The organism is Bradyrhizobium sp. ORS 285 (assembly GCF_900176205.1).
Taxonomy (GTDB): domain Bacteria; phylum Pseudomonadota; class Alphaproteobacteria; order Rhizobiales; family Xanthobacteraceae; genus Bradyrhizobium.
On sequence record NZ_LT859959.1, the window covers coordinates 5502354 to 5963726 of the forward strand.

General features: G+C 66.2%; 406 protein-coding genes, 1 other RNA gene, 2 pseudogenes and 1 riboswitch (1 of these 410 cut by a window edge). Of the genes and pseudogenes, 179 read left to right on the top strand and 230 right to left on the bottom strand.

Annotated features, from left to right (window positions below):
* Positions 1-1304: the 5' portion of an NAD(P)-binding domain-containing protein gene (locus BRAD285_RS24705; RefSeq protein WP_035645621.1), read on the bottom strand. Its footprint begins 112 nt before the window's first position; 1304 of the gene's 1416 nt are visible here — the first part of the coding sequence; the start codon lies at positions 1302-1304; its stop codon lies off the left edge, out of view.
* A gap of 210 nt (positions 1305-1514) precedes the next feature.
* Here BRAD285_RS24705 and BRAD285_RS24710 point away from each other — a divergent pair, with 210 nt between their 5' ends.
* Entirely contained in the window at positions 1515-2411 is an 897-nt protein-coding gene (locus BRAD285_RS24710) for a LysR family transcriptional regulator (protein ID WP_006610918.1), read from the top strand.
* 330 nt (positions 2412-2741) lie between these two features.
* Here BRAD285_RS24710 and BRAD285_RS24715 read toward each other — a convergent pair whose 3' ends face one another.
* From BRAD285_RS24715 to hydA, 3 genes are all read right to left on the bottom strand, one after another.
* Complete coding sequence (locus BRAD285_RS24715; RefSeq protein ID WP_006612886.1) at positions 2742-3503, bottom strand: SDR family oxidoreductase; 762 nt, start codon at positions 3501-3503, stop codon at positions 2742-2744.
* A gap of 1 nt (position 3504) precedes the next feature.
* Positions 3505-4476 carry an NAD(P)-dependent oxidoreductase gene (locus BRAD285_RS24720; RefSeq protein WP_006612885.1) on the bottom strand — a complete coding sequence of 324 codons (972 nt, stop codon included), beginning with the start codon at positions 4474-4476 and terminating at the stop codon, positions 3505-3507.
* Between the two features lie 172 nt (positions 4477-4648).
* On the bottom strand, positions 4649-6118 hold the full coding sequence (gene hydA / locus BRAD285_RS24725; protein ID WP_006612884.1) for a dihydropyrimidinase: 1470 nt from the start codon (positions 6116-6118) through the stop codon (positions 4649-4651).
* A gap of 128 nt (positions 6119-6246) precedes the next feature.
* On the opposite strand from hydA, the gene BRAD285_RS24730 reads away from it, so the two are divergent.
* Positions 6247-6906 carry an aspartate/glutamate racemase family protein gene (locus tag BRAD285_RS24730; RefSeq protein WP_172889808.1) on the top strand — a complete coding sequence of 220 codons (660 nt, stop codon included), beginning with the start codon at positions 6247-6249 and terminating at the stop codon, positions 6904-6906.
* Between the two features lie 253 nt (positions 6907-7159).
* Here the strand turns inward: BRAD285_RS24730 and BRAD285_RS24735 are convergent, their stop codons facing one another.
* A complete protein-coding gene (locus BRAD285_RS24735; RefSeq protein ID WP_006612882.1) occupies positions 7160-8086 on the bottom strand; it encodes an N-carbamoyl-D-amino-acid hydrolase in 927 nt (308 codons plus the stop codon).
* 191 nt (positions 8087-8277) lie between these two features.
* Positions 8278-9507 (bottom strand): amidohydrolase family protein, encoded by a 1230-nt coding sequence (locus BRAD285_RS24740; protein WP_006612881.1) that lies wholly within the window; start codon positions 9505-9507, stop codon positions 8278-8280.
* A gap of 257 nt (positions 9508-9764) precedes the next feature.
* Here BRAD285_RS24740 and BRAD285_RS24745 point away from each other — a divergent pair, with 257 nt between their 5' ends.
* The 3 genes from BRAD285_RS24745 (at position 9765) to upp (ending at position 13124) form a co-directional block, all read left to right on the top strand.
* Positions 9765-11021 (top strand): GTP cyclohydrolase II, encoded by a 1257-nt coding sequence (locus tag BRAD285_RS24745; protein WP_006612880.1) that lies wholly within the window; start codon positions 9765-9767, stop codon positions 11019-11021.
* A gap of 15 nt (positions 11022-11036) precedes the next feature.
* Positions 11037-12260, top strand: a complete 1224-nt coding sequence (locus tag BRAD285_RS24750; protein WP_006612879.1) for a URC4/urg3 family protein — start codon at positions 11037-11039, stop codon at positions 12258-12260.
* Between the two features lie 234 nt (positions 12261-12494).
* Positions 12495-13124 (top strand): uracil phosphoribosyltransferase, encoded by a 630-nt coding sequence (gene upp, locus BRAD285_RS24755; RefSeq protein ID WP_006612878.1) that lies wholly within the window; start codon positions 12495-12497, stop codon positions 13122-13124.
* A gap of 1154 nt (positions 13125-14278) precedes the next feature.
* Here the strand turns inward: upp and BRAD285_RS24760 are convergent.
* The 6 genes from BRAD285_RS24760 to BRAD285_RS24785 are packed head-to-tail and all read right to left on the bottom strand — an operon-like array spanning position 14279 to position 19900.
* Positions 14279-15652, bottom strand: coding sequence for an amidohydrolase family protein (locus BRAD285_RS24760; RefSeq protein WP_006612876.1), 1374 nt, complete (start codon positions 15650-15652; stop codon positions 14279-14281).
* On the bottom strand, positions 15649-16542 hold the full coding sequence (locus BRAD285_RS24765) for a polysaccharide deacetylase (protein WP_006612875.1): 894 nt from the start codon (positions 16540-16542) through the stop codon (positions 15649-15651). Before BRAD285_RS24765 ends, BRAD285_RS24760 begins: the two co-directional genes overlap by 4 nt.
* Positions 16529-17347 (bottom strand): ABC transporter substrate-binding protein, encoded by an 819-nt coding sequence (locus BRAD285_RS24770; protein ID WP_006612874.1) that lies wholly within the window; start codon positions 17345-17347, stop codon positions 16529-16531. The genes BRAD285_RS24765 and BRAD285_RS24770 overlap by 14 nt, the downstream gene beginning before the upstream one ends.
* A 6-nt stretch (positions 17348-17353) precedes the next feature.
* Positions 17354-18121, bottom strand: coding sequence for an amino acid ABC transporter ATP-binding protein (locus BRAD285_RS24775; RefSeq protein WP_085962832.1), 768 nt, complete (start codon positions 18119-18121; stop codon positions 17354-17356).
* Positions 18118-18972 carry an amino acid ABC transporter permease gene (locus BRAD285_RS24780; RefSeq protein ID WP_006612872.1) on the bottom strand — a complete coding sequence of 285 codons (855 nt, stop codon included), beginning with the start codon at positions 18970-18972 and terminating at the stop codon, positions 18118-18120. Before BRAD285_RS24780 ends, BRAD285_RS24775 begins: the two co-directional genes overlap by 4 nt.
* 10 nt (positions 18973-18982) lie before the next feature.
* A complete protein-coding gene (locus BRAD285_RS24785; RefSeq protein ID WP_006612871.1) occupies positions 18983-19900 on the bottom strand; it encodes an N-carbamoyl-D-amino-acid hydrolase in 918 nt (305 codons plus the stop codon).
* 206 nt (positions 19901-20106) lie between these two features.
* Here BRAD285_RS24785 and BRAD285_RS24790 point away from each other — a divergent pair, with 206 nt between their 5' ends.
* Entirely contained in the window at positions 20107-21093 is a 987-nt protein-coding gene (locus tag BRAD285_RS24790; RefSeq protein WP_006612870.1) for a LysR family transcriptional regulator, read from the top strand.
* Between the two features lie 181 nt (positions 21094-21274).
* Here BRAD285_RS24790 and BRAD285_RS24795 read toward each other — a convergent pair whose 3' ends face one another.
* On the bottom strand, positions 21275-21517 hold the full coding sequence (locus tag BRAD285_RS24795) for a hypothetical protein (protein WP_006612869.1): 243 nt from the start codon (positions 21515-21517) through the stop codon (positions 21275-21277).
* 391 nt (positions 21518-21908) lie between these two features.
* Between BRAD285_RS24795 and BRAD285_RS24800 the strand changes: the two genes are divergently transcribed.
* Complete coding sequence (locus tag BRAD285_RS24800) at positions 21909-22343, top strand: DUF2267 domain-containing protein (RefSeq protein WP_006612868.1); 435 nt, start codon at positions 21909-21911, stop codon at positions 22341-22343.
* A 14-nt stretch (positions 22344-22357) separates the two neighbouring features.
* On the opposite strand, the gene BRAD285_RS24805 is transcribed toward BRAD285_RS24800, so the two are convergent.
* The 6 genes from BRAD285_RS24805 to BRAD285_RS24830 form a co-directional block, all read right to left on the bottom strand.
* Entirely contained in the window at positions 22358-24271 is a 1914-nt protein-coding gene (locus tag BRAD285_RS24805) for a nitric oxide reductase activation protein NorD (RefSeq protein ID WP_006612867.1), read from the bottom strand.
* Between the two features lie 3 nt (positions 24272-24274).
* The gene (locus BRAD285_RS24810; protein ID WP_006612866.1) at positions 24275-25084 is read right to left on the bottom strand and encodes a CbbQ/NirQ/NorQ/GpvN family protein; all 810 of its coding nucleotides are present in this window, start codon (positions 25082-25084) and stop codon (positions 24275-24277) included.
* A gap of 60 nt (positions 25085-25144) precedes the next feature.
* Positions 25145-26491 carry a cbb3-type cytochrome c oxidase subunit I gene (locus tag BRAD285_RS24815; protein ID WP_006612865.1) on the bottom strand — a complete coding sequence of 449 codons (1347 nt, stop codon included), beginning with the start codon at positions 26489-26491 and terminating at the stop codon, positions 25145-25147.
* Between the two features lie 39 nt (positions 26492-26530).
* Positions 26531-26983, bottom strand: coding sequence for a cytochrome c (locus tag BRAD285_RS24820; protein WP_006612864.1), 453 nt, complete (start codon positions 26981-26983; stop codon positions 26531-26533).
* Between the two features lie 105 nt (positions 26984-27088).
* Positions 27089-27352 (bottom strand): cytochrome C oxidase subunit IV family protein, encoded by a 264-nt coding sequence (locus tag BRAD285_RS24825; RefSeq protein WP_006612863.1) that lies wholly within the window; start codon positions 27350-27352, stop codon positions 27089-27091.
* Positions 27353-27355: 3 nt separating this feature from the next.
* Positions 27356-27934: a cytochrome c oxidase subunit 3 gene (locus BRAD285_RS24830; protein ID WP_006612862.1), complete on the bottom strand. Its 579-nt coding sequence runs from the start codon at positions 27932-27934 to the stop codon at positions 27356-27358.
* Positions 27935-28055: 121 nt separating this feature from the next.
* Between BRAD285_RS24830 and BRAD285_RS35875 the strand changes: the two genes are divergently transcribed.
* The gene (locus BRAD285_RS35875) at positions 28056-28211 is read left to right on the top strand and encodes a hypothetical protein (RefSeq protein WP_006612861.1); all 156 of its coding nucleotides are present in this window, start codon (positions 28056-28058) and stop codon (positions 28209-28211) included.
* Positions 28212-28263: 52 nt separating this feature from the next.
* Entirely contained in the window at positions 28264-28452 is a 189-nt protein-coding gene (locus tag BRAD285_RS24840) for a hypothetical protein (protein WP_006612860.1), read from the top strand.
* Between the two features lie 5 nt (positions 28453-28457).
* Here BRAD285_RS24840 and BRAD285_RS24845 read toward each other — a convergent pair whose 3' ends face one another.
* Positions 28458-28703, bottom strand: coding sequence for a hypothetical protein (locus BRAD285_RS24845; protein ID WP_006612859.1), 246 nt, complete (start codon positions 28701-28703; stop codon positions 28458-28460).
* Positions 28704-29005: 302 nt separating this feature from the next.
* Between BRAD285_RS24845 and BRAD285_RS24850 the strand changes: the two genes are divergently transcribed.
* From BRAD285_RS24850 to BRAD285_RS24885, 8 genes are all read left to right on the top strand, one after another.
* The gene (locus BRAD285_RS24850; protein WP_006612858.1) at positions 29006-30424 is read left to right on the top strand and encodes a M20 family metallopeptidase; all 1419 of its coding nucleotides are present in this window, start codon (positions 29006-29008) and stop codon (positions 30422-30424) included.
* Positions 30425-30446: 22 nt separating this feature from the next.
* Positions 30447-32021, top strand: a complete 1575-nt coding sequence (locus BRAD285_RS24855; protein WP_006612857.1) for an amidase family protein — start codon at positions 30447-30449, stop codon at positions 32019-32021.
* Between the two features lie 359 nt (positions 32022-32380).
* Positions 32381-33148, top strand: a complete 768-nt coding sequence (gene modA, locus BRAD285_RS24860) for a molybdate ABC transporter substrate-binding protein (protein WP_006612856.1) — start codon at positions 32381-32383, stop codon at positions 33146-33148.
* Positions 33149-33174: 26 nt separating this feature from the next.
* Positions 33175-33864, top strand: coding sequence for a molybdate ABC transporter permease subunit (gene modB / locus BRAD285_RS24865; protein ID WP_006612855.1), 690 nt, complete (start codon positions 33175-33177; stop codon positions 33862-33864).
* On the top strand, positions 33861-34955 hold the full coding sequence (gene modC, locus BRAD285_RS24870; RefSeq protein WP_006612854.1) for a molybdenum ABC transporter ATP-binding protein: 1095 nt from the start codon (positions 33861-33863) through the stop codon (positions 34953-34955). Before modB ends, modC begins: the two co-directional genes overlap by 4 nt.
* A gap of 206 nt (positions 34956-35161) precedes the next feature.
* Positions 35162-36025 carry a hypothetical protein gene (locus tag BRAD285_RS24875; protein ID WP_006612853.1) on the top strand — a complete coding sequence of 288 codons (864 nt, stop codon included), beginning with the start codon at positions 35162-35164 and terminating at the stop codon, positions 36023-36025.
* An 11-nt stretch (positions 36026-36036) separates the two neighbouring features.
* Complete coding sequence (locus BRAD285_RS24880) at positions 36037-36588, top strand: DUF2478 domain-containing protein (protein WP_085962831.1); 552 nt, start codon at positions 36037-36039, stop codon at positions 36586-36588.
* A 36-nt stretch (positions 36589-36624) separates the two neighbouring features.
* Positions 36625-37047, top strand: coding sequence for a winged helix-turn-helix domain-containing protein (locus tag BRAD285_RS24885; RefSeq protein WP_006612851.1), 423 nt, complete (start codon positions 36625-36627; stop codon positions 37045-37047).
* On the opposite strand, the gene BRAD285_RS24890 is transcribed toward BRAD285_RS24885, so the two are convergent.
* Both BRAD285_RS24890 and serA (BRAD285_RS24895) read right to left on the bottom strand, forming a co-directional pair.
* Entirely contained in the window at positions 36956-37435 is a 480-nt protein-coding gene (locus tag BRAD285_RS24890) for a TOBE domain-containing protein (RefSeq protein ID WP_006612850.1), read from the bottom strand. The genes BRAD285_RS24885 and BRAD285_RS24890 overlap by 92 nt on opposite strands.
* 19 nt (positions 37436-37454) lie before the next feature.
* Positions 37455-38702 carry a phosphoglycerate dehydrogenase gene (gene serA, locus BRAD285_RS24895; RefSeq protein WP_006612849.1) on the bottom strand — a complete coding sequence of 416 codons (1248 nt, stop codon included), beginning with the start codon at positions 38700-38702 and terminating at the stop codon, positions 37455-37457.
* A 287-nt stretch (positions 38703-38989) separates the two neighbouring features.
* Here serA (BRAD285_RS24895) and BRAD285_RS24900 point away from each other — a divergent pair, with 287 nt between their 5' ends.
* The gene (locus tag BRAD285_RS24900; protein WP_006612848.1) at positions 38990-41644 is read left to right on the top strand and encodes an alpha/beta hydrolase fold domain-containing protein; all 2655 of its coding nucleotides are present in this window, start codon (positions 38990-38992) and stop codon (positions 41642-41644) included.
* On the opposite strand, the gene BRAD285_RS24905 is transcribed toward BRAD285_RS24900, so the two are convergent.
* The 7 genes from BRAD285_RS24905 to BRAD285_RS24935 form a co-directional block, all read right to left on the bottom strand.
* Positions 41641-43539: an FUSC family protein gene (locus BRAD285_RS24905; protein WP_083846414.1), complete on the bottom strand. Its 1899-nt coding sequence runs from the start codon at positions 43537-43539 to the stop codon at positions 41641-41643. The genes BRAD285_RS24900 and BRAD285_RS24905 overlap by 4 nt on opposite strands.
* A complete protein-coding gene (locus BRAD285_RS24910; protein ID WP_006612846.1) occupies positions 43536-43991 on the bottom strand; it encodes a MarR family winged helix-turn-helix transcriptional regulator in 456 nt (151 codons plus the stop codon). The genes BRAD285_RS24905 and BRAD285_RS24910 overlap by 4 nt, the downstream gene beginning before the upstream one ends.
* A gap of 205 nt (positions 43992-44196) precedes the next feature.
* Positions 44197-44697, bottom strand: a complete 501-nt coding sequence (locus BRAD285_RS24915; RefSeq protein WP_035647037.1) for a DUF3147 family protein — start codon at positions 44695-44697, stop codon at positions 44197-44199.
* Positions 44697-45044 (bottom strand): DUF3147 family protein, encoded by a 348-nt coding sequence (locus tag BRAD285_RS24920; protein WP_006612844.1) that lies wholly within the window; start codon positions 45042-45044, stop codon positions 44697-44699. The genes BRAD285_RS24915 and BRAD285_RS24920 overlap by 1 nt, the downstream gene beginning before the upstream one ends.
* Positions 45041-45670, bottom strand: a complete 630-nt coding sequence (locus tag BRAD285_RS24925; RefSeq protein WP_006612843.1) for a phosphatase PAP2 family protein — start codon at positions 45668-45670, stop codon at positions 45041-45043. The genes BRAD285_RS24920 and BRAD285_RS24925 overlap by 4 nt, the downstream gene beginning before the upstream one ends.
* A 104-nt stretch (positions 45671-45774) precedes the next feature.
* The gene (locus BRAD285_RS24930) at positions 45775-46413 is read right to left on the bottom strand and encodes a 2-dehydro-3-deoxy-6-phosphogalactonate aldolase (RefSeq protein WP_006612842.1); all 639 of its coding nucleotides are present in this window, start codon (positions 46411-46413) and stop codon (positions 45775-45777) included.
* Positions 46410-47348, bottom strand: coding sequence for a 2-dehydro-3-deoxygalactonokinase (locus BRAD285_RS24935; protein ID WP_006612841.1), 939 nt, complete (start codon positions 47346-47348; stop codon positions 46410-46412). Before BRAD285_RS24935 ends, BRAD285_RS24930 begins: the two co-directional genes overlap by 4 nt.
* A 123-nt stretch (positions 47349-47471) precedes the next feature.
* On the opposite strand from BRAD285_RS24935, the gene BRAD285_RS24940 reads away from it, so the two are divergent.
* From BRAD285_RS24940 to BRAD285_RS24950, 3 genes are read left to right on the top strand one after another with little or no spacing between them, the layout of a single operon-like run.
* A complete protein-coding gene (locus BRAD285_RS24940; protein WP_006612840.1) occupies positions 47472-48245 on the top strand; it encodes a DeoR/GlpR family DNA-binding transcription regulator in 774 nt (257 codons plus the stop codon).
* A 31-nt stretch (positions 48246-48276) separates the two neighbouring features.
* Positions 48277-49413 (top strand): MFS transporter, encoded by a 1137-nt coding sequence (locus BRAD285_RS24945; RefSeq protein WP_006612839.1) that lies wholly within the window; start codon positions 48277-48279, stop codon positions 49411-49413.
* Positions 49414-49472: 59 nt separating this feature from the next.
* Positions 49473-49712 (top strand): DUF378 domain-containing protein, encoded by a 240-nt coding sequence (locus BRAD285_RS24950; RefSeq protein WP_006612838.1) that lies wholly within the window; start codon positions 49473-49475, stop codon positions 49710-49712.
* Positions 49713-49749: 37 nt separating this feature from the next.
* Here the strand turns inward: BRAD285_RS24950 and BRAD285_RS24955 are convergent, their stop codons facing one another.
* Positions 49750-50712 (bottom strand): cation diffusion facilitator family transporter, encoded by a 963-nt coding sequence (locus tag BRAD285_RS24955; RefSeq protein ID WP_006612837.1) that lies wholly within the window; start codon positions 50710-50712, stop codon positions 49750-49752.
* 118 nt (positions 50713-50830) lie between these two features.
* Between BRAD285_RS24955 and BRAD285_RS24960 the strand changes: the two genes are divergently transcribed.
* A complete protein-coding gene (locus tag BRAD285_RS24960) occupies positions 50831-51352 on the top strand; it encodes a nucleoside deaminase (protein WP_083846416.1) in 522 nt (173 codons plus the stop codon).
* Between the two features lie 63 nt (positions 51353-51415).
* On the opposite strand, the gene BRAD285_RS24965 is transcribed toward BRAD285_RS24960, so the two are convergent.
* A complete protein-coding gene (locus BRAD285_RS24965) occupies positions 51416-52537 on the bottom strand; it encodes a hypothetical protein (protein ID WP_006612835.1) in 1122 nt (373 codons plus the stop codon).
* A gap of 559 nt (positions 52538-53096) precedes the next feature.
* Here BRAD285_RS24965 and BRAD285_RS24970 point away from each other — a divergent pair.
* The 9 genes from BRAD285_RS24970 to BRAD285_RS25010 all read left to right on the top strand — a co-directional run bounded on the left by BRAD285_RS24970 (position 53097) and on the right by BRAD285_RS25010 (position 63658).
* Positions 53097-54665, top strand: a complete 1569-nt coding sequence (locus BRAD285_RS24970; RefSeq protein WP_006612834.1) for an ABC transporter ATP-binding protein — start codon at positions 53097-53099, stop codon at positions 54663-54665.
* A complete protein-coding gene (locus tag BRAD285_RS24975) occupies positions 54649-55740 on the top strand; it encodes an ABC transporter permease (protein ID WP_006612833.1) in 1092 nt (363 codons plus the stop codon). The genes BRAD285_RS24970 and BRAD285_RS24975 overlap by 17 nt, the downstream gene beginning before the upstream one ends.
* On the top strand, positions 55727-56644 hold the full coding sequence (locus tag BRAD285_RS24980; RefSeq protein WP_006612832.1) for an ABC transporter permease: 918 nt from the start codon (positions 55727-55729) through the stop codon (positions 56642-56644). The genes BRAD285_RS24975 and BRAD285_RS24980 overlap by 14 nt, the downstream gene beginning before the upstream one ends.
* Positions 56645-56725: 81 nt before the next feature.
* A complete protein-coding gene (locus BRAD285_RS24985) occupies positions 56726-57805 on the top strand; it encodes a BMP family ABC transporter substrate-binding protein (protein WP_006612831.1) in 1080 nt (359 codons plus the stop codon).
* A gap of 195 nt (positions 57806-58000) precedes the next feature.
* On the top strand, positions 58001-59599 hold the full coding sequence (locus tag BRAD285_RS24990) for an ABC transporter substrate-binding protein (protein WP_006612830.1): 1599 nt from the start codon (positions 58001-58003) through the stop codon (positions 59597-59599).
* 110 nt (positions 59600-59709) lie between these two features.
* Positions 59710-60720 carry an ABC transporter permease subunit gene (locus tag BRAD285_RS24995; protein WP_006612829.1) on the top strand — a complete coding sequence of 337 codons (1011 nt, stop codon included), beginning with the start codon at positions 59710-59712 and terminating at the stop codon, positions 60718-60720.
* A complete protein-coding gene (locus tag BRAD285_RS25000) occupies positions 60717-61628 on the top strand; it encodes an ABC transporter permease subunit (RefSeq protein WP_006612828.1) in 912 nt (303 codons plus the stop codon). The genes BRAD285_RS24995 and BRAD285_RS25000 overlap by 4 nt, the downstream gene beginning before the upstream one ends.
* 27 nt (positions 61629-61655) lie before the next feature.
* On the top strand, positions 61656-62684 hold the full coding sequence (locus tag BRAD285_RS25005; protein WP_006612827.1) for an ABC transporter ATP-binding protein: 1029 nt from the start codon (positions 61656-61658) through the stop codon (positions 62682-62684).
* Positions 62681-63658 carry a peptide ABC transporter ATP-binding protein gene (locus BRAD285_RS25010; protein ID WP_006612826.1) on the top strand — a complete coding sequence of 326 codons (978 nt, stop codon included), beginning with the start codon at positions 62681-62683 and terminating at the stop codon, positions 63656-63658. The genes BRAD285_RS25005 and BRAD285_RS25010 overlap by 4 nt, the downstream gene beginning before the upstream one ends.
* Before the next feature lie 9 nt (positions 63659-63667).
* Here the strand turns inward: BRAD285_RS25010 and BRAD285_RS25015 are convergent, their stop codons facing one another.
* Positions 63668-65014 (bottom strand): 8-oxoguanine deaminase, encoded by a 1347-nt coding sequence (locus BRAD285_RS25015; RefSeq protein WP_006612825.1) that lies wholly within the window; start codon positions 65012-65014, stop codon positions 63668-63670.
* Between the two features lie 140 nt (positions 65015-65154).
* On the opposite strand from BRAD285_RS25015, the gene BRAD285_RS25020 reads away from it, so the two are divergent.
* The gene (locus tag BRAD285_RS25020) at positions 65155-65979 is read left to right on the top strand and encodes an FAD binding domain-containing protein (protein ID WP_006612824.1); all 825 of its coding nucleotides are present in this window, start codon (positions 65155-65157) and stop codon (positions 65977-65979) included.
* The gene (locus BRAD285_RS25025) at positions 65976-68690 is read left to right on the top strand and encodes a molybdopterin cofactor-binding domain-containing protein (protein WP_006612823.1); all 2715 of its coding nucleotides are present in this window, start codon (positions 65976-65978) and stop codon (positions 68688-68690) included. The genes BRAD285_RS25020 and BRAD285_RS25025 overlap by 4 nt, the downstream gene beginning before the upstream one ends.
* Before the next feature lie 26 nt (positions 68691-68716).
* Here BRAD285_RS25025 and BRAD285_RS25030 read toward each other — a convergent pair whose 3' ends face one another.
* Complete coding sequence (locus BRAD285_RS25030) at positions 68717-69025, bottom strand: hypothetical protein (RefSeq protein WP_006612822.1); 309 nt, start codon at positions 69023-69025, stop codon at positions 68717-68719.
* Positions 69026-69362: 337 nt separating this feature from the next.
* On the opposite strand from BRAD285_RS25030, the gene BRAD285_RS25035 reads away from it, so the two are divergent.
* From BRAD285_RS25035 to BRAD285_RS25050, 3 genes are all read left to right on the top strand, one after another.
* Complete coding sequence (locus BRAD285_RS25035) at positions 69363-70547, top strand: urate hydroxylase PuuD (protein ID WP_006614055.1); 1185 nt, start codon at positions 69363-69365, stop codon at positions 70545-70547.
* A 1281-nt stretch (positions 70548-71828) separates the two neighbouring features.
* On the top strand, positions 71829-72125 hold the full coding sequence (locus BRAD285_RS25045; RefSeq protein ID WP_006614054.1) for a hypothetical protein: 297 nt from the start codon (positions 71829-71831) through the stop codon (positions 72123-72125).
* Between the two features lie 8 nt (positions 72126-72133).
* On the top strand, positions 72134-72823 hold the full coding sequence (locus BRAD285_RS25050) for a hypothetical protein (RefSeq protein WP_006614053.1): 690 nt from the start codon (positions 72134-72136) through the stop codon (positions 72821-72823).
* 33 nt (positions 72824-72856) lie between these two features.
* On the opposite strand, the gene BRAD285_RS25055 is transcribed toward BRAD285_RS25050, so the two are convergent.
* A complete protein-coding gene (locus BRAD285_RS25055) occupies positions 72857-73495 on the bottom strand; it encodes a TetR/AcrR family transcriptional regulator (protein WP_006614052.1) in 639 nt (212 codons plus the stop codon).
* Positions 73496-73835: 340 nt separating this feature from the next.
* On the opposite strand from BRAD285_RS25055, the gene BRAD285_RS25060 reads away from it, so the two are divergent.
* From BRAD285_RS25060 to BRAD285_RS25075, 4 genes are all read left to right on the top strand, one after another.
* Positions 73836-74957 (top strand): efflux RND transporter periplasmic adaptor subunit, encoded by a 1122-nt coding sequence (locus BRAD285_RS25060; RefSeq protein ID WP_006614051.1) that lies wholly within the window; start codon positions 73836-73838, stop codon positions 74955-74957.
* Positions 74954-76030: an efflux RND transporter periplasmic adaptor subunit gene (locus tag BRAD285_RS25065; protein WP_006614050.1), complete on the top strand. Its 1077-nt coding sequence runs from the start codon at positions 74954-74956 to the stop codon at positions 76028-76030. Before BRAD285_RS25060 ends, BRAD285_RS25065 begins: the two co-directional genes overlap by 4 nt.
* Positions 76027-79104, top strand: a complete 3078-nt coding sequence (locus tag BRAD285_RS25070) for an efflux RND transporter permease subunit (protein ID WP_006614049.1) — start codon at positions 76027-76029, stop codon at positions 79102-79104. The genes BRAD285_RS25065 and BRAD285_RS25070 overlap by 4 nt, the downstream gene beginning before the upstream one ends.
* Before the next feature lie 273 nt (positions 79105-79377).
* A complete protein-coding gene (locus BRAD285_RS25075) occupies positions 79378-80652 on the top strand; it encodes a DUF2130 domain-containing protein (RefSeq protein WP_006614048.1) in 1275 nt (424 codons plus the stop codon).
* Between the two features lie 272 nt (positions 80653-80924).
* Here BRAD285_RS25075 and BRAD285_RS25080 read toward each other — a convergent pair whose 3' ends face one another.
* Positions 80925-82346, bottom strand: a complete 1422-nt coding sequence (locus BRAD285_RS25080) for an FAD-binding oxidoreductase (RefSeq protein WP_006614056.1) — start codon at positions 82344-82346, stop codon at positions 80925-80927.
* A 72-nt stretch (positions 82347-82418) separates the two neighbouring features.
* On the opposite strand from BRAD285_RS25080, the gene BRAD285_RS25085 reads away from it, so the two are divergent.
* Positions 82419-82934 (top strand): thioesterase family protein, encoded by a 516-nt coding sequence (locus BRAD285_RS25085; protein ID WP_006614057.1) that lies wholly within the window; start codon positions 82419-82421, stop codon positions 82932-82934.
* On the opposite strand, the gene BRAD285_RS25090 is transcribed toward BRAD285_RS25085, so the two are convergent.
* Positions 82926-84425, bottom strand: coding sequence for an amidase (locus tag BRAD285_RS25090; RefSeq protein WP_006614058.1), 1500 nt, complete (start codon positions 84423-84425; stop codon positions 82926-82928). The two genes, BRAD285_RS25085 and BRAD285_RS25090, sit on opposite strands and share 9 nt — an antisense overlap.
* 259 nt (positions 84426-84684) lie before the next feature.
* On the opposite strand from BRAD285_RS25090, the gene BRAD285_RS25095 reads away from it, so the two are divergent.
* From BRAD285_RS25095 to BRAD285_RS25110, 4 genes are read left to right on the top strand one after another with little or no spacing between them, the layout of a single operon-like run.
* On the top strand, positions 84685-85485 hold the full coding sequence (locus BRAD285_RS25095) for a roadblock/LC7 domain-containing protein (protein WP_006614059.1): 801 nt from the start codon (positions 84685-84687) through the stop codon (positions 85483-85485).
* 47 nt (positions 85486-85532) lie between these two features.
* A complete protein-coding gene (locus BRAD285_RS25100) occupies positions 85533-86309 on the top strand; it encodes an MBL fold metallo-hydrolase (RefSeq protein ID WP_006614060.1) in 777 nt (258 codons plus the stop codon).
* 1 nt (position 86310) lies between these two features.
* Positions 86311-87048: an OmpA family protein gene (locus BRAD285_RS25105; protein ID WP_006614061.1), complete on the top strand. Its 738-nt coding sequence runs from the start codon at positions 86311-86313 to the stop codon at positions 87046-87048.
* Positions 87045-87689 (top strand): hypothetical protein, encoded by a 645-nt coding sequence (locus BRAD285_RS25110; protein ID WP_035648021.1) that lies wholly within the window; start codon positions 87045-87047, stop codon positions 87687-87689. The genes BRAD285_RS25105 and BRAD285_RS25110 overlap by 4 nt, the downstream gene beginning before the upstream one ends.
* Before the next feature lie 85 nt (positions 87690-87774).
* Here BRAD285_RS25110 and BRAD285_RS25115 read toward each other — a convergent pair whose 3' ends face one another.
* Positions 87775-87948: a DUF1328 domain-containing protein gene (locus BRAD285_RS25115; protein ID WP_006614063.1), complete on the bottom strand. Its 174-nt coding sequence runs from the start codon at positions 87946-87948 to the stop codon at positions 87775-87777.
* A 294-nt stretch (positions 87949-88242) separates the two neighbouring features.
* Between BRAD285_RS25115 and BRAD285_RS25120 the strand changes: the two genes are divergently transcribed.
* The 6 genes from BRAD285_RS25120 (at position 88243) to BRAD285_RS25145 (ending at position 94497) form a co-directional block, all read left to right on the top strand.
* Positions 88243-90801, top strand: a complete 2559-nt coding sequence (locus BRAD285_RS25120) for an ATP-dependent helicase (RefSeq protein WP_006614064.1) — start codon at positions 88243-88245, stop codon at positions 90799-90801.
* A 119-nt stretch (positions 90802-90920) separates the two neighbouring features.
* Complete coding sequence (locus tag BRAD285_RS25125) at positions 90921-91337, top strand: hypothetical protein (protein ID WP_006614065.1); 417 nt, start codon at positions 90921-90923, stop codon at positions 91335-91337.
* Complete coding sequence (locus tag BRAD285_RS25130) at positions 91334-92002, top strand: OmpA family protein (RefSeq protein WP_139020692.1); 669 nt, start codon at positions 91334-91336, stop codon at positions 92000-92002. Before BRAD285_RS25125 ends, BRAD285_RS25130 begins: the two co-directional genes overlap by 4 nt.
* Positions 92003-92254: 252 nt before the next feature.
* Entirely contained in the window at positions 92255-92806 is a 552-nt protein-coding gene (locus tag BRAD285_RS25135) for a DUF962 domain-containing protein (protein WP_006614067.1), read from the top strand.
* Positions 92806-93831 (top strand): NAD-dependent epimerase/dehydratase family protein, encoded by a 1026-nt coding sequence (locus tag BRAD285_RS25140; protein WP_006614068.1) that lies wholly within the window; start codon positions 92806-92808, stop codon positions 93829-93831. The genes BRAD285_RS25135 and BRAD285_RS25140 overlap by 1 nt, the downstream gene beginning before the upstream one ends.
* A 42-nt stretch (positions 93832-93873) precedes the next feature.
* Positions 93874-94497, top strand: a complete 624-nt coding sequence (locus tag BRAD285_RS25145; protein WP_006614069.1) for an isoprenylcysteine carboxylmethyltransferase family protein — start codon at positions 93874-93876, stop codon at positions 94495-94497.
* 87 nt (positions 94498-94584) lie between these two features.
* Here the strand turns inward: BRAD285_RS25145 and BRAD285_RS25150 are convergent, their stop codons facing one another.
* Both BRAD285_RS25150 and BRAD285_RS25155 read right to left on the bottom strand, forming a co-directional pair.
* Positions 94585-95616 (bottom strand): LysM domain-containing protein, encoded by a 1032-nt coding sequence (locus BRAD285_RS25150; protein ID WP_006614070.1) that lies wholly within the window; start codon positions 95614-95616, stop codon positions 94585-94587.
* Positions 95617-95733: 117 nt separating this feature from the next.
* Positions 95734-96471 carry a hypothetical protein gene (locus BRAD285_RS25155; RefSeq protein ID WP_006614071.1) on the bottom strand — a complete coding sequence of 246 codons (738 nt, stop codon included), beginning with the start codon at positions 96469-96471 and terminating at the stop codon, positions 95734-95736.
* Positions 96472-96747: 276 nt separating this feature from the next.
* On the opposite strand from BRAD285_RS25155, the gene BRAD285_RS25160 reads away from it, so the two are divergent.
* Positions 96748-97668: an ABC transporter ATP-binding protein gene (locus BRAD285_RS25160; protein WP_006614072.1), complete on the top strand. Its 921-nt coding sequence runs from the start codon at positions 96748-96750 to the stop codon at positions 97666-97668.
* Positions 97665-98426, top strand: a complete 762-nt coding sequence (locus tag BRAD285_RS25165) for an ABC transporter permease (RefSeq protein ID WP_006614073.1) — start codon at positions 97665-97667, stop codon at positions 98424-98426. The genes BRAD285_RS25160 and BRAD285_RS25165 overlap by 4 nt, the downstream gene beginning before the upstream one ends.
* A gap of 28 nt (positions 98427-98454) precedes the next feature.
* On the opposite strand, the gene BRAD285_RS25170 is transcribed toward BRAD285_RS25165, so the two are convergent.
* Positions 98455-98805: a hypothetical protein gene (locus BRAD285_RS25170; protein ID WP_006614074.1), complete on the bottom strand. Its 351-nt coding sequence runs from the start codon at positions 98803-98805 to the stop codon at positions 98455-98457.
* A 331-nt stretch (positions 98806-99136) separates the two neighbouring features.
* Here BRAD285_RS25170 and BRAD285_RS25175 point away from each other — a divergent pair, with 331 nt between their 5' ends.
* Complete coding sequence (locus BRAD285_RS25175; protein ID WP_006614075.1) at positions 99137-99922, top strand: L,D-transpeptidase; 786 nt, start codon at positions 99137-99139, stop codon at positions 99920-99922.
* A gap of 85 nt (positions 99923-100007) precedes the next feature.
* On the opposite strand, the gene BRAD285_RS25180 is transcribed toward BRAD285_RS25175, so the two are convergent.
* The 4 genes from BRAD285_RS25180 to BRAD285_RS25195 form a co-directional block, all read right to left on the bottom strand.
* Positions 100008-101033, bottom strand: coding sequence for an ABC transporter permease (locus BRAD285_RS25180; RefSeq protein WP_006614076.1), 1026 nt, complete (start codon positions 101031-101033; stop codon positions 100008-100010).
* 11 nt (positions 101034-101044) lie between these two features.
* A complete protein-coding gene (locus BRAD285_RS25185; protein WP_006614077.1) occupies positions 101045-102547 on the bottom strand; it encodes a sugar ABC transporter ATP-binding protein in 1503 nt (500 codons plus the stop codon).
* Between the two features lie 13 nt (positions 102548-102560).
* Positions 102561-103514: a sugar-binding protein gene (locus tag BRAD285_RS25190; protein WP_006614078.1), complete on the bottom strand. Its 954-nt coding sequence runs from the start codon at positions 103512-103514 to the stop codon at positions 102561-102563.
* 488 nt (positions 103515-104002) lie between these two features.
* Positions 104003-106282 (bottom strand): spermidine synthase, encoded by a 2280-nt coding sequence (locus BRAD285_RS25195; protein ID WP_006614079.1) that lies wholly within the window; start codon positions 106280-106282, stop codon positions 104003-104005.
* A 211-nt stretch (positions 106283-106493) separates the two neighbouring features.
* Between BRAD285_RS25195 and BRAD285_RS25200 the strand changes: the two genes are divergently transcribed.
* Positions 106494-108095, top strand: a complete 1602-nt coding sequence (locus BRAD285_RS25200; RefSeq protein WP_006614080.1) for an NAD(P)/FAD-dependent oxidoreductase — start codon at positions 106494-106496, stop codon at positions 108093-108095.
* 204 nt (positions 108096-108299) lie between these two features.
* On the opposite strand, the gene BRAD285_RS25205 is transcribed toward BRAD285_RS25200, so the two are convergent.
* Positions 108300-108464: a Flp family type IVb pilin gene (locus tag BRAD285_RS25205; protein WP_006614081.1), complete on the bottom strand. Its 165-nt coding sequence runs from the start codon at positions 108462-108464 to the stop codon at positions 108300-108302.
* A 268-nt stretch (positions 108465-108732) separates the two neighbouring features.
* On the opposite strand from BRAD285_RS25205, the gene BRAD285_RS25210 reads away from it, so the two are divergent.
* The 3 genes from BRAD285_RS25210 (at position 108733) to BRAD285_RS25225 (ending at position 113521) form a co-directional block, all read left to right on the top strand.
* Positions 108733-109626, top strand: coding sequence for a 50S ribosomal protein L11 methyltransferase (locus tag BRAD285_RS25210; protein WP_006614082.1), 894 nt, complete (start codon positions 108733-108735; stop codon positions 109624-109626).
* Positions 109627-110122: 496 nt separating this feature from the next.
* Complete coding sequence (locus BRAD285_RS25220; RefSeq protein WP_006614083.1) at positions 110123-111946, top strand: aminopeptidase P family protein; 1824 nt, start codon at positions 110123-110125, stop codon at positions 111944-111946.
* Positions 111947-112243: 297 nt separating this feature from the next.
* Complete coding sequence (locus BRAD285_RS25225) at positions 112244-113521, top strand: multidrug effflux MFS transporter (RefSeq protein WP_006614084.1); 1278 nt, start codon at positions 112244-112246, stop codon at positions 113519-113521.
* Positions 113522-113533: 12 nt separating this feature from the next.
* On the opposite strand, the gene ligA is transcribed toward BRAD285_RS25225, so the two are convergent.
* The 10 genes from ligA to murC all read right to left on the bottom strand — a co-directional run bounded on the left by ligA (position 113534) and on the right by murC (position 128182).
* On the bottom strand, positions 113534-115696 hold the full coding sequence (gene ligA, locus BRAD285_RS25230) for an NAD-dependent DNA ligase LigA (RefSeq protein ID WP_006614085.1): 2163 nt from the start codon (positions 115694-115696) through the stop codon (positions 113534-113536).
* Between the two features lie 109 nt (positions 115697-115805).
* Complete coding sequence (recN, locus tag BRAD285_RS25235) at positions 115806-117479, bottom strand: DNA repair protein RecN (RefSeq protein WP_006614086.1); 1674 nt, start codon at positions 117477-117479, stop codon at positions 115806-115808.
* A gap of 126 nt (positions 117480-117605) precedes the next feature.
* The gene (locus BRAD285_RS25240) at positions 117606-118496 is read right to left on the bottom strand and encodes an outer membrane protein assembly factor BamD (RefSeq protein ID WP_006614087.1); all 891 of its coding nucleotides are present in this window, start codon (positions 118494-118496) and stop codon (positions 117606-117608) included.
* A gap of 400 nt (positions 118497-118896) precedes the next feature.
* Positions 118897-119856: a UDP-3-O-acyl-N-acetylglucosamine deacetylase gene (gene lpxC / locus BRAD285_RS25245; protein ID WP_006614088.1), complete on the bottom strand. Its 960-nt coding sequence runs from the start codon at positions 119854-119856 to the stop codon at positions 118897-118899.
* Positions 119857-120201: 345 nt separating this feature from the next.
* Positions 120202-122046 carry a cell division protein FtsZ gene (gene ftsZ / locus BRAD285_RS25250; protein ID WP_006614089.1) on the bottom strand — a complete coding sequence of 615 codons (1845 nt, stop codon included), beginning with the start codon at positions 122044-122046 and terminating at the stop codon, positions 120202-120204.
* A 90-nt stretch (positions 122047-122136) separates the two neighbouring features.
* Positions 122137-123456 carry a cell division protein FtsA gene (ftsA, locus tag BRAD285_RS25255; protein ID WP_006614090.1) on the bottom strand — a complete coding sequence of 440 codons (1320 nt, stop codon included), beginning with the start codon at positions 123454-123456 and terminating at the stop codon, positions 122137-122139.
* Positions 123453-124502: a cell division protein FtsQ/DivIB gene (locus tag BRAD285_RS25260; protein WP_006614091.1), complete on the bottom strand. Its 1050-nt coding sequence runs from the start codon at positions 124500-124502 to the stop codon at positions 123453-123455. Before BRAD285_RS25260 ends, ftsA begins: the two co-directional genes overlap by 4 nt.
* 291 nt (positions 124503-124793) lie before the next feature.
* The gene (locus BRAD285_RS25265; protein ID WP_006614092.1) at positions 124794-125783 is read right to left on the bottom strand and encodes a D-alanine--D-alanine ligase; all 990 of its coding nucleotides are present in this window, start codon (positions 125781-125783) and stop codon (positions 124794-124796) included.
* 67 nt (positions 125784-125850) lie between these two features.
* Entirely contained in the window at positions 125851-126774 is a 924-nt protein-coding gene (murB, locus tag BRAD285_RS25270) for a UDP-N-acetylmuramate dehydrogenase (RefSeq protein ID WP_006614093.1), read from the bottom strand.
* Between the two features lie 4 nt (positions 126775-126778).
* Positions 126779-128182: a UDP-N-acetylmuramate--L-alanine ligase gene (gene murC, locus BRAD285_RS25275; protein ID WP_006614094.1), complete on the bottom strand. Its 1404-nt coding sequence runs from the start codon at positions 128180-128182 to the stop codon at positions 126779-126781.
* 360 nt (positions 128183-128542) lie between these two features.
* Between murC and BRAD285_RS25280 the strand changes: the two genes are divergently transcribed.
* Positions 128543-129280: a carbonic anhydrase gene (locus BRAD285_RS25280; RefSeq protein WP_006614095.1), complete on the top strand. Its 738-nt coding sequence runs from the start codon at positions 128543-128545 to the stop codon at positions 129278-129280.
* Here BRAD285_RS25280 and BRAD285_RS25285 read toward each other — a convergent pair.
* The 10 genes from BRAD285_RS25285 to rsmH form a co-directional block, all read right to left on the bottom strand.
* A complete protein-coding gene (locus BRAD285_RS25285) occupies positions 129270-130124 on the bottom strand; it encodes a helix-turn-helix domain-containing protein (protein WP_139020690.1) in 855 nt (284 codons plus the stop codon). The two genes, BRAD285_RS25280 and BRAD285_RS25285, sit on opposite strands and share 11 nt — an antisense overlap.
* Positions 130125-130146: 22 nt before the next feature.
* On the bottom strand, positions 130147-131250 hold the full coding sequence (gene murG, locus BRAD285_RS25290; protein ID WP_006614097.1) for an undecaprenyldiphospho-muramoylpentapeptide beta-N-acetylglucosaminyltransferase: 1104 nt from the start codon (positions 131248-131250) through the stop codon (positions 130147-130149).
* Between the two features lie 48 nt (positions 131251-131298).
* The gene (gene ftsW, locus BRAD285_RS25295; protein WP_006614098.1) at positions 131299-132450 is read right to left on the bottom strand and encodes a putative lipid II flippase FtsW; all 1152 of its coding nucleotides are present in this window, start codon (positions 132448-132450) and stop codon (positions 131299-131301) included.
* Positions 132451-132703: 253 nt separating this feature from the next.
* Positions 132704-134104, bottom strand: coding sequence for a UDP-N-acetylmuramoyl-L-alanine--D-glutamate ligase (gene murD, locus BRAD285_RS25300; protein WP_006614099.1), 1401 nt, complete (start codon positions 134102-134104; stop codon positions 132704-132706).
* Position 134105: 1 nt separating this feature from the next.
* Positions 134106-135212: a phospho-N-acetylmuramoyl-pentapeptide-transferase gene (gene mraY, locus BRAD285_RS25305; RefSeq protein WP_006614100.1), complete on the bottom strand. Its 1107-nt coding sequence runs from the start codon at positions 135210-135212 to the stop codon at positions 134106-134108.
* Positions 135213-135404: 192 nt separating this feature from the next.
* Positions 135405-136781, bottom strand: a complete 1377-nt coding sequence (gene murF, locus BRAD285_RS25310) for a UDP-N-acetylmuramoyl-tripeptide--D-alanyl-D-alanine ligase (RefSeq protein WP_006614101.1) — start codon at positions 136779-136781, stop codon at positions 135405-135407.
* Positions 136778-138238 (bottom strand): UDP-N-acetylmuramoyl-L-alanyl-D-glutamate--2,6-diaminopimelate ligase, encoded by a 1461-nt coding sequence (locus tag BRAD285_RS25315; RefSeq protein WP_006614102.1) that lies wholly within the window; start codon positions 138236-138238, stop codon positions 136778-136780. Before BRAD285_RS25315 ends, murF begins: the two co-directional genes overlap by 4 nt.
* Before the next feature lie 71 nt (positions 138239-138309).
* Positions 138310-140058, bottom strand: coding sequence for a penicillin-binding protein 2 (locus BRAD285_RS25320; RefSeq protein WP_006614103.1), 1749 nt, complete (start codon positions 140056-140058; stop codon positions 138310-138312).
* Positions 140055-140447 carry a hypothetical protein gene (locus tag BRAD285_RS25325; RefSeq protein ID WP_006614104.1) on the bottom strand — a complete coding sequence of 131 codons (393 nt, stop codon included), beginning with the start codon at positions 140445-140447 and terminating at the stop codon, positions 140055-140057. The genes BRAD285_RS25320 and BRAD285_RS25325 overlap by 4 nt, the downstream gene beginning before the upstream one ends.
* A 3-nt stretch (positions 140448-140450) precedes the next feature.
* Complete coding sequence (gene rsmH, locus BRAD285_RS25330) at positions 140451-141392, bottom strand: 16S rRNA (cytosine(1402)-N(4))-methyltransferase RsmH (RefSeq protein WP_371507728.1); 942 nt, start codon at positions 141390-141392, stop codon at positions 140451-140453.
* Between the two features lie 599 nt (positions 141393-141991).
* Between rsmH and BRAD285_RS25335 the strand changes: the two genes are divergently transcribed.
* Positions 141992-142843 carry an N-acetylmuramoyl-L-alanine amidase gene (locus tag BRAD285_RS25335; RefSeq protein ID WP_006614106.1) on the top strand — a complete coding sequence of 284 codons (852 nt, stop codon included), beginning with the start codon at positions 141992-141994 and terminating at the stop codon, positions 142841-142843.
* Positions 142844-142847: 4 nt separating this feature from the next.
* Here BRAD285_RS25335 and BRAD285_RS25340 read toward each other — a convergent pair.
* Positions 142848-144093 (bottom strand): annotated as a pseudogene (locus BRAD285_RS25340) (RNA polymerase sigma factor).
* Between the two features lie 22 nt (positions 144094-144115).
* A complete protein-coding gene (locus BRAD285_RS25345; RefSeq protein ID WP_006614109.1) occupies positions 144116-144469 on the bottom strand; it encodes a YciI family protein in 354 nt (117 codons plus the stop codon).
* Between the two features lie 139 nt (positions 144470-144608).
* On the opposite strand from BRAD285_RS25345, the gene rnpB reads away from it, so the two are divergent.
* Positions 144609-145034, top strand: an RNA gene (rnpB, locus tag BRAD285_RS25350) — RNase P RNA component class A.
* A 43-nt stretch (positions 145035-145077) separates the two neighbouring features.
* On the opposite strand, the gene BRAD285_RS25355 is transcribed toward rnpB, so the two are convergent.
* From BRAD285_RS25355 to BRAD285_RS25365, 3 genes are all read right to left on the bottom strand, one after another.
* Positions 145078-146895 (bottom strand): ABC transporter ATP-binding protein, encoded by a 1818-nt coding sequence (locus BRAD285_RS25355; RefSeq protein WP_035648027.1) that lies wholly within the window; start codon positions 146893-146895, stop codon positions 145078-145080.
* Between the two features lie 320 nt (positions 146896-147215).
* The gene (locus BRAD285_RS25360) at positions 147216-148805 is read right to left on the bottom strand and encodes a DHA2 family efflux MFS transporter permease subunit (RefSeq protein ID WP_006614111.1); all 1590 of its coding nucleotides are present in this window, start codon (positions 148803-148805) and stop codon (positions 147216-147218) included.
* Between the two features lie 206 nt (positions 148806-149011).
* Positions 149012-150328, bottom strand: a complete 1317-nt coding sequence (locus BRAD285_RS25365) for an HlyD family secretion protein (RefSeq protein WP_006610680.1) — start codon at positions 150326-150328, stop codon at positions 149012-149014.
* 187 nt (positions 150329-150515) lie between these two features.
* Here BRAD285_RS25365 and BRAD285_RS25370 point away from each other — a divergent pair, with 187 nt between their 5' ends.
* Positions 150516-151154, top strand: a complete 639-nt coding sequence (locus BRAD285_RS25370) for a TetR/AcrR family transcriptional regulator (RefSeq protein ID WP_006610681.1) — start codon at positions 150516-150518, stop codon at positions 151152-151154.
* 1200 nt (positions 151155-152354) lie between these two features.
* Here the strand turns inward: BRAD285_RS25370 and nikR are convergent.
* Entirely contained in the window at positions 152355-152840 is a 486-nt protein-coding gene (gene nikR / locus BRAD285_RS25380; RefSeq protein ID WP_006614044.1) for a nickel-responsive transcriptional regulator NikR, read from the bottom strand.
* Positions 152841-153028: 188 nt separating this feature from the next.
* Here nikR and BRAD285_RS25385 point away from each other — a divergent pair, with 188 nt between their 5' ends.
* Positions 153029-155350, top strand: a complete 2322-nt coding sequence (locus BRAD285_RS25385; protein WP_035647997.1) for a TonB-dependent receptor — start codon at positions 153029-153031, stop codon at positions 155348-155350.
* A 634-nt stretch (positions 155351-155984) separates the two neighbouring features.
* Here the strand turns inward: BRAD285_RS25385 and BRAD285_RS25390 are convergent.
* Together BRAD285_RS25390 and BRAD285_RS25395 are read right to left on the bottom strand one after the other, a co-directional pair.
* On the bottom strand, positions 155985-156239 hold the full coding sequence (locus tag BRAD285_RS25390) for a hypothetical protein (protein ID WP_006611534.1): 255 nt from the start codon (positions 156237-156239) through the stop codon (positions 155985-155987).
* A gap of 303 nt (positions 156240-156542) precedes the next feature.
* Entirely contained in the window at positions 156543-157721 is a 1179-nt protein-coding gene (locus BRAD285_RS25395) for an extensin family protein (RefSeq protein WP_006611533.1), read from the bottom strand.
* Between the two features lie 408 nt (positions 157722-158129).
* Here BRAD285_RS25395 and BRAD285_RS25400 point away from each other — a divergent pair, with 408 nt between their 5' ends.
* Positions 158130-158909, top strand: coding sequence for a DUF2147 domain-containing protein (locus tag BRAD285_RS25400; protein WP_006611532.1), 780 nt, complete (start codon positions 158130-158132; stop codon positions 158907-158909).
* Positions 158910-158987: 78 nt separating this feature from the next.
* Here the strand turns inward: BRAD285_RS25400 and BRAD285_RS25405 are convergent, their stop codons facing one another.
* Positions 158988-160361: an ATP-binding protein gene (locus BRAD285_RS25405; RefSeq protein WP_006611531.1), complete on the bottom strand. Its 1374-nt coding sequence runs from the start codon at positions 160359-160361 to the stop codon at positions 158988-158990.
* Positions 160351-161118 (bottom strand): response regulator, encoded by a 768-nt coding sequence (locus BRAD285_RS25410; RefSeq protein WP_006611530.1) that lies wholly within the window; start codon positions 161116-161118, stop codon positions 160351-160353. Before BRAD285_RS25410 ends, BRAD285_RS25405 begins: the two co-directional genes overlap by 11 nt.
* 218 nt (positions 161119-161336) lie before the next feature.
* On the opposite strand from BRAD285_RS25410, the gene BRAD285_RS25415 reads away from it, so the two are divergent.
* The 3 genes from BRAD285_RS25415 to BRAD285_RS25425 are packed head-to-tail and all read left to right on the top strand — an operon-like array spanning position 161337 to position 166110.
* Positions 161337-162824 carry an efflux transporter outer membrane subunit gene (locus BRAD285_RS25415; RefSeq protein ID WP_006611529.1) on the top strand — a complete coding sequence of 496 codons (1488 nt, stop codon included), beginning with the start codon at positions 161337-161339 and terminating at the stop codon, positions 162822-162824.
* Positions 162825-162859: 35 nt separating this feature from the next.
* A complete protein-coding gene (locus tag BRAD285_RS25420; RefSeq protein WP_006611528.1) occupies positions 162860-164152 on the top strand; it encodes an efflux RND transporter periplasmic adaptor subunit in 1293 nt (430 codons plus the stop codon).
* Positions 164152-166110 (top strand): MacB family efflux pump subunit, encoded by a 1959-nt coding sequence (locus BRAD285_RS25425; RefSeq protein WP_035646031.1) that lies wholly within the window; start codon positions 164152-164154, stop codon positions 166108-166110. The genes BRAD285_RS25420 and BRAD285_RS25425 overlap by 1 nt, the downstream gene beginning before the upstream one ends.
* Positions 166111-166738: 628 nt before the next feature.
* Here the strand turns inward: BRAD285_RS25425 and BRAD285_RS25430 are convergent.
* The 7 genes from BRAD285_RS25430 to asd all read right to left on the bottom strand — a co-directional run bounded on the left by BRAD285_RS25430 (position 166739) and on the right by asd (position 174615).
* A complete protein-coding gene (locus BRAD285_RS25430; protein ID WP_006612236.1) occupies positions 166739-167632 on the bottom strand; it encodes a DUF3313 domain-containing protein in 894 nt (297 codons plus the stop codon).
* Positions 167633-167794: 162 nt separating this feature from the next.
* Positions 167795-168673: a DMT family transporter gene (locus BRAD285_RS25435; protein ID WP_006612237.1), complete on the bottom strand. Its 879-nt coding sequence runs from the start codon at positions 168671-168673 to the stop codon at positions 167795-167797.
* An 83-nt stretch (positions 168674-168756) separates the two neighbouring features.
* Positions 168757-170961 carry a xanthine dehydrogenase family protein molybdopterin-binding subunit gene (locus BRAD285_RS25440; RefSeq protein WP_006612238.1) on the bottom strand — a complete coding sequence of 735 codons (2205 nt, stop codon included), beginning with the start codon at positions 170959-170961 and terminating at the stop codon, positions 168757-168759.
* 4 nt (positions 170962-170965) lie between these two features.
* The gene (locus BRAD285_RS25445) at positions 170966-171982 is read right to left on the bottom strand and encodes a xanthine dehydrogenase family protein subunit M (RefSeq protein WP_006612239.1); all 1017 of its coding nucleotides are present in this window, start codon (positions 171980-171982) and stop codon (positions 170966-170968) included.
* The gene (locus BRAD285_RS25450; RefSeq protein WP_006612240.1) at positions 171979-172503 is read right to left on the bottom strand and encodes a (2Fe-2S)-binding protein; all 525 of its coding nucleotides are present in this window, start codon (positions 172501-172503) and stop codon (positions 171979-171981) included. Before BRAD285_RS25450 ends, BRAD285_RS25445 begins: the two co-directional genes overlap by 4 nt.
* A 110-nt stretch (positions 172504-172613) precedes the next feature.
* The gene (locus tag BRAD285_RS25455) at positions 172614-173630 is read right to left on the bottom strand and encodes an NUDIX hydrolase (protein ID WP_006612241.1); all 1017 of its coding nucleotides are present in this window, start codon (positions 173628-173630) and stop codon (positions 172614-172616) included.
* A gap of 109 nt (positions 173631-173739) precedes the next feature.
* Positions 173740-174615 carry an archaetidylserine decarboxylase gene (gene asd, locus BRAD285_RS25460; protein WP_006612242.1) on the bottom strand — a complete coding sequence of 292 codons (876 nt, stop codon included), beginning with the start codon at positions 174613-174615 and terminating at the stop codon, positions 173740-173742.
* Positions 174616-174653: 38 nt separating this feature from the next.
* Here asd and BRAD285_RS25465 point away from each other — a divergent pair, with 38 nt between their 5' ends.
* Positions 174654-176315: an aminotransferase class III-fold pyridoxal phosphate-dependent enzyme gene (locus BRAD285_RS25465; protein WP_035646566.1), complete on the top strand. Its 1662-nt coding sequence runs from the start codon at positions 174654-174656 to the stop codon at positions 176313-176315.
* 295 nt (positions 176316-176610) lie between these two features.
* On the opposite strand, the gene BRAD285_RS25470 is transcribed toward BRAD285_RS25465, so the two are convergent.
* From BRAD285_RS25470 to BRAD285_RS25480, 3 genes are all read right to left on the bottom strand, one after another.
* Positions 176611-177243, bottom strand: coding sequence for a hypothetical protein (locus tag BRAD285_RS25470; protein WP_006612244.1), 633 nt, complete (start codon positions 177241-177243; stop codon positions 176611-176613).
* Between the two features lie 142 nt (positions 177244-177385).
* Positions 177386-178075, bottom strand: coding sequence for a class I SAM-dependent methyltransferase (locus tag BRAD285_RS25475; protein ID WP_085962810.1), 690 nt, complete (start codon positions 178073-178075; stop codon positions 177386-177388).
* A gap of 51 nt (positions 178076-178126) precedes the next feature.
* Entirely contained in the window at positions 178127-179182 is a 1056-nt protein-coding gene (locus tag BRAD285_RS25480; RefSeq protein WP_006612246.1) for a glycosyltransferase family 1 protein, read from the bottom strand.
* A gap of 358 nt (positions 179183-179540) precedes the next feature.
* Between BRAD285_RS25480 and BRAD285_RS25485 the strand changes: the two genes are divergently transcribed.
* The 5 genes from BRAD285_RS25485 (at position 179541) to BRAD285_RS25505 (ending at position 186111) form a co-directional block, all read left to right on the top strand.
* A complete protein-coding gene (locus tag BRAD285_RS25485; RefSeq protein WP_006612247.1) occupies positions 179541-180239 on the top strand; it encodes a L,D-transpeptidase in 699 nt (232 codons plus the stop codon).
* Between the two features lie 239 nt (positions 180240-180478).
* A complete protein-coding gene (locus BRAD285_RS25490) occupies positions 180479-182116 on the top strand; it encodes a DUF4403 family protein (RefSeq protein WP_006612248.1) in 1638 nt (545 codons plus the stop codon).
* Between the two features lie 203 nt (positions 182117-182319).
* Positions 182320-183531, top strand: a complete 1212-nt coding sequence (locus BRAD285_RS25495; RefSeq protein WP_006612249.1) for an ABC transporter substrate-binding protein — start codon at positions 182320-182322, stop codon at positions 183529-183531.
* Between the two features lie 428 nt (positions 183532-183959).
* Positions 183960-184700 (top strand): response regulator, encoded by a 741-nt coding sequence (locus BRAD285_RS25500; RefSeq protein WP_006612250.1) that lies wholly within the window; start codon positions 183960-183962, stop codon positions 184698-184700.
* 25 nt (positions 184701-184725) lie between these two features.
* Positions 184726-186111 carry an ATP-binding protein gene (locus tag BRAD285_RS25505; RefSeq protein ID WP_006612251.1) on the top strand — a complete coding sequence of 462 codons (1386 nt, stop codon included), beginning with the start codon at positions 184726-184728 and terminating at the stop codon, positions 186109-186111.
* Between the two features lie 75 nt (positions 186112-186186).
* Here the strand turns inward: BRAD285_RS25505 and BRAD285_RS25510 are convergent, their stop codons facing one another.
* The gene (locus tag BRAD285_RS25510) at positions 186187-186729 is read right to left on the bottom strand and encodes a PRC-barrel domain-containing protein (protein ID WP_006612252.1); all 543 of its coding nucleotides are present in this window, start codon (positions 186727-186729) and stop codon (positions 186187-186189) included.
* A gap of 563 nt (positions 186730-187292) precedes the next feature.
* The gene (locus BRAD285_RS25515; protein ID WP_006615386.1) at positions 187293-187556 is read right to left on the bottom strand and encodes a hypothetical protein; all 264 of its coding nucleotides are present in this window, start codon (positions 187554-187556) and stop codon (positions 187293-187295) included.
* Between the two features lie 442 nt (positions 187557-187998).
* On the opposite strand from BRAD285_RS25515, the gene BRAD285_RS35880 reads away from it, so the two are divergent.
* The 10 genes from BRAD285_RS35880 to BRAD285_RS25565 all read left to right on the top strand — a co-directional run bounded on the left by BRAD285_RS35880 (position 187999) and on the right by BRAD285_RS25565 (position 197346).
* Positions 187999-188805, top strand: a complete 807-nt coding sequence (locus BRAD285_RS35880) for a lytic transglycosylase domain-containing protein (RefSeq protein ID WP_006615387.1) — start codon at positions 187999-188001, stop codon at positions 188803-188805.
* 78 nt (positions 188806-188883) lie between these two features.
* Positions 188884-188996, top strand: a riboswitch (TPP riboswitch).
* Positions 188984-189997, top strand: a complete 1014-nt coding sequence (locus tag BRAD285_RS25525; protein WP_006615388.1) for an FAD-dependent oxidoreductase — start codon at positions 188984-188986, stop codon at positions 189995-189997. It overlaps the preceding riboswitch by 13 nt.
* On the top strand, positions 189988-190185 hold the full coding sequence (thiS, locus tag BRAD285_RS25530) for a sulfur carrier protein ThiS (protein ID WP_006615389.1): 198 nt from the start codon (positions 189988-189990) through the stop codon (positions 190183-190185). Before BRAD285_RS25525 ends, thiS begins: the two co-directional genes overlap by 10 nt.
* A 199-nt stretch (positions 190186-190384) precedes the next feature.
* A complete protein-coding gene (locus BRAD285_RS25535) occupies positions 190385-191167 on the top strand; it encodes a thiazole synthase (protein ID WP_006615390.1) in 783 nt (260 codons plus the stop codon).
* Positions 191154-191762, top strand: a complete 609-nt coding sequence (locus BRAD285_RS25540) for a thiamine phosphate synthase (protein ID WP_006615391.1) — start codon at positions 191154-191156, stop codon at positions 191760-191762. Before BRAD285_RS25535 ends, BRAD285_RS25540 begins: the two co-directional genes overlap by 14 nt.
* Positions 191763-192166: 404 nt before the next feature.
* On the top strand, positions 192167-194068 hold the full coding sequence (gene thiC / locus BRAD285_RS25545; RefSeq protein ID WP_006615392.1) for a phosphomethylpyrimidine synthase ThiC: 1902 nt from the start codon (positions 192167-192169) through the stop codon (positions 194066-194068).
* A 166-nt stretch (positions 194069-194234) separates the two neighbouring features.
* Complete coding sequence (locus BRAD285_RS25550; RefSeq protein WP_006615393.1) at positions 194235-194624, top strand: RidA family protein; 390 nt, start codon at positions 194235-194237, stop codon at positions 194622-194624.
* A gap of 483 nt (positions 194625-195107) precedes the next feature.
* Positions 195108-196427 (top strand): acyltransferase, encoded by a 1320-nt coding sequence (locus BRAD285_RS25555; RefSeq protein ID WP_006615394.1) that lies wholly within the window; start codon positions 195108-195110, stop codon positions 196425-196427.
* Positions 196428-196613: 186 nt separating this feature from the next.
* Positions 196614-196871: a hypothetical protein gene (locus BRAD285_RS25560; RefSeq protein WP_006615395.1), complete on the top strand. Its 258-nt coding sequence runs from the start codon at positions 196614-196616 to the stop codon at positions 196869-196871.
* A gap of 190 nt (positions 196872-197061) precedes the next feature.
* Positions 197062-197346 carry a hypothetical protein gene (locus tag BRAD285_RS25565; protein WP_006615396.1) on the top strand — a complete coding sequence of 95 codons (285 nt, stop codon included), beginning with the start codon at positions 197062-197064 and terminating at the stop codon, positions 197344-197346.
* Positions 197347-197783: 437 nt separating this feature from the next.
* On the opposite strand, the gene BRAD285_RS25570 is transcribed toward BRAD285_RS25565, so the two are convergent.
* The gene (locus BRAD285_RS25570; protein WP_006615599.1) at positions 197784-198419 is read right to left on the bottom strand and encodes a glutathione S-transferase family protein; all 636 of its coding nucleotides are present in this window, start codon (positions 198417-198419) and stop codon (positions 197784-197786) included.
* A 111-nt stretch (positions 198420-198530) separates the two neighbouring features.
* Here BRAD285_RS25570 and BRAD285_RS25575 point away from each other — a divergent pair, with 111 nt between their 5' ends.
* Positions 198531-199034 carry a mismatch-specific DNA-glycosylase gene (locus BRAD285_RS25575; RefSeq protein WP_006615598.1) on the top strand — a complete coding sequence of 168 codons (504 nt, stop codon included), beginning with the start codon at positions 198531-198533 and terminating at the stop codon, positions 199032-199034.
* 1263 nt (positions 199035-200297) lie between these two features.
* On the opposite strand, the gene BRAD285_RS25580 is transcribed toward BRAD285_RS25575, so the two are convergent.
* Entirely contained in the window at positions 200298-200738 is a 441-nt protein-coding gene (locus BRAD285_RS25580) for a hypothetical protein (RefSeq protein ID WP_006615597.1), read from the bottom strand.
* A 429-nt stretch (positions 200739-201167) separates the two neighbouring features.
* On the opposite strand from BRAD285_RS25580, the gene BRAD285_RS25585 reads away from it, so the two are divergent.
* Both BRAD285_RS25585 and BRAD285_RS25590 read left to right on the top strand, forming a co-directional pair.
* Complete coding sequence (locus tag BRAD285_RS25585) at positions 201168-201437, top strand: helix-turn-helix domain-containing protein (protein WP_006615596.1); 270 nt, start codon at positions 201168-201170, stop codon at positions 201435-201437.
* A gap of 161 nt (positions 201438-201598) precedes the next feature.
* Positions 201599-202153, top strand: a complete 555-nt coding sequence (locus tag BRAD285_RS25590) for a collagen-like protein (protein WP_006615595.1) — start codon at positions 201599-201601, stop codon at positions 202151-202153.
* Positions 202154-202183: 30 nt separating this feature from the next.
* Here the strand turns inward: BRAD285_RS25590 and BRAD285_RS25595 are convergent, their stop codons facing one another.
* Entirely contained in the window at positions 202184-202456 is a 273-nt protein-coding gene (locus tag BRAD285_RS25595) for a DUF2277 domain-containing protein (protein ID WP_006615594.1), read from the bottom strand.
* 94 nt (positions 202457-202550) lie between these two features.
* On the opposite strand from BRAD285_RS25595, the gene BRAD285_RS25600 reads away from it, so the two are divergent.
* The 7 genes from BRAD285_RS25600 (at position 202551) to BRAD285_RS25630 (ending at position 209736) form a co-directional block, all read left to right on the top strand.
* Positions 202551-203624: an alpha/beta fold hydrolase gene (locus tag BRAD285_RS25600; protein WP_006615593.1), complete on the top strand. Its 1074-nt coding sequence runs from the start codon at positions 202551-202553 to the stop codon at positions 203622-203624.
* A 27-nt stretch (positions 203625-203651) separates the two neighbouring features.
* Positions 203652-203996, top strand: a complete 345-nt coding sequence (locus BRAD285_RS25605) for a hypothetical protein (RefSeq protein WP_244422408.1) — start codon at positions 203652-203654, stop codon at positions 203994-203996.
* A gap of 46 nt (positions 203997-204042) precedes the next feature.
* Complete coding sequence (locus BRAD285_RS25610; RefSeq protein ID WP_006615591.1) at positions 204043-204435, top strand: DoxX family protein; 393 nt, start codon at positions 204043-204045, stop codon at positions 204433-204435.
* 21 nt (positions 204436-204456) lie between these two features.
* Positions 204457-205062 (top strand): pyridoxamine 5'-phosphate oxidase family protein, encoded by a 606-nt coding sequence (locus BRAD285_RS25615; protein ID WP_006615590.1) that lies wholly within the window; start codon positions 204457-204459, stop codon positions 205060-205062.
* 167 nt (positions 205063-205229) lie between these two features.
* Positions 205230-206354, top strand: coding sequence for an efflux RND transporter periplasmic adaptor subunit (locus BRAD285_RS25620; RefSeq protein ID WP_006615589.1), 1125 nt, complete (start codon positions 205230-205232; stop codon positions 206352-206354).
* The gene (locus BRAD285_RS25625) at positions 206351-209428 is read left to right on the top strand and encodes an efflux RND transporter permease subunit (protein ID WP_006615588.1); all 3078 of its coding nucleotides are present in this window, start codon (positions 206351-206353) and stop codon (positions 209426-209428) included. Before BRAD285_RS25620 ends, BRAD285_RS25625 begins: the two co-directional genes overlap by 4 nt.
* On the top strand, positions 209425-209736 hold the full coding sequence (locus BRAD285_RS25630) for a DUF3240 family protein (protein WP_006615587.1): 312 nt from the start codon (positions 209425-209427) through the stop codon (positions 209734-209736). Before BRAD285_RS25625 ends, BRAD285_RS25630 begins: the two co-directional genes overlap by 4 nt.
* Before the next feature lie 102 nt (positions 209737-209838).
* On the opposite strand, the gene bfr is transcribed toward BRAD285_RS25630, so the two are convergent.
* From bfr to BRAD285_RS25645, 3 genes are all read right to left on the bottom strand, one after another.
* A complete protein-coding gene (bfr, locus tag BRAD285_RS25635; RefSeq protein ID WP_006615586.1) occupies positions 209839-210324 on the bottom strand; it encodes a bacterioferritin in 486 nt (161 codons plus the stop codon).
* A gap of 120 nt (positions 210325-210444) precedes the next feature.
* Positions 210445-210726: a bacterioferritin-associated ferredoxin gene (locus tag BRAD285_RS25640; protein ID WP_006615585.1), complete on the bottom strand. Its 282-nt coding sequence runs from the start codon at positions 210724-210726 to the stop codon at positions 210445-210447.
* A 161-nt stretch (positions 210727-210887) separates the two neighbouring features.
* Positions 210888-211154 carry a hypothetical protein gene (locus BRAD285_RS25645; protein WP_006615584.1) on the bottom strand — a complete coding sequence of 89 codons (267 nt, stop codon included), beginning with the start codon at positions 211152-211154 and terminating at the stop codon, positions 210888-210890.
* 166 nt (positions 211155-211320) lie between these two features.
* Between BRAD285_RS25645 and BRAD285_RS25650 the strand changes: the two genes are divergently transcribed.
* Together BRAD285_RS25650 and BRAD285_RS25655 are read left to right on the top strand one after the other, a co-directional pair.
* Positions 211321-211659 carry a hypothetical protein gene (locus tag BRAD285_RS25650; protein WP_006615583.1) on the top strand — a complete coding sequence of 113 codons (339 nt, stop codon included), beginning with the start codon at positions 211321-211323 and terminating at the stop codon, positions 211657-211659.
* Between the two features lie 214 nt (positions 211660-211873).
* Positions 211874-212155, top strand: coding sequence for a hypothetical protein (locus BRAD285_RS25655; RefSeq protein ID WP_006615582.1), 282 nt, complete (start codon positions 211874-211876; stop codon positions 212153-212155).
* Positions 212156-212240: 85 nt separating this feature from the next.
* Here BRAD285_RS25655 and BRAD285_RS25660 read toward each other — a convergent pair whose 3' ends face one another.
* The 4 genes from BRAD285_RS25660 to ettA all read right to left on the bottom strand — a co-directional run bounded on the left by BRAD285_RS25660 (position 212241) and on the right by ettA (position 216112).
* Positions 212241-213476 carry a lytic murein transglycosylase gene (locus BRAD285_RS25660; protein WP_006615581.1) on the bottom strand — a complete coding sequence of 412 codons (1236 nt, stop codon included), beginning with the start codon at positions 213474-213476 and terminating at the stop codon, positions 212241-212243.
* Positions 213477-213480: 4 nt separating this feature from the next.
* Positions 213481-213681: a hypothetical protein gene (locus BRAD285_RS25665; RefSeq protein ID WP_006615580.1), complete on the bottom strand. Its 201-nt coding sequence runs from the start codon at positions 213679-213681 to the stop codon at positions 213481-213483.
* 58 nt (positions 213682-213739) lie between these two features.
* Positions 213740-214321: a TIGR00645 family protein gene (locus tag BRAD285_RS25670; protein ID WP_006615579.1), complete on the bottom strand. Its 582-nt coding sequence runs from the start codon at positions 214319-214321 to the stop codon at positions 213740-213742.
* Positions 214322-214462: 141 nt separating this feature from the next.
* Entirely contained in the window at positions 214463-216112 is a 1650-nt protein-coding gene (gene ettA, locus BRAD285_RS25675) for an energy-dependent translational throttle protein EttA (protein WP_006615578.1), read from the bottom strand.
* A gap of 305 nt (positions 216113-216417) precedes the next feature.
* On the opposite strand from ettA, the gene BRAD285_RS25680 reads away from it, so the two are divergent.
* Positions 216418-216636 carry a hypothetical protein gene (locus BRAD285_RS25680; protein WP_006615577.1) on the top strand — a complete coding sequence of 73 codons (219 nt, stop codon included), beginning with the start codon at positions 216418-216420 and terminating at the stop codon, positions 216634-216636.
* Positions 216637-216759: 123 nt separating this feature from the next.
* Entirely contained in the window at positions 216760-217722 is a 963-nt protein-coding gene (locus tag BRAD285_RS25685; RefSeq protein ID WP_006615576.1) for a D-2-hydroxyacid dehydrogenase family protein, read from the top strand.
* A gap of 67 nt (positions 217723-217789) precedes the next feature.
* On the opposite strand, the gene BRAD285_RS25690 is transcribed toward BRAD285_RS25685, so the two are convergent.
* Complete coding sequence (locus BRAD285_RS25690) at positions 217790-219031, bottom strand: L,D-transpeptidase (RefSeq protein ID WP_035648931.1); 1242 nt, start codon at positions 219029-219031, stop codon at positions 217790-217792.
* A 364-nt stretch (positions 219032-219395) separates the two neighbouring features.
* On the opposite strand from BRAD285_RS25690, the gene BRAD285_RS25695 reads away from it, so the two are divergent.
* On the top strand, positions 219396-220415 hold the full coding sequence (locus tag BRAD285_RS25695; protein ID WP_006615574.1) for a hypothetical protein: 1020 nt from the start codon (positions 219396-219398) through the stop codon (positions 220413-220415).
* A 9-nt stretch (positions 220416-220424) separates the two neighbouring features.
* On the opposite strand, the gene sseA is transcribed toward BRAD285_RS25695, so the two are convergent.
* The 3 genes from sseA to BRAD285_RS25710 form a co-directional block, all read right to left on the bottom strand.
* A complete protein-coding gene (gene sseA / locus BRAD285_RS25700; RefSeq protein WP_006615573.1) occupies positions 220425-221282 on the bottom strand; it encodes a 3-mercaptopyruvate sulfurtransferase in 858 nt (285 codons plus the stop codon).
* Between the two features lie 110 nt (positions 221283-221392).
* Positions 221393-221806 carry a rhodanese-like domain-containing protein gene (locus BRAD285_RS25705; protein ID WP_006615572.1) on the bottom strand — a complete coding sequence of 138 codons (414 nt, stop codon included), beginning with the start codon at positions 221804-221806 and terminating at the stop codon, positions 221393-221395.
* 64 nt (positions 221807-221870) lie between these two features.
* On the bottom strand, positions 221871-223046 hold the full coding sequence (locus tag BRAD285_RS25710) for a VWA domain-containing protein (RefSeq protein WP_006615571.1): 1176 nt from the start codon (positions 223044-223046) through the stop codon (positions 221871-221873).
* 133 nt (positions 223047-223179) lie between these two features.
* On the opposite strand from BRAD285_RS25710, the gene BRAD285_RS25715 reads away from it, so the two are divergent.
* Together BRAD285_RS25715 and BRAD285_RS25720 are read left to right on the top strand one after the other, a co-directional pair.
* A complete protein-coding gene (locus BRAD285_RS25715) occupies positions 223180-223425 on the top strand; it encodes a GlsB/YeaQ/YmgE family stress response membrane protein (protein WP_035648929.1) in 246 nt (81 codons plus the stop codon).
* Positions 223426-223514: 89 nt separating this feature from the next.
* A complete protein-coding gene (locus BRAD285_RS25720; RefSeq protein WP_006615569.1) occupies positions 223515-224357 on the top strand; it encodes a MoxR family ATPase in 843 nt (280 codons plus the stop codon).
* Positions 224358-224402: 45 nt separating this feature from the next.
* On the opposite strand, the gene BRAD285_RS25725 is transcribed toward BRAD285_RS25720, so the two are convergent.
* Together BRAD285_RS25725 and BRAD285_RS25730 are read right to left on the bottom strand one after the other, a co-directional pair.
* Positions 224403-224774, bottom strand: a complete 372-nt coding sequence (locus tag BRAD285_RS25725; protein ID WP_006615568.1) for a response regulator — start codon at positions 224772-224774, stop codon at positions 224403-224405.
* Positions 224767-228465, bottom strand: a complete 3699-nt coding sequence (locus BRAD285_RS25730; protein WP_006615567.1) for a PAS domain-containing protein — start codon at positions 228463-228465, stop codon at positions 224767-224769. The genes BRAD285_RS25725 and BRAD285_RS25730 overlap by 8 nt, the downstream gene beginning before the upstream one ends.
* 226 nt (positions 228466-228691) lie before the next feature.
* On the opposite strand from BRAD285_RS25730, the gene BRAD285_RS25735 reads away from it, so the two are divergent.
* Positions 228692-230203: an ATP-binding protein gene (locus BRAD285_RS25735; protein WP_006615566.1), complete on the top strand. Its 1512-nt coding sequence runs from the start codon at positions 228692-228694 to the stop codon at positions 230201-230203.
* A 45-nt stretch (positions 230204-230248) separates the two neighbouring features.
* Here BRAD285_RS25735 and BRAD285_RS25740 read toward each other — a convergent pair whose 3' ends face one another.
* Positions 230249-232378 (bottom strand): phosphocholine-specific phospholipase C, encoded by a 2130-nt coding sequence (locus BRAD285_RS25740; protein ID WP_006615565.1) that lies wholly within the window; start codon positions 232376-232378, stop codon positions 230249-230251.
* A 279-nt stretch (positions 232379-232657) separates the two neighbouring features.
* Between BRAD285_RS25740 and BRAD285_RS25745 the strand changes: the two genes are divergently transcribed.
* Positions 232658-234250, top strand: a complete 1593-nt coding sequence (locus BRAD285_RS25745; protein ID WP_083846484.1) for an ATP-binding protein — start codon at positions 232658-232660, stop codon at positions 234248-234250.
* Positions 234251-234583: 333 nt separating this feature from the next.
* Positions 234584-234856, top strand: coding sequence for a hypothetical protein (locus BRAD285_RS35885; RefSeq protein ID WP_035648927.1), 273 nt, complete (start codon positions 234584-234586; stop codon positions 234854-234856).
* A 68-nt stretch (positions 234857-234924) separates the two neighbouring features.
* Here BRAD285_RS35885 and BRAD285_RS25750 read toward each other — a convergent pair whose 3' ends face one another.
* The 7 genes from BRAD285_RS25750 to BRAD285_RS25780 form a co-directional block, all read right to left on the bottom strand.
* On the bottom strand, positions 234925-235281 hold the full coding sequence (locus BRAD285_RS25750; protein WP_006615563.1) for a hypothetical protein: 357 nt from the start codon (positions 235279-235281) through the stop codon (positions 234925-234927).
* A 181-nt stretch (positions 235282-235462) separates the two neighbouring features.
* Positions 235463-235657 (bottom strand): hypothetical protein, encoded by a 195-nt coding sequence (locus tag BRAD285_RS25755; RefSeq protein ID WP_006615562.1) that lies wholly within the window; start codon positions 235655-235657, stop codon positions 235463-235465.
* 42 nt (positions 235658-235699) lie between these two features.
* Complete coding sequence (locus tag BRAD285_RS25760; RefSeq protein ID WP_006615561.1) at positions 235700-235933, bottom strand: type II toxin-antitoxin system HicB family antitoxin; 234 nt, start codon at positions 235931-235933, stop codon at positions 235700-235702.
* Complete coding sequence (locus tag BRAD285_RS35890; protein ID WP_006615560.1) at positions 235930-236529, bottom strand: hypothetical protein; 600 nt, start codon at positions 236527-236529, stop codon at positions 235930-235932. The genes BRAD285_RS25760 and BRAD285_RS35890 overlap by 4 nt, the downstream gene beginning before the upstream one ends.
* 168 nt (positions 236530-236697) lie before the next feature.
* Positions 236698-237132 carry a hypothetical protein gene (locus BRAD285_RS25770; protein WP_006615559.1) on the bottom strand — a complete coding sequence of 145 codons (435 nt, stop codon included), beginning with the start codon at positions 237130-237132 and terminating at the stop codon, positions 236698-236700.
* A 337-nt stretch (positions 237133-237469) separates the two neighbouring features.
* Positions 237470-237784, bottom strand: coding sequence for a hypothetical protein (locus tag BRAD285_RS25775; protein ID WP_139020741.1), 315 nt, complete (start codon positions 237782-237784; stop codon positions 237470-237472).
* A 61-nt stretch (positions 237785-237845) separates the two neighbouring features.
* Positions 237846-238775, bottom strand: coding sequence for a hydrogen peroxide-inducible genes activator (locus tag BRAD285_RS25780; protein WP_006615557.1), 930 nt, complete (start codon positions 238773-238775; stop codon positions 237846-237848).
* A 228-nt stretch (positions 238776-239003) separates the two neighbouring features.
* Here BRAD285_RS25780 and katG point away from each other — a divergent pair, with 228 nt between their 5' ends.
* The gene (gene katG / locus BRAD285_RS25785; protein WP_006615556.1) at positions 239004-241184 is read left to right on the top strand and encodes a catalase/peroxidase HPI; all 2181 of its coding nucleotides are present in this window, start codon (positions 239004-239006) and stop codon (positions 241182-241184) included.
* Positions 241185-241417: 233 nt separating this feature from the next.
* Here katG and BRAD285_RS25790 read toward each other — a convergent pair whose 3' ends face one another.
* Complete coding sequence (locus BRAD285_RS25790) at positions 241418-242233, bottom strand: lytic transglycosylase domain-containing protein (RefSeq protein WP_006615555.1); 816 nt, start codon at positions 242231-242233, stop codon at positions 241418-241420.
* A gap of 316 nt (positions 242234-242549) precedes the next feature.
* On the opposite strand from BRAD285_RS25790, the gene BRAD285_RS25795 reads away from it, so the two are divergent.
* Complete coding sequence (locus BRAD285_RS25795) at positions 242550-243713, top strand: patatin-like phospholipase family protein (RefSeq protein ID WP_139020740.1); 1164 nt, start codon at positions 242550-242552, stop codon at positions 243711-243713.
* Positions 243714-243827: 114 nt separating this feature from the next.
* Complete coding sequence (locus BRAD285_RS25800) at positions 243828-244412, top strand: PepSY domain-containing protein (RefSeq protein WP_035648924.1); 585 nt, start codon at positions 243828-243830, stop codon at positions 244410-244412.
* Positions 244413-244466: 54 nt separating this feature from the next.
* Here the strand turns inward: BRAD285_RS25800 and BRAD285_RS25805 are convergent, their stop codons facing one another.
* The 9 genes from BRAD285_RS25805 to BRAD285_RS25845 form a co-directional block, all read right to left on the bottom strand.
* Positions 244467-245159, bottom strand: a complete 693-nt coding sequence (locus tag BRAD285_RS25805; RefSeq protein ID WP_006615552.1) for a TetR/AcrR family transcriptional regulator — start codon at positions 245157-245159, stop codon at positions 244467-244469.
* Between the two features lie 150 nt (positions 245160-245309).
* On the bottom strand, positions 245310-246032 hold the full coding sequence (locus BRAD285_RS25810) for an HAD-IA family hydrolase (protein ID WP_006615551.1): 723 nt from the start codon (positions 246030-246032) through the stop codon (positions 245310-245312).
* Positions 246029-246973, bottom strand: coding sequence for a CbbX protein (cbbX, locus tag BRAD285_RS25815; RefSeq protein ID WP_006615550.1), 945 nt, complete (start codon positions 246971-246973; stop codon positions 246029-246031). Before cbbX ends, BRAD285_RS25810 begins: the two co-directional genes overlap by 4 nt.
* Positions 246974-247135: 162 nt before the next feature.
* Positions 247136-247555: a ribulose bisphosphate carboxylase small subunit gene (locus BRAD285_RS25820; protein ID WP_006615549.1), complete on the bottom strand. Its 420-nt coding sequence runs from the start codon at positions 247553-247555 to the stop codon at positions 247136-247138.
* A gap of 75 nt (positions 247556-247630) precedes the next feature.
* Positions 247631-249091, bottom strand: a complete 1461-nt coding sequence (locus tag BRAD285_RS25825; protein WP_006615548.1) for a form I ribulose bisphosphate carboxylase large subunit — start codon at positions 249089-249091, stop codon at positions 247631-247633.
* A gap of 36 nt (positions 249092-249127) precedes the next feature.
* Positions 249128-250210 carry a class II fructose-bisphosphate aldolase gene (fba, locus tag BRAD285_RS25830; RefSeq protein WP_006615547.1) on the bottom strand — a complete coding sequence of 361 codons (1083 nt, stop codon included), beginning with the start codon at positions 250208-250210 and terminating at the stop codon, positions 249128-249130.
* A 46-nt stretch (positions 250211-250256) separates the two neighbouring features.
* Positions 250257-252296 carry a transketolase gene (gene tkt, locus BRAD285_RS25835; protein WP_006615546.1) on the bottom strand — a complete coding sequence of 680 codons (2040 nt, stop codon included), beginning with the start codon at positions 252294-252296 and terminating at the stop codon, positions 250257-250259.
* Positions 252293-253168, bottom strand: coding sequence for a phosphoribulokinase (locus BRAD285_RS25840; protein WP_006615545.1), 876 nt, complete (start codon positions 253166-253168; stop codon positions 252293-252295). The genes tkt and BRAD285_RS25840 overlap by 4 nt, the downstream gene beginning before the upstream one ends.
* Before the next feature lie 63 nt (positions 253169-253231).
* The gene (locus BRAD285_RS25845) at positions 253232-254287 is read right to left on the bottom strand and encodes a class 1 fructose-bisphosphatase (protein ID WP_006615544.1); all 1056 of its coding nucleotides are present in this window, start codon (positions 254285-254287) and stop codon (positions 253232-253234) included.
* A gap of 146 nt (positions 254288-254433) precedes the next feature.
* On the opposite strand from BRAD285_RS25845, the gene BRAD285_RS25850 reads away from it, so the two are divergent.
* Positions 254434-255354: a LysR family transcriptional regulator gene (locus BRAD285_RS25850; RefSeq protein ID WP_006615543.1), complete on the top strand. Its 921-nt coding sequence runs from the start codon at positions 254434-254436 to the stop codon at positions 255352-255354.
* Between the two features lie 48 nt (positions 255355-255402).
* Here BRAD285_RS25850 and bchJ read toward each other — a convergent pair whose 3' ends face one another.
* The 16 genes from bchJ to bchF form a co-directional block, all read right to left on the bottom strand.
* Positions 255403-256095, bottom strand: a complete 693-nt coding sequence (gene bchJ, locus BRAD285_RS25855) for a bacteriochlorophyll 4-vinyl reductase (RefSeq protein ID WP_006615542.1) — start codon at positions 256093-256095, stop codon at positions 255403-255405.
* 156 nt (positions 256096-256251) lie between these two features.
* Positions 256252-257856 carry a magnesium-protoporphyrin IX monomethyl ester anaerobic oxidative cyclase gene (gene bchE, locus BRAD285_RS25860; RefSeq protein ID WP_006615541.1) on the bottom strand — a complete coding sequence of 535 codons (1605 nt, stop codon included), beginning with the start codon at positions 257854-257856 and terminating at the stop codon, positions 256252-256254.
* A 96-nt stretch (positions 257857-257952) separates the two neighbouring features.
* Positions 257953-259164, bottom strand: coding sequence for a 5-aminolevulinate synthase (gene hemA, locus BRAD285_RS25865; protein ID WP_006615540.1), 1212 nt, complete (start codon positions 259162-259164; stop codon positions 257953-257955).
* On the bottom strand, positions 259161-260213 hold the full coding sequence (puhE, locus tag BRAD285_RS25870) for a putative photosynthetic complex assembly protein PuhE (RefSeq protein WP_006615539.1): 1053 nt from the start codon (positions 260211-260213) through the stop codon (positions 259161-259163). The genes hemA and puhE overlap by 4 nt, the downstream gene beginning before the upstream one ends.
* Before the next feature lie 13 nt (positions 260214-260226).
* Positions 260227-261288, bottom strand: coding sequence for a magnesium-protoporphyrin IX monomethyl ester (oxidative) cyclase (gene acsF / locus BRAD285_RS25875; RefSeq protein WP_006615538.1), 1062 nt, complete (start codon positions 261286-261288; stop codon positions 260227-260229).
* The gene (locus BRAD285_RS25880) at positions 261285-261590 is read right to left on the bottom strand and encodes a hypothetical protein (RefSeq protein ID WP_006615537.1); all 306 of its coding nucleotides are present in this window, start codon (positions 261588-261590) and stop codon (positions 261285-261287) included. The genes acsF and BRAD285_RS25880 overlap by 4 nt, the downstream gene beginning before the upstream one ends.
* Positions 261587-262090, bottom strand: coding sequence for a photosynthetic complex assembly protein PuhC (gene puhC, locus BRAD285_RS25885; RefSeq protein WP_006615536.1), 504 nt, complete (start codon positions 262088-262090; stop codon positions 261587-261589). Before puhC ends, BRAD285_RS25880 begins: the two co-directional genes overlap by 4 nt.
* A gap of 11 nt (positions 262091-262101) precedes the next feature.
* Positions 262102-262755 (bottom strand): photosynthetic complex putative assembly protein PuhB, encoded by a 654-nt coding sequence (gene puhB, locus BRAD285_RS25890; protein WP_006615535.1) that lies wholly within the window; start codon positions 262753-262755, stop codon positions 262102-262104.
* Positions 262752-263531 carry a photosynthetic reaction center subunit H gene (gene puhA, locus BRAD285_RS25895; protein WP_006615534.1) on the bottom strand — a complete coding sequence of 260 codons (780 nt, stop codon included), beginning with the start codon at positions 263529-263531 and terminating at the stop codon, positions 262752-262754. Before puhA ends, puhB begins: the two co-directional genes overlap by 4 nt.
* Before the next feature lie 19 nt (positions 263532-263550).
* A complete protein-coding gene (locus BRAD285_RS25900; protein WP_006615533.1) occupies positions 263551-264981 on the bottom strand; it encodes a BCD family MFS transporter in 1431 nt (476 codons plus the stop codon).
* Positions 264978-265679: a magnesium protoporphyrin IX methyltransferase gene (gene bchM, locus BRAD285_RS25905; RefSeq protein ID WP_006615532.1), complete on the bottom strand. Its 702-nt coding sequence runs from the start codon at positions 265677-265679 to the stop codon at positions 264978-264980. The genes BRAD285_RS25900 and bchM overlap by 4 nt, the downstream gene beginning before the upstream one ends.
* A gap of 13 nt (positions 265680-265692) precedes the next feature.
* Positions 265693-266598 carry a ferredoxin:protochlorophyllide reductase (ATP-dependent) iron-sulfur ATP-binding protein gene (gene bchL / locus BRAD285_RS25910; RefSeq protein ID WP_006615531.1) on the bottom strand — a complete coding sequence of 302 codons (906 nt, stop codon included), beginning with the start codon at positions 266596-266598 and terminating at the stop codon, positions 265693-265695.
* On the bottom strand, positions 266595-270185 hold the full coding sequence (locus BRAD285_RS25915; protein WP_006615530.1) for a magnesium chelatase subunit H: 3591 nt from the start codon (positions 270183-270185) through the stop codon (positions 266595-266597). The genes bchL and BRAD285_RS25915 overlap by 4 nt, the downstream gene beginning before the upstream one ends.
* Positions 270160-271716, bottom strand: coding sequence for a ferredoxin:protochlorophyllide reductase (ATP-dependent) subunit B (gene bchB, locus BRAD285_RS25920; RefSeq protein WP_006615529.1), 1557 nt, complete (start codon positions 271714-271716; stop codon positions 270160-270162). Before bchB ends, BRAD285_RS25915 begins: the two co-directional genes overlap by 26 nt.
* Position 271717: 1 nt before the next feature.
* Entirely contained in the window at positions 271718-273001 is a 1284-nt protein-coding gene (locus tag BRAD285_RS25925; RefSeq protein ID WP_006615528.1) for a ferredoxin:protochlorophyllide reductase (ATP-dependent) subunit N, read from the bottom strand.
* The gene (bchF, locus tag BRAD285_RS25930; RefSeq protein ID WP_035648940.1) at positions 272998-273588 is read right to left on the bottom strand and encodes a 2-vinyl bacteriochlorophyllide hydratase; all 591 of its coding nucleotides are present in this window, start codon (positions 273586-273588) and stop codon (positions 272998-273000) included. The genes BRAD285_RS25925 and bchF overlap by 4 nt, the downstream gene beginning before the upstream one ends.
* Positions 273589-273681: 93 nt before the next feature.
* Here bchF and BRAD285_RS25940 point away from each other — a divergent pair, with 93 nt between their 5' ends.
* The 6 genes from BRAD285_RS25940 to BRAD285_RS25965 all read left to right on the top strand — a co-directional run bounded on the left by BRAD285_RS25940 (position 273682) and on the right by BRAD285_RS25965 (position 279970).
* Positions 273682-274719: a B12-binding domain-containing protein gene (locus BRAD285_RS25940; protein WP_244422406.1), complete on the top strand. Its 1038-nt coding sequence runs from the start codon at positions 273682-273684 to the stop codon at positions 274717-274719.
* A gap of 140 nt (positions 274720-274859) precedes the next feature.
* Positions 274860-276227: a transcriptional regulator PpsR gene (gene ppsR, locus BRAD285_RS25945; protein WP_244422404.1), complete on the top strand. Its 1368-nt coding sequence runs from the start codon at positions 274860-274862 to the stop codon at positions 276225-276227.
* A 16-nt stretch (positions 276228-276243) separates the two neighbouring features.
* On the top strand, positions 276244-277158 hold the full coding sequence (gene chlG, locus BRAD285_RS25950; protein WP_006615524.1) for a chlorophyll synthase ChlG: 915 nt from the start codon (positions 276244-276246) through the stop codon (positions 277156-277158).
* Positions 277155-278486 (top strand): BCD family MFS transporter, encoded by a 1332-nt coding sequence (locus BRAD285_RS25955; protein ID WP_006615523.1) that lies wholly within the window; start codon positions 277155-277157, stop codon positions 278484-278486. Before chlG ends, BRAD285_RS25955 begins: the two co-directional genes overlap by 4 nt.
* 2 nt (positions 278487-278488) lie before the next feature.
* Positions 278489-279694 (top strand): geranylgeranyl diphosphate reductase, encoded by a 1206-nt coding sequence (locus BRAD285_RS25960; protein WP_006615522.1) that lies wholly within the window; start codon positions 278489-278491, stop codon positions 279692-279694.
* A gap of 12 nt (positions 279695-279706) precedes the next feature.
* Positions 279707-279970 (top strand): hypothetical protein, encoded by a 264-nt coding sequence (locus tag BRAD285_RS25965; RefSeq protein ID WP_006615521.1) that lies wholly within the window; start codon positions 279707-279709, stop codon positions 279968-279970.
* Between the two features lie 166 nt (positions 279971-280136).
* Here the strand turns inward: BRAD285_RS25965 and BRAD285_RS25970 are convergent, their stop codons facing one another.
* Positions 280137-280571 (bottom strand): cytochrome c family protein, encoded by a 435-nt coding sequence (locus tag BRAD285_RS25970; RefSeq protein ID WP_006615520.1) that lies wholly within the window; start codon positions 280569-280571, stop codon positions 280137-280139.
* Between the two features lie 327 nt (positions 280572-280898).
* Between BRAD285_RS25970 and ppsR (BRAD285_RS25975) the strand changes: the two genes are divergently transcribed.
* Together ppsR (BRAD285_RS25975) and BRAD285_RS25980 are read left to right on the top strand one after the other, a co-directional pair.
* Entirely contained in the window at positions 280899-282269 is a 1371-nt protein-coding gene (ppsR, locus tag BRAD285_RS25975) for a transcriptional regulator PpsR (protein ID WP_006615519.1), read from the top strand.
* Positions 282270-284444 (top strand): GAF domain-containing protein, encoded by a 2175-nt coding sequence (locus BRAD285_RS25980; protein ID WP_006615518.1) that lies wholly within the window; start codon positions 282270-282272, stop codon positions 284442-284444.
* Positions 284445-284858: 414 nt separating this feature from the next.
* On the opposite strand, the gene BRAD285_RS25985 is transcribed toward BRAD285_RS25980, so the two are convergent.
* The 12 genes from BRAD285_RS25985 to BRAD285_RS26040 form a co-directional block, all read right to left on the bottom strand.
* Positions 284859-285536, bottom strand: coding sequence for a heme oxygenase (biliverdin-producing) (locus BRAD285_RS25985; protein WP_006615517.1), 678 nt, complete (start codon positions 285534-285536; stop codon positions 284859-284861).
* 17 nt (positions 285537-285553) lie between these two features.
* The gene (gene pufM, locus BRAD285_RS25990) at positions 285554-286480 is read right to left on the bottom strand and encodes a photosynthetic reaction center subunit M (protein WP_006615516.1); all 927 of its coding nucleotides are present in this window, start codon (positions 286478-286480) and stop codon (positions 285554-285556) included.
* An 18-nt stretch (positions 286481-286498) separates the two neighbouring features.
* Positions 286499-287344 (bottom strand): photosynthetic reaction center subunit L, encoded by an 846-nt coding sequence (pufL, locus tag BRAD285_RS25995; protein ID WP_006615515.1) that lies wholly within the window; start codon positions 287342-287344, stop codon positions 286499-286501.
* 180 nt (positions 287345-287524) lie between these two features.
* Positions 287525-287713 carry a light-harvesting antenna LH1, alpha subunit gene (gene pufA / locus BRAD285_RS26000; protein WP_006615514.1) on the bottom strand — a complete coding sequence of 63 codons (189 nt, stop codon included), beginning with the start codon at positions 287711-287713 and terminating at the stop codon, positions 287525-287527.
* A 16-nt stretch (positions 287714-287729) separates the two neighbouring features.
* Entirely contained in the window at positions 287730-287957 is a 228-nt protein-coding gene (gene pufB / locus BRAD285_RS26005) for a light-harvesting antenna LH1, beta subunit (protein ID WP_006615513.1), read from the bottom strand.
* Between the two features lie 171 nt (positions 287958-288128).
* Entirely contained in the window at positions 288129-288356 is a 228-nt protein-coding gene (locus BRAD285_RS26010) for a hypothetical protein (RefSeq protein WP_006615512.1), read from the bottom strand.
* A gap of 33 nt (positions 288357-288389) precedes the next feature.
* Positions 288390-289841 (bottom strand): chlorophyllide a reductase subunit Z, encoded by a 1452-nt coding sequence (bchZ, locus tag BRAD285_RS26015; RefSeq protein WP_006615511.1) that lies wholly within the window; start codon positions 289839-289841, stop codon positions 288390-288392.
* Positions 289841-291385 (bottom strand): chlorophyllide a reductase subunit Y, encoded by a 1545-nt coding sequence (gene bchY / locus BRAD285_RS26020; RefSeq protein WP_035648921.1) that lies wholly within the window; start codon positions 291383-291385, stop codon positions 289841-289843. Before bchY ends, bchZ begins: the two co-directional genes overlap by 1 nt.
* Before the next feature lie 32 nt (positions 291386-291417).
* On the bottom strand, positions 291418-292416 hold the full coding sequence (locus BRAD285_RS26025; protein WP_006615509.1) for a chlorophyllide a reductase iron protein subunit X: 999 nt from the start codon (positions 292414-292416) through the stop codon (positions 291418-291420).
* Positions 292413-293354, bottom strand: coding sequence for a chlorophyll synthesis pathway protein BchC (gene bchC, locus BRAD285_RS26030; protein ID WP_006615508.1), 942 nt, complete (start codon positions 293352-293354; stop codon positions 292413-292415). Before bchC ends, BRAD285_RS26025 begins: the two co-directional genes overlap by 4 nt.
* An 89-nt stretch (positions 293355-293443) precedes the next feature.
* On the bottom strand, positions 293444-294589 hold the full coding sequence (locus BRAD285_RS26035; RefSeq protein WP_006615507.1) for a methyltransferase: 1146 nt from the start codon (positions 294587-294589) through the stop codon (positions 293444-293446).
* 311 nt (positions 294590-294900) lie between these two features.
* Entirely contained in the window at positions 294901-295770 is an 870-nt protein-coding gene (locus tag BRAD285_RS26040) for a polyprenyl synthetase family protein (RefSeq protein WP_006615506.1), read from the bottom strand.
* 120 nt (positions 295771-295890) lie between these two features.
* On the opposite strand from BRAD285_RS26040, the gene crtD reads away from it, so the two are divergent.
* Together crtD and BRAD285_RS26050 are read left to right on the top strand one after the other, a co-directional pair.
* Complete coding sequence (gene crtD / locus BRAD285_RS26045; protein ID WP_035648919.1) at positions 295891-297420, top strand: 1-hydroxycarotenoid 3,4-desaturase CrtD; 1530 nt, start codon at positions 295891-295893, stop codon at positions 297418-297420.
* 47 nt (positions 297421-297467) lie between these two features.
* On the top strand, positions 297468-298301 hold the full coding sequence (locus tag BRAD285_RS26050) for a hydratase (protein WP_244422402.1): 834 nt from the start codon (positions 297468-297470) through the stop codon (positions 298299-298301).
* 452 nt (positions 298302-298753) lie between these two features.
* Here BRAD285_RS26050 and BRAD285_RS35895 read toward each other — a convergent pair whose 3' ends face one another.
* The 10 genes from BRAD285_RS35895 to hutI all read right to left on the bottom strand — a co-directional run bounded on the left by BRAD285_RS35895 (position 298754) and on the right by hutI (position 310934).
* Positions 298754-298903 (bottom strand): hypothetical protein, encoded by a 150-nt coding sequence (locus BRAD285_RS35895; protein WP_006615503.1) that lies wholly within the window; start codon positions 298901-298903, stop codon positions 298754-298756.
* A 52-nt stretch (positions 298904-298955) separates the two neighbouring features.
* Positions 298956-299996, bottom strand: a complete 1041-nt coding sequence (locus tag BRAD285_RS26055) for a phytoene/squalene synthase family protein (protein WP_006615502.1) — start codon at positions 299994-299996, stop codon at positions 298956-298958.
* Entirely contained in the window at positions 299993-301531 is a 1539-nt protein-coding gene (locus BRAD285_RS26060; protein ID WP_006615501.1) for a phytoene desaturase, read from the bottom strand. Before BRAD285_RS26060 ends, BRAD285_RS26055 begins: the two co-directional genes overlap by 4 nt.
* A 51-nt stretch (positions 301532-301582) precedes the next feature.
* Positions 301583-302488, bottom strand: coding sequence for an alpha/beta fold hydrolase BchO (bchO, locus tag BRAD285_RS26065; RefSeq protein ID WP_006615500.1), 906 nt, complete (start codon positions 302486-302488; stop codon positions 301583-301585).
* 43 nt (positions 302489-302531) lie between these two features.
* Complete coding sequence (locus tag BRAD285_RS26070) at positions 302532-303497, bottom strand: alpha/beta fold hydrolase (protein WP_006615499.1); 966 nt, start codon at positions 303495-303497, stop codon at positions 302532-302534.
* Positions 303498-303630: 133 nt separating this feature from the next.
* Complete coding sequence (locus BRAD285_RS26075; RefSeq protein WP_006615498.1) at positions 303631-305370, bottom strand: magnesium chelatase subunit D; 1740 nt, start codon at positions 305368-305370, stop codon at positions 303631-303633.
* Positions 305367-306413, bottom strand: coding sequence for a magnesium chelatase ATPase subunit I (gene bchI / locus BRAD285_RS26080; protein WP_035648938.1), 1047 nt, complete (start codon positions 306411-306413; stop codon positions 305367-305369). Before bchI ends, BRAD285_RS26075 begins: the two co-directional genes overlap by 4 nt.
* An 82-nt stretch (positions 306414-306495) precedes the next feature.
* Positions 306496-308166, bottom strand: coding sequence for a urocanate hydratase (gene hutU, locus BRAD285_RS26085; protein ID WP_006615496.1), 1671 nt, complete (start codon positions 308164-308166; stop codon positions 306496-306498).
* 9 nt (positions 308167-308175) lie between these two features.
* Positions 308176-309723: a histidine ammonia-lyase gene (hutH, locus tag BRAD285_RS26090; RefSeq protein WP_006615495.1), complete on the bottom strand. Its 1548-nt coding sequence runs from the start codon at positions 309721-309723 to the stop codon at positions 308176-308178.
* Positions 309720-310934: an imidazolonepropionase gene (gene hutI, locus BRAD285_RS26095; protein WP_006615494.1), complete on the bottom strand. Its 1215-nt coding sequence runs from the start codon at positions 310932-310934 to the stop codon at positions 309720-309722. Before hutI ends, hutH begins: the two co-directional genes overlap by 4 nt.
* A gap of 88 nt (positions 310935-311022) precedes the next feature.
* Between hutI and BRAD285_RS26100 the strand changes: the two genes are divergently transcribed.
* From BRAD285_RS26100 to BRAD285_RS26120, 5 genes are all read left to right on the top strand, one after another.
* Positions 311023-312381, top strand: coding sequence for a formimidoylglutamate deiminase (locus BRAD285_RS26100; protein ID WP_006615493.1), 1359 nt, complete (start codon positions 311023-311025; stop codon positions 312379-312381).
* Positions 312378-313115, top strand: a complete 738-nt coding sequence (gene hutC, locus BRAD285_RS26105; RefSeq protein ID WP_006615492.1) for a histidine utilization repressor — start codon at positions 312378-312380, stop codon at positions 313113-313115. Before BRAD285_RS26100 ends, hutC begins: the two co-directional genes overlap by 4 nt.
* A gap of 113 nt (positions 313116-313228) precedes the next feature.
* Positions 313229-314173, top strand: a complete 945-nt coding sequence (locus BRAD285_RS26110) for an ABC transporter substrate-binding protein (protein WP_006615491.1) — start codon at positions 313229-313231, stop codon at positions 314171-314173.
* A 199-nt stretch (positions 314174-314372) separates the two neighbouring features.
* Positions 314373-315146: an ABC transporter permease gene (locus tag BRAD285_RS26115; RefSeq protein ID WP_085962890.1), complete on the top strand. Its 774-nt coding sequence runs from the start codon at positions 314373-314375 to the stop codon at positions 315144-315146.
* Entirely contained in the window at positions 315143-315928 is a 786-nt protein-coding gene (locus BRAD285_RS26120; RefSeq protein WP_006615489.1) for an ABC transporter ATP-binding protein, read from the top strand. The genes BRAD285_RS26115 and BRAD285_RS26120 overlap by 4 nt, the downstream gene beginning before the upstream one ends.
* Before the next feature lie 329 nt (positions 315929-316257).
* Here the strand turns inward: BRAD285_RS26120 and BRAD285_RS26125 are convergent, their stop codons facing one another.
* A complete protein-coding gene (locus tag BRAD285_RS26125; protein WP_035648917.1) occupies positions 316258-316509 on the bottom strand; it encodes a hypothetical protein in 252 nt (83 codons plus the stop codon).
* A gap of 17 nt (positions 316510-316526) precedes the next feature.
* Positions 316527-317288 carry a DUF899 domain-containing protein gene (locus tag BRAD285_RS26130; protein ID WP_035648915.1) on the bottom strand — a complete coding sequence of 254 codons (762 nt, stop codon included), beginning with the start codon at positions 317286-317288 and terminating at the stop codon, positions 316527-316529.
* 84 nt (positions 317289-317372) lie between these two features.
* Between BRAD285_RS26130 and BRAD285_RS26135 the strand changes: the two genes are divergently transcribed.
* Together BRAD285_RS26135 and BRAD285_RS26140 are read left to right on the top strand one after the other, a co-directional pair.
* The gene (locus BRAD285_RS26135; protein ID WP_006615486.1) at positions 317373-318596 is read left to right on the top strand and encodes a hypothetical protein; all 1224 of its coding nucleotides are present in this window, start codon (positions 317373-317375) and stop codon (positions 318594-318596) included.
* A gap of 204 nt (positions 318597-318800) precedes the next feature.
* Positions 318801-319445, top strand: coding sequence for a PQQ-binding-like beta-propeller repeat protein (locus tag BRAD285_RS26140; protein WP_006615485.1), 645 nt, complete (start codon positions 318801-318803; stop codon positions 319443-319445).
* Between the two features lie 43 nt (positions 319446-319488).
* Here BRAD285_RS26140 and BRAD285_RS26145 read toward each other — a convergent pair whose 3' ends face one another.
* Positions 319489-320601 carry a hypothetical protein gene (locus tag BRAD285_RS26145; protein ID WP_244422400.1) on the bottom strand — a complete coding sequence of 371 codons (1113 nt, stop codon included), beginning with the start codon at positions 320599-320601 and terminating at the stop codon, positions 319489-319491.
* 237 nt (positions 320602-320838) lie between these two features.
* Here BRAD285_RS26145 and BRAD285_RS26150 point away from each other — a divergent pair, with 237 nt between their 5' ends.
* From BRAD285_RS26150 to BRAD285_RS26175, 6 genes are read left to right on the top strand one after another with little or no spacing between them, the layout of a single operon-like run.
* A complete protein-coding gene (locus BRAD285_RS26150; protein WP_006615483.1) occupies positions 320839-321660 on the top strand; it encodes a sugar phosphate isomerase/epimerase in 822 nt (273 codons plus the stop codon).
* A 40-nt stretch (positions 321661-321700) separates the two neighbouring features.
* The gene (locus tag BRAD285_RS26155) at positions 321701-323338 is read left to right on the top strand and encodes an ABC transporter substrate-binding protein (RefSeq protein ID WP_006615482.1); all 1638 of its coding nucleotides are present in this window, start codon (positions 321701-321703) and stop codon (positions 323336-323338) included.
* A 4-nt stretch (positions 323339-323342) separates the two neighbouring features.
* A complete protein-coding gene (locus BRAD285_RS26160; RefSeq protein WP_006615481.1) occupies positions 323343-324317 on the top strand; it encodes an ABC transporter ATP-binding protein in 975 nt (324 codons plus the stop codon).
* Complete coding sequence (locus BRAD285_RS26165) at positions 324314-325306, top strand: ABC transporter ATP-binding protein (protein WP_006615480.1); 993 nt, start codon at positions 324314-324316, stop codon at positions 325304-325306. Before BRAD285_RS26160 ends, BRAD285_RS26165 begins: the two co-directional genes overlap by 4 nt.
* Positions 325306-326235 (top strand): ABC transporter permease, encoded by a 930-nt coding sequence (locus tag BRAD285_RS26170; RefSeq protein ID WP_035648911.1) that lies wholly within the window; start codon positions 325306-325308, stop codon positions 326233-326235. Before BRAD285_RS26165 ends, BRAD285_RS26170 begins: the two co-directional genes overlap by 1 nt.
* Before the next feature lie 11 nt (positions 326236-326246).
* A complete protein-coding gene (locus BRAD285_RS26175) occupies positions 326247-327089 on the top strand; it encodes an ABC transporter permease (protein WP_006615478.1) in 843 nt (280 codons plus the stop codon).
* A 6-nt stretch (positions 327090-327095) separates the two neighbouring features.
* Here BRAD285_RS26175 and BRAD285_RS35900 read toward each other — a convergent pair whose 3' ends face one another.
* Together BRAD285_RS35900 and BRAD285_RS26180 are read right to left on the bottom strand one after the other, a co-directional pair.
* The gene (locus BRAD285_RS35900; RefSeq protein ID WP_006615477.1) at positions 327096-327260 is read right to left on the bottom strand and encodes a hypothetical protein; all 165 of its coding nucleotides are present in this window, start codon (positions 327258-327260) and stop codon (positions 327096-327098) included.
* A gap of 109 nt (positions 327261-327369) precedes the next feature.
* Complete coding sequence (locus BRAD285_RS26180; protein ID WP_006615476.1) at positions 327370-328263, bottom strand: NAD(P)/FAD-dependent oxidoreductase; 894 nt, start codon at positions 328261-328263, stop codon at positions 327370-327372.
* Between the two features lie 198 nt (positions 328264-328461).
* Between BRAD285_RS26180 and BRAD285_RS26185 the strand changes: the two genes are divergently transcribed.
* Positions 328462-328656 carry a hypothetical protein gene (locus tag BRAD285_RS26185; RefSeq protein WP_006615475.1) on the top strand — a complete coding sequence of 65 codons (195 nt, stop codon included), beginning with the start codon at positions 328462-328464 and terminating at the stop codon, positions 328654-328656.
* A gap of 242 nt (positions 328657-328898) precedes the next feature.
* Here BRAD285_RS26185 and BRAD285_RS26190 read toward each other — a convergent pair whose 3' ends face one another.
* Genes BRAD285_RS26190 through BRAD285_RS26210 form a run of 5 tightly spaced genes read right to left on the bottom strand, consistent with a single transcriptional unit; the run spans position 328899 to position 334302 of the window.
* Positions 328899-330386 carry an ABC transporter substrate-binding protein gene (locus BRAD285_RS26190; protein ID WP_006615473.1) on the bottom strand — a complete coding sequence of 496 codons (1488 nt, stop codon included), beginning with the start codon at positions 330384-330386 and terminating at the stop codon, positions 328899-328901.
* Between the two features lie 34 nt (positions 330387-330420).
* A complete protein-coding gene (locus BRAD285_RS26195) occupies positions 330421-331473 on the bottom strand; it encodes an ABC transporter ATP-binding protein (protein WP_006615472.1) in 1053 nt (350 codons plus the stop codon).
* Entirely contained in the window at positions 331470-332480 is a 1011-nt protein-coding gene (locus BRAD285_RS26200; RefSeq protein ID WP_006615471.1) for an ABC transporter ATP-binding protein, read from the bottom strand. Before BRAD285_RS26200 ends, BRAD285_RS26195 begins: the two co-directional genes overlap by 4 nt.
* Positions 332477-333343: an ABC transporter permease gene (locus BRAD285_RS26205; protein WP_006615470.1), complete on the bottom strand. Its 867-nt coding sequence runs from the start codon at positions 333341-333343 to the stop codon at positions 332477-332479. The genes BRAD285_RS26200 and BRAD285_RS26205 overlap by 4 nt, the downstream gene beginning before the upstream one ends.
* 8 nt (positions 333344-333351) lie before the next feature.
* On the bottom strand, positions 333352-334302 hold the full coding sequence (locus BRAD285_RS26210; RefSeq protein ID WP_006615469.1) for an ABC transporter permease: 951 nt from the start codon (positions 334300-334302) through the stop codon (positions 333352-333354).
* 382 nt (positions 334303-334684) lie between these two features.
* On the opposite strand from BRAD285_RS26210, the gene BRAD285_RS26220 reads away from it, so the two are divergent.
* The 3 genes from BRAD285_RS26220 to BRAD285_RS26230 are packed head-to-tail and all read left to right on the top strand — an operon-like array spanning position 334685 to position 337962.
* A complete protein-coding gene (locus BRAD285_RS26220) occupies positions 334685-336043 on the top strand; it encodes a GH1 family beta-glucosidase (RefSeq protein WP_035648907.1) in 1359 nt (452 codons plus the stop codon).
* Entirely contained in the window at positions 336040-337020 is a 981-nt protein-coding gene (glk, locus tag BRAD285_RS26225; protein WP_006615466.1) for a glucokinase, read from the top strand. The genes BRAD285_RS26220 and glk overlap by 4 nt, the downstream gene beginning before the upstream one ends.
* A gap of 3 nt (positions 337021-337023) precedes the next feature.
* Positions 337024-337962: a 1-phosphofructokinase family hexose kinase gene (locus BRAD285_RS26230; RefSeq protein WP_006615465.1), complete on the top strand. Its 939-nt coding sequence runs from the start codon at positions 337024-337026 to the stop codon at positions 337960-337962.
* On the opposite strand, the gene BRAD285_RS26235 is transcribed toward BRAD285_RS26230, so the two are convergent.
* Positions 337922-339112 carry an SbmA/BacA-like family transporter gene (locus BRAD285_RS26235; protein WP_006615464.1) on the bottom strand — a complete coding sequence of 397 codons (1191 nt, stop codon included), beginning with the start codon at positions 339110-339112 and terminating at the stop codon, positions 337922-337924. The two genes, BRAD285_RS26230 and BRAD285_RS26235, sit on opposite strands and share 41 nt — an antisense overlap.
* A gap of 105 nt (positions 339113-339217) precedes the next feature.
* On the opposite strand from BRAD285_RS26235, the gene ppsA reads away from it, so the two are divergent.
* Positions 339218-341653: a phosphoenolpyruvate synthase gene (gene ppsA, locus BRAD285_RS26240; protein WP_006615463.1), complete on the top strand. Its 2436-nt coding sequence runs from the start codon at positions 339218-339220 to the stop codon at positions 341651-341653.
* A 27-nt stretch (positions 341654-341680) separates the two neighbouring features.
* On the opposite strand, the gene BRAD285_RS26245 is transcribed toward ppsA, so the two are convergent.
* From BRAD285_RS26245 to BRAD285_RS26255, 3 genes are all read right to left on the bottom strand, one after another.
* Positions 341681-341983 carry a hypothetical protein gene (locus BRAD285_RS26245; RefSeq protein ID WP_035648906.1) on the bottom strand — a complete coding sequence of 101 codons (303 nt, stop codon included), beginning with the start codon at positions 341981-341983 and terminating at the stop codon, positions 341681-341683.
* 309 nt (positions 341984-342292) lie between these two features.
* Entirely contained in the window at positions 342293-343318 is a 1026-nt protein-coding gene (locus BRAD285_RS26250) for a histone deacetylase family protein (protein ID WP_035648936.1), read from the bottom strand.
* Positions 343319-343523: 205 nt separating this feature from the next.
* Complete coding sequence (locus tag BRAD285_RS26255) at positions 343524-344630, bottom strand: hypothetical protein (protein WP_035648904.1); 1107 nt, start codon at positions 344628-344630, stop codon at positions 343524-343526.
* A 184-nt stretch (positions 344631-344814) separates the two neighbouring features.
* Between BRAD285_RS26255 and BRAD285_RS26260 the strand changes: the two genes are divergently transcribed.
* The 7 genes from BRAD285_RS26260 to BRAD285_RS26295 all read left to right on the top strand — a co-directional run bounded on the left by BRAD285_RS26260 (position 344815) and on the right by BRAD285_RS26295 (position 355448).
* Positions 344815-346161 (top strand): MFS transporter, encoded by a 1347-nt coding sequence (locus BRAD285_RS26260; RefSeq protein ID WP_035648902.1) that lies wholly within the window; start codon positions 344815-344817, stop codon positions 346159-346161.
* A 1411-nt stretch (positions 346162-347572) separates the two neighbouring features.
* The gene (locus BRAD285_RS26270) at positions 347573-348478 is read left to right on the top strand and encodes a LysR substrate-binding domain-containing protein (RefSeq protein WP_006615459.1); all 906 of its coding nucleotides are present in this window, start codon (positions 347573-347575) and stop codon (positions 348476-348478) included.
* 135 nt (positions 348479-348613) lie between these two features.
* Positions 348614-349558: a 5-dehydro-4-deoxyglucarate dehydratase gene (kdgD, locus tag BRAD285_RS26275; RefSeq protein WP_006615458.1), complete on the top strand. Its 945-nt coding sequence runs from the start codon at positions 348614-348616 to the stop codon at positions 349556-349558.
* Between the two features lie 176 nt (positions 349559-349734).
* Positions 349735-351090, top strand: coding sequence for a glucarate dehydratase (gene gudD, locus BRAD285_RS26280; RefSeq protein WP_006615457.1), 1356 nt, complete (start codon positions 349735-349737; stop codon positions 351088-351090).
* A gap of 56 nt (positions 351091-351146) precedes the next feature.
* Positions 351147-352595 (top strand): aldehyde dehydrogenase family protein, encoded by a 1449-nt coding sequence (locus BRAD285_RS26285; RefSeq protein ID WP_006615456.1) that lies wholly within the window; start codon positions 351147-351149, stop codon positions 352593-352595.
* 307 nt (positions 352596-352902) lie between these two features.
* Positions 352903-354441 carry a galactarate dehydratase gene (gene garD, locus BRAD285_RS26290; RefSeq protein ID WP_006609445.1) on the top strand — a complete coding sequence of 513 codons (1539 nt, stop codon included), beginning with the start codon at positions 352903-352905 and terminating at the stop codon, positions 354439-354441.
* Between the two features lie 344 nt (positions 354442-354785).
* Positions 354786-355448 carry a class II aldolase/adducin family protein gene (locus BRAD285_RS26295; protein WP_006609446.1) on the top strand — a complete coding sequence of 221 codons (663 nt, stop codon included), beginning with the start codon at positions 354786-354788 and terminating at the stop codon, positions 355446-355448.
* 96 nt (positions 355449-355544) lie between these two features.
* Here BRAD285_RS26295 and BRAD285_RS26300 read toward each other — a convergent pair whose 3' ends face one another.
* The gene (locus BRAD285_RS26300) at positions 355545-356633 is read right to left on the bottom strand and encodes an SMP-30/gluconolactonase/LRE family protein (protein WP_006609447.1); all 1089 of its coding nucleotides are present in this window, start codon (positions 356631-356633) and stop codon (positions 355545-355547) included.
* A gap of 233 nt (positions 356634-356866) precedes the next feature.
* Here BRAD285_RS26300 and BRAD285_RS26305 point away from each other — a divergent pair, with 233 nt between their 5' ends.
* The 4 genes from BRAD285_RS26305 (at position 356867) to BRAD285_RS26320 (ending at position 362111) form a co-directional block, all read left to right on the top strand.
* Positions 356867-357445, top strand: coding sequence for a hypothetical protein (locus tag BRAD285_RS26305; RefSeq protein ID WP_006609448.1), 579 nt, complete (start codon positions 356867-356869; stop codon positions 357443-357445).
* Between the two features lie 120 nt (positions 357446-357565).
* Positions 357566-358723 (top strand): patatin-like phospholipase family protein, encoded by a 1158-nt coding sequence (locus tag BRAD285_RS26310; protein WP_006609449.1) that lies wholly within the window; start codon positions 357566-357568, stop codon positions 358721-358723.
* Between the two features lie 42 nt (positions 358724-358765).
* Entirely contained in the window at positions 358766-360679 is a 1914-nt protein-coding gene (locus BRAD285_RS26315) for a hypothetical protein (protein WP_006609450.1), read from the top strand.
* Between the two features lie 127 nt (positions 360680-360806).
* A complete protein-coding gene (locus BRAD285_RS26320) occupies positions 360807-362111 on the top strand; it encodes a hypothetical protein (protein WP_006609451.1) in 1305 nt (434 codons plus the stop codon).
* Here the strand turns inward: BRAD285_RS26320 and BRAD285_RS26325 are convergent.
* Entirely contained in the window at positions 362099-363559 is a 1461-nt protein-coding gene (locus BRAD285_RS26325) for a PLP-dependent aminotransferase family protein (protein ID WP_006609452.1), read from the bottom strand. The two genes, BRAD285_RS26320 and BRAD285_RS26325, sit on opposite strands and share 13 nt — an antisense overlap.
* A 64-nt stretch (positions 363560-363623) precedes the next feature.
* Between BRAD285_RS26325 and BRAD285_RS26330 the strand changes: the two genes are divergently transcribed.
* The gene (locus tag BRAD285_RS26330; RefSeq protein WP_006609453.1) at positions 363624-364346 is read left to right on the top strand and encodes a pyridoxamine 5'-phosphate oxidase family protein; all 723 of its coding nucleotides are present in this window, start codon (positions 363624-363626) and stop codon (positions 364344-364346) included.
* A gap of 356 nt (positions 364347-364702) precedes the next feature.
* Here the strand turns inward: BRAD285_RS26330 and BRAD285_RS26335 are convergent, their stop codons facing one another.
* The 7 genes from BRAD285_RS26335 to BRAD285_RS26365 are packed head-to-tail and all read right to left on the bottom strand — an operon-like array spanning position 364703 to position 371290.
* The gene (locus BRAD285_RS26335) at positions 364703-365749 is read right to left on the bottom strand and encodes an ABC transporter substrate-binding protein (RefSeq protein ID WP_006609454.1); all 1047 of its coding nucleotides are present in this window, start codon (positions 365747-365749) and stop codon (positions 364703-364705) included.
* Between the two features lie 12 nt (positions 365750-365761).
* Positions 365762-366913: an FAD-binding oxidoreductase gene (locus BRAD285_RS26340; RefSeq protein ID WP_006609455.1), complete on the bottom strand. Its 1152-nt coding sequence runs from the start codon at positions 366911-366913 to the stop codon at positions 365762-365764.
* Positions 366897-368291 carry an NAD(P)/FAD-dependent oxidoreductase gene (locus tag BRAD285_RS26345; protein WP_006609456.1) on the bottom strand — a complete coding sequence of 465 codons (1395 nt, stop codon included), beginning with the start codon at positions 368289-368291 and terminating at the stop codon, positions 366897-366899. The genes BRAD285_RS26340 and BRAD285_RS26345 overlap by 17 nt, the downstream gene beginning before the upstream one ends.
* Complete coding sequence (locus BRAD285_RS26350) at positions 368284-368577, bottom strand: (2Fe-2S)-binding protein (RefSeq protein ID WP_006609457.1); 294 nt, start codon at positions 368575-368577, stop codon at positions 368284-368286. The genes BRAD285_RS26345 and BRAD285_RS26350 overlap by 8 nt, the downstream gene beginning before the upstream one ends.
* Positions 368578-368580: 3 nt before the next feature.
* Entirely contained in the window at positions 368581-369375 is a 795-nt protein-coding gene (locus tag BRAD285_RS26355; RefSeq protein WP_035644526.1) for an ABC transporter permease, read from the bottom strand.
* Between the two features lie 5 nt (positions 369376-369380).
* On the bottom strand, positions 369381-370238 hold the full coding sequence (locus BRAD285_RS26360) for an ABC transporter permease (protein WP_006609459.1): 858 nt from the start codon (positions 370236-370238) through the stop codon (positions 369381-369383).
* On the bottom strand, positions 370235-371290 hold the full coding sequence (locus BRAD285_RS26365; RefSeq protein ID WP_006609460.1) for an ABC transporter ATP-binding protein: 1056 nt from the start codon (positions 371288-371290) through the stop codon (positions 370235-370237). The genes BRAD285_RS26360 and BRAD285_RS26365 overlap by 4 nt, the downstream gene beginning before the upstream one ends.
* Before the next feature lie 177 nt (positions 371291-371467).
* On the opposite strand from BRAD285_RS26365, the gene BRAD285_RS26370 reads away from it, so the two are divergent.
* Positions 371468-372289: an IclR family transcriptional regulator gene (locus BRAD285_RS26370; RefSeq protein ID WP_006609461.1), complete on the top strand. Its 822-nt coding sequence runs from the start codon at positions 371468-371470 to the stop codon at positions 372287-372289.
* Between the two features lie 184 nt (positions 372290-372473).
* Here BRAD285_RS26370 and BRAD285_RS26375 read toward each other — a convergent pair whose 3' ends face one another.
* From BRAD285_RS26375 to BRAD285_RS26400, 6 genes are all read right to left on the bottom strand, one after another.
* On the bottom strand, positions 372474-373484 hold the full coding sequence (locus BRAD285_RS26375; protein ID WP_035644516.1) for a GTP-binding protein: 1011 nt from the start codon (positions 373482-373484) through the stop codon (positions 372474-372476).
* Positions 373481-375100: an amidohydrolase family protein gene (locus tag BRAD285_RS26380; protein ID WP_006609463.1), complete on the bottom strand. Its 1620-nt coding sequence runs from the start codon at positions 375098-375100 to the stop codon at positions 373481-373483. Before BRAD285_RS26380 ends, BRAD285_RS26375 begins: the two co-directional genes overlap by 4 nt.
* Before the next feature lie 196 nt (positions 375101-375296).
* A complete protein-coding gene (locus BRAD285_RS26385; protein WP_006609464.1) occupies positions 375297-376127 on the bottom strand; it encodes an ABC transporter permease in 831 nt (276 codons plus the stop codon).
* An 81-nt stretch (positions 376128-376208) separates the two neighbouring features.
* Positions 376209-377240, bottom strand: a complete 1032-nt coding sequence (locus BRAD285_RS26390; protein ID WP_006609465.1) for a PotD/PotF family extracellular solute-binding protein — start codon at positions 377238-377240, stop codon at positions 376209-376211.
* Between the two features lie 30 nt (positions 377241-377270).
* A complete protein-coding gene (locus tag BRAD285_RS26395) occupies positions 377271-378335 on the bottom strand; it encodes an ABC transporter ATP-binding protein (RefSeq protein WP_035644520.1) in 1065 nt (354 codons plus the stop codon).
* Positions 378335-379159 carry an ABC transporter permease gene (locus BRAD285_RS26400; protein WP_035644523.1) on the bottom strand — a complete coding sequence of 275 codons (825 nt, stop codon included), beginning with the start codon at positions 379157-379159 and terminating at the stop codon, positions 378335-378337. The genes BRAD285_RS26395 and BRAD285_RS26400 overlap by 1 nt, the downstream gene beginning before the upstream one ends.
* A 434-nt stretch (positions 379160-379593) precedes the next feature.
* Between BRAD285_RS26400 and BRAD285_RS26405 the strand changes: the two genes are divergently transcribed.
* The 6 genes from BRAD285_RS26405 to BRAD285_RS26430 all read left to right on the top strand — a co-directional run bounded on the left by BRAD285_RS26405 (position 379594) and on the right by BRAD285_RS26430 (position 388840).
* A complete protein-coding gene (locus tag BRAD285_RS26405) occupies positions 379594-380484 on the top strand; it encodes an ABC transporter substrate-binding protein (protein WP_006609468.1) in 891 nt (296 codons plus the stop codon).
* A 339-nt stretch (positions 380485-380823) separates the two neighbouring features.
* A complete protein-coding gene (locus BRAD285_RS26410) occupies positions 380824-382452 on the top strand; it encodes an amino acid ABC transporter permease/ATP-binding protein (protein ID WP_006611206.1) in 1629 nt (542 codons plus the stop codon).
* Positions 382453-382682: 230 nt separating this feature from the next.
* Positions 382683-383924, top strand: coding sequence for an acetamidase/formamidase family protein (locus BRAD285_RS26415; protein WP_006611207.1), 1242 nt, complete (start codon positions 382683-382685; stop codon positions 383922-383924).
* A 301-nt stretch (positions 383925-384225) separates the two neighbouring features.
* The gene (locus BRAD285_RS26420) at positions 384226-386559 is read left to right on the top strand and encodes an acetamidase/formamidase family protein (protein WP_006612904.1); all 2334 of its coding nucleotides are present in this window, start codon (positions 384226-384228) and stop codon (positions 386557-386559) included.
* Positions 386560-386719: 160 nt separating this feature from the next.
* Positions 386720-387103 carry a RidA family protein gene (locus tag BRAD285_RS26425; RefSeq protein ID WP_006612903.1) on the top strand — a complete coding sequence of 128 codons (384 nt, stop codon included), beginning with the start codon at positions 386720-386722 and terminating at the stop codon, positions 387101-387103.
* Positions 387104-387244: 141 nt separating this feature from the next.
* The gene (locus tag BRAD285_RS26430) at positions 387245-388840 is read left to right on the top strand and encodes a gamma-glutamyltransferase family protein (RefSeq protein WP_006612902.1); all 1596 of its coding nucleotides are present in this window, start codon (positions 387245-387247) and stop codon (positions 388838-388840) included.
* Positions 388841-389152: 312 nt separating this feature from the next.
* Here BRAD285_RS26430 and BRAD285_RS26435 read toward each other — a convergent pair whose 3' ends face one another.
* From BRAD285_RS26435 to kynU, 3 genes are read right to left on the bottom strand one after another with little or no spacing between them, the layout of a single operon-like run.
* Positions 389153-389977, bottom strand: coding sequence for an alpha/beta hydrolase (locus tag BRAD285_RS26435; RefSeq protein ID WP_006612901.1), 825 nt, complete (start codon positions 389975-389977; stop codon positions 389153-389155).
* Positions 389978-390007: 30 nt separating this feature from the next.
* Positions 390008-390847 carry a tryptophan 2,3-dioxygenase gene (gene kynA, locus BRAD285_RS26440; protein ID WP_006612900.1) on the bottom strand — a complete coding sequence of 280 codons (840 nt, stop codon included), beginning with the start codon at positions 390845-390847 and terminating at the stop codon, positions 390008-390010.
* A complete protein-coding gene (gene kynU / locus BRAD285_RS26445) occupies positions 390844-392037 on the bottom strand; it encodes a kynureninase (RefSeq protein WP_006612899.1) in 1194 nt (397 codons plus the stop codon). Before kynU ends, kynA begins: the two co-directional genes overlap by 4 nt.
* A gap of 125 nt (positions 392038-392162) precedes the next feature.
* Between kynU and BRAD285_RS26450 the strand changes: the two genes are divergently transcribed.
* Entirely contained in the window at positions 392163-392567 is a 405-nt protein-coding gene (locus BRAD285_RS26450; RefSeq protein ID WP_006612898.1) for a DUF4864 domain-containing protein, read from the top strand.
* A 6-nt stretch (positions 392568-392573) separates the two neighbouring features.
* On the opposite strand, the gene BRAD285_RS26455 is transcribed toward BRAD285_RS26450, so the two are convergent.
* Both BRAD285_RS26455 and BRAD285_RS26460 read right to left on the bottom strand, forming a co-directional pair.
* The gene (locus BRAD285_RS26455; protein WP_006612897.1) at positions 392574-393650 is read right to left on the bottom strand and encodes a TAXI family TRAP transporter solute-binding subunit; all 1077 of its coding nucleotides are present in this window, start codon (positions 393648-393650) and stop codon (positions 392574-392576) included.
* Positions 393651-394202: 552 nt separating this feature from the next.
* Positions 394203-395441 (bottom strand): MFS transporter, encoded by a 1239-nt coding sequence (locus BRAD285_RS26460; RefSeq protein ID WP_006612895.1) that lies wholly within the window; start codon positions 395439-395441, stop codon positions 394203-394205.
* 570 nt (positions 395442-396011) lie between these two features.
* Here BRAD285_RS26460 and BRAD285_RS26465 point away from each other — a divergent pair.
* From BRAD285_RS26465 to BRAD285_RS26495, 7 genes are all read left to right on the top strand, one after another.
* Positions 396012-396458: a hypothetical protein gene (locus BRAD285_RS26465; RefSeq protein ID WP_244563563.1), complete on the top strand. Its 447-nt coding sequence runs from the start codon at positions 396012-396014 to the stop codon at positions 396456-396458.
* A 71-nt stretch (positions 396459-396529) separates the two neighbouring features.
* A complete protein-coding gene (locus BRAD285_RS26470; RefSeq protein WP_006612892.1) occupies positions 396530-396817 on the top strand; it encodes a hypothetical protein in 288 nt (95 codons plus the stop codon).
* 9 nt (positions 396818-396826) lie between these two features.
* Entirely contained in the window at positions 396827-398239 is a 1413-nt protein-coding gene (locus BRAD285_RS26475; protein WP_006612891.1) for a TolC family protein, read from the top strand.
* A gap of 13 nt (positions 398240-398252) precedes the next feature.
* On the top strand, positions 398253-399572 hold the full coding sequence (locus tag BRAD285_RS26480) for a multicopper oxidase family protein (protein ID WP_006612890.1): 1320 nt from the start codon (positions 398253-398255) through the stop codon (positions 399570-399572).
* Positions 399573-399689: 117 nt separating this feature from the next.
* The gene (locus BRAD285_RS26485; RefSeq protein ID WP_006612889.1) at positions 399690-400151 is read left to right on the top strand and encodes a cupredoxin domain-containing protein; all 462 of its coding nucleotides are present in this window, start codon (positions 399690-399692) and stop codon (positions 400149-400151) included.
* 128 nt (positions 400152-400279) lie between these two features.
* Entirely contained in the window at positions 400280-400567 is a 288-nt protein-coding gene (locus BRAD285_RS26490) for a copper-binding protein (RefSeq protein WP_006612888.1), read from the top strand.
* A 298-nt stretch (positions 400568-400865) separates the two neighbouring features.
* A complete protein-coding gene (locus BRAD285_RS26495; RefSeq protein ID WP_035647054.1) occupies positions 400866-401903 on the top strand; it encodes a PD-(D/E)XK nuclease family protein in 1038 nt (345 codons plus the stop codon).
* 79 nt (positions 401904-401982) lie between these two features.
* Here BRAD285_RS26495 and BRAD285_RS26500 read toward each other — a convergent pair whose 3' ends face one another.
* Positions 401983-403596 (bottom strand): IS1182 family transposase, encoded by a 1614-nt coding sequence (locus tag BRAD285_RS26500; protein ID WP_087877574.1) that lies wholly within the window; start codon positions 403594-403596, stop codon positions 401983-401985.
* Positions 403597-404322: 726 nt separating this feature from the next.
* A complete protein-coding gene (locus tag BRAD285_RS26510; RefSeq protein WP_006612717.1) occupies positions 404323-406005 on the bottom strand; it encodes a caspase family protein in 1683 nt (560 codons plus the stop codon).
* Positions 406006-406246: 241 nt separating this feature from the next.
* Between BRAD285_RS26510 and msrA the strand changes: the two genes are divergently transcribed.
* The 3 genes from msrA to BRAD285_RS26525 all read left to right on the top strand — a co-directional run bounded on the left by msrA (position 406247) and on the right by BRAD285_RS26525 (position 408147).
* Positions 406247-406963: a peptide-methionine (S)-S-oxide reductase MsrA gene (gene msrA, locus BRAD285_RS26515; RefSeq protein ID WP_006612716.1), complete on the top strand. Its 717-nt coding sequence runs from the start codon at positions 406247-406249 to the stop codon at positions 406961-406963.
* Positions 406964-407031: 68 nt separating this feature from the next.
* Positions 407032-407457: a peptide-methionine (R)-S-oxide reductase MsrB gene (gene msrB, locus BRAD285_RS26520; protein ID WP_006612715.1), complete on the top strand. Its 426-nt coding sequence runs from the start codon at positions 407032-407034 to the stop codon at positions 407455-407457.
* Positions 407458-407859: 402 nt separating this feature from the next.
* Positions 407860-408147, top strand: a complete 288-nt coding sequence (locus BRAD285_RS26525) for a hypothetical protein (protein WP_172889812.1) — start codon at positions 407860-407862, stop codon at positions 408145-408147.
* 88 nt (positions 408148-408235) lie between these two features.
* Here the strand turns inward: BRAD285_RS26525 and BRAD285_RS26530 are convergent, their stop codons facing one another.
* Positions 408236-408790, bottom strand: coding sequence for a DUF4112 domain-containing protein (locus BRAD285_RS26530; protein ID WP_006612713.1), 555 nt, complete (start codon positions 408788-408790; stop codon positions 408236-408238).
* Between the two features lie 63 nt (positions 408791-408853).
* Positions 408854-409813 carry an AraC family transcriptional regulator gene (locus tag BRAD285_RS26535; RefSeq protein WP_006612712.1) on the bottom strand — a complete coding sequence of 320 codons (960 nt, stop codon included), beginning with the start codon at positions 409811-409813 and terminating at the stop codon, positions 408854-408856.
* Between the two features lie 267 nt (positions 409814-410080).
* Here BRAD285_RS26535 and BRAD285_RS26540 point away from each other — a divergent pair, with 267 nt between their 5' ends.
* Together BRAD285_RS26540 and BRAD285_RS26545 are read left to right on the top strand one after the other, a co-directional pair.
* Positions 410081-410326: a hypothetical protein gene (locus BRAD285_RS26540; protein ID WP_006612711.1), complete on the top strand. Its 246-nt coding sequence runs from the start codon at positions 410081-410083 to the stop codon at positions 410324-410326.
* 26 nt (positions 410327-410352) lie between these two features.
* Positions 410353-410601, top strand: coding sequence for a GCG_CRPN prefix-to-repeats domain-containing protein (locus tag BRAD285_RS26545; RefSeq protein ID WP_006612710.1), 249 nt, complete (start codon positions 410353-410355; stop codon positions 410599-410601).
* A gap of 14 nt (positions 410602-410615) precedes the next feature.
* Here the strand turns inward: BRAD285_RS26545 and BRAD285_RS26550 are convergent, their stop codons facing one another.
* The 6 genes from BRAD285_RS26550 to BRAD285_RS26575 form a co-directional block, all read right to left on the bottom strand.
* Positions 410616-411053 carry a DUF5413 family protein gene (locus BRAD285_RS26550; protein WP_006612709.1) on the bottom strand — a complete coding sequence of 146 codons (438 nt, stop codon included), beginning with the start codon at positions 411051-411053 and terminating at the stop codon, positions 410616-410618.
* Between the two features lie 54 nt (positions 411054-411107).
* The gene (locus tag BRAD285_RS26555; RefSeq protein WP_087877670.1) at positions 411108-412742 is read right to left on the bottom strand and encodes a hypothetical protein; all 1635 of its coding nucleotides are present in this window, start codon (positions 412740-412742) and stop codon (positions 411108-411110) included.
* 36 nt (positions 412743-412778) lie between these two features.
* The gene (locus tag BRAD285_RS26560) at positions 412779-414071 is read right to left on the bottom strand and encodes an adenylosuccinate synthase (RefSeq protein WP_006611637.1); all 1293 of its coding nucleotides are present in this window, start codon (positions 414069-414071) and stop codon (positions 412779-412781) included.
* Between the two features lie 375 nt (positions 414072-414446).
* Positions 414447-415130: an ABC transporter ATP-binding protein gene (locus BRAD285_RS26565; RefSeq protein WP_006611636.1), complete on the bottom strand. Its 684-nt coding sequence runs from the start codon at positions 415128-415130 to the stop codon at positions 414447-414449.
* On the bottom strand, positions 415123-416349 hold the full coding sequence (locus BRAD285_RS26570) for an ABC transporter permease (RefSeq protein WP_006611635.1): 1227 nt from the start codon (positions 416347-416349) through the stop codon (positions 415123-415125). Before BRAD285_RS26570 ends, BRAD285_RS26565 begins: the two co-directional genes overlap by 8 nt.
* A complete protein-coding gene (locus BRAD285_RS26575) occupies positions 416346-417620 on the bottom strand; it encodes an efflux RND transporter periplasmic adaptor subunit (RefSeq protein ID WP_006611634.1) in 1275 nt (424 codons plus the stop codon). The genes BRAD285_RS26570 and BRAD285_RS26575 overlap by 4 nt, the downstream gene beginning before the upstream one ends.
* Positions 417621-417811: 191 nt before the next feature.
* Between BRAD285_RS26575 and mgtA the strand changes: the two genes are divergently transcribed.
* Both mgtA and BRAD285_RS26585 read left to right on the top strand, forming a co-directional pair.
* Positions 417812-420370: a magnesium-translocating P-type ATPase gene (gene mgtA, locus BRAD285_RS26580; RefSeq protein WP_006611633.1), complete on the top strand. Its 2559-nt coding sequence runs from the start codon at positions 417812-417814 to the stop codon at positions 420368-420370.
* Positions 420371-420513: 143 nt separating this feature from the next.
* Complete coding sequence (locus BRAD285_RS26585; protein ID WP_006611632.1) at positions 420514-421443, top strand: DMT family transporter; 930 nt, start codon at positions 420514-420516, stop codon at positions 421441-421443.
* 10 nt (positions 421444-421453) lie between these two features.
* Here the strand turns inward: BRAD285_RS26585 and BRAD285_RS26590 are convergent, their stop codons facing one another.
* The gene (locus BRAD285_RS26590) at positions 421454-422233 is read right to left on the bottom strand and encodes a sulfite exporter TauE/SafE family protein (RefSeq protein WP_006611631.1); all 780 of its coding nucleotides are present in this window, start codon (positions 422231-422233) and stop codon (positions 421454-421456) included.
* Between the two features lie 29 nt (positions 422234-422262).
* On the bottom strand, positions 422263-422868 hold the full coding sequence (locus tag BRAD285_RS26595) for a TetR/AcrR family transcriptional regulator (RefSeq protein WP_006611630.1): 606 nt from the start codon (positions 422866-422868) through the stop codon (positions 422263-422265).
* Positions 422869-423072: 204 nt separating this feature from the next.
* Here BRAD285_RS26595 and BRAD285_RS26600 point away from each other — a divergent pair, with 204 nt between their 5' ends.
* Entirely contained in the window at positions 423073-424017 is a 945-nt protein-coding gene (locus tag BRAD285_RS26600; RefSeq protein ID WP_006611629.1) for a DMT family transporter, read from the top strand.
* Between the two features lie 120 nt (positions 424018-424137).
* Positions 424138-425492, top strand: a pseudogene (locus BRAD285_RS26605) (esterase-like activity of phytase family protein).
* Positions 425493-425538: 46 nt separating this feature from the next.
* Here the strand turns inward: BRAD285_RS26605 and BRAD285_RS26610 are convergent.
* The 7 genes from BRAD285_RS26610 to BRAD285_RS26640 all read right to left on the bottom strand — a co-directional run bounded on the left by BRAD285_RS26610 (position 425539) and on the right by BRAD285_RS26640 (position 436661).
* Complete coding sequence (locus BRAD285_RS26610; protein WP_006611627.1) at positions 425539-427224, bottom strand: methyl-accepting chemotaxis protein; 1686 nt, start codon at positions 427222-427224, stop codon at positions 425539-425541.
* A 110-nt stretch (positions 427225-427334) separates the two neighbouring features.
* Positions 427335-429191: an ATP-dependent zinc metalloprotease FtsH gene (ftsH, locus tag BRAD285_RS26615; RefSeq protein ID WP_006611626.1), complete on the bottom strand. Its 1857-nt coding sequence runs from the start codon at positions 429189-429191 to the stop codon at positions 427335-427337.
* A 163-nt stretch (positions 429192-429354) separates the two neighbouring features.
* On the bottom strand, positions 429355-430938 hold the full coding sequence (locus BRAD285_RS26620) for an ABC transporter substrate-binding protein (RefSeq protein WP_035646100.1): 1584 nt from the start codon (positions 430936-430938) through the stop codon (positions 429355-429357).
* Positions 430939-431428: 490 nt separating this feature from the next.
* On the bottom strand, positions 431429-433099 hold the full coding sequence (locus BRAD285_RS26625) for a mucoidy inhibitor MuiA family protein (protein ID WP_085962791.1): 1671 nt from the start codon (positions 433097-433099) through the stop codon (positions 431429-431431).
* Between the two features lie 197 nt (positions 433100-433296).
* Positions 433297-434886 (bottom strand): phosphoglycerate dehydrogenase, encoded by a 1590-nt coding sequence (gene serA, locus BRAD285_RS26630; protein ID WP_006611623.1) that lies wholly within the window; start codon positions 434884-434886, stop codon positions 433297-433299.
* A gap of 171 nt (positions 434887-435057) precedes the next feature.
* Entirely contained in the window at positions 435058-436230 is a 1173-nt protein-coding gene (locus BRAD285_RS26635) for a phosphoserine transaminase (RefSeq protein ID WP_006611622.1), read from the bottom strand.
* Positions 436231-436370: 140 nt separating this feature from the next.
* The gene (locus tag BRAD285_RS26640) at positions 436371-436661 is read right to left on the bottom strand and encodes a hypothetical protein (protein WP_006611621.1); all 291 of its coding nucleotides are present in this window, start codon (positions 436659-436661) and stop codon (positions 436371-436373) included.
* Between the two features lie 110 nt (positions 436662-436771).
* Between BRAD285_RS26640 and BRAD285_RS26645 the strand changes: the two genes are divergently transcribed.
* Complete coding sequence (locus BRAD285_RS26645) at positions 436772-437758, top strand: aldo/keto reductase (RefSeq protein WP_006611620.1); 987 nt, start codon at positions 436772-436774, stop codon at positions 437756-437758.
* On the top strand, positions 437755-438606 hold the full coding sequence (locus BRAD285_RS26650) for an amidohydrolase (protein ID WP_006611619.1): 852 nt from the start codon (positions 437755-437757) through the stop codon (positions 438604-438606). Before BRAD285_RS26645 ends, BRAD285_RS26650 begins: the two co-directional genes overlap by 4 nt.
* On the opposite strand, the gene BRAD285_RS26655 is transcribed toward BRAD285_RS26650, so the two are convergent.
* The 4 genes from BRAD285_RS26655 to glmM all read right to left on the bottom strand — a co-directional run bounded on the left by BRAD285_RS26655 (position 438607) and on the right by glmM (position 442977).
* Positions 438607-439062 (bottom strand): GNAT family N-acetyltransferase, encoded by a 456-nt coding sequence (locus BRAD285_RS26655; protein WP_006611618.1) that lies wholly within the window; start codon positions 439060-439062, stop codon positions 438607-438609.
* Positions 439063-439088: 26 nt separating this feature from the next.
* On the bottom strand, positions 439089-439916 hold the full coding sequence (locus tag BRAD285_RS26660; RefSeq protein WP_006611617.1) for an outer membrane protein: 828 nt from the start codon (positions 439914-439916) through the stop codon (positions 439089-439091).
* A gap of 198 nt (positions 439917-440114) precedes the next feature.
* A complete protein-coding gene (locus tag BRAD285_RS26665) occupies positions 440115-440957 on the bottom strand; it encodes an outer membrane protein (protein WP_244422179.1) in 843 nt (280 codons plus the stop codon).
* Positions 440958-441627: 670 nt separating this feature from the next.
* Complete coding sequence (glmM, locus tag BRAD285_RS26675) at positions 441628-442977, bottom strand: phosphoglucosamine mutase (RefSeq protein WP_006609248.1); 1350 nt, start codon at positions 442975-442977, stop codon at positions 441628-441630.
* Between the two features lie 401 nt (positions 442978-443378).
* On the opposite strand from glmM, the gene BRAD285_RS26680 reads away from it, so the two are divergent.
* Complete coding sequence (locus BRAD285_RS26680; RefSeq protein ID WP_006609247.1) at positions 443379-444515, top strand: alpha-hydroxy acid oxidase; 1137 nt, start codon at positions 443379-443381, stop codon at positions 444513-444515.
* A 237-nt stretch (positions 444516-444752) separates the two neighbouring features.
* Here BRAD285_RS26680 and BRAD285_RS26685 read toward each other — a convergent pair whose 3' ends face one another.
* From BRAD285_RS26685 to BRAD285_RS26740, 13 genes are all read right to left on the bottom strand, one after another.
* Positions 444753-445331, bottom strand: coding sequence for a hypothetical protein (locus BRAD285_RS26685; protein WP_050886719.1), 579 nt, complete (start codon positions 445329-445331; stop codon positions 444753-444755).
* 251 nt (positions 445332-445582) lie between these two features.
* Positions 445583-446281: a M15 family metallopeptidase gene (locus BRAD285_RS36365; protein WP_063828189.1), complete on the bottom strand. Its 699-nt coding sequence runs from the start codon at positions 446279-446281 to the stop codon at positions 445583-445585.
* 89 nt (positions 446282-446370) lie between these two features.
* Positions 446371-447711, bottom strand: a complete 1341-nt coding sequence (locus BRAD285_RS26695) for a YARHG domain-containing protein (protein WP_006609244.1) — start codon at positions 447709-447711, stop codon at positions 446371-446373.
* 169 nt (positions 447712-447880) lie between these two features.
* Positions 447881-448723 carry a shikimate dehydrogenase gene (locus tag BRAD285_RS26700; RefSeq protein WP_035644359.1) on the bottom strand — a complete coding sequence of 281 codons (843 nt, stop codon included), beginning with the start codon at positions 448721-448723 and terminating at the stop codon, positions 447881-447883.
* A 31-nt stretch (positions 448724-448754) separates the two neighbouring features.
* Positions 448755-449396 (bottom strand): YoaK family protein, encoded by a 642-nt coding sequence (locus tag BRAD285_RS26705; protein WP_006609242.1) that lies wholly within the window; start codon positions 449394-449396, stop codon positions 448755-448757.
* A 63-nt stretch (positions 449397-449459) separates the two neighbouring features.
* Positions 449460-451223: a SulP family inorganic anion transporter gene (locus BRAD285_RS26710; RefSeq protein ID WP_006609241.1), complete on the bottom strand. Its 1764-nt coding sequence runs from the start codon at positions 451221-451223 to the stop codon at positions 449460-449462.
* A 100-nt stretch (positions 451224-451323) separates the two neighbouring features.
* Positions 451324-451626 (bottom strand): helix-turn-helix domain-containing protein, encoded by a 303-nt coding sequence (locus tag BRAD285_RS26715; RefSeq protein ID WP_006609240.1) that lies wholly within the window; start codon positions 451624-451626, stop codon positions 451324-451326.
* 126 nt (positions 451627-451752) lie between these two features.
* Complete coding sequence (locus BRAD285_RS26720) at positions 451753-452508, bottom strand: sensor histidine kinase (protein ID WP_244422016.1); 756 nt, start codon at positions 452506-452508, stop codon at positions 451753-451755.
* A gap of 74 nt (positions 452509-452582) precedes the next feature.
* The gene (locus BRAD285_RS36370; protein WP_244422015.1) at positions 452583-452786 is read right to left on the bottom strand and encodes a hypothetical protein; all 204 of its coding nucleotides are present in this window, start codon (positions 452784-452786) and stop codon (positions 452583-452585) included.
* A gap of 293 nt (positions 452787-453079) precedes the next feature.
* The gene (locus BRAD285_RS26725) at positions 453080-455128 is read right to left on the bottom strand and encodes an elongation factor G (RefSeq protein WP_006609237.1); all 2049 of its coding nucleotides are present in this window, start codon (positions 455126-455128) and stop codon (positions 453080-453082) included.
* A gap of 177 nt (positions 455129-455305) precedes the next feature.
* A complete protein-coding gene (locus BRAD285_RS26730) occupies positions 455306-455779 on the bottom strand; it encodes a DUF992 domain-containing protein (RefSeq protein ID WP_006609236.1) in 474 nt (157 codons plus the stop codon).
* Positions 455780-455955: 176 nt separating this feature from the next.
* Positions 455956-456480 (bottom strand): DUF992 domain-containing protein, encoded by a 525-nt coding sequence (locus BRAD285_RS26735; protein WP_006609235.1) that lies wholly within the window; start codon positions 456478-456480, stop codon positions 455956-455958.
* 121 nt (positions 456481-456601) lie between these two features.
* Positions 456602-457804, bottom strand: a complete 1203-nt coding sequence (locus BRAD285_RS26740; protein WP_035644355.1) for a pyridoxal phosphate-dependent aminotransferase — start codon at positions 457802-457804, stop codon at positions 456602-456604.
* 205 nt (positions 457805-458009) lie between these two features.
* Between BRAD285_RS26740 and BRAD285_RS26745 the strand changes: the two genes are divergently transcribed.
* The 5 genes from BRAD285_RS26745 (at position 458010) to BRAD285_RS26765 (ending at position 461299) form a co-directional block, all read left to right on the top strand.
* Complete coding sequence (locus tag BRAD285_RS26745; RefSeq protein WP_006609233.1) at positions 458010-459242, top strand: glycosyltransferase family 87 protein; 1233 nt, start codon at positions 458010-458012, stop codon at positions 459240-459242.
* Positions 459243-459435: 193 nt separating this feature from the next.
* The gene (locus BRAD285_RS26750; protein WP_006609232.1) at positions 459436-460086 is read left to right on the top strand and encodes a glutathione S-transferase family protein; all 651 of its coding nucleotides are present in this window, start codon (positions 459436-459438) and stop codon (positions 460084-460086) included.
* 254 nt (positions 460087-460340) lie between these two features.
* Positions 460341-460517 (top strand): hypothetical protein, encoded by a 177-nt coding sequence (locus BRAD285_RS26755; protein ID WP_244422014.1) that lies wholly within the window; start codon positions 460341-460343, stop codon positions 460515-460517.
* Between the two features lie 67 nt (positions 460518-460584).
* Positions 460585-460779 carry a hypothetical protein gene (locus tag BRAD285_RS26760; RefSeq protein WP_006609230.1) on the top strand — a complete coding sequence of 65 codons (195 nt, stop codon included), beginning with the start codon at positions 460585-460587 and terminating at the stop codon, positions 460777-460779.
* Between the two features lie 58 nt (positions 460780-460837).
* Positions 460838-461299, top strand: a complete 462-nt coding sequence (locus tag BRAD285_RS26765; RefSeq protein ID WP_006609229.1) for a GNAT family N-acetyltransferase — start codon at positions 460838-460840, stop codon at positions 461297-461299.
* The last annotated feature ends 74 nt before the right edge of the window (positions 461300-461373 follow it).

Sequence of the window (461373 nt, forward strand, 5' to 3'; positions counted from 1 at the left end):
GGCACCGCCGTCGTCATCGCGTTGATCGATGATCCCGATGCGCCGAAGCTCATCGTCGAGGCAATGGCGAACACATGGATGTCACGGATCCACGGCGTCTCGCCCGCCTTGCGCTCTGATAGCGCGTAGTCGTCGGCGAGATAGGGAAAGGCGCCGAGCCGATCATTGCGCTCGCTCTCGTCCGGCGTGTAACGATCCGACCAGCGCGCGATGTTGGTCGCGAAGCGCTGCAGTTCCGGCCGCTTGGTGAAATCCATCGAGATGCCGGTCGCGCTGATCACGAAATCCGTCGTGATCTCGCCTTTCGCCGTCTGCAGCACCACGCCATCAGCCGTCTCGCGCGCGGCGATCAAAGGCGCTCCTTCATGCAGATGGAAGGCGGCGTGGCGCGCGCAGCGATCGTAGGTGTGCTGCGGAAAGCCTTCGCGCAGCCCCAGCACTGCGTTCATGAAGCGCCAGCGCCAGGCATCGTCGAGCTCGGAGAAGTGTCGCAGGAAGCCGCGGAAGGTCAGCCAACGGTACGGCTGGATCAGCTGGATTTCCGCGCGGCGGCACAACAGATCGACGCTGTCAGCACCGGCCTCGAGCGCGACGGCCGCGTTGTCGAACGCGGACGCACCGGCGCCGATCACCGCAACACGGCGGCCACGCAGGCTTTCGAAATCGATCTCGGCGCCGGAGTGCACGCAACGCGTCGCGGGGAGATGGCGCAGCGGTTCCGGGATGCTCCAATCGCCCATGCCTTCCTGACCGGTGGCCAGCACGATCTTGCGCGCATAAAGCGCGGTCTCGCCGTCCTTGCTGCGCACCGTCGCCTTGAGCAGTCCATCAGCAGCGGGCGCAATGTCGACGACTTCGCAAGCATTGCGCATGGGAAGATCGAGCACCTCGCGATACCAGGCGAGATAGTCTGCCCAATATTCGCGCGGGATCAGATTAAGATCGCGCCAGCTGTCACTGCCGAACTTCGCCTCGTGCCACGCCTGATAGGTGAGACAGGGAATGTCGAGATCGGGTCCGGTAAAATCCTTCGGGCTGCGCAGGGTCGGCATGCGCGCATAAGTCATCCACGGCCCTTCGCGGCCTTCTTGCGCCTTGTCGAGCACGAGGATGTTGCTGACGCGCGAGCGCAGCAGCGCGAATGCGGTTGCAAGACCCGACTGGCCGCCGCCGACGATCAGCACATCGAGTGCAGCCCGGCCGTCGGGACCGGTGACGGGCGTCAGCCATGGCATGGTGGGATGCGCGATTTTCGCAAGATCGTTGCGAACCTGAGCCGTCAGCGCGGCGAGACCATCGCTCATGCCGGCCACCGAATGAAACACGCGCCATTGCGCGCGACACGCTTGCTGTCGCTCACGCCTTCTCCATCAGTCAGTTCACCCGGCCAAAGAAGCTTAGCAAAGCGAACCTCAAGCCTTCCATACCGATTTGTCCGCCGCCCATAACCGCTTGTTATGGGAGGGCCGCCGCGGGTACAGTGCGATCGAACTTGCAGCGAGACAAGAGGTCGCATGCCGCTCAACCTGCGCCAGATCGAGGTCTTTCGCGCCATCATGATCACGGGTTCGATCAGCGGCGCCGCGCGGCTGCTGTCGGTGTCGCAGCCTGCCATCAGCCGGCTCTTGGCCTACACCGAGGATGGGCTCAAGCTGAAGCTGTTCGAGCGCATCAGCGGCCGGGTGCAGCCGACCCCGGAGGCGAAGCGGCTGTTTGCCGAGGTCGAGCACATCCATCGCGGCGTCGCGCGCATCAACGACCTCGCCGACGAATTGCGCGCCGGCGGCACCGGCACCATCCGCGTCGTGGCGAGCCCGAGTGCGGGATACGGCATGGTGCCGGACGCCCTGGCGCGGCTGCGCAGCCGCTTTCCCGACCTGCGCGTCGAATTCGAGTCGCTCACGCTGCTGGACATCGTCAACCGCGTCGGCACCGCGCGCGCCGATGTCGGCGTCACCGTGCTGCCGGTCGACGAGCCCACGGTGGCGGTGGAGACCATCGCGGAGGGCGCGCTGCACGTGATCATGCCGGCGGATCATGCGCTGGCAAGACTGCGCAGCATCCGGCCGAAGGACATGCTGCCCTACCCGCTGGTCGGCTTCGGCCCGCAGACACCCTACGGCCACATCGTGACGTCAGCGCTCGCCGGCGGCCCCGAGCCCACGACGATCGTGCGCTACACGCCCGACGCCTGCGCCATGGTCCGCGCCGGCGCGGGCCTCGCCGTCGTCGACGAGTTCGTCCTGCGCGGCCGCGCCTGGCCCGATCTCATTGCGCGCCCGCTGATGCCGAAGACGCCGATGCGCGCGTATCTCCTGACGCCACGCTTCGAGCCGCTGTCGCGCAATGCGGCGGCGCTGGCGGATATTTTGAGAGGACGAGATCGGAAGGGGACGCCGGGGAAACGGTGACCGCTTCCGGCCGTTGGGATTCGACCTCTCTCCGCGCAAATGGTGAGCTCCCCTCCCCCTTGCGGGGAGGGGTCGGGGGTGGGGGTTCACGAGTCCCGCTCAATGTGAGGCGCACAACAACTGCTGGAGATCGAACAGCACAGAGAGGAGCTTCGCTTTCAGCGCCCCTACTCTGGAAGAGCCTTGGGCTTCAACGAAGTTCAACGCCCGGAGACCCCCACCCCCGACCCCTCCCCGCAAGGGGGAGGGGAGCCGACCGCGATCGTGGTGATGGCTTCGCTTCAAATCAAAATCAGGCGTCGCCTACCAGCTCACCCGAATCTTGCGGCGCTATGCCGCCAGCCAACCACCATCCACCGGCAGCACGATGCCCGTCGTGAACGACGCTTCATCGCTGGCCAGAAACAGCGCCGCCGCCGCAACCTCGTCCGCTTCCCCGAACCGCTTCATCGCGTGCCGCTGGCGCGAGGCGTCGCGGACCGGCTCAGGATCGGCGTGGCGCGCAAAACTCCTTCGCAGCAGCGGCGTGTCGATGGCGCCCGGGGCCAGCGCATTGACGCGGATGCCGTCGGTGGCGAAGTCGACCGCCATGGTGCGGGTCAGGCTGATGATCGCGCCCTTCGCCGCGATATAGGCGCTGTTGCCCTTGCCGCCGGCGACCGCGAGTTGCGACGCGACAGTGATGATCGATCCCGCCTTCTGCCGCTGCATGATCGGCACGGCAACCTTCGCCCATAGCCAGGTGCCGCCGACATTGGCGCGGAACACCGCGTCCCAATCGGCCGGGTCGGTGGTGACGACGGTGCCGCCACAGGAGAAGCCCGCCGCGGTCATCAGGACGTCGAGTCGACCGCGCTTCGCGGCCACGGCTTCAATGGTTGCCTTGGCGAACTCGGCATCACCGACATCGCCGATATAGACGCTGCCGTCGCTGCCCGCTTCACGCACCAGCGCGAGCGTCTCTTCGGCGCCAGCAGCATCGCGATCGACAAGTGCGAGATACGCGCCCTCGCGCGCGAACATTGCGGCGCTCGCGCGGCCGATGCCGGAGCCGCCGCCGGTGATGATTGCGACCTTGTCCTTCAGCCTCATCTCACTCTCTTCCGTACTGATCGAACCAGCGGCCGAAATGTTCGGCCGACGCCGCACAGTCGAACCGCGCGCGCCAGCCGAACTCGTCAGCGAGCCGCGTCGTCGACAGCCGGCCACGGACCGGCGCGAACACCGGAACGGTCGGCGTCTCGTCCTGCTGCGCAAGGCGACATGCGAAGCCGGCCCGACCGCTCGCGAAGGCGCGGCCCCAGGCCTCGGCCGAGAACGTGTGCTCGTTGGAGATGTTGTAGAGCGTCTGCTGCGGCTTCTCGGCTTCGAGCAGCAGGCAGACGGCATCGGCGACATCGACAGCATAAACCCAGTCCTTGTCGCCTAGCTCGTTCAGCAACGCCGGCTCATTGCGCGCGCAGCAGGCCGCGATCAGCGCCTGCGGCGAAGGCGTATCGCGCACGCCGCCACCGCGCTCGAACGGACCGAACACGGCCGACAGGCGCACGCTGATGACGTCAGTCTTCCAGAGGTCGGACAGCCGCGCAGCGACGCGCTCGGAGGTGAACTTTGTGATTGCGTATAGCGACACCGGCTCGCACGGCGTCGTCTCCTCCAGCACGGCAAAGCGCTGGCCACTGGCGCCGTAGGACGCGGCGGAAGACAGGTTGATCACACGCCGGACATCGCTGCTGCGGGCGGCTCGCAGTATTGGCACCTGCGCCAACAGATTGACCGCGAGGATGCGCTCGGGATCGGATGCATCACGCTCGGGACCAGCGGTGATCGCAGCGCCCATGACGACGGCATCGCAGCCAGCGCCGACCGCGGCTGCGACGGCGCCCGCATCGGTGACGTCGCCCGTGATCACCTGCAGCCGCTCACCATACGGCGCGAAGGCAAGCTGCGCCGCGTTCGGCAGCGGGGCCGCATCGAACACCGTCACGGCGTGCCCGCGCTCGAGCAGCCCTTGCGCGATGTTGAGCCCGACAAACCCGGCGCCGCCGAAGATCAGGACATGCATGAGGAAAGCCTCTCCATCGCGGCCTCATGGTTCGAGACGGCTGCTGGCGCAGCCTCCTCACCATGAGGATAACCAGCTACCACTCCGTGGGCCCTGCTCTCTCCCCTCATGCTGAGGAGGTCGCGAAGCGACCGTCTCGAAGGACGAGGCCCGAGATATCTCGCCATCAGGCTCACAGCAGCGTCGCCCCGAAATTCTGCTCCGGATCCATGTCCGCCACCAGCCGTCCGGTCGGCTTCGCGGCCTCGCCGCCGCTGCGGGCGAGGAACTGGCCGGAGCCGGGCTGCACCGAGACCTTGCCGCCATCGACGATGACCCGGCCGCGCGACAGCACGGTGACCGGCCAACCCTGGACGCTGCGGCCTGCGAACGGCGTGTAGCCCGCGAGGTCGTGCATGCTCTGATCAGTAATCGTCACGCGCTTGTCCGGATCCCACAGCGCGATGTCGGCATCGGCGCCGATCGCGATCGCGCCCTTGCGCGGATGCAGATTGTAGATCTTGGCCGGCGCCGTCGACGTCAGGTCGACGAACTTGTTGAGGCCGAGCCGGCCCTTCGACACCATCGCATCGAACAGCAGCGGCAGCCGCAACTCCAGGCCCGGCAGACCATTCGCGATCTGCTTGAAGTTCGGGTTCGGGCCGGCGCGCAGCTTGCCCGTCTCGTCGAATCGATACGGCGCGTGATCCGACGAGATCGTCTGCAGATCGCCGAGCGACAGCGCCTGCCACAGCGCCTCCTGGTCCGGCGCGCGGCGCGGCGGCGGGCTGCACATCCATTTCGCGCCCTCGATGCCCGGCTTGTCCAAATCGTCGGCGGTCATGAACAGATATTGCGGACAGGTTTCCGCGAACACCTTCAGCCCCTGCCCGCGCGCATCGCGGATGACCTTGGCGCCTTCCGCGGTCGAGACGTGGAAGATCATGATCGGCTGATCCACCAGCGCCGCCATGCCGATCAGGCGATTGAATGCCTCGGCCTCGGAGAAGCGCGCATGGCTGATGGCGTGGTATTTCGGCGCGGTGTAGCCGCGCGCCAAGAGCCGCTTCACCATCCAGGAGATGATGCCGTGGTTCTCGGCATGCGCGCACAGCATCGCGCCGCCCTCGCGCGCGGCGACGAGGATGTCGAGCAGCGGCTCGTCGTCGATCTTGAGCCTGTCGTAGGTCATGAAGATCTTGATCGAGCCGTGGCCCTGCCGGATCAGCGCCGGAAGGTCGCGCTCCAAGGTCTCCTTGGTCGGATCGGCGATGATCATGTGGAACGCGTAGTCGATGACCGCGCCCTTGCGCGCCAGCGCGTGATAGTCCTCGAGCACCTGCGGCAGCTGCATACCGACATGCTGCGCGGCGAAGGAGATCACGGATGTGGTGCCGCCGTACGCCGCGGAGGTCGTCGCGCTCTCGAACGTGTCGGCGTTGACGATGCCGGCCGCAGAGAGCTGCTCGATATGGCAATGGCTGTCGACGCCGCCCGGCAGCACATATTTGCCGCGCGCATCGATCTCACGCTTCGCCGGCCCCAGGCCGCGGCCGATCGCCGCGATGGTCTCGCCGGAGATGGCGACATCGGCCTCGAACGTGTCGGTGGTGGTGGCGACGCGCCCTCCCCGGATGATCAGGTCATAGGCCGGCTCGGTCATCGCGATCTCCTAGTTCTGCCAGATGGAACGGCGTGGACGGTGCGAGGCCGCGAAGGCCACCTTGCGTCCGCGGTGGCATAGTGGTTGCCTGTCGGGCGACGTCAACTCCGAAGAAGCAGGTAACACCCATGTCCCGCCCGCGCATCACCGTGATCAACCCGAACTCCAACCAGGTGGTGACCGACGGCCTCGCGGCGGCGCTCAAGCCGCTGATGTTCGCGGAGGGACCGGAGATCGTCTGCGAGACGTTGAAGGAAGGCCCGTACGGCGTCGAGAGCCAGAAGGATGCCGACAGCGTCGCGCTGCCGCTGCGGCGCTTCGTCGAGGGCGACAACGCGTCGAGCGCCTTCGTCATCGCCTGCTACAGCGATCCCGGTCTGCACGTGTGCCGCGAGGCCACGAAGCGGCCAGTGTTGGGCATCGCCGAATGCGGCGTGCTGACCGCGCTGACCCGCGCCGACACGTTCGGCGTGCTCGCCATCGCGCAACGCTCGATCCGCCGCCACATCCGCTATCTCCGCCAGATGGGCCTGATGGATCGGCTCGCCGCGGAACGGCCGCTCGACATGACGGTGGCGGAGACCGCGTCGGGCGAAGGCACGCTGGCGAAGATGATTACGGTCGGCCGCGCGCTGCGGGACGAGGACGGCGCCGGCGCGATCGTCATGGGCTGCGCCGGCATGGCGCGGCATCGCAAGGGGCTGGAGGATGCGCTGGGGATTCCGGTAATCGACCCGACGCAGGCCGCGGTGACCATGGCGCTGGGCGCGGTGGCGTTTGCGGGGTGAGTAGTTCGCAGTACAGTATTCTCCCGACTGCCCGGATGTGCCTCATCCGCCCCCTCACACTCCGCTGTCGTCCCGGCCTCCGAGCCGGGACCCATAACCACCGGCCACTGTGAGGCAGGCAACTGCCAGCTACGTCCCTCGACAGATTCCGCGGTTTGGGTCCCGGCGTTCGCCGGGACGACACCGAATTTGTAGCGGCGCTCTCGCCTCCATCTCACACGCTTCGTGGCTTAGTTTATCTTGAGCTACTGCCTCACTCAGGCGGCACCGCGCCGGTGCGGCTGGTGATCAGCCCATAATGCTCGATCCGGCGATGCCGCGCGAAGTCGAAGATCGTCTGCTTGCCGAAGCGCGTCGCATCCATATCACACGCCACCACCAGCACCTCGTCGCCTTCCGTCACGGCCTCCGCGACGATCTCGCCGTCCGGATTGACGATCAAGCTGCCGCCGATCAGATGATGGCCGTCCTCGTCACCAGCCTTGGCCACGGCGACAACCCAGCACGAATTCTGATACGCGCCGGCTTGCGCGGAGAGGCGGTTGTGGAACAGCCGCTGCTGCAGCCCCTCGGCTGACTTCAACGAGTTGACCGACGGCGTGTTGTAGCCGATCAGCACCAGCTCGACGTCCTGCAGGCCCATGACGCGATAGGTCTCCGGCCAGCGGCGGTCGTTGCAGATCGCCATGCCCATGATGCCGCCGAGATTGCGCCACACCGGAAAGCCGAGATCGCCCGGCTCGAAATAACGCTTCTCCAGATGCTGGTGGCTGCGCTGTGGCTCGAACTCCTCGTGCCCGGGCAGATGCACCTTGCGGTACTTGCCGACGATGTTGCTGCTGCGGTCGGTGAGAATGGCCGTGTTGTAGTGATGCCCGTCCGGCGTCAGTTCGGCATAGCCGAGATACATCGCCATGCCATGCTCCCTGCCGCGGTCGAACAGCGGTTGCACCGCCGCGTTGGGCATCGTCGGCTCGAACCAGGTGTCGACCTCGGCCTGATCCTCCATGTACCAGCGCGGAAAGAACGTCGTCAGCGCCAGTTCCGGATAGATGATGAGATCGGCCCCCTTGCGCTTGGCCTCATCCAGCAGCGCAATCATGCGCGCGACGACTGCCTCGCGGCTCTCGACCCGCTGGATCGGCCCCATCTGGGCAGCGGCGACGTTGATGATGCGCATTCATGTAGCTCCACAGTCAGTCCGTAGGGTGGGCAAAGCGACGTCTTGCTCGGTGCATCGATGCACGCCGGCGGAAGCGTGCCCACCGGGATCAAGCACCGTAGTCCGAGATGGTGGGCACGGCGCGCAATCGAGCTGCGAATGTCGCAGCACCTTTGAATGCGCCTTTGCCCACCCTACCGATCCCATTGTCACGCCGGCCGATGCAGCACGGGCCGCGTGCGGGAGAATGACGGGCGGCCGCGCTTCAGGCCCCAGAGCGGCTGCGCCAGTGTGGCCACGGCTTCCGTCGGATCGCGCGCATCGATGCAGACGAGATCCGCGGGCGCGCCGACCTTCACGCCATAATCCTCCATCCGCATCAGCTTCGCCGCGTCATGCGTCACCATGTCCAGGCAGCCGGCAAGATGGTCCGGGCGCGAGACGTGGCAGACATTGGCGTAGAGATTGGCCATCCGGATCAGCGAGCCGTCGCCATAGGGCGTGAAGGGATTGAGCACGTTGTTGGTCGACAGCGAGCAGGTCACGCCCTTGTCGCGCAGCGGCTGCAGCGGCACCACGCCGCGCGGGATGGCGTGATCCTGGCGGCGGCCCATCAGATGCAGATCGGTCGAGGGCAGCACGGTGACCGCGACGCCGGCGTTGGCGAGCTTGACAGCAATCGCATTGAAGCGCTCCGGCGGCAGCAGCGACAGCTGCGTGACATGGCCGACCGCTACGCGGCCGCCCCAGCCATACTCGTCCGTCTTGCGGCAGACATATTCGATCTGCATGTGATCGAGCGTCTCAGCGAGATCGAGATGCATGTCGATGTCGACGTCGTGCTCGCGCGCGATCGCGAAGATGCGGTCGATCTGCGCCGGCGGGTCGGTGTCGAAATACGGCGCGGCGCCGATGGTGCGCGCGCCGCGGCGCAGGCCCTCGATCAGCAGCTCCTCGGTGCCCGGATAGTTCGTCAGACCTTCCTGCGGAAACACGCAGATCTCGACATCGAGCGCCCAGGCATAGTCGCGCGCGAGCTGCTGGATGGCCTCGAACGCAATGAACCCGATGCCGGGATCGAGCTCGACATGAGTGCGCATCCGCATCGTGCCATGGCTGACGCAGCGCTCCACCGTCTGCTTCGCCCGGCTGTAGACATCGTCCGCCGTGAAGTTGCGCTTCGCCGCCGCCGTCTCCCGCACCGCCTCGGCCACCGTACCTTCCCGGATGGTGCAGCGATCGAGGATGCAGGTCTTGTCGAGGTGGATGTGGGTCTCGATGAAGCCGGGCACGACGAGGCAATGTTCGGCATCGCGCTCCTCGCCATCCGCCTGCAGCGCGGCCTCGATCGCCACGATCAGGCCTTTGGAAATTCCGATATCGGCGCGACGCAGCTCACCCTGCTGCGCCAGCACCGCGTTGCGAATGATCAGGTCCATGCCGCCTTTGCCGCCGACGAATCCATGCGCGCGCCAAGCTGGCGGTGCGGCGTCCAAAAGGCAAGCGCCATGCCAGCAGGCCTGGCCGCGCTGCATTGCAAGCCGGCGTCGTCACCATTCGTTTACAAATAGATCGCGCCCGGGACGCCCTTGTTTGCTGCGAAAACACTGCTATATTGGTGTATGGAAAACGTGAACGCTTTTTGCTCAGGCCCGTCGTCAAGGCGGGCCGTTGCCGTTTTGGGGGTAGCTGTCCGATGACTCGCTCCAACCGCACGGATCACATCCGCCTGACCTCGCACCCGGTGCCAGGCGCCAAGCACAACTTCCCGCTCCACTGGGGCGCCGAGACCGCGCGCGCGCGCGGGCCGATCATCGGCACGGTGTCGCGGCCGCAGGACCGCAACGTGATCGGCAGCCACGGCGGCTCCTACACGGTCTACCGCGCGCTCGCGGTGTCCTCGGGCGCGCTCGATCCGATCCGCCGCCCCGATCTCACCAACACTCATCCCGCCGCTACCATCGGCCCGTTCGGCCAGTGGCGCGATCCCGCCAAGATCGTCGCGCTCGACCCCTGGGGCCATCTGGTCGCCGAGAACTTTGGCGGCGAGATCGCCGAGGGCATCGACATCCGCCCCTCCATTGCGGTGACCAAGGCACGCATCGAGCTGCCGGAGCTGCACGCCGCGCTCGCGGCCAAACGCCTCGTTCACGACGGCGAGGTCGTGCATGCCAATGGCAGCGTCTCGGTGGTGAAGATCGCCATCGATCCGGTGTGGTACCTGCCCGGCGTCGCCGCGCGCTTCGGCACCAGCGAAAACAATCTGCGCCGCGGCCTGTTCGAGCAAACCGGCGGCATGTATCCGGAGCTGGTGACGCGGCCAGACCTGCAGGTGTTCCTGCCGCCGATCGGCGGCACCACGGTGTATCTGTTCGGCGACGTCACCAAGCTGAACGACTCCAGGACCAAGATCACATGCCGCGTGCATGACGAGTGCAACGGCTCCGACGTGTTCGGCTCGGACATCTGCACCTGCCGCCCCTATCTGATCCACGGCATCGAGGAATGCGTCGCCGCCGGCCAGAACGGCGGGCTCGGCATCATCGTCTACAACCGCAAGGAAGGCCGCGCGCTCGGCGAAGTGACGAAATTCCTGGTCTACAATGCACGCAAGCGCCAGGAGGACGGCGACGCGGCTGCGGCCTATTTCGAACGCACCGAATGCGTCGCCGGCGTGCAGGATGCACGCTTCCAGCAGCTGATGCCTGATGTCATCCACTGGCTCGGGATCAAGCGTATCGACCGCTTCATCTCGATGAGCGACATGAAGCATGATGCGCTGGTGGGACAGGGCGTCGACATCGTCGAGCGCGTGCCGATCCCCGACGAACTGATTCCGGCCGACGCCCATGTCGAGATTGCAGCCAAGAAGGCCGCCGGCTATTTCTCGCTGGAGCCGCAGAAGCCCGAAGCGCTCGGCGACACCGTCGGCCGTCCGCTCGAGAAGTACTGAGCACAGCGGCTGATCATGACCGACGTCTCATCCCTCCTGTCCGCCCGCGCCGTCCGCGAGCGGGCGCATCAGCTGCTTGCCCTCGGGCTCGATGACAAGCTGCCGCATTTTCGCATCGATCTCGGCAAGCTCGATGCGATTGCCGACCTCGTGCGCGACGTGACGAACAAGGCGTATCCGCGCGGCGAGGTGCCGTTTCATTCACGCTGGCGGCACTTCGTGGTCGGCGGCATCGATCGCTGGGCGGAGATCGCCGTAAAGACGCAATGGCCGGATGCGGCGGCGCGCGCGCGCGCCGAGTTCGATCTCGCCATCGCCAGCGTTCTGCTCGACGCGGGCGCTGGCGCGGCCTGGCGCTATCAGGACGCCGTCACCGGCGCGAAGATCGGCCGATCCGAGGGGTTGGCGCTGGCCAGCCTCGACATGTTTGTGAGCGGCGCGTTTTCCTCCGACGCGAAAGATCCGATGCGCGCCGATGCGGCCAAGCTGCAACAGCTCACCGTTGCCGATCTCGAACGCGGCTTCCAGGTTGGTCCCGACAATCCGCTGGTCGGATTGGAAGGCCGGGTCGCGCTGCTGCGCCGGTTGGGCGAGGTGACGGCTGCAAAGCCGGAGATTTTCGGAACAAAGGACGCTCCGCGTCCCGGCGGTCTGTTCGATCAGCTCGCCGTCGGCGCGAGAAATGGCCACATCGATGCGGCTTCGATCCTGCAGCAGGTGCTGCTGCAGCTCGGCCCGATCTGGCCGTCACGTCTGACGCTGCAAGGCATCGCGCTCGGCGATTGCTGGCGGCATGCATCATTGGTCACCGGCGACGAAACCACCGGTCTCGTCCCGCTGCACAAGCTGTCGCAATGGCTGAGCTATTCGCTGATCGAACCGCTACAGGGCGCGGGCCTCATGGTGGACAACATCGACGGCCTCACCGGCCTCGCCGAATACCGCAATGGCGGCCTGTTCGTCGACGGCGGCGTGTTGAGCTTGCGCAATCCCGCCGACGCCACGCGCGCCCATGAGGTCGACTCCCCGCTGGTGGTGGAATGGCGCGCGCTCACCGTCGCCCTGCTCGACCGCCTGGCCGCACTGATCCGCCAGCGCACCGGCCAGAGCGCCGAGCAGCGACCACTGGCCCGCATCCTCGAAGGCGGCACCTGGGCCGCCGGCCGCAAGCTCGCCTTCGCGCGCCGCCCCGACGGCTCGCCGCCGCTGACCATCATCAGTGACGGCACGGTGTTTTAAGGGGTTTGGACCAAACTTGCCGGCCTCGCCGCTCGTCATTGCGAGCGCAGCGAAGCAATCCAGGGGCCAGGAAGAAAGTCTGGATTGCTTCGTCGCTTCGCTCCTCGCAATGACGAAACTAATCAGTTGTTCGTAGGGTGGGCAAAGCGCAGCGTGCCCACCATTCCAACCTGAGCTAAGATCGCGGTGGGCACGGCGCCTCGCACCTTTGCCCACCCTACGGAGATGAAAACCATGGAAGGCGTCACGGTCGTCGATCATCCGCTGGTGCAGCACAAGCTGACCCTGATCCGCGACAAGTCGATTTCGACCAAATCATTCCGCGAACTCCTCAAGGAGATCGGCATGCTCCTGTGCTACGAGGTCACGCGCGACCTGCCGCTCACGGAAGTGGAAGTCGAGACGCCGCTGGCGCGGATGCAGTCGGCCAAGATCGCCGGCAAGAAGCTGGTGTTCGTGCCGGTGCTGCGCGCCGGCGTCACCTTCGTCGACGGCATGCTCGACCTGGTGCCGACCGCCCGCGTTGCCCATATCGGCCTCTATCGCGAGCCGCAGACCTTCACCGCCGTCGAGTACTTCTTCAAGGCCCCCTCCGACCTGCAGGAGCGCCTGGCCGTGGTCGTGACCCCGGTGCTGGCCACCGGCAACAGCGCCGTCGCCGCGGTCGACCGCCTCAAGGAGCGCGGCGCCAAGGACATCCGCATGGTCTGCATGATCGCCGCGCCAGAAGGCGTCGAGCGCGTGCGCGGCCTGCATCCCGACGTCACCTTGTGGACCGCCGCGATCGACGAGGGCCTCGACGACGACGCCTTCATCATCCCCGGCCTCGGCGACGCCGGCGACCGGGCGTACGGAACGCGGTAAAGCTTCCTCTGCTGTTACAGCGAGATGCAGGCGCCGTAGCCCGGATGAGCGTCAGACGACGCCTCTTCGGCGTCGGCGCGAGCGACATCCGGGTTCACCGCGACAATTCGTGAGAACCCGGATGTCGCGTCCGCCTCCGCCCTGTGGGCTTCGGCTTAGGCTCATCCGGGATTCGATACTCAGCATGGCCCCGACCGGCAAAACAAACTCCGCTGTCATCCCGGGCAAGTCACGGCAACGCGACAGCGTTGTCGGGACGCCGACCCGGGATCCATAACCACCGCTTTCCGATGTAAGCACGATGGAGCGTCGTTCGTCGCCAAAACGAGGCCCTGTGTTTATGGGTCCCGGGTCGGCGCCATGACGTCGCGTTGCGACGCCATGGCTTGCCCGGGACGACACTAGAATATGTGGCAGGACCTGATGTTTCCGTTCGCCACGGCGTCGAGCTCAGGAGCAACACTGCTCCAACAGTCGTCAATCGCACCATTAGATCGAGCCGCAGCTAGCAGACACTCTGATTTGCCCGACGAGCACGATCGGTCGCTCAATCGTGCCAAACTCCTCTGTGCCGCGGTCGATCTGCTTCGCGCGAAGACGCGATATTCCGATGCAGATTCAACAACTAGCTCGACTTCAAGGGCCCCCGCGAAAATAAACCACTTCCAAAAAACCGAATTTCGGGTTTATCCTGCCTCCGTTCCGGTCCGGATGAGGGGCGTACGCGTCGTCACGAGACGTTGGATCGGCAATGCGGTGGACGTCGGGGCATCGGATGTGCTTGCGCGGACGAGCGGTGCTTTGCGGACGGCGAAGTCGCGTGGTTCTGATACCCCGAAGCTGGTATCAAGTCGGCCGGTGTGACGCATCGGATCGATGACGGCGGCCAACGAGCCGGGCGCCGGGGAGATCGCGTATAAGCCGTAAACCATCGCGCAGGGAAGGCCGGATGCTCCGGTCCGTACCTGTGGTTCTGCCGCGTGCTTATCTTGCTGCACGCGGACCGCGGGTGCGACCGGCACCCGGCCTTCCCTGCGCCCTCATCATCTCACGAGGGCAGTGACGATTGCATCAACCGGGCGCATGCGCGCCGCGGCAGCGATGCGGCTTGCCCCGGCTGTTTGACAAGGTTCAGATGAAATCCTCGCGCGACGTCAGCCGGCGAACGCCGCCTGCGCCTCCGGCAGCGCCCAGATCTTCTCGATCGCCGCAGCACCCGCCGCCGTGATCGCCGCCTCGTCGCCATGCAGATAGCGGCCGTCGTGGATCAGCAGCCGGCCATCGACCATCACCTGATCGATATTGGCGCGGTTGGCGAGCGCGATCAGGCCGCGGCGCGGATCATGCAGCGGCTGGAGGTGCGGATGCGTCATGTCGACGACCGTGAGATCGGCGGTGGCGCCCGGCGCGATGACGCCGAGATCGTCGCGCTTGATCATCGCAGCCGCGGTCGCGGTGACCGCATCGATCAGCTCCGGCGCGCTCGCGGTCTCGGCATTGCCGAGCGCGACCTTCGAGATCAGCGACGCCGCGTTGAGCTCGCCGAGCAGGTCCATGTTGTAGCCGTCGGTGCCGACGGCTGTACGCACGCCATGCGCGGCGAAGCGGCCGAACGCAGCGGTGACACCGGCACGCGCGAACACGCGCGGACAGTTCAGCACGCCGGCGCCGCGCGCCGCCATCAGCTTCAAATCCGCATCGGTCGAGGCATGGCAATGCGCGGCGAGCAGATCGGGCCCGAGCAGGCCGAGCCAGTCGAGATATTCGGCCGGCGTGCGCCCGCCGTAGCGCTGCCCGATGGTCGCAACCTCGCCGGCGCTTTGCGCCATGTGCGTCGTGATGGGAACGTCAAGCTCGCGCGCCCGCGCCGCGGCAGCGCGCAACAGGTCAGGTCTGCAGGTGTCGGTCGCATGCGGACTCATCGCCAGACGAATGCGCCCGTCGCCCTGCCCGTGCCAGCGCTGATGCAGCGCGTTCCAGGTCGCCATGTCAGCTTCGCCGCCATCGCCGGCATAGTGCACGACGCCGGAGGCATCGGCCTTGGCGTCCGACGTCGAGAACAGATAGGGCGCGCCGTAGAAGCGCAGTCCCATCTCGAGCGCCGCATCGAACAGCTCGGGGATCGTGTTGCGGAACGGCTCCATCACCGTGGTCGCGCCACCCTTCAGCAGCTGCAGCACGCCCATGCGGCCGATCGCCAGCCGCTCTTCGACGGTCAGGATCTCCGCCCCGCGCTTCGACAGCGGCAGCAGCACCGTGTAGACGATGCTCTTGTTGTTGCGCCGGCCGTTGCCGTCCTCGGTCAAGGTGCGCGCGATCGCCTCGCTGAAGATGTGGTTGTGCAGGTTCAACAGGCCCGGCAGCACGAAACGGCCGGGGCGGTCGAACACCTCGTCGGCGGAAGGACGGCTCGGCGTCACCGCGGCGATGCGCTTGCCCTCGACCAGCACCCAATGGTCGCGCAGCACATGCTGCGCGCCGTCCTTGCGCGTCAGCACGTAGCTGCCGAAGATCGCGGTCGTGCTCATGCGCCCGTGGTTTCCGCTGCCTCATGACGCTGATAGTTCGCCGCGATCTCCGCGCCGGTGGTAATCCAGACGTCCTGGCACGATTTGGCGTAGTTGAGGAACTCGCGCAGCAGCCGGAAGCGCATCGGTCGCCCCGACACCTGCGGATGCAGCACGGTCGTGACCATCGCGCCCCAGTCGCGGACCTCGTCGAGTTCGTCCTTCCACATCGACAGCACGTGCTCCTTCGGAAAGATCGAGCGCGGCGAGAACCGCGCCGAAAGACCGTGCATCCAGTCATCATAGCTCGACGTCACCGGGATCTCGATCGTGCCGGGCGAGCCGGAGGCCAAGCGATGCCGATAGGGCCTGACGTCGTCGCGGAACGACGAGGTGTAGACGATGCCCTGGCCCACCAGCGCGACGCGCAGTTCCTCGCAGAACTCGCCGAACGGCGCGCGGTAACCGATCGGACGGACGCCGAGCCGGCGCTGCAGCGTCTCGAAGCCGCGCTCGATCTCCTCGATGATGAAGGGATCGCCGGGATCGGGCAGCAGATGATGATAGCCGTGATGACCGATTTCGTGGCCGGCCTTCAGCACCGCCTCCGCCATCGCGGGGTGCGCATCGACCGCCCAGCCCGTGATGAAGAACGTTGCCTTGAGATCGAGCTCAGCGAGCAGTTCGAGCAGCTTCGGCGTGCCGACGCGCGCCTCGAAGCCGCCGAAACTCATCGTGACCAGCCGCGCGGCATGCGCGGGGTCCTTCGAGGTCCAGGCGCTCTCGGCGTCGATGTCGAACGACAGGAACATCGCCGCCTTGTACGGCGCGGGCCAGGGATACTCCGGCGCCGGCGGCGCCGTATTGGAGGGAATGAGCGGAATGCCCGCGAGCGCCTTACTGTCCGGCATTGATCGTCACCTTCTCGATGGCGTTATCGCCAAGCTTCCACTTCGCCAGCAGCGCCTTGTAGCTGCCGTCGGCGACCAGCGCCTCCAGGGCGGCGCGCAGGGACTCGCGCAACTCCTCCGCCTTCACCGGGGTCGCGAGCCCGGTATATTGAAAGGCGATCGGCGTGCCGACCGGCACATAGGTGTTCGGCTCGAGGTCCATGATGTAGGGCAAGGTCTCGTTGCCCTGCACGGCAGCGTCGATGCGGCCCTGCTTGAGCTGCGTGCGCGCATCGGCCGAGCCCTCGGTACCGACGAATTCGATCGGCGTCGCGCCGCAGTTCTTGTCGCTCCAGGCCGCGATGTCCTTCGGGAACATCGTGCGCCTGGAGGCGCCGACCTTCTTGCCGCACAGCGCCGCCGGCTCCTTGAACTCGGCGGCACGCGAGGCCTGCACGAAGAAGCGCGGGCCGCTGCGCAGATAATCGATGAAGCTCGCGGTTTCCTGCCGGCTCTTGAGGTCGGTCATGCCGGTGAGGATGATGTCGAAGCGCTGGGTAGCGAGGCCAGGCATCAGCTGGTCGAAGCTGGTCTCCTGCCACACCGCCTTGACGCCGAGCTTCTTGGCCAGCGCCTCGCCGAGCTCGACGTCGAACCCGGTCAGGGTCGCGGTCGCCGGATCCTTGAACTCCATCGGCGGATAGTTCGGCACCACCGCGATGCGCAACCCGTTCTGCTTGATCTCGGCCGGCAGCTCGGCGGCAAATGCGCCGCCCACCATCGCCGCGCTCGCGACGGCGGCCAACATGATCGACTTGAAGCTCATCTGATCTCACCCCACTTCGGCTGCCAAAAATGCCTTGGTCCGGGCCTCGCGCGGCGCGCGCAGCACCTCGCCGGCCGGACCGCTCTCGACGATCACGCCCTGGTCCATATAGACCACGCGGTCGGCGACCTCGCGCGCGAAGCCGAGCTCATGCGTGACGACCAGCATGGTCATGCCGGAAGTCGCGAGCTCCTTCATCACGCCGAGTACCTCGCCGACCAATTCCGGATCGAGCGCCGAGGTCGGCTCGTCGAACAGCACCAGCCGCGGCGTCATCGCCAGCGCGCGTGCGATCGCGACCCGCTGCTGCTGGCCGCCGGACAATTGCGAGGGATAGGAGCCGGCCTTGTCGGCGAGCCCGACCCGGCGCAGCAGCGCCATCGCCGCATCCCTGGCCTCGGCCGGCTTGCGCTTCTGCACCTGCACGGGACCCTCGATGATGTTCTCCAACGCCGTCATGTGGGGGAACAAATTGAAGCGCTGGAACACCATGCCGCAGGCGAGCCGCTGCCGCGCGATCTCGCGCTCGGACAGCCGATGCAGCCGGCCGTCCTGCTCACGAAAGCCGAGCAACTCGCCGTCGAGCCAGATGCCGCCGCTGTCGGCCGTGGTGAGCTGGTTGACGCAGCGGAGCAAGGTGGTCTTGCCGGAGCCGGACTGGCCGATCAGGCAGACCACCTCGCCTTCGAACACATCCAGCGAGACCTGCTTGAGCGCCTGGAACTCGCCGAAGCGCTTGCTGACCTGGCGGATCGCGACCAGCGGCTTCATCAGCGGCTCCTCGCGATGCCGCGGGCGAAGCGGCGTTCAAGCAGCATCTGCAACGGCGTCAGGATCGAGACCACGAGCAGATACCAGAGGCCGGCGACGATCAGGAGCTCGATGACACGGGAGTTGGCGTAGTAGATGTTCTCGGCCGAATGCAGCACTTCCGGATATTGGATGACGCTCGCGAGCGAGGTCGCCTTGACGAGGCCGATGAACTCGTTGCCGAGCGGCGGGATCACCACGCGCATCGCCTGCGGCAGGATGATCCGGCGCAGCGCCTGCAAGCGGCCCATGCCGATCGCCTGCGCCGCCTCGTACTGGCCGATATCGACCGACAGCAGCCCGGCCCGCATCACCTCCGAGGTGTATGCGCCCTGGTTGATACCGAGCCCGAGCAGCGCGGCGAGGAACGGCGTCATCAATTCGACGGCGCGCGCGCTCCACAGGCCGGGAATGCCGATGGTCGGAAACACCAGCGCGAGGTTGAACCACAGCAGCAATTGCAGAATCAGCGGCGTGCCGCGGAACAACCACGTATATCCTGCGGCAACGGAGCGCAGCACCGGATTGGGCGACAGCCGCATGATGGCGACGATCACGCCGAGCGCGATGCCCAATGCCATCGCCGCGACTGCCATGATCATGGTGTTGACGATGCCGCGCAGGATCACCGGCGCGGTGATGAAGCGCTCGACGAACGACCATTCGATCTGCCCGCGCGCGAAGGCGCGGCCGATCGCGAGAAGCACGATGATGATGATCGCCGCCGTGAGCCAGCGGCCCCAATGCGCCTGCCGCGCGATTTTGTGCGCGGAGAGATCCGGGAAGCCTTCGGCCAGCGTCTCGCTGCGGCTCATCGCGGCGCCGTCAATTGACGGCGACCGGCTCGACCACGCCGGCACGTTCGGTGATGAGCTTGTACTGATCCGGCCGGCGATGCGCCGCGAAGTTGAACATCTTGTCCTTGCCCTGCCGGCACAGATCGAGATCGATGTCTGCGACGATGATCTCATCCGCGAGAGTCTTCGCCTGCGCGACGATGCAGCCATTGGGGTCAACGATGCAGGAGCCGCCGATCAGGCCGCTGCCGTCCTCGTCGCCAGCCTTGGCGACCGCGATCGCCCAGGTCGCGTTCATGTAGGCATTGGCCTGCGCGACCAGGGTCGAGTGGAAGGTGCGCAGCGTTGCATCCTCGGTGTTGCCGCCATTGGGATCATAGGCCGCGGAATTGTAGCCGACGCAGACGAGTTCGACGCCCTGCATGCCGAGCATGCGCCAGGATTCCGGCCAGCGGCGGTCGTTGCAGATCATCATGCCCATGATCGCCCCGCCCCACTCCGAGCCTGCGCGCACCGCGGGAAAGCCGAGATCGCCGTAGCCGAAATAGCGCTTCTCGAGCTGCTGATACTTCGCCCCTTCGCGCGGCTCGACCGAGCCCGGCAGATGAACCTTGCGGTACTTGCTGATGATCTCGCCGTCGGGATCGACCAGAATGGAGCTGTTGAAGCGGCGGCCGTCGGGCGTCAGCTCGGCGTAGCCGACATAGAAGCCGACGCCGAGCGTCCTCGCGCGATCGAACAATGCGGCAACGGACGCGTTCGGCATGCTGCGCTCGAAGTACTGGTCGAGCGCATCGCCCTCCAAAATCCAGCGCGGGAAGAAGGTCGTGAAGGCGAGCTCGGGAAACACCACCAGCTTCGCGCCCTGGCGAGCCGCCTGCTCCAGGAGTTCTATCAGGCGGGACAGCGTCTGCGCCCGGCTGTCGGCGCGCTGGGTCGGCCCCATCTGGGCGGCGGCGGCTCGGAAAATACGGCTCAAGACTGCCTCCGATCTGTGCGCCATGCCGAACGATCAGGCGAAGTCGCCTGGAGACGCGCACCGAAAGAAGGGATCATCTTGGCGAAACCGGCGTGGGATTTGCAATCCACCTTCGCGGCCACGCGCTATGATATTTTGGCCGAGACCATAACCGGGGCTTATAGGGCGTTCACATGAACCTGCGACAGCTGGAGATCCTGCGGGCGGTCATCCGCCACCACACCACCGTCGCGGCAGCGGAGGAGTTGTCGCTGTCGCAGCCGGCGATCAGCAACGCGCTGAAGGCGATGGAGGCGCAGGCCGGCTTCACCTTGTTCGAGCGCGTCAACAACCGGCTGTTCCCGACACCCGAGGCGATGACGCTGTATGAGGAAAGCGAGGCGATCTTCACACTTCATGCGCGGCTGGAAAACCGGGTCCGTGACCTGCGCGAGCAGAAGACAGGACATCTCTCGATCGTCGCCACGCCGCCGCTGGCCTACAGCATCATCCCGCCGACGCTCTCGGGCTTCCTGCGGCGCCGGCCGCAGACGCGGATGTTCTTCGACGTCCGGCGCTATGAGGGTGTCATCGAAGGCGTGATCGGCAACGTCGCCGAGCTCGGCTTCGCGCTCGGTCTGTCCGATCATCCCGGCATCGCGCATGAGGTGGTGCATACCGGTGAGATGGTCTGCGTGATGCCGCCGCAGCATCCGCTCGCGGAGCGGCACGAGATCTCAGCGCGCCATCTCGCCGGTTTCCCGCTGATCGGGCTTGAGCGCGGCACGCGGCTCGGCGAAGCGGTGCGCGACAGCTTTCGCGAATCCGATGCCGACTATCAGCCAACCGTCGAGGTCCGCTACTGCAACACGGCCTGCGTGCTGGCGGCAACCGGCGTCGGCGTCGCCGTAGTCGATCCCTTCTCGCCGCGCCAGGGCGGGCACGATCTCGTGGTACGCCCGTTCACGCCGAGCACGTCGGTATCGGCCTATGTGCTGTGGTCAGAGGCGAGGCCGCTGTCGAATCTCGCGAAGACGTTTCGGAATGAGGTGCGCAATGCGAGCCGGAGTCTCACGGAGAAAAAAAGCGAAATTGTTTCCGCAACGACACTGCCCAATACAGCGCCCTCGCCCCTTGTGGGAGAGGGCATCGCCGGCTCATCCGCTCACTCGGTTGGGTGAGGGGTATCTTTCCACAAGCGCGACTCGTCGAGAGAGACCCCTCACCCAACCGCGCATGCTGCGCTGTCCAACATGCCCTCTCCCACAAGGGGCGAGGGCACATTCACGAGCACCGCGCTTGCGGTGAAATAAGAGGAGCGAAATTACTGTCTTTACCTCTAATTCCTCGACAACCCGAACCTCACGCCCGCGCCAACTCGATGTCGTGCGTCTGCTTCGTCTCGGCGTCGTACACCTTGATCTGCAACATCGGGAATCGACGCTTCAGGTCGTGCGCGCCGTTATGCGCACCGTCCTTGGTCTTGAACTCGGTCTTGATCTGGCCATCGACCACGACCGCATAGCCGGTCAGCGGAAGGTCGTTGCCGGATTTGTCTTGAGCAGGCTTGTTGTGGACAGACTTCTCTTGGGCAGACTTGAGCATTGCGAGCCGACGTCGATTCGTGAGTTGCGGGGATGCCGGGTGCGCGGGTCTCCGCGCCTCGAACGACTCCGATGTAAGGTGAGTCTGTCGCGACGGGCAAGCGAAGACGCGTTCTGCACAAGCAGGACGATTACGGTTCAACCTCGTGGCGTGACACCCGCTTGCGATCATTTGAGGGTGCTTCGTTCCGGGAGCCGGAACAGTAAACGCCGAAGCTCGACCTTGACCGTTCGTTTACCTCGCGACTGGGCACCACCTCGTGACATTGATTCAGGTCAACGTTCTCGGTTCGAACGCGCCGCCTACTCTAGGCACGTCCAAGCGAATCACGTTGCGGTTCCCTGGTTCGGCGTGCCGCCAACGGTCCCTGTGCATGGCCATGGAGAATCAGATGAGCGAGATCGGCGTCACCGCGCTGGACCACACCGTCCAGGAAACCAACATCTGGCTGAAGGCGATCGAGCAGCGGCTCGGGCTAGCGAACCGCCAGCAGGCCTACAACGCGCTCCGCGCGGTGCTGCATGTGCTGCGCGACCGCCTGCCGCTCGCCACTGCGGCGAATTTCGGCGCACAGCTGCCCATGCTGATCCGCGGCGTCTACTACGAGGGCTGGCATCACGCGGCGACGCCGACCAAGGACCGCCATCTCGAAGAGTTCGTCGACGACATCTTCCGGCAGCTGCCGCCGCAATTCCCAGTCGATCCTCTCAAGGCGGCGCGCGGCGTCTTCGAGATCCTCTGGGAGAAGCTCGATCCTGGCGAGTTCGACAAGCTGATGGGCCACCTGCCGGTGCCGCTCAGGAACCTGCGCGAACCGGCCACCTGAGGACAATTGCGAGCTCAATGCGCAAGCTGCCGGTAGAGCGCCGGCAGCGCCGCGGGCAGGCGACGAATATTGCCGACGATGGCGTAGCCGCCGCGGCCGAACAGCGTCGGAAAATACGACTGCGCCGCCGCATCGATGGTGACGCCGAACACCGCCACGCCGGCGCGGCGGGCTTCCTGCACCGCCTTGCGCGTGTCCTCGATTGCGAACCGTCCCTCGTAGTGATCGACGTCGTTCGGCTTGCCGTCGGTCAGCACCAGCAGCAGCCGCTTGCGCTCGGGACGCTCGGCAAGCCCGGCGGCGGCATGGCGCACGGCCGTGCCGATGCGCGTGTAGTAGCCGGGGCGAAGTGCGCCGATACGGCGCTCGACCTGCCCGCTCATCTTCTCGCCGAACGCCTTGACGGTCTCCAGGCGAACCCAGGAATTACGCCGCGATGTGAAGGTCAGGATGCTGTGGCTGTCACCACAGACCGACAGCCCATGCGCCAGCACCAGCAGCGCCTCCTTCTCCACGTCGAGCACACGCACGCCGTCGATCCAGGCATCGGTGGACAGGGAGACGTCGACCAGCAGGGTCACCGCGAGATCATGCGTGAGCGGGCGCATCGCGAGGTGGACGCGATCGAGACCGCCGTGGCCGGCGTTGAGATCGCTACGCGCGCGGACCAGCGCGTCGATGTCGAGATCATGGCCGTCGGCCTGGGCGCGCATCACCTCGTGGCGGGGCCGCAACGTCTCGAAGCGACGCCTCACGCTGCGGATGCGGCGGCGCATGGCCTCATCCGGTGCCCAGGTCTCGCCGGTCTCGGCGGCATCGCCGGTGACGACGCGACAGTGGTCGGGCAGATAGGCGCCGCTGCGATAATTCCATTCGGGATAAAGTCGCCCGCTGTCGAGGCGCGCGGTGTCCACCGCCTCGGGCGGCAGATCGAGATCGAACTTCAGCTTGCTCGCCGGCCGCCCCTTGCGCCTGGAGATCGCGAGCTCGTCGAGATCGTCCGCGGCCTTGCGGGCGTCGTCATCGTCCGTGTCGTCCGAGGGACGATCGACATTGACCATCTCTGCCATTGCGAGGATTTTCTCGAAGCGATTGAGGATGAACAGGTCGCGCTTCGGCGTCTCGTCACGCTCCCGCCTCGCGAAACGCTTGCGGGTATCGGGCGTCTCGGCCTGCTGGGCCGGTATCTGCGTGTCCTCGTCATCGCCTTCCGCCGCAACGGAGTCGCGGCTCCAGCAATCGCCCCACAACGGGCACGGCAGCATCGGCCGATAGCCGGGCGGCGCCATGTCCGGCAGTTCGCCATCGGCAATCACGGCGTTCAACAAGGCGCCCTGCGGCGGCACCGCAGCCCCCAGCAGCGCCATGACGATCTGCTCGACCTGCTGCTCCAGACGCGGCAGCGAACGCCGCGGTCGTGCCGCGGCCAGTGCGCGCGCGAGTTGGGCATAGGTTCGATTCAATCCGGGAAACCGCGTGAGTACCATTATGGTGGTCTCTCGAGCCCGACGCAGCGCGAGAAGATTGTGCCGCAGCGGATCGCTGTCCGCAATCGGATCAGTCGGCATGGTCGCGAACCACGCCGCGAGCCAGTGGTAGAGCTGCGCGTTGAGCGCGCGATGTGGCAGCAGCGCGATGGTGTCCGGAAGAAAGACCGTGGCGCCGTCGCGGCCGGCCTGATCAAGGCACTCGTCACCAAGACCGATGCGCTGGCGCCAGCCGAGACGATGGCTCGATTTGCGCGCCTTGGCGCCTGCGATCTGCACGCCGGTTTCGCCACCGAGCGCGCGAAACATCACAGCGATACGGCCGCTGACCTCGTTGAGCGCGACCGCGTGATCGGGATGGACCGGATAGCTCGAGGTCGTGCCGACCAGGCGATGCCAGGCGCGGCCGACAGTTTCCTCCAGTTCGAGAAAGTCGAGCATGGCTCACCCGATCACAGCGTGCACGACCTCGCGTAGCGCGGCCTTGACGTCGGCATCGTCGGTGAGCGGCTCGATCATCGCGGCGAGCACGGCCTCGGCCACCGGCGTTCCGGCGGCGACGAGCGTGGCGCAATAGACCAGCAGCCGAGTCGAGACGCCTTCCTCGAGATCGTGGCCCTGCAGCGCCCGCAGCCGGTGCGCCAGCGCCACCAGCGGCCGCACGCGCTCCGGCGACAACCCGCTCTCGGCGGCCACGACGGCGATCTCCTGCTCTGCGGGCAGGAAGCCGAATTCGATCGCAATGAAGCGCTGGCGCGTCGAGGGCTTCAGCGCCTTGTGCAGCGATTGATAGCCGGGATTGTAGGAGACGACGAGCATGAAGCCGTCGGGCGCAACCAGTTCCTCGCCGGTGCGCTCGAGCGGCAAAATGCGCCGATCGTCGGTGAGAGGATGCAGCACGACGGTGACGTCCTTGCGCGCCTCGACCACCTCGTCGAGATAGCAGATGCCGCCCTCGCGCACCGCGCGGGTCAGCGGGCCATCAGTCCACACCGTGTCGCCGCCCTTGAGCAGATAACGGCCGGTGAGATCGGCGGCCGTGAGGTCATCGTGACAAGCCACCGTGTGCAGCGGCAGGCCGAGCCGCGCCGCCATATGGGCGACGAAGCGGGTCTTGCCGCACCCCGTCGGGCCCTTCAGCAGCACCGGCAGACGATGCCGGAACGCATGCTCGAACAGCGCGCATTCATTCGCGGTCGGCGTGTACAGGGGAAACGCGGGAACAGTGTCGATCGCGTGCAGCGCGGCTTTCATGATCTCTCTCCAAAATCGGGGATTGCAGGCGGCGACCGCGGGGCCGCCGCCTGCGAGGATTCACTCCGCGGGCTGCAAGGCGCCGGGGATGACCGCCTGCTTGGCACGGCCGGGCACCAGCACGGCCCAGACGAACATCAGCGCCGAGATCGCAACGAACACACCGGAGCCGAGCCGCACCCAGTAGAACATCGCGAGCTGGTCCTGCACGTCCATGTAGCTCTGGCCAAGCACGCGCTGCAGATGCACCTGGAGAATGCCGGCGAAGGTCAGCGCGAAGGTCATCACCATCATTGCCGTGCACATGATCCAGAAGCTCGCGATCGAGAGCCACTGATTATAGGGCGCGCGCTGGCGCAGCTGCGGCACCGCATAGGCCATCACGGCGAGGTTCAGCATCACATAGGCGCCGAAGAAGGCGAGATGGCCGTGCGCAGCGGTGACCTGCGTGCCGTGAGTGTAGTAGTTGACCGAGGACAGCGTGTGCAGGAAGCCCCACACGCCGGCGCCGAGGAACGCCATGACGGAGCAGCCGACGGACCACAGCAGCGCGGCGCGGTTCGGATGCTTGCGGCCAGCCTTGAGTGTCATCTGCACCGTGAAGATCACCATGGTGAAGAACGGCGCGACTTCAACCGTCGAGAACAGCGAGCCGATCCACTGCCAATAGCCGGGAGCGCCGATCCAGTAGAAGTGGTGACCGGTGCCGAGGATGCCGGAGAACAGCGCCAGGCCGATGATGACATAGAGCCACTTCTCGACCACCTCGCGATCGATACCGTTGAGCTTGATCATCAGGAAGGCCAGGATCGAGGCCATGATCAGCTCCCAGACGCCTTCCACCCAGAGATGGACGATGTACCACCAGTACATCTTGTCGACGGCGAGGTTGGCCGGGTTGTAGAACGCGAACAGGAAGAAGATCGCGACGCCCCACAGCCCGAACAGCAGGATGTTGGTCACCGTGGTCTTGCGGCCCTTGAGCGCCGTCATCGTGACGTTGAACAGGAACATCAGGCAGACCACGACGATGCCGACCTTGATGATGAAGGGCTGCTCGAGGAACTCGCGGCCCTCGTGATAGTGGAAGAGATAGCCGACGACGGCCGCCCCGGCAGCGCCGAAGAACATCCAGAACTGGATCTTGGCGAGCAGCGGACTATAGAGCTCGGTCTCGGTCTCCTCGGGCAGCAGGAAATAGGTCGCGCCCATGAAGCCGATCAGCGACCACACGATCAGCGCGTTGGTGTGGATCATGCGGACGATGTTGAAGGGCAGCAGGACCGACAGCGTGTTCGGCAGCACGTAGATGGTGCCGGCGAGCAGGCCGAACAGGACCTGGGCGAGGAAGAGCGTCAGCGCGCCGTAGAAGTACAGCATCGCGACCTTCTGGGTCTCATATCTCATCGCGGATCTCTCTCGTGGATGAAGGGCGGGATGCAGGGCTCAGCCGGCCTTGTTCGGCGGCCAGTCCTGGCGCTTGATCGTGTCGGTCCATTGCAGGAAGTCGGCGAGGTCGTTGAGCTCCTGGTCGGACAGGTTGAACTGCGGCATCTGCCGCCGGCCGGGCGCGCCGGAGGGCTGCGACTGCATCCAGGACTTCAGCATCTCGCGGGCAGCCGCCGGATCCTCTCGGCCGCCCCAGCGGTCCCAGACATTGCCGACCTCCGGCGCGAAATAGGCGCCCTCGCCGAGCAGCGTGTGGCAGTTGATGCAGGAGTTCTTCTCCCAGACATGCTTGCCGCGCGCGACGCCATCCGAGAGCGTCGACGCCTTGGTCGAGGTCGTGACCATGTAGTAGTGGCTGTGCGCGGTCAGCCCGAGGAAGATCGCAAAGAAGAAGGCCGAACCGCCGTAGAAGACGTTCCGCGCGGCCGACTTGGTCAGGCGTTCCGCCATGACACGTCCTTTCCGGTTGGTGAAGAGTCGATGGTGTGTGAAAGCAATCTACCGGCGCTGCCGAGGGGCTCTTTGTCGGGGCGCAACCAGCGCGCCGATCGGCCGTCAGACGAGAGCCCGGATGGCAACCGCAAGCGCGGAAAAGGCTGCCAGACCGGCGAGCCAGGTGGTGAGCAGACCGCGCCACAGCGCGGGCGCATGGCGCAGGCCGAGATAGTCGAGAACGATCACCCTGCCCTTCGCAAGGGCGAGCGAAAGGACGAGAGCGTCGACGAACCATTTGCCGGGTACCAGCAGCGAGGCTGCGAGCGTGGCGAGAGCGAAGCTCAGCAGTTGCAGCCAGGCGAAATCAAGTCGATCGCGGAACATGGCTCACCTCACCAAATAAAGGATTGGGAAGATGACGATCCAGACCAGGTCGACCATGTGCCAGAACGCTGCCCCGGTCTCGACGCCGCCGGACGTGGCGTGGTGGCTGACGATGGCGAGGATGACGATGCCGAGCAGGACGTGCAGCAGGTGGAAGCCTGTCAGCAGAAAGTAGAGGGTGAAGAAGACCGAGGATTCGAGGCTGGCACCGGATGCGATCTCGTTGCCGTACTCGGTCAGCTTGATGCCGATGAACGCAGCACCGAGCATCATGGCGAGTGCGATCCAGCGCCGTGCATTGCGAACGGATGCGCGCCGCGCAGCTGCGGCCGCCCGCGCGGCGGCCCAGCCGCTCGTCACCAGCACGATCGTGTTCAACGCGGCGAGCGGTCCGTCGAGCACGGCCTGCCCTGCGGCGAACACGGTCGGGTTGACGGCACGAGCGACGATGAAGGCAGAGAGCAACAGGCCGAACGCGACGAGCTCGCTGAGGATCAGCACCCACATCATGGGATCGCCGGGCAGCCCGTCGAGCACGCCCCAGCGCTCCTCCTCGTCTGTTTCGCATGTGAGTGCCGACATCGCGCCCTCCGGTTGGATACCCGGACGCTAGTCAGGGGAGCCGAGATCCTCTTTGTCGGTGCACAAACTGCGCGGCTCCTGACTGCGATAGAGATCCGCGACACCGCCAGGAGCAGATCCCATGACAGAAGCCCAATTCGGCCTCGTCACCGCCACGCCGATCATCATCGTGTTCGCAGCCGCGCTACGGCGGATGGGCGTGCTGTCGACCACCGGCACGGTGTCGGCCATTGCGGCCTCGGTGGCGATCGCGACCGTCCTGTTCGTCACGCAGTAGGCCGCTTGAAACCTTCGCGGCGCGAGGGCGTCACCTCGTTCGGAGGTGCCGCATGGACGAGAACCGTTTCGCCGAGCTGCTCGGCAACGCCGCGATCAGCGTGTGGGGCGACATGCCGCGCGACATCCAGGAGGCGCTGTTCGAGACCGCGATGCGCGGCCACGACGATCTGCGACATCGGCTTGCGAAGCTTCTGCACGACCGGCATCCGCGCACCGAGCATCCGCCGCGGCCGGAATGAGCCGCTCAGTCCCGAGGATCTTCCGGCGTGAAATGTGACGGCTCGTCGTATCCCCTGCGGCTGCTGTAGAACAGCAGCACCATCAGCCCGATCCCCACGATCAGCGAAAACACCACGCCGAGCGCGAGCGCGATCCATCCCTCGGTCGGCATGGGATCGCCGGGCAGTGTCAGCCCCTGGTAGGCAAACACGACGGCGGCCGCGAGGATCAGCAGCAAAGCAACGATGATGGTGACTGGTCCTGCACGCATGGCAATCCGCGCTCCTGGAAGCGAGAACAGGGGCGGACTGCGATCGTTCCTGGACCGGCCCGCGGCAACCGCGCGCGTTGGCAGTTCCGAAATGTGAGAACACCGCGCCAAGGCGCACGGCATTGCGGCGCGGAAATCATCGCACTGCATTCAATGCCAGCATCACCTGCTCAAGGCTTGGAGCACGCGCCCACGGCTTGGCACCGCGAGCATGGCTGCTCCCGGCGGGGATCGCTAGGCGCGTGGGAACTTAGCTGATAACCATAGCGGCTTCCTATCGGCTAAAGAGGACAGGACCGGAAATGGATAATCGCAGCGAGATCTGGCGCGGCGTCGACGCGATCAAGACCCGTTTCATCGAGCTCAGCGACCGGGTGTGGAGCATGCCCGAGGTCTGCTACACCGAGGCCCGCTCCTCTGCCGAACATCTCGCCGAGCTGAAGCACCAGGGTTTTCGCATCACCGAGAAGGTCGCGGGCATTCCGACCGCGCTGATGGGCGAATGGGGCGAAGGCGGTCCGGTCATTGCCTTCATGGGCGAGTACGACGCCCTGCCCGGCCTTTCTCAGGAAGCCGGCGTGGCCGAGCATCGTCCGATCGAGACCGGCGGGCATGGCCATGGCTGCGGCCACAACCTGCTGGGCTCGGCGGCGCTGCTCGCCGCCACCGCCGTGAAGGACTGGCTCGCCGCCAACAAGGTTCCGGGACGGGTACGCTACTATGGCTGTCCGGCCGAGGAAGGCGGCGCGGCAAAAGCCTTCATGGTGCGCGCGGGCGCGTTCGAGGACGCCGACATTGCGATCACCTGGCATCCCTCCAGCTTCTGGGAAGTGGTGATGACGCCGTCGCTGGCCAACACCCGCGCCGACTTCATCTTCACCGGACGCACCTCGCATGCGGCGGCGTCGCCGCATCTCGGCCGCAGCGCGCTCGACGCCGTCGAGCTGATGAATGTCGGCGTCAACTACATGCGCGAGCACATGCCGAGCGATGCCCGCGTGCACTACGCGCTGCTCGACACCGGCGGGATCGCGCCCAACGTCGTCCAGGCCCATGCGCGGGTGCGCTACTCGATCCGTGCCCGCGACCTGCCCGGCATGAACGAGCTGGTCGGGCGCGTGCACAAGATCGCGCAAGGCGCGGCGATGATGACGGAGACCAAGGTCGAGATGAAGATCATCTCGGCGGTCTCCAACATCCTGCCGAACACGCCGCTCGAAGAGGCGCTGTACGAGGTGATGCAGGAGCTCGGGCCGCCGCATTTCGACGACAGCGACAGGGATTTCGCCGGGCAGATCCAGGCGACCTTGACCGACAAGGATATCGAGTCCGTCTACTACAGCATCGGCATGGACCCGACCGACAGGCCGCTCGCCGACTTCCTCGTGCCGCTCAACACCAAGCGTAATCCGCAGATCGGCTCGACCGATGTCGGCGACGTCAGCTGGGTGGTGCCGACGGTGCAAGTGCACGCGCCGACGGTGGCGATCGGCACGCCGTTCCACACCTGGCAGGTGGTTGCGCAGGGCAAGACGCCCGCCGCCCACAAGGCGATGGTGCAGGCGGCCAAGGCGATGGCCGGCCTCGGCATCAAGGCGCTGAACGAGCCCACGCTGATCGCGGCCGCGAAAGCCGATCTGACGAAGCGGACGACGCGGACGCCCTACGTCAGCCCGTTGCCGGCGGAGGTCGAGCCGCCGCTGACGATGTCGGTTGCCTGAAACCAGAACTGGGGGGAATAGCATGGCAAAGACAGCGAAGAAGCCGGCGGCAAAGGCCGCCCGGCCGGTCCCGAAGCGCGCCGCCGCGCGCACCGCGGCCAAGGCAAAACCGTCCGCCAAGGCGAAGGCCATGACCAAGGCGGTGCCGAGGCCGCAGGTGAAGGCCGCTGCGGCAAAGCCGCGACTGCCGAAGGGACCGGCCTGGCAATGGTCAGCGGTCGAGACGGCGGCGGCGATCCGCTCGGGCGCGGTCTCCTCAGTCGAGGTCACCCAGGCGCACATCGCGCGCATGCATGCGGTCAATCCCAAGCTCAACGCGGTCGTCGTCGATCTCAGCGAAGACGCCCTGAAGGCCGCGCGCGCCGCCGACAAGGCCCGTGACAAGTCCGGGCTGCTGCACGGTGTGCCCGTCACGATCAAGGAGAATGTCGACTACGAGGGCCGGCCGAATCCGAACGGCGTTCAGGCGCAGATGGGCATCATCGCGCCGTCGGACGCGCCGGTCGTGCGCAACCTCAAGAAGGCCGGCGCGATCGTGCTCGGTCTCACCAACACGCCGGAATTCTCCTTCCGCGGCTTCACCGACAATCCGCTGCATGGGCTGACGTTGAACCCGTGGGATCCGGAGATCACCTGTGGCGGCTCGTCGGGCGGCGCAGGCAGCGCCGTTGCCGCCGGCATCGGCACCATCGCGCATGGCAACGACATTGGCGGCTCGCTGCGCTGGCCGGCGCATTGCAACGGCGTCGTGACCATCAAGCCGACCCAGGGGCGCATTCCGGCCTACAATGAGAGTGCCGCAGGCGAGCGGCCGATGCTGGCGCACCTGATGTCGTCGCAGGGCCCGCTGGCGCGCAGCGTCGCCGATGTCCGGCTGGCGCTGGAGGTGATGAGCCGGCGCGATCCGCGCGATCCCTGGTGGGTGCCGGCGCCGCTCGAAGGCGACAAGCCGAAGCGACCGATCAAGGTCGCGCTGGCCAAGATCCCCGACGACATGGACGTCGATCCCTCGGTGCGCGCGGCGCTCCGGCAGGCTGCCGATCATCTGGAGCGCTCCGGCTATCGCGTCAGCGAGGTCGAGGTGCCCGACATCTCCGGCGTCTGGCAGACCTGGTGCGATGTCATCACCACCGAAGGGGTGGTGATGCAGGAGGCCAAGATGCTCGCCGTCACCTCGGAGGACTTCCACAAGGCGTGGGGCGGGATGCGGGCCAAGGCCGAGATCCTCGACCTGGCCGGCTGGATGAAGGCGACGGCGCAGCGCTCCACCCATATCCGCGCTTGGCAGCTGTTCTTCGAGGACTATCCGGTGGTGCTCGCCCCGACCACGGTGAAGCCGACTCCGGGTCCGCGCGACGACACCGTCAGCGCCGAGCGGGTGCAGGAGATCTTCTTCAACGAGATCCGCTTCATCTCCGCGATCAACGTGCTCGGCCTGCCCGGCGCGGTGGTGCCGGTCACGGTCCACAATGGCCAGCCGATCGGCGTGCAGCTGATCGCGGGCCGTTATCGCGAGGACCTCGCGCTCGATGCCGCCGCCGCGATCGAGAAGGGCGCGGGCATGCTGGTGCGCCAGCTCTGGGAACGGCTGGCCTAAAGCGCGATGAGATCAGGATGAATCGTCATCGCGCTTTAGGTTATTGTTTGCGCATGATTTTTTCGGAAAACCGCTGCGCACTTTTCCGAATCATGCTTTAGCTGCCGCGGCGGCCTGGGCAACGCAATCCCCAGGCCGTCGTGTTTGCGACACGGCGCCGCATCGATTGTCGAAACCCGAACATTGACACGCATCGCGTCGGCACGCGGCAGTCCCTCGTGTTGACGGGAACCGGCCGAGCTGTCTATTCTGATATATACGAATGGATATAGCACGGCATCGGCTCCGCCGATGCAGCGGAACGGGACTTGCAATTCACCGCAACGAACCTGCTCGGTGAATACAACAAGGACAATGTGATGAGATCGATGCGCTTCGCCACCGCCGCCCTCTGCGCGGCTGTTGCTCTCTTGACCGGCGCGAACGCCTTTGCCGGCAGCGCAAACGTCGCGGTCGCCGCCAACTTCACCGAGCCGGCCAAGGAGATCGCGGGCCTGTTCAAGGCCAAGACCGGCCACGAGGTGGTGCTGAGCTTCGGCTCGTCCGGCCAGTTCTACACCCAGATCAAGGAGAACGCGCCGTTCGCGATCCTGCTCTCTGCGGACGATGAGCGGCCGAAGAAGCTGGTCGATGACGGCCTCGGCGTCGCCGACAGCCGCTTCACCTATGCGATCGGAAAGCTCGTGCTGTGGAGCAAGGATCCGAACATCGTGAAGGGCGAGGAGACCCTGAAGGCGAACGCGTTCAACAAGCTCTCGATCGCCAATCCGACCGCCGCGCCCTATGGCGCCGCCGCCATCGAAGCGCTGAAGGCGCTCAAGCTCTTTGAGGCGGTCCAGCCGAAGATCGTCCAGGGCAACACCATCTCGCAGGCCTTCCAGTTCGTCGACACCGGCAATGCCGAGCTCGGCTTCGTCGCGCTGTCGCAGCTGGTGCCTAATGCCGGCGGCTCGCGCTGGCTGGTGCCACAGAATCTCTACACCGAGATCCGCCAGGATGCGGTGCTGCTGAAGGCCTCGGCCGGCAACGAGGCGGCCACCGCCTTCCTGGCCTTTCTCAAGACCCCGGAAGCCCGTGCCGTCATCGAGAAGTTCGGCTATGCTCTGGACCCGAAGTCCGGCAGCTGAGCCCTTCGATCGATGATGCCCAAAGGATGAACCTCCACGTTTCCGCCGATATCTGGCAACCGATCCGGCTGACCCTCGAGCTCGCGGCGCTCACGACCGTCATCCTGATGCTCGTGGGCACGCCGATCGCGTGGTGGCTGGCGCGGTCGCGGGCGTGGTGGAAGGAGGCGGTCGCAGCGCTGGTGGCGATCCCGCTGGTGCTGCCGCCGACCGTGCTCGGCTTCTATCTGCTGGTGGCGCTCGGTCCGAGCGGCCCTGGCGGAGCGCTGGCCTCGCTGTGGGGCGCGCGGACGCTGGCCTTCACATTTCCAGGTCTCGTGATCGGCTCGGTGCTGTTCTCGATACCGTTCGTGGTGCAGCCGATCCGCAACGCCTTCGAGGCGATGGGCGAGAAGCCGATGGAGGCAGCGGCGACCTTGCGCGCCTCGCCGTGGCGCGCGTTCTGGACCATCGCCGTGCCGCTGGCGAGCCCGGGCTTCCTGACCGGCGCGATCCTCGGCTTCGCCCACACCGTCGGTGAGTTCGGCGTCGTGCTGATGATCGGCGGCAACATTCCCGGCAAGACCAAGGTGCTGTCGGTTGCGATCTACGACTATGTCGAGACCTCGCAATGGACCGAGGCCTCGGTGCTTGCGCTCGGCATGGTCGTGTTCTCGTTCTCAGTCATTCTCACGATGATGCTGATCGAGAAGAAGATGACGAAAAGCGCCTCATGAGCACGGTCAAGGTCGACTTCCGCGGCACGCTCGGCCGCTTCGAGCTGAATGCGCGTTTCGAGGTGCCAGCCCGCGGCGTCACCGCGATCTTCGGCCCCTCCGGCTGCGGCAAGACCGCGGTGATGCGCTGCATTGCCGGTCTCAATCGTCTGAACGGGCTCTGCTCCGTCGCCGGCGATGTCTGGCAGGATGAGAAAACGTTCCGCCCCGTGCATCAGCGGCCGATCGGCTACGTGTTTCAGGAAGCCAATCTGTTTCCGCACCTCTCGGTTCGCCGCAACCTGATGTATGGCCATCCCGGCAAGACCGGAGCCGGCGCAATTGGCTTCGACGAGATCGTGGGGCTCTTGGGCATCGCCAGGCTGCTGGAGCGCTCGCCGCGGCATCTCTCCGGCGGCGAGCGGCAGCGCGTCGCAATCGGCCGCGCGCTGCTCAGCCAGCCCAAACTCCTGCTGATGGACGAGCCGCTGTCGGCGCTCGACCAGATGACCAAGGATGAGATCCTGCCCTATCTGGAGCGGCTGCATGCCGCGCTCGTCCTGCCGATCCTCTACATCAGCCACGACATCGCCGAGGTCGAGCGGCTTGCCGATCAGCTGGTGTTGATGCGCAATGGCGCCGTGCTGGCGTCGGGTCCACTGTCCAAGTTGCAGGCCGATCTGTCGCTGCCGCTCGCGCTGTCACGGGATGCCGCCGTGAGCCTCGACGCCACCGTGCTGAAGCAGGATGCGACCGACGGCATGGCGACGCTCGACGTCGACGGCGGATACTTCCTGGTTCCGGCCGAGTCGCTCACCCTGGGCACCCGCCGCCGCCTGCGCGTGCTGGCCGATGACGTCAGCCTCGCCGTGGAAACGCCGAGCCGCAGCACCATCGTCAACGTGCTCAGAGCAAGGATTCTCGAGATCCGCAGCCAGTCGGATCACCGCGTCACCGCCCTACTCGGCCTCGGCGAGGATGGCCAGGGCGCGCGGCTGCTGTCGCGCGTCACTCAGCGCTCGTGGAACGAGCTTGGCATCAAGGCCGGCCTTTCCGTCTACGCCCAGGTCAAGGGCGTCGCGCTGGTCCGCCGCGAAGAGCCCCTCGCCTGAGGCCAAAGTCCCCGCCCTGTCTCCTGCAATAGGCCTGTTGTATACGCGACAATATAGCGTCTCATGTTATATCTTTGACAATATAGCTTATACCCAAAGCCGTCCCGACCGTTCCGGGATTCGCGAAGTCTTCGAATGACTTGTCTCGCGGCCGGCCTGCTGGCCCAACGCTTGCTAATCCGATCTCGCAACACGAGGTCATCAGCATGAAAGCCGCCGCCGTCACCTGGCATCCGAACGCGCCCAAGCCGCTGGCGCTGGTGCTGGGCACCAACGAGATCGCCTCCGCCGTCGCGGCGAAGCTCAGCCACGCCCGCTTCGCGATCGTGCTCTGTCACGACGCATTCCCGCCGGTGATCCGCCGCGGCATGGCGTTCCACGACGTGCTGTTCGGCGAGGCGTGCGAGGTCGGCGGCGCGATCGGAGGCCGGGCCGAGAGCATTGCGGACGTCGTCCGGCTTCATCGCGAGCCGAACCTCGTCGTTGTCACCGGGATGCATCTCACCGACGTCATCGCCTTCCGCTATCCCGCCGTCATCGTCGATGCGCGGATGCAGAAGCATCTGGTCACGCCGGACCTGCGCGGCGTCGCCGGCATCGCGGTGGGCATCGGTCCGCGCTTTGCGGTCGGGCACAATTGCGACATCGCGATCGAGACCCATCCGTGCAAGACCGGCGCGATCGTCGCGCAGGGCACCACGCGCAACGCGGACGGCAAGGCGCGCGATCTCGGCGGCGCGGGTCGCGAGCGTTTCGTCTATTCCGACCAGGACGCCGTCTGGCACACGCCACTCGACATCGGCACACGCGTCTACAAAGGGATGCAGCTCGGCTCGCTCGGCGGCACACCGGTGCTGGCGCCACTCGACGGCGCGCTGCGCGGCATCGCGCGTGACGGGATGCGCGTACCGGCCGACGTCAAGCTGCTCGAGATCGATCCGCGCGGCCGCCACGCCGCCTGGACCGGCATGGACGAACGCGGGCAGGCGATCGCCGCGAGCGTCGTGTCGGCCGTTCATCAGATCATGCAAACCGGTCGGACGGCAGGCCGCGTCTCCGCCAAGGTGTGAGGAGGACTGCCGTGGGTGTCGCTGAGGTCGGGTCGTACCAGATCGTGGCGCTGCAAGGCGCAGCGTCCAGCGTGATCCAGGAGCTGCTCGGCAACTTCGCCGTGCGCCTTGCAGATGCGGGATTGCGCGTGTCCGGCGTGATCGAGAGCAGCGCTGACAAGACGAAGCCGTGCAAGGCCATGATGCTGCGCAGCCTCGATGACAACAGGCTGTTCTCGATCTCGCAGGACCTCGGTCCGGGGTCGCAGGCCTGCAATCTCGATCCTGAAGGCCTGGTGCTCGCCTGCGCCGCCGTGCAGCAGTCTATCGCGCGTGGCACCGACGTGGTCATCCTCAGCAAGTTCGGCAAACAGGAAGCGGCGGGAGGCGGCCTCGCCGACGCGTTCGGCTCGGCGATCTCGGCCGGACTTCCGGTCATCACCGCGGTCTCGCCGGCCATGATGAGCGAGTGGCAAAATTATACCGACGGCCTGGCCGAATACGTCCCAGCCGGAGTCGCTCGGCACGCCGATTGGTTGACGGACTGGTCTCGTCGGGTCATGACATCGCGAGAATGCGCATGACGTGATCAGGGTCATGTGACGGCAGATCGGATGGACATGAAGCGCACAGCGCAGATCGAGCTGACCATCAATTTCGGCAATGGCGGCAGCCTGTCGCCCGAGGATCTGCTGCTGATCGACCATATCCGCAGGGAGCGTTCGATCCTCGGCGCGGCGCGCGCGAGCGGCATCTCCTATCGCAAATGCTGGCTGATGGTCGATGCGCTCAATCGCACCTTCGAGACGCCGGTGTTCGAGACGCATCCTGGCCGACGTGGCGGCGGCGCCGAGATCACGCCGTTCGGCGAGCGGCTGATCGCGCTGTATCAATCGATGCAACGACGCACGCGCACCGCCACGACGGCTGCGCTTACCGAGTTGCAGAAGGCTACCGATCCCCACTATCAGAAGCGGGCCAGCGGCGCGGCCGAGGCAGCTCCGAAGGCCGAACCGCGCCGGGCCCGATCGCGACGCTCTTGATCATCGCCCAGGCGGAGAGATCCGGCTCCAGCGCCAGCCGCTCGACGGACTCGAGCGTGACCAGCGCATGAAGCTTCGTTGAACCGAGATTGAAGGTGACGCGCACATAGGGCGGGTCGAGCGGCAGGATCTCTTCGATCCGGCCAGGCAGCCGATTGGTGATCGACACATCCATCGGGCGCGACAGCGCGATCGAGACGTCGCGGGCTTCGATGGTCACGGAGACGCCGGCATCGACAGCGGCGTCGACCATCGGCACGCGCAGCTCGCCATCGGCGAAGAACAAGGTCGACATGCCGTATTGCGGATCATGTCGCAGCACCCGCGCCGGAACGGTCGTGCTGAGCACGATGGAGGAGGCTGACGAGGATGGGGACTGTGCGCTCATCGACGTCAGCCTTTCGCGCTCACGGCCGGTCGTGATCGTACAGCACGCGGACGCGGATGGTGCCTTCCACCGCCCGGAGCTCCGACAGCAGCTCCTCGCCCTCGCCGCCGACGACGTCGGTCTCGAGCACCACGTAGCCGACTTCGGGATCGGTCTGCAGATATTGCGCGAGGATGTTGATGTTGTGCCGTGCCACCGCCTCGTTGACTTGGCGCAGCACGCCGGGGACGTTGCGATGGACGTGGATGAAGCGCGTGCCGGTCGGACGCGCGGGCAATTGCACCTGGGGGAAGTTCACGGCGCCGAAGGTCGAGCCGACGTCGGAATAGTCGATCAGCTTGCGCGCGACCTCGCCGCCGATGCGGTCCTGCGCCTCCTCGGTGGAGCCGCCGACATGCGGGGTCAGGATCACGTTGGGCAGGCCCTGCAGCGGCGACACGAAGGGATCGGCGTTCGAGGCCGGCTCGACCGGGAACACGTCGACTGCCGCGCCCGAGAGTTTGCCCTCGCGCAGCGCGCTCGCCAACGCATCGATGTCGACGACCGTGCCGCGCGAATTGTTGATCAGATAGGCGCCGTCCTTCATGTGCCGGATCTGGCGCTCGCCGATCATGTTGGCGGTGGCGGGCGTCTCCGGCACGTGCAGCGAGACGACGTCGCTATTGGCCAGCAGCTCGTCCAGGCTCTCGACCGGCTCGGTATTGCCATGGCGCAGCTTGTCTGTGAGATCGAAGAAGATCACGCGCATGCCCATGGCTTCGGCAAGGTTCGACAGCTGCGAACCGATATTGCCGTAGCCGATGATGCCGAGCGTCTTGCCGCGCACCTCGCGGCTGCCATTGGCCGACTTGTCCCAGCCGCCGGCATGCGCCGACACCGAGCGCGGGAAGATCCGCCGCATCAGCATCACGACCTCGGCGATCGTCAGCTCGGCGACGCTGCGGGTGTTCGAATAGGGCGCGTTGAAGACGGGGATGCCGAGCCGCTTGGCGGCGTCGAGATCGACCTGGTTGGTGCCGACCGAGAAGCAGCCGACGGCCATGAGCCGGTCGGCCGCCTGCAAGACATCGGCGGTCAGATGGGTCCGCGAGCGAATGCCGAGCATGTGCACGCCCGATAGCATGCGCTTCAATTCCGCCGAGCCGAGCGCCTTCGGCAGCCGTTCGACCTCGGTATAGCCGCTGGCCTCGAACATGCGAACGGCCGAGTCGTTCACGCCCTCCAGGAGCAGAACGCGGATCTTTTGCTTGGGCAGCGAGAGCGGCATGGGCCTGGCCTGATCAATCGTGGATGTGGCGTAGTGTAGCGGTTGTTACAGTCGCGATACGTTGAAACTTGGTGAATGCGCCGCGACACGAGCGCTTTCTGTCGCTTTCTCAGGGTCTTGTCTACTCCGCAACGGCGTTTTGATCGGCGATGCAAAATCAGCGCCTGGCATAACGAATTCAGTCGCCTCTTGCGGCGCAACAACCGCAGATCGTTGTTTTGTGTGCTGACAAACCAAACGAGCAAGGCTAGCCTTCCCAGCAATCATAAAATCATCGGGAGGTCAGCATGTCAGACGGTCTGGTCGAGGCACGCGCACAGGAATCGACTCACGGCGAAGCTCAGACGGTGGACGTTGCCGTCGTCGGCGCCGGGTTCGCAGGGTTGTACCTGCTGCATCGGTTGCGCAAGGCGGGTTTCTCCACGGTCGCGCTCGACACTGCCAATGATGTGGGCGGCACCTGGTACTGGAACCGCTATCCCGGCGCGCGCTGTGACATCCAGACCGTCGACTACGGCTACACGTTCGATCCGGAGCTCGAAACTGCCTGGCAATGGTCGGAGAGATACGCCACCCAGCCGGAGATCCTGCGCTATCTCGGCTTCGTCGCCGATCGCTACGACCTGCGCCGCGACATCCGCTTCGGCACCCGCGTGCTCGGCGCCTCCTGGGATGAAGGCCAAGAGCGCTGGCTGCTGACGACCGACAACGGCCCTGCCGTGTCCTGCCGCCACTACATCATGGCCACCGGCTGCCTGTCGCAGCCGAAGCCGCCGGAAATCGACGGCGTGCATGACTTCAAGGGCGAGATCTACTTCACCGGCCGCTGGCCGCATGACGGAGTCGATCTCCGCGGCAAGCGCGTCGCCGTGATCGGCACCGGCTCGTCCGCGATCCAGTCGATCCCGATCATCGCCGAGCAGGCGGCGCAACTGACCGTGTTCCAGCGCACGCCGAACTTCGCGCTCCCCGCGCATAACGGCCCGCTGCCGGCGGATCGTGCCGCGCAGCTCGCGCAGGATCGCGCCGGCCTGCGCGAGCAGGCGCGCTGGTCGATGACCGGCGTGCCGATCCCGCCGGCCACCGAATTCAGCTGGGCACTGAGCGATGCCGAGCGCCGCGAACGTTTCGAGAAGATGTGGGCGTCGGGCGATCTCGTCGGCATGCTGACCCAGCTCTGGGCCGATCAGGGCGTCGACGCCGATGGCAATGCGCTGCTCGCCGATCTCATCCGCGAGAAGATCCGGGAGATCGTCAAGGACCCCGAGACGGCCGAGGCGCTCACGCCTCACGATCATCCGTTCGGCGCCAAGCGTCCGTGCCTCGACACCAACTACTACGCGACCTTCAACCGCCCGAACGTGACGCTGGTGAACCTGCGCAAGGAGCCGATCGCGTCGATCACCACTGGCGCCATCAAGACCGACAAGCGCAGCTTCGACGTCGACGTCATCGTGTTCGCGACCGGCTTCGACGCCATGACCGGCGCGATCCGCGCGATTCATCCGATCAAGGGCCGCGGCGGCAAGTCGCTCGACGCCAGCTGGGCGAATGGCCCGGAGACCTATCTCGGTCTCACCGTCGCCGGCTTCCCCAATCTTTTCCTGATCACCGGTCCCGGCAGCCCATCCGTGCTGTCCAACATGGCGGTGTCGATCGAGCAGCATGTCGACTTCGTCGTCGAGCGCCTGGCCGCGATGCGCGACGCCGGCTTCACGACGATCGAGCCGACCGAGAAGGCGCAGGACGGCTGGATGCGCCACATGGCGGACTGTTCGACCGTCACGCTGCACCGGCTCGCCAACACCTGGTACACGGGCGCCAACGTGCCGGGCAAGCCGCAGACGCTGATGCCCTACACCGGCGGCGTGGGGCCGTATCGCGGCATCTGCAACGAGGTCGTGAAGCGCGGCATGCTCGGCTTCAAGCTCACGGGGCCGGACGGCGCGACACAGTGCAACGACGGCGAGATCGTGAAACTGCAGCCGGATGTCCGGCTGGTGCTGAACATGCTCACCGAGATGAACCTGCCGCCGATCGAATCGATGGGCGCGCAGGGCGCGCGCGACTTCATCGCCGAATTCAACAAGGCCCGGCCGCCGGGCCGCCCCGTCGGCGAGGTCAAGGACGGCACGCTGCCAGGCGCCGACGGCCCCCTCGCCTACCGCCTTTACCGGCCAGCCACGCCCGGGCCGCATCCGATCGTCGTGTACTTCCATGGCGGCGGCTGGGTGCTCGGGGACGAGCAGTCGGACGATCCGTTCTGTCGCGACCTATGCCGCCGCTCCAACATGATCTTCGTCAGCGTGAACTACCGCCACGCGCCGGAGCACCGCTTCCCCGCCGCGGCCGAAGATGGCTATGCCGCGGCGAAATGGGTCTCCGAGCACGCGGCAGAGCTCGGCGGCCGCGAGGGGCCGGTGCTGGTCGCGGGCTGGAGCGCCGGCGGCAACATCGCCGCGGTCACCTGCCAGTTGGCGCGCGACCGCGGTGGGCCCGCGATCGGCGGTCAGCTCCTGGTGTGTCCGGTGACGGATTGCAGCTTCGATCGTTCGTCCTACACCGAGAACGGGGCCGGCTACTTCCTCACACGCGGGCTGATGTACTGGTTCTGGGACATCTACTGCTCGCCGGCGGATCGTACCGACCCGCGCGTCTCGCCGCTGCGCGGCCAGCTGAAGGGATTGCCGCCGGCCTACATCGTCACCTGCGAGTTCGATCCGCTGCGTGACGAGGGCATCGCCTATGCCGAGGCCCTGTCGGCCGCCGGTGTGCCGGTCGGCCAGCTCAAGGCGCGCGGCCATTTCCACTCGTCGTTCACGATGGTGGACGTGGTCATCACCGGCGTCGGCGGCCGCATCCAGATGGCCGAGGCGCTGCAGGCATTCACACAGTCCGCGGATGACAGCAGCGCGCCGGAGATCAACGCCGCCGCGAGCTAGCGCGCGTCGACGGCCGTCTTGCGAAAGGCTGCCGGGCGTTCGGCGAGCTTTGCCGCCGCCTGCGCCAGGACCGTCGTGCCGCTGGCCATCTCGGCCGGCAGCCGGCGGGCCATTGCGAGCAAGGCACGCGCGGCGCGCACCGGGTCCGTGCCGATCCGGTGCAGCCGCTCCAGCGTCGCCGCGCAGCGCCGCTTGACACCGGGCGACGGCGCGCATGCGACAAACTCGCCGAGCTGCTCGACGGCCTGTCCGACGTACAGCAACGCCAGCGCATCCTCGGCGAGGCGCGGCGTCGGATACGCGGCGCGTTCACCCCAATAGACGGCGAGCAGAACGCGATGATGCAGCAGCGCGCGCCATTGCTTGCGGCGGTCCGACTGCAGGGCAGTGGCCGCGAGATGTTCGAGATCGTCGATCATCGCATATCTGACGGCCTCGTAGCGGCGGCGACTATCGACCGGATAGATCAGGCTGAAGGCGATCAACCCGACCACCGGGCCTGCGACCACCGCGAGACTGGCCATCAGCGAATGTTCGAAGGTCATGGTCTGCGGCCAGCTCGGCTGCAGCATCAGCAGCAGCACCATGTTGACGTCGAACGCCAGGCGCTGGGTCAGGCGATGCGACGACAGCGGCGCACCGAGCAGGATGAAGGGCACCATCGCCAGAACCGCACCGAGCGATCCCCCGACATAGGGCCAGACCAGCCAGCGGCAGATCAAGGCGAGGCCCACACCGAGCACCTGTCCGGCGAGCACGTGAGGCAGGATGGCCGCCGGCTTCTCGAAGGTCGAGAACACCGACAGCATGATCGCCGTTCCCAGCATCATGAAGCCGCCCATGTCCCAGCCGGTCACGAGCCAGACCAGGCCGGTCGCCAGCATCGCGACGAGGGCGCGCAGCATCGCGCGGCGCGCCAGCATCCAATCGCGATGCAGGAGCGGCTCTGCAGCAGGGTCTCTGTCGAGATCATCCAGGCTGCTCGTGGCTGCGGCCAGATCGTTCAGGACTGATGTCAGTGACCCCTGCGGATGTGTAGCGGCCGCAGCCTCGTACAAGCGCTGCAGCGCCAGCGCGGACGATCCGCAGTCGGAGAGCTTCGTGTCTGCCACCTGGTCGACGAGCGTTGCGTCACTTGCGCGACTGTCGTCCGAACGCAGCCACAGCACGGCCGAGACCTGCGCGGCCAAGACGGCGCGGACCTTGCGAACCAGCCGCCGCCGATAACGTGAGCCCGCACCATGCAGGTCGAGCTGACCCTCGAGCGCGGAGATATCCGAGAGGATCGAACGCTGCTCATTCTCCGAGACCGGCGCTCCCGTGAGCCGCGCCACGATGTCGGCGATCAGTCGCGCGTTGAGATGCCGTACTTTCTCCAGCACCGACACATCGTCGCCGGGCGCGGCGAACAGCAAGCCGACAATTAGCGCGGCCAGAATGCCGACACCGACGGTCAGCACGCGGTCGGTCCCCAGCGCCAGCACATGCTCGGGATGGGCTGCGTCGAGCAGCGCCACCATCGCCGCCGAATAGCCGGAGAGGATCGCGGCATAGGACGCGTAGCCCCGAACGAGATTGCCGGCGAAGGCGCACAGGCCGATCCAAAGCGAGATGCCGATCACGAGCGTCATCGGGTCGCCGCGCGCGACGCGCATCAACGCGAGGCCGAACAGCACACCGATGATTGTGCCGGCAAGCCGGGCCGCGCTCTTTTCCAGAAGATGTCCGCGCAGCGGCTGCGAGGCCGCCCACACTGTCATTCCCGCCCATTGCGGGTGCTCCAATCCGGCCAACCAGGCCAACAGCAGCGCGAGGCAGGCGGCGATCGCCGTGCGAAAGCCGAATACCAGCTTGGCTCCGTCGAAGCCGAGCCGCGACGTGGTTGGCGCATTCATTCCTGATCGTCTCCTTCGCCGAGCCGCTGCTCGATCCGGGCAAACATGTCGAGCGTCGCCTGCAGGCGCGTGTCGTCGATATCCTGGAGCATCTCGCTCTCGGCCTCCTGGAGGACGCGATAGACTGATCTCAGCATCCGCCTGCCGTTGGTGGTGAGAAACACCAGCCGCGAGCGGCGATCGCTCGGCGATATCCGCCGTTCGATCAGGCCGCGCTCGCCAAGCAGGTCGAGCAGACGCACCAGGCTCGAGCCGTCGATGCCGCAGCGCGCCGCCAGCTCATTCTGGCTGATGCCGTCGCCCAAGCGGTCGAGATGCACCAGCGGCGGCCAGGCCGCATCCGACAGGCCGAGCGCCCCCATCCGCTCGTCGAGCGCCCGCCGCCAACGGCGGGCGAGCCCGACCAGCGCGAAGCCAAAACGGAGACGGGCGGTGGACGGAGGAGACGCCATGCCTCCATTCACTTGAGGCAAAATTATTTGAATTCAATCTATTTTGTGAGGCGGCGGGCGCCGAGCTGCTCCGCGTTCGGCGCATGGGCACGTGGCCACGCGATGGGGACGCCGGCCAACGCCGATCCTGATGATGAACGTCGAGCGCACCGGCCCGGTCGGCCGCTGCAGGTGTTCACGCGGGAGGACGGCGGGTTGGGGGAGATCAACGCCGGGGCGAGTTGGCGAGCGGCTCACGTCCCTGCAGATCGGGCTCCGATCGGCTCATGGCCCTGCGTGCCGCAGTGACGCGGAGCTTGCGCCTGATCCACCACGCGCTCACCGCGACCGTGAACCAAGCCGCCGTCGCCGCGACAAAGGCGATCGCGACACCGGATCGGACCAGCGCGGAGAACAATGCAGCAAAAGCGAGCAGGCCGATGCTGCCGAGCGCCGCGCCCGCGGTGTCGAGCGCCGCTGCTTCGCGTCCGCGCCGCTCGCCGGTCAGTCCCTCCTGGCGCTTGCGCCTGATCTCATGGGTCTCGATCAAGGTCACGCTGGCGCAGAAGATCGCCGGCAGCGCGAGAAAGAGGCCGCCGATCGCAGCACCGAAGCCCTTAGCGATCAGTCCCGTTACGACCGTCGCCGCGCCGCCGAGCGCGAAGCGGACCACATATTCATGCCACTTGCCGTCCTTCAGCGATGATGGAGACAAGCGGATCAGCATCACGCGCCTCCGGAGAAGATCGCTTGCAGCCCGAACGCGGCGACCAGCCACACCACGGTCGCAAGCAGGCTCGCCGTGAGCGCGCGCAGATGAAGTCGCATCAAAAGCTGACACACGGTCACGCTGTAGAGACAGAGCGCGACGGCGCCGAACATCATCGAACGGCTCTGGACGGCGGCATAGGCCGCGCCATGCGTCACCACGGCAACGCCGAGTGTCGCCAGAGCTACCGACGGCGCGGCGCCGAACAAGCCGGCAAAACTCTTCGGACGCAGCACATCGCCGATCATGGCGAAGGCCGAGACGATGACGCCGCCGACCACAAAGCGAATGAGATATTCGGTCATGTGGGACTGGCTCCGTCCTGCCCATAACCGGTCCACAGGCGCAGCCCGCGTTCGACCAGAGCCCCCATCAGGAATCCCGCGGCGACATCGCTGGCCCAATGCGCCAGGATGAGGATGCGCGTGGCGCAAAGGCCGAGTGCGATGCTCCTCAGTCCAATCCGCACCGGAGCCGGCAGCGTGCTCGCGCCCGAGTACAGCGCTCCCATATGCAGCGCGTGCCCTGACGGGAAGGCATCCTCCGCGCGCCCTGACAGCTGCACGCCGTCGAGATGACCTCGCAACGTCTCACGGTCCGGCCGCGTCTGGTTGAACACCGATTTCATCACATGCGGCAGCGCCGACACGGCAACGGTGACGAGAAGTGCGTGGTTCGCAGCGCGTTGAACCGAGCGGGCTTGGCCGCGGCTGATGATCCATCCGACCGCGCTCAGCGCCAGCCAGACCTTTTCATCCGCGCCCCATGACAGACCGCGCCCGAGCGTTTGAACGGACGGCACGGTCGCGCGTGCCGCAAAATCCGCGATCGTCCGGTCGATCTTGGTCGGCTTCACGCGGATCGTGGCACGGAGACCCGGCGGTTTCGATCGCGTCGGCGGGGTGAGGCTTCTTCCGATCGTGCTGTGCATTGCCGTGACGCTGAGAGAACAAACACAAGTTCCTTTTCAACGCCGAAGGCCTATACCAGTTTCATAAATACGTCACGGAACCGTCATGTAGGAGCATGGGCCACTTAGCCTGCGGCGACCGCCGCATCATAGGCGTGAACAGAAGCCCACGCCGTTTCCCGCACGTCGCTCGCCGTCATGCCCGGCTTGTAGAGGCTCGAGCCGAGGCCGAACGCGGTAACACCGGCCGCGACGTAGCTGGCGAGATTCTTCTCGGAGACGCCCCCCACCGCACCGACCACGACGCCCTTCGGCAACACGGCGAGCTGTGCCGCAATCCCTGAAGGGCCGAGCACCGAGGCCGGAAAATATTTCAACGCGGACGCGCCGGAGCGCAAGGCAAGGAACGCCTCGGAGGGCGTGAACACGCCGGGCATCGTCACCATGTCGTAAGCCTGCGCCGTCGCCAGCACTTCGACATCGACATTCGGGCTGACCATCAACCGCCCGCCGGCCTCCGCGACGCGCACGCAATCCGGCGCATTCACCACCGTCCCCGCGCCGATCAGGCAATTCGCGCCGAACCGCTTCGCCAGCCGTTCGATCGAGACGAACGGATCGGGCGAGTTGAGCGGCACCTCGATCATCTCGAACCCGGCTTCGATCAGCACGTCGACGATCCCCTCGGCCTCATCGGGCTTGATGCCGCGCAGAATCGCCACGAGAGATCGTTTGACCGGCGGCCAGGCAACGGACTGTGTCATGAGAAACGTGCTCCCCAGATCTGCCGGGCTGCCTTCACGAGGCCGCGGCGGGACGCCTGCTCGGCGTCGCATTCGTTCACGGTGAATCCGCTCGCGATCAACGCATCGCGATAGAGATGGCCGAGACGGCCGGCTCCGATCAGCCGAAGCGGACGATCTGCGCCGAACTGCGCGCGAGCGTCAGCAATCTCGCTGCCGATCAACAAGCCGGACAAACGCGCGGCGCCATCGGAGCGTTGCTCGAAGCCAAGCAGTTGCGCCGCACGGAGCCGAAACAGCGTGCTGCTCAGAGCGGTCGGGGCTGCCTGCGCTGTCGCGAGGCCGGCGCGGAATGCCGCGCCGTCGGCAGCATCTGCTCCATCAGGCGCGACGGCGTGCATCAAAATACTGTGCTGCGAGAGCACGGCGAACAGCTCGCCCGTCATGTAGGTCGCGAAGTCGACCACGGCGCCGGCCTCGATCCGGATCCATTTGCTGTGGGTGCCGGGAATGCAGACGATGCCGGAAAAATCCGACGCGGTGACGCCAAGGAGCTGGGTCTCCTCGCCGCGCATCACATCGGGACGATCGGCGCGGGCCTGAGCGAGGCCGGGAAGGATGCGAACATCGCCATCGGTGTCCACACGGATCGCACCGTCGTGCAGCGCATCGAGTCGTGTCGGCGTGTGCAGATACGGCGCCTCGACCCAGCCCTGCCGTGCCCCAGCCATGCCGCAGATCAGCACGGGCAGGTCGGCTGCTGCTGCGCCGAGCTTCTCGATATGGTCGTGCAGCACCGGGGCGAAGCCCGCGCTCGCGCAGTGCAGCATGCCTTCGCTGCCGCGCGTCTCGGCGAGTTGCGCTCCATCAGCGGCCATCAGCCAAGCGCGGAAGCTGGAGGTTCCCCAGTCGACGGCAACGAAGGCCGGCGGGGCTGACGAATAGGCGGCGGTCACATCCTGCTCCCGGTCACTTCACACCCACGCAATGGCACGCTCGGCCGCCGACGAAAACAACAATTTGCACGATGCACGATTATGCATGTTTTATTTCTTGTTGTTGCATGATAAAGAAGAGGCATGTCAGACCTTCCCCTCGCGCGCCGCGATCAGATTGCCGGCCGCCTCTCTGCCGGACAGGCCGTCATCGCAGCCGCTCTCGCGACCGAGTTCGGTGTCTCGGAGGATGCGATCCGGCGTGATCTGCGCGCGCTCGCTGCCGAAGGACGCTGCCGCCGGGTGTATGGCGGCGCCTTGCCGATTGCCGGCGGCATGACACCGATGGCGGCGCGGATCGGCAGGGATCGCGATCGCAAGCTGGCGCTCGCACGGACGGCCGCACGCAACATCGCGCGCGGCGAATTTCTGTTCCTCGACAGCGGCAGCACCAATCTCGCGCTCGCCGAGGTCCTGCCCGAGGATTTCGATCTCATCGTCGCGACCAACGCCATCGACATCGCCGCAGCCGTGCTGCACCGGCAGGACCTGCAATTGATCGTGATCGGCGGCTCCGTTCACCCGGCCGTGGGCGGCTGCGTCGACGCCGATGCCCTCTTGCAGGTGCAGCGCTTGAACATCGACCGCTGCTTCATCGGCGCCTGCGCCCTATCAGCACAAGCCGGTCTCAGCGCCATTGATCCGGCCGATGCAGCCTTCAAGCGCACCCTGCTCTCGCGGAGCCGCGTGAGCGTCGCGATGGTCACCAACGAGAAGCTCGAGACCCGAGCGCATCACCGCGTTGCCGCCGTCAAGACGATCGGCCAGCTCGTGGTCGAGCATGATGCGCCGGCGGCCCGGCTCGCTTTGCTCAAACGGGCGGGCGTCCCCATCGTCACGGCCGCACCGCCCGGTTGACGGCGCCTTCCACACATCCAGGAACCTGCAAATGAGTTCAGACAATCGCGCGGCGCAGCTCGCGACACGCCTCGCCTTTTTCGTCGCCGGCTTCGGCATCGCCTGCTGGGCGCCGCTGGTGCCGTTCGCCAAGCAGCGGCTGGCAGTGGACGATGCCACGCTGGGGCTACTGCTGCTGTCGCTTGGCGTCGGCTCGGTCGCATCGATGCTGGCCGCGGGGGTGCTGAGCGCGCGCTATGGCAGCAAGCCGGTTGTGATGGTCAGCGGGTTTGCCCTCGCTCTCCTGCTGCCGCCTTTGACGGTCGCCACGACGCCGCTCACGCTTGCGCTGGCGTTGTTCGCCTTCGGCGCCGCGCTCGGCTCGCTCGACGTGTCCGTGAACATCCAGGCGATCGAGGTCGAGCGGCTGAGCGACCGGCCGCTGATGTCCGGCTTTCACGCGCAATTCAGCATCGGCGGCTTCGCCGGCTCCGGCGTAATGACGGCGTTGCTGGCCTTCGAGATCGCGCCATTGCCGGGCACGCTCGCCTGCGCCGCGCTCGCGTTGGCTGCGATGATGCTCGCGGCCCCACGGCTGCTCGCGGGCAAGCCGGCGCAGTCCGGGCCCCTGCTCGTCTTGCCTCACGGCGCCGTGCTGCTGCTGGCAGCGCTGGCCGCGATCATGTTCCTGGTCGAAGGCGCCATGCTCGACTGGAGCGCGCTCCTATTGAGCGGCTCAGGGCGTTTGCCGGCTGCGCAGGCCGGGCTCGGCTACATCATGTTCTCGATCGCCATGACCGCGGGCCGCCTCGCCGGGGACGCCGTCGTCGCGCGCATCGGCGATCGCGCCACCTTGCTGTGGGGAAGCGGGCTCGCGATCACGGGCTTCGTCGTGCTGCTCGCCGTTCCCTCGGTCATCGCCGCTCTGGTGGGCTTTGCCTTGATCGGCTTGGGCGCGTCGAACCTCGTGCCGGTCCTATTCCGCAGATCTGGCGCACAAACCGTCATGCCCGTGGGACTTGCTGTCGCAGCCGTGACCACCGCCGGCTATTCCGGCGTGCTGCTCGGCCCCGCCGGCATCGGCTTCGTTGCGGCCGCCACCAGCCTGACCGCCGCCTTCTGGGGACTCGCTGCACTCCTCGTCATCGTGCTCGCGAGCGCGCCTTTGGTCGCACGGGCACCGCAATAGGAACGAGCACCCCCGCCCCGCTTTGGTCCGCATCAATGCCTTGGCTGAGGAGCAGAACCATGCGGGCACTCAACATCATCACTCTTCTTCTCGTGATCGTCGGCGGATTGAACTGGGGCCTCGTCGGCCTGTTCGACTTCGATCTCGTCACCGCGATCTTCGGCAACGGCGCAGCCGAGACCGCGACATCGTCGCCGATCGCGCGGATCGTCTACATCCTCGTCGCGTTGTCGGCGATCTATCAGATCGGCATGCTGGTGCGGCTGTCGTCGGCGCGAAGCGATGTCGTCTATCGCTGATGAGAATGGATGCCGTGCCGGCTATGGGCCCTGAGGTTCAAGCCGGTGCGGGCCCGCCCTGCAGCTGGGGCGCGCTCATCTCCCGATAACGATTGGCGGTCTGCGGCTTGACGAACAGCGTTGCGATGACGGGATGGCGGGCGCGCAGTTCGGTCTCGATCGCGACGACGGCGCGCTCGATATCATCGGCGCGCAGCTCATCGGCGAACTCGATGCTGAGCGCGACCACGACCTGCTGCGGTGACAGTTGCACCGTGAGCAGGCCGTTGGCCGCGCGCACGCCTGCCGATGCCCGCGCGATCTCCAGCACCGAGCGGGCCAGCTCGGGATCGGCCGGCTCGCCGATCAACAGGCTCTTGCTCTCTCGTGCGAGCACCATGGAGGTCGCGGCCAGCACCAGCCCGATCAGGATCGATCCGACGCCATCCCACGCCGGCTCGTCGAACGTGACGGCCGCAGCGGTCGCCGCTGCCGCGATGATGATGCCGATCAGCGCGGCGCTGTCCTCGAACACCACCATGAAGGCGGGCGGATCCTTGCTGCGCCGGAAGGCCTCGATATAGGAGAGCTCGGGAGCGGCGGCGCGAAAGCGCTTCAGGGCCACCCACCACGAGCCGGCTTCGAAGATGAAGGACAGACCGAGCACGACATAGCTGACTGCCGGATTCTCGATCGGCTCCGGCTGCATCAGATGCGCCACGCCCTCGTACAGCGAAACCCCGGCGCCGAGCGCAAACAGCAGCAGCGCAACGATGAAGCTCCAGAAATACAGCTCACGGCCGTAGCCCAGCGGATGGCGGGGATCCGGCGAACGGCTGGCGCGGTGAAAGCCGTAGAGCAGCACAAGCTCGTTAGAGGTGTCGACGACCGAATGGATCGCTTCACTCATCATCGCCGAGCTGCCGGTCCAAACCGCGGCCGCGATCTTGGTGCAGGCGACGAGCAGATTCCCGGCGAGCGCGGCGTACACCGCAACCTTCGAATCCGTGTTCGCCGCCATTGCCCCCGCCTGCTTGCCCGTTGTCGATGCCGCGTGAACGCCGGCTTGGCGATATCGGTTCCCTTGCGCGTTCCGACCCAACGGCGCAGCATCCGAGATCGGGTGCAGCGGAGGGATGATGGTGAGCGGAGAGAGTCCAACGGACGAGACTCATCCTGCGGGTCGAGACGAACGCGATGCGCATTTCTTGCGTCACAGCTTCGCCGTCGCCCGGCGATCCCTGGCGCATGGCAATCATCCGTTCGCAGCCATTCTGGTCGACGCCAACGGCCGCGTGCTGATCGAAGCCGAGAACGGCTACATGCCCTCGCGCGATGCCACGGCTCATGCGGAGCGGCTGGTCGCGACGCGGGCCTGCACCACGCTCGCGCCGGAGATCCGAGCTGCCGCCACGCTGTATTCCTCGGCCGAGCCCTGCGCGATGTGCGCCGGCGCGATCTACTGGGCCGGCATCGGCCGCATCGTTTATGGCCTGAGCGAGCGGCGGCTGCGCGAGTTTACCGGCAACCATCCGGAAAATCCGACGCTGGACCTGCCTTGCCGGGCCGTCTTCGCCAGCGGGCAGCGCGCGACGGAGGTCGTCGGACCGCTGCTGGAGGACGAGGCCGCCGCGCTGCATGTCGGGGTGTGGGACAAATAACCCCTCAACAAAGAAAGGGCGCCGCAGCCAGAGCCGCGGCGCCCTTTTTGGTTGGCGAACTGATCAGAACTTGACGGTCACGCCCGAGTACAGCGACGACTCGGTGCACGCGCCGGTGCTGATGCGGGTGCCGTTGGCGCCGGCGACGGAGCAGCCGGCTGCATTGTTGTGGTCGTTGCCGAACTTGTTCTGCCAGTACCGATAGGCCACCCAGACGTCGATCATGTGGCTCTGCTTCTCACCCCACAGCGCCTTGGACGCATCGAAAGTCAGGCGGATCGGCTCCGAGTTGAACTCGACCTTGGTCGGATAGACGCCGTTCGCGACGCTGGCGGGCAGCGGCTCGGCGTCCGAACCCTTCTTGCCGTACCAGCCGGCGCGGCCCGAGATCGAGAAGAACTGCAAGTTCTCGGGCAGGAAGCCGAGGTCCATGTAGTAGTTCGTCTCGACAGCCCAGGTCGGCTTGAACGAGGTATTGCCGTCGGCGATGCAGGGATTCGACCAGCCCGCGCCGCATTGCGAGAACGAGTTGTGGTTGGCGAACTCCCAGTACATCAAGGGAGCGACGTTGAAATAGCCCTTGTAGGGCAGGTTGAACGCGAACTGCAGACCGGCGACCACGTCACGCTTGGCCGCGCCGAAATAACGGTTCTCGGTGTTGGCATCCATGCCCACCTCGAACGAGATGTTCTGCAGCGGGCCCATCGTGAAGGCCTTGGTGTTGAAGATCTGGTTCCAGCCGAAGGTCGAACGGAACAGGCCGTAGATCTCGGTCGCGCCGGCGCAGCTCGCCGGTGTGAACGCAAAGCCCGCCGCGGGCGATACGATGCCGCCGGTCTGCGTGCACGGACCCGCCGGGTCGTTATGGTCAGACTTGAACAGCGAGATCGTGAAGAAGTTGGTGCCGTAGCCCCACACGTCGAAGTGGGTGAACGAATAGACCTGCTTTGCCGTGTTGGCGTTGAAGCCGGCATTGGCGTTGCCGGTCCAGGCGCCCGGCTGGCGGGCATTGAAGATGTAGGAGAAGCTGACGCGGTTATCGACCACGAGGAAGAACGGCAGCTCCGCCGGCGCCTTCTTCGCGATCGCCTTGGCCGGCAGATCGGCCGCACTAGCCACGCCAGTCGACGCGAGAACAGCCGCGCCGAGCGTCAAGGCAGCAGCAATGGTTTGACGAAACGACATCTAGTACACCCCCAGTTAACGAGCGCCGATTCCCGACTTGCATGCACAATTGCGCCGTTGCCTGCATGCGAGAAGCCTCAACTTTCTCCAGCTCTTGCCCGCGGTTTGACCAAAGTTCCGCTTCATTGAACTGCGGCACCGCGGCGCGGGCATCCTTGATATGGGACGATTCGTCGCGCCGCCTCCGCTGCGTAATCCCATCTTCGCGCTTCACATTGCTGAGTTTTTCCGAAACGGCGCAGCGCCGGATCTGGAGTGCTTTCTGCATCCCGCACGCCGCGAGATCTGGTCTCCAGCGCCCTTGGCATGACGCTGCTCATCCAACGGGCAGATTGCTGCGGCCCATTGGAATTCCCATGACTGTCGCAAAAGTGCCACATGTTAGTTTGGACGAGCGGCGCAACAAGTTGCGGCCAGCCAACATCGCAACCGCGCTCGCAAACGAGAGCCAGCTTCGAATGCTGGGCAAGAGTTGGGCACAAGATGGCGCTTTTCGCCTCTTACGCGCCGCCGCAAATTAGCTCACAATTGAGGCAGTTCCATTTCTGCCCAGACGCACATGCTTGACCCCGCGCCGGCTACTCCTCAGACCTCGCAACCGCTGCTGCAGACGGTCGGACTGACCAAGCGCTACGGCGACTTCCTCGCCAATGACCGTATCGACATCGAGATCTTCCCGAGCGAGATCCACGCGCTGCTAGGCGAGAACGGCGCGGGCAAGTCGACCCTGGTCAAGACCATCTACGGACTGGTGCAGCCGAGTGCGGGGCAACTGCTCTGGCAAGGCGCGCCGGTCAGGCTCTCCGGGCCGGCCGAGGCGCGCTCGCTCGGCATTGGTATGGTGTTCCAGCACTTCTCGCTGTTCGACAACCTCACGGTCGCCGAGAACGTGGCGTTGGGGCTCGACGGCAAGGAGCCGTTCAAGGCGATCTCGGCGCGGCTCGCCGACGTCGCCCGCGACTACGGCCTGCCGCTCGATCCCAAGCGCGAGGTCTGGCAATTGTCGGTCGGTGAGCGGCAGCGCATCGAGATCGTGCGCGCGCTGATGCAGAACCCGAAATTCCTGATCCTGGATGAGCCCACCGCCGTGCTGACGCCGCAGGAGGCGGATCAGTTGTTCGTAGTGCTGGAGCGGCTGAAGGCCGAAGGCCGGGCCATCCTCTACATCAGCCACAAGCTCGACGAGGTGAAGCGGCTCTGCGACACCGCCACCATCCTGCGCGGCGGCAGGAAGGTCGCGACCACAAATCCGAAGCTGGAGACCGCGGCGTCGCTCGCCCGCATGATGGTCGGCACCGAGATCAAGGAGGTGAAGCCTCCGGCCGAACGCAGGACCACCGTGCCGCGCCTCGTCGTCAATGATCTGAACCTCGCGCCGAGCGAACTGCACGGCGTCAGTCTGCGTAACATCTCCTTCGAGCTGAAGGGCGGCGAGATCCTCGGCATCGCCGGCGTCGCCGGCAACGGGCAGGACGAGCTGTTCGCCGCGCTCTCCGGCGAGCGCCTGGTCAAGGAGCCCGGCACGATCATCATCGACGGCCTCGCCTGCGGTCATCTCTCGATCACCCAGCGGCGCAAGATAGGCGCGGCCTTCGTGCCGGAGGAGCGGCTCGGACACGGCACCGCGCCTCGGATGAGATTGTCGGAGAACGCCTTGCTGACCGGCCACGCCGCGAGCGACATGGTCCGCCACGGATTCATCAACGCCGCAGCGACCCTGCGCACCGTCGATCGCACCACCGAGACCTTCGACGTCCGCAAGGCCAAGCGCGATCCGGAAGCCGCCAGCCTGTCCGGCGGCAATCTGCAGAAGTTCGTCGTCGGCCGCGAGATCCTGCGCGGGCCGGCGGTACTCGTCGTCAACCAGCCGACCTGGGGCGTCGATGCCGGTGCGGCTGCGATCATCCGCCGGGCGCTCATCGATCTCGCCAGTGCCGGCGCCGCCGTGCTCGTCACCAGCCAGGATCTCGACGAGCTCATCGAAATCGCCGATCGCATCGCGGTGATGTTCCATGGCCATCTCTCCGAGGCGCTGCCGCGCGCGGAGGCCACCCGCGAAAAGCTCGGGCTGCTGATGGGCGGCGCCGCCCTCGACCAGAAGGAGGCCGCGCATGCAGTTGGTGCTTGAAAAGCGCGCCGAACGCTCGCGCACCATCGCCCTGGTATCGCCGCTGATCGCGATCGGGTTGACGCTCGTTACCATGAGCGTGCTGTTCGCAATGCTCGGCAAGAACCCGATCACCGCGCTCGGCGTCTACTTCATCGCGCCGCTGACCGACGGCTATTCGCTGCAGGAGATCGCGGTGAAGGCGACGCCGCTGGTGATGATCGCTATCGGATTGTCGCTGTGCTACCTCGCCAATGCCTGGAACATCGGCGCCGAGGGCCAGTTCCTGGTCGGCGCAGTCGCCGGCAGCTGGATTGCGGTGACGACGCAGGGCACTGACGCCGGTCATTGGGTGCTCCCGGCCATGCTGGTCGCGGGCGCCGTCGCCGGCGCGCTCTATGCGCTGATCCCGGCATTGTGCCGGGTGAAGTTCGGCGCCAGCGAGATCCTCACCAGCCTGATGCTGGTCTATGTCGCCGACCTCCTGCTCGACTATCTCGTTCGCGGCCCCTGGCGCGATCCGGCCGGCTTCAATTTCCCGACCACCGCGGAGTTCGATCCGGTCGCGACCGTGCCGGTGCTGATCGAGGGCGGCCGGCTGCATCTCGGCAGCATCATCGCGCTCGCCGTCGTCGCCTGTGCCTTCGTGCTGCTCGACCGCACCATAAAGGGTTTCGAGATCCGCGTCGTCGGCGTCGCGCCGCGCGCAGCGCGCTTCGGCGGCTTCAACGCCAATCAGCTCATTCTCCTGACCTTCGCGGTCTCCGGCGCGTTGGCCGGCCTCGCGGGGATCATCGAGGTCGCCGGGCCGATCGGGCATCTGCAGCCGGGCATCTCCCCCGGCTATGGCTTCACGGCGATCATCGTGGCCTTCCTCGGCCGGCTGAACCCGGTTGGAATACTCATTGCAGGGCTGTTCCTCGCCTTGACGTTCATCGGTGGAGAGCAGGCGCAGATCACGATGAAGATTCCGCTCGACGTCACCAAGGTGTTCCAGGGCATCCTGCTGTTCTACGTGCTCGCCTGCGACTCACTCATCCTCTACCGGTTCAAGCTCGTCTCCGCCGCGCGGCAGGTGCAAAGTGCTGCTCGTTGAAGCCATCATCCTCTCGGTGCTCGCCGCATCGACGCCGCTGCTGCTGGCCGCAACCGGCGAGTTGGTGACCGAGCGCGCCGGCGTCCTCAACCTTGGCGTCGAGGGCATGATGATCGTCGGCGCCGCCTGCGGCTTCGCGGGCGCGTGGATGTCCGGATCGATCATCATCGGCGCGCTCTGCGGCATCATCGCCGGCATGCTGATGTCGCTGATCTTCGCGGTCATGACGCTCGGCCTTGCCGTCAACCAGGTGGCGACCGGCCTCGCGCTGACCATCCTCGGCATCGGCCTGTCCGGACTGATCGGCGCGCGCTTCGTCGGCGAACGCATCACCACCGCGCCCAAGCTCGCCATTCCCGGTCTGACCGATATTCCCTTGGTCGGCCGCATCCTGTTCGGCGAGGACGCCTTCGTCTATCTGTCGCTCATCTTGATCGTCGCCGTCTGGTGGTTCCTCTACCGCACGCGCGCCGGCCTCGTGCTGCGCGCCTGCGGCGACAACCACGTCTCCGCGCATGCGCTCGGCTATCCGGTGCTGCGTATCCGCCTGCTCGCCGTGCTGTTCGGCGGCGGCTGCGCCGGACTGGCCGGCGCCTATCTGCCGCTCGCCTACACGCCGTTCTTCATTCCCGGCATGACCGCCGGCCGCGGTTGGATCGCGCTGGCGCTGGTCGTGTTCGCGTCCTGGCGGCCGGGCCGGCTCGTCATCGGCGCCTATCTGTTCGGCGCGGTGACGATCCTGCAGCTGCATGCGCAAGGCGCGGGCGTCGGCATTCCCTCGCAATTCATGTCGGCGCTGCCTTACCTCGCGACCGTGATCGTGCTGGTGCTGCTGTCGCGCGCCCGCACCGGCGGCTCGACCGCGCCGGCGGCGCTGGGCACGGTGTTCGTGCCGGATCGCTAGAGACTTCATCCCGAGCGCCTGCGATGGGGCGCGGCGCTTGGGATCACCGGTTTTTCCCCTGACTGTTTGGAGACGATGACCATGATAAAAAGGCTTCTGGGCGCGGCCGCCGCGCTGGTGCTGGCGGGGAGCATCGCCGGCGTGGCGCATGCCGCCGACAAGCTGAAGGTCGGCTTCATCTATCTCGGCCCAATCGGCGATCTCGGCTGGACCTATCAGCACGAGCTCGGCCGCCAGGCGCTGGTCAAGGAGCTCGGCGACAAGATCGAGACCACCTATCTCGAGAACGTGCCGGAGGGTCCGGACTCCGAGCGCGCCATCGAGCAACTCGTCCGCGCCGGCAACAAGCTGATCTTCACGACGTCTTTCGGCTACATGGACCCGACGCTGAAGGTGGCCAAGAAGTATCCGAACGTGCATTTCGAGCACGCCACCGGCTACAAGCGCGACAAGAACATGTCGACCTATTCGGGCCGCTGGTACCAGGGCCGCTACATCCAGGGCCAGATCGCGGCCAAGATGTCGAAGGCCGGCGTGCTCGGCTATATCGGCTCGTTCCCGATCCCCGAGGTCGTCTCCGGCATCAACGCCACCATGTTGGGCGCGCAGTCGGTCAATCCGAACATCAAGGTCAAGATCATCTGGGTCAACACCTGGTTCGACCCGGGCAAGGAGGCCGACGCCGCCAAGGCGCTGCTCGATCAGGGCGCTGATATCATCATGCAGCACACGGACAGCCCGGCGGCGATGCAGGTCGCGGCCGAGCGCGGCAAGCTCGCCTTCGGCCAGGATTCCGAGATGATCAAGTTCGGCCCGAAGGCACAGCTGACCTCGATCCTCGACACCTGGGGCCCCTACTACATCGCCCGCGTCAAGGCCGAGCTCGACGGCACCTGGAAGTCCGAGGACACCTGGGGCGGCCTCGACTCCAAGATGTTCGAGATGGCGCCCTACACCAACATGCCCGACGACGTGAAAAAGATGGCCGAGGAGACCCAGGCCGCGATCACCTCGGGCAAGCTGCATCCGTTCAAATGCCCGGTCGTCGGGCAGGACGGCAAGGAGGTCGAGTGCAAGGGCGGCGACCACCTCGCCGACGGCCAGATCCTCGGCATGAACTTCTACGTCAAGGACGTCGACGACAAGCTGCCGGGCAAGTAAGCGAGGCGACAACCAAATGCCCTGCCGCCGATCGGCGGCGGGGCAGACTTTCTCCGAGGTCGGGCACCGCGCCGGCGGTTGCTCAATCCTACGATGCATTGACAGCAGGAACACCCGATAGCAAGGTCATGGCAGACGCCGCGGTGCAGCCGATGGGCGCATGAGCGTCGCCAGTTCCCACCCGGAGTTCCAACCGTGAACAGATATCACCTGCTCGTTGCCGTCTGCGCATCGGCGCTGCTGGCAAGTCCGTCCGCTTTTGCGAAGACACTTGTGTTCTGCTCAGAGGGCAGCCCGGAGAACTTCTATCCCGGCGTCAATACGACCGGAACATCGTTCGATGGCAATGAGCCGATCTACAACCGTATCGTCGAGTTCGAGCGCGGCGGCACCCAGGTGGTTCCGGGCCTCGCCGAAAGCTGGACCATCTCCCCGGACGGCACCACCTACACCTTCAATCTGCGCAAGGGCGTGAAGTGGCACAGCTCGAAATCGTTCAAGCCGACGCGCGACTTCAACGCTGACGACATTCTGTTCTCGATCGAACGCCAGTGGAAGGAGGACAATCCCTATTTCAAGGTGACCAGTCCGAACCATTCCTATTTCGGCGACATGGCGATGCCGAAACTGCTGAAATCGGTCGAGAAGACCGACGACTACACGATCAAGATCACCCTCAATCAGCCGGAAGCTCCGTTCCTCGCCGATCTCGCGATGCCGTTCGCGGCGATCCAGTCGAAGGAATATGCGGATGCGATGCTGAAGGCCGGCACGCCCGAGAAGATCGATCAGGATCCGATCGGCACCGGTCCGTTCTATCTGGTCCAGTATCAGAAGGACGCCGTGATCCGCTACAAGGCGTTCCCGCAATATTGGGGCGGCAAGGCCAAGATCGACGACCTCGTCTATGCGATCACGCCGGATTCCTCGGTGCGCTGGGCCAAGCTGCAGAAGGGCGAATGCGATGTGATGCCCTATCCCAATCCGGCTGACATCGACGCAATCCGCAAGGATCCCAACGTCACGGTGCTGGAGCAGCCCGGTCTCAATGTCGGCTATCTCTCCTTCAACACTCAGAAGAAGCCGTTCGACGACGTGCGCGTTCGCAAGGCGATCAGCATGGCGATCAACAAGAAGGCGATCATCGACGCCGTCTATCTGTCGACCGGCATCGCGGCCAAGAACCCGATCCCGCCGTCGATGTGGTCCTACAACGATGCCGTCAAGGACGATCCCTATGATCCCGAGGCAGCCAAGAAGCTGCTCGCCGAAGCCGGATTTCCGAACGGCGTGGAGACCGATCTGTGGGCCATGCCGGTGCAGCGGCCCTACAATCCGAACGCCAAGCGCGTTGCCGAGCTGATGCAGGCCGACCTCGCCAAGATCGGCGTCAAGGCCGAGATCAAGTCGTACGAATGGGGTGAATACCGCAAGCGGCTGCAGGCCGGCGAGCACCAGATGGGCATGCTCGGTTGGACCGGCGACAATGGCGATCCCGACAACTTCCTGCACACCCTGCTGGGCTGCGCTTCGGCCCAAACGGCATCGGGATCGAACATCGCCAAGTTCTGCTACAAGCCGTTCGACGATCTGGTCGTAAAGGCCAAGACGGTCAGCGACCAGGCCGAGCGGACCAAGCTGTATGGCGAGGCTCAGGTGATCTTCAAGGAGCAGGCGCCCTGGTTCACCATCGCCCATGCTGTGCAGCTCAAGCCCGTCAGCAAGCGCGTGATCGACTTCAAGCTGTCGCCGTTCGGCCGCCACAGCTTTTACGGCGTCGACGTCAAGGACTAGCCGACGACGGTGCGGAGCGGCTGCCCGCTCTGCACCTGATCCATTCGACTGATGCTGCGGCGACTGCCGAACGATTTGACTTCTTGCGATCGAGGACCACAGAGCAAGGCATGCTTCGATTTGCTTTGACCCGCCTGAGTCTCGTGGTTCCGACCTTCATCGGCCTCACTCTGCTCGTGTTCGTGCTGATCCGCCTGATCCCGGGCGATCCGATCGAGACCATGGCCGGCGAACGCGGCATTGATCCGGCGCGTCTGGCGCAGCTGCGCAAGGATTACGGCTTCGATCAGCCGGTGCTGGTGCAATACGGCTTCTATCTGGCGCGGCTGGTGCACGGCGATCTCGGGCGCTCGATCGTCACCCATGAGCCGGTCATCTCGGAATTCCAGAGCCTGTTCCCCGCCACGGTCGAACTGTCGGTCTGCGCCATCCTGTTTGCGCTCTGCATCGGGCTGCCGGCCGGCATCATTGCCGCCGTCCGGCGCAACTCGATCTTCGACCACGGCGTGATGGGGATCTCGCTGACCGGCTACTCGATGCCGATCTTCTGGTGGGGCCTGCTGCTGATCCTGCTGTTCTCGGTTCAGCTCGGATGGACGCCGGTGTCGGGCCGGATCGCGGTGCAATATTTCATCGAGCCGGTCACCGGCTTCCTGCTGATCGATACGCTGCTGGACGGCGATGTCGGCGCGTTCAGGTCGGCGCTGTCGCATCTCGTATTGCCGACGATCGTGCTCGGCACGGTGCCGCTCGCGGTGATCGCGCGCATGACGCGGTCGGCCATGCTGGAGGTGCTGGGCGAGGACTATATCCGCACCGCTCGCGCCAAGGGCCTGCCGCGCTTCCGCGTGATCGCGATCCACGCACTTCGCAATGCCCTGATCCCGGTTGTGACCGTCATCGGGCTGCAGGTCGGCGTGCTGTTCACTGGCGCCATCCTGACCGAGACGATCTTTTCCTGGCCGGGTGTCGGCAAATGGCTGATCGAGGGCATCAACCGTCGCGACTATCCGGTGCTTCAAGGCGGCACGCTGCTGATCGGGGCGATCGTCATGACGGTCAATCTGCTGGTTGATATTGCCTACGGGCTGATCAATCCGCGCATCCGGTACTCGCGATGAGTAGCGAGAGCATCGAGACCCGTGTCGCCGCAGCTCGGGCCGGCGCCCCGCCGTCGCCGCTGATGGAATTCTGGCTGGATTTCAGGAAGAACGCCGGCGCGGTCATGGGCCTCCTCGTGATCGCGATCCTGGTCCTGCTGGCGCTGTTTGCCGATGTCGTGGCGCCGCATTCGCCGGTGCTGACCAACAACGCGGCGTTCCTGAAGCCGCCGTTCTGGCAACAGGGCGGGTCGCTCACCTACCCGCTCGGCACCGATGCGATCGGCCGCGATATTCTGTCCCGCCTCATCCACGGCTCCCGGCTGTCGCTGCTGATCGGGATCGCGGTGGTGGCGCTGTCGGTGATCTCCGGAACGATCCTCGGCCTGGTCGCGGGCTTTCTTCGCGGCACGACCGAGATCACCATCATGCGCCTGATGGACATCACCCTGACCTTGCCGAGCCTGCTGCTGGCGATCGTGATCGTTGCGATCCTTGGGCCCGGCCTCATGAATGCCATGCTGGCGGTCGCGATCGTGCTGCTGCCGCATTATGTACGGATCGCGCGCGCCGCCGTCATCAGTGAGGTCTCCAAGGACTACGTCACCGCGGCCAAGGTCGCGGGCGCCGGCCGGCTGCGGTTGATGTTCAAGGAGGTGCTGCCGAATTGCGCGGCGCCGCTGATCGTGCAGGCGACGCTCGGCATTTCCACCGCGATCCTGGACGCGGCCGCGCTCGGCTTTCTCGGTCTCGGCGCCCAGCCGCCATCGCCGGAATGGGGGACCATGTTGGCGGACGCTCGCGAATTCGTGCTGCGGGCCTGGTGGGTCGTCACCCTGCCGGGCCTCGCAATCCTGCTGACCGTGCTCGCCTTCAACCTGCTCGGCGACGGGCTGCGCGACGCGCTCGACCCGAAGCTCAAACGATGATGCAGACAAAGCCGTAAGGGCGATCCGATGCCGCTTCTCGAGATCGAAAATCTGTCGGTCGCCTTCCCGTCGCGCAACGGCATGGTGCGGGCCGTCGACGGCGTCAGCCTCACGCTCGACGCAGGCGAGGTGCTCGGTATCGTTGGCGAGTCCGGGTCCGGCAAGAGCGTCGGTATGCTCGCTCTCATGGGGCTCGTTCCTCATCCCGGACGCGTCCAGGCCGACAAGCTGCTGTTCGAGGGGCGCGACCTGCAGCGCCTGTCCGACCGCGAGCGGCGCGCGCTGACCGGCAAGGACGTCGCGATGATCTTCCAGGAGCCGACGACCTCGCTCAATCCCTCCTTCACCATCGGCTATCAACTGGCCGAGAGCTTGCGGATCCATGAGGGAATGGACCGCAAGGCGGCACGGCGGCGCGTGATCGAGCTCTTGGAGCAGGTCGGCATTCCCGCCGCGGAAAGCCGGTTGTCGGCCTATCCGCACCAATTGTCGGGCGGCATGAACCAGCGCGTCATGATCGCGATGGCGATTGCCTGCAATCCCAAACTCCTGATCGCCGACGAGCCGACGACGGCACTCGACGTCACCATCCAGGCGCAGATACTCGATCTCCTGCTGTCGCTGCAGCGCGACCGCGGCATGGCGCTGATCCTCATCACCCACAACATGGGCGTGGTCGCGGACACGACCGAGCGGGTCGCCGTGATGTATGCGGGCCAGATCATGGAGCAGCGTCCGACCGAGAGCCTGCTCGCAGCCCCCCAGCATCCCTACACGGCCGCCTTGCTGGCTGCGCGCCCAGAGGTGAGCGACGGCGGGCGTCTCGCCACCATTCCCGGCGTGGTGCCCGGCGTCTACGATCGGCCGCGCGGCTGTCTGTTCAGCCCGCGTTGCGCCTATGCGACGCCGGTGAGCGACGACATCCGTCCCGAGCTGCGCCCCTGGCGCGATGGTCTGATCCGTTGCCATTATCCGCTCGGTGATCCCACGCGGGAGCAGCGCCTCGCAGCCGATCGCGGTCGTGCCGGTGCTCGCGCGCACGAGGCTTCGTCATGACTGCGCTCGTCACCGCCCGCGATCTCAAGCAGAGCTACCAGGTCAAGCAGGGCCTGTTCCGCGCGCCGGCGCATCTGCAGGCGGTCGGCGGCGTCTCGTTCGCAGTCGATGCCGGCAAGACGCTGGCGATCGTCGGCGAATCCGGTTGCGGAAAGTCGACCCTCGCCAGACTCGTCACGCTGATCGAGAAGCCGACAGCCGGCACGCTCACGCTTGACGGACTCGACGCCGTCAATCCGCCCGCCGGCGCGGCGCAGACTTTGCGTCGCACCGTGCAGATCGTCTTCCAGAATCCCTATGGCTCGCTCAACCCGCGCAAGCGCGTCGGCGCCATTCTCGAAGAGCCACTGATCATCAATACCAGTCTGAGCCGCGGCGAACGGCGGGCCCAGGCGCTCGACATGATGGCCAAGGTCGGGCTGCGTCCGGAGCAGTATGGACGCTATCCGCACATGTTCTCCGGAGGACAGCGGCAGCGCATCGCGATCGCCCGCGCCCTGATGCTGCGGCCGAAGCTCCTGGTCGCCGACGAGCCGGTCTCTGCGCTCGACATGTCGGTGCAGGCACAGGTGCTCAACCTGTTCGCAGACCTGCAGCGTGAGCTCGGCCTCGCCTACCTCTTCATCTCGCACGATCTCGGCGTGGTCAGGCACATCGCCGACGACGTGCTGATCATGTATCTCGGCCTGGTGATGGAGCACGGGCCGAAGGAACGAATCTTCGCAAGGCCGCTGCACCCCTACGCCCAGGCGCTGGTCGATGCGACGCCGGGTCTCGGGCGCAAACGTCAGCGCATCGTGCCCAAGGGCGAACTGCCCTCGCCGCTCAACCCGCCAGCGGGCTGCGTGTTTTCCACCCGCTGCCCGCATGTGACCGATCTCTGCCGCACGCAGCGGCCGGCCCTGCGCCCGATCGACGGCCGCCTCGTCGCCTGCCATTACGCCGAGCGCTTTCTGGAGACGCAAGGGACCTGACGGCTGCATTCACCCCGCCTGCATGCGACGCGCCGCCGCGCTGTGCCGGCCGATCAGACCAGCGATATCGAGACCCGGAATGGCACCGTCGACCACGGTCCAGCGGCCGCCGACCATCACGCGATCGGCGCGGTGCGCGCCGCACAGCACCAGCGCGGCGATCGGATCGCCGGCTCCTGAGAAACGCAGCTCATCCAGCTTGAACATTGCGATATCCGCAGCCTTCCCCACCGCGATCTCACCCAGCTCAGGTCGTCCCACGCACGCGGCCGAGCCCTTCGTCGCCCAGCGCAAGGCATCCTTGTGGCTGATGCGCGTGACGCCGTAGCGCGCCCGCTGCAGCAGGAAGGCGGCGCGCACCTCCTGCATCAGGTTGGAGCCGTCGTTGGATGCGGAGCCGTCGACGCCCAGACCGATACCGACGCCCGCCTCCTCCATCTCGCACACCGGGCAGCAGCCGGACGCGAGCAGCTGGTTCGAGCAGGCGCAGTGGCTGATGGTGGTCTTCGCCTTGCCAAGTCGCTTCATCTCCTCGGCGTTGAAGAAGATGCCATGCGCCAGCCAGGTGCGCGGGCCGAGCCAGCCGTTCTGCTCGAGGTAGTCGAGCGGACGGCAGCCGAACATCGCTTCGCAGAAGCGGTTCTCGTCCTCGGTCTCCGCCAGATGTGTATGCAGGCGCACGTCGAGCTTGTCAGCGAGCGCCGCCGTCTTCTGCATCAGCGATCCCGTCACCGAGAACGGCGAGCACGGCGCCAGCGCGATCTGCACCATCGCATCCGGCCCGCGCTCGTGATAGGTCGCGACCACCCGCTCGCTGTCGGCGAGGATCGTGTCCTCGTCCTGCACCACGCTATCCGGCGGCAGGCCGCCATCGCGCTCCGACAGGTTCATCGAGCCGCGCGTCAGCAGCACACGAATGCCGAGCCGTCTGGCGGCAGCGACCTCGATGCCAACGGCATCTTCGAGACCCGCGGGAAACACATAGTGATGATCGGTCGTCGTGGTACAGCCCGACAGCATCAGCTCGGCCATTGCGAGCGTGACGGCCGCATCGAGCGACTCCGGCGTCAGCTTCGCCCAGATCGGATACAGCGCCTTCAACCAGGGGAACAGCTCGCGGTCCATCGCGGCCGGCAGCGCCCGCGTCAGCGTCTGGTAGAAGTGATGATGCGTGTTGATCAGCCCGGGGATCACGACATGGGCGCTCGCGTCGAACGCGACGGCGCCGTCGGTTGCAGGCTCTTTCCCGGCGGCGACCAGCTCGACGATGCGGCCGTCCTTGACGACGACACCGCGCGCGGCGTCCTCGGCCAGAATGGCGAGCGGGTCCTTGATCCAGATCGGCGTCGTGCTCATGGCTGCCTCGTCTCGCTGATGACGTCTTCGTATCGTCTGTAGGCCTGCAAGCGCAGGGCCAGCGTCATGCTATTGTCAGTTGGCGTCGGTCTTGCAAGGATTTGACCCGCAATCCGCCGCGCCAATGAGCTTGCGTCACCATGGACCTGAACACCATCACCGAGGTCGTGCGCCCGCGAACACGGGCCGAGCTGCCCGCCTGGAAGGCAGGCGATGCCTGGCTGGCCGGCGGCACCTGGCTGTTCTCGGAACCCCAGGCGCAGCTGTCGCGGCTGATCGATCTCGGCGATCTCGCCTGGCCGGCGCTGACCATCAGCGATGACGGCTTGAGCATCGCTGCGACCTGCAGCGTTGCCGAGCTCGATGCGCTGCCCTGCCCGGCCGACTGGATCGCGGCGCCCCTGATCGACCGATGCTGCCGGGCGTTCCTCGCCTCGTTCAAGATCTGGAAGACGGCGACCGTCGGCGGCAATCTCTGCATGTCGCTGCCGGCCGGACCGATGATCTCGCTGCTTGCCGCGCTCGAAGGCGTCTGCACGATCTGGAGGAATGACGGGACCGAGCAGCGCATCACGGTGGTGGACTTCGTCACGGGCAACAACAGCAACGTGCTCGCGCCCGGCGATCTGCTGCGCCAGATCGAGGTGCCACTCGCCGCATTGAAGCGGCGCAGCGCGTTCCGCCAGATCGCGCTCAGCCCGGTCGGCCGCTCCGGCGCGCTGCTGATCGGCACGCAAGGGCGCGACGGCGACCTGCTGCTCACCGTGACCGGTTCGACCGTCAGGCCGCTGCAGCTCCGCTTCGGCACCATGCCGGACGAAGCCGCGCTGCGCGCCGGCATTCTCAGCGACATTCCTGATGCGCTCTATCATGACGACGTCCATGGCAAGCCGGCCTGGCGCAAGGCGATGACGCTGCGCCTCGCCGAGGAGATCCGCGCCGAACTCGCAGGCATCAGGTCATGAGCGTGATCGTCGACGGCAAAGTGGTCGAGACTGCGCCGCGCCCGGGACAGTGCCTGCGCACGTTCCTGCGCGACACCGGCCATTTCGGCGTCAAGAAAGGCTGCGACGCCGGCGATTGCGGCGCATGTACCGTGCTGCTCGACGGTGAGCCGGTGCATTCTTGCCTGATCCCCGCGTTTCGCGCCGACGGCAAGGCGGTCACGACGGTTGAAGGTCTCGCCACCGACCACGGCCTGCATCCGATGCAGCAGGCGTTCCTCGATGCGCAGGCGTTTCAATGCGGGTTCTGCACCGCGGGCATGATCGTCACCTGCGCCTCGCTGAACCAGGCCCAGAAGAAGGATCTCGACGCGGCGCTGAAGGGCAATCTGTGCCGCTGCACCGGCTATCGCGCGATCGAGGATGCGCTGCTCGGCCGCTCTCATGTCGAAGACGTTGGGGCCGGCGAGGCCTTCGGCCGCAGCCTGCCGGCGCCGGCAGGTCCCGACGTCGTGCGCGGCCAGGCGCGCTACACCTTCGACACGGCGATTGAAGGCCTGCTGCACATCAAGCTCGTGCGCTCGCCGCATGCGCATGCGCGGATCATCGGCATCGACAAGGCCGCGGCGCTGGCGGTGCCCGGGGTGCATGCGGTGCTGACGCATGAGGATGCGCCGGCGACGCTGTTCTCGACCGCGCGGCACGAGCAGAACTGGATGGATCCGGCCGACACGCGCGTGCTCGACGACACCGTCCGCTTCATCGGCCAGAAGGTCGCGGCCGTCGTCGCGGAGTCCGAGGCGGCCGCCGAGGAAGGCTGCAGGCGCCTCGTGGTCGACTACGAGATCCTGCCCGCCGCGATCCATCCGGAAGCGGCGATCGCGCCGGGCGCGCCTATCATTCACGCCGGCCGAGGCAGCGAGCATCGCATCGCCGACGTCGGCCGCAACATCGCCGCCGAGACCCATGGCGAATTCGGCGACGTCGCGGCCGCGCTCGCCTCGTCTGCCGCGACCTATGAAGGCACGTTCACGACCCAGCGCGTGCAGCACGCCGCACTGGAAACCCATGGCGGTCTCGCTTGGCTCGACGATGACGGCACGCTCACGGTCCGCTCCAGCACGCAGGTGCCGTTCCTGACGCGACGCGCGCTGTGCGAGATCTTCGCTCTCGCGCCCGACAAGGTCCGCGTGCTCTGCGCGCGCGTCGGCGGCGGCTTCGGCGGCAAGCAGGAGATGTTCGTCGAGGACATCCTGGCGCTCGCGGCGTTGAAGACCGGCCGCCTCGTCAAGCTCGAATTCACCAGGGAGGAGCAGTTCATCGCGACCTCGACGCGGCATCCGATGCGCGTCACCGTCAGAGCCGGCGCCGACAAGGACGGCAGGCTCACCGCGCTGCAGCTCGACGTGCTCTCCAACACCGGCGCCTACGGCAACCACGCCGGGCCGGTGCTGTTCCATGCCTGCGGCGAGTCGATCTCGGTCTACAATTGTCCGAACAAGAAGGTCGACGGTCGCGCCGTCTACACCAACACGGTGCCCGCCGGCGCCTATCGCGGCTACGGCCTGCCGCAGACCACCTTCGCGGTGGAGGCCGCCATCGACGAATTGGCGCTGCAGCTCGGCATCGATCCCTTCGAGATGCGCCGTCGCAACATCGTCAGGCCGGGCGATCCCATGCTGACGCCGCCCGGCTCCGACCACAGCGACGTGCTGTACGGCTCCTACGGTCTCGACCAGTGTCTCGATCTCGTCGAGCGCGCCATGGCCGCGGACACGCCGGCAGCGGAGTTGTCGGACGATTGGCTCACGGGCGATGGCATCGCACTGACCATGATCGACACCGTCCCGCCGGATGGCCACTTCGCTGACGCCGCCATCAGCCTGCGCGACGATGGCGGCTTCACGCTGACCGTCGGCACCGCCGAGTTCGGCAACGGCACCAGCACCGTGCACCGCCAGATCGCCGCGACCGTGCTGGGCACCACGGTCGATCGCATCACGCTCAAGCAGTCCGACACCGCGCATGGCGGTCACGACACCGGCGCCTATGGCTCCACCGGCACCTTCGTCGCGGGCCGCGCGACGCAGGCTGCAGCCGAAGCACTGGTCGAGAGGATCAAGAGCTTTGCAGCGGATCGCTGGACGGTCGCGCCGACCGAATGCCGGATCGCCGACAACGCGGTCAGTTGCGGCACGCAGCGGCTCTCCTTCGCCAGCATCGCCAGCCTCGGCGGAGGACAACTGACGGCGTCGGGGAATTCGCAGGGCACGCCGCGCTCGGTCGCGTTCAACGTCCAGGGATTCCGCGTCGCCGTGAACAAGCACACGGGCGTGGTCAGGATCCTCAAGAGCGTGCAGGCGGCGGATGCCGGCCGCGTCGCCAATCCGATGCAGTGCCGCGGTCAGATCGAGGGCGGCGTCGCGCAGTCGCTTGGAGCTGCGCTGTATGAGGAGATCGTCATCGATGACACCGGGCGCGTGGTGAATCCGCGGTTCCGCGACTATCATCTGCCGTCCTATGCCGACGTGCCGCGCACCGAGGTGCTGTTCGCCGCGACGCATGACAGCATCGGCCCGCTCGGCGCGAAGTCGATGAGCGAGAGCCCGTACAATCCGGTCGCCGCCGCGCTCGGCAACGCGATCCGTGCCGCGACCGGCATCCGCTTCACCGCCGTGCCGTTCAAGCCGGACCGGCTGTTTCCGCAGCTGCAGGAGACGTTCGGCGGTTGAGCCGGGAGGGCAAGAACGTGGCTGCGCTATTGCTTGGGCCTGCGGTCGTAGGACCAACCGAACACGCCGCTGCGCTGGGTCTCGGGCTCCGGCTCCGCGGCCGGCTCCGGCGCGGGTTGAGCGGCCGCCTGCGGCGGCGACACTGGCGCGACCGGCTTCGGAATGCTCTCGCACTTCATCGAATAGACCAGCTTGCCGTCCTCGGTGCGCCCGATCGGTGCGCAGGCCTCGGCGCGCTTGGCGGCCGCCTTCGGTGCAGGCGCCGACTGCGCCCAGGCGCCTTGCGTCAGGGCGGACTGCACCGCTACCAGAATGATCAGGCCAAGTCTCTTCATCACAACTGCCTTGATTTGCTGTCGGTGCCATTGAACGCAATCGCATCGAAGAAGTCCATTGCATCGGACGAACAACGCCTACAGTCGGCCAGGGCTCACAATTCTCGAGATAAGATCGAGCTGTGGCCGCGTGGACGGTGCGCTCCCTCTCCCCGTTCTTACGGGGAGAGGGTTGGGGTGAGGGGCAACCACACCCACCGACCTCGCGGAAAGCCCCCCTCACCCGGATTGCATCTGACGATGCAATCCGACCTCTCCCCGCGCGCGGGGAGAGGTAAGGCCCCCGCAAGCGGCTCGACTTTGGCTCGCATGAACAACACCAGGAGTTAACCGCGCGATGTGGGCTTCGATCGTATCGGAATGGCTGAGCCTGATCTTCCGCTGGCTGCACGTGATCGCAGCCGTCGCCTGGATCGGCAGCTCGTTCTATTTCATCGCGCTCGACCTCAGCCTGAAGCCGCGCGAGGGCCTGCCGAACGGGGTGATGGGCGAGGCTTGGCAGGTGCATGGCGGCGGCTTCTATCACATCGTCAAATATTTGGTGGCGCCGGCGCAGATGCCGAGCGAGCTCACCTGGTTCAAATGGGAGGCCTACACCACCTGGCTGTCCGGCTTCGTGCTGATGATCGTGGTGTATTATCTCAACGCCGACCTGTTCCTGGTCGACAAGTCGATCCTCGATCTCACGCCATTCCAGGCCGGCCTGTTCAGCTTCGGCTCGCTGGCGCTGGCCTGGCTGCTCTACGAAGGCGCCTGCCGCAGCGGGCTGGCGAGGCACGAGCTGCCCTTCGCGATCGGCGGCTACATCTTCCTCGTCGCGCTCACCTATGCCTTCACCCACGTGCTGAGCGGCCGTGGCGCCTTCAACCAGATCGGCGCGATCATCGGCACCATCATGGTCGCCAACGTGTTCGCGGTGATCATCCCCAACCAGAAGAAGATCGTCGCTGCGCTGCTCGCCGGCCAAGCGCCGGATTCCAAGCTCGGCAAGGCCGGCAAGGAGCGCTCGGTCCACAACAACTATCTGACGCTTCCGGTCGTGGTGCTGATGATCAGCAATCATTATCCGCTGCTGTTCGGCACCCGATATAATTGGGTGATCGTCGCCATCGTGCTGGCGCTCGGCCCCGTGATCCGGCACTTCTTCAACGAGCGTCACAAGGGTCATGCGTCGCCGTGGTGGGTGTGGGGCGTCGCGGCCGCGGGCATGATTGCTATCCTGCTGTTGTCCGCCGCCGGCCCGCGTGATGCCAAGACGACGGCCGCAGCGACGCCGAGCTTCACTGAAGTCACTGATATCGTGACCTCCCGCTGCAGCATGTGCCATGCCGCCGAGCCGGTGTGGGACGGCATCGTCACCCCGCCGAAGGGCGTGTTGCTCGACACCGCCGACAACATCCAGCGCAATGCGCGACTGATCGCACGCAACGCAGCGTGGTCGAACGCGATGCCGCCGGGCAACATCACAGAGATCACGGGCGAGGAGCGCGCCGTGCTCGCGGCCTGGGCCGGCACGCAGTAGCGGCGGCACGCGCTTGATCCGTAGGGTGGGCAAAGGCGCGCCATCGCAGTCGGCATGATGCGCCGCTCCATCGCGCGCCGTGCCCACCATTCGCTCCGTTGATGCGGATACGCGGTGGGCACGCTGCCGTCCTGCGGACGGCTGCTTTGCCCACCCTACAGCAGCTCCAAACTCCGCCGTACTCCCGGCCTCGAGCCGGGACCCATACCCCCAGGGTGCGGTTCGAGGCACGCTGGTCATTGGCATTTTTGCTCATCACCAGCGCTGCGGCGTATGGGTCCCCGATCGGCGCCGCAACGCGCTGTCGCGCGTCGCGGCTTGTCCGGGACGACGATGAGGGAACAGCTGCTTCACATTTCAAAGAGCGGGACGTAGTCGATTAGTATAGACATCAGGCGAATAACGGACATGCGATCGTAGTCCCGCGGCGCATGACGCCCGAGTGATGCATCGACCGTGTCCCTCTCGCCAGTGAGAGGGCGCAGGGAAGGCCGGACCTCGGCTGAGGCCCGTGGCCCCCGTGCGAGAAAAATGCACGGGGCAGGAACCACAGGTACAGCCGGACAGACCCGGCCCTCCCTGCGCGATGGGTTTCACGCTTATGGCGCGCTCTCCCCGGTGTCCGGCTTTGAGCCACCGTCGCCTGCGGGCTCATCATCGCCCAAAGACTTGACGCCAGCTTCGGGGCGCCAGGACCACACGCTTTTGCGTCCGCGCCGGACAGCGCTCGTCGCGCGCTGCCGATCACGGCCACCGCTCCCCACCTCCACGTATCGTGACGACGCGTACGTCCCTCTGCACGAGGCGGGATGGCAATACACAACCACATTTTCCGATAAAACGAAAGTGGATTATTTTTCGCTGGGGAACTGGACAGGCCAAATCAGGCTGAGGGCACTCACGAAATTCGTCTTGAGGCGCATGCGTCGCAGAGGTGTTCGGGGCCATCATCCGCCGTCGTCCAGACTGTTAGTTAGCTGTCGCGACATCCGAGGCAGGTCTGGCAGAGGATCACGTTTGCGCAGCACACGCGATGCGACAGGTCTATCCAAACTTCGCTCCCGTTGGCGCGACCGGTGCGTGAAGCGCATGCGGAGACAACCAGATTTCTCGCAACTCGTAGTTGATATCCGCTACGGGCAACGACGGTTGAGCATCGGCACATCTGATTGTCCGCATCCGCTTGCGGCAAAATTTACCGTCCATTTGGACGCAGCTTGGCGGCCGGCATGTTCACGCTAGAGTGAGTTCAACAACCAGCTCTCAGCGAAACGCCCCACCATGTCGATCTCCGTCAAAGGCCTTCTGGCCATTGTCGCGCTCATCGCGCTTGCCTGCTTGGCAAGCTCGGTCCTGAAACTCTATCTCGGGCTGCTGTGCATTTCGCTGCTGGTCAGCTTTGCCGTGGTCGGCGTGATCGCCCGGCTGGTGGACGGCATCGTCCGCCGGCGCCATCGCGGCCCGGAGCGGCGGCACGGCCGGCGCCGCCGCACTTCCGCGCTCGTCCAGGATCCGCAGCCTTTGCCGATCACGACCGTCGACCGCATCGATACGCCGTCAGCCGCGGGGCAGCTGTGATGAGCAGGATGCGCGCCGTCGGATGGGCCACGCTGCTTTGTCTCATCACCTGCACCAGGACGCACGCCGAGCGGCCGGCCTTCTCCGTCGTCGATCATCCGTCGCAGGACGGCCGCTGCGTCGAGGACATGGGACGCGGCGACCTCGATCGGTCGGAGACCGCCTGCCTTGCCCAGATCCCGAGCTTCGCGCAACGCAGCGGCGCAGCGCTGAAGCTGACATTCCGCAACGGACGCAGCCGCATCTATCGCAACCAGGATGCCAAATGCGCCGAGGGCGACACCAAGGCGTGCGTCAAGTTTCAGCTGACGGGCTACTTCCCCGATCATGATCTGATGCTGATCGAATGCGGCCGGCTCGACGGCGTCGACTGGCTCCTGGTGCGCGCCGACAATGGCGACGAGGTCGGCATCGTGGCTCCGCCGCATTACTCGCCGGAGAAGCGCTGGCTGGTGGCCGTCGCAGCGCGCCAGGGCTCCTCGGGGCCGCCCGAGGGCATCGATATCATCCCGACCAAGCGAGATCGGACGTTGAAGGATTGGCACTATCGGACGCCGGAGGACAGCAAATGGCGCTACGAGTTCGAACGCTGGGACGGCGAGGACCAGATCGTCCTGTCAGCCAAGCCGACCGAGGACACGGCGACGCCGCGCCTGGTTACGATCCATCGGAAGAAGAGCGAGTGGGTGTTCAAATAGCCGCGCTGATCGCCTCGATCCGCCGAATGTATCTCACCCCTTCGCCCGCTTCTGCTTCGCTTCAAGCGCAGTCAGATAGGTGGCCATCATCTCAGGCAGAGCAGCAACGACCACGTCGCGGCTGCGAGGATCCTGCTCGCGCGTGAACAGCAGGGTGCCGAGCACGACGGCATCGAATGTCGTAGCGGCATGCGAGCCCAACTCCGCTCCGAGCCTCGCGCGCATCACGCGGTCGATCAAGGTCCTGAACTCGGCATGCATGGCCTGGTCGTGCAGATCCAGCGTCGCCAGCGCATCGGGGTGGCGCACGAAGTAGCGGATCGCCCAGCCAATCAGCTGCTCGATCATCTCGGCCGGCGACAGCGCCGTCCACTCCGCGTCGCTTCTTTGCAGCACGCGGTCGAACGCCGGCTGCAACTCGGCGTCATGACGCTCGGCCAATGCATCGAGCATCTGATCCTTGTCGCGGAAGAAATGATAGACCGAGCCGATCGATGCGCCCGCGCGCTCGGCCGCCGCATGCATGCTGACGGCTGCGAGGCCGGACTCGGCGATGAGTGCGGCAGCGGCGTCGAGCAACTGCTCGCGGCGCTCGCGCCCACGCGCCTGGCGCGGCGCCCGGGCCGTGCCGCGCATGTCAGCTTCCGACTTGGTCACGTCTTTCCGTCGCACGTCCTGCGTCGCTCTCGTTTGGTCATCCGGCTTGCAGCGAAGCGGATGTCGGCGTGCCGCCGTGCCCTGCGCCAGCCCGGCAGACGGATTCTAAGCCTGCCAACGGGAATTTGACTAGACAATTTTTTCTAGAAATGATTGTCTAATTCACGCGCTGTCAAGGGAACAATGGTCTGCTCGTTCCCGAAGCCCCGACCCTGCCAACCGGTGACCCCGGCGCGGGTTCATTGTCGCGACGTGCAAACGTCCTGAAATGCCCCGGATTCGCGATGACCGCTGGTGCGAGCCCGGGTCGGAGCGACGACGATCAACCCTTAGGCCCGAGCCGAACGTGCAACCCATGATTCCATCCACGCGATCTCCCCCTGCTGCGCGCGCCTCACGCTCCCGCCTGCTCGCAGCGCTCGGCTGCGCCGCGGTCGGTTTCCTGCTCGCGGGCTGCGACCAGAAGACGGCAGCAACCGCGCCGCCGTCGCGGCTGGTGCGGACCGAAGTGGTGAAGCTGTCGGAGCGGCGGCAGTCGATCACGCTGACCGGCGACGTCCAGGCGCGCGTGCTGGCCGAGCTGTCGTTCCGCGTCAGCGGCCGCGTCACCGAACGGCTCGTCGAGGTCGGGGCGCACGTCAAGGCCGGCCAGGTGCTCGCGAGAATCGATCCCGCCGAGCAGCAGGCTGATCTCGACTCCGCGCAGGCCGCCGTGGTGGCGGCGGAGTCGCAAGTGAAGGTGGCGACCTCCAATTTCAACCGGCAGCAGACCCTGATCACCAGCGGGTTCACGACCCGCGCGTCGTTCGATCAGGCACAGGAGACGCTGCGCACGGCGGAAGGCTCGCTGGAAGCCGCGAAGGCGCAGCTTGGCACCGCCAAGGATGCGCTGACCTACACCGAGCTGCGCGCCGATGCCGACGGCACCATCACCGCGCGCAACATCGAGGTCGGCCAGGTCGCGCAGGCGGCTCAATCCGTGTTCACGCTGGCGCATGACGGCAACCGCGATGCCGTCATCGACGTCTACGAGGCGGCGCTGTCGCTGAAATTCGATGACAGCAAGGTCGCGCTCGCCCTGCTCTCCGATCCCTCCGTGACGGCCAAGGGCACCGTGCGCGAGGTGTCGCCGACCATCGATCCGAAGTCGGGCACCGTCCGCGTCAAGATCACGATCGAAAATCCGCCGCCCGAGATGGTGCTCGGCAGCGCCGTCAGCGCCACCGGCTTCATCAAGCCGGAGCAGCGCATCGTGCTGCCGTGGAGCGCGCTCAATGCGTCCGGCAAGACGCCGGCGGTGTGGCTGGTGGACGCGAACAAGACGGTGTCGCTGAAGCCGATCACGATCGAGGACTTCGAGACCGGCACGATCGTCGTCTCCGGCGGGCTGAAGCCGGGCGACCGTATCGTCACCGAGGGCGGCAAGCTCCTGAGTGTCGGGCAACAGGTCAGCTTCAACGAGGAGGCGCGGTCGTGATGATGCCGATGCGTTCCGTGTTTCCCCTGCTCGCGCTCGGCGTCCTTGCCGGCTGCAACGAGAAGACCGAAGCGCCCGAGCCGATCCGGCCGGTGCTGTCGATGAAGGTCGAGCCCCAGACGGCCAATGTCTCGACCGTCACCGGCACGATCGAGCCGCGCTACAAGGCCGATCTCAGCTTCCGCGTGCTGGGACGGCTGATCGCCCGGCCGGTCTATGTCGGCGACATGGTCAAGCAGGATCAGGTGGTGGCCGCGATCGATCCCGCCGCGCTCGAACTCGCCGTGCGCGCCTCCGCCGCCGAGGTCTCGCGCAGCCAGGCGCAACTGACCAATGCGACCGGGACGGAAGGCCGGCAGCGCACGCTGCTGGAAACGGACGCGACGACGAAGGCCACGCTGGAGAGTGCCGAGCAGTCGCGCGCGGCTGCCCAGGCCTCCGTCGTCAAGGCGCAGTCCAACCTCGCCAAGGCGCGCGAGCAGCTCGGTTACGCGCAGCTCAAGGCGGATTTCGCCGGCATCGTCACCGCAGTGAGCGCCGAAGTCGGCCAAGTTGTATCGCCCGGCCAGAGCGTCGTCACAGTGGCGCGGCCGGATGTTCGCGAAGCCGTCATCGATGTCGGTGACGATATCGCGGGCGCGCTGCAAGTCGGGACGCCGTTCACGATGCGGCTGCAGGCCGATCAAACCGTTAGCAGCACCGGCAAGGTACGCGAGATCGCGCCGCGCGCCGACGCCACCACGCGCACCCGACGCATCCGTATCACGCTCGATAACCCGCCCGAGACCATGCGGCTTGGCACCACGGTCACGGCGACGGTAGACGCCGAGCAGAAGATGGTCATCCGCCTGCCGCGCTCGGCCGTGCTGGAGCAGAACGACAAGCGCTTCGTCTGGCTCGTGGACGCCGCCAGCAAGACGGTGAAGCGGCAGGAAATCACGGTCGCCACCAACGAGGACGGCAGCCTGCGCGTCACTGGCGGCCTCGAAGCCGGACAGCGTGTCGTCACCGCCGGCGTGAACAGTCTCAAGGATGGCCAGGCCATCCGCATCGATCAGGAAACGCAGCCGTGAAGTCCTTCAATCTCTCCGACTGGGCGCTCGAGCACCGCTCGCTGGTCTGGTACTTCATGATCGCCTTCATGGCGGCGGGCCTGTTCTCCTACATCCATCTCGGACGCGAGGAGGATCCGTCCTTCACCATCAAGACGATGCTGATCCAGGCGAAGTGGCCGGGCGCCTCCGCCGAGGAGATGACGCGCCAGGTGACTGACCGCATCGAGAAGAAGCTCGAGGAGCTGCCGGCGCTCGACTACACCAAGAGCCTGACCGTGCCCGGTCAGACCACCGTGTTCGTCAATCTGCGCGACACCACCAAGGCGCGCGACGTCGTGCCGACCTGGCTGCAGGTGCGCAACCTCATCAACGACATCAAGGGCGACTTCCCCTCGGGTGTCGTCGGCCCAGGGTTCAACGACCGCTTCGGCGACGTGTTCGGCAACATCTACGCCTTCACCAGCGACGGGTTGAGCCAACGCCAACTGCGCGACCGTGTCGAGGAGGTCCGCGCCAAGGTGCTGACGGTGCCGAATGTCGGCCGCGTCGATATCGTCGGCGCGCAGAACGAGGTGATCTATCTCGAATTCTCGCCGCGCAAGGTGGCCGCGCTCGGCATCGACCAGCGCACCATCCTGAACGCACTGCAGGCGCAGAACGCGGTGTCGCCGTCGGGCGTGCTGCAGGCGAGACCCGAGCGGGTCGCGGTGCGCGTCTCCGGGCAGTTCACCTCGGAGGAGAGCCTCAAGTCGATCAACCTGCGCATCAACGACCGCTTCTTCCCGCTCACCGACGTCGCCACCATCACCCGCGGCTATGAGGATCCGCCGACCTCGCTGTTCAGGTTCAACGGCCAGCCGGCGATCGGACTCGCGATTGGCATGAAGGCCGGCGCCAACCTGCTCGATTTCGGCGAGGCGCTGAAGGAGGAGATGACCAAGGTCATCGCCGACCTTCCCGTGGGCGTCGGCGTGCATCTCGTCTCGGACCAGCCGAAGATCGTCGAGGAGGCCGTCGGCGGCTTCACCAAGGCGCTGTACGAGGCCGTGATCATCGTGCTCGCGATCTCGTTCGTCAGCCTCGGCGTCCGCGCGGGCCTCGTCGTCGCGATCTCGATTCCGCTGGTGCTCGCGATCACCTTCCTGTTCATGGCCTATACCGGCATCTCCTTGCAGCGCATTTCGCTCGGCGCGCTGATCATCGCGCTCGGCCTGCTGGTCGACGACGCCATGATCGCCGTCGAAATGATGGTGGCGCGGCTGGAGGTCGGCGACTCCTTGCGCAAGGCGGCGACCTACGTCTACACCTCGACCGCGTTCCCGATGCTGACAGGCACCTTGGTGACGGTCGCCGGCTTCATTCCGATCGGCCTCAACAACAGCGCCGCCGGCGAGTTCACCTTCACCCTGTTCGTCGTGATCGCGGTGTCGCTGGTGGTGTCGTGGATCGTGGCGGTGCTGTTCACGCCGCTGCTCGGCGTCACCATCCTGCCCGCATCGCTGCCAGCGCATCACGCTGAAGGCGGACGTCTGACGCGGATGTTCCGCGCCATGCTCAACGCCTGCATGCGGCATCGCTGGACGACGATCATCGTAACCGTGCTCGTGTTCGGCCTGTCGGTGTTCGGCATGGGCTTCGTGCAGCAGCAGTTCTTCCCCTCCTCCGACCGCAACGAACTGGTCATCGACTTCAACCTGCCGCAGAACTCGTCAATCGCCGAGACCAATGCGCAGATGGCGAAGTTCGAGCAGGAAGCGCTGAAGGGCGATCCGGACATCGACCATTGGTCGACCTATGTCGGCTCCGGCGCGCAGCGCTTCGTGCTGTCGTTCGACGTGCAGCCGGCCGACGTGTCGTTCGGCCAGATCATCATCGTCACCAAGAGCCTGGAAGCGCGTGACCGCGCCCGCGGCAAGCTGCAGGCCTATCTGACCAAGACCTTCCCCGGCACCGATGCCTATGTGCATCTGCTCGACATCGGTCCGCCGGTCGGCCGCCCGGTTCAGTACCGCGTCAGCGGGCCTGAGGTGGCCAAGGTGCGCGAGATTGCCCAGGAGTATGCCGGCGTGATGCGCGGCAACAGCCATCTCGGCGCCGTCATCTTCGATTGGATGGAGCCGTCGCGAGTCGTGAAGGTCGACGTGCTGCAGGACAAGGCGCGGCAGCTCGGCGTCACCTCCTCCGACATCGCCAACGCGCTGAACGGCGTGCTCGACGGCACCTCGATCACCCAGGTGCGCGACGACATCTATCTGATCGACGTGCGCGGCCGCGCCCAAGCCAAGGAGCGGCAGTCGCTGGAGACCCTGCGCGACCTGCAACTGTCCGGCTCGAACGGCCAGTCGATCCCGCTCGCCGCGCTGGCGACCCTCCGCTACCAGATCGAGCAGCCGGAGATCTGGCGCCGCTCGCGGCTGCCGACGCTGACCTTGAAGGCCAGCGTGATCGACCAGGTGCAGCCGAACACGGTGGTCGATCAGCTCAAGCCGGCGCTGGCGGCCTTCAACGCCAAGCTTCCGGCCGGCTACAAGGTCGTCACCGGCGGCGCGGTCGAGGAAAGCGCCAAGAGCCAGGCGCCGATCGTCGCGGTCGTGCCGATCATGCTGTTCACGATGGCCACGATCCTGATGCTGCAGCTGCAGAGCTTCCACCGGCTGTTCCTGGTGTTCGCGGTGGCGCCGCTGGCGCTGATCGGCGTCGTCGCGGCGCTGCTGCCGAGCGGCGCGCCGCTCGGATTCGTCGCCATCCTCGGCGTGCTCGCGCTGATCGGCATCCTGATCCGCAACTCCGTGATCCTGATCGTGCAGATCGAGCATCTGCGCGACGAGGGGCGGCCCCCCTGGGAGGCCGTGATGGAGGCGACCGAGCACCGCATGCGGCCGATCATGCTGACGGCGGCAGCGGCCTCGCTGGCCCTGATCCCGATCGCGCGCGAGGTGTTCTGGGGCCCGATGGCCTATGCGATGATGGGCGGCATCATCGTCGGCACCGTGCTGACCCTGCTGTTCCTGCCGGCGCTGTACGTCGCCTGGTTCCGCATCAAGGCGCCGGAGAAGAATGCTTCGGCCGAGCCGGCTCCACACGGCGCGTAAGGGCGCAGTGGCGACGATGCACGCTGCTGTGCGGGCCTCATGGTTCGAGACGCGCCGCAAGCGGCGCTCCTCACCATGAGGGTTAGAGCAGCGCCGCCAATCAGACCCTCGTCCTGAGGAGCTCGCCGGCAGGCGAGCGTCTCGAAGGACGGCCACGAGTTGAACTGTGGTGGTCCGACGAATCGCGGATATTTGCGTGGGATAAGCCGTCCGCGTGGGTTAAACGCCCCGCGGCGGCCGGTTAGATTCGGCTCCCATGGAGAGATGCGAATCATGACCGATCCTCAGATCGTCTGCCCCTCCTGCCGCACGGAGATCAAGCTCACCGAGCAGCTCGCAGCGCCTCTGATCGCGGAGACGCGCCGGCAGTTCGAGAAGCAGCTTCAAGCCAAGGAGGCCGATTTCGGCCGCCGCGAAGCGCAGCTCAAGGCCGCGCAGGAACAGATCGCGCAGGCCAAGGCCGCGATCGACCAGCAGGTCGCGGCCAAGCTGAAGGCCGAGCGCGCGGCGATCGCGCAGGCTGAGGCCGAGCGGGCGCGCCAGGCCGTGGCCGATGAGATGAGCAACCGCGACCGTCAGCTCGCCGAACTGCATCAGGCGATCGTCAGCAAGGATGCCAAGCTCGCGGATGCGCAGAAGGCGCAGGCCGAGATGCTGCGCAAGCAGCGCGAGCTCGACGAGGCCCGCCGCGAGCTCGATCTCACCATCGAGACCAAGGTGCAGGAGAACCTCACAGCCGTCCGCGACAAGGCGCGGCTCGAGGCGGAGGAGTCGCTGAAGGCCAAGGTCGCCGAAAAGGAGACGCAGATCGCCGGCATGCAGCGGCAGATCGAGGAGCTCAGGCGCAAGGCCGAGCAAGGCTCGCAGCAGCTCCAGGGCGAAGCGTTGGAGATCGAGCTGGAATCGCAGCTGCGGGCGCGCTTCCCCCGCGACCTCGTCGAGCCCGTGCCGAAGGGCGAGTTCGGCGGCGACGTGATCCATCGCGTGGTCGGCCCCGGCGGCCAGGCCTGCGGCGCGATCCTGTGGGAATCCAAGCGCACCAAGAACTGGAGCGATGGCTGGCTGGTCAAGCTGCGCGACGATTTGCGCGCGGCGAAGGCGGACATCGCGCTGATCGTCTCGACCGCGCTGCCGAAGGGCGTCGACGGCTTCGACCTCATCGACGGCGTCTGGGTCGCCGAGCCGCGCTTCGCGCTGCCGCTGTCGCAGGCGCTGCGCCAGTCGCTGATCGACGTCGCCTGCAGCAAGCTCGCGCAGGAGGGCCAGCAGACCAAGATGGAAATGGTCTACGCCTATCTCACGGGTCCGCGTTTCCGCCACCGCATCGACGCCATCGTCGAGCGCTTCACCGAGATGCAGTCTGACCTCGATCGCGAGCGCAAGACCATGATGCGGCTGTGGGCCAAGCGCGAGGAGCAGCTGCGCGGCGTGCTGGATTCGACGGCGGGACTGTATGGAGATCTGCAGGGCATCGCGGGACGTGCGATGCAGGAGATCGAGAGCCTGGATGTGTTGCTGATCGAGGGCAAGAGCGAGGCGGCGGAGTAGTTTCCGGTTTGAGCGCGCCGGATAATCAGCATCCAATTGCTCTGTCGTACGAAGTTTTTGGCCCCGATCTCGCAGCTGGCGCAGTGCAACCTCGCCCCGCGTGCGGCGAGAGGTCGGATTGCATCGCCAGATGCAATCCGGGTGAGGGGGTACAGGCTCACCACACACATCACCCGCGCGGCTGCCCCTCACCCCAACCCTCTCCCCGTAAGAACGGGGAGAGGGAGCGCACCGATCGTGCGGCGATAGCTTAATCTAGATCAATAATGCGCTCAGGCTGCCGGGATGATCTTGCCGGGGTTGAAGATGTTCTGCGGATCGAGCGCCTGCTTGACGGCGCGCATCGCGTCGAGGGCTTCCTGGCCGAGCTCTGACTTCAGGTACTTCTGCTTGCCCTGACCGATGCCGTGCTCGCCGGTGCAGGTACCGCCCATGGCCTGGGCGCGCTCGACCAGGCGGTGCATGAAGTCTTCGCCGCGGGCCATCTCGTCGGCGTCGTCGACGTCGCACATCAGCGAGCAGTGGAAGTTGCCGTCGCCGACATGGCCGACGATCGGCGAGGTCAGCTTGAGACGCGCGAGGTCCTCCTCGGTCTCGCCGACGCAATCGGCGAGCCGCGAGATCGGCACGCAGACGTCGGTCGCGACCACGCCGACGCCAGGCCGGATCGCCTTGACGGACCAGTAGGCATCGTGCCGCGCCTGCCACAGCTTGGTGCGATCCTCCGGCTTGGTGGTCCAGGCGAAATCGCCGCCGCCGCACTCCCGCGCAATCTCGGCGAAATTCCGCGACTGTTCGGCGACCTCGGCCTCGCTGCCGTGGAACTCCAGCAGCAAGAGCGGCGTCTCCGGCAAAGTCAGTTTCGAATAGGCGTTGCACGCCCGCACCTGTGCCGCGTTGAGCAGCTCGATGCGCGCCATGGGAATTCCGGTCTGGATCGCGAGGATCGTCGCCTGGCAGGCGCCGCGCACGGTCTCGAACGAGCACGACGCGGCCGCGATCGTCTCGGGAATGCCGCGCAGCCGGATCGTCATCTCGCAGATGATGCCGAGCGTGCCCTCGGCGCCGATGAACAAATGCGTCAGGTCGTAGCCGGCGGCGGACTTCTTGGCGCGGGTGCCGGTCTTGATGATCTCGCCGTCACCGCGCACCACCTTCAGCGCCAGCACGTTCTCGCGGATCGTGCCGTAGCGCACCGCATTGGTGCCCGACGCGCGCGTCGAGGCCATGCCGCCGAGCGAGGCGTCCGCGCCCGGATCGATCGGGAAGAACAGGCCCTGGTCGCGGAGATATTCGTTGAGGGTCTTGCGGGTGATGCCGGGCTGGATGACGCAGTCGAGATCCTCGGCATGCACCTCCAGCACCTTGTTCATGTCGCGCATGTCGATGCAGATGCCGCCGGCGGGCGCATTGACCTGGCCTTCCAGCGAGGTGCCGGTGCCGAACGGAATGATCGGCACGCCGAGCGGCGCACAGATGCGGACGACGTCCTGGATGTCGGCGGTCTCCTGCGCCAGCACCACGCCATCCGGCGGCTGCGTCGGCAGCCAGGTCGTGGTATGGCCATGCTGCTCGCGCACGGCCTGCGAGGTGATCAGCTTGTTGCCGAAGCGGGCGGCGAGCGCGTCGAGCGCGCTTTTCAGCGCCTCCGGCGCGGGCCGCTTCAGGTCGTGATGAGGGATCGTCGTCGCCACTTTGTCCTCCGGAAGTTGGGCGGACCGTGGCAAAGGACGCAACAAGGGTCAAGGGAGCAAACGGAAGAGCCGATGAGCGATAATGCAGTGCCCACACAGGCCGGAAGCAGGCCGTTCCTGTCGTCCGTCATGCAGATCGAGCCGCAATGGATCGACTACAATGGCCACCTCAACATGGCCTATTACAACGTGATGTTCGACCGCGCGATCGACCAGATCTGGGCCGAGCTAGGCATCGGCCCGGCCTACATGAAGGAGCGCCAGGGCTCGACCTTCACCGCCGAATGCCATGTGCGGTACTTGCGCGAGATCCATCTCGGCGATCCCGTCCAGGTCGCGGTGTGGCTGATCGCCGCCGACGAGAAGCGGCTGCACACGTTCGAGGAGCTGCGCCACGCCGAGGAAGGCTGGATCTCGGCGACCTCGGAGAACATGTCGGTGCATATCGACATGACCAGGCGCAAGGTCGCGTCGTTCCCGGCGGACATCCAGGATAACATCAGCCTGACGTTGCAAGCACATGCTGCGCTGCCGCGCCCCGATGGCCTGGGCCGGGCCATCGGCATGCCGGCGAAACGATCAGTCTGATCGCACCCAGTCCGGCAGCCGCTCGAACCAGGGCTGCGCTTCTTCGAGCTGGCGGGCGAGTTGCAGCAGGCGGGCTTCGTCGCCGAGGCGGCCTGTGAACTGCACGCCGAGCGGCAGGCCGTCGGCGGTCCAGTGCAGCGGCACGCTCATCGCCGGCGTGCCCGTCAGATTGGCGAGTTGCGTGAACGGGACATATTGCAGGCTGTCGCGGGCGATCTTGTCGATCATGCCGTCGAGCGCGCCCCAGCGCGTCAGCAGTCCGAGCAGGCCGACGCGGTCGAGCATGTCGAGCAGGGTCTGCTCGGCGGTCGAGGGATCGCCCTGCCCGTGCCGGATCGGCGGATGCGCGAGCGTCGGCGTCAGCAGCATGTCATAGCGCGTATGGAAACGCGCGAGCGCGCGGGCAAAGCCGTTCCATTTCAGAAGTTGCGTGGTCAGTGCGCCCGCCGAAATCGCGCCGCCGAGCGTCGACAGCACCCGCGTCAACAGCTCGAACTCCTCACGCTTCGCGCCCTTGGCGCGGGCATCGGCCACCAGTGCCGCGACCTGGCCGAAATAGATGTGCAGGAACGAGGTCGCGAGCGCGGCGCCGTCGATGTCGGGCGTCGCTTCCTCGACCTCGTGACCGAGCCCTTGCAGCAGCTTCGCGGTCGTCTCGACCGCAAGCTTCGCCTCGGCGTGAACCTCGGTGCCGATCGGCGACGACGTCGTGTAGCCGATGCGCAGCCGGCCGGGATCGCGCGCCATCACGTTGGCGAAGACGACGCCGGGCTCGGCCACCAGAAACGGATCGCCGGGCTCGGCGCCCACGATGACGTCGAGCACCAGCGCGGTGTCACGGACGCTGCGCGAGATCACGCCTTCGCAGGACGCGCCAAACCAATATTCGCCGAAGCCCGGCCCCGACGAGACCAGGCCGCGCGAGGGCTTCAGTCCAAACAGGCCGCAGCAAGCGGCGGGAATGCGGATCGAGCCGCCGCCGTCATTGCCGGCCGCCATCGGCACCACGCCCGAGGCGACCGCCGCGGCGGCGCCGCCACTGGAGCCGCCAGGCGTATGCGCCGCATTCCACGGATTGCTGACCCGGCCGAAGGCTTGGGAGTCGCTGACGCCCTTGAGCGCGAGCTCCGGCAGATTGGTCTTGCCGAAGATCACCAGGCCCGCTTCGAGATAGCGCCTGACGACGGAGGCATACTCGACGGCGGCCACGGCGGACAGCGCCTTGCTGCCATAGGCGGTCGGCAGGCCCGCATAGTCCTGCGCGCAATCCTTGATCAGGAAGGGCACGCCGGTGAACGGGCCGGAGGCCAGCTTCGCCAGCTGTGCGCGCGCCTCGCGCTCCATCAGCCTGCAGACGGCGTTGGTCCGGGGCTGGGCCCGCTCGTTCTGCGTCAGCGCGAGCTGCAGCAGCTCGGCCGCGCTGGTCTCGCCCGCCTTCACCGCTGCGGCCAGCGCCGTCGCATCGCGCTGCAGGTAGTCCCGAACGTCCACGCTGCCCTCCCCATGCGCCATTGGCTGCCGTCATCGTAGCTGATTCTGGCTGCAACAGAGGCGCAGTTGCGCCGAAAGCGGCGACATCGCGGCATCCCGAAGGCAATCCTGGCGGTATGATGCTTGGCCTCGGTCGATTTGACGGCCGGATTGCGCATCTCGCCCTGATTTTAGTTAATTTGATTCAGATCATTCGTCGCGTTCCTTGCGTCGGCCTAACCTTACGCATCGTTAGTTGCGTAGAGTTGACGAGAGAGCGATGGGACGCCTCGCAAGCCTGCTGAGCAGAGCGCACGGACCGCATGACGATGTCGCGGCCGTCCCCGTGACCACCGCCGACTACTTCATCCTGCTGTCGCGCGCGATGGAGAACCTGCCCGATTCCAGTCCCGAGCGGCGGGCCGAAGTCTATCAGTCCGCACGCCAGGCGCTGGTGACCCAGCTGCGGGCGATGGATCCGCCCGTCTCCCGATCCCGCATCAAGGCCGAGCAGCGCGCGCTGGACGACGCGGTGGAGACGCTCGAAACCCGGGCGCAGACCGCACCGGATCCGACGGACGACCCTGAAACTAATCAGCAGCCAGCCGATCCAGAGATTTCAAATCTTTCAATTGCACCGAGTGAAGACGACACCATGACCCAGCACCAGTTTCAATCCAGGTTTGCCCCCCGCCCCGCCGTCGAGGAGAAGCCGATGTCACGGCTCGATGAAATCAACCGCGTGCTGCGCAAGCTGCAGAGCGACTCCTTTGGCGTCGAGGCCTGCGCCTTGATCTCCGAGGACGGGCTGATGATCGCGAGCGTGCTCGCCGCCGACATGGAGGAGACGCGCGTCGCCGGCATGACGGCGACGTTGCTGTCGCTCGGCGGCCGCGCCGCGATGGAGCTCGGCCGCAGCCATCTGCAGGAGGTCATCATCCGCGGTGAGTCCGGCTATGCGGTGCTAGTCAGCGCCGGCCGCGGCGCGCTGCTGCTCGCGCTGACCAACGAGAATAGCAAGCTGGGCCTGACCTTCTTCGACATGCGCGAGGCCGTCCGGTCGCTGCAGAAGGTGCTGTAGCAGTCATACAAATAGGCCGGCGCGCCGCGCCGGCAGGAGTAGCGTCCATGGCCAATACCGTCCTCTATGATGACGGCGTTCACAAGAACATTCTGCTGGAGGATTTCAGCGCCGGCGATCTCGCCGTGCAGGCGAACCAGCATCTGATCATCCATGACCGCGTCGGCATGCTGCTCGATCCCGGCGGCCACAAGGTCTACTCCAAGGTGCTGGGCGAGACCTTCAGCGAGCTCTCGGGCGGCCGCCTGAAATATCTGTTCCTGTCGCATCAGGACCCCGACATCGTCGCGGCCATCAATGGCTGGCTGATGACCACCGATGCCGACGCCTACATCTCCTCGCTGTGGACGCGCTTCGTGCCGCATTTCGGCTTCGACCACATCGTCGCCGACCGGCTGAAGCCGATCCCCGACGAAGGCATGGTGTTCGATCTCGCCGCCTGCAAGCTCTATGCGCTGCCCGCGCACTTCCTGCACAGCGAGGGCAATTTCCAGCTTTACGATCCGATCTCGAAGATCCTCTACAGCGGCGATCTCGGCGCCTCGATCGGCGTCGACTACATCGTGACGCGCGACTTCAAGGCGCATATCCGCTTCATGGAGGGCTTCCACCGCCGCTACATGGTGTCGAACCGCGTCATGAAGGCGTGGGCGGACATGGTTCGGCCGCTTGATATCGAGATCATCGCCCCGCAACACGGCGCGTTGTTTCCGGACCAGGCGATGTCACGCCAGTTCATCGAGTGGTGCGCAGGCCTCGAATGCGGCATCGATCTGATCACGCCCTTGTTCAAGGTGCCGGTGTTCAAGGTGCCGGCAGGCTGACATGCTGGCGCCCTCCCCCAACATCGTGTCTTCTCCGCCTGCGCCGCGGGCCGATGCGTCTATCGTCGCCGGTGAAGATGCGCCAACCTGGCTCGCGGCCGCCTTTGCCATCGCGGGGACGCTGGTCGCGGTCATGTCGGCCGCGCTCTGGCAACAGGCAGCGGCTGCCCCGGACACCGTGGCCGCAGCCGCCGTGCCGCAGACGATGATCACCCAGCCAGCGCCGAAGCCGTCGGACACGCCGGTGCCTCTTCCCGCACTGATCACGGCTCCTCCGATGCCCTTGCCCTCGGCGATCCCGATCGAGCCGCCTGCTCCGCCCGTCTCAACGGCCCGCACCGAGCCCCAGAGCGCCGCGAAGGCGCCCGCCGAATGCTTCGCACCGCTGGCGATCGCGTTCGAGCGCGGCAGCACGCGCCCCCATCCGGGCGACATGAAGCGCGCACAGGCGGTGCTGCAAAAGGCGCTCGCGCGCCATGGCGATGCGACCATCCTGATCGAGGGACACGCCGATGCCAGCGGCAGCGAGGACCTCAACGTGCTCTTGAGCTACTCGCGCGCCAAGGCCGTCGCGGAGCTCTTGAAGAAGGACGGCATTTCACCGCGGATGTCGGTGAGCGCAGCCGGCGCGGGCCTTGCGCGCGGCGACTCCCAGGCGGCCGCGAACGATCGCAAGGCTGTTCTGCGCATTGCCGGCGTCGACGATTGCGATCACCTCACGGAAGCGAAGCGACCATGACCTTCTATGCCATCGTGAGCGGCGTTGGTGCCGCCATCCTGCTGCTGACCGCAGGCTATCTGTTCGGGGCGCGCCAGGGCGCGGTCGCCCGCGACCATCTGCGGCGGCAGGTGCAAGTGCAGGCCGCCAGCCTCAATCAGTTGCAGGACCAGAGCAGCCACGACGCCAGCGAGCGGGAAACGAGTCTGCGCAGCGCGATCCAGGAGGTGCTGGCGCCGCTGGTCGAGCGCGAGCGCATCTCGCTCGATCTCGCGCAACTCGCCACGCGCCCCGGCCGGCGGCGCGAACTGGTGCCGCTGCTCGACAGGATCGCCGAGGTCGGCCGCTTCGAGACCGTGCTGTTGACGAACGAGGAAGGGCTGCCGCTGGCGGCCAACACAGCCGGCCATCACACCGAGCAATTGGCGGCGGCGGCGACGCGGCTGGCGCTGGTCGCCGAGAAGATCGCCGACGAGAACCACATCGCGCCGCTCTCGGTCATGCTGCGCGACGAAAGCGAGACGACGACATTGTGCCGCATCTTCCGGGTGCAGGATCAGACGCTGACCTTGACGGCGCTGTCCAACGATGCGCGGCTCGCCTCCGTCGCGCTCGATCCTGCGCTTGCCAAGGTCCAGGTCGCGCTGACCGCGCCGGCTTAAGCTGCTCTCAAAAGCGCAAAGGGCGCAGCACCTCTTGCGAGGCACTGCGCCCTTCGCCGACCTCATTGTCAGGGGATGAGGCCGACTACACGCGGGATCGGCCGCGGGCGAGGCCCACGACAGCCGACACCAGGAACAGCACGATGGCGATGAAGAAGATGATCTTGGCGATCTCGATGGACGCACCGGCGATGCCGCCGAAGCCGAGGATGCCGGCGATCAATGCGATAACCAGGAAGGTGACGACCCAGCCTAACATGACACGACCTCTGTCTCTCGATTGCGGTTCAAAGCGACGCGGAGCTTGCGCCGTTGCCAGGACAATCGGGGCCGGGAACAAAGGTTCCGGGCGCTTCCGCAGGTAAAAATTCGCGAGTCGCCGGAACAAAGTTGGCGTAAACAGGCGCTCAGTCGCAGGCGCTGCCGCGATTTAGGGCTGTAAAACGTGCCGAGCGGCCCCATATCAGCGATAATCCCTGCTATGAGGGCTCCTTCCTGCAGACCCCTTGATGTCGTCGTATGATGCCGTCAAAGGGACGAGACTGATTCGCTGATGACCGAGCCCAACCGCGTGAGCCGTTTTCCTGCGCCTGACCACCAGCCCGCTCCGGGCGGCATCGCTGCGCGCGCCCGTGCCGCCGCGAGCGGCGGCGCGCGTTATCTCGCGGGCCTCAATCCGGAGCAGCGCGAAGCTGTCGAGACGCTGGATGGTCCGGTGCTGGTGCTGGCCGGCGCGGGCACCGGCAAGACCCGCGTGCTGACGACGCGCATCGCGCACATCCTGAGCATGGGGCGGGCGCGTCCGAGCGAGATTCTGTCGGTGACCTTCACCAACAAGGCCGCGCGCGAGATGAAGACGCGGTTGGCCGAGATGCTCGGCCAGGCCGTCGAAGGCATGCCGTGGCTCGGCACCTTCCACTCGATCTCCGGGCGCATTTTGCGCAGCCATGCCGAGCTGGTGCAGCTCAAATCCAACTTCACCGTGCTCGATGTCGACGACCAGATCCGGCTGCTCAAACAGCTGCTGCAGGCCGAGAACATCGACGACAAGCGCTGGCCGGCGCGCATGCTGGCGGGGCTGATCGACGGCTGGAAGAACCGCGGCCTGGCGCCGTCGCAGGTGCCCTCCGGCGAAGCCGCCGTGTTCGGCAACGGCAAGGGCGGCAAGCTCTATGCGAGCTATCAGGAGCGGCTGAAGATCCTCAACGCCGCCGATTTCGGCGACCTGCTGCTCGAGAGCATCCGGCTGTTTCGCGAGAACCCGGACGTGCTGCGGCAGTATCAGAGCCGCTTCAAGTTCATTCTGGTCGACGAGTATCAGGACACCAACGTCGCGCAATATCTGTGGCTGCGGCTGCTGTCGCAGGCGCCCTCTGGCTCGTCATTGCCGGGCTCGACCCGGCAATCCATCACGTCTTCGGAAGAAGATGGATCACCGGGTCTCGACGCTGCGCGTCGGCCCGGTGATGACGACCGGAGCGTTACTGTCTCGGGCGCTCCCCCCAAGAACATCTGCTGCGTCGGCGACGACGACCAGTCGATCTATGGCTGGCGTGGCGCCGAGGTCGACAACATCCTGCGCTTCGAGCACGATTTTCCCGGCGCCAAGGTCATTCGCCTGGAGCGCAACTACCGTTCGACCGGGCACATCCTCGCCGCCGCCTCGCATCTGATCACCCATAACGAAGGCCGGCTCGGCAAGACGCTGCACACCGAGGACGTCGAGGGCGAAAAGGTCACCGTCACCGGCGCCTGGGACTCGGAAGAGGAAGCGCGCGGGATCGGCGAGGAGATCGAGGAGCTGCAGCGCAAGGGCGAGCATCTCAACGACGTCGCCATCCTGGTGCGCGCGTCCTACCAGATGCGCGAGTTCGAAGACCGCTTCGTCACGCTCGGCCTGCCCTATCGCGTCATCGGCGGTCCGCGCTTCTACGAACGCGCCGAGATTCGCGATGCGCTGGCTTATCTGCGCGTCATCAACTCGCCGGCCGACGATCTCGCCTTCGAGCGCATCGTCAACGTGCCGAAGCGCGGGCTCGGCGACGCCACCGTGCAGTTGCTGCACGATCACGCCCGCAAGCGCCGCATCCCGCTGTTCGAGGCGGCGCGCGCGGTGGTCGAGACCGACGAGCTCAAGCCGAAGGCGCGCGGTTCGCTGCGCGGACTCATCCTGCAATTCGAACGCTGGCGCGCCCAGCGCGAGGTCACGCCGCACACCGAGCTCGCCGAGATCGTGCTCGACGAGAGCGGCTACACCGAGATGTGGCAGAAGGACCGCTCGGCCGATGCGGCCGGCCGACTCGACAATCTGAAAGAGCTCGTCCGCTCGATGGAGGAGTTCGAGAACCTGCACGGCTTCCTCGAGCACATCTCGCTGGTGATGGACCGCGAGGGCGCGGCCGACGAAGAGGCGGTGTCGCTGATGACGCTGCACTCCGCCAAGGGCCTGGAATTCGACAACGTGTTCCTGCCGGGCTGGGAGGAAGGCCTGTTCCCGAGCCAGCGGACACTCGACGAGCAGGGCCGCGCCGGCCTAGAAGAAGAGCGCCGCCTCGCCCATGTCGGCCTGACGCGCGCGCGGCGGCGCGCCAAGATCTACTTTGCGACCAACCGTCGCATCCACGGCACCTGGACCACGACCATCCCGTCGCGGTTCCTGGACGAGTTGCCGTCCGCGAGCGTCGAGATCACCGAATCCAAGGGCGGCTCCGGCTGGGGCGGCGCCGGCGGCTACGGCCCGTCGCGGTTCGACAATGTCGAGTCGTTCGGATCGAGCTATTCGACGCCCGGCTGGCAGCGCGCCCAGGCGCGCCGTCCCGGCGCCGCGCGCGGTGGCTCGGAAGGCGGCTTCAAGGAGGAGCCATCTCCGTTCTCAGGGCACGATCCGTTCGGCGGTACCTTCGGCCGCAACAAGCGCGGGCCGATGACGATCGAGGGCGAGCTCGTGGCGAAATCCACCGGCACCACGTCGGAGTTCGCGCCTGATGATCGCGTGTTTCACCAGAAGTTCGGCTATGGCCACGTCATCAAGGTCGACGGCAACAAGCTGACCATCGCCTTCGACAAGGCCGGCGAGAAGCACGTCGTCGACAGTTTCGTGCAGCGGGCGTGACCTCACGGCCGCGCGCCGCCGTGGCGCTCGCCCGGCAAAAACGTCACCCGTCATCGAACTTCACAGGTCGCCTTGGTTAGGCCTTGACCGTGGCGGCTCGCGTCGTATGAGATGCGAGCATGGTCCGGGGATACAATCTGCTCATTATTGCGATCGCGCTCAGCGTGCCGTCGTTTGCGACGGCGCAGACGATGAGCTTTGGCGACTCCGCGGGGCTGATCGCATCGAGCTGCGGCGCCGACATCACCGCCAATTGCCGCGGCGTCAATCTGGACTCCAATCGTCTGAAGGAATGTCTGTCGCGCAACCAGGACGTCGTGTCCCCGCAATGCAAGGCGACCTATTTCAAGGCGTTCGAGGCGATCCAGAAGCGGATCTCGGCGCGCGTGACCGTGGCGAACGCCTGCCAGCGCGAGATCGTCAAGCTGTGCGGCGGCTCGACCAAGGAGACCAGCAAATCGATCCCCTGCCTGCTGACCACCAATGGCGTCAGCGCGCGGTGCCAGCAGTCGCTCGGCGAGGCGGGGTATCGCTGATGCGGACGTCGACATCAGTGCTGGGACTGATCGCCGCGTCGCTGCTGCTCTCGAGCGCGCCTACGCGCGCGCAAGAGGTGACGCGCGAGGACATCGTGCGCCAGCTCAGCCGGTTCGAGACTGCGCCTACGCTCGATCTGCCCGCGCTCAAGCAGCAGACCCAGGAACGCTCGAGGATCCGCAGCCGCAACGAGCCGCCGCCGCAGAAGCGGACGCCGATCGCGCCGGAGCTGATGAACCTGCCGGCGTTCAACGTCGACATCCAGTTCGACGTGGACACCCCGATCGTGCGACCTGAATCGTATCAGGCCGTCGGCCGGATCGCCGACGCGATGGTGTATGCGGACCTCCTGCCCTACACCTTCTTGATCGTCGGTCACATCGAAGCGAACGGCAAGCGCGAGTCCAACGTCATCCTGAGCCAGCGCCGCGCCGACGCCATCCGCGACATTCTTGCGAATACCTTCAAGATCTCGGTCAAGCGGCTGCAGTCGGTCGGCCTCGGCGAGGAGCAGCTGCTCGACCCCTCGAAGCCGACCGCGCCGGTGAATCAGCAGATCCAGATCATCACGGTCGCCAAGACCGTCGAAGAGGCGGCCCCGCCGCCGCCGGCCCCGGTTCCCGCCGCGCCCGGCAAGCAGGCCCCACGCAAGCACCGCAATTGACGCAAGCGAGGTCTGCGCTGGCGCCTTGAACCCGCGGCATCACCGGCGCGACTGCCCTTCGAGGACGCTCTCGGCAGCCAGTGCCAATGGAACCCGTTCTCAGACGGGCGCATTGGGCTTTACCGCGCAGCGGGCGCTCGGAGTGCCCTGGGCATTATTGCCGGTTTGTCGATGCAGCCGCTTGATGGTATAGCCCCGTCTTTGCGGCCGTCGATTGAGCGGGGGTCGATCTCAGTGACGAGCGAGCCAGTCATGAACGCCATGTTTCGACGCCAGATGATCGACTACGTCGAATATCATCGCGATCCGCGCAACGGCTTGATGCATGTGCTCGGAATCATCCTGCTGTTCCTCGGCGCCGTGCTGCCCTTGAGCTTGTGGCATTTCGACGCTTTTGGCATCCGGATCAGCCTGGGCGCCGTGCTGGCCCTGCCGGTGCTGGTGTATTGGCTGCTGCTCGATGCCGCACTCGGCGCCGGCATCCTGGCCTTCGCCGTGCTGTTCCTTGGTGCGGCCATGATGATTGCCGATCACGTCCACGGAGTGGCCCTGTGGGCCTTGTTTGCCGCGCTCGTGATCGTCGGGCTGGTGTCGCAGGCCGTGGGCCACAAGTTTTTCGAGCGGAACAATCCGTCTCTGCTGGATCATCCAGCGCATCTGTTTCTTGGACCGATGTTCGTGATGGCGAAATTGTACATGGCGTTGGGTTTCCGGCCGTCGGTGGCCGACCTCATCGCGCCGAACTGGTCGCCTGATCGGTTGGCATCGGACCGTCTTCAAGGCGATCAACACTCGCGTCCCTGATGAAAGTCCTCGTTACCGGCGGCAGCGGTTTCATCGGCCACCACCTCGTCTCCGCACTGGCGACGCGGGGCGCCGAGGTGCGTGTGCTCGACATCCGCTGTCCCAGCCACATGATCGCCGATGTGGAGTACATTGAAGGCTCGGTGCTCGATGCCGGCCTGGTGAAGCAGGCGGTCGCGGGCGTCGATCAGGTCTATCACCTCGCCGGACTGCCGGGCATGTGGATGCCGGACCGCGAGGACTTCTACCGCGTCAACTGCCTCGGCACGGAGACGGTGCTGGCCGCCGCGCGCGCCGGCCGGGTCCGCCGCTTCCTGCACTGCTCGACCGAATCCATCCTGTTCGACTATCCAGGCTCGACGGGCGCGGCCGCTGCGCCGACGGCGCCGCCGGCTGAGGCCATGCCGGGTGCCTATACCCGCTCCAAGGCACTGGCCGAGGCGCGCGCGATGTCCGCGGCGGCAGACGGCTTCCCCGTCGTGGTGGGCACGCCGACGATGCCGATCGGGCCGCATGACAGCAACCTGACACCGCCGTCGCAAATGCTGCTGCACTTCCTGGACAGCCGCGTGCAGCTCTATCTCGATTTCATCGTCAATCTCGTCGACGTTCGCGACGTTGCCGCGGGCCTGATCCTGGCGATGGAACGCGGCAAGGTCGGCGGCCGCTACGTGTTCGGCGGCGAGAGCCTGCCGCTCAGCCGGATCCTGGAGCTGATGGCGGCGATCAGCGGCCGCAAGCATGTGACCGTCTCGGTGCCGGGGCGGCTGGCGGAGTTCTCGGCCGGCATGCTGGAGTTCATCTCCGATCACCTCACCAAGCGCTGCCCCTCCGGCACCGCCGAGGGCGTGCGGATCGCCCGTTCGGCCTCCGACCTGTCGATCGACAGGGCCAGGCGCGAGCTCGGCTATGCGCCCCGCCCGATCGAGCCCACCTTGCGCGAGACCATCGCCTTCCTGCTCGATTCCGAGCAGGCCAAGCGGCTCGACGAGAAACAACACCCTTTTCGCACCGCGGCCGAATAGCTAAGAGCGGCCGGTCCCACGTCTCATAACGGTTTCCAAGACATGTCCGGCGATGCCAGCCCCATTTCGTCAGTTGCGTTCAGCGGCTGGACCACCACCTGGCCCACCTCCCTGCTCGCCATCATCTGGCTGATCTGGCTCGCCAGCTGGGTCGGCGCCTCGTTCTGGTCCGGGCAGACCCGCAAGCATGTGACGGTGATCAAGACGAGCCGCTACCATGCGCTGATCGTGCTCGGCGGTATCCTGTTCACGCCGTGGACCTCGCGCCTCCTCGGCGAAAGGCCGTTCTGGCATCCCGGCGAGACCGGCGTGTACCTGCTCACGATCGTGACCCTGGCCGGCATCGCGTTCACCTGGTGGGCGCGGATCCATCTCGGCCGGTTCTGGTCGAACGCCATCACCCACAAGGAAGGCCACAAGGTGATCGACACCGGTCCCTATGGCATGGTGCGCCATCCGATCTATACCGGCCTGATCCTCGGCATGATCGCAACCGGCATCGCGGTGGGAACAGTGACCGCCGTGCTCGGCGCCATCCTGATCTCGCTCGGCATGGCCTGGAAGGCGAAGATGGAAGAAGGGTTCCTGGCGCAGGAGCTGGGCCCTGACTACGTCGCCTACAGCCAGCGCGTGCCGATGATCATCCCGTTCCTGCCGGCCGGCTAATCCAGCGGTGGGCCTAAAACCCACGACACAACGCCGCGATGTCCTTCTCACCCTCCCCCTCCAGGGGAGGGTCAAAGCGCGGCTGTTCTAGCGCCGGACGGCGGCTTCCGGCGGCGGCGCGGGCTGGTTGGCCGCCTGCGGCAGCAGATGGCGGGGCAGGATGATGCGCTGGCCGGGCACCAGCGGCTGGGCGGCAAGTCCGCGATTGGATTGCTGAAGCGCCCATAGCGGAACGCGGTTCGCCGCCGCGATCTGGTCGAGCGTCTCGCCCGGCCGCACCGGCATGGCCACGCCGCTGTCCCACAGCTCGACCGAGACCTTCGGCGGCACCAGGTAGCGCAGCTGGACCGGATCGACGTCGGCGGTGGCCGAGGTCTGCGACAGCTGGCTGATCATCGCGACCAGCTGGGCGTGCACATCCTCCATCTTGTCGATGTTGATATGCGTGACCTCGTCATGATCCTTCATGTCGAAGCTGGCGTAATGGCCGTGAAAGCCGGGCTCCGGCTTGACGTCGCCACCCCCGAGGATGTTGTCGGACAGGAACAGGTTGATGAAGCGCTGCACGTTCGGCGGCACGCTCTTGGTGGCATGCGCGGGGTCGACGGTGACCACGAGCGCGACCGGGATATTCTGCTCCTGCAGCGTGATCGCGATGCGGACGCTGCACAGCCCGCCCATGGAATGGCCGATCAGCACGATCGGCGCCTGGTCCTGGCGGTAGTTCTTGGCGACCTGCAGCGCGATCAGGTCGCAGAGGGTGAATTCGTAGACGCTGGCCCAGAAGCCGGCCTTCTCGATCTTCTCGGCGAGGCGGTCCATGCCGGTCGAGAACAGCGGGCCGAGCGCGCCGCGGAACAGATAGACCCGCGGCGGCGGCAGCGTTGGAACGGGCTCCGGCGGACGCTCCGGCGCCGCAGGCCGGATGGCGGCCTGGGTCGGGGCCGTTGCGGTCTTGGCGGCCTTGCTGGGTGTGGTCGCAGTGGCGGCTCCCGCCTTGGCCGTCGCCGGGGCTGATGTCGCGATGAGCCCGATGACCAGCAGCCCGGACAGCCCCTGCCCGGCCACAGCCTGGGCGGCGTCGCGCCAGCCCCTCGCAATTCGCGACAAACGGGTCATTCGCGCTCCCGGGAAAGCTCAAGCTTGAGATCAGGCAGGACCATGTCCTCCCTGCCATACCGCTTGTCGTCGCCGAATGGGAGTATTTTGGGGCGCCTCAGGCGCCCCTCCGGGTGACTACCGGTATCCTGTAGCGCTGGCGGCGCGCTGCGGGGCCGCCATGCGGGTGGGTGGCGCGGCCGGCTGACGCCCCTTGCCGCCGAACACGACGCCATCGATCGCCCCGATCACCTTCTGCTGCATGATCTGGTTCTTCTCGATCGTGATGTGGCCGACGCCCGGAACCGCAGACCCGACATCGACATTCTCGAGCTTGCCGTGGAAGCCATCGTCGCGGCGGACCGGCTCGCCGTTACCGTTGGCGATGTAGAAGTTGATGTAGCGCTCGGCATTGCCGCCGACGAGCTTGGTCTTGAACACCGAGTCCAGGCCGATCGCGAGTTTCACCGGCACGCCGAGCTGGCCGAGCTTGTTGATCATGTCCGGCAGCGCGGTCGCGCCCGAGGAGTGGCCGACCAGGATGATGGTCTTGATGCGGCCGGCCTTGTACGCCGTCGCCGCCTCGTCGGCGAGCGACGACCACGACACGAAGTTGGCGACCGTGTTCGGGATGCCCTGCGAATCCAGCTTGGCGGCGATATCGTCGAGCCCGAGCGAGAAGATGTTGAGCACGCCGCGCAGCAGATAGACATGGGTGGTGCTGGCCGCAGCCGCGGCCGCCGGGCTCGGTGCGGCGCGGACCGATCCGGCTCCGAGCGGCAGAACCAGCGCGAGCGCCAAGGCGACCATGCCGAGCCAGCGCGCCGGCAGGCTGCGCGTCGAAATGGTGCGGGTGGTGCTGAAACGTGGCGTCATCGGTCCTTCTCCACGGCGGAAATGTCGAGACGGCGCGAACCGTACAAGAGATGCTCGCGGACGCAACATGGCGCGACACCGTCGACGGCGTTCATCGCTCCGACGTGGCCGCACAGCAACACTGGATGGAATTGGCCACGGAAAAGCCCCGATAGTGACACGATCCATTCACGGGCCCGCGATTGCGGGACCGCGACCTCGTTCCTATCTGTGCGCTTCCCTCGCATCTGCGCCGGTCTCCTTCGCGCAGCTCTCCGAATCGCAACGAATCCCGTGATGGCTCCCGTCATTTCCGTTTCCGGCCTGTCGAAGACCTATCCGTCGGGCTTCACCTCGCTCAACAACATCAATCTCGCGATCGAGCGCGGCGAGATCTTCGCCCTGCTCGGCCCCAACGGTGCCGGCAAGACGACGCTGATCAGCATCATCTGCGGCATCGTGAACGCGTCCACTGGCAAGGTCGCGGTCGGCGGTCACGACATCAACGACGATTACCGCGCCGCGCGGTCGATGATCGGGCTGGTGCCGCAGGAGCTGCACACCGACTCGTTCGAGAGCGTGTGGGCGACCGTCAGCTTCAGCCGTGGCCTGTTCGGCAAGCCGAAGAATCCGGCGCTCATCGAGAAGATCCTGAAAGATCTCTCGCTGTGGGACAAGAAGGACGCCAAGATCATCACACTGTCCGGCGGCATGAAGCGCCGCGTGATGATCGCGAAGGCGCTCTCGCACGAGCCGCAGGTGCTGTTCCTGGACGAGCCGACCGCGGGCGTCGACGTCGAGCTGCGCAAGGGCATGTGGGACGTCGTGCGCGAGCTGAAGGCCGCCGGCGTCACCATCATCCTGACCACGCACTACATCGAGGAAGCCGAGGAGATGGCCGACCGCGTCGGCGTCATCAACAAGGGCGAGATCGTGCTGGTCGAGGACAAGGCCACGCTGATGCGGAAGCTCGGCGGCAAGCGCTTGAGCCTGCATCTGCAGCACAAAATCGACGCGATCCCCGAGGCGCTGGCACCCTACCAGCTCGCGCTGTCGGATGACGGATGGAAGCTGTCCTACGATTACGACACCAAGGGCGAGCGCACCGGCATCACCAGCCTGCTCGGCGATCTCCGCACCGCCGGCATCCGCTTCGTCGATCTCGAGACCAAGCAATCATCCCTCGAAGACATCTTCGTCAGCCTGGTGAGCCAATGAATCTGCGAGCCGTCGGGGCAATCTACAAATTCGAAATGGCGCGCACCTGGCGCACGATCCTGCAGAGCATCGTGTCGCCGGTCGTCTCGACGTCGCTTTATTTCGTCGTGTTCGGCGCCGCGATCGGCTCGCGCATCAGCGAGGTCCAGGGCGTCAGCTATGGCACGTTCATCGTGCCGGGACTTGTGATGCTATCCGTCCTGACCCAGAGCATCGCCAACGCCTCGTTCGGCATCTACTTCCCGAAATTCATCGGCACTATCTATGAGATCCTGTCGGCGCCGATCTCGCATGTCGAGATCGTGCTCGGCTATGTCGGCGCGGCCGCGACCAAATCGATCATCCTTGGGCTGATCATCCTGGCCACCGCCGGGCTGTTCGTGCCGCTGCACATCCAGCATCCGGTGTGGATGCTGTCGTTCCTGGTGCTGACGGCCGTGACGTTCAGCCTGTTCGGCTTCATCATCGGCATCTGGGCGGACGGCTTCGAGAAGCTGCAGATGATCCCGATGCTGGTGGTGACGCCGCTGACGTTCCTGGGCGGCAGCTTCTACTCGGTCAACATGCTGCCGCCGACCTGGCACTCGATCGCGCTGCTCAACCCGGTCGTCTACCTGATCTCCGGCTTCCGCTGGAGCTTCTATGAGATCGCCGACGTTCGGGTCGAGATCAGCGTCGCAATGACGCTGGCGTTTCTGGCGATCTGCATGACGGCGATCTGGTGGATCTTCAAAACCGGCTACCGGCTCAAGCGCTGAGCCGGCGCCGCGTCAGGCTGGCTTCAACTCACCGGTAGCAGTGAAAGCGGCCGTAGCCGTCGCGATAGCCGCGGCAGTGATAATGCCGGTGGTAATAGGAGCGGTGCGGGATGCCCAGAGCGCCTTCGACGGCGCCAACGGCTCCGCCGACGCCGGCACCGACTGCGCCTCCGACGACGCCGCCCACCGGGCCGCCGATGCGGTTACCTTCATGAGCGCCCTCATGGGCGCCGCGGATGATGCCCTGGGCATGAGCGAATTGCGGCAGCGCTAACCAGGACAGTGCGAGAAAGAGCAGCGCAAACGCAGCGAGCAGATAGGTCAGCCGTTGCGGCGCGCGGTCGTCGAGCACCGCCGTCTTGGCCTTCATCGTAAGCATTTTGAATCCTGGGAACCGCATGGAGGAATGTCTGAAACGCAGATGCGGCCAAAAGGTTGCGGGCTGACGGCGGGTTGGACCGTTTAGAGAGATCCTAAACGCCGCCGGGCGGTCGAATGATCAGTCGCGAAAATGTCAGTCCCGATGAACGAGCCCAAGCCTTTGCCGGGGACGCGTCCGCCATTAAGGTTGAGGCGGCCGTCGGCTGGAACAAAGGTTGGACTTCCGACATAGTGCAGGCCGATCGTGAGCCGCGGCATTTTGAAGTCTTGTTCTGAGGCTCTTTTGGAAGTCACGTTCTGACGTCGCAGGCCCGGAGGCCAAAGGTTACATGCGTATCACTCTTTTTGCGGTTGCCGGCTTCGCCTTGCTGTCCGCCACGCCGGCGCTCGCCAAGGTCGACATCACTGTCGACAAGAACAACCAGATCATGACCGTGGCGGTCGATGGTGTCGAACGCTACCGCTGGCCGGTCTCGACCGGCATCCCCTCGCGCGAGACGCCGAACGGCACCTTCCGTGCCTTCCGCATGGAGGCCGACCACTTCTCGAAGGAATTCGACGACGCGCCGATGCCGCATTCGATCTTCTTCACCAAGGTCGGGCATGCGATCCACGGCACCGATTCGGAAGGCCGGCTCGGCACGCCCGCCTCTCACGGCTGCGTCCGGCTGTCGAAGGCGAATGCCACGACGCTCTACGACCTGGTGCAGAAGGACGGCGTGCTCAACACCACGGTGACCCTGACCGGATCGGCGGAAGTGGCGCTGGCGCGCAATCCGCGCCGCGGCACCGCCGTGGCCCGACGCGACACCCAGCCGCAGCAATATGACGACAATGGCGAGCCGGTGGTACTGACGCCGCAGCCGCAATTGCTGCCGGGACGCCAGGTCGTGCCGCAGCAGCGCCCGGATGACGGCTACATCTACCCGGCCGACGGCAGCGACAATGGCGTGCGCTATCCGGCGCCGCGCGGCACCAGCCGCCGGGTGTACGATGCGCAGGCCTATCCGCAGCAGTACGACTACGACAGCGGCAATCCGAGCTACGCGCAGCCGCGCTATTACCAGCCGCGCCAATATTACCAGCCGCGCGGCTACTACACCTATCAGGATTGATCCGATCCCTTAGCCTGAATGCAGCCGGACGCGCTCTGCCGCCTCCGGCTGCATTCGTTTCAGGGCAGGCTGATGCGGGGCATGCTCATTCGGCGCTGGCGCGCTCGAGCGTGGCGGGCGCGGTGTCCGCACTCGCCTGCCCTCGCGCCACCGGCGCACGCTTGCGGCGCTGCACGAGATATTGATCGGCGAGCACGCCGATCAGGATCACCGTGCCCATCACCGCGAAATTCAGCGAGCTCGGAATGCCCAGCAGATTGACCAGGTTCTGCAGCACCTGCAGCAGGATCGTGCCGAGGACGACGCCGATGATCGAGCCCTCGCCGCCGCGCAGCGAGCAGCCGCCGAGCACCGCAGCTGCAATCGCGTAGAGCTCATAGAACGAGCCGTGCACCGCCGGCGAGATCGAGCGGGTGTACATCGCGAGCAGCACGGCCGCGAGCGCGGTCAATCCGCCGCAGATCACATAGGCTGCGATGGTGACGCGATCGGAACGAATGCCGGAATAGCGCGCCGCCTCGTCGTTCTTTCCCACTGCATAGAAATAGCGGCCATAGACCGAGCGGTGCAGGACCACCCACGCAACCCCCGCCACGATCACAAGCGCGACGATGCTGTGCGGCAGCGGGAAGCCGAGCACATTGGTGCGCCCCGCGGTCAACCATTCCAGCATCGGGAAGCTCGCGCCGTAGCCGAAGCCGGCGGTCGCGTCCTCGGTATAGTAGCGGGCGGCACCGCGATAGATCAGCAGCCCGCACAGGGTCACGACGAACGGCTGAATCTTCATCTTGGTGACGAGCGTGCCGTGAATGGTGCCGATCGCGACACCACCGAGGATGATGAGCGCGAAGGCCAGGATCCAGTCGACGTCGCGATTGACGATCAGGTCGATGAACAGCACGCCGAGCAGCGCGATGACAGATCCGACCGCCAGCTCGATGCCGCCGACGATGATGACAAAGGCTTCCGCGATCGAGAAGATGCCGAACATGCCGACCTGGTTGGCAGTGTTGGAGAGATTGCCGACCAGCAGGAAGCGCGGGTTGATGAAGGCCACTACGGCGCCGACCACCAGGATCAGGACCAGCAGGCTGAGATCTTTCTTCTGCACAAGCGCCTCGCTCAGATGGTGTGACCGACGGCGAGCTGCAGCACATTGTGCTCGCTGAACGCGCCGCGCTCCAGGAAACCGGAAATCCGCCCTTCATGCATGACGGCGATGCGGTCGCTCACGCCGATCACCTCTTCCATGTCGCTCGAGATCATCAGAATGGCGACGCCGGCATCGGCGAGCCGCCGCAGCATGTCGTAGATCTCCTGCTTGGCCCCGACATCGATGCCGCGCGTCGGCTCGTCGAAGATCAGGACCTTCGGCCGCATCGACAGCCATTTCGCAAGCACGACCTTCTGCTGGTTGCCGCCGGACAAGGTGCCGACCTGCATCTTGACGTCGGGTGCCCTGATCTTGAGGCGCTCGCGCTGGCGGTCGGCATTGTCGGTCTCGCGAGACCTGTCCACGAGCCCCAGGCTTGCGTAGGACGCGAGATCCGGCAGGGAGATATTCTCGGCAATCGGGAAGTCGAGCAGCAGGCCGCAGCCTTTGCGGTCTTCCGGAATGAGATAGATGCCGCGGTCGATCGCCGCGCGCGGCTCGGTGATGCGAACGGGCTCGCCATCGAGGCTGATATTGCCGGCCAACAAGGGTTCGACACCGAAGATGGCGCGCGCGAGCTCGGTCCGTCCGGAGCCGACAAGCCCGGCAAGGCCGAGGATCTCCCCGCGGCGCAGTTGCAGGCTCACGGCCCGGCGTGGATAGGTGGACGTGACGGCATCGACGACATTGAGGACAGTATCGCCCGGCAGCGTAGCCGGCGGCACGTAGCGCGACCGCAGGTCCCGGCCGATCATCAGCCGGATCATCGCCGCGGGATTGAGTTCGCCGCGCGTCAACGTGCCGACAGTGCGGCCGTCGCGCAGCACGACGGCACGGTCGGCGCATTGCACCACCTCGTTCAGGCGGTGGGTGATGAAGATGACGCTGACACCGTCGGCCTTGAGGCCGGCGATGACCTGCATCAGCCGCTCGGTCTCCGACAGGGTGAGGCTCGAGGTCGGCTCGTCCATGATGACGCAGCGGGCGTTGAGCGACAGCGCCTTGATGATCTCGACCAGCTGCCGCTGCGCCAGCGACAGCTCCGCAAGCGGCGTGTCCGGCTCGAAGTCCGCAGCAAGGCGCGCGATCAGCGGCCGCACCTTGGCGCGCAGCGTCGCGCGGTCGATCAGCCGCAGCGGTCCGCCAAATACCGGCTCGCGGCCGATGAAGACGTTGCCCGCGACGTCGAGGTTGTCGAACAGGTTCAGTTCCTGGTGCACGAAGGCGATGCCGGCCGCGATCGCATCCGTCACGGTGTAGCTGGTGCGGTCGACGCCATCGATACGAAGGGTGCCGCTGCTCGGCGGCACGACGCCGCCGAGCACGCGCATCAACGTTGACTTGCCGGCGCCGTTCTCGCCGAGCAAGGCGATCACCTCACCGGGCGCGACCGACAGGCTGACGTGGTCGAGGGCGACCACGCCAGGATAGGTCTTGCCGATATCGATCAGCTCGAGAAAAGGCCCGGACACGCCGGCCGCCGCATCACTTCTTGAGCATCGACTTCATCTGCGCCATGAAGTCCTCGACGTTGGCCTTGTCGATGACCTTGCCGGGCACGATGATGATGCCGTTGGCCGGAACGCCGGACTTGTCGCCCTGCACGACCTTGGCCATCAGCTTCATGCCCTGATAGCCCCACTCATAGGGCTGCTGCACGACAGTGCCCTCGATCGCGCCGTCCTTGACGCCGCCGAGCGTGATTGGATCCTCGTCGAAGCCGATGATCTTGATCTTGCCGAGCTTGCCGGCCTCCTTCAGCACCTCATAGATGCGCGGCGTGTTGTAGGAGTAGAAGCCGACCAGGCAGCTGACGTCCGGCATCGCGGCCAGAATGTCCTCGACGTTGCGCTTGGCGCGGGTCTGGTCGATCTCGTCGCCGCGGACGTCGACCAGTTCGACCTTCGAGCCCTTGATCGTCTCCTTGACGCCCTCGATGCGCTCGCGCGCATTGTCGGCGCCGAGCAGGCCGACGAAGCCGACGCATTTGCCGCCATTCGGCAGCGCCTTCAGCATCAGCTTGCCGGCATCCTTGCCGAGCTCGGTGTTGGAGGAGCCGATATAGGCGATGCGCTTCGACTGCGGCGCGTCGCTGTCGGTGGTGAACAGCACCGTCTGTCCGGCGATCTTGTTGAGGTGCTCGGTCTGGTTCTTCGGATCGACCGCGCTCACCATGATGCCGGCCGCGCCGGCGGCGACGAGGTCATCCAGCATCCGCTGCTGCACGGCGGCGGCGGCCTGCTCCGGATATTTGAGCTGCAGATTGTAGTCGGGCAGTTCGCCCTGCGCCTTCTTCACGCCGGCCTCGGCGATCTTCCAGAAGTCGGACGCGCCGTTGACCACGAACGCCAGGACCTTCTTGTCAGCGGCTCCTGCCGAGCCGACGCCGATCGCCATCGCCAACAGAGCAGACGCACCAGCCATCCAAAGACGCTTCATCGAACCCCTCCCATGTCAGCCGGTCTGCTTGATGCGGCCGGCATTTGTAATCACCACAAGAACTCATAGGCCCGAGCGGAAAGCGTCCGCCCGGTCGGGCCAAAGATCTCAGCTCGATCTCAGCAGTCCCGGCGTGCTCATTCCGCTTGGCAGCGGAATCCGCCCGAGGGGTCGAGGAGATGTGAATCGAAGATCGCCCGTGCGTGCCAGCTGCCGGCCCTTCGAATAGCATCGTCGTCGGGAACCGATATGAGGCACGCACCTCAGGTAGCATGATCGGGGCAGCCACGCAACAAAGCCGGTGAGAAAAGCCGAATTCAAGCGTTTTGCGCCGCAATACGTTTACATGCCCCCTGATCGGCTTGGCGAGCTTCTACTGCAACGCAACCGGAAGGTGGGAGCGCTGCGAGGTGCGCACCTCTTATCGTCGCGAGAGTCATGGTCGTCATCCGCGACGCGGAGGCCCGGCGAGCCGCCGTTGGCTCGGGCTATTCTCCGTCGCGGAGGCGCCGATACACGGCGCCGAGGATGTTCGAATAATCGTCGGTCCAGACCCGTTCGCCATCGGTGGGCTCGGTCTCGGTCCATTTGTTGGACGAGGCGAGCTTGCCGACATCGGCCTCCTCGCGCGCGCTGACGACGACGTCGGTGGCAAAGATGTACTCGTCGTCGCGGCCGGAGTCCTCGTTGTAGACCCAGCTCTTCATGTCGTTGGCGTCGGCGATGCCGACCACGACGCTCTCCAGTTCGAGATGACGGTTGGAGACGTGCATCACCACAGCGCCCTGCGGCGCCAGCTTGGCCTTGTAGATCGCCATCGCCTCCTCGGTCGCGAGGTGGATCGGGATCGCATCGGACGAATAGGCATCGACGATGATGAGGTCGTAGACGCCGTCCGGCTCCTTGGCGAAGGTGAGTCTCGCATCGCCGATGACCGGCTTGAAGTCCGGCGCACAGTTCTTGATGTAGCTGAAATATTTCGGGTCGCTGGCGGTATCGACCATGGTCTGGTCGATCTCGAAATACTTCCACTCCTCGCCCGGCTCCGCTGCGCAGGTCAGCGTGCCCGAGCCGACGCCGATCACGGCGACTTTGAGCGGCGCGCCCTTGCGCTCGCGGATCGCGGTGATGGCGCGGCCGATGCCGCCATCCTTGTGATAATAGGTGATCGGCTCGGGACGGCCGGTGACCTTGGAACCGTCAGCGTTGAGATATTTCTGCGCGCCGTGGATCGTCGTGCCGTGCATCAGCACGTGATAATGTCCATCGGAGGTGACCACGATCTTGTGCACGCCGAAGAAGCTGCGAACGGTCTCGACGCGGCCATCATCGGCCGGATAGGCGCGGATCAGCACCAGCGCGAGCGCGGCCGTCGCGAACACCTTCCAGCGGTCCCCGTTGAGCAGCAGCGCGAGCAGCGCCGCGAGCACGCCGACGGCGCCGGCGACATAGACGCGATGATCCTCGAGATAGGTCGTGACCTTGCCGGTCATCCCAGCCGGAACCAGCAGGGCGATGGCGATCGCGGCCAGCACGATCCAATACCAGCGCGTCAGCTGCGGCCAGCGCTCGGTCACCCCCGGACGGCACAGCGCGGCGAATGCGAGCAGGATGGGATATTCGGCCACCCAGGAGAAGGTGAACGGCGCGATCAGCCCGGCGAACAGGCCGCCGACCATGCCGCCGAACGACAGCGCGACATAGAAGCCGGTGAGATATTTCGCGGCCGGCCGCGTGCGCGCGAGCTCGCCATGACAGGCCATCGCGATGATGAAGAAGCAGAGCTGGTGGCCGCCGAGCGTCAGCGCGAGATTCTGCTCGCCGCCGAAGGCAAGCAGCACGACGACGCCGGCGATTGCGAGCGGCTGCAGCGCCAGCATCCATTTGTGCGGCAGCAGCGGCCGCGACTGGAACACCAGCACCCAGGTGAGCAGATAAAGCGACAGCGGCAACACCCAAAGCAGCGGCGCGGCAGCGACGTCAGTCGAGATGTGCGCGGTCACCGCGATCAGCAGCCCCGAAGGCACCGCTGCGAGGAAGATCCAGCGCAGCCGCAGCAGCCAGCGTGGCGCCGGCGCGTCGGTGACATCATTCTGCAGCAGGCTCGCCACCGTCACGGGCGATCGCAACAGCAGCACGCCGCAGCCGGCGATCAGCGCGATCAGCAGGCCATAGCCACCGGCCCAGATCAGGTTCTGCGTGCGCAGGCTGAAGATCGGCTCGATCAGCAGCGGATAGGACAACAGCGCCAGGAAGCTGCCGATGTTCGACGAGGCGTAGAGAAAGTATGGATCGGGTCCCGATGGATGCCCCGTACGTACGAACCAGGCCTGCAGCAGCGGATTGTTGGCGGCGAGCGCGAAGAACGGCAGGCCGATCGAGGCCGCGAACAGCCCGAGCAGCCAGACCGCATAGCCCGATGTCGGCGGATCGCCCCAATGCCCCGCGATCGACAGCGGCAGGCTGAGCAGCGCGAAGCCGAGCAGCAGGAGATGGATCGCCACCGGGATCACCCGGCTGCGCAACTGAGTGAGGACATGCGCGTAGGCGTAGCCGGCGAGCAGCAGGGCCTGGAAGAACACCATCGCCACCGACCACACCGCCGGCGAGCCGCCGAGCCGCGGCAGCACCATCTTGGTGAACAGCGGCTGCACCGAGAACAGCAGCAGCGCGCTGACGAAGATCGCGGCGGTATAGACGACGAGGACCAGCCGGTTGCGGGCGGCGGAGGGCTGGGCGACGGCGGCGGGCGAGGCGATTGAGGTCATGAGAACTCCAGCATCGGCGCGGCCGGTATCAGATGCAACGGCCGGATCGCGACGCGCAGACGACACATAGCGGATCGAAGGGCGGTATGGCGAGCAGCTGCGGCAAAACCGAGTTCCCCTTGACGCGGCGCCGATCCGGGGCGACAGCACGTGCAGCGGTTCCCGGCGCACCGGCACAGCCGGTCATTAAGCAGGGCTATTTGAAGCGGACATGAACGAAACCGACGTCATCATCATCGGCGCGGGCCATAATGGCCTCACCTGTGCCGCCTATCTCGCCAAAGCGGGGCTGCGCGTGCATGTGGTCGAACGCCGCAAGGTGATCGGCGGCGCCGCCGTGACCGAGGAATTTCACCCGGGCTTCCGAAACTCCGTCGCGTCCTACACGGTGAGCCTGCTCAATCCGCGCGTGATCTCCGACCTCCGGCTGCATGAGCATGGCCTGGAGATCGTCGAGCGCCGCGCGCAGAACTTCCTGCCCTCCCCTGATGGCCGCTATCTGCTGACCGGCGAGGGCCGCACCCAGGCCTCAGTCGCCCGCCTCAGCCCTGGTGATGCCGAGGCGATCGGCCCGTTCTCGGCGCGGCTGGAGGCGATTGCGGATGTGCTGCGCAGCCTCGTGCTGCGGGCGCCGCCGAACCTCGTGGCGCAGTTCGGGCTGCCTGCGATTCGCGAGGCGTTCAATGCGCTCGGCACCGCCAATACGCTGCGCGCGCTGTCGTTGGAGCAGCAGCGCGACCTGCTCGATCTGTTCACACGGTCCGCCGGCGAAATGCTCGACGAGATCTTCGAGACCGACCTGGTCAAGGCACTGTTCGGCTTCGACGCCATCGTCGGCAACTATGCCAGCCCCTACGCAGCCGGCTCGGCCTATGTGATGCTGCACCACGCCTTCGGCGAGGTGAACGGCAAGAAGGGCGTCTGGGGCCATGCCATCGGCGGCATGGGCGCGATCACCCAGGCGATGGGCCGGGCGCTGAAGGAGCTGGGCACGCTGGTGGAGGTCGACAGCGGTGTCCGCGAAGTGATTGTCGAGCGCGACCGCGCCGTCGGTGTCGTGTTCGAGGACGGCCGTACGCTGCGCGCCCGCTACGTCGTCGCCAACGTCAATCCGAAGCTGCTCTACACCCGGCTGGTGCCGGCCGGCGCCCTGCCCGCGCCCTTCCTCAGCCGCATCCGCAACTGGCGCAATGGCTCGGGCACCTTCCGCATGAACGTGGCGCTCAGCCGGCTGCCCTCGTTCAGCGCGCTGCCCGGCGAGGGCGATCACCTCTCCGCCGGCATCATCCTGGCGCCCAGCCTGGGTTATATGGACCAAGCCTATTTGGATGCGCGGGCGCATGGCTGGAGCCGCGATCCCGTCGTCGAGTTGCTGATCCCGTCCACGCTCGATGCTACGCTGGCGCCGGCCGGACAGCACGTCGCCAGCCTGTTCTGCCAGCACGTCGCGCCGGAGCTGCCGGACGGCCGCTCCTGGGACGATCATCGCGACGAGGTGGCCGATCTCATGATCGCGACCGTCGACCGCTACGCGCCGGGCTTCGCGGCCAGCGTCATCGGGCGTCAGGTGCTGTCACCGCTCGACCTCGAGCGACAGTTCGGGCTGCTTGGCGGCGACATCTTCCACGGCGCCCTCTCGCTGAACCAGCTGTTCTCGGCCCGTCCGATGCTGGGCCACGCCGATTATCGCTCGCCGCTGAAGGGCCTCTACCATTGCGGCTCCGGCAGCCATCCGGGCGGCGGCGTCACCGGCGCGCCCGGCCACAATGCGGCGCAGGCGATCCTGGCCGACCATCGCGCCTTGTTCGGTTGAGGACAAGGCTGTGGATAGGCAGTGGACGACGGGCTCGTCACCGGGTGACTTGGCGGTGCAAAACCTGGTTTGCCGGATGTTGATGGAGCGCGCGAAGGCTGTGCACAACGCTGTGGGAAGCTTGTGACTCAGCTGTCGAAATCGCTACCCAAAACGAAAAACCGGGCACTGAGGCCCGGTCCCTCGAGAACGCCGCAGCGAAGATTATTTCAACGACGAGTTGATGGAGTCGAACTTGCTGCTGAGCGAAGAGCCCAGTCCATTGACGGCCGCGATGATCGCCAGGGAGATGCCGGCTGCGATTAGACCGTATTCGATCGCGGTGGCACCGGATTCGTCGCGCAAGAACTTCAGAACAATGCTCTTCATCTCTACCTCGTTTCCCAACCCAGGAACCGAGGCTTTCCGGTTCCTATGACGGGAACAGTAGCCGGACAGAACCTAAGGTTGGTCTAACGGCACTCGATCAACTCGTTACGATTTTTCTCAGCAATTGCGATGCAACTTTTAGGCAGCGGGCGGGCCTCGTGAGGACAACCGGAAGCTGCTCCCATTTCACGTCATTTTGGCCAAAGAGCTTGCGCCGGCGGCGAGATTGCTTAATCACAGCCCTCAAATTCTTCCCGGACCCATGCTCATGACCTCAGCCGCGCCTCCTGCGACCTACAAGGCGACCTTCACGGTTGCGGACGAAGCCACCGCGCGGCCGGCGGTGGACGTCCTGACCGAAGTGTTCTTCGAGGGCGACGCCGCGGTCGCCGCCTTCGAGCGGCCGGATGGCCAGTGGGACGTCACGGTCCACTTTGCCGACCCGCCGGACCAGGCGCTGGTGCGCGAGCTCGTCGGCGGTGCGGCGGGAGCCGCCGTGGCCGAAAACCTGACCTTCGAGGCGGTTGAGGCCAAGGACTGGGTCAAAGCCAGCCTGGATGACCTCGTCCCCGTCCCGGCGGGCCGCTTCATGGTCCATGGCCAGCATGATCGCGACCGGGTGCCCGGGAACAAGCTCGGCATCGAGATCGAGGCGGCGCTCGCGTTCGGCACCGGCCATCACGGCACCACGCGCGCCTGCCTGCTGCTGCTCGACCACGTTCTGAAGCGCTGGGCGCCGCGCCACGTGCTCGACCTCGGCACCGGAACCGGCGTGCTGGCGATCGCGGCCGCCAAGGCGACCCGCCGCTCCGTGCTGGCCAGCGACATCGATGCGCCCTCGGTCAGGGTCGCGCGGGACAATGCCCGGCTCAATGGCGCAGGTCCACTGGTGCAGGTGATCCGCGCGACGGGCTTTGCCGCGGCCGAATTTGGCGAAGCCGGCCCGTTCGACCTGGTGCTGGCGAATATTCTCGCCAACCCGTTGCGGCAGCTGGCGGCACCGATGCAGCGCCACCTCGCGCCCGGCGCCTTCGTGATCCTGTCAGGCCTGTTGACGCCGCAGGCACGCGCCGTGCTCGCCGCGTATCGCGCACGCGGCCTGGTTCCGGTCAGGCATCTCAGGATCGAGGGCTGGAGCAGCCTGTTGCTGCAGAAGCAGTGATAGCAGGACAGCTTGCGGCAGGACTGACGGTAGCAGGCGGCGGTGGGCAGGTGGATCGTCGCGACGAACGCGCGACGATTACGTCTTCGACTTGTTTTGCTGCGAGCCCGACTCGGAGCTCTTGCGGGACCCGCGTCGGACACGAGGTTCGACGAGACGGTGAACGAGATCGGCCAGCGCGCTGCGCGGCTTCTCGACGGGTGTGGCAGTCGGTGCGTGTGGCGTCGGCGCCGACAGTTTCTCGAAGGTAAAAGCAGGCATTGTGCATCCCCTCGCCATTGAGTTGAGGCACTCCCCGGATTGTGTGACCGTGGCTGATCTTTACGATCGTGGTCCGCACATCCATCACGTTTCCTCGCCGCATCTCTTCCGGATGACCAGCATGCGACAGCAAATCTTTTTGCACAGGCGAATGCAAGGAGATTCTTCGTGCACTGCACGCCTAACTGGATGAGTATCTGTCGCAGTTAACATCCACGCCTAAAGTATGAGACCGATGTTCGAAGCCCTGTTCCAGACGTTCGAAGAACCCGAAACCGGCGTCGCGCTGACGGCAAGGCTCGCCGCGCTCCGCGAGGAACTGGCCCGGCGCAAGCTCACAGGCTTCATCGTGCCGCGCGCGGACCAGCAGCAGAACGAATATGTGCCGCCCTCGGACGAGCGGCTGGCGTGGCTGACCGGCTTCACCGGCTCGGCCGGCCTTGCGATCGTGCTGCCGCAGCAGGCCGCGATCTTCGTCGACGGCCGCTACACATTGCAGGCCGGAAAGCAGGTCGACGGCAAGGCCTGGGCGGTGGAGTCGCTGATCGAGCCGCCGCCGGAGACCTGGTTGACCGCCCATCTGCAGAACGGCGACCGCATCGGTTTCGATCCCTGGCTGCATACCACGGCTGCGGCCGAGCGCTTTGCGGCGGCCTGCGCCAAGGCCGGCGCCGAGCTGGTCCCGGTCGAGACCAATCCGATCGACAGCATCTGGACAGAGCGCCCGCTGCCGCCGCTCGGTGTGGTCTCCATCCATGGCGCGAAATTGTCCGGCGAGGTCGAGGCCGAGAAGCTCGGGCGCATCCGGCAAGAAATCGAGCGGCTCGGGGTCGAGGCGCTGGTGCTGTCCGACTCGCATAATGTGGCCTGGACCTTCAACATCCGCGGCGCGGACGTGTCGCACACGCCGCTGCCGCTGTCCTATGCGCTGGTGCCGAAGAGCGGACGGCCGACGATCTTCATCGACAGCCGCAAGCTCTCGAACCTCACGCGCGATCATCTCGAGCAGAGCGCCGACGTGGCCGAGCCCGATGCGCTGACGACGCGGCTGACGGAGCTCGCGCAATCGGGTGCGGCGATCGCGCTCGACAGCGCGACGGCCGCGGATGCGCTGACACGGCTGATCCAGGGCGCCGGCGGCAAGCCGGTGCGCGGCGCCGATCCGGTCAGCCTGCTGAAGGCGGCGAAGAACGGGGTCGAGATCGAAGGCACGCGGCGTGCGCACCGGCGCGACGCCGTCGCGCTGGCGCGCTTTCTCGCCTACATCGATCGCGAGGCGCCCAAGGGCAGCCTGACCGAGATCGATGCTGTCGAGGCGCTGGAGAGTTTTCGGCGCGACACCGGCGCACTCAAGGACGTCTCCTTCCCGACGATCTCCGGCACGGGTCCGAATGGCGCGATCGTGCATTATCGCGTCACCCGCAAGAGCAACCGTCGCATCATGCCCGGTGATCTGCTGCTGATCGATTCCGGCGCGCAATATCAGGACGGCACCACCGACGTCACCCGCACCATCGCGGTGGGCACCCCGACCGACGAGATGCGCGATCGCTTCACCCGGGTGTTGCGCGGCCATCTGGCGATCGCCCGCGCGCTGTTTCCCGACGGCACCACCGGCGCGCAGCTCGACACCTTGGCGCGCCAGTTCCTGTGGCAGGCCGGCATCGACTTCGAGCACGGCACCGGCCATGGCGTCGGCAGCTATCTGTCGGTGCACGAAGGTCCGGCGCGGATCTCCAAGCTCGGCACCACGCCGCTCAAGCGCGGCATGATCCTGTCCAACGAGCCCGGCTACTACAAGACCGACGCCTTCGGCATCCGCATCGAGAACCTCGAGCTGGTGGTCGCCAAGGAGATCAATGGCGCGGAGAAGCCGATGAACGGCTTCGAGGCGCTGACCTTGGCGCCGATCGATCGCCGGCTGATCGATGTCAACATGCTCAGCGCCGAGGAGCGCGCCTGGCTCGACGCCTATCATGCCCGCGTCAGGGACGCCGTACGCGCCGCGCTCGATGAGCCCGACCAGCTCTGGCTGGATCAGGCGACGGCGCCGCTCTGATGACGATCGTAGGGTGGGCAAAGCGGCCGCCGCAGGCGGCAGCGTGCCCACCGTCTCGTCTCTCGGCGTGGTCAGCAGCGCTGATGGTGGGCACGGCGCGCGATGGCTCAGCAAGGCACGCACGCAGTTGGGCGCGCCTTTGCGCACCCTACAGATGAGGCTTCCTGAACTACACCAGCGCCGTCGCAGCACCGGTTGCAACTGTCCCGCTGCCGGCATGGGCGCATGCGGAAACAGGCATTTCCGTGACGCGGAAGGTCGCTACAGTCGGGCCGTTCACCTGATTTGAGCGGCACCATGCATGGAATGATCAGCAGACCGCCGGGCGCGATCGGAACGCGCGCGGTCCCGTCGCGCACCGTGCTGGTCCTTCTCGTCGTCATGACCGGGCTGGCGCCGATCTCGCTGTATCTGCTGGTTCCGGCGCTGCCGCTGCTCGCGACCACATTCGGGCGCGACGCCTCCGTCGTGCAGATGACGGTGTCGTTCTACATGATCGGCATCGCGATCTCGCAACTGCTGCTCGGTCCGCTGTCCGACCGTTTCGGCCGCCGCCCCGTGATGCTCGCGGGCCTCGCGCTCTCGATCGTGGCGAGCTTCGGTTGCATCTTCGCCGAGACTTTGCCGCAGCTGATTGCGGCGCGCTTCTTCCAGGCGCTCGGCGGCGCCAGTGGCATGGTGATCAGCCGCGCCATCATCCGCGATCTCTATCCGCGCGAGCGCATCGGCGCGATGATCAGCCTCGTCGTCGCCGTCATGATGATCGCGCAGATGCTGTCGCCGTTGACCGGCGGCCTGATCGAGATCGCGTTCGGCTGGCATGCCATCTTCTACGTCGTCGCAGCGGTGTCGATTGCGGTCGGAGTCGCGGTGACGCTGGCGCTGCCGGAGACCCGCCCTGCCCGCGTCGAAGGCGCGAGCTTCCGCCGCGACGTCGTCATGCTCGTCAGGAGCCGCGCCTTTCTCGGCTACATGCTGTGCCAGGTGTTGGCGTCGCAGATCATCTTCGCCTTTGCCGGCGGTGGCCCCTACATCGTCGAGGTACAGATGGGGCGTACGTCGGCGGAATATGGCGCGTGGTTCGCGACGACAGGCTTCGCCTATTTCGCCGGCAATCTGTTCTGCGTCCGCTACGCACCGCGTCATTCGCTCGACCGGCTGATCTGGTTCGGACTGATCTTGCAGCTCACGAGCGCGGCGCTGAACTTCACCTGGAGCCTGTTCGGGTTCAACCAGATGCCGTCCGTGCTGTTCGGCACGCAGATGCTGCTGATGTTCGCCAACGCCTTCGTAATGGCGAACTCCGCGGCCGGCGCGATCAGCGTCCGGCCGGGCGCTGCCGGCACCGCCTCCGGCGCGATGGGTTTTCTGCAGATGGGCCTGGGCGCGCTGACCTCGCAGCTCGGCGCCTATCTGGGCGGCCACTACGCGACGACGCTGCCGCTGACGTCGGCGATGCTGACGCTCTCGCTGGCCTGCGCCTGCAGCATGATTTTCCTCGTCCCGCGTACGCCGGTGACGGTGACGAAGGAGCTGATCGAGCAGGCAGAGGAGGATGAGGCCGGGCTGATGTGAGGATCGCGCTCGCTACTCCCCGATCAGCTGCAGCCACTCGTCCTCGGTCAGCACCTTGACGCCGTGCTTCTCGGCATCCTTCAGCTTCGATCCGGCCCCGGGACCGGCGACGACGTAGTCGGTCTTCTTCGACACGGAGCCCGACACCTTCGCGCCGAGCCGCTCGGCCGTGGCCTTGGCCTCGTCGCGGGTCATCTTCTCCAGTGTGCCGGTGAAGACGACCGTCTTGGTCGCAATCGGCGAGTTGCGCTTGGGCTTCTCGGCATCGAGGATCTTCACCTCTTGGGTCAGCCGCTCGACGATGCCGCGATTGTGGTCCTCGCGGAAGTACGCGGCGACGCTCTTGATCACGGTGTCGCCGATCTGGTCGAGCGCATCCATCTCGGCGATTGCCTCCTCATCCTCAGCGGCGACCTTGAGGCAGGCGTCGTGGAACGCGTCCCAGGAGCCGTAGCCGCGCGCCAGCGCCAACGCGGTGGTTTCCCCGACATGGCGCATGCCGAGCGCATAGATGAAGCGTTCCAGCGCGATCTCACGGCGCGCGTCGATGGCGTTGAACAGGTTGCGCACCGAGGTCTCGCCATAGCCCTCGACCTCCTCCAGCTTCAGCTTGGCGTTGCGCTTCTGCAAGGTGAAGATGTCCGAGGGCTCCTTGACCCAGCCTTCATCGAAGAAGAACTGGATCTGCTTCTCACCGAGTCCGTCGATGTCGAAAGCGCGGCGCGAGGCAAACAGCTTGAGGTGCTCGATCTTCTGATAGGGACAGGCGAACTCGCCGGTGCAGCGCGCGCGCGAGCCTTCTTCCCCGGCGGCGGTCTCCTCGCGCACCACGTCGGTGTGCAGCGAACATGGGCACTTCTTGGGGAAGTGAAATTCCTCGGCATCGGCCGGGCGCTTGTCGATGAGGACGTCGACCACTTGCGGGATCACGTCGCCGGCGCGCTGGATCACAACGGTGTCGCCGATCCGGATGTCGCGGCCCTCGCGCAGCACCTCGCCCTTGTTGCCGATGCCCTTGATGTAGTCCTCGTTGTGCAGCGTCACGTTCTGCACGATGACGCCGCCGACGCCGACCGGCTCCAGCTTGCCGACCGGGGTGAACGAGCCGGTGCGGCCGACCTGGATCTCGATATCCTTGAGCACGGTCATGGCGCGCTCGGCCGGGAATTTGTGGGCGATGCCCCAGCGCGGCGTCCGTGACACGAAGCCAAGCCGCTCCTGCCAGTCGATGCGGTCGACCTTGTAGACGACGCCGTCGATGTCGTAGTCGAGCTCGGCCCGCTGCTCCTCGATGGAGCGATGAAACGCGATCAGCTCCTCGACGGAGTGACAGAGCCTGGTCAGCGGATTCGTGGTGAAGCCGCAATGCTCGAACCATTTGATCATGCCGCTCTGCGTCTCCGCCGGCATTGCGCTCATCTCGCCCCATGCGTAAGCAAAGAAGCCGAGCGGCCGTGACGCCGTGATGGTCGGATCCTTTTGGCGTAGCGAGCCGGCGGCGGAGTTGCGGGGATTGGCGAAGATGGTGTCGCCGGCTTCCTTCTGGCGTTCGTTCAGCGCGAGGAACGCCTGCTTGGTCATGTAGACCTCGCCGCGGATCTCGCAAATGTCCGGGAGGTTGCGGCCGTGCAGCCTCTGCGGCACGTCCTTGAGGGTGCGGATGTTGGCGGTGACATCCTCGCCCTCGGCGCCGTCGCCGCGGGTGGCCGCGGTGACCAGCTCGCCGTCCTCATAACGCAGCGACATCGAGAGCCCGTCGATCTTCGGCTCGGCGGAGAAATCGACGCGGTCGTCATCACCGAGCTTCAGAAAACGCGCGATGCGGCCGACGAAGTCGCGCACGTCCTCCTCGGCGAAGGCGTTGTCGAGCGACAGCATCGGGACGGCGTGCCGGACCTTCTTGAAACGGCCGGACGGAGCGGCTCCCACCTTCTGCGATGGTGATTCCGTGCTGACCAGCTCGGGAAAGCGCGTCTCGATGGCGTTGAAGCGGCGACGCAGCTCATCATACGCCGCGTCCGAAATCTTCGGCGCGTCATCCTGGTAGTAGAGCCTGTCGTGGGTTTCGAGTTCGAGCGCCAGCCGCTTCCATTCGACCTTGGCCTGCGCCTTGGTGAGGTCGGCAACGTCGATGGGCTGCTTGGGTTTCGCTGTCGATTTTGCTGTCTTGGCCATGCTGCGGACTGTCTGCTCGTCAAACCCGGGGCGACCCGAAGGCCACCCCGGAGGACGGTTTACACAATGCGCGCGGCGGAGCCAAAAGCGTTCGGGTCGAACCCTCAACTTATGCCGCGGCAGCCTCCAGCAGGCGGTCGGCGGCGGCGCGCGCCTCGGCGGTGACCTCGGCGCCAGCCAGCATGCGGGCGATCTCCTCGCGGCGGTGCAGGGTGGCCAGCGTGTTGACGCGGGTGACGACGCGCTTGCCACGGTCGAGCGCATCCTTGGAGATCAGGAGATGCTGGTCCGCTCGCGCGGCGACCTGCGGGGCATGGGTCACGGCCATCACCTGAACCCCGTGCGCGAGCCGCGCCAGCCGGGCGCCGATGGCATCCGCCACCGCGCCACCCACGCCGGTGTCGATCTCGTCGAACACCAGGGTCGGCGCGGAGCCGCGGTCGGACAGCACCACCTTGAGCGCCAACAGGAACCGCGACAGCTCGCCGCCGGAGGCCACCTTCATCATCGGCCCCGGCCGTGTTCCCGGGTTGGTCTGCACCCAGAACTCGACCCGGTCGATGCCTTCCGGACCCGGCGCATCGGCGTCGCTATCGACCTGGGTCATGAACTTGGCCCGCTCGAGCTTCAGCGGCCCAAGTTCGGCATGAACCGCGCGGTTCAGCTTCTCGGACGCCTTGGTGCGCGCCGCCGACAGCTTGGCCGCCGCCGTGGCATAACGGCCGTCGGCTGCCGCTGCCGCGGCTTCGAGCTTCTTCAACTGCTCGGCGCCCGCATCGATCAGCACGACATCGGCGGCGTATTTCGCGGCCAGCGCCGCAAGGCCGTCGACCGGGGTCGAATATTTGCGCGCGGCGGCGCGCAGCGCGAACAGCCGCTCCTCGATGCGCTCGAGCTCCAACGGATCGAAATCGGTGGCCGCCAGTGCCGCGGTCAGATGCTGGTCGGCCTCCTCCAGCGCATTGATCGCGGCATCCATTGCCTTGACGGCCGGATCGACCAGCGCCGGCGAGCTGACCGCGCGCCGCTCCAACCGACGGACGGCCGCAGCCAGCGCGGCAATCGGCGACTGGTTGCCGCTGACCGCATCCTGCGCATCACGCAGATCGCCGGCGATCTTCTCGCCCTGCATCATCGCGGTGCGCCGGGCGGCAAGCTGCGTCTCCTCGCCCTCCTTCGGCGCCAGCTTCTTCAATTCATCGGAGGCATGCCGCAGATAATCGGCCTCGCGGGCGGCGCGCTCCATGCCGGCGCGATGCTGGTCGAGCGCCGTGACGGCGGTGCGCCGGGCGGCCCACAGCGTCTCGACGCCGGCAACCTCTTTCTCCAGGCCAGCGAAGGCATCGAGGAGACGGCGGTGAGTCGCGGCATCGACCAGGGCACGCTCGTCGTGCTGGCCATGAATCTCAACCAGGGTGGCGCCGATCGCCTTCAAGGTCTGCACGCTCACCGACTGGTCGTTGATGAAGGCGCGGGTGCGGCCATCGCCATACTGGACGCGGCGCAGGATCATCTCGCCATCGGCATCCAGGCCGTTGGCGGCCAGGATCCGCGCGGCCGGGTGATCCTTGCCGATCTCGAACACGGCGGTCACCTGGCCCTGGTCGGCGCCGTGCCGCACCAGACTTGCGTCACCCCGGCCGCCAAGGGCCAGAGCAAAGGCATCGAGGAGGATCGACTTGCCGGCGCCGGTCTCGCCGGTCAGCACCGCAAGCCCATGGGAGAATTCGAGATCGAGTCGTTCGATCAGGACGATGTCACGGATCGACAGTCGCGCCAGCATGGAACCGAAGTCCTTCGAAACGGGGCAGGATGCCCCTGAGCGAACGACTCGACCTTAGCAGCAAAACGAGAACAAAACAAGAATTGAGAACAAAGAGAGGCCGACTTCAGCCGGCCCCGTGCGCGTTCAGCCGAGCCCCAGCTTCTTGAAGGCGCGCGAGATGTAGGAGCCCTTGTTCTCCTCCGGCTCGACCCCACCGGACTTCACGAGATTATAGGCGTCCTTGTACCACTTGCTGTCCGGGAAGTTGTGGCCGAGCACTGCGGCCGCCGTCTGCGCCTCGCCGACGATGCCAATCGTCATGTAGGCCTCGGTCAGGCGGTACAGCGCTTCCTCGACGTGGCGAGTGGTCTGGTACTGCGTCACCACCGTCTTAAAGCGATTGATGGCCGCGGTGTAGTCGCGCTTCTGCATGTAGTAGCGGCCGACGTCCATCTCCTTGCCGGCGAGCTGATCGCGGGCGCCCTCCATCTTGGCCTTGGCGCTGGTCGCGTATTCCGACGTCGGATATTTGCGCACGACCTCTTCGAGCGCCGCGATCGCCTTCTCGGTGCGGCCCTGGTCGCGGCTGATGTCCGGGATCTGGTCGTAATGCGAAGCGGCGATCAGGTATTGCGCGTAGGCGGCGTCCGGGCTGCCGGGATGCAGCGTCACGTAGCGCGTGGCGGCGCCGATGCAGCCGTCATAGTCGCCCGCCTGATACGAGGCGTAGGCCGACATCAGCAGCGATTTGCGGGCCCAGTCGGAATAAGGATGCTGGCGATCGACCTCCTCGAACTTCTTGGTCGCCGCCTTCACATCCTTCTTCTCGTTCATCAGGAACAAGCCCTCATTGTAGAGCTTGTCTGCCGGCTCATCGACGAAGGTGTCGTCCTTGGCCAGGAACTTGTCCCAGAGACCGCCGGTGCCGCAGCCCGCAAGAGGCAGCGCGAGCAGGACCATCGACGCTGCAAGTCGAACGCCGCGAGCGGCCGAGACGGGATGGGGGAATTCGCGCGTGAGACGCTGGTTCGACATGCTTCTCTGGAACCCGATGCCTGTGATCTGATCTACGCCGCGCACCATGACCATCGTCTCATGATCGCGAAGGAAAGAGCCCCGCTTGTGGCGCGCATCACGCTGCCACGGCCTCTCTAGCTGAAAACACTTCGTCAACCAACCGCATAGGGAGCCAATCCGTCCGGATTAAGGCGAGACCGAGGCTACCGCCTCGCATCATGGTTACCAACGGAAAAGCCTTTGGAAAAGCTAGGGAAATGAAGACGCCCCGAAATTGGCCGCGGGCGCTCGGCAACAATCGCTAACGAAAATGATGAGGGACTCTCGATGCGCGGGCGCACGAGAAAGCCCAAGCGGCTGTGGCAACTCTGGCCTCGTCAAGCTGTCACGACCTGACGATTCGTCGAGATCAATGAGCTCAGGACACGTCCGGGCCGAAGGCCGGGGCGATCATGCCACCGACCATGCCGCCAACGACCTCGGCCGCCACGCGGGGACGGCGCACCGTCTCGCCTTCGACCAGCCGCCAAGCGCTACGGTCGGCCATCAGCGCGGTCAGGACGGCGTGGTTGAGCTTGTGACCGCCACGGACAGAGCGGTAGGTGCCGAGCATCGGCAGGCCGGCCAGCGCCAGATCGCCGATCGCGTCCAGCACCTTGTGGCGGGCGCATTCGTCGGCGTAGCGGAGACCTTCCGGATTGAGCAGACGCTCCTCGTCGAACACCAGCGTGTTGTCGAACGACGACCCCAGTGCGAAACCGGCATTCCAGAGACGGGAGACATCGCTCATGAAGCCGAAGGTGCGGGCGCGCGCGATCTCGCGGCGGAAGCGTTCCGGATTGAGCTCGAAATGATAGGCCTGACGGCCGATGACCGAGTTGGCGAAGTCGACCTCGACCTCGACGCGGAAGCCCGAGCTGTTCGGACGCAGCTCGCCCATCGAGGCGCCCATCGTCACCTGAACCGGCTTCAGCACCTGAATGTAACGGCGGGGAGCGGACTGGTTGATGATGCCGGCCTGGTCGATCGCGGCAACGAACGGAGCGGCGCTGCCGTCCATGATCGGCACTTCCGGGCCATCGACCTCGACCAGGGCGTTGTCGACGCCCATGCCGCGCAGCGCGGCCAGGATGTGCTCCGCGGTGGAGACCAGCGGGCCGTTGCGGTCACCCAGCACCGTTGCGAGCTCGGTGGCGATCACCGATCCGAAGGCGGCCTGGACCTCACGGTCGGCGCCATCGAGGCCGGTGCGAAGGAAGACGATACCGGTGTCGATCGGCGCCGGGCCGATCGTCAGGCTGACCGGCGCACCCGAATGGACGCCTACACCCGTGACGGTGGCTTGCGAACGAAGCGTTGTTTGCCGGCTGAATTTCATCGACGACCGCCCAAGACCCCGCCTGAACCCCCATCGGCCGCCCCTCGCGAACCGACTCATTTTCAGGCATCCCCAAGTCACGGCAGAACTTAACGAGAGCCCCAAAGAGCGCCAACTCACGCTTCTTTACGGATTGTTACCCCATCTCTGCCGTATTCGCGCCAACCCTTAACCAAACTGGAACGTGGCTTTAACCCTCCGCGTTCCGCATCCAAACACCGAAAGAATAATTAATCATTTAAAATCAGTTAGTTGAACGACCATTCAGGGTTCCCGAACGTCCATTGAAAAGGCCCGGCTCTCGCGAGCCGGGCCTGTTCAGCACCATCAGGGCTGTAACAATTCTCAGGTTGCCTGCCGGCGCAGGAAGGCCGGGATATCCAAATGGTCGTCGCCCTGTGGCGCGGGGGCCACAGGCGCGGGACGGCCATGGACGTCCAGCCCCTGCGGAGCGGGACGGCGTGCGTACTCAGAGACAGGCGATTCGTGACTCGCGACCTGCTGGGCAACGTTCCGCTGCGGCTTCCGTTCCGGCAGCGGCGGCATCTGCGGCATCGCTGGAGCGGCGGAGCGACCCGACATCGGCGGCTCACTCTCCTCGTCACGACGGCCGAGGCCGACATTGGCGAGACGCTGCAGCAGCGACATCCGGGTCTTCTGCGGATGCTCCTCGCCTTCGTCACCCCTCGCCTGCCGGATCTCGGCCTGAGCCGGCATCGGCAGGTCCTCGAACTTCGGCATGCGCGGCGCACGGGTGGGAACCCGCTCGGCGGCCTGCGGGATGAAGGTCTCCGGCGGAGCAGCCGGCTCGACCGGCGCGGCGCGCTGGGCTTCCGGCTCGGGGAACAGCGACGGCTTCTGGGCGATCGGACGCACGGTCACATCGCCATAGGACGCCGCGGTCGGCACCGGAGCGGGAGCCGGTGCAGGCTCGTTCGCCATGGCGGCAGCCACGGCGGCCAGGGTGTCGCGCTCGAGATTCGGAGCCGGACGCGGCGCCGGAGCCACCGGCGCGGGCGCCGGTTGCGCGACGGCCGGAGCCTGCGACGCCTGCTGCTCGAGCTTGGCAGCGCGTTCCGCCAGCCGCTGATTGTCGGCGCGCAAGCGCGCGGTCAGGTCGGCGAGACGGCTTTCAGGAAGACCCGCGTGAGCGGTCGGGGCGGCGGCAATCGGAGCGACAGCCGCCGCCGGCTGTGCAGTCGTCGTGACGCCACGGTTGAACTGCGCCTGCTCGATGCCGGTGGCAACGACGGAGACGCGGATCAGGCCATCGAGCGATTCGTCGAAAGTGGCGCCGACGATGATGTTGGCGTCCTGGTCGACCTCCTCGCGGATGCGGGTCGCAGCTTCGTCGACCTCGAACAGCGTGAGGTCCTTGCCGCCGGTGATCGAGATCAAGAGGCCGCGGGCGCCCTTCATCGAAGAATCGTCGATCAGCGGGTTGGCGATCGCAGCTTCCGCCGCGGTCAGCGCACGCTTCTCGCCCGAGGCCTCGCCGGTGCCCATCATCGCCTTGCCCATCTCGCGCATGACGGCGCGGACGTCGGCGAAGTCGAGGTTGATCAGACCTTCCTTGACCATCAGGTCGGTGATGCAGGCGACGCCCGAATACAGCACCTGGTCGGCCATCGCGAAGGCGTCGGCGAAGGTGGTCTTCTCGTTCGCGACCCGGAACAGATTCTGGTTCGGGATGATCAGCAAGGTGTCGACCACCTTGTGCAGTTCGGAGATGCCGGACTCCGCAGTGCGCATGCGGCGCGCACCCTCAAAGTGGAACGGCTTGGTGACGACACCCACCGTCAGGATGTTCATCTCGCGCGCGGTCTTGGCGATGACCGGAGCAGCACCGGTACCGGTGCCGCCGCCCATGCCGGCGGTCACGAACACCATGTTGGCGCCGGAGAGATGATCGCGGATCTCGTCGATCACCTCCTGCGCAGCGGCAGCGCCGACATCCGGCTGCGAACCGGCGCCGAGGCCCTGCGTCACCTGGGTGCCCATCTGGATGATGCGCTGCGCCTTGGACATGGTCAGCGCCTGCGCGTCGGTGTTGGCGACGACGAAGTCGACACCCTGCAGGCCGGCCGTGATCATGTTGTTCACGGCGTTGCCGCCCGCGCCGCCGACGCCGAACACCGTGATCCGGGGCTTCAGCTCGTGGATATCAGGAGGGGTAATAGTGAGTGCCATGATTGCCTCTCGATCACGCGCGCGTGGGTTCGCCCCGGCCGCCGGCCGTGGGTGGTGTTGTTGGAATTCGCATGGGGTGGAAAGCGGTCATCAGAAGCCCTCGCGTAGCCATCGTCCGACCTTTCCGAAGTAGCCGTCGGTTCCTGTCCCGACCTGCCGCGTATGCCGCGGTTCGACGTGTTCGAGATGCGCGTATTGCGGATAGACCAGGAGCCCGGTGGGCACCGCGAAGGCGGCGTTCTTGGCCTCGTTGGGAAGACGGCCGAAGCCGAGCGGACGGCCGACCCGCACCGGGCGGTCGAGGATCCGGGTCGCAAGCTCGACCAGACCCGTCAGCTGGGAGGCGCCACCGCTGAGGACGACGCGCGCCTTGGGTTCTGCCGCAAAGGGCGAATCCTTCAGCCGGTCGCGGACCATTTCAAAAATCTCCTCTGCGCGGTGCCTGACGATGTTCGCGATGGTGGCGCGGGACACGATCTGCGGAACATCCCGCTCGTTGTCACCGGCCGTCGGAACAGACATCAACTCACGCGCGTCGGACCCGCCAGTCAGCACCGTGCCATATAACGTCTTGATTCGCTCGGCATCTGCAATGCACGCTGATAGTCCGCGCGCAAGATCCATGGTCACGTGATGCCCGCCGAGCGCAAATCCGGAGGCATGGACGAAGCGGCCGCCGGAATAGATCGCGATCGTCGTCGTGCCCGCCCCCATCTCGACCACGGCGGCGCCGAGATCGGCCTCGTCGTCGGTCAGGACCGAAAGCCCGGCAACATACGGGCTCGCCGCCATCGCCTCGACGTTGAGGTGGCAGCGCTCGACCACGAGCATCAGGTTCTTGGCGACGGTGGCATCCGTGGTGACGACATTCATGTCGACACCAAACTGTCGCGCCAGCATGCCGCGGGGGTCGCGGATCCCCTTCACGCCATCGAGCGTGTAGCCGACCGGAAGGGCGTGCAGCACCGCCCGCCCCTCGCCGGTCGCATGATGCATGCCGGTCGACGTCACGCGGCTGACATCGGCCTGCGTCACGGCGCCGCCGCGGATATCGGAAGTCGCCTCGATCAAATGTCCCATCACCCGGCCGCCGGCGACGGGCAGCAGGACGGACTCGACCCTTACCTTGGCCATGCGCTCGGCGAGCGCGACGGCCTGGCGGACCGCCTGCTCACATTCCACGGGATCGACCACCGCGCCGGCCTTGACGCCGCGTGACTGGATCTGGCTGTAGCCGATCAGCTCGACAGCATGGGTGCGGCCGCGCAGCGCGTCGCTCGGCGGCGCCGGCTTCAGCCGCGCGATCATGCAGGCGATCTTGCTGGTGCCGACGTCGAGCGAGGCCACCAGCGCGGTGCGCTTCTGGCCCATCGGGCGGGTCTTCGGAGTCTGGCGATCAAAGCCGGTCATGCGTCACCGGCTTTCTTCTTCGACTTCTTGTCCTTGAACAGATCGTCGCGCGCCTTGGCGGCGTCGTCCGACAGCTGCACCGTCAGCCGGTCGGACAGCCGCATATCGATGGCGACGATGTCGCGCGAGAACAGTCTGTCGTCCTGGTCGAGCTGGCTCAGCGTCGCCAGCGCATTGCCGACGTCGTTCTCGGGCAGACGAATGTCGAGGCCGTCCTTGGTGCGCAGGTTCCAGCGGCGTTCGCCGACGAACACGGCGGCCTTGGTCACGGCACGCACCTGCGGATAACGGGCGAGCAGCGCCAGGAAATCCCGCGCCCGGCTCTCGGCGCCCTTGCCGACCACGAGCGGGAGAGTGAGGAAGCGGCGCGACACATATTGTTCGAGCACGGCGCCGTCGTCGGCGATGACCGAGAGGCGGCCCTCCTGCTGCCACAGCGCGAACGCCTTGCGCTCGACGATGTCGATCTGCAGCTGGTTCGGGAAGAATTTCTGCACGGTCGCTTCGGCGATCCAGGGATTGGCCTTGAGCTTGTCGCGAACGGCGGCGGCATCCAGGAACAAGAGCGACGAGCGGCCGGAGACGCCGCCAATCGCGAGGATCTCGTCCTGGGTCAGCTGCTTGCGGCCGTTGATCGCGACCGCGGTGATCCGGAAGCCGGCCGCATTGGCGAGCGCATTGCGGGTGTCGGACAGCGCTGCGTTGACATCCTGGGCGTGGCCGCCCTTGACGATGCCGAGCCAGACGCTGCCGAACAGCAGGCCGACCGTCGCGACGGTGCCGAGCCGGCGCGGCAGATAGCGCTCGACCAGGTCGACGACGCGCGGCGGCGCTTCGCGCTCGACCAGCGGCGCGAGCGGGGCTGACCGGTGATCTCGGGGGACGGGCTGCCCGCGGTGCGGCTGCTTCTTGCCTGCGCGCGCGAACTTCACTCGCGGCAGACGGGCTGAGACATACTCGCGCAGCAGGATTGCCGCGCCAAGGGCAGCGGCTTTGAGGTTCGCTTGAGGCCTCTGCGATCGAGCGAGGCGTCCTGCACCATCCATTGCACGAGCTCATCAACTGTTGCGCCCGCAATACTCGCGGACCCACGCCACGGTCCCGGCGGCTGGCGACCATCGCAATGACGAGGTCACGACCCGGCAGCCGAGCACCACTGAGGCGCCAGCGTTAACCTTCGGACGTCCTGGTAAACAAAAAGTAAAATAGGTCCGGAGAGATGATTTTTTTCTCCGATTTATGAGGACCTTGCTCGGAATTCTTAAGCATTTTACGGGTTACAGGAACCACCGGAGGACGCCGGGCCGGGTTCCTCCGGTGCGACTACCGCACGTTTGTTAACGGCCGACGCGGCGTTCCGCCAAGGCGATCTGCTGCTGCAGGAAGTCGGCGAAGGGGATGCCCTGGGCCGCGAGCGCCTTCGGATAAAGCGAGGCGGCGGTGAGACCGGGCAGCGTGTTGGTCTCCAGATAGACCGGCCCCTCGGCCGAGACGATGAAGTCGGTGCGCGAGTAGCCGCCGCAGGACAGCGCGCGATGCGCCTTGATCGCCTCTCGCTGCAACGCCGCCGTGACCTCCGGGCTGAAGCGTCCCGGACAGATCTCCTTCGTCGCAGCGGCCAAGTACTTCGCGAAATAGTTGAAGGCGCCGTCGGCGGGCAGGATCTCGATCGGCGGCAGCGCGATCAGCGAGCCGTCCGCCTGCTCGAGCACGCCACAGGTCGCTTCCGTCCCGGTGACGAACGGCTCGATCAGATAGTCCTCGGTCGCGGCGGCCGCCTTCACGGCAATGAGGTCCTGTTTGGCGTTGACGAAGATCAGCCCGAAGCTGGAGCCGTCCTTGACCGGCTTGGCGATCAGCTTGCCGTATTGGGCGAGCGCGGCCTCGGCGTTTTCAAGCGCGACACCAGCGGCTGCCGTCACGCCGCCGAGCACGGCGAACCGCTTGGCCGCAACCTTGTCGAAGGCAAGGTGAGAGGACGCCGAGCTCGAGCCGGTGAACGGCACACCGCGCATCTCACACATCAGTTGAAGCTCACCGTTCTCGGCGCGTCCGCCATGCAGGCCGAGAACCAGGAGCCGGTCCTCGGCGCGGGCACGATCGAGCGCCGCGGCGAGCGTGCCGATCCCTTGGCCGTCGGCCGTGAACGGCTCCTCGAACGGCTTGGCATGGGCGACCAGCGCCGTCCCGCTCGCTTCATGCACGCTGTCGTCGGCGTCCCAGAACCAGAGGTCCGCCTCCGGCAGCGCCGCATGCAGCGCCTTGGCGCTGGCGACCGAGACGAGGCGTTCCTTGTTGGTGCCGCCGAACAGAATCGTGGTGCGCATCAATGACTTCTCGATTGATCTCAAAACGCGGTCGCGGACTCCAGGACTTCACTTGAACCGGCGAGCGTCAGCTCGCTTTGATTCCAATCCGCTTGATTTCCCACTGCAGCTCGATGCCGGAAGTCGCCTTGACGCGCTCGCGTACGGTCTCGCCGAGCGTCTCGATGTCGTCGGCGGTGGCATTGCCGGTGTTGATCAGGAAGTTGCAGTGCATCTCCGAGACCTGTGCGCCGCCGACCTTAAGGCCGCGGCAGCCGGCGGCATCGACGAGCTTCCAGGCCGAATGACCCGGCGGGTTCTTGAAGGTCGAGCCGCCAGTCTTCTCGCGGATCGGCTGCGCCGTCTCGCGATGCGCCTGCACCTCGGCCATGCGCGCCCGGATCGCCTCCGTCGCTGAGGGTTTCCCGCGGAATCGCGCGGCGGTGAAGATCAGCGAAGGGTCGACACCGCTCGCACGATAGGTGAACTTCATGTCGGCATTGGTGAAGCGATGAGTCCCGCCCTGGCGGTCGATCGCGGTCGCCTCGACCAGGATATCCTTGGTCTCGCCGCCATTGGCGCCGGCATTCATGCGCAGCGCGCCACCGATGGTGCCGGGGATACCGAACAGAAACTCCAAGCCGGCGAGATCAGCCGAAGCCGCGATCTCGGCGACGCGCTTGTCGAGCGCGGCCGTGCCGGCGGTGACGATCTCGCCGTCGGCCTTGACCTCACCGAACGCACGTGGCGCCAGCCGGATCACGACGCCCGGCACGCCGCCGTCGCGTACGATCAGGTTGGAGCCGACGCCGATGACGTAGACCGGAAGCTCACCTGGAAGGTGCTTCAGAAAGTAGGCGAGGTCATCTGCATCCGCAGGCGTGAACAGCACCTGCGCCGGACCGCCGACGCGAAACCAGGTGAGCGGCGCGAGACTCTCATTGGCAAGCAGCCGACCGCGCAGCTCCGGCATCGCGGCTTTGAGATCGGGCGTGATGTCGAGAAAGCTCACCGCCCTACCCCAGCGCCTTCAACTCGTTCGGCAGCGCGTACGCCCATTGCGTGATGTTGCCGGCGCCGAGGCAGACGACGAGGTCGCCTGGCTTGGCGAGGTCCTTGACGATGCCGGCGAGGTCGGCGGCCTTGGGCAGCGGCAGCACGTCGCGATGGCCGTGAGCGCGCAGGCCGAGCACGAAGTGATCGCGGTCGATGCCTTCGATGGGTGCTTCACCGGCTGGATAGACGTCGGCGACCACGACGGCATCCGCGTCGTTGAAGCAGGTGCAGAACTCCTCGAACAGCGACTGCAGCCTTGTGTAGCGATGCGGCTGCACCACGGCGACGACCTTGCCGTTGGTGGATTCGCGCGCCGCCTTCAACACGGCGGCGATCTCCACGGGGTGATGGCCGTAGTCATCGATGACCGTGACGCCGTTCCACTCGCCGGTGCGGGTGAAGCGGCGCTTGACGCCACCGAAGCCGGCGATCGCCTTGCGGATGGCCTCGTCGGACAGACCGAGCTCGCGGGCGACCGCAATGGCCGCGGTCGCGTTCGAGGCATTGTGCCGGCCCGGCATCGGCAGCGCGATGTCGGCAATCTCGTGCGTCGCGCCGCTCTTGCGGTCGCGGAACACGACCTTGAATGACGAGCCGCCGCCCATCGGCGTGAGATCGACGAGGCGGACGTCGGCCTGCGGGTTCACGCCATAAGTGATGATGCGCCGATCCTCGATCTTCCCAACCAGCGCCTGTACCACCGGATGATCGATGCACATCACGGCAAAGCCGTAGAACGGGACATTCTCGACGAAGGCGCGGAACGCGTCCTGCACGGCGTCGAAGGTCTTGAAGTGATCGAGATGCTCGGGATCGACATTGGTGACGATCGCGACATCCGCCGGCAGTTTCAGGAAGGTGCCGTCGCTCTCGTCGGCCTCGACCACCATCCATTCGCCGCCGCCGAGCCGCGCATTGGTGCCATAGGCATTGATGATGCCGCCATTGATGACGGTCGGATCGAGCCCGCCCGCATCGAGCAGCGCCGCCACCATCGAGGTCGTCGTGGTCTTGCCATGCGTGCCGGCGATCGCGACGCAGCTCTTCAGGCGCATCAGCTCGGCCAGCATCTCGGCCCGGCGCACGACCGGAATGCGCTGGGCACGCGCCGCCATCAGCTCGGGATTGTCACGCTTGATCGCGGTCGAGACCACGACAACGTCGGCGCCCGCGACATTCTCCGCCTTATGGCCGACGCTGACGGTGATGCCCTTCTCGCGCAGCCGCGCGACGTTGGCGTTGTCGGAGGCGTCCGAGCCCTGCACCGTGTAGCCGAGATTGCACAGCACCTCGGCGATGCCGCTCATGCCGATGCCGCCGATCCCGACGAAGTGGATGGGTCCGATTTCGCGCGGCAATCTCATGGGCGTCTCGTCTCAAGGGGGGCTCCGCCGCGCCCGTCGGAGGGCGAGCGGCCGCGAATCACCGGCCCTTCTTGCAAGACATGGCCGACCGGGACAAGCCCGCTTCGACTGCAAAAATCGCCAAATCGAGGGTCAACCGCCTGACTTTGGCCGATTTTCCGGCTCCGCTCCCTCAAATCCTGGGAGCTGCCTGTCCTCGCCTCGCGATTTTTCACGATTCATTAAGTGCAACCCGAGGCCGGACGGGGTCAGCCCGATACCTGCAGTTTTTGCGCGTTCACTCCGCGCACCGTCGTGGCATGGCGCTCTTCCAGCCGCGGCCACACGCGCCGCGTGCAATGCCGATGGAGTGACCCGACGATGTGCGCGCTGTGTGAAACCGAATCTTCCCTCCTGTCCCGCCGCCGGCTGCTCGGCAGCGGCGCCGGCTTGCTCGCCGCAGCCACGCTCGGCACCGGCACCGCCTGGGCCAAGGATCCTAAAAAGGACGCGAAGGAGCCCGCGCCCAACGCCATCTCCGCCGACGAGGCACTGAAGCGGATCATGGACGGCAATGCGCGCTACGCCGCCGGCAATCTCGACAACAAGGATTTCTCCGCCGGACGCGCCGCGCGCGCCACCGCGCAATATCCGATCGCGGCGATCGTGAGCTGCGCCGATTCCCGCGTCGCACCGGAGCTGGTGTTCGATCAGGCCCCCGGCGAGCTGTTCGTGGTCCGCGTCGCCGGCAATTTCGTCAATGACGACGGTCTGGCCAGCCTCGAATATGGCGTGAAGTTCCTCGGCATTCCGCTCGTGCTCGTTCTCGGCCATAGCGGCTGCGGCGCCGTCGACGCCACGATCAAGGTGTTGAAGGACGGCACCAAGCTGCCGGGCCATCTGCCGGAGCTGGTGAACGCGTTGAAGCCCGGGGTCGAGGCCGCGATCGCCAGGAAGCCGCAGGATCTGCTGGCAGAGGCGACGAAGGAGAACGTCCGTCACAACGTCCAGCGCCTGTCCAAGGCCAAGCCGATCGTGAGCGGCATGGTTGCCGACGGCAAGGTGAAGATCATCGGCGGCGTCTACGACATCGAGTCCGGCCGCGTCGTCACGCTCTGACGCCGGACGCCAGCAGCGCGCGATCGGCACGCTCGCCGGCCGCCGCCAGCCAGCAGATCTGATGGCAGAACCAAGCCTCGACCGACTCAACGAAACCCGGCGTCAGCGACAACCGCTGGCGCCGCTCGTCGAAGCGCAGCAGGCCGCGCCCTTCCATCGCCGTAAGCAGGTTGCGGATATGCGAGCGTGACACACCGAGCGAGGCCGCAAGCTCGGCGGTCGACACGTCGACAGCGGCCCGGCCAGCAGCAGAGCGCGCGACGAGCGTCAGCGCCAAATGAATGCCGCTGTCATGCTCGTCGGTCCAGGCGAGATCGGGAAAATTCGTCAGCGGGCGGTTGGCGCGGCACAGCCATGTCGCGCATTGCCGGATCATCTCGACGAAGAACGTGTCGTCGCCGTGCAGACGCCGGCTCAATCGCTCGCCCCGCGTCAACTGGGCATGGCAATCGAGGTGGAGGGCGAGCCAGCCACGAAGTCCTTCGAGGATGACGGGCCCGGGAATCAAATAGCGGATGCGGGCATCGTCGGAATCGCGCTCCACCTTCACCAGCGACAGGCCACGCAGCATCGCAACGAAGACCGCCGTCTGACGCGAGCCCGGCAGCCGTGCCTGCAACCGAGTCAGGGTCGGACGCTCGGTGGCGTCGCGGGCCGACACATGCATCATGACGATATGCGCGGCGATCTCGGTCGGGGCGCGCTGCCCGAACAGCTTGATCATCAGGCGCTGGCCGCGCAGCGGCGCGACCAACTGGTCGCAGAAGCTGACGAAGACCGGGACGAAGGACGGATGATGCCGCAGGCGCATCGGATCGTGCTGCGACTGCGTCACTCGGGTCATGCCAAGCCTGCGCGCGCTCCGCTCAAGGCGTGGCGGTCTTGATGACGAGATCGGCCAGCCGCTCCGCGGCATCGAGCCGGCCCGCGGCGCGGGCGGCCTGGGCCATAGCGATGAGGCGCGACGGCTCGGCGGCTAGGGACGAGATCTCCGAGGCCAAGCGGTCGGACGTGAACTCGCTCTGCACGATCCGGATCGCGGCGTTGGCGTCCGACAGCACGCCGGCATTGGCGAACTGGTCCTGGTCGATGGCGCCGGGCAGCGGCACCAGGATCGAGGGCCGGCCTATGGCAGCGAGCTCCGCCACGGTGCCGGCGCCGGAGCGCGAAATCACGAGATGGTTGGCGGCGAGCCGCGCCGGCAGGTCGGTGAAGAACGGGGCAAGCTCGGCATTGATCTTGAGCCGATCATAGATCGCGCGCACCCGCGCCATGTCCTCCTGGCGGACCTGCTGGGTCAGCACGAGCCGGCCCCAAAGCGCCGGCTCCAGCCGCTCGATCGCGCCGGGCACGATGTCGCTCATGACGCGCGCACCCTGGCTGCCGCCGACCACCAGCAGCCGTAGCGGGCCGGCAGGTTCCGGCGCGGCATAGGGCGCGGCCGCGGCTTCGAGGATCGCCGGCCGCATCGGCGTGCCGACGGTCGTGGTCTTTGCAGCAAGTGCCGGATCGCGGTCGAGCACGCCCGGCAGCGAGGTCGCGATCGCCTTCACATGCGAGGACAAAAAACGGTTGGCGCGGCCGAGCACGGCATTGGCGTCGTGAATGAGGCTGGGCACACCGGCGAGCCGCGCCGCCAAGAGCGGCGGCACCGTCGGATAGCCGCCGAAGCCGATCACGGCCGCGGGCTTCAGTCGCCGCATCAGGTTGAACGCAGCGAGCGTGCCGGTGCCGAGCAGCAGCGCGGTGCGCGCCAGCGCCACCGGCGAGCGGCTGCGCACCGTTTCGCTCGGGACAACGTCGATCATGTCCTTGGTGAACAGGCCGCTATATTTCAGCGCGCGGGCGTCGGTGACGAGGCGGACGCGATAGCCGCGCTTGATCAGCTCGACGCCGAGCGCTTCGGCGGGAAACAGATGGCCGCCGGTACCGCCGGCGGCCAGGATAATGAGAGGCGCAGATGGGGTCATACGCTGATGTTTACAGGCAATGTGTCGTCATTGCGAGCCGGCCGGCCTCTAGGCGTAGGTGCGCAGCGTTCCGGCCGCATCCGTGACCTCGGCCTCGATCCGCGGCCGCTGCCGCGTCAGCGCCAGCATCATGCCGACGCCATAGGCCAGCGACACGATCGAGGAGCCGCCATAGGAGATGAAAGGCAGGGTCATGCCCTTGGCCGGGATCAGCTGCAAATTGACCGAAATATTGATCGCGGCCTGGATGCCGAACAGGATCGCGAGCCCCGACGCGGCGAAGCGTGAGAAGCCGTCCTCGCTGGCATAGGCGCGCGACAGCGTGCGGATGACGATGAAGCCGAACAGCGCGACCAGCGCCAGGCACAGGATGATGCCGAATTCCTCGGCGGCAACGGCGAACACGAAGTCGGTGTGGCTGTCCGGCAGGCTGCGCTTGGCAATGCCCTCGCCCGGCCCGAGGCCAAACCAGCCGCCATTGGAGAACGCCTCCATGGCAGTATCGACCTGGAAGGTGTCGCCCGACGCCGGGTTCATGAAGCGCTTGATGCGCCCCGCCACGTGCGGAACCAGCAGATAGGCGCCGAACAGGCCCGCGGCAGCGGCACCGGCGAGGCCCGCGACCCAGATCATCCGCATGCCGGCGATGAAGAACAGCGAGCCCCACACCATCAGGATCAGCATGGTCTGGCCGAAATCCGGCTCCATCACCAAAAGCGATACCAGCATCAGCAGCAGCACCAGCGCCATCGTGGTGGCCGGCATGTCCGGCCGCCGCGCGGACTCCGAGAACAGCCAGGCGGACACGACGACAAAGGCCGGCTTCGCCGCTTCCGAGGCCTGGATGTTGACGCCGATCAGCGTGATCCAGCGCCGCGAGCCCTTCACCTCGGGACCGATCGCCAGGGTCAGCACGATCAGCACGATGGCGATCGCGAACACCACCAGCGCGCTGCGCCGGATCTGTCGCGGCGACAGGAACGACACGCCGATCAGCACGATGAAGGACGGCAGCAGGAACAGGACGTGGCGGTTGAAGAAGTGGAACGGATCGAGCCCGATGCGTGTGGCGACCGGCGGACTGGCGGCCAGCGACAGGATCACCCCGCAGAGCATCAGCGCGAGAATGGACCCGAGCAGCGGCTTGTCGACGGTCCACCACCAGTCCGACAGCGGATTGCGTTCTTCACGGGAGAGCATCGGGCCACCACCTGAGGCGAAGGATTCAGCCCATTGGCGCCCAGGATGGTTATTGAAGGGTTAAGGAGCCCTCCGACCGTCGTCCCGGACAAGCCGTGACGCGCACCAGCGCGTCGCAGCGCAGATCCGGGACCCATACGCAGCGGCCGTCGTGATGGGCGAAGAGCCAATTGCCGGCGTGCCTCAAACCGCTCCCTGGGGGTATGGGTCCCGGCGTTCGCCGGGACGACAGCTAGTGGTGACGCGAGAGCGGTCACACCACAGGTGTCACACCCGGTAGTGCCTGCGCCAGGTCGCGGAAGCGGGTGCCGCGGATTTCGAAATTGCGGAACTGGTCGAAGGAGGCGCAGGCGGGGGACAGCAGGACGACGGCCTCTTTTAAGCCTGACGCCTCCGCGTCCGCGGCGGCCTGAGCGACCGCGACTTCGAGTGTGCCGGACATCGCGTGCGGCACCTTATCGCCGAGCGTACCAGCGAACTCTGCCGCCGCCTCACCGATAAGATAGGCCTTGCGGATGCGCGGGAAGAAGCCGGTCAGGCTGGTGATGCCGCCGGCCTTCGGCTTGCCGCCGGCGATCCAGAAGATGTCGGCGAAGGACGACAGCGCATGCGCCGTCGCGTCGGCATTGGTGCCCTTGGAGTCGTTGACGAACAGAACGTTGCCGCGGCGGCCGACCTGCTCCATGCGATGCGCGAGACCGGGGAAGCTGCGCAGGCCCTGCTGCAGCACGTCCTCCTTCACGCCGATCGCAAGCGCAGCGGCCGCGGCGCAGGCGGCGTTCTGCGCATTGTGCTGCCCGCGCAGCGAGCCGATGCCACCGAGCCGCGCCACCTCGCTGCGCGCGCCACCGGCGCTGCGCACGATCGTCTCATGCTCGGTGTAGAGCCCATCGGCCAGCGGGTTCTTCACCGAGATGCGCACGACGCGCTTGCCGGCCTGGTCGAGCCGGTCGGCAATCGCGCGGCAAAAGCCGTCGTCGACGCCGACGATGGCCGTGCCCTGCGGCTGCACCCCCGCCACCAGTCGCTCCTTCACCGCCGCGTAGTTCTCGATCGTCCCGTGGCGGTCGATATGGTCCTCGCTCACATTGATCAGGATACCCACGCTCGGATCGAGTGAAGGCGTGAGGTCGATCTGGTAGGACGACATCTCGATGACGTGCACACGGCCCATCCGCGGCGGCTCCAGCGACAGGATCGCGGTGCCGATATTGCCGCCCATCTGGGTGTCGTAGCCGGCGACCCGCATCAGATGCGCGATCAGCGCCGTCGTCGTCGACTTGCCGTTGGTGCCGGTGATGGCGACGAACGGCGCATCCGGCGCGTGGCGTCTGCGCTCGCGGCAGAACAGCTCGATGTCGCCGATGACCTCGACGCCCGCGTCGCGCGCCTTGAGCACGCTCCAATGCGGCACGGGATGGGTCAGCGGCACGCCCGGCGCCAGCACCAGCGCGGCGAAATTGGCCCAGGAGACAGTGCGCAAGTCCGCCGTGATGAAGCCGGCCTTTGCTGCTTCGGTCATCCGGTCGGCACCGTCATCGGCCGCGATCACTTCGGCACCGCCCGCGCGCAGCGCGTGGCATGACGCCAGCCCGGAGCCGCCGAGCCCGAACACGGCGACGGTCTTGCCGGCAAATGAGGTGACGGGGATCATGTCAGCGCAGCTTCAAGGTCGAGAGGCCGACCAGCGCCAGCATCACCGAGATGATCCAGAACCGGATCACGATCTGCGGCTCGGTCCAGCCGAGCTGCTCGAAGTGATGATGGATCGGCGCCATCCTGAAGATGCGCTTGCCCGTCAGCTTGAACGAGGCGACCTGCACGATCACCGACACCGCCTCGAGCACGAACAGGCCACCAATGACCGCGAGCACGATCTCGTGCTTCACCGCGACCGCGATCGAGCCGAGCATGCCGCCGAGCGCCAGCGAGCCGGTGTCCCCCATGAAGATCGAAGCCGGCGGCGCGTTGAACCAGAGGAAGCCTAAGCCCGCGCCGAGCACCGCGCCGCACAGCACCGCCAGTTCGCCGGTGCCGGCGACATAATGGATCTGCAGATAGTCGGAGAACACGGCATTGCCGGCGAGATAGGCGATCAGGCCGAAGCTCGCGGACGCGATCATGACCGGCACGATGGCGAGGCCGTCGAGACCGTCGGTCAGGTTGACGGCATTGCCGGCGCCGACAATGACGAAGGCGCCGAAGATCACGTACATCCAGCCGAACTTGAAGACGAGATCCTTGAAGAACGGAATCGCGAGCCCGGTGGAGGACGGATCGCGTCCGAGCCGGACCAGCGCATAGCAGGCGACCAGCGCAATCGCTGCCTCGATCAGGAGCCGCGCGCGTCCGGCAAAGCCGGAATGCGACTGCTTGGTCACCTTGAGATAATCGTCATAGAAGCCGACGAAGCCGAAGCCGAGCGTCACGGCCAGCACGATCCAGACGTAGGGGTTGAGCGGATTGGCCCACAGCACGGTGGAGACGACGAGACCTGAGAGGATCATCAGGCCGCCCATCGTCGGCGTGCCCTTCTTGCTGATGATGTGCGATTGCGGTCCGTCGGTGCGGATCGGCTGGCCCTTGCCTTGGCGCAGGCGAAGATGATCGATGATCCAGGGACCGAACAGGAACACGAACAGCGCGCCGGTGACCACAGCGCCGCCGGTTCGGAACGTGATGTACCGGAACACGTTCAGCAGTCCTCGAAACACCGACAGGCTCGGAAACGTATTCGTCAGCTCGATCAACCAGTAGAACATCCAACCCGCCTATGCCGTCTGACCGGGACCGGGCGTGCGACAGGAAGTCCCCTGCACGAATCCAGTCCGCCTCTTTTAACCATGATCGGGGCCGGGTGCGAATCGTGGCCCGGCGGAACGATCCGCCCGGCATGACTGCTTCGACCACCAGTGGAAAACATCGTTCTGCCGCGCCGCGATATCGCCCGATTGTTACGCGCGGCTCTGCAAGGCGGCGGCGAGCTTCGACACGAACTTGTTGACCCAGAAGATCTTCTTGCTGCCCTTGATGACGACGACGTCGCCGGGCACCAGGAGCGCCGCGAGCTCGCCGGCATCCAGCGTCACCGGATCCTCATGCCAGCCGAGCCGCTTCGCTTCAGGCAGGTTGTCGAATAAATGACGCATCAACGGGCCGACGCAGTACACACCGTCGATCCCGGCGAGATGGCCGGCCATCTCGGCATGGTAGGACGGCGCCTCATCGCCGAGTTCGAGCATGTCGCCGATGATCGCGATCCGCCGGCCGCGCACGGGGCGGGCCTGCAGGCTGTCGAGCGCCGCGGCCATGCTCGCCGGGTTGCCGTTGAAGCTGTCGTCGATCAGCACGATGTCGCCGACGGTCTGCTCGACGCCTCGGCCGGTCATGATGCCGACATGACCGAGCGCCGGCGCCAGCTGTGCTGGATCGAGGCCGGCCGCGGCGACGGACGCCAGCGCCGCCAGCGCATTGTGCAGGCGATGCGGCGCGCCGGGCGTCAGGGCAAACGTGACCTGGCAGCCGGCGACATCGGCCGTCACGTCCCAGCTCTCACCGCGCGAGCTATGCGACAGCTCGCGAACCTCCGCGCCGCCGCCAAAGCGGATCGCCTTGCCGGTCCATTCGGGTGCTGCGAGATCAGCGGGAAGGACAAGGATGCCATCCGCGGCCAGGCCACGCGCGATCGAGACCTTCTCCTGCCGGATCGCTTCGAGGCTGCCGAGCTTCTCCAGATGCACCGGCTGCACATTCACCACCAGCGCCACGGTCGGCTGCGACAGCTCCGTCAGCCGCGCGATCTCGCCCTTCTGGTTCATGCCCATCTCGACCACCCAGACCGAGGCCGATGGATCGGCATTGCAAAGCGTCAGCGGCACGCCCCAGAAATTGTTGAAGCTCGATGGGCTGGCGGAGGCCCCGGGATAGGCGGCGATGAACTCCTTGGTCGAGGTCTTGCCGGCGCTGCCGGTGAGCCCAATCACCGGCCCGTGAAAACGCGCTCGTGCCGCGCGCGCGAGTGCCCACAAGCCGTCGATCAGCGTGTCCGGCACCACGAGCTGCGGTACGGTGACGCCCTCAATTCGATGCGGCACGATCATCGCCACCGCGCCGGCCGCTTCGGCATTGGCGGCGAATTCCCAGCCGTCGCGGCTGGAGGCAAAGCTCGACACGAATCCGCCGCTCGGCGTGCCGCTGAGCGCGACGAACAGACTGCCCGGCTTCACCGCGCGGCTGTCCTGCGTGACGAAGTCGATCGGCGTTTCCGGATAGTCGCCGGTCAGGCCGAGCGCACGCGCCGCTTCGGCCACCGTCCACAGCGCCTTCGTCATGATGCCCTCGCCGCCAGTACGTCCGCGACCGCTTCGTGATCGCTGAAATGCAGGGTGGTGCCGCCAATGATCTGGCCGACCTCGTGCCCCTTGCCGGCGACGATCAGCGCGTCACCCGGCTGGAGCTCACTGATCGCAACGCGGATCGCCTCGGCGCGGTCGCCGATCTCGCGCGCGCCGGGTGCGGCGGCGAGAATCGCAGCGCGGATTGCTGAAGGATCCTCGCTGCGCGGATTGTCGTCGGTCACGATGACGCTGTCGGCCTCTGCGGCTGCGATCTCGCCCATCAGCGGCCGCTTGCCGGTGTCACGGTCGCCACCGGCGCCGAAGACGACCACGAGCTTTCCTGAGGCATAGGGCCGCAAGGCGTGCAGCGCCTTGGCCAGCGCATCCGGCTTGTGGGCGTAGTCGATGAAGATGGGCGCGCCGTTGTGCTCGCCGACCAGTTCGAGCCGCCCCTTCGCGCCTTCGAGTGTCTCCAGCGACTCGAACACGGCTTGCGGATCGCTCCCGGTCCCGATCGCGAGGCCCGCCGCGACCAATGCGTTCTCGATCTGGAAGGCACCGACCAGTGGCAGCCGGACGGAATACATCCGGCCGCAATGCTGGATCTCGAGCTGCTGCGCAAAGCCGTCGATGGCGCCCGCAACGAGCCGGATGCCCGGCCCTGCCCCGTCGCCGCTCGTCCCCACGGTCATCAAGTGAAGGCCGCGCGTCTCCGCCGCAGCGATGACCTCCAGCGAGCATTCATGATCGGCCGAGATCACGGCTGGCCCGCCGGGCGGAACGAGGTCGCGGAACAGCCGCAGCTTGGCGTTGAGGTAATGCGCGATGTCGGGGTGGTAATCCATGTGGTCGCGCGACAGGTTGGTGAACCCGCCGGCCGAAACCTTCACGCCATCCAGCCTGAACTGATCAAGCCCGTGCGATGAGGCCTCGAACGCCAGATGCGTGACGCCATCCTGCGTGATCTCGTCGATCTGCCGATGCAGCGCGATCGGATCCGGCGTGGTCAGGGAACCGTAGACGGTGCGCTTATCCGACACCAGGCCGACCGTGCCGATGCTGGCCGAGCTGTGGCCGAGCCGCTGCCAGATCTGGCGCGTGAACGCGGCCACCGAGGTCTTGCCGCTGGTCCCGGTGACCGCGGCAATCGTCGCCGGCTGCCGCGGGAAGATGCGCGACGCCGCCAGCGCCAAGGCACGCCGCGGGTTCGGCAGCACGATGAAGGGAACCGAGAGCCCCTGCTCCGGTGCCGAAGCACCGGCCACGGCGGCCGCGCCGGCTGCCATCGCAGCCGCGATGAAGCGGGCGCCATCCGTCTTGGTTCCCGACAGCGCGAAGAACAGGTCGCCGGGCCGGACGGCGCGGCTGTCCACGGCCAGACCGGAGACTTCGACGGCGGCGATTTGCGGGTCGAGCCGCGCCATATCGCCGAGGAGATCGTGAAGTTTCATCCCGGTCCCGTACCAGTCCTGGCTCCCGCCCGGGCGGCGGCAGCTCCATAGCCTTGCGATTCGCGGACGGCTTACTGCGTCAGCCGCGATGCCGCAAGAATTTGGCGGTCGGACGGCGGCAGGTCGAAACGGGGCTCGATGCCCAGCAGCGGCCCGATCCGGGAGATCACATTGCCGGCGGTCGGCACCGCGTTCCAGCCCGAGGTGATGAAGCCGTAGGTCTCCTTCAGCGGCTGCGGCTCGTCCAGCATGATCAGGAGCTGGTATTTCGGCTTGTCGGCGGGGATCACGGCGGTGAACAGGGTCAGCACCTTCTTCTTGGCGTAGCGGCCATTGATCACCTTCTCGGCGGTGCCGGTCTTGCCGCCGATGTAATAGCCCTTCACGTCGGCCTTGCGCGCGGTGCCGACCTCGGCATTCAGACGCATCAGATAGCGCATCTTCTCCGAGGTTTCCGGCTTGATGACGCGCTTGGCGATCGCCATCGCCTCGGCCTCGGTGCGCTTCATGAAGGTCGGCGGGATCAGCAGACCGCCATTGACCAGGGCGCTCACGCCCATCACGCCCTGCAGCGGCGCCACCGCCATGCCGTGGCCGAACGCGATCGTGACGGTGTTCAACTCGGCCCAGCGCTTGGGCAGGATCGGCGAGGCGCTCTCCGGCAGCTCGGTGCGCAACCGGTCGAACTGGCCCATCTTGCGCAGGAAGGCCTTGTGGCCTTCCACACCCTGCGTCAGCGCGATCCTGGCCGCGCCGACGTTGGACGAGAAATAGAACACCTCCTTCATGTTGAGGAAGCGGCCCTTCGGCTCGTCGTCATGGATCGCGAACTTGCCGTAATGCAGCGGCCCGCGCGCATCCCACAGCGAATTGAGATCATATTTCCCGGTATCGAGCGCCATCGCCAAAGTGAACGCCTTGAAGGTCGAGCCCATCTCGTAGACGCCGGTGGTCAGGCGGTTGATGCGGTCCGGATCGTGCGCTTCCTTCGGGTTGTTCGGATCGAAGTCCGGCAGCGACACCATCGCGATGATCTCGCCGGTCCTGACGTTGACGACGAGACCCGAAGCCGCCTTGGTCTTGAACTTCTCCTTGGCCTTGAGCAGCTCATCGCGCAGCGCATGCTCGACGCGCAGGTCGACCGAGAGCTCGACGGGCTTCTGCAGGCGGTCGGTGGCGAAGCCGGCGCGATGCAGGTCGGCGAGGCCCTGATTGTCGAGCCACTTCTCCATGCCGGCGATGCCCTGGTTGTCGATATTCACCAGGCCGATCAGGTGGGCGACCTCGTTGCCCGTGGGATAGACACGCTTGTTCTCGCGCAGGAAGCCGACGCCCGGCAGGCCGAGGCGATGGATGTCCTGCTGCTGCTTCGGCGTCATCTCGCGCTTGAGCCAGACGAAGCCCTTGCGCGACATCATGCGCTCGCGCACTTCGTTCGTGTCAAGATCGGGCAAGGTCGCGGTGAGCAGCTCGATGGCCTCGTCCTTGTCGATGAGGCGGCGCGGCTCGGCGAACAGGCTCGGCGTCTTGACGTCGGTCGCCAGCACGGCGCCGTTGCGGTCGACGATATCGGGCCGCGCGGTCGCGATGGCGTCCTGCTGCGCGGAGCGCCGCGCGCTCGGACCGTCGGAACCTGCCGCGAACATCACGAGCCGGCCGCCGATGACGGCATAGACCGCGGCGAAGGCGATGATCGCGAGACCAATGCGCGCCCGCGCCTTGGCCGTGCGATCGACGTCGCGCCCGTACAGCAGCGTGCGCACGAGGCGCTGGCGCCATGGCTCCTGCGGCTTCACATGCGGCCGAAGCTGATCGGTCATTGCTGATCCTCCGGACGAGAGACCGATCCGGTCACGGGGGGTTCTTCATTGATGGCGTCGATCGTATCGATCATCGAGCCGATCGGATCCGGATTGTCTGGACGCGCGAAGCGCGGCGGCCGCTCTGGGAGATTCTTCAGGCTGTCGTATTGCGTCGCGTTGAGCGGCTTCAGCGGCAGATGCCGCTCGACCAGCCCCTGCAGCCGCAGCGGCGCGTCGAGCTTGGCCCATTCCGAGCGCAGGATCGCGATCGCCTCGCGCTGCTCGCGGATCTCGGCGCGCAATTGCAGCACGCGCTCGACGCGCGCGGTCGATTCCATCTTGATGCGATAGACATAGGCGGCCGCAAAGATCAGCGAGCAGATCACCACGAGATGCAGGAGGCGCATCGGTCAGCCTCCCCGCAGGACGTCGGCCAAGCGCGGCCAGGGCGATGACGAGGCCGGCGCATGCGCCGGCGCCGTCGTGCGCTCGGCACCGCGCAGCTTGGCGGACCGCGCGCGCGGATTGGCCTCGGTTTCAGCCTCCCCTGCCACCACCGGCTTGCGGTTTAGCGGTTTGAAGCTCGGCGTCTCCTGCGCGATCTCCGGCAGATGACGCGAGCCGCCGCCAGTCCTGCTGCGCTCGGCCAGGAACGTCTTGACGATGCGGTCCTCGAGCGAATGGAACGAGACGACGGCGAGACGGCCGCCGGTTGCGAGGATGCGCTCGGCTGCCGACAATGCCTCTTCGAGCTCGTCCAGCTCCTCGTTCACGAGGATCCGCAGCGCCTGGAACGTGCGCGTCGCCGGATGGATGTCCCCCGGCTTGGATCTCACCACGCGTGCCACGATATCGGCGAGCTGCCGTGTCGTCGTGATCGCCTGCTCCCTGCGCGCGGCGACGATCGCGCGAGCCACCCCGCGGGAGTGGCGTTCTTCACCCAGGATATAGATGACATCGGCCAGATCACGCTCGGAGGCCTGCGCAACGACGTCGGCGGCGGTCGGTCCCGTCGCGCCCATGCGCATGTCGAGCGGACCGTCGAAGCGGAACGAGAACCCGCGCGCGGCGGAATCGAGCTGCATCGACGACACGCCGACATCCATCACGACGCCGTCGACGTGGTCGAGCCCCTGCGCGGCGCAGATGTCGGCAATTGCTGAGAAGCGATTCTCGACCAGCGTGAGCCGGCCGCCCGCTTCGGCGACGAGGTCAACGCCTTCAGCAATCGCAGTGCTGTCGCGGTCGATTGCGATCACCCGCGTTCCCGGTGTTGCCAGAATCAGCCGGGTGTAGCCGCCCGCGCCGAACGTCGCGTCGACATAGGTTCCGCCATCGCGGGGCGCCAGCATCTCGACCGCTTCAGGGCCGAGCACCGGGATATGGCGCTGGTCAGCCGTGCTCACGCGGCCGCTCCACACGGATGCCGCCGACCCGGACTGACTATGCTCGGCTGCGAGCCCATCGCGCCTTCGATCCTCGCGCCTCGTCAATTCACCAAGCCACCGTCCGGGACGGTCAATCGCCCGCCTCACAATGGCCCGAGCCCCGGCACGCGAACTCCGCGCCGGGGCGAGCGCCGGTCCATCAACGATCGTGCGCTGCCGGATGCCCCCGACAGCGCTCGAACCGGTGATATCCCGTGCAGGACCTTGCATATGGCGGCTTGCCGTCCCGAAAGCCGGCTTGGCTCTTCACCACTTAGTAACGGCCTTTAGCGTTAACAAACCGTTGACGGTCTGTGGCGGATCTTGGGCACTCTCTGGAACAGCCGAGTCGTGGCGAGCATCTGGCTGCATCTCAACAACCCTCGCCGCCTTTGCGCAACGGATCTGATCAATACGAGGGGCTCGCCATGCGATTTCGATTGCGGCTGGGACATGTAAAAGAGTAGTGCCTGCCCATATTCAATTTGATTGATTGTCGTCGCCGCCTCCGCTTCGAGTGCTTCATGACCGATTCAACCGACAAGTCCGAATCGAAGCGGCCGCGCGCAGTGCCGATTCCCAAGGGCGTCTCAGACCTGCCGGTTTTCACGCCGGATTCGTCGATCGCGTCCGACGTGATCCCGTCCGCAAATTTTGGTGAGCGCAAGGGTGGCCGCCAACCGGACATGGTCATCCTCCACTACACCGGCATGCCGGATGTCGAGGGCGCGATCACCAAGCTGTGCACCGCCGGCACGGAGGTCTCGGCGCATTACATCGTGCTCGAGGATGGCCGCATCGTCCAATGCGTGCCCGAGGCGCTGCGCGCCTGGCATGCGGGGCTGTCGTCCTGGGGCGGCGAGGAGGACATCAACTCCTGCTCGATCGGCATCGAGATCGTCAATCGCGGCCACGACTGGGGCTATCCGGACTTTCCGCCGAGGCAGATCGCCGCCGTGATCGCGCTGTGCCGCGGCATCATGCTCCGCCGCAACGTGCCGGCGCATCGCGTGCTCGGCCATTCCGACGTTGCGCCGTCGCGCAAGAAGGATCCGGGCGAGAAGTTTCCCTGGCACTCCCTCGCCAATTCCGGCGTCGGCCATTGGGTGCAGCCCGCGGCGATCACCAAGGGTGAGACCCTAAAGCTCGGCAGCATCGGCGACGACGTCAAGGGCCTGCAGAAGGCGCTCGCCCGATACGGCTACGGCGTGCCGATCACCGGCAAGTTCGACGGCCTCACGATGGAGGTGGTCACCGCGTTCCAACGGCACTTCCGCCCCGAGAAGGTCGACGGCATCGCCGACCGCTCCACTCTTTGGACGCTGCATGCACTCCTGACCAGCCTGCCGGCGGAAGAGCCGACGCCGCGCGCCTGATCCATTAAGACGGCGCATCGAGCTCCCGAAGCCGGCGCGCGTAGAGCCGCCTGAGCGGGACGAGCTGCGTTGCGTCGCTCGCCTCGCGATACGCTGCGCGAGCTTCATCGCGTCGGTCGAGCCGCCGCAACAGATCCGCGCGGACCGCGGGCAACAGGTCGTATTGCTTCAATCCCCCCCGCCCCACCAGGGAATCGACCAACGCAAGCGCTCGCGCCGGGCCATCAACCATCGATACCGCGGCTGCGTGATTGAGCTCGATGACGGGGGATGGCGCGGATCCGCAGCAGCACCTCGTACAGGCCGACGATCTGACGCCAGTCCGTGTGCTCGTAGCTCGGCGCCCGCGCATGGAGCGCGGCGATCGCCGCCTGCACCGTATAGGGCTGTGGCCGACCTTTGACGCTCAGGGCCTGCTCGACCAGCGCCAGTCCTTCGGCAATCTGCGCGCGATTCCAGGTGGAGCGGTCCTGCTCCTCGAGCAGGACGATGTCGCCCGAGGCATCGGTTCGCCCCGCACGGCGCGCATCGTGCAACAGCATGAGGGCGAGGAGGCCTCTGATGTCGCGCGCCTCCGGCATCAGGCCGAGCAAGAGACGGCCAAGCCGGATCGCCTCGCAGGCGAGATCATGCCGGATCAACTCGGCGCCGGAGGTCGCGAGATAGCCCTCGGTGAAGACGAGATAGATGACCGTCAAGACGCCGCGCAGGCGTTCGTCCAGAGCCTCGCGCCCGGGCACCTCATAGGGAATGCCAGCGAGGCGGATCTTCTGCTTGGCACGTACGAGACGCTGCGCCATCGCCTCCTCGCTGATCAGAAATGCACGCGCGACCTCGGCCGTGGTCAGCCCGCAGACCGTGCGCAAGGTCAGCGCCACCTGCACCTCCGGCGCGAACGCCGGATGGCAGCAGGTGAAGATCAGCCGCAGCATGTCGTCGTCGAGATCGGCTGGCGCCTCGACATCCTCGCTGGCGGCGTCGCGCTCGATGGCGTGGACGATCTCGGCTTCCTTGTCGCGGAAGTTGCGCCGGCGCCGGATCCGATCGATCACCTTGTTGCGGGCGACATTGACGAGCCACGCCCGCGGATTGGCGGGGATCTCGGATCCCCGCCAGGTGAGCAGCGCTGTCGCGAACGCGTCCTGCAGCGCGTCTTCGGCCAGATCGAAGTCGCCGACGAGCCGGATCAGGGTCGCGAGCGCGCGACCGGACTCGTCGCGGAACGCCTTTTCAATGGCACCGGGCGTCATCTCGTCGGCCGCAGCGCTGGGTTCAATGATTGTATTGCCAGACCGGCCTGACCTCGATGGACCCAAGCCGGGCGCCCGGAATCCGGGCGGCAATGCCGATCGCCTCGTCGATGTTCTTGGCCTCGATCATGTAGTAGCCGCCGAGCTGCTCGCGCGTTTCTGCAAACGGACCGTCGGTCGTGAGGATCTTGCCATCGCGGACCCGCACCGTCGTCGAGGTCGACGTCGGCTGCAGACGGTCGCCGCCCTTATAATTGCCGCTCGAGATGATCGATTGCGTGAAGGTCTGATACTCCGCGAGCATCTTGCCCTCGGCCTCCTTCTCCATCTTCGCGTATTCGACCTCGTTGAGATAGATCATCAACAGGTACTGCATCGGACTTGCTCCTCTCTTCGGGTGGATCGCCGACATCCAGTCGAACGACGTCGACGCGGAACGACACGCGCAGGATAATATTTTTCGCCGGCGCGGCGACGGCTTGACGCGCCGGCTGCAAAGCCCCATTCACAGCGCGTCAGTCGGCCGGACGGCCGCTCCGGCAGGTGCCGAAAGGCCGCCGGGGAGGAAAGTCCGGGCTCCATCGACATGCGGTGCCGGATAACGTCCGGCGGGGGCGACCCCAGGGACAGTGCCACAGAGAACGAACCGCTTCTTCCCGCAAGGGAGGCAGTAAGGGTGAAAAGGTGCGGTAAGAGCGCACCGCGGGGCCGGCAACGGAACCGGCATGGTAAACCCCACCGGGAGCAAAACCGAATAGGGACGGCCACGCGGAGACAATCGTTTCGACGATGACGTCCGCGGGAGCGATGTCAGGCTCGCCGTCCGGGTAGGTTGCCCGAGGTCTCGCGCAAGCGCGATCCCAGAGGAATGGCCGTCACGTATCGTCATGCGCTAGCTTGGCGGTGCCCTACAGAACCCGGCTTACAGGCCGGCTGATATGTTCATGAGGGGCTCGACGCTCAAGCGTCGGGCCCCTCACCATTTTAGCCTGCGGCCGAGAGCTGGCCGAACTCGGTGGCCTGGCGCTCGAACAGGCTGCGGTACAGCCCGCCGGGCCGGCCGACGAGCGCGGCGTGATTGCCCTGCTCGACGATGCGGCCGCGGTCGAACACCAGGATGCGGTCGAGGCTGCGCACCGTCGCCAGCCGATGCGCGATCACGATCGCCGTCCTACCTTTCATCAGCCGCTCCATCGCCTCCTGGATCAGCGCCTCCGATTCCGAATCGAGGCTCGAGGTCGCCTCGTCCAGGATCAGCACCCGCGCATCCGCCAGGAACGCCCGCGCCAACGCGACCCGCTGCCGCTCGCCGCCTGACAGTTTCACACCGCGTTCGCCGACCAGGGTGCCGTAGCCTTTGGGCAGGCGCGTGATGAACTCATGCGCGTTCGCAAGCCGCGACGCCTGCTCGATCTCCGCCTGGCTGGCGCCCGGGCGGCCATAGGCAATGTTCTCGGCCAGGGAGCGGTGGAACAGGATCGGCTCCTGCTGCACGATGGCGATCTGGCTGCGCAACGAATCCTGCTTCGCGTGCGCAATGTCCTGGCCATCGATCAGGATTTTTCCGCCACTGACGTCGTACAGCCGCTGCACCAGCTTGACGAACGTCGTCTTGCCGGAGCCGGAGCGCCCGACGAGGCCAATCCGCTCGCCCGGCCGGATGTCCACCGACAGCCGGTCGTACAGCGGCGTGCGATGGCCGCCATAGTGGAACGTCACCGCATCGAACACGATGTGCCCGCCGCTCACCGTCATCGCCTTGGCATCGGCGGCATCGACAATGCCGATCGGCTCGCCGTGGATCGCCACCAGTTCGTCCATGTCGTTGACCGCGCGCTGCAGGTTGTTGATGTGCATGCCGACGTCGCGCAGGTAAGCGTGAATCACATAGTAGCTGGTCAGCACATAGGTGACGTCGCCCGGCGAGGCCCTGCCCGCCATCCACAGCAGCACGGCGCCGCCGATCACCGACGAGCGCAGGCACAGCAGCACGCCCAGTTGCACGGCTGCCGTGGTGTTGTAGCGCAGCCAGGTGCGGTTGACGCGACGGGACCAGCGGTTGACGACGCGCATCAGCCGGCCGTCCTCGCGCGCCTCCGCCCCGAACGACTTCACCACCGCGTTGCAGCTCAGCGCATCCGCCAGCGTCCCGCCAACTTTGGTGTCCCAGGCATTGGAGATCCGCGCGGCCGGTGCGATGTAGCGGGTCGAGAACACCACCGTCATCGCCGTGTACAGCACGGCCCCGACGGCGATCACCCCGCCCAGCGCGCCCCAATGCAGGCCGAGCAGCACCATCGAGCCGAGCAGCACCGACAGCGACGGCAGCAGCGCCAGCAGGATGGTGTCGTTGTAGAGATCGAGCGCCCACATGCCCCGGGTGATCTTGCGCACCGTCGAGCCGGCGAAGCTGTTGGCGTGCCAGTCGGTGGAGAAGCGCTGCACGCGCACGAAGGCCTCGCGCGCCACGTCCGACATGATGCGGAGCGTGAACGGCACGATCAGTTGCAGCCCGGACAATCGCAGCACGATCGAAGCGAAGCCGAGCGCGACGATGGCGGCGAACGACACCAGCGCCGAGTGTCGTGCATCGGCATTGGCCGGGCCGAGCGTCAGCGCGTCGACCAGTTTGCCGGAGAATAGCGGCATGAACAGATCGGCGGCGGTGGCGCCGAGCAGGCACACGGCGATGCCGAGCGTCATGCGCGGCTGCTTCAGCCAGTGGCGGGTGACGAACGGAATCACGACGCGGATCGCGGCGGGACGCTTGTCGGCCTTCAGGCCGGAGACGTTGAGGGTCATGGCATCATCCGGCCGCGCTCGCGGGCGCAGGACCGGCTCCAAATGAGGCAGACACGACGACGCGCGCGGTCTGCGAATGAAGTATCAGGCGTTGGGAAGTGAAGTGGTGGCGCTCAATGCGAGCGACGGACTACCAGGACCGGCATCGACCGCGCGGATGTCGAGAGAACAGCGGTCGAAAGCGCGAGCATCGACCGGGTGCATGCGGTCTGCAGATGCGATGTGGTCATGCAGATCTCCCCGGTTCGAGCGGCAATTCGTGTTCCATACCATCGACGGTACGATTTGGCAACCCGCGGTCGTCGCGCGGGCTTCTCACGTCAATGTGCGTCGCCGCCGCCGGCCATCGGCGAGCTCGGCTTGTTGAGCAGCAGCACCATGAAGCTGAGCGCGATGTAGAAGCAGGTCAGCATGAAGAACGCATCGCCATAGCCCATCACCACGGCCTGGCGGTGCACGATCTGCGACAGCTGCTTCATCGCCATCAGCGCCGAGTCGCCCATGCCCTGCAGCTTCTGCTGCAGCATGTTGAGCGTTTCGACGGCAGTCGCGTTGCCCCAGTTCACGCGCTCGTGCAGGCGCGAGATGTGCAGGTCGGTGCGATCGTTCAGCACCTGGTTGATGATCGCGAGCCCGACGGCGCCGCCGAGATTGCGCATCAGGTTGAACAAGCCCGACGCGTTCTTGACGCGGTCGGGCGCGAGCGTGCCGAGCGCAATGTTGTTGGTCGGCACCATCGCGCACATCATGCCGACGCCGCGCATCACCTGCGGCAGGAACAGCTCCCAGAAGTCGTAGTCGCGGGTGATGCCGGTCATCTGATAGGAGCCGATCGCGAAGATGATCAGGCCGAAGGCGATGATCAGCCGCATGTCGATCTTCACCATCAGGCGGCCGACCACCGGCGCCATCAGGAACATGACAACGCCTGAGACGAACATCGTCTCGCCGATCATCAGCGCGCTGTAGCCGCGGACTTCGGCGAGGTAGCGCGGATAGATGTAGGTCAGGCCGTAGAGGCCGATGCCGATGCAGAATTGCAGGAGGCAGCCGACCGCGAAATTGCGGTTGCCGAAGGCGTAGAGATCGACGATCGGCTCGTCCGCCGTCAGCACGCGCCAGAAGAATCCGATCGCGGACACCGCGCACACTGCGGCGAAGATCGCCACCGAGGTGTCCTGCAGCCACTCATATTGCGGCCCCTCCTCCAGCACATATTCGAGCGAGCCGAGGAAGCCGGCCATGAACAACAGGCCCCACCAGTCGAAGCGCTCGAGCAGCTCGAAATGCGGCTCGTCGAAATCGACCAGCGCCAGCACGCCGATGGTGATCAGGATGCCCGGCGGGATGTTGACGAAAAACAGCCAGTGCCACGACATCGCGTCGGTGATGTAGCCGCCGACGGTCGGGCCCACGGTCGGCGCGAGCGTCGCGACGAGACCAATGATGGGACCGACGATGTGGAATTTGGAGCGCGGAAACACCGTGTAGGCCGAGGCGAACACGGTCGGGATCATGCCGGCGCCGAGGAAGCCCTGCAGTGCGCGCCACAGGATCATCTGCTCGATGGATGAAGCGAAGCCGCACAGGAAGCTTGAGATGGTGAAGCCGGCGGCCGAGATCGCGAACAGCAGCCGCGTGCCGAGAGCGCGCGACAGGAAGCCGGACAGCGGGATCGCGATCACCTCGGCGATCAGATAGGCAGTCTGCACCCAGGACACTTCGCTGGAGCTCGCCGACAGGCCGGCCTGGATCTCGGTCAGCGACGCCGACACGATCTGGATGTCCAGGATCGACATGAACATGCCGAACACCATGATCAGGAACGCGATCAGCCGCCGCGGCGCAATGCGATCCGACGGCGCCGCCGGCGCGCTCACGGTGGGATTGGCTGTGGTGGCGGTGGCCATGGTGTTGTTCTCTGTCGAGAGAAGCACGACTGCCGCGGCACCGTCGGTCTACTCCCCTCCCCCTTGCGGGGAGGGGTCGGGGGTGGGGGTCCCCGGCGGCAGTGTCGCCCGGAGACCCCCCACCCCAACCCTCCCCCGCAAGGGGGGAGGGAGTTCACTGCCGATGACGCAACAGCGAATGCAATCGCATCAGTTAGATCAACGTACTACTTCCCCTGCACCGTCGCCGGTGCGTCGAGGTCGCCGTCGTTGTCGGCATCCTTGGCGCCGTCGGTCGTATCCACCGTGACGTAGACCGACATGCCGGCGCGCAGCAGGTTCTGGCGCGCGACGTCCTTCGGCACGCGGATACGGACTGGGAGACGCTGCACGATCTTGGTGAAATTGCCCGTCGCGTTGTCCGGCGGCAGCAGGGTGAACACCGAGCCCGCGGCCGGCGAGATGCTGTCGACGGCGCCCTTGAAGCCGCGCGCGCCGTAGGCGTCCACCTTGATCGTCACCGGCTGGCCCGGACGGATGCGCTTGAGCTGGGTTTCCTTGAAGTTCGCGTCGATGAAGACGTCGTCCAGCGGCACGACGTTGCCGAGGCGCTGGCCGACGGCGATGAAGTCACCGGTGTTGACCAGACGGTTCGAGAACGTACCGTCGACCGGCGCGCGCACGGTGGCGAATTCGAGATCGCGCTCGGCCTTGGCGAGCGAGGTCTTCAGTTCGGCGAGTTGCGCCTCTGCCTCGGCCTGCTGTGCCTTGGTCACCTCGACATTGTCGCGGGCGGCATCGAACGCGGCGCGGGCCGCGCGCACCGCGGCCAGGCCCTGGTCGCGCGCAGCCTCCGACTGCTCGAAGGTCGCGTGCGATGCAAAACCCTTGGTGCTCAGCGCCTGCTGGCGCTCATAGTCGAGCCCGGCGCGCTTCATCGCGGCCTCAGACGAGGTCAGGTTGGCCTGCGCCTGCTCGACCGCGCTCTGCTGCGCGGCGACCTGGCGGCCGATGCGGGCGATGGTCGCTTCCTGGGTCGCGATCTTGGCCCGCGCGGCGTCGACCGCGATCTTGTAGTCGCCGTCGTCGATGCGGAAGATCACGTCGCCCTTGCGCACCACCGCATTGTCGCGCGGCACGATCTCATGAATGTGGCCGGAGACGCGCGCGCCGAGCATGGTGTTGTTGGCGCGGACATAGGAATCGTCGGTCGAGACCATGAAGCGGCCGACGAGGAAATAGTGCGTGGCGTAGCCCGCGGCGGCGAGCGCCAGCAGCAGGCCAATGCCGGCGAGCACGCGCTTGCGCTTGCCCGACTTCGGCGGCGCAGCCGTTGCGCCCTGGGGCTTCTGTCCCGCGGGAGGTCCGGCAGGCGTCGCGGGCCTTTCGGCCGGCGCCTCTGCGGTGACGTCGGCCGAGGTGTCGGGTTTGCGCGCCGCCGCTTCGCTGGATTGAGGACGGGCCGCCTCAGGCTTGGCCTGGCTCGGCGCACTCTCCGCCTCTGGCCGGCGTGCCCGCACAGCCTGTTCCCTCGCTGCAGCCATCACAGACTCCCACCCATGGCAGCGGGGCCGCTTCGCCCCAAAGAAATCGACCGAACCGTTCGGTCAGTTTGATCTCTATCATTGACCGAACCGTTCGGTCAATCTATATCTTCGCAACCGCAACATACTCGCTCATGTCCTGTCGCGACGTTGCCTCGACGGGCTTTTTCGGGAACAGCCTGAACCAATGATTGAGGGCGACCACACCACTACCTCGGTGACGCAGGACGAGGATTCCTCGAAACGGCGTCAGATCCTCGACGGCGCCCGCAAGGTCTTCATGGACCTCGGCTTCGATGGCGCCAGCATGGGGGAGATCGCGCGCGTCGCCGGCGTCTCCAAGGGCACGCTCTACGTCTACTTCGCCGATAAGTTCCGGCTGTTCGAGGCAATCGTCACGGAGGAGACGATCCATCGCGGCTCGTCGAATTTCAGCTTCGACCCGGCGCAGGATGCCGCCACCGTGCTGTACGAGTTTGGCTGTGCCTGGATCGCGGTGGTGTGCCGGCCGGGCGGCGGTTCGGCCATTCGCACCGTCATGGCGATTGCCGAGCGCATGCCGGAGGTCGGCCGGCGCTATTATGATTGCGTTATCGAGGGCACGATCAACCGGCTCGCGGCCTATCTGCAGGCCCGCGTCGAGGCGAAAGAGCTCGCGATCGATGACTGCCATCTCGCCGCCTCGCAATTCCAACTGATGTGCCAGGCGACGCTGTTCCTGCCTTTCATCTTCCAGGGCGCGCCGCCGCCGGCGCCGGAGGATGTTCACCGCGTCGTCTCGAGCGCCGTGCGAATGTTTCTCGCCACCTATGGTGTCAACAACTGAGCTGTTGCCGGCGGCGCTGAAGCTCGCGACACTGTCGGTCGCGATCACGTCTGCCAAAGACATGCGTTCTCCTTCTCGCGACAGATGACGCCCGAGCTCTGCAATCAGATCACCCTCTTTGTGATCGGAGGGCGCAGGGAAGGCCGGGCGCCGACCGCGCCCGTGGCCCGCCTGCGGAAAAAAATGCAGGCGGCAGGTACCACAGGTCTGGCCGAGACGACCCGGCCTTCCCTGCGCGATGGGTTGACGGATTATACGTAGTCTCCCCGGTGTCCGGGCTTGTAGCCACCGTCGCCCGTGCGATGCCCTCAAGCATCCGCCACGAACTTGACGCCAGCATCGGGGCGCCAGGACCCTACGACTTCACCGTCCTGCCGGTCGCGTTCGTCCGCTCGCGATTTCAGCGCGCTGCGCGCCGACAGGCCACCGCTCCCCACCCCCAACGCTCGTGACGACCGCGAAACGTCCCTCTTCGATCGAGGCGGGATGGAGGCAGTGAACCATGGAATTCGGATAAATGGAAGGCGGCTATTTTTGCACGGGGGACTGGACAGGGCAAATCATGTTGATGGGGTTGCGGAAATGAGTTTCTGCGCGCACGCTGTTTTCGTAACTCGCGAACGTCGCTCCAGTACGTAGGGTGGGCAAAGGCGCCTGCTCCGCTGCATCGATGCGCAAGACTGTATCGCGCCGTGCCCACCGTGACCAACCGAAACACCGCGGTGGGCACGGCGCGCGACGGACAAACTTCTATCAGCAGCATCGGGGCGCGCCTTTGCCCACCCTACTCCTCCTCGCAATGACGGAGTATGAGACCGACTGATTGCCGCACATCCGTGTGTAGGGTGGGCAAAGGCGCCTGCTCCGCTGCATCGACGCGCAAGGCTGTCTCGCGCCGTGCCCACCGTGCCCGACCGAAGGACCGCGGTGGGCACAGCGCGCGACGGACAAACTTCTATCAGCAGCATCGGGGCGCGCCTTTGCCCACCCTACTCCTCCTCGCAATGACGGAGTATGAGACCGACTGATTGCCGCACATCCGTGTGTAGGGTGGGCAAAGGCGCCTGCTCCGCTGCGTCGACGCGCAAGGCTGTCTCGCGCCGTGCCCACCGTGCGCGACCGAAAGACCGCGGTGGGCACGGCGCGCGATGGACAATGTTCTATCAGCAGCATCGGGGCGCGCCTTTGCCCACCCTACTCCTACTTCTTCCCGCTCTTCGTCGTATGGGAATGCGAATGGCTATGGCTGTGCGAATGGCTGTGCGCGTGTCCGTGGTCGGCGGCCGCCTCGATCGGCATCATCGCGACGTGGCCGTGGCGGACGCCGCGTTCGGCGATGACGTGGTCGGCGAAGGCTTTGACCTCGGCCCGCGCGCCCTTGAGCACGGTGACCTCGAGGCAGCTCTCCTGGTCGATGTGGACGTGCAGGGTCGCCTGCGCCAGCCCGGAGTGATCATGCGCCTCCTGCGTCAGCCGCTTCGGCAGCTCGCGCGCGGCGTGATCATAGACGTAGCTCAGGGTGGCGATGCACGGGCGGGTGTCGCTGGCCCCGGTGTTGGCGCTCTCCAGGCCGCTGCGCAGGAGATCGCGAAACGCCTCCGAGCGGTTGTCGTAGCCGCGCATTTCCATGAAGGCGTCGACCTCCGCGAGCAGATCGTCGTCGATGGTGATCGTCAGGCGCTGCATGCATCGTCTCCCGGCGGCAACACCGTTCCCCGAGTATGATGTTTGCTCGTTGACATCATACTGGTGTCACCTTAGCGTTCTTTAACACTCGATAGCGGGGCGATCCAAGCGAGCGTGACGCGAGCCAATGAGGGCCCGCGGCCAACGATGATGCATGTCCCGCGGCGAGACCGAAGGGCGTGGCGACGATGCGTTGGCGTGGGGCGAGTGTGGGCGTACTGATGGCGGCACTGGCGCCTCAGGCACAGGCGCATCCCGAGCGCGCCCCCGCCGAATTGCCGACCGTCGACGTCGATGCGCCGAGGCGGACGACCAGGCCGAAGCCCAAGCCGCCGATCCGGCGCGAGGCGCAGCGGCCGCATCCCGGTGGGCCGCGGACGCCGGTGAGCCAGGCCTCCGCAACCACAGCCGCTTCTGCTCCGTCCGGCGCCCCCAATGCTGGCTCGGGTCCGGCCCACGCGCAGAGCATGGCGAGTGAAACCGTCATCACGGGCGAAGAGATCAACGCGCGGCCAGCGACGCGCCCCGGCGAGGTGCTGGAGGCCGTGCCCGGACTGATCGTCACGCAGCACTCCGGCGAAGGCAAAGCCAACCAATATTTCCTCCGCGGCTACAATCTCGACCATGGCACCGATCTCGCGCTGTTCGTCGATGACGTGCCGGTCAACATGCGCACCCATGCGCATGGCCAGGGCTATGCCGATCTCAACTGGCTGATGCCGGAGACGATCGGCCGCGTCGACGTCCGCAAGGGACCCTACTTCGCCGACGAGGGCGACTTCGCCTCGGTGGGCAGCGTGCATATCGGCCTGATCGACACCGTGCCGAAGGCGATCGCGCAGATGACGGCCGGCAGCTTCGGCTATCGCCGCTTCTTCGGCATGGACTCGGTGCATGTCGGCGACGGCCATCTGCTGATCGCGGGCGAGGCCGGCCGCTATGACGGGCCGTGGACCACGCCCGATGACGCCCAGAAGATCAACGGCCTGATGCGCTACTCGCAGGGCACGGCGACCGACGGCTTTTCGATCACCGGCATGGCCTATGCAAACCGCTGGACCTCGACCGACCAGGTGCCGGAACGCGCCATCACTTCGGGCGATCTCGGCCGCTATGACGCGTATGATCCGACCGATGGCGGCAAGACCAACCGCTTCGCGTTGTCGGGCCGCATCGCCGGCACCGACGATGCCGGCTCGTGGAAGGCCAATGCCTATGTGGTGAAGAGCCAGCTCGATCTCTACAACAACTTCACCTATTGGCTGCGCGATCCGGATAATGGCGACCAGTTTCACCAGCATGACGACCGGCTGATGCTCGGCGCCAATGCGTCGCGGACGTTCAACGGCAGCTTGGCCGGCCGGCCGATGGAGACGACCTTCGGCATCCAGACCCGTTATGACGACATCGCGCTGGCGCTGAGCTACACGAAGCAGCGCGACTATCTGAGCACGGTGCGCAACGACAAGGTCGGCGAAGGCAGCGTCGGGCTCTATGTCGAGAATACGGTGCGCTGGACCGACTGGCTGCGCACCACCGTCGGCTATCGCGGAGACTATTACCAGACGCACGTGTATTCGCTGACCAACGGCAACAACACCGGCGACGCGTCGGCGAGCCTCGGCAGCCCGAAATTCCGCATGACGATCGGGCCGTTCAACAAGACCGAGCTCTTCCTCGGGGCCGGCTACGGCATGCACAGCAACGACGCCCGCGGCGCGACGACGACCGAGGATCCGGCCAACGCGAACAACAAGCTGGACTCCTCGCCGCTGCTGGTGCGCACCAAGGGCGCCGAGGTCGGCGTCCGCACGCGCATCATTCCGGGCCTCGACTCCTCGCTCAGCCTCTTCATGCTCAACCAGGATTCGGAGATCCTGTTCTCCGGCGACGCCGGCGACACCTCGGCCAGCCGGCCGAGCCGGCGCTACGGCTTCGAGCTGACCAACCATTATCGCCCGGCCTCGTGGATCGACATCGACGCCGACCTCGCGATGACGCATGCGCGCTTCGTCGGCGACGACAGCGACCAGGCCACGACCTATGCCCAGTTGGTCGGCTTGGGCGCACCGGCCGAGGTGCTGCGCGGCAATGCACCGGGCAACTACATCCCCAACGCACCATCGATGATCGCCTCGGCCGGCATCAACCTCGGCGAAAAGACCGGCTGGTTCGGCGGCCTGCGCTGGCGCTATCTCGGCACGACGCCGCTGACGGAAGACAACTACTTCCGCTCCACCGCGACCAGCGTGTTCAACGGCCGCGTCGGCTTCCGCGACGCCAATGGCTGGCGGATCCAGCTCGACGTGCTGAACCTGTTCAACACCAAAGCCAACCAGATCTCCTATGGCTACGGCTCGCTGCTGCCCACGGACCAGCTCTACAAGGATTGCTACGGCAGCGCGCCGACGGGCGTGCCCGCGCAGGTCTGCCAGACCGGCGTCATGGACCGCGTCCTGCACCCGATCGAGCCGCTGACGTTCCGGGTGACGGTGGCGGGGACGTTCTAGTTCGCCGCTGCCGACGTTCATCCCTGCTCTCGCGACAACGGCAGTGCACTCCCCTCCCCCTTGCGGGGAGGGGTCGGGGGTGGGGGTCTCCGAACTCCGCTCGTCATGATGATCTCAATACCTGGAAGAGCACGACGCGTCCTGTAGCGCTCTCCGCTCGCTGATAGCTGGTCGGAGCACTCACTGAGTTCAGCGCTCAGACCCCCACCCCCAACCCCTCCCCGCAAGGGGGAGGGGAGCTCACCGTCGCCTTGGCGAAGAGCTCGGCTTCATGAGGAGAAGAGCTCGGACTGATAAGGAGTCGACTTCGGCAGCCCGAAGCGATGCTGATGAAGATCAATGTCCACGCGGCAGCGGCGGTACGCTCCCTCTCCCCGTTCTTCACGGGGAGAGGGTCGGGGTGAGGGGCAGCGGCACGGGTGGTGTGAACGGCGAGCTATTCTCGCCCTTGCCTAGCAAACAGATGCATCACCAAGATTTGGCGTGAGCAGGAATCGAACTCATTACTTGCTCTGCTCGTGTGGTTGCCCCTCACCCCAACCCTCTCCCCGTGAAGAACGGGGAGAGGGAGCGCACCGCCTGTGCTGATGGGGGGCAGCCACAGCACGCGGGGCCACATCAGCCCACCCATTCCTCAGCCGCACAATGGCGGGCCGTCCGCGACGATCGCAAGGCCGAACTCCGTGTCGTCGGCCTCGCCGAGGTCATTGCAGCTCTCACTCGGCGGCGGCACCCGCCACGGAATCGGCTTCGGCGGCATCAGCGCGAGACGCTGCGCATCGGCGACGGCACGGCGGGCGATCTTCAGCGAGCGGCACACCAGGATCGGCTGCTCGCCGGTGCAGACCTCGAAGCCCGAGCCAATCGCCTTGATGCGATACAAAGCCATCTCCACCACTCCCATCCGGCGTGCAACCAGAACCCCGCGCGCCTTGTTCCTGGCGAGTGTGGCAGGTCTAGTGTCGGCCAATGGCGGACGGCAAAAATGGTCAACGGACTCCTAATGCGCATGTTGCGCTGGTCGCGATTGCGTTCCGGGGCGGGACAGCAGGCGCACTCCGTTCATCCCGCGGAAGAGAAATCCACAGACGCGCACAAGCGGCGAGCGAGTGGCTTATGTCGGGCCGCGAACAGCGACCAGCAAATTGAGCTTTACCGATTCGCTCCGCGCGATTCCCCCCAAGTCTCGGCCTCAGTAATCGCGCAGTTCGTCTTCCTCGTTGATCAATTGCCCGATCGACTTGGGCTGCTTGCGCGAGGAGATCGAGCTCGTCACGTCGGGATCGCGCTGGCCGTAGCCATAGCGGCGCTGCTGGACGCGCGCGGCGATCGTCTCGCCGGATTGCGCGGCCGGCTGGCAGATCAGCCGCCGGCTGGCGCGGCGCATCAGGTCCACATGGATGTGATCGTAGTGATAGACGTTCGAGCCCGGCGCGAGCACGGTGGTGAACTGCTGGCAGGCGCCACCCTGGACGTCGCGCAGAAAACCCTGCTCTTCCGGCAGGCCGATCCAGCCGTCCTTGACGGTGATACGGCGGCCGTCCGAGAGGATGAAGGCTGCGATGTCGAGCGCGTTGCCGAAGGCGTGCTCGGAGATGTGCGCGCTCGGATTGCCGTTCATGCCGCGGCAGGAATAGGCCGAGATCTGCTTGATCTCGACGACACGCTGGCCGAACCAGCGCTGCGCCGCCGGCTGCACGGATTCCGCCAGCCAGCGATCGAGCGCCGAGACGATCGGACAGGCGAGCGTCGCGGTCGGCTTCACCGCGACCGGACCCGTGGTGCCGATCGGATCGCGCGACGGCCCGAGCCGCGGCGGCGGCTCCTGCTGCGGATAAGCGGCGCGCGGCGCCAGCTGGCCCCGATACGGCGCGGCGGGATACGACCTGTCGGCCGGCAGGTTCACGTCGTCCTCGCCGGCGGGCGGCTCCAGTTGCAGCGGCGCGCCGGGCGCTGCGCCATAGCCCGGCTGAGCCGGTGCCGCGGGATAGCCGGCATTCGGCGGCGGATAGGCGGGCTGCGGCTGATAGGTCGAGGACGGATAGCTCTGCGGCTGTTTGTTGATCGGCCAGCGCGGTTGGCCGCCGATCGATCCCGGCGGGCGCAGGCTCTCGTCGGCGAAGCCGTAGCTCGCGGTGGACTCGCCGAGCGCCGCCACCTTCAACGGATAGTCGGCGCCGCACATGCCCGGGCCGGAGATCGGATCGATGCGGACGATGTCCGCGCTTTCCTTCACCGCTCCTGATTTCAGGCAGGCGATCTCGGCCTCGGCCCGCCACGGTTCGCGCTCCTGGAAAAATCCACGGCCGCAACCCGCAAGCGAGACAAGGACGATGGAGCCGACGAGATACAAACGAACTCCGCGCGTCATCTGCAGAGGTTTGCGGCAATTTGCTTAAGGAGCTGTCAACGTCGTCCGTTGACGGAGCGGAAACCATCGCGGCACGCGAGCTGATCGAAACCCACATAAGCGGCAGCGGCGCTGTCTTTTCTGCCGATGCGGACAGGCTCATCTCGGCAGCAGTTCCAAAACGCTGAAAACGGGAGCCGTGTCATGACCCCTGCTGGTCGGTTGAGCACGATCGTCGCGTATGCCGCGTTTGCCTTCGTTGGCGCAATCGTGATCGGGCTGGTCTAGGGTCGCAGCGCCTGACGCGCACGTGACCTGCCGCATCGCCCGCCCGGCGCATACGCGACGGTGACCTGCGTCACAGATCGGCGGGTCTCAGCGCCTTAAGAGTTCCCTCAGGTTCACGACGCCGCCCCGAGGGAGTTCATCATGAAGACCGTCTTTCTGGCCGCAGCCGCCGTTCTGATCGCGAGCAGCGCCGCGCAGGCCGGCAGCTCGATCGCGTTCGATTTCGACGGCCGCAAGATCCGCGTGACCATGCCGCGCAACTGCCAGTCGCTGTCCTGCCTGCAGGTCTCCGGCGTCGATCTCAGCGGGCTGAAATCCAAGTTCGACGATGACGACACGCCGGCGAGCAAGGCGCCTGCCGCCAGCGCTGCCGCTGCACCGGCTCCGACGGCTGGTGCGCCTGCCGCGCCGGTCGCAGCTCCGCAGGTCAGTGCGCCCGCCGCTGTCGCCGCCGCGCCGCCGCCCGCCGCGCCCGTCCCGGTCGCGCCGTCGACGACGATGCAGATGCCGGTGCCGCCAGCACCGATTGCCGCGACCGCACCAGCTGTGCAGCCGGTGCCTGCCCCTGCTCCCGCGCCCACCACCATCGCTGCCGCACCGGCCGTTGCGGCACCGGCGCCCGCGCCGGCTGCCGATCCGAACTCGCCGCTCGGCCTGTGGGCCACGGAGGGCGGCAAGGGCAATGTCGTCATCGAGCCGTGCGGCACCAATATCTGCGGCTTCGCCGAGAAGACCCGCGAGAAGATCCTGATCAACATGAAGCCGAAGGACAGCAAATGGGTCGGCCGCATCCATGATCCCGATGGCGGCGGCAACTACGACTCCACGATCGTGCTGAAGAACCCGACCACCTTGCGGGTCCAGGGCTGCGCGTTCGGCGGACTGTTCTGCGGCGGCCAGACCTGGAAGCGGATCAGCTGACGCCGTCCCCCCGCCGTCAGCCGATGAGAGACCCCGCCGGGATCAGTCCCTCCGGCGGGGTCTTTTGTTTGATCGCTCTCACGCCACCTTGGCCGGCATCGCCGCGGCGGCGGGCAGCGCCGCGCGCAGCGGTAGCGACAGCCGCACGCGCAGGCCGCGCGGCGTGTTCGGCATCAGCGCGATGCCGCCGTCATGCTTCTTCATGATCTCCTGCGCGATCGACAGGCCCAGGCCGAAGCCGCCCGCGGAGCGCGCCTGGTCGAGCTTGACGAACGGCTCCAGCGCCCGCGCCTGCAGCGCCTGCGGAATGCCGGGGCCGTCATCGGCCACCTCGATAGCGATGATCCCTTCTGCCGTGCTGTCCAGGCTGACGATCACCTCGCTGCCATGCTTGACCGCATTCTCGACCACGTTGGTCACCGCACGCGACAGCGCCCGCGGCCGGCCCTCGCAGACCAGCCGCTGCGGGCCGCGATAGCTCACGGCGTGGCCGACATCGGCGAAGTCGCAGCAGATCGTCTCCAGCAGGCTCGACAGCTCGATGCGCGCCGGCTGCTCGGCCTTGGTGTCGTCGCGTAAGTAATCGAGCGTCTCGTCGAGCATGCGGCTGACCTGGTCGATGTCGCGCAGCATCGCGCTGCGCATGTCGCCCTGCCCGATCCGGTCCGAGCGCAGCCGCAGCCGGGTCAGCGGCGTGCGCAGATCGTGGCTGATCGCCGCCAGCATCCGCGTGCGGTCGTCGAGCAGCGTGCGGATGCGGGCCTGCATCTCGTTGAGTGCGTCGGCGACCTGCACGATCTCCTTCGGCCCGCGCCGGCCGAGCGGCTCCTGCGCGCCCGGCGAGCGGCCGAACGCAGCCGCCGCACGCGCCATCTCCGACAAGGGCCGGATGATCGCGCGCGCGGCATAGATCGACAAGAGCACGCCGAGGATCAGAATGAGGAAGAGGAAGACGGCGGCCGGCTTGACCACCATCGACCAGAACTCCAGCCGCGGCACGTCGTCGAACACCAGCGCGCGCTCGCCATCGACCTGGACGATGATCTGGGTCGGCGGCGCCGCGCCATAGCCGACGCCGTGCAGCAAGGTGACGTCCCGCAGCACGCCGAGCTGGCGGCGCGCGAGCTTCGACGTCAGCGGCACACTGCGCTCCGGTTTCGCAAGCAGCGTGAGCGCAGTCAGCGGCACCAGCTCGACCTGGATGCCGGAGCTGCGCAGGCTCGACAGGCTGCTCTCGACGGCGACGGGATCATTCGCGGCGCGAACGAAATGCACGGCCTCCGCGACACGCGCGATGCCGTAGGCCGGTGATTCCTGCTCGTCCGGCGGATCGAGGAACAACAGCGCCGCCGCGATCATCAACACCATGCCGAACAGCACCGACAACGACGCCAAGGTCACGATCTGCGTGGTGAGGCCGAGCCGAGGGCAGCTCTTGCTATCAGGCTTCATCGAGGGTCTCGACTCTTGGCGTGAAGACGTAGCCGCCGAGGCGCACGGTCTTGATCATGCTCCAGCTCTTGGCGCCGGGCTCGATCTTCTGGCGGATGCGGCTGATGTGGACGTCCATGCTGCGCTCGACCGGGCCGGCCTGGCCGCCATGCGCCAGTTCGATCAGCTGCTCGCGCGACAGCACGCGGCCGGCGTTGCGGCAGAACGCCAGGAGGATGTCGAACTCGGCGCTGGTCAGAGTGATTTTGACGCGGTCGGGATCGAACAGCGTGCGCGTCGCCGGCTCGATGCGCCAGCCGTCGAAGCTCATCGGGGCCTGACGCGCAGCGATCACGGCAGGATGTAACTGCGAGCGGCGCAGCAACGCGCGGATGCGCGCCACCAGCTCGCGCGGATTGAACGGCTTGACGACATAGTCGTCGGCGCCGAGCTCGAGGCCGAGGATGCGGTCGATGTCCTCGCCCTTCGCGGTCACCATGATGATCGGCACCGTCGAGATCTGGCGCAGGCGGCGGCAGATGCTCATGCCGTCCTCGTCCGGCAGCATCAGATCAAGCATGATGAGATCGACCTGCTCGCGCTGCAGGACGTCGTTCATCGCAGCCGCCGAGGCGACGAAGCGCGGCGCAAAACCGTGCTCCTGCAACAGCTCGGTGAGCAATGCTGCAATCTCGCGGTCGTCCTCGACGCAGAGGATGCGCGCGGCTGCCGATATGTTCGCGTCTGCGGCCACGGCGGTATTGTGTGACGACATCATGCGCGGAACATGGTCGATTTTAGCCGAAAAGAACAGCCCGAAGCCGCGCCCGATCGTGGCGAAATCAAGCTGTATTGTTAAGGCGGAAACATTTCGTCACGCGACTTAACCCTGCGCAACGGCCATCGCGCCTAAGGCTTTCCGGGTTCAGACAAACAATCAACAGGGAAGTCCTGCGGCGTGGCCGTCCAGCCGGCGCGGCCTCCTTCCGAACCGCGATGCAAAGTCCCGTGAAGCCAGTCCTGCTCGCTCTTTGTCTCTCCACGCCGCTGCTCGCCGGCTGCGCCGTCGGGCCCGACTACATCACGCCGGATTTCGGCACGCCGGCGCGCTGGAGCAGCGACCGCGGCCAGCCGGCGCCGACGCTGAAGCTCGCGCAGTGGTGGCGTAATCTCGGCGATCCCCTGCTCGATCAGCTGATGGGCGAAGCGGTTGCCGACAATCTCGATGTCGCCGCCGCGAAGGCGCGCATCCGCGAGGCGCGCGCGACCCAGCGCCAGGCCGCCGGCGCATTGTTTCCAACCGTGAGCGGCACCGGCTCGGCGACCGAGACCCGCAGCGCCGGCTCGGCCACGAATGGCATCGCGATCGCGCCCTCCACCACCAGCCAGTTCCAGGCCGGCTTCGATTCGAGCTGGGAGCTCGATCTGTTCGGCGCCAACCGCCGCGCCGTCGAGGCGGCCGCCTACGGCGTCGATGCCGCCGAGGACGATCTGCGCGCCACGCTGCTGACGCTGATCGGCGACGTCGCCTCCAACTACATCGATGCCCGCGCCTACCAGGCACGGGTGGCGCTGGCGCGGCGCACCGCCGCCTCGCAGCGCGAGACTGCGGCGCTGACCGAGCGCAAGCAGAACGCCGGCTCGGCCTCGGCCGTCGACACCGCCAAGGCCGCCGCGCTTGCCGCCAGCACGGAAGCCACCATCCCGACCTATGAGGCGAGCTATCAGCAGGCGGTGCACCGGCTCGGCGTGCTGCTCGGACGCGATCCGACCGCGCTCAGCCAGCGCCTGTCGCGCAGCCTGCCGATCCCTTCGCCGCGCCTGCCGCTGCCGAAGGGCGTTCCGGCCGACGTGCTGGTGATGCGTCCCGACGTGCGAAAGGCGGAGCGCCAGCTCGCGCAGTTCACCGCGAAGATCGGCCAGGCCACCGCTGCGCTGTATCCGGATGTCAGCCTGACCGGTACGGTGTCGACATCAGCGCTCAAGCTCGGCGATCTCGGCAAGAGCTCGACGATCGGCTGGTCGATCGGCCCGAGTGTCTCGCTGCCGATCTTCAACGGTGGCAAGCTGCAGGCCGCCGTCGAAGTCGCCGAAGCGCAGCGCGACGAGTATCACGTGGCGTGGCGCAGCGCCGTGCTGAGCGCGCTGGAGGACGTCGAGAACGCGATCGTCAATCTCGGCCAGGAGCGTATCCGCATTCGCAGCCTGACGGAATCGGCGCGCCGCTATGGCGAGGCCGCCAAGCTGTCGCGCTCGCTGTACCAGACCGGCTCCAGCACCTTCCTCGACGTGCTCGATGCCGAGCGCTCGCAATTCACCGCCGAGGACAGCCTGCTCGCGAGCCGCGCCACATTGGCGAAGAACTACGTGGCGCTGGCCAAGGCGCTCGGCGGCGGCTGGACCGGCCCGATCGACAGCTCGGTGCCGGAAGTCGTCGACAACGGCACTGGCCCGCATCTCGCCCGGGCCGTTGCGCCCCGATGACCCCCAAGTGATTCACCCGCGTCCGAAGTAGCCCGATGAATGCACCCTTGCCCCACATGCCTCCTCCGGTCGCGATCGAGGCGGACATCTCGACTGCCCCGAAGCCGAAGCGGCGGCGACGCTGGCCTCTGCTGACCACCGGTCTCATCGCCCTTGCAGCGCTCGGCCTGATCGCCCACCGCTATACGCGCAATCCCAACGCCAACCTCGCCACCGCGCCCGTCACGACGGGCGACATCGAGCAGACCGTGCTCGCCACCGGCACGTTGAAGCCGGTCAAGCTGGTCGCGGTCGGCGCCCAGGTCTCCGGCAGGCTCGTCGCGCTCAACGTCAAGCTCGGCCAGAAGGTCAAAGCGGGCGATCTCATCGCCGAGATCGATTCGCTCACTCAACAATACACGCTGCGCACCAACGAGGCGGCCTTGCGCAACGTGCGCGCCCAGCGCGACGAGAAGCTGGCCACGCTGGCGCTCGCCGAGGCGAATTTGGCGCGGCAGCAGACGACGCTGGCGCAGAAGGCATCGTCGCGCGCGGACTATGACAGTGCCGAAGCCACGGTGAAGCAGACCCAGGCGCAGATCGCGCAGCTCGAGGCGCAGATCGTCGAGGCCGAGGTCGCGATCGAGACCGCGCGCGTCAATCTCGGCTACACCAAGATCACCGCTCCGATCGACGGCACCGTGCTGGCGATCGCCACCCCGCAGGGCCAGACCGTCAACGCCGTGCAGTCGGCGCCGACCATCGTCGTGCTCGGCCAGGTCGAGACCATGACCGTGCGCGTCGAGATCTCCGAGGCCGACGTCGTCAGGGTGCGGCCGGGCCAGAATGCCTACTTCACCATCCTGGGCGACCCGGACCGCCGCTACACGGCGACGCTCGGGAGCATCGAGCCCGCGCCGGAATCCGTCAAGACCGACTCCAGCTTCTCCTCGACCACGACGTCATCCTCCTCCAGCACCAGCACGTCGTCCTCCTCGAGCTCGACCGCGATCTACTACAACGGCGTCTTCGACGTCGCCAATACGGATGGGCGACTGATGACCTACATGACGGCCGAGGTCCACATCCTGCTCGGCGAAGCGCGCAACGTGCTGACCATCCCGTCATCGGCGCTCGGCAACGCCAATGCCGACGGCAGCTATCCCGTGCGCGTGCTCGACGACGCCGGCACGCTGCAGAAGCGCAGCATCCGGATCGGCCTCAACAACAAGATCCGGGCCGAGGTGCAGTCGGGCCTGCGCGAGGGCGAGCGCGTGGTCATCTCCGCCGCGACCGACGCACCGAAGCAGACCGTCATGCCTCCGCCCCCCTCCGCCGGAGGCCTGTGATGCCCGAGCTGCTGATAGACCTGCGCAACGTCGGGCGTCGCTATGCGTCCGGCGAAGGCACCGTTCATGCGCTGCGCGGCGTCGACATCGTCATCGCGCGCGGCGAGATGGTCGCGATCATCGGCCAGTCCGGCTCCGGCAAGTCGACCTTGATGAACATCCTGGGCTGTCTCGACCGCCCAACCTCCGGCAGCTACAAGATCGCCGGGCGCGAGATCAGCTCGCTCGACCCGGACGAACTGGCGGCCCTGCGGCGCGAGCATTTCGGCTTCATCTTCCAGCGCTATCACCTGCTCGGCGAGCTGACCGCCGCCGAGAATGCCGAGGTGCCTGCAGTGTATGCGGGCTTAAGTCCGACGCAGCGGCGCGGCAAGGCCCAGGCCCTGCTGCAGCGGCTCGGCATGGGCAGCCGCACCGGCCACCGGCCGGGGCAACTCTCGGGCGGCCAGCAGCAGCGGGTGTCGATCGCACGCGCCCTCGTCAACGATCCCGACGTCATCCTCGCCGATGAGCCCACCGGTGCGCTCGACCGCGCCAGCGGCGAGGAGGTGCTGCGCATTCTCGACGAGATCAGTGCGTCCGGCCGCACCGTCATCATCGTCACCCATGATGCCGGCGTGGCCCAGCGCGCCCGGCGCATCATCGAGATCCAGGACGGCCACGTCATCTCGGACCGGCTCAATCCACGGCCGTCGCCGCCGCCACGCCTTGTGGCCGACGATGACCCCGCCTCCACCTCGTCGTGGTGGCGCAGTCAGCTCGATCGCTTACGCGAGGCGGCGCGGATGGCGCTGCTCGCGATGAATGCGCACCGGATGCGCGCCTTCCTCACCATGCTCGGCATCATCATCGGCGTCGCCTCGGTGGTGCTGGTGCTCGCGCTCGGCAGCGGCTCGCAGGCCAGGGTGCTGAAGGACATCAATCGTCTCGGCACCAACACGCTGGAATTCTTTCCGGGCAAGGATTTCGGTGACACCAAGGCCAGCAAGATCAGGACGCTGGTGCTCGCCGACGCCAAGGTGATGGCGCAGCAGCCTTATGTCGATGCGATCTCGCCGACGGTCTCGACGACCAGCACGCTGCGCTATGGCGCGATCGAGGTGAGCGCACAGGTCTCGGGCGTCGGCGAGCAGTATTTCCGCGTCAAGAACACCGAGCTTGCGGAGGGCAGCTATCTCGATGCCGATACGGTGCGATCCTACGCACAGGATGCCGTGATCGACGACAATGCGCGCAAGGCGCTGTTTCCCGATTCCGATGTCAGCCCGCTCGGCAGCGTGGTTCTGATCGGCAAGGTGCCGTGCCGAATCGTCGGCGTCACCAAGCAGCAGCAGGCCGGCTTCGGCTCCAGCTCGACGCCGATCGTCTATCTGCCCTACACCACCGTGCAGGCGCGCTTCATCGGCAACCAGGTGCTGCGCAGCATCAGCGTCCGCGTCGACGAGACGACGCCGATGGCCGACGCCGAGCGCGCGGCGACGGCGCTCTTGACATCGCGGCACAATGCCAAGGACTTCTTCGTCCTCAACACCGACGACATCCGCAAGACCGTCGAGAGCACGACGCAGGTGCTGACGTTGCTGGTCGCGGCGATCGCCGTGATCTCGCTGCTGGTCGGCGGCATCGGGGTGATGAACATCATGCTGGTGTCGGTGTCCGAGCGCGTCGGCGAGATCGGCGTGCGCATGGCGGTCGGCGCCCGGCGCAGCGATATCCTAATGCAGTTCCTGATCGAGGCGGTGCTGGTGTGTCTATTAGGTGGCGCGCTCGGCTTGTCGCTCGCGGTCGGCTTCGGCACCGTCTTCAACGCGCTCGATGTCGGCTTCCAGCTGATCTACTCGCCGCTCGCGATGGTCGGCTCCGCCGTGATCTCCATGGCCATCGGCATTGGCTTCGGCTACATGCCCGCCCGCAACGCGTCCCGGCTCGATCCGGCGACGGCGCTGGCGAGGGAGTAGTTTGTAGAGATTAACATCAATGGGCAGAGTGGATCTCGCATGGGGCGGCAACGGCAGTATGCTCCCTCTCCCCGTTCTTACGGGGAGAGGGCTGGGGTGAGGGGCAGCCACACACGGGAAGTCTCGATGGAGTATTCCCACTTGCTCTGCGATGTGATGAGATGAATTCAAGAGAATTGGGCTCAACTACTCGCACCACCCGTGCGGCTGCCCCTCACCCCGACCCTCTCCCCGTGAAGAACGGGGAGAGGGAGCGCACTGTCATTGCGGCGCGGCCTCGTGTTCATCGTCTCTACATCCATGTCTCTCACAATCCGTTCCGCGCGAACTGGCCCTCAGGCAATCTCGGTCGGCACCGGCGGTGCAAACCTCTCCCCGCTCTTTGCGGGGAGAGGTCGGATTGCGCAGCAATCCGGGTGAGGGGCATGGCACATAAGAAGCTACCCCGTTGCACCGTCGGACTCGTAGGTCGGCGGCTCGTAGTTGCACCACCCGTGCGGCTGCCCCTCGCCCCCGACCCTCTCCCCGTGAAGAACGGGGAGAGGGAGCGCAGCGGCGCTCGGGGCGAGCGCTGCTCTCTTCTCTGCTGGCTTCAACAGCCTCTCTCTATCTGCTGGCGCGGCCTGCCCTACCGCTTCGCCGCCATCTGCGTGCTCGCCTGTGCCTCGGACGCAGGCGCGCCCTTGTCGACCCATTCCGGCGGGGCGCCGAGGCGGTTGGCGACCATGCCGATCAGGCCGGGGTCTCTGCCATACGCCTCGCAGGCGGGGTTCTTCGGCTTGCCGCCGAGTGCCGCGCCGATGCGCTCGATCGAGGGGATCCGCGGTGGCTTGCCAAAGGGCGTCTCGCCGGTCACCAGCAACTGGCCGAAATCGGCGCTGAACGAGCCGGCGAGATCATAGGCGTCGCCGGCCTGCGAGATCACGGGCGAGTTGGTGAACGAGTTGGCGCCGCGCGCCCACACCATCGCCGCCTGCTGCCGGCCACGACGATCGACCGCCTCGGCTTCGATGCTGAGACTGCCAAGCCCGATCGGCAGACGCGGCACCGGCACGGGAACGCCGAGCGCGCCGGGCACGGCGGAGACGACCTTCGAGGCACCCGCGGCAACGGGATCCGTCGCAGCCGCCTGCGTGATGAAGGTGCGCGTCGTCAGGTCGGCCCGCTCGTTCGGCGCCACCACGGTGAAACGCTCACTGAGGTTCAGGCACAGCGCGCGGTCGACGGCGTTCGTCACCAGCCTCTGCTGCGGCTCGCTGAGCACCGATCCGACGTCGCCTGCGAAGGTCGTCGGCATGATGCGCACCGTCGTCGCAGCCAGCACATTGTCCTTGTTGATGTTGAGCACCGACTTGGCGAGCAGGCCGTTCGACTCCTCCAGGGAGCGATAGGACGCGAGCGCGCCGCTCTGCGTGATCGGCGCCGTCGCACAGCCGGACAGGCCGACGGCCGCGCACAGCGCCGCCAGATGCGTCACCGGCAGGGACCTGCTTGAGCTGACCAAACGCTGGATGTCGACCATGCCGGGATCGCCTCACGCTGACCGAATTGCGCCGGCTCGGGCGCCGCCTGCTTGTCCTCCGACAATCCGGACAGCGTGGGGCGGAAGCGTGGAGAGATGTCCGCCGGCGCCGCGAACCAAGGAGAGAGTGCGGCAGGATTGTTGGCGTTACGATCGCGGGTTTCAAAATCCGCTGGTGATTGCGGCGATGCCCACGACCGCCAGCACAGCGCCGAACCAAGCCGCCGCCGACGGCCGGAGACCAGTGCTCCACCAGAGCAGCGGCAGGATCATGACCGGGGTCGTCGACGACAGGCTGGACACGATTCCGACCGGCCGGCTCGTCAATGCAAACAGCACGAGCGTCATGCCCACGCCCATCCCGAGCACACCGCTCAGCGCCGATCGGATGACCACGGATGCATTCGCCTGGCTCGCGCTTCGGACGGCAGGCATCGCGGACAAGATCAGCAAGGCGACCAATCCGATCGCGGCACGGATCGAGGTGGCCAACGCCGGATCCAGTCCCATGGCCATCACCGGCCGGGCGATCAGAACCGCGGCGGCCGCGAACAACGCGGATGCAAGGCCGAACAGGAGCCCGGTACGCAGCGAGCCGTGGGTCTCGTCGGCGATCGCACCGGGTTGTCTGAAGATGATGGCGACGCAGACGCCCGCCATGATGCAGCCGATGCCGCCGATCTTGATCACCGAGAGGGTCTCACCGAGCAGCAGATAGCCGAGCATGGCGGCGAAGCCTGCCCAGCTCGCATACACCACAGACGTCAGGCGCGGCCCGAGTCGCGCCAGCGCCGCATAGAAGCAGGAATCCGCAACGACGACGCCGAGGAGGCTCGAGCCCGCCAGCATCAGCAATTGGACGATGGAAGGCGACGCCCAATGTCCTCGCAGCGTGACGGTGATCAGCACCGTGACGAGCGCGGCGGCCAGACGGATGGCGTTGAACACCACCGGTCCGAGATGTCGAACGGCCGAGGACGCGATGATGTTGCTGACGGCGATGCTGAGCGCGGCTGCGAGCGCAGCCAGATCGGAGACCATGACAATCGGCACGTACGTCCCGTGTCGGACGATGGGATCATCCGGCGATCATGGTCCCCGCTTGGTATCGGGTCAAGCGATGCTCATCCCAGCAGCTTATCCAAAGTGATCGGCAAGTCGCGCACGCGCTTGCCCGTCGCATGATACACGGCGTTGGCGATCGCGGCGGGAACGCCGACGATGCCGATCTCGCCAACACCCTTGATGCCCATCTTGTTGATGATGCGATCCTCCTCGTCGACGAAGATCACTTGGATATCATGAACGTCGGCGTTCACCGGCATGTGATACTCGGCAATGTTCGCATTCATGATCCGGCCGAATCGATGGTCGATCGTGGCTTCCTCGTGCAGGGCCATGCCGATGCCCATGACGACGCCGCCCATGATCTGGCTCGACGCGGTCTTGGTGTTGAGGATGCGGCCGGCGGCGACGGCGTTGACGATGCGCGTCACCCTGATGACACCGAGCTCCTCGTCGATCTTCACCTCGGCGAAAACAGCCGAATGGGTGTTGTGGGCGTGCGTGTCGTCGTCCTCGAAGTCAGCGCCGCGCTCCTTCTCGATGCGGTCCTTGCCGCCGTGGCGCATGACGTCCGACATCGGGACCGAGCGGCTGCGGTCGGCAATGGCGACGATGGCGCCGTTGGCCAGGGTCACCTCATCCGCGGTCAGCCCCTGCAGCGGCGAATTCGGCATGGTCTGCGCCATCGTCAGCAACTCGGCACGGATGTCGTCGGCGGCATTGACGATGGCGTGCGAGATCGAGGCGGCGGTCCACGAGCCGCCCTCGACCGGTGCCTTCGGCAGTGTTGAGTCGCCGAGCTTCACCGTGATGCTGTCGAGCGGCACGCCGAGCATGTCGGCGGCGACCTGCGCCATGATGGTGTAGGTGCCGGTGCCGATATCCGAGGTGGCGCTGGCGACCTCGACATGGCCGTTGGCGGTCATCACGATGCGCGAGGCGAACGGCATCTGCATCGCCTCCCAGGCGCCGCTCGCCATGCCCCAGCCGACCAGCTCGCGGCCCTCGCGCATCGAGCGCGGCTCGGCGCTGCGCTTCGCCCAGCCAAAGGCGTCGGCGCCCTGCTGGTAGCATTCCTTCAGCCGCTTGCTGGAGAACGGCAGGTTCTTGTCCTGGTCGCGATCCGTGTAGCAGCGCAGCCGCAGCTCCAGCGGGTCCATCTTCAGCGCGACGGCAAGCTCGTCCATCGCGCATTCCAGGCCATACACGCCGCTCGCCGCGCCCGGCGCGCGCATGTCGCCGGGGGTCGGCACGTCGAGCTTGGCGAGCCGGTGCGTCGCGCGTGAATTCTCGGAGGTGTAGAGCACGTCGCCCCAGCCGATATCGTTGCGCGAGAATGCCTCGTGCTGCGAGGTCATCGAAATGGCTTCATGCGTCAGCGCCTTCAGCGCGCCGTCATTCGTGGCGCCGAGCGCCAGCCGCTCGATGGTCGCCGGGCGGTAGCACAGGCCGTACATCTGCGCGCGGCTGAGCACGACGCGCACCGCGCGCTTGAGCTTCAGCGCCGCCATCGCCGCCAGTGCGACCTGGAATTGCGGCCGCAGGCCGGAGCCGAAGGCGCCGCCGACGAACGGCGACATCACCTGGACGTCGTCCTCCTTCAGCTCGAACACGCTGCACACATAGCGCTGCACGTTCTGCACGCCCTGGGTCTTGTCGTAGACCACGAGCTTCCCGCCGTCCTTCCAGAGCACGGTCGAGCCATAGAGCTCCATCGGATTGTGATACTCGATCGGCACACCATAATCGGCATCGTGACGCACGGGCGCGCCGGCCAGCGCCTTGGTGGCGTCGCCGCGCGGCTTGACGGGCTTGTCCACCTTGAAGGCCTGCTCACGCTTCGCATGCAAATCGGTCGCAAAGTCCTCGGTGTGATAACGGACATCGACCAGCGTCGCGGCAAAGCGCGCGGTGTCCTCATCCTCGGCCACGACCAGCGCGACCGGCTGGAAGTTGAAATGCACGCGGTCGTCGTAAAGAGGCCGATAGGGCGAGCCGTCCTCGGGCGCGACCTCATCGCGGTAGCCGTCGTCCTTGTCAGCCATGCGGACGCGGTTGGTGTGGGTCAACACGTCGATCACGCCGTCGACGGCACGGGCGCGGCTGGCATCGATGCTGACAATGCGCCCCTTCGGAATCGTGGAGCTGACCACGACGCCGTAGGCGAGATCGGGCGCGGAGAACTCGGCGGCATATTTGGCCGAACCCGTGACCTTGGCGCGGCCGTCGACGCGCGAGGTGGCGGTGCCGATGTGAGCAGTCATGAGATCACCGGATGGTCTTGATGGATTGAATCTGCGGCGTGGCGTTGGCGGCCTGCGTCAGGGTGCGGACGATGACGCGGCGGGCGAGCCGAGGCTTGAAGGCGTTGTGCCGATGCGACGTGGCCTCCTGGAGGAGGATATCCGCCGCGCGCTCGAAGGCGACGCGCTCGGGCGCCTGGCCGCGCAGCGCGGCTTCCGCGGCCTCGTTGCGCCACGGCTTGTGAGCGACGCCGCCGAGCGCGAACCGTGCGTCGCGAATGACCCCATTGTCCAGCTCAAGCGCCGCGGCGACCGAGACCAGCGCGAAGGCGTAAGACAGCCGGTCGCGGATCTTGAGATAGCTGTAGTTGGCGGCAAAACCCTGCGCCGGCAGTTCGATCGCGGTGATGATCTCGTCGGCGCGCAGCGTGTTGTCGAGATCGGGCCGGTCGCCCGGGAGCCGATGGAAATCGGCGAAGGCGATCGTGCGCTCGCCCTGCGGGCCTGCGACGTGCACGGTTGCTTCGAGCGCGGCCAGCGCCACGCACATGTCGGACGGATGGGTCGCGATGCAGTTCGCGCTGGTGCCGAGGATCGCATGATTGCGGTTGAGGCCGTCGATCGCCGAGCAGCCATCGCCGGGTGTGCGCTTGTTGCAGGGCGTGGCGACGTCGTAGAAATAGGCGCAGCGGGTCCGTTGCAGCAGGTTGCCGCCGGTCGAGGCCATGTTGCGCAGCTGCGCCGAGGCGCCGGCAAGGATCGCGCTCGACAGCAGCGGATAGCGGCTCTCGATCACAGGGTGATAGGCGAGCGTGCTGTTCGGCACCAGCGCGCCGATCCTGACGCCGCCGACGCTGGTCTCTTCCACCGCGTTCAGCGGCAGGCGGCTGATGTCGATGAGACGGCGCGGCTGCTCGACGTGATACTTCATCAGGTCGATCAGATTGGTGCCGCCGGCGATGAATTTGGCATCGGGCGTATCCGCCTTCAGCCTGACGGCCTCGGCGACATCGCTGGCGCGCGCGTAATCGAAATTGTTCATCGGCCGCCTCCCATGTCCTGCTTGTTCATGGCCTGCTCGATCGCGCCGACGATGTTCGGATAGGCGCCGCAGCGGCAGATGTTGCCGCTCATCAGCTCGCGGATCTCGTCCTTGCTTTTCGCCCTGCCTTCCGCGATCAGGCCGACGCCCGAGCAGATCTGGCCCGGCGTGCAATAGCCGCATTGGAAGGCGTCGTGATCGATGAAAGCCTGCTGCAGCGGATGCAGCTCGTCGCCCTTGGCGAGGCCCTCGATCGTGGTGATCTCGGCGCCGTCCTTCATGACCGCGAGCGTCAGGCAGGAGAGCGTGCGGCGGCCGTCGATCAGCACGGTGCAGGCGCCGCACTGGCCGTGGTCGCAGCCCTTCTTGGTGCCGGTGAGATCGAGGTGGTTGCGCAGCAGGTCGAGCAACGTCGTCCACGGCGCGACCGACAAGGTGCGGCTTTCGCCGTTGATCCGCAAGGTGACGGACAGCGGGGCAGGTTTGGTGAGAGATGCGGCACTCTCGCGCGACGGGCTCATGGGGGTCTCCGTTGACGGACCCGCATCAACCCGCAATGGCGCGAATGGTTCGCAGCAATTTTCGCGTGGCGGACAGCAGGACCGGCTGCGCGCCGCCGAGCCCCTCCCGCTCAGGCCGCCCGGCCGAGCCAGGCCCGCATCTTCTGCGCGAGACTGCGACGGCCACGGCCGTCCGGCGAATCAACTTCGGCGCTGGCACCGTCCTGCGGCTCAGCCTCGGATTCTGGCTTCGGCGCATCCTCGCTCTGTTGGCCGGCCTGAGCGACCGGCTCAGCAGCCGAAGGCACGAGCGATTTGATGGCGGCGGCGACAGCCTCGACGCGCTCGAGATCCGCCGGCACGCGCTCGGGAGCCGCAGGCTCTGGCGCGGCCGCCGGCTCCGTTTGCGGCGGCAATGCCGCCTGGGCTGCAGTCGGTTCGGAGCGATCCAACGCGGAGCTCGCATCGAGCGCCGGTTCGCTCGCGATCTCCGGGGTGGCCTCCATGATCTCGATGGCCTGCGGGATCGCCTCGACGGGCTCGACCACGGCTGGCGGCACGGCAGGCAGCTCGGACGGCACGGACTGCGGCGCCGCGCGGCTGCGGCGCTTCTTGGCCATCGCGGGCTTCTCGGTTGCCGGCTTTTCAAGGGGGGCTTTTACGTCCGCAGCCTTCTCAACCGCCGGCTTTTCAACAGCGGCTTTGGGCTCCTGCGCCGGCTTCGCCTTGGCCTTTCGGATCAGGCCGGCCAACGCATAGGGTCCGACCGTTTCCAGGAACGTCTTCTCATGATCGCGCGACAGCCGTTCGACCGCGGCATCGAGCGGCAGCCAGTCGACCGCGCGGACGTCGTCCATCAGCGGCTGCGTCTGCGTCCCCGTCGCCTCCATCCGCCAGTAGTGCACGACCTTGGAGCGCGTGCCGGTGTCATGGACGAGCGTGCCGAGGAATTCGTGCACGGTCACCTTGTGACCGGTCTCCTCCAGCACCTCGCGCTTGGCTGCGTCGCGCGGCGTCTCGCCGTCGTCGAGCTTGCCCTTCGGCAGCACCCATTCGTCGCGCTTGCGCAGGCGCACGACCGCGATCCGCGGCGGTTGCTCCCGCCGCAGCACGATGCCGCCTGCTGCCATGATCGGCGTTCTCGCCATCGCCTCTCCCACGCCTTGCGGGTTGCAGCCCGCCGATTCGCCAGTTCAACGCCAGGATATGGGCACGCGCAACGGCGAAATCGAGATTGCCGTCGTGCTTCCGTCATATTCAGTCGGCGGCGACGCGCCTGCGCCACAGTGGCTGCCCTGCTCTGACACGCGCGCCCTCGGTGATGTCGGCTGCGAAGCTGAAGTCGCCGGGAGCCAGCAGGATGATGGTCGAACCATGCTCGAACCAGCCAAGCTCGTCGCCTTTCTTCACCTCGTTGTTACAGACATAAGTGAGCGGCCGTTCGGTCTGCGCATTCAAGACGCGATCCAGTGCATGCAGGCGAATGCTCGCGACCAGGATCGCGGCGACCGGCACGATCGTGAACGGCTCGCCGGTTCCGAGATGCGTGCGGATCACCGCGCGCTCGTTCTTGCAGAACAGCCGCTCGACGCGCTTCAGCGCGATCGGATTGACGTTCCAGACGTCGCCGTGGATCAGGCTGACATGCTCGAGCGTCATATCCGCCGGCGCGTGGAAGCGGTGATACATGCTCGACGTCAGCCGGATCGTGACGAAGCTGCCGTTGCGGTGGGTCTCGACGACGGCGGGATCGGCGACCAGATCCTTCAATGAGTACGGCGCGCCCTTGATCTGGTACATCTCGCCGTCGCGGATCAGCCCGTGGGCGCCGATGATACCGTCCGACGGCGTCGTCACGATTGCGGGATCGGAATCAAATGGCCTCAAGCCGGGCTTCAGCTCGCGGGTGAAGCAGGCGTGCAGGCTCTTGAACTGGCTCTCCTTGGCCTCGGAGAGGTCGAGATCGGAGAACAGCTTCCACAGCGCGATGGAGGCGTCCTTGACCAGCGGATTCTCGATTTTGGAGAACCAGCCCATGAAGCGGGTCAGCGCGGCGCGCGGCACGCGGTTGGTGAGCAGGAAGTTGAGATTTTCCTGTTGGGTGAAGGAGGCGATCAGGCTTTTGACTGTCATGAATCTGTCAGCAGGTGGGGTTAGCGCTTTTGGACATGATGGAAACCTCGATTCCTTATGTATCGCTCGCCGTTGGCGCTGCCGTGACGGCCGCTGTCGCCCCGAAGGTCAAGGCTCGCATCGAACTGTCGCGCGCCAAGCACCGCTCGCTGGCCGGCCATTCCAAGATGTCCCGCCGGATCTCCAAGCTGATCCCGCGCTATGAGTTCGACATCGACGATTTCTTCCGCTCTGACGGCGCGCCCCAGGCGATCGCCACGCAGCGTCAGGACGGCTTCTTCCGGCTCGGCGCGCTGTTCCAGGATAAATTCGCCAAGAGCCGTGCCCTGACAGCCGAGGCCGCGAGCCGCATTTCCGATTTGCAGTTCACCCAGGCCTACCGGGTGCCGTTCCAGTACAGCCGACTGGTCAAGGAGCAGCTCGGCGCCGGCTCGTTCATGCAGTCGTCGTCCGGCGTGACGATCACCGATCTCGACGGCAACCAGTTCTACGACCTCACCGGCTCCTACGGAGTCAACATCTTCGGCTACGACTTCTACAAGGAGTGCATCGCGGCCGCCGAGCGGCGCGCGCAGGCGCTCGGCCCGGTGCTCGGGCTGTATCACCCCGTCGTGGCCGACAACGTGAAGCGGCTGACCGAGCTGTCGGGCATGGACGAGGTCTCGTTCCACATGTCGGGCACCGAGGCAGTCATGCAGGCGGTGCGGCTCGCCCGCTACCATACCGGGCGCAGCCATCTGGTGCGCTTTGCCGGCGCCTATCACGGCTGGTGGGGTGACGTGCAGCCCGGCGTCGGCAATCCGATCGCGCCGCACGAGACCTACACCTTGGCCGAGATGTCGGAGCGGACCCTGCACGTACTGCGCACGCGGCGCGACATCGCCTGCGTGCTGGTCAACCCGCTGCAGGCGCTGCATCCGAACAGCAATGCGCCCGGCGATTCCGCGCTGGTCGATTCCTCGCGCAAGGGAAAATACGATCGCGAGGCCTACACCGCGTGGCTGAAGCAGCTGCGCGAGGTCTGCACGGAGCGCGGCATCGTGCTGCTGTTCGACGAGGTCTTCCTCGGCTTCCGGCTCGCGCCGGGCGGCGCCCAGGAATATTTCGGCGTGAAGGCCGACATGGTGACCTACGGCAAGAGCCTCGGCGGCGGGCTGCCGATCGGCGTGGTCTGCGGCAAGAAGGAGTATATGCGCCGCTTTCGCGACGACCGTCCCGCCGATATCTGCTTCGCGCGCGGCACCTTCAACTCGCACCCGTATGTGATGACGGCGATGGACGAGTTCCTGAGCCGGCTCGACAGCCCCAACTTCCGCGCCATCTATGATGGCCTCGACGACACCTGGAATGGCCGCGCCGCAACGCTCAATGCGGAGCTCACCGCCAAGGACCTGCCGGTGCGCGTCTCCAACATGCAGTCGATCTGGCTGGTCGAGTACACCGTGCCGTCGCGCTACAATTGGATGCTGCAATATTACCTGCGCGCCGAAGGCCTGGCGCTGAGCTGGGTCGGCACCGGCCGCTTCATCTTCAGCCTCAACTACACCGACGCCGATTTCGCCGAGGTGACGAAGCGCATCGTCTCGGCAACCGAGAAGATGAAGCAGGACGGCTGGTGGTGGAACGACGGCTCTCTCACCAACAAGGCGATCAAGCGCCAGATCCTGAAAGAGATGCTCGGGGCCGCTTTCGGCCGGTGAGCCCCCTCTCACCCTCCCCTGGAGAGGGAGGGTCGCCTTACGGGGCGCGCAGCGGCACGTGAGGCGGGGTGGGGTGATCTCTCCGCATGCACCGGCGCGCGCGGAGAGATCACTCCACCCCGACGCACGCTGCACGCGCGTCGACCCTCCCCCTCCAGGGGAGGGTGGCAGCATCGCTTCGGCTGCGTGCGCGATCGATCTCACTTTCGCTTCCTGAAGAACACTGACGCTTCCCCACAAACACCGATGCCCGGGACGGGCCCGGGCATCGCGATAGTTCAGGCTTCAAACCAGCTCAGGCGTGCTGTTCTTCGAGGCCTTCGTTCATCAGGTGCAGGCCCGGATCGATCAACTCGCCGCGCAGCAGCGCCAGCGGAGCGGAGCGGTACTGCATGAAGTCGTTGAACGGGTCGGTGATGATCTTGGTCATCCAGACGAGGCCGGTCTCGACGTCACGGATGAAGAACAGCTGGATGGTGCGGAACATCAGGCCGCCGATGCCGATCACCAGCCACAGCTTGGCGGTCTCGCGGACGAAGTCCATCGCGCTGGTCCAGGGCGACAGCAGGCCGAACAGAGTCGGCTGCAGATAGAGCACCACCGGAGCGGCGGCCCAGATCGACATCAGCACGACCTTGCGCTGCAGATTGTAGCCGACCTTGATCTCTTCCTTGTGCTCGTGGGTCGCCTGATTGACGTGGTCGTAGCCCTTCGGCTCGAAGAAGAAGTGGCCCGCCTGGCGCGAGGTCATCGAGACCAGCCAGCCGATCAGCGCCGAGACCAAGGGATCGAACACCATCATGACATAGGCGATCATGAAGCTGAGCGCGCTGACGAAGTGCAGGCTCTGATTGATTCGGCTGTGGTGATAGTAGCGGTGGTCGTCCCAGCGCTGGATCCGCAGCTGCTCCAGAAAGTTCTTGATCATGGTTGCTCCGAAGAATGAGTTGCAGGTCGTGTACAGGGATTCGATGTAGATCTCGTGACATCATCAAGATGTCACACGATCGGACGCAGGAAAACGTTGGAAACTACGGGGAAGGCCGCAGGCGATGGGAGGCTGCCGCGCCTCAGGCTGCGGCAGCGAGATCCATCTTGCGGAAGCGGACCAGCGAGAAGTGGCCAAGCGGCGGAATCAGGCGACGCTCGACCAGCTCCATGCGCTGCGCGCCGGCGAGCCAGCGCATGTAGCGCGACCAGCCGAACTCGGCGGTGCGGAAGCCGAGCCGGCGCACCACCGGCTGCAGCGCCTGCTCGATGACGCGGCGCAGGCCGTCATCGGCGCTGACGCGGGTCAGGATGATCAGCTCGCCGCCGGGACGCAGCACGCGGGCGAACTCGTCGAGCGCGACCTCCGGGTTCGGCACGGCGGTGACGACATATTGCGCCATCACGACGTCGAAGGAATCATCGGGGAAATCGAGGTTTTCGGCGTCCATCACCGCCAGACCCTCGACATTCTTCAGCCGCTGGTCGGCGACGCGGCGCATCGCCTTGCCGAGCATCGCCTCGGAGATGTCGGTGCCGAACACGCGGACATGCGGGGCATAGAGCGGCAGCGAGATGCCGGTGCCGACGCCGACCTCGAGCACGCGGCCGCCCATCTTGTTGGTGGCCGAGATCGCGGCCTTGCGGCCCTTCTCGAACACGCCGCCGAACACGAGGTCGTAGATCGGCGCCCAACGGTCATAGGCCTGCTCGACCTGCTCGCGATCGAAGTCGAGCTCCCGCGCGCCGTCGAGCTTCATGGTTTCTGCCATCGTTACATCTCACTTGGTTTTGGAATTGATCGAGTGACGTAAAGTTTGCCGTCAGCCGCGCACGGCGCTCTGTCCGGCCAGCACCGGGGTGGGACGAATGACGCGCGACGGCTGCAGCACGGCCAGATTGCCGATGAACTGGCGCGCGCTGTTCTCCCAGGAGCGGTCGAGGGCGAACGCGCGGCAGGTCTCGCGCGACATCGTCAGCGCCTTCAGACACGCCGCGCGCAGGTCCCAGTCGATCGCGCCGATCGGATGATCGGCGATGACGTCGAGCGGCCCCGTGACCGGGAACGCCGCCACCGGCGTGCCGCAGGCGAGCGATTCCAACTGCACCACGCCGAATGTATCGGTCAGGCTCGGGAAGACGAAGACGTCGGCGGCCGCCATGTGGGCGGTCAGGTCCTTGCCCTTCTTCTCGCCGAGGAAATGCGCTGTCGGGAAGCGGCGCTGCAACTCGGCCTTCGCCGGGCCATCGCCCACTACGACCTTCGAGCCCGGCAGATCGAGCGACAGGAACGCTTCGAGATTCTTCTCGACCGCAACGCGGCCGACAGACAGGAAGATCGGTCGCGGCAGATCGAGCGCAGCCGGCTCATCGGGATTGAACAGCTTGGTGTCGACGCCGCGCGTCCAGAAGCCGAGCTTCTTGAAGCCGCGCCCTGCGAGCTCCTGCCGCAGCGAGTTGGTGGCAACCATGGTCATCGCGGCCGCATCGTGGAAGCGGCGCATCACCCAGTAGCCGACCGCGTCGGGAATGCCGGTCCGCACCGAGACATATTCAGGGAAGCGCGTCGTATAGGACGTGGTGAAGGGCAGGCCGTGGCGCACGCAGTAGCGCCGCACCGACCAGCCGATCGTGCCTTCGGTCGCGATATGGATGGCGTCGGGCGCAGCCGCCTCGATGCGACGAGCGATCTCGCTCGGTTTGGGGATCGCAAGGCGCAGGCCAGGATAGGTCGGCACGCCGAACGACGGAAAGCCTTCCGGCGTGAGGAAGGTGATGTCGGCGCCGAGACCGGCAGCCGCCCGCGACAGCGAAGTGAGCGTGCGCACCACGCCATTGACCTGCGGGTGCCAGGCGTCGGTAGCGATTAAGATTCGCATAAGGCGATCCGGAAAGTTGCAGCGATTCTGAACAGCCGCAAATTCCGACATTGTTATTTCAGGCGTGTGACGTCATCGAACTGTCGAAGGTGTTTTTGCCCGCCGGCGGCCGTTTTCCCCGCGATTTGTGGCGCCGTCGCGCGGGCGCTGTCGTGAAACCGTCATGAAACAAACGGTTAAGCCGACGAAACCGTTTTGGCTGCACCGCGCAAACGCACCGAAACTTTTCTCCCTTATGAGTTGCAGCATCAGGCGCTCGTCCAATGCGCCAATAACAATGATGACAGGCAGCTGATTTTCACCGGTGCCGATCGGACTGACGACGGCACGGCGTCAAATAATCAAACAGGGGACGTCCATGCTCACCTCAGGCAAAGTCCGTTCATCCTCCCATTTTCTGCTTGGTGCGCTGGTCGCAGGCGCCATGATGGCTGCGACTCCGACACGCGCCGCCCCGCCTGCGCCGCTTCCCTTCCCGTTCCTGCTGCCGCCGCCGGTCGCGACCTATGAGCCGCCTGCGGCCGCGCCGCAGATCATCAATCCGCGCGAGGACGAGGCAACGGCCTATGAGTTGCCGGCACGTCTGCGTCGCCAGGTCGTGAGCTACGCGACCCGCGAGGCGCCCGGGACAATCGTGATCGATACGCCTAACAAGTATCTGTACTACATCACCGGCAACGGCCAAGCGATGCGCTACGGCATCGGCGTCGGTCGCGACGGCTTCACCTGGTCGGGCGTGCAGTCGGTCACCAAGAAGGCGGAGTGGCCGGATTGGACGCCGCCGCCGGAGATGATTGCGCGTCAGCCTTATCTGCCGCGCCACATGGCCGGCGGCCCGGGCAATCCGCTCGGCGCCCGCGCGATGTATCTCGGCGGCACCGTCTATCGTATCCACGGCACCAACGCGCCCGAGACGATCGGCACCCATGTGTCATCGGGATGCATTCGCCTGACCAACCAGGACGTCATCGACCTCTATTCCCGCGTCAATGTCGGCGCCAAGGTGATCGTGCTGCCGATGGAGCGCCGCGCCGATCTCGGCCGCGTGACGCGCTGAGCCCCTCTTTTTTCTGATCCTCCCTGACTGGACCGCCGTGGCCCATAAGCCCCGGCGGTCACTTCTTTGCGTGCCCTGCCCCGTTCACCATCACGGCTGATTGATGGCTACCTGCTTCGTTCGCTGCCCTGGCGCGCCTCCGTCCGGCCCTGTAAGCTCGGCAATCTTGTATTAACCGCGTTTTCGCCCGCGCCCGGCAGCAGCCGGCACGTGGGCGGCTGGAGTCCGTGGAATCCGACATGAACCTTCCGACGCCCCGACCGGATTGGCAGGGCAAGCCTCACCCGCTCGCCCCGAGAACGCAGCCCCCGCCGCGGCGCTCGCCGCCACGGCTGCGGCTGATCCTGATCGGCGCCGCCGGCCTCGCCGCCCTCGTGCTGATCGGCATCATCGCGTGGGAGGTCTTTCTGTTCTCGGGCAGCACGCCGGCGCCGCAGCTCACTCAGCTGCCGCCGCTGCCGCCGGCCACGCGCAATTCGATCATGATGGCGCCGGTCTCGATCTCGCTCGGTGCCATCCGGGACGCCGCCGAGAAGGCGACCCCGCGCAATTTCTCCGGCAAGGCCGATAATCCCGTCAGCCAGATCCTGCAGAACGCCGATATCGGCTGGACGGTCAACCGCGGCGCTATCGCCGCGACCGGCACCCAGGATACGCTGTCGTTGGCGACACCGCTGTCGGGCCGGCTGAACGTCACGGGCTCGCTGTCGTCCAAAGCCACCGGCGCGATCGGCGACGCCCTCGGCGGCCTGCTCGGCTCCGACGCCGCCAAGCAGATCGGCGGTATCAACATCAAGAATTTGAACGCCACCGCCGACATCAAGGGCAATGTCCTGATCGCGATGCGGCCGCGGCTGGCGACCTCCTGGTATGTCGAGCCGAACTTCTCCGCCCAGGTCAATCTCGGCGACACCGCGCTCACGGTGGCCGGCGCCCGGGTCAACGTACCGGCGCAGATGAAGCCGGTGATCGACAAGACCGTGAATGATCAGCTCGCCGTGCTCAGCGACCGGCTGCGCAAGGACCCGACGATGAAGCGCAACGCGCAGGCGCAATGGGCCCGCGCCTGCCGCTCGGTGCCGCTGCAGGGCACCGCCCCCGGCCTCCCCGCCGTCTGGCTCGAGATCAAGCCGACGCGGGCGCTCGCGGCCCAGCCCGTCATCGACTCCAACATCGCCAGCATCACGATCGGCATCGAGGCGGAAACGAAGGTGACGGCGGCGGAGACCAAGCCGGTGTGTCCCTTCCCCGAAAAGCTCACGATCATTCCGCCGACGGCCGGCGGCATCAACGTCGCGGTTCCGATCGACGTGCCCTTCACTGAACTCAACAAGCTGGTCGATTCGCAACTCGCAGGGAGGACCTTCCCCGAGGACGGCTCCGGTCCCGTCGCGGTAACCGTCAAGCATGCCACCGTCGTGCCCTCCGGCAACCGCCTGCTCATTTCGCTCCAGGTCAAGGGCAAGGAGAAAGAGAGCTTCTTCGGCCTCGGCGCCGACGCGACGGTGCATATCTGGGGCCGCCCGATGATCGACCAGGCGCAGCAGATCCTGCGTCTCTCCGACCTGCAGCTCGCCGTCGAATCGGATGCCGCTTTCGGCCTGCTCGGCGCCGCCGCCCGCGCCGCCGTGCCCCATCTGCAACGCGCCTTGATGGAGCGTTCCGTGATCGACCTGAAGCCGTTCGCCGACAATGTCCGCGAGAAGATCGCCACCGCGATCGCCGAGCTGCAGAAGAACGAGAACGGCATCCGCGTCGATACCGACGTCAACAACCTGGCCCTGACCGACATCGCCTTCGACACGACGACGCTGCGCGTGATCGCCACGGCCGAGGGCACCATGACGGTGCGGGTGAATTCGCTGCCGGCGCTCTAAAGCATGATCCGGAAGAGTGCGCAGCGGTTCTCCGAAAAGATCATGCGCAAACAACAACCTAAAGCACGATGACGGTTCGTCCTGATCTCCTCGCGCTCTCGTCCGAAACCTTTCGCAACCGTCCCATGCGCCGACTTGCTTTGCAGGGCGCAGCAAGGCAGCTAGAACTCTCCCACTAACAACAACAATCTCGGGAGAAACATATGAGACCCTTGGCACAAACCGCCGCTGCAGCCATCGCGCTGGCAGCCCTCTGCGGAACCGCATCTGCCCAGACGATCTCGGACGATATCGTCAAGATCGGCGTGCTCACGGACATGTCGAGCCTTTATGCGGACGCCACCGGCAAGGGCTCGCTTGCGGCCGTGCAGATGGCGGTCGAGGATTACGGCGGCAAGGTCAAGGGCAAGAAGGTCGAGGTGGTCTCCGCCGACCACCAGAACAAGCCTGACGTCGGCGTCAACATCGCCCGCAACTGGTATGACAATGAGAAGGTCGATGCCATCTTCGACGTGCCGACCTCCTCGGTGGCGCTGCCGATCTCGGCGCTGACGCGCGAGAAGAACAAGATCCACATCAATTCCGGCGGCGGTTCGTCCGACATCACCGGCACGCAATGCTCGCCGAATACCGTGCACTGGACCTACGACACCTATGCGCTGTCGAACGTCGCCGGCAAGGCGATGGTCAAGCGCGGCGAGGACACCTGGTTCTTCATCACCGCGGACTACGCATTCGGCCAGGCGCTGGAACGCGATGCCGCCAACGTCGTCAAGGAGGCCGGCGGCAAGGTGCTCGGCGATGTCCGGCATCCCTTGAACTCGTCGGACTTCTCGTCCTTCGTGCTGCAGGCACAGGCCTCCAAGGCCAAGGTCGTGGGCCTGGCGAATGCCGGCGGCGACACCCAGAACGCGCTGAAGCAGGCTGCCGAATTCGGCCTGGCGCAGAGCGGCCAGAAGATGATCGCGCTGCTGATGGAGATCACTGACGTGCATTCGCTGGGGATCAAGTCGACATCAGGCCTGATCGTCACCGATGCATTCTACTGGGACATGAACGACGAGACCCGCGCCTTCTCGAAGCGCTTCAACGAGAAGGTCGGACACATGCCGACCATGATCCAGGCCGGCCTCTACTCCGCGACCATGCATTACCTCAAAGCCATCGAGGCGATCGGAACCGACGAGGCGCCGAAGGTGATGGAGCAGATGCGCGCGATGCCGGTGAACGACTTCTTCGCCAAGAACGGCAAGATCCGCATCGACGGCCGCATGGTCCACGACATGTACCTGTTCGAGGTCAAGAAGCCCGAGGAATCGAAGAGCGACTGGGATCTCTACAAGCTGATCGCGACCGTCCCGGGCGACGAAGCCTTCCGCCCGCTCGACAAGGGCGGCTGCCCCCTGGTCAAGTAGGAAGAGCTCCTTGTCGCCGCAGCGAGACTGCGCAATACAGTGCCCTCTCCCCTTGTGGGAGAGGGCATCGCCGGCTCATCCAATTGCTCGGTTGGGTGAGAGGTCTCTCTCAACGAGCACACACGTGGAGAGAGACCCCTCACCCAACCGAATCTGCTCCACCTTCCTACATGCCCTCTCCCACAAGGGGAGAGGGCGCAATAACAACCATTGCATGGTTCTACATTCCGCCGGGCACTCCCAGGTAGCCCGATGCAGCCGCCTCCCACCACAGCACCTCTGCCCTCCGTATCGCGCTTGACGTCCCCACATCAAAGCCGCAACACGGGGTGTAGACGGTGTCCACGCCTTGCCGGACGTTGCCGCTCAGGAAACATTCCGTAACAAAAAACTTCGCAAAAGGCCGCGATTCTAGGTCAATTGAAATCATGGCCCAGACACAACCCCACATCCTGGTCGTCGAGGACGACCGCGAGACGCGGACGCTGATCGCGAAATATCTGCGTAATAATGCCTGCAACGTGACGACCGCGACCGACGGCCGCGAGATGACCCGGATCATGGGTGATCACCGCATCGACCTGCTGATCCTCGACGTGATGCTGCCCGGCGAGGACGGCCTCACCCTTTGCCGCAAGCTGCGCGCGGAATCGCAGGTGCCGATCATCATGCTCACCGCGCGCGGCGAGGACGTCGATCGCATTCTCGGCCTCGAGATGGGCGCCGACGACTATCTCCCGAAGCCGTTCAATCCGCGCGAGCTGCTCGCCCGCATCAATGCCGTGCTGCGCCGGCAGGCGGCGGCGATGACCGCGAGCGCCACCGAAGGCGCGACCGCGCTGTGCTTCCTCGGCTGGAGGATCGATTTCCGCCTGCGCGAGCTGCGCAATCCCGAAGGGGCCCGCGTGGCCATGACCAGCGCCGAGTTCGATCTGCTGCGCACCTTCTGCGAGCGGCCGGGCCGCGTGCTGTCGCGTGACAGTCTGCTCGACCTGACGCAAGGCCGCAGCGCCGGCTCGTTCGAACGCTCGATCGACGTTCTCGTCAGCCGCATCCGCCGCAAGATCGAGCCGGATCCGCAGGAGGCCACGATGATCAAGACCGTGCGGTCCGGCGGCTACATGTTCACGCCTGTCGTCGAGGTGGTGACGGCGCCGCAGAGCCATTGATCGGCCGAATTGGGACAGGCTCGTGATGACGTCGATCGGCTTTCTCAACCTGAAGGGAATCCGCGGCCAGATCACGGCGCTGGTGGCCATCTCGATCGTGGCGCTGCACGCCATCATCACGGCGACGTTCCTGATCTATCGCGCCGAACAGCCCGAGCAGGAGAACGAGGCCGGGCCGTTCCAGCTCACGACCGCCGTCCGCATTCTCGGACGGGCTCCGACCGACGAACGGCCGCGGCTGATCGCCGATATCGCGCGTGCCTATCCGGAATTTCAGCTCGCCCCCTATGCGGGTCCAGTGCCGGCCGATGCCGGCCGCTTGCGTGAGCCGCCCGGCGCCGACGCTCGCCCCGTCCCACCGGACATCGCCGAGGGGCGGCCGCACGGTCCAGGCGGCTTTCGTGGCCTTGGCCCGGGCTTTCGCGTCTTCATGCCGCCACCGGGCTCGCCGGTGCGCCACGTCATCTTCGCGCTGCCGGACGGCGAGATGGTCTCGGCCCGGATGACCGACCGGCCGCACCGGCCGCCATTCTGGGGCGCTCCCTGGCTGACCACGATCATGTTCGCGCTGATCAGCACCACCCTGCTCGGCCTGTGGGCGGCACGCGCGCTGACATCGCCGCTGTCGAGCTTCGCCAAGGCGGCCGAGAATTTCAGCCTCGATGGCGACGCCCCCGCTCTGCCCGAGCGCGGTCCGGAGGAGATCCGCTCGCTGGCGCGCGCGCTGAACCGGATGCGCCAGCGCATCACCGCGCTGATGAACGACCGCACCAAGATGCTGGCGGCGATCAGCCATGACCTGCGCACGCCGCTGACGCGCATGCGGCTACGCTGCGAATTCGTCGACGATGAGCTGCAGCGCAGCCGCATGCTCGCCGACCTCGATCAGATGCATGCGATGCTCGGCTCGGTGCTGTCCTTCCTGCGCAACGGCCGCAAGCTGGAGCCGATGACGCTGGTGGACATTGCGAGCATCCTTCAGCTGGTCGCCGACCAGTTCGCGGATGTCGGACACAATGTCGGCTATGTCGGTCCGGCGCATGCCATGGCCACCGTCCGGCCGGACGACATGATGCGCTCGGTAACCAACCTGGTGGAGAATGCCGTCAAATACGGCACCGAGACCATCATCCGCCTGACTATCCAGGGCCAGGGGCTCGTCATCGACGTCGAGGACAATGGGCCCGGCATCAGCGATGCGCGCAAGCCCGATATGCTGGAGCCGTTCGTGCGCGGCGATGATGCCCGCAACATGGACGAAGCCACCGGCTTCGGCCTCGGCCTGTCGATCGCGAAGGCGATCGTCCAGGCTCATGGCGGCGAGTTGTCGCTGCATGACCGCAAGCCGAACGGACTGATTGCGCGCATCGAGCTGCCGCTCAGCAAGTCGCATCTTCGACCGGCGGCATGACGCGCGAACGCGCCCGGACGAATCCGGGCGCGCCGCATCCAGATAGGTATCGACTGGCCGTGAGGCCGAGGCCGATTACTCCGAGTACTTGAACTCGGGCATCGACTTCAGCTGATCCTTGGTGGCGTTGATCATCGCATGGTCGGGATACCAGCGGCTCTTCGAGGAGCTCATCGAGGACGACGACGAAGTGCCGGTGGCCGCGCCGGTCGTGGTGGTGGAGGCCGGCGGGTTGGTCGACGACGTCGTGCCCGAGGCCGGGGCGTTGGACGCGGTGTTCGACTGCACCGGCTGATCCGAGAACTTCACCTGGTCGAACGAGACGGCGACGAGGTGCTCGCCCATGCCGAGGAAGCCGCCGACGCCGATCACGACGCCCTTGACGTTGCCGCTCTTGTCGACCAGCAGGTCGTCGATCGAGCCGACATTCTCATTGTTGTTGTTGTAGACCTTCACGCCGACCAGCTTCGAGCTGCGCCAGTCACCCTGGTAGGACGCCGCGGTGGTGTCGCTCTTGATCGTGGTGCTGGTCGTGGTCGAGGTGCTCTCGGCAGCGAAAGCCGCGGTTGCGAGCAGCAGGGAACCGGCAAGGCCGGCCGCAACAGTCTTCATCACCATGTGGTGTCTCCTCTCAGTGAATGGTGACGAGAGAACTGCACCGGCCATTCCGCGTTCCGCCGGAACCACGATTTCTCATGCTGCGCGACAAGCGGTCTCAGTGCAGCGCGGCAGTGTTACTTTGTGACGGTTCGGGGTGTTGACGGGAAGGCAATCTGCTAACTGCGAGGACGGTCCGCTCCCTCTCCCCGTTCTTACGGGGAGAGGGTTGGGGTGAGGGGCAGCCGCACGGGAGGTGTTTGTAAGGCACACGCACCCCGACGCGCCCCAGTCCTGGCTAATAGCGTGGAGATCTCACCGACACCAAGTCCCGCCTGAGAAGCCGCCAGCGGCGGGCGTCTCGCCTAACAGGGTAGCGGCCGTGCCGTTGCAAGCGACATGTGATGCTACTTCATACTTGCGGTCGGTACCGGATCTATTCTGGGGCAGTCGCGTCCAGCGAGCAACCTATGCTTCTGCTTAGCAAGCACTTCCCGTGCGGTTGCCCCTCACCCCAGCCCTCTCCCCGTGAAGAACGGGGAGAGGGAGCCGACCGTCAGAGCGGCGAAGAGCTCGCGATCAACCTACGCAGCCAGCGCGCCGCCCTCGTCGACCGCTTCCGCGTAGAACGCGATCGTCTCATAGCGGTAGTCGCAGAGCCGGCAGTGCCAGAGATAGGCCGTGCGGCGGCCGTCCTTCTCGACCCAAGAGGGCAGCGCGATCGGCTCGCCGCATTGGGCGCAGGGATTGTTACGTGGCAGGTCCAGCACGCGCACGCCGGGCAATGTGCCGTCGAGCCCGCGGAAGTGAATGTCGGCTGCCTTGATGTCCGTTGCCTTCACGGCCATGACGCGCTCCCTCTCTGTTCAGGCTTCTGATGAGCCAGATTGAATCAGTCAGGCTTGCTGTCGAACTGACGAGATCGATGATAGCCGCGCGCCAACTGATTTGCACGCGCCCGGATGCCGCGCGACATCCAACCTCACGCAGTTGAGATCGGATCGGTTTGAGCCGATTGCCGCTGATATCGAGCGTCTGCGCCGCCGCGTGCCCTGTGCCCGCGTTGCGCGCTCGTGAAGGCTGGCGATGCCGTCGGCAAGGAAGCTTCGGCAGCAATCAATGGGGAGAGAGCAGCCCCTTCAGATCCCATCATCCGGGACCGACCGGAGCATTCTGCCCGATTTTCGCCACATTATCGCCCGGCGTTCGTACCAATTACGGTGTGCAAAGTGTCAACGCGTGTTTGGGGGGCTGCTCGGCACGCGCACGGTTCCCGGGGGATCCTGACACATGAAACGTCTCGTGCTGACGGCCTGCCTGGCAGGCTTTGCGATGGCTGGCCACCTGCCGTCCGCTCTGGCGGCCGAAGATGCAAACGCTGCGTCGGACAGCGCCAAGTCGGACGGCACCAAGTCGCGGTCCGGCAAGGTCAAGCTGGCCCACGTCCGCGCCGACAGCATCAAGGAGCTGGCCGCGCGCGGCGCCGTCACCAGGACCGCGCGCGAGGTCGAGGCGATCGAGGCCGTCAGCAGCGCCGATACCGGCCAGCCGATGGATGCCAATGCCGCCGCGCCGGCCGACGACGCAATGCCGGCCGACGCCCCCGCCGCCGAGCCGCGCGAGGGCGACCGCAAGGCCGCCGATGCCAAGCCCAAGCACATGAACACCGGCCATCCGCATATCGATGCGTTGGTCGCCGTGCACGCCGCCGCCAACAACATTCCGGAAGCGCTGATCCACCGCGTGATCGTGCGCGAGAGCAAGTATCAGCCGGACCTGGTCGGCCGTTGCGGCTGCATCGGCCTCATGCAGATCAAGCTCGGCACCGCCCGCGGCCTCGGCTACAGCGGCGATGCGGCCGGCCTGCACGATCCCAACACCAATCTCACCTATGGCGTGCGCTACCTCGCCGGCGCCTACCGCGCCGCCCGCGGCGATCACGACCGCGCGGTGGCCTATTTCGCCAAGGGTTATTACGAGGAGGCCAAGCGGCAGCGCGTCGCGGATGCCCGTCCGGCCGGCCGGCCGGACCGCGTGAGCGCCCCGCTCGACATCACGCCGAAGATCGCCACCTCGCGCCACGCCCGCGCGCATTGAGGCGGGTTGGTTCCTAAAGCCGTCCCACTGTCTTTCCGTGACACTCCGTTGACACCGGGGCGTATCGGTCTATTTTAAGCGCGTTCCGAGGGGAGCTCCGAGGGGGAGCTGAGATACCGCAGCGTGAATGCGGTGACCCTTTGAACCTGATCCGGGTCATGCCGGCGAAGGGACAGGGATGCAGCAGACAACGACCCGCGGGGATCGTCCCGTATCCATCATCGGCGCCGGTATTGCGGGCGCCTGGCAGGCCTTACTGTTCGCGCGCGCCGGCCATGACGTGACGCTGCATGAGCGCAGCGACGCCGCGCTGATGCTCTCCACCAGCCATTGGGCCGGCGGCATGCTGGCGCCCTATTGCGAGAGCGAGATCTCCGAGCCCGTCATCAGCCGCCTCGGCCTCGCTTCGCTCGATATCTGGCGCCGGGAGATGCCGGAGACGCCGTTTAACGGCTCGCTGGTCATCGCGCATGCCCGCGACCGCGCCGATTACGACCGCTTCGCGCGCCGCACCTCCGGCTATCAGCGTCTCGATGCGGCAGCTCTCGCGGAGCTGGAGCCGTCGCTGGAGGGGCGCTTCCGCGAGGGCCTGTTCTACCCGACCGAGGGCCATGTCGAGCCGCGCCGCGTGCTGCCGAAGCTGCACCAGCGCATCGTCGAGGCCGGCGGCCGCGTGCTGTTCAACAGCAACGTCAAGGCGGATGATCTCGACGGGCTCGTGATCGACTGCCGCGGCCTGGAGGCGCGCGATGCCGAGCCCGAGCTGCGCGGCGTCAAGGGCGAGATGATCCTGATCGAGACATCCGAGGTGCAGCTCGCGCGTCCGGTGCGGCTGATGCATCCACGCTTCCCGCTCTATCTCATTCCGCGCGAGGACAATCTGTTCATGCTCGGCGCCACCTCGCTGGAAGCCGAGGACACCGGCGTCAGCTTGCGCTCGGCGCTGGAGCTGCTGGGCGCCGCCTACTCGGTACATCCGGCGTTTGGCGAAGCACGCATCCTCGAATTCGGCTCCGGCCTGCGGCCGGCCTATCCCGACAATCTGCCGCGCATCACGGTCAAAAGCGAGCGCGAGATCCGCGTCAACGGCCTCTATCGCCACGGCTTCCTGATCGCACCCAGCCTGGCGCAGGCGACGCTCAACTACGTCGCGCATGGCCAGATCGACAACGAGGTGATGCGATGCGCGTGACGGTCAATGGCGAAGCGCGCGACATCAGCGCGACCGACGTGGCCGCGCTGCTGTCGGAACTCGACTACGAAGGCACCCATTTCGCGATCGCGCTGAACTACGACGTCGTGCCGAAGAGCCGCTGGGCCGAGACGGCACTGAAGGCTGGCGACGAGATCGAGATCATCACGCCGCGGCAGGGAGGGTGATGGCGATGGAGCGCTCGCTCGCGCCTTACACTCCGCTGTCATCCCGGCGAACGCCGGGACCCGTAGCCACCGTCGGCCGTGATAGCGCTCGATCTCTCCTCGCGTGCCCCAAGCCACACCACGCGGTATGGGTCCCGGCGTTCGCCGGGACGACAGCTGTATTCGCGGCGACCACCGTCCGACATGACGGAGACAATCGATGCTGAAATTCTACGACAAGACCGTCACCTCCCGCCTCCTGATCGGCACCGCGCTGTATCCCTCGCCTGCGATCATGCAGGACGCGATCCGCGCCTCCGGGGCCGAAATCGTGACGGTGTCACTGCGGCGCGAGGCCGCCGGCGGCAAGACCGGCGATGCGTTCTGGAAGCTGATCAACGCGCTCAATGTCACGGTGTTGCCGAACACCGCTGGCTGCCGCAGCGTGCGCGAGGCCGTGACGACCGCCAAGCTCGCGCGCGAATTGTTCGGCACGTCCTGGATCAAGCTCGAAGTGATCGGCGACAACGACACGCTGCAGCCTGACGTCGTCGGCTTGGTCGAGGCCGCGACCATCCTGATCAAGGATGGCTTCGAGGTCTTCCCCTACTGCACCGAGGATCTGACCATCGCCACGCGCCTGGTCGATGCCGGCTGCAAGGTGGTGATGCCCTGGGCCGCGCCGATCGGCAGCGCCAAAGGCATCATCAATCGCGACGCCTTGAAGCTGCTGCGTGATCGCCTGCCCGACATCACCCTCGTCGTCGATGCCGGCCTGGGCGCGCCGTCGCATGCGGCCGAAGCGCTGGAGCTCGGCTACGACGCCGTGCTGCTCAACACCGCGATCGCCAAGGCCGCCGATCCGGTCGCGATGGCGCGCGCCTTCAGGCTCGGCGTCGAGTCCGGCCGCACCGCCTACGAGGCCGGGCTGATGGACGCCCGCGATTTCGCCTCGCCCTCCACCCCTGTCGTTGGGACCCCGTTCTGGCATGCCGTATCCTGATCGCTTCTATCCCGTCGTCGACAGCCTCGCCTGGGTCGAGCGCCTGACCAGGCTCGGCGTCGGCACCGTGCAGTTGCGCGCGAAAAATCTCGACGACGGCCAGGCGCTGCAGATCGTCACCGACGCGCTTGCCATCACCAAGGGCACGGCGACCAAGCTGATCGTCAACGACTACTGGCGCGCGGCCATCGTCGCCGGCGCCGAGCATGTCCATCTCGGCCAGGAGGATCTTGCGGAAGCTGACGTGAAGGCGATCAAGGACGCCGGCCTGACGCTCGGCCTCTCCACGCATGACGACGCCGAGCTGGAAACCGCACTGGCCGCCGAGCCGGACTACGTCGCGCTCGGCCCGATCTTTCCAACCACCCTGAAGGCGATGCGCTTCGCGCCGCAGGGCATCCCGAAGATCAGCGTCTGGAAGCAGCGCATAGGCCAAATTCCGCTGGTCGCCATCGGCGGCATCAAGCTGGAGCAGGCCGCCGAGATCTTCGCCGCCGGCGCGGATTCGATCGCCGTCGTTAGTGACGTCACGCAGAATGCCGATCCCGACGCGCGTGTTCGCGCGTGGCTCGATGCGGCGAAGGAGCCGGCGTAATGCGCGCAGCTTCTGCGAATGCGTCTGACAGCGATTGGGTCCAACCGCAGCCCCGATCTCCGTCGTTCCCTCCCCCCTTGTGGGTCGCGACGAGCTGCGCTCGCGCTGAGAGGGCCAGGGAGGGGGGTAACTCCGGGGTCGGTGGGTGTGGCTCACCCCTTTCCCCAACCCTCCCCCACAAGGGGGGAGGGAGCCTGAACAATCTGCGCCCCTCACGGCACCAAATCTTCTCGGCTGATCATCAGCAACGAGCTAATGCGAGCCGCAACTCTCTCCACCGTCATTGCGAGCGAAGCGAAGCAATCCAGGGCCACACGCGTGCCGCCCTGGATTGCTTCGTCGCTGTCGCTCCTCGCAATGACGTCCCTCATTCACTCCGACAATAAATCGACCAGGAGGATCCCATGAACATCCGCTCCAATCCCGACACCACCCTGCCCGCCGTCACCACCGGACCGCTGCCGTCCTCGCGCAAGATCTACGCTGTGCCTGACACCGCGCCCGATTTGCGCGTGCCGCTGCGCGAGATCATCCTGTCGGAGGCGGCCAGTGAGCCGAACCTGCCGGTCTACGACACCTCCGGTCCCTACACCGATCCCTCCGTGACGATCGACGTCAACGCCGGCCTCCCTCGCAACCGCACCGCCTGGGTCAAGGAGCGCGGCGGTGTCGAGGAGTATGTCGGCCGCGACATCAAGCCGGAGGACAACGGCAATGTCGGCGCCGACAAGGCGGCGAAGGCGTTCACCGCGCACCACAAGCCGCTGCGCGGCCTCGACGGCCACAAGATCACCCAGCTCGAATTCGCCCGCGCCGGCATCGTCACCAAGGAGATGATCTACGTCGCCGAGCGCGAGAATCTCGGCCGCAAGCAGCAGCTCGAACGCGCCGAGGCCGCGCTCGCCGATGGCGAGAGCTTTGGCGCCGCCGTCCCCGCCTTCATCACACCGGAGTTCGTGCGCGACGAGATCGCGCGCGGCCGCGCCATCATCCCCTGCAACATCAACCACGCCGAACTCGAGCCGATGATCATCGGCCGCAACTTCCTCACCAAGATCAACGCCAATATCGGCAACTCGGCGGTGACGTCGTCGGTGGAAGAGGAAGTTGACAAGATGGTGTGGGCGATCCGCTGGGGCGCCGACACCGTGATGGACCTCTCCACCGGCCGCAACATCCACACGACGCGGGAATGGATTTTGCGCAACTCGCCGGTGCCGATCGGTACCGTGCCGATCTACCAGGCGCTGGAGAAGTGCAACGGCGATCCGGTCGCGCTGACCTGGGAGCTCTACAAGGACACCTTGATCGAGCAGTGCGAGCAGGGCGTCGACTACTTCACCATCCATGCCGGCGTGCGGCTGCAATACATCCACCTCACCGCGTCGCGCGTCACCGGCATCGTCTCGCGCGGCGGCTCGATCATGGCCAAGTGGTGCCTCGCGCATCACAAGGAGAGCTTCCTCTACACGCATTTCGACGAGATCTGCGACATCATGCGCAAGTATGACGTGTCGTTCTCCCTCGGCGACGGCCTGCGCCCCGGCTCGATCGCGGACGCCAACGACCGCGCTCAGTTCGCCGAGTTGGAAACGCTTGGCGAGCTCACCAAGATCGCCTGGGACAAGGGCTGCCAGGTCATGATCGAGGGCCCCGGCCACGTGCCGATGCACAAGATCAAGATCAACATGGACAAGCAGCTCAAGGAATGCGGTGAGGCGCCGTTCTATACGCTCGGGCCGCTGACCACCGACATCGCGCCGGGCTATGACCACATCACCTCCGGCATCGGTGCGGCCATGATCGGCTGGTTCGGCTGCGCCATGCTGTGCTACGTGACGCCGAAGGAGCATCTCGGCCTGCCCGATCGCAACGACGTCAAGACCGGCGTCATCACCTACAAGATCGCCGCCCACGCCGCCGACCTCGCCAAGGGCCACCCGGCCGCCCAACTGCGTGACGACGCCCTGTCGCGCGCCCGCTTCGAGTTCCGCTGGACCGACCAGTTCAACCTCGGCCTCGACCCGGACACCGCCAAGAGCTTCCACGACGAGACCCTGCCGAAGGAAGCCCACAAGGTCGCGCATTTCTGCTCGATGTGCGGTCCGAAGTTCTGCTCGATGAAGATCACCCAGGACGTCCGCGACTACGCCGCAACGCTCAATGATCCGGCGACGGTCGGCATGACCATGTCAGGCACCATCGAGGACGGCATGGCCCAGATGAGCGCCAAGTTCAAGGAAATGGGCGGGAGTGTGTATCTGGACGCGGAGAAGGTGAAGGAGAGCAACAAGGCGTTGTCCTGACGCCTTGCCCTGCTCTCTCCACCGTCATGGCCGGGCGCAGACCCGGCCATCCATCAAGCCGGGCGAAAGCCCGGCTTTTTGTTTAGTAGTTCGGCAAAAAGCTACAGAACTTCGCTTTGATAGCAGAGCCCTGCCCAATCGAGGGACGTCAACAAAGGAGATCCACATGCCCATCCACCACATCCCCGCCCCACCCCACATCAAAGCCCCACCACTCTCATTCGGCACCCGCGTCGGCGATCTCCTCTTCATCTCTGGCATTCCCGGCTTCGATGCCGACGGCAACCTGCCCGATGAGTTCGAGGCGCAGTTCGCCAATGTCGTGACCAACTTCACGCGCGTGCTGACCGAGGGCGGCGCTGGCATCAGCGATCTCGTCAAGGTCAACGTGCTGCTGACGCGCGCGGCCGATGTGGCTGTCATGAACCGGCTCTATGCCGCGGCGTTCGGGCCGGCGCCCTTTCCGGCGCGGACGACGTGCGTGGTGGTGGCGTTGCCGGATCCGAAGATGCTGATTGAGATCGAGGGGGTTGCTGCGGTGGTGACCAAGGCGTAGCGGTTTGGCGAGGCGGCAAGGGCGCTCTAGCTACTTGCGCGGGTGCGCGTGAACGTGCCCTCTCCCCTTGTGGGAGAGGGCATGTAGGGAGGTGCGGCGGGCTCGGTTGGGTGAGGGGTATGCTTCCGCGAGTCGAGCTCTCGGAGAGAGACCCCTCACGCAACCGAGGGCGTTGAGAGGCTGTACATGCCCTCTCCCACAAGGGGAGAGGGCGCTGTATCGCGCAGCGTCGTGCTCGGCGACAGCACCCATGAGGAAACGGTGAAGACGGCGGGCTGCCGCCGGCGCCCGATGCTGCACGCATTAAAGGCCGATCAGCATCGAACGGAGCTCAGATCACCAAGACCCGTCCACACCCACCCACTCCCTCCGCAACCCAGCGTGGTCCCGCCGCGCGCGCCACTATTTCTCCTCTTGCGCCACATTTAATTTTTAAATATTATAAAATGATCCGAAACATTATATCCGAAAATCTCCCGATTAATGTTTTATATCTGGCCGATCCATGCCCTGCCCGGCCTCCTGCGCGATGCCGCATTGGCGCTGCGCGACGGCATCCACGACGCGGTGCGGGCGCAGGTCTATCCGCTCGGCTATGTGCCCTCGCATGACGGCATGCGCGGGCTGATGACGTTGGGCGTGGTGACGGCGCATGTGTCGCATACGCTTGTGCCGGGGGCGGTGCTCTATATCGACCTGTTCTTCGTCGCCAGCGCCTATTACATCACCGGTCTCTTGCTGCGGGACCTCGACAAGCACGGCCACATCCGCTTCCGCGAGTTCTATGCGCGGCGCTTCGCACGGATCGTGCCGCCGCTGCTGCTGATGCTCGCCGCCTATCTGTTGTTCACCTGGCTGCTGCGGCCGCCGTTCGGGCCTGCGCTGGAGCGCGCGGCGATCGCGCTCTGCTACGTCGCCAACTACTGGTACGTGTTCGATCCCAAGACGATCGAGGACATCGGTCACACCTGGACCTTGTCGACCGAGGAGCAGTTCTACCTGCTGTGGCCGCTGACCTTCGCGCTGCTGGTGAAGCGCTTCGGCGTGAGCTGGCGGCTGGTCGGGGCGATCTGCGCCATCGCCGCGGCGATCTGGGCCTGGCGAGTGGCGCTGGTGCTGGATGGCGCGGAGTGGCGGCGGCTCTACACCGCGTTCGACACCCGCGCCGATGCGCTGATGGCGGGCTGCGCGATGGCGGTCGTGCTGCGGCTGGTGCCACACGGCGCTTCCCCTAGGCTCGACCGGCTCTGGCCGAAGCTGGCCTGGCCGCTGCTGCTCTACTGGGGCACGGTCACCTTCCTGTTCTGGCCGGCGGACGGGCCGAGCATGAACTACTATTTGTTCGGCAGCATGGTGTGCGGCGTGCTGCCCGGCATCCTCGTGCTGACCATGCTGGCGCGCAGCAGTGGCACCATTCTCCACCGCGTCTTCGAGTGGCCGGTCGCGATCCTGCTCGGCCGGATCTTCTACGGCATCTATCTCTGGCATCTGCCGATCCTGAACTTCCTCGACAGCTACGGCGTCTGGTGGCCGCTGCGGCTCGCGATCGGCCTGCCGCTGTCGATCATCGCCGCGACCCTGTCCTACGCGCTGCTGGAGCGGCACTTCCTGCGCCGGCGCTCGCCGGCCGTGCCGCCGCAAGCCGCGCAGCCGAACAGCCACGCCGCGCAGGTCCCGATGCCCGCGTCGCGGTTCAGGCCCGAGCCGGCCGCCAAGCCGGACCTCGGCTTCGCCTCGCGCCAGGCGGCGCCGCTCGATGCCGTCAACGGGCCTGCACGTCAGCGCTCCATGATCGGCCGCTGAGCGATCGACCCGCGGGCTGACCGCACCCATCGCGACACCCCCGATCGTCGATCGACACGATCTCCATTGCGCCGCTCGTCGCGCGGATTTGACGCATGATGCGGCCATCACTGCCTTCAAAACGAACGACGCCGCCGCGACAAGGCGCCCGCTGGCTGGGGCCTGTTTGTTGCCGGAGTTTTCCTGATGTCTCGTTTCACCACAATCGGTCTTGCGGGCGCCTGCGCTATCGCTGCGCTCGTCGCCGCCGCCCCGGCGCAGGCCGGCTATTACATCCTGCGCTGGGAGAACACCGGCATCTGCCAGGTCTGGAGCGAGGCGCTCACCTTCAGGCCGCTGCAATGGCCCTCGCGCTACCAGGTGATCAGCCGCCCCGTCCCGACCTTCAACGACGCCGTCACCCTGCAGGTCAGGCTGCGCCGCCAGGGCCGCTGCACGCTATGACCGCCGAGGGGCACTGCGCCGCGTCGGCGCGTGCGAGACACTCTCTGAACTCACTGACATCGTTGTGAACGACCGACGTCAGCGCCTTGCCTTGCGGGCGCTTTTGTCGCACCACTCCGGCCCGGCACCCGCGCGTCCATCGCGCGCGCCGCCGCAGGTGATTTGGTTGGTTCGTTTCAGGAGATTGACGATGCGCCGCTTGACCTCTCTCGCCGCTGCCGCCGCGCTTGCGGCCACTTCGATCGCTGCACCCGCCTTCGCCGCACCGGCGGCCAAGACATCTGCGCTGAAGAGCGGCTACTACGTGATCCGCTGGGACAACACCGGCATCTGCCAGATCTGGAACACCGATCTGCAGTCCAAGCCGGTGGAATGGCCGTCGACCTACAAGGTCGTCTCCAAGCCGGTGCCGACCTTCGTCGAAGCCACCAACATCCAGCTCAAACTGCGCGACGAGCGCCGCTGCTTCCTGTAAGTCGCACGCGCTCGGGACAGCCCACGCCGAAGACGATCAGGCCTCGTGGTTCGAGACGCGCCGCAAGCGGCGCTCCTCACCATGAGGTCTTGGCACCCAAGGCGGTCCTGCACATCAACCATGAGCACGCAAGAGGCGTGTTCATGGAGAGGGTCAAGCGCTGTGGGCGACGCGGCACGTCGCCCGTGAGCCGGTCGTTATGAAGAGTGGGACGAACATCGGCGCGCCGATGTCGGTACACTCCCTCTCCCCGTTCTTTACGGGGAGAGGGTTGGGGTGAGGGGCAGCCACGACCACCGACCGTGCGGACAGCCCCCCTCACCCGGATTGCATCTTCGATGCCATCCGGCCTCTCCCCGCACGCGGGGCGAGGCTGGAAGCAAGTGCTCGGGCGTGCGTCTCGAAGGACGGCGACAGACGGCGCGCGGCCCCGGCGATCATTCCCCTGGGATCGCGCTCTCGACGACGGAGCTCGCCTGCATCGGCACGAAGCCGGGCAGCGCGGCGATCCGGGCCAGCCACGCGATGACGTTGGGACAAGGTGCGAGCGACACGCCGCCTTCCGGCGCGTGCGCGGTGTAGCTGTACAGCGCGATGTCGGCGATCGTCGGCGTTTCGCCGGCGAGGAACGGCCGGGTGCCGAGCTCGCGCTCCATCACCGTGAACAGATTGTTGGCGATCTGGTGCGCCTTGGCCATGTCGAGCGGGCCGCCGAACAGGGTCGCGATCCGCGCCGCTGCAGGGCCGAAGGCCAGCGGACCGGCCGCCGCCGACAGCCAGCGCTGCACCTGCGCCTGGCCTACGGGATCGCGCGGCCACCAGCGGCCGGAGCTGTCATAGCGGCCGGCGAGATAGACCAGGATCGCATTGGAGTCGGGGATCACGGTGTCGCCGTCGACCAGCACCGGCACCTGGCCGAACGGATTGAGCGCGAGGAAATTTGGCTGCTTGTGCGCGCCGCCCTTGAGGTCGACGTCGACGAGCTCGCACGGCAGGCCGAGCAGGCTCAGCATCAGCCGCGCGCGGTGCGCGTGGCCCGACAAGGCGAAATGATAGAGGCGGCGTTGCGACATCGGGTGCTCCCATGGCTGTACCGCATGGTCTATGCCGAGGCCACCCGATCAACAACGCCGCCCGGCATCAATGGCTTGTTGCTGTCATTGCAATAATGCGACAAGCGCGCCATGGACCGCCTGCCCGATCAGCTCCAGCCCGGCCTGCATCTCGTCTTCGTCGGCACCGCCGCCAGCGAGCGCTCGGCCGCGACCGGGCACTATTACGCGCATCCCGGCAACCGCTTCTGGCGCACGCTGCACGAGGTCGGCCTGACGCCGCGGCTGTATCTGCCGGCGGAGTTTCCTGCGCTGCTGTCGCTCGGCATCGGCTTCACCGACCTGTGCAAGCTCGGCGCGGGGATGGATCATGTCGCGCTGAAAGCAGGTGTCGACGTCGCGAGTTTCGTTAAGAAGATCCGGCAGCACCGGCCAGCGACGGTGGCCTTCACCAGCAAGAAGGCCGCGAGCCTGTTCTACGGCCGGCCGACTAGCACGATCGCACTCGGACGACAGCCCGAGCAGAATGATTTTCCGATCACGTTTGTGCTGGCGTCGCCCTCCGGCGCGGCATCGGGCGCGTGGACGTTGCAGCCGTGGCGTGAGCTCGCAGAGCATGTGGGGAGGAAGGCCTGATACGCGGTGCTCATGACGATCGGTAGGGTGGGCAAAGCAGCCGCCCGCAGGGCGGTCGCGTGCCCACCATGCATCCCCGCACTCAGAAGCAAGATGGTGGGCACGGCGCGCGATACAGCGCGGCAAGCCACGCGCACGCGGGCGCGCCTTTGCCCACCCTACGGTCCTGACGCTCGCAACTGATGAGTAGCCAGCATCATGATCATGACGAAAGGCGATGATCTGAATATGATGCGAGCAATGCCAGTTATTGCGCCCTCTCCCCTTGCGGGAGAGGGCATGTATGACAGAGCAGCAAACTCGCTTGGGTGAGGGGTATGCCTCGACAAGCACAACTCACGGAAAGATACCCCTCACCCTAGCGAGTAAGTTGATAGGCCGGCGATGCCCTCTCCCGCCCTGGCGAAGCTTTGCTTCGCCTTGGGGGAGAGGGCGCTGTATCGGACAGCGCGATGCGCGGCGGCAGTTGCTCTCGCATATCATGCAACGTCGAATGCGGACCGGGCCCAACTATCAACATCGGCCGGCCCGCCCCACCCGACGGGCACTCCCCGCATATCCCCCATGCGCCAACTGCCCGTCGTGTTGGTTTGTCGCGGCTCTCACCCCTTGCCATGTCGGGCAAATCAGCACGATGCTCTCGCTCAACCCGCCTCATGCAGAGGGACGTACGCGTCGTCACGATACGTGGAGGTGGGCCGCGGTGGACGTGATCGCTGCGCTGGACGAGCGCAAAGCGGTTGCGTACGGCGAAGTCGTGATGTCCTGATACCCCGAAGCTGGTATCACGCGCGCGGGTGCGAATTGCCTCCCGTGCGTCATGGTGGCCAAAACGCCGGCGCACCAGGGAGACCACGTATAAGCCGTCAGACCATCCGCGCAGGGAAGGCCGGGATGTCCCAGCCGAGCCTGTGGTTCTGCCGCGTGCTTTTCTTGTTGCACGCGGACCATGGGAGCGGCGAGCTCCCGGTCTTCCCTGCCCCTCTCGGGATTTCGATGGGGCCAAGCTGACGCATCCCTCGCGCACGATCTGCGGCGAGAACGTGGGGTCGTGCCTGCGTGAGGCCGGCGCCGACCTCCTCCTCCGTGTCGTCCGGACAAGCGCGCCGCGCGCGCCGATCCGGGACCCATAACCCCAGGGAGACGTTCGTGGCACAGATCGTTGACCTGCCCCTCCGAGCCACATCCGCGGCGTATGTGTCCCGGCTCGAGGTCGGGACGATACCGCTGTTAGTTAGGAAACACCGATCATCGATGAGCCAACTACCTGATCGTGATCGCCAGGCCCGACAGATCGACATTGGCCAGCAGCCCGATCTGCTCGCCCGAAAGCTCGAGCACGGCACCCTTCTGGTTGGTCAGCACGATGCCGCGCACGCCGCGGCCGACGGCGAGACCGGCGCCGGCGGCGCCGTAGACGCCCTCGACATCCGACGGACGCCAGATGTTGCTGACGCGGCCGCGCAGCACGGTGCGCGAGCCGCCGAACACGAGACCCCAATCGAGACCGCCGGTCGACAGCGGATAGGCGCGGCCATGGAAGTTCAGCACGCCGCTGCCGCCGGAGCCGCCGATGATCCATCCGGCCTTGTAGATGGTCAGCGTGATGAAGCCGCCATCCGCGCGCGCGGCGCCGGGCAGGACGGCGAAGGCTGCGGCCGTCAGCGCCACCGCGAGACCACGGACGAAGGATGCAATTCTCATGGATGAAGTCTCCAGCGAAGTGAACTTGAGGTAATTCGATGGCCACGTGTGACGATCGCGGCCCATCAAGCGAATCGATCCGGCCGAATTTAGCCCTTCGCGCGGCAGCGCGCATGCCGCGCCGCGACTGTGTTCGAAATGCCGCCCTCGCCGGACAGCGCCCATCGCCAGCCAGCGTCCCTCCCGGTCGCGCCCGCCTCGCGCCGCGGAGTGCGTGGCAAAAGGACGGCGAGGCCGGCGAAATGGGCCGAGACCCCAGCGAAACCAAGGCCATTTCGGGGTATTCGGCGCTCCCAAGGCGGCCGGAGGCGGATGTTAAGGCGCCGTTAACCTTGTCCGACCACGGTGATTTACGGGCTGGATGTTCAGTTGGTCTCGATGTTTTCGCGTCGTTTTCGGTTTCGGCGCGGGCGTTGATCGGGAGGAGTTATGTCACAAGAGTTGTCAGCCGATGCCGCAAGTCCCTCACTCGTACCCCTTGTCATGCCGCCGTCGCCATCTGCGGCGGAGGTCCTGCCGCTGTTGATCGGCACGCCGCTGTCCGAGATCGAGCGCGAGCTCATCGTTCAGACATTGGTCCGCTGCAACGGCAATCGCACCCACGCTGCACGGCTGCTCGGCATGCCCGTGCGCACCTTGCGGAACAAGATCCGCAGCTACACGGCCGACGGCATCGCGGTGCCGGCCTATTCGGCCTGAGACGACGGCGGCCGCGCGGTCTTCCATCGCGTGGAACTCATCAGGATGCGACGCCGATTGATGTTGATCAGTCGGCCTCGCAGCCCGCCTGCAATTGCTGCGATCATCACGGCTCTGTTAGGCTTTGCCGCGAATCAGGGATGTGGTGTGGAGTTGCGGTAGTGGCAAAGAACCCGGCCGGACGCGGCCTGCAGGGCCCGGTGGGTCCACGTGGCCCGCAGGGGCAGCCCGGACGGCGCGGGCCGGATGGCCAGCGCGGCAAGCCCGGTCCCGACGGCAAGGCGGGTCCGCAAGGCAAGCCAGGTCCACAAGGCAAGCCCGGTCCGCAGGGGCCGCGCGGTGAGCAAGGCCCGCCCGGCAAGCCGGGCCCCGAGGGACCGCAGGGCCCGCGTGGCGAACAGGGACCGCCCGGCACGCTGCCGACCATCGATCAGCTGATGCCCTGGCTGGAGCAGATCTTCGCCGCCTATGACGACTACAAGCGCAACCGGGATCGCGAGGCGCATGAGCGTGACGCGCAGCTAATCGCGGTGCGCGACATCTTCGCCGCCACCGAGCATGACGAGGCGCTCGAAGAGGCCTTCGAGGACGACGATCCGCACGAGATCGACATCCCCAGGAAGAAGAAAAAGAAGAAGCACAAGAAAAAGAAGAAGCACGGCAAGCACGCCGCCGAAGACCGTGGCGAAGACCACGGCGACGACGACGGGTTTTGAGCGCCTGCGCGCTGCGGAGCCGCGGCGGCCTCAGCGCTTGCCGAACCTGATCGCCGAGCGCTCGCGCGCCTTGGCCGCCTCGATCTCGCGGTCGCGCGGCGGCGCCTGGGTGTGCAGCGAAGTCAGCAGCCGGCGCGCGGCGTCGGCGACCTCCTCGACCGCATGTGCGAAGGCGGCCTCGTTGGCCTGTGACGGCGTGTTGAAGCCGGAGAGCTTGCGCACGAACTGCAGCGCGGAGGCCTGAATCTCGGCCTCGGTCGCCGGTGGCTCGAAATTGAACAGCGTCTTGATGTTGCGGCACATGACGGGATCAATCCGGTGCTGAACCAAGTCGGGGATCGTGCTATCATGCTCCCGACGCGGCCGCAAAGAGCCGCGCTCTTGTAGGGGGGATCCGATGCTTCGACCGTTTGCCGCCGTCTTCGCCGCCGTCGTTATTCTTTGCACTGGCCATGGCGCACCCGCCGCAGCCGCCGACTACCCCGCCCCCAAGCAGGGCGATGTGATCCTCAAGGACTTCAAGTTTCACACCGGCGAGACGCTGCCCGAGCTGAAGCTGCACTACACCACGGTCGGCGAGCCGACCGGACAGCCCGTGCTCGTGCTGCACGGCACCGGCGGCTCCGGCGCCAGCATGCTGGTGCCGACCTTCGCCGGCGAATTGTTCGGCAAGGACCAGCCGCTCGACGCGACCAAGTACTACATCATCATCCCCGACAGCATCGGGCACGGCAAATCCTCAAAACCGTCCGACGGGCTGAAGACGAAGTTTCCGGCTTACGACTATGCCGACATGGTCGATGCGCAGCACCGGCTGCTGACCGAGGGGCTCGGCATCAAGCATGTCAGGCTGATCATCGGCAATTCGATGGGCGGCATGCACAGCTGGGTCTGGGCGACGCGCTATCCGGAATTCATGGACATCGCCGTGCCGATGGCCTCGCAGCCGACCGAGATGGCCGCCCGCAACTGGATGCTGCGCCGGATCATGCTGGAGACCATCCGCAACGACCCCGACTACAATGGCGGCAACTACACGTCTCAGCCGCGGATGATGAAATATGCCGTCACCGCCTATGGCACGGCGACCGCCGGCGGCACCCTCGCCTATCAGCTCGCGGCCCCGACGGCCGCCAAGGCCGACAAGATGGTCGAGGAGCGGCTCGCCCAATCGGTCCCGACCGATGCGAACGACTTCATCTATCAGTGGGAGTCCTCCCATGACTACAATCCCTCCGCCGACCTCGAGAAGATCAAGGCCACGGTGATGCTGATCAACTCGGCCGATGACGAGCGCAATCCGCCGGAGACGGGCATCACCACTGACGCGATGAAGCGCCTCGCGAACGGAAAGGTGCTGCTGATCCCGGCCTCCGCCGAGACGCGCGGCCACCTGACCACGGGCAATGCGAAATTCTATGTCGAGCCGCTGCGCGAGCTGCTCGCCACGGCGCCGCAGCGGGGGATGTAGTCCGGGATGGAGCGTAGCATCCGCGCAATGATCCTGGCCGCTCTGACGCTAGGCTCGCTGGCCTGCGCGCGCCTCGCGCTGGCGGTCGACAACGGCCAGTTCGACAACGTTGCGCCCGACGTGCGTGCCTGGTTCAAGAGCGTGATCGCCCCCAACGGCGTGCCCTGCTGCGACATCTCCGACGGCCACCGCACCACCTACGACGTGCGCGACGGCACCTATTGGGTGCCGATCGAGGGCCGCTGGATGGCGGTGCCGGAGCGCGCCATCATCCGCGACCGCGGCAACCCGATCGGCGAGGCCGTGGTCTGGTATGTCCATCATCGCGGCGACATCGTCATCAGCTGTTTCGTTCCCGCCGATGCCGTCTGACCCGTACGCGAGCTCGCCCCCCGCCCCACAAGACGACCGGACGCGCATGATCATGCGCTGGGTGATGGCGGCGTTCTACATGGCGGCCGGCATCGCGCATCTCGCGATCCCCGAGCCGTTCCTGCGCATCACGCCCTCGATCGTTCCGTTTGCTCCTGAGGTCATCATGATCACCGGGCTGTGCGAGATCGCCGGCGCAGTGGCGCTGGTCACGAGGCCGATGCGACGCTGGGCCGGGATCGGGCTCGCCGCGTATGCCATTTGCGTCTGGCCCGCGAATTTCAAGCATGCGCTGGATGGCATCGACCTGCCTGTTCTCGGCAGCAGCTGGCTCTATCATGGTCCGCGCCTGGCCTTTCAGCCGGTGCTGGTGTGGTGGGCGCTGTACAGCGCAGCAGTGATCGATTGGCCTTGGCGTCACAAGGCCGAGCAGCGATAGGATGCGAACAGGAGCACCGCCGTGAGCAACCCAGCCAATGCCGATCTCGGCGCGATCTATCCGAAGCCGCAGGAGCGCGTGATCGCCAAGGTGCGTCCGGCACTGGACGCGCACAGCCGGAAGTTCATTTCGCTCTCGCCATTCTGCGTGATGGCGACGTCGGGCAAGGACGGCAGCGTCGACGCCTCGCCGCGCGGTGGCCATCCGGGGTTCGTCCACATCGACGGCGACCATCGGCTGCTGCTGCCCGATCGCCCCGGCAACAACAGGCTCGACAGCCTGAGGAACGTCTCCGAGGGCTCGGGCCAGGTGCAACTCATCTTCTTCGTGCCGGGACTCATCGAGACGCTTCGCGTCGGCGGCACGGCCTCGGTGTCCGCCGATCCCGACCTGCTCGGCAAGCTGGAGGAGTTCGGCAAGCCGCCGCGGAGTGTCGTCAGCATCGCTGTGCAGGAGGTGTACTTCCATTGCGGCAAGGCGATCATGCGCTCCAAGCTGTGGGCGCAGGACGCCCAGGTGCCGCGCTCGACGATGCCGAGCATCAGCGAGATCATCCACGACCAGACCAGCCTCGGCGCGCCGGAGCCCCAGGAGGTCACCGACGCGCGGTGGCGCGAGCAGCTTTGAGAATGCCATCCATTCGCAAACGCACGTCAGCGTCGCGTCATCTTTCCTAGTCCATCAGTGGCGCGCTCGCAGTCGCGAGCCCACATGTTGATGCAGCTCAGCAGCCGCCGACGCAGGCCGAGCTAGTTCATGACGTGTCGTTTGAAAGCTGGAAACGAGCTCAGTCGATGCCCGCCCCCCGTGCTGCCCATCTTGCGCGAGCTTGCCGTCTGGCAGGTGCGCTGCTCCTGATTGCCTCATGCGCGACACCCTCGGCGGTGTCGGCCGAGGATGTGAAGCTCACGCCGGCGCAAGCGCAGAACCTCGGGATCCGCGTCACGCATCCGATTTCGAGCCGGAGCGACAAGACGCTGCCCTACCCGGCGCAGATCGTGATACCGACCCCGCAATTATGGGTCGTCAGCGCTCCAGTCTCCGGCATGGTCACCAATCTGGCGGTCGCGCGCGGCGATCGCGTCAGTGTCGGACAGCCGCTGCTGACGCTCGAGAGCCCGAGCTTCGTCTCGCTGCAGCGCGAGTATCTGCATGCTCTCGCGCAGGAGGTCCTCGCCGTTCAGCAGTTGAAGCGCAACGCTGATCTGTTCGAGGGCAAGGCAGTCCCGCAGCGTGTGCTGGAATCCAGCCAGACTGAAGCCCGCCAGGCGAGCATCGTGGTTGCCGAGCGACGGCAGATGCTCCACCTCAGCGGCTTGTCGGACGAGGCCATCGCGCGCCTGACTAACGAGGCCGCCATCAGCGCAACGCTGACCGTCAACGCGCCGCAGGCTGCGTCCGTGGTCGACATCGTGGTCTCGCCTGGCCAGCGGATGGAGCAGGCCGCGCCGCTGGTGAAGCTCGCGCGGCTGTCGCCGCTCTGGGCGGAGATCGCCATCCCCGCCACCAATATCAGCGCGATCAAGACCGGCGCGCGCGTCGACATCGACGGCTACGCGACGCCGGGTCGGGTCATCCTGGTCTCCGAGACCACCGACGCCGCAACGCAGACCATCCTCGTTCGCGCTGAGATTCCCAACAACGGTGAGCTGCATTCCGGCCAGACCGCCGCCGCACGGATCGGATTCATCTCGGCGGGCGAAAGTGCCTGGGAGATTCCCTATAGCGGCCTCGTCCGGCGCGGCGAGCAGGCCTCCATCTTCGTTGCCACCGAAGGCGGCTTCCGCCAGGTTGCCGTCACTCTGCTCGCGGAGGATCAGGACCACGTCGTCGTGTCCGGACCGATCACCGACAAGGACGAGGTCGCCGTCGGCGGCATCTCGGCCCTGCGCGGCATTCTCTCGCGACTGGGACAATGATGCTGCAGCGACTGGTCGCCTTCGCACTGTCGCAGCGGCTGTTCGTTATGCTGAGCGTGCTGCTGCTGCTCGGCGCGGCCGCCGTGTTCCTACCGACCCTGCCGATCGATGCGTTTCCGGACGTCTCGCCGGTTCAGGTCAAGGTCATCATGAAGGCGCCGGGCCTCACGCCCGAGGAGGTCGAGCAGCGCATCACCGTGCCGATCGAGCTCGAGCTGCTCGGCCTGCCCAACAAGAAGATCCTGCGCTCCACGACCAAATACGCGCTCGCCGACATCACCGTCGATTTCGAGGACGGCACCGATATCTATTGGGCGCGCAATCAGGTGTCGGAGCGGCTGTCGAACATCTCCCGTGATTTTCCCGAGGGCGTCAGCGGCGGGCTTGCGCCGATTACGTCTCCGCTCGGCGAGATGTTCATGTTCACGATCGAGAGCCCGGAGCTGTCGCTCGCCGAGCGGCGCAGCCTGCTCGACTGGGTGATCCGCCCTGCGCTGCGCACGGTGCCTGGTGTCGCCGACGTCAACGCGCTCGGCGGTTACGTCCGCGCCTATGAGATCGTGCCGCGCAACGACGCGCTGGCGGCGCGCGGCATCTCCTCCGAACTGTTCCGCAAGGCCATCGAGGCCAACAGCCGCAACGACGGCGCCGGCCGCGTCAACCAGGGCGAGGACAGCGCGCTGGTGCGGATCGAGGGCAGCATCCGCGGCATCGACGACATCAGAGCCATCGTCGTCGACACCCGCGACGGCGTCCCGATCCGGGTCAGCGATGTCGCCCGCGTCAAGATCGGCGCGCTCACCCGCTATGGCGCGGTGACCACCGACGGCAAGGGCGAAACGGTCGAGGGCCTCGTGCTCGGGCTGCGGGGCGCCAATGCCGGCCAGCTGGTGCGCGACGTGCGCGCGCGGCTGGAGGAGTTGAAGCCGTCCCTGCCCGCCAGCGTCAGCATCAACGTGTTCTATGACCGCAGCAGGCTGGTCAACCGCGCCGTCGGAACGGTGGTGCGGGCGCTCGGCGAGGCCACCGTGCTCGTCGTCGTGCTGCTGCTGCTCTTCCTCGGCAACTGGCGCGCTTCGCTGGTGATCGCGCTCAGCCTTCCCTTGGCGATCGTCATCGCGCTGCTGGTGATGCGCGCGGTCGGCATGTCCGCCAACCTGATGAGTCTCGGCGGCCTCGCGATCGCGATCGGCATGCTGATCGATGCGCTCGTTGTCGTCGTCGAGAACATCGTCGGCAATCTCGGCAAACACGACCCCGGCCGAACGACGCCGCTGATCCACATCGTGTTCCGCTCGGTGTGCGAAGTGCTGCAGCCGGTCGCCTCGGGCGTGCTGATCATCATCATCGTGTTCGTGCCGCTGCTGACCTTGCAGGGCCTGGAGGGCAAGCTCTTCATCCCGGTCGCGCTCGCCATCATCTTCGCGCTGGCCGCCTCGCTGCTGCTTGCGCTGACGGTGATCCCGGTGGCGACCTCGTTCGCCCTCAAATCGGCTTCCCATGAAGATCCGCTGCTGATCCGCGCCGCCCAGCGCGTCTATACGCCTGCGCTCGCCTGGGCGCTGGACAATGAGCGCAAGGTCATCATTGCAGCCGTGCTCAGTCTGGTCGCGGCCGGCTTCGGCTACAGCCAGCTCGGCAAGACTTTCATGCCGACGATGGATGAAGGCGACATCATCGTCAGCGTGGAAACTCTCCCTTCGGTCAATCTCGATGAATCCTTGGCTATCAACGCCCGGCTGCAGACAGCTTTGATGAAGGTGCCTGACATCGCAGGGATCATCGCGCGCACCGGCTCGGACGAACTCGGTCTCGATCCGATGGGCCTCAATCAGACCGACACGTTCCTCGTGCTCAAGCCTGCCGACCAGCGGCAGAACGACAACCGCGAAGCGCTGCTGCAAAAGCTCCGCGACGTGCTGGCCGACTTTCCCGGCATCTCGCTGAGCTTCACGCAGCCGATCGACATGCGCGTGCAGGAGATGATCAGCGGCGTGCGCGGCGACGTCGCCGTGAAGATCTTCGGCCCGGATATCGCGAAGCTCAACGAGATCGCGGCGAAGCTGTCGTCGATCCTGTCGAGCGTGGATGGCGCGGAGGACGTCTACACCACGCTGAACGAGGGCGCGCAGTACTACACCGTGACCGTCAACCGGCTGGAAGCCGGCCGTCTTGGCCTGTCGGTCGATTCGATCGCCAACTCATTGCGGACCCAGATCGAGGGGCGCACGATCGGCACCGCGCTCGAAAACGGACGGCGGACGCCGATCCTGGTCCGCGGCAGCGAGACCACGCGGGAAGCGCCGACGCTGCTGGCGATGCTGCCGCTGACCTTGGCGGCCGGGCAACACGTGGCCCTGTCGCAGGTCGCGCGCATTCAGCGCGTCGACGGCCCGGTCAAGATCGACCGCGAGGACGGCAACCGCATGAGTGTGGTGCGCAGCAATGTCCGCGGCCGCGACATGGTCGGCTTCGTTCAGGCCGCACAGCAGAAGGTAGCGGCCGAGCTGCCGCTTCCAGCCGGATATCGGCTGACCTGGGGCGGGCAATTCGAGAACCAGCAGCGGGCTGCCGCGCGGCTCTCCGTCGTGGTGCCCGTCGCTATCGGCCTGATCTTCGTGCTGCTGTTCACGACGTTCGGCTCGGTGCGCCAGGCCCTGCTGGTGCTGGTGAACATTCCCTTCGCGCTGATCGGCGGCGTGTTCGCGCTGGTGTCGACCGGGGAATATCTCTCCGTCCCCGCCTCCGTCGGCTTCATCGCCCTGCTCGGAATCGCCGTGCTGAACGGCGTCGTGCTGGTGTCGTATTTCAACCAGCTCCGTGCCCACGGACTGTCCGAGCAGCGCATCGTCGTCGAAGGCGCCAGGCGCCGGCTGCGCCCGGTGCTGATGACCGCCAGCATCACCGCGCTCGGGCTGATCCCGCTGCTGTTTGCCACCGGGCCGGGATCGGAGGTGCAGCGCCCGCTGGCGATCGTCGTGATCGGCGGATTGTTGTCGTCGACCTTGCTGACCTTGATCCTGCTGCCGATCCTGTATCGCCGCTATGGCGCGGCGAAGAAGGAGGCGACGTGACGAGCCAAGCCTTGTGCCTGACGCTGATCGCGCCGCGCGAGCTGCGCGACGAGCTGTTCGATTTCCTCAGTGAGCAGACCGATCTGGTTTCCGGCTTCACGGCCTCCGATGCAGCCGGCCACGGTGCCCGCGTCCGGCTGCGCACGACTGCGGAGCGCGTCAAAGGCCATGCCGACGAGGTCGTGGTGAGAATCGTGCTGCAGGAAGCAGACAGCGAGCGGCTGCTGGAGCGGCTCAGGAGTACGTTCGCAGGCACCCAGCTGGTCTATTGGGCGATGCCCGTGACGTCCTTCGGGGTCATCGACTGACCCCGTGCGATCCAGCCGATTGTCTCGCCCGGTCGATTCAAGGCCTGAAAGCTTCGCCTTGAACCGACCTGTTGCAGAGAGGAATGCCGCAAGGCGCGAGCATCAATGCTCGCTCTCGAGTCCGCCGACGTGCTTCTGGGTGTAGAGTTCGAGGCCGATGCGGCCGATCAGGTCGAGCTGAGTCTCGAGGAAGTCGATGTGATGCTCCTCGTCCTTCATCAGCTGCTCGAACAGGTCGCGCGACACGTAGTCCTTGACGCCGTGGCAATAGGTTGCGGCTTCCTGATAGAGCGTCCGCGCGCCGATCTCGGCCGCGAGATCGCACTCGATGATCTCCTTGACGTTCTGCCCGATGCGCAAGGGATCGAGCACCTGCATGTTCGGGAAGCCGTCGAGGAACAGGATGCGATCGGTGAACTTGTCGGCGTGCTCCATCTCCTCGATGGATTCCTTGCGCCAGACCTTGGCCATCTCCAGAAGGCCCCAGTTGTTGAGCAGGCGGTAATGCAGCCAATACTGGTTGATGGCAGTCAGCTCGCTGCGCAATCCCTTGTTGAGATATTCGATGACCTTGGGGTCGCCCTGCATAGATAAGCTCCGAAAAAGTTAGAGGCCGCAGGCGCTCCATAACAGGTTCGAAGTTCGGAGACGACCCCCGTTCATGTGCATTTTTACGGCGAAAGGGACGAGATTGCAGGCAAAAGCACGTCAGCAGGCAGCCAGCGCGAACCGGCTCTGAATGTCATCCTCGGCCACCGCGGGCGCGTGGCCATGTGCATGGGCGTGCTTGCAACCCGATTGGCAGGCGCGCGCGCAAGGCCCCAGCGCTTCGTCGATGATGGTCTTGATCGTGCGCGCGCAACGGCCGCACTCCGCACTGCAACCAAGGCAGCCATAGACCTGCTTGGGGCTCCGCGGCAATTCGTCCGCGGATGTCACCACCTTGCGGATGTCGTGATCGCTGATGACGTTGCAGGAACAAACAATCATGAGAACCGGCCACTCGTCTTTGGTCAGCTATCGATAGTCATCCGCATCTCCCCGCGCAAAGGGAAACCGGCGCTTTTGAAGCTATTCCAATCTCGTAGTTGACCTAGAACGGATCTAAGAATGCGACCTTGTCGCAGATCAAACTGACCGCAACCGAGGCCTCAATCGCCCCCGCCACCGTCGCCTCCACCCCCGTCGCTACCGCTATCCGATCCGCCGCCGTCGACGGGATTTCCCATGACGTCCGTCGCGGTATTGCCGAACCAGCCGGAGGAGGTTCCGGACTCCCACGGCCAGGAACCGCCGGAGTCTGCCCCTGTCGTGTCGACGCCGCGCCGTCGCCGTTTCCAATCCACCACGACCAGCAGCACATAGCAGGCACCCGCGGCAAGGCAGACGGCGACCGCGATGATCAGGGCGCTGGGCATTCATGCTCTCGATTGCTGCATTTTGTGCGTCGCAGCATTGAACGCATCCTCCGGATGGGTCGTCCAATGGGGCGAGCCCGTTCATTGATCATTCAAGCGGGATATGGGAACGTGTGGCTTGGCCTGATGCGCCATCTGCCGACCTGGAGTGAGAGAGGTTAAGGTCATGAAGAAGACTCTTGCGGTCCTGGCCGCCGTCGCGACCCTGTCGAGCGCCGCGCTGGCTCCTGCCCCGGCCGAAGCGCGCAACGGGCGCGTTGCTGCGGGCGTCGCGGCTGGGCTGATCGGCGGCGCGCTCATTGGTGGCGCCATCGCCGCCGGCAGCAATCCCTATTATTACGGTCCCGGATACTCCTACTCGCCGGGTTATTCCTACGGACCGGGCTACTCGTACTATGGCGGCCCGGCCTACGTGTCCGACCCCGGCTATGCCTGCTACTGGCAGCGCCAGCGCTTCTGGGACGGCTATGGCTGGCGGATCCGCCGCGTGCGCGTGTGCGAGTGAGCGTTCACCTTCATTAATTCCATGACCTTGCACCGGAATTTCGAATGCTCCTGGCCGGCATGGCCAGAAAAAACCGTTTTTCGGTCGCATCAGGTCAGAGAGAGTTTACGGAGGGTTGACGGATTATCGTGTTTTCTCACGATGCTGACCGCCCTTCGCGCGTGAATCACCAACCCGGCGCCTCCAGGGGCGCTCCTCCAGGAGATCTCGGAAGATGAAGAAGATCCTGACCGCCGTGCTTGCGGTTGCGACAATCGCCGGTTCGCTGAGCGTGACTGCACCGGCTGCCAAGGCTGGCGACGTCGGTGCCGGCGTGGCCGCGGGCCTGATCGGCGGCGCCCTGATCGGCGGCGCGATCGCCTCCAGCCGTCCGGCCTATGGCGGCCCGGTCTATGTCGAAGCCCCCCCGCCGGCCCCGCCGCCGTGCGTGTGGCGCCGTGAGCGCTATTGGGACGGCTATGGCTGGGTGTCCCGCCCGGTTCGCGTCTGCTACTGATCGAAACCACGCATTTCGATGCGGCACGAGCCCGGCCCTGCGGCCGGGCTTTTTGCTGTCTGGCTCCCGGGCCTACCCGACCCCGTCAGCGCGTGGCGTTGATCGCCTGGAGCACCGATTCGCTCGGCCAGCAATCCACCTTCAGGCCGGCCCGTTTCTGGAACGTGCCGAGCGCAGCACGGGTCTGCATGCCCGCCTTGCCGTCCAGCTTGTCCCCATAGAGCCCGAGACGCGTGAGCCCCTTCTGCATCGCTTCGACGTCCTTGCTCCGCAATTGCTTGGACGCCGACCACGGCGTCGCGAATCCGGCAGGACTGGTCATGCGGTCAGCGAGATGGCCGACGAACAGAACGTAGAGGTCGGAGAAATTGTATTCCTTGATGACGAAGTAGTTCGCTGTCGTCAGGAAGGCCGGACCGTAGATGCCCTCGGGCTGCAGCAGGGAGGCCGGCTGCTGCTGCTCCGCGGCGTTCAACCGCTGGCCCCGTACCGGCACGAAGCCCGCCCGCAGCCATTCCGCGATCGGCTTCTTCACCTCCGGCACGCCCATCGTGCAATCGACATTAGCCGGCGGCTTGACCTCATAGGCCCAGCGCACGCCGCTCTGCCAACCCTTGTTGGCGAGCTGTTTGGCCGCCGAGCCCAGCGCATCCGGCACCGAGTGCCAGAGATCGACCTTGCCGTCGCCGTCGAGATCGACGCCGTGCTTGTAGTACTCCGACGGCAGGAACTGCGTCAGGCCGACGGCGCCGCCCCAAGACGCCCTGAGATCGCGGCGCGTCACCACGCCGTCGCTCAGCATCTTCAGCGCCATGATGAACTCGGTGCGGTACTGGTCCTTGCGCCGGCCGACATAAGCCTGGGTCGCCAGCACACGTAGCGCATCATAGGGCAGCGCATAGCGGCCGAAATCGGTCTCGCGGCCCCAGATCGCGAGCACGATCGGCCCGGGCACGCCAAAGCGGCGCTCGATCTCGGCCAGCGCCGGACGGTATTGCTGGATCAGCGTCTGGCCATGCGCGGCCAGTCGCGCAATCGAAGCTTCCTTGATGTAATCGGCCGGCACCTGCACGAACTCGGCCTGCGCCGGCGCACCGGTCGCGGGACGGCCGGGCAGCAGCAGATCGGGCAGCTTGTAGTCCGGTTCGAGGCCGCGGGTCTCGGCATCGAATGCCGCCCGCGACACGCCCTGCTCCTTAGCTTCCGGCCAGAGCGAGGCGACGAACTGCGTAAAGGCGGAGTCGGCGGCACGCGCTGAGCCGGGACCGCATAGAACGACCAGGAGGCAAGCCAGAAGACAACGACGGACCAGGAGCGGCACCGTGTCAGGCGTCCTGAAGCCCAAGTCGCCGTTCAATATGCTCGATCCTCAGATCCATCCGGTCCAGCCGATTGGACATGCTGGCATATTGGTTTTCGAGGTTCCCGATCCGCTGCTTCAGTTCGCGGATATCCTCGCGCACATGGTCGAGAGCGCCGCGAATGTGGCGCAGATGCTCCAGCACGAGGTTCTCGACATCGGTCATACCCGATCATACCACAAGGCAGCGAGCCTGTGAACGCCGCCTTGGCTGTGCCCGGCGATCAATGCCCCGCCGCCTGCTTCGCCTCCTCGATCGCGGCGTTCGACAGCTTGTCGACCACGGCGATGCCGATCGCCGAGAGGATGAACACCGTGTGGATGATGGTCTGCCACATCACGCCGGTCTCGGTGTAGGTCGACTTGCCCGACGACAGCGCGCCGGCTTCGATGAAGGTGCGCAACAGATGGATCGAGGAGATGCCGATGATCGCCATCGCGAGCTTGATCTTCAGCACGCTGGCATTGACGTGGCTGAGCCATTCCGGCTCGTCCGGATGCCCCTGCAGATTGAGCCGCGACACGAAGGTCTCGTAGCCGCCGACGATCACCATCACCAGCAGGTTCGAGATCATCACGACGTCGATCAGGCCGAGCACCGCGAGCATGATCTGCTGCTCGGAGAAGTCGAAGGCATGCGCGAACAGGTGCCAGAGCTCCTTGAGGAAGAGCACGACGTAGACGCCCTGCGCGATGATCAGTCCGACATAAAGCGGTAATTGCAGCCAGCGCGAGCCGAAGATCAGCATGGGAATGGGGCGCAGCGCACCGCCCTTCGAGGACAGGGTCGCGTCGGAAGAAGACATGATGTGGAATCTCGCGGCTGGGATGGGATTGCGGAACGTCTATCTACGCAATCGCACAGCGCGCGGAAGCGACAACGGGTCGCAGCAAGGGCGCGACGCTTTGTCCCGGAGCAGAGACAGCGTCGCGCCTCGCGATGGAGGTCAGCGGGTCAGCTTCTTGTACTTGACCCGGTGCGGGATCACGCTGTCCTGGCCAAGCCGACGCATCTTGTCCTTCTCGTAGTCCTGGAAATTGCCTTCGAACCATTCGACATGGCTGTCGCCCTCGAAGGCCAGCATATGGGTCGCGATGCGGTCGAGGAACCAGCGATCGTGGCTGATGATGACGGCGCAGCCCGCGAAATCCTCCAGCGCCTCCTCGAGCGCGCGCAGGGTGTCGACGTCGAGATCGTTGGTCGGCTCGTCGAGCAGCAGCACGTTGGAGCCGGACTTCAGCATCTTGGCGAGATGCACGCGGTTGCGCTCACCGCCGGAGAGCGCGCCGACCTTCTTCTGCTGGTCCGCGCCCTTGAAGTTGAACGCCGAGCAGTAGCCGCGCGAGTTCACTTCCTTCTTGCCGAGCAGGATCAGCTCGTTGCCACCGGAAATCTCCTCCCATACCGTCTTGTTGCCGTCGAGCGCGTCGCGCGACTGGTCGACATAGCCGAGATGCACGGTCTCGCCGACGGTGATGGTGCCGGCGTCCGGCTTCTCCTGCCCGGTGATCATGCGGAACAGCGTGGTCTTGCCGGCGCCGTTCGGGCCGATCACGCCGACGATGCCGCCCGGCGGCAGCTTGAAGGTGAGATTGTCGATCAGCAGGCGGTCGCCGAAGCTCTTCGACAGGCCCTCGAAATCGACGACGTTGTTGCCGAGGCGCTCGGCGACCGGGATGATGATCTGCGCGGTCTGAGTCTGCTTCTCGCTGGCCTTCTTGAGCAGCTCCTCATAGCGCTGGTAGCGCGCCTTGGACTTGGCCTGCCGGGCCTTCGGCGAGGCCGCGATCCACTCCTGTTCGCGCGCCAGCGTGCGCTGATGGGCGGCGTCCTCGCGGCCCTCCTGCTCCAGGCGCTTCTGCTTCTGCTGCAGCCAGGAGGAGTAGTTGCCCTCGTAGGGAATGCCGCGGCCGCGATCGAGCTCTAGGATCCAGCTGGTGACGTTGTCGAGGAAGTAGCGGTCGTGGGTGACGATCAGGATCGCGCCGGGATAGTTGCGCAGATGGCCTTCGAGCCAGGACACGGATTCGGCATCGAGATGGTTGGTCGGTTCGTCCAGCAGCAGCAGCTCGGGCTGGTCGAGCAGCAGCCGACACAGCGCGACGCGGCGGCGCTCACCGCCGGAGAGCTTGCTCACATCGGAATCGTCGGGCGGACAGCGCAGCGCATCCATCGCCTGGTCGACCTTGCTGTCGAGATCCCACAGGCCCTGGGCCTCGATCTCGTCCTGCAGCTTAGTCATCTCGTCGGCGGTCTCTTCCGAGTAGTTCATCGCCAGCTCGTTGTAGCGATCGAGGATCGCCTTCTGCTTGCCGACGCCGAGCATGACGTTCTCGCGCACGGTGAGCTTGGGATCGAGCTGCGGCTCCTGCTCGAGATAGCCGACGCGGGCGCCTTCGGCGACCCAGGCCTCGCCGGTGTAGTCCTTGTCGAGGCCTGCCATGATCTTGAGCAGGGTCGACTTACCCGAGCCGTTGACACCGAGCACGCCGATCTTGGCGTCGGGATAGAAGGACAGATGGATGTTATCGAGCACCTTGCGGGTCGGATAGGTCTTGGACAGACCCTGCATGAAGTAGACGAACTGGCGCGCCATCGCGTGTCCCTCGAAACCTGCCGGAATTTTAAGGAAAATGGTTGCCGCTGATGTAACCGCGCGGTCCCCAAAGGGCAACCGGCGAGCCTCTTCAGCGCGGAACAATTGACGGGACAATCCCGGGTCGTATCCGCCCGGCGCAGACCTGCCGCTCACGGACGACTACGGTTTCGTCACCATGTGTGCGGTCGATCACGACAATTGCAACCATCTTTTAATTAATTCGGCGGGACACTCGGTCTCGGCCCGCAAGAACCGCGCGCCCAAGCGGCACAAGCCCGAGACGACAACAGCGAGAGCCCGTCATGGCCACCCTTTCGTCAGCCTCCCTGTCCGCTGTGGCGGCCGAACGCCCGAGCCGATCCGGCCTCCTCGACGACGTCAGGACCTTCTGGCGCGAATTCGTCGCGCGTGCCTTCAACCCGTACCGGCCGGAACTGCATTACATGCGCGGTCCGGGCCCCGCCTGGCGCGCCAAATATGGCGATGACGCCGCGTTCCGCCTCAAGGCCAATCTCGACTGAGCGTCTGGCAGGCTACCGCTTCCAAGGCGCCGCCTTGCGCCTTTGCCACTTTGCGCGCAAGCATCATTCCATTCCCGACGGCGTCCATCGATGACGCCCTCTTCCGACGAATGGACTCTGCCGATGACGCGGCTGCGCTGTGCAATCCTCGATGACTATTACGATACGGCCCTGTCGCTGGCCGATTGGCCGCGGCTGGCCGACAAGGTGGATGTCACCGCCTTCACCCACCCCTTCGCCACTGAAGACGCGGCGGCCGCCGCCCTGGCTGACATCGACGTCGTCTGCGCCATGCGCGAGCGGACGCCGTTCCCGGCCACCCTGATCGAACGCCTGCCGAAGCTGAAGCTCCTGATCACCTCGGGCATGCGCAATGCCGCGATCGACATGGAAGCCGCCAAGACCCGCGGCATCGTGGTCTGCGGCACGCAATATGGCCGCGATCCCACGGCGCCGCTGACCATGGGCCTGATCCTGGAACTCACCCGCAAGATCGGCCAAGAGAACGCACGCATGCATGCCGGTCTGCCTTGGCAGGCGCTCGGCGGCGTCGAGATCGAGGGCAAGACGCTGGGGATCATCGGGCTCGGCAAGCTCGGCAGCAAGGTCGCAGGGCTCGCCAAGGCGTTCGGCATGAACGTGATCGCCTGGAGCCCCAATCTGACGCCCGAGCGCTGCCAGGAGGCCGGTGTCGGCTATGCGGCCAAGGACGAGCTGTTCGCGACCGCCGACATCATCACCATCCACGTCGTGCTCAGCGACCGCTCGCGCGGGCTGGTCGGCGCCGCCGACATCGCGCGCATGAAGCCCTCGGCCTATCTCGTCAACACCTCGCGCGCGCCGATCGTGGATGAAGTCGCGCTGTTGCGGGCCTTACGCGAGAAGCGCATCGCGGGAGCAGGATTGGATGTGTTCTCGGTCGAGCCCCTACCGGTTGAGCATCCGCTGCGCGGGCTCGACAACGTCGTGCTGACGCCGCATCTCGGCTACGTCACCGAGGAGAGCTTTCGCGCGCATTATGGCCAGATGGTCGAGTGCATCGGCGCCTGGCTCGGCGGCGCCGAGCCGCCGCGCCGGCTCGCCTGAAAGCGGCTTTAAAACGAAACACCCTCCGCGAGGACGGTGTTTGGCAATCTCATCGATCTCGGCTGCGTCAGCGGATGGTTACCGGCGGCGGCAGCGGCTGCATCGTCGCTGGCTGGGCCGCCGGCACGTTCGCCTGGGCCTGAACCGGAGCCTGCTGGGCCGGGGGAGCGAGGCCGTTGGCGGCTGCGGCCATGTTCTTGGCCGAACCGGCCGGCGCACCGCCGGGCATGACGACGACGCGGGTGCCGACCTTGACGCGGTCGAACAGGTCCGAGACGTCCTCGTTCAGCATGCCGATGCAGCCGGAGGACACGAACTTGCCGATCGTCGAGGGCTGGTTGGTGCCGTGAATGCGGTACACGGTCGAGCCGAGATACATCGCGCGAGCGCCCAGCGGATTGCCGGGGCCACCGGCCATGAAGCGCGGCAGGTAGGGCTGGCGCTCGATCATCTCGCTCGGCGGATACCAATCCGGCCACTCGGTCTTCTTGGTGATCTTCTGGACACCCGTCCAGGTGAAGCCCTCGCGGCCGACGCGGACGCCGTAACGCATCGCACGGCCATTGCCGAGCACGAGATAGAGATAGGTGTTGGGCGTATCGACGACGATCGTTCCCGGCGGCTCCTTGGTGACGAAGTCGACCTCCTGGCGGCGCAGGTTCGGCGGCAGCGGCGCGGGCGCGGCATCCGGCTGCTCTTCCGGCGGCAGCGCAGCCACCGTCATCGGGCGGTCACCGGCCGACGGCTGCACGGCTCCGGTGACAGCCGGAGCACCACCCACGACGCCCGGCGGGCGCGGCGCGCCGGCATCGCCACCAGGCGCGCCATTGCCATAGGCACCACCATAGGCCTGCTGGCTGGGGGCCGGACGATCGCCATAGATCACCGGCGGCGGACCGGCCGGACGGCCATAGCGCGGATCATCCGGAGACATCACCGGGCCATTGGCGGCGGAGCCATAGGCCGGCGCCGCGGCCGGACGTCCGTAGCGAGGATCGTCGGGCGACATCACCGGACCCGTCGGCGCGCCACCATAGACCGGACCATTGGCCGGACGGCGATAACGCGGATCATCCGGCGACAGCACCGGGCCGGGCGGCGGAAGAGCGGCCGAGTTGCCCGGGGTGTCCTCGTCGTCGAGCGCGTCGAAATCCGGACCCTGGCCGCGCGCATCGGTCGGATAAGGTGTCGGCGCGGGTGAATACGCACCGGGCGCCGTCTGATAGACTTGCTGTGCCTCAGCAAACGAAGCTGCCGCCGCGCTCGCTGCCGCGACCGCGCAAACCGTCAGGATTTGTCTGATCATCATTGCCCTTGCAGTATCCCCAAGCCGCCGATTGGGACCTTTGCTCCGCCAAATGGCCGAAGATAGCGGCGCATTCAAGACAATTCCGGCCAAGGCGGTCCCATTTCGGCAATTTGTGATCATGTCTCCGTCGTTGCACGGAAGTCTCACGGCGCTGAAAAAGTGCAATGCAGCCGTGGCGAGCCGCATCAGCGCCGCGATTTGCCGAGCGGGCGGGAACACTTTCGGTATTCTGACTTCAGCCTGATTCGCGATGCTCGGCAGAAGCCGGCCCCGTCGCGAACGCGGCCATTCCCTGTGATCACCGCGTTCCCTACTGGCTCGAATGTCTCGGCAGTCCCGCTGCCGTGGCGGAGAGTTCCCGTCAATGCTTCCCGGCTTTCGTTTCCTCGTCGCCGCGATCGTCTGCTCCATCTCTCTCACCGTCTTCGGCATGGGCGCTGCTGCCCTGCTGCGCGCCGCCCATGAGCAGTTCGCCAGCAATTCGTCCTGGCGCTCGACGCAGGCGTCCGGCTTCACGACATTCCTGCCGCCGGCCGAGCCGGCGCCGGTTCTGGCCGTGCTGCGGGTCGAGCCGACCCCGCCGGTGACGCCGCCGGTCGTCACCGTCGAGGTCCCCGTCACGACTACCGCAACTGCCCCCGCCGATCAGCCGAGCGCGCCGCCGGCTGTCGTCGCGGTGCCTGAGAAGGTCGATGTGGCGACCGTCACGGAAGCCGCTGCCTTGCCGACGCCGTCGCTGCCGGCAGAAACGGTCGACACCACCAAGACCATCATCCTGCCGAGTAAGGTCGCTGCGCTCGACGATCGCCTCGACTCCGCCAAGCCCGATGCGGCGATCGCGGCAACGCCGATCGCCGTCGTTGAGAAGGCGACTGACAAGCCGCGGCTGGACACGACGTCCGAGCCCGCAGCCCAGCCCGCGCCGGCCCCGAGCGAAGTTGCACCTGCACCGACCGCGATCCCAGTGTCGCCGCCAGCGCCGCAGGTCCTGGCCAGCGCCGATCCGACGATGACTGCAGTGGCGCCGTCAGCCGTCACGCCTGCACCAGCCGTGGCAGTGCTCGATCCCATCGCCGCCAAGCTTGCGGCGCTGGCCGAACAGCCGGTGCGTCAGGAGCGCCCGGCTGCCGCCGAGCATCGTGCCTCGGTGAAGGTTGCGAGCGTCCAATTGCGCCGGAGCATCTTGAAAAAGCGCAAGGAGCGCGAGAAGCAGCTGGCCGCCCGGCGGGCCAAGCAGCGGCGCGTCGCCCAGCGGGTCAGGGCCGCGCGGCAGGCCGAGGCCCAGCAACAACAGCAGCAGCAGGCGTTCCCCGATCCGTTCGGACAACCCTTCTCGCAGCCGCAAGCCATCGGCCAGCAGGCGGCTGCACCGCGCACGCGATAGAGGCGTCGATCAGGCCGGCCCCGTCGCGACCGGCGGGCCGTTCTCGACGCCCCATTCCGACCAAGAGCCGTCATAGAGCGCGGTATCGCGGATGCCGAGCCGATAAAGCGCCAACGTCAGCACCGCGGCCGAGACGCCGGAGCCGCAGGAGGTGACGATCGGCCTGGCGAGATCCACGCCGGCCGCGCCGAACGCCTTGCGCAGCTCATCGAGCGGCTTCATCACGCCGGTCGCGGCGTCGAACAGCTCCGCGTAAGGCAGATTGCGGCTGCCGGGAATGTGACCGGAGCGCAGGCCGGCCCGGGGCTCGGCGACCTCGCCGGCGAAGCGCGGCGCCTGACGCGCGTCGATCACCTGCTCGGCATTGCCGGCGAGATTCGCGACCATCTGCTCGATCTTGCGCACCCGCGCGGCGTCGAAGCTCGCACTGTAGCTTCCCGCAACCGGTGTCACCTGGCCGCTATCGACCGGCCGCCCTTCGGCGATCCACTTCTTCAGGCCGCCATCGAGCACGCGCACGTCCGTGTGGCCGAACGACAGGAACATCCACCAGGCGCGCGGCGCGGCGACCCAGCCGCCGGCATCGTAGACGACCACCGTGTCGCCATTGCTGACGCCAAGTCGGGCGGCGTCGCGACCGAATTGCTCCGCGCTGGGATACATGTGCGGCAGCGGATTGGAATGGTCGGAGACCTCATCGACATCGAAGAACACGGCGCCGGGAATGTGCGCCTTCAGATAATCGTCCTTCGGCAATGGCAACACGCCGGGCATCTTGAAGGTGGCGTCGAGCACCTTGACCTTGGGATCGCCGAGATGCGCCGCGAGCCATTCGGTGGTGACGAGCGGGTCGTTGGGGGTGGTCATCTGCAAGCACTCCAGGCGTCACATTGGGTCGTCATCGCCGGACCTGATCCGGCGAGCCATCTTCTTCAAGCGATGGACACGCGGGTCAAGCCCGCGTGTGACGCGTTCGTTCAATCCTTCTTCTTCGGCGCCCATGCCTCGACCGGCCCCCCGGCCTCGCGCCATGCGGCAAAGCCGCCGCCGATATGGGCGACGGGCTTTAGTCCCATGTCCTTCGCAGTCTTGGCCGCGAGCGCCGAACGCAGGCCGCCGGCGCAGTGGAAGATGAACGTCTTGTCCTCTTGGAAGATCGGCTTGGCATAAGGGCTCTGCGGATCAATCCAGAACTCGAGCATGCCGCGGGTGCAGGAGAACGCGCCGGGAATCCTGCCCTCGCGCTCGATCTCACGCGGATCGCGGATGTCGACGATCACGACGTCGTCGCGCTTGGCCGCCTCGATGGCCTCGGCGGCCGAGAGCGTTTCGATCTCGGCATTGGCCTCGTCGAGCAGCGCCTTGATGCCGCGGGTGATGGTCTGGGGCATTCTCGAACCTCCCTGCTCCGTCGTTGCGGAGCGTCGTCTTGCCTGGCGCCATTCCGGGGCTGTTCTACCGCACCAGCTCCTTCATCGCATTCTCCAGCCCTTCGATCGTGATCGGATACATGCGCTCGGAGAAGATGCGGCGGATGATGGTGGTCGACTCGGAATAGTCCCAGTGCTTTTGCGCCACCGGATTGAGCCACACCGTGTGCGGATAGGTGCGGATGACACGATCGAGCCACACCGAGCCCGGCTCCTCGTTGACGTGCTCGACCGAGCCGCCGGGCACCATGATCTCGTAAGGCGACATCGAGGCGTCGCCGACGAACACGACCTTGTAGTCGTGCGGATACTTGTGCAGCACGTCCCAGGTGGGCGTACGGTCGGTGAAGCGCCGCTTGTTCTGCTTCCACACGCCTTCATACAGGCAGTTGTGGAAGTAGAAATATTCCATGTGCTTGAATTCGGTCTTGGCGGCCGAGAACAGTTCCTCGACCTGCGCGACGTGGGAATCCATCGACCCGCCGATGTCGAAGAACACCAGCACCTTGACCGCATTGCGCCGCTCGGGCCGCATGTGCACGTCGAGATAGCCGTGATTGGCGGTCTCGCGGATCGTGGTGTCCAGATCGAGCTCGTCGGGCGCGCCGGTGCGGGCGAACTTGCGCAGCCGGCGCAGCGCGACCTTGATGTTGCGGATGCCGAGCTCGACATTGCCGTCGAGATCCTTGAACTCGCGGCGGTCCCACACCTTCACGGCACGGTTGTTGCGGTTCTTCTCCTGGCCGATCCGCACGCCTTCGGGATTGTAGCCGTAGGCGCCGAACGGCGAGGTGCCGGCCGTGCCGATCCACTTGTTGCCGCCCTGGTGCCGGCCCTTCTGCTCTTCCAGCCGCTTCTTCAAGGTCTCCATGAGCTTGTCCCAGCCCAAGGCCTCGATCTCTTTCTTCTCTTCCTCGGTGAGGTACTTCTCGGCCAGCTTCTTCAGCCACTCCTCGGGAATTTCGGCCTTCTCCATCGCGTCCAGGAGATTTTCCAACCCCTTGAACACGGTGCCGAACACGCGGTCGAACTTGTCGAGATTGCGCTCGTCCTTCACCAGCGCCGTGCGCGACAGATAGTAGAAGTTCTCGACCGAATGCTCGGCGAGATCGGCGTCGATCGCCTCCATCAGCGTGAGATATTCACGCAAGGAGACCGGGACCTGCGCGTCGCGCAGTGCTGTGAAGAATTGCAGGAACATGCCCATTAGATCGCGCGGCCAAGAGGGCACGTCAAGGGCCGGGGCTCGTCAAGGGCCGCTCCTGGCGCGACGGCTGGACCGGCCGGCTTTTTGCTCTACAATCCCAGGAACCACGGATGGAATGGGGGTTTTCATGGGTATCATTGCAGCGCTGATCATCGGCGCCATCGCGGGCTGGCTCGCCGGACTGATCGTGCGCGGCGCCGGTTTCGGCCTGATCGGCAACATGGTGATCGGCATTGTCGGCGCCCTGGTCGCGAGCTACGTGCTGCCGGCGCTGCATATCGCGCTCGCCAGCGGCACCTTGGGTGCGATCCTGGACGCTACGATCGGCGCCGTCATCGTGCTCGTGATCCTCTCGCTGATCCGGCGCGCTTGATTATTTCTGCTTCCAATGGCAGCCATCATTTCAAAGCCGCTGCCGCGGCGTAGCCACTCAACACAAGTTCGACCGACAAGCGAGGCGCGATGAAATTTACCGGGACCCAGGACTACGTCGCCACCGACGACCTCAAAGTGGCCGTCAACGCGGCGATCGTGCTCGAACGGCCGCTGCTGGTGAAGGGCGAGCCGGGGACCGGCAAGACCGTGCTGGCCGAGGAAGTCGCCAAGGCCGTCAACGCGCCGCTGCTCACCTGGCACATCAAGTCGACCACCAAGGCGCAGCAGGGCCTTTACGAATACGACGCGGTGTCGCGCCTGCGCGACAGCCAGCTCGGCGACTCCAGAGTCTCCGACATCAAGAACTACATCAAGCGCGGCAAGCTATGGGAGGCGTTCACCGCCGAGCAGCGCCCGGTGCTGCTGATCGACGAGATCGACAAGGCCGACATCGAATTCCCGAACGATCTGCTGCTCGAGCTCGACCGGATGGAATTTCACGTCTACGAGACCAACGAGACCATCAAGGCCAAGCTGCGCCCGATCGTCATCATCACCTCCAACAACGAGAAGGAGCTGCCCGACGCGTTCCTGCGCCGCTGCTTCTTCCACTACATCAAGTTCCCCGACGCCGACACGATGGGGCGCATCGTCGACGTGCACTTCCCTGACATCAAGAAGCGTATGGTCGAGGAAGCCTTGCGCATCTTCTTCGAGGTGCGCGATGTGCCCGGCCTGAAGAAGAAGCCGTCGACCTCCGAGCTGCTCGACTGGCTCAAGCTGCTGCTCAACGAGGACATCGGCCCCGAGCAGCTGCGCGAGCGCGACCCGCGCAAGCTGATCCCGCCGCTGCATGGCGCGCTGCTGAAGAACGAGCAGGATGTGCATCTGTTCGAGCGGCTCGCCTTCCTCAGCCGCCGCGAGGTCTGAGACCTCGCTCCTGGAGCGACGGGGCGAAGCATCCGCTTCCCCCGTTCAAGGTCCGACCATGCGCCCGAGCGCACGGATGATACCGTCGACCGCGATCGGTTTCTCGCAGCGGAGAATGTTCGAGAACCGGTCCGGGATGATCGACTCGTCATAGCCGGTCGTGAACACGAACGGCACGCCGCGTTCCACCAGCAGATCGGCCACCGGGAACGCCATCTCGCCGCGCAGATTGACGTCGAGCACGGCGCCTTCGATGCGCTGCTCTCGCTTGATCAGATCGAGCGCATCGGGGACAGTTCCGACCGGCCCCAGGACGGTGCCGCCGGCGTCGCCAAACGCGCAGCGTAGTTCGTCCGCCAGCATGTATTCGTCCTCGACGATGAGGATATGTCGATCGTGAAGCGAGCGTTCAGGCATGCTCCTCGAGCTCCAATGTGGTGAGCGAAACGGGGATCGATATCGTGCAACGGACGCCATCGGGGGCGAATGTGTAGGACGTCCTGGCGCTGAGCTGATAGGGCAAGGCCTGCTCGATCAGCTCGCGCCCCTGCCCGGTGCCGCCGGGCACGACGCCGGGAGGCGGCATGTCGACGCCGCTCTCGCGCCAGTCGATGTGCAGCCAGGGCCTTTCGTCCGCGCCATGGCGTTCGAGCGACCAGAGCACCGCGAGATGGCCTGACGGCTGCGCAAGCGCGCCATATTTGACCGCGTTGGTGGCAAGCTCATGCAGCGCCATGGCGAGCGTCTGCACGGTCGAGGACCGCAGCCGCACCCCGGATGGGCCTGCGAGCTCGACCCGCTCGGAGCCGCCTGCCACCGCCGACAACTCGCTGCGGATCAGGTCGTCGAAGGTGACGCGGTCGTGCTCATTCAGGCGCGATAGCAGCCCCTGAACGCGCGAGAGCGTCTCGAGCCTATCACGATAACGGGCGCGGAAATCGGCCAGATCCGTGCTGGCGCGCGCCGTCTTGTCGGCCATCGCGCGCACGACGGCCAGCAGGTTGCGGGTGCGATGCTGCAGCTCGGCCACCAGCACCTTCTGCCGCTCCTCCCATTCGCGCCGCTCGGTCACGTCGAGCATCGCCCCGGTCATGCGGATCGCTTGCCCGGCGTCGTCATAGAAGAAGCGCCCGCGGCCATAGAGATAGCGGATCGCGCCGTTCGGGTGCACGACGCGAAACTCGCGGACATATTCCTCGCGCGCCTCCATCGCCCGGCGCAGCGCCGCCTCGGTCCCCCCACGATCCTCGGGATGAAGCCGCACCGTCCAAGCCTCGTAGCTCGGCGTCACTTCACCCACACCATAACCTTCCATGCGGAAGTGCTCGTCCGACCAGTAGACCTCGCCGGTCGCGACATTCCAATCCCATAGGCCGAGCCGCCCGACCTCGACCGCGCTGCGCAGACGCTCCTCACTCTTGCGCAGCTCGTACTCGGCCTGCTTCTGCTCGGTAATCTCCCGCGCGGCACCGAACCATTCGACGATCTCGCCATTGCTGCCGAGCACAGGAATCGCACGCGAATGCGCCCAGCCCAGCGTGCCGTCGATGCGGATGACACGGTGCTCCAGCTCGAAGACGCTCTTGGTGTCGATCGCCCCGGTGATGGCCGCCACGAACTCCGGCTGATCGTCCGGATGAATGTACTTGGCAAGCCAGCGCTGGCTCGGCGTCATCGTATCGGCAATGAAATCCTTGCCCTGGAGATAGCGCATCTCCGTCCAGTCGGGGCTCATGCGATAGACGATATCGGAGCTCGCGGTGACGAAGGCGCGAAAGCGCTCTTCACTGGCGCGCAGACGCTCGGTTGCTTCGGCGCGCAGGCGCGCCATCTTGAGATGGGCTTCGACCCGCGCCAGCAGCTCGCGCGCGCTGAAAGGCTTGATCAGATAGTCATCCGCGCCCGCCTGCATGCCCTCGACACGGCTCTCCTCACCCGCACGCGCCGACAGCAGGATGACGGGAATGGTGCTGACCTGCGCATCGGCACGCACGCGTGCGAGCAGCTGAATGCCATCGAGCCGCGGCATCATCACATCCGATAGGACAAGATCAGGCTTGGCCCTGGCGATGGCCGCGAGCGCCGCCTCGCCATCGCCGACCGCCTCGACATCGTAATGTGTCGCGAGCAATCGGCGGACATAGTCGCGCATGTCGGCGTTGTCGTCGGCCAGAAGGATCCGGGTGCGCGATACGGTCCGCTGGCCGGAGGAGGCCGCGCCGTCGATGTCGGAAACGGACGGCTCGACGAATGGAGGCGCGTCCGGTAGCCAGTGCAGGGCCTCCTCGATGAAGGCACGCGCACCGGGCACGATCGGCTCCTGCGCTGCGGGCACGTCGATCTGCCCGGGCGGCAGGTGGCTCCGGCCCTGCGGAACATGAACCGTGAAGACGCTGCCTCGTCCGAGTGCGCTGGCGACGCCGACCGATCCGCCGTGCAACTTCGCGAGTTCCTGGACCAGCGCAAGTCCGATTCCCGAGCCTTCATGGGTTCGTCCATCCGCCCCCGCCACGCGATGGAAGCGCTCGAACAACTTTGGCAGTTCGTGCTGCGGAATGCCCGTTCCGGTGTCGCGAACAGTGAGCTCGATCGTGTCGTCGACCGCGCGCAGCTTGGCCTCGATCTCGCCGGCGAAGGTGAACTTGAACGCATTCGAGAGCAGATTCAGGACGATCTTCTCCCACATCTCGCGATCGACATAAGCGGGCTCTTGGAGAGGCGGGCAATCCACGATCAGCCTCAGGCCTGCAGCCTCGATCGCAGAGCGGAACACGCTGGCGATCTCCTCCGTCAATCTCGCCAGATCGGTCGGCACGAAGGCGGCCTGCATCCGACCAGCCTCGATACGCGAGAACTCCAGCAGCGAATTGACCAGCTTGAGCAGCCGCAAGGCGTTGCGCTGTGCGATCTCCAGGCTGCCGCGGTCCGCGGGCGATGGTCCCTGCGGCCGCGACAGCACGTCTTCCAGCGGCCCGAGCATCAGTGTGAGCGGCGTGCGGAATTCATGGCTGACATTGGCAAAGAACGCGGTCTTCGCCCGGTCGAGCTCGGCCAACGTCTCGGCGCGCCGCCGCTCGTCTTCATAGGCGAGCGTCTCGGCGAACGAGCTGCCGAGCTGGGTTGCCATCAGTTCGAAGAAGCCCTGGTGCTCGCCATCCAGCGCACGGCGCGGGTTGGCGCCGCAGATCAGGACCGCCGTGGGCCGTTCGCGTCCTGTCGTGACCGGCAGCACCAGCGCCAGCCGTGGCGGGTCCGGCCAGGCGCCTCTCGGTACATCGGCAAAGCTCACACCGTCGAGAGCGACGCGAATCGGCGCCACCGTATGCGCCGCTGCCGGGATCGGCCAAAGCGTGGCCCCCTCATCATCGAGAGCGATATGCACTGGTGCGATGGCGCCGCCCGGCTGCACGCCAGCCGCGCCAAGCAGGTCCGCCGACCGCCCGTCCCCACTGAGCTGGTAGATCAGCGCGAACGGCACGTCATGTGGATTCTCGGCGAGAACATCGGCCACGCCGCGACAGGCATGTTGCAAGCTCTCGGCGCGACCACGCGCAGCCAGATCGCGCAATGTCCGCATGCGCCGCTCGCCGACGACTTTGGCGGTGGTCTCGATGACCGGCGTGAACACGCCGCCGACGCCACCGGTCTCGTCGCGAATCGGCGAATAGGAGAACGAGAAGTAGGTTTCTTCGAGATAGCCGTGACGATCCATGAACAGCGGCAGGTCGCGGGATCGCGTCGCTTCGCCGCGCGCAATCACCTGCTCGAGCATCGGGCCGATGACGTCCCAGATCTCCGGCCACACGTCGCGCCCGGGCGCCCCAAGTGCTGCGGGATGTTTTTGCGATCCCAGCAGCGAACGGTACTCGTCGTTGTAAAGCATGACGAGCTCGGGTCCCCACCAGATCAGGATGGGAAATGCGCAGTCGAGGCAGGTGCTGACCGACGTGCGCAACGATTGCTGCCAGCACTCCGGCGCGCCCAGGGGCGATCGCGACCAATCATGGGCGCGCATCAGCGCTCCCATTTGTCCTCCGCCCTGCAGGAAATCGGCCCCGCGCGCCAGGACCTGAAACGTCCCACGGCCGGCGTCCGAGTGCTCGTTCACGCGTTGCCCCTTTTTCGCCGCACGATACCGTGAAACGCGCGAACTCGCCAAGCTTGAGGTCCCCAGGCCCGAGCGTGGAACCGGCCATGAGGCTGTGGGTTCCATATTTCGCGACGCAATCCACAACCGTTCTTGAACACGGGACAAGCTGCCGGGAATGCTCGACGTCCGCGTCCCGACTTGATATCCGCCACCCTCTGCGAGACGCGGGTTTGAGTCGGGGCACATGACGGTTGCGATCGAGATGGGGCAGACCGCGGCGGGATCGCCTGCGGCTCTCGACCTCGAAGAACTCCTTGCGACCCGCCTCCTGGTCCAGGGCAATTCCGGCTCCGGGAAATCGCATCTGCTGCGTCGGCTGCTGGAGCAGAGCGCGCCCTGGGTGCAGCAGACGATCATCGATCCTGAAGGCGACTTCGTCACCCTCGCCGAGCGATTCGGCCACCTGGTCATCGAGGCCGAGGACCACACCGAGCGCGCGCTCCAAGTCGCGGGCGAGCGGGCACGCATCCACCGCGTCTCGACCGTACTCAACCTCGAGGGCCTCGACGCGGAAAACCAGATGCGGCGCGCGGCCGCCTTTCTCAACGGCCTGTTCGAAATCTCGCGCGACCATTGGTACCCGATGCTCGTCGTCGTCGACGAAGCCCAGCTGTTCGCACCGGCCGTGGCCGGCGAAGTGTCGGACGAAGCGCGCAAGGCCTCGCTCGGCGCGATGACCAATTTGATGTGCCGCGGCCGCAAGCGCGGGCTGGCCGGGGTGATCGCGACGCAGAGGTTGGCGAAGCTTGCGAAGAACGTCGCAGCCGAGGCCTCGAACTTTCTCATGGGCCGCACCTTCCTCGACATCGACATGGCCCGCGCCGCCGACCTGCTCGGCATGGAGCGGCGCCAGGCGGAAGCGTTCCGCGACCTCGAGCGCGGCCAGTTCATGGCGCTCGGCCCCGCGCTGTCGCGACGGCCGCTGGGCCTGCGCATCGGTCCGACCGACACCAAGCCGCGCAACGCGACGCCCCGGCTGATGCCGCTGCCGGAGGCCTCGCTCGAGGACGCCCGCGCCGTCATCCTCGCAGCGCCACCGCCGGAGACGAATGCGCGGCCGCAGCGCAAGCCGCAGCCGGAGCTGCTCGACCAGCTGATGGCGGCGAAATCCGCCGCGCTGGAGTTTCGTCCCGAGCCGCCACCGCCTGAAGTCAGCGAGGAGGAGCTCGCCGAGCGCCGTGCCCGCGTCGAGCGCGTGCTGCGCGCTGTCCTGGCCGAGCCCGACGCCGGCTTCCGCGCCGTCGGCGTGCTCTATCAGGAGTTCGTCGTCCGCTGCCGCATCGAGGGGCTTGGCACGGCGGTGCCTGACCTCAACGAATTCCGCCGCATGCTGACCCGCGCCCGCGCCGGGCTCGGAGGCGACGAGACCTCGGACGATGCCGGCTGGCAGGACGTCACCTTGCGCGCCTCGCTGCTGCCCGAGGACATGCAGGGCGTCTTCATGATGCTCGCCCGCGCCGCCAAGGACGGCCGTCCCTGCCCGAGCGATGCCGCGATCGCGCGCGCCTACGGCTCGCATTCGCTGCGCCGGGCGCAGCGGCTGCTCACTTACATCGAGGACCAGGGCCTGATCGTCTGCCAGCTCGACGGCGCCGGCCGCCGCATCGTCACCCTGGTCGAGCTCGCCTGGGCCACCGCGCCCGGTGATCCCAACGCCGACGACGCCGATCAATCGCTCGTCACCTCTTCGTCGTGACGATGCGCCCGGATCGCTCCGGGCGCATCGCGTTGTTGTCCGCGATCAGGTCGCGGCGATCTTGCCCATCGCCGGATCGCTGATGCTGGGACGGCCGTTCTCGACGTGACCGGCGAGCTGCCAGTTGAAATTGGCGTCGCTGTCGGTCGTGACCGTCAGGTCGTACCAGCCGTGGGTATGCTCCAGCCGCACCTGCGTCTCCAGCCGCTGGCCGCGCTGCAGGCGATGCCGCTCGCTGCGCCCCGTGTAGTTGTCGACGAGCGTGACCACGCAGCTCGCGCCCTTGTTGGTCAGCGCGATCGCGAGGCTGCGCGTGTCGTCGTCATCGCCCCAATTGCAGAGATGAACGGTTTCGACATCGACCCGCGCCGCCGTCGAAACGACGCCGCCCTTGAAGTGGCGATAGAAGCCGTTCGGGCCGTACACCGACAGGTCATACTGGCCGGCGCTGGCCGCGAGATCCCACACCCCGTTGAGCGACTTGCCGGCCTCGACCGTGTAGCTCCACGGACCGGTCGCGGTGTTGCCGGAGCGGACATGGAAGCAGACGCCCGCCTGCCCCGGATTGACGAAGCGAATGCCGAACTTCTTGTTGTTAGCATCCGCATCGCCGTCGACGCGGAGGTCATAGGGCAGCGCGCGCGCCGGACGGATGCCGGGCTCCTGCTGCGGCAGCACCTGCTTAACCGGCGGCACCGGATGATAGTCGTCGAAGCGCGCGCCCGAGGTGATGTCGGAGGCCGGCGGCTTGAAGCCGGCCGTGCTCGGCAGCGGCGCGAGACCTTCGTTCGGCGAGGTGAAGTTGAACGCCGAGGTGAGATCGCCGCACACCGCGCGGCGCCAGGCCGGGATGTTGGTCTCGAACAGGTCCTTCGCATGACGATGGAATCTGCGCTCGATGAAGCGGATCACCGAGGTGTGGTCGAACACCTCCGAGCACACGAAGCCGCCGCGCGACCAGGGCGACACCACCATCATCGGCACACGCACGCCGAGGCCGTAGGGACCGGCGAGATGATTGGCGTCGCCGGCAAACAGGTCCGTGCTGACATCGACGGTGGACTGGCCATAGGCCTGCGACATCGCCGGATAGGGACCGACGACGTGATCGAAGAAGCCGCCGCCTTCATCATAGTTGATGAGCAGTACGGTCTTGCTCCACAGCTCCGGATTCGAGGTGAGGATGTCCAGCACCTTGGAGATGTACCAGGCGCCCGGCCCCGGCAGCCAGTTCGGATGCTCGCTGAAGGCTTCGGGGGCCGCGATCCACGACACCTGCGGCAGCGTGCCGTTGCGGACGTCGTTGCGCAGACCGTCGAACAGGTTCTCGAACGTGCCGCCATTGGCGATGTTGCTGCCGCGCAGCGCCTTCTCGTAGAGCGGGCTGCCCGGCTGCGAATTCTGGTACTGGTGGAAGTACAACAGCGAGTTGTCGCCGTAATTGCCGATCCAGGGATTCTGCGTCCAGCCCCAGGAGCCGGCCGCGTTCAGGCCGGTGCCGATGTCCTGATAGACCTTCCAGGAGATGCCGGCCTTCTCCAGCCGCTCCGGGAACGTCGTCCAGTCATAGCCGGCTTCGGCATTGGTGATGACCGGGCCGCCATTCTTGCCGTCATTGCCGTCCCAGCCGGTCCACAGGTAATAGCGATTCGGATCGGTCGGTCCCATCACCGAGCAGAAATACTGGTCGCAGATCGTGAAGGCGTCGGCGAGCGCGTAGTGCCAGGGCAGATCCTGCCGGTTCATGCAGGTCATCGTCGTGGTGCCCTTGTTGGCGATCCACTTGTCGTAGTTGCCGTTGTTCCAGGACTTCTGGCCGTCGTTCCAGCCATGCGCGACGTCCTCGACATAGACCTGGCCGGCATTGTCAACGCGGAACGGCATCACCGAGCCAGCGCCGTTCGGCTGCTGCCAGACCGGATTGCCGTTCGGCAGCTTCACCGCGCGCGGGTCGTTGAAGCCACGCACGCCGCGCATCGCGCCGAAATAATGATCGAAGGCGCGGTTCTCCTGCATCAGCACCACGATGTGCTTGACGTCCTCGATGCTGCCATGGCGGTTGAACGCCGGAATGGCGTGCGCGCGCTCGATGCTCTGGCTGAGCGCCGCTGTCGCCGCCGAAGCGCCAAGCAGGCGCAGGAACTCGCGACGGTTGTGCGCGATCGTGTTCGACATCTCGTTCAATCCCCTGGTGATGACGGTGTCGAGCGGCTTAGGTGTCGGCTTTAACAGCCGCGTGACCGAGCGGTTAAGGATGTGTTGCACGGATTTGACAGCCGCCACCTGTGCTGCGCATGCCATGGCGCGCTGTGGAGCCGGTGCATCGCCCTGCCGGCCGTGGCCATGGCCCTTGCGCCACAGCCGAAAAGCTGAATGATCCGTTCGGTTTGAGCGGCGACAGGGCGAAGCCCGATCCCGGACCGGGCGCGTTGCGTTGTTGAGGATGGTTTGCATATGCCGACGTTGACGGTGCAAGCGGCGGGACTGCAGGGTGCGCCGGCGTGGGTATGGTTGCAGGTTGCCGCCAACCTCCTCGTCGCCAGCGCGTTCTTCACCATCGCCTACGTGGTCGGCACCTTCCTGCGGCGGCGCTGGCGCGACGTCATGTTCCGTGGCGTGGTCGGCGCGCTCGCGACCTTCGTGGCGGTGGTCGGCCTGACGCGCCTGCTCGCGATCGCCGACCTCTGGGTTCCCACCTCGACCGTCGAGGGCCTCATCAACATCCTGCTCGGGGTGATGTCGATCGGCATCATCGCCGTCATGATCAAGATGCTGCCGCAGCTCCTGGTGCTGCCGACGCGCATCACCTTGCAGAAGGCCTATGCGCAGCTGGAGGAAGAGATCAGGCAGCGCCGTGCCGCCGAGGCCATGGTGAAGCGCTTCCAGGAGATCGAGGCCAACGAGGCCCAGGTGCGCCAGGCGCAGAAGATGGAGGCGATCGGCCAGCTCACCGGCGGTGTCGCGCACGACTTCAACAACATCCTGACCGTCATCACCGGCACGATCGAGATCCTCGCCGACGCAGTGAAGGACAAGCCGCAGCTCGCCGGGATCGCCAACATGATCAGCGCCGCCGCCGAGCGCGGCGCTGATCTCACGCGGCATCTGCTCGCCTTCTCCCGCCGCCAGCCGCTGCAGCCGCGCGCCACCGACGTCAACGCGCTGGTCGTCGACTCGGCCCGCCTGCTGCGCCCGACGCTCGGCGAGCAGATCGAGATCGAATCGATGCTGGCGCATGACAGCGCCCCGGCGCTGATCGATCCGAGCCAGCTCTCGACCGCGATCCTCAACCTCGCGCTCAATGCGCGCGATGCGATGCCGGATGGCGGCAAGCTCACGCTCGAGACCAAGAACGTCATGCTGGACGAGCACTATGCCCAGCTCAATCGCGACGCCAAGCCGGGCAGCTACGTCATGATCGCGGTCAGCGACACCGGCGAGGGAATCCCAGGCTCGCTGCTCGACAAGGTGTTCGAGCCGTTCTTCACCACCAAGGACGTCGGCAAGGGCTCCGGCCTCGGGCTCAGCATGGTCTATGGCTTCGTCAAGCAGTCCAACGGGCACGTCAAGATCTACAGCGAGCAAGGTCACGGCACGACGGTGAAGCTGTATCTGCCGCGCGCCGCCAGCGCGCCGGAGCTGCCGGCCACCGAGACAGGCCGACCGGCGGTCGCACGCGGCGACGAGACCATCCTGATCGTCGAGGACGACGCGCTGGTGCGCGACTACGTCGTCGCGCAGGTCCGCCGGCTCGGCTATCGCACGCTGTCGGCCAGCAACGCCGCCGAGGGTCTGTCGATCATCGACAGCGCCGAGCGGATCGATCTGTTGTTCACCGACGTCATCATCCCCGGCGGCAAGAACGGCCGCCAGCTCGCGATCGAGGCGGAGAAGCGACGGCCCGGGCTGAAGGTGCTGTACACGTCCGGCTATACCGAGAACGCGATCGTGCATCATGGGCGGCTCGATGCCGACGTGCTGCTGCTCGCCAAACCCTATGTCAGCGCCGATCTCGCGCGCATGATCCGGACCGCGCTGGAGGCGTGAGGCGGCTTGCGCCGGACCTCGCTTCATCTCGTCTGCCACAGACCGCGCACCAAACTCGGTGTCGTCCCGGCCTCGAGCCGGGACCCATACGCCGCGGCGGTTGGGGCCGGGCGAGATGGATCGGCGATCGTGCCTCAAACGTCTCCCTGGGGTTATGGGTCCCGGCTCAAGGCCGGGACGACAGCGGAGGTCTTGGCCGGCGCCTTTCACCACATCGCTGGCTTGAAGACAGATCATCGCCTTCTCGCGGCACGTGGTGCCCGAGTGATGCATCGCTCATGCCCCTCTTGAAAGACGAGAGGGCGCGGAGAAGGCCGGGAGCCTGCCGCCCCCATGGCCCGCCTGCAGAAGAAAAATGCAGGCGGCAGTCACCACAGGTTTGGCCAGAACATCCCGGCCTTCCCCGCGCGATTGGTTTTAACGGTGTCCTTCGTGCTCTCCCTGGGGATCGGCGTTCTTGCCCCCATTTGCGACAACGCGCCGTTGGCGCGTTGCGCAGACCTCAGCGTCGAGAGGCCAGGACCACACGACTTCGCCGTCCGTGCCGGCCCGCGCTCGTCGGGCGCAGCCGTCACGTCCATCGCAGCCCACCTCTACGTATCGTGACGACGCGTACGTCCCTCTGCATGAGGCGGGATGCAGGGATGAAACCATGAATTCCGAAAAATAGCAAGCTATTTTTGCTTAGGAGAACAGCACGATCGACCGTCGGCCGGTCTGGGCTGGCCGGCCCTGTCCTTCAGGATCTCGCGCGCCGCGGCCGCGATGCGCTGACACAGAGACAGCGCGGTCTCCCTGTCCCGGACATGGAAGATCTCGTCGCTGATCAGGCGGTCGTCGAGCCAGGCGCGGAACGCCTGCTCGCTCTCCGGCGTAAACGTCCGCTCCTCGTAGAGGAAGCCGCTCAGCGGGCCTTCGATCACGTAGTCGGTATCGGCGGCCAATTGCGAGGAACGCGCGCATTGCGCCCAGATGCGGCCGTCGGCGTCGACGAACGCCAGGACTCCGTCGTCACGCTCTTCGACTCGCATCTGCAACTCCCCACGCGAATATCAAAGTAGCTCTCTCCGCGTCATTGCGAGCGCAGCGAAGCAATCCAGAGTCCCGCCCACCAATCTGGATTGCTTCGCTGCGCTCGCAATGACGGAGGAGACAGGTTGCCCTGGCCTGGGACCGATGGAGGCGCACGATAACGACAGGCCTGGGCTACTACTAGCCCTGCCCCGGACAGCGGATCTCCTTATAAACCGCATCCGCGAACGCCTTGATGCCGGTGTTGATGCGCAAGGGCGAGGTCAGCGTCTGATAGGTGACGATGCCGCGGGTGATCGACAGCACCTTGTAGCTCTCGGCGATCTTCGTCTTGTAGCACTTGCCGACCTGGATGGCGTCCTCGGTCAGTGGCATGGTCTCCCCTCCACTCTCGACTCTCTCATCTCACGTCACGACTCACACCAGTGGCGCGGCGGCGCGACGCGCGCCCGGGATGGGCGGCTCGCGATCGACGGCCTTGAGCGCGTCGAGGGCTGCAAGCAGCGCCAATCGTCCGTCGGCGATCGCCTGCTGCGCGGTCTCGCCGATGCCGATCACCCCGGGAATGTCGGGGAAGGTGACGAGACAGCCGCCGCCATCTTCGGCGCCCAGCGCCGTCAACTCATAGGAATAGGCGTCGGCACCGGTCATCGCGCGGCCTCATCCATGCCGTCGATCATCGCCACGAACGCCCTTATATGCGGCGGCCTGATCGGAGCCTTCAGCGGAATGGTCACGCAATGCGGGACGGACGGATGCAGGAAGACCTCGTGCGTACCGGTGATCTTGCGGAACTTCATCGCATATTGCGAGGCGATGATCTCGAGGTGGACGGGCTTCCAGTCGCCATGGGGATCAGCGCGCAACGCTTCGACACGCTTGTTGTGCGTCCCGCCCTGTCGGCTTTGCAACACTGGGGTGGAGGGAGACGCACCATTGTCCGCTGCGGCTTGGGCCTGATTTGGACACACCAGACCGAGAAACGCCACGATGAAGTCGCCCACCGTGTCGTTGCGATGCGTCAGCCGCCAGTTCTGCGACAACACCAGCTTCGCGCCGCTCTGCGCATGGTGGAGCGCGACGAGCTCGTCCATCATCGTCAGAACCCTGACGGCGCTGAGATTATAAGGCTCCTGCGTGAACTTGCGCTTGAGGTCGATGCGCTCCTTGCGCAGGCTGGCATGCTTGACCAGCCAGTCGACGATGGTTTCGACCCAGAACGCCTCGGTGTTGACAGCCTCAGACATGACCGTTCTCCGGACCACGCGCCGTCGGCGCGCAGCCGCTGCCCGGAGATCGATACAAGACCCATGCCACTAGGGCGCAACTGCCGGCGGAGGGGCGCCGGCCCGGCCTATCAATCCGTCTGCGCGAAGGCTCGCGCAGACGGCTTCGCGTGCTCGGTCAGCTGGAGCTCACCACCAGGGGCCGCCCCACGGTCCACCACCCCAGCCGCCATAGTAACGGCGCGCGTAATAGGGACGGCCGTAATACGGCGCGTAGCCGACGCCGACATAGCCGTAGGGCCCGCCGCCGTAATAATAGGGATCATCGTCGTAGTAATAGGGCGTCGCCGCCGCGGCAATGCCAGCGCCGAGCAAGGCTCCGGCTGCGAGACCGCCGAAGCCCCAGCCGCCACCGCGCCATCCGCCGCCGCGCCAGCCGCCACCATGCCAGCCGCCGCCGAATCCACGGCCGCCATAGCGCACCTGCGTGGTGGTGAGCGGCGCGGCGTCGGGCTTGGCGGCGGCCGACAGCGCCGTTATCGGAGCAGACATCGCCGGCGCATTCGCACCGGCCAGCAGCGCACCCGACAGGGCCAGCGCCGCCACGTAGTTCAAGCTTCGCATCACTTAGGACTCCTCGACAGAGATCATCACGCATGACGGCGCCATCTGAACGGGGCGCCGTCGTCCGCCGCGACAAGCGACGGCTTGGAGCACGTGAATTGCTCGAAAGCTATGAACGGCCGGTCGGCCCGCCTGTTCCAGGCCAACGCGGCGGCGGTTGCCCGAACACGGGCGTTTGATTTGGAATCCTGCCCGCACGTTGATGGGACCTCGCCACACGGCCGGTGCGCTCCCCTCCCCCTTGCGGGGAGGGGAGCTCACCGTCCGGGCGGCGAGAGTTCGAATCCCAACTTCGCTGAGAGCAGATCCGCGAGACGGGAACATAACGCATCAGCCTTCAGTGCCGGCCAAGATTGCTCGAGCTTCCGGAGTTGTCGTCGCCGGTGCTCGGGCTGTTATTGTTGAGCGAGCCGGTCGTATCATTCGGTGCGGAGGGCGTGCGGCCCGATCCGTTGCCTGGCGCAGCGGCGTTGGTCGAACTGCCCTGCCCCGTGCCGGTCGTGCCCGTGCTGCTCGGCGCCGTGCCGGGGGCTGCCGTGGGCGCGTTGTGCGACGGTCCTGCGCTGCTGCCGCCGGTGCCACTGCTCTGGGCCGCTGCAAACGAGGTCGACAGCGCGAGCACCGCGGCGGAGGCGATGAGTCCATGTTTCATGAGGACGTCCTTGTTGGAGAAGGACGACAAGGTCGGCCTCGACAGGACGTTCCTCAGTCCGTCAGCCGCGCCGCTTGCGCGCCTGCCCCGCCGCGGCCTGCTTGCGCAGGCTCTCGGCGGCGCCGCCGACGATCTCGGAAATCTGCATCAGCTGCTTGGCAAGCGGGCTGGTCTTGCGCCAGACCATGCCGATGCTGCGCTGGGGCTGCGGCTCGGCGAAGCGCGCCAGCGACACCGAGGCCGAGCGCGTCTCGACACCGACGGCCATCTCCGGGATCAAGGTCACGCCCATGCCGGCGCCGACCATCTGCACCAATGTCGACAACGAGGAGGCATCGAGCATCTCGCGCGGCGCCTGCATGTTGCAGAACGACAGCGCCTGATCGCGGAAGCAGTGTCCCTCCTCCAGCAGCAACAGCCGCATCTCGCGCAGGCTCTCACTGCTCGGCACCGCAGCGCCTTCATATTCGGGCGGGCGCACCAGCAGGAAATTCTCGGCGAACAGCGCGACCTCGGTCAGCGACGGTTCCGACACCGGCAGCGCGACGATCGCGGCATCGAGCCGGCCCTCGACCAGCTCCTCGATCAGCTTCGGCGTCTTGGATTCGCGGACATGGATGTCGATCTCGGGATGCTTGCGGGTGAGATCGCCGATCACCTTCGGGAGAAGATAGGGCGCGACCGTCGGGATCATGCCGAGCCGCAGCCGTCCCGTGAGCTTGTCGCGCGAGGCGCGGGCGAAATCGCCGAGCTCGTCCACGGAGCGCAGGATCTCGCGGACTCGCTCCGCGAGCTGCTCGCCGAACCGCGTCAGCACCACCTGGCGCGCGTTGCGTTCAAGAAGGACGCCGCCGAGCGCGTCCTCCATCTCCTTGATCTGCATCGACAGCGCCGGCTGCGAGATCGCGCAGGCCTCGGCGGCGCGGCCGAAATGGCCGAGACGCGCCAGCGCGTCGAAATAGCGAAGCTGCCGCATCGTCAGATGGATCATCAGATTATCTTATCGTTCGTCGACCTGAAGTCAATTTCGCCAAACCGCAATCTCAGGATGTATCGATAACCCACATGCCGCTCAGCGTTTGGGCGACGTCACACCATGTTCATCAGATAATCTTATCGTTGCAATCACCAAACTCAATTTCCCCTGATCGAAGGAGCCGCGTAGGGTCCCGGCACCCACCCCAGGGGGGAACAATGCCGTTCAGGTCAGGAGGCAAACATGGATGACGTCAGCAAGTGCCCATTTTCGGGCGGCTTGAAGGGATTCAAGAACAAGGACTGGTGGCCGAACCAGCTCGATCTGTCGGTGCTGCATCAGCATTCGAACCTCTCCGATCCGCTCGGCGAAGCGTTCGACTATTCCAAGGAATTCAAGAGCCTCGATCTCGACGCTGTCATCAAGGACCTGACCGCGTTGATGACGGATTCGCAGGAGTGGTGGCCGGCTGATTTCGGTCACTATGGCCCGTTCTTCATCCGCATGGCCTGGCATGCCGCCGGCACCTACCGCATCGGCGACGGCCGCGGCGGCGCGGGCACCGGTCAGCAGCGTTTCGCGCCGCTGAACAGCTGGCCAGATAACGCCAACCTCGACAAGGCCCGCCGCCTGCTGTGGCCGATCAAGCAGAAGTACGGCCAGAAGCTCTCCTGGGCCGACCTGTTCGTACTCACCGGCAACGTCGCGCTGGAATCGATGGGCTTCAAGACCTTCGGCTTCGGCGGCGGCCGCGCCGACACCTGGGAGCCGGAGCAGGACATCTATTGGGGTCCGGAAGGCAAGTGGCTTGCCGACGAGCGCTACAGCGGCGATCGCGAACTCGCAGGCTCGCTCGGCGCCGTCCAGATGGGCCTGATCTACGTCAACCCGGAAGGCCCGAACGGCAACCCCGACCCGGTCGCTGCCGCGCGCGACATCCGCGAAACGTTCGGCCGCATGGCGATGAACGACGAGGAGACGGTCGCGCTGATCGCCGGCGGTCACACCTTCGGCAAGACCCACGGCGCCGGCGATGCATCGCTGGTCGGTCCGGAGCCGGAAGGTGCCGACATCGCGCAGATGGGTCTCGGCTGGGCCAGCAAGTACGGCTCGGGCAAGGCCGGTGACACCATCACCTCCGGTCTCGAGGTGATCTGGACCTCGTCGCCGACCAAGTGGAGCAACAACTTCTTCTGGAACCTGTTCGGCTACGAATGGGAGCTGACCAAGAGCCCGGCCGGTGCGCACCAGTGGACGCCGAAGGGCGGCGCTGGCGCCAACACCGTGCCGGACGCGCACGACAAGTCGAAGCGCCACGCGCCGTCGATGCTGACCACCGACCTCGCGCTGCGCTTCGATCCGGAATACGAAAAGATCTCGCGCCGCTTCCTGGAGAACCCGGATCAGTTCGCCGACGCCTTCGCCCGCGCCTGGTTCAAGCTGACCCATCGCGACATGGGCCCAAAGGTGCGCTACCTCGGCCCGCTGGTGCCGAAGGAGGACCTGATCTGGCAGGATCCGATCCCGGCGCTGGATCACCCCGTCGTCGACGACAAGGACGTCGCCGATCTCAAGGCGAAGATCCTCGCGTCGGGCCTCTCGGTGTCGGAGCTGGTCTCGACCGCCTGGGCCTCGGCCTCGACCTTCCGCGGCTCGGACAAGCGCGGCGGCGCCAATGGCGCGCGCATTCGCCTCGCTCCGCAGAAGGACTGGGCGGTCAACAACCCGGCTGAACTATCGAAGGTGCTCGCCAAGCTCGAGGGCATCCAGAAGGAGTTCAACGGCGCGGCCAGCGGCGGCAAGAAGGTTTCTCTCGCCGATCTGATCGTGCTGGCCGGCAATGCCGGCGTCGAGGCGGCGGCCAAGAAGGCCGGCGTCGAGGTGACGGTGCCGTTCGCACCGGGCCGCACCGACGCCTCGCAGGAGCAGACCGACGTCGAGTCGTTCTCCGTGCTCGAGCCGACCCATGACGGCTTCCGCAACTATCTCAGCGGCAAGCAGTGGCTGTCGGCCGAGGAGCTGCTGGTCGACAAGGCCCAGCTGCTGACCCTGACCGCGCCGGAGATGACCGTGCTGGTCGGCGGCCTGCGCGTGCTCGGCGCCAATGCCAATGGCGCCAAGCACGGCGTGTTCACGGCGCAGACGGACGTGCTCTCGAACGACTTCTTCGTCAACCTGCTCGACATGGGCGTCGCCTGGAGCCCGGTCGATCAGGGCGAGCACACGTTCGAGGGCCGCGACCGCAAGTCCGGCGCCGTGAAGTGGACCGCAACCCGCGCCGACCTGATCTTCGGCTCGCACTCGCAGCTGCGCGCGCTCGCCGAGGTCTATGCCAGCTCGGACGCCAAGCAGAAGTTCGTCAAGGACTTCGTCGCCGCCTGGACCAAGGTGATGAACCTCGACCGGTTCGAGCTGAAGGCTTAAGCGGCAAGCTGACCGACTAACAAAAAGCGGCGCTTCAGTGATGAAGCGCCGCTTTTCTGTCGACACAGGGGCCTCATGGTTCGAGACGCGCCGCCAGCGGCGCTCCTCACCATGAGGAATTAGCACTTCGCCGCGAACTCAACCCTCGTCCTGAGGAGCCCGCCAAAGGCGGGCGTCTCGAAGGACCGTGAACGGCGCGCTGCCGACGACGAGCTTCGCTGCAAATCAGCGCCTCAGCGCTCCGCGGCGGAGCCGCCGCCGTCGATCTGGCGGCCCATCAGGGCGATGGCCTTCTGATAGACGCCGGCGGCGTTCCAGGCTTCGATGGCGGCGAAGTTCGGCTCGCCCGGCTGATAGCCGGCGCCGGCCTTCCAGCCATTGGCGCGCAGGAAGTTCGCGGTCGAGGCCAGCGCGTTCGCGGCGACGTCGAGATTGCCGACGCCGTAGGCCAGGATGTTCTTCGGCATGAACTGGGTTTGCCCGACCTCGCCATGCATCGAGCCGCGCTGGTTGCCCGACAGCACGCCGCGATCGATCAGTTTCAGTGCGGCATAGAGCTGCTCGGTGAAGAACTCCGGACGGCGGCAGTCATAGGCCAAGGTCGCGATCGACGATAGCATGTGCTGGTTGCCGCGCTGGCTGCCGAACGCGCTCTCCATGCCCCAGATAGCGATCAGCGGTCCCGGCGGCACGCCGTAGCGCTGCTCGATCGAGGCGAACATCGCTGCCTGCGACTGCTTCAGCTGCCGGCCGCGCGCGACGATCGCCGGCGCGCCGCGCTTGGCGAGGAATTGATCGAGCGAGAGCTGGAAGCTGCGCTGGCCGCGATCGGCCGCGATGGTGGCCGAGGCGTAGTTGGTCTGCATCAGCGCCGATATCGCGGTGCCGCCGATGCCCTTGGCCCTGGCCTCTTCGCTGAACTCGCGCTTCCATGCCTCGAAGCCGGCCGGCGACGAGCCGCACTGCGCCGCATGCGCACCGCCACCGAAGGAGGCGAGCAGCGTGGCGACCGCGAAGGGAATCGTGAGAATAGCTCGGCGCTTGATCATCGATGCTCCTGTGGTGGCGTCCGGTCACGCGGGGCTCTGATGACACCGCAGGACATCGCAAGACGCTGCCGCGGCAATATCGGCCGCTGGGTTGAAACCGCGACAACCTATCGGAAATCGAAAAAAATCATAGCCGGTCACGACGGCCGCCGCGCGAGGGTCTGCATCTCGACTGCGTGACAAACACTTGCCCCGCAGGTTCCCGTCCTCCGCTCCCGCAATCGTGATCAGCTCGCAACGGCGCGGCCGCCGCGGCCTTGATCAATTGGCAATAACAATACTATACGGTTCTGTTTACAATGGTAGGAGTCATGGGGTGCGATCGCGTTCGGTAGTTGCGGCCGGTGGGCTGGTCGGATTGTGCAGTCTGCTTCTGCTGCTCGGGGGCTGTGCGTCGGTGGAGCAGCGCGCGGCCTATTCGGCCGATGATGCAAAGCGCGCCAGGATCGAGGGCTTCCAGGCGATCCGGATGTGGGCGGATGCCCCGGCCGAGAGCTTCGACAGTTCGTCGTTCAAGCCGCAACCGCAGCCCGGCAAGCCCTTCGCCTATCTCGCACTGTCCGGCGGCGGCGGCGATGGCGCGTTTGGCGCCGGCATTCTCAACGGCTGGAGCGAGAGCGGCGCACGTCCGGAGTTCACCGTCGTCTCCGGCGTCAGCACCGGCGCATTGATTGCTCCTTTTGCCTTCCTCGGACCCGCCTACGATCCGACGTTGAAGGAGATGTACACCAGCGGCCTCGCCAGCTCCTTCGCCGCCTCGCCCAATGCGCTCGGCGCGCTGTTCGGCTCGTCCGTCTTCGACGGACAGCCGCTCCGTGACGCCATCGCGCACTACACGACACCGGAACTCCTGGAGGCGATCGCGAGGGAGCACGCGAGGGGACGCCGGTTGTTCGTCGTCACCACCGATCTCGACGCCGCGCGGCCGGTGCTGTGGAATATGGGCGAGATCGCGTCCGCACGGACGCCGCGGTCGTTGCAGCTGTTTCGGCAGGTACTGACTGCATCCGCCAGCGTTCCCGTTGCGTTTCCGCCGGCGCTGATTGCCGCCTCCTCCGATGGCAAGCCGATCGAGGAGATGCATGTCGACGGCGGCGTCTCGACCCAGGTGTTCACCTTTCCGGATCGGCTGCTGATGCAAACCGGATCGTCGCAGCGCTTGGCCGCGAAACCGGCCATCTACATCATCATGAACGGGCGAACGTCGCCTGATTTCCAGCCGGTCGAGAACAGCACCAAGGCGATTGCGATCCGCTCGCTGGACATGAAGAGCAAGCGCGAGATCCAGAGTTACCTCTCGGCCACCTACCAGTTTGCCAGGCGCAACGGGATGGCGTTCAACATGACCGCGATCGATCAGTCCGTCCCCGAGAGCCAGGGCATAGGCTTCGATACCGACTACATGCGCACGCTCTACGCGCTCGGCTACGACAGCGCACGGTCCGGCCGGTTCTGGACGCAGACGCCGCCGGTGCCCTGACCTTGACAGCTCCCGGCCTTGGAATTACAAAACTACACAGTTTCGTTTTCTCACAACCGTTTCCCTGGGGATTGCTCTACAAGCACCGACCGAGATCGGAGACAGCAGGCCGCCATGAGACGATTCGCTCTGTTAACCTTGATCCTGCTGTCCTGGACGCCGCTGGCGCATGCGGCCGTCGGTGCCGCAGGTACGGATCCCCAGGCCAGGGATCCGCAAGCCTCCACCGACCCCGCCCTGACCCAGGAGGCGATCGACCGCGAACTCGACAAGTTCCGCAAGACGGAGGTGTCGCTGCACCAGGCATTGCGGATCGCCGAGAAGATTCATCCAGGCTCCAGGACCGCGGACATCAGCTTCGAAGGCGGGCTCGACATCCCCGTCTACAAGGTTCGCACCTTGCAGAGCGGGCAGATCTGGGAATCCGACATCGATGGCGCGACCGCCAAGGTGCTCAACACCGCCCTGTTCTCGACCGTGCAGGGCCTCAACGAGAGCGACCGCACCAGCCTTGCCGCGCTCGACACGATCAGCCTCAAGATGTCCGACGCCATCAAGATCGCGGAGCGCTCCGCCGCGGGCAAGGCCATCAGCGGCGGCCTGACGACCAAAGACGGCAAGGTCGCCTTCATCATCGTCGTGGTCAGCGGCAAGAACCTGAAGCAGGTCACGCTCGAACCGACACGGCGCCGACGCTAACTCATTCGGGGCTTTGCGCGGCCCCGGGACGCACGCCGCCCCAGAGCTGCGACATCATGACTTGGTATGAAGCGCGAGGAAGATCTTGACTCGTTCGCGGACGAAGCCAGGCATCTCCTTGCGGATGGTCTTCTCCTTCACGCCCATCAGCGCACGCATCAACAGCGGCAGCACGATGAGGTCGATGAAGATCTCGGCGGACGCCTCCGATGTCTTGGACGTTGCCCGCTTGGCGCCCGCGGACACGCCGATCGTCTCGGCGAGCAGCACCGCGACCGGCTGAGTCGCCCGCTTGCGCGAGACCTCGTGAAACTGGCTGCTGAGATCCGGAAAGCGGTAGGCCTCGCCGATCGTGACCCGCAACAGTCCAAGCGACTGCTTCAGCACGCGGTCCACGATCGCGATCGCAACCCCAACCAGCTTCTCCTGCACCGTTCCCGGCGGAGGCGTGTAGGACGGGCCGAGGTTCATCACCTCCCCGATCGAACGCTCGACGATCGCGGCAAACAAGGCCGGCTTGCCGGCATAGCGCGCATAGATGGTCGGCTTGCTGGCCGGGGCCCGCTCGGCGATTTCGTCGATGCTGGTGCCGTCGAATCCACGCTCGAGGAAGACCTCGCGCGCGGCGTCGAGAATCCGCTCCTCGATATTGCCGGCCAGGGCTTTTGGCGGCCGGCCTACCCGGCCGCGCGTCGGCACCGCGCGCGCGACGTCACTTCGTTTAACCTTGGCCTGGGTACGGGCCATACTCAACGACCTCGACTCGACATGTCCAACATGCCCAGCAAGGGATTACACGTTCTCTGCTGAACGGCAATAGAACGCGTGTATCGGAGCAGCTATGCGCCTTCTGTCATACATAATAAGACATGCTTGCATGCCTTACGATCAGGCACATCAAACAAAGAGTTCGCCGAGGTCCTGCAACACACCGAGCGCGCCATCGAACGTATCGTCATGGAAATACAGGCTGCGCGTGATCAGCACGGGAACGCCAGCGCGGGTGGCCGCCAATAACCCGTTACCGGAGTCCTCGATCGCAATGCAGCTTGCCGCGGGCAGATCGAGCTGTGACAGCACCTCCAGATAGACATCGGGCGCCGGCTTCTTGCGCGCGACGTCATCGGCTGCGACGACCGCGGCGAATCTGGTTTCCCACTCGTTGCCCAGCACGGGGGCGAGCAACGCGTCGATATTGACGCGCGTGGTGGTCGTGGCGATGGCCACGCGCTGCTCGCGCGCCCACGCGTCCTCGAGCAGCGCCTTGACGCCGGGACGCAAGGCGCATCCCTTATCGGCCATCAGGGCGGCAAATCTGTCCGTCTTGATGCGGTGAAGCCTGGCGATCACGGCATCGCTCAAGGGCGGGCCCGAGCGCCGCATCTGGTCGAAGGCGCGAATGCGTTCCTTGCCGCCGGCGACACGCAGCAGCTCCTTGTAGACCCGCCTCCCCCAATGCCAGTCGATGCCGATGGCCACGAACGCCTCGTTGAACGCCTCGCGATGGATCTCCTCGGTCTCCGCCATCGTGCCGTCGACGTCGAGGATCAAGGCGCCGGCATCGGCAATTCTTTGCCGCAGAACGTCGAATGGTGAATTCTTAACCAGCGCGAGACTCATGACTGGGCCTCCCCCTTTGTCTCGGCCTTGCCCTCGGCCTTGGCGAACACCCGGCTCGCCAGCACGTCGCTGGCTTCGATCGACATCACGTCGTCGGAGGTCAGCACACGGTCGAGCCGCGAGACCAGCCGATTGGCCTGGCGCAGGCGAATCCGATCCAGCGCATTCCGGATCGAGCGCGCGTTGGAGAACAAGGGCTGGGTGCGGCGGACCACGATGTATTTTTCGAACGCCGCCCGCGCCTCGGGCGTGAAGCGATAATTCTGCCCCTCCAGCATCATCTCGGAAATCGTCAGCAGTTCGGCTTCGGAATAGTCCGGGAAGTCGATGTGATGGGCGATGCGCGAGCGAAATCCGGGATTGCTCTGGAAGAACTTCTCCATGCGGTCGGCATAGCCGGCAAGAATGACCACGAGGTCCTCGCGCTGCGATTCCATGATCTGCAGCAGGATCTCGATCGATTCCTGGCCGTAGTCGCGCTCGTTTTCGGGACGGTACAGGTAATAAGCCTCGTCGATGAACAGCACGCCGCCCATCGCCTTCTTCAGCACCTCCTTGGTCTTCGGCGCGGTGTGGCCGATATATTGGCCGACGAGATCGTCGCGCGTGACGCTGATGACGTGACCACGGCGAACGAAGCCGAGCCGGTGCAGAATGCCGGCCATGCGCAGGGCGACCGTGGTCTTGCCGGTGCCGGGATTCCCCGTGAACGACATGTGCAGGGTGGGAAACGTCGTCGCCAGGCCCATCTTGCGACGGATCCGCTCCATCATCAGCAGCGAGGCGATCTCGCGGATCCGCGTCTTGACCGGGGCGAGGCCGACCAGCTCACGGTCGAGCTGCTCGAGCACGGGCGCGATCTCGACGCTCTCGAACTCGCGGCGCAGATCGATCGTATCGACCGGCGTCGCCTCCTTGGCGTCCGCCTGCGTAGCCTGCATCATGGACTGGTGCTCCGCTTTGGCCGAAGTTCGCAGACGCTGGCGGCAGCTCCTCCCGCGAACTCCGGCAAGCGGGGACGCCGTCAAATCGGTCTCAATCAGTGCGGCAGAGCCGGTGCTGAAGTCCCCGCCTCGATCGGCAAGGACTTCAGCGCGGCCGTGTTATGAGTAGCGCTCGCCTTCGGGCCGCTCGGCCGCGTAGGACCGCGTCGAGTAACGCTGATTGCGCCCGACGGTTTCCTGACGATCGAGCCGGAAGCCTGGCTCGTTCTTCGGCCGGTTGACGATGAAGGACAGCCGGATCGACTCCCAGCCATGAGACGAGTCGAACGCCGAGATCCGGATGTAGCGGTCGCCATAGATCTTCCGGCACTCGGCAAGCTCCCGCATGATGCCGGCGGCATCGCGCAGGTCGAACATCGGCAGGCCCCACATCTCCCAATAGGTGTTGCGGGGATGCGGGTCGTCGGTGAACTCGATATTCACCGCCCATCCCTTCTCGAGGCAGTACTGGATCTGGGCGGTGATCTGGTCGTCCGTCAGATCGGGCAGGAAGGAAAAGCAGCCTTGGGTCACGCGCATGGTGTTATCTCCTGATGTTAGGATGCCGGGCGAGCCGGTGTCCGGCCCGCAGCGCGGCGATGCATCGTTTAGGCTTTAAGCGGCGGGCGTCACGGTCGGCACGAAGTCCGGCGTATCCGTCGATTCATAGTTGAAAGTGACGTCCTTCCAGATCTCCAGCGCCTCGCGCAGCGGGGTGCAGGTCTGCGCCGCCTTGGCGAGGATTTCCGGACCTTCATGCACGTAGTCGCGGCCCTCGTTACGGGCGAGGATCATGGCTTCCAGCGCCACACGGTTGGCGGTCGCGCCAGCGGCGATGCCGCGAGGATGGCCGATGGTGCCGCCGCCGAACTGCAGCACGACGTCCTCGCCGAGCAGGTCGAGCAGCTGGTGCATCTGGCCGGCATGGATGCCGCCCGAGGCCACCGGCATCAGCTTGTTCAAGCTCGCCCAGTTCTGGTCGAAGAACACGCCGTGCTCCAGTCGCATCGGATTGAAGTCCTCGCGGCAGATGTCGTAATAGCCGCGCGTGGTGTTCGGGTCGCCCTCGAGCTTGCCGACGACGGTGCCCGCATGGATGTGGTCGACGCCGGCGAGCCGCATCCACTTGGCGATGACGCGGAACGACACGCCATGCGAGCGCTGCCGCGTGTAGGTCGAGTGTCCGGCGCGATGCAGATGCAGGATCATGTCGTTGCGGCGAGCCCATTTCGCCATCGACTGGATCGCGGTGTAGCCGATCACGAGGTCGATCATGACGATATTGGAGCCGAGCTCCTTGGCGAATTCGGCGCGCTCATACATGTCTTCCATCGTCGCCGCGGTGACATTGAGATAGGTGCCTTTGATCTCACCGGTCGCGGCCTGCGCCTTGTTGACCGCCTCCATGCAGTACAGGAAGCGCTCCCGCCAATGCATGAAGGGCTGCGAGTTGATGTTCTCGTCGTCCTTGGTGAAGTCGAGCCCGCCCTTCAGCGCCTCGTAGACGACGCGGCCGTAGTTGCGCCCGGACAGGCCGAGCTTCGGCTTGACGGTGGCGCCCAGCAGCGGACGGCCGAACTTGTCGAGCCGCTCGCGCTCGACGACGATCCCGGTTGCGGGGCCCTGGAACGTCTTCACATAGGCCACCGGCAGCCGCATGTCCTCGAGCCGCAGCGCCTTCAGCGGCTTGAAGCCGAACACGTTGCCGATGATCGAGGCCGTCAGGTTGGAAATCGAGCCCGGCTCGAACAGGTCGAGATCATAGGCGATGTAAGCGAAGTGGCTGCCGGGCGATCCCGGCACCGGCTCGACGCGGTAGCACTTGGCGCGATACTTTTCCGCGGCGGTGAGACGATCGGTCCACACCACGGTCCAGGTCGCGGTCGAGGATTCGCCGGCCACCGCAGCGCAGGCCTCGGTCGGGTCGACGCCGTCCTGCGGGGTGACACGGAACAGCGCGATGACGTCGGTGTCCTTGGGCTGGTAGGACGGCTCCCAATAGCCCATCTTCTTGTATTCCATCACGCCGGACTTGTAGCGATCCTTGCCGCGCACCGTGATCGATTGGTCGTTCATGTGTTCCTCCTGGCTGTCTCGTTGTGGCTGTTGACGTCACGCAGCTTCAGTCATTCCCCCAATTCGCGGATCGAGCGCGCCGGAGCGATAGCGCTTGGCCATCTCCGACAGCGGCAGCACCTTGATCCTGGACGCGTTGCCGGCGGCGCCGAACTGCTCGAAGCGCTCGCGGCAGAGCTCGCGCATCGAATCCATCGCCGGCTTCAGGAATTTGCGCGGGTCGAACTCGCTCTTTGACGACGCGCCGACCTTGCGGAAGATCGCGGTCATCGCCAGCCGGCAATCGGTATCGATGTTGACCTTGCGGACACCGTGGCGGATGCCGCGCACGATCTCCTCGACCGGCACGCCCCAGGTCTGCGGCATCTCGCCGCCGAACTGGTTGAACATGTCCTGCAGGGATTGCGGCACCGAGGACGAGCCGTGCATCACCAGATGCGTGTTGGGCAGCCGGCGATGGATCTCCTCGATCACGTTCATGGCGAGGATCTCGCCATCCGGCTGGCGCGAGAATTTGTAGGCGCCGTGCGAGGTGCCCATCGCGATAGCCAGCGCATCGACCTTGGTGACGCGCACGAAGTCGACCGCCTGGTCCGGATCGGTCAGCAGCTGGTCGCGGCTGACCTTGCCTTCGAGGCCGTGGCCGTCCTCCTGCTCGCCGCCGCCATGCTCCAGCGAGCCGAGCACGCCGAGCTCACCCTCGACGGAGGCGCCGACCCAATGCGCCATGTCGGTGACGCGGCGGGTGATATCGACGTTGTACTCATAGTCCGCCGCGGTCTTGGCGTCGGCCTTGAGCGAGCCGTCCATCATCACCGAGGTGAAGCCGTATTTGATGGCGGTCGCGCAGGTCGCCTCGTCGTTGCCGTGGTCCTGATGCAGGCAGAGCGGGATCTGCGGATACATCTCCTCCAGCGCGTCGATCATCTTCGACAGCATGATGTCGCCGGCATAGGAGCGCGCGCCGCGCGAGGCCTGGATGATCACGGGGGCATCGACCGCAGCCGCCGCCTCCATGATCGCCAGCCCCTGCTCCATGTTGTTGATGTTGAAAGCCGGCACGCCGTAGCCGCGCTCAGCGGCATGGTCCAGCAATTGTCTGAGCGTGATCCGCGCCATGGTTGGTCTCCGTCCCCTGTGTGGTCTGTTCTGTGGATGCCGGGCGTCAGGACGCCCGCGCCCGGATGATGTTGCGCATGGCCGCGTCAGCGACGGCCGCCGGCGTGATGCCGAATTCGCGGTACAGCACATCGGCCGGCGCCGAGGCGCCGAACCCGTGCATGCCGACGAACTCGCCGGCGTCGCCAAGCCAGCGCGCCCACTCGCCTTCGATGGCGGCCTCGACGCCGATGCGCGGCGCATTGCCGAGCACCTCGGCGCGATATTCCGCGGACTGCTTGCGGAACAATTCGAAGCAGGGCGCCGACACCACCGCCGCCTGCACGCCTTCCGCTGCCAGTAGCTTCGCGGCCTCCAGCGCGATCGCCACCTCCGAGCCCGTCGCGATCAGCGTGACGTCGCGGCCGGCTTCCGGCTCGATCACCACGTAGGCGCCAAGCGCCACCTTGTTATGATCGGACGCCTCGGTCCGGAACGCCGGCAGCGCCTGCCGCGACAGGCACAGCACCGACGGCGAGGTCTCCGCGCGCAGCGCGCAATCCCAGGCTTCAGCCGTCTCGACCGCGTCGGCCGGACGGAACACCAGGAGATTGGGAATGGCGCGCAGGCTCGGCACATGCTCGACCGGCTGATGGGTCGGGCCGTCTTCGCCGAGGCCGATGGAGTCGTGGGTCATCACGTGAATGACGCGGATCCCCATCAGCGCGGCCAAGCGGATCGCTGGCCGGTTGTAGTCGGCAAACGCCAGGAAGGTGCCGCCATAGGGAATGAAGCCGCCATGCAGCGCAACGCCGTTCATGGCCGCGGCCATCGCGTGCTCGCGGACGCCGTAATGGACGTAGTTGCCGTCCATGGTCGACGGCGTCACCGATTTGTGCGTCTTCGCCTTGGTCAGATTGGAATGCGTCAGATCGGCGGAGCCGCCGAGCAGGTTCGGCAGCACCGTCGCGATCACGTCGATGACGTTCTGCGACGCCTGGCGGGTTGCGATCTTCGGCTTCTCGGCCGTGAGCTGCGCGATGAACTGCGCCATCCGCTCAGTGTAGGCGGCCGGTAGCTTCTTGTTCAGCGCATCGTGACAGGGCGAGCGGTCCGACGTGCCGAGCTTGCGTGCACGCTCCTTCCACGCTTGGCGCACGCTGCGGCCGCGCGCGCCGATCTCGCGCCAGCTCACCAGCACGTCGGCCGGAACCTCGAACGGCCGGTGCGGCCAATGCAGCGCGGCGCGGGTCTTCTCGACTTCCTCCGGCCCAAGCGGCGCGCCATGCGCCTTCTCCGATCCCTGGCGACCCGGCGAGCCGAAGCCGATTGTGGTGCGGCAGGCGATCATGCTGGGCCGGTCGCTCTGCCGCGCGGCGGCGATGGCGGCTTCGATCGCCTGGGGATCATGGCCGTCGATGCGGCTGGTCGCCCAGCCTGAGGCTGCGAAGCGCGCGAGCTGATCGTCGGAACAGGCAAGCCCGGTCGAGCCGTCGATCGAGATGCCGTTGTCGTCGAACAGCACGATCAAACGATTGAGCCTGAGATGACCTGCGAGCGAGATCGCCTCGTGGCTGATGCCTTCCATCAGGCAGCCGTCGCCGGCGATCACATAGGTGTAGTGGTCGACCAGGTCGTCGCCATAGCGCGCATTCATCAGCCGCTCGGCGAGCGCCATGCCGACGGCGGTGGCGATGCCCTGCCCCAGCGGTCCGGTCGTGGTCTCCACTCCCGGCGTGTGGCCATATTCCGGATGCCCCGGCGTCTTGGCACCCCATTGCCGGAACGCCTTGATCTCGTCGATCGTCACCGCCTCGTAGCCGGTGAGATGCAGCAGCGCATAGAGCAGCATCGAGCCGTGGCCGGCCGACAGCACGAAGCGGTCGCGATCTGGCCAAGTGGGATCGGCGGGATCAAACTTCATGAAGCGCTGAAACAGCACGGTGGCGACGTCGGCCATGCCCATGGGCATACCCGGGTGACCGGACTTCGCCTTCTCCACGGCGTCAATCGCGAGGAAGCGGATGGCGTTCGCCATCTCGGCATGCGCAGGATCAGCTTTGAGATCGGATTTGGCGGCAGCCTTTTGCAGGGCGGTGGCGGTCATAGCGTGCGCCTCTTTCGGTCCATCAGTTGCATGATCATCGGGGTGAGAATGAGCTGCATGGCGAGATCGAGCTTCGAGCCATGGATTACGATCGAATTGGCGCGCGACATGAAGCTGCCCTGGATCATCGACAGCAGATAAGGGAAGTCGATGCCGCGCGGGTTCTTGAGACGGATCACCACCATCGATTCATCGGGCGTCGGGATCCAGCGCGCGATGAACGGATTGGAGGTGTCGACCGTCGGCACACGCTGGAAGTTGATGTCGGTCTCCGAGAACTGCGGGATGATGTAGTTCACGTAGTCCGGCATGCGCCGCAGGATGGTATCGGTGACCGCCTCGGTGGTGTAGCCGCGCGAGGCGCGGTCGCGGTGCAGCTTCTGGATCCATTCGAGGTTCATCACCGGCACGACGCCGATCTTCAGGTCGGCATGCTGGGCGATGTTGACCTTCTCGGTGACGACGGCGCCGTGCAGGCCTTCGTAGAACAGCAGGTCGGACTCCGCCGGCAGCTGCGTCCACTCGGTGAAGGTGCCGGGGCGGGCGTCGTAGAGCCGCGCCTCCTCCTCGTCATGCACGTAGTGGCGCGTCGTGCCGGTGCCTGTTTCCGAATAGTCGCGGAACGTCTTCTCGAGCTCCTCGAACAGATTGGTGTCGGGGCTGAAATGGCTGAAGTGCTTGTTGCCGCGCTCCGCCTCCTCGATCATCTTGCGGCGCATCTCCTCGCGATTGTAGCGATGAAAGGCGTCGCCCTCGATGTACGCGGCCTTGACGTTCTCGCGGCGGAAGATGTTCTCGAAGGTCTTCTTGACCGACGTGGTGCCCGCACCGGACGAGCCCGTGATCGAGATGATGGGATGACGACGTGACATGAATTCTCTCCGGAAGACTCGCCGAGCCAGGGATAATCAGCAGGGGTGCTCAGCAGCGCACGCTCAGCGGAACAGGCCTCGGCGGGCGAACAGGGGCGCATCGCTCGTCTCGAACAGCGGCTCGACACCTTCATGCAGCTGGTCGACATCGCGCACGAGGCGGACGTCGCCCATGATCAGCGGCGCCCGTTGGTGCGGCGAGCGCGCCGACAATTCGAGGATGCGCGCGCGGCCGCTCGAGGCCGAGCCGCCGGCCCATTCCATGATCAGCGCCATCGGATGCGCTTCGTACACCAGCCGCAGCCGGCCCTCGCGATAGCCCGGGCGGGAATCGGCGGGATAGAGGAACACGCCGCCACGCATCAGGATGCGGTAGGCCTCCGCCACCAGCGAGGCGATCCAGCGCATGTTGAAGTCGCGGCCGCGCGGGCCCGCAGCGCCCGACAGGCACTCATCGACATAGTTGCGGACGGTGCCGCTCCAGTGCCGACGGTTCGAGGCGTTGATCGCGAATTCCGGGGTATCCTGCGGGATGCGGATGCCCGACTTGGCGAGGATGAACTCGTGCAAGGTCGGATGCAGCACGTAGAGGTCGACGCGGCGGTCGATCGCGAGCACGAGGCAGGTCTGCGGTCCGTAGACGAAGAAGCCGGCGGCGAGCTGGGCGGTGCCGGGCTCGAAGAAGCTGGACAGCACGTCGCGGCCGCGCGGCCGGATCGAGAAGATGGTTCCGACCGAGATGTTGTTCTGCAGGTTCGAGGAGCCGTCGAGCGGATCGATCGCCACGCAAAGTGGGGCAGCCTCGTTGACCGTTTCCGGCCGGTCGCCCTCTTCCGACAGAATGCCGGCGACCGGCGCCCGGCGCAGTGCGTCGCGCATCAGATTGTCGGCGACGATGTCGAGCGCCTTCTGGATGTCGCCGTCGGTGTTGACGGTGGCGGCGCCTTCGTCGACGCCGGACAGCGGCGCGATGGCAATCTGCCGCGCCAGCTCGCGGGCGGCGTCGGCGAGGGCCTCGATGACAGCGGCGCAATCAGCATCCGCCCCGTGCGACGCGAGATGGGCCTGCAATGTCTGATGATGATTTAGCTCGTGATCCATGGGCCACTCCCTCGCCATCAGCTCCTCTGCCGGGAACTTGATGAAGCCGCACGAAAGCGTCGTGCCGCGCTGCTATCAAGACTACGATTTGCCTGATTAGGGAAATTTCAATATCTTTGGATCGACCAAAGTTTTCCTTATGCGATCGATATCACGAAGGTTCCATGAGCCGCCACTTCTCCCGCGACCTCACCATCCGCCAGCTTCGCGCGCTGGTTGCCGTACAGAACTCCGGATCGGTCACGTCAGCGGCCGGGCGTTTGAACCTGACACAGCCGGCTGTGACGCTGCAGATTCGCAATCTCCAGGAGCTCGCCGGGCTGCCGCTGATCCAGCGCACCACCGACGGCATGATCCTGACCGAGGCCGGGCGCAGCGTGCTCGCGCTCGCCGAGCGCGTCGAGGCCGCGCTGCAGGATTGCGAGCAGGCGCTCGACATTCTCGCCGGCCGCAGCGGCGGCCGGGTGGCGATCGGCGCCGTCAGCACCGCGAAATATTTCGTGCCTTTTGCGATTGCGGAGTTTTCGCGGCGCTTTCCCAAGATCGACGTGACGTTGCGGATCGGCAATCGCGACAGCCTGCGCGAGGCGTTGCGCGGCTATGATCTCGACATCGCCATCATGGGACGACCGCCGGCCGACATTCCCGTTGACATGCGCCCGTTCGGCAAGCATCCGCATGTCATCATCGCGCCGGCCGGCCATCGTCTCGCCCGCCGCAAACGCATCGCGGCCGATGACCTCGCCGGCGAAGTGTTCATCACCCGCGAGCCGGGCTCGGGGACCCGGCTGCTGATGGAGACCTACTTCGCCAAGCATGGCCTGCAGCCCAAGACCAGCATGGAGATGGACAGCAACGAGACCATCAAGCAGGCGGTCATCGCCGGCCTCGGCATCGCCTTCATCTCGCAGCACACCGTGGCCCATGAGCTCGGCGAAGGACGGTTGGTGACGCTGAAGGTGGTGGGCCTGCCGATCATCCGGCAATGGCACGCCGTGCGGCGCGCGGACAAGCTGCTGCTGCCCCCCGCGCAGGCCATGCTCGATTTCTTCGGCAAGGAGGGCGCGCGGTTTCTGCCCCGCTGAGCGCGACACCCGAAGCCGTGGCGGTGTCACGTCTCGCATGGCCTGACCTCACCAGTCGATCACGAAGCGGCAGGCGGATGCGCCGATGGCCTCGCAACTGATCTCGCGCGCGCGGGCGTTCCGATGCACCAGCCGGGCAAACAGCGTCTCGAAGGTTGCGGCGTAGAAATCGCAGATCGGATGGTCGGCCCCCTGCCCGCGGCACAGCGGGCAATGGCGGATCTCGTAAGTGGTCGGCCGCCCCGGACGCGCGGTGAAGAGGCCGGTGCCGGCGAAGGTCCAGGCATGCGCCGAGATCGCGCGCGACAGCGCATGACTGGCGAGGCGCGCCGGCAGCACGCGGAGCACGCGCTGGGCGGGTTGGGGAATGCGGTTTGCGAGCAGATAGAGCGCAGTCAACTGCCCCGCCTTTGCGCTGACCACACGGGCTGCATCGTCGTCCAAGGTGGCCCTGAGGGCGCGATGCAGCCGGATGACCTCCGCCTCGTCGACCATGTCGGCTGGCGGGGTCGCGAGATATGGCTCCAGCCTGGCGGCCGCGAACACGCGGCGCGCGTCCCACTCGCCGCGTAGCAGCCGCAAGGCCTCCGCGGTCTGGATGATCGCGTTGGGGCCGATGCGGCCTGTCTCTGACTGATGGTTGAAGCTGGCCGTGTGCCTGCCACCGTCCTTCGAGACGCCCGCCTCCGGCGGGCTCCTCAGGACGAGGTCTGAATGTGAGGTGCGGTCCACAACGCTCATGGTACTGCTCCCCTCATGGTGAGGAGCGCCGCTTGCGGCGCGTCTCGAACCATGAGGCCCCGAATGGTGCGGCGTTCATGAACGCTTTCAGCGGCGCGATCCGGGGCGGCGGCAGCGCGCGGCAGCTGAAGATGCTGGGCGCGCGCGCCGTGCATCTCAGTGCACCCTGGTCTCGGCCTCTTCGCTCATCTGCTCGGTGCCGCCGCCGCAGGCCATCACCTGCGCCTGCTGCGGTCCGGTCAGCTTGCGATTATGGCTCGTCTTCCATTCGACCTTGCCGAGCTCGGCGCGCTTGCGCGAGGTGTCGAAGCCGAAATCGACCTTGCCCTTGGATTGCGGCCCCCAATAGTTGACCCGGCCGAGATCGTAGAACTTGCGCTCGAAGCCCGACTTCAGGAACGCCTTGAGGCAGCCGAGCAGATACCGCCTGCGCTCTCCGGAGCCGGCCCAGGGATACGAGAACAGCGCCTTGTGCATGTAGAAGCGCCGGTAGTTGTTCATGACGCCGTCGAGCAATTCGCCGCGGTCCATCGCGTCGGGCTTCATGATCGGCGTGACGAAATTGTACTTCTCGTAGTCGAAGATCTCGACCTTGTCGCCGAGGTCGCGGAACAGGTCGGAGAACGGCCACGGCGTGTACATCGCCCAGTTGGCGAGATCAGGCTTCCAGTCGCGCGCCATCTGGTAGGTCTCTTCCAGCGTCTCGCGGGTCTCGTTCTCCAGGCCGACGATGAACTGCGCCTCGACGACGATGCCGGCATCGCGCAACAGCTGGATCGCCTTCTTGTTCTGCGCGACCGTGGTCTCCTTGTTAAAGCGATCGAGCTTCATCTGCGCCGCGGCTTCGGTGCCGAGCGAGACGTGGATCAGGCCAGCCTTGCGGTACAGCGGCAGCAGCGCCTCGTCGCGCAGGATGTCGGTGACGCGGGTGTTGACGCCCCAGAGGATCTTGAGATCGCGGCGGATCAACTCCTCGCAGAAGGCTATGAACTTCTTTTTGTTGATGGTCGGCTCCTCGTCGGCGAGGATGAAGAAGCCGACGTCGTGCTCGCGCATCAGGGTCTCGATCTCGTCGACCACCTTCTTCGGGTCACGGATGCGATAGTCGCGCCAGAACTTCCACTGCGAGCAGAAGCTGCAGGTGAACGGACAACCGCGCGCCATGTTGGGGATGGCGACGCGCTTGTTCATGGGGATGTAGATGTACTTGCTCCATTCGAGCACGCTCCAGTCGGGCGTGATCGCATCGAGATTCTTCACCGTCGGCGCCGCCACGGTGGCGACCACCTCGGTGCCGTCGCGATAGGCGATGCCCTTGATGCTGCGGCGATCGTTCTGCCAGCGGCCGTCTTCGTGGGCGCGCATCAAATCGACGATAATCTCCTCGCCCTCGCCGCGCACGATAGCGTCGATCCATGGCGCTTCCGTCAGCACCTGCTGGTACATGAAGGTGGCGTGGATGCCGCCGAGCACCGTCAGCGCATCGGGATGCTCCTCCTTCGCGATTTCCAGCAGCCGCTCGGCCTTGTAGATCGAGGGCGTGATCGCGGTGCAGCCGATCACATCCGGCTTCTCAGTTCGCAGGATGGCGCGGACCTGCTCCTCGGAGAGATCGTTGGTCATCGCATCGATGAAGCGGAGATCGGCGAAGCCGGCGGCCTTCAGCGCGCCGGAGATGTAGGCCGCCCAGGCCGGCGGCCAGTTACCGGCGATCTCGGCGCCGCCGGAGTGATAGTTGGGATGCAGCAACAAGATCCGCACGGCGTTCTCCCCGGTTATCAATTTGTCATCACACCCTAACGTCAATCTGGATTGACAAATTGATCTGGCGCAAACGCCGCGCGGATCGCACGCAAATCATGCCGCCAGGGCGAGGCCCATCTCGGCCCAGATCTCCGACAGCGCCGACACCAGATGCTCGATGTCCTCGTCGGAGTGATAGGGCGACGGCGTGATGCGCAGCCGCTCGGTGCCGCGCGGCACCGTCGGATAGTTGATCGGCTGCACATAGATGCCGTAGCGGTCGAGCAGGATGTCGCTGATGCGCTTGCACAGCACGGGATCGCGCACCATCACCGGCACGATGTGGCTGGGATTATCGAGATGACTGACGCCGGCTTCATCGAGCCGGCGGCGCAGCCGCGCGACGCGGTCCTGGTGGCGCGCACGCTCGGCATTGCTGGCCTTGAGATGCCGGATGCTGGTCAGCGCGCCGGCCGCAACCGCCGGCGGTAGCGAGCTGGAGAAGATGAAGCCGGAGGCGAAGCTGCGGACGAAGTCGCAGACCGTGTTCGAGGCGGTGATGTAGCCGCCGATCACGCCGAACGCCTTGGCGAGCGTCCCCTCGATCACCGTGAGGCGATCGGCGACGCCGTCGCGCTCGGAGATGCCGCCGCCGCGCGGGCCGTACAGGCCGACGGCATGAACCTCGTCGAGATAGGTCATCGCGTTGAACTCATCGGCGACGTCGCAAATGTCGGAGATCGGCGAGATGTCGCCGTCCATCGAGTACACGCTCTCGAACGCGATCAGCTTCGGCGCCTTCGGGTCGAGGTCCGACAGCTTGTCGCGGAGATCGGCAACATCATTGTGGCGCCAGATCCTTGTCTCGCAGCGGCTGTGGCGGATGCCCTCGATCATCGAGGCGTGATTGAGTTCGTCGGACAGGATCACGCATCCGGGCATGCGCGCCGCCAGGGTCGACAGCGACGTCCAGTTCGAGACGTAGCCGGAGTTGAACAAGAGCGCCGCCTGCTTGCCGTGGAGATCGGCAAGCTCCTCCTCCAGCAGGATATGATAATGATTGGTGCCGCTGATGTTGCGGGTGCCGCCGGCGCCTGCGCCGCAGCGGTCGAGCGCCTCATGCATGACTTCCAGCACCTTGGGATGCTGGCCCATGCCGAGATAATCGTTGGAGCACCAGACCGAAACCTCGCGCTCGCCATGCGGGCCGCGGTAGGTCGCACGCGGGAAGGCGCCGGCCTTGCGCTCCAGATCGGCGAAGACGCGGTAGCGTCCTTCGCGCCGGAGACCGTCGAGTTGCCGGCGGAAATAGTCTTCGTAGTTCATGGTACTCCCCCCTGTGCTGTCGTGTTCGGATCGACCACCGTTGTGATGGATGAGGTCAAGCCGGTGATGGTTTGCGCCTGCGCGTCGGCGCGGGACTGGCGATAGGCCTGGCGGAACTGCTCCTCGAGCCGCTGCCGCGCCAAGGCGGCGGCAGTCTTCTGCGCCGACATCGATGGCTTCGGCGCAGGCGTCGGGCGCTCCGCCTCGTGCGCCGCCGTCATCACGGACAGCACCGGCCGCACCATCGGCGTCACTGGTATCGCCGCCGGTGCGGCAGCGACGGCCGCCATCACCGGCTCGACCGGCGCGCTCCAGCGCCAGAGATTGATGACCGGCATCGGCAGCGCCATGAATCCATGTTCGAGGAGCCCCAGCGCGATCAACGATGCGAGCAGCGACAGCGCGACTCCGTCGAACGAAGATTTGGCGCCGAGTGCGGCGGCGGCGACCAGCACGGTCGCGGTGGTCGCCGCAGCAATCGAGAACGGAAACAGCAGGTTGGTGGACTTCTTGGCGAAATAGCTGCGCATGAAGCGGACCTGCTGCGGAAGCAGCTCGTCGTTCAGGGTGCGCACGCCGAGGAACAAGTTGATCTTGGCGCTCTGCCGCAGCACCAACAGCGCCGCGAAGGTCCACCAGCTCAGACGGTTGGGCGCGCCCGATGTCACCGCGAACACGAGTCCCGCGGTCGCGATCAGCGCCAGCTCGTGATAGGCGATCGCCTGCAATGCGAAGCCGACACGCGAGGCCGGCGTGCAATCACGCGGGCATGGCTCGGGACGCGGGCCGGTGATCCAGCCGGCGAGCAGCGACATCTCGACCGTGCCCCACAACAGAATGGCGCAGGTGAAGGCGCAATAGGCGTTGGCATCCTCGGCGACCTGGCTCGACACCGCGACGCCGGACAAGGCCGCAACGAATGCCGCGGCCGTGCCCCATTTGAATGCGGCCGGATAGCGGGCGGCGAGCCCGACCAGCGCCAGCACGGCGCCGGTCGAGAACCACCAGACGAACACGACATAGGGTATGGCAATCGCGGTCGCGCCCATGGCCGGCTCCTTGTCACCAGGCGGGTTGCAGCCTGATCTCCCGTGGCAGCTCGTTGCTCTTGGCCGGCAGCATGTACAGCCGGCCGAAGGTCAGCGCCGCCTTGAGCGGCAGCACCGCGCGCTTGATCGCGCCCATCACGCCACCTTGCGCCTTCGCATCGGCAATCGCTTCCGAGATCTGGCGCAACTGCTTCAAGCCATCCCAGAACCGCGGATTGTCGATGTCGAGCATCACCGGGAAGACCTGGCGCGAGATCTCCGAGGTGATCCGGAACACGCGCATGTCGTACTCGTCCACCGGCATGCCCAGCGCTTCATAGAAGGCCGGCCGCATGTGGTCGCGGACATGCATGGTGGCGAACACCGCGAGCAGGAAGAACTTGATCCAGAGCTTGTTGTAGCCGCTGAGCAGCTTCGGATCGGCGCGCATCAGAAGCGCGAACGCCTCGCCATGGCGGAACTCGTCGTTGCACCACTTCTCGAACCACTTGAAGATCGGGTGGAATTGGCGCTCCGGGTTGCGCTCCATCTGGCGATAGATCGTGATATAGCGGGCGTAGCCAATCTTCTCCGACAGATAGGTCGCGTAGAAGATGAACTTCGGTTTGAAGTAGGTGTATTTCTTCGTCTTGGTCAGGAAGCTGAGATCGACGCCGATGCCGTGATCCTTGAGGATCTCGTTGATGAAGCCGGCATGCCGGGCCTCGTCACGGCTCATGAACTGGAACAGCTCGCGGATATCGGGATTGCTGATCCGCTTCTTGATCTCGGCATAGAGCACGCAGCCGGAGAACTCGGCGGTCAAGGACGACACCAGGAAGTCCTTGAACTCGGCGCGAAGCGCCTCCGGCAGATCGTTGAGATCCTTGTCGAACTCCGGCGTGCGCACGAAGTGCTTGCGGTTGTGGTCGGCGCGCAGCTCGGCCATCACGGCATCCCATTCGCGGCGCACCAGGTCGACATTGAGCCGGTCCATCGCCGCGAAATCGGTGGTGTAGAAGCGCGGGGTGAGGATCGTGTCCTCGAGCGCCATTTTGGTGGAGATGTTTCCCGATCCGCCTTCCATTGCGATCATCTGACCCTCCCGTCCGAAAAGCTGACGTCGTACAATTCCGTGAGTTCGAGATAGCCCGCGACATGCATCAGCATGCGCTTCACCGGGCCGGCACGGACCACAGTGGCGGTGCGCCGCAGGTTGAGCTGCTCGCCGAACTTGACCGTGATCGGATCCCCATGGATGACCACCTCGTCGCCGGGACGGATGTTGACGTCGCGGTCGAGCGTGACATGGGCGTGCAGTGTCTCGGAGGTCTGCTCGACCTCGATGCTGCAGCCGATGTCGAAGCGGCGGGGCTCATTGGCCCATAAGGCTCTCATCGCGTTTCTCCCATGCTCATCAGCTCCGTGAACCGGCGCTTGTTGTTGTCACCGAACGGCCCGAGATCGACGCGCCGGCCGGTGGCCGGATCGTCCAGGCTCATGCGGCCATCGGACCAGCGGTTGATCGTGAAGGACGGCCCCGAGCCGATCGCGTGACGCTGGCGATCGTAGGCCATGCTGCGCAGCACCGTGCGCAGGAAGCCGTCGCCGCCGGCCTCGACGATTCCGACGACCTTGCCGCTATTAGGCGACACCACGGAGATGCCGCCATCGGGACGATCCTCGAACCGCAGCGCCACGGTCTGCACGGCGGCCGCGTGATCGGTGTGGACGGTGCCTACACCGGTCCAGCGGCCGACGCCGGCCGCAACCAGGGAGAAGATGACCAGGGCGAAGGCCGCGCGCAGCGCGCCCTTCGGAATGACGATCTCGGGTTCGGCGTGATGCTCGACGTAATGATCGACGTAATGTTCGACATGGCCCTCGGCTTGGCTCATGACACCCTCCATCACGCCGCGCTGGCCACCGCGCCGGCAGCCGACGCGCCTTGCGGCTGATCGTTGCCTGCGGCGAGAGGCTGCGCCGTAACAGCGCCGTCCGAGGCCGCGACTAGCGCCTTGGCGAGGATCTCGGCCACCTCACGGGCATCAGCCACGCCGCGCAGCATCGGCTCGACTTCGTTCAACCGCCAGGGACGCGCATGCGGCCACAGCAGGAGATACGACAGCCGCTGCTGCGCGGTGACGCCGAGCGGCAGATCGCCGGAGCCGTCCGAGAACAGCTTCACATCGGCGCGCGAGACCTGCTTGAACGGCACGTTCAAGGTCATCGGCAGCACGGCACCAAACTGCAGCAGCACGCGCCTGGAGGTGATGGTGTAGCGCGTGGTGCGGCTGTAGAGCACCGCGAGCCCGGTGAGCAGCACGGTCGCGATCACCACGGGAATGGCCAGCGATGACGCACTGCCCAGCGACGCGGCGAGCGGCTGGTGGTCCAGCGTGCCCGTCACCACGCGCGCGCCGAACAGCGCCGCGAAGTAGGCGAGCACCAGGCGCAGGTGGAAGACGCGCAGCAGCAGCGCCTTCACCGTGGGCTGTCCCTGCCACAGCAGGCGCTCGCCTGCCGGCAGCATCAGCTGATCCTGGTCCCGACGCGTGTTCACAGCAGCGGCTCCTGGCGCGCAGCGGTCGCATAGAGATGACCGCCGCCATAGTAGCCGACGATCTTGTCCTCCTCGAGCTTGGTGATCTGGTCGGGACTCTTGAGGCCCGGCACGTTGGCGAATTGCGAGCCGAGAATGGCATCGACCAGCACCGCCTTGCGCGACTTGTCGACCACGCACATGGTCATCGGCAGCAGCACGTGGCGGCCGACGGTGCCGTCGACCTCGACTTCGAGATAGCGGATCAGCATCTCGGCGCGATCGACCCACACTTCACGAACCTTGCCGCCGCGCTTGCCATCGCAGCCGAACACCGGCATGCCGCGCGGGTCCGGATCCTCCGTGGCGATGAAGATGCTGCCATCGACGCGCAGCGGCACGATCGCCGGGATGTTGTCCATGGTCAGTTCCGGCTCGTCCTTGCGCGCGGCGTAGGAGCCCGGGCCGACGCCGTCGAGCATCGGATTTCCGGTTGGCAGATAGGGCGTGCCCGGCCAGGCATACATCGGCGTCACCGGCGCATCGGCGCGGTCGTTGTCCCAGTTCGGCAGCGATGCGGTGCGGCCGCCATGCATGTGATAGGTCTTGCGGCTCGGTGGCGTCGGGAAGCCGTTGCCGCTCGAAGGGACCTGCCGGCCGATCCGGCCCTCGAACTGCAACGGATAACCTTCGCGCTTGTCCTCGGTGCGCAGGTAGAAGATCAGGCCTGCGAAGAAGATCCAGAACCCATAAAGGACCACCTGCGCGACATCGATGTAGCTCGTGAAAGACGTCATGACTTCCTCCCCGACTGGGCTAACCTGGAAACTCAGCGATTCCGAATTGTAGTTGCTGTGGCTCGGCCGCGCGCCGCCGCACCAGCGGCCCGATCACCGCAAGCGTGACGAACAAGAGCCCGATCTCGATGTGGTAGACGATGCTGTAGCCGGTCGCGGGACCCGCAAGCGCGACGCCGAGCCGGCCATCCATCGCCAGCTGCGACATCACATCGCGAATGGCGCCGCCTCCCGCGATGGCAATGCCGGCCGCGGTTGCCTGCACCGCGCCCCAGGCGCCGAGCGCAAGCCCGCTTTCACCATTCTGCACCAACGCCATCGCCGCGGTCAGCGTGCCCACCGCGAACAGGCCACCGCCGAAGCCGATCAGGGTGGTGCCGATCCGGAACACCAGGGGCGAGGCCAACGGTGCCGAAAAGATCACCGCCGAGAACGCGACCAGTCCGACCAGTCCGCCGAGCGCCGCGACCCGATAGGGATCGGAGCCCTTGCCGAGGCGGCGCGCGGACAGGCCGAAGCCGGCCAGCGTGCCCGCCGCGAACAACGCCGTCAGCGCGGTCGTCTCGCCGACGGTGAGGTGAAGGATCTCCGCGCCATACGGTTCGAGCAGGATGTCCTGCATCGTGAAGCCGGCGGTGCCGAGTCCGACCGCGACCAGCACGCGCATCGAGCCGCCGGCCTCGCGGAACTGCCGCCAGGAATCGCCGAAGCGCGGCCGCTCGCGTGAAGCCGAGGTACGCGACGGATCACGCGCCTCCTGCTTCCACAGCGCGATGACGTTGAGCACCATCTCGGTCAGCGCGGCGCCCTGGATCACCTGGATCAGGCGCATCTCGCTGAAATCCGCGAGCAGCCCGCCGAATGTCAGCGCGCTGGCCATCATGCCGAACATCAGCATGACGTAGAGGAAGGCGACGACGCGCGGGCGCGAACGCTCGGGCGCGATATCCGTGGCGAGCGACAGGCCCGCGGTCTGCGTCGTGTGCAGCCCGGCGCCGACCAGCAGGAACGCCAATGCGGCGCCCATGCGGCCGGCGATGACCTGGCCCGGCGCATCGCCCGCGGACAGCAACAGCAGCGCGAACGGCATGATGGCGAGGCCGCCGAACTGCAACAACGTGCCCATCCAGATGTAGGGCACGCGGCGCCAGCCAAGCACCGAGCGATGATGGTCGGACTTGAAGCCGATCAGCACCCGCAGCGGCGCGAACACCAGCGGCAGCGCCACCATCGTCGCGACCAGCCATGAGGGCACGCCGAGCTCGACGATCATGACGCGGTTGAGCGTGCCGTTGAGCAGCACCACCGAAATGCCGATCGAGACCTGGAACAGCGACAGCCGCATCAGGCGCGACAGCGGCAATTCGGTCGAGGCGGCATCCGCAAACGGCAGATAGCGCGACGACAGCCGCGTCCACAGTTGCAGGACCGATGGTGCGCGCGCGCTCATGACGGGCGGAGCTCCAGCGCTTGCGAGATGTAGAAGCCGTTGGCGATGCGGCTGCTGCGTGCGCAGCGCCAGTCGGCGAGATCCGGCTGGTCGGCGATCAGGCGCGACAGCCTCTGCTCCGCGACCGGCTCGATCGACGGCGCACGATTGCCGCGCGGGAACAGGCCGCCGACCGCGTGCATGACGGCCAGCAGCGGCGTGCGCGGCGCGTAGGTCATCAGGATCGATTCGGAGGTTCGATTGGCGAGGCCGGCGACGATCCGCACCGCATCCTCGGCCCGGTAGTGAATGAACGAGTCCATCGCCACGACGAAGTTGAACCCGCCATGGCGGGGATCGAGCATGTCGCCGGCGACGAAGCGGATGGCATCGCGGCTGATGTCATCGGGCAGCCGGCGCTGCGCGATCTCGATCAGGGTCGGCGAGATGTCGACGGCGACCACGTCGGCGCCACGGCGCGCGGCTTCGATGGAGAAGCTGCCGGTGCCGCAACCGGCATCGAGAATGCGCGCGCCGCGCAGGTCGAGCGGCAGCCACGACAGCAGCGTCCGGCGCATCTCGTCGCGGCCGGCGCGCACGGTGGCGCGGATGCGGCCGACCGGCGCATCCGAGGTCAGCCGCGTCCAGGCGGCGACCGCGGTGCGGTCAAAATAGGTCTCCACTTCACTGCGGCGGGCGAGATATTCCGCTGTCGTCATGTGCCAGCCTCACTCAATCGAAGCCCAGGAGGTCGAAGATGTCGCGGTCCTTGAGCGCCATCGCGTGGATCGGCTCGACGCCGGCGAGCAGCGAGGCCGCGAGACGCAGATATTCGTTCTGGGCGCGCTCGACGTCGGGCGACGGCTCCATCTCGAACAAGGTGCACTTCTTCAGCCGGCTCTTGCGGATGACGTCGAGATCCGGGAAGTGCGCCAGCGTTGTCATACCGATGCGCTCGTTGAACTTGTCGATCTGGTCGGTCGCGGCGCTGCGGTTCGCGATGACGCCGCCGAGCCGCACCGGATAGTTGCGCGACTTGGCCTGGATCGCCGCGACGATGCGGTTCATCGCGAAGATCGAGTCGAAGTCGTTGGCGGCGACGATCAGCGCGCGATCGGCATGCTGGAGCGGCGAGGCGAAACCGCCGCAGACGACGTCGCCGAGCACATCGAAGATCACCACGTCAGTGTCCTCGAGCAGATGATGCTCCTTGAGCAGCTTCACGGTCTGGCCGACGACATAGCCGCCGCAGCCGGTGCCGGCCGGCGGCCCGCCCGCCTCGACGCACATCACGCCGTTATAGCCCTGGTAGACGAAGTCGTCGGGGCGCAGCTCCTCGGAGTGGAAGTTCACCTGCTCCAGGATGTCGATGACCGTCGGCACCAGCCGCTTGGTGAGCGTGAAGGTCGAGTCATGCTTGGGATCGCAGCCGATCTGCAGCACGCGCTTGCCGAGCTTCGACAGCGCGACCGAGAGGTTCGACGACGTCGTGCTCTTGCCGATGCCGCCCTTGCCATAGACCGAGAACACCCGCGCGTTGCCGATCACGAGGTTCGGATCCATCTGCACCTGGACGCTCCCGGCCCCATCGGGGCGGCGCGGAGCCGTCGTCAGCGGCGGTCTCAAGGTCACGTTCATGCGGCTACTCCCACGCCTTCGAGGCGATCTTCGAGCTCTTCCCCGGCCTTGCGCAGGACGTCGAGCATCTCGGCATCCGGGGTCCAGTAATTGCGCTCATGCGCCTCGATCAGACGATTGGCGATCTTCGCGGACGCAGCCGGATTGAGCGAGGCGAGCCGCTCGCGCATCGCGGGGTCGAGCACGAAGGTCGTCGTGATCTGCTGATAGACCCAGGGCGCCACCTGCCCTGTCGTCGCCGACCAGCCGACCGTGTTGGTCACATGCGACTCGATCTGGCGCACGCCCTCATAGCCATGGGCGAGCAGCGCCTCGTACCATTTCGGATTGAGCGTGCGGGTGCGGGTCTCCAGCGCGACCTGTTCCGACAGCGTTCGCACGGTGCCTTCGCCGCGGGTCTGGTCACCGATATAGACCGGCGCGGCCTCGCCCCTGGCGCGCTTCACCGCGCGGCTGATGCCGCCCAGCGTATCGAAATAATGATCGATGGTGGTGACGCCGAGCTCGACCGAGTCGACGTTCTGATAGGCGGCGTCGACACCGGCGAGCACATGGCCGAGCAGCGCATCGCGGCGGACAGGACGGCCGTCAGTGCCGTAGGCAAAACCCTTGCGGCGGGTGTACACGTCGGCGAGCTCGTCCTCGTCGGTCCAGGCGCCGCAATCGATCAGATGGTTGACGTTGGCGCCATAGGCGCCCTCGGCATTGCCGAACACGCGCAGCGCGGCGTCCGCGATCTCGCCGCCATGCGCGGCCTGGAAGGCGAGCGCGTGCTTGCGCACGTAGTTGAACTCGGCCGATTCATCCGCAGATGCCGCGAGCAGCGCGGCTTCGGCCAGCAGCTTGGTCTGCAACGGCATGAGGTCGCGGAAGATGCCGGACAGCGTGATCACGACGTCGATGCGCGGACGTCCCAGTTGCTCCAGCGGGATCAGCTTGGCGCCGCAGAGGCGGCCGTAGCTGTCGTGGCGCGGCGCGGCGCCCATGAGCCACAGCGCCTGCGCGATCGGACCGCCCTCGGTTTTGAGATTGTCGGTGCCCCACAAAACCAGCGCGATCGTCTCCGGCAGCGTGTGGCCCTCGCCGGCATGGCGGGCGAGCAGCCGGGCGACCTGGCGCTCGGCATCCTTGAGCGCGAAGGCGCTGGGGATGCGGAACGGATCGAAACCGTGCAGGTTGCGGCCGGTCGGCAGCACGTCGGTGTTGCGCAGCAGATCGCCGCCGGGGACGGGACGAATGTAGCCGCCGTCGAGTGCGTGCAGGATCGCGGGCGTCTCACTGTCGGTCGCAAGCAATGTGTCGAGCTCGGCGCGCTTGGCAGCGTCGGTGATGCCGGCAAGGTCGAGCAGTTCAGCGCGCTGCTCCTGCAGCGGCGGCGCGCCGACGACGTGCAGGCCGTGCGGGATCAGCGAATATTCCAGCTCCAGCACGCTGGCCGAGAGCGCAGCGATCTTGTCGTCGCGCTCATCGCCCCACAGCGGGTCGGCGACAGAGAGATCGACCGCTGCCGCCTGCGCCTGGATCAGCGCGGCGCTGTCTGCCCTGACCTGCTCGGTTGCATCCGGCGACAGGTTGCGCCAGGCGTCGAGCGAGGACTTCAGGTCGGCGAGCCCCTTGTAAAGGCCGGCGCTAGTGATCGAGGGTGTGAGATAGCTGATCAAGGTGGCGCCGCCGCGGCGCTTGGCGAGCGCGCCCTCCGACGGATTGTTGGAGGCATAGATGTAGAAGTTCGGCAGGTCGCCGATCAGCCGTTCCGGCCAGCACTCGGCGGAGAGGCCGGCCTGCTTGCCCGGCATGAATTCGAGCGCGCCATGGGTGCCGAAATGCAGCACGGCATGGGCGCGATACTCCTCGCGCAGCCAGCGATAGAACGCAGCGAAGGCATGGGTTGGGGCGAAGCTGTGCTCGAACAACAGCCGCATCGGATCGCCCTCGTAGCCGAAGGCGGGCTGCAGGCCGACGAACAAATTGCCGAACTGCTCGCCCAGCACCATCAGGCTGGCCCCGTCGGTCTGGTGACGGCCGGGCGCCGGGCCCCATTGCTTCTCGATCTCGGCGAGATGCCGCTCGCGGCGGACATGCTGGTCGACGGGAATGCGAACCGCGACATTGGCAACAGTGCCGAAGCGTGCGGCGTTGCCCTTCAGCACGCGCGCACGCAGCTCATCGACCGTGGCCGGGACGTCGATCGTGTAGCCCGCCGCGCGCAGCGAGGTCATCACGTTGTGCAGCGACTCGAACACCGAGAGATAGGCCGCCGTGCCGGCGCTGCCGCCGTTCGGCGGGAAGTTGAACAGCACGGCCGCGATCTTGCGCTCAGCGCGCGCCGAGCGGCGCAGCTCGACGATCCGGGCGACGCGCGATGCGAGCTGCGCGGCGCGCTCCGGCAGCGAGGCCATGTCACGCCCTGCATCAGCCATCGCCGATCGGCCGCCGAACACGGTCGGGCCGACCGCGCCGTCAAGCTCGGGGATCGCGACCATCATCGTCGCTTCGACCGGCGTCAGCCCGCGCGCGTCGTCGTGCCACTGCTCGACGGTCTGGAATTCCAACGGATGCGCCGCGATCAGGGGCACGTCGAGCCCGGCCATCACCTCTTCGGCTGCGCGTGCGTCGTTGTAGGCGGGGCCGCCAACCAGCGAGAAGCCGGTGAGCGAGACCACCGCGTCGACCGTGGAAATGCCGTCCTTCTGGAAATAGCGCTCGATCGCGGGACGCGAGTCGAGACCGCAGGCAAACACGGGAACGACCGCGAGACCGCGCGCCTCGAGCGCCGCGATCACGCCATCATAATGCGCGGTGTTGGCGGCCAGGAGATAAGAGCGCATCAGGATGATTCCGACGCGGCCGGCCGGCTTCGGCAGCGCCGGAAGCTCGTCGATCCGCTCGGCGATGCGCTGCTTCAGCAGCGGATGATAGAGGCCGACATCCGGATAGGTTACGGGCTCGGCGGCCTTGAGCTTGCCGCGCAACGCCGCGCGCGGACCGTCGGCGTAGCGGCCGACCAGGAAGCGCACCATGTTCGCAAAGTTCTGCTCGGAGCCGGCGAGCCAGTATTGCAAGGTCAGGAAATAGGCGCGCAGATCCTGCGCCGTGCCGGGGATGTAGCGCAGGAGCCGCGGCATCCGCTGCAGCATCTTCATCTGGCCCTGGCCGCTGGCATTGCCAGAGCGGTTGCTGCCGCGCAGCCGCTTCAACAGGCCGAGCACGCCGGTGGCCGAGCCAGACATCGTCAGCTTGCCGAGGCGCGTCAGGCGCACGACCTCGCCGGCCGAGAGACAGCCGATCATCGCGTCGCAATGATCGCGGCGCGCCTGCAAGGCCGGCAGCACCGGCTGGATGTGGTCCTCCATGAACAGCATGGTCGCGACGACGATGTCGCCGGTCGCGATGTCGGCGAGACAATGCTCGAGTGCGGTGGGGTTGCAGCCCCATTCGTCGGCCGCGTGCACCTTGAGATCGAGGCCGGGCAGCTCCGCCTGCAGGGTCGTGCGCGCGCGCACGGCAGCCGAGGCGAGATGGCTGTCCATCGTCACGATCACCACCCGGATGGGTGTGACGTCAGCGACCGAAATGCGCTTTGGCATCGTACAAGGTCTCGAGCGTGATCAGGTTGACGTTGCGCTCGCGCGCGAAGCGTTCGGTGTTGCGGCGCGCCTTGCCGCGCACGAAGAAGGGGATCTTGGTCAGCTCGCGCTCGGCGTCGGACGCCCAGGCGAGCTCGGTGGATGTTGTGGTCTCGACGACGCGCAGTTGCGGCTGCTGTGGCGGCGCGGCCGGTGCGGCGCCGAGATGCGACGGGGCGTGATCGGCGAATTCGTGGTCCTCGCGGAACATGCCGAGCAGATGCTCCTCCAGGCCCATCATCAGCGGATGCACCCAGGTGTCGAACAGCACGTTGGCGCCTTCGAACCCCATCTGCGGCGAATAGCGCGCCGGGAAATCCTGAACGTGGGTCGGCGACGAGATCACGGCGCAGGGAATGCCCAGGCGCTTGGCGATGTGGCGCTCCATCTGCGTACCAAGCACAAGCTCAGGACGGAGCTCGCTGACGCGGGCCTCGACTTCCAGATAATCGTCGGTGATGACAGGCTCGACGCCGTAGATCGCGGCGGCCTCGCGGATCTCGCGGGCGAATTCGCGGGCATAGGTGCCGAGGCCGACCACCTCGAAGCCGAGCTCCTGCGTCGCGACCCGCGCGGCCGCGACGGCGTGAGTCGCATCGCCGAAGATGAAGACGCGCTTGCCGGTGAGATAGGTCGAGTCGACCGAGCGCGAATACCAGGGCAGCCGGCTCTCGGCGCGCGACAGAACGGGCTCTGCATCGACGCCGGCAAGGCTCGCGACCTCCTTGAGGAAGTCGCGCGTCGCGCCGACGCCGATCGGGATCGTCTTCGTGTAGGGCTGGCCGAACTGGCGGTGCAGCCATTGCGCTGATGTCAGCGCGATCTCCGGATAGAGCACGATGTTGAAATCGGCCTGCGGCAGGCGGGCGAGATCAGCCGGCGTCGCATTCCATGGCGCGATGACGTTGATCTCGATGCCGAGCTCCACAACCTGCCTGGTCACTTCCGCGAGGTCGTCGCGGTGACGGAAGCCGAGCGCCGTCGGACCAAGCAGGTTGCAGACTGGACGAGCGCCCGCCTTCCGTTCATGGCGGGGGGAGCCATCAGCGGAAGACGCAGCCAACGCCCGTACAATCCGGTAGAATGTTTCCGAGGCGCCCCAATTCTCCTTGCGCTGATAGGCTGGCAGCTCGAGCGGGATCACCGGAATCGGAAGCCGGAGCGCCTGCGCGAGTCCGCCGGGATCGTCCTGGATCAGCTCGGCGGTGCACGACGCGCCGACCAGCATCGCCTGCGGCTGGAAGCGCTCATAGGCCGCGCGCGCCGCGCTCTGCAAAAGGTCCGCGGTGTCGCCGCCGAGATCGCGCGCCTGGAAGGTGGTGTAGGTGACCGGCGGCCTTCGGTCGCGGCGCTCGATCATCGTAAACAGGAGATCGGCGTAGGTGTCGCCCTGCGGCGCGTGCAGCACGTAGTGCACGTCGCGCATCGCGGTCGCGATGCGCATCGCGCCGATATGCGGGGGGCCTTCATATGTCCAGACCGACAGCTGCATCTCACACCGCCAGTCGCGTTTGCCGCAGCAAGGGCCGCGCGAACAGCTCGGCGAGGTCGCCGGCCTGCTCGAAGCCTTGAATGGGCGTGAAGATCAGCTCGATCGACCATTTCGTCGTGAGACCCTCGGCCTCCAGCGGATTGGCGAGACCGAGGCCACAAACGACGAGATCGGGACGTGCGTCACGACAGCGATCAAGCTGGCGCTCGACGTCCTGGCCTTCGCTGAGCTGCGTGCCCACGGGCAGCATCGTGAGCTCGGCCGCGAGATGATCGCGATGCAGATAGGGCGTGCCGACCTCGACCAGCTCCATGCCGATCTCGCGCGCGAGGAAGCGCGCCAGCGGAATTTCAATCTGCGAATCCGGAAACAGGAAGACGCGCTTGCCGGCGAGCTGCGCGCGATAGCGCGTCAGTGCCTTCTCCGCCCGCGCCTTCAACGGCGCGAGGGTACGCTCCACATGGCTGCGCGAGACGCCGAAGGCATCGGCCGCGGCCGCCAGCCATAGCGCGGTGCCCTCGCCGCCGAGCGGGAATGGCGCCGCGATCCGGCGGGAGCCGCGCTCTTCCAATGCGCGCGCGGTGTCGCCAAGGAACGGCTGCGCCAGCAGCACGCGCGTCTCCGGCCCGATCGCCGGCAGCTCCGACGAGCGCCGTGGCGGCAGGAAAGCGACGTTGTCGATGCCGAGCGCGGCGAAGGTGCGCTTGAACTGGTCCTCGACGACATCGGCGAGCGCGCCGACGACGAGCAGCGACGGCCGTGCGCTGCGGTCGGCTTGCGGCAGCACCGGCACCAGCGCGGCGAGGCAGGCGTCCTCGCCTTGCGTAAACGTGGTCTCGATGCCGCTGCCGGAATAATTGAGTACGCGCACGCCGGGCGAGAAGCGCTGCGACAGCCGCAACGCCGCGCGCGACAGATCGAGCTTGATCACCTCCGACGGGCAGGAGCCGACCAGGAACAAGAGCTTGATATCGGGCCGCCGCGCCAAGAGCTGCGCGACGATGCGGTCGAGCTCGTCATTGGCGTCGACGAGCCCGGCGAGATCGCGCTCCTCCATGATGGCGGTGGCGAAGCGCGGCTCGGCGAAGATCATCACGCCGGCGGCCGACTGGATGAGATGGGCACACGTGCGCGAGCCGACCACGAGGAAGAACGCATCCTGGATTTTCCTGTGGAGCCAGACGATACCGGTGAGGCCGCAGAACACCTCACGCTGGCCACGCTCGCGCAGCACGCCGTCTGAGGACGGGGGGGTAACGGCACAGGCTTGCGCATGAGCATTCATGACGCGCGCTCCGCACCGGCTTGCGCCATCGCCTGCTCCTGCAGACGCGCGGCGCGCAGCTTGAGCAGGAATTGCGTCGCGTTGATCGCGTAGGCCGCATAAGCCGCGAGTACCAGCAGCATCTGCTGCTGCGCCGAGCCGATATGCCCGATGATCGCGGCGAGATAGGCGGTATGCAGCGCGATCACCAGCATCGAGAACACGTCCTCCCAGAAGAAGGCCGGGGCGAACAGATAGCGCCCGAACACGATCCGCTCCCAGATCGAGCCGGTGATCATGATGGCGTAGAGCAACGTCGTCTTCAGAACGACCGAGGCGGTGGCAAGCCAGAGGCCCTCGCCGGTCGCGAGATAGCGCGCCACCAATCCGAGGCTGATCAGGAAGACGAGAAATTGCAGCGGCGCCAGAATGCCCTGCACCAGGGTCCAGGGCGTCTCGTCCCGTCGGCGCTTTTCCTCAGGCGTGTAAAGCGCTTGCCGCTTTGCACGCGGCGCCGCCTCAGGCGTGAAGCAGAGCTGGCTCCACAGCGAGGGATCAGCGGCGGACGTGAATTGCGCGTCACACGATGTGTAAAGATGATTTGACAACATCGGTGCCCAGTGGTGCGATGACGACAACCACAGGGACATTTGTGGTGCACCGCACTCGGCCTGATCAACGTAATGTTGTGCAGTTTGCAGGTGGCGCATCGCAAATCCCCGGAGTGCGGGCCCGATGGGGGAAACGCTAGACCCGGGCCGGAAGAGTGTCAATCAAAATTGACGTCAAAGAATATTGACGCAACGAGTGACGTGCGCTCATATGGAGGGGAGGCGCTGATGACCGAACTCAATGAGACAGCCCGATTTCCACGAGCACGCTTTCGGACGAAGCGTGGACAACCCGGCTTTCATCCGCCGGCGGCAGCAGCGCGCGTCAACGTCCCCTTACACAGCACCCGTCATCCCCAACTGAACGGAGCGATCGAGGCCGAGATCATTCCGCGGCTGGTGATGGCGCACGCCTCCGCCCTCGAACGCGTGCCGGCCATCATCACCGCCTCGGCGCAGGAAGCCGCCAGCTTTGCCGAGCTGGTGCTCGATGCGGACGACGACGGTGCTGTCGCCTGCATCCAGGCGCATCGCGATCACGGCGAGACGCTGGAGCGGATCTATCTCGATCTCCTGGTGCCGACTGCGAACCATCTGCGTCATCTCTGGGCCGATGACGAGCGCGACTTCGCGGACGTGACGCTGGCGCTGTGGCGGCTGCAGCAGTTGCTGCGCCATTTCAGCCCGGCCTTCTGCGCCGAACTCGCGGTCGCGCCGACGAGTTTGCGCGTCCTGCTGACGACGTCGCCTGGCGATCGCCGCGAAATCGGCCACATGATGTTCGGGGTCGTGCTCGCCAGCGAATTCTTTCGCCGCGATGGCTGGGACACCTGGATCGAGCCTGATACGGCGGATCGCGGCTTCATCGACACGCTCCGCACGCAATGGTTCAACGTCGTCGAGTTCTTCGCAACCAGCGACAAGAAGCTTGACGATCTCGCCTCAAACATAAGGATGGTCCGGCGCGAGTCCTCCAACCAGGACATCGGCGTGCTGGTCTGCGGTCCTGCGTTTATTGAACGGCCTGAACTCGTTCTTCTGGTCGGCGGCGACGGTGTCGTCTCCGACATGAGCAGAGAGGCTTCGCAAGCCCGGCACGTCGTCAGTCTTCTGACCGAACGGCGTTAGCCTTGAGGGTGCTGTGAAGATGAATGCTGGAATGAGACTTGCCGCGCGAAGGCTCCTTGATTGGGAGGACAACGGCGTTGGTGAGGGCGTTCAGAGCTCCGAAAGAGTCGCTTGGCGATCTCAATGCGGATGTTGCGGCCATGCTGGTGGCCGCAGCGTCCGACATTGCGCTCGCGCTCGACGCCGACGGCAACATCCAGGACTTGGCCTTTCAGCAGGCCGGTCTCCCGCTTGAATTGAGAAACACAGACGAGTGGATCGGCCGATCCTGGCAAGCAACAGTGTCCGAGGAAAGCCAGACCAAGCCAGAGCTGATGCTGACCGAAGCCTCGGAGCGCAAGGTGTCGCGCTGGCGCGAGGTGCGCTACCCGGCTGCGCGCGGGCCTGACATCCCGATCCTGTTCGCTGTCGTGGCGATCAAGGGCGCGGCCCGCTACATCGCGGTCGGCCGCGACGTGCGCGCCACGGCCGCGCTCCAGCAGAAGCTGATCGAGGCGCAGGTTGCGATCGAGCGCGACTATTCGCGCATGCGCAATGCCGAATCGCGCTATCGGATCCTGTTCCAGATCACCGCCGAGCCGGTCCTGATCATCGACGCGACCAGCCACCGCATCGTCGAGGCGAATCCGGCCGCCGCCGACCTGCTTGATCACGGCGCCGCCAATCTGATCGGCAAGCTGTTTCCCGACGCGCTGCTGATCGACGACCTCGCGATGTCGCAATCGCTGTCGCTGGCGATCCGCTCGCAGGGCAAGATCGAGCGCGCCAAGATCACGCTCGACGGCGGCCGCGAGTATCTGCTCGACGGCACCTTCTTCCGCCAGGATATGTCGTCGTTCTTCCTGCTGCGCTTCTCGCCGCAATATGGCCAGCCGGCGCTGCCGAAATCGTCTGATGTCAACACCCAGCTGGTGCAGTTCGTCGAATCGGCACCCGACGGCTTCGTCATCACCGACATGGACGGCCGGCTGCTGCACGCCAATGCCACGTTCCTGCAGCTGGCTCAGATCGAGAACATGCACCAGATCATCGGCGAGACGATCGATCGCTGGATCGGCAAGTCGGCGGTCGACGTCTCGGTGATGCTGAGCAATCTGCGCCAGCACGGCACCTTGAAGCTGTTCTCCAGCGTCGTCCGCGGCGAGCATGGCTCTCCGGTCGACGTCGAGATCTCCGCCACGACGGTCGGCGCACCCGGCCAGGCCAGACTCGGCTTCACTATCCGCAATGTCGGCCCACGCATCTCCGGCGACGGCGCCGACCACGCCTTCATCCCGCGCTCGCGCGAGCAACTCGCCGAGCTGATCGGCCGCGTGCCGCTCAAGGAGCTGGTGCGCGAGACCACCGACGTGATCGAGCGGATGTGCATCGAGACCGCGCTCAAGCTGACGGGCGACAACCGCGCCACCGCCGCCGAGATGCTGGGCCTCAGCCGCCAGAGCCTCTACGTCAAGCTCAGGCGCTACGGCCTCGCCGAGCCGAGCGAGGAAGACAGTCAGTTGGAATAGTGGGAAGAGTTCTGCAATGACCGAGATCGCGCCCGTCCAGCTTTCGCCGAGGATTCCGTCAAGGCTTCAGCCCTCGGCCGTTCTCGAGTTGTTGAAGCCGATCACATGGTTTCCACCGATCTGGGCGTTCGGCTGCGGCGTGGTCTCATCGGGGGCGCCGCTGGCGCCGCGCTGGCCGATCGTGATCGCGGGCTTGGTGCTCGCCGGACCGATGGTGTGCGCCACCAGCCAGGCGGTCAACGACTGGTTCGACCGCCATGTCGATGCGATCAACGAGCCTGACCGGCCGATTCCCTCTGGCCGCATTCCCGGCCGCTGGGGCCTCTATATCGCACTGATCTGGACGGTGCTGTCGCTCGGCGTCGCCACCCTGCTCGGCACCTGGGGGTTTGCCGCAGCAGCGCTAGGCCTCGCGCTCGCCTGGGCCTACAGCGCGCCACCGATCCGGCTGAAGCAGAACGGCTGGTGGGGCAACAGCGCCGTCGGGCTCTGCTATGAGGGTCTGCCGTGGATCACCGCCGCTGCGATCATGAGCGGAACGGCGCCGTCGGGGCCGGTGCTCGCGATCGCGCTGCTCTACAGCGCGGGCGCGCACGGCATCATGACCCTGAATGACTTCAAGTCGATCGGCGGCGATCGCGTCAGCGGCGTCAACTCGCTGACGGTACTGCTCGGCCCGGAGCGCGCCGCACGGCTTGCCTGCATCACGATGGCGATCGCGCAGGTCGCCGTGCTCGCGCTGCTCGTCATCTGGAGCCGTCCAGCGCATGCGATGATCGTGGCCGCGCTGGTCGCGGCCCAGCTGGTGCTGATGCGGCGGCTGATGACAAACCCGCGCGAGCTCGCGCCCTGGTACAACGGGACCGGCGTGCTGCTCTACGTGCTCGGCATGCTGGTGACAGCCTTTGCGCTGGCGGGAATGTCGGCATGACGACGGCGCCCGCTCCGCTCTCCTGGTTCGGCATCATCAGGCTCGGCCTCGTGCAGACCGCGCTCGGCGCCGTCGTGGTGCTGACGACCTCCACCCTGAACCGCGTGATGGTGATCGAGCTGGCGCTGCCGGCGATGATCCCCGGCCTGCTGGTGGCGATCCACTATGCGATGCAGGTGCTCAGGCCCTGGCTCGGTCACGGCTCCGATATCGGCGGCCGTCGCTTCGCCTGGATCGTCGGCGGCATGGCGGTGCTCGCGGCCGGGGGCCTGCTCGCGGCTGTCGCCACCGCGCTGATGGCGACCCAGCTGGTGCTCGGCCTCGTCGTTGCGGTGATCGCCTTCATCATGATCGGCATCGGCGTCGGCGCCGCCGGCACCTCGCTGCTGGTGCTGCTTGCCAAGCGCACCGCGCCGGCGCGGCGCAGCGCCGCCGCCTCGATCGCCTGGATCATGATGATCGCAGGCTTCATCGTCACGACTGCGGTCGCCGGCAAGGCGCTCGATCCGTTCTCCGGCGAACGGCTGATGCTGGTGTCGGGCACCGTGTCGGCGATCGCGATGGTGCTGACCCTGCTCGGCGTCTGGGGCATCGAGCAGCCTCAGATCGCAACCGAAGGGGCGTCAGCAAACGCCGAGCGTGGCGGCTTCATGGAGGATTTCCGCGAGATCTGCCGGGAGCCGCAGGCGCGGCGCTTCGCGATCTTCATCTTCGTCTCGATGCTGGCCTACAGCGCCCAGGATCTGATCCTGGAGCCGTTCGCCGGCAGCGTGTTCGGCATGACGCCGGGCCAGACCACGCAGCTCTCCTCGGTGCAGCACATGGGTGCGCTGATCGGCATGATCCTGATGCCGGCGATGGCGAGCTTGCATGCCGACTGGCGCACCCGGCCGCAGCCCTGGATCATCGGCGGCTGCCTCGCCTCGGCGCTGGCGCTGCTCAGCCTCGTCGCTGCCGCGACTGTCGGCCCGGCTTGGCCGCTGCGCGCTTCGGTGCTGCTGCTCGGAATCACCAATGGCGTCTACGCCATCGCTGCAATCGGCGCGATGATGAACATGGTCAGCGAAGGCCGCGACAATCGCGAGGGCACGCGGATGGGCCTGTGGGGCGCCTCGCAGGCGATCTCGTTCGGCATCGGCGGCTTCGTCGGCACGGCGGCGGCTGACGCCGCGCGGGCCTTCATGCCCTCGACGGCCTCGGCCTATGCGGCGGTGTTCGCCGCCGAGGCCGCTCTGTTCGTCCTTTCCGCCTGGCTCGCAATCTGGATCAAGCGTCCGCGCGAGCAGACATCGGCGCTTGCGGCACAGCCGGCCAATCAGGGAGCCTAGCGATGAGCACCTCGTCCGAGACGTTCGACGTCGTGGTGGTCGGCGGCGGCCCCGCCGGGGCGACCGCTGCCAATGATCTGGCGCGTCAGGGCCACAGCGTGCTGCTGCTCGACAAGGCTGGCCGCATCAAGCCGTGCGGCGGCGCCATTCCGCCGCGGCTCATCAACGAGTTCGAGATTCCCGACCATCTGCTGGTGGCGCGGATCTCGTCCGCGCGCATGGTGTCGCCGAGCAACCGCGGCGTCGACATGCCGATCGACGGCGGTTTCGTCGGCATGGTCGATCGCGAGCATTATGACGAATGGCTGCGCAATCGCGCCGCCGAGGGCGGCGCGATCCGACGCACCGGCACCTACAGTCATATCGCCCACGATGATGACGGCACAGCCGTCGTGCACTACGAGCGTCGCATGGATGACGGCAGCCTGCGCGAGGACTGCGTGCGGGCTCGCGCCGTCATCGGCGCCGACGGCGCTCTGTCGGCGGTGGCGCGCCAGTGCATCCCGGAAGTCAGCGAGATGCGCTACGTCTTTGCCTATCACGAAATCATCCGCTCGCCCGATCGCAGCCACCCGCTGTTCGATGCCACCCGCTGCGACGTCGTCTATCGCGGCCAGTTGTCGCCCGACTTCTACAGCTGGGTGTTCCCCCATGGCCCGACCACCAGCATCGGCACCGGCAGCGCGCATAAGGGCTTCTCGCTCCGCGGCTCGGTCGCCGCGTTCCGCAAAGCGGCCGCGTTCGACGATCTCGAGACCATCCGCCGCGAAGGCGCGCCGATCCCGCTGAAGCCGCTGTCGCGCTGGGACAATGGCCGCGACGTCGTGCTCGCGGGCGACGCGTCCGGCGTGGTGGCGCCCGCCTCAGGCGAAGGCATCTACTACGCGATGGCCGGCGGCCGCGCCGCGGCCGATGCCGTCGCCCTGTTCCTGAAGACCGGCGACGCCAAGGCGCTCGCCACCGCCCGCAAGACCTTCATGCGCAAGCATGGCGCTGTGTTCTTCATCCTCGGCATGATGCAGCGCTACTGGTACACGAACGACGCCCGCCGCGAGCGCTTCGTCGCGATCTGCCGCGACAAGGACGTCCAGCAGCTGACCTGGGACGCCTACATGAACAAGGAGCTGGTGAAGGCGAAGCCGCTGTCGCACGTCCGCATCTTCTTCAAGAACATCGCCCACCTCACCGGGCTCGCGAAAGCGGCTTGAGCTGCTCACGTCATGGATGAGCTGTTTCGCAGCCCTGAGGTGGTCGACCTGATCCTGGCGGTGGTGGCGGTGGAGCTGATCGCCGTCACGCTGGTCTGGCGGCGCTATCGCCGCGGCGTTAGCCCGCGGGCGTTGCTGCCCAACCTCCTGGCCGGCGTGTTCCTGCTGCTCGCGCTGCGCTGTGCGCTGACCGGTGCGCCATGGTTCTGGCTGGCGGGATGTCTGGCCGCCTCCGGCGTCGCCAATGTTGCCGATCTCAGACAGCGGTGGCGATAAGGGCGAGATCGCCGAATGACCTGGATCGGCAGCTCGGCGGCTGCAGTTGCATAGGCCCTGCCACCAACGGCACCCGCAGCTGTCATCCCGGCGTTCGCCGGGACGACATTGGTGTGTGCGGAGAGCGCGAGGCAACCGCTGAGAGGATGAACGCCCTACCCTCAGCTCACTTCTTGTCCGAGAACGTCTTCAGATAGGCGATGACGTCCTTGCGCTGCTGCTCGTTGGCGAGCTTGAACACCATCTTGGTCGAGCCGGTGGCCTGGTCCGCCTTGCCCTTTTCGGTCAGATATTTCTTGAGGAACGCGCTGGGGTCGACCAGGTACTCGAAGATGTTGTCGTCGGTCCAGACCAGCCCGGCTTCCCCGGCATGCTTGTTCAGCTCGGAATAGGCGAAGCCCGGATAGGTCCCGGTCGGGCGGCCGATCACGCCCGTGAGCACCGGGCCGACGGCATTCTTGGCGTCCGGTCCGATGCGGTGGCAGGTCATGCATTGCTTGAAGACCTGCTCGCCCTTCGCAGCGTCACCGCCTTCCAGCGCCGACGCGGCGCCTGCCGACATTGCCATCGCGACCGCTGCAACCAAACCCGCCTTGAGCATGCGTATCCTCCTGATGTGCCGTTTCGTTAGTGTATGTAATTTTGCATTACATCTATCAATGTCATGAACGCTTGTCATGCTCACATGAAAAGAAAGTGAGCGAATAAGTCGCAGTTCGACCATGCAATAGGCGCAGGAATACCAACGAAAGTTGGATGCTTGGAAATAAGCCTTGACACTGAAGGCGCTGCGTGGACTAACGACATTCTCAAGACTCTCAATACGTTAGCGGGATGCGGCGCAACACCTTCAAAATGCGCGCCAATTGAGCTGGCCGCGTTCCCGTGAGCGTCTTTCGAGGGTGCCAAGATAACGGGTGCCAAGACCATGGCCGAGTTTCACGGTCCACGACCCGACGTGACATTGCTGCTCGACATGGACGGCGTGATCCGGGAGGCGACGCTGTCTCCCAACATGTCGGCGGAGAATGTTGACGTATGGCTCGGCCGTCCGTGGTCCGAGATCGTCGACGATGCGAGCGAGAAGATCGAGCGCATCATGCAGGATACCAGGCGGACCGGTATTTCCGCCTTTCGCCAGATCACGCAGCGGTTCCCGAGCGGCCTCGAGCTGCCGATGGAATTCACCACCGTGCTGCTCGGTGGTCGGGCCGGCATGCTGGCGATCGGCAAGAACCTCCAGGCCGTCGCCGAGCTGCAGGCGCGCCTGATCTCGGCCCAGCAGACCATCGAGCGCGACTATTGGAAGCTGCGCGAGATCGAGACCCGCTACCGGCTGGTGATCGAGGATTCCAACGAGGCCGTGCTGCTGACGAAGGTCTCGGACCTGCGCATCATTGAAGCCAACCGGACCGCCGCCGCGGCGCTCGGCGCCTCCGGGCGGCGCCGGGACAATCTGGTCGGCCGCGAATTCCTGCATGAAATCCCGCAGAAGGAGCGCGAGCCCGTCGAGCTGATGCTGAGGCGGGTGCGCGATCAGGGCAAGGCGCCGGGCATCGTGATCCATCTCGGCGAGGACGCTGCGCCCTGGATGCTCCGGGGATCGCTGATGACCAGCGATACCGCGCCGATGTACCTGCTGCAGATGGCGCCGATCGGCAAGTCCGCGCAGCCAGGGCCGGTCTCCGACGATCCGGAAGGGCTGATCGATAATCTTCCCGACGCGGTCATCAGCATCGACGGCACCGGCACCATCAAGCGCGCCAATCGGGCGTTCCTGGAGCTCGTGGAGATCGGCTCGAAGGAGGCGCTCATCGGCGAGAAGCTGAGCCGCTGGTTGACCCGCCCCGGCGCCGACCTCTCGGTACTGATCTCCAATGTCGAGCGCCATGGCACCGTTCGGCTGCTGTCGACCACCATCCAAGGCGAGCTCGGGAGCGAGACCGAGGTCGAGATCTCCGCTGCGGCCCATGGGCTGGACGGGCAGCGCCGGATCGGCCTGATCATGCGCAACATCGCACGGCGCTTGTCGCCTGCGGCAGAGCACGACAATCTGCGGGCGGCGCTTGCCGGGCTGAACGAATCGGTTGGCAAGACGCCGCTGCGCGATCTCGTGAGGAGCACGGTCGAGGTCGTCGAGCAGCATTACGTCCGCGCCGCCCTGGAATTGGCCAACGGGAACCGGACATCGGCCGCCGAAATTCTCGGCCTGAGCCGCCAGAGCCTTTACGCCAAGCTCGATCGGTATAATCTGAGCCAACTCGAAGAAAGCGACGAGGAAACCGAAAAGGGGAGCTGATTGCCCGTTCCGCTGACAACGCCGGCCTTCGGCCACGCGACTCTTGCGGATTGCGAGCGCGAACAGATTCACCTCGCCGGCTCGATCCAGCCGCATGGCATTCTGCTGGCGGTCAAGGAGCCGGACAACGTCGTCATCCAGGCCAGCACCAACGCGGCCGCCTTCCTCGGCGCCGCCTCCGTCGTGGGCCGTCCGCTGCGCGATCTCGGCGGCGATCTGGCGCTGCAGATTCTGCCGCATCTGAGCGGCCCGCTGCACCTTGCGCCGATGACCCTGCGCTGCAACGCCGGGACGCCGCCGCGCCGGGTGGACTGCACGATTCATCGGCCTTCCAATGGCGGACTGATCGTCGAGCTGGAGCCGGCAACCAAGATCACCAACATCGCGCCGGCGCTGGACGGCGCCTTCCATCGCATCACCTCGGCCTCCTCGCTGATCGGCCTGTGCGACGAGACCGCGACCATCTTCCGCGAGATCACCGGCTACGACCGCGTGATGGTCTATCGTTTCGACGAAGAGGGCCATGGCGAGGTGCTGTCGGAACGGCGGCGGCCGGATCTGGAGGCGTTTCTCGGCAACCGCTATCCGGCCTCGGACATTCCGCAGATCGCGCGGCGGCTCTATGAGCGCAACCGCGTGCGCCTGCTGGTCGACGTCAACTACATGCCGGTGCCGCTGCAGCCCCGCATCTCGCCGCTCAACGGACGCGACCTCGACATGTCCTTGAGCTGCCTGCGCAGCATGTCCCCGATCCACCAGAAATATCTGCAGAACATGGGCGTCGGCGCCACCCTCGTGTGCTCGCTGATGGTGAGCGGCCGTCTCTGGGGGCTGATCGCCTGCCATCATTACGAGCCGCGCTTCGTGCCGTTCGACATCCGCGCCGCCGGCGAGGCTCTGTCGGAGACCTGCGCAATCCGGATCGCCGCGCTGGAGAGTTTTGCGCAGAGTCAGTCTGAGCTCGTCGTGCGCCGGCTGGAGCAGCGGCTGGTCGAGGCGGTGTCGCGCGACGGGGACTGGCAGACCGCTCTGTTCGACGGTTCGCAATCGCTGCTGCAGCCGCTCGGCGCGCGCGGCGCTGCGCTGTTGTTCGAAGGCCAGGTGATGACCGCGGGCGACGTGCCGTCGACGCAGCGCATCCGCGACCTCGCCGCCTGGCTCGATCGCAAGCGCAAGGCTCCGGACGCGCCGGCGCAAGGGCTGACGGTGACCGCGTCGCTGACGCTTGACGAGCCATCCTTTGCCGACGTCCGATCGGTCGCCAGCGGCTTGATTGCCGCGCCGCTGTCGGCGAGCGAGGGCGAGTATCTGTTGTGGTTCAGGCCGGAGCAGGTCAGGACCGTGACCTGGGGCGGCGATCCGCTCAAGGCTGTCATCATCGGCGACGATCCTTCGGATCTGTCGCCGCGCCGCTCCTTCGCACAGTGGCATCAGCTGGTCGAAGGCAAGTCCGAACCCTGGTCGGCAGCCGAGCTCGCCTCGGCCCGGGTGATCAGCGAGACCGTCGCCGACGTGGCGCTGCAGCTGCGCTCGGTGCGCATGGTGATCGCGCAGGACCAGCTCGCCACGATCAGCGCCCAGGTGCTGCGCTCGGAGCAGCCGGTGATCATCGCCGACGTCGAGGGCCGCATCCTGCTGATGAACGAAGCGTTCGAGCAGCAACTGCGGGCGTCACATCCGCATATTCCGCATCTGCGCGATCTCGGCGCGTATTGCACGGCGCCGGCGGAGTTCCGCGCCAATCTCGACGACCTCATGCGCAACAAGCGCAGCTGGCGCGGCGAGCTGACGCTCGCCGGCGGCGCCTCGCCGCAACGGCCCTTGATGGTGCGCGCCGATCCGGTGATCGCGCCGTACGACCGCGTGCTCGGCTTCGTGCTGATCTTCTCGGACCTGACCGAGCGCAAGACCGCCGAAGAGGCGCGCGCGCGCTTCCAGGAGGAGATCGACAGCGCGCGCCGGCCGAGCCTGCGGCTCGATCAGAGCGCCAGCCTGATCTACAAGGAGCTGGCCGCGTCAACAGTCGAGAACGCGCAACTCGCCGCGCTCGAAGTCACGCACGGCGCGGAGGCCGGCAGCATGCCGGACATGCTGGAGAGCATCCGCAACTCGACCGCGCGGACGCTGGGCATTCTTGAGCACCTGGTGTGGTATCGCTCGCAGAGCGAGGAGTGAGACGGAGCGCGGGCTGAGCTTGGCTTCATCGGCCATGCAGGTCATAGTCGTTGGCCAAGCTCACACGCACTTTGACGATGTGATCCGAGATGGCACTGCGATCGGAGTGCACTCCCTTCCCCCTTGCGGGAAGGGGCCGGAGGTGGGGGTCCGCTGGTCCCGTGCTCTCAGGAGCGAAGAACTCGTGCAACGACAACGCTCCCACGTCGACGCTTCGGCACGCTCGTGTCTTAAGAACAACGCCCAGTCGAAACCATTACACGCGCTCCAAGATAGTCCCTGCGCTCCGGAGACCCCCACCCCCAACCCCTCCCCGCAAGGGGGAGGGGAGCTGACCGTCCCCTCGGAAACATCTTGTCTCCAAACGATTGGAGCGTTCAATCGCGTCGTCGAAGCAGGCGCTCGGTGTAAACCCTACCCGTCGAGCCCCACAGCCGCCTGCAGCGCCTGCGACAAGGTGATGTTCAGCTGGAACGCAGTCGCCGCCTCCTCGACGACAGAGTCATGCTCCGTCATCGCGCCACCCGCCTGCTCCAGCGCCTCGCGGTATTCGTTCTTAAAGCTTGGGATATCCGCGATCTCCGGAAACTCGTAGAACGACAGCGCCTCGTGCGGCAGCGAAAGCGAACGCGCGAGAATCTTCTTGATGATCTGACCGCCGCTGAGATCGCCGAGATAGCGCGTGTAGGCATGGGCCAGCAGCGGATGGCCGGAGCCCGATCCCGCCTCCCGGATGGCGCTGACGTAAGTGATGGCTTCGGGCAGAAGCGGCAGATCGCGGGCATCGAGCTGCGCAAGGTCGGCTGCGATCGCAGCACTGCGATGCAGCTCGGGCCGCACGATGAGGCCAGTCACGGGAGAGGCCGCATGACGTAGCAGCTCCGCTTCCATCGCCTCATAGACCGGCAAGAGATTCCGCAGCAACACCGCATAGGCCGCTCGCGTGCCGCGCCCGCGCAGCAGCTCGGCGACGATACCGGTCCGCTCAGCGGTGACGTGCAGCACCTTGGTGCGCTCGCGCATGGCTTCCAAAAGACTGGCCGGACGCGTGCTGCGCCCGGCCATGTCGATCTGTTCAACTCTGTCCAACATCTCAGACCTGCAGGACTTCAGCGCGACGGCGCCAGCCCGTGTTTCACGCCCCAGTCGAACCAATTATCGACGACGGTGCCTGACAGTAGGATACCGATGCCGCCGGTCAAGGTACAAAGCACGGCGAACCACCAGGCCCAGCGATGGATCGATTCGGCCGTCGCGTTGAAGCCCATCGTCCAACGCCAGAACAGCGCACCACGTTCGAAGGCCGTGCCGCGGTCCACGATCTGCTCCAGCTCACGCTCGCCGCCGTAGCGGCTGATCGCCAGCACCGTTGCGCCATGCATCGCGAACAGCAGCGCCGATCCATAGAGGAAGGCGATCGAGAGCATGTGGAACGGGTTGTAGAACAGGTTGCCGTGGGTGATGGAGAAGTTGTTGGTCCAGTCGAGGTGCGGGAAGATGCCGAACGGCACCGCCTCGCTCCAGCTGCCCATGAAGATCGGCCGGATGAAGCCGAGCACGAGATAGAGCCAGATTGCGGACGCGAACGCCCACGACACATGCGTGCCGAGACCGAGCGCCCGGGCGCGGCGATAGGTGCGTGCCCACCACAACAGGATCGACGTCGTCAGGAAGAAGCCGGCCATCAGCCACCAGCCGCCCTCCTGCAGCGGCGGGAAGATCTGCAGACCGTATTCCGGCGCCGGCGGCTGCAAGGACAGCCAGAAGAACTGGCGGATGAACTCGAGCGGACTCCAGTTCACAGAGGCCAGCATGTTGAGACCGATGATCTCGATCGCAACGAAGCCGGACATCAGCGAGGCGAGGCCAAGGAAGCCGAGATAGACCGGGCCGACCTGGGCGTCGCCGAGCTTGCCGAACCAGTAGTTGAAGCTGCCCTTGCCGAGCCGCTCCCAAACCCCGGGCTCGATCGGGATACCCGGGTAGATTTTGCTACGAACTTGGATCTGCGTGAAGATGTTCTGGTATTGGGCCATGACGACCTCTCCTTGAACTCATTGCGGCGGCGACCAGATCGGGACCCTGCGCCACCAATCCCACCAATCCGACCAGGCATTGCCTTCCGGCATGAGCCAGGCGGGACCGGAGATGACGATGCAGACGGCGCTGAAGAAAACCGCCGACAGCGCCAGGAACAGGCCGAGCCGGTGGATGCCGAGCGTGCCGATGGAGTAGCCGAGGAGATCGCGGAACATGGTGTTCTCATGCTCCGGCGACTTCATCTCCTGGCCTTTGCCCGGATTGGCCGCCGACAGGATCAGCGAGCCGTGCAGCGCGAGCGCGAGACACGTCGTGAAGAAGAACGTGATCGCGATCATGTGCGCGGGATTGTAGTGGAAGTTGCCGAACTGATAGCCGGTGTTCGATACCCAATCGAGATGGGTGATGATGCCGTAGGGGAACGCGTAGCTCCACGAACCCATCAGCACCGGACGGATCACCTCCAGCGTGAAATAGGCGAAGATCGCAAAGCCGAAGGCGACCGGGACGTGGTAGCCGATCGCAAGCTTTCGGCAGATCTCGACCTCGCGCAGCGCCCATGAGACGAACGCGCCGTGCGCGCACACGGTGATGAGCTGCCAGAAGCCGCCCTCCGTGAGTGGCGCGAACGACAGCCCGTATTTGGCGTCGGGCGGATTGATGCTGATCTGCCAGAGATTCCACGTCGGTCCGAGCGCCGTGGCATAGAGGATCAGCGCCACGCCGACGAAGGTGAAGAAGATCGTCGTCACGCCGAAGAAGCCGACGTAGAACGGTCCGACCCAGAAATCGAAGAGATCGCCGCCGATCAACGTGCCGCCGCGGACGCGGTATTTTCGTTCAAAGCTGAGCATTGCCATCGGTCCTGCCTCCGCTGCCCGTCGCTCGATATGTGACGTGTCGTATCGCGAGGTCGTGAACTCCGTAGAGCCCCAGATGATTTGGAGCTCTCGAGATTAGAAAGCGTGGAGATTTGGGAAGCGGGCGAACACGGTCTGCCGCCGAGCCTGCGCCCGCTTCCCATTGTTGGAGCCGAAGCTCTAGGTGAGCTTCACCGGCGTGACCGGAGCGGAGATCGACGACGTCTTGGCCGCGCGAGGTCCTTCCAGCCAGTTGAAGCGGTTCGTGCTGAGCAGGATGAAGTGAATCACCAATGCCAGACCGAACAGGAAAACCCCGAGAGCCACGAGAACTCTGCGCGGATCGAACAGCAACCACAAGCGCCACATAGTTTTCTCCTTTCGATCAGGTCAGGTAGGAGATCGCGAGAGTGGCGTAGTGGGTTGCCCCTTCCAGCGCCGCCTTGTAGCCAGTCGGTCCGGGCAGCCAGGGACGCCACATCCAGGCGAGAATGTGGGCGACGATCGCAACCGCCGTGAAGACCACAAAGCTCGTCATGAAGATGCTATGGAATTCCCTAGCCTCCGATTCGGTCAGCCCCGACAGAGAGCCTCCCTTGTTTGGTTCCACCATAGTAGTACCTCCTGGTGTTGGCCTTACGGCCGGATGCCGCCCACCGAGGTGAGCGGCGTCGAAGCGCCATCCCGTTGCCGGGATGACATCCGTGCGGCGAGCCGCACGAATTCCTTGCAAGACTTGCGGGGCCCGAACTCATGACCCCGACGCTCGAAACTTTTCGGGACCTCACATCCCCATGAACGAGGAGGTCGCGCAGTTCGCGGCCTTGAGCCGCGCCTCGCCGAAGATCGCGCCGAGCGGCGCCGGACGATGGCCCGTGATGACAGAGCCGACTCGCCGCAGCACGCCCTCGACCATCAGCACGGCGAAGCACACCGCGTAGACGAGGAGATATTCGATCCGCTCGCGCGATTTCGGCGCGACGTCACGATCCATGCGTTCGTATAACGACATCGTCCTCTCCCTCTCCGCCTCATCCCCATCGCACTACGCGGCCTGGCCCGTTGCGAGCCGTGACCGCGCCTGCGCGAGAACGTCCTCCGTCACCGTGTCGAGTCCGGCCTGGCGCGCACCGCGTTCGGCCGCGTCGCGCAGCCGCTTGGCCGCAGAGATCCGCACCAGCACCGGCTGCGTCTCGATGATCTGATCGAGCGCGAGCTTGGCGCCGTCGTCCCATGGCAGCTCGCGCTCGAGCCGCGCAGGCGTCGCGGCGATCTGATCCAATTGCGTGGCGAGCGGCAGGATGTTGAACAGCGCATCGAACAGCGCGTTGCAGACCTCCTGCACGACGTAGGTCGCGCCGGCATAGCCCATGAACGGCGTGCCGGTGTGGCGGCGGATCACCGTGCCCGGGAACGAGGCCGGGATGTAGATCGCCCGGTTGCCGGCTTCCGCCGCATACATGCGCTCATTGTAGCTGCCGAACAGCACCAGCGGCGGCCGCTCGTGGATCAGCTTGCGGATCGCGTCATTGTCTGTCTTGGCGCCGGCGCAGCGGGAGATCGCGAAGTGGCAGGGCAGCCCGAGCTCGGTTTCCAGGAAGTTGCGTAAGCCCCGCGCGTAGGTCTCGGAGGCGACGATGCCGAAGCTCGCGGTCCCGAAGAAGTCCTGCGTGACCGAGCGCCAGAGATCCCACACCGGCTTGATCGTGGTGTGCTTCTCACTGATGATGAACGGCTCCGGATCGAGCCCGGTCAGTTCGCCGAGCGAGCGCAGGAATTTGGTCGTCGAATGCAGCCCGATCGGCGCCTGCAAATACGGCCGCTCCAAGGTCTCGCACAGCAGACGGCCGAACTCGCGATACATGCAGATGTTGACGTCGGCATTGACCAGCTTCGGCACGTCAGCGACGTGGCTGCCGAGCGGGAACACCATATTGATCTCGGCGCCGATGCCCTCGACCAGGCGGCGGATCTCGGCGAGATCCGACGGCATGTTGAAGGTGCCGTAGATCGGTCCGATGATGTTCACGCGAGGCTTTTCGCCCTCGGCGCGCGGCTTGCGCTCGGGGATCTTGCGCAGGCCGTATTCGCTCCACAGCCAGCTCAAGGCGCGGTTGGCGCTCTGCCACTGATCTTCGTCGATCGTGCGCGGCAGGAAGCGCTTGATGTTGGAGCCTTCCGGCGTCACGCCGCCGCCGATCATCTCGGCGATCGAACCGGTGACGACCACCGCCGGCAGGTCCGGATCGAGCGCGGCGCGGGCGCGCTTCATCGCCTGCTCGGTGCCCTTCTGGCCGAGCTCGTCCTCGCCCAATCCGGTGACGACGATCGGCAATTCGTGCGGCGGCAGGCCGTCGGTGTAGTGCAGCACCGAGGTGACAGGCAGGTTCTCGCAGCCGACCGGGCCGTCGATGATGACCTGCAGGCCCTTGATCGCGGTGAACGCGTAGACCGAGCCCCAATAGCCGCCGGCGCGATCGTGGTCGAGGATCAGCATTACACCATCTCCTCGGACTTGCGTTTCTTGGCCTGCGCCGCGACCGCCTTGCGATACTTGTCGCGGAAATCAGGACGCGCGACAGGAGTGCCCTGCCACACGCCCGCGGTGTCGCCCTCGCCGACACCTTCGAAGAACTCACGCATCTCGTCGAAGCGTGCCTTGCCGGCGATCGCTGCATTGACGACCTGCGCCAGCGAGCCGGCCCCGGAGACGCCGAACAGCGGCCGCGCCGAGATGAGGTTGGTAAAGTAGAGTGAGGGAATCGCGCGCGCCTTGGCCTTCTGGACCACCGGCGTGGTGCCGATGACAAGATCGGGCGCGAACTCATCGACCGCCGCGAGATCCTGCTCCAGCGAGGCGCGGTACTGCACGCGTACGCCGCGCGCCTCCAACCAGGCGCAATCGGCTTCCGACCAGCGCGTACGCGGGCACGCCGTGCCGACATAGCGCAGGTCGGCGCCGCTCTCGACCAGCAGGCGCCCGACCAATAGCTCAGAGCCTTCGTAGCCCGATAGGGTGATGCGGCCGCGGATCGGCGCCGCCGCGAGCGCGCCGCGGATCGCCGGCAACACCGCATTCTTCGCCGCATCGATCTGCGCACGACCAGCGCCGCAGACAGTGCCGACCGCTTCGAGCCAGTCCGCGGTGCCGTCGCAGCCGACCGGTGCGGAACCAATGATCGGACGGCCAGCCGCCTCGAACTCGCGGATCGAGGCCGTGTAGAACGGATGGATCGCCGCGACCGCCGCGCAATCCAACGCGCCATACAGTTCGCGCCATTCGCGCGTCGGCACGGTCGGTCCTGCGGCAAGGCCGAGCGGCGCCAGCAGCATGCCGATCCCAACGGGATCGGCCGGGAACATCTCGCCGAGCAAGGTGATCGTCGGCTTGTCAGTACGCGGCGCGCGGGGCGCCTGCACGGGCCCCTGCTCCGCCTCGCGCCGCGCATAGTTCAGCATCGCGCCGGCGAGCACGTCCTTGGCCTCAGCATGGGTGGGCACGCCAAAGCCGGGAACGTCGATGCCGATCACGCGGACGCCGTTGATCTCCTTCGGCAGGATCTGCAACGGCACGCCGGAAGCCGTGGGAACGCAGAGATTGATGATGACGACGCAGTCGTAGTCAGCGGGATCGGCGAGCTTGAACACGGCGTCGCGGATGTCCTCGAACAGTTTTCCGGTGACCAAGGTCTCCGAGTTGAACGGGACATAGCCGACGCTGCGCCGCGCGCCATAAAAATGCGAGGTGAAGGTCAGGCCATAGACGCAACAGGCCGAGCCCGACAGCACTGTCGCGGTGCGCCGCATGCGCAGGCCGACGCGCAGCGAGCCGAACGCCGGGCACATGCTCTGCGGCTGGTCATGCGGCCCGGCCGGATAGTCAGCCGCGTAGCGCGCCAGGACTTCGCTCTTGCCGGCGGCGTTGGCCGCGCGCTTGAGCTCGGCCTTGCCGGCGTGACAGCCGAGCGCCTCGGGCTGCGCCGGCATCTCTGCCGCGCCGCTCTGCGCGCTCACCGCCTGATGGACCACCGCATCGCTCATTGCACTAGCTTCCACTGCTCAGTACGCACCGATCACACATTGTCGTAGATCACTTCGAGCGACGGCTTAGCGACAGCCGTGCTGCCGCACATGTCCTCGAGCGTCGCCTGCTCCAGCACCACGTCGCGGCCGACCTCCGAGGCCTTGAAAAGGCCGAGCAGGCCGTCCTGCGTCAGGGGATGCGGATGCTGCGGCGGCGCCTCGGCGACGTTGGTGGCGAGCTGCTCGAACAGCGGCGCCCAGGCTGTGCCGGGCTTGCCGATGATCTGATAGCTCGCGCTCTTGCGGCGGATGTCGTCGTCGGCCGGGATCGAGGCCAGCACCGGGATGCCGACGGCGTCCGCAAACGCCTGCGCCTCGCCGGTGCTGTCGTCCTTGTTGATGACGATCCCGGCGACGCCGACATTGCCGCCGAGCTTGCGGAAATACTCCACCGCCGAGCAGACATTGTTGGCGACGTAGAGCGATTGCAGATCGTTGGAGCCGACGATGATCACCTTCTGGCACATGTCGCGCGCGATCGGCAGGCCGAAGCCGCCGCAGACGACGTCGCCTAAGAAGTCGAGCAGCACGTAGTCGAAACCCCAATCATGGAAGCCGAGCTTCTCGATCAGCTCGAAGCCGTGGATGATGCCGCGCCCGCCGCAGCCGCGGCCGACCTCGGGCCCGCCGAGCTCCATCGCGAACACGCCGTCGCGCTTGAAGCAGACGTCGCCGATCTTGACCTCCTCGCCGGCCAGCTTCTTCTTCGACGAGGTCTCGAGAATCGTCGGGCAGGCGCGACCGCCGAACAGGAGCGAGGTCGTGTCGCTCTTCGGATCGCAGCCGATCAAGAGCACCTTTTTGCCTTGCTGCGCCATCATGTAGGACAAATTGGCGAGCGTGAAACTCTTGCCGATGCCGCCCTTGCCGTAGATCGCGATGATCTGCGTGGCCTTCTTCGGCGCAGCCGTCACCGGTGCGTCCGGCTCGATCGCGGCCTCCGCGCGCAGGGCATCTGTGATCGCAGTGATCTTGGTGGGCGCGTTCATGCGGCTGCTCTCCAGTCCAGGACCATCTTGAGACATGACGGATCGTCGAACGCGGTCCGGTAGGCGCTCTCGGCCGATGCGGCCGCGGCGTGATGCGTGATCAGTCCGTCCAGCGACAGCCGGCCGGTATCGATGAGGTTGCGCACCGCAAGCAGATCCTCATGCTTCCATTCGGCGGCGACGCGGATCGCCGCCTCGCGCATGAAGGCCGGCGGATAGGAGAAGGTCAGCGGCGCGCTGTAGAAGCCGGCGAGAATGATCTCGCCGCGCGGCGCCAGGCGCGCAATCAGGCTGTCGAGCAGCCCGGCATCGCCGCTGGCATCGAAGATCAGTCGATAGTCGCGCTTCTCGTCGTGAGCGGGATCGATGACGCGATAACCGGCTGCGCCCGCGGCGCGATCGGGATTGCTCTCCCACACCACGGGCGGATCGCCGCCCATCGCAACGATCAGCCGGGCCAGCAGACGGCCGAGCACACCGTGGCCGACCACGCATTCGGCCTGGCCGTCACCGCCGATCGACAAGGCATGATAGGCGGTCGCCGCCAGCGCGAGCAGCACGCCGCGCTCGCCGGTCGACTCATCGATCGCGACTAGGCGCTGCGGAGGAACCGTGAGACGCGAGGCCGCGGCGCCGAACAGGCTGCGTACCTCGCCGAAGCAGCGCGCCGCGCCCGGCACGAACACCCGCTCGCCTTTCCGAAAACCGGAATGCGGTGCAGCCTGTGCGACGCGGCCCACCGCCTCGTAGCCCGGCACGAGCGGATAGCCCATGCCCGGAAACTGCGGCATGCGGCCTTCGTACAGCAACCGCTCGGTGCCGGTGCTGATCGCGCTCCATTCGATGTCGACGGTCAGGCAGTCCGGGGCGTCTGCGAGCACCAGGTGCTGCAGCGATAATTGCCTCGGCCTCCCCAGTACGACGGCGATCGCGTCCATTGCCCAACTCCCCGGCGACGCCCGCTCAGTTACGGGTGTCAGGTTAGTCGGACCACGCAGAGTGTCAATATAAATTTACATTCAGAGTGTCAGCTTTTCGCGACAATCACGCTCGCGATCAAAGGGATGCGTGTGCGAAGCACTCGCACCTGCGAAAAGCCTGCCATCTTCAGCAGCTCGCGCAGACGGCTTGCGCAGCGCGGCCGGCCCTGTCCCATCGCGCGGAGATAGATCTCAAAATAAGCGCTGACGCCTTGGCTCCCCCCCGCCGCGTCGCGCATGGGCTCGGCGAGCAGCAATACGCCGTCCTGCGGCAACGCCGCGCGGGCCTTGGCAAGCAGGTGCGCCACCGCGTCGTCATCGTGATCATGCACCACGCGAATCAGCGAGATGACATCGGCGCCGGATGGCAGCGGATCGTCGTAGAAGCTGCCCGCCGTGATCGTCGTGCGATCGGCCAGCCCGGCCTTTGTGAGGCGCTCCCCGGCAATCGCGGCGACCCCGGGCAGATCGAACAGCTGCAGTCGCAGCTGCGGCGCCGCCCGCGCGGCGGCGACGAGGAAACTGCCGTCGCCGCCGCCGACATCGAGCAGGCAGCGATGGCCGGTCAAAGGATAGGCTGACAGCACCACGTCCGCGATCATCGGTTGCGACGCCGCCATCAACGCCGTGTAGGGCGCGACATCGTCGCGCGTGAGCGAGGCGCCGCCATGGTCGAGCGCATAGGGCCAGTAATGCGCGAGGCGACGCTCGCGATCGTGGCCACGCAGCAGCGCCAGGGGATCGCCGAGATCGGCGTAGAGCGCGGCGTGATGCCGGACCATCGCGGCAATGCCGGGATTGCCGAGCAGCGCCGCGCCGAGCGGACCAAGCCCATAGCGGGCCGCGCCACGACGCTCGAGCAGTTTCAGGGCGCACGCCGCCTCGCACAGGCTCTCCATCGAAGCGACAGGAATCGCTCCGCGCGCGGCCAGCGCCGCGAGGTCCCGCGGTCCTGCGCGCAGCGTCTCGAACAGATCGAGCTGCACGCAGGCGGAAAGCGTCTGCGAGTAGACGAAGCCGGCGCACAGATCGAACAGCTCCGCCGCCCGCCGGCGCGCGATCGGCCGCGTCAACGGAAACGCCGCCGCCCAGCGCTGAAACGCAGCACTCGCGAGCAGCGCATCGCGCCAGCCGCGCCAGCGATCGCCGAAGCTGATCGGGGGCGACGTGTCGTGGCGGACGACAGTCGACACGGATCAGCGCTCCAGCCCGCGAGCAATGGCGCATCGACGCGCACGGCTGCCCACCCTCCCCTGGAGGGGGAGGGTCACCGCGCGCAAGGCGCGCGGTGGGGTGGGGTGAGCCCGGAAACAGGTGCCAATGGGTCCAGACGAAATGAGGTTTGCCGGCAGCGGCACCTGAAAAGCCCCCAACACCGCGCGCGCGGATGGTCTGTCACCCCACCCCGCCGCGCATGCCGCTGCGCGCATGCGCGGCGACCCTCCCCCTCCAGGGGAGGGTGGGCACTGCGAGCGCCGCGCGAGCGTGGCCATTAAGAGCAAGCTCATGCCGCCGACGCCGCCAGGCGGCGCGGCACCAGGCGCTTGGCTTCCTGCTCCATCAGCATGCGCAGCTCGTGCGCGTGAGCGCAGGGCGGCATGGTGCGGATGCCGTCGGCGACGAGATCGTGCAGGTAGCTGACGGCGCCGGTGAGCCCATACAGCAGCACGGCATTGGGCCGCCCGAGCGCAGCATCCTGCCCGACCGGCTTGCCCGCCTCCTCCTCGTCGCTGGCTGCATCGCGAATGTCGTCGGCGACCTGATAAGCCTCGCCGATGGTCTCACCCAGCGTGCGCCACGCCTCCGGATCGTCATGCCCCGCCGCGGCAGCACCGGACACGGTGGCGGCCGCAAACAATGCGCCGGTCTTCGACCGGTGATAGCGCGACAGGTCGATCTCCGGCTCGCACTCCCACGCCTGGCCCGCGGAGATGCCATGCGGCACGCCGACGGAATCGCCAATAGTCGCGATCAGCCGCGCCAGCCGATCCGGCGAGCAGCGCGACTTGGCGAGCGTCTGGAAGGCGAGCACGATCAGCGCGTCGCCGGCGAGCACCGCGAGCGGCTCGCCGAACGCGGCATGCACCGATGGCCGGCCGCGCCGCAGCTTGGCATTGTCGAAGCACGGCAGATCGTCATGAACCAGCGAAGCGCAGTGCAACAACTCGATCGCCGATCCCGCAGCATCCGTCGCCGACGGTTCGTCGTCGCCGCAGGCCGCGGCCACTGCATGACAGAGCCGGGGCCGCACCCGCGCGCCTCTCGGGAACACCGCCGCCTGCATCGCGGCCGAAAGCCGTGGCGGACATCCGGGCCGGTCGGCCAACGCGACTGCTGCGACGAGGGATTTTTCGATCCGGGCCATCACGTCCATGCCAGCCTCCCCTGCCGCGAGGCCATTCGGGTCCTCGCTATGTAAATTTCAGCTTACACCCATACTGTAAATCATGCTAGACATTTCCCGCGTCAGGTCCGGCGGACAGGAGTGCGAGCAATGGCCGATCACCGTGTGATCGTGGTTGGCGCCGGGATGGCAGGGCTCAGCGCCGCACTCACCCTCGCCGCGCGCGGAGCCGAGGTGACGGTGCTGGAGCGGGCGACCGCGCCCGGCGGCAAGATGCGGCAGGTCGCGATCGGACCCGCGCGCATCGACTCGGGTCCCACCGTGTTCACGATGCGCTGGGTGTTCGACGAATTGTTCGACGAGATCGGCACCTCGATCGACGACCATCTCACGCTGACCCCGCTCGACGTTCTCGCGCGCCACGCCTGGACCGATCGCCGGACGCTCGATCTGTTCGTCGACGAGGACCGCTCGACGGACGCGATCGGCCATTTCGCCGGCCGCAGCGAGGCCGAGGGCTATCGCGTCTTCTGCCGCGATGCGCGCCGCATCTTCGAGACGCTGAGGGATCCCTTCATCCGCACGCCGGCGCCGAGCATGACGCATCTCCTACGCAACGCCGGCTTCCGCGATCTCACGGCAATCCGTCCGTTCCAGACCTTGTGGAAGGCGCTCGGCGGCTATTTTCGTGATCCCCGCCTGCAGCAGCTGTTCGGCCGCTACGCCACCTATTGCGGCTCATCGCCCTTCCACGCGCCGGCGACCCTGATGCTGGTCGCCCATGTCGAGCAGTCCGGCGTCTGGTCGATCGACGGCGGCATGCACGAGCTCGCCGCGTGTCTCGCGGCGCTGGCGCGGCGCCACGGCGTCAGCATCCGCTATGATAGCGAGGTCGCCGGCATCGTCACGCAGAGCGGCCGCGCGACAGGGGTCCGGCTCGCCGATGGCGAGCAGATCGCGGCCGATGCCGTGATCGCAACCGCCGATGTCGCCGCACTGGCGCAGGGCCTGTTCGGCACGGACGTGGCGCGAGCCTTGCCCCCGCTTCCAGAGTCGGCGCGCTCGCTCTCGGCGATGACCTGGAGCTGCCTGGCGCGCGCCGACGGCTTTCCGCTCGCCCGGCACAATGTGTTCTTCTCGCGCGACTACCGCGCCGAGTTCGATCAGCTGGTCGATCGCCTGATGATGCCGGCCGAGCCCACCGTCTATGTCTGCGCGCAGGACCGGGAAAACCAGCCGCGCGAGCCCGGCACGAACGAGCCGCTGTTCGTGCTGATCAACGCGCCGGCCACCGGCGACCATCATCGCTTCGCTCCTTCGGAGATCAGCCAATGTGCCCGCCAGACGTTCGACCTGCTGCAGCGCTGCGGCCTGAGCATCGCAACGACGCCGGAATTGACCCGCGTGACGACGCCGGCGGATTTCAACCGGATGTTTCCGGGCACAGGGGGCGCGCTGTACGGCCGCAGCTCGCACGGCTGGATGGCCTCATTCCAACGGCCGGGCGCGCTGACCAGGCTGCCGGGCCTCTACGTGGCGGGAGGCAGCGCACATCCGGGACCGGGCGTCCCGATGGCAGCGCTGTCGGGCCGGATGGCAGCCAACAGGGCGATTGCGGACCTCGCTTCGACCGCCCCGTCCCGCCGGACGGCTATGCGTGGTGGTATGTCGACGCGCTGAGCGACGACGGCCGCTTCGGCCTCACCATCATTGCCTTCGTCGGCAGCGTGTTCTCGCCGTACTACGCGTGGGCGCGGCAGCGCGGTCCGGCGGATCCGGAAAATCATTGTGCGCTCAATGTCGCCCTCTATGGCGAGCGCGCGCGGCGCTGGGCGATGACCGAGCGCGGCCGGGGCGCGATCCGACGCGATGAGTCCAGCTTTGACATCGGGCCGAGCAGCTTGAGCTGGAACGGCCGCGAGCTCTCGATCGAGATCAGCGAGGTCAGCGTGCCCTGGCCACTGCCCCTGCGCGGCAAGGTGCGCGTGGTGCCAACGGCGCTGAACGAGGTTGCGTTCACGCTCGATTCCGAAGGGCGTCATCGCTGGCAGCCCATCGCTCCGTGCTGCCGCGTGGCGGTGGACTTCGATCATCCCGATCTGCACTGGCGCGGCGACGGCTATTTCGACATCAACCATGGCGACGCGCCGCTGGAGCGTGACTTTCAGAGCTGGCAATGGTCGCGCGCCGCGACGCGCACCGGCACGGTGATCTCCTACGACACGGTCGCACGCGCCGGCGCTGACAAGTCCATCGCGCTGCACGTCGATCCCGATGCGAAGCTTGAGCGCATCGCGCCGCTGGTCGATACTCCTCTGCGCAAGACGTTGTGGCGCGTCGACCGCAGCGCCCGCGCCGACGCTGAGACATCGGTGCGCGTGGTGAGCACGCTGGAGGATGCCCCGTTCTACGCTCGCTCCCACCTCGCCGCGCGCATCCATGGCGAGGACGTCGCCATGATGCATGAAAGCCTTTCGCTCGACCGCTTCCAGATGCCGATCGTCCAGGCCATGCTGCCGTTCAGGATGCCGCGGCGCGAGGGCTGGAGAGGACGAGGTTGATCGACTCGCGCAAACGCACCCGACAAGCTTCGCTTGCGCGACAAACATTGCATCGTGCGACAAACACTCGCGCGCAACAAGCGCTCATCCGCGCAACAAACGAAGGTGTCGTCCCGGACAAGCCGTGATGCGCACAGCGCGTCACGGCGCCGATCCGGAACCCATACGCCGCGGCCGTCGTAACGGGCAAAAGGCCAATCGCCGGCGTGCCTCAAACCACTCCCTGGGGGTATGGGTCCCGGCTCAAGGCCGGGACGACAGCGGTGAGTGCGGATGCATCGAGGGCAACTTCTGTCACTCCAGAGCTAAGCTGTCGTAGGGTGGGCAAAGGCGCGACGCGGCGAAGCTGCGCCGTGACGTGCCCACCATCGGCATCAAACGCTGAGCACGTGGGCACGGCGCGGGCGCCGATCTTTGCTGACGGCAATAGGCGAGGCGCGCCTTTGCCCACTCTACGACGAATTCTCGTCGGCGTCACGCTCCCTCGCCTCGCGCTCGGCGCGCTGGCGGTCGAGGCGGCGGCCTTGCCATTCGAGCACCAGCCAGCCGAGAACGCAGAGCGCGACGACGACGAATTCGAGCAGGCCGCCCATCTCGCTCATGATGTCCCACTCATGAAGCACATCTCGAGCGCGCTGTTGAGTCGCCAGACCCTCACGACGTCCGCGCCGAGCGCGACAGCTGTTCACGCCGCTCCAGCCGCTCGAACAGGTCGATGACCCACAGCGCTCGATCGTGCATCGTTCGTCGTGGCGGGGCGAGCGCATGTGGCCGCTGCGCATCGGCAGCCAACACAGCGTCGATCAGCACCCGCGCCTCCGGTCGCGCCGGCGCCAGCGAAGGCTGCGCCTGCAGCAACGACACCGCCGCGGCCTTGCCGAGCAGCTGCAGCTTGCGCGGAATCGAAACGATGGCGCGCTGCGACATCGAATCGAACTCGGCGCGCGCCACTTCGCGGCCGATGTCGGCATAGATCAGCCGCGCGGCGTGAATGCCGGGCCGGCAGGTCCATGGCAGATCCGCAATGCCGGCCGCAGCGCGCGCATAGAACACGTCGGCGACCGCGAGCAGCCGCGCGGTGACACGGCCAATTCGGTCATCGAAGAACGGTGCCGCGCGCCAGGTCTCGACGTCGAGACCGGCCTCGCGCAGCCATTGCTGCGGCAGATAGAGCCGGCCATTGCGCGCATCCTCGCCGACGTCGCGCGCGATGTTGGTGAGCTGCATCGCAATGCCGAGATCGCAGGCGCGCCCGATCGTCTCGGACTCCCGCCGGTTCATCAGCAGCGACATCATGACACCGACGGTGCCGGCGACGCGCACGGCATAAGCGAGTACGTCGCTCAACGTCTCGTAGCGGCGGCCCTGCGCATCCCAGGCGAGGCCTTCGAGCAGTGCCTCGGGCAGCCCGCGCGGAATGACGAAATGCGCAACAACGCCGGCGAGCGCCCGATCGACCGGATTGTCGTCCGGTGCGCCGTCATAGACCCGGTCGAGCCGCTCGTGCAGAACCTCGACGGCATCGACACAGCGAGCGGGACCGTCGATCGCATCATCGGCCTCGCGGCAGAACGCGTAGAGCGCGATGGCGGGATCGCCGACCGAACGAGGCAACACTTTCGACGCGGCGAAGAAGGTCTTCGATCCGCCCCGCAACATCCGCCGACAGATCGCGATGTCTTCGCTCCAGCTCATCGCCGCTCCAGCTCATGCGACGCCGGTACGAGCTCATCGAGCACGCGCGCCGAGGACAACACGCCGGGAAGGCCGGCGCCGGGATGAGTGCCGGCCCCGACCAGATAGAGTCGCTCGACCTCTTCGCTCTTGTTGTGCGGCCGGAACCAAGCGCTCTGCATCAGCACAGGCTCGAGCCCGAAGGCGGCCCCGCGATAGGACGACAGGCGATGCTCGAAATCATCGGGCGTGAGCAAACGCGAGGTGACGATCTGCCCGGCGAGATCGGGCAGCAACGACTCGCTCAGCGCAGTCTCGATCCGCCTTCGGAACGGCTCGGCGGCGACCGTCCAGTCGATGCCGCTCTCCTGATGCGGCACCGGCGAGAGCACGTAAAACGCGTCGCAGCCGGCGGGCGCCAGCGACGGATCGGTCGCGGTTGGCCGGTGCAGATAGAGGCTGAAATCATCCGCCAGCACCTTGCGGCGGAAGATGTCGTCGAGCAGCTCGCGGTAGCGCGGGCCGAGCAGGATGGTGTGATGCTCGACGTCGTCGTAGCGGCGCTTCGTGCCGAAATACCAGACGAACAGGCTCATCGAGTAGCGCGCGCGATCGATGCGCGCATCGGTCCACCGCCGCCGCGGCACTGATGGCAGCAGATGCTTGTAGGTCCAGGCGGCGCAGCCATTGGACACGACGACATCGGCCGCGATCGTTTCGCCGGATGTCAGGCGCACGCCGGTGGCAACGCCGTTCTTCGTGGTGATCTCGGCCACGGGCGCCGAGCACCTCACCTGGCCGCCCTGCCCTTCGATGAGACTGACGAGACCGGTCACCAGCGCCCCGGTGCCGCCCATCGCGAAGTGCACGCCCCAGCGGCGCTCGAGATAGGCGATCAGGCAATAGATCGACGTGGTCGTGAACGGATTGCCGCCGATCAGCAGCGGATGAAAGCTCAGGATGATGCGCAGCCGCTCGTCGCGCACATGCTGGGACACGAGGCCGTAGACCGAGCGGAAACTCTGCAGCTTGATCATCGCCGGCGCGATCTTGGCCATGTCGAGCAGCGACAGGAACGGCACGTCGCCGAGCTCCTCAAAGCCCTTCTTGAAGATCGCCTCGCTCGCCTTCATGAAGCGCTCGTAGCCATCGACATCGCCTGGCGAGATCCGTGCCACCCCGGCGCGCATCGCCGCCGGGTCGGCCGAGCAATCGAAGATCGTGCCGTCGTCGAAGCGGATGCGATAAAACGGTGAGATCGGCTTGAGCGTAACGTCATCCGACATTCGCCGTCCGCACAGCTGCCACAATTCCTCGAACAGGAACGGCGCGGTGACGATGGTAGGTCCCGCATCGAAGGTGAAGCCGTCCTGGTGATGCACAGAGGCGCGGCCGCCGGGCGCATCGAGCTGCTCGAACAAGGTGACGCGATAGCCGCGCGCGCCGAGCCGGACCGCCGCCGCAAGCCCGCCGAAGCCGGAGCCGATCACGACCGCATGCGGCCGGTCTCCGAGCGCAGCCGGGACAGCGGCCTTGATGGTGGAGACATCGAGCATGACCGAAAGCGTAAATTGAAATTGACGCTTTCGCCAGCCAAAAATGTCAATCTAATTTGACATTTCCTGTTGCACTGCAAGCAAGCCGGCGCGCTCGGAGGCGGCGAGGATCAGCGCCGCGATCCGCGCCGGCTGCTCCTCATGCGCCAAATGGCCAAGTCCATCAATGAGTTCGAGCTGCGCCTGCGGCACCAATTGGCGCACGCGGCGGGCCACGTCGGGGGTGATGGCGTGGTCGTGCGTGGCGGCGATCAGCAGCAGCGCCGTCTTCAATTGCGGCAGGTCGCGCACCAGGGGATTGAGATCCCAGTTCGCCATCATCTCCAGCGCGGCACCCACGTGACCGGGGCTGCCGACGAGGCGGCGATACAGCCGCTCGCCATTGGCATCGAGCGTCGAGCCGGTCGCCTTGAGCAGCCGGTGCACCGCCGCCGGATCGCGGCCGCGCCAGGCGAACAGCCGCGGCACCAGCGGGTTCAGCGCCATCATCTTGGCGAGTGGCGAGAGGAACTGCGCGGCGAGGCCGCCGAACGGCAGATAGGCGCCGTTCAGGCTGACGATCAGCTTGGGCGCGATCAGGCCATCGAGCGTCATCCGCGTGAGGATTGCCGCGCCCGCGGAATGGCCGATCGCGATCTCCGGCGTGATCGCGAGCTGCTCGCACAAGGTGGCGAGATCGCGCGACATGCCCGGGAGCGACAGCCGCTGCCAGTTCGGCGTCGAGGTGAAGCCATGGCCGGAGAGATCGGGTGCAATGATCGTGAAGTGCTTCGCCAGCAGCGGGCCGAGGTCGCGCCAGGAATGCGTCGCTGCGCCCGTGCCGTGCGCCAACAGTGCGACTGGGCCTTGGCCCATGATCTGCACATGCCAGCGAATGCCGCCGGCGTCGACGAAGCGGCTCGCGTCGCGGTTCGGCCAGGTACGGCCGTCGATGCTCCAACTCGGCTTGTCGCTCATGCCGACGACCTGTTCGGACGGCGCGCCCCCGCGCCGCTGCGGTTCACGCGCCGGCGGCGCGCGTCAGGAAATCATCGTAGCCCGCGACGACTTTATCAAGCTGTTCGAAATGCGGCATCGCCCCGGTCTGCATCACCTGGATGGTCCAGTTCGGCAGCCCCTCGACGGCGTGCTTGCCATGGTAGTCGACGAAATCGCCGCGCACGCCATGCACCATCCACACCGGCATCGCCAGCGTCTGGTAGAGCTTGAGGGCCTGGGCGCTGAACAGATAGCCGGAGACGAAGGAGTACGGCGCATTCTCCGCACCGGGTTGATGCGTGGTGATGTAGTCGTACTCCAGAAGGCCCTCGTCGATGTCCTTCCGGCCGAAGGTCTTCTGCAGGAAGAAGCGGATGCTCGCCCGCGACGTCAGCAGGGTGAAGAAGCCGTGCTTCCACAGCGGCACGGTGAGGATGTTGCGGACCCAGGGCATGGCCTGCGTCGTATCCTTATTGCCCGCCTTTTTGGCTGCGGCTTCAGCGCGACGGTCGAAGCCGGTCGGGCTGAGCAACGCCTGCGTGCGAAACAGGTTCGGCGCCTCGGTGCCGGCGCGCGCGGCAAACTCGCAGCTGAGCGACAGTGCGACCGCATCGATCGCGATATCCCCATGACGGCGGCGGATCTCGTTGGCGGCGAGGAGGATCGCATCGGTCATGATGCGCGGCGTGTAGATGCGGTCGACGCGGTCCGACAGGCCGAAGCCGGGCAGATCGAGCGCATAGACCGGGCGCGTTGCGCGATAATGCTCGAACAGCGGCCTCATCTCGTAAGCAGTGGCTGCGGCGTTGACGCTGTGGATCAAGAGCAGCGGGCGCTCGGGGGAGCCGGTGGGACCATCGGCATAGCAGGTGATCCGGCCGGTGCGCGCATCGGTAAGCTCGAAAAGCGGCGCATCGAGCGGCGGGGGCATGCTCGGGGCACGCGTGTCAGCCGCATGATCACTCTGGGTGGTCGAGGCGACCTGCATGGCGTGCTCCTGTGTGACGATGTCGTGTCGAAGGCCGCGATCATGCCGCCGAGAGACCGGGCGAGCATAACGATGACCGGACCGCTTGTCAGTCACCGTTGGGAACGCCGCTTGACGGCGCGTGTTCCACCGCTCAGCCGCGAGCGGCCTGCGCCGTCACCGCCTGTGACAGCCGCGTGGCGTCGGCATGGGGCAGCGCGATGTAACGTGCCTGCATCGCGCCGGCGAGCTGCGCCGCTTTGTCCTGCGGGCGCGGCGAGGAATCGACCAGCACGACGGGGATGCCGGTGAGCGCGAGCTGTTTGGCGGCGACCAGTGCCTCCGCCTCGGCCTCGCTGCGGCCACCGCCGTCGCGTGCGACATTGGCGCGGCCGTCGGTCATCAGCACGATGGTCGGCGCCTGGCCCTTCGCTTTCACGGCGAGCGCCAACTCGGTCGCGGCGAAGATCGCCGCCGACAGCGGGGTGCCACCGCCGCCGGGCAGGCCCGCGAGGCTGCGCTTGGCCCGCGTCAGCGACCGCGTCGGCGGCAGCAGCAGTTCGGCAGACTTACCGCGAAACGCGATCAGCGCCACCTCGTCGCGGCGGATGTAGCATTCGGCAAGCAGCAGCTCGACCGCGCCCTTCACTTCGGCCAGCCGCTGCAAGGCGGATGAGCCGGAGGCATCGACGACGAAGATCGTCGTCGTGCCCGAGCGCTGCTTGAAGCGGGTGATGCGGATGTCGTCCTTGTGCACCATCAGCCGGCCGGTCTTGCCCGCACGTTGCGCCCGCCGCCGCAACGGCTGCCACGGCGCCGCCGCGCGCAACGTTTCGAGCACGTTGAGCCGCGCGCCGGCGCGCCACTCGCCGCGCCGCGCGCCGATGGGACGGCCGCGCTTCGGCGCCTTCTGCGCATTGCCCTGCCGGCCCGCGCTGCCCGATCGCGCCCGCATCGTGCGCTCGTCCTGCAGGCGCTTCAACAGATCGGCGGGAATGGCGGCCTGCGCCGCTTCGAGCACGCGATCTTCGAGGCGACCGTCATTGCTGCGATCGTCCTCCGCGCTGTCGGGTTGATCGTTCTGCGGCTCCGGTGCCTCGTTGCTTTCGGTGTTGTCGTCCGTCGCCGGCAGCCGGGTGGCGCGGGGCGCCAGCACCAACCGCGCGGCGCAGGCGATGTGCGCTTCAGCAACGGCAAGCTCACCGTCGAGGGCCGCGGCGATGCGGGCCACACGACAGGCCAGCAACGGCGCGCGCAGCGAGTCGATGCCGAGCGCCACCGCCGTCGTCGTCAGCGCGGCGATGGCGTCGTCGGACACACGGACCTTCGGCAGCAGCGCGCGCGCTGCGACGATATCCGACGATTTGAACAGACATTCGCCCAGGTCGGCGCGCGCGACGGTGCCGAGATCGAGATGGCAGGCCAAGCGAGCCGCCAAGGCCGGCGGCACGCGCTCATCACCGATGCCCTCATCGAGCGCGATCAGGCCGAATCGAGCCGGCGCGCGCAGCGACAGGCCATCGCGCTCGATGCTGACAGCTCCGGTGTCGAGCGCACCACAGAGATGGGCGACTGCAGAGGGCGCCATGCGCTCGGCCATCACGGCGATCAGCACGCCGCCATCGGCTTCGGCGAGCAGGCCGCGCTGCATCACCGGACGTCCCGCCTGCAAGGTGGCCGCGAGATCGAGCCCGCCGAGCAGGCGATCGTCCGAGATCGACGGCGGCAGCTTGCGCAGCTGCACCGACGCTGGCATCAGCTCGCGCAACAGCTCCAGCCATTGCTCTCGCACCGGACCTGCTCCGGCGCGCAACAGTACCGACGCGGTTGGATCAATCGCGGCGAGCGCGGCCGCGATGACAGCATCGGCCCAGATCGCGGCGCCGTCGCTCACGATGCGAACAGCTCGGCGAGCGCGCGCTCGACCCGCACCGAGGAGCCGGAATCGTCGAGCGGATTGCGCCGGAGTCTGTGCCGCAACGCCATCGGCGCGACCGTCTTGAGATGGCCGTCATCAACCGTCCTGGCGCCATCGAGCGCCGCGGCTGCGCGCGCCGCGCGCATCAAAGTGAGCTCGCCGCGCAGGCCATCAGTGCCGAGCGCCATGCACAGCCGCGCCGCGTTCTCCATCTCGCGATCGGCGACCTTGACCGAGCCGATGTGCTCGCGCGCCGCGAGGATGCGCTTACGCTGCTTGGCTTCCTCCTTCTCCCAATGCGCGACGAAGGCCGCCGAATCCGTCTCGAAGGCGTCGCGCCGCTTAATCACCTCGATCCGCGTCGGCAGATCGCCAGGCGTCTTCACCTCGACCGAGAGCCCGAAACGATCCAACAGTTGCGGCCGCAACTCACCCTCCTCCGGATTGCCGGTGCCGACCAGCACGAGGCGCGCGGGATGGCGGATGCTGAGGCCGTCGCGCTCGACCACGTTCTCGCCGGATGCGGCGACGTCGAGCAGCAGATCGACGAGATGATCCTCCAACAGGTTGACCTCGTCGATGTAGAGGAAGCCGCGGTTGGCACGCGCTAGCAGACCGGGCTCGAACGATTTCTCGCCATGGGCCAGCGCGCGCTCGAGATCCAGCGCGCCGACGACGCGGTCCTCGGTGGCGCCGAGCGGGAGGTCGATCACCGGCACGGGCACCTCATGCGCTTTTAGCGCGGCCGGCTTCTTGCCCTTGCCGCTCGGCTTCGAGCGCGCGCGGCATTCGGCGCATTGCCCGGCGGCATCGGCCGGGTCGCATTGATAGGGACAACCGACCACGGCGCTCATCGGCGGCAGCAGCGCGGCGAGCGCGCGCACCGCCGTGGACTTGCCGGCGCCGCGGTCGCCGAAGGCGAGCACGCCGCCGACCTTGGGATCGACGGCGGCGATCATCAGCGCCAGCTTCATCTCGTCCTGGCCGACGATGGCCGAGAACGGAAAGGCTATTCCCATGAGCGTCCCCTGCATCGCGGCATCTCGGCCGCGTTGGCAGCATGAGACCACAATCAGGGGCCGCTCTTCAACCCGTCAACGGTTAACGGCTGAGGCTCGGCAGATCGAGCCCGCTGGCCTCGGCACAGGCGATAGCGTCGTCGTAGCCGGCGTCGGCATGGCGCATCACGCCGGTCGCCGGATCATTCCAAAGCACGCGCTCCAGCCGCCGCGCCGCATCGTCCGTGCCGTCGGCGACGATCACCATGCCCGCATGCTGCGAATAGCCGATGCCGACGCCGCCGCCATGATGCAGCGACACCCAGGTCGCGCCGCTGGCGCAATTGAGCAGCGCGTTCAAGAGCGGCCAGTCCGACACCGCGTCCGAGCCGTCCTTCATCGCCTCGGTCTCGCGGTTCGGGCTCGCGACCGAGCCGGAATCGAGATGATCGCGGCCGATCACGATGGGCGCCTTCAGCTCGCCGCGCGCCACCATCTCGTTGAAGGCGAGGCCGAGGCGATGCCGGTCGCCGAGCCCGACCCAGCAGATCCGCGCCGGCAGGCCCTGGAACTTGATGCGCTGCCTGGCCATGTCGAGCCAGTTGTGAAGGTGCTTGTTGTCGGGCAGCAACTCCTTCACCTTGGCGTCGGTCTTGTAGATGTCCTCGGGATCGCCCGACAAAGCCGCCCAGCGGAACGGGCCGATGCCGCGGCAGAACAGCGGTCGGATATAAGCCGGCACGAAGCCCGGGAAATCGAACGCGTTGGCGAGGCCCATGTCCTGCGCCATCTGGCGGATGTTGTTGCCGTAGTCGAGCGTCGGAATGCCCATGGCGTGGAAATCCAGCATCGCCTGCACGTGGCCGACCATCGAGGTCTTCGACGCCTGCTCGACGGCTTTTGGATCAGAGGCGCGCTTGGCTTCCCATTCGGCGAGCGTCCAGCCCTTCGGCAGATAGCCGTTGATCGGATCGTGCGCGCTGGTCTGGTCGGTGACGATGTCCGGACGGACGCCACGGCGCACGAGTTCGGGGAAGATCTCCGCGGCGTTGCCGAGCAGGCCGACGGACACCGCCTTCTTGGTCTTGGCTGCTTCCGCCATCAGGGCCAGCGCTTCGTCGAGCGAGGACGCCTGGCGATCGAGATAACCGGTGCGCAGCCGCATCTCGATGCGGCTCGGCTGGCATTCGACCGCCAGCATCGAGGCGCCGGCCATCGTCGCGGCCAGCGGCTGCGCGCCGCCCATGCCGCCGAGGCCCGCGGTGAGAATCCACTTGCCGGCGAGATCGCCATTGTAGTGGCGGCGGCCGACCTCCACGAACGTCTCGTAGGTGCCCTGCACGATGCCCTGGCTGCCGATGTAGATCCAGGAGCCAGCCGTCATCTGGCCGTACATCATCAGGCCCATTTTATCGAGCGCGTTGAAGTGATCGAGCGTCGCCCAATGCGGCACGATGTTGGAGTTGGCGATCAGCACGCGCGGCGCGTCCGGATGCGTGCGGAAGATGCCGACCGGCTTGCCGGACTGCACGACCAGGGTCTGATCCGCTTCCAGCTTGCGCAAGCTGGCGACGATGCGATCAAAGCTGTCCCAGTCGCGCGCGGCGCGGCCGATGCCGCCATAGACGATCAGCTCGCTCGGCTTCTCGGCCACGTCGGGATCGAGATTGTTCATCAGCATGCGCAACGGCGCTTCGGTGAGCCAGCTCTTGGCGCTGATGTCGCTGCCACGGGGGGCGCGGATCACCCGTTCATTGTCGAGACGTCGGTTCATGGGTCCCTCTCATCCAAGCCTGGGAAACGGATCGCGTTCGAGTGAATCGGCGGCAGCGCGAGCCAGGGCGCCGGCCGCGACGAGCGCGGCGGCCTTCGCGAGATCGTCGGCCATGTAGCGGTCATTCTCCAGCGCCGGCACATGCACGCGCAGCGCACCGATGACAGCCGAAAGCGCGGCGCTGGTGCCATGCGGCACGCGCAGCTCGATGCCCTGCGCGGCGACCAGCAGCTCGATGCCGATGATATGCGCGAGATTGTCCGCCATCTCGTGCAGCCGCCGCGCAGCGTGCGCGGCCATCGAGACGTGGTCTTCCTGATTGGCGCTGGTCGGCGTGGAGTCGATCGAGCATGGCAGCGCGGGCTGCTTGTTCTCGGCGAACAGCGCCGCCGCGGTCACCTCGGCGATCATGAAGCCGGAGTTCAGGCCGGGCTCCGGCGTAAGGAACGGCGGCAGGCCGAAATTCAGCGCGGGATCGACCAGGGTGGCGATGCGGCGCTCGCTGATGGCGCCGAGCTCGGACAGCGCCAGCGCGATCTGGTCGGCGGCGAACGCGACCGGCTCGGCGTGGAAATTGCCGCCGGAGATGATCTCGCCGGTCTCCACCAGCACCAGCGGATTGTCGGTGACGGCATTGGCTTCAGCAGTGAGCGTGCGCGCCGCCTGCGTCAGCAGATCGAGCGCGGCGCCGGCGACCTGCGGCTGGCAGCGCAGGCAATACGGATCCTGCACGCGCTCGTCGCCTTCGAGATGCGACAGGCGGATGGCGCTGCCGTCGAGCAATTCGGTGAGCACGCGACCGGCTGCAATCTGGCCGGGATGCCCGCGCAGCGCCTGGATCTCCGGCCGAAACGGCGCGGTCGACGCCATCGCCGCATCGACCGACAGCGCGCCGGTCACGAGCGCGGCATTGAGCAGGTCATGCGCGCGAAACAGGCCGCCGAGTGCATAGGCCGTCGAGAACTGCGTGCCGTTGATCAGCGCGAGCCCTTCCTTTGGTCCGAGCGTCACCGGCTGAAGTCCGGCTTGCGCGAGCGCGTCGCGCCCGGCGACGAGGCGACCATCGACGAAGGCCTGTCCCTCGCCGATCATGACGGCGGTCATATGCGCGAGCGGAGCAAGGTCACCGGACGCGCCGACCGAGCCCTGCTGCGGGACGAACGGGCATATGCCGTGCGCGAGCATCGCTTGCAGCTGCGCGATGATCTCGCGCCGCACGCCGGACGCGCCGCGGCCGAGCGAGATGATCTTCAGCGCCATCATCAGGCGGACGACCGGCTCAGGCGTCGCAGGACCGACGCCGCAGCAATGCGAGAGAATCAGGTTGCGCTGGAGCTGCGCGGTCTGGTCCGGCGGTATGCGCTTGGAGGCGAGCTTACCGAAGCCGGTGTTGATGCCATAGACGGGATCGGCGCCCTGCGCCGCCTTCGCCACGATCGCCGCCGCAGCTTCGACGCGCGGCCAATAGGCGGGATCGAGCGCGAGCGTTGCACCTGTGTAGATGCGCGCGAGATCATCGAGACTGACGTGGCCCGGCGCCGCAACGATCGCGCTCATTGGCCCCTCCAGACGCGCTGATGCAAGGGATTGAAGCCCATGCGATAGACCAGCTCCGCGGTGCGGCCGATGTCCCAGATCGCAAGATCGCACCATTTGCCGGTATCGAGCGTTCCGGTCTCAGCTAACAAGCCCAAGGCGCGCGCGCCTTCGCGCGTGACGCCAGCGATGCATTCGTCGACGGTCATCCGAAACAGCGTCGCGGCCATGTTCATGGTCAGGAGCAGCGAGGTCAGAGGCGATGAGCCGGGATTGCAGTCGGTCGCCAGCGCGAGCTTGACGCCGTGCTTGCGGAACAGCTCGACGGGAGGCTTCTGCGTCTCGCGGATGAAGTAGTATGCCCCCGGGAGCAAGACTGCGACGGTGCCGGCCTTCGCCATTGCCGCGGCGCCGGCGTCGTCGGTATGCTCCAGATGATCGGCCGACAGCGCGCCGAACTCAGCCGCAAGCGCGGCGCCGCCGAGGTTGGAGAGCTGGTCGGCATGCAGTTTCACCCGAAGGCCGAGCGCCTTGGCTGCGGCAAAGACGCGCAAGGTCTGCTCCGCTGAGAAGGCGATGTTCTCCATGAACGCGTCGACGGCATCGGCGAGGCCTGACTTGGCGACGGCCGGCAACATCTCGTTGCAGACGAGATCGATGTAGCGATCCTTGTCGCCCTGGGCCTCGACAGGCAGCGCATGCGCGCCGAGAAAGCTGGTGCGCACGCTGACCGGCCGCCTGCCGCCGAGCGCGCGGGCGGCGGACAGCTGCCGCAGCTCGGTCGCGGTCTCCAGCCCGTAGCCGGACTTGACCTCGATCGTGGTGACGCCCTCCGCGAGCAGCGCATCGAGCCGCGGCAACGCGCTGGCGATCAACTGCTCCTCGCTCGCAGCGCGCGTGGCCGCCACGGTGGAGACGATGCCGCCGCCGGCGCGCGCGATCTCCTCGTAGCTCGCGCCGGCCAGGCGCAGTTCGAACTCATGGGCGCGATCGCCGCCATAGACGAGATGGGTGTGGCAATCGACGAGGCCCGGCGTGATCCAGCGTCCCTCGCAGTCGATGCGCTCAAGCGCATCGGCGCCGGCGGCAAAATCCGATTGCGGGCCAGCGAAGACAATACGGCCATCGCGCGCAGCGATCACCCCATTTTCTACGACGCCAAGGCCCGGATGTCCCTCGCGCAAGGTTGCGAGCCGCGCATTGTGCCAGATCCGGTCGAAACGCTGGGCCATGCTGCCTCCCACCTTCACGAAAGCTTGACGGGCGATATGTCTATACATAAACTCGCTTCCGCCGTCCTGTCCAGCGGGTCTCACGATCATGGCGTCACTGCACTTCGCATCAGCGCTTCTGCCCACAGGCTGGGCCGAGGACGTGCAGGTCGTCGTCAGCAACGGCGAGATCACTGGGATCTCCGCGGGCGTCCCGCCGACCCTCGACGACGAACAGCATGAGGTTGCGATCCCCGGAATCGCGAGCCTGCACAGCCACGCATTCCAGCGCGGCATGGGCGGGCTCGCCGAGATCAGCGGCCACGCGACGGACACGTTCTGGACGTGGCGCGAGACGATGTACCGTTTCGCCCTCTCGATGCGCCCCGAGGATGTCGAGGCGGTCGCGACCTTGCTCTATGTCGAGATGCTGGAGCGCGGCTTCACGCGTGTCGGTGAATTCCATTATCTGCACCACGATCGCGACGGCACGCCTTACGCTGATATCGCCGAGATGGCGGGCCGCATCGCCGCGGCGGCCCAGACCTCCGGCATCGGCCTGACCCTGCTGCCGAGCTTCTACGCGCATGGCGGCTTCGGCGGCGCGGCGCCGCATGAGGGACAGCGGCGGTTCATCTGCGATGTCGATCAGTTCGAGAAGCTGCTGACTGCCTCGCGCAAGGCGATCAACTCGCTTCGCGGCGCCAATCTCGGCATCGCGCCGCACAGCCTGCGCGCGGTCGCACCGAATGAATTGAGCGCGTTGCTACCGCTCGCAGACGGCGGCCCGGTCCACATCCACGCCGCCGAGCAGGTCAAGGAGGTCGAGGACTGCCTCGCCTGGTCCGGCCAGCGCCCGGTGCAATGGCTGCTCGATCATCACGACGTCAATGATCGCTGGTGCCTGATCCACGCGACGCATATGACCGCGGAGGAAACGGCAGCGCTCGCGCGGAGCGGCGCGACGGCCGGTCTGTGTCCCGTCACCGAAGCCAGTCTCGGCGACGGCATCTTCCCGGCACGCGACTATTTGCGCGCAAGCGGACGGATCGGCATCGGCACCGACTCCAACGTGCTGGTCGGCGTCAGCGACGAGTTGCGTCAGCTCGAATATGGCCAGCGGCTGACTCATCGCGAGCGCAACGTGCTCACATCGGGCCCGGATGCGTCAACGGGCCGCACGCTGTTCGATGCCGCTCTTGCCGGCGGCGCGCAGGCGCTGGCGCAACCGATCGCTGGACTGCAAGTCGGCGCGCGTGCCGATATCGTTACGCTCGATCTGTCGCATCCGTCGCTCGCAGGGCGGAGGCAGGATGCGCTGCTCGACGGCTGGATCTTCGCGACGTCACACGACGCCGTCGACTGTGTCTGGGCGAGCGGCACCAAGGTCGTGCAGGGCGGCCATCATCGGTCGCGCGAGGCAGCCCGGCGCGGCTTCAATACGGCGGTGCGGAGGCTGCTCGCATGAGCCTCGCCGAGGATCGGACCAAGCCGGGCGCCGGCACGCTCTACAAGACGATCCGGCAGGACATCGAGCGCCGTATCCTCACCGGCGAATGGCCGCCGGGCCACCGCATCCCGTTCGAACACGAGTTCATGGAGCACTATGGCTGCTCACGCATGACCGTGAACAAGGCGCTGTCCGAGCTCGCGCAGGCCGACCTGATCGAGCGGCGACGCCGTGCCGGCACCTTCGTGCGGCGGCCGCAATTCCTGTCGGCGGTGTTGAAGATCCCGGACATTCGTGCCGAGATCGGCGCGCTCGGGCGCACCTATGGTTATGAGCTCATCTCATCGGCACGCCGCAGCGCGAATGCGGCCGATCGCGAGCGGCTCGGCGTGAAGACGCCGTGCAAGGTCATCGCGATCCGCTGCCGCCATAGCGCCGACAACCTGCCGTTCGCGCTTGAAGATCGTCTGATCGATCTCGACGCCGTGCCCGACGCAGCAAAAGCGAACTTCAAAGTCGACCCGCCAGGCTCATGGCTGCTGCATCACGTGCCCTGGACCGAGGCGGAGCATGCGATCAGCGCGATCGTTGCGGACGATGCAATTGCCGAAGGCCTTGGCATCGCCGAAGGTGCGCCCTGCCTCGTCATCGAGCGCCACACCTGGCGGCAGGGGCGCCCCCTCACCGCTGTCAGGCTGGTCTATCCCGGTGAACAACACCGCTTGGTGGCGCGGTTCAGAGGCAGCGAATGAGAGATGCGTGGTCTGAGCACGAGATTTGCAAGAGCGGCAACGAACACGCCGGAACATTTGCGGTCCTCGGGGACCACACCGACACCTCGTTTCAACAGCAAAGGATGATGACGATGCGCAAACTTGGACTGCTCGCTCTGACGGCTGCACTGCTGGCCTCGACCACGGCTTTCGCTGATGACGTCAAGGTCGGCATCGGCATTTCCGGCTGGACCGGCTTTGCGCCGCTGACGCTGGCGAAGGAAGCCGGCATCTTCAAGAAGAACGGACTCGACGTCACCATCAAGAAGATCCCGCAGAAGGATCGCCACCTCGCGATCGCCGCAGGCGACGTGCAGTGCGCCGCGACCACCGTGGAGACCTGGATCTCCTGGAACGCCAACGGCGTCGCCACCAAGCAGATCTTCCAGCTCGACAAGAGCTACGGCGCGGACGGCATGGTCGTCCGGAACGACATCGCCGCGATCAAGGACCTGAAGGGCAAGACGGTCGCCGCGTCCGCGCCGGGCACCTCGCCCTATTTCGGGCTGGCCTGGATGCTGAAGAAGAACGGGCTGACGGTGAAGGACGTCACCGTCGTCAACATGGAGCCTGGCCCGGCAGCGCAGGCGTTCGTCGCCGGCCAGAACGATGCGGCGATGACCTATGAGCCGTATCTGTCGACGGTGCGTGCCGCGCCGGACAAGGGCAAGATCATCGCCACCACGCTGGATTATCCGATGGTGATGGACACGTTCGGCTGCACGCCGAAGTTTCTCACGGAGAACCCGAAGGCCGCCAAGGCGCTCGCCGACAGCTACTACGAGGCGCTCGACATGATCGCCAAGGACCAGGCCAAGGCCTATGAGATCATGGGCGCCGACGTGAAGCAGAGCGGCGAGCAGTTCGGCAACTCCGCCAAGTACCTCCGCTGGCAGGACAAGGCCGCGAGCCAGAAGTTCTTCGAGACCGAGTTCAAGACCTTCAACAAGGATGCGGCCGAGCTGCTGCTCGAAGTCGGCATCATCAAGCAGATTCCGAATGTCGAGGATCTGTATGATGCGAGCTTCATCAAGTAGACGCGAAGTTCGCTCGTTGTAGAGTCGTCATTGCGAGCGAAGCGAAGCAATCCAGGGGCCCAGGGTGCGACCCTGGATTGCTTCGTCGCTTCGCTCCTCGCAATGACGATGTGGATGCAGACTGCCCCAAACGAGTCCGCCCACTCTGGATCCAGTCTCCTCGAACGACCTGCACCAGCCCACGAAAGCCCTCTCCGTGATCCGACCTCTCGACCCCGTCAGCGCCAGATCCCGAACAGCGCTCGGCCTCGCCTCCTTCGTGCTTTTCGTCGCCGCGTGGTCGCTGGCGACGTTCGGCGGCTACGTGTCGAAGACCTTCCTCGCCGATCCGCTGACGATGGTGCGCGAGGGCTGGGACCTTCTGGTCAAGTTCGGCTTCCTCTACGACATCGGCATGACGGTCTGGCGCGTCGTCGGCGGCTTCGTGCTCGCGGCTGCGATCGCCGTGCCGCTCGGCCTGCTGATGGGTGCCTACAAGCCGATCGAGGCGTTCCTCGAGCCGTTCGTCTCGTTCGCGCGCTACCTGCCCGCCTCCGCCTTCATTCCGCTCCTGATCCTGTGGGCCGGCATCGGCGAGTTGCAGAAGCTCTTGATCATCTTCATCGGCTCGGTGTTCCAGATCATCCTGATGATCACCGTGACGGTTGGCAACACGCGGCGCGATCTCGTCGAAGCCGCCTATACGCTCGGCGCCAGCGATCGCGGCATCATCGCCCGCGTGCTGCTGCCGTCGGCTGCGCCTGATATCGCCGAGGTCCTGCGCCTCGTGCTCGGCTGGGCCTGGACCTACGTCATTGTCGCCGAGCTGATCGGCTCGTCCTCCGGCATCGGCCACATGATCACCGACAGCCAGGCGCTGCTCAACACCGGGCAGATCATCTTCGGCATCATCATCATCGGCCTGATCGGGCTGATCTCCGACTTCTTGTTCAAGGCGTTCAACGCCTGGCTGTTCCCGTGGAAGCTCGCATGACCACGCTCGTCATCGATCAGGTCACCCGCACCTTCCCGGCCCGCCAGGGCCACGCGCCGACGCGCGCGCTGGAGCCGGTCGAGCTCACCATCGGCAACAACGACTTCGTCACCATCCTCGGCCCCTCCGGCTGCGGCAAGTCGACCTTGCTGCGCATCGTCGCCGGGCTCGACCATCCGACCAGCGGCAAGGTGCTGCTCGACGGCCGCGAGGTCAAAGGCCCTGGCGCAGATCGCGGCATGGTGTTTCAGTCCTACACGCTGTTTCCCTGGCTCACCGTGCGCGAGAACATCGCCTTCGGCCTGCGCGAACGTGGTGTACCGGAGGACAAGCGCAACGCCGTCGCCGACCGCTTCATCCAGCAGATCGGCCTGAAGGGGTTCGAGAACCATTGGCCCAAGCAGCTGTCCGGCGGCATGCAGCAGCGCTGCGCGATCGTGCGCGCGCTCGCGAACGATCCCAAAATCCTGCTGCTCGACGAACCGTTCGGCGCGCTGGACAACCAGACCCGCGTGCTGATGCAGGAGATGCTGCTCGGCATCTGGGAGCGCGACCAGAAGACAGTGCTGTTCGTCACCCACGACATCGAGGAAGCAATCTTCCTCGGCAGCCGCGTCCTGGTGATGAGCGCCCGCCCCGGCCGCATCAAGGCGGATATCAAGATCGACCTGCCGCACCCGCGCTCCTACAAGATCAAGACCTCGCCGGAGTTCGTCGCACTGAAGGAGCGGCTGGTGGAGGAGATCCGGGCGGAGGCGCTGAAGGTGGCGGCGGAGGCGTGAGGCTGTTGGCCATACCTTGGCTTGGCTGCGTGCGATAGCGGGAGCTAGGCTCGCGGAGAGAAACCCCTCACCCAACCGAGTACGCCGCACTGCCCTACATGCCCTCTCCCACAAGGGGAGAGGGCGCAGTCACAAGCACCGCGCTGGCGTCAATCATGGGCTGCAGTTCAATAACACCGCAGAGGGACTGCGCGATACAGTGCCCTCGCCCCTTGTGGGAGAGGGCATCTCCGGCACTTCCGCGAACTCGCTTGGGTGAGGGGTCTCTCTCCGCGAACCAGACTGGTCGACAACTAACTGCCAGTCTGCCGTCATCGCTTCTCGTCTTCCTACGACCCTGGAACGCCCCGCCGCATCCGCCTCACCCACGGCGCCAGATGAAACACGCTCATCAGCAGATACATCACCGTCATGTCACCGAACGGTGCGCCCGCCGGCATGGCCGAGCAGATCACATCTGCCCGGCCGTCGCGGGCCATGGCGTTCAGCACGGCCATCAGCGCGAAAGTCGGCGCCGCGGCGAGACGCAGGGCGTCGGCGAGGTCCGGCATCAGGCGCCGCTTGGATTGGAAGAACGCCATGGCTTCGCTCCGTGCTCTCAGCGCGCCGCGTATTCGTCGCGGCGGCGCCACCACACGCCCTGCTCGTTGCGGCCCTTCGGCGCACGATCGAGCCACTGATAGGCGCCCCAGAGGCCGTCGAGGCCGCGGGCGTAGCTCGAATAGGTGTGATAGATGGCGCCGTCCTCGATGATGAACGCGCTCATGCCGGGACGATCGCGCATGAAGGTCGCGCCGTCGGTGCCGGCGGTGGCAGCGATCTCCGAGACCATCGGAGGGACATCACCGGCGCCCATCGGCGGGCTCGTACGGTAATTGTACTCGGTACCTCCCTCGCGCTGCTGCTCCTCGGTGATCGCGACGTTGAAGTCGAAATTGAAGTCGCTGCTGGCCGATGACGCCCACGGGAAGCTCCAGCCCATGCGCGCCTTGTAGGCCTTCAGCTTCGCCAGCGGCGCGCGCGACACCGCCCACAGCATCACGTCGTGGTTGGCGAGATGCACCTGGAAGCCGTTGAAGCCGTCGGCGATCATCGAGCAGGACGGGCAGCCGGCCTGGAAGTCGGGCCCGAACATGAAGTGATAAACGAGCAGCTGCGAGCGGCCCTTGAACAGATCGGGCAGCGTCGCCGGCCCCTCTTCCGTATCGAAGCGATAGCTCTTGTCGACGCGCACCCAGGGCAGTTCCTGGCGGCGTCGCGCCAGCTCGTCGCCGCGGCGGGTGAAGTCCTTCTCGGCCTGCAGCAGGTCGAGCCGTGCCTTGAGCCAGTCTTCGCGAGTTCCAGTCAGATGCATGGTCATGTCCGTCTCCTTTGCGTGTTGACCGCAACTGAGACTAGGATCGGCGCGGGAGGAGCCGGGAGTGACAAGTGTGGCGGGATTTGCATGGACTCGCTGATCTCGGCGGCAGCGCAGGCGCTCGCCGCCGGTGATCCGCTCGGCGCACTCAATCGCGTCGCGCTGCGCGACGATCCACCTGCGTTGGCGCTGCGCGGCATCGCGATGGCGCGGCTCGGCGATGTCATCAGAGCGAAGGCGCTGCTGCGGCAGGCCGCGCGCAGCTTCGGTCCCAAGGCAGCGATCGCGCGTGCGCGCTGCGCGGTCGCGGAGGCCGAGATCGCGCTCGCGGCGCGTGATCTGTCGTGGCCAACGAAGGCGCTCGCCGCCGCACGCCAAACGCTGGAGCAGCATGGTGACTTCACCAATGCCGCCTACGCGCGGAGCCTCGAAATCCGGCGCATGGTTCTGATCGGACATCTCGATCACGCCGAGCGTGGGCTCGCCGATCTCGATCCCACGCCGCTGCAGCCGGCGGCGCGCACCATCTATGAGCTGATCGTCGCCGGCCTGGCGTTGCGCCGGCTGCAGACCAAGGCGGCGCAGGCGGCGCTCGAACGAGCCGTGCGCACGGCGCGGCAGGCGCGCAGCCCGGAGCTGCATGCGGAGATCGAACGTCTCTTGGGAACGCTGTCCGCGCCGGCCGCGCGCCTGATCCAAGGAGGCGAGCAACGGCTGCTGCTGCTCGATGAGGTCGAGGCGCTGCTGCGATCGGACAGGCTGATCATCGATGCATGCCGGCTCGTGGTCAGACGCGGCGACCGCATCGTGCCATTGGCGCGGCGTCCCGTGTTGTTTGCGCTCGTCCGCCGGCTGGCGGAGGGAGCGCCGAATGATGTCGCGCGGGCGGAGCTGATCGCAGAAGCATTCCGGGGCAAGGACGCGGATGAATCGCATCGCGCCCGCTTGCGCGTTGAGATCGGACGCTTGCGTCATCTCTTGAAGGGAATTGCCGAGGTCAAGGCCACCCGCGATGGCTTTGTTTTGACTCCCAGTAGCGGCGACGGCGACGTCATCGTGCTGGCGCAGCCGATCGAGGACGAGAATGCCCCCGTGCTGGCCTGCCTCGCCGATGGCGAGGCGTGGTCGAGTTCCGGCCTTGCGCTGGCGCTCGGCTTAAGCCAGCGTACGGTGCAGCGCGCGCTCGATGCGCTGGCGGTGTCGGGCAAGGTCCAGTCGTTCGGCCGCGGCCGGGCCCAGCGCTGGACCTGTCCGGTCGTGCCGGCATTCGCGACCAGCTTGTTACTCCCGGCGTGGTCGTCGCTCGCTTAGCATGCGGCTCGGATATTTCGCCATCGTCGTCCCGGACAAGCCGTGACCCGCGAAGCGCGGCAGCGCCGATCCGGGACCCATACTCCGCGGCGGATGTGATGGGCGAAAAGCCAATGGCCAGCCTGCCCCAACACCCCTTTCTGGCGTATGGGTCCCGGCTCAAGGCCGGGACGACAACGAAGCGTGTCAGGAATGGAGCACGACATGAAACGCGCACCGGCAGAGATCCTTCGCGAATACGGCCCATTCGAGGGCGCCGATCGCGTCAATGGCGTCAGCTATGACGGCACGCAGGTTTGGATCGCGACCGGCCCTAGCATCAAGGCGATCGATCCCACCGACGGTACGGTGCGCAAATCACTCGACATGCCCTCGCATGCCGGCACCGCCTTCGACGGCCGGTACCTTTATCAGATCGCCGAGGACCGCATCCACAAGCTCGACCCCGACAGCGGCCGCGTGCTCGCGACGATCCCCGCGCCATCCGGCGGCGGAGATTCCGGGCTGGCCTGGGCGGAAGGATCGTTGTGGGTCGGCGCCTATCGCGACCGCAAGATCCACCAGATCGATCCGGCGACGGGGCAGATCCTGCGCAGCATCCCCTGCACGCGCTTCGTCACCGGCGTGACCTGGGTGGATGGTGAGCTGTGGCACGGCACCTGGGAGGACGATGTGAGCGACATCAGGCGGATCGATCCCGCGACCGGCGAGGTGCTCGACCAGCTCGACATGCCCGCAGGCACCGGCGTCTCCGGCATGGAGTCGGATGGTGGCGACACACTGTATTGCGGCGGCGGCGACAGCGGCAAGGTCCGCGCCGTCCGGCGGCCGAAACGCGCGCAAGGGTAAGGCGCCACTGGTGGGGATGACGCCGGAGCGAGCCTGCGCAGGCCTACTTCGCGATCGACGTGAACGCCGCCTTGCGGAAGTTGGCATTCGCCTCCTCGCGCGTCTGCAACTGCTGGCCACCGCCGCTGCCGACCGGCTTGGTCGGCGTGACGACCGAGAACAGCACGAAGCCGCCGGCCTTGCGCGGGAAGATGAAGTATTCGGCGATATCCGACTTCTCGCTGTCCTCACACGACGACATGCCGCGGAATACGACGGCACTGTCCACCAACTCGCTGTTGCGCGCGGAGATGAACTTGCCCTTGCAGTCCCTGGCGTCGTTGCCGATGATCGTAGCGGCGACCTCAAGCCCATCGACATTGCGCTGCGGCGGCACGATGCGAACGAAGCCGGTGGCGTTGTCCGACTTCCAGGCGACGCCGCCTGCCGTCAGCCACACCGGCCGCTCGCCGCTGCCGAGGATCGCCGGATGCGACAGCGCGGCCTTCAGAATGAAGTTGGAGGCGATCTGCATCGCTTCGAGCTGCAGCTCGGGCGAATCCTCCGCAGCACGTACCGGCTGAACACTCGCCGTCGCAGCTGGCGCGACTGCGGCAGGCGGCGCGGCCGGACGCTGCGCCGCGGCCGCATTGGGCTGCACCGTGAAGTTCGTCGCCGCGGCCATTCCGCCGGCATTGATCAGGCGCACGCAATTGGCAAGTGACGGCAGCAGCACCGAGGTCCCATTGAGATCGAACTGGAACAGGTTGCCTTGCGCGAAGGCCGACATGGTACGCGCGGCGCGAAAGGATTTGATGAGCGTCGAGTCGTTCGGCATCGGCACGACGACCATGTTCGCCGACCAGACGGAGCCCTCGACGTTGTAGGAGTTGCGGCCATCGAAGCTGAGCACGATGGGAAACTTCTGACCCTGCGTGAGCGACCAGGTCGGATGGATGAAGGCGAGCGCCCAATTGTAGGTCGGCAGCGCGAGCACGCCGAAATTGATGCCGCTCTTGTAGCTGGCGGACGCGATGCAGCTCGAGAACTTGCCGGTGTTGTCGTCGGTGTAGGCGCCGCCCGACCAGCCGGCGACGGAGATGGCGCCATACGGCCCCTTGGCATGCGCCGGCGCATTCAACGCAGCCATCGTGAGTGCCAGGAGCGAAAGCATCATCCCGCAGATCGCACGCCGTACCGTCATCCCAATTCCCCTTTTTCGCCGCATTGTTGCAATTCCCGCGGCTACGTCAAGTAGCACCGAAGGCCCATCGGCCACTCTAGGGATAGGACAACTCGCCGCCATCTTTTGCGGGGGGACACAACATGTCGCGGTCCTCGTCCACAGCCCTTCATGGGACCGTCATCGAACTCCGCTAGCGCTCACGAGGTCTGAAGCAAGGGATCTCGTCACATGTCCGACACGCTGCCCGTCCTCGGTGCCGCCCTCTCCGTCAAATCGATTCCGGCCCACACCGATTGGCTGCTGGAGCGCCAGCGCGATCTGGAGATCCAGGACTTCTTCCGCGCCGACCTGCTCGACAGCGACTGGCGCAGCACGGCCAAGGAAATCAAGTCGATGCTGTCGGGCCATACCGGCCGGCTCGGCATCCACGGCCCGTTCTGGGGCTTCACCATCGCCAGCCACGATCCGATGATCCGTCGCGCCGTCACCAAGCGGCTGCTGCAAGGCTTGGAGGTCGCGGAATTTCTCGGCGCGACGCAGATGGTGATCCACTCGCCCTACACCACCTGGGACTACAACAACATCGACATGCTGCCCGACAACCGCGAGGCGCTGATCGAGCGCGTGCGCGCGACGCTGTCGGATGTCATCGCCTCGGCCGAGCAGGCCAATTGCGAGCTGGTGATCGAGAACATCGAGGACAAGAACCCGCTGGATCGCGTCACGCTCGCCAAGGCGCTCGGCAGCAACAAGGTCCGGGTGTCGCTCGACACCGGCCATGCCAACTATGCACATCATTCCACCGGTGCGCCGCCGGTCGACTACTATGTCGATGCCGCGGGCGACATGCTGACGCATGTGCATCTGCAGGACACCGACGGCTATGCCGACCGGCACTGGGCGCCGGGCGAAGGCAACATCCGCTGGATCGCCGTATTCCGCGCGCTGGCGAAGCTCAATTCCAATCCGCGCCTGATCCTCGAATTGCGCAACCACGATCACGTCAAGCTTGGCGCGGCGCACCTCGCCTCGCTCGGCCTCGCCCAATAAGCAACGACCTCTTTTCCTGACAACCTCAAGAGAGATTGCCATGACCAAGCTCACCCGCCGCGGCCTGCTCGGCGCCGGCGCCGCGATCAGCGGCAGCTTCATCCTGCCGCGCGTGTCGATCGCGCAAGCCGACAACCGCCCCTCCGTCACCATCGCCGTGCAGAAGGTGACCAATTCGAACGTGCTCGACGTGCTTCGCGAGCAGTCCAACGTCGGCGAGCGCGTGTTCTACTCGTCGCTGTGGGAAAGCCTGATCTCGAAGAATTTCCGCGGCAATCTCGAAGCCGTTCCCGGCCTTGCCACCGAGTGGAAGCGCATCGACGACCAGACCGTCGAGCTGAAGCTGCGCCAGGGCGTCAAGTTCCACAATGGCGACGAGATGACGGCCGAGGACGTCGTGTTCTCGTTCAGCCGCGAGCGTATGTTCGGCGACAGCGAGGCCAAGAGCCGCACCACCATCAAGGCGTTCGAGAAGATCCCGACCCCGCGCCCCGGCAAGGAGCTGCCGCCGGACGTGATCGGCGTCGCCCGCCGGATGTGGCCGGATCTCGTCCGCGTCGATGCGGTCGACAAATACACCGTGCGTTTCGTCAACGCGACGCCGGACGTGACCATCGAAGGCCGCCTGATGCGCTACGGCTCCGACATCATGAGCCGGCGCGGCTGGGAAGAGGCGGCGAGCTATCTCGATTGGGCGCGCAAGCCGATCACCACCGGCCCCTACAAGATCGTCGAGTTCAAGCCGGACGTGTCGCTGACGCTCGAGGCCCATGACGAATATTGGGGCGGCCGCCCGCCGCTGAAGCGCATCCGCTTCGTCGAGGTGCCGGAGGTCGCGAGCCGCATCAATGGCCTTCTGTCCGGCGAATATCAGTTAGCCTGCGACATCCCGCCGGACCAGATCGCCGGCATCGAGAAGAACGCGGCGTTCGAGGTCCAGGGCGGCACGATCCTCAATCACCGCCTCACCGTGTTCGACAAGAACCATCCGCAGCTCGCCAATCCCCTGGTGCGCCGCGCCTTCACCCACGCGATCGACCGCCAGGCGATCGTCGACAGCCTGTGGGCCGGCCGCACCCGCGTGCCGAAGGGCCTGCAGTGGGAGTTCTACGGCGACATGTTCATCGCCGACTGGAGCGTGCCCGCGTTCGACCCGAAGCTGGCGCAGGACCTCTTGAAGCAGGCCGGCTACAAGGGCGACCCGATCCCCTATCGCCTGCTCAACAACTACTACACCAACCAGACCGCGACCGCGCAGGTGCTGGTCGAGATGTGGCAGGCGGTCGGCCTCAACGTGCAGATCGAGACCAAGGAGAACTGGTCGCAGATCCTGGAGCGCGCCCCGACCCGCGCGGTGCGCGACTGGTCGAACTCGGCCGCCTTCAACGATCCGGTGTCGTCGCTGGTCGCCCAGCACGGCCCGAACGGCCAGCAGCAGCAGGTCGGCGAGTGGACCAATGCCGAGCTGAACCAGCTGTCGGAGTTCCTGGAGACCTCCACCGATCGCGCCGCGCGCAAGAAGGCGTTCGGCCGCATGCTGGAGATCGCCGAGCGCGAGGACCCCGCCTACACCGTGCTGCATCAGAACGCGACCTTCACCGCCAAGCCGAAGTCGATCAAGTGGAAGGCCTCGCCCGCCTTCGCGATGGACTTCCGCACCGGCAACTACGGAGTCTGATGCCGTGGCGCCGCTGGTCAGCATCTCCGGCCTCAAGGTTGCCTTCGACGGCACACAAGTGCTGCATGGCATCGATCTCGACATCGACAAAGGCGAGGCCGTGGGCCTCGTCGGCGAGTCCGGATCCGGCAAGTCGGTGACCTGGCTCGCGGCGCTCGGCCTTCTGCCCGCGAAGGCGAAGGTTGCCGGATCCGCCACGCTCGACGGCCGTGAGCTGATCGGGGCCGAGGGCAAGGTGCTCGACCAAGTCCGCGGCCGGCGCATCGCGATGATCTTCCAGGATCCGGCCAGCGCGCTCAACCCGGTGCTGACGATCCGCCGCCAGCTATGTGAGAGTCTCGCCCTGCATCGCGGCCTGCGTGGCGAGGCAGCGCGGGTCGAGGCGCTCCGGCTGCTCGACCTCGTCGGCATTCCCGATGCGTCCAGGCGGCTGTCGGCCTATCCGCACGAATTCTCCGGCGGGCAGGTCCAGCGCATCATGATCGCGATGGCGCTCGCGGGCCAACCTGACCTGCTGATCGCGGACGAGCCGACCACCGCGCTCGACGCCACCATCCAGGCGCAGATCCTCGATCTCTTGGCGGCCGTTCGCCGCGAGTTCAACATGGCGATGGTGCTGATCAGCCATGATCTCGGCGTCGTCGCCGAGAATTGCGACCGCGTCTGCGTGATGTATGCCGGCCGCATCGTCGAGCGCGCCCCCGCCACGCGCCTGTTCGATGATCCCTGGCACCCTTACGCGCAGGGCCTGATCGGCGCGCTGCCGCCGCTCGATGGCGCGCGCCGACGGCTGCAGGCGATTCCCGGCACGGTACCCGATCCGCGCGCGCTGCCGAGCGGCTGCGCCTTCGCGCCGCGCTGCAGCTTCGCCGGCGATGGCTGTCATGCCGGCGTGCCGCCGCTCGCGCCGTTCGAGCAGGACCGCGCCGTGGCCTGCCTGCGGCCGCAGCGACTGCCGGTGGAGCTCGCCGCCGAATGACGACGCCGCTGGTCGAGGTCGACAGGATCTCGCGTACCTATCGCATGCGGTCCGGCGTTTTCGGACGTTTCACAGCTGTGCGGGCCGTCGACGGCCTGAGCTTCTCGATTGCCAAAGGCGAGACGCTCGGCATCGTCGGCGAGTCCGGCTCCGGAAAATCGACCACCGGACGCATGGTGCTCGGGCTCGAGCCGCCGGATGAAGGCACCGTGCGCTTCGACGACGCGCCGATTGCGGCACCGGGCACGGCGGCATGGCGCGCGCAGCGCGCGCGGATGCAGATGATCTTCCAGGATCCGCTCGGCGCGCTCGACCGCCGGCTTCCCGTCGCCGAGCAGATCCGCGAGCCGCTCGACATCCACGACATCGGCACCAAAGACGAACGCGACGCGCGTGTGCACGAGCTGCTCCACGCCGTCGATCTCAACGACAGCCATGGCCGCCGCTATCCCGGCGCGCTGTCCGGCGGCCAGCGCCAGCGCATCGTGCTGGCGCGCGCGCTCGCGACGAAGCCCGACTTCCTGGTCTGCGACGAGCCGGTCAGCGCGCTCGACGTCTCGATCCAGGCGCAGGTCGTCAACCTGCTAATCGACCTGCAGGCGCGGCTCGGCCTGACCATGCTCTTCATCAGTCACGATCTCCGCGTGATCAGGCAGATCAGCAGCAAGGTCGCGGTGATGTATCTCGGCCGCATTGTCGAATATGGCGATGCCGATGATCTGTTCGCGCGGCCACAGCATCCTTACACGCAGGCACTGGTGTCGGCCTCGCCGGCCCCCGGCCGCCGCAGCACCAACCGCATCGTGCTCACCGGCGATCCGCCCAATCCGGCCGCGCGCCGCTCCGGCTGCGCCTTTCATCCGCGCTGCCGTCATGCGACCGCGCGCTGCGCCGTCGAGGTGCCCCAGCTCACGGCGCTGGATCCGCAGCGCCAGGTGGCGTGCCATCTCGTGACCGGTGCACCGTCGCAAAATCAGGACGCCGCGTGATGCTCCGCTTCTTTGCGATCCGCGTCGCGCGCGCGCTGCTGACGATCGCGCTCGTCGTCACCTTCGCCTTCATCGTGCTGCGGCTGTCAGGCGATCCCGCGCTGATGATCATGGGTCCCGAGGCGCCGCCGGAGGTCATCGAAGCCTTCCGCAAGGCGTGGGGCCTCGATCATCCGATCTGGGTGCAGTATCTCGACTACTTCAAGGCGATCGGACAGGGCGAGCTCGGACGCTCGATGCGCGACGGCCGCCCGGCGATCCAGCTCGTGATCGAGCGCATCCCGGCCACTCTGGCGCTGACCATCCCGGCCTTCCTGGTGAAGGTGCTGCTCGGTATTCCCGCCGGCATCTACGCGGCGCTGCATCGGGGATCGGCGATCGACCGCGCCGTCATGATCACCGCGGTCGCAGGATTCACGGTCCCCAGCTTCGTGCTGGCGCTGCTGCTGGTGCTGATCTTCGCCGTGCAACTCGGCTGGCTGCCCTCGGGCGGACAAGACTCGTGGCGCCACGCCATCCTGCCGATCGTGACGCTCGGCTTCGGCGGCGCCGCCGTGCTGGCGCGCTTCACGCGCAGCGCGATGCTCGAAATCCTCGGCCAGCCCTACATCCGCACCGCCTCTGCCAAGGGCGTGCCATGGCGCCGCGTCATCACCGACCACGCCTTGCCGAACGCCGCGATCCCCACCGTCACCATTCTCGGCTTCATGGTCGGCAGTCTCATCGCCGGCGCGGTCGTGGTCGAGAGCGTGTTCTCCTGGCCGGGCGTCGGCCGGCTGCTGGTTGTGGCCGTCGCCAATCGCGACCTCGCCGTCGTGCAATGCATCCTGCTGCTGGTGGCGATGACGATGGTGACGTCGAACCTGGTCGTTGATTTCCTCTACGGCCTGCTCGACCCGCGGCTGCGCAGCAAGGGAGCGGAGGCATGACCGACGTCGCAATGAAGGCGCCGGCCGCGAAGCGGCTTCGCTGGCCGAACATCCCGGTCTCCGTCGCGATCGCGATCGGCTGGATCGCGGCGATGCTGATCATCGCGGTTTTCGCCGACCAGATCGCGCCCTACGGTTTCACCAAATTCGATCTGCGCAATCGCCTCTCCCTGCCGGGCAACCCCGCGCATTGGCTCGGCACCGACGAACTCGGCCGCGACGTTCTCTCGCGCCTGATCGTCTCGATCCGGATCTCGCTCTTGATCGCGTTCGGCGCCACCGCGATCTCGGCGATTGCCGGCACCACGCTCGGCTTTCTCGCCGCGCATTTCCGCGGCCTCGTCGAGCAATTCGTGCTGATGCTCGCCGACTTCCAGGCCAGCATGCCGTTCCTCATCCTGGCGCTCGCGGTGCTCGCCTTCTTCGGCAATTCGCTGCCGCTGCTGATCGGCCTGATGGGCCTGTTCGGCTGGGAGCGCTATGCGCGCATCGCAAGGGGGCTCGCCATCTCGGCCAATGCGCAAGGCTATGCCGCCGCCGTGCGCCAGCTCGGCGCGACGCCGGGCCGCGTGTATCTGAAGCACATCCTGCCGAACATCGCCTCGACGCTGATCGTCTCGATGACGCTGGTGTTTCCGGAGGTCATCCTGCTGGAGTCGGGACTGTCGTTCCTCGGCCTCGGTGTGCAGCCGCCGATGACCAGCCTCGGCAACATGGTCGGCTATGGCCGTGAATACCTGACGCGGGCGCCGTGGATCATGCTCGCGCCTGCGCTGACGATCGTGGTCACGACGCTCGCGGTGTCGGTGATCGGCGACTGGCTGCGCGACAAGCTTGATCCGACGCTGCAATGATCCCGCTCAGCGGCGGGCGTCAGGGCTCGCCGCAGCATGATCACAGACGATCAGCGCATGTCCCGCCTGCTCGCCGGCAAGCGCCATCCATTTCGACGCCTGCTGCAGCCAGAGCTCACGCCGGGCGGGATCACGCTCGGCTTCCTCACGACAGCTGGACGCAGCTGCCAAACATGCCGACTTCCTGTCCATGGGCCATGGTCCGACACGTCAACGGCAGCGGCACTTACATAGGATATCGCGATTTCAGGTTGTGATCAATTTCGCTCGCTGATCGATCTCACGGTTCCGCGTAGCGCATCGGCAGCGAATGATGGGCGTGGCATGCCGCGACTGCCGCATGACCAAACGCGACCGCGATCTGATGCAGGTCGGTGACGACGTCGCCGATGCCATACAGTCCTTCGACGCCGCAACGCTGCTTGGCATCAACTTCCAGAAAGCCGTCCGACGTATGCCGCGCGCCGAGCTTGATCGCGAGGTCGGACCGAACATCAGCGCCCATCGCCGGATACACGATCTCGAACCGTTCGCTGCTGCCGTCCGCGAACGTGGCCACGATCGCGCGCTCCTCACGATGTAGGGCCTTCAGCGTGGGCGTGATGCGGACACCCGCCGCCTGCAGCTCTCGGCGCTTGTCGTCGTTCTGCTCATCGCCGACGGGGATCAGCGTGACGTCGGAACTGTAGACGCGCATGAACAGCGCCTTGCCGGCGGCATGTCCGAGCGGACCGATGATCGCGATCTTGCCGCCGCGGGCCTCAAAGCCGTCGCAGACTGGACAGTAGCGCAAGTGGCCGTCGCGCACGGCCAATGTCCAGTCAGCCAACGGCGTCTGTTTGTCGACGATGCCCGTCGCCAGAATGGCACGCTGTGCCACGATCGGATCGCCCTCATGCGCGGCGATGATCGTTCCGTCCCGCTGCTCCAGGGCGGTCACCGTGCCGCTGATGATGGGAACGCGGAGCTCCTCGGTCTGCCGCTGCATTCGTGCGAGCAGCTCGGTGCCGGGAAGGCCGTTCGGAAAACCCGGCAGATTGTGGCTTCGTGGGATCAGCGCCGCTCGCGATGCCCCGCTATCGATGACGACGACACGACGGCGGAACCGGGCCAGATAGATTGCGGCCATCAGTCCCGCGGGACCGCCGCCGATAACCAGAACTTCGGTGCGCATCGCCGCCCTCGCATTGGATTGACGGAACCAAATGTCGAGCGACGGAACGGTTCCTGTCACACAGCGCGTCAATCAGCTCGGACACAAGGGAACACAAATGGAACTATTTGCGCCAGGGAACGTTAACCTATGTCGCTGCCGCGGCGGAAAAGCCGTGCAAACTTGGCAGCGAGGGGGAATTGTTGCGAGGGCGCGTGGATGAGATTTGTCAATTCGACCGATGAAAGCCTGATGGCGTACTACGAGAGTGTTCGCAAGCAGGTGGCCGCTGACAGCCGGATCGGGGGACCCTACCGGCTGATCGGCGAGCGGGCCAAGCAATATGCCCAGGAACTCCAGGCCGAGATGCGGCGGCGGCAATTGCGCTTCACGCCGATCGAATGGCCGAACTAGTTGATGAAGTAGCTCAAAGCGCAAGTGTTACTTATTGCGCCCTCTCCCCTTGTGGGAGAGGGCATGTAGGACAGAGCGGCAAACGCGGTTGGGTGAGGGGTCTCTTTCCACGAGCTCAACTCGCCGAGAGATACCCCTCACCCAACCGCGCGTGGGGATAGGCCGTCGATGCCCTCTCCCACAAGGGGAGAGGGCACTGCATTTCGCACCTTGCTGCGGGTACAGAAAGCGAGCGGTCCCGCTCACTCCCAGCTCCAGCTGGCAAAATCGTTCTCGAACTGCGGCACGTCCTTCCAGACGCCCTTCAGCTTCTTGTTGATCACCGTGATCCATTGCGGCTGGAACAGGAAGCCGGCGGCGGCGTCGGTGGCAAGCCAGCGCTGGGCGTCGCCGAGCAGCTTGGCGCGGTCGGCCTCGGCCGGCGTGTCGACGATCTTCTGATACAGCTTGTTGAACGCGTCGGACTGATAGCCGAAGTAATAGTTCGGCTCGGTGAACTTGACGAGGTCGAACGGCTCGACATGGGAGACGATCGTCAGATCGAAATCATGCGGACCGTTGAACACCTGCGACAGCCACGCCGCCCATTCGAGGTTCTCGATCTTGGCTGTGATGCCGACCTTGGCGAGTTGCGCCGCGAGCACCTCGCCGCCCTGCCGCGCATAGGCCGGCGGCGGCAGCCGCAGGCTCAGTTGCAGCGGCGTGGTGACGCCGGCTTCCGCCAGCAGCTTCTTGGCCTTCTCCGGGTCGTAGGGATTGATGTCGGTGGTGTCGACATAACCGAGCGAGCCCGGCGTGTAGAAGCTGCCGATCGGCGTGCCCAGCCCGTCGACGGCGCCCTCGATCATCGCCTTGCGCTCGATCGCGGCGAGAATGGCGCGGCGGACGCGGACGTCGTCGAGCGGCTTCTTCTTGTTGTTGATGGTGACGATCGTCTTCGCCTTGGAGCCGCCGATCAGCACGGTGAAGCGCGGGTCGGCCTTGAACTGCGCGATGGTGCGTGCCGAGGTGCCGCGCGGGAACGCATCGACGTCACCCGACAGCAGCGCCGCGACCTGCGCCGCCGGATCGGAGATGAAGCGGATCGTCACCTTGGACAGCTTGACGGAGGCCGCGTTGCGATAGTCAGGCCATTTGTTAAGCGTCAGCGACGAGCCCTTGGCCCAGGCGCCGAGCGTGTACGGTCCGGTGCCGACCGGCTGCGTCGCATCGGTCGGCGCGCTCTTCGGTTCGACGATCGACGCGGTCGCCTGCCCCAGCAGGAACGGCAAATTCGGTTCGGAATATTTCAGCTTGATCTCGATGGTCTCGGCGTCGGGCGCGTTGACCGCCTCCATCGCCTGGAACAGCGCCTTGTCCTTGTTGGTGCTGTTGGCGGCGCCGGCGCGGTCGAACGAGAACTTCACGGCGGCGGAATCGAACGCTTCGCCGTTCTGGAATTTGACGCCCTTGACGAGCTTGAACGTGTAGCTCTTCAGGTCGGACGACGCCTGCCAGCTCGTGGCCAGCAGCGGCGACACCGAGCCGTCCTCGTTGATCTTGGTCAGCGTCTCATAGACGTTGTAGAGCGTGACCTCGGCAATCGCTGCGGCCGCCGCGCTGGTCGGGTCGAGCCCCGGCGGCTCCAGGGTCATGCCGACGACGACGCTGTCCTTCTTGCTCTGCGCCGACGCAGGCACTACGGCCGCAACGAGCGCGGTCAATGCGATGATCGATAGTTTTTTCAACATTGTTTGTTTCTCCCGGACGGAACCGAATTATGCGTCAAAGCGGCTTGGAGACAAGAGGCGGATCTTCCCCGGCGGCCAGCGCCGGCAGCGCCATCACGCTTTCCGCGTGGTGGCAGGCAGCCGAATGTTGCGCGGTGAGCGGCCGCAGCGCCGGAGCAGTTTCGCGGCAATGGGAATCGGCAAGCGGACAGCGCGGCGCATAAGCGCAGCCGGCCGTGCCCAGGGACTGCGAGACGATCGCAACGTCGGCGCCCCTGCGCCTGACGGCGCCGGCCTGTGCGCGCGGCACCGCGTCCAGCAGCGCGCGCGTATAGGGATGCGCGCATTGGCCGAACAGATCCTCAGGCCGCCCGCGCTCGACGATACGGCCGAGATACATCACCGCGACCTCGTCGCAGAGATAGTCGACCACAGCGAGATCATGGCTGATCAGGACGTAGCTGAGGCCGAACTGCTCCTGCAGGTCCTGCATTAGATTGAGCACCTGCGCCTGTACGGAGACGTCGAGCGCGGAGACCGGCTCGTCGGCGACGATCAGCTTCGGCTGGGTGATCAGCGCGCGCGCGATCGCGATGCGCTGGCGCTGACCGCCGGAAAATTCGTGCGGATATTTGTCCATGTCGGCATCGCGCAAGCCGACTTGCCGCAGCACGCTCGCCACGCGCGTCCGCAAGCTGTCGCGATCGGGGCTCTCCAAAGCGGTCAACGGCTCGGCAACGATGCGCGCGATGGTCTGGCGGGGGTCGAGCGATCCATACGGGTCCTGAAACACCATCTGGAAGTCGCGCCGTGCGCGGCGCAGCTCATCACCCGGGAGACGGTTGAGATCGCGCCCGGACATCAGCACCGATCCCGACGACGGCACCTCCAGCGCCATGATGAGTCGCGCCAAGGTCGACTTGCCTGAGCCGGACTCGCCGACGATGCCGAGGCTCTTGCCCGGCATCAGCGACAGCGAGACGCCATTCAGCGCGAGCACCTGCCCCGGTGGCCGCAACAGGCTCTCGCGCGGCAACGTATAGCGCTGCACCAGATCGCGAACCTCGAGCAGCGGCGTCGCTTCATCTTGCCGTGCGGCGACGCTCACGCGACCACTCCCACGGGATCGCGCGCGAGCGCGGCATCCGTCCGGATGCAGCGCACATGGTGCCCTGCGCCAATCTCGATCGCGGGCGGCAGCGCCGCGCGGCAGGCGTCGATGACCAGATCGCAGCGGTCGGCGAACGGACAGCCGGCGGGGAGATCGGCGAGCTCGGGCACAGTGCCGGCGATGGTCGCCAGCCGCGCGCCCTTGCGGGCGCCGAGCCGCGGCCGTGCCCGGAACAGGCCCTGCGTGTAGGGATGGCCCATGCGCGAGAACACCGCGTCCGTGCTGCCGCTCTCGACGACCGTGCCGCCATACATCACGATCATGCGCTGCACGTTCTCGGCGATCACGCCGAGATCGTGCGAGATCAGGATCATCGCCATGCCCTGCTCGGCCACGAGATCGGCGATCAGATCGAGGATCTGGCGCTGGATGGTGACGTCGAGCGCGGTGGTCGGCTCATCGGCGATCAGCACGTCGGGCTTGCACGCGAGCGCCATCGCAATGGTGATGCGCTGGCGCTGGCCGCCGGAGAACTGGTGCGGATAGGCGTCGAAGCGTTTGGCAGGGTCGGGCAGACCGACACGGTCGAGCAGCGCGATCGCCTCGCGCCTGGCCTCCGCCGCCGAGCAGCCGGTGTGGCGCAGCAGCGGCTCGGCGACCTGATGACCGATCGTGTGCATCGGGTTGAGCGCGGTCATCGGCTCCTGGAAGATCATGCTGATGCGGTTGCCGCGCAGCTTGCAATATTCGGCATAATCGAGACCGGCCAGCTCGCGACCATCGAGCTTGATGCTGCCGCTGACGACCGCGCTGTCCGGCAGCAGCCCGAGCAGCGCCAGCGCCGTGATCGACTTGCCGCAGCCGGATTCGCCGACAATGCCCAGCGTCTCGCCGCGCTTCAGCGCGAACGAGACCTCGCGCACAGCCTGCGCCGGACCTCGGCTGGTGTTGAGGCGGATGCCGAGACCTTTGACATCAAGCAGAGGATGATCGCTCGTCATCATCGCTGCCTCGCCAGGCGCGGATCGAGCAGGTCACGCAGACCATCGCCGAGCAGATTGAGGCCGAGCACCGCGAGCGCAATTGCAGCTCCCGGATAGACGGCGAGACTCGGCGACTGGAACAGCAGGGTCTGTGCGTCGTTCAGCATGCGCCCCCAGGACGGCTGCGGCGGCTGCGTGCCCAGACCGAGATAGGACAGCGCCGCCTCGGCGAGGATCGCCAGCGCGAACTGGATCGTGGCCTGCACGATCAGGATCGACAGGATGTTCGGCAGCACGTGCTCGAGGGTGATGCGGAAGCGGCCCTTGCCGGCGGCGCGCGCCGCGAGGATGAACTCGCGCGCCCAGATCGCGCCGGCCGAGCCGCGGGTGACGCGCACGAACACCGGGAGCTGGAAAATGCCGATTGCAGTGATCGAGGTCACCATGCCCGGACCGATCACCGCCGCCAGCATGATCGCCGACAGCACCGCTGGAAAGGCGAAGGTGAAGTCGCTGAAGCGCATCACCAGCTCCTCGGTCCAGCCGCGCTGCGCGGCGGCGACGAGCCCGAGGGCAACGCCGCAGGTGAGGCCGATGCCGACCGCGATGATACCGACCAAAATGGTGGCGCGCGCGCCGACCAGGAGCAGCGAGACGATGTCGCGGCCGAACACGTCGGTGCCGAGCCAATGCGCCGAGGATGGTGGCCGCAGCTTCGAGGCGACGTCGATCTCGTAGGCCGACCACGGCGTCCACACCAGCGACAGCAGTGCGGCGCCGAGCACGACCAGGCAGAGCAGCGCGCCGATGACGAAACTGCGATGGCGTAGCGCGCGGCGCCAGAACGCGTTCGGCACCGGCGCGGCCGTTGTTTGGACGATCACGGACGCACTCACAGCTCGTGGACCTTGATGCGCGGATCAATCACCGCATAGAGCACGTCGACGACGAAGTTGACGATGATGACCATGGCGGCCAGCAGCATCACGCAGTTACGGACGACGATGAGATCGCGATTGGCGATCGACTGAAAGATGAGACGGCCGAGGCCCGGCAGATAGAACACGTTCTCGATCACGATGGTGCCGGCCAGCAGATTGGCGAATTGCAGGCCCATCACGGTGAGCACCGGGATCATCGCGTTGCGCAGCACGTGCTGCCACAGCACCTCGCGCTTGCTCAGTCCCTTGGCGCGCGCGGTGCGCACGAAGTCCTCGCGCAGAACGTCGAGCACCGCCGAGCGCGTCACGCGCGCCAGGATGGCGGCCTGCACCACCGCGAGCGCTACCGCGGGCAGCAGCAGCGAGCGCAAGCCGGGCCAGATGCCGTCCTCCCAGCCGGGGAAGCCGCCGGCCGACAGCCATTGCAGCTTCACCGCGAACAGCAGGATCAAGAGGATCGCGAACCAGAAGTTCGGCAGCGCGATGCCGATCTGGGTCAGCGACATCACGCCGACATCGCCGATCCGATTGTGGTTGGCGGCCGTGTAGATGCCCGCCGCGAGCGCCAGAACCGTCGTGAGCGCCATCGCCATGATCGCGAGCGGAATGGTCATGGCGAGACGCTCGCGGATCAGCTCCGCCACCGGCGTGCCATAGGCATAGCTGTTGCCGAGATTGCCGGTGGCGAGCCCACCGAGCCATTGCAGGTAGCGCAGCGCCAGCGGCTGATCGAGCCCGAGCTTGATGGTCAGCGCCCTCACCGCATCGGGCGAGGCGTCCGCGCCCATCAGCATCTGCGCCGCGTTACCCGGCAGGGCATCAAGCACCAGGAAAATGATCAGCGACGCCCCGACCAGGGTCGCAAGCAAGGTCAGGCATCGCCGCAGCAGAAACACGCTCATTCGAGCCGAAACTCCTCATTCTCGGCGGCCGCACGTTCTACAGCTTTGGCCCGGGATGCAAGCCCATTGCCTGCATGATCACCCCTCGCCGGCGCAGGACACTCGCATACGGGGCGCGGTATCTTGGGCCCCGTCTGCCTCCTCACCGTCATGCCCGGGCTTGTCCCGGCCATCCACGTCGTCCGGCGTCCGCAGCTAGACGTGGATGCCCGGGACGAGCCCGGGCATGACGGAGTAACAATCGCCGCGGCTCGTGCCGCCTCAATGTCATGGCCCATCGCCGGCGCAGGACACCGCCGAGCCGCTTGATCCCGGTCAACGGCGGGACGGCGGCGATCGGCAACATGAGCCCGAACGCAGCAGTGCAAGGCTTTTTCCGATCATGACCACACGTCCGAACTTCGTCTGGGGCGCCTCGACCTCGGCCTTCCAGATCGAAGGCGCTGCCCACGTTGACGGCCGCACCGACAGCATCTGGGACGTGTATCTGCGCGCGCCGGGCCGCATCAAAGGCAGTGAGACCGCGGAGGTCGCTTGCGACCATTACCATCGCTATGCCGAGGACGTCGCGCTAATGCGCGCGCTTGGCCTCAACGCCTATCGGTTCTCGATCGCCTGGCCGCGCGTGCTGCCGCAAGGGCGCGGCGCGGCCAACGAGGCCGGCCTCGCCTTCTACGACCGGCTGATCGATGCGCTGCTCGCCGCGGAGATAGAGCCCTGGCTTTGCCTCTACCACTGGGACCTGCCCCAGGCGCTGGAGGCGCTCGGCGGCTGGCAGAACCGCGACATCGCAGGCTGGTTCGCCGACTACACCGCGCTGGTGGCGCGACGCTATGGCGACCGGGTGAAGCGCTTCGCCACCTTCAACGAGCCCTGCGTGTTCACGCTGTTCGGCTACGGACTCGGCTGGCATGCCCCGGGGATCGCCGACAAGGCGGCGCTGCACAAGGCCATCCACCACGTCAATCTCAGCCATGGCCGCGCCGTCGACGTGCTGCGCAAGGATGTCGCGGGCGCCTCGATCGGCGCGATCCACAATCGCCAGCCTTGCTATCCCTGCTCGGCCAATCCCGCCGACGCCGCCGCGGCGCTGCGGCTCGCGGCCTATTGGAACGACGCTTTCCCGTTTCCGCAGGCCTTCGCCAGCTATCCGCCGGCGCTGCTCGATGCCATCGCGCCCTATGTCATGCCGGGCGACATGGCCCAGATCGCGCGTCCCATCGACTGGTTCGGGCTGAACCATTATTCGCCGCATTACGTCAGGGCCGACACCGACCTGATCGGCGCCGCCTTCGGTCCCGCGCCGGACACCGTGCCGCGCAGCGCGATCGGCTGGCCTGTCGTGCCGGATGCGTTCCGCGACACGCTGCTGGATATCCACCAGCGGTTCCAATTGCCGATCTATGTGCTGGAAAACGGTACGGCCGCCAATGACGTGCTCGATGCCGCGGGCCAGATCCAGGACCACGACCGGATCGGCTATCTCAAGGCCTATACCGCGGCGATGGAACAGGCGATCGCCGCCGGCGCCGACGTGCGCGGCTATTTCGTCTGGTCGCTCTTGGATAATTTTGAGTGGGGGGCGGGCTATTCGCAGCGCTTCGGCATTGTCTATGTCGATCACGCCACGCAGCGCCGCATTCCCAAGGCATCGGCACGGTGGTATGCGGACATGATTGCGGGCCACCGGAACTCCCATGACCCGGCAGGCCGCACAACCGGGCGGAAGACTGAGGGATGAGCGAGCGCGTTCTTCTGGGCGATATCGGCGGCACCAATGCGCGCTTCGCGCTGCTCGACGACGGGGTGATCTGCGACGTCGCGCATCTGAAGGTCGCCGATTTTCCGACCATCGCGGATGCGATCACCGACTTTCTGTCGCGCCATGCCGCCGGCGGCCCGCCCACCGCAGCCGTGCTCGACATCGCCGGCCCGATCGAGCGCAACCGCGGCATGCTGACCAACTCGACCTGGGTGATCGACGGCGCCGAGCTGGCGGCGCGGTTCAATCTTCGCTCGGCGAAGTTGCTCAACGATTTCGAAGCCGTCGGCTGGTCCCTGCCCGCTCTGCATCCGGATGATCTGTTTCCGCTCGGCGGCCATGCGGCTGTCGATGGCGCGCCGATGCTGGTGATCGGTCCGGGCACCGGGTTCGGTGCGGCCTGCTACCTCCCCAATGATGGCCGCGCGGCCGTCGCGGTCACCGAAGCCGGCCATGCGACCTTGCCGGCGACGACGGCGCGCGAGGCCACCGTGCTCGCCAAGATGCGCGAGCGCTTCGGCCATGTCTCGATCGAGCGCGCGCTGTCCGGCATGGGCCTCGAGAACGTCTATCAGGCGATCGCAGCAATCGACGGCGCGAGCGTGCCAATGCGAGACGCGGCCGCGATCACGCACGCCGCACTCGACGGCAGCTGCGCCACGAGCCGCGCCACGCTCGATATGTTCTGCGCCTGGCTCGGCGCCGTCGCCGGCAATCTGGCGCTGACGTTCTGCGCCCGCGGCGGCGTCTACATCGCCGGCGGCATTCCGCCGCGCTTCCCCGATTATTTCGCCAAGTCCGATTTCCGCCGGCAGTTCGAGAGCAAGGGCCGCTACGACAGTTATCTGCGCCCGATCCCGGTGCATCTCGTCACCAAGCCTGATATCAGCTTCCTCGGCCTCAAATCCTTCTACGAGTCCGGCATCACTGCGAGCGGCGGGTCCTCCGCAACCTGATCAATGAGCGACATCATCACGATCACGCCGAACCCGGCGGTCGACGTGTCGACGACGGTCGAGACCATCGTGCCGGTGGCGAAGCTGCGCGGTAGCACGCAGCGGCGCGATCCCGGCGGCGGCGGCATCAATGTCGCCCGTGTGATCACCCGGCTTGGCGGCGACGTGACGGCGCTCTATCCGGTCGGCGGCCCGACGGGAGTGCTGCTGAAGCAGTTGGTCGAGAATGAGGGCGTCACCAGCCGCACCTGGACAACGGCCGAGGACACGCGCGAGGACTTCTTCGTCCAGGAGCGCAGCACCGGCCAGCCCTATCGCTTCATCCTGCCGGGCCCGACTCTCAGCGAGGCCGAATGGCAGGCCGGGCTCGCGCTCGTGAGCGCGCTCGATCCGTTTCCGCGCTTCGTGATCGGCAGCGGCAGCCTGCCGCGCGGCGTGCCGGCCGACTACTACGCGCGCGTCTCAGCAATTGCGCGGGCGCGTGGCGCGCAATTCATTCTCGACACCTCCGGCCCGGCGCTGGCCGCGGCTGTCGCCAGCGGCGTCGATCTGATCAAGCCGTCGCTGCGCGAGATGCATGAGCTCGTCGGCGGCGAGCTGCCGGATGCGACGGCCTGGGAAGCCGCGGCGCGCATGCTGGTCACGACTGGCAAGGCCAGAATCGTGGCGCTGACGATGGGCCATCTCGGCGCGCTGGTCGTGACAGCGGAGCGCGTCCTGCGCGCGCAGCCCTTGCGGATGGTGCCGATCAACGCGGTCGGCGCCGGCGACAGCTTTCTTGGCGCGCTGGTGGCCAAGCTTGCCGCTAATGCATCGCTCGACGAAGCGTTCCGCTTCGCGGTGGCGGCGGGTGCGGCCGCGCTGCTGCGCACGGGCACCGCCCTGTCCGACCCCGCCGACATCACCCGTCTGCTGCCTGACGTGCAGCTTCAGACCGCCTGACGTCCACCTCGGCGACATCGTTCAGCAGGTCGAGTGACAACAACAATCCGCCGACGCGCTCCAGCGACGACATCCAGTCGGCGACGCGGCTGTAATTGTCGACCAGCCAGTTGAACGAGCCCTGCACCAGCGTAAAGGCCGCGGCCGCCTGTGTCAGCTCGCCGAGCGACATCTCGTTGCTCAGGAACTTCGGCGCGCACAGCACGAGCCCGATGATCGGCGCGAGCAGCGAGTTGGTATGTGAGACCAGCGTCATGCGCATCAATCGCCAGCACAGCCGCCGCCACTGCCGGATCGTGCGATCGAGCGCCTGCCACAGCGCGGCGATGACGCCGCGCGTGTCGTCCTTCGGCGAAACACCTTCCCCGATGTCGCGCAGCAGATGCGCCGCGGTGATCAGCTCCGATTCAGCCTGGTTCTTGACCTGGATGACGCGTGTCAGCGGCGACCCCACCCACAGCATCGCACCGGTGACGAGCCCGGAATAGACCGCGACGCTGACGACGAGATAGCCGGGAATCCAGACATGGTAGCCGGCGAAGCTGAAGCCGATGGGACCTCCGACCTGCCAGAGCACCTGGAGGAAGATGATGGCCGTCAGAAGCGAGGAGATGACGTTGACGGCGAAGTCGACCGGCGCATCGGTCGCGATACGCACGTCCTCGGCAATACGATACTCGGGAATCTTCTGATCACCCTGCACCAAGGCCAGCCGCGCATAGCGGTCGTTCTCGATCCAATAGTCGATCACCTTGGCCGCCAGCCATTGCCGCCAATTGCGCTGCATGGCCATGCGGCCCCAGACGGACGCCACCGCCAGGGCCACGCTGGCGAGACACAGCGGCGCAAGCAGCATGGCCTGCTCGCGCAGGCGCGCCGGGTCACGGCCCTCCAGCGCATTGAAGAAATCCCTGTTCCAAGTGTTGAAGCGGAACTGCACGTAGAGCTGCAGCATGACGATGCCGACGAGAATGGCGCAGAGCAGCCAGACCCGCCATGCCGGCCATCCGCACCAGAAATTCCGCGCCGTCAGCCAGAACCGCGACCATTCGCGATTGCTGTCCTCATTGTCGTCCTCGGACAGGCCGGCGGAGCGGAGGTCGTCGGGCTCATCGGCAGCGAACGGATCTCGCCGGGGAACTTTTGTCATGGGATCATCTAAAAAGGCCCGACGGCCTGCCGCTTGATCTTGCGCAAGTCGGCTGCCGCGCGACGCGACAAACTACGGTCTGCGCTGCGATGCGGGAGACAGGCCATGACGGCATCCGGGTACATCCGCTGGTTCAAGGATCTTCGGATCGAGGACGTGCCGGAGGTCGGCGGCAAGACGGCCTCGCTCGGCGAGCTGTATTCCGCGCTGACCGCGCAGGGCGTGCGCGTGCCCAACGGCTTTGCGCTGACGGCCGCGAGCTATCGTGATGCGCTGCGGGCTGATGGCGCCGACGATGAGCTCCGCAGGCTGCTCGCCGGCCTCGACAAGCGCCGCATCGCCGATCTCGCCAGGCGCGCCGCCAAAGCGCGCGCCATCGTCTTCGAAGCCACCGATCGTGAGGACCTGCGGCACGAGGTGGCGAAGGCCTATAAGCAGCTCGAGCAGGAATATGGCCGGGGCGTCGCCGTCGCCGTGCGCAGCTCGGCCACGGCGGAGGACCTGCCGAATGCGAGCTTTGCCGGCCAGCACGAGAGCTTTCTCAACATCCGCGGTGCGAAGGATCTGTTCGAGACCTGCCGCCGCTGCTTCGCCTCGCTCTACACCGATCGCGCGATCTCCTACCGCATCGACAACGGCTTTGCGCACGACAAGGTCGCGCTGTCGGTGGCCGTCATGAAGATGGTGCGCTCGGATCTCGGCGCCAGCGGCGTGATGTTCTCGCTCGACACCGAAAGCGGTTTTCGCGACGTCGCCTTCATCACTGGCGTCTATGGGCTCGGCGAGACCATCGTGCAGGGCGCGGTCGATCCCGACGAGTTCTACGTCCACAAGCCGACCTTCGCGGCCGGCTTCCGCAGCGTGCTGTCGCGCCGGTTGGGCGCCAAGACTAAACGGATGGTCTACGCCAAAGCGGGCGCGCGGGGCGCCACGACGCGCATCGAGGCGACGCCGCCGGCCGAGCGCGCCAAATTCTGCATCGATGACACCGACGTGCTGGAGCTGGCGCAGGCGACGATCACCGTCGAGCAGCACTACTCGCAGAAAGCCGGCCGGCCGACGCCGATGGACATCGAATGGGCCAAGGACGGCCGCGACGGCGCGCTCTACATCATCCAGGCGCGGCCGGAGACCGTGGCCTCGCAGCGCCGGCCGGAATCGGTCGAGACCTACGCGCTGAAGAAGGCCGGCCGGGTGCTGGCGACCGGACGTGCCGTCGGAGAGAAGATCGCAGCCGGCAAGATCCGCCTGATCCGCTCGTCGAAGGACCTGCGCGCGTTCAAGCCCGGCGAGGTGCTGGTGGCGGCGTCGACCAGCCCGGACTGGGAGCCGGTGATGAAGACGGCGGCCGCGATCGTCACCGATCATGGCGGTCGCACCTGCCATGCCGCGATCATCGCCCGCGAGCTCGGCGTGCCCGCGGTGGTCGGCACCGAGGATTTCAGCAAGCGCGCCAAGACGGGAGCGGCCGTCACGGTGTGCTGCGCCGAGGGCGATGCCGGTCATGTCTATGACAGCGCCCTGCCCTTCGCGGTCGAGCGCCTCGCGATCGACAGGCTGGACAAGCCGCACACCCACATCATGGTCAATCTCGGCAATCCCGAGCTCGCCTTCAAGACCGCGCTGCTGCCGAACGACGGCGTCGGCCTGGCGCGCATGGAGTTCATCATCAACCAGTCGATCGGCATCCATCCGATGGCGCTTGCCGCACCCAACAAGGTGAATTCGGCCAAGGACCGCGCGACGATCAAGCGCCTCACGACGCGCTACAAGAAGCCGGCGGACTTCTTCGTCGAGCGGCTGTCCGAGGGCGTCGGCACCATTGCCGCCGCGTTCTATCCGCGTCCCGTGATCGTCAGGCTGTCGGACTTCAAGACCAACGAATATGCCAGCCTGATCGGCGGTGCCGATTTCGAGCCCAGGGAAGAGAACCCGATGCTCGGCTTCCGCGGCGCGTCACGCTACGCGCACCCGGCCTACGCGGCCGGCTTCGCGCTGGAATGCGCGGCGCTGAAGCGCGTGCGCGATGCAATGGGACTCACCAACCTCAAGATCATGATCCCGTTCTGCCGCCGCGTCGAGGAGGCGCGCAAGGTGATCGCCGCGATGGCGGAGCATGGCCTCGTGCGCGGCGAGAACGGGCTCGAGATCTACATGATGTGCGAGATCCCGAACAACGTCATCCTGATCGATGAGTTCGCCAAGCATTTCGACGGCTTCTCGATCGGCTCCAACGATCTCACCCAGCTCACCCTCGGCGTCGACCGCGACTCCGACATCGTCGCATTCGATTTCGACGAGCGCGATCCCGGGCTGCTTGCGATGCTCAAGCTCGCGATCGAGGGCGCGCATCGCAACCGCCGCCATGTCGGCATCTGCGGCGAGGCCCCGGCCAACTATCCGGACGTCGCGCGCTATCTCGCCGAGCTCGGCATCGACTCCATCAGCGTGAATCCCGCGAGCGTCGTGCGCACGATGGAGATCGTCCGCGCTGCTGAGCAGCAGGTGGTCGCACGGACTCCGCAGGCGCTGGCAAGCTAGGACGCGGCGCAGCGCCGGAGCGCGTCGTCAATGGTTGCGCGGGCAGGGATCGTCCGTTGGCGCGCTGCCATCGTTGCGGTCGCAGACATCGGCAATGGCGCGCTCGGCCTCGGCAATAAGCTGGCGGATGGGACGCGACTGCTCGCTCGGAACGGCATGCCCGTCGGGCCTGGCAAGCTCGTCGAGCCGATCCAGGATTTGCCGCCACGCATCGAGCGTACGCCTGAGCTGCACGAGCTGGATCGCGACCGCCATCTCGAGTGCGATGTCGATCCGCTTCGCGCGCGCGATCCGCGCTGCCGCCGTCGGGAATGGGATGATGTCGGCCAACGGCGCTCCATGACATGCCCTGCAGCACGGCTGCCGATCCACCGAATGTGAACGGCCGCCTGCTCCGCATAGCCGCATTCTCCGTTGAAGCGGCCCAGGCCAGATTGCGGCGCATTGTCGTCAGTGAGCTTAAAGAACCCTGTACTTTCGCCGCCCGTGGAACTCCGGGCGACCGCACGCGTGCGATCAGAACCCGTAGGCTTTCGGGAATGACATCACTCGATTGTCATCGTTGCAGACCATGCTGGTGCCGCCACACCGTCATGACGTGTAGCAATGATCATCGCCCCGCATCCCACAAGGGCCACGTCACCGCGCCTCTTCGAAGCCCGCCAGCACGGCCGTCAGGTTCTGCCCGAGAATGTCCGAGAGATAGCCGCCCTCCTGCACGAACACCGTGGGCAGGCCGAGCCGCGCGATCGCAGCCCCGATGCGGCGGAAGCCTGGCGTCGTCACCGCAAGACCTTTCAGCGGATCATGCTCGGACGCGTCGAGGCCGAGGGCGACGACGAGCGCGCCGGGCGCGAAGGCGTGGATGGTCTTGGCCGCCGTCTCGAACGCCTTCAGATAGGTGTCGTCGCCGCTCTTCAGCGGCAGCGGAATGTTGAGGTTGGCGCCGAGCCCGGCGCCGGCGCCGCGCTCATGCGCATACCCCCACACGAACGGATAGTAATGCGTGGGATCGGCGTGGATCGAGATCGTGAGCACGTCCGGTCGCTCGTAGAAGATGCCTTGCGTGCCGTTGCCGTGATGGACGTCGACATCGAGGATCGCGACGCGCTCGTGGCGCTGGCGCAGATGCGCAGCCGCGATCGCCGAATTGTTCATGAAGCAGAAGCCGGAGGCGATGTCGCGATAGGCGTGGTGCCCCGGCGGACGGCACAGCGCGTAGACGGCATCCTCGCCGTCGAGCAGGAGCTGCGCCGCCGATGCGGCCACATCGGTCGCGGCGCAGGCGCCCTCCCATGTCCCCGGCCCGATCGGCGCCGAGGTGTCGGTCGTGTGCCAGCCGAGCCGTCCGACGATATGGGTCGGATAGGTGGCGGCGTTGCGCACGGGGTGCATGTTCGGGATCATCTCGGTGCCGGCATCACCGAGCGCAGCCCACGCTTCCCACGCCTCTTCCAGAAAGGTCAGAAATTCCGGACTGTGGACGCGGGCGCGCGCTTCCTGCCCGAAATGCAGCGGCGCCACCAACTCGTGATTGCCCGCCTTCACCCCCGCAAGCAGACGATCAGCCCGTTCGGGCTGCTCGGTGGTCCGCTTCACGACCCCGCGCACGAGATAGAATTGCGGATCATGGCTGCGATGCAGCTCGGTGTAGACGGCCTTCACGCGCAAGTGCTCCTGTTCGCTTGTGCGAACGATTGTGCACGCAGCGGCGGCCGAGACAAGCTCAGATGAGTTGCACGCCCATCGCTCGAGGCGGGCAACTTCCAAGCTGCGGAACGGACCGGCTGCGCGCCATGTTGTCGGGAGCGAGTCCGCCGGGATCAAGGCGGCGCGGCGGGTGAGACGCGGTGGATGTGAGGAGAGACGGTTACGGGCTCGCCGGCTCCAGGGCGATCGCGTTACGCCTGGCGCAGGCGCGCAGCCAACCAAGCACGCCCGCGCTCATCGAGAACTCGTAGCTCTCGCCGCCTTCCGGCTTGAGGCTCACGAGCGGCGCCGCCTCCAGCGCGGCCAGCAGCCGACCTCCCGCTTGCGGGAAAATTCCGATTTCGTCGCTGCCCTGAGCCTGCATCGTCACTTGCGGGAACGGCGTCTTGCCGACGGCGAGGCTCGCCTCGACCGGCTTGTTCTCCGGCAGCTTCAGACTGGAGTCCTTCACCATCATCGAGACGCCGCGCAGCCGGCTCGCCATCAGGAAGATGCCGAGCCGCCGCGCATCGGGCTCGCTCCCGGTGGCATAGTGGCGGCGGATCATGCAGACGAAGATCGTGCCGTCGCCGTTGCGCAGCTCGGACGCGTCCCAGCCTTCGATCTTCTGCTTGTCCTCGATCCCCGCCGGCCCCGCTTGTGTCGGCTTCGCCGGCGCGACCTTCGCCGAGCGCGGCCGCGGCACGGGAAGATCCGGCGCATGGGGATCGGTCGCGCGGTCGAGCGCGATGTCGAAGGTCGCCGCGCATGATGTCAGCCACGCCAGCGCTTCGGCCGGCAGGTCGATCGTGACAGCGCCGGTGTCGAGGCCAGCCCCATCCGCGCGCAGCGTCACCTTGGCTGCACGTCCCAGCGCCGCGGCGGCGGCCTTGGCATCGCCCGGATGGAAGGCGAAGGCAGGACCGACATTGAACGCGACCGCAGGGAATGCCCGCCCGTCGATGACGATCTCCGCCTGGTCATCGAGCACGCGCTCGCGCGGCAGGCCGTCGTCATTGACCGCGAACACCAGCCCCGCGCCACGGCTGACATTGACGGAGAAGCGCGTATCGACCGTGCCGTCGCCCGATTTGCGCGGCCGCCGCGCGACCATCACGCATTGCCGGACCTTGCCGTCGGGACCTGCCTGCGGCAGCCCGCTCCAGTAGCCCTGCTCGAAGCGCACCTGCTGACCGGCCACCGGCTTCGGCGGCGCCGCGTCCGCTGAACGGGCGCCCATCGCCAGCATGGCGACCAGCGCAATGAGACCTCCGCGAATGATCGTCATCGTCCTCATGCCCCGTGTCTCTCAACGAGCAGTTGGACGCAGCAGCCGGGAACCGGGTTCATCTGCATGATGCCTGGCCGATCGATCCAAAATTTGGATTGATCGATACAGGCTTCGGCTTGGACCCCGCCCCGTTCCGTCCTCTAGGACAGTTGTTGAGGAACGTTTAAGAGAGGTCGTGCGCATGAGCGCAATTGTAACTACGGCAGAATTGCGCCGCTCGCGCGTGCGGCTGTTCATCGTGACCATGCTGTTCCTGGTCACCACCGTGAACTACGCAGATCGCGCCACGCTCTCGATCGCGGGCCCCGCGCTCTCCAAGGATCTGCATCTCGATCCCGTCGCGATGGGCTATGTGTTCTCCGCCTTCGGCTGGTCCTATGTGCTGGCGCAGGTGCCGGGCGGCTGGCTGCTCGATCGCTTCGGCTCGCGCTGGGTCTATGCCTGCAGCATCGTGATCTGGTCGATTTTCACCATGATGCAGGGCTGGATCGGCTTCTTCTCCGGCGGCGCGGCCATCGTCGCGCTGTTCGCGCTGCGCTTCCTGGTCGGCCTTGCCGAGGCGCCAAGCTTCCCGGCGAATGCGCGCATCGTCGCTGCCTGGTTTCCGAGCAACGAGCGCGGCACGGCGTCGGCCTTCTTCAACTCCGGGCAATATTTCGCGACCGTGATCTTCGCGCCGCTGATGGGCTGGATCGCGCATGAGTTCGGCTGGCGCCACGTCTTCACCGTGATGGGCGCTCTCGGCATCATCATGGGCCTGGTCTGGATCAAGACCATGTACGGCCCGAAGGAGCACCCCGGCGTCAACGAAACCGAGCTCGACTACATCAAGCAGGGCGGCGCGCTGGTCGACATGGAGGGCGCCAAGGACGAGACTACGGACGGCAAGGCCCAGGGCGGACCGACCTGGTCGCATATCGGACAGTTGCTCTCGAACCGCATGATGCTCGGCGTCTATATCGGCCAGTACTGCATCAACACGCTGACCTACTTCTTCCTGACCTGGTTTCCGGTCTATCTCGTCAAGGAGCGCGGCCTGTCGATCCTGCAGGCGGGCTTCGTCGCCACGCTGCCGGCGCTGTGCGGCTTCATCGGCGGCGTGCTCGGCGGCTTCATCTCCGATGCCATCCTGCGCAAGACCGGCTCGCTGACGCTGGCGCGCAAGATCCCGATCGTCGGCGGCATGCTGCTGTCGATGGCGATCATCGGCTGCAACTATGTCGACGGCCAGGCGCTGGTGGTCGCGCTGATGGCGCTCGCCTTCTTCGGCAAGGGCATCGGCGCGCTCGGCTGGGCGGTCGTCTCCGACACCTCGCCCAAGGAGGCCGGTGGCGTCTCCGGCGGCCTGTTCAACACCTTCGGCAACCTCTCCAGCATCACCACCCCGATCGTGATCGGCTACATCCTGTCGGCCACCGGCTCCTTCAACGGCGCGCTGGTGTTCGTCGGCCTCAACGCTTTGGTCGCAGCTTTCGCCTATCTCTTCATCGTTGGCCGCATCCAGCGCGTCCAACTCCGAGCCTCCTGAGCACCACGCCCCTTGCGTGGCCTCAAACTCGAACGGCGGCCTCAGGCCGCCGTTTTTTTTGCGCCGTTTCTGGTCCACGAAGCCTGCCGCAAAGACGGTGCGCTCCCCTCCCCCTTGCGGGGAGGGGTCAGGGGTGGGGGTCCCGGGCGCAGACCGGCGTAGAGTTCACAGGCCCGAAAAGCCATGCGGCAGACGCAGCTCTCACCGACGCTCTCCGTCCTAACTACTGGCGTCATTGCGAGCGAAGCGAAGCAATCCAGGGCCCAGCAAACGACTCTGGATTGCTTCGCTTCGCTCGCAATGACGCGGTGAGGCCGTTGACATGAACAACCAGTATCGCTCGAGGGCAGTAGTTCAGTTCTCCTCACGTCGAGCGGAATTCGTGGACCCCCCACCCCCGACCCCTCCCCGCAAGGGGGAGGGGAGTCGACCGACATCGGAGTCAATTCTGTAAAACACAATCTTCTTGCTATTTTTCGGAAATCATGTTTATCTCCCCGCATCCCGCCTCACTGCAGTAGGGGCGTAGCGCGCGATCGTCACGACACGCGAGGCGGGATGCGGTGGCCGCGAGAGATCGCAGCGTCCTCAGTCACGAGGGCGCGGACGAACGATCTGTTGCGGACGTGAAGTCGCAGCGTCCTGATACCCCGAAGCTGGTATCAAGCCGCGATGGCACTGACGTGCCGCGTGGCGATGGTGGCCAACAAGCCGGCGCACCAGGGAGACTGCGTATAAACGTAAAGACCATCGCGCAGGGAATGCCGGTGTGTTTCGGCTTTGCCTGTGGTACCTGCCGCCTGCATTCTTTCACGCAGGCGGGCCATGGGTGAGGCTGTCACCCGGCATTCCCTGCGCCCTCTGCACCGTTTGCGAGGGACGGACTGATCGCATGGCTCGGGCATGATGTGCCGCGAGACCGCGAGGACGTGTGCTCACCAATCATCTGCTATTTGAACCGTAAATCCGCGACGCCCTCCGGCGTCGTCCCGGACAAGCATCGACGCGCGTCAGCGCGGCGATGCGCCGATCCGGGACCCATACGCCGCAGCAGGCGTGTTGGGCAAAAAGCCGATGACCAGCCTGCCTCAAGCCGCTCCCTTGGGGGTATGGGTCCCGGCTTTCGCCTGGACGACGATGGTCGGTGCTGATGCGTTTAGGCCCATCTGACAGCGTCGATCGCGCTGCCGTAGGGTGGGCAAAGACGCGCACGCGGCACGGCCGCGGGCGCGGCGTGCCCACCATCGGCATTAGACGGGGCGCGCGCGGTGGGCACGGCGCGCGCACCACTTTTGTGCTCGGCAGCAGTCGTGCCGCGCCTTTGCCCACCCTACGGCACCGCGTTCCCCTCGTCCCCAATCAATGCTAACAACCTCACACCACCTGCCCGATCCATACCCCGGAAGCATCGATGTTCGATCTCAACCAGCTGCGCTGCTTCGTTACCGTGGCCGAGGAGCTGCATTTCGGCCGCGCGGCCGTCCGGCTGAACATGACGCAGCCGCCGCTGTCGCGGCAGATCCAGGTGCTGGAGCACATCATCGATGCCGCGCTGCTCGAGCGCACCAGCCGCTCGGTGAAGCTGACGCCGGCGGGACGCAGCTTCCTGCCCGAGGCGCGGCGCATCCTGAAGATGGCCGAGAGCGCGGCGCAGGTCGCGCAGCGCATCGCCAGCGGCAAGAGCGGCTCGCTGAAGATCGGCTTCACCGCGGCCGCGGCCTATGGCTTCCTGCCCGAGCTCGTCGCCGCCTGCCGCACCGAATTGCCCGAAGCTGACCTGTCGCTGAAGGAGATGGTGTCGGGCGACCAGATCGAGGCGCTGGCCTCCGGCCAGATCGATGCCGGCCTGCTGCGGCCGCCGATCGCCCGGCCCGAATTCGCCACTCGCCGCGTCGTCGCCGAGCCGCTCTGCGCCGCATTGCCGCGCCGGCATCGCCTGGCTTCGGCCGAGACCGTGTCGATCCGCGACTTCGACGGCCAGCCCTTCATCATGTATTCCCAGACCGAGGCGCGCTACTTCCACGATCTCCTGGTGTCGCAATTCATGCGTTCCGAGGTGCTGCCGCGCTACGTGCAGCATCTCAGCCAGATCCACTCGATCCTCGCGATGGTGCGCGCCGGGCTGGGGCTCGCCATCGTGCCGGAGGCGGCCACCAACCTGAAGATCGCCGACGTCCGGCTGCGGCCGCTGAAGCTGCGCAATCCCATGCCGGCCGAGCTGTTCCTGGTCTGGCGGCGCGACCACGACAATCCGCTACTGCCGGCGCTGATCGATCTCGCGGGCCGTCTCGCAGCCCTGCAGCAGCCGGAGGATTGATGCCGGCACAGCATCAATCAATACCGTGATTGGCTTGGACCGGCATTGAACTTGGTCCTACGAAACCCGCGATGAGGACGCGCGCTGGTGGAGCCCGCCGTGCCGTTCCCCGGAACATTCGTGAAGGACCGCGCGATGAGCAAGATGACACCCCAGGACATGGCTGCGAAGATCGGCAGCGGCCTGCTCTCCTTCCCCGTGACGCCGTTCAAGGCTGACTACTCCTTCGACGAGGCCACCTATCGCGCCAACATGGATTGGCTGTGCGGCTATGAGGTCGCGGGCCTGTTCGCCGCCGGCGGCACCGGCGAGTTCTTCTCGCTGACGGCAGCCGAGGTGCCCGAGGTGGTGCGCGTCGCCGTCGACGAGACGCGCGGCCGCGTGCCCGTGCTGGCCGGCACCGGCTATGGCACCGCCATCGCGCGCGAGATCGCAATTGGTGCCGAGAAGGCCGGCGCCGACGGCCTGCTGCTGCTGCCGCCCTATCTGATGCATGCCGAGCAGGAGGGCCTCGCCGCCCATGTCGAGGCGATCTGCAAGTCGGTCAAGATCGGCGTCATCGTCTACAATCGGGACAACGCGATCCTGCAGCCGGACACCCTGGCGCGGCTGTGCGAGCGCTGCCCGAACCTGGTCGGCTACAAGGACGGCATCGGCGACATCGAGCTGATGACCCGCGTCTACAGCAAGATGGGCGACCGCCTCACCTATATCGGCGGCCTGCCGACCGCCGAGACCTTCGCCCTGCCCTATCTCGACATGGGCGTGACCACCTACTCCTCGGCGGTGTTCAACTTCGTGCCGGAGTTCGCGACGAACTTCTATGCCGCAGTGCGCAAGCGCGACCACGCCGCGATCCACGCCGGATTGAAGGATTTCATTTTGCCGCTGATCGCGATACGCAACCGCAAGAAGGGCTACGCGGTCTCGATCATCAAGGCCGGCATGAAGGTGATCGGCCGCGATTCCGGCCCGGTCCGCCTGCCGCTGACGGACCTCACCGAGGCCGAGATGGCCGAGCTCACCGCGCTGGTGAAGGCGCTGCCGGGCGCCGCTTCGGCGCAGCAGGCGGCGGAGTAAACAGGACGGCTGTCGCCGCAGCGGCAGCCTTCCCCCTCATCCTGAGGAGCTTGCATCAGCAAGCGTCTCGAAGGATGAGGCCGCAGTCGGGGCCTCATGGTTCGAGACGCCCGCCAAGTGGCGGGCTCCTCACCATGAGGGGACGCTCAAACGAGAGACGACGAAGGAGGAGCATGATGAGTCACGAAGCCAGCAGCACAGGAATCTCCGGCGCGCCGGTCGTCACCGGCATGGAGGTCATTCCGGTCGGCGGCCGTGACAGCATGCTGCTCAATCTCTCGGGCGCGCATGGGCCGTTCTTCACCCGCAACCTCGTCATCCTCACCGATAATTCCGGCCACACCGGCGTCGGCGAAGTGCCGGGCGGCGAGAAGATCCGGCAGACGCTGGAGGATGCGAAGAGCCTGATCGTGGGACGGAGCATCGGCGCCTGCAACACCATCCTCGCGACGATGCGCACCACCTTCGCCGACCGCGACGCCGGCGGCCGCGGCAAGCAGACGTTCGATCTGCGCGTGATGATCCACGCGGTCACGGCCGTCGAATCCGCGTTGCTCGATCTCCTGGGACAACATCTCGGCCTGCCGGTGGCGGCGTTGCTCGGCGAGGGCCAGCAGCGCAAATCGGTCGAGGCGCTCGGCTATCTCTTCTTCGTCGGCGACCGCAAGAAGACTGACCTGCCCTACGCCACCGGCGAAGGCGAGCGTGAGGGCTGGTATACGCTGCGACATCAGGAGGCGATGACGCCCGAAGCTGTCGTGCGGCTCGCCGAGGCCACCCACGACGCCTACGGCTTCGCCGACTTCAAGCTGAAGGGCGGCGTGCTCCAGGGCGAAGCCGAAATCGAGGCAGTGACCGCGATCGCCAAGCGCTTCCCGCAGGCGCGCGTCACGCTCGATCCGAACGGCGCCTGGTCGCTGGATGAGGCGATCCGGCTGTGCAAGGACATGCACGGCATCCTCGCTTATGCCGAGGATCCCTGCGGCGCCGAGGCCGGCTTTTCGGGGCGAGAGATCATGGCCGAATTCCGCCGCGCCACCGGCCTGCCGACCGCGACCAACATGATCGCCACCGACTGGCGGCAGCTCAGCCATGCGCTGCGGCTCGGCGCGGTCGACATCCCCCTCGCCGATCCCCATTTCTGGACCATGCAGGGCTCGGTGCGCGTCGCCCAGACCTGCAAGGACAATGGCCTGACCTGGGGCTCACACTCCAACAACCATTTCGACATTTCGCTGGCAATGTTCACCCATGTCGCCGCTGCAGCGCCCGGCAAGGTGACCGCGATCGACACCCACTGGATCTGGCAGGACGGCCAGGCGCTGACCAAACAGCCACTGCAGATCAAGGGCGGCCAGATCGCGGTGCCCGAGCAACCCGGGCTCGGCATCGAAGTTGACCGCGGCGCCATCGAAAAGGCTCATGAACTTTACAAGAGCCACGGGCTCGGCGCACGAGACGACGCCGTCGCGATGCAGTATCTGATCCCCGGCTGGACCTTCGACGACAAGCGGCCCTGCCTCGTGCGGTGATAGACGTAATCGGCTAGATTGTGCCAGCACAGTCGCGCAAGCCTGGAGAGTTTTGAATGAACGCGATCCTCAAGAATTTCATTGCCGGCGAGTGGGTCGACGGCAGCGGGGTCACCCGCAACATCAACCCGTCCAACACCAACGATATCGTCGGCGAATACGCCAAGGCCGACAAGGCGCAAACCGAGAAGGCGATCGCCGCCGCCAAGGCCGCCTTCCCCGCCTGGTCGCGCTCGACGCCGCAGGAGCGCTATGACGCGCTGAACAAGATCTCGGCGGAGATCCTGTCGCGCAAGGAAGAACTCGGCCGCCTGCTGGCGCGCGAGGAAGGCAAGACCCTCCCGGAGGGCATCGGCGAGGTCGCCCGTGCCGGCCAGATCTTCGCATTCTTCGCCGGCGAGGCGCTGCGCCTGACGGGCGAGAAGGGCGCCTCGGTGCGTCCCGGCCTGGACGTCGAGGTCACCCGCGAGGCGGTCGGCGTCGTCGGCATGATCACGCCTTGGAATTTCCCGATCGCCATCCCCGCCTGGAAGATCGCCCCCGCGCTCTGCTACGGCAACACCGTGGTGTTCAAGCCGGCCGAACTGGTGCCGGGCTCGGCGCATGCGCTCTCCGAAATCATCGCGCGCTCCGGCATTCCGGCTGGCGTGTTCAACCTCGTCGTCGGCTCCGGCTCGGTGGTCGGCCAGACTCTGCTCGAGCACCCTGATGTCGCCGCGATCTCCTTCACGGGATCGGTCGGCACCGGACGCAAGATCGCGCAGGCCTGCGTGCTGTCGAACCCGATGAAGAAGTTCCAGCTCGAGATGGGCGGCAAGAATCCGCTGGTCGTGCTCGATGACGCCGACGTCAAGGTCGCCGTCGAAGCCGCCGCCAACGGCGCCTATTTCTCGACCGGCCAGCGCTGCACGGCCTCGTCGCGCCTGATCGTCACCGAAGGGATCCACGACAAGTTCGTCGAGGCGCTGACCGAGCGTCTGAAGGGCCTCGTTGTCGACGACGCCGTCAAGCAGGGCACGCATATCGGCCCGGTGGTCGACGGCAACCAGCTCGAGCAGGACCAGCGTTATCTCAAGATCGGCCAGGACGAAGGCGCCAAGCTGGCCTGGGGCGGCGAGCTGCTCAACCGTGAGAGCCCCGGCTTCTACATGCAGCCGGCGCTGTTCACCGAAGCTAACAACAACATGCGCATCGCGCGTGAGGAGATCTTTGGACCGGTGGCCTGCGTCATCCGCGCCAAGAACTACGACGAGGCGCTGGCGATCTCCAACGACACCGAGTTCGGCCTCGCCGCCGGCGTCTGCACCACCAGCCTGAAATACGCCTCGCACTTCAAGCGCAACAGCGAAGCCGGCATGGTGATGGTCAACCTTCCGACCGCGGGCGTCGACTACCACGTCCCGTTCGGCGGCCGGAAGGGCTCGAGCTACGGCGCCCGCGAGCAGGGCTCCTACGCGCGCGAGTTCTACACCACGGTGAAGACGGCCTACACCTTCCCGGTGTGAGCCTGGCGATCGTGAACTAACAGCCGGGCCGCATCCGCGGTCCACTCCCTCTCCCCGTTCTTCACGGGGAGAGGGCTGGGGTGAGAGGCAGCCACACGGATAGTCTCCCTGGTGCGACCTGCCCCTCACCCGGATTGCATCTGACGATGCAATCCGACCTCTCCCTTCGGGAGAGGTGAAGAGAGACCTGTAGGGTGGGCAAAGGCGCGAAGCGCCGTGCCCACCGACAGTCGAGCGAATGAAAGAATGAAAGACGGTGGGCACGCTTCGCTTTGCCCACCCTACGAGTTGAGGGAACGGAGCCAGCATGAACCAGCAGGTCGTGAACCAGGAGCCGCGGGTCATCAAGCTCAACGCGCGCGACAACGTCGCGATCGTGGTCAACGATTTCGGCCTGCCTGCCGGCACCAAGCTTGCTGACGGCCTGACGCTGAAGGCCTTCGTGCCGCAGGGCCACAAGACCGCGCTGGTCGACATTCCCGAAGGCGCCCCCATCATGCGCTACGGCGAGATCATCGGCACTGCCAAGTCCCCAATCGCCGCCGGCGAGTGGGTCGACGAAGCCCGCATCGACATGCCCGAGGCCCCTGCCCTCGACCAGCTCGAAATCTCCACTGCCGTCCCGGCGCCGCTGCCACCGCTCGAAGGCTACACGTTCGAAGGCTATCGCAACGCCGACGGCTCAGTCGGCACCCGCAACGTACTGGGCATCTCCACGTCAGTGCAATGCGTCAAGGGCACGCTGGAATACGCGATCAAGCGCATCAAGAGCGAACTGCTGCCGAAGTACCCTGGTGTCGACGACGTCGTCGCGCTCACCCACGCCTACGGCTGCGGCGTTGCGATCACGGCGCCGGATGCCGTGGTGCCGATCCGCACCTTGCAGAATCTCGCGCTCAACCCGAATTTCGGCGGCGAGATCCTGGTCGTCGGCCTCGGCTGCGAGAAGCTCGCGCCGGAGCGGCTGCTGCCGGAAGGCACTGAACATTCCATCGTGCGCATGCAGGACGAGGCCTTCGACGGCTTCGGCGCCATCGTCGACGCGATCATGACCCAGGCCGATCGCCGCCTCGCCGAGCTCAACAAGCGCACCCGCGAGACCTGCCCCGCCTCCGACCTCGTCATCGGCCTGCAATGCGGCGGCAGCGACGCGTTCTCCGGCGTCACCGCCAATCCCGCAGTCGGCTTCGCCGCCGACCTCTTGGTGCGCGCCGGCGCGACCGTGATGTTCTCGGAAGTCACAGAAGTTCGCGATGCGATCCAGCTGCTCACCCGCCGCGCCATCAACGAGGAGGTCGGCCGCGCGCTGATCCGCGAGATGGATTGGTACGACGCCTATCTCGCCCGCGGCGGCGCCGATCGCAGCGCCAACACCACGCCGGGCAACAAGAAGGGCGGGCTCGCCAACATCGTCGAGAAGTCGCTCGGCTCGATCGTCAAGTCCGGCTCGGGCCCGATCCATGGCGTGCTGGCGCCGGGCGAGAAGGCCAAGCAGAAGGGCATGCTGTTCGCGGCGACGCCGGCCTCCGACTTCATCTGCGGCACCTTGCAGCTCGCCTCGGGCATGACCTTGCAGGTGTTCACCACAGGCCGCGGCACGCCCTATGGCCTCGCGGCCGCGCCCGTCATCAAGGTCGCGACCCGCACCGAGCTGGCGCGGCGCTGGAAAGATTTGATCGACTTCGACGCCGGCCGCATCGCCACCGGCGAGATGACCATCGAGGAGACCGGCTGGGAGCTGTTCAAGCTGATCCTCGACGTCGCCTCCGGCCGCACCAAGCCGTGGTCGGACCGGTGGGGCATTCACAACGACCTGACCTTGTTCAATCCCGCGCCGGTGACTTGAGGAGGAGCTCGCTCACCCCGCCATGATTGTTGCGTCGCGCAGACCCATCCCCGTCACTGCGAGCGCAGCGACGTGTCCGCCGAAGCCCATCGGGCGAAGGCGGAAGCAATCCAGAGTCCCGCCCACCATCCTGGATTGCTTCGCTACGCTCGCAATGACGCGTATGCTGAGGCGGCGAGCCTAGACAACAAAGACCCGGGAGGAAGAGCCAGATGCCCAGCTTCAGCCGCTTCGCCGCGATGGCCATAGCAGCCCTCCTCTTCTCCACTGGCCCTTCCCGCGCCGACGACTCCATCCCTAACGTCCCGCGCGAGCTTCTCGAAGACATCGCGACCGGCAGCCGCGTGCTCGCCGATCTCGGCGTGGTCGACGCGTTTGGCCATGTCAGCGCGCGTCACCCGACGAATCCGAAGCACTTCCTGATGGCTCGTTCCGTCGCGCCGGCGCAGGTCACGGCCGCCGACATCATGGAGTTCGACGAGAACGGCGAGCCGGTCGATGCCAGGAATCGCGCCGTCTTCCTCGAGCGCTTCATCCATGCCGAGGTCTACAAGGCCCGTCCCGACGTCAATGCCGTGGTGCATACGCATTCGCCGGGCGTGGTGCCGTTCAGCGTCAGCCGCACGCCGTTGAAACCGCTCTATCACAACGCCGCCTTCCTCGGTGAGGGCGCGCCCGTGTGGGACATCGGCAAGGAGTTCGGCGCCACCGACATGCTGGTGCGCAACAACGCGATCGGCAAGTCGCTCGCGGCCGCGCTCGGCGACAAGGCCGTCGTGCTGATGCGCGGCCATGGCGACGTCACGGTCGGACCCGCGGTACAGGCCGCCGTGTTCCGCGCCTACTACACCGACGTCAATGCGCGGCTGCAGGCGCAGGCCATCGGCCTTGGCTCGGACGTCACCTATCTCAGCGCGGAGGAAGCCGCGAAGGCCGACGGCGTCAACATGGTGATCATGGATCGCGCCTGGGCGCTGTGGAAACAGAAGGTGCAGCCGGGGAAATAGTCGAGAGCGATGACGCCGCAGGCCAGACGACATCCGATCGATCCGGGGCAGCCCGACAGAGCTCGCCCCGGACTTGTTCGCGATGTGGGTCCAGTCCTACACCGCGCCTTCCGTCTCGACATACAGCGCGTACAGCGAATGCGACGCCGCCATGTAGAGCCGGTTGTTCTTCGGCCCGCCGAATGTCAGGTTGGCGCACCGCTCCGGCAGCCGAATGAAGCCGATCGGCTTGCCTTGCGGGTTGAACACCATCACGCCGTCGAGGTCCTCCGACTTGGCCTTGAGCGGAAAAACCTTGTGGCCGTTGACCTCGACCGGCTCGGACGCCAGCGCGCCGTTCGAGCCCCAGCCGCACCAGAGATTGCCGTCGCGATCGACGCGGAAGCCGTCGAGCGAGCCCTGGTCGGCCGCATCGATCAGCTTCACCTTGTTGCCCACAGTGCCGTCGGCATTGACGTCGTAGCTCCAGATGCTGCGGTTCGGCGTGCCCTTCCACTCCACGACATAGAGCTTCTTCTCGTCCGGCGAGAACGCGAGCCCGTTGGGATTGACGAGATCGGTGATCACAGCCGCCAGCTTGCCGTCGGTGCCGATCCGGAACACGTTGGTGTTGGCCTGCTCGGACTTGGCCTTGAAGCCCTCCCAATTGCCGTTGATGCCGAACAGCGGATCGGTGAACCAGACCGTGTCATCGGACTTCACGACGATGTCGTTCGGCGCATTCAGCCGCTTGCCCTCGAAGCTGTCGGCGAGCACGGTGACGGTGCCGTTCTTCTCGGTGCGGGTGATACGGCGCGTCACCGAATGCTCGCAGCTCACCAGCCGCCCCTGACGATCACGGGCGTTGCCGTTGGCGTAGTTGGCCGGGCTGCGGAAGACGGTGAAGCTGCCGTCCTTCTCGCTGTACTTCATGATCCGGTTGTTCGGGATATCACTGAGCAGCAGGTAGCCTTCATCCGGAAAGTAGGCCGGCCCCTCCGCCCAGCGCATGCCGCTGGCGACCTGCTCGACGGTCGAGCTGTACAGCCGGTACTTGGCGAAGCTCGGATCGAGGATCTCGATCGCGGGATCGGGATAGCGCTGGTTGGGCTTGAAGGCGAAGGATTGCGCTCTCGCCGGACCGGAGATCGCAAGCGCCGCTCCGCTCAGCGCGGCCGACAGAATGCCGCGACGCGACAATGTCATCAGTTTCCTCCATGGAGATCTTGTGTTGGGCCGTGGACGGGCCAGATCCTTCCCATAGAAGCTGGATGGGGAACTTTCCATTGCTTTTGCGGTATCGATCGGCGCCGGCGCGAAGCAGCCCCCCAGATCAAAGCGCATACCGCGCATTCCGTCCGCGGACCTCTTTTTGCCGCAAAGTCGACACATCGCTTGACCGCTGCGCAGACATGATTCCTCCCAGGCTCACCCCGCGGATGCCCTTGCGTTTTCCTCGCCTCGTCGTCCTGGCGCTCGGCCTCGGCCTGGGCACGCCGTGCATCGCCCAGCAGCCGCTGCCGGTGACGAGCTCGCCCGAGGAACGGCCCGACATCGATCTCTACGCGCTGATGTCCGGCAGTTGCCGCACGGCGAAGGTCGACGGCCGCGAATTTCCCTGCAAGACCGTGGCGTTCTTCCATAGCGAGAAGGGCCGCGCGCATTTCACAGTCGCCCTCGACGATCCCAACGACGAGAGCCACATCATCGCGTTCTCCGGCATCAACGGCCGTCGGTCGATCCAGAACGTCTACGAGCTGCCGATCGACCGCATGCTGCTGAATTCGAAGCACCGCCCGAAGGTCGACGGCATTCCTGTGCCAGCCACACAGAGCTCGTCGGGCCTGTGCCGGCAGGTCGGCAATTTCGCCATGCTCAAGGTGACGAGCGTGACCTGCTCGGCCAAGGACGACACCGGCCGCGCCTATGAGCTCCAGTTCATCTCGGATGGCACGCCGATCACCCTGCGCCGGGTGCGACAGACCATGACCAACGCCGAGCATGACCCCTACCAATAATGGGCCGCTCGGGGCGACCGCCTCTGTTTGCGCGCCCCGCTCCAGATGCAGAAAAACTTTCGATCCCGTTGAACGTGTGCCCGTCCACCCCGACCTATCGGCAAAGGGGAGGACACCGACGTGCCGATCGAACCGACCGACCTCGATGCCGCCAATGCTCAGCATGAGGACGGCGTCACGCTGTCTCTGTCCGGCGGCGGCTACCGCGCCATGGTGTTTCACATCGGCGCGCTGCTGCGGCTGAACCAAGTCGGGCTGCTCAGCCGCCTGAAGCGGATTTCCAGCGTGTCCGGCGGCTCGATCACGTCAGCCTATCTCGGCCTGCGCTGGAAGGATCTGCAGTTCGACGGCGCCGGCAAGGCGCAAAACTTCGACATTGTCGTCAACGGGCTGCGCAAGATGGCGGACACATCCGTCGACATCGGCGCCGTGATCGGCGGCATCTTCCTGCCGGGCACGATCAGCGACCGCGTCGCAGCGGCCTATGACGACGTTCTGTTCAATGGCAAAAAACTCGCGGATCTGCCCGATGACAGCGGCGGCAAGGCGCCGCGCTTCGTCATCAATGCCACCAACATCCAGTCGGCCGTGCTGTGGCGGTTCTCGCGTCCCTACATGGGCGACTATCGCGTCGGCCTCGTGGATGCCCCGGACGTAGCCCTGGCAACGGCCGTCGCGGCGTCCTCGGCCTTTCCGCCGATCCTCTCGCCGCTCACTCTGCCGATCCGCCAGCCGGTCCGGCCGGTCGAACGCGCCGACCTCGGCCGGCCGCCCTTTACGACCAGCGCGGTGCTCAGCGACGGCGGTGTCTATGACAATCTAGGCCTGGAGACCGTCAAGCGCTTTTCGACGCAGCTGGTCAGCGATGCCGGCCAGAAGATCGAGGCTGAAGAGGATCCGCATCACGACTGGGCACGCCACTCGCTGCGCGTGCTCGACGTCATCGACAACCAGGTGCGGAGCCTGCGCAAGCGCCAGCTCATCGACGCTTATGAGCGTGGCGATCACACCGGGACTTATTGGGGCATCCGTACCAACTTCGCCGACTACAAGCTGACGGCAGATCCGCTCGACTGTCTGCACAGGAAGTCGGCCCCGCTGGCCGCGATCCCGACCCGGCTACAGAAGATGCCACACGACGTCCAGAACCGGCTGATGAATTGGGGTTACGCCATCTGTGACGCGGCGCTGCGGGCGCATATCGACGCAAGCCTGCAGCAGAAGCTCGGCATCCAGATCACCCCGCCAACGGACTTCCCGTTTCCCGGAGGCTACTAATCAGACGTCATCGATCACGAGACTGCAGAGGAAGAGGGCAGGATGACGCATCGACGGCGCTTCGCATGCGACGACGTCACGCCGACCGACGAGGCGCCAGCGCAGCCGCCGCGCGAGATCCCGGAGGACATCTTCTCGACGGCGGAGATTCCGTTTCCGTCGGAGCGGCCGCTGAACGTCTATGCCTTCGATCCCAGCCTCGGCAAGTTCGTCGGCAATCAGATGGTCACGCATGTGCGCTACGAGAGCCTTGAGCCTGGGCCGATCGGCGAACGGTTCGCCGTGATCGATTACGACGGCAGCCAAAAGACGTTCTACAAGCCGGTCAATCTTGACGATCCCAAGCTGCTGATGACCCACGGCCTGACGCCCTCGGAGGCAGACCCGCGGTTTCATCAGCAGATGGTCTACGCGGTGGCGAGCGAGACCTTGCAGCGCTTCGAGTTCGCGCTCGGCCGGCGCGTGCGCTGGCGGACGCGCCTTGACCGCAGCCATGCCCCTGCGCCACGCGGCGCCTCGCGACGCCTCGGTCTGTTTCCGCATGCGATGTGCGAGGCGAACGCATTCTACTGTCCGGACGCGCACGGCATCCTGTTCGGCTACTTCAAGGCCAGCCGCACCAATCCCGGCCGCAACCTGCCGGGTCAGACCGTGTTCACCTGCCTCTCGCACGACATCATCGTGCACGAGACCACGCATGCGATCGTCGACGGCATCCGCGAGCATTTCATGGAGCCGACCAATGTCGATGTCGCGGCCTTCCACGAGGCCTTCGCCGATCTCGCCGCGCTGTTCCTGCACTTCTCCCACAAGGAGGTGCTGGTCGATACGCTGCAGAAGACCGGTGGCAAGCTGTTCGAATACAAGCTCAAGGGCGATGCCGAGCTGGCGCCGGGAGGTACGCCCGCGATCCAGTCGCAGCTCAGCACCGAGAATCCGCTGATCGCGCTGGCGACGCAATTCGGCGAAGCCGCCGGGCGACAATCCAGCCTGCGCAGCGCGCTGATGACCCCCGCGACACCCGACGGCGCCAAGGAGATCTCGACCAAGATCGAGCCGCATGAGCGTGGCGCGATTTTGGTCGCCGCGGTGTTCGATGCGTACTTCACCGTCTACGGCCGCAGAACCTTCGATCTGTTCCGGATCTTTCGCGCCGGCGGCGGCAGTGTCGACAAGGCCGATCTGCCGGCGCCGCTCGCGAACCGACTGGCGATGGAGGCGAGCCGCACGGCGGAAGAGTTCTTCACCATCTGCGCCCGCGCGCTGGACTATTGCCCGCCGGTCGACATCACCTTCGGTGATTTCCTGCGCGCGCTGCTGACCGCGCATCTCGACTACACGCCCGACGATCCCGATCGCATTCGCGATGCCCTGATGCAGGCCTTCCGTTTGCGCGGCATCGTCGCCGAGAACGCAACCGCCTTTTCGGAAGATGCGCTGTTCTGGCCCAAGGTCGTACGCGGCAGCCTGCGCGTGCCCGCCCTGACATTCGGTGATCCGAACGGCCTCACGAAGGAGGAGAAGGACCACAATGGCGACGTGCTACGGGCCTTTGCCGTGACCCATGCCGACAAGCTCGGCTTCGATCCGAAGGCCGGTAAGATCGAGGCGCCATCCTTCCATCCGATGTTTTCCACCGGCAAGGACGGCAAGCTCTATGTCAGCATGGTGGTCGAGCTGGTGCAGACGACGCGGGTGCCGTTCGGCCTCGGCATTCCCGGCACGTTCCCGCTGCGCAACGGGGTCACGCTGCTGATCGCGCAAGATCCGCCCGAGCACGACAAGCGTCCCGACCCGCGGGTGCGCTTCGTCATTCCCAAGCTGTACCGGCCCGAACGAGAGGAGCGGGTGCGCAATTTCTACATCGCGAGCGGGCGCGCGACCACCCAGCCGACCGGACATGATGACGACAAGCGCTTCCGCCTGAATTTCGCGCTGCTCCATGCAGGAGTCTGACATGCCGCGCAGCCATACGACCTCAGCAGCGCCCAGCTCACCGCGACGCAAGCCGGCCAGCCGAGACGCAGCGGTGCGCAAGCGATCTGCGCCAGCAGCGAACGTCGCCGCCTCGCCTGCCCTCCCGGTGAAGGCCGCCAGCGGGCTGCGCGTGCGCATGTACCGCGTCGGCTTCGGCGACTTCTTCCTGCTCAGCGTCCCGACCTCGACCGGCTTAAGCCACATCCTGATCGATTGCGGCGTGCACGCCAAGGACCTCGGCAGCATGCGCGCGGCCGTCACCCAGATGGCCAGGGATTGCGGCAACCGGCTGGCGCTGGTGATCATGACCCATCGGCACGCCGATCACATCTCGGGCTTCGGCAGCTGCGCCGACATCTTCGCGCAGATCGAGGTCGCGCGGGTCTGGATGCCCTGGTTCGAAAACCCTGACAATCCCAGGGCCGCAGCGTTCCAGGCGAGCCTCGTCGCCATGGCCGGTGATCTCGGCCGCCAATTCCGGGCGCGCCTGGCGGCAGGACCTGATCCGGAGGCCGATCAGTTGCTGAGCATGGCCGAGAACATTACCGGCGGTCTCGGCGTCGCAGGCATCGCTGCCAACCAGAAGGCGCTGAACGTGCTGCACGGCGGCTTCAAGGGCCCGCAGCCGGCGCACGATTACTACAAGGCCGGCGATCCGCCGACGCTGCCGCCCGATCTCGCGGCAGCAGGTCTGACTGCCGAGATCCTCGGCCCTCCGATCGACGAGGCCCTGATCGGCCAGATGACCAACAAGAATCAGCAATATCTGGCGGGAGCGACGGAGAGCAGCGACCCGCCCGAACGGCTTAGGCCGTTCGGCAACGCGTTCCGCGGCAAGCGCGAGGACTATGGCGACAAGGCCTTCGCGCCCTATGGCTATGATCGCCTGCTGCGCATGCTCGCGGGCGCGCAGCCCGACGTGCTGGCGGCACAGGCGCAGGCCGCAGACAAGACGCTGAACAATCAGAGCCTCGTCATCCTGTTCTCCTTCGGTGGAAAAAACCTCCTGTTCGCCGGCGATGCGCAATGGGGCAATTGGGAGAACTTCCTGTATGGCGGCGCTTACGGCACGCCGGGCCACACCCAGCTCACCGCCAAAGCGCAGGAGATCCTCGGGAAGATCGACTTCTACAAGGTCGGCCATCACGGCAGCGCCAACGCTACTCCGAAGGACGCGGTAAAGGCCATGCGGATCGGCTGCGTCGGCATGTGCTCGACCCAGGAGCATGCCTACAACGAGGTGCCGCGCGTGCCGCTGCTCGACGCGCTGCGCCAGCGCATGAACGACCAGCTGGCGCGCAGCGACCAGGTCGCGGCCGGCGCCGACGCTCCGGCGAACCCCGATGCCGGTCCGCTGCCGAAGGCGTTCACCGCTCCGGCGCAACAGCTCTTCATCGACTATGACTTCTGACGTCGCGAAGAGCTCAATTCCTGCAGGACCTCCTGCGTCGCGCGGCCGAGCCGCCGCGCGGCGTCGGCGAGATCCTTCGCCGCAAAGCCGGAATAACCGAGGATGAAGCCGTCCGGCCCGCGCTGTAAGATCCGCGCATCCGACAACAGGCGGCATTCGATGCCGGCCCGCTCGCGGATCAGCTTTGCCGCACCTTTCGGGGTCCCAGGCGGCAACGTCGCCAGCAGATGCAGGCCCTGCGCCGGCGCCGAGAGATGCAATGTGCCCTTGGCATGCTTGACGAGCGCCTCGGCGACCACGTCGCGCGCCTGCCGATAACGCGGGCGCATCCGCCGCATGTGGGCTGCGATCACGCCATCGGCCATCAGATCCGCCAGCGCGTCCTGCATGAAGACAGGTGGAAACCGGTCCTGCGCAGCGCGCGCAGCAACCACGCGCGCCACCAAAGCGGGCGGCACCACGAGATAGCCGAGCCGCAAGCCCGCGAACAGCGTCTTGCCGAAGGTGCCGAGATAGATCACGCGCTCGGCGCCGATGCCGGCCAGCGCGGTCAGCGGCGGACCGGCGAAGCGATACTCGCTGTCGTAATCGTCCTCGAAGATATAGGCATCCGCCTTGCGCGCCCAGTCGAGCAAAGCGATACGGCGGGCCATGCTCATCGCGACGCCCGTGGGGAACTGATGCGAGGGCGTGACGTAGACGGCCTTCGCGCGTGCCTCGGCCTTCTCTCCCGCGCTCACCACCAGGCCTTCATCATCGACCGGGACGGGCACCAGCTTCGCTCCCGTGATGCTCAATGTGTGGCGCGAGGCGACATAGCCAGGATCTTCGAACCAGACGGCGTCTCCAGGCTTGAGCAGCGCATCGATGCACAGCCGCAAGCCATGCTGTGTACCGCTCACGATCAGGATGCAGCTCGGGTCACAACGGACGCCGCGATTGGCGGCGAGATAGTGCGCGACTTGCGTGCGCAGATGCAGGCTGCCGCGCGGGTCGCCATAGCCGAGGTCATCGGGCGCCGCGGTTGCGATGCGACGCCGGCTGGCCGCCGCGAGCCGCTTCAGCAGCACAGGATCGACCAGGGTGACTCCGAGCGCGAACGCCCCACGCGAGGGAATGCGGATGTCCAGTTCGGCCACGGGCGCGGCGGTCTGCGGCGCGGGCAGCTGGGCTGCAACAAAGGTGCCGGCGCCATGCCGCGCCTCGACCAGGCCATCGGACAGCAGCGCCTCATAGGCGGCGACGATCGCGTTGCGACGAACGCCGAGCTGTTCGGCCAGGCCGCGCGTCGACGGCAGCCGCAGGCCAGGCGCAAGCAGCCCGTCGACGATGGCCGACCGGAGCGCCGAATGCACCTGCTGCGACTGGCCGCGGATGGCGCGATCGAGCCGGATCGGCAGCGCCAGCACGTCGTCCCGGCGGCGCGAAGTGGTTGCTGGATTTGGCATCGAAGTGGAACTCCCGGCAACCACTTTGCCATGCCATTTCATCGCCGCAAACAGGAGACTGACGATGACCGAGACGACAGCGGCGAGCTATCCCGTCGACGAGACCAACCGCGTGAAGCGCCGCCACGACCGCGGCCACTATGATCATGCCACGGTTCACGCGCTGCTGGATTCGGCTGCGCTCTGCCACGTCGCCTATGTCATCGACGGCCAGCCTTATTGTACGCCGACGCTGTATTGGCGCGAGGGCACCACGCTGTATTGGCATGGGTCGAGCGCAAGCCGCATGCTGCGCAATCTCTCGGAAGGAGAGCCGGCCTGCCTCACGGTCACGCATCTGGACAGTCTGGTTCTGGCGCGCTGCGGCTTCAATCATTCCGCCGACTACCGGTCAGTCATGGCGTTCGGCCACGCCAAGCTGATCGAGGATCTGGCGGAGAAGGAGCGCGCCTTGGTGATGATGGTCGACCGCTTCTTCCCCGGCCGTACCGCGACCTTGCGCCCGAGCACCACGCAGGAGATCAAGGCTACCGCTGTCGTGGCCATGGACATCGAGAAGGCGTCGGCGAAGATCCGCAGCAAGGGTCTTGCCGATGACGAGGAGGACTACGCCTTCCCGACCTATGCGGAGCGCATCCCGGTGCGCACCGTGCTCGGCGCGCCCGAGCCGTGCGACCTGCTGCTGCCCGGCGTCACGCGCCCGGCCACGCTCGCCGGCTTCAGCGCCGGACGGCTGCTCGATGACGCGCTGACGGAAGCGTATGGGATGAGCTATCCGGCGGGATAGTTGCTTGGCGTTTTTCGGCCGTCGATGATGAGAGGCAGCAATCTCGGCAACCACCGTCGTCATCCCGGCGAACGCCGGGATCCATAACCATAGGGAGCGGCTTGAGGCACGAAGGCAACTACCAGCTCGCGCCTCAGGACCGCTGCGGCGTATGGGTCCCGGATCGGCGCCCCGCCGCGCTCCCGCGCGTCAGGGCTTGTCCGGGACGACGGCGGAAATCATCATGCGCAGACGCTCGTGTGGAAGCGTAAACGCTCAGCCAACCCGGCCGTCATCGCGAGCGCCAGCGAAGCGATCCAGGGGCGATAAGACGATCTGGGTGCTAGGCTCGTACTGACGATGTACCGAGCCAAGCCTTACTTCTCGATCATCCTGTTCCAACGCGTATTCCACTCGGGGCGCTTGGCGTTGATGACGTCCCAGTCCAGCGTGATCGCGGTCTTCATGTAGGTGTGGAAGGTCGCGAGCTTCTGCTCGGCGGCCGGGGTCGTCGCTTTCGCCATGGTGTTGGACGGCACGATGTTGCCGGCCGCCAGCGCCTTGGATTGCGCCTCCGGTGACAGCAGATACGCCGCGAGCTTCTGCGCAAGCTCGGCGTCCGAATTGTTGGCGATCACGCATTGCGCAACCATCAGCACGACCGAGCCTTCCTTCGGCTGTGCGTACTCCACCGCAATGCCCTTCTCCTTCAAGGTCGACACCGCCGTCGGCGTCAGCGGGAAGATCGCGGCTTCCCCGGTCTGCACCATCTCGGAGATCTTGGCCGAGTTCGGGATGTACTCCAGAACGTTCTTCCCGATCGTGTCCGGAAACGCCTTGAAGCCCGGCTCGACATTGGCTTCGCTGCCCCCCTTGATGCGGTTGAACATCAGGAAAGCGTGCAGGCCGAAGGTCGAGACCGAGGCCGACTGGAACACGACCTTGTCCTTGTATTTGAGATCAGCGAGATCGAGCCACGAGGTCGGGGCCGCCCAGCCCTTCTCGTCGAACAGCTTCTTGTTGTAGGCCAAGCCTGTCATGCCGATGTCGATGCCCGCGGCGATGTCGTCCTTCAGCCGCGCGAACGGCTCGAGCTGATTCAGCGCCTCGCTCGGCTTGAGCTTCTCGCACAGGCCGAGACCGGCGGCGCGGATCATCACGCCGTCGTCGAGAAACATCACATGCATCTGCGGCTTGTCTTTGGCCGCGATCGCCTTAGCGAGGATCTCCGAGGACGTGCCGGGCACGACGACGATCTTGACGTCGTTGGCCTTCTCGAAGTCGGGAAATACCGCCTGGGTGTAGGTGCGCTCGAAATTGCCGCCGTTCATGCCGACATAGAGCGTCTTGGTCTCCGCATGCGCAACTGATGTGGCGAGCATGAGTGAAAGGGCTGAGCAGAGCGCGGCGCGAGCATGGATCATGGCGAAATCTCCTTATCCTGTCGTCGTTGGGTAGGGAGCATCGCCCGGCTGCGATGCGGGTGAGAAACGGGTGATCGCGAAGGCGTCGATCGGAGTCGCAGTCCGGCCATCGCGCACCAGCTCGGCGAGCACTTCGCCGACACCAGGCGCGATCTGGAAGCCGGCGCCGGAGAAGCCGAAGGCGTGGATGAGTCCTGGTGTCGTCGCGCTCGGCCCGATCACCGGATTGCGGTCGGGCATCGTGGCCTCGGTGCCGCTCCAGAACCGGATCGCCTGCGCGTGGCGCAACGGGCCGAACAGCTCGCTGGCGCGCTGCATGATCGTGAGCGCGCCGTCGCTGCGCGGGCGCGAGTAATCGGGATCGGCAAGCGGCGCGGCGCGTTCGCCGCCGACCACCACGTTGCCGCGCGTCACCTGCCTCGCATAGATGCCGCCGCCCTCGATGCCGATATTGACGGTGAGGAACGGATCGAGCGGCTCGGTCACGATCATCGACGGATAGGTGCGCTCCAGCGGCACTGTCTCGCCGAATGCGGCCGCAAAACTGTCGGCCCAGGCGCCGGCGCTGTTGATCAGCGTGCGCGCTTTGATGGTGACGTCACCGGCTTCCAGTGTAAAGCCCTCGAATGTTCGGGTGGCGCCAACCACGTTCGTATTTTCCAGCACCTCAGCTCCGGCGCGGCGAGCTGCTACCGCAAAGGCGGTCGCAACCAGCCGCGGATTGGCGTGGCCATCACCGGAACAGAACGAGCCGCCCATGACGCCGCCGCCGATGCCGAAGCGTTCGCTCAGCTGATTGTGGCCGACGAGTTCGAGATCGAGCCCGAAGGCTGCGACCTCGGCGGCATAGCGCTCCAGGCTCGCCATGTCCTCAGGCGTCCGCGCCAGCTTGAGATGGCCGGAGCGCAGGAATTCGCCATCGATGCCAATCAGCTGCTTGAGCCGCGGCCAGATCGCGTGCGAGCGTTGCGACAATGGCAATTGTTCGGGCGGTCGGCCCTGCCGGCGCACACCGCCATAGTTGACGCCGCTCGCCTGCGCGCCGCAAAAGCCCTTGTCGAGCAGCGTGACGGAAAAACCCATTCCGCGCAGCGCCAGCGCCGCGGAGCTGCCGACCAGCCCGCCGCCGATGATCGCGACATCGCAGTCAATGCGCCGGGTCATGCTGCCTCTCGTCGGTTGACAGACTGACGGCCAAAGGGATCGGCTTGATCGGCGCTTGCGCGCGCAGCCGGCCGACCGCGCCGATGTCACGCCGCGCCTGCGCCGCGAGCAGCTCGGCCGCAGCCGCGCCGCACATGCGGCCCTGGCAGCGGCCCATGCCGATACGCGTCACCGCTTTCAGTCGATTCATTTCGGTGAGTGCAAAATCGTCGATCGCGCGCCGCGCCTCGCCCGCGCTGATCTCCTCGCAACGGCAGAGCAGCGTGTCGTCGGCAATGCCGTCGGCCCAATGCGCCGGAAAGGGAAAGGCAGCTTCGAGGGCGTCGCGCAGACGGTCAATCCTCGCGAGCGTGTGTTCGAGCGCCGTGGCCCGCGCGGCGTCATGCGGCAGGCCACGATCTTCCAGCAGCGCCAGCGCGGCGCGCTCGCCGGCCGCTTCCGCCGCGTCGGCGCCGGCGATGCGCGCGCCGTCGCCGGCGAGGTAGACGCCCGCGACACTGCTGCGGCCGCTGGCATCGCGCACAGGCAGATGCGCGCGGTCGCGGGACTTGAAGCGGAAGGCACAGCCGGCGAGATCGGCGGCCTGTGTCTCCGAACGCAGGTTCAGGCCATAGCCGACCCCATCGCAGGCGATCGTATGCTCACGTCCGCCGGCCCGATAGAGGATGCGTGCAACCCGGCGCTCGCCTTCGAGGCGAAGAGCGGAGACGCCGAGTTGCACGCGCGTGCCGCGCAGCGCCAGCTCCGCCGCCATGCGTATGCCGCGCAGCACGATATCAGGCGCGAGCGGCAGCGCGCGCAGCAAATTGAGTTTCGCCGACAGCGGCGCTGCGTCGAGCACGGCCGCGACGTCGACGCCGGCTTTCATATATTGCCAGGCGACGAGATAGAGCAGCGGGCCGGAGCCGGCGAACACCACGCGCCGGCCAATCGCGCAGCCCTGCGCCTTCAGCGCGATTTGCGCGCCACCGAGCGTGAACACGCCGGGCAAGGTCCAGCCGGGAATCGGCAGCACGCGATCGGTCGCGCCGGTCGCGAGGATCAGGCCGTCATAGCTTACGCGGTGATTGACGCCGTCGCAGAGAAGATCGGCGGCACCGTCGCGCAGATTCCACAACAATGTATTCGGCCGGTAGTCGACATCGTTGCCGAGCGCCGCGAAGTCGCGATGCAGCCGGGTCGCCTTCGCAACCTCCGAGCCGTAACGCGCCTCGGCATCGCGGCCATCCGAAGCGAGCGGCTGACGATAGATCTGGCCACCGCAGGCGTGGCCTTCGTCAACGACGATCGGCCGCAGGCCTGCGGCGGCGAGTGTGATCGCGGCGCGGATGCCGCCCGGGCCGGCGCCGAGGATCAAAGGCGGTGCGCGCTCAGCCATGGCTGCGCCTCCGCTGCGTGATGATGTGCATGCCCTCCGTGAGCGGAGTCGTGCAGGCGCGCAGACGCTCGCCGGTGTCGAGTTGCACCCAGCAATCCTGGCACGCGCCCATCTGGCAGAAGCCGGCGCGGGGCGCGCCGGAGAACTCGCTGTGGCGCAGCTGCTCGCCGTGGCAGAGCACGGCCGTCAACACCGTATCGCCCGCGCGGCCCTCGCAGGGCACGCCGTCGATGGTGAAGAAGATCACCGGGCTTTTGGTGCGGACGAGGCGATGCAGCAACGGCATGTGTCAGCCCTGGCCTACGAGGATCTTGTCGAGGCCGAAGATGCGATCGAGCAGCAACATCGCGGCTGCCGTGACGGCGATCATCAGGGCCGACACCGCGGCCATCATTGGGTCGATCGACTCGGTCGCGTACATGTACATGCGGACCGGCAGCGTGACGGTGGCAGGCGAAGTGATGAAGATCGACATCGTGAGCTCGTCGAAGGAATTGATGAAGGCGAGCAGCCAGCCGCCGGTGATGCCGGGAAGGATCATCGGCACGGTGATGCGTCGGAACACGATCCAGCTGGACGCGCCTAGCGTCACCGCCGCCTGCTCGGCGCTGCGGTCGAGGCCGGAGAGCGCCGCCAGGACGAGCCGGAGCACATAGGGCGTGACGACGACGATGTGACCTGCGGTCAACCAGACGAGGCTGCCGGTGGCGCCGAGCAGCGCGAACAGCCGCAACAGCGCGACGCCGAGCACGAGATGCGGAATCATCAGCGGCGACAGGAACAGCGCGTTCAGCGCCGCCCGGCCACGGAAGTCGTAGCGGTCGAGCGCGAGGCCGGCGGCGACCGCGAGCACCACGGCGATCGTCGCCGCTGTTGCTGCGACCCACAGGCTGTTGAGGAAGGAGGCGACGAAGTCCGGATGCGCGAACACCGCCGTGAACCAGCGCAGCGAAAATTGCGTCGTCGGCAGGGTCAGCGTGTTCGCGGGCGTGAACGCGACGAGGCAGATCACGATCAGCGGCGCCAGCACGAAGCCGACGACGAGGGTGTGAAACAGCAATGCGATCGGACCGTTGCGGTGCATGCCGTTCACCCCAACGTCCGCCGCGCGCGGGCCTCGACCACGCGCTGATAGGCCAGCATGATGACGAGGTTGATGACCAGCACCAGGATCGCGATGGCCGCGCCGAGCGGCCAGTTCAGCTCGTGCATGTATTCGTCATAGACCAGGGTCGCCGCCATCTTCAGCCGGCGGCCGCCGAGCAGCGCGGGGATCGCGAAGGCCGAGGCCGAGAGCCCGAACACGACGAGGCTGCCGGACAGCACCCCCATCGTGACCTGCGGCAGCACCACGCGGCGCAGCGCGGTGAAACGCGAGGCGCCGAGCGTCCAGGCGGCGGCTTCGACCATCGGGTCGAGCTTCTGCAGCGAGGTCCACACCGGGATCACCATGAACGGCAGCATGACGTGAACCAGCGCGATCACGATCGCGGTCTCGGTGTAGAGGATCTTGATCGTGCCCAGGCCGAGCGCGCGGAACGCTTCGTTGACGAGGCCGGTGGGACCGAGCAGCATGCTCCAGCCGAACGCACGCACCACGACCGAGACCAGCAGCGGACCGATGATCGCGAGCAGGAAGATCGAGCGCCAGGGCTCGCGCATGCGCGACAGGATGTAGGCCTCGGGCGCGCCGATCACGGCGCAGATCAAGGTCGTCAGCGCTGATAGCCGCAAGGTGCGCCAGAAGATGTTGAGGAAGTAGCTGTCGGTGAGGATGGCGATGTAATGCGCCAGCGTGGTCTCGTCCTTGACGCCGGTCGCGGTGTCGTAGACATGGAACGAGAGGATAAAGGTAAGCGCGAGCGGCATGACGACGAGCGCGGTGAACAGCAGCGCGCCGGGCGCGGCGAGCAGCCAGGGCGTTGTGCCGGCGCGTGCGCTGCTCATGTCGGCTGTGCTCCCTCCGGCTTGGCGGCCTTTGCGCTGGATTTGCTCCAATCCAGCCCGACCGGATCGCCCTCGCGCGCCGGCTCCTCGCCGGCATTGGGCAGGGACACGCCGATCAGTCCGGCATCGGTCTCGACGGTGAAGAACCACGCGCTACCGAGGAAGAAGCGCGCCTTGACGCGGCCGTCGAGCACGCCGGCGCCGGGCGAGGTCAGCGCGATCTTTTCTGGTCGGATCGCCAGCACGGCGGCAGCGCCATCGGCGAGACCCGCGCCGTCGCACGGCAGCACGCGGCCGTTGCTTTCGATGCCGCTGTGACGCCAGACGCCGGGCAGCCGGTTCATCTTGCCGACGAAGGAGGAGATGAACGGCGTCGCCGGATTCTCATACAGCCGGTATGGCGCGTCGACCTGCATGATGCGGCCCTGCTCCATCACGACGACGCGGTCGCTCATCGACAGCGCCTCGCCCTGGTCGTGCGTCACCATGATCGTGGTGGTGCCGACGCGCTGCTGGATGCCGCGCAGCTCGAACTGCATCTCCTCGCGCAGCTTGGCATCGAGGTTGGACAAGGGCTCATCGAGCAGCAGGACCGGCGGATCGATGACGAGCGCGCGCGCCACCGCGACGCGCTGGCGCTGGCCGCCGGAGAGCTGGCGGGGATAGCGGTCGGCGAGCGCCGCGAGTTGCACCAGCGCCAGCGCCTGCCTGACGCGCGTGTCGCGCTCTGCGCGCGGCACCTTGCGCATCTCCAGTCCGAAGGACACGTTCTGCGCCACCGTCATGTGCGGAAACAGCGCGTAGCTCTGGAACACGATGCCGAGGCCGCGGCGGTCGGGCTTCTCATGGGTGATGTCGCGGCCGTCGAGGGTGATGCGGCCCGCAGTCGGCTCGACCAGGCCGGCGATCATCTGCAGCGTCGTGGTCTTGCCGCAGCCGGACGGGCCGAGCAGCGAGATGAACTCGCCCTTGGCGACACTGAGAGTGACGTCGCTGACCGCAGCGGCCTCGCCATAGTGCTTCGTCAGACCGTCCAGCGTCAGGAAACCCATGCATCCTCGCGCGGGAGGCTCCCTGCCATTGCCCGGAAGTGGCCGCCCTGGACGGATTTCACGTCGGGCGGCGACCAACCGTCAATCATGAATTCCGGTATCCTGAATTTATCTCACCTAAATTCTGCTATATGAAATCATGAACCAATTCGCTCCTTCCGTTTTTCGCTGAGGCAGATGACGACCGCCGATACCGACTCCACATCAAGCCTGCGACGGGCTCTGAAACTGCTGCGGGTGCTCGCCGAAGGCGATCCCGAGGGGCTGCGGCTCAAGGACATCGCCGAGGCCGCCGGCTGCAGCCAGCCGACCGCACATCGCATGCTCGCCGACCTAACAGCCGAAGGCTTCGCCGAACAGGCCGCCGGCAAGCGCTATCGCCTTGCCCTCGACTTCTACGTGCTCGCCGCCCGCGCCGGGCAGGCCAGCGGATTGCGCGACGCGGCACGGCCAGCGCTGCTGCGACTGTCGGCCACCCTGAGCGACACGATCTTCCTGCTGGTGCGCAACGGCTTCGATGCGGTATGCCTCGATCGCGTCGAGGGGCCGTTTCCGATCCGCTCCTTCACCGGTGACATCGGCGGCAAGGTCCCGCTCGGCCTCGGCCAGGGCAGCCTCGCCATTCTCGCCAATCTGCGGGAAGACGAGCAGGAGGCGGTGATCCGGTTTAACATCCCGCGCCTGCTCGACCGCGGCTTCCTCGACGAAGCCTCGCTGCGCAGCGCCCTGGCGCAGGCACGCGCACAAGGCTGGGTCAACACCAGCACGGGCCTCATTCCAGGCATGGCCGGCGTCGGCGTACCCGTGCTCGACGCGCAGGGCCGCGCGGTTGCGGCCCTGAGCGTCGGGACATTGGCGGAGCGGTTGAATGCCGATAGACTGCCGCATGTCGTGAAGATCCTGCAAGGCGAAGCACAGGCGCTCGCCGGCAAGCTCAACCCGTTCGACGTCGCGTTGCGCTATCCATCGCGCAGCCTGAGCACGATCGGCGGGAGCTGATCAAGCAGCGGTCGGGGCCTCATGGTTCGAGACGCGCCGCGAGCGGCGCTCCTCACCATGAGGGGAGAAATCTCGCCGGGGAGTTCAGCCCTCGTCCTGAGGAGCCCGCGCGAGCGGGCGTCTCGAAGGACGGCCGCGGGCACCATGCCTGCTCACGCTGCTCCTTCTCCGACAGTTCATGCCGTTACGTCACCCACTCCGCCCGAATGCCGCGCGGCGCGTCTCTGCTCTCGGGCTCGCGCCAGGAGAACGTGAACAGCCCCGCTGGTTCGACCTGCTCCAGCTCGGCGCGGACGATGTCGCGCGCGATGACGACGATGAAGGACGCGGGCGGATTGTCGGCCGTCAGCTGCCGTGGCGGCGAGAATACTGTGCCGACGCTCTCGACGAGCAGCGGCCGCGGTGCCTCGGGCACCTTCACCAGGCCCTTGATGCGCAGCAGGCGTTCGCCGAGACGGCCGGCGACATTGTCGAGCCAGCTGGCGAGATCTGCGTACACGATATCGGCCAGCGGGCGAACGAGACAGAGCGCGAGGCGCGGATGTGCGGCAGCCAAAGCGGGCGCGACCTCGCGCAGCGGCGGTGCTGATGACAACGGCGCAAAGGCCGCCGACACGGCCATGGCACGATCGGCATCGACGATGGCCTCGGCCACCGGATTGAGCTGCGCGATCGCAACCGGCGCTCCAGCAAGCGCTTCCGGCGCGAGATCGCCTTTGGTTGCCACGATGCGGTGCGCTGCCGCCCATTGCGCTGCGGCTTCCTCGAACGTAGCAACATCCAATCCGCGTGTGAGATCGTAGGTCGCGACCACGGCGACGCGCATGCGGTGCTCGGCCAAGGTCGCGAGCTGACGCAGCACCGGGCCGGGCATCGACAGGCCGGAGGTCTCCAGGATGATCCGGCGCAACGGCGGCAGGCCGTCGGGTCGCGGCGCCATGATCAGGCGGTCGATGGTGAAGGCGAGATCGCTGCCGACCTGGCAGCAGACGCAGCCGTTCGACAGCATCGCCATCGGCACATCATCACCGCTCTCGCGCAACAGCACGCCGTCGAGCCCGACCTCGCCGGCTTCGTTGACGATGATGGCGGTGTCGGCCGCCGTCTCTACGCTGAGCACATCGCGCAACAGCGTCGTCTTGCCCGAGCCGAGGAAGCCGGTGAGGACGAAGAAGTCGATTGTCACGGCGCTCATGGCGCCGCGGCATCCTTGTCACTATCTTTGGTGGCGTATTTCTCCGGCACGTCGCTCTCCCAGCTGGCCTTCACCAGCTCGCGCACGTCGGCCAGCAATTCTTCCGTGTCGTAGATGATGCCGTCCTTGATGGTGTATTTCAGGCCCCGATGCCATTCGACGGCGTTGGTGGCGTCGTTGAAGCGCATCGCGCCGGTGCCGTAGAGCAGCTTGAAGTCGGTCAGCGGATTGTGGTCGTGCACCAGCAGGTCGGCGCGCATCCCGACGTCGACCGTGCCGATCTCATTCTCCAGGCCGCACAGCGCAGCACCCTGCGAGGTCGCCGAGCGGATCACCTCGAGCGGATGGAAGCCGGCTTCCTGCAGCAGCTCCAGTTCACGAACATAGCCGAAGCCGAAGATCTGGTAGATGAAGCCGGAATCCGAGCCGGTGCAGACGCGGCCACCGCGGTTCTTGTACTCGTTGATGAAGGCCATCCACAGACGGTAGTTCTCCTTCCACTCGATCTCGTTCTGGGTCGACCAGCGATACCAGTACGAGCCGTGCCCGCCGCGCTGCGGCGTGAAGTAGTCCCACATCGACTTCCAGGTGTACTCCTTGTGCCAATAGGCCTGGCGCGCCCGCATCAGGTCACGGTTGGCGTCGTAGATGGTGAAGGTCGGCACGAAGGTGAAGCCGATCTCCAGAAACTGCTCCAGCACCTCGTTCCACTTCGCCGAGCCCGGCTCGGCGCCCTGGCGGAACATCTGGCCCGAGACCGAGAAACGGAAATATTCGTCAGTGTAGTTGTAGTCGAGCGGGAAGTTCTGGACGACGCGATCCTCGAACAGCGCCTCCGGCAGGCCGTAATAATGCTCGGCGCTGGTCAGGCCCCATTTCGCCGTGGTCAGTGCGTTCATGCGCGACACCGCCATCTGGGCGTGGTGGCAGCCGGTGCGCAGGCCGATCTGCTTGCACTCGTCGAGCGCGGCTTCCATGATCGCGGGCGGTGCGCCGAAGAACTTGATGCCGTCGGCGCCGCGCTCCTTCACCGCGCGCAGCCACTCCCGCCCCTGCTCCGGCGTGTAGATCGTCTTGACCATGTCGTTGACGGCCGGGAAGTAGGCATAGGCGAGCAGCCGCGGCGCGGCGATCGTATTCTCCTCGGCGCGCTGCTTCTGGTCGAGCATCCAGGACAGGCCGTTCATCGAGCCCATCTCGCGCACCGTGGTGACGCCATGCGCCAGCCAGAGCTTGTAGACGTAGTCGACCGGCGGCACCCAGCCATTGGCGGAGTGATAGGCGACGCCAGCATGGGCGTGACAGTCGACGAAGCCCGGCGTCACCCATTTGCCGCGGCAGTCGATCTCGTGATCGGCCGGCTCGCCGGTCTTGCCGGCATAGCCGTAACCGACGACCTTCTTGATGCTGACGATGCGGCCATTCTCGACGATGATGTCCACCGGACCGATCGGCGGCGCGCCGGTGCCGTCGATCACGGTCGCGCTGCGCAGCGCCAGCCGCTTGAACGGCCCGATGCCGCGATCACGCGTCGTCGCCTTCGGCACGATCGGCGCCGCACCCTTGTTCCGGATGAAGGCGAGCTCATCGCCCGGCAGTGTGGCTTGGTCGGTCATGCCTGCGTATCCTCGTTGTCGAAGCGTAGGGTGGGCAAAGGCGCGCCCCTCCCTCATATTTTGTGGTCGCTACCCGACCGCGCCGTGCCCACCATTTCACGGCGAGACTACCGTCGTCACGGTGGGCACGTCGCTCCAAGCGATGCGTCGCATCGCTCGGAACGCCTTTGCCCACCCTACGAAAATGCACACGCCCTCACCCCGTCCGATACTTCCGCGCGAACGCGACGCTGCCGAACACGGTGAAGGCCATGGTCACCGCGAGCAGCATGAAGGCGAGCGCGGCGCCCATGGGCCAGTTGTTGCCGCGCACGAATTGATCGTACACCGCGGGCGCCATCATCTTGAATCGCGGGCCGCCGAGAAGCACCGCCGTTGCATAGGTGTTCATGCACAAAACGAACACCAGGATCGAGCCGGCGGCCACCCCCGGGCCGGACAGCGGCAGGATCACCCGCCAGAACACCCGCGCGCCGGAGGCGCCGAGATTGGCGGCGGCGTATTCCAGATCGCGCGGAATGCTCTCGATCACGGCCGAGAGCGTCAGGATCATGTAGGGCAGCACCACCGCGATGATGCCGATGATCACCGCCTTGGTCGTGAACATGATCTCGAGCGGCGTCGAGATCAGGCCGAGCTTCAGCAGGCTGGCGTTGACGAGGCCGTCACGCGCGAACAGCGCCATCCAGCCGGCCGAGCGCACGACGTTGCCGACCAGCAGCGGGAACAAGGTCGCGATCACGACCAGGCTCTTCCAGCGGCTCTCCATGCGTCCGAGCCAATAGGCCGCCGGAAACGCCAGGATCAGCGTGAGCAAGGTGCACAGCAGCGCGATGCCGAGCGTCGCCAGGATGATCTGCTGGTAGTAAGGATCGGTCGCGGCCTTGATGTAGTTGTCCGGCGACAGCGCCTGCACCATCAGCTGGGTCGGGCTGAACTGGTTGAGCGAGATCCGGAACATCAGGATCATCGGCCCGATCAGCAGCGCCAGGACCAGGAGACAGGCAGGGACGATCAGCAGCGCCATCGCGCGAGCTCCGATTGCAGATGAGCGGCCGATCGGCCGCGTGCTCCCGCGGCCGAGGCCGCAGGAGCGATGAGACAAGGCTCAGGCCTTGAACTCCTTGTTCCAGAAGTCGAGCGTGCGCTGCGAGCGTCCGGCGGCATAGGCGTAGTCCGGCTTCAGCAGCCGCGCGCGCTCGGCCTCGGTGAGGCTGACCTGCTTGGCGAGATCCTCCGGCAGCGGCGCGTCGGTGACGGTCGGGACGTAGCCCATCTTGTCGGCGAAGCCGCCTTGCGCCTTGGCGTCGAGCATCGCGTCGAGATAGGCGAAGCCGCCGGCCTTGTTCTTGGCGTTCTTCGGCACCGACGCCTGGAACACGATCGCCGGCGTACCTTCCTTCGGCACGACATGGGCGAGCGGAATGCCGGACTTCTTCCACATGAAGCCGCGGGCGAGCCACATCGTGGTGATCCAGACCTCCTCCGACTTCAGCGCCGCCGCCAAGGCCTCGTTCGACGGATAGATCTTCACGTCGAGCGAGCGCCATTCCATCAGCTTCTTCTCGGCCGGATCGAGATTGCTGACGCCGCCGCCGCCGGCGAGCGCCGCGGCCAGCGTGTTGTTGGGATAGAGAATGTCGGCGAGGCCGATCTTGCCGCGCCATTTCGGATCCCAGAGATCGGCGAAGGATTGCGGCGGCGTCTTCACCTGGTTGGTGTTGTAGAGGATGACCTGCGCCGAATAGATGTGCGGGATCGCGATCTCGCTTCTGAGCTCCGGGAACACCTTGTCGAGCCGCTTCACCTGCGCCGCGTCGATCTTCTCGAACACGTCGGACTGCGAGACGATGTAGGCGTCGTTGTCGGACAGGCAGGAGACGTCCATCGAGCCGCGGCGGCTCTGCCGCTCGGCGAGCAGCTTGGTCTTGCGCGGATCGGCATTGGCGACGTCCTGCACGATCTCAAACCCCTTCGGCGTCATGATCGGCTTGTCGATGATGTCGGAGAGCAGCTGGCCGTAGTCGCCGCCCCAGGTGCCGACCACGACCTGCCCGCCCTCGGCGCGGGCCGTCGGCATGCCGGAGGCCAGCGCGGCCATGCCGGCGCTGGCGGAGAGAAAGTGACGTCGCGAAATCATGGGAGAACCTCTCGCTTGGGATGAACGCTTCTACTTGGATGTTTGCGGCACGAGACGCGGGACCTTGCGGTCCCATTGCAGCGACACGGCATCATTGGGCTTGAGCGCGGCCAACGGCTCGCCGGCATCGGGCGTCGGCCTCACGGCGACCAGCGTCTCGTCGCCGAGCGCCACCACATATTCGGTCTGCGCGCCCATATAGGTGATCGCCTGCACGCGGCCGCGCACCTCGCCCGAGTCGCCGGGGACGATGCCGATCCGCTCCGGGCGCAGCGCGAAGGCGTCGGCATCATCGCGCTCGCCCGCGATGACATCGACCGGAAGCAGCAGGCCGCCGCTGGTACGGAACTCCCCGTCATTCGCTCGCCGGCCGCCCAGGATGTTGCAGCGGCCGACGAAGTCGGCGACGAACGCATCGACAGGCGAATCATAGAGTTCTTGCGGCGTGCCGATCTGGCGCACGCGGCCGCCCTCCATGACGACGAGGCGGTCGGCCATGGTCAGCGCCTCCTCGCGGTCATGCGTCACCATCAAGGTCGTCAGGCCGAGCCGTTGCTGCAGCGCACGGATCTCCAGCCGCACTTCGGCGCGCAGCTTGGCGTCGAGATTGGACAAGGGCTCGTCGAGCAGGAAGATGCGCGGATTGATCACCAGCGCGCGCGCCAGCGCGACGCGCTGCTGCTGGCCGCCCGACAATTGCCGCGGCAGCCGGTCGGCGAGATGCGACAACCGCACCAGCTTCAGCGCCTCGTCGATCTTCGTCTTGCGCTCGGCCGCGTTGAGGCCGCGCATCTCCAGGCCGAAGCCGACATTGTCGGCCGCGCTCATATGCGGAAACAGCGCGTACGACTGGAACACCATGCCGGTCGATCGCTTGTACGCCGGCAGTTGCGTGACGTCCTCGCGATCGAACAGCACGCGGCCGCTGGTCGGCGGCAGGAAGCCCGCCACCATGCGCAAGGTCGTCGTCTTGCCACAGCCGGACGGACCGAGCAGCGCAACCAGCTCGCCCTGGTTGACCGAAAGATCGAGGCCCTCGACGCCGATCGACGTGCCGAAGCGCTTGGTGAGCTTCTCCAGAATGAGCTGCGCCATCACACCACCCGCGACAGTTTGACGAAGCGGTCGGTGATCACCATCAGCAGCCCGACCAGCGTGATCTGCACGGTGGCGACGGCGGCGAGCGTCGGATCGATGCGGAATTCGAGATAGTTCAGCATGGCCACAGGGAGCGTGATCCGTCCGGGGCCGACCAGCAGCATCGACAGATCGAGGTTTTCAAAACTCTGGATGAAGGAGAACATCGCGGCGGCGACGATCCCCGAGCGCATCATCGGCAGGGTGATGCGGCGGAACACCGTGAACGGGCTGGCGCCGAGATTGGCGGCCGCCTCCTCGGCGGCGCGGTCGAGGCCTTGCAGGCTGGCGACGACGAGGCGCACCGTCCACGGAATGGCCAACAGCGTATGCGCGGCGACGAGTCCCTCCGTGGTGGCCTTGATGTCGCGGTCGAGCAGATCCTCGGCCAGCACGTAGAACATATAGAGCCCGGAGCCGGCGACCACGCCGGGCACCGCGAGCGGCGCCAGCAGGAACGACGACAGCGCCTGCCGGCCGCGGAATTCGCCGCGCACGATCGCGAGCGCCGCGGCAGTGCCGAGCGGCACGCCGATCGCGGTCGCGAGCAGCGCCACCTGGAAACTGGTGCCGAGGCCACGCAGGAATTCCGGCTTGCTCAGCGCGTTCGCGTACCATTTCAGCGACAGCCCCGACGGCGGGAAGCTGACGATCTCCTGCGCGAAGAAGCTGGTCATCACGATCATGACGACCGGCGCGAAGATGATGGCGTAAGCGACGACGATCAGTGTCCGCACTGCGAATTGGCCGATAGACAGTTGTCCCGTAAAACGGAACAGCATTGCAGACACCTCAACAAACAAAAGGGCAGGTTGCGCGGCGGCATCGTAGTCGGCGGCTCCGCTGCCGCCAAGCCTGCGGTCCGAGTTATCGCAATGCACATGTGCATGGACTGACGTCGTGCGGTGCCGCGATCCTGACGCGCAAATGGCCCGGCACTCCATCTGCGCGCTAATAGCACCCCGCCATTTCCGATCTTCAGCACTCGACGGCTGACCGGCCGTCCAGCCGGCCGGCGCCGCGCTCCATCGCAGCGGCGCGGTTTTGGGCAAAGGCTGCCCAATCCTTGCACCGGCGCGATGCAAGATTTTGTGCGCCCCCGGACAAGTCATCCGCGCGGGCGCGCACCTAAGCTTGGTCCTGAGCTTGGACCGGGGCGACGGCACCCATGCACCGCCGGACCAGCGCGACATCATCGTTCGAAGGAGCTGGCAACATGCAGACAAGGCTATTCACCGGAGCGCGACGCGCGTGGCTTGCCGCGTTCGGCGCCATCATCGCGGTGGGGCTTCTCGCCCCCATCGACGCGCAGGCGGCGACGCCGGCGGGCTGCGCGGCGCTGAAGGAGAAATATCCGGACTGGAAGGGCAAGACGCTCGTCAACGCCATCAATCCGCACACCCCGGGCTATGAGTCGATCGACCCGAAGGATCCAAGCAAATATGTCGGCTTCGACATCGATCTCGGCGAGGCGATCGGCGACTGCCTCGGCTTCAAGCTGACGTATAAGGCCGTGACGTTCGCCGCGCTGCTGACGACGCTCTCAAGCGGCCAGGCCGACATCGTCATCTCCGACATCTATGCCACCAAGGAGCGCGCCAAGGCCGCCGACTTCATCACCTATTCCAAGGTGTTCGACGGCGTGCTGGTCGCCAAGGGCAACCCGAAGGGCATCAACGGCATCAATCTGTCGCTGTGCGGCGCGGCCGCGGCCGAGAACACCGGCTATGTCGAGGTGCCGCTGATCCAGGATCTCGCGCCGAAATGCAAGGAAGCCGGCAAGCCCGAGCCGACCGTGCAGCTCTATGACAACAACGCCAACTGCATCCAGGCGATCCTCGCCGGCCGCGCCGACACCTATATCAACGACGTCAACACGGTCGACCAGGCGGTGAAGGCCTATCCGGACAAGCTGGAAAAGGCCATCGCCGTGACCATCCCCTATTCGGTGGGCATCGCCGTGCCGAAGGACAAGCCCAAGTTCCGCGACGCCGTGCTGGCCGCCCTGATCGAGGTGCAGAAGGAAGGCATCCACCAGGAGCTCTTGAAGAAGTGGCAGCTCGATCCGGCCAACTTCAAGGAGCCGGATATCCTGACGGCGGACTAATAGCTCGCAGTTTTGAAGCTGAAGTTTTGGCCACGCGGGCAGTGCGCTCCCCTCCCCCTTGCGGGGAGGGGTCGGGGGTGGGGGTCCACACGAAAAGTCTTTCCTGGGTACCCCCCTCCCTAGCCCTCCCCCACAAGGGGGGAGGGAGCGAACCGGTTCATTGGCGACATATGCGTGAACCACACACGTAGCTAACGATCTCAGCACCGGCGCCGTACGACGCGACTTCGTAGGGTGGGCAAAGCGAAGCGTGCCCACCGTCTTTCTTCCGCAGCACCGCGGTGGGCACGGCGCGTCGCGCCTTTGCCCACCCTACGTCCTCAGCCAGGCCGCCTGCTCATGTCCCTCTTCCTGCACTATCTCAGCATGCCGTATCTCCTGCAGGGCATCGAGCTGACCCTGCAGGTCACCGCGCTCGGCCTGGTCGGCGGACTGATCCTTGGCCTGATCCTCGCCGCGATGCAGCTCAGCCGGTTCTGGCCGCTGGCTGTGATCGCGCGCGGCTACACCGTGATCTTTCGCGGCACGCCGCTGATCCTGCAGATGGTGTTCGCCTACGACGCCCTGCCGCATATCGGCATCAAGCTGCCGGCGGTGCTGGCCGCCGGCCTTGCGCTGGCCTGCAACGAGGCGCCGTTCATCGCCGAGATGCTGCGCTCCGGCGTGCTCGGCATCGATCGCGGCCAGCTGCTCGCCGGCCAGGCGCTCGGCATGACACCGTCCGTGCTGATGCGCCGGATCATCGCGCCGCAGGCGATCCGCACGATGATCCCCGCCTTCGGCAACGAGGCGGTGAGCGCGCTGAAGAACTCCTCGCTCGCCTCGGTCATCGCCGTGCAGGAGCTGACCCTGCGCTCGACGCAGCTGGCGTCCTCGACCTTCGATTTCTTCTCGATCTTCTTTGCTTCTGGCCTGCTCTATCTGGTGCTGACCGGGGCCATCAGCGTCATCCAACTCGCCCTGGAGTGGCTGCTCGATCTCGACCGCACGGCGAAGCAGCGCAAGCTGGCGGATTACTTGCCGTGGCGCCGTGTCGATCTCGCAACCAAGCTGGAGCTGGCGGCGAAGACCTCCCCCGCCATCGAGGCCGCCCCACCCGAACCCGCCGAATTGAAAGAGACACCGCCGCTCGCCTTGTCGATCGAAGACCGTGCCCGACGCGCCGCCACGATTGCTCGCAACAACGTCGCTGTCGAGGTCAAGGAGCTCCGCAAGGCCTATCACGGCAACAAGGTGCTCGACGGTCTCGATCTCACCGTGCGCATCGGCGAGGTGATCGCGCTACTCGGGCCGTCAGGCTCCGGCAAGAGCACCCTGCTCCGCTGCATCAATCATCTGGAGAACTGGGACTCTGGTGAGATCCGTGTCGGCGGCCGCAAGCTCGGCTTCGACGACAAGGGGCGCAAGCTGTCGCCGCGCGCCATCGCCAATGAGCGCGCCAATGTCGGCGTCGGCATGGTGTTTCAGCAGTTCAATCTGTTCGCGCATCTCACGGCCAAGGAGAACATCGCGGGTCCGCTCCGGTGGGTCCATGGCCTCGGCCGTATCGAGGCCGAGCGTCGCGCGGTCGAGCTGCTGGAGCGCGTCGGGCTGTCGCATCGCGCCGATGCGCTGCCGCGGCATCTCTCCGGCGGGCAGCAGCAACGCGTCGCCATTGCGCGTGCGCTGGCGCCGAACCCGAGCGTGCTGCTGCTGGACGAGCCGACCTCGGCGCTCGATCCCGAGTTGGTCAACGAGGTGCTGGAGGTGATCCGCCGCCTCGCGATCGACGACGGGCTGACCATGATCATCTCGACGCATCAGATCCGCTTCGCCGACGAGGTCGCCGACCGCGTTGCCTTCCTCAATGGCGGCGTGATCCTGGAACAGGGCCCCGCACACGAGGTGCTGACCAACCCGCGCCACCCGCTGACCGCGCGCTTCCTCTCGGTGATGGAGGCCGAACGGCCGAAGGACGCGGTCGCATGAGCGTGTGGTTCGCAGCTCGCCCGGGGCCATCCTTCGAGACGCCCGCCTGCGGCGGGCTCCTCAGGATGAGGTCTGTGGGTGAGGTGCGCTCGCTTCACCCCCCGACACCCAACCCTCATGGTGAGGAGGCGCGCAGCGCCGTCTCGAACCATGAGGCCCGAATGGCGCCCAATACAACGCGCTCTTTCAAACTCTCAACTTCCTCGATCTCTGAGCAAAGAGGCCCTCGCATGAAGCACCATCTGCTGCCGGTGTCCAACAAGACCGTCCACTGGGGCTATTTCTCCAAGGTGGTGACACCCGCGCTCACCTTGCGCTCCGGCGACCGCGCCACGATCGAGACGCTGACGCATCACGCCAATGACGACTATGAGCGGATGATCAAGGACGATCCGGGCGCCGAGAGCGTGTTCAAATGGACGAAGGAACATAAGGCCGTGGCGCGGCGCGGTTCGGGGCCGACCGAAGGGCCCTTCATCCGCGGTTCCGGCGAAGGCATCGGCGTGCATCTGCTCACCGGTCCGGTCGCGATCGACGGCGCAGAGCCCGGCGACGTGCTGGAGGTACGCATCCTCGACATCCGGCCGCGGCCGAGCCAATGCGGCTGCCATGCCGGCAAATGCTTCGGCTCCAATGCCGCGGCCAATTGGGGCTTTCACTATCACGATCTCATTGAGGAGCCGAAGCCGCGCGAGGTCGTGACCATCTTCGAACTCGATACCGCAGGCGAGCCGTTCGCCAAGGCGGTCTACAATTACGTCTGGACGCCGCAAACCGATCCCGACGGCATCGTGCATCCGACCATCGACTATCCCGGCGTGCCGGTCGACCACACCACGATCAAGAAGCGCGAGAACATCCTGCCCGGCATCAAGGTGCCGGCCCGGCTGCATTTCGGCACGATGGGGCTGGCGCCGTCGGAAGCCGACTACGTGTCCTCGATTCCGCCGAGCTACACTGGCGGCAACATCGATGATTGGCGCATCGGCAAGGGCTCGCGGATGTATTATCCGGTCGCGGTGCCGGGCGCCTATTTCTCGGTCGGCGATCCCCACGCGGCGCAGGGCGACAGCGAGCTCGGCGGCACCGCGATCGAGACCTCGCTGACCGGCGATTTCGAGTTCATCCTGCACAAGAAGAGCGATCTCGCCGGCACCTCGCTCGAAGGCCTCACGCATCCGCTGCTCGAGACCAGCGACGCCTGGTCGGTCTACGGCTTCACCTATCCGAACTATCTCGCCGAGCTCGGCGCCAACGCCCAGACCGAGATCGCCAACCACTCCAGCCTCGACCGCGCCATGCGCGACGCCTTCCGCAAACTGCGGCGCTTCCTGATGACGGTGCACCATCTCAGCGAGGACGAGGCGATCTCGCTGATGTCCGTCGGCGCGGATTTCGGCGTGACGCAAGTGGTCGATGCGAATTGGGGCGTGCACGGCACGATCCGGAAGAATGTGTTCCGGTGTGATTGAGTCCGTCGATGCTGGCTCAAGCTCCCTCGCCGAAGGCGGTCTGCTCCCTCCCCCCTTGTGGGGGAGGGTTGGGGAGGGGGGTACCCCAGGCGACACTGCCGCCGGGGACCCCCACCCCTAACCCCTCCCCGCCTAGCGAAGCTCCGCTTCGCGCGGGGGGAGGGGAACAGACCGCGCAAGTGGCGACAGGGTCGATCACCAAAGGACCACGGGAAGAGCACTGAGCACCAACGGCACACGACCTACAGTGAAACTCATCTGGCACGGGGGTTGCTTCGAAATCCCGGACCCGGGGCGTGCCATGAGTTTCCGTCCGTTCACCAGCGAATCCTATGCGCAGGGCGAGCGCCCCGAGGCGTGGCGCGATGTGCTGAATTCGGTCGGGCTGCAGCCTGCCGCAAAATCGCCGTTCGACGATGGGCACGCGACCGCCTCGAATCGCAGCGCGCCGGGCGTTGCGCTGTCGCGGCTGTCGGCGGGCGCGCAGGCCATCGCTGCGGTTCCACAGGTCCAGGAGGACCTGCCCATCGCGCTGCTCGCGATCGAGGATGGCGCCGTGCTCCGCTGCGGCGACGCGCACCGCATCATCCCGTCCGGCCATCTCATCCTGCTGCCGCGCACAGGCGATTGGAGCCTTGCCTTCCAGCGCGATCTGCGCGCGATCGTGCTGTCGGTCACGTCAGCCGCCCTCCACGGCCGCATCAGCGGCAAGCTGAAATTCGCCAAGCCCCAGGTGATCGCGCCGAGCGGGCTCGCCGACGTGGTCTGCCGCACCATGGAGGCGGCCGCGCGGACCCTCGATACCCTGAGCGACGCCGAATGGAGCACGGTCGCGCAGAGCCTGGTCGATCTGCTGCTGACGCTCGCACATCAGCAGGCGGTGCCGACCTCAGAGGCTGGCAGCAGCGCGACCCAGGCTGCGATCCTGCACCGGATCTGCCAGGCGATCGAGCGCCAACTCGAAGACGCCGAGCTGACGCCCACGCGCGTCGCCCAGGCGGAAGGCATCTCTGAGCGCTATCTGCAAAAACTGTTCGAGAGCGCCGGCGACAACTACACGCACTACGTCAAGGAACGGCGGCTGCAGCGCGCCTGGGCCGATCTCTCCAATCCGGCCGAGGCGCATCGCTCGATCTCCGAGATCGCCTATCGCTACGGCTTTGCCGACTCGGCCCATTTCAGCCGCAGCTTCCGTGCCCGTTTCGGCCTGTCGCCGCGCGAGTTCCGGCAGCAGAAGGCCGAGCAGGCGGTGACCTCAGTGGCGCCACGCGGCCAGCGCGGCTGGCCGCAGGATGCGCTGGCGCAGCAGCGCGGCTGCCAGGCGCCGGCCTCACTGAAAAGCAGCACCGCCCTGCCCGCACCTGCCAACGACCGGGATGCGCAACAGCGGCATCACCATCTCGCGGTATCCGCCGAGCGCGTGCATTGGGGCTATTTCAGCCGCTCGCTGCCGCCGCAGATCGAGATCTCATCCGGCGACACGATCACCGTGGAGACGCTGACCCAGCATGCCTCCGATGATCCGGAGCTCATGATCGCGGGCGACGACGGCGCGCTCAGCGTGTTCGGCTGGAGCAAGGCTAAGAAGAACGTCGACCGTCGTGGCGCAGGTCCAATGGACGCCAGCGTGTTCGGCCGCGGCGCGGGCGAGGGGTTTGGCGTGCACATCTGCACCGGGCCGGTCGCGATCAAGGATGCGCAGCCCGGCGACGTGCTCGAAGTGCGCATCCTCGACATCGTGCCGCGGCCGAGCAGGAGCGCGAAGCATAGGGGACGCGTGTTCGGCTCCAGCGTCGCGGCGTGGTGGGGCTATCACTACAACGAGCTAATTGCTTCGCCGCAGCCGCGCGAAGCCGTGACCATCTACGAGATCTTCGCTGACACCCCCGAGCCGCATGCGCGTGCGCTGTACTCCTATCGCTGGGAGCCGCAGACCGACCCGGCCGGCGTGGTGCATGCGACCTACGACTATCCCGGCGTGCCCGTCGCGCCCGACAGCATCAAGCGCCGCCACGGCGTGCTCGACAACATCCGCATTCCGCTGCGGCCGCATTTCGGCGTCATCGCCGTCGCCCCGCGCGAGGTCGATTTCGTCGATTCGATTCCGCCGTCCTACTTCGGCGGCAATCTCGACAATTGGCGGCTCGGCAAGGGATCGACCGTGTATTTGCCGGTCGCGGTCCCCGGCGCGCTGCTCTCGGTTGGCGATCCCCATGCGACGCAAGGCGACGGCGAGCTCGGCGGCACCGCGATCGAATGCTCGATGACCGGCACGTTCCAGGTCATCCTCCACAAGAAGACGCAGCTCGCGGGCAAACCGTTTGCCGATCTCAGTTATCCCTTGATCGAAACCGAAACCGACTGGGTGCTGACCGGGTTCAGCCATCCGAACTATCTGGCCGAGTTCGGCGCGCAGGGCCAGAGCGAGGTCTACGCCAAATCCTCGCTCGACCTCGCGATGAAGGACGCCTTCCGCAAGATGCGCCGCTTCCTGATGCACATCAAAGGTCTCAGCGAGGACGAGGCGATCGCGCTGATGTCGGCCGCGGTGGATTTCGGCGTGACGCAAGTCGTCGACGGCAATTGGGGCGTGCACGCGATCCTGAGCAAGCGGCTGTTCGAGGATGCGGATTGATGTGACGTTGCGTAGGGTGGGCAAAGGCGCGCCCGCGCTGCCGCTGTATCAGATGAAGTGTCCCGCGCCGTGCCCACCGCCGCTCCGAATGGTGGGCACGCGTCGCCTGCGGCGCCGCTTTGTCCTCCCTACTCATTCATTCACAGAAGGACCCCTCACCATGCAGTTCCACATGATCGCCGGCGCGACCAAGCCGGTGGCACCGTTCAGCCATGCCGTCGAGACCGACGGCTTCGTGTTCGTCACCGGCCAGATGCCGGACTCACCGGAGGCGAAGGGCGTGCTGCCGGAGGGGATCGTGGATCAGACGAAGGCGGTGATGCAGAACTTGAAGTACATCCTCCAAGGTCTCAACCTCGGCCTCGAACATATTGTGATGTCTCGGATTTACCTGACCGAGTTCAAGCGGGATTACGCGGCAATGAATGAAACCTATCGTTCATTCTTCCCGCCGGACCGGTTGCCGGCCCGCACCTGCGTTGGCGTCACCGGCCTTGCCTATGACGCGCTGATCGAGATCGATCTGGTCTGCCGACGACCCTAGTTCCGAATGGTAAATTAATCCTCAACAGCCACTTGGGTCATTCGATCTGAGCTGAGGAGGCAGACGCTGGCGCGGATTGTGTGTCGGCGGCGACCGGTGTCAATTCGCCCGACGAATGAGGCGGATCGAAGGGGAGATATCATGCCGTATCAGTTTTCCAATCGCCAGGAGATCCGCAAGCCGGCGGTGACCAGTAAGGGCGGCATCGTCGCGGCGCAGTCGCGGCGGGCGGCCGAAATCGGCGCCGAGGTGCTCGCGGCTGGCGGCGACTGCATCGATGCGGTCATCGCCACCGGCTTTGCGCTCGGCGTCGTCGAGCCGTGGATGAGCGGGCTCGGCGGCGGCGGCGCCATGGTGCTGTACCGCGCAAAGGAGAATCGCGTCGAGGTGATCGACTACGGCATGCGCGCGCCCGACTCCTTGCGTGTCGAGGACTATCCGCTGACCAATGACGGCAGCGTGTCCCGCGACATCTTCCCGTGGCCCCGCGTCAAGGACGACCGCAATCTGCATGGTCCAGGCGCCATCGCTGTGCCCGGCGTGGTCGCCGGCATGGAGGCGGCGCACCGCCGCTACGCCAGGCTGCCATGGCACGACCTGGTGAAGCCGAGCGTCGCGCTCGCGGCCGAGGGCCTGCTGGTGGACTGGTGGACCACCGTGATGATCTCGAGCTGCGCCGCCGATCTGCGCCGCTATCCCGGCAGCGCCGCGGCCTATCTCAAGGACGGCCTGCCGCCCAACCCGCAATGGGGCGCCAAGGCGGTGACGCGGCTGCCGCTGGAGCAGCTCAAGGCGACGCTGGCGCATCTCGCCAGCGCCGGCGCCCGCGACTTCTACCAGGGCGACATCGCGCGCTCCATGACCCGCGACATCCAGGCCGCCGGCGGCGCGCTGTCGGTCGAGGATCTCGCTGGGTTCGAGGCGCATGTCCGCGAGCCGCTACGCATTCCCTATCGCGACGGCACGGTGTTCGCCACGCCGGAGCTGACGGCCGGGCCGACGCTGGCGCATGCGCTCCGGCTGATGCAGACGAGCATCGCGGCCTCCGGCAAGGCGCCCGATGCCGGCGCCTTCATCGCCTATGCCGAGGCGATGCAATCAGCCTATCGCGAGCGCCTCAACGACATGGGCGATGCGGCGGGCAAGCGCGCGCTCGGTGCCGAATATCTCGCGCCCGCCTGCACCACGCACTACTCCGTGGTCGATCGCGACGGCAACATGGCCGCGGTGACGCAGACCCTGCTGTCCGGCTTCGGCTCGAAATTCCAGGCGCCGCAGAGCGGCATCATGATGAACAACGGCATCATGTGGTTCGACCCGACGCCCGGCACCACCAACTCGCTCGCGCCCGGCAAGCGCTGCCTCACCAACTACACGCCCGTCGTGGCACAGGCCGCCGACGGCCGCCGCCTCGCACTCGGCGCCTCCGGCGGCCGCCGCATCCTGCCCGCGGTGGCGCAGATGCTGTCCTTCGTGATGGATTACGGCATGGACCTCGACGCTGCGATCCATCAGCCGCGCATCGACGCCAGCGAAGGCGACGTGGTCGGCGCCGATACGCGGCTGCCCGCGGAAGTGATGAGCGCGCTCTCGGCGAAGTTCGAGACCGTACCGGCACCGGTGCAGACCATGCCGATGAAGTTCGCCTGCCCCAGCATCGTGCTGCGCGACCGCGACGTGAACAGCGGCGCGACGGAGATCGCGCACGCCTGGGGCGATGCGGTGGCGGAGAGCTGAGGTTCAATTAAATTCGAGCTATTCCCGCAACGGCGGTGAGCTCCCCTCCCCCTTGCGGGGAGGGGTTGGGGGTGGGGGTCCACGAATCCCGCTCGACGTGAGGCGTACCCGTAGTTCTTTGGATACGCCACGAGAATTGACGCGTCTTACACTTGCCGCATCCCTACAGCGTTCCTAATCGATTTCATCGCCCGGAGCCCCCCACCCCCGACCCCTCCCCGCAAGGGGGAGGGGAGATGAGGTCGCGGCGCCTTCATCGCAGAACGTACGAACAGAGCGCGCTGGGAGAGCGGTAATCGAGAAGCCTCGCGACTACTCCACCAACGCCTTCACCAGTCCGCTCTCTGCGTCCGCCAGCTCCTCGATCACATCGAAATGGTGCCGGTCCGGCGCCTCGACATAGGCCGTGGATGCACCGAGCCCCGTCCAGATATTCGCGAGCAGCTGGGCCTGGCGGCGGAATTCGTTGCGCTCGGCGCCGCCGACCCAGGCGGTCACCTCAACGCCGTCGACCGGCACCAGTAGCGCCGGGCTCTCGCGCAGCGCGGTGGCATCGTCGATATGCAACGTCTCATTCATCGCGGTCCGCTGCAGCGGACGCAAATCGTGCAGGCCAGAGATCGAGACCACGCTGCTGATGCGCTTCTGCCGTTCTGCCGACAACGGCGCGCCGCGGCAGATCATGCGGCTGACGAGATGGCCGCCGGCGGAATGGCCAGTGAGCGCGACAGGCCCGTCGACCTCGTCCATCGCCTTCGCAATGGCCTGCGCGACATCGACGCTGATCTCAGCGATGCTGACCTCAGGGCACAGTCGATACGAGGGCATCGCCACGGCAAAGCCGTGGGCGATCGGTCCCTGCGCCAGATGCGACCAGAAGCTCTTGTCGAGCCGCATCCAGTAGCCGCCATGCACGAACACGACGAGGCCCTTCGGCTTGCCTTCGGGCAGGAACAGATCCAGCCGCTGCCGCTCGTGCCCGCCATAGGCGATGTCGAGCTTTGCACGCCCCTGCCCTGTGAGTTCAGCGCGATACGCTTCCGCCGGCGCGACCCATAGCCCGGGCCAGCGCTCGCCGCCGGGGATGTTCGGGCCGTTGGCATAGGCGTTGTCCCAGTCCTTGACGGCATACAGCATGAGTATCTCCTGATCGAATGAGCGCGCGGCTCAGAGCCCTGTGCGCAGCTTCCAGAGTTCGGGGAACAGCACGATCTCCAGCATCTTGCGTAAATAGTTCACGCCCGAGGTGCCGCCGGTGCCGGTCTTGAAGCCGATGATGCGCTCCACCGTCGTGACGTGGTTGAAGCGCCAGCGGCGGAAATAGTCTTCGAAATCGACCAGCTTCTCGGCGAGCTCATACAGCTCCCAATGCCGCTGCGGATCGCGGTAGACGCTGGTCCAGGCCGCCGCGACCTCCGGGCTCTCGGTGCGGGTGCCGCGCCAGTCGCTGCGCTGGCCATCGGCGCCGATGAAGAAGCCGCGGCGCGCCAGCAGCCGCAGCGCTTCGTCATACAGGCTGGGCTTGGCAAGGATCGCCTCGAGCTCGGCCGTCAGTTCGGGATGATGCGCATGCGGACGCAGCATCGCGAGATTGCGGTTGCCGAGCAGGAATTCGATGGAGCGATACTGAAACGACTGGAAGCCGGAGGACTCGCCGAGCTTGTCACGAAACAGCGTGTATTCGCTGGGCGTCATCGTGCGCAGCACGTCCCAGGCGCCGTTGAGCTGCTCGAAGATGCGCGACACCCGCGCCAGCATCTTGAACGCCGGCTGCACGTCATCCCGCGCGATCGCCGCCATCGCCGCCTTGATCTCGTGGATCGCGAGCTTCATCCACAATTCGGAGGTCTGGTGCTGGATGATGAACAGCAGCTCGTCATGGGCCGAGGACAGCGGCGCCTGCGCATCGAGCAGGCGATCCAGCATCAGATAGTCGCCATAGGACATCCGTCCCTTGAAGTTCATCCGCGCGCCTTCGGTGGCGGGATCGTAGGGACCGTTGCTCACGTCACGAGCTCCTTCTGGCGATATTCGGGCTTGTCCCAAAGCTTGTTGTCGAGGACCTCCGCGAGGATGTCGACGGCGCCGCGCACCTCGGCCTCGCCGATGTAGAGTGGCGTGAAGCCGAAGCGCAGCGCGTCCGGCGCGCGGAAGTCGCCGATGACGCCGCGGGCGATCAGCGCGCGCATGATCGCATAGCCGTCGGGATGACGGAACGACACCTGGCTGCCGCGCCGCGTCGCATCGCGCGGCGACGCCAGCGTCAGCGACGGGCAGCGCTTCTCGACTTCAGCGATGAACAGCTCGGAGAGCGCCATCGAGGCCTTGCGCACATCCTGCATCGACACGCCGTCCCAGGCGTCCAGCGCCGCATCGAGGGCTGCAAGCGCGATGATCGGCGGCGTGCCGATGCGCATGCGCTCGATGCCGCCGCCGGGGCGATAGTCGAGATCGAAGGCGAACGGCGCCTCGTGACCCATCCAGCCCGACAGCGCGGGAGGTGCGATATCGGCATGACGTGGCGCGACATAGATGAAGGCCGGCGCGCCGGGGCCACCGTTGAGATATTTGTAGGTGCAGCCGACCGCGAAATCCGCGTCGGCACCGGCGAGATCGACCGGCACGGCGCCCGCGGAATGCGCGAGATCCCACACCGTGAGCGCGCCAACGACATGGGCCTTCTTCGTCAATGCCGCCATGTCGTGCATGCGGCCGGTGCGGTAGTCCACCTCGGTCAGCATCATCACGGCGACATCGCCGTCGATCGCGGCCTCGACCTGCTCGGGCTCCACCACCTTCAGCGCTGCGCGATCGCCGAGCATGCGGATCAGGCCTTGCGCCATGTAGAGATCGGACGGAAAGTTGCCGCTGTCCGACAGGATCACGCGGCGACCCGGATTGAGCGACAGCGCCGCGGCGAGCGCCTGATAGACCTTGATCGACAGCGTGTCGCCCATCACGACCGTGCCGGGCGCTGCGCCGATCAGCCGCGCGATGCGGTCGCCGACGCGGCGCGGCTGCACCATCCAGCCGGCGCTGTTCCAGCCGCGGATCAGCTCCTGGCCCCATTCCGCCTCGAGCATCCGGGCCACGCGGGCGGGCACCGCCGCGGGCAGCGCGCCGAGCGAATTGCCGTCGAGATAGATGACTCCGTCAGGAATCCTGAAAAGCGATCGGGTGTGAGAAAAATCCGCCATGCTGCCTTGCTCTGTTCGCCATCCCGAATGCATGATTCGGGCCGCAAGAGACCAGATCGACCGGCGCCCCATTGTCCGCCGCCTGATCTTGGCTCTGTCATGACAGCCGTCACGGAGCAAGTGCGATGCGCGTTTCAGCCTGGCTCATCTGCCTCAGCCTGCTTTCGACGCCGGCCCTCGCCGGCAGCGACGTCACCGCCGCGCAGGGTGTCATCCGCGCCCAGGAGCAGGCGCTGGCCCGCGACGACGGCGCGAGCGCCTATGCGCAGGCGGCCCCGGAAATCCAGGCGCTCTTCCCGAGCATCGAGGTCTTCATGGCGATGGTGCGCGAGGGCTATGCACCGGTCTACCGCCACAAGAGCTTCGAGTTCGGCGCAGCGCAGGCGGAGGACGGCGTAATCGCCCAGCGCGTCCACATCGTCGATGCCAATGGCGAGGCCTGGGAGGCGCTCTACACCCTGCAAACGCAGCCGGACGGCAGCCTCAAGATCACCGGTTGCTCGCTGTTGAAGACCGGCCAGTCGGTGTGAATCAGTTCAGCGCGACGGCGTCGGCGGACCGCCGTGCTGCTGGCGCCATTGCAGGAATTGGCGGAACAGCGCGCTGCGCTCGGCTGGATCATTCGAGATCTGTCCGCCGGTCCGGCGCACGAAATTCTCGAACTGCTGCTGCTGCACGTCGGCGACCTGCGGCCGCGGCGTCATGTTGCGGGCAACCAGCCAGTCATCCGCCGCCTTGAAGCGCTTCCAGCCGGGAATGACAGCCACGATGCTTGATTCCTTCCACTTCGGATGCCGCGGCGGCTTCATGAACTCGTCGTAGTTGGCGAAGAACGCGTCGACGAAGCGCGCGACCTTGCGGTAGCGCTCGGTATTCTCAGGCCAGTTGTAGCTGACCAGCAGCATGCCGATCGCCACCGTCTCGACGGTCTCGCCGGGATTGAGCAGGTTCGGATACTCCTCCGCCGCCAAGGTCGTCGGCAGATACAGGTCCTGCAGCCGGCGATCGTAGGGGATCGTCACCAGATGCAGCGCGCGGTTTTCGTTCCTGATGTTGCGGGCGAGCTGGAACACCTTGCCGGTCGAGACGATGTAGGCGTCGGCCTCGCCGTCGATCAGCTTCTGGATCGATTTCGCATCGTCCGTCGCGTAGTCGAACGACGCGGTCATGCCGAGCCGGTTGAAGATCACGCGCGCCGAATAGAAGCCGACATCGGTCGGCGCGATGATGCGCTTGCCGTTGAGATCGAAGATCGAGCGGATCGAGGACCGCGCGATGACGTGAATCTCGTTGTGATAGAGCCGCGCGATGTAGCGGAGCTGCGAGGTGATGTCCGGGATGCCGTATTGCAGGCGGTAGAACTCGGGCACGTCGGCGGCGACCGCGCCCATGTCGATGCTCTTGAGGAACAGGATGTCGGACACGTTGCGCACCGGCCCCTTGCCGAGCACCGGCAGCACGCGGACATTGGTCTGGTCGTCGAGCACGCGCGCCATGTCGGAGCCGAACACCGAAGTCGCGCCGCCGGCCGGCGCGGTGATGATGGTGACGGTGCCGTCATTGACGTCGTTCGGATTGGGCAGCCGCCACACGTCGGGTCCGCTGCCGGGCACCGGCGACAGCGACGCCGGCAGGCCGGCGGGACGCGGCGGCGCCGGCGCAATGGCCGCGTTGGGCTTGGCTGGCGCGGGCGCGACCGGCACGATCACTGAGCGGGTGGCCGCGGAGCGCGGCGGCTGCGATGCTTGCGGCTGCTGTTGCAGTTGCGGCCAGGCCTGCGCGGAGGCATCGCTCATCATGAGCCCGGCGGCGAGCGCGGCAACAACCCCAAGCGAAACGGCGCGTGAAACGATGGACATAGCGCAACGGCCTCCTGCACCATCGCGATGCCGCCGCAGCAATCTCACTGGCCCTGAGCATTCGCCTCGGTGCCTGCCCTGCGTCAGGCAAGCGACGGGCGACCGCGGCCTCGGCTGAGACCTCGCGACAAATCCACTTCGCGATGCGAAGCGCGCGGGACCCCACAGCCCTCGCTGGCCTCGATCGAGATCGTAGTTGCGGAATCGGATTCGATGGATTTGCGGCGGCGGACGGGATTTTGTATGACGGCGTGCATATGAAGCCGGATCGGGTCCGACTGTTGCCCCCGCGCAACGGCGCTCCGCTTAGGCCGCCAGCCGGTGTTGCCGCCGGGCCAGAATGAGAAGCGTCACCACGATCGCGAGGTTGAGCGCATTCCAGGCGATGCCGTTGGCGAAGGCCGCGGCGTAGGACCCGGTGGCGTCGAAGATCACGCCCGACACCCAGCCGCCGAAAGACATGCCGAACACCGAGGCGAAGATGACGATGCCGACCCGGGTCGCTGCCTCGCGGGCCGGCATCGCCTCGCGCACGATGATGGCGTAGCTCGGCACGATGCCGCCCTGGAACAGGCCGAACATGCCGGAAATCAGATACAACGACGTGAGGCCGTCGAAGAACAAATAGAACAGCAGCGCAAAGCCCTGCGCCAGCGAGCCGATCAGCAGCGTGCGCATGCCGCCGACGCGGTCGGCGAGGAAGCCCGAGCCGATCCGGCTGACGATGCCGAGCGCCATCATCAGGGACAGCATCTGCGCGCCGACCGCGACGCCGTAGCCGAGGTCGCCGCAATAGGCGACGATATGCACCTGCGGCATCGCCATCGCCACGCAGCAGGCGATCGCGGCGACGCTGAGCAGCACGGTCAGCGCATTGGTGGAGATCGGCAGGCTCAGTTGCGGCGGCGGGGCCTGGCTGTGGTCATGCGCTCCGGCGCCGCCCATCCGCGCGCGCAGCACCAGCAGCAGCGCCGACATCGTCACCGCGCAGAAGATGCCGAGCGCGACATGGGTGGCGCGCCAGCCGATCTGCTGCACGCCGTAATTCACCAGCGGCGGCCACACCGTGCCGGCGACGTAGTTACCCGAAGCGACAATCGTGACGGCGAGCCCGCGATAACGCTCGAACCAGTGCGACGCCTCGGCCATCAGCGGCGCGAAGGTCACGGACGAGCCGAGCCCGATCAGGAAATACACCGCCTGGAACTGCCACAGCGTCACCGAGGCCCCGGCCAGCAGATAGGCTGCGGCCGTGGTGGCGATGGACAGCGCCATCGCGGTGACGATGCCGAAGCGGTCGGTGATGCGGCCGACGATGACGCCGCCGAGGCCGAAGCCGAACATCGTCAGCGTATAGGCCAGCGACACCGCGCCGCGGCTCGCCGCATATTCGGCCTGCACGGTCGGCAGCACGACCACGACGGTCCACATCCCGGCGCCGCCGATGGAGCCGATCACGAGCGCCAGCGCCAGCCGCGCCCAGGCCTGGCGCGAGTCCGGTGTGAAGTGAGGCGCGTCCTCGAATCTTGTGGTGGGTCCGTGCACGATGCCGGCAACTTCGTCGCCGCATGCCGCGGGGTCAAGCCGCATTGCTGCGGGCTTGGGCATGCAGAAGCAGCGCAACAAAAGTGGGCTTGGGTCGCGCGTGCGCGCGCATTTCCGAACTGCCGTTCGCACGAGGTGATGAGGAGCGATCGTATTGAATGTGGGTGCAAGCTCGCGCCTCACGCACGGTGCGCTCCCTCTCCCCGTTCTTACGGGGAGAGGGTTGGGGTGAGGGGCAGCCACACGGGAAGTGTGAGTTGGGCAGACACGCGGGCACCGCCCCCGCGGAAAGCCCCCCTCACCCGGATGGCATCTGACGATGCCATCCGACCTCTCCCCGCCTTAGCGAAGCTGCGCTTCGCCCTGGCGGGGCGAGGTACACCGAGCGCGCGGTGGGACTTTCCCAAACGCGAGCGGCGCGAATTGTGGCCAAAGCCGGCACCAGCAGCAGGAAGAGTGGACTAGGTGTCTTCTCCCCCCCTTTGCCGCCCAGCGCCTCCTGCGCTAAGGTGCACCCCTCACGGAGCGATTTGCGCGCGGATGTCATTGGGGCTCACTCGGAACATGCTGATGGTGGCCGGGCGGTTGCTCGTGCTCGCTTACCTCGTCTGCGTGCTCAGCCCGGGTATCGCGCTCGCCTTCACCCCTGGCGCGGCGCCCTGTCTCGACGACGGTTCCGTGACGATGACGGTCTCGCATTCTCACGCTGCGCATCACGCAAGCAGCGACGGCACGATGATGCCGCAGATGCATGCGGCGCATCCGCATCATCACGGCAATGGTCTCGTGGCCGATGCCGGCCTGCAAACGCGGGACGCTCCTGCGCCCTCCGACCACGACCACGACAAGCTGCCCGGTCCCTGCTGCGCCATGATGTGTGCGGTCGGCCTGACCGCCGCATTGCCGGGCGTGACCCTGCCCTCGCCGGTGGCCACGGCCAGCGAGTCCGTCGGCGAGGCCAGCCTGCCCGGCCGCGCGCCGCCACTCCTGTATCGGCCCCCCATCGTCCTGATCTGAGCGAACGACGCCGGCTGCGCGCCTCGCACGCGCCGCTGCTCTGTTGTCATCGACAGATCAAGGGACTCTTCATGTTGTCGCAATCGAAGGCGACGTCCGCGGCTGCTCGTGCGGCGCGGCGCAGCCTGCTTCTTCCATGCGTCGTGAGCGCCACGCTGCTCGCGACGACAGGGCTCGCCGCCTGCCAGACGCGCACGCTCGCGCTGTCCGACGCCGATCCCGCCGATCCCTCAGCGCGCGTTGAGCCGGTGCGCACCTCCTCCGTCATCGCGCCCTACACGCCGCTGCGGCCCGTGGCCCCAACACGTTGGGGCCAGCGCGACTCATCCCGCGCGCCGCGAACCGAACCGAGCCGTTAGGAGCGCCCGATGCAGGGGATTAAACGGATCGCGGCCCTCGCTGCTGCAATGGCGCTCGCCGGCTGCGCCTCGTTCTCGCCTGACGGCGGCATGAGCGTCGTCACCGACATCACCGCACGCACGACCGCCAAGGAGGTCGCCTCGGTCCGAACCGAGGACGATGCCGCGCGCGTGCGCGACGCCACGCATAGACTGCTCGCCCGGCCGCTGTCGGCGGATGCCGCGGTGCAGGTTGCGCTGTTCAACAACAAGGGGCTGCAAGCGGCCTTCCATCAGCTGGCGCTGAGCGAGGCGGATGCAATCGAGGCCAGCCTGCCGCCGAACCCGACCTTCTCGCTGATGCGCATCAGCGGCGACGGCGCGTTCGAGGCCGAGCGCCAGGTCGCCGGCGACATCCTGGCGCTTGCCACCCTGCCGCTGCGCTCGGAGATCGCACGCGAGCGCTTCCACCAGGCGCAGCTGCGGGCCGCACTCACCACGGTCCGGCTCGCCGCCGAGGTTCGCCGCGCGCATGTGCGCGTCGTCGCCGCCAATCAGCTCGTGACGCTGCTGGTCGAGGCGCAATCGGCGGCGGAAGCCACCGCAAAGCTCGCCGCCAAGCTCGGCGAGACCGGCGCGCTCAACCGCCTCGACCAGGCCCGCGAGCAGGTGTTCTACGCCGAGACCACCGCCGAGCTCGCAACGGCCCGCCGCGCCGCGGGAAGCGCGCGCGAGCGGCTGATCCGGCTGATGGGCCTGTGGGGCGACGACCTCACCTTCCGCCTGCCCGACCATCTCCCCACGCTGCCACGCCGGCCGCTGACCGAGCCCTTCATCGAGCGCGATGCGGTGGCGCATCGCATCGACCTGCAGATCGCGCGGCAGGAGCTGACCGCGCTGGCGACCTCGCTCCAGCTCACCGAGGCGACGCGCTTCGTCACCTTGCTCGACCTCGCCGGCCTCGACCGCAGGACCGGCGAGGCGGATGGCCGCGTCATTCGCGAGCGCGGCTATGATGTGCAGTTCCAGATCCCGATCTTCGACGGCGGCGAGGTACGCCTGCGGCAGGCGGCCGAGACCTACAACATCGCCTTCAACCGCCTCTCCGAGCGCGCCGTCACGGTCCGCTCCGAGGCGCGCGATGCCTATCACAGCTATCGCGCCGCCTACGACATCGCCGGCCACTACGCCCGCGAGGTGCTGCCGCTGCGGCAGATCATCAGCGAGGAGATGCAGCTGCGCTATTCCAGCATGCAGGTCGACATCTTCGCCCTGCTGCTCGAGGCGCGGCAGCGCCTCGCATCACGCCGCGCCGCGATCGATGCGGTCAGGGACTTCTTCCTGGCCGAGGCCGAGCTGTCGGCCGCCGTCGATGGCGGAGTGACGGCCGGCGAAGATACGACACAGCAGACCGCGAGCGCGCTCGCGCCAAGCAACGACTGACAGGAGAGCACGCATGTTGTCACGCCGAACCCTGCTCGGCTCCGCGGCGCTGGCCGGCGCCTCCGCCGTGTCTGGCCGCGTCCAGGCCGCCGCGATTCCGGAAGCCGTCACCATGGACAAGACGGTGATGCAGCCGCCGCTGCGCCCCTCAGCCGGCCCGGACTATCAGCCGGTGGTGACGCTGAACGGCTGGTCGCTGCCGTTCCGCATGAACGGCGATTGGAAGGAATTCCATCTCGTCGCCGAGCCTGTCACGCGCGAATTCGCACCGGGCATGACCACGCATCTCTGGGGCTATAACGGTCAGTCGCCGGGCCCGACCATCGAGGCGGTCGAGGGCGATAAGGTCCGGATCTTCGTGACCAACAGACTGCCGGAATACACCACCGTGCACTGGCACGGCGTGATCCTGCCCTGCGGCATGGACGGCGTCGGCGGCCTGACCCAGCCGCACATCAAGCCCGGGAAGACCTTCGTCTACGAGTTCGAGATGAAGCATGCCGGCACCTTCATGTATCACCCGCATGCCGACGAGATGGTGCAGATGGCGATGGGCATGATGGGCATGATCGTCGTGCATCCGCGGGGAGCCGTGCCGCCGCCCGTCGACCGCGACTACGTGTTCGTGATGTCGAGCTATCGCATCGAGCCCGGCAGCTATCTGCCCAAGGTCAACGAGATGACCGACTTCAACATGTGGACCTGGAACGCGCGGGTGTTTCCCGGCATCGATCCGATGCCGGTGCGGCTCGGCGATCGCGTGCGCATCCGCATCGGCAATCTCACCATGACCAACCATCCGATCCATCTGCACGGCCACAAGTTCAAGGTGACCGGCACCGACGGCGGCTGGCTGCCCGAGGCCGCACAATTCCCTGAGACCACCACGGACGTGCCGGTCGGCGCGGTCCGCGTGCTCGACTTCATCGCCGACAATCCCGGCGACTGGGCGTTGCACTGCCACAAGTCGCATCACACCATGAATGCGATGGGCCATGACATGCGCAACCTGATCGGCGTCTCGCGCAAGGAGCTCGCGGCCGCCGTCGGCAAGCTCGCGCCGGAGGGCATGGTGATGGGCCACACCGGGATGGCGATGGGCACCATGGAGATGCCGGCGCCGGACAACACGCTGCCGATGATGACGGGCAACGGCCAGTTCGGCCCGATCGAGATGGGCGGCATGTTCACGACCATCAAAGTGCGCGAAGGCCTCGCGCGTGACGACTATCGCGATCCCGGACCGTATCAGTTCCCGCAAGGCACCGTCGCCTACGAGGTCGCCAGCGCGCCGGAGCCGGTGCGGCAGCGCACGAACCGTAGGGCGGATTAGCGCCAGCGTAATCCGCCGCCTCGGCGGCCCCGGACCATGGCGGATGACGCTCCGCTAATCCGCCCTACACAACCATACCGCGATCACGCGTGACAAACAGATGATCAGGAGCCCATTATGAAGACCGCAACCTCACTCGTCGCGGCAGCCGCGGCCGTGCTGCTCGCCCTCGCGCCTGCGCACGCCCATGAGCAGCATGGCACGCGCGGCTATGCCGCCGGCGAGCCCGGCGATCCCAAGCAGCCGTCGCGCACCGTCGAGGTGCTGCTCAGCGAGATGGAGTTCACGCCCGCACGCATCGAGGTGAAACGCGGCGAGCAGATCCGCTTCGTGCTGCGCAACACCGGCAAGGAGGATCACGAATTCCTGCTCGCCACCAAAGCCGAGAACCTGAAGCACGCCGCCGTGATGAAGAAGCACCCGCATATGGAGCACGACGAGCCGAACGGCGCGCGGCTCGCCCCCGGCAAGACCGCCGAGCTGCTGTGGCGCTTCAGCAAGCAAGGCACGTTCGAATATTCCTGCCTGATCCCCGATCACCGCGAGTTCGGCATGACCGGCCATGTCACCGTCAAGTGACGATTGTCAATTTGTAGTTCGTAGGGCGGATTAGCGCAGCATAATCCGCCGCCACTGAACCCGAGCGAGACGGCGGATTACGCTGCGCTAATCCGCCCTACGCGTTCACCAACAGAAGGAAGCACAACATGAAAAGCCTCACCACCGCCGCCGCGCTGGTCCTCGCTCTCATGACTCCTGCCTTCGCCGCCGACACGATCAGCGGCGACGTCAAGAAGGTCGACGAGGCCGGCGGCAAGATCACCCTCCATCACGGTCCGGCCAAGAGCCTCGGCATGGACGAGGCCATGACCATGGTCTACCGCGTCAAGGACGCCGCCCTGCTCAAGGGCCTGAAGCCCGGCGACAAGGTCAAGTTCGAGGCCGTCGAGGAGCCCTCGGGCTACACGGTGACGAAGATCGAGAAGGGCAAGTAGTCCCCTATCTCCTGTCATTCGGCGACCGCCGGGAAACAGGCAGCCCCCCTAATAGGTCGCCTCCTGTTGCGACGCACATATGGCGCGCCTCCGACAGCCGGGGACGACGTCATGCGCTCTATCCTGGGAAGTCGAAAAGCAGGGCTCGGAGCACTCACGACTTTCGATTGTATCGGGACAATATCACCTATAGAATTCGTCCATACGATCTCATCGGATGATTTGAGAAATGCCGTCGTTGTATGGGCGATTATTCAAATATCGAGAGCGCGAATCGCGATCACCACGAGAAGATTACTTGACGGAGTGTCTGGCTGATCTCTTCAATCGACTACCTCTCGGGTCGCAGATCGACCTCTCAAATTCGCTGTTCGTTCCCAAGCTGGCTCAAAATAGGTTCACCGAGCTCGCCTCCGAGCATGGCGCATTGAGACTTGAAACGCAGCATCCAATCGAGGGAGGCCGGATCGACCTCGTCCTGTACGTCGGAGATGATCCGACGATTGCAATCGAAAGCAAGATCAGCGCTCCTCTTCCTGAAGACCAGCTAGCGCGTTACGGCCGGTGGATTCGCGATGAGGCTGCGGGGTCGTTAGCGATCGTCTGTTTCCTCACACACACGACGCCACCTCCTCCGGGGTTTCGAGATGGCGGCCCGGTCAGCGGAAAGGCGATGCCACACGTCGTCAACTGGGCCGACGTCGCAAGACGCTTTTCCCAGCTCGGCAATGACGACAAGCTCGATCCAAGCCTTCGGCTGATCGTGAATGAATTCAGACGTTTTTTGGAGGAAAACAACATGAGCACCGAGTATGCGGGGCGCGACGAATTCGCTGCGGCTCTTGTCTATCTACGGGCAGGATCCCTCATGGATCGGACCTTCAGCGAAATATACTCGCACGTAAAGGCACTGGACGGGCACTTTCGAAAGAACGAATCGATCACAGAATACAGCTTGAAGTTCAACAGCGAGTTGAAGCTGATCTGGGGCTGGGCTTACCTTGCTCACCCGACGTTGGGGGCACTCTTTTTCGGGTATGGAATCGCTCTGGACCCGAGCTCAACTTTCAAAGGTGGCAATATCCCCACGACTGACTCGGTCTTCATCTGCTTGGGGGCCGAAGACAGACGAAGCATTCAGTCGGTCCGTGCAGTCAAGGATGTGCCACAGAAGCCCTGGACTTGGGCGGATATTGATGACTGGTTTGCGATCATATCTTTCAAGCCGCTCCACGAATTTCTCAAGGTCCCAACCGAATTTTCCTCGAAGATGAAAGCTTGGATTGACGAGGAAAAGGACGACATCAACCATTTCGTGGACGGACTAACTCTGTAAAGAAGATACAATTGCCCGTCGGGTTACTTTGTCGCAACCCGACGGGCCTTGCGCCGACGAGGCTGGGCAAGAATCCAAATTAGGAGGCTAGGAGGGCTCGGCGCGGTGCGACTTCGAGCCATAGCCGTATCATCGTCCAGTTTCGTATCAAGGCAAGCGGAATCGCCTCTCGTGCGGCGTTGGCCTCGGCAGAGGCGGCGTGTTGAGCTGCAATAGCCCACGCGGTGATGCGGGCGAGGAAGTCGTTCAGGCCGAGAATGTTGAGGACGCGGCTAAAGTTGTAAGAGAGCGCCATGAGGCTCCATTCCCCGCGAACCTTGTCGAAGCTGCGGACGAGGAAATGCTGATACCCGGCGCGGCACTTGAGTGTGCCGAACGGATGTTCGACGAGGGCTGAGCGGCGACGCATCAGCTGGCCAGCCTGTTCGCTCGCCATTCTCTGGCGGTGACGATCCAGCACCTCCTCGTGCTCCCACCGAGAGACGTTGCGGCTTTTGGCCTTCGCGGAGAGGCAAGACGCCTTGAGGGGGCAGACGCTGCAGGTCGGCACTGAGCCCAGGTAACGGCGTTCCATTCTGCCGCTCGTATTCTTCCAGAGCTTCTTCGTGGGATGCAGCGCCTGGCCTGCGGGACACCGGTAGGTGTCGGTTGCGGAATCGTAGGTGAAGTCAGCTCGCGTGAAGCGCGTGTGCTTCTTGCCATTGCCGTGATGCAGCGGGACATAGGCGGTGATGCCATCATCCTCGCAAGCCTTGATATCCTCGCTGTTGTAGTAGCCGACATCGGCCAATATCTGCAGCGACGAGACCTCCAGGTTCTCCTTGGCCGCTATCGCCATCATATGCAGGTGTCGGACATCGCTGCGATTGACGACCTCGCTGGCGACGATCAGCTTGTTCTTGTCGTCAACGACGCTCTGGACGTTGTAGCCTGCAATCGTCTGATCGCCCTTGCTCAGCAGCCGCGCATCGGGGTCGGTCTTCGACACCTGTCCCTTGTCGTTTTTGTCAAGGTTCTCCAGATCGGACTGAGCGCGCTCACGCCGCGCCATCAGTTCCTTGATCCTGTCCCCGACATCGCCGCCGCCATTGCCATCCTTGCCGTTGTCGGGCCGCTTGGCTTCTGCTGCATCGTTGGTGTCGAGGGACTTGCCGTACGCCTCGATCTCCTCATCGAGCTTGGCGATCTGTTTGGCGAGCTTCCCGCGCGTGAAGATGCTGTCCTTGCTGGCATTGCCGTGGAATAGCGCCCCGTCGACCGCGACCAGGGTCCCGCCGATCAGATCGAGTTCGCGAAGCAGCAGCACGAAACTGCGGTTCGCGGCCTTCAGGGCCGCCCAGTTCTCCTTGCGGAAATTGGCGATCGTCCGGTAGCCGGGCTTGAGAGACTTCAGCAGCCAGATCAGTTCCAGATTGCGGCAGGCTTCACGCTCCAGCCGGCGTGATGACCGGATCTGGTTGATATAGCCATACAGGTACAGCTTCAGCAGATCGGACGGGGCGTATGGCGGCTGTCCCGCTCCCGCCGCGCGCCGGTCGGCGTGCCGAAATCCAAGCTTGGCAAGGTCGAGCGCATCGACATAGCCATCGATCGCACGAACCGGATTGTCCGCAGATACGTAATCCTCGATCCGCGGTGGAAACAGGCTGGCTTGCTCGCGGCTCTCACCGCTCTTGAACGGGCGATTCGTCATAAGCCGAATCGTACATCCCGCCACGCAAAACGCCCGAGATTCTTGCCCAGCCTCGTCGGGCAAATCACTGGCACCATCTCGCGCATCCCGGCCCGCCAGGAGGGGCGCTTCGCGATCGTCACGAACGTAGGGCTGGGGATGCGATGGACGCGACAGGTTGCAGCGGGCAAAGGCCTGCGGACGAACGGCATGGCGCGGACGGCGAAAGCGTGTGGTCCTGGCCTCCCGACGCTGAGGTCAAGCAAGCGGTGATGATCCGCTCGTGACGGGGGCAAGACAGCCGGTCCCCGGGGAGAGCACGTATAAGCGTTAACACCATCGCGCAGGGAAGGCCGGGATGATCCGGCTGAACCTGTGGTTCTGCCGCGTGCTTATTTGTTGCACGCGGACCATGGGTGTCGGTCGGCACCCGGCCTTCCCTGCGCCCTCCGATGTCAGGAGGGACGAGGATAGAGCATCACTCGGGCTGAGAGGTCGCGAGAACGAGAAGTCACGTCTGCAACAGTTGTCATGTCCGGGATCGCGCCACGCATACACTGTCGTCCCGGCCTTGAGCCGGGACCCATACGCCGCGGCGGACGTGGTGAAAGCGGGATGGCTGACACTTGCGTGACAAATGTCGGCCGGTGGCTATGGGTCCCGGCTCAAGGCCGGGACGACGGCGGAGGGTGGCGCGAACACCACCCGTCTCGCTGTCGAAACAGCGCGCAGCACGCGCTCAACCACTCACTTCGCCGCAACGAAGAAGAAATCCTCCCGCCCCGGCGGCGAGCCGTAGGTGAAGGGCTGCTGGCGTTGCTTGGTGGCGGCCCAGACGTCGTCGCGGACGATGTCGAACAGCTTGCGCACTTCGACGCGCGGCTCCTTGATGGTGCGGGCGAGCGCTGTCGCGAACGGGCTGTTGGCGCCGTCGCCATCGAGCGCGGTGGCGCCGTGCTTGGCGGCGTAGACCACCATCATGCCGGCACCCGGCTCGATGTTGGAGAAGCCCCTGTCGACCAACTTCAGCGCCAAGGTCTGCTTCATGCTCGGCGCAAACGGGTTGTCGCGACAGGCGTCGAGGATGACGAGCCGCAGCTTGCGCGCGGCGCCGACCGCGGCGAGCACCTGCTCGAGCGCGACGGCTTCCGTCTCGGCGTCCTTGTCGGCCGCGAGCCTGGCATCGACGGGCACGAGATAGTTGACGCCGCCGATCTCGAAGCCGTGGCCGGCGTAATAGACCACCGCCCAGTCGGCCTTCTCGGCCTCCGCCCCGAAGCTGCGCAGCGCCTCGAAGAACTTGTCGCGCGACAGGTCGCTCGCCAGCGTCACCGATTGGAAGCCGGTGCTGCGCAGCGTGTCCGCGATCAGCTTGGCGTCGCGCGGCGGGTTGGCCAGCGGGTGCACGGATTTGTAGCCGCCATTGCCGATCACCAGCGCGACGCGCCGGACGGTCGGCGCTCCGCCCGGCGTTTGCGGCGTGAGCGCCGCGAGCCGGTCCTGCGCCAGCTTGCGCGCGCGGGCGACCTCGACCGGATCGAAGGTGGTCAGCGCAAAGGCCGCGGCGCGATAATCGGCGCGCGCCTGCGCGAGATTGCCGCGCTTCTCGAACAGCTGGCCGCGGCCGGTATGGGCGCGGACATTGTTCGGGTTCATGGCGAGAACGGCATTGAGGTCATTCAACGCCGCGTCGAGATCGCCCTTGCGCAGATAAGCATCGGCGCGGCCGGTGAGGGCGTATTGGTTCTTCGGCGCCTTCTCGATCACCGCATTCCAGCTGGCGATCGCCTCCTCCGTCCGGCCCATCGCGGTCAGCGCATCGCTGCGAAACACGGCCGTCACCTGCATCGTCGGATCGGTCTTCTCCGCCTGCTCGAAATCGGCCAGCGCGCTGTCGTAATCCCCCATCAGGATGCGGACGCGGCCGCGATTGACATAACCGAGATAGAGCGTCGGCGCACTGCGCACGGCGGCATTGAAATCGTCGAGCGCACTCTGCAATGCGCCACGACGGAGATGAATGGTGCCGCGATTGTTGTAGGCAAGGCCGAAATTAGGCCGCTTCTGCAGGGCCGCGTCGTAGTCGGCGAGCGCCAGGTCATCCTTGCCCTTTCGCTCATAGACATAGCCGCGGCGGTTCAGGATCATCATGTTCTCGGGATCGGCGGCCATCGCCGCCGTCAGCGCCTCGATCGCCTTGTCGTCCTCGCGCTTGTTGATCGCGACCACGGCGCGAACGTCGAGCGCATTGGCGAGGTCCTTGCCGGTCAGATTGCCGGCCCCGAGCAGCCGCTCGCAGGCTTCCGCGCGGGTCGGCAGATCGCCTTGGCGGCTGCGGCAGACGGCGGGATCATCGGTGAGAACAGGGCCGGCCACAGCAGGGAGGGCAGAGCAGACCAGCAGAAGAAGCAGCAACAGCAGGCGCGGCATGGCCGTTATGGATCTCGCGTGACGAACCGGGCGATCGTTTGTCGAACGAATATCGTCGCGGTTCGGCCAAGGCCAGAGGCGACAACCGGGAATCACGGCATCCGCGCCGCCCGCAGCCGTTCACGCAGTCGTGTGGCGCCCCCTGTAACGCCCGCAACTCACGCACGTATCTTGCGACAGAGGCCGGACCGGGTCAGTGTTTCGGTCGGCCAACGAGACAGACAACCCACGAGGATCGAAGATGCGCCTCACCCGCTCCATGTTCCTGAAAACGGCCGTGCTCGGCGCCCTCGCTGTGGCCGGGATCCTAGCTTGGCAGCCGCTGCACGCCGCGGAGGAGGCGGTGGTGATCCCGCCCCCGGCGCAGGACCAGCCGGCCGGCGACGGGTTGGAAACCGCTGTGGTCGCCGGCGGCTGCTTCTGGGGCGTCCAGGGCGTGTACCAGCACACCGCGGGTGTGGTCAGCGCGGTGTCCGGCTATGCCGGCGGCACCAAGGCCACGGCCGACTATCGCACGGTGTCGAGCGGCAGCACCGGCCACGCCGAGTCCGTGCAGATCAAGTTCGACCCGAAGAAGGTGTCCTACGGCAAGATCCTGCAGATCTTCTTCTCGGTGGTGCACGATCCGACCCAGCTGAACCGCCAGGGCCCGGACTCAGGCCCGCAATATCGCTCGGCGATCTTCACGACGTCGGAGGCGCAGAAGAAGGTGGCCGAGGCCTATATCGCCCAGCTCGACAAGACGAAGCTGTTCGGCAAGCCGATCGTCACCAAGGTCGGCAAGCTCGAGGCGTTCTACCCGGCCGAGGACTATCACCAGGACTACCTGACGCTGCACCCCAGCCAGCCCTATATTGCCTATAACGACCTGCCGAAGATCGACAATCTGAAGAAAATCTTCGCCGAGAACTACATCGACAAGCCGACGCTGGTCAGGGACGCCAAGGCCACCAACTGAGGCGTTGAACGAGCCCGATCACGCAATGACAGGGGCGGACCATTCGGGTCCGCCGGAGGAACAAGACGATGAGCGACACGAAGACGAGCGCCCTCAAGACGAGCGACAAGGTCGTCAAGAGCGAGGCCGAGTGGCGCAAGGAGCTGACGCCGATGCAGTACGCCGTACTGCGCGAGAAGGCGACCGAGCGTCCGTTCTCGGGCGAGTACGAGCATGACCACCGCGCCGGGACGTATGTCTGCGCCGGTTGCGGCCAGACCCTGTTCGAATCCGACGCCAAGTTCGACTCCGGCTGCGGCTGGCCGAGCTTCACGCAGCCGGCGACGGAGAGCCATATCGACGAGGAGACCGATTATACCCATGGCATGGTCCGTACCGAGGTGCTGTGCTCGAAATGCTCGGGCCACCTCGGCCATGTCTTCCCCGATGGTCCCGGGCCAACCGGATTGCGCTACTGCATCAACTCGGCGGCGCTGAAGCTGAAGCCGCGCTGACCCACGGGATCGCGCCCTCGGATATCGCCATATGGCGGTATCCGCGGGCAGGCAGAGCTCAATGGGTCCGGCTCGGGCGGTCAAAATCAGCCACAACAGCCCAGAATTTCGCTGTGCGCATGAAGCTCGCCTACATTCACAAGTTGCAGAGCAATTAAGTTATTGAAAAAATAGGACATTTCAAAAGAGCTGCGGGCAGGCCGGATTTACGATGTGACCGGGCAGGATTCGCATTTCTGTCAAATCGGCCTATATTAGGGGCCGTAACTGACATGCAGGGCTGGGCCGCCTGGAGCGGCAAGATTCCGCCCTCCACACCCGCAATCGCTGGCGTCATTGCCAAGCTTGATCGTTCGAAAGCTCGCGTCAGCGCTCTTAGCCGACAAGAAGAGGTCTCAGACCATGCGTCCAATGCGTCCGTTCAACTTCAACACCTCTGCCGAACTGTTCCCCGCCGCCATTCGCAAGAAGAAGCGGGCGGGCTTCGCCTATCGGCGGTTCGGCACCGCGGCCGAGGCCGTGCGCTTCGCCATGGAGGAGTTGCCGGCGGACTCGCTCAACGGCGCCTATCTGCAGGTCGAGGAGGCCCGGTTCGACCAGAACGGCATCCGCACCCTGTATGAAAGCGAGGCGTTCCCGCTGCCGCGCCGGGCGGTCGAGGACAAGGCGCCAGACGCCGATGCAGCCTGACGGCAGCCCAACGATCAGACGACACCCTGCCCCGCCCAGTGCGGGGCAGTTTTTTTATGGGGGTGCTTTTGTTCGCTTTTGCCAGCGCTTACCGCGACTGGGTATCGAGCCACCGCCGCAGGATCTTGGCGTTGCGCATATTGGCGCGGAACAGCACGTCGAACGCATCGCCGGCCACCGGCACCATGCCGATCACGCCCTCGACCGCGACATTGCCGAGCATGCGGGTGATGACGTGCCAGGGCGCGCCGAGCGCGCGGGCCTCGCGCACCAGCCACAGCGAAAGCGCGGTCGCGATGAGGTCGCCGACGACGGGGATCAGGCCGATGATGCCGTCGATGCCGTAGCGGATGTTGGTGCCGGGCAGGACGAAGGCGACGTCGAGCAGCTTCGCCACCGCCTCCAGCCGGGCGATGCGCTGCTCGCGCGTGAGGTTGCCGAACGGATTGGCGCCCTGGAAGTCGAAGCGCACGCCCCCCGGGCCGACAAAGGCGCCATTGAACGTGGACTGGAACGGTCCTTCCTGCGGAATCTCCCGTCCGTCCTGGTCGATGATCGGCCCGCGTGCCTCCTTGGCGTCGAAATGCGCCTGCGAGGCACGTCCGGAGGCGCGGCGGGACGAAGTGGGGCTCTGGTTCTGCATGGCCATGACATGGCAACGCGCGAGGCAGGACACAAGTTGCGTCGAATGGCCGCCGGGCTGCCGCTAGCGCCCGCGCGCGCCGGTCGGGGTCAGCCCGAAGCGGCGCCGGAAGCAGCGGTTGAAATAGGACAGATCGTTGAAGCCGCAGGCAAAGGCGATATCGCTGATGCGCCGCGCGTCCCCAGACAGCAGATCCATGGCCTTGCGCAGGCGCAGCTCGTTCAGGCGCGCGGAGAAGCCGGCCCCGGCCTCATGGAGCAGATCGTTGACGTAGCGCTCCGACAGGCCAGCCGCGGTCGCGAGCTTCTGGGCCGAGAAGTCGGGCTCGGCAAAGCGCTCGTTGAGGATCGCCAGCACGCCGCTCAGGCGAACGTTGCGCAGGCCGCCCCGCCGGGCCTTGAGCATCACCTCGCCGCGGGCGCCGAGACCGAGCGCGACGAGATCGAGCAGATGCTGCGCGACGGCCGTGCCCGCCTCGTCGGCGGCAGTGGGGTGGGCGAGCAGCAGCTCGCTGTAGTCCATCGCCAGCGACAGCGCCCCGCCCGCCTCGAGCTCGCGTCCGACGAGATCGTCGACGCCGGGCACCATCGAGCGCAGCGTCACCATCGGCAGATGCACGTTGACGAAGCGCTTGTGGCTCGCGCCGTCGGCGCTGAAGAACGGCTCATCGAGCTTGAGCAGCACCATGGCGCCGGGACGCAGCACGAACTCGCGGCCGCGATGCACGACCATCGCCTCGCGGCTCCCCGCGTTGCGCGCCAGGCAATAGCGGTCGTCATTGGTGGCAAGCACCTGGCGCCGCTCGCGCCGCACTTGGGTGAAGGTGCCGTCGCAACGGCCGAGCAGTGTGGTGCCGATATGGATCGCATTCATTGCAGCGCGAAACGGCACGTCCTCGGCGGGGTCGAGCTCACCTGTGTTGGAGAAGTGCTCGAACAATTCCGCAAAGCACAAGAAGCGCTGCCTGTCGTCGAGCTCTTTCGGCAGCATGTCGGTGGACAGCATTTTCCTGACGATGGTCATCGCGGCCGGACCCGAGGGCAAGGGAAAATCTGCAAGGGAAAATCTGCAAGATCAATGTGGCAGGCGCGGGATGAACGGCCGCTGAGGCCAGCGGAGCACATCGAGCGGAGAGCGGGAGCGCCGATCAGTCCAAGTCGCGGCCCCGTCCATGCTGATGAGTCCAAGACGGCGGCATCGGGTTCAACTACCGATGCCGATGGACGCACGCCAACATGCATGCGGCTCCATTATTCCAGTCGACAGCTATCAGTGCGAGGAGAGATTGAGATGACCATGTCTTCCGCAGCCCGCAGGCTCGGCCTGGGCGCCGCCCTCACGGTCGGCATCGGGATCGGCTACGCGCTCGGCGCGCAGCCGCACATGACCGCAACCGTCACCCTGCTGCAATCGGCGCGGGCTGAGCTCGCTCAGGCGACACCCAACAAGGGCGGCCATCGCGAGCGCGCCCTCGGGCTGATCGATCAGGCCATCACTGAAGTCCGTGCCGGCATCGCCTTCGCGGCGGGCGGCTAGCCAGAATCACACCAGGGAGATCATCGATGCGAACCATCCTCGCCAGCGTCCTCCTCTTGGGAGGCCTCACCGCCACTGCGGCCGCGATGCCGCTGGCCCCCATCAGCACGAGCTCCGAGCCGGTGATCATCCAGGTCGCCGGCGGATGCGGACCGGGCTGGCATCGCGGCCCGTATGGCGGCTGCCTGCGCAACTTCGCCAACCCCGCAGCTCACGCCTGCCCGCGCGGCTTCCACATCGGCCCCGGCGGCCGCTGCCGCGGAAATGGCAGATAGAACGGCGGATCGCGCTACGCCGTCGGTGGCTCCGCGAGGGCGGCCGGCGGTGTCTCGTCGACGAATTTGTGCACCAGCCAGGACGACACGGTCGCCGGAATGAAGCCGACCAGCCCGTACAGGATCCATTGCAGGGCGCCATATTCGGAGCCATGCGACGCATAGTTGAAGCCCGCCAGCAGGAAGCCGATGCCGCCGACGATCAGCATCCGCGCGACCGGCGGGATGCGCCGGACGTGAAACAGGATGTCGTCGATCGCGCACATCATCAGCGCCGGCAGGAAGCCGAACAGATAGCTGAACTGCAGCGACGTGACGAAGACCTTGAACAGCTTCGCCACCTCGCCCGCGTCGGTGTTGGTCCAGTAGCCGGACATGTAGGTGGTGACCAGCAGCAGCGCGAAACCGCCCAGCGCCGGACCGACGGCAACGAAGATCAGATAACGCTTCATGCCACACCTCCTGCCGCGCCGATCCGCCGATGGCGCGAAGCCGTCATCGTCCGCTCAGTCTCCCCACACCGCGAAGGCGTCGTTGAAGGCGCGCTCGCCGGGCGCGCCCTTCTCGATCGCGATGATCGCGCGGCGCTGGTTGCTGTAGACCAGGGGAACGTCGAACCAGGAGCGCTCCTTCAGGAGCTGCACGTTGCGGGTCCGATCGGCGTCGACATTGGACAGGCCGACCAGGAAGAAGCCGTCGGTGACCTTCACGGCGAGACCCGCCAGCGGGGTGCCGCGCGACTGCTCGTTGGACTTCATCAGGATGCCCGGCACATTGCCGACACCGCCGCCGTTGAAGTCCTGCGGCAGGATGAAGGTCAGCTCGGCGGTGTGGCTCGCCGGCAGCGACGTATCGGTGTTGCGGCGGAACGACATCGTCATCTTGAACTTGCGGTCCGGAATCTCGATGTCGGCGCGGACGGCGATGTCCGCCTTCTGCGTACCCGTCGCCTTGATCTGCTCGGTGCGCCAGACCACCGAACCGAGATATTGCTTGCCCTTCGGGTCGGTCGGATCCTCGTCATACAGCACGACCTTCTGCGCCACCGGCGCGATCTGGTCCGAGGACGGCGACTGGCCGACGCGGTCGGTGATCTTCGGCTTGCTGAGCGGCGCGCCGGTGTCCTTCGGCGCCTCGACCGTCGAGGTCGATTTGAACAGTCCGGTGACGGCGCCGACCAGCGGCCGGCCCCACAGGATGCCGGCGCCGACCAGGATCAGCACGATGCCGGCGGCAATGGCGGCCTTGAACGGGAAGGTCGAGCCGCTGCGCTCGGTCTTCTTCTTGACCTCGCGCTCGCCGGCCGCCCGCGGGCGGGCCGATGCGGTGGCCGGCACTGCGTAGCGCTCAGCCTCCTGGACGGATTCGTCGTAAGAATAAGCCGGCTCGGGCAGCGGCGGCCGATCGTCATCGTCCTCGAGCCGGTCGAGGTCGGTCGCGGGAACGTTGGCGTAGGTCTTGCGCGCGGCCCGGTTGGCCTGGGCGGTGGCCTTGCCGAGATCATCGACATCGGCGGTGATGTCGCGGAAGCCGCGCATCGACGGCGTCGCGGCAGCCGGGCCGTTGATATCAGGGCTACGGCGCGGGGCGGCCGGACGCTCGCGCACCGGCGGTGGCGCATCCGGAGCTGCAGCCGGGGTCTGCTGGGGCCGCCCTGGCGCAACCGGAGCTGCAGCAGCGGGAGGCGCCTCTGGCCGGGGAGGACGCACCGGCTTGGCTTCCACCGGCTCGGGGCCGAGCGGGGGCCGATCGTTCCGCGGAGCGGGTGCCGGAGCCGGCCGCGGTCGCGGAGCGGCAGCCTGCTCGGGCGTCGCGCCGGGCTGGGCTGCGGGAGCCGCCGGAGCGTCGGGATTGCGCGCGCCGGCCCGGCGCAGCGCATCGCCCGGACGGGCCGCGCCGCTGGAGGCCCGCTGCGCCTCGCGCGCCCGCTGCGCCGCCTCCGCCTCGACCTTGCGCACGGCTTCCTCAAGCGACAGCCGCTCGCGGGTGATCTCGGACTCGCTGAGCGGCGGCTGGACGCTGCGCAATTGCGCGATCAGCGCCGCACGTGCCCGCTCGTAAAGCGCGCGCCGGCTTTCGCCGGGAGCGTTGGGGTCCAATCCGGCAATGGCGCGGGCTATCAGCGGGTAGTAGTCGGCCATATCAACTCAATTCGCGGGCTGCGCTGTCGGGTCCCGTCACGCCTCGAAGGGATTCTGGACCAGGATAGTATCCTCGCGTTCGGGGCTGGTGGAAAGCAGCGCTATTGGGCAACCCACCAGTTCCTCGATGCGCCGGACGTATTTGATAGCCTGGGCCGGCAGGTCGGCCCAGGAGCGCGCGTTCGCCGTCGGCTGCTTCCAGCCTTCGATGGTCTCGTAGATCGGCTCGACCCGGGCTTGCGCCCCCTCGCCTGCCGGGAAGTGATCGATCTCCTTGCCGTCCAGCCGATAGCCGGTGCAGACCTCGATGGTGTCGAAACCGTCGAGAATGTCCAGCTTGGTCAGGGCAAGACCGTTAATGCCGCAAGTCCGCACCGCCTGGCGAACCAGCACCGCATCGAACCAGCCGCAACGACGCGGCCGGCCGGTATTCGTTCCGAATTCACGGCCCCGTTCGCCGATCTTGCGACCGGTCTCGTTGTCCTGCTCGGTCGGGAACGGGCCCTGACCGACCCGGGTCGTGTAGGCCTTGCACAGGCCGAGCACGTAGCCGATCGCGCCCGGCCCAAGGCCGGCGCCAGTCGCGGCCTGCGCCGCCACCGTGTTGGACGAGGTGACGTAGGGATAGGTGCCGTGGTCGACGTCGAGCAGCGCGCCCTGCGCGCCCTCGAACAGCAGGCGCTTACCCTCGCGGCGCTTGATGTCGAGCAGGCGCCACACCGTCTCGGCATAAGGCAGCAGCTTCGGCGCCAAAGCGGAGAGCTCGTCCAGGATGACCTTGCCGTCGATCAGCTCGAGGCCGAGGCCGCGGCGTAGCGCGTTGTGATGGGCGAGCAGCCGGTCGATCTTGTGCGGCAGCGTGTCGAGGTCGGCGAGGTCCATCAGCCGGATCGCACGGCGGCCGACCTTATCCTCATAGGCCGGGCCGATGCCGCGGCGGGTGGTGCCGATCGCGGTCGCGGCGCTGGCGGACTCGCGCAGCGCATCCAGCTCACGGTGCAGCGGCAGGATCAGCGTGACGTTCTCGGCCACGCGCAGATTGTCCGGGCTGATGGTCAGGCCTTGCGCCTGCAGCTTGCCCACCTCGTCGAGGAAGGCCTGCGGATCGAACACGACGCCATTGCCGATCACCGACAGCTTGCCGGCGCGCAGCACGCCGGACGGCAGCAGGGCCAGCTTGTAGGTTGCGCCGTTGATGACAAGCGTATGACCGGCGTTATGGCCACCCTGGAAGCGCACGACGATGTCGGCCTGCTCCGACAGCCAATCGACGATCTTGCCCTTCCCCTCGTCACCCCATTGGGCGCCGACGACGACCACGTTAGCCATTCGCAGCTCTTTCCTCTGCCAAGATCCAAAACAGCACGATCGGTCCGGACGATATCGCTTCCGATGAGGGGCCAGCCTGGCCAACCATGCGCCCAGCCCAAATCGCGGCCGGGACCGCTCGCTTGCGAGGCGACCCACCGGATAAAGGAAGCCGCCGGGCTAGGCAAGCAAGAACGGGCCTCCGGAGCACACAACAGCGCCACCAAGCCTTTGATAAGCCCCAAAATTTCATGCCGCCCCGGCTGCGGATCGGACTACCCGGCCCTGCGCTTCTGGCGGCGCATGGAGACGGGCGAGTTCATTCAGCACCGGAACGGCGGCGAATCTACGATCGAGTTGCAAACGGCAGCCCGTCTGCTCACCGCGCGGGCGTCTTCAGGCGGAGATGCGGCCATCGACAACCTCGATGATGCGATCGCAGCGCCGCGCCAGATCGAGGTTGTGGGTGACGAGCAGGAAGCTGGTGCCGACCGTCCGATTGACCTCCCGCATCAGGCCGAACACGGCTTCCGCGGACTTGGTGTCGAGATTGCCGGTCGGCTCGTCTGCCAGCACCAGATCCGGGTTCATCGCCAGCGCCCGCGCGACCGCGACGCGCTGCTGCTGGCCGCCCGACATGTTGCTCGCGAGATGGCTGGCGAATTTCGTCAGGCCGACCTGGTCGAGCAGCTTGCCGGCCTGCGCCTCGATCTCCTGGCTCGGAAAGCCTCGATCGACCAGGAGCGGCATCATCACGTTCTCCTTGGCCGTGAAGGCGGAGATCAGGAGGTGGGACTGGAAAATGAAGCCGATGGTGTGGCCGCGCAGATGGGTCAGTTCGGTGTCGGACAGCGAAGCCGTATCATGGCCCTTGATCGTCAGCCGGCCGGAGGGCGGCCGGTCGAGCAGGCCGACGATATTGAGCAGCGTGCTCTTGCCCGAGCCGGAGGGGCCGATCAGCGCAACGAACTCGCCGCGGTCGACTTCGAGGTCGATGTCGTGCAGCACCTCGGTCTCGGTCGGCAGGCCGACATTGTAGGCCTTGCAGACCTTCTCCAGCCGCAAGATTTCCTCAGCCACGGATCGCCACCACCGGATCGAGCTTGGCCGCGCGCAATGCCGGCGCGGTGGCCGCGAGCAATCCTGTCACCGTCGCGAGCAATGCCGTGATGACGAACAGGCGACGCTCGAGAATGAGCGGAAACAACTCCGAGCCATCGGTTTGGCGCTGCACCGCATGCCAGTAGATCAGTGCACCCGCGCCCAGCGCCGCGCCGAACAACGAGCCGATGAATCCCAGCAGCCCGCCCTGCAGCAGGAACACGCGCAGGATCTGGCCGCGCGAGGTGCCCATCGCCCTGAGGATGCCGATCTCCTTGGAGCGCTGGATCACCGAGACGATCAGGACGGCGGCGATGCCGAAGGCGACCGACATCGCAACGAAGACGCGGATCAAGGTGTTGGAGGTCTCCTGCGCGCGCACCGCGACGAAGAACTGCGCGTTGGTCTTGATCCAGCTGTCGGCCTTGACGAGATTGGCGGCCTGGATCCGCTGGGCGATATCTTCCGCTGCGTAGATGTCCTGCACGGTGATGTCGATCGTGGTCACGCCGCCGACCATGCCGAGCAGCGATTGCGCGGTGCGCAACGCGACATAGGCCGCGCGCTGGTTGACGCCCTTGTTGCCGAGGTCGACGAGGCCGGTCACGGTCAGCACGCGGTTGGCGCCGGAGGCGGCCTGGACGTTGAGCTTGTCGCCAACGACGGCGCCGAGGTCCTTGGCCAGCTCAATGCCGATGATGATGTCCTCGCTGGTCAGCCGCGGCTCGCCGGCGACGATGTAGTCCGGGACACGCACGATGGTGAAGTAGCTCTCCGGCTCGATGCCGGACAATGTCACGGCACGGCTGGCATCGCCGCGAATGGCGAGCGCCGAGCCCGAGATGGTCGGTGACACCGCGGTGATCTCGGGCATCGCCAGCATCTGGGCGCGGATCTTCGGCCATTGGTCGATCGAGATCACGCGCTGGCTCGGCCGCTGCACGATGGCATCCTCGATCACGCCGGGGCTGTTGCGCAGGGGACGTGCGACCTGATCCGGCGACAGCAATTGAATCTGCGGCTGCGAGGTCAGCACGCGCTTGATGAAGTTGGCCTCGAGGCCCGCCAGCATCGCCGACATGAACACAATCACGCCGACGCCGATCGCGATGCCGCCGATGATGAACAGGGTCTGCAGCCGGCCTTCGCGCAGAAAGCGGACCGCCGCGATCCATTCGAACGGCAGCCAGCGGTTCACGGCAGCACCGCACGGAAGCGCTGGCCAATGACGAGGCCGGAGCTCGCGGGCACCGCGATGTCGCCTACACCTAGTCCATCGACGATCTCGACATGGCTGTTGCCGCGGATGCCGGCGCGCACCGGCCGCTTGACCGCGCGGCCGTCCTTCTCGCCGAGCACCCAGGGCTGTCCGGAGGTGAGATCATGCACCGAGCGGACCGGCAGCTCCAGCGTATCCTTGCGGGACGCGACCTCAATGTCGACCGACACCGTCATGTCCTGGCGCAGATAGTCGGGCGGGTCCTTGACGATCAGCTTGACCTGCACCGAGGCGCGCGAGAGATCGACGCCGGGATTGATGTAGCTGAGCAGCGCAGGAAAGCGCTTGTCCGGATAGGCATCAGCCGAGGCCAGCGCCGTCTGCCCCAGCGCCAGCTTGCCGAGATTGCGCTCATCGATCTGCAGCACGAGCTGGACATCACCGGCGGGCGCGAGAACGAGCAGCGCCTTGCCGAGTTGCGCCACGGTGCCCTTCTCGACATTGCGCGTGATCAGCACGCCGTCGCGCGGCGCCGAGATCGTCGCATAGCCGAGCCGCGACTGCGCGGTGTCGAGCGTGGCCCGCGCCTGATTCAGCTGCGTCTCCGCCATGACGTAGTCGCTGCCGCCGGGGCTCGCGGTGAACACCTGGAATTCGGCGGCGCGCTTCTGCGCCAGCGCGATGTCGAGCGTCTTCTGCGCCTCGTCGAGCGAGGCCCGGGTGGCATAGCCGTTGGTCGTCAGTTGCGATGTTCTATCATAGGTCTGCTGTGCGTTGAGCAGGGTCGCCTGCGCCTGGCGCAGCGCCTCCTTGGCCGACGGCAAGGTCAGCTCGGCGAGCTGGCGCATCCGCGCCTCGGCCTGCGCCACCTGCCCCTGCGCCTGCACCACTGCGGCTTTCAGCTCACGCGCTTCCAGCGAGATCAGCGGCTGGCCCTTGGTCACGCGCTGGCCTTCGAGCACGAGGACTTCATCGACCGTGCCGGTGATCTGGCTGCCGATCTCGACGCGAAACGGCGTCTCGACATGGCCGCTGGCGACCACGGTCTCGACGAGGTCACCGCGCCGGACCTGATCGACCACGACAGCCGGGCCAAGCATCACGCGCACGCTCTGCCAGCCGCCGAGGCCGAGCAGCAGGACCACAGCGAGGACAAACCAGCGATGCGCCCAAAAGGTGGACCACACCGTCGACACTGGTTTGCTGTTCTGGCGCGGGAGGGCTGCGGCTTGATCGACCATGTCCGTCATTACAGATGGCGCCCAGGACCGGGCGGGATCTCGTCCTCGTGAATGTGCGGCCGTCAGCCCCACGGCCCGTTCTCGGCAAACTAGGTCACGGCCGCATCAGGATGTTGCGCTAGGTCAACCGCGGCGCGATCCTTCATGCAAATCAGACACGATCGCCACGACACCTCGTCCACGAACATGAACGGGCGCCTGTGACCACTGAAACGACCTCCGTCCTGCACAAGTTCTGGCGGCTCGCTCCCGCCCAGGCGGGCGAAGCACTCGCCTGCGGCCTCGATGGCCTGAACGAAGCCGACGCCACGCAGCGGCTGCTGCGCTACGGCCGCAATGCCGATACGCCATCGCACGTCGTCGGCCCGCTGCGCGCCATCATGCGCCGGCTGCTCGAGCCGCTGTCGCTGATCCTGCTCGTCGCGGGCATCATCTCGATGGCCACGGGAGACGTGATCGGCGGCGCGATCATCGTCCTGATCCTGACGCTGTCGATCGGGCTCGACACGGTGCAGGAGGGACACGCCGTCAGGGCGGCCGAGGAGCTGCGGCGGTCGGTGGCGTTGAAGGCCGAGGTGAAGCGCGACGGTGCCTATCGCGAGATCGAGGTGGACGCCGTCGTGCCCGGCGACATTCTGCGCGTGCGCGCCGGCGACATCGTGCCGGCGGACGCGCTGATCATCGAGAGCAAGGCCTTCACGGCCGGCGAGGCGGCACTCACGGGCGAGCCCTACCCCGTGACGAAGCAGGCTGGCCCTGCCGCCGGTGACAACGACACCTCGAACGCGCTGTTCCGCGGCTCCGTGGCGCAGACTGGCGAAGCCGTTGCCCTCGTCGTCAATACCGGACCAAATACGATGTTCGGTGCGGCCGCCTCGGCGCTGGCGGAAGCGCAGGGGCGCACGCCGTTCGAGCGCGACCTGCATGAATTCGGCCTCGTCATCGCGCGGCTCACGCTGGCCCTCGTCCTCATCGTGCTCGCCTTTCGCGTCATGTTCGGCCGCGACGTGCTCGACTCGCTGTTGTTTTCCGTCGCGCTTGCAGTCGGGCTGACGCCCGAGCTGCTGCCGATGATCACCACGGTGACGTTGTCGCGCGGCGCGCTCCGCATGGCCAAGCGCAAGGTCATCGTGAAGCGGCTCGCGGCCATTCACGATCTCGGCGCGATGTCGGTGCTGTGCACCGACAAGACGGGAACGCTGACATCGGCGGAGATCACGCTCGCCCGCAGCATCGCGCCCGATGGCAGCGATCACCCGCGCCCGGCCGAGCTCGGCGCCATTGCCGCAGCACTCGGCGGCGATCGCGGCTCGCTGGATACGGCGCTGGTCGCGGGCGCCGACCATGCTGCGGTGGGGTGGACTCTCGGCGGCCAGCAGACCTTCGACTTCTCGCGCCGGCTCGGCTCTGTGCTCGCGGTGCGCGGACCGGATCAGGTCCTGATCGTTAAGGGCGCGCCGGAGGCCGTGATCGAGCTCTGCACGCAGCAACGGCAAGCCAGCGGCGTGATCGCGCTCGACGACAAAGGTCGCGACGAGATGCGCGAGCGCGTCCATGCGCTGGCCCGGGACGGACTCCGCACCGTCGCGGTCGCCTCGAAATCGTGGAGCGGCGCACCGCGGGAGATCGAGACCGAGGACGAGCAGGAGCTGATCTTCGAGGGGCTGTGCGCCTTCGCTGATCCGCCCAAACCGACCGCGGCCGCCGCGATCGCGCAGCTTGCCCGCGCCGGCATCGCGCTGAAGATTCTCTCCGGCGACGATCCAGTCGTCGTCAAACGGCTGGCTGGACTGGTCGGGTTGAAAGCCGACCGCGTGCTGTCCGGCAGCGACATCGCCGAGCTGAGCGACGATGCGCTCGCGGTGCAGGTGCGAACCGCCGACGCATTCGGCCGGCTGGCGCCCGATCAGAAATCGCGCATCGTGAAGGCGCTGCAGGCGTCGGGCGAGGTCGTCGGCTTCCTCGGCGACGGCATCAATGATGCGCCGGCGCTGAAGGTCGCCGATATCGGTCTCTCCGTCGACGGCGCCACCGGCGTGGCGCAATCCGCGGCGGACATGATCCTGCTGGCCTCGGATCTCGAGGTCGTCGCCGATGGCGTCGAGGAGGGACGGCGGACCTTCGCCAACATCCTCAAATATGTCCGGATGGGCGCGAGCTCGAATTTCGGCAACATGCTGTCGATGGCCGTGGCGTCGATTATGCTGCCGTTCCTGCCCATGCTCCCGACGCAGATCCTGCTCAACAACCTGCTCTATGATCTCTCCGAGCTCGGCATTCCCTTCGACCGCGTCAGCCCGCAGGCCACCGCCTGGCCGCAGCGCTGGGACATGAAGCGATTGCTGCGCTTTGCCGCCATCATGGGCCCGCTGTCATCGCTGTTCGACTTCCTCACCTTCGGCGCCCTGCTCTATCTGTTCCACGCCACCCCGGACGAGTTCCGCACCGCATGGTTCCTCGAGTCCATGGCGACGCAGATCCTGGTCATCTTCATCATCCGGACCAACGGACGTCCCTGGAGCAACCGGGCCGATCCGATGCTGACGGCGTCGTCACTGATCGCACTGGGCGTCGCGATGACAGTGCCGTTCACGCCGGCGGGCGCTTGGTTCGGCTTCGTGGCGCCCCCGATCGCGATGCTGGCCGCGATCGCGGCCCTCGTCGCCATCTATCTGGTCTGCGCCGAAGGTCTCAAATCATTCGCCGTGCAATCCAGGGCTGGACGAACTCACCGGCGGCATCACCAACGAGGTCCATGACCGCCGCCGCTGCATGGTCGCGATGCATCTGCCCTCTTGATGGGCAGTCGCAATTGGTGTCTGTCGAGGAGGCCGGGAGGACCAGCGGCCGGGATCACCGGGCCGGATGTCCAGGGCATACCAATCGGGACCAACACCGCCGCATGTCTGCCGCCGATCCCACAGCATCCACCGCATCCGCGCGCGGCTGGATCGCCAACCAACCTTATGTGCTGCTCAGCATCACGGCGCTGTGCTGGGCGGGCAATTCGATCGTCGGCCGCCTCGCAGCCGGTCACATCCCGCCCGTCACTCTGTCGTTCCTGCGCTGGTCGCTGGCGTTCCTGCTGATCCTGCCGATCGCCTGGAAGCAGCTCCGCCAGGACTGGCCGGCGATCCGCTCCAAGCTCGGCATCATGATCGCGCTGTCGGTGACCGGTATCGGCGCCTTCAACACGCTGCAATATTGGTCGCTCGAGTACACCCAGGCGCTCAACACCCTGCTGCTGCAGTCGGCCGGCCCGCTGATCGTCGCGCTGTGGTCGATGTTGCTGCTGCGCGTGCATCTCACCTTGGCGCAGGCGGTCGGCATCGTGCTGTCGCTTGGCGGCGTGCTGCTCATTCTGACGCGGGGCCACCCGACTGCGCTGGCTGAGATCAGCTTCAACAAGGGCGACCTGATCTTCCTGCTGGCGATGGCAGTGTTCGGCTTCTACTCGGTGCTGACGATCAAGCGGCCGCAGATCCATGGCCTGTCGATGGTGGCCTTCACCTTCGGCTGCGGCGCGGCCAGCCTGATCCCCCTGTTGGTCTGGGAGCTCAACACGCGGCCGGTGATGACGCTCGACACCCAGAACCTGCTGTCGCTGCTCTACGTCGCGATCTTCCCCTCGACCATCGCCTATCTCTGCTTCAATCGCGGCGTGCTGCTGATCGGCGCCAACCGCGCCGCGCCGTTCTTCCACGTGGTGCCGGTGTTCGGCTCGATCATGGCCTTCGTCTTCCTTGGCGAGCAGCCACAGATCTTCCACGTGATCGGCTTCGCGCTGGTGCTGGCCGGCGTCTACGCCGCCTCGCGCAAGCAGGCGACCTGATGCGAACGGCTCATCCCAGCGCCTTCCGGGTCATGTAGACTGTCATCAGCGAGACGAAGCCGATCAGCAGGATCCGCAACCGGTCCGGCGGAACGCGGTTCGCCAAGCGCGCGCCGGCATCGGTGCCGACCGCAAGGCCGATGATCACCGCGGCTAAAATGGACCATTGCGGCATGGCGCCATGCTGCCAATAGATCCACGCCGACGGGATCGTCGTGGGTACCAGCGTCAGCGCCAGGCTGATCATCTGGGCCCGGTGCTGCGCCATGCCGAGCACCGCGCTCAAGCCGACCACCGTTGCCAATCCACCGCCGATGCCGAGAAAGCCTGAGGACACGCCGGCCGCGCAGCCGACCGCCAGCAACGCGCCGCGCTGCGGCTCAGGCACCGCGTCCGGCGAGTCGGCCGGCTGCTTCTGCGATCGGCGGCGCAGCAGCAGGATGTCGAGCAGAAGCAGGTAGACGACATAGGCCCAGCGCAGCACCGCCGCTGTCGCCGCGTTGGCGATCAGCGCGCCGACGATGCCGCCGATGAGGAATCCGAGAGCCAGCCAGAGCAAGATCGTCGCGCTCATCCGGCTGCCGCTCTCCCAATAGCGCCTGATGCCGGCCGCGCTGGTCGGCGGGATCTGCGCGACCAGCGAGAGCCCCTGCGCGACGTGCTGCTCGGCCCCGAGCAGCAGCACGGCAAACACGACGAGGCCACCGCCAGGACTGACACCAAGCAGGCCCGAGGTGAAGCCGCCGACCAGCCCGGTGCCGAGACCGCCGATGAGATCAGGAACGTTCATCGCTTCGACCTCGCCCGCCCTTTTGGTGTTCACCGCCGCACAGCGAGTCCCGTCAACAGCGTCTCGAATGCGGTCATCGCTTCGGCGGAGGAGAACGGTTCGCCCCACAGCCGCTGCAGCACGAAGCCCTGGAACATTGCGACCATCGTGCGGGCCATGCTGCGCGGATGAACGGAGCGGTCGATCAGCCCGAGCCGCTGGCCCCGCTGCAGCAGCTCGCCGATCAGCGCGACGGGCTTGCGCACGCCGTCCGTCACCTGGGCGCGGATGTCGTCGTCGCGCAGCGCCTCGGCCCAGAGTTGCAGCGCGATGCGGCGGCTGCGCAGCCCCTCTTCCTTCTGCATATCCGCAAGCGAGGCGCGGGCGATGGCGCGCAACGCGTCCAAGGGATCGGAGATGTCGCGCGCCGCGGCCAACAGGGCCGCATCGCGGGCATGACGGTGCTCGCCGATCGCCTGGATGAGCTCTTCCTTGCTGGCGAAATGTCCGTAGATGCAGCCCGCGCTCAGACCGGATTGCGCAATCACATCGGCGATCGTCGTTTGATGGAACCCCTGCCGCGCAAAGCAGATCTCGGCGGCCTGCAGGATCTCGTCACGGCGCGCGGCCATCGTCTCAGGCTTGAGTTTCGGCATGCGCAGCTCCTGCCCGCCCGGCCGCATGATGGCCGCCCCGGCTCGATCGCGACTTCGTGCTCCGATGTCCGTCAAAATCATACAAAACGAATATTCGTTTTGTAAAGACCCGTTCGATTTTCGGCATGGCCCCATCCCGCGGGGCGCTCTTGTCCCGCCGGCGGTTTCGGGCACAAGCTTAGACTACCAAGAGAAGCCGATTCCTTGCCCGCCCCATCTCATCCGACCTCGCCGCTGGCCTGGCTCAACAACCAGCCCTACCTGCTGCTGACGCTGGCCTCGCTGTTCTGGGCCGGCAACATCGTGCTGGCGCGCTATGTCGCCGGCCACGTGCCGCCGTTGACCTTGTCCTGCATCCGCTGGATCGGAACCTTCCTGATGCTGTGGCCGTTCGCGCGGCAGCATCTCGTACGAGACTGGCGCACCTTGCTGGCGAACTGGCCGCTGCTGCTGGTGCTGGCGCTGACCGGCTTTGCCATCAACAACGCGCTGTCCTATTGGGCGATGCAGTACACCCAGGCCCTCAATGGCCTGCTGATCCAGTCCTCCGCTCCCCTGTTCGTGGCGTTGTGGTCGCTCGTGCTGTTCGGGGTGCGGCTGACGGCGGCGCAGTTCGCCGGCATTGCGATGTCCTTGACCGGCGTGCTGGTGATCCTGCTGCGCGGCGACCTCGGCGCATTGGCTGCCATCCAGTTCAACCGCGGCGACCTGATGTTTGCCGGCGCGCTGCTGGTGTTCGGCATCTACTCCGCCGTCATGACGCGGCGGCCGGCCGTGCATCAGCTGTCGCTGATCGCGTCCTGCACCGCCCTGGGCGCTCTGCTGCTGCTGCCGCTGGCGGCCTGGGAATACAGCTCCGGCTTCGTGCTGCAGCTCGATCTACTGTCGGTCCTGACACTCGGCTACGTCGTGGTGTTCGCCTCGACGCTCGCCTATCTGTTCTTCAACCGCGGCATCGGCCTGATCGGGCCGAACCGGGCCGCGCCGTTCCTGCATCTGGTGCCGCTGTTCGGCTCGGTGCTCGCGATCCTGCTGCTCGGCGAGGAGCTCAAGCCGTTCCACCTTGGGGGCTACGCGCTGGTCATCGCTGGCGTCGTGATCGCCTCCCGCGTGCCGCTCCGCAAGCCGGGCCCGGCGCCTAAACACTGAGCATGCGGCAAGACGCCCCAGCGAGCCGGGCCGCCATCATCCGACTGTCATCGAAGTGTCAGCGTCGCGTCAGGCGCCCTCTCCACAACGCGCATGGTTCAAGCTCGCAGGAGGCTTCCCATGCACCGATATCTGCTTACCACCGTAGCTGTCCTCGCCCTCGGCGCCGGCGCGGCACTCGCCCAAGGCGAGGGTGAATTCCCGGCCATGCTGGCGGGTCACGCCGTAATGCCCGCCGAATCCTTCATCGACGCCCCCGCCGATGCGCCTGATGATCTCAAGACATCCGGCAAATACACCACCGGCAAGCGCGTCGACGCCATCGGCAGCGTGATGGGCAAATCCTATGAGCGTCCGACCGGCGTCTCCCTGCCGTTCAAGGGGCAGCCGCTGCAGGGCCATTCCGGCATCAAGAAGATGGCCGACGGCACGTTCTGGGTCCTGACCGACAACGGCATGGGCTCGCGCTACAACTCGCCGGACTCGATGCTCTATCTGAATCGCTATAAGATGGACTGGGCAGGCGGCAAGGTCGAGCGGCTGGAGACGATCTTCCTGCACGATCCCGACAAGAAGGTGCCGTTCCGCATCGTCCACGAGGCCACCGCCAAGCGCTATCTGACCGGCTCCGATTTCGACACGGAAGGCTTCCAGGTCATCGGCGACACCATCTGGATCGGCGACGAGTTCGGCCCCTACATCATCAAGGCGGACAAGAGCGGCAGGGTGCTCGCCGTGTTCGAGACGGTCGCCGACGGCAAGCCGGTGCGCTCGCCCGACCATTGGGCTGTGCAGTCGCCGGGCGCGCCCGGAGCGACCTACACCAACGTCAACTTGCGGCGCTCGAAGGGCTTCGAGGGCTTCGCCTCGTCCACCGACGGCAAGTTCATCTACGGCCTGTTGGAAGGACCACTGTGGGACGCCGAGAAGAAGGATTGGGAGAAGGTCGACAGCAAGGAAGCCTCGCGCATTCTCGAATTCGACGTCGCCGCGGAGAAGTTCACCGGCCGGTACTGGCAATATGTGTTCGAGCAGAACGGCAATGCGATCGGCGACTTCAACATGATCGATCCGGCCCAGGGCCTGATCATCGAGCGCGACAATGGCGAGGGCACCGCCGACAAGGCCTGCCCGCAGGGCACGCGCGGCGAGAACTGCTTCCCCGATCTCGCCAAGTTCAAGCGCGTCTACAAAATCGAGCTGTCCGATGCCAATGTCGGCAAGCCGTCCGCAAGATCGCCTATATCGACCTGATGAAGATCAAGGACCCGGACAAGAAGGCGCGCAAGCCGCTCAACGACGGCGTCCTCACCTTCCCGTTCTTCACCATCGAGAACGTCGATCGCGTCGACGACACCCACATCATCGTCGGCAACGACAACAACCTGCCGTTCTCGTCGAGCCGCGATCCCAACAAGGCCGACGACAACGAGTTCGTGCTGCTCGAGGTCGGCGACTTCCTCAAGGCCAAGTAAGAGGTCTTCGGAGGCGCTGGCGTTGCGACGCCAGCGCCGACTCCCATCAGGCTGTGCGCACCTTGGCCATGAAGCCGTCAACGGCCTGCTGCAGCAGGCCGGACTGGCTGTCGAGCTCGCGGGCACTATTCAGCACCTCGGACGCCGCCATGCCGGTGGCTTCGGCAGCCTTGGTGACGCCGCCGATATGGGCGCTGATCTCGTTCGAGCCCGCGGCGACGGACTGGATGTTGCGCGCGATCTCGCGCGTCGCATCGCCTTGCTGCGCGATCGAGGTCGAGATCGAATTGGTGATCTCGCTCATCTGCGCGATCGTCTGGGTGATGCCGCTGATGGCGGTGACTGCGTCCTGGGTCGAGGTCTGCATCGCCGCGACCTGCGCCGAGATCTCCTCGGTGGCCTTGGCGGTCTGGTTGGCGAGCGCCTTCACTTCGGAGGCGACGACCGCAAAGCCCTTGCCGGACTCGCCGGCGCGCGCGGCCTCGATGGTGGCGTTCAACGCCAGCAGGTTGGTCTGCGCTGCGATCGAGTGGATCAGCTTGACGACCTCGCCGATCTTCTCGGCGCCGGTCGACAGCACCTGCACGGTGGCGTTGGTGCGCTCGGCGTCGCCGACCGCCTTGCTGGCGATCTCGCTGGACCGGGCCACCTGGCGGGAAATCTCGTTGACCGAGCTCGACAGCTCTTCCGCTGCGGATGCCACGGTGCCGACATTGTCGTTCGCGCTCTGCGTGGCCGCGCTGACCGTCGAGGCGCGCGAGCTCGCATCGCTCGCCGTCGACGTCATCGATTCCGCCGTGTGCTGCATGCCCTCGGCCGCCGACGCCACCGACCGCACGATGCCGTTGACGCTGCGCTCGAAGTCGGCCGCAAGGCTCTGCATCGCGGCGCGCCGCTCCGCCTCGGCACGCTGCTTGTTCGCAGCCTCCGCCTGCTCGAGCTCGCGCATGCGTAGCGCATTGTCCTTGAAGATCTGGACCGTCGCGGCCATCCCGCCGATCTCGTCGCCCCGGCCGACGCCGGGAATCTCGCCATCGAGCTTGCCGTCCGCGATCTCGCGCATGCGGCCACCGAGACGATCGAGCGGCACGCTGATGCTGCGGCTGATCAGCCAGGCGATGCCGCCGGCGATGACCGCGATGCCCGCGCAAGCCATCCACATGAGCCATTTCAGCGGCTTCATCTTCGCGTCGAGATCGTCGACATAGACCCCGGTGCCGACGAACGTATTCCAGCCGGGAATTGCGACCGCGTAAGAGATCTTGCGGGTCGGCTGCTCCTGGCCGGGACGCAGATATTCGTAGTGCAAGGTGACTTCGCCGTTCTTGGCGACGCCATCGCGCAGCTCGACCACCAGCTTGCGGCCGTTGAGCTCGAAATCGATCACGTTGGAGCCGCGCTGCTTCATGTCCTGCGAGATCACGACGTTGCCGTCCATCGTGTAGGCGAACAGATAGCCCATGCCCTTGTCGAAGGTCATGGTCCGGCCGCGATTGACGAACTCGTCCACCGCGGCCTCCTTCGTCATCTTGCCGGCTTCGACCTCCTTGATGAGGCCCAGCGCCATGTTGCGCGCGGTCTCGACGATCGCCCGGCATTGCTCGATGCGAGCGTTGACCATCTCCCGATGCATCAGATCGGCGGCAAAGGTTCCGGCTGCGGCGAGCCCCAGGAGAGCGACACCGACCACGATGGCCAGCTTGGGGGCAATCCTCATATTGTTCAGCAGCACGCGACGAACTCCGCCCGATCGATCTCAACAGCCTGTCAAGATTAGCTGCCGGTTAAATGATCAGGCGATCGTTAGGGTTCGGTTGCGAACGCCCCCCGTAAAAACCCGGGTCAGCTCGGCAAGGCAGCATCCACCGGCGCGACCGGACCGAAGGCCGGCCGCAACGGCGCGAATTCCTCGGCCGTGAGCGTCTCCTTGGCGATCAGCAGCTCAACGCCGCGCTCGAGGTCTGGCCGATGGCCGTCGAGGATCGCACGCGCCCGCGCGCCGCCTTCCGCGATCAGGTCGCGCACCGCAAGGTCGATCTCGCGACCGGTGTCCTCGGCCGCCGACACGATCTGGTCCTGCGGCTGCAGGAACGACGCCTGCGGCCGCGGCGCGTAGGTGCGCTGGCCGACAGTCTTGTCCATGCCGTACTTCGTGACCATCTCGATCGCAATCTCGGTCGCCCGCTGCAAATCGTCGGCCGCGCCGGTCGAGACGTCACCGTCGAAGATGATCTGCTCGGAGGCGCGGCCGCCCATCAGCACGGCGATCCGGTTTTTCAGCTCGCTGACTGCGAGCAGGAAGCGATCCTCGGTCGGGCGCTGCATCGTGTAGCCGAGCGCGCCGACGCCGCGCGGAATGATCGAGACCTTCTGCACCGGATCGACGCCGGCGAGATTGGCCGCGACCAGCGCGTGCCCCATCTCGTGGTAGGCGACGCGGCGGCGCTCGGCCGGGCTGAGCACGCGGCTCTTCTTCTCGATGCCGGCCACGATGCGCTCGATTGCCGTGGTGAAGTCCTCGAACGTCACCTCGTGACCCCCACGGCGGGTCGCAGCGATCGCGGCCTCGTTGATCAGGTTGGCGAGATCGGCGCCGGTGAAGCCCGCGGTCAGTGCGGCGACCTTGTCGAGGTCGACGCTTTCGGCCATCGTGATCTTGCGAACGTGAACCTTGAGGATCGCAAGCCGCCCGCTTCGGTCGGGCCGGTCGACCAGCACCTGTCGGTCGAAACGGCCGGCGCGCAGCAGCGCGGGATCGAGGATTTCCGGCCGGTTGGTCGCTGCCAGCAGAATGACGCCCGAACTCGGATCGAAGCCGTCGAGCTCGGCGAGCAACTGATTGAGCGTCTGCTCCTTCTCGTCATAGCCGCCCATCTGCGCGCCGGCGGAGCGGCTGCGCCCGAGCGCGTCGAGCTCGTCGATGAAGATGATGCAGGGCGCGGCCTTGCGCGCCTGCTCGAACAGATCGCGCACCCGCGCGGCGCCGACGCCGACGAACATCTCGACGAATTCAGAGCCTGATATCGAGAAGAACGCGACGCCTGCTTCGCCCGCGACCGCGCGCGCCAGCAGCGTCTTGCCGGTGCCGGGCGGACCGACCAGCAGGATGCCTTTCGGCACGTGGGCGCCGAGCCGGCCATAGCTCTTCGGGTCCTTCAGGAACTGCACGACCTCCTGCAGCTCGAATTTGGCCTCGTCGACACCGGCGACGTCGGCGAAGGTCACCTTGGTATCGGTCTCGACATAGACCTTGGCGCGCGACTTGCCGATCGACATCAGGCCACCAAAACCTTGGCGGTCCATCACCTTGCGCCCGAGGAACACCCAGATGAGATAGAACATCAGCGCCGGCACGACCCACGACAGCAGCGTCTGGATCACGCCGCCGGAGGGCACGCCGGTCACCGTGACGCCCTTGGTCGCGAGCTTCTCAGCCAGCGGCGGATCGACGCGCGCCGTGATGAACGCCGTCTTTCCGTCGGCCTGCTTGTCCTTGAACTTGCCCTGGATGGTGTCCTGGCTGACCGAGACCTCAGCGATCTTGCCCTGCTCCACCAGTTGCTCGAACTGGCTGTAGGGAATGGTCTCGACGGTGTTGTAGGTCGTGAGCAGCCATTGCAGCAGCAGCATGCCGACGCCGGCCAGGAAGATATAGCCGACGGCAATGGCCTGCTTGCGGGTGTTCGGATCGGATTCCATGTCGGGCACTCGTCCAGTGCTCCCGAGCATCGATCCACGATGATCACGGCCCGGAGCTGCACGAGCGTTTAACAAGCGCCCCCCTCGGGCCGCTTGTCCTGGATCAAGTCCGGCCGACAGGCCGGCGGGCAGCCGACAGCGCCGGATGCCTGCCTGAACCGGATCATTCCAGGTCGATCGGCTGATAGACTCCCGATTTGTCGAGCTGGGTGCCCCAGACCTTATGCAGCGCCTGATGATCGCCACGGCTCAGATTGAGCGCGGCGCCGAGGCCCATGTCGAGATTGCGCGTGCTCTCCAGCGCTTCCACCAGGCGCTCGGTATCGAGCTGCGGCCCGCAACGCTTCAGCGCGTCGATCAGCAGGTTGGCGGCGATATAGCCTTCGAGCGAGATGTAGTCCGGCACCTCGCCTGGCGCGACTTGTGAAAGCGCCGTCTTGAAATCGAGCACCGTACTCGAATAGCCGGACACGGCCGGCACCGCCTGCGTCACGATGACGTTTTCGGTGAAGCGCGGGCCGAGCAGCATCAATTCCTGCGCCAAAGCGGTGGCGCCGACGATCGACATGTTGGTGTAGATCATGCCGGGATACAGGTCGCGCGTCTTCTCGATGAACTTCGCTGCCGGCCGCGTGGTTCCGACCATCACGATGGCCTTGATCGGCACCTTCTGCGCCTTGAGCTGAGCGACCGCCTCGTCCATGTCGATCGAGTTGCGAGCGTAGAGCAGCCGCACGATCGCCTTGTCGTTGAGGCCGGCCGCGCGATAGGCCCTGGCGACACCGGCAAAGCCCTGCTCGCCGAGATCGTCGTTCTGCCCGAACACCGCGATCTGGTTCGGCCTGATCTTGCGCATCTTCAAGAGATAGCGAACCGCGGCGTCGGCCTCCTCGACGAAGCTCGGCCGGTAGTTGAAGACATAGCGATCCGGCGGATCGCGCCGCACCACGCTGCCGCCGGTGAACGGCGCGAAGAACAACGCCTTGCGTTCGAGCGCGAAGGGCACGGCCACGGCCGCGGTCGGCGTGCCCAGATTGCCGAGATAGCCGAACACCTGCTCCTTGTCCCAGAGCAGCTTCATCGCTTCCGGCGTGCGCGAGGGCTCGAAGCCGTCATCGGCAGCGATCAGCTTGAGCATGCGTCCGTTGACACCGCCGGCGGCGTTGGTCCGCGCGAACGCCACCTCGATGCCACGCTTGTAGCTCTGCCCGTTCTCCTTCGCGCTCCCCGTATAGGGGATGACCATGCCGAAGCGGATCTCCTGATCGGTCACCCCGCGCACATTGCCGGATGCCACCGGTCTCACCGTGCCGGTGGCGGCATTGGCGGCGGCCGGCGCAACCGTGGCCTGCGGGGTTGGCGGCGCGCTGACGCTCCGCTCGAGATCGGCGAGCTGTCGCTCGACCAGCCGGCAGTCGGCGCGGCCGGCGTTGACCGCGGCACGGCCCTCCGCGATATTGCGCTCGAACTCGCGGGCAAGCTCGTTGCGATCGTTCGGATTGGTCGACGCCTCGCGGATCGCTTCCTGAAATTTCGTGAGGATCGCCTGCACGCGCCGCGCCGCGATGCTGGTGCATGCCTGGGACGAGCCGACGATGGGGCCGACACGGCCGGCCAGTTCGCGGACCAGATTCACATTGTCAGCCGAGAGAGCGCCACTTGCACTCCCCGTCAGGACGACGGCAGCAAGAATCGCCGGGCAACGCGAGCGCCGCGCGAGGCGCGAGGCGAGAGACAAAAATCGCATCTTGTAGACCGAGGCCTCCGTTCCTATCCGCCGCGCGACGCGCAGACCGAACGCAAGGAGGAGATCAACCGCGCTGGTCGCGGTTGCGGTATTTCGGATATCGTCATGACGATTGGGCATGCCGGAAACGTCGGGAAAGAATCGGCTTGGTCCCGAAGATCGGGACACGCCGGTCATTTCTTCCTACGGCCGCTTGACGCGAAAGCTCTTTTTTCCCGTATCCTGCAGCCGTAACGTCCGAATGCCGCCGCTTACTACTTGCGTCCGCGTCCGGGTGAAGACACGGCATTGCCGGCATCTACGACGGCTTTAAGTTCGGATGAGGGCAGACATGACGCAATCAGGCCGCAGCTGCGTCGATCGCGCCGACCATGTCGGAGCAGACTCTGAAACTCCTGATACCAACGGTCTCCGCGCCCCGATCTCAAGTTGATAGGACGATCGTTGTGACGGGCGGATGTCTGTCACTCGGCCATCCGCCCGCGATCGGCTAACCCGATGGGCTCATCACCACCGTCTTGTCCTTTGGCCAGCGGATGCGCCACGCGAACGAGATCTCCTTCGTCTCACCGGGCCTGGCATCGAGCATCCATTCGGTGACGCCGCGGCGGTCGCGAACGTTGGTCGAGGTCGGCGGCGTGGTGGCCGGCAGCATCTCGACCGTGATCTCCTCGTTCTCGCTGACCGGCAGCTGATCCTGGATCGCGACCTTCACCGGGAAATCGTGCGCGTTGCGAACCGTCGTCTTGAAAGCGCGCTCGTCGACCTTCGCCGTCGTCACGATGAGACCGGCAGATCCCTCGTTACGCTTGACCACGCCGCGCTCGACCTTGACCTTGTCGTCGGCACCGAAGCCGAGACGAACGGTCTCGTCCTTGCCGGACGACGCAAGCTTCGAGGTGCCGACGAACATGCCGTCCCGATAGATCGAGACCTTCCCCGGCAGCAGCGGCGCATCTTCAGCTTGCTTGAAGCTGGCCTCGAGATAGGCGGTGGGGTCGATGACAGGCACGGAGCGAATCACCAGATCAGGAGTGATCGTCGCGGTCGAGATGCGCAGGCTCTTGGCACCATCATTGGCACCAATGCTGACGCGCCCGGGAAGACGGAAGGCGGTTTGGTAGGCGCTGATCTCCGCAACCGTCTGCTGCTCGACCGCCTTGTCCGCGACATCGTCGAAAGTGGTCCCTCCGCCAAAGTGGAACTCCTGCGTTCGCTCGAACACACCCCTCGATACGCCGACGGCCGCCGGCTTCGGCGCTGGCGGAGCGGGCGGCGCCGGATATTGCGCGACCACCGTCCGCAGCTCGGGCGCGCTGCCGCCGCGTCCCGTTCGCACCGTCGAGACCGACAGCGTGACGTCGGACCAGTCCTCGCCAGTGCTCTGCTGGATCTCGGCGCGGCGGACCAGCTCGAGCGCAGGCTTACGATCCCTGGCCGACGTATCGAGACGCGCGTCATACAGCGGCACCCAGCGGGCGTTGCGGACGGCGTAGGTCACGCGCAACTGCGCCTTGGTCGCGGCCGCCGCGGACAGCTCGATCTGAACCTCCATCCTGCTCGGCGGCTTGGTCGCCCGATCGGCCTGCAGCCGCGCGACCTCGCGATCGATCTCGCGCTGCTTGCGCTCGGCATCGCGAATCGCCGCGTCGGCCTGACCGACCTCTTCGGCCACGGCGGCGAATGCGCTGCGCCACTCTGCGATGGGGCGCGCCTCGCCCTTCTCGCCGAGGCCGGCCGGTGACGTCTCTGCAAATCGCTCGGCGAATTTCTTGCGCGCAAGAGCAGCGGCGATCGCGCCATCGAGATTAGCGCGCTCGTCCTTCAACGCCTCGATGCGCTTGTCGATCTCAGGCAGATTGACCGGCGGCGCCGCGCGCGGTGGCTTGGCATCGACGGTGCCGATCACGAGCTTCGCTCCGGCCTCGCCTTCGACGCGGAGCGAGGAGGCATCGAGCCCGAGCGGAAAATCTTTGGCGACCGCCGTGGAGTCGCCGGCCGGAAGATCGAGCGAGATGACCCGGGTGACGGTCGCGCCATCGGGATAGACCGTGACCGCATCGACCGTGGACGAGGCGTCGAGGTTCGCGGCATGGCCGGGCACGGCCGTCAGCGCCGCGCCCAGGACGAGACCCGTGGCAATCAGGCCCTTGTTTCGCATAGTCATCACTTTCTCCGCAGCCCAGCGCCCTCGGGACCGGATCAGCCGGTCCTTCAACGGGCGTTAGACGCAGGGAAAGTTGGCCGGGTTCAATCAAGGCTGGCGGCGATGATCACTTGATGTCGCTGAAAATGACAAAGGCAGCACGGCTGAATTTGCCGTGCTGCCCTGATAGCTGGATCGAGACGGCCTTGGGATCAGAACGCCAGCGCCTTGGCCTGCTTGACTTGCGGCAGCGCCTGGATCTTGGCGAGCAGATCGGCCGGCACCGCGCCGTCGACCTCGACCAGCGCAATGGCGTCGCTGCCCGGCGCGACACGGCCGAGATGGAAGGTCGCGATGTTGATCTTGGCGTCACCCAGGAGGCTTGCGAACTTGCCGATGAAGCCCGGTTTGTCCTCATTGGTGACATAGATCATCGACTTGCCGAACTCGGCGTCGACACGGATGCCCTTGATGTCGACGAGCCGCGGCTTGCCATCGGCATAGACCGTACCCGACACCGCGCGCTCCTGCTGCTCGGTGGTGACCGCGACCGAGATCAGACTCTCGTAGTCGCTCTCACCGGCGCGCAGCACCTCGTCGACGACCATGCCGCGCTCCTTGGCAATCACCGGCGCCGACACCACGTTGACCTCGCCCAGCATCGGCCGCAGCAGCCCCGCCAGCACCGCCGAGGTCAGCGCCTTGGTCTTCATCTCCGCGACCTGGCCCTCATAGGTGATCTGGATCTTGGTGATGCTGCTCTCGGTGAGCTGGCCCGCGAACGAGCCGAGCTTCTCGGCCAGTGCGATGAACGGCTTCAGCTTCGGCGCTTCCTCCGCCGTGATCGAGGGGAAGTTGATCGCGTTCGAGATCGCCCCGGTGAGCAGATAGTCCGACATCTGCTCGGCGATCTGCAGCGCGACGTTCTCCTGCGCTTCCGTCGTGGACGCGCCGAGATGCGGCGTGCAGATCACGTTGGCGTGGCCGAACAGCGGATTGCTGGTCGCGGGCTCCTCGGCGAACACGTCGAGCGCCGCGCCGGCAACGTGCTTGGAGTTGAGCGCCGCGAGCAGCGCCGCCTCGTCGATCAGGCCGCCGCGCGCGCAGTTGATGATGCGCACGCCCGGCTTCGTCTTGGCGATCGCCTGGGCATCGATGATGTTGCGGGTCTTGTCGGTCAGCGGCGTGTGCAGCGTGATGAAGTCGGCACGCTTCAGAAGCTCGTCGAGTTCGACCTTCTCGACGCCGAGATCACGCGCGCGCTCCTCGGTGAGGAACGGGTCGAAGCCGATCACCTTCATGCGCAGGCCCTGCGCGCGGTCGCACACGATCGAGCCGATATTGCCGCAGCCGACCACACCGAGCGTCTTGCCGGTGATCTCGACGCCCATGAAGCGGTTCTTCTCCCACTTGCCGGCCTGCGTCGAGGCGTCGGCCTGCGGGATCTCGCGCGCCAGCGACAGCATCATGGTGATCGCGTGCTCCGCGGTCGTGATCGAATTGCCGAATGGTGTGTTCATCACGATGATGCCCTTGGCGGTCGCCGCGGGGATCTCGACATTGTCGACGCCGATGCCGGCGCGGCCGATCACCTTAAGCCGCTTGGCGCGCTCGATGATCTTCGCGGTCGCCTTGGTCGCGGAACGAATGGCGAGGCCGTCATAGTCGCCGATGATGTCGGCGAGCTTGTCCTTGTCCTTGCCGAGATTGGGCTGGAAGTCGACCTCGACACCGCGGTCTTTGAAGATCTGGACAGCCGCCGGCGACAGTGCATCGGAAATGAGAACTTTGGGCTTGGTCATGACGATGATCCTTCACGCCCTCTTTGCGAGGGACGGCGCATCGCGCCGGGATAGGGAAAGCCGTAGGGTGGGCAAAGCGAAGCGTGCCCACCGCACTCTCGCGTGAGGTGACGTAGTCGGTGGGTACGGCGCTCACGCGCCTTTGCCCACCCTACGAAGCTTCGATGGGGCTCAGGCCGCCTTCGGCAGCGCCGCCTTGGCTTCCGCGAACGCCCAGTCGATCCACTGCGTCAGCAGCGCGACGTCGCTCGCTTCCACCGTGGCGCCGCACCAGATGCGCAGGCCGGCCGGCGCGTCGCGATAATGCGCGAAGTCGAAGCCGGCGTTTTCCTTCTCGACCAGCGACACCAGCTTCTTGGCGAACTCGGCCTGAGCATCGGCCGACAGCGCGGTGATCGCGGGATCGACCACCTTCAGGCACACCGACGTGTTGGAGCGGATCGCGGGATCAGCGGCGAGGAAGTCGATCCACGGCGTGCGCGCCTTCCAGTCCGCCAGCACCTTGGTGTTGGCGTCGGCGCGCGCGATCAGCGCCTTGAGGCCGCCGATCGACTTGCCCCAGTTCAGCGCGTCCAGATAGTCCTCGACGCACAGCATCGACGGCGTGTTGATGGTCTCGCCCTCGAAGATGCCGGCATTGAGCTTGCCGCCCTTGGTCATGCGGAAGATCTTCGGCAGCGGCCACGCAGGCTTGTAGGTCTCGAGACGCTCGACCGCACGCGGCGACAGGATGAGCATGCCATGCGCGGCTTCGCCGCCGAGCGCCTTCTGCCAGGAGAAGGTGACGACGTCGAGCTTCGGCCAGTCGAGCGGCTGCGCAAACGCGGCTGACGTCGCGTCGCAGATCGTCAGGCCCTCACGGCTCGCGCTGATCCAGTCGGCATTCGGAACGCGCACGCCCGAGGTGGTGCCGTTCCAGGTGAAGACGACATCGCTCGCCTGATCAACCTTCGACAGATCAGGAATCTCGCCGTAGCCGGCATGCAGCTTGGTGACGTCCTTGAGCTTGAGCTCCTTGACGATGTCGCTGACCCAGCCTTCGCCGAAGGACTCCCAGGCGATGGTGGTGACGGGCCGGGCACCGAGGAGCGACCACAGCGCCATCTCGACGGCGCCCGTATCGGACGCCGGCACGATGCCGATCTTGTAGTCGGCCGGCACTTCGAGGACTTCGCGCGTCAGCTCAATGGCCTGCTTGAGCTTGGCCTTGCCGATCTTCGCGCGATGCGAGCGGCCGAGAGGGGCGTCCTTGAGATTTTCGGCGGTCCATCCGGGGCGCTTGGCGCAGGGGCCGGAGGAGAAATGCGGCACGGCAGGCCGCTGCGAGGGCTTCGCTGCAGTCATCGTCTATCCTTCCAGATAGTAAGCCTCCCGTTGGGGGGAGGTGTCCCGCTGGCGTGATTAAGCGAAGGGTCGTTCCGCGTCAAGGAACTTCGCGCGCGCTTGTTGCCGTTCACGCAGAATTGGCTGGCATGCAAGCGCGCTCACTCCGGCGCGGCGCCGATCGGCGCCTGTCCTTGCGATGGACGATGCAGGAACGTCATCGATGCGTAGGCGCCGATCCAGGAGCCGACCGCCGCAAAGCCGACATAGATCCAATTCTCCGTGTAGCTGATCACCGCGAAGGACGAGAGCGTGTACCAGATCGCGCTCCAGTTTGCGGCCGGCAAGCGCCGCCGCGCGACGACGGCCGACGTGAACATGACGTAGACCGCGTCGGTCAGAGCCGTTGCCAATGTCACGCCGAGCGCCGTCAGGGCATTGATCTCCGCCATCGTTCGTTCCCCTCCTCGTGCCGTGTCGCACAACGCCGCGGCGTTGTGTCGTCGGACATGCTCATGCACAATGAAGCGATCTGCACGCGACGAACAACAAGGATAGAACAATGCAACGCGTCCGTCTCGGGAGGAGCTCGCTCGATGTCACCCGGCTGGGCCTCGGCACCGCGCCGCTCGGCGGGCTGTTCGAGCCGGTCAGCGACGGCGATGCGGAGGCGACGATCGCGGCCGCCTGGGCGCGCGGCGTGCGCTTCTACGACACCGCCCCGCTTTATGGCTTCGGCCTCGCCGAGCAGCGGCTCGGTGCCTTCCTGCGCACGCAGCCGCGCGACGGCTATGTGATCTCCACCAAAGTCGGGCGACTGCTGCGCCCGGACGCAACGGCCACCGAGGAAGATCCGCACTACAAGGGCGTGCCGGCACTGCGGCCGCACTTCGATTATTCCTATGATGGCGTGATGCGGTCCGTCGAGGAGAGCCTGGTGCGGCTCGGTCTCGACCGTGTCGACATCCTGCTCGTGCACGATCCAGACGACCACTATGACGAGGCCGTCGCGGGCGCCTTCCGCGCGCTGCAGCGGCTGCGCGACGACGGCAGCATCAAGGCAATCGGGGCCGGCATGAACCAGTCGGAGATGCTGGCGCGCTTCGCCGAGGCCGCGCCGGTCGACTGCTTCCTGCTGGCAGGCCGCTACACGCTGCTCGATCAGGGTGCGCTGACCACCCTGTTCCCGATCTGCAAGAGACAGAACATCGCCATCCTGCTCGGCGGCATTTACAACAGCGGCATTCTCGCCAATCCGCATGGCCCCGCGAAGTTCAACTACGAGGACGCGGATGCAGCCCTGGTGGCGCGCGCACGCCAGCTCGATGCATTGTGCAAGCAGCACGGCATCGAGCTCAAAGCCGCGGCCATCCAGTTCTGCCTCGCTCATCCGGCCGTCACGGTCGGCCTGCAGGGCGCGCGCAACGCACAGGAGGCTGCCGACAACATCGCACTGGCGCAGGCGCCGATTCCGCCCGCGTTCTGGCGCGCGTTGCGCGCCAGCCATCTTGTCGATGCCAGCTCGCCGCTGCCGGGAGACGCGGCATGAGCCGGAGGATCGATGCGCATCAGCATTTCTGGGATCCCGGCCGCGCCGACTACCCGTGGATGGCCGGCGATGCGCTGGCGCCGATCCGCCGCCCGTTCGGCCCCGCAGACCTCGCGCCGCTGCTCGCCCGGAACGGCCTCGACGCCAGCATCCTGGTGCAGACGCGATCCTCGCTCGACGAGACCGAGGAGTTCCTGCGCATCGCGCATGAGTGGCCGTTCGTCGCCGGCGTCGTCGGCTGGGTCGACCTGACGGACGCAGGCGTGGGCACGACGATCGAGCGGCTGCGCGGTCTGCCCGGCGGCGACAGGCTGGTCGGCATCCGCCATCAGGTTCACGACGAGGCCGATCCGGCTTGGATTTTTCGCGGCGATGTCCGGCGCGGACTGGAGGCCGTGTTCGCGCATGACCTGACCTACGATCTGTTGGTGCGCACGCGCGAGCTGCCAGCGGCGATCGCGACGGTGCGCGCCTTCCCGAGAGCACGCTTCGTACTGGATCACGCCGCCAAGCCGCCGATCGCCACCGGCTTCGACCAGGACTGGGCTGATCGCATCGCCGAGCTCGCGGCTTGCGGCAATGTCTGGTGCAAGGTGTCGGGGCTCGCCACGGAAGCGGTCTGGGCCGATTGGGACGCCGAGCGGCTACAGCCCTATGTGGCGCATGTCGCGCACTGCTTTGGCCGCGACCGGCTGATCTTCGGCTCGGACTGGCCGGTCTGTCTGCTTGCGGGCGAGTATGACGCGATCAAGCAGGCGCTCGAGCGTTGCCTGGCGGAGCTTGGTCCGGAGATTCGCGACAAGGCGTTCGGCCCGAATGCGATTGCAGCGTACCGCCTGCGCTCCTGATCAGAACCGCATGACCATGCCGAAATGGCTCTTGGCAAAGCCGAGCCGCTCATAGAAGCGCTGCGCGTCGGTGCGGCTCTGATGCGTCATCAGCTCGACCAGATTGCAGCGGCGACTGCGCGCCTCGGCAATGGCCCATTGCAGCAGCTGCTCGCCGATCCCAAGACTGCGCCGATCGGTCGCGACGCGGACATCCTCGACCAGCGCCCGCGACGCCCCCTGTGAGCTCAGGCCGGGCAGAATGCACAGCTGCAGGCAGCCGACCACCCGGCCCGCCTCCTCGGCCACCACCAGCATGATGTTGGCGTCGCGCGAGATGGCCTCGAACGCATCGAAATACGACTGCGGCAGCGGCTCCTCGACCCGCTCCCGCGCACGACCGAGATGGTCGTCGGCGAGCATCGCGACGATCGCGCCGACATCTTCGCGGCGCGCGGGGCGGATGGTGACAGACATCGAGTCGACCCGGTGCAACGACTGCCTCAGAACTTGTAGCCGAGACCCGCGCGCACCGTGTTGATGTTGGTGTCGACGGTCGACGTAAAGCGGATGTACTCGTACTCGGCCCGCGCGAACAGGCCACCGACCAGATTGATGTCGACGCCCGCGCCCGCGCTGTAGCCATAGACGAGGTGATTGTGCTGGAGGTTGTTGGCCGTCAGCGTGACCGGCGTGCCGTAGGTGTTGGTGACGGCGCTATAGCTGACGTCCCGAACGGTGACGGTCTGCCCGATCGTGGCATTGCCGAGTCCGAGGCCGAAGAAGGCATAGGGCAGGAAGCTTCCCATCGCATAGCCGGCACGGCCGCGGATCGTGGCGACATCCGAAATCGAGATCTGCGATGTCGGGGTGACCATGACGCCATGATAGAAGCCGTCGGACAGCGCGGCGGTGCTGATCAGCGAGCGGCTCGACGAAGCCGAGCCGCCGAACTTGCCATGCATGTAGCTCGCCTCGACGCCGAGCACGACGTCGTCCCATTGGCTGTTGTAGCCGGCGAACGCGCCCCAGGCCGAGCCCCGCGACGACTGCTTGCCGAGGTTGCTGTCCCAGGACGACACCTGCATCTGGCTCTCGATGATCGTGTTTGCGAGCAGCGCAGCCGTCATGTTCTTGGTCGAGCCGTTGAAGTTCTCGTCGGACGAGCCGTAGCCGCCCTGGACGCCGACATAGTAGCCGTCCCAGTTGACCCGCGAGTTGCTCAGGCCCTCGGTCAGGCCGCCTCTCAGGATCGGAAGGTCGGGCAAATCGGCGGCCTGGGCCACCGAGACCATGCCGCACACCGAAACCGCCACCACCAGGCTACGCATCGCAACGCTCCAATCAGCACTTGAACTCTTGATGAGCGATCATCGCGCGTTAACCTTAATCATCCGTTTCCGGAACGCGGCGCGCGTGAATTCTTTCGGCAAAAACGCAGCTTTGGATCGATGGGACGATGACGACGAAAAGCGAAACGGCGCGGGAAACCCGCGCCGTTTGCTTACTCACAACAAGGATCGCCCAGATCAGCCCTTGCGGATCAGCGGCATCATCGGGGGCGGCGGAGGATTGTCGAAGTTCCAGCGCACGCCGAGCTTCAGGTCATGCGAGGTGATGTCCTTGAACTTGAAGACGTTGCCGGTGGTCGTGCCGGTATAGGTCGACAGCACGCCGGTCTGTCCCTGCCCGAGGTCGACATAGCTGTAGGCCAGTTCGAGCACCAGGTTCGGGTTGACGTTGTAGGCGAGACCCGCGTGGGCCGCCCAGGCGAGATTCCACTTCGAGGACGTCGTCGCCGTGGCGAAGCTCGTGGTCGTGAACGGCAGGTTGTTGATGCCGGTGTCGGTGAAGTTCGAAATCGTGACCCGCGAACCGCCGACGCCAGCGCCGATGAACGGCGTCACGCACCACCAGGTACCGAGATCGACATAGGCGTTGGCCATGACGACCCATTCGGACTTGCTGGCCGTGTAGTTGTCGATGCCGCTATACGGCACGCCGCCAGCCGTCGCATTGAAGAGGTCGGTGCCCTTGAAGTTCGAATTGCCGCGGTACTGGCCGGTGACGTCGGCACGGAACCAGCTGTTGAAGCGATAGCCGACGCCAACGCCGTAGATGCCGGCCGTATCGAAGCCGGAGGTCTGCTGGAACGAGGTCATCGGCGTATAGGCCGACTCGCGGCTGTAATGAACGTCCTTGACCTTCTGGTTGCTGAAGCCGATGTCGCCGCGCAGATACCAGCCGCCGAAATCAGCCGCCGGCGGCGGCGCGTACACGGGCGGGGGCGCGATCGGCATGTCGGCCGCAAAGGCCAAAGTTGAAAACAGAGAGGCCGCTCCGGCGGCGATCAAAGACATAACGCTACGCATTGGCTTCGTCCCTTTGGCCGGTGAGGCGTTCGGAAATGGGCCCCACATCACAACTGACGGCTGTACAATCGCACCAAATGCTTAAGCAGCGCTTAACCCTAATTATTAGGGTTGATATTTCGTGAGCGCGCAGGAACCGTTAACGGCCGCGCAACGTGTCCTAATGATTGGTTAGCGGCCAGTGTGTCCCTCCGTGGGCTGCCAACTCATTAGTTGAGTCCGACTGCTTCACGAGGTCATCTCACTTAGATAACCGCGACATGAGTTATCGCCGCAGCGGCGGTGCGCTCCCTCTCCCCGTCCTTCGGGGAGAGGGCTGGGGTGAGGGGCAGCGGCACGGGCGGTGCCCCTCTTATGCGACGAACTAATTCTGGATCAGCTCAGCAAAATGACATGCGATGTGATATCAACATCCTTCATCGAGGCGAAGTCCGTGCCCGTCCGACGGACCTTGATCTTGGCCCCGTACGTGCCATGCCCCTCGCCCGGATTGCTGCGCAATCCGACCTCTCCCCGCAAAGGGCGGGGAGAGGTTGCACCGGCCGCGCCGAAGCAGCTTACCTCAATCGGACGCTGAGTCCCGTATGCGCGACGTAGCCAACGAACCAACAAACAAAAAGCCTGCCATCGAAGGATGGCAGGCTTTACTGATGGAGCGATCAGTCGATGATCAGGCCGCAGCAGCCGCGTTGCCGACCGCAGCGACGATCTCGTCGACGACTTCTTCGACGAGATTGCGGTCGTCGCCCTCGCCCATGACGCGGATCACCGGCTCCGTGCCGGAGGAGCGCACCAGCAGGCGGCCGTGGCCGTTGAGGCGCTTCTGGCCGGTGTCGATCGCCGACTTCACCTCATCGGCGTCGAGCGGCTTGCCGCTGCGATACCGTACGTTCTTGAGAATCTGCGGCAGCGGATCGAACTTGTGGCAGACCTCGGAAACGGGACGGCGCAGCCGCTGCACCGTGGCCAGCACCTGCAGCGCGGCGACGAAGCCGTCGCCCGTCGTCGCATAATCCGACAGGATGATGTGGCCGGACTGCTCGCCGCCGAGATTGTAGCCGTCGGCCAGCATGCGCTCGAGCACGTAGCGGTCGCCCACGGGCGTGCGCACCAGCTCCATCCCCTGCCCCTGCAGGAAGCGCTCGAGGCCGAGATTGGACATCACGGTCGCGACGATGCCCGGACGCGCCAGCCGGCCGTCCTCCTTCCAGCTCTGCGCGATCACCGCGAGCAGCTGATCGCCGTCGACGATATGGCCGCGCTCGTCGACCAGGATCACGCGGTCGGCGTCGCCGTCGAGCGCGATGCCGATGTCGGCGCGCATCTCACGCACCTTGCGGCACAGCGCCTCCGGCGAGGTCGAGCCGCATTCCTTGTTGATGTTGAAGCCGTCCGGCTCCACGCCGATCGAGATCACGTCGGCACCGAGCTCCCACAGCGCCTCCGGCACGACCTTGTAGGCCGCGCCATTGGCGCAATCGACGACAACGCGCAGGCCGTCGAGCGAGAGGTCGCGCGGCAGCGTGCGCTTGGCGAATTCGATGTAGCGGTCGTGCACGCCGTCGATGCGACGGGCGCGGCCGAGGCTCGCGCTCTGCGCCAGCTTCTTCTCGAGCGATTCATCCAGCAGCTGCTCGATCTGCTTCTCGACATCGTCGGACAGCTTGAAGCCCTGCGGCCCGAACAGCTTGATGCCGTTGTCCTCGAACAGATTGTGCGAGGCCGAGATCATGACGCCGAGATCGGCGCGCATCGACTTGGTGAGCATCGCCACCGCCGGCGTCGGCATCGGGCCGACCAGCAGCACGTCCATGCCGACCGAGGTGAAGCCGGCCACCATCGCGTATTCGATCATGTAGCCGGAGAGGCGCGTGTCCTTGCCGATCACCACCCGGTGGCGGTGCTCGCCGCGCTGGAACAGAAGACCTGCGGCCTGCCCCACCTTGAGCGCGAGTTCCGGCGTGATCAGGCCGTTGGCGCGGCCACGAATCCCATCGGTCCCGAAATAGTTACGGCTCATTTGACCCCCAGCAACGGCTTTCTGGATTTCGTTACCGGCGGGTGCGAATCATCGCACGGCTCCTCCGGTCAGCCCGCGGGTTATAGTCTCCTTAAACCCACCCTGGCTTCAAAAAATGTGATGAATCATTACCGGGAAACTGCTGCGCCCCCTGTAAGCTGCTGTTAACGCTAATTTTTTCGCCAGCGCCGCCTTACACGCAGGCCCGTCCCGCCGTGCTGGCTCCGGAACACGGGGTCCGTCGGATGTCAGGTCTGACCGGCTGCCCGCAACCGCGCCCCCTGCCCCATCGATCGGCCCGGGATGGCTGCCGTTCCAAGTTGGATTTGGCAGCCGAAACAAAGATGCTAGAGGACTTGCCAGCTAGAAAACGAGACGTCGGTGGGGAGCCGAAGACTGCGATGAAGCACATCACCTGCATTGAAGACCTGCGCCTGTTGCACAAGCGCCGCGTGCCCAAGGCGTTCTTCGACTACGCCGACCGCGGCTCCTATGCCGAAGAGACCTTGCGCGCCAACCGCGAGGATCTGCAGAAGATCAAGTTCCGCCAGCGCATCCTGGTCGACGTGTCCAAGCGCGACCTCTCCACCACCATTCTCGGCGAGCCCTCGTCGATGCCGCTGATCCTGGCCCCCGTGGGTCTGCTCGGCATGCAGCATGGCGACGGCGAGATCCACGCCTGCCGCGCGGCGCAGGCGGCCGGCATTCCGTTCACCCAGAGCACAATGTCGATCTGCTCGATCGAGGACATCGCCTCCAGCGTCGAGAAGCCGTTCTGGTTTCAGCTCTACGTCATGAAGGACCGCGGCTTCATCAAGGCCCTGGTCGAGCGCGCTATCGCCGCCAAGTGCACCGCGCTGTGCCTGACGGTCGACCTGCAGGTGATCGGCCAACGCCACCAGGACATCAAGAACGGCATGAGCGTGCCGCCGGAATGGTCGCTGTCGAAACTGTTCGACTTCGCCACCAAGCCGGCCTGGGTGCAGGGCGTGCTGCAGGGCAAGCGCCGCACCTTCGGCAACATCGCCGGCCATGTGAAGAACACCGAGGATCTCACCAAGCTCTCGGCCTGGACCGCCGCGCAGTTCGACACCTCGCTGAACTGGAAGGACGTCGACTGGATCCGCTCGATCTGGCCGGGCAAGCTGATCATCAAGGGCATTCATGACATCGAGGACGCCAAGCTCGCGGCCGAGACCGGTGCGCAGGCGATGGTGGTGTCGAATCATGGCGGCCGTCAGCTCGACGGCGCGCCGTCGTCGATCCATGTGCTGCCGGGCATTGCCGAAGCGGTCGGCGACAAGATCGAGATCATGTTCGACGGCGGCATCCGCTCCGGCCAGGACGTGATGCGCGCGCTCGCGCTCGGCGCCAAGTCCTGCATGATCGGCCGCGCCTATGCCCACGGCCTCGGCGCCGGCGGCCAGGCCGGCGTCGCCAAGGCCATCGACATCATCCGCAACGAGTTACTGACGACGATGGGCCTGTGCGGCGTCAACACCGTGGCAGAGATCGATCGCAAGGTGCTGGCGGATTAGTTCGCCGGATTGGGCAGTAGCAAGCGTCGTCGCACATCGTGATGATCTGAAGCACTTGCCGAGCAAAAGCTGTCGTCCCTGCGAACGCAGGGACCCATACCGCGTGATGCCGCGGTTGAATAAGATTGATTGTCCCGCGTGCCTCAAACCACTCCCTGGGGGTATGGGTCCCTGCGTACGCAGGGACGACACCATGTCTGGAGACGCGGCGTACCACCCAAGACGGAGGTGTGCCGCTTACATCGGCGGCGTAATCCCGTCGCGGCCGACGCTGACGCGGCTGGTTTCGAGTGCGCCGTCGGGCAACTGCTTGACAGTGGCCATGACCTTGGCGCCGGCCTTCAGCTCGGTCTTGTCGCCGGGCACGAAGGTGACGATCGGCGTGTCCGGCGTGATGTCGACGCGCTTCTCGCCGCCCTTGTACTTGACCAGCAGCGTGTGACCGTCGGTCGACACCGAGCTCTCCGCCACGGTGGCGTTCGTCATGCTCGAATTCGGCTTCAGGTCCCAGGGGCGCGAGCCTTCGCCGGTGCCGCGCATCTCCTCGGGGAAGATGTGGATCTCGACCGCCTTGGGCGCACCGTCCGGACCCGGCACCGTGGTCGCGCCGATGAATGATCCCGGCTTGATGTCGGAGAGCTCGGCCTTGACCACGCCGGAGACCCTGAGATCGCCCGCCATGCGCAGCTTGAAGATCTCGCCGCTGCGGGCTTTGACCGTCATCGTATCAGATTCCACGCTTTCGATGGCGCCGCGGATACGGGTCGGCACCGGCGCCTGCTGAGCGATCGCGAGCACCGAGGTGGCCGCAACCATGGCGAGTGCAGCGGCAGGACGAAGAACAGCTAGACGGAAAGACATGCAAGGGACTCCGAGACTGTCTGACTTGAACTCTCATGCGGGAGCGCAAGCGATCCCTCGAGACTACGTGGAAAGAGACGCCGCCCGGCGACACTTATTCCGTTCTCAAGTCATTGTGAAATCTCCCGCCTGCTCACCCCCGCGATCGCTGACGAGGTCATTGATTCAGCCATCGGGCACGCGCGTGCCGATCAGCTCACGAGTGCTCAACGCGGCGCCGCCGACAACAGCTCCGGGCGGTACTCGAAGTGCATCGTATCGTAGTGATACCAGCGGCCGCCCCAGATGAAGCCGTGCCGCTCGAAGATCTCGACGATCTCACGCGGGAAGCGGTTCTTGTAGGGAATGGTGGCCAACTTCTTCGCGTTCCAGAGCCAGTAGTCGGAATAGTCCAGGTTCAGGTCGATCGCCGCTGCATAGCCGTGCATGCTCATCCGGCCGGTGTCGGCCACCGGCCGGCAGGACAAAACGCCCGCGATCGGAAACGCAGCGCGCTTGATCTTGGGATCGAGCTCGTCGATCTCGGCCGAGATCCGCTTCAGCCGCTCGGCGACACCATTGACACGGGTGACGCTGACGGACTTGCCCCAGCTCTTCGGCAGCCAGGAGATCGACACCAGGTTCCGGTTCACCCCGCCCGCGCTGCAGTCGCCGTACATCTTCTTGAAGAAGGCCTCGTTGCGGAAGCGGCCGGGATCGGCGTTGACAGCGGGCGGCGACGGCTCGCCGCGAGGATAGGCCAGGCTGAGCTGATCGAGGATGGTGGCGTTGCGCAACATGTCGTTGAAGGGCCGCTGCGGGTCGAGCTTGCCGACCGGCATGCGCGTGCCGTCGCGCCAGATGATGGCCTCGTCATCATGCCCAGCCAATGCATCGGGATAGGCGAGCACGAGTCGGTCCAGCATGCTGCCGGCCGTCTCACATCGCGCCGCGGACACAGAGAGCAGCAGCAGAGAGACCGCGACCAGACCCGAGAGAGGAGCAGCCGCTCGGATCACGGCCGCTTGCTCATCTGATCGATCAGCGTGACGTTGGCTTCCTCGACGGTGTTCAGGGTCGGATTCCAGGTCGACGGGACATACCAGGCGAAGCGGCCGAAATACGCCTTGAGATCCGCTGCGTCGAACAAGCGCCCGCGCCGGGCAAAGATCTCGTTCTTGGCGAGCCGCAGCTCGGCCTTCGACAGCCGTGACAATTCCGCCGGTGTCAGCAGTCGGCGGTCGGAGTCGGGAAAGATGAAGCCGTTTGGCCCGCCATTCTCGGCGCGATCGAGAAGATCGACATTGGCCGCCTCGACCGGGTTGAGGACGGGATCCCAGGTGCGCGGCACATACCAGGCGAACTTGCTGAAATAGGTCGTGAGCTCAGGCGAGGAGAAATAGCGGCCGCGGCGCGCGAAGATCTCGTTGCGGGCGATGCGCAGCTCGTCCTTCGTCCGTCCTTGCAGGTCGGCGACCGAGAGCAGGCGCTGGTCGGAGTCGGGGAAGACGAAATCGGCGGATCGCGGAGCGCTGGCAAGCGACGGCGGCGGTGCAGGTGGCGGCGTGACGGCCGCGGCGACGACGGCAGGCTGCCCCGCCGCAGGCCCCGCGAAATAGAACGTGCCGTCGATCGGCGACGAGGCGACCCAGGGCTGCTGCGCGCTGGCGGTCGCCTTCTTCACCGTCAGGCCGACCTGATTGAACGCCTGCAGCACATCCAGCCCCGGCCGCTGCACGGCGTCGACCAGCGCACGCGTGTACGGACTGTGTCCGTCATCGCCATCGAGCGCGACGTTGCCGGGCTGCGTCGCGTAAGACAGGATCGTCCCCTCGGGCGCCCGGATCTGCGCGAGGCCACCATCACTCGACCTCAGGCCACGTCCGCCGAATGGATTGTTGCGGCAGGCATCCAGGATGACGATGTTCAATTTGGTGCCGGCCGCCTCCATCTGGCGCAGCACGAGACCGACATCGACCATCATGAAATCGACATCGGCTTCGCGCGCAGGGTTGGCGCTGACGGGAACCAGATAGTTGGTGCCGCGCACCTGAATGCCGTGGCCCGCGTAGTAGAACACGGCGACATCGGCGCCGAGCAGCTGCTTGCTGAACGCCTGGATCACCTGATCGAAGCGCGGCTTGTCGAGATCGAGCTGCGCGGCTCCGCCCACCAGCGTAAAGCCGAGACGCTGAAAGGTCTCCGCGACAAGGCGCGCATCATTGGCGGGATTGGCGAGCTTGCCGACGCTTTGATAGTCCGAATTGCCGACCACCAGGGCGACCTGGGTCGCGGCTCCACACGGCACCACGCTGAGCAACAAGAAGAACAAAATACCGATAGCTGATCTTCGCATCGTCCGTTCCTGAATTCCGGACGTCGTTCTAGCTTGCCCGGCAGGTCAAATCGACTCTGCCAATGCGGCCATATCGCGGACGCCTGCCCTGCCCGCGCGTCATGATCTCATCTCTTTGTTTGAGCATGATCTTTTCGGAAAACCGGTCTCCACTTTTCCGGATCATGCTCTAGCTCTTGCGGAGATCGGCCTCGACCAGCACGCGCAATCCGGGGGTGACTTGCGGACGCCGGCCGAACCACAATTCGAAACCGCGCACCGCCTGATGCAGGAGCATGCCGAGTCCGTCGGCCGTGCGCAGGCCCCTCGCCCGTGCGGCGCCGAGCAGCTGCGTCTCCAACGGCACATAGACGATGTCGGCGACCACGGCATGCGGCGACAGCAGGTCGACATCCAGCTCGAGCGGCGGCTGGCCGTGCATGCCGAGCGAGGTCGTGTTGACGAACAGGCCTGCGCGCGGCAGCAGCGCGCCGACGCGGTCCCAGCCCTCGGCCGCGACGCGATCGCCGAACTGATCGGCCAGCGCCTGGGCTCGCGCGGCGGTGCGGTTGATGACGTGAACCCGGCCGATGCCACGCTCCAGCAGGCCGAACACGACGGCGCGTGCCGAGCCGCCTGAGCCGAGGACGAGCGCCTCGTCGGTGCGGTCCCAGCCCGGTGCGGCCGCATCGAGATTGTCGATGAAGCCTTCGACATCGGTGTTGGTCGAGCGCAGCACGCCGTGCTCGTACCACAGCGTGTTGGCGGCGCCGACGGCACGGGCACGCGCATCCGGCTCTGTCAGCTCCAGCACGCGCTCCTTGTGCGGGATCGTGACATTGGCGCCGACGAAGCCGCGGCTGTGGAGATGCGTGACGAAATCCGCCAGCTCTTCCGGCGGCACCGCCTCGATGGTGTAGCCGCCGGCAATCCCGAGCTCGTGCAGCCAATGATGATGGATCAGAGGCGAGCGCGAGTGGGCAGCAGGCCAGCCTATCAGGCACGCGGCGCGAGGTTTGGCGGCAGAGGTCATGGCCGTGACATCGGACAAGCCCCGGCCGGAGTCAATGCTCTCCGGGAAGGCTCGCCGCGGCCAGGAAGGCCAGCAGCAGCGCGAAGCAGCCGCCTGGCCAGACGGCCAGCAGACCCAGCTGGAGATAAGCCCAGCCGCCGGCTACAGAGCCCGCAGCCAGCGCAGCCCAGAGCAGAAGATTCGGCAGCCAGCCGAGCCGCGGGCCGCCGCTGACGGCGAGCGCCAGCCCCTGCCCCACCTTGACCAGCGCGCCGGTCACATAGGTCAGCCCGAGCCCGCCGCCGCCCTTGATCTGGAAGGCGGCATTCTCCAGCCCCATCGCCAGTACGATCGCGGCGACCGCGCCCGACGGCCGTACGACCAGATGACAGAGCGTCGCGCCAATCAGCAGGGCGCCCTCGACCAGCAGCAGAAGGCTCTGAACCTCGCCATCGCGTCGCTGCATGATCAGGCTGCCGCCGGCGGCGCCAAGCACGAACAGGCCGATCAGGCCCAGCGCGCTGCCGGCCTCCTGCCAGCGGCCATCGGCAAGGCTGACGCCCATCCGGGTCGAGTTGCCGCTCATGAAGGAGACGAACAGGCCGCCGAGATGCAGGAAGCCGATCCCGTCGATGTAGCCTGCGAGCGCGCTGAGCGCGCAGGCGAGGAGGACGTTGCGGCGGCTGTCGAGCATGTCGACACAGCCAACCCTCGCGCCGCGAATTCGTTCGAGCCGGGAATGCGGTCCGTTCAGGTCTCAGCTCGCCGCCAGCCCGTCGGCGATGTCCTCGCGCGGGGTCTCCTTGCCCTTGATGTCGGACACCGCGCGCTCGATGGTCTCGCGATAGCGCACCAGCGGCGGCCGCACGCCATGCGTCAGCAGCGCCCGCCGCACCGTCGGCGAGGCGCCGGTGATGAACAGACGGATGCCCTGGCGTTTGGCCTTGGCAGCCACCCGGCTCATGGCGTTGGCCGCGGTGGAATCGAGGAACGGCACAGCAGCAAAGTCGACCACGAACGCCTTGCGTCGGTCGGCGATGGAGTCCAGCACGGTGCCGACGGTCGAGGCGGCGCCGAAGAAGAACGCCCCGGTGATGCGATAGACCAGCACGTCCTTGTCGGCGCTGAACTTGGGATCGTACGGCACGCGCGCACCGTCCTCGAAGTCGGCGCGGTCCTGCGCCACCAGCGGCGTGCCGTCCTCGACCCCGGTCATCTGCGCCATGCGGTTGATGAAGAGCACCGCGCCGAGCGCGAAGCCGACCAGGATGCCCTCGGTAAGGTCACGGAAGACGGTGAGGCCGAAGGTCGCCAGCAGCACCGTGGCATCGCCCCAGGAGGAGCGGACCAGGGTGGCGAATTCGTGCTTCTCGGCCATGTTCCAGGCGACGACAACCAGCACGGCGGCAAGCGCCGACAGCGGGATGTAGCTCGCCAGGGGGGCTGCGATCAGCATGAACACCAGCAGGAACAGCGAGTGCAGCATGCCCGAGACCGGGCCGCGCGCGCCGGCGCGGACATTGGTCGCGGTGCGCGCGATGGTGCCGGTGACGCAGATGCCGCCGAACAGCGCCGAGCCGACATTGGCGAAGCCCTGCGCCACCAGCTCGCAATTGGAGCGATGGCGGCGCCCCGTCATGCCGTCGGCGACGACGGCCGAGAGCAGCGATTCGATCGCGCCGAGCAGCGCAAATGCGATGGCATCGGGAAACACCGCCTGGATCTTGGCGAGCGAGAACGCCGGCAGCGCCGGCGCCGGCAGCTCGCGCGGAATGCCGCCGAACTTGGTGCCGATGGTCTCGACCGGCAGCTGCAGCGCATAGGTGAAGGCCGCCGCGACGACGACTGCGATCAGGATGCCGGGCCAGGTCGGCCGCAGCCTCTTGAGGCCGACGATGAGGGCGATCGACAGCGCGGCCAGCGCCACCGCCGACATGTTCGCGGTCGGCGCGCCATGCGCGAGCGCCGTCAGCTTCGGGATCAGCTCGCCCGGCTCCTTGGCCGTCAGCGTGATGCCGAACAGGTCCTTCAGCTGGCTGGCGAAGATGATGACGGCGATGCCCGCGGTGAAGCCGACCGTCACCGGATAGGGAATGAACTTGATGTAGGTGCCGAGCCGCAGGTACCCGGCGATCACCAGCATGACGCCGGACATCATCGTTGCGAGCAGGAGTCCGTCGACGCCCTGGCGATCCACCGTCGCCGCGACCAGCACGATGAACGCGCCGGCAGGGCCGCCGATCTGGAACCGGCTGCCGCCGAGCAGCGAAATCAGGAAGCCGCCGACCACGGCGGTGTAGAGGCCGCGGCCGGGCGAAACGCCGGAGGCGATCGCGATCGCCATCGACAGCGGCAGGGCGACGATTGCGACTGTCAGGCCCGCGAGCGCGTCGGCGCGAAAGTCGGCGAGGCCGTAGCCTTCGCGCAGCACGGTGAGAAGCTTGGGGGAATAAAGCTCGGCGAAGGTCGGCTCATGATGTCCGACCCGTCCCCGCGTGCCGTGCTCGTTTGCGATGCTCATGCCCATCACGCTCCTGTCGCAGCGTCGGGGGCGCCATGCATACGCCGACGATGCGTCTCACACGGAGGGCACTCAACGGCCTCCGTGCCGCACGATGAAGCTAGCTCGCGCCATCGCGCGCAGTCTCAGTTTGACGGCCCACGCGGTTGGGCGGTCCCGGGTCCTTCAGGCGAACACCGCGCCCGCCATCCTCGCTGCGGGCATGCTCACCGATCAGATCCACGCCCGCACGATTGAGCGCATCGACGACCTTGGTCAGCGAGTCCACCACACCGCGGACGTTGCCAGTGGAGGCTTCCATCCGCTGGATCGTCGGCAACGACACGCCGGCCAGCTCGGCCAAGGTTTTCTGATCGATCCCGAGCAGCGCGCGGGCTGCCCGCATCTGGAATGACGTGATCACGATGGCCTCACGTGGCAGATACCATAATTGATGTTTGAGACAAAGACAATGATGTAAAATACATCATCACAGGACAATAGCAAGCGCCAGCGGCCGCTCACGTCGGCTACCGGGTCGCGTCCGGGCTCAGGCGGGAACGTCCTTGGGAAAGTCGAGCCGAACCGTCGTGCCGCGGTCGCTGCTGGTGGTGAGCTTGCCGTGCAGCTGCGCGGCGAGGCCCTCGCAGATGCGGAGGCCGAGGCTGTCGCCCTTGCCGGGATCGACGCCGGCAGCGAGACCCTTGCCATCATCCGCGATCGTCAGCGCATAGCGCGCAGCATCGAGCGGCTTCAGGCTGACCGTGATGGTGCCGGGCTCGCCCGGAGCGAAGGCATGCTTGAGCGCATTGGTGACGAGTTCCACGACCAGCAGCGACAACGCCGTCAACCTGGTCAGGTCGAGCTGCGCCGGGGCGAAATCGACCACGCAGGTGACGTCGCGCGCGCCACTGGACTCCAGCACGTCGTTGCAGATGGTCTGCAGATAGGGCCCGATATCCAGATCCATCCGGCCGGGGTCGTGCAGCATGCGGTGAACACGCGAGATCGTCTCGAGCCGCGATTGCGCCTCGCTCAGAATGGCGGGCGCCCGCGCCGGATCCGCCAGCGCCTGCCGCTTCTGCAGCATCAGCAAGCCCGCAATGAACTGGATGTTGTTGGCGACGCGGTGCTGCAGCTCCTGGAACAGCACGCGCTGATTCTCGTAGAGGCGCTCCGAGACGGCGCGCTCCTGGCGCAGATGCCGCGCGGCCTCGTGCATCAGGTGGATCAGCGTGATGTCGACTGCGACGATGATCGCGTAGAAGCCGATCGCGAACGCGTTCTGATAGCCCGACGCGGACATGAAGACATACCACGCGAGTGCACCGCACAGCACCGCAGACAGCACGCCCGGCCCGACGCCGCAAAAGAACGTCGTCAGAATGACCGCCGGAAAAACGTCAGATATGGGAAGCCGTCCGGCAGCGTCTCGTTGAGGGCGAGGCGCAGCGCAAAGGCCACGCCCGTCGCGCCGAGAGCGATCGCATAGCCCAGCAGAGCATGCCGGCGGAATCGCTCGGTGGCCTGGGAGGCGCGCAGATAAAAAGGTGCAGAGGAGAGCTTCTGGATCACGGCAGACAAGGTGAAGGACGGAGAAACTCTCGGGCCCGCGCCAGCGCCGCGTCCGGATCGAAGGAACGGAAAGGGCGTGGACGGCAGCCGATGATCATCGTTCGGCCAATCACGGCATATCAGGTCCGGAGATCGGATGGCGTTATCATAACACCATGCAGGGAACTTGGTGGGTGCACAAGTGCACATTGGGTCGCAACAAGAGATGACGGCGCGTCGGTTCTTGGCCGGAAAGACGGGCATGGGCCAAAAAAGCTGGGGCCGGGCTGCGACAGCCCGGCCCAGAGGGACGATGGACAGGGTTACGCCGCGTCGCGATGCGAGGCGATGATGTGATCCGCGGCGCGGCCGGTCACCTCGGCCATGTGGTCGAACGTCCGGGTGAAGCTGCCGGCGCCGGCGGTGGCCGAGCGCAGTTCGACGATCAGATCACCGATCTCCGCCTCCGGCATCATGGCGCGAACGCAGTCCCAGCCCGACCAGCCGTCGCGGGTGTCGAACGACAGGATCTGGCCGCGCCGCGCCGACAGGATGGCGTTGATCTTCGCGGTCGCCTCGCTCGGACAGACGATCTCGACGGTGTGGATCGGCTCCAGTAGCACCGGCGCGCATTGCGGCAGGCCCTCGCCGACCCCGGCCCGCGCCGCGGTCCGGAACGCGAGGTCCGACGAATCCACGCTGTGGTAGGAGCCGTCGGTCAGCGTGACCTCGACGTCGATCACCGGGAAGCCGAGCGGTCCGCGCGCCAGCGCGTCGACGACGCCCTCCTCCACCGCGGGGATGTAGTTGCGCGGCACCGCGCCGCCGACCACCTTCTCGGCGAAACGGAAGCCCTCGCCGCGCGGCAACGGCTTGATGTCGAGCACGACGTCGCCGAACTGGCCGTGGCCGCCGGACTGCTTCTTGTGGCGGCCGCGCTGGGTGATGGCCTTGCGGATGGTCTCCTGATAGCCGATCGCAGGCTGATGCGATTTGACGTTGACGCCGAAGCGGTCACGCAGCCGCTCCAGCGCAACGCGCAGATGCATCTCGCCCTGCCCCCACAGCACCGTGTCATGGGTGCGCGGGTTCTGCACCATGGTCAGCGACGGATCCTCCTCGTGGAGCCGCTGCAGGGCCTGGCCGAGCTTGACGTCGTCCTTGCGGTCGACGGCCGCGATCGAGAGCGCCAGCACCGGCGGGCATGGATCGATCTTTTTCAGCGCGGTCGGCGCGATCTTGCCAGTCGCAATGGTGTCGCCGGTCTTGACCGCATCGAGCTTGCCGAGCGCGATCGTGTCGCCGGCTTCGGCGGCCGCGCGCTTGCTGTCATAGGCGCCGGTCGCGGCGAGAACGCCCGACACGCGCGCCGCCTCGCCCGAGGCCGCATGCAGCGTGGCGCCATCGTCGAGATGGCCCGTGAGAACACGCGTCAGCGACAGCTTGCCGCCGTGCTGCAGATGCAGCGTCTTGAAGACGTAGCCGAGCGCCTCCTTGGTCTCCTTGACGCCGAGCCGCTTGGCTGTCTCGGCGATGCCGGGCGCCTCGTGGCGCAGTGCCTTCATCAGCCGCAGCACGCCGTTCTCACGCAAGGCCGAGCCGAGCAGCACCGGACAGATCAGGCCCTCGCGCAATTCACGGGCGAGATCGTCGAACACGGCGTCGCGCGGCGGCGGGATGTCCTCCAGCAATTGCTCCATCAGCGAATCGTCGTGGTCGGCGAGCTTCTCCAGCATCGAGAAGCGCGCCTCCTTCTCGCGATCGAGATCGCCGCCTTCGAGCGCGATCACCTCGGACGCCTTGTGCTCGCGATAGATGAAGGCGCGCTCGAGCGCGAGATCGACGAAGCCCTCGATCAGCTCGCCGTGCCAGATCGGAATCTGGCGCAGCACCAGCGGCACGCGCGAGGCGGGCTGCAACGTCGCGAGCGTCTCGCGGATGCGCGCATTGGCGCGGTCGATCTTGTTGAGGAACAGGAAGCGCGGAATGCGCAGCTCCTCGAGCTCGCGCAGGATGATCTGCAATTGCGGCAGCTTCTTCTCGTCCGCCTCACACACCACGATCGCGGCGTCGACCGCCGGCAGCGCGGCGCGCATGTCGTGGATGAACTCGATCGAACCGGGGCAGTCGAGGAAGGTGTAGCTGTCGCCCATGAAGGTCGTGGTCGCCGCGGTCATCGCCACGCTCATCTTGTGATGACGCGCCTCGGCGCTGGCGTCGCCGACGGAGGTGCCGGCATCGACACTGCCGGCGCGCGGAATCGCGCCCGTCCGCGCCAGGATCGCCTCCAACAGAGTGGTTTTACCGCTTTGGAAAGGGCCCACCAGCGCGATGCACCGTGGACCTCGGGGACTTCTCAGGTCTTGTCCCATTCGCCGCCTCCTGTTTCTGGAGCTCGGCCCGTGATTGGGTCGGCAAAGCCGAATGCTCTGCCTCGTCTGCCGCTTTGGCAAGCAGGAGGGGAGTGAAAAACGTCGCTGCAGTGCAAGGAGGGCGCCGCTCTTCCCGCACAATTGCGGGAAGAGGGTCTGTTCAAGGCAAACGGAAGCTCAGCGCCCTGGACGCAATTCGAGGCTTTGCAGCCCGGCCGAGACGGAAAGACCCACCTGGCCCTGGACGCTGAGCGGCTGCAGCGCGATCGAGTTGGCGGAGCCGCCGACCAGCACGTTACCACCCACGCCGACGCCGACCGCAGCCGAGCCCTGCGCGCCGGCATAGTCGCCGGAGAGATCGCCCGGCCCGAGCCGCGCCACCGGGGCATAGACCACCCACGCCAGCAGCGATTCCTGGGTGATGCCGAGATCGAGGCCGACCTTGCGGATGGTGGCGACGTAGCGGTCCTCGGGAATGCCGTCGGCGCGCAGCACGCAGCCGAGATGGGTCACCGAGCCGACGATGAAGCCGACGCTGGCGCCGCCGCGGCATTCGAGGACACCGACCCGCACGCGATCTTGCGCATGGGCCGCGCCGCCGATGCAGAGGACGGCCGCAGCAGTGAGCCCGGCGAGGATGGTCGAGCGCATGAATAAACTCCGGCTGAAATGAAGCTGTGATGCAGACCCGTCGACCGGACTGATGATCACGGGCGATCACATCTATGCCACAAGGCTTACAGCCGTACCAGAAGCACACGCGTTCATCTGCCTGAACGCACACGCGTCGCCCCACGCAGCGCTGCTGCGAGGCATTGTCGTCGTGCTCAGCGATAGTAGCGCGAGAAGTAGGACGACGGCTGGCTCGGGCTCGGATGAATCGGCAGCAGCGGCACCAGCTCGACCTCGGTGATTCCCGCCGCGAGGTTCATGCCGGTCTGCCCCTGCAGGCTGATCGGCTGCAGCTGAGTGGCGCGATCGGCGTCGCGCACCAGGAAGCTGCCGCCGAAGCCGACCAGCGCAGCGGCGTTGGCCGACACGCCGCCATAGCGGCCGCCGAGCTCGCTGCGGCCGAAATCATTGACGGGCGCGCTGACCGCCCAGGCCATCCTGGTCTCATCCGTCAGGCCGAGATCGAGACCGTAGCGGCGGACTTTGGCGACGTAGCGCTCCGGCGCGCGGCCCTGGCTGCGGAAGACGCAGCGCAGCCGCGCCTGCGACATCACCAGCTTGCCGCTGGTGCGGCGTCCCTCGCATTCGAGCACGCCGGCGCGCATGGGCCGACTGGCGTGGGCCTGCGCCAACGGCGCGACCGACACAAGCAACAAGACCGACAGCACAAGCAGCCGCATCGAACTCAAACCCTACGCAACCAGAACTTACCTCCGGACAAAAGAAAGGCGCCATGTTCAAAACATGGCGCCTTTCGGCCTGGAACTTGACTTCTGGTGTTTCGAGGCAGCTGTTGCCTGATTACCTCAGATTGCCGCAGAAGCGCTGGATACGCTTGCAGGCGTCCTCGAGGTCCGAGGTCTTGGTCGCATAGGAGATGCGGAACGCCGGGCCGAGGCCGAACGCCGAGCCGTGCACGACGGCCACGCCCTCGGTCTCCAGCAGCTCGGTGACGAAGCCCTCGTCGTTCTCGATCACCTTGCCCGACGGCGCGGTCTTGCCGATCGTGCCGGCGCAGGACGGATAGACATAGAACGCGCCCTCGGGACGCGGGCATTCGATGCCGCTCGCCTGGTTCAGCATCGAGACGACGAGGTCGCGTCGCTCCTTGAACACCTTGTTGTTGGCCGGGATGAAGTTCTGCGGACCGTTCAAGGCTTCCACCGCCGCCCATTGCGCGATCGAGCACGGGTTCGAGGTCGACTGCGACTGGATGGTCGCCATCGCCTTGATCAGCTGCGCCGGGCCGCCGGCATAGCCGATGCGCCAGCCGGTCATGCAATAGGCCTTGGAGACGCCGTTCACGGTCAGCGTGCGGTCGTAGAGCGAGGGCTCGACCTGGGCCGGCGTGGTGAACACGAAGTCGTCATAGACCAGGTGCTCATACATGTCGTCGGTCATGATCCAGACATGCGGATGCTTGACCAGCACCTCGGTGAGCGCCTTCAGCTCGGCCTTGGTGTAGGCCGCACCGGTCGGATTCGACGGCGAGCACAGGATCAGCCACTTGGTCTTCGGCGTGATCGCCTTCTCCAGCGCCTCCGGCTGCAGCTTGAAGCCGTGGGCTGCGGTGCAGACCACCGGCACCGGCTCGCCGCCGGCGAGCGCCACCATCTCGGGATAGCTGACCCAATATGGCGCCGGGATGATCACCTGGTCGCCCGGATTGATCGTCGCCATCAGCGCATTGTACAGCACCTGCTTGCCGCCGACGCCGACGATGACCTGGTTCGGCTTGTAGGTCAGGCCGTTCTCGCGCTGGAACTTGCCGATGATGGCTTCCTTCAGCTCGGGAATGCCGTCGACGGCGGTGTACTTGGTCTTGCCGTCCTGGATCGCCTTGATCGCGGCCTGCTTGATATTGTCGGGCGTATCGAAATCCGGCTCGCCGGCACCGAGGCCGATGACGTTACGGCCCGCCGCTTTGAGGACGCGCGCTTTGTCCGTGACCGCGATGGTCGCGGACGGCTTCACACGGTCGAGAGCAGCGGCGAGAAAGGACATCATCAGCTCCTATGCAGGCGTCTTGGATCAGGCGTCGTGGATCACCCTCTTCGGGCCACGACCGGTCATGTCAGGGAAACGCCTGCTTTTAAGGCCCGCAGGCCCGCATCGCAAGAAGCTTGGGCACATGGCTCCCAAGACTTTAGAGAACGTTAAAGCGGCCTCGCTAGCCTGCCGCCAAGATTGTCCCAATTTTCAGGCCGAAATGACCACCATCGCGTGCGCCCTGCGATCCGGCGACTGGCTGACGGCCGCACGGATCAAGTCCTACAGCTGGATCCTGCTCGCGGTCACGTGTGCTGCGATCGCCGGCTGGATCGCCCTGTCCGATGGGCTGATCGACCGCAACGGCAAGCCGATCGGCACCGACTTCTCCAACGTCTATGCGGCAGGCGTGCTGACCCTTCAAGGCAAGGCCGCCGATGCCTATGACCCGCCGCTGCAGCACGCGACGGAGAAGGCCGTGTTCGACGGCCGCGACGTGCCGTTCTTCGGCTGGCACTATCCGCCGTTCTTCTTCGCGATCGCCGCGATCACGGCCCTGCTGCCCTATGCCGGCGGGCTGGCGCTGTGGGTGGTCTCGAGCCTGCTGGCCTATCTCCTGGTGATGCGCGCGATCCTGCCGCGGCCCGAGACGCTGCTCGTCGCCGCCGCCTTTCCCGCCGTGTTCGTCAACATCGGCCACGGCCAGAATGCGTTCTTTACCGCTGCGCTGCTCGGCGGCGCCTTGCTCGCGATGGAGCGCGGCCGGCCATGGCTCGCGGGCGTGCTCATCGGCCTGCTCGCCTACAAGCCGCAATTCGGCGTCCTGATTCCCGTTGCGCTCATCGCCGGCGCGCGCTGGCCGACGATTGCGGCCGCCGGCGCCACCGTGATTGCGCTGGTCGCGATCAGCTTCGTCGCGCTCGGCCATGACGTCTGGCATGCGTTCTTCCAGTCGATGACCTTCACACAGACGGTGGTGCTCGAACAAGGCGGCACCGGCTGGGAGAAAATCCAGTCGGTGTTCTCCGCAGCACGTCACTGGGGTGCCGACATCAAAACCGCTTACACGGTGCAGAGTCTGCTGGCGCTGTCGCTCGCGGCCGGTCTCGCCTGGTTGTGGCGGAGCGAGGCGGCATTCGACCTCAAGGCTTCGGCGCTGGCGAGCGCGAGCCTGCTGGCAACGCCCTACGTGCTCGACTACGACCTCGTGGTGCTGGCGGTCGCGATCATCTTCTTCGCACGTCACGGCCTCGCCAACGGCTTTCGCGACTACGAGCTCAGCCTGCTCGCCGCCGCCTGGATCGTGCCGCTGCTGTCACGCAGCATCGCCGGCTTCACGACGATCCCGCTCGGCTTGATCGTTCTGGTGAGCCTGTTTGCGTTGACGCTGCACCGTGCGCTCGCCGATCGCAGCTCCGAGATCGAAGCACACGCGGGCATCGCGCAGGCGTGATCTCTGCTTTCGGCGGCTGTTGGAAAGTTGTTGTCTGCGCGTGCAGTGCAGTAGCGCATTTCGACTTTTTCCATCCGACAGGACTTGCAGCCCGCGCCCTTCGGCATCATTGTCTGGCCGCATTGCGGGACGATCTCGCGCCCCGATCTGCGATTCTACCACGCGATGATTCCTCGAACTCGACATTGGCCGGATGTACAAGCTCTATTCGATGCAGCGCTCAGGCAACAGCTACAAGGTCCGCCTTGCGCTGGCGCTGTTGAACGCGCCCTATCAGGCGATCGAGATCGACATCCTCAGAGGTGAGAGCCGCACGCCGGACTTCCTCGCCAAGAATCCGAGCGGCCAGGTGCCGCTGCTCGAGGTCGGCGACGACCGCTACATCGCCGAGTCCAATGCGATCCTGTGGTACGTCGCCGGCGGCACGCCGCTGGTGCCGGAGTCCCGAATCGAGCGCGCCGAAGCGCTGCAATGGATGTTCTTCGAACAGCACGCGCTCGAGCCGAACATCGGCGCCGCTTATTTCTGGCTGCTGCTGGTGAAAGGCGGACGCGACCTGCAGACGCACGCGCTGGAAGACTGGATGGAGCGCGGCTACGCAGCGCTGCAGGTGATGGAGAATCACCTCAAGAGCAACGACTACTTCGCGGCAAAGCAGCTCACGGTCGCGGACATCGCGCTCTACGGCTACACCCACGTCGCCGATCGCTGCGATTTCGATCTCTCGACGTTTCCGAAGATCCGCAGCTGGCTGCGCCGGGTGGAGCAGACCCCCGGCTTCGTGGCGATGGACTGGCAGCCGGCCCTGATCGATTCCGCAGGGATCGCCGCCGACTACGATTGAACCGCGACCGTAAGACTACCGACCTCCCGTAGAACAGCGGGGAAAATACACGTTTTAGCGGGAACAAATACCTCTAGCGCCATGTTTCCGCCGCTTTTGGTCGTTGACCGCCGCATTCCTGCCCAGCGTGACCTTAGAATTTACCTCTGCGAGTGATTCGCTCGCGGATGTAGGGGTAAGGGATTCGTTGTATGTCCCGGTGGCGTCGAGCTTCCGTTCCGAGCTTCAGTTGGGTCCGCGGCCAGGTCGCGGGAGTGGAACATCATAGCGATCCGAGCACCATCGTCAGCGGCTTCCACGTCAACGCGACGCTGACCCTTCCTTCCGGCCTGACCACCGCAGTCGCCGTCGTCATCGCCGCCAGCACGATCTCATTGACCTTCACGCTCACCGTGCTGTCGGCCCGCGCCGTCTTGTCGTTGCTCGCTTAGCAGGAAGCCATTTTGACAACCCTTCGCGGTTTTCGCGACAACAGGCGATGATTGTCTCGCGCTCCAAATGGCGATGAAATCAACGGTCGTAATCGTTGCCGTGACCCTGGCACTCGCGATCCTGCTGGCGGCGTCACTGCTGATCATCATCGAGCGGCGCGGCGAGCTCTCGCTGTCGCCGATGACCGAGGACGGCCAGATCCTTCATGCTGAGCTGGTCAGGCCATCCGGCGCGGACACAGTGCCGGCAGTCCCCGATTGATCGCAGCCGCAGCACTGGGTATCGAAGGCCGTCGACATCGAACAGGCGGCGAAGCTTCATGCATGAGACACTCACCGTGCGCGCAGTCGCGCACGCGGACTACGATCGATGGCTGCCCCTGTGGGACGGCTATAATGCGTTCTACGGCCGATCGGGACCGACCGCCCTGCCCGCCGAGATCACCGCGACCACCTGGACTCGCTTCTTCGATGCCAGCGAGCCGGTCCACGCTCTGGTCGCCGAGAGCGCCGGCGAGCTGATCGGACTTGCGCATTATCTGTATCACCGCGCCACGACGTCGATCGCACCGCTCTGCTATCTCAACGACCTCTTCACCAGCGAGGCCGCTCGCGGCAAGGGCGTCGGCCGCGCGCTGATCGAAGCCGTCTACGCGCAGGCGCGCGCCGCAGGCTCGGGGCGCGTCTACTGGCAGACCCACGAGACCAACATCACCGCCCAGGCGCTCTACGACAAGATCGCCGAGCGCTCGGGCTTCATCGTCTACCGCAAGTCCGTGTAGTACCACCCGGCTGTCACGCAGCCGTCACGCCCGGCGCCTACGCTCACACCCGAGCGCTTGATCAGGCCCCCCGT

Excerpts from the sequence above, each read along its gene's own strand:
- BRAD285_RS24710 (WP_006610918.1), top strand. The coding sequence starts at position 1,515 with ATGCCGCTCAACCTGCGCCAGATCGAGGTCTTTCGCGCCATCATGATC.
- BRAD285_RS24715 (WP_006612886.1), bottom strand. The coding sequence starts at position 3,503 with ATGAGGCTGAAGGACAAGGTCGCAATCATCACCGGCGGCGGCTCCGGC.
- BRAD285_RS24720 (WP_006612885.1), bottom strand. The coding sequence starts at position 4,476 with ATGCATGTCCTGATCTTCGGCGGCGCCGGGTTTGTCGGGCTCAACATC.
- hydA (WP_006612884.1), bottom strand. The coding sequence starts at position 6,118 with ATGACCGAGCCGGCCTATGACCTGATCATCCGGGGAGGGCGCGTCGCC.
- BRAD285_RS24730 (WP_172889808.1), top strand. The coding sequence starts at position 6,247 with ATGTCCCGCCCGCGCATCACCGTGATCAACCCGAACTCCAACCAGGTG.
- BRAD285_RS24735 (WP_006612882.1), bottom strand. The coding sequence starts at position 8,086 with ATGCGCATCATCAACGTCGCCGCTGCCCAGATGGGGCCGATCCAGCGG.
- BRAD285_RS24740 (WP_006612881.1), bottom strand. The coding sequence starts at position 9,507 with ATGGACCTGATCATTCGCAACGCGGTGCTGGCGCAGCAGGGTGAGCTG.
- BRAD285_RS24745 (WP_006612880.1), top strand. The coding sequence starts at position 9,765 with ATGACTCGCTCCAACCGCACGGATCACATCCGCCTGACCTCGCACCCG.
- BRAD285_RS24750 (WP_006612879.1), top strand. The coding sequence starts at position 11,037 with ATGACCGACGTCTCATCCCTCCTGTCCGCCCGCGCCGTCCGCGAGCGG.
- upp (WP_006612878.1), top strand. The coding sequence starts at position 12,495 with ATGGAAGGCGTCACGGTCGTCGATCATCCGCTGGTGCAGCACAAGCTG.
- BRAD285_RS24760 (WP_006612876.1), bottom strand. The coding sequence starts at position 15,652 with ATGAGCACGACCGCGATCTTCGGCAGCTACGTGCTGACGCGCAAGGAC.
- BRAD285_RS24765 (WP_006612875.1), bottom strand. The coding sequence starts at position 16,542 with ATGCCGGACAGTAAGGCGCTCGCGGGCATTCCGCTCATTCCCTCCAAT.
- BRAD285_RS24770 (WP_006612874.1), bottom strand. The coding sequence starts at position 17,347 with ATGAGCTTCAAGTCGATCATGTTGGCCGCCGTCGCGAGCGCGGCGATG.
- BRAD285_RS24780 (WP_006612872.1), bottom strand. The coding sequence starts at position 18,972 with ATGAGCCGCAGCGAGACGCTGGCCGAAGGCTTCCCGGATCTCTCCGCG.
- BRAD285_RS24785 (WP_006612871.1), bottom strand. The coding sequence starts at position 19,900 with ATGGGGCCGACCCAGCGCGCCGACAGCCGGGCGCAGACGCTGTCCCGC.
- BRAD285_RS24790 (WP_006612870.1), top strand. The coding sequence starts at position 20,107 with ATGAACCTGCGACAGCTGGAGATCCTGCGGGCGGTCATCCGCCACCAC.
- BRAD285_RS24795 (WP_006612869.1), bottom strand. The coding sequence starts at position 21,517 with ATGCTCAAGTCTGCCCAAGAGAAGTCTGTCCACAACAAGCCTGCTCAA.
- BRAD285_RS24800 (WP_006612868.1), top strand. The coding sequence starts at position 21,909 with ATGAGCGAGATCGGCGTCACCGCGCTGGACCACACCGTCCAGGAAACC.
- BRAD285_RS24805 (WP_006612867.1), bottom strand. The coding sequence starts at position 24,271 with ATGCTCGACTTTCTCGAACTGGAGGAAACTGTCGGCCGCGCCTGGCAT.
- BRAD285_RS24810 (WP_006612866.1), bottom strand. The coding sequence starts at position 25,084 with ATGAAAGCCGCGCTGCACGCGATCGACACTGTTCCCGCGTTTCCCCTG.
- BRAD285_RS24815 (WP_006612865.1), bottom strand. The coding sequence starts at position 26,491 with ATGAGATATGAGACCCAGAAGGTCGCGATGCTGTACTTCTACGGCGCG.
- BRAD285_RS24820 (WP_006612864.1), bottom strand. The coding sequence starts at position 26,983 with ATGGCGGAACGCCTGACCAAGTCGGCCGCGCGGAACGTCTTCTACGGC.
- BRAD285_RS24825 (WP_006612863.1), bottom strand. The coding sequence starts at position 27,352 with ATGTTCCGCGATCGACTTGATTTCGCCTGGCTGCAACTGCTGAGCTTC.
- BRAD285_RS24830 (WP_006612862.1), bottom strand. The coding sequence starts at position 27,934 with ATGTCGGCACTCACATGCGAAACAGACGAGGAGGAGCGCTGGGGCGTG.
- BRAD285_RS35875 (WP_006612861.1), top strand. The coding sequence starts at position 28,056 with ATGACAGAAGCCCAATTCGGCCTCGTCACCGCCACGCCGATCATCATC.
- BRAD285_RS24840 (WP_006612860.1), top strand. The coding sequence starts at position 28,264 with ATGGACGAGAACCGTTTCGCCGAGCTGCTCGGCAACGCCGCGATCAGC.
- BRAD285_RS24845 (WP_006612859.1), bottom strand. The coding sequence starts at position 28,703 with ATGCGTGCAGGACCAGTCACCATCATCGTTGCTTTGCTGCTGATCCTC.
- BRAD285_RS24850 (WP_006612858.1), top strand. The coding sequence starts at position 29,006 with ATGGATAATCGCAGCGAGATCTGGCGCGGCGTCGACGCGATCAAGACC.
- BRAD285_RS24855 (WP_006612857.1), top strand. The coding sequence starts at position 30,447 with ATGGCAAAGACAGCGAAGAAGCCGGCGGCAAAGGCCGCCCGGCCGGTC.
- modA (WP_006612856.1), top strand. The coding sequence starts at position 32,381 with ATGAGATCGATGCGCTTCGCCACCGCCGCCCTCTGCGCGGCTGTTGCT.
- modB (WP_006612855.1), top strand. The coding sequence starts at position 33,175 with ATGAACCTCCACGTTTCCGCCGATATCTGGCAACCGATCCGGCTGACC.
- modC (WP_006612854.1), top strand. The coding sequence starts at position 33,861 with ATGAGCACGGTCAAGGTCGACTTCCGCGGCACGCTCGGCCGCTTCGAG.
- BRAD285_RS24875 (WP_006612853.1), top strand. The coding sequence starts at position 35,162 with ATGAAAGCCGCCGCCGTCACCTGGCATCCGAACGCGCCCAAGCCGCTG.
- BRAD285_RS24885 (WP_006612851.1), top strand. The coding sequence starts at position 36,625 with ATGAAGCGCACAGCGCAGATCGAGCTGACCATCAATTTCGGCAATGGC.
- BRAD285_RS24890 (WP_006612850.1), bottom strand. The coding sequence starts at position 37,435 with ATGAGCGCACAGTCCCCATCCTCGTCAGCCTCCTCCATCGTGCTCAGC.
- serA (WP_006612849.1), bottom strand. The coding sequence starts at position 38,702 with ATGCCGCTCTCGCTGCCCAAGCAAAAGATCCGCGTTCTGCTCCTGGAG.
- BRAD285_RS24900 (WP_006612848.1), top strand. The coding sequence starts at position 38,990 with ATGTCAGACGGTCTGGTCGAGGCACGCGCACAGGAATCGACTCACGGC.
- BRAD285_RS24905 (WP_083846414.1), bottom strand. The coding sequence starts at position 43,539 with ATGAATGCGCCAACCACGTCGCGGCTCGGCTTCGACGGAGCCAAGCTG.
- BRAD285_RS24910 (WP_006612846.1), bottom strand. The coding sequence starts at position 43,991 with ATGGCGTCTCCTCCGTCCACCGCCCGTCTCCGTTTTGGCTTCGCGCTG.
- BRAD285_RS24915 (WP_035647037.1), bottom strand. The coding sequence starts at position 44,697 with ATGCTGATCCGCTTGTCTCCATCATCGCTGAAGGACGGCAAGTGGCAT.
- BRAD285_RS24920 (WP_006612844.1), bottom strand. The coding sequence starts at position 45,044 with ATGACCGAATATCTCATTCGCTTTGTGGTCGGCGGCGTCATCGTCTCG.
- BRAD285_RS24925 (WP_006612843.1), bottom strand. The coding sequence starts at position 45,670 with ATGCACAGCACGATCGGAAGAAGCCTCACCCCGCCGACGCGATCGAAA.
- BRAD285_RS24930 (WP_006612842.1), bottom strand. The coding sequence starts at position 46,413 with ATGACACAGTCCGTTGCCTGGCCGCCGGTCAAACGATCTCTCGTGGCG.
- BRAD285_RS24940 (WP_006612840.1), top strand. The coding sequence starts at position 47,472 with ATGTCAGACCTTCCCCTCGCGCGCCGCGATCAGATTGCCGGCCGCCTC.
- BRAD285_RS24945 (WP_006612839.1), top strand. The coding sequence starts at position 48,277 with ATGAGTTCAGACAATCGCGCGGCGCAGCTCGCGACACGCCTCGCCTTT.
- BRAD285_RS24950 (WP_006612838.1), top strand. The coding sequence starts at position 49,473 with ATGCGGGCACTCAACATCATCACTCTTCTTCTCGTGATCGTCGGCGGA.
- BRAD285_RS24955 (WP_006612837.1), bottom strand. The coding sequence starts at position 50,712 with ATGGCGGCGAACACGGATTCGAAGGTTGCGGTGTACGCCGCGCTCGCC.
- BRAD285_RS24960 (WP_083846416.1), top strand. The coding sequence starts at position 50,831 with ATGGTGAGCGGAGAGAGTCCAACGGACGAGACTCATCCTGCGGGTCGA.
- BRAD285_RS24965 (WP_006612835.1), bottom strand. The coding sequence starts at position 52,537 with ATGTCGTTTCGTCAAACCATTGCTGCTGCCTTGACGCTCGGCGCGGCT.
- BRAD285_RS24970 (WP_006612834.1), top strand. The coding sequence starts at position 53,097 with ATGCTTGACCCCGCGCCGGCTACTCCTCAGACCTCGCAACCGCTGCTG.
- BRAD285_RS24975 (WP_006612833.1), top strand. The coding sequence starts at position 54,649 with ATGCAGTTGGTGCTTGAAAAGCGCGCCGAACGCTCGCGCACCATCGCC.
- BRAD285_RS24985 (WP_006612831.1), top strand. The coding sequence starts at position 56,726 with ATGATAAAAAGGCTTCTGGGCGCGGCCGCCGCGCTGGTGCTGGCGGGG.
- BRAD285_RS24995 (WP_006612829.1), top strand. The coding sequence starts at position 59,710 with ATGCTTCGATTTGCTTTGACCCGCCTGAGTCTCGTGGTTCCGACCTTC.
- BRAD285_RS25000 (WP_006612828.1), top strand. The coding sequence starts at position 60,717 with ATGAGTAGCGAGAGCATCGAGACCCGTGTCGCCGCAGCTCGGGCCGGC.
- BRAD285_RS25005 (WP_006612827.1), top strand. The coding sequence starts at position 61,656 with ATGCCGCTTCTCGAGATCGAAAATCTGTCGGTCGCCTTCCCGTCGCGC.
- BRAD285_RS25010 (WP_006612826.1), top strand. The coding sequence starts at position 62,681 with ATGACTGCGCTCGTCACCGCCCGCGATCTCAAGCAGAGCTACCAGGTC.
- BRAD285_RS25015 (WP_006612825.1), bottom strand. The coding sequence starts at position 65,014 with ATGAGCACGACGCCGATCTGGATCAAGGACCCGCTCGCCATTCTGGCC.
- BRAD285_RS25020 (WP_006612824.1), top strand. The coding sequence starts at position 65,155 with ATGGACCTGAACACCATCACCGAGGTCGTGCGCCCGCGAACACGGGCC.
- BRAD285_RS25025 (WP_006612823.1), top strand. The coding sequence starts at position 65,976 with ATGAGCGTGATCGTCGACGGCAAAGTGGTCGAGACTGCGCCGCGCCCG.
- BRAD285_RS25030 (WP_006612822.1), bottom strand. The coding sequence starts at position 69,025 with ATGAAGAGACTTGGCCTGATCATTCTGGTAGCGGTGCAGTCCGCCCTG.
- BRAD285_RS25035 (WP_006614055.1), top strand. The coding sequence starts at position 69,363 with ATGTGGGCTTCGATCGTATCGGAATGGCTGAGCCTGATCTTCCGCTGG.
- BRAD285_RS25045 (WP_006614054.1), top strand. The coding sequence starts at position 71,829 with ATGTCGATCTCCGTCAAAGGCCTTCTGGCCATTGTCGCGCTCATCGCG.
- BRAD285_RS25050 (WP_006614053.1), top strand. The coding sequence starts at position 72,134 with ATGCGCGCCGTCGGATGGGCCACGCTGCTTTGTCTCATCACCTGCACC.
- BRAD285_RS25060 (WP_006614051.1), top strand. The coding sequence starts at position 73,836 with ATGATTCCATCCACGCGATCTCCCCCTGCTGCGCGCGCCTCACGCTCC.
- BRAD285_RS25075 (WP_006614048.1), top strand. The coding sequence starts at position 79,378 with ATGACCGATCCTCAGATCGTCTGCCCCTCCTGCCGCACGGAGATCAAG.
- BRAD285_RS25085 (WP_006614057.1), top strand. The coding sequence starts at position 82,419 with ATGAGCGATAATGCAGTGCCCACACAGGCCGGAAGCAGGCCGTTCCTG.
- BRAD285_RS25095 (WP_006614059.1), top strand. The coding sequence starts at position 84,685 with ATGGGACGCCTCGCAAGCCTGCTGAGCAGAGCGCACGGACCGCATGAC.
- BRAD285_RS25100 (WP_006614060.1), top strand. The coding sequence starts at position 85,533 with ATGGCCAATACCGTCCTCTATGATGACGGCGTTCACAAGAACATTCTG.
- BRAD285_RS25105 (WP_006614061.1), top strand. The coding sequence starts at position 86,311 with ATGCTGGCGCCCTCCCCCAACATCGTGTCTTCTCCGCCTGCGCCGCGG.
- BRAD285_RS25110 (WP_035648021.1), top strand. The coding sequence starts at position 87,045 with ATGACCTTCTATGCCATCGTGAGCGGCGTTGGTGCCGCCATCCTGCTG.
- BRAD285_RS25115 (WP_006614063.1), bottom strand. The coding sequence starts at position 87,948 with ATGTTAGGCTGGGTCGTCACCTTCCTGGTTATCGCATTGATCGCCGGC.
- BRAD285_RS25120 (WP_006614064.1), top strand. The coding sequence starts at position 88,243 with ATGACCGAGCCCAACCGCGTGAGCCGTTTTCCTGCGCCTGACCACCAG.
- BRAD285_RS25125 (WP_006614065.1), top strand. The coding sequence starts at position 90,921 with ATGGTCCGGGGATACAATCTGCTCATTATTGCGATCGCGCTCAGCGTG.
- BRAD285_RS25135 (WP_006614067.1), top strand. The coding sequence starts at position 92,255 with ATGAACGCCATGTTTCGACGCCAGATGATCGACTACGTCGAATATCAT.
- BRAD285_RS25140 (WP_006614068.1), top strand. The coding sequence starts at position 92,806 with ATGAAAGTCCTCGTTACCGGCGGCAGCGGTTTCATCGGCCACCACCTC.
- BRAD285_RS25145 (WP_006614069.1), top strand. The coding sequence starts at position 93,874 with ATGTCCGGCGATGCCAGCCCCATTTCGTCAGTTGCGTTCAGCGGCTGG.
- BRAD285_RS25150 (WP_006614070.1), bottom strand. The coding sequence starts at position 95,616 with ATGACCCGTTTGTCGCGAATTGCGAGGGGCTGGCGCGACGCCGCCCAG.
- BRAD285_RS25155 (WP_006614071.1), bottom strand. The coding sequence starts at position 96,471 with ATGACGCCACGTTTCAGCACCACCCGCACCATTTCGACGCGCAGCCTG.
- BRAD285_RS25160 (WP_006614072.1), top strand. The coding sequence starts at position 96,748 with ATGGCTCCCGTCATTTCCGTTTCCGGCCTGTCGAAGACCTATCCGTCG.
- BRAD285_RS25165 (WP_006614073.1), top strand. The coding sequence starts at position 97,665 with ATGAATCTGCGAGCCGTCGGGGCAATCTACAAATTCGAAATGGCGCGC.
- BRAD285_RS25170 (WP_006614074.1), bottom strand. The coding sequence starts at position 98,805 with ATGCTTACGATGAAGGCCAAGACGGCGGTGCTCGACGACCGCGCGCCG.
- BRAD285_RS25175 (WP_006614075.1), top strand. The coding sequence starts at position 99,137 with ATGCGTATCACTCTTTTTGCGGTTGCCGGCTTCGCCTTGCTGTCCGCC.
- BRAD285_RS25190 (WP_006614078.1), bottom strand. The coding sequence starts at position 103,514 with ATGAAGCGTCTTTGGATGGCTGGTGCGTCTGCTCTGTTGGCGATGGCG.
- BRAD285_RS25195 (WP_006614079.1), bottom strand. The coding sequence starts at position 106,282 with ATGACCTCAATCGCCTCGCCCGCCGCCGTCGCCCAGCCCTCCGCCGCC.
- BRAD285_RS25200 (WP_006614080.1), top strand. The coding sequence starts at position 106,494 with ATGAACGAAACCGACGTCATCATCATCGGCGCGGGCCATAATGGCCTC.
- BRAD285_RS25205 (WP_006614081.1), bottom strand. The coding sequence starts at position 108,464 with ATGAAGAGCATTGTTCTGAAGTTCTTGCGCGACGAATCCGGTGCCACC.
- BRAD285_RS25210 (WP_006614082.1), top strand. The coding sequence starts at position 108,733 with ATGACCTCAGCCGCGCCTCCTGCGACCTACAAGGCGACCTTCACGGTT.
- BRAD285_RS25220 (WP_006614083.1), top strand. The coding sequence starts at position 110,123 with ATGTTCGAAGCCCTGTTCCAGACGTTCGAAGAACCCGAAACCGGCGTC.
- BRAD285_RS25225 (WP_006614084.1), top strand. The coding sequence starts at position 112,244 with ATGCATGGAATGATCAGCAGACCGCCGGGCGCGATCGGAACGCGCGCG.
- ligA (WP_006614085.1), bottom strand. The coding sequence starts at position 115,696 with ATGGCCAAGACAGCAAAATCGACAGCGAAACCCAAGCAGCCCATCGAC.
- recN (WP_006614086.1), bottom strand. The coding sequence starts at position 117,479 with ATGCTGGCGCGACTGTCGATCCGTGACATCGTCCTGATCGAACGACTC.
- BRAD285_RS25240 (WP_006614087.1), bottom strand. The coding sequence starts at position 118,496 with ATGTCGAACCAGCGTCTCACGCGCGAATTCCCCCATCCCGTCTCGGCC.
- lpxC (WP_006614088.1), bottom strand. The coding sequence starts at position 119,856 with ATGAAATTCAGCCGGCAAACAACGCTTCGTTCGCAAGCCACCGTCACG.
- ftsZ (WP_006614089.1), bottom strand. The coding sequence starts at position 122,046 with ATGGCACTCACTATTACCCCTCCTGATATCCACGAGCTGAAGCCCCGG.
- ftsA (WP_006614090.1), bottom strand. The coding sequence starts at position 123,456 with ATGACCGGCTTTGATCGCCAGACTCCGAAGACCCGCCCGATGGGCCAG.
- BRAD285_RS25260 (WP_006614091.1), bottom strand. The coding sequence starts at position 124,502 with ATGGATGGTGCAGGACGCCTCGCTCGATCGCAGAGGCCTCAAGCGAAC.
- BRAD285_RS25265 (WP_006614092.1), bottom strand. The coding sequence starts at position 125,783 with ATGCGCACCACGATTCTGTTCGGCGGCACCAACAAGGAACGCCTCGTC.
- murC (WP_006614094.1), bottom strand. The coding sequence starts at position 128,182 with ATGAGATTGCCGCGCGAAATCGGACCCATCCACTTCGTCGGGATCGGC.
- BRAD285_RS25280 (WP_006614095.1), top strand. The coding sequence starts at position 128,543 with ATGTGCGCGCTGTGTGAAACCGAATCTTCCCTCCTGTCCCGCCGCCGG.
- BRAD285_RS25285 (WP_139020690.1), bottom strand. The coding sequence starts at position 130,124 with ATGACCCGAGTGACGCAGTCGCAGCACGATCCGATGCGCCTGCGGCAT.
- murG (WP_006614097.1), bottom strand. The coding sequence starts at position 131,250 with ATGACCCCATCTGCGCCTCTCATTATCCTGGCCGCCGGCGGTACCGGC.
- ftsW (WP_006614098.1), bottom strand. The coding sequence starts at position 132,450 with ATGCTCTCCCGTGAAGAACGCAATCCGCTGTCGGACTGGTGGTGGACC.
- murD (WP_006614099.1), bottom strand. The coding sequence starts at position 134,104 with ATGATCCCCGTCACCTCATTTGCCGGCAAGACCGTCGCCGTGTTCGGG.
- mraY (WP_006614100.1), bottom strand. The coding sequence starts at position 135,212 with ATGTTCTACTGGTTGATCGAGCTGACGAATACGTTTCCGAGCCTGTCG.
- murF (WP_006614101.1), bottom strand. The coding sequence starts at position 136,781 with ATGACGAAGGCGCTGTGGACGGTGGCCGAAGCGGCGCGTGCGCTCGGC.
- BRAD285_RS25315 (WP_006614102.1), bottom strand. The coding sequence starts at position 138,238 with ATGAAACTTCACGATCTCCTCGGCGATATGGCGCGGCTCGACCCGCAA.
- BRAD285_RS25320 (WP_006614103.1), bottom strand. The coding sequence starts at position 140,058 with ATGACCGATCAGCTTCGGCCGCATGTGAAGCCGCAGGAGCCATGGCGC.
- BRAD285_RS25325 (WP_006614104.1), bottom strand. The coding sequence starts at position 140,447 with ATGCGCCTCCTGCATCTCGTGGTGATCTGCTCGCTGATCTTTGCGGCC.
- rsmH (WP_371507728.1), bottom strand. The coding sequence starts at position 141,392 with ATGCTGGCGCCCCGCGATGGCGGAACCTATGTCGACGCGACGTTCGGC.
- BRAD285_RS25335 (WP_006614106.1), top strand. The coding sequence starts at position 141,992 with ATGACCGATTCAACCGACAAGTCCGAATCGAAGCGGCCGCGCGCAGTG.
- BRAD285_RS25345 (WP_006614109.1), bottom strand. The coding sequence starts at position 144,469 with ATGCAGTACCTGTTGATGATCTATCTCAACGAGGTCGAATACGCGAAG.
- BRAD285_RS25355 (WP_035648027.1), bottom strand. The coding sequence starts at position 146,895 with ATGACCCTCAACGTCTCCGGCCTGAAGGCCGACAAGCGTCCCGCCGCG.
- BRAD285_RS25360 (WP_006614111.1), bottom strand. The coding sequence starts at position 148,805 with ATGGCCACCGCCACCACAGCCAATCCCACCGTGAGCGCGCCGGCGGCG.
- BRAD285_RS25365 (WP_006610680.1), bottom strand. The coding sequence starts at position 150,328 with ATGGCTGCAGCGAGGGAACAGGCTGTGCGGGCACGCCGGCCAGAGGCG.
- BRAD285_RS25370 (WP_006610681.1), top strand. The coding sequence starts at position 150,516 with ATGATTGAGGGCGACCACACCACTACCTCGGTGACGCAGGACGAGGAT.
- nikR (WP_006614044.1), bottom strand. The coding sequence starts at position 152,840 with ATGCAGCGCCTGACGATCACCATCGACGACGATCTGCTCGCGGAGGTC.
- BRAD285_RS25385 (WP_035647997.1), top strand. The coding sequence starts at position 153,029 with ATGCGTTGGCGTGGGGCGAGTGTGGGCGTACTGATGGCGGCACTGGCG.
- BRAD285_RS25390 (WP_006611534.1), bottom strand. The coding sequence starts at position 156,239 with ATGGCTTTGTATCGCATCAAGGCGATTGGCTCGGGCTTCGAGGTCTGC.
- BRAD285_RS25395 (WP_006611533.1), bottom strand. The coding sequence starts at position 157,721 with ATGACGCGCGGAGTTCGTTTGTATCTCGTCGGCTCCATCGTCCTTGTC.
- BRAD285_RS25400 (WP_006611532.1), top strand. The coding sequence starts at position 158,130 with ATGAAGACCGTCTTTCTGGCCGCAGCCGCCGTTCTGATCGCGAGCAGC.
- BRAD285_RS25405 (WP_006611531.1), bottom strand. The coding sequence starts at position 160,361 with ATGAAGCCTGATAGCAAGAGCTGCCCTCGGCTCGGCCTCACCACGCAG.
- BRAD285_RS25410 (WP_006611530.1), bottom strand. The coding sequence starts at position 161,118 with ATGATGTCGTCACACAATACCGCCGTGGCCGCAGACGCGAACATATCG.
- BRAD285_RS25415 (WP_006611529.1), top strand. The coding sequence starts at position 161,337 with ATGCAAAGTCCCGTGAAGCCAGTCCTGCTCGCTCTTTGTCTCTCCACG.
- BRAD285_RS25420 (WP_006611528.1), top strand. The coding sequence starts at position 162,860 with ATGAATGCACCCTTGCCCCACATGCCTCCTCCGGTCGCGATCGAGGCG.
- BRAD285_RS25425 (WP_035646031.1), top strand. The coding sequence starts at position 164,152 with ATGCCCGAGCTGCTGATAGACCTGCGCAACGTCGGGCGTCGCTATGCG.
- BRAD285_RS25430 (WP_006612236.1), bottom strand. The coding sequence starts at position 167,632 with ATGGTCGACATCCAGCGTTTGGTCAGCTCAAGCAGGTCCCTGCCGGTG.
- BRAD285_RS25435 (WP_006612237.1), bottom strand. The coding sequence starts at position 168,673 with ATGGTCTCCGATCTGGCTGCGCTCGCAGCCGCGCTCAGCATCGCCGTC.
- BRAD285_RS25440 (WP_006612238.1), bottom strand. The coding sequence starts at position 170,961 with ATGACTGCTCACATCGGCACCGCCACCTCGCGCGTCGACGGCCGCGCC.
- BRAD285_RS25445 (WP_006612239.1), bottom strand. The coding sequence starts at position 171,982 with ATGAACAATTTCGATTACGCGCGCGCCAGCGATGTCGCCGAGGCCGTC.
- BRAD285_RS25450 (WP_006612240.1), bottom strand. The coding sequence starts at position 172,503 with ATGAGCCCGTCGCGCGAGAGTGCCGCATCTCTCACCAAACCTGCCCCG.
- BRAD285_RS25455 (WP_006612241.1), bottom strand. The coding sequence starts at position 173,630 with ATGGCGAGAACGCCGATCATGGCAGCAGGCGGCATCGTGCTGCGGCGG.
- asd (WP_006612242.1), bottom strand. The coding sequence starts at position 174,615 with ATGACAGTCAAAAGCCTGATCGCCTCCTTCACCCAACAGGAAAATCTC.
- BRAD285_RS25465 (WP_035646566.1), top strand. The coding sequence starts at position 174,654 with ATGGAAACCTCGATTCCTTATGTATCGCTCGCCGTTGGCGCTGCCGTG.
- BRAD285_RS25470 (WP_006612244.1), bottom strand. The coding sequence starts at position 177,243 with ATGATCAAGAACTTTCTGGAGCAGCTGCGGATCCAGCGCTGGGACGAC.
- BRAD285_RS25475 (WP_085962810.1), bottom strand. The coding sequence starts at position 178,075 with ATGGCAGAAACCATGAAGCTCGACGGCGCGCGGGAGCTCGACTTCGAT.
- BRAD285_RS25480 (WP_006612246.1), bottom strand. The coding sequence starts at position 179,182 with ATGCGAATCTTAATCGCTACCGACGCCTGGCACCCGCAGGTCAATGGC.
- BRAD285_RS25485 (WP_006612247.1), top strand. The coding sequence starts at position 179,541 with ATGCTCACCTCAGGCAAAGTCCGTTCATCCTCCCATTTTCTGCTTGGT.
- BRAD285_RS25490 (WP_006612248.1), top strand. The coding sequence starts at position 180,479 with ATGAACCTTCCGACGCCCCGACCGGATTGGCAGGGCAAGCCTCACCCG.
- BRAD285_RS25495 (WP_006612249.1), top strand. The coding sequence starts at position 182,320 with ATGAGACCCTTGGCACAAACCGCCGCTGCAGCCATCGCGCTGGCAGCC.
- BRAD285_RS25500 (WP_006612250.1), top strand. The coding sequence starts at position 183,960 with ATGGCCCAGACACAACCCCACATCCTGGTCGTCGAGGACGACCGCGAG.
- BRAD285_RS25505 (WP_006612251.1), top strand. The coding sequence starts at position 184,726 with ATGACGTCGATCGGCTTTCTCAACCTGAAGGGAATCCGCGGCCAGATC.
- BRAD285_RS25510 (WP_006612252.1), bottom strand. The coding sequence starts at position 186,729 with ATGGTGATGAAGACTGTTGCGGCCGGCCTTGCCGGTTCCCTGCTGCTC.
- BRAD285_RS25515 (WP_006615386.1), bottom strand. The coding sequence starts at position 187,556 with ATGGCCGTGAAGGCAACGGACATCAAGGCAGCCGACATTCACTTCCGC.
- BRAD285_RS35880 (WP_006615387.1), top strand. The coding sequence starts at position 187,999 with ATGAAACGTCTCGTGCTGACGGCCTGCCTGGCAGGCTTTGCGATGGCT.
- BRAD285_RS25525 (WP_006615388.1), top strand. The coding sequence starts at position 188,984 with ATGCAGCAGACAACGACCCGCGGGGATCGTCCCGTATCCATCATCGGC.
- thiS (WP_006615389.1), top strand. The coding sequence starts at position 189,988 with ATGCGCGTGACGGTCAATGGCGAAGCGCGCGACATCAGCGCGACCGAC.
- BRAD285_RS25535 (WP_006615390.1), top strand. The coding sequence starts at position 190,385 with ATGCTGAAATTCTACGACAAGACCGTCACCTCCCGCCTCCTGATCGGC.
- BRAD285_RS25540 (WP_006615391.1), top strand. The coding sequence starts at position 191,154 with ATGCCGTATCCTGATCGCTTCTATCCCGTCGTCGACAGCCTCGCCTGG.
- thiC (WP_006615392.1), top strand. The coding sequence starts at position 192,167 with ATGAACATCCGCTCCAATCCCGACACCACCCTGCCCGCCGTCACCACC.
- BRAD285_RS25550 (WP_006615393.1), top strand. The coding sequence starts at position 194,235 with ATGCCCATCCACCACATCCCCGCCCCACCCCACATCAAAGCCCCACCA.
- BRAD285_RS25555 (WP_006615394.1), top strand. The coding sequence starts at position 195,108 with ATGTTTTATATCTGGCCGATCCATGCCCTGCCCGGCCTCCTGCGCGAT.
- BRAD285_RS25560 (WP_006615395.1), top strand. The coding sequence starts at position 196,614 with ATGTCTCGTTTCACCACAATCGGTCTTGCGGGCGCCTGCGCTATCGCT.
- BRAD285_RS25565 (WP_006615396.1), top strand. The coding sequence starts at position 197,062 with ATGCGCCGCTTGACCTCTCTCGCCGCTGCCGCCGCGCTTGCGGCCACT.
- BRAD285_RS25570 (WP_006615599.1), bottom strand. The coding sequence starts at position 198,419 with ATGTCGCAACGCCGCCTCTATCATTTCGCCTTGTCGGGCCACGCGCAC.
- BRAD285_RS25575 (WP_006615598.1), top strand. The coding sequence starts at position 198,531 with ATGGACCGCCTGCCCGATCAGCTCCAGCCCGGCCTGCATCTCGTCTTC.
- BRAD285_RS25580 (WP_006615597.1), bottom strand. The coding sequence starts at position 200,738 with ATGAGAATTGCATCCTTCGTCCGTGGTCTCGCGGTGGCGCTGACGGCC.
- BRAD285_RS25585 (WP_006615596.1), top strand. The coding sequence starts at position 201,168 with ATGTCACAAGAGTTGTCAGCCGATGCCGCAAGTCCCTCACTCGTACCC.
- BRAD285_RS25595 (WP_006615594.1), bottom strand. The coding sequence starts at position 202,456 with ATGTGCCGCAACATCAAGACGCTGTTCAATTTCGAGCCACCGGCGACC.
- BRAD285_RS25600 (WP_006615593.1), top strand. The coding sequence starts at position 202,551 with ATGCTTCGACCGTTTGCCGCCGTCTTCGCCGCCGTCGTTATTCTTTGC.
- BRAD285_RS25605 (WP_244422408.1), top strand. The coding sequence starts at position 203,652 with ATGATCCTGGCCGCTCTGACGCTAGGCTCGCTGGCCTGCGCGCGCCTC.
- BRAD285_RS25610 (WP_006615591.1), top strand. The coding sequence starts at position 204,043 with ATGATCATGCGCTGGGTGATGGCGGCGTTCTACATGGCGGCCGGCATC.
- BRAD285_RS25620 (WP_006615589.1), top strand. The coding sequence starts at position 205,230 with ATGCCCGCCCCCCGTGCTGCCCATCTTGCGCGAGCTTGCCGTCTGGCA.
- BRAD285_RS25625 (WP_006615588.1), top strand. The coding sequence starts at position 206,351 with ATGATGCTGCAGCGACTGGTCGCCTTCGCACTGTCGCAGCGGCTGTTC.
- bfr (WP_006615586.1), bottom strand. The coding sequence starts at position 210,324 with ATGCAGGGCGACCCCAAGGTCATCGAATATCTCAACAAGGGATTGCGC.
- BRAD285_RS25640 (WP_006615585.1), bottom strand. The coding sequence starts at position 210,726 with ATGATTGTTTGTTCCTGCAACGTCATCAGCGATCACGACATCCGCAAG.
- BRAD285_RS25645 (WP_006615584.1), bottom strand. The coding sequence starts at position 211,154 with ATGCCCAGCGCCCTGATCATCGCGGTCGCCGTCTGCCTTGCCGCGGGT.
- BRAD285_RS25650 (WP_006615583.1), top strand. The coding sequence starts at position 211,321 with ATGAAGAAGACTCTTGCGGTCCTGGCCGCCGTCGCGACCCTGTCGAGC.
- BRAD285_RS25655 (WP_006615582.1), top strand. The coding sequence starts at position 211,874 with ATGAAGAAGATCCTGACCGCCGTGCTTGCGGTTGCGACAATCGCCGGT.
- BRAD285_RS25665 (WP_006615580.1), bottom strand. The coding sequence starts at position 213,681 with ATGACCGATGTCGAGAACCTCGTGCTGGAGCATCTGCGCCACATTCGC.
- BRAD285_RS25670 (WP_006615579.1), bottom strand. The coding sequence starts at position 214,321 with ATGTCTTCTTCCGACGCGACCCTGTCCTCGAAGGGCGGTGCGCTGCGC.
- ettA (WP_006615578.1), bottom strand. The coding sequence starts at position 216,112 with ATGGCGCGCCAGTTCGTCTACTTCATGCAGGGTCTGTCCAAGACCTAT.
- BRAD285_RS25680 (WP_006615577.1), top strand. The coding sequence starts at position 216,418 with ATGGCCACCCTTTCGTCAGCCTCCCTGTCCGCTGTGGCGGCCGAACGC.
- BRAD285_RS25685 (WP_006615576.1), top strand. The coding sequence starts at position 216,760 with ATGACGCGGCTGCGCTGTGCAATCCTCGATGACTATTACGATACGGCC.
- BRAD285_RS25690 (WP_035648931.1), bottom strand. The coding sequence starts at position 219,031 with ATGATGATCAGACAAATCCTGACGGTTTGCGCGGTCGCGGCAGCGAGC.
- BRAD285_RS25695 (WP_006615574.1), top strand. The coding sequence starts at position 219,396 with ATGCTTCCCGGCTTTCGTTTCCTCGTCGCCGCGATCGTCTGCTCCATC.
- sseA (WP_006615573.1), bottom strand. The coding sequence starts at position 221,282 with ATGACCACCCCCAACGACCCGCTCGTCACCACCGAATGGCTCGCGGCG.
- BRAD285_RS25705 (WP_006615572.1), bottom strand. The coding sequence starts at position 221,806 with ATGCCCCAGACCATCACCCGCGGCATCAAGGCGCTGCTCGACGAGGCC.
- BRAD285_RS25710 (WP_006615571.1), bottom strand. The coding sequence starts at position 223,046 with ATGTTCCTGCAATTCTTCACAGCACTGCGCGACGCGCAGGTCCCGGTC.
- BRAD285_RS25715 (WP_035648929.1), top strand. The coding sequence starts at position 223,180 with ATGGGTATCATTGCAGCGCTGATCATCGGCGCCATCGCGGGCTGGCTC.
- BRAD285_RS25720 (WP_006615569.1), top strand. The coding sequence starts at position 223,515 with ATGAAATTTACCGGGACCCAGGACTACGTCGCCACCGACGACCTCAAA.
- BRAD285_RS25725 (WP_006615568.1), bottom strand. The coding sequence starts at position 224,774 with ATGCCTGAACGCTCGCTTCACGATCGACATATCCTCATCGTCGAGGAC.
- BRAD285_RS25735 (WP_006615566.1), top strand. The coding sequence starts at position 228,692 with ATGACGGTTGCGATCGAGATGGGGCAGACCGCGGCGGGATCGCCTGCG.
- BRAD285_RS25740 (WP_006615565.1), bottom strand. The coding sequence starts at position 232,378 with ATGTCGAACACGATCGCGCACAACCGTCGCGAGTTCCTGCGCCTGCTT.
- BRAD285_RS25745 (WP_083846484.1), top strand. The coding sequence starts at position 232,658 with ATGCCGACGTTGACGGTGCAAGCGGCGGGACTGCAGGGTGCGCCGGCG.
- BRAD285_RS35885 (WP_035648927.1), top strand. The coding sequence starts at position 234,584 with ATGGCCCGCCTGCAGAAGAAAAATGCAGGCGGCAGTCACCACAGGTTT.
- BRAD285_RS25750 (WP_006615563.1), bottom strand. The coding sequence starts at position 235,281 with ATGCGAGTCGAAGAGCGTGACGACGGAGTCCTGGCGTTCGTCGACGCC.
- BRAD285_RS25755 (WP_006615562.1), bottom strand. The coding sequence starts at position 235,657 with ATGCCACTGACCGAGGACGCCATCCAGGTCGGCAAGTGCTACAAGACG.
- BRAD285_RS25760 (WP_006615561.1), bottom strand. The coding sequence starts at position 235,933 with ATGACCGGTGCCGACGCCTATTCCTATGAGTTGACGGCGCTGGGCGCC.
- BRAD285_RS35890 (WP_006615560.1), bottom strand. The coding sequence starts at position 236,529 with ATGTCTGAGGCTGTCAACACCGAGGCGTTCTGGGTCGAAACCATCGTC.
- BRAD285_RS25770 (WP_006615559.1), bottom strand. The coding sequence starts at position 237,132 with ATGCGAAGCTTGAACTACGTGGCGGCGCTGGCCCTGTCGGGTGCGCTG.
- BRAD285_RS25775 (WP_139020741.1), bottom strand. The coding sequence starts at position 237,784 with ATGAAACATGGACTCATCGCCTCCGCCGCGGTGCTCGCGCTGTCGACC.
- BRAD285_RS25780 (WP_006615557.1), bottom strand. The coding sequence starts at position 238,775 with ATGATCCATCTGACGATGCGGCAGCTTCGCTATTTCGACGCGCTGGCG.
- katG (WP_006615556.1), top strand. The coding sequence starts at position 239,004 with ATGGATGACGTCAGCAAGTGCCCATTTTCGGGCGGCTTGAAGGGATTC.
- BRAD285_RS25790 (WP_006615555.1), bottom strand. The coding sequence starts at position 242,233 with ATGATCAAGCGCCGAGCTATTCTCACGATTCCCTTCGCGGTCGCCACG.
- BRAD285_RS25800 (WP_035648924.1), top strand. The coding sequence starts at position 243,828 with ATGAGACGATTCGCTCTGTTAACCTTGATCCTGCTGTCCTGGACGCCG.
- BRAD285_RS25805 (WP_006615552.1), bottom strand. The coding sequence starts at position 245,159 with ATGGCCCGTACCCAGGCCAAGGTTAAACGAAGTGACGTCGCGCGCGCG.
- BRAD285_RS25810 (WP_006615551.1), bottom strand. The coding sequence starts at position 246,032 with ATGAGTCTCGCGCTGGTTAAGAATTCACCATTCGACGTTCTGCGGCAA.
- cbbX (WP_006615550.1), bottom strand. The coding sequence starts at position 246,973 with ATGCAGGCTACGCAGGCGGACGCCAAGGAGGCGACGCCGGTCGATACG.
- BRAD285_RS25820 (WP_006615549.1), bottom strand. The coding sequence starts at position 247,555 with ATGCGCGTGACCCAAGGCTGCTTTTCCTTCCTGCCCGATCTGACGGAC.
- BRAD285_RS25825 (WP_006615548.1), bottom strand. The coding sequence starts at position 249,091 with ATGAACGACCAATCGATCACGGTGCGCGGCAAGGATCGCTACAAGTCC.
- fba (WP_006615547.1), bottom strand. The coding sequence starts at position 250,210 with ATGGCGCGGATCACGCTCAGACAATTGCTGGACCATGCCGCTGAGCGC.
- tkt (WP_006615546.1), bottom strand. The coding sequence starts at position 252,296 with ATGACCGCCACCGCCCTGCAAAAGGCTGCCGCCAAATCCGATCTCAAA.
- BRAD285_RS25840 (WP_006615545.1), bottom strand. The coding sequence starts at position 253,168 with ATGTCACGTCGTCATCCCATCATCTCGATCACGGGCTCGTCCGGTGCG.
- BRAD285_RS25845 (WP_006615544.1), bottom strand. The coding sequence starts at position 254,287 with ATGGCGAGGGAGTGGCCCATGGATCACGAGCTAAATCATCATCAGACA.
- BRAD285_RS25850 (WP_006615543.1), top strand. The coding sequence starts at position 254,434 with ATGAGCCGCCACTTCTCCCGCGACCTCACCATCCGCCAGCTTCGCGCG.
- bchJ (WP_006615542.1), bottom strand. The coding sequence starts at position 256,095 with ATGAGCGTTGTGGACCGCACCTCACATTCAGACCTCGTCCTGAGGAGC.
- hemA (WP_006615540.1), bottom strand. The coding sequence starts at position 259,164 with ATGAACTACGAAGACTATTTCCGCCGGCAACTCGACGGTCTCCGGCGC.
- puhE (WP_006615539.1), bottom strand. The coding sequence starts at position 260,213 with ATGGGCGCGACCGCGATTGCCATACCCTATGTCGTGTTCGTCTGGTGG.
- acsF (WP_006615538.1), bottom strand. The coding sequence starts at position 261,288 with ATGATCGCAATGGAAGGCGGATCGGGAAACATCTCCACCAAAATGGCG.
- BRAD285_RS25880 (WP_006615537.1), bottom strand. The coding sequence starts at position 261,590 with ATGAGAGCCTTATGGGCCAATGAGCCCCGCCGCTTCGACATCGGCTGC.
- puhC (WP_006615536.1), bottom strand. The coding sequence starts at position 262,090 with ATGAGCCAAGCCGAGGGCCATGTCGAACATTACGTCGATCATTACGTC.
- puhA (WP_006615534.1), bottom strand. The coding sequence starts at position 263,531 with ATGACGTCTTTCACGAGCTACATCGATGTCGCGCAGGTGGTCCTTTAT.
- BRAD285_RS25900 (WP_006615533.1), bottom strand. The coding sequence starts at position 264,981 with ATGAGCGCGCGCGCACCATCGGTCCTGCAACTGTGGACGCGGCTGTCG.
- bchM (WP_006615532.1), bottom strand. The coding sequence starts at position 265,679 with ATGACGACAGCGGAATATCTCGCCCGCCGCAGTGAAGTGGAGACCTAT.
- bchL (WP_006615531.1), bottom strand. The coding sequence starts at position 266,598 with ATGAACGTGACCTTGAGACCGCCGCTGACGACGGCTCCGCGCCGCCCC.
- BRAD285_RS25915 (WP_006615530.1), bottom strand. The coding sequence starts at position 270,185 with ATGCCAAAGCGCATTTCGGTCGCTGACGTCACACCCATCCGGGTGGTG.
- bchB (WP_006615529.1), bottom strand. The coding sequence starts at position 271,716 with ATGCAGCTGTCGGTCTGGACATATGAAGGCCCCCCGCATATCGGCGCG.
- BRAD285_RS25925 (WP_006615528.1), bottom strand. The coding sequence starts at position 273,001 with ATGAATGCTCATGCGCAAGCCTGTGCCGTTACCCCCCCGTCCTCAGAC.
- ppsR (WP_244422404.1), top strand. The coding sequence starts at position 274,860 with ATGCTGGTGGCCGCAGCGTCCGACATTGCGCTCGCGCTCGACGCCGAC.
- chlG (WP_006615524.1), top strand. The coding sequence starts at position 276,244 with ATGACCGAGATCGCGCCCGTCCAGCTTTCGCCGAGGATTCCGTCAAGG.
- BRAD285_RS25955 (WP_006615523.1), top strand. The coding sequence starts at position 277,155 with ATGACGACGGCGCCCGCTCCGCTCTCCTGGTTCGGCATCATCAGGCTC.
- BRAD285_RS25960 (WP_006615522.1), top strand. The coding sequence starts at position 278,489 with ATGAGCACCTCGTCCGAGACGTTCGACGTCGTGGTGGTCGGCGGCGGC.
- BRAD285_RS25965 (WP_006615521.1), top strand. The coding sequence starts at position 279,707 with ATGGATGAGCTGTTTCGCAGCCCTGAGGTGGTCGACCTGATCCTGGCG.
- BRAD285_RS25970 (WP_006615520.1), bottom strand. The coding sequence starts at position 280,571 with ATGCTCAAGGCGGGTTTGGTTGCAGCGGTCGCGATGGCAATGTCGGCA.
- ppsR (WP_006615519.1), top strand. The coding sequence starts at position 280,899 with ATGGCCGAGTTTCACGGTCCACGACCCGACGTGACATTGCTGCTCGAC.
- BRAD285_RS25985 (WP_006615517.1), bottom strand. The coding sequence starts at position 285,536 with ATGTTGGACAGAGTTGAACAGATCGACATGGCCGGGCGCAGCACGCGT.
- pufM (WP_006615516.1), bottom strand. The coding sequence starts at position 286,480 with ATGGCCCAATACCAGAACATCTTCACGCAGATCCAAGTTCGTAGCAAA.
- pufL (WP_006615515.1), bottom strand. The coding sequence starts at position 287,344 with ATGGCAATGCTCAGCTTTGAACGAAAATACCGCGTCCGCGGCGGCACG.
- pufA (WP_006615514.1), bottom strand. The coding sequence starts at position 287,713 with ATGTGGCGCTTGTGGTTGCTGTTCGATCCGCGCAGAGTTCTCGTGGCT.
- pufB (WP_006615513.1), bottom strand. The coding sequence starts at position 287,957 with ATGGTGGAACCAAACAAGGGAGGCTCTCTGTCGGGGCTGACCGAATCG.
- BRAD285_RS26010 (WP_006615512.1), bottom strand. The coding sequence starts at position 288,356 with ATGTCGTTATACGAACGCATGGATCGTGACGTCGCGCCGAAATCGCGC.
- bchZ (WP_006615511.1), bottom strand. The coding sequence starts at position 289,841 with ATGCTGATCCTCGACCACGATCGCGCCGGCGGCTATTGGGGCTCGGTC.
- bchY (WP_035648921.1), bottom strand. The coding sequence starts at position 291,385 with ATGAGCGATGCGGTGGTCCATCAGGCGGTGAGCGCGCAGAGCGGCGCG.
- BRAD285_RS26025 (WP_006615509.1), bottom strand. The coding sequence starts at position 292,416 with ATGAACGCGCCCACCAAGATCACTGCGATCACAGATGCCCTGCGCGCG.
- bchC (WP_006615508.1), bottom strand. The coding sequence starts at position 293,354 with ATGGACGCGATCGCCGTCGTACTGGGGAGGCCGAGGCAATTATCGCTG.
- BRAD285_RS26040 (WP_006615506.1), bottom strand. The coding sequence starts at position 295,770 with ATGGACGTGATGGCCCGGATCGAAAAATCCCTCGTCGCAGCAGTCGCG.
- crtD (WP_035648919.1), top strand. The coding sequence starts at position 295,891 with ATGGCCGATCACCGTGTGATCGTGGTTGGCGCCGGGATGGCAGGGCTC.
- BRAD285_RS35895 (WP_006615503.1), bottom strand. The coding sequence starts at position 298,903 with ATGAGCGAGATGGGCGGCCTGCTCGAATTCGTCGTCGTCGCGCTCTGC.
- BRAD285_RS26055 (WP_006615502.1), bottom strand. The coding sequence starts at position 299,996 with ATGAGCTGGAGCGAAGACATCGCGATCTGTCGGCGGATGTTGCGGGGC.
- BRAD285_RS26060 (WP_006615501.1), bottom strand. The coding sequence starts at position 301,531 with ATGCTCGATGTCTCCACCATCAAGGCCGCTGTCCCGGCTGCGCTCGGA.
- bchO (WP_006615500.1), bottom strand. The coding sequence starts at position 302,488 with ATGAGCGACAAGCCGAGTTGGAGCATCGACGGCCGTACCTGGCCGAAC.
- BRAD285_RS26070 (WP_006615499.1), bottom strand. The coding sequence starts at position 303,497 with ATGCAGGTCGCCTCGACCACCCAGAGTGATCATGCGGCTGACACGCGT.
- bchI (WP_035648938.1), bottom strand. The coding sequence starts at position 306,413 with ATGGGAATAGCCTTTCCGTTCTCGGCCATCGTCGGCCAGGACGAGATG.
- hutU (WP_006615496.1), bottom strand. The coding sequence starts at position 308,166 with ATGAACCGACGTCTCGACAATGAACGGGTGATCCGCGCCCCCCGTGGC.
- hutH (WP_006615495.1), bottom strand. The coding sequence starts at position 309,723 with ATGAGCGCGATCGTTGCGGCGCCGGGCCACGTCAGTCTCGATGATCTC.
- hutI (WP_006615494.1), bottom strand. The coding sequence starts at position 310,934 with ATGGCCCAGCGTTTCGACCGGATCTGGCACAATGCGCGGCTCGCAACC.
- BRAD285_RS26100 (WP_006615493.1), top strand. The coding sequence starts at position 311,023 with ATGGCGTCACTGCACTTCGCATCAGCGCTTCTGCCCACAGGCTGGGCC.
- hutC (WP_006615492.1), top strand. The coding sequence starts at position 312,378 with ATGAGCCTCGCCGAGGATCGGACCAAGCCGGGCGCCGGCACGCTCTAC.
- BRAD285_RS26110 (WP_006615491.1), top strand. The coding sequence starts at position 313,229 with ATGCGCAAACTTGGACTGCTCGCTCTGACGGCTGCACTGCTGGCCTCG.
- BRAD285_RS26120 (WP_006615489.1), top strand. The coding sequence starts at position 315,143 with ATGACCACGCTCGTCATCGATCAGGTCACCCGCACCTTCCCGGCCCGC.
- BRAD285_RS26125 (WP_035648917.1), bottom strand. The coding sequence starts at position 316,509 with ATGGCGTTCTTCCAATCCAAGCGGCGCCTGATGCCGGACCTCGCCGAC.
- BRAD285_RS26130 (WP_035648915.1), bottom strand. The coding sequence starts at position 317,288 with ATGACCATGCATCTGACTGGAACTCGCGAAGACTGGCTCAAGGCACGG.
- BRAD285_RS26135 (WP_006615486.1), top strand. The coding sequence starts at position 317,373 with ATGGACTCGCTGATCTCGGCGGCAGCGCAGGCGCTCGCCGCCGGTGAT.
- BRAD285_RS26140 (WP_006615485.1), top strand. The coding sequence starts at position 318,801 with ATGAAACGCGCACCGGCAGAGATCCTTCGCGAATACGGCCCATTCGAG.
- BRAD285_RS26145 (WP_244422400.1), bottom strand. The coding sequence starts at position 320,601 with ATGATGCTTTCGCTCCTGGCACTCACGATGGCTGCGTTGAATGCGCCG.
- BRAD285_RS26150 (WP_006615483.1), top strand. The coding sequence starts at position 320,839 with ATGTCCGACACGCTGCCCGTCCTCGGTGCCGCCCTCTCCGTCAAATCG.
- BRAD285_RS26155 (WP_006615482.1), top strand. The coding sequence starts at position 321,701 with ATGACCAAGCTCACCCGCCGCGGCCTGCTCGGCGCCGGCGCCGCGATC.
- BRAD285_RS26165 (WP_006615480.1), top strand. The coding sequence starts at position 324,314 with ATGACGACGCCGCTGGTCGAGGTCGACAGGATCTCGCGTACCTATCGC.
- BRAD285_RS26170 (WP_035648911.1), top strand. The coding sequence starts at position 325,306 with ATGCTCCGCTTCTTTGCGATCCGCGTCGCGCGCGCGCTGCTGACGATC.
- BRAD285_RS26175 (WP_006615478.1), top strand. The coding sequence starts at position 326,247 with ATGAAGGCGCCGGCCGCGAAGCGGCTTCGCTGGCCGAACATCCCGGTC.
- BRAD285_RS26180 (WP_006615476.1), bottom strand. The coding sequence starts at position 328,263 with ATGCGCACCGAAGTTCTGGTTATCGGCGGCGGTCCCGCGGGACTGATG.
- BRAD285_RS26185 (WP_006615475.1), top strand. The coding sequence starts at position 328,462 with ATGAGATTTGTCAATTCGACCGATGAAAGCCTGATGGCGTACTACGAG.
- BRAD285_RS26190 (WP_006615473.1), bottom strand. The coding sequence starts at position 330,386 with ATGTTGAAAAAACTATCGATCATCGCATTGACCGCGCTCGTTGCGGCC.
- BRAD285_RS26200 (WP_006615471.1), bottom strand. The coding sequence starts at position 332,480 with ATGATGACGAGCGATCATCCTCTGCTTGATGTCAAAGGTCTCGGCATC.
- BRAD285_RS26210 (WP_006615469.1), bottom strand. The coding sequence starts at position 334,302 with ATGAGCGTGTTTCTGCTGCGGCGATGCCTGACCTTGCTTGCGACCCTG.
- BRAD285_RS26220 (WP_035648907.1), top strand. The coding sequence starts at position 334,685 with ATGACCACACGTCCGAACTTCGTCTGGGGCGCCTCGACCTCGGCCTTC.
- glk (WP_006615466.1), top strand. The coding sequence starts at position 336,040 with ATGAGCGAGCGCGTTCTTCTGGGCGATATCGGCGGCACCAATGCGCGC.
- BRAD285_RS26230 (WP_006615465.1), top strand. The coding sequence starts at position 337,024 with ATGAGCGACATCATCACGATCACGCCGAACCCGGCGGTCGACGTGTCG.
- BRAD285_RS26235 (WP_006615464.1), bottom strand. The coding sequence starts at position 339,112 with ATGACAAAAGTTCCCCGGCGAGATCCGTTCGCTGCCGATGAGCCCGAC.
- ppsA (WP_006615463.1), top strand. The coding sequence starts at position 339,218 with ATGACGGCATCCGGGTACATCCGCTGGTTCAAGGATCTTCGGATCGAG.
- BRAD285_RS26255 (WP_035648904.1), bottom strand. The coding sequence starts at position 344,630 with ATGACGATCATTCGCGGAGGTCTCATTGCGCTGGTCGCCATGCTGGCG.
- BRAD285_RS26260 (WP_035648902.1), top strand. The coding sequence starts at position 344,815 with ATGAGCGCAATTGTAACTACGGCAGAATTGCGCCGCTCGCGCGTGCGG.
- BRAD285_RS26270 (WP_006615459.1), top strand. The coding sequence starts at position 347,573 with ATGTTCGATCTCAACCAGCTGCGCTGCTTCGTTACCGTGGCCGAGGAG.
- kdgD (WP_006615458.1), top strand. The coding sequence starts at position 348,614 with ATGAGCAAGATGACACCCCAGGACATGGCTGCGAAGATCGGCAGCGGC.
- gudD (WP_006615457.1), top strand. The coding sequence starts at position 349,735 with ATGAGTCACGAAGCCAGCAGCACAGGAATCTCCGGCGCGCCGGTCGTC.
- BRAD285_RS26285 (WP_006615456.1), top strand. The coding sequence starts at position 351,147 with ATGAACGCGATCCTCAAGAATTTCATTGCCGGCGAGTGGGTCGACGGC.
- garD (WP_006609445.1), top strand. The coding sequence starts at position 352,903 with ATGAACCAGCAGGTCGTGAACCAGGAGCCGCGGGTCATCAAGCTCAAC.
- BRAD285_RS26300 (WP_006609447.1), bottom strand. The coding sequence starts at position 356,633 with ATGACATTGTCGCGTCGCGGCATTCTGTCGGCCGCGCTGAGCGGAGCG.
- BRAD285_RS26305 (WP_006609448.1), top strand. The coding sequence starts at position 356,867 with ATGCCCTTGCGTTTTCCTCGCCTCGTCGTCCTGGCGCTCGGCCTCGGC.
- BRAD285_RS26315 (WP_006609450.1), top strand. The coding sequence starts at position 358,766 with ATGACGCATCGACGGCGCTTCGCATGCGACGACGTCACGCCGACCGAC.
- BRAD285_RS26325 (WP_006609452.1), bottom strand. The coding sequence starts at position 363,559 with ATGCCAAATCCAGCAACCACTTCGCGCCGCCGGGACGACGTGCTGGCG.
- BRAD285_RS26330 (WP_006609453.1), top strand. The coding sequence starts at position 363,624 with ATGACCGAGACGACAGCGGCGAGCTATCCCGTCGACGAGACCAACCGC.
- BRAD285_RS26335 (WP_006609454.1), bottom strand. The coding sequence starts at position 365,749 with ATGATCCATGCTCGCGCCGCGCTCTGCTCAGCCCTTTCACTCATGCTC.
- BRAD285_RS26340 (WP_006609455.1), bottom strand. The coding sequence starts at position 366,913 with ATGACCCGGCGCATTGACTGCGATGTCGCGATCATCGGCGGCGGGCTG.
- BRAD285_RS26345 (WP_006609456.1), bottom strand. The coding sequence starts at position 368,291 with ATGGCTGAGCGCGCACCGCCTTTGATCCTCGGCGCCGGCCCGGGCGGC.
- BRAD285_RS26350 (WP_006609457.1), bottom strand. The coding sequence starts at position 368,577 with ATGCCGTTGCTGCATCGCCTCGTCCGCACCAAAAGCCCGGTGATCTTC.
- BRAD285_RS26355 (WP_035644526.1), bottom strand. The coding sequence starts at position 369,375 with ATGCACCGCAACGGTCCGATCGCATTGCTGTTTCACACCCTCGTCGTC.
- BRAD285_RS26360 (WP_006609459.1), bottom strand. The coding sequence starts at position 370,238 with ATGAGCAGCGCACGCGCCGGCACAACGCCCTGGCTGCTCGCCGCGCCC.
- BRAD285_RS26365 (WP_006609460.1), bottom strand. The coding sequence starts at position 371,290 with ATGGGTTTCCTGACGCTGGACGGTCTGACGAAGCACTATGGCGAGGCC.
- BRAD285_RS26370 (WP_006609461.1), top strand. The coding sequence starts at position 371,468 with ATGACGACCGCCGATACCGACTCCACATCAAGCCTGCGACGGGCTCTG.
- BRAD285_RS26375 (WP_035644516.1), bottom strand. The coding sequence starts at position 373,484 with ATGAGCGCCGTGACAATCGACTTCTTCGTCCTCACCGGCTTCCTCGGC.
- BRAD285_RS26380 (WP_006609463.1), bottom strand. The coding sequence starts at position 375,100 with ATGACCGACCAAGCCACACTGCCGGGCGATGAGCTCGCCTTCATCCGG.
- BRAD285_RS26385 (WP_006609464.1), bottom strand. The coding sequence starts at position 376,127 with ATGGCGCTGCTGATCGTCCCTGCCTGTCTCCTGGTCCTGGCGCTGCTG.
- BRAD285_RS26390 (WP_006609465.1), bottom strand. The coding sequence starts at position 377,240 with ATGATTTCGCGACGTCACTTTCTCTCCGCCAGCGCCGGCATGGCCGCG.
- BRAD285_RS26395 (WP_035644520.1), bottom strand. The coding sequence starts at position 378,335 with ATGGCGCAGCTCATTCTGGAGAAGCTCACCAAGCGCTTCGGCACGTCG.
- BRAD285_RS26400 (WP_035644523.1), bottom strand. The coding sequence starts at position 379,159 with ATGCTGTTCCGTTTTACGGGACAACTGTCTATCGGCCAATTCGCAGTG.
- BRAD285_RS26405 (WP_006609468.1), top strand. The coding sequence starts at position 379,594 with ATGCAGACAAGGCTATTCACCGGAGCGCGACGCGCGTGGCTTGCCGCG.
- BRAD285_RS26410 (WP_006611206.1), top strand. The coding sequence starts at position 380,824 with ATGTCCCTCTTCCTGCACTATCTCAGCATGCCGTATCTCCTGCAGGGC.
- BRAD285_RS26415 (WP_006611207.1), top strand. The coding sequence starts at position 382,683 with ATGAAGCACCATCTGCTGCCGGTGTCCAACAAGACCGTCCACTGGGGC.
- BRAD285_RS26420 (WP_006612904.1), top strand. The coding sequence starts at position 384,226 with ATGAGTTTCCGTCCGTTCACCAGCGAATCCTATGCGCAGGGCGAGCGC.
- BRAD285_RS26425 (WP_006612903.1), top strand. The coding sequence starts at position 386,720 with ATGCAGTTCCACATGATCGCCGGCGCGACCAAGCCGGTGGCACCGTTC.
- BRAD285_RS26430 (WP_006612902.1), top strand. The coding sequence starts at position 387,245 with ATGCCGTATCAGTTTTCCAATCGCCAGGAGATCCGCAAGCCGGCGGTG.
- BRAD285_RS26435 (WP_006612901.1), bottom strand. The coding sequence starts at position 389,977 with ATGCTGTATGCCGTCAAGGACTGGGACAACGCCTATGCCAACGGCCCG.
- kynU (WP_006612899.1), bottom strand. The coding sequence starts at position 392,037 with ATGGCGGATTTTTCTCACACCCGATCGCTTTTCAGGATTCCTGACGGA.
- BRAD285_RS26450 (WP_006612898.1), top strand. The coding sequence starts at position 392,163 with ATGCGCGTTTCAGCCTGGCTCATCTGCCTCAGCCTGCTTTCGACGCCG.
- BRAD285_RS26465 (WP_244563563.1), top strand. The coding sequence starts at position 396,012 with ATGGTGGCCGGGCGGTTGCTCGTGCTCGCTTACCTCGTCTGCGTGCTC.
- BRAD285_RS26470 (WP_006612892.1), top strand. The coding sequence starts at position 396,530 with ATGTTGTCGCAATCGAAGGCGACGTCCGCGGCTGCTCGTGCGGCGCGG.
- BRAD285_RS26475 (WP_006612891.1), top strand. The coding sequence starts at position 396,827 with ATGCAGGGGATTAAACGGATCGCGGCCCTCGCTGCTGCAATGGCGCTC.
- BRAD285_RS26480 (WP_006612890.1), top strand. The coding sequence starts at position 398,253 with ATGTTGTCACGCCGAACCCTGCTCGGCTCCGCGGCGCTGGCCGGCGCC.
- BRAD285_RS26485 (WP_006612889.1), top strand. The coding sequence starts at position 399,690 with ATGAAGACCGCAACCTCACTCGTCGCGGCAGCCGCGGCCGTGCTGCTC.
- BRAD285_RS26490 (WP_006612888.1), top strand. The coding sequence starts at position 400,280 with ATGAAAAGCCTCACCACCGCCGCCGCGCTGGTCCTCGCTCTCATGACT.
- BRAD285_RS26500 (WP_087877574.1), bottom strand. The coding sequence starts at position 403,596 with ATGACGAATCGCCCGTTCAAGAGCGGTGAGAGCCGCGAGCAAGCCAGC.
- BRAD285_RS26510 (WP_006612717.1), bottom strand. The coding sequence starts at position 406,005 with ATGCCGCGCCTGCTGTTGCTGCTTCTTCTGCTGGTCTGCTCTGCCCTC.
- msrA (WP_006612716.1), top strand. The coding sequence starts at position 406,247 with ATGCGCCTCACCCGCTCCATGTTCCTGAAAACGGCCGTGCTCGGCGCC.
- msrB (WP_006612715.1), top strand. The coding sequence starts at position 407,032 with ATGAGCGACACGAAGACGAGCGCCCTCAAGACGAGCGACAAGGTCGTC.
- BRAD285_RS26525 (WP_172889812.1), top strand. The coding sequence starts at position 407,860 with ATGCGTCCAATGCGTCCGTTCAACTTCAACACCTCTGCCGAACTGTTC.
- BRAD285_RS26530 (WP_006612713.1), bottom strand. The coding sequence starts at position 408,790 with ATGCAGAACCAGAGCCCCACTTCGTCCCGCCGCGCCTCCGGACGTGCC.
- BRAD285_RS26535 (WP_006612712.1), bottom strand. The coding sequence starts at position 409,813 with ATGACCATCGTCAGGAAAATGCTGTCCACCGACATGCTGCCGAAAGAG.
- BRAD285_RS26540 (WP_006612711.1), top strand. The coding sequence starts at position 410,081 with ATGACCATGTCTTCCGCAGCCCGCAGGCTCGGCCTGGGCGCCGCCCTC.
- BRAD285_RS26545 (WP_006612710.1), top strand. The coding sequence starts at position 410,353 with ATGCGAACCATCCTCGCCAGCGTCCTCCTCTTGGGAGGCCTCACCGCC.
- BRAD285_RS26550 (WP_006612709.1), bottom strand. The coding sequence starts at position 411,053 with ATGAAGCGTTATCTGATCTTCGTTGCCGTCGGTCCGGCGCTGGGCGGT.
- BRAD285_RS26555 (WP_087877670.1), bottom strand. The coding sequence starts at position 412,742 with ATGGCCGACTACTACCCGCTGATAGCCCGCGCCATTGCCGGATTGGAC.
- BRAD285_RS26560 (WP_006611637.1), bottom strand. The coding sequence starts at position 414,071 with ATGGCTAACGTGGTCGTCGTCGGCGCCCAATGGGGTGACGAGGGGAAG.
- BRAD285_RS26575 (WP_006611634.1), bottom strand. The coding sequence starts at position 417,620 with ATGACGGACATGGTCGATCAAGCCGCAGCCCTCCCGCGCCAGAACAGC.
- BRAD285_RS26585 (WP_006611632.1), top strand. The coding sequence starts at position 420,514 with ATGTCTGCCGCCGATCCCACAGCATCCACCGCATCCGCGCGCGGCTGG.
- BRAD285_RS26590 (WP_006611631.1), bottom strand. The coding sequence starts at position 422,233 with ATGAACGTTCCTGATCTCATCGGCGGTCTCGGCACCGGGCTGGTCGGC.
- BRAD285_RS26595 (WP_006611630.1), bottom strand. The coding sequence starts at position 422,868 with ATGCCGAAACTCAAGCCTGAGACGATGGCCGCGCGCCGTGACGAGATC.
- ftsH (WP_006611626.1), bottom strand. The coding sequence starts at position 429,191 with ATGGAATCCGATCCGAACACCCGCAAGCAGGCCATTGCCGTCGGCTAT.
- BRAD285_RS26620 (WP_035646100.1), bottom strand. The coding sequence starts at position 430,938 with ATGCGATTTTTGTCTCTCGCCTCGCGCCTCGCGCGGCGCTCGCGTTGC.
- BRAD285_RS26625 (WP_085962791.1), bottom strand. The coding sequence starts at position 433,099 with ATGCGAAACAAGGGCCTGATTGCCACGGGTCTCGTCCTGGGCGCGGCG.
- serA (WP_006611623.1), bottom strand. The coding sequence starts at position 434,886 with ATGACCAAGCCCAAAGTTCTCATTTCCGATGCACTGTCGCCGGCGGCT.
- BRAD285_RS26635 (WP_006611622.1), bottom strand. The coding sequence starts at position 436,230 with ATGACTGCAGCGAAGCCCTCGCAGCGGCCTGCCGTGCCGCATTTCTCC.
- BRAD285_RS26640 (WP_006611621.1), bottom strand. The coding sequence starts at position 436,661 with ATGGCGGAGATCAATGCCCTGACGGCGCTCGGCGTGACATTGGCAACG.
- BRAD285_RS26645 (WP_006611620.1), top strand. The coding sequence starts at position 436,772 with ATGCAACGCGTCCGTCTCGGGAGGAGCTCGCTCGATGTCACCCGGCTG.
- BRAD285_RS26650 (WP_006611619.1), top strand. The coding sequence starts at position 437,755 with ATGAGCCGGAGGATCGATGCGCATCAGCATTTCTGGGATCCCGGCCGC.
- BRAD285_RS26655 (WP_006611618.1), bottom strand. The coding sequence starts at position 439,062 with ATGTCTGTCACCATCCGCCCCGCGCGCCGCGAAGATGTCGGCGCGATC.
- BRAD285_RS26660 (WP_006611617.1), bottom strand. The coding sequence starts at position 439,916 with ATGCGTAGCCTGGTGGTGGCGGTTTCGGTGTGCGGCATGGTCTCGGTG.
- BRAD285_RS26665 (WP_244422179.1), bottom strand. The coding sequence starts at position 440,957 with ATGCGTAGCGTTATGTCTTTGATCGCCGCCGGAGCGGCCTCTCTGTTT.
- glmM (WP_006609248.1), bottom strand. The coding sequence starts at position 442,977 with ATGAGCCGTAACTATTTCGGGACCGATGGGATTCGTGGCCGCGCCAAC.
- BRAD285_RS26680 (WP_006609247.1), top strand. The coding sequence starts at position 443,379 with ATGAAGCACATCACCTGCATTGAAGACCTGCGCCTGTTGCACAAGCGC.
- BRAD285_RS26685 (WP_050886719.1), bottom strand. The coding sequence starts at position 445,331 with ATGGTTGCGGCCACCTCGGTGCTCGCGATCGCTCAGCAGGCGCCGGTG.
- BRAD285_RS36365 (WP_063828189.1), bottom strand. The coding sequence starts at position 446,281 with ATGCTGGACCGACTCGTGCTCGCCTATCCCGATGCATTGGCTGGGCAT.
- BRAD285_RS26695 (WP_006609244.1), bottom strand. The coding sequence starts at position 447,711 with ATGCGAAGATCAGCTATCGGTATTTTGTTCTTCTTGTTGCTCAGCGTG.
- BRAD285_RS26700 (WP_035644359.1), bottom strand. The coding sequence starts at position 448,723 with ATGACCTCTGCCGCCAAACCTCGCGCCGCGTGCCTGATAGGCTGGCCT.
- BRAD285_RS26705 (WP_006609242.1), bottom strand. The coding sequence starts at position 449,396 with ATGCTCGACAGCCGCCGCAACGTCCTCCTCGCCTGCGCGCTCAGCGCG.
- BRAD285_RS26710 (WP_006609241.1), bottom strand. The coding sequence starts at position 451,223 with ATGAGCATCGCAAACGAGCACGGCACGCGGGGACGGGTCGGACATCAT.
- BRAD285_RS26720 (WP_244422016.1), bottom strand. The coding sequence starts at position 452,508 with ATGTCCGCGTCGGGCTATCAGAACGCGTTCGCGATCGGCTTCTACGCG.
- BRAD285_RS26725 (WP_006609237.1), bottom strand. The coding sequence starts at position 455,128 with ATGGGACAAGACCTGAGAAGTCCCCGAGGTCCACGGTGCATCGCGCTG.
- BRAD285_RS26730 (WP_006609236.1), bottom strand. The coding sequence starts at position 455,779 with ATGCGCTCGACCATCCTCGCCGGGCTCACTGCTGCGGCCGTCCTCTGC.
- BRAD285_RS26735 (WP_006609235.1), bottom strand. The coding sequence starts at position 456,480 with ATGCGGCTGCTTGTGCTGTCGGTCTTGTTGCTTGTGTCGGTCGCGCCG.
- BRAD285_RS26740 (WP_035644355.1), bottom strand. The coding sequence starts at position 457,804 with ATGTCCTTTCTCGCCGCTGCTCTCGACCGTGTGAAGCCGTCCGCGACC.
- BRAD285_RS26745 (WP_006609233.1), top strand. The coding sequence starts at position 458,010 with ATGACCACCATCGCGTGCGCCCTGCGATCCGGCGACTGGCTGACGGCC.
- BRAD285_RS26750 (WP_006609232.1), top strand. The coding sequence starts at position 459,436 with ATGTACAAGCTCTATTCGATGCAGCGCTCAGGCAACAGCTACAAGGTC.
- BRAD285_RS26760 (WP_006609230.1), top strand. The coding sequence starts at position 460,585 with ATGGCGATGAAATCAACGGTCGTAATCGTTGCCGTGACCCTGGCACTC.
- BRAD285_RS26765 (WP_006609229.1), top strand. The coding sequence starts at position 460,838 with ATGCATGAGACACTCACCGTGCGCGCAGTCGCGCACGCGGACTACGAT.